This is a genomic window from Enterobacter cloacae complex sp. SHL020 (genome assembly GCF_049236945.1).
GTDB classification, from domain to species: domain Bacteria; phylum Pseudomonadota; class Gammaproteobacteria; order Enterobacterales; family Enterobacteriaceae; genus Enterobacter; species Enterobacter dykesii.
Genome location: NZ_JBMKJF010000001.1, coordinates 285,373 through 743,881, shown reverse-complemented (window position 1 = coordinate 743,881; position 458,509 = coordinate 285,373). Strand labels below are relative to the sequence as shown.

At 55.3% G+C, this 458,509-nt stretch carries 439 protein-coding genes and 3 pseudogenes (2 of these 442 running past the window's edge); 219 read left to right on the top strand and 223 right to left on the bottom strand.

Annotated features, from left to right (window positions below):
* Nucleotides 1-295 carry the final stretch of an MFS transporter gene (locus ACOTZB_RS03565; protein WP_421626502.1) on the top strand. Its footprint begins 872 nt before the window's first position, so 295 of the gene's 1,167 nt are visible here — the last part of the coding sequence; its start codon lies off the left edge, out of view; the stop codon is at nt 293-295.
* A gap of 38 nt (nt 296-333) precedes the next feature.
* On the opposite strand, the gene sodB is transcribed toward ACOTZB_RS03565, so the two are convergent.
* On the bottom strand, nt 334-915 hold the full coding sequence (sodB, locus tag ACOTZB_RS03560; protein ID WP_421626501.1) for a superoxide dismutase [Fe]: 582 nt from the start codon (nt 913-915) through the stop codon (nt 334-336).
* A 122-nt stretch (nt 916-1,037) separates the two neighbouring features.
* Nucleotides 1,038-1,811 (bottom strand): C40 family peptidase, encoded by a 774-nt coding sequence (locus ACOTZB_RS03555; RefSeq protein WP_023311354.1) that lies wholly within the window; start codon nt 1,809-1,811, stop codon nt 1,038-1,040.
* A 338-nt stretch (nt 1,812-2,149) separates the two neighbouring features.
* Between ACOTZB_RS03555 and grxD the strand changes: the two genes are divergently transcribed.
* Complete coding sequence (gene grxD / locus ACOTZB_RS03550; RefSeq protein ID WP_003832760.1) at nt 2,150-2,497, top strand: monothiol glutaredoxin 4; 348 nt, start codon at nt 2,150-2,152, stop codon at nt 2,495-2,497.
* 44 nt (nt 2,498-2,541) lie between these two features.
* Here grxD and rnt read toward each other — a convergent pair whose 3' ends face one another.
* The 5 genes from rnt to eptA all read right to left on the bottom strand — a co-directional run bounded on the left by rnt (nt 2,542) and on the right by eptA (nt 7,214).
* Nucleotides 2,542-3,192: a ribonuclease T gene (gene rnt / locus ACOTZB_RS03545; RefSeq protein ID WP_023311355.1), complete on the bottom strand. Its 651-nt coding sequence runs from the start codon at nt 3,190-3,192 to the stop codon at nt 2,542-2,544.
* A 94-nt stretch (nt 3,193-3,286) separates the two neighbouring features.
* Nucleotides 3,287-3,694, bottom strand: a complete 408-nt coding sequence (gene gloA, locus ACOTZB_RS03540; protein WP_008500591.1) for a lactoylglutathione lyase — start codon at nt 3,692-3,694, stop codon at nt 3,287-3,289.
* 100 nt (nt 3,695-3,794) lie between these two features.
* Nucleotides 3,795-4,892 carry an alkene reductase gene (locus tag ACOTZB_RS03535; RefSeq protein WP_421626500.1) on the bottom strand — a complete coding sequence of 366 codons (1,098 nt, stop codon included), beginning with the start codon at nt 4,890-4,892 and terminating at the stop codon, nt 3,795-3,797.
* Between the two features lie 55 nt (nt 4,893-4,947).
* Entirely contained in the window at nt 4,948-5,547 is a 600-nt protein-coding gene (locus ACOTZB_RS03530) for a TetR/AcrR family transcriptional regulator (RefSeq protein WP_047651416.1), read from the bottom strand.
* A 41-nt stretch (nt 5,548-5,588) separates the two neighbouring features.
* Nucleotides 5,589-7,214 carry a phosphoethanolamine transferase EptA gene (gene eptA / locus ACOTZB_RS03525; RefSeq protein ID WP_421626499.1) on the bottom strand — a complete coding sequence of 542 codons (1,626 nt, stop codon included), beginning with the start codon at nt 7,212-7,214 and terminating at the stop codon, nt 5,589-5,591.
* Between the two features lie 149 nt (nt 7,215-7,363).
* Here eptA and ACOTZB_RS03520 point away from each other — a divergent pair, with 149 nt between their 5' ends.
* From ACOTZB_RS03520 to sodC, 3 genes are all read left to right on the top strand, one after another.
* Entirely contained in the window at nt 7,364-7,603 is a 240-nt protein-coding gene (locus ACOTZB_RS03520; RefSeq protein WP_023335439.1) for a DUF1289 domain-containing protein, read from the top strand.
* Nucleotides 7,604-7,651: 48 nt separating this feature from the next.
* Complete coding sequence (locus ACOTZB_RS03515) at nt 7,652-8,548, top strand: aldo/keto reductase (protein WP_032657749.1); 897 nt, start codon at nt 7,652-7,654, stop codon at nt 8,546-8,548.
* Nucleotides 8,549-8,628: 80 nt separating this feature from the next.
* Complete coding sequence (gene sodC / locus ACOTZB_RS03510) at nt 8,629-9,147, top strand: superoxide dismutase [Cu-Zn] SodC (protein WP_047061660.1); 519 nt, start codon at nt 8,629-8,631, stop codon at nt 9,145-9,147.
* Here the strand turns inward: sodC and ACOTZB_RS03505 are convergent.
* The 3 genes from ACOTZB_RS03505 to ACOTZB_RS03495 are packed head-to-tail and all read right to left on the bottom strand — an operon-like array spanning nt 9,126 to nt 12,258.
* Nucleotides 9,126-11,159: an FUSC family protein gene (locus tag ACOTZB_RS03505; RefSeq protein ID WP_421626498.1), complete on the bottom strand. Its 2,034-nt coding sequence runs from the start codon at nt 11,157-11,159 to the stop codon at nt 9,126-9,128. The two genes, sodC and ACOTZB_RS03505, sit on opposite strands and share 22 nt — an antisense overlap.
* Nucleotides 11,159-12,019: an efflux RND transporter periplasmic adaptor subunit gene (locus tag ACOTZB_RS03500; protein WP_421626497.1), complete on the bottom strand. Its 861-nt coding sequence runs from the start codon at nt 12,017-12,019 to the stop codon at nt 11,159-11,161. Before ACOTZB_RS03500 ends, ACOTZB_RS03505 begins: the two co-directional genes overlap by 1 nt.
* 2 nt (nt 12,020-12,021) lie before the next feature.
* A complete protein-coding gene (locus tag ACOTZB_RS03495; protein ID WP_126328353.1) occupies nt 12,022-12,258 on the bottom strand; it encodes a DUF1656 domain-containing protein in 237 nt (78 codons plus the stop codon).
* 186 nt (nt 12,259-12,444) lie between these two features.
* Between ACOTZB_RS03495 and slyA the strand changes: the two genes are divergently transcribed.
* Entirely contained in the window at nt 12,445-12,885 is a 441-nt protein-coding gene (slyA, locus tag ACOTZB_RS03490) for a transcriptional regulator SlyA (protein ID WP_033145325.1), read from the top strand.
* 32 nt (nt 12,886-12,917) lie between these two features.
* Here the strand turns inward: slyA and ACOTZB_RS03485 are convergent, their stop codons facing one another.
* Together ACOTZB_RS03485 and slyB are read right to left on the bottom strand one after the other, a co-directional pair.
* A complete protein-coding gene (locus tag ACOTZB_RS03485) occupies nt 12,918-14,279 on the bottom strand; it encodes an MASE4 domain-containing protein (protein ID WP_421626496.1) in 1,362 nt (453 codons plus the stop codon).
* Between the two features lie 199 nt (nt 14,280-14,478).
* A complete protein-coding gene (gene slyB, locus ACOTZB_RS03480) occupies nt 14,479-14,946 on the bottom strand; it encodes an outer membrane lipoprotein SlyB (RefSeq protein ID WP_008500578.1) in 468 nt (155 codons plus the stop codon).
* Nucleotides 14,947-15,201: 255 nt separating this feature from the next.
* On the opposite strand from slyB, the gene anmK reads away from it, so the two are divergent.
* From anmK to pdxY, 5 genes are all read left to right on the top strand, one after another.
* Nucleotides 15,202-16,326 carry an anhydro-N-acetylmuramic acid kinase gene (gene anmK / locus ACOTZB_RS03475; protein ID WP_421626495.1) on the top strand — a complete coding sequence of 375 codons (1,125 nt, stop codon included), beginning with the start codon at nt 15,202-15,204 and terminating at the stop codon, nt 16,324-16,326.
* 93 nt (nt 16,327-16,419) lie between these two features.
* Entirely contained in the window at nt 16,420-16,743 is a 324-nt protein-coding gene (gene mliC, locus ACOTZB_RS03470; RefSeq protein ID WP_047651424.1) for a C-type lysozyme inhibitor, read from the top strand.
* Between the two features lie 57 nt (nt 16,744-16,800).
* On the top strand, nt 16,801-17,457 hold the full coding sequence (gene pdxH, locus ACOTZB_RS03465; protein ID WP_024909355.1) for a pyridoxamine 5'-phosphate oxidase: 657 nt from the start codon (nt 16,801-16,803) through the stop codon (nt 17,455-17,457).
* A 125-nt stretch (nt 17,458-17,582) separates the two neighbouring features.
* Nucleotides 17,583-18,857, top strand: coding sequence for a tyrosine--tRNA ligase (gene tyrS, locus ACOTZB_RS03460; RefSeq protein ID WP_421626494.1), 1,275 nt, complete (start codon nt 17,583-17,585; stop codon nt 18,855-18,857).
* A gap of 66 nt (nt 18,858-18,923) precedes the next feature.
* The gene (gene pdxY / locus ACOTZB_RS03455; RefSeq protein ID WP_421626493.1) at nt 18,924-19,784 is read left to right on the top strand and encodes a pyridoxal kinase PdxY; all 861 of its coding nucleotides are present in this window, start codon (nt 18,924-18,926) and stop codon (nt 19,782-19,784) included.
* A gap of 60 nt (nt 19,785-19,844) precedes the next feature.
* Here pdxY and gstA read toward each other — a convergent pair whose 3' ends face one another.
* The 12 genes from gstA to blr form a co-directional block, all read right to left on the bottom strand.
* A complete protein-coding gene (gene gstA / locus ACOTZB_RS03450; protein ID WP_126328358.1) occupies nt 19,845-20,450 on the bottom strand; it encodes a glutathione transferase GstA in 606 nt (201 codons plus the stop codon).
* A gap of 100 nt (nt 20,451-20,550) precedes the next feature.
* Entirely contained in the window at nt 20,551-22,059 is a 1,509-nt protein-coding gene (dtpA, locus tag ACOTZB_RS03445) for a dipeptide/tripeptide permease DtpA (RefSeq protein WP_033145330.1), read from the bottom strand.
* Between the two features lie 591 nt (nt 22,060-22,650).
* On the bottom strand, nt 22,651-23,286 hold the full coding sequence (nth, locus tag ACOTZB_RS03440) for an endonuclease III (protein WP_008500570.1): 636 nt from the start codon (nt 23,284-23,286) through the stop codon (nt 22,651-22,653).
* Nucleotides 23,283-23,969 (bottom strand): electron transport complex subunit E, encoded by a 687-nt coding sequence (locus tag ACOTZB_RS03435; protein WP_023617347.1) that lies wholly within the window; start codon nt 23,967-23,969, stop codon nt 23,283-23,285. The genes nth and ACOTZB_RS03435 overlap by 4 nt, the downstream gene beginning before the upstream one ends.
* 2 nt (nt 23,970-23,971) lie before the next feature.
* Entirely contained in the window at nt 23,972-24,592 is a 621-nt protein-coding gene (gene rsxG, locus ACOTZB_RS03430) for an electron transport complex subunit RsxG (protein WP_421626492.1), read from the bottom strand.
* Between the two features lie 10 nt (nt 24,593-24,602).
* Entirely contained in the window at nt 24,603-25,655 is a 1,053-nt protein-coding gene (rsxD, locus tag ACOTZB_RS03425; RefSeq protein ID WP_047651427.1) for an electron transport complex subunit RsxD, read from the bottom strand.
* Entirely contained in the window at nt 25,656-27,686 is a 2,031-nt protein-coding gene (gene rsxC / locus ACOTZB_RS03420; RefSeq protein WP_421626491.1) for an electron transport complex subunit RsxC, read from the bottom strand.
* Nucleotides 27,679-28,257, bottom strand: coding sequence for an electron transport complex subunit RsxB (gene rsxB / locus ACOTZB_RS03415; RefSeq protein WP_023311378.1), 579 nt, complete (start codon nt 28,255-28,257; stop codon nt 27,679-27,681). Before rsxB ends, rsxC begins: the two co-directional genes overlap by 8 nt.
* Complete coding sequence (gene rsxA, locus ACOTZB_RS03410) at nt 28,257-28,838, bottom strand: electron transport complex subunit RsxA (RefSeq protein ID WP_014883581.1); 582 nt, start codon at nt 28,836-28,838, stop codon at nt 28,257-28,259. Before rsxA ends, rsxB begins: the two co-directional genes overlap by 1 nt.
* A gap of 76 nt (nt 28,839-28,914) precedes the next feature.
* The gene (locus ACOTZB_RS03405) at nt 28,915-29,355 is read right to left on the bottom strand and encodes a DUF2569 domain-containing protein (protein WP_421626490.1); all 441 of its coding nucleotides are present in this window, start codon (nt 29,353-29,355) and stop codon (nt 28,915-28,917) included.
* Nucleotides 29,356-29,441: 86 nt separating this feature from the next.
* On the bottom strand, nt 29,442-29,657 hold the full coding sequence (ydgT, locus tag ACOTZB_RS03400) for a transcription modulator YdgT (protein WP_013096896.1): 216 nt from the start codon (nt 29,655-29,657) through the stop codon (nt 29,442-29,444).
* Nucleotides 29,658-29,888: 231 nt separating this feature from the next.
* Nucleotides 29,889-30,014, bottom strand: coding sequence for a division septum protein Blr (gene blr, locus ACOTZB_RS03395; protein ID WP_168112406.1), 126 nt, complete (start codon nt 30,012-30,014; stop codon nt 29,889-29,891).
* A gap of 243 nt (nt 30,015-30,257) precedes the next feature.
* Here blr and ACOTZB_RS03390 point away from each other — a divergent pair, with 243 nt between their 5' ends.
* Complete coding sequence (locus ACOTZB_RS03390) at nt 30,258-31,298, top strand: oxidoreductase (protein WP_421626489.1); 1,041 nt, start codon at nt 30,258-30,260, stop codon at nt 31,296-31,298.
* A gap of 53 nt (nt 31,299-31,351) precedes the next feature.
* Here the strand turns inward: ACOTZB_RS03390 and add are convergent, their stop codons facing one another.
* The 3 genes from add to malX form a co-directional block, all read right to left on the bottom strand.
* Complete coding sequence (gene add / locus ACOTZB_RS03385; RefSeq protein ID WP_193804504.1) at nt 31,352-32,353, bottom strand: adenosine deaminase; 1,002 nt, start codon at nt 32,351-32,353, stop codon at nt 31,352-31,354.
* Nucleotides 32,354-32,449: 96 nt separating this feature from the next.
* Nucleotides 32,450-33,622, bottom strand: a complete 1,173-nt coding sequence (locus ACOTZB_RS03380; RefSeq protein ID WP_421626488.1) for a MalY/PatB family protein — start codon at nt 33,620-33,622, stop codon at nt 32,450-32,452.
* Between the two features lie 48 nt (nt 33,623-33,670).
* Nucleotides 33,671-35,263: a maltose/glucose-specific PTS transporter subunit IIBC gene (gene malX / locus ACOTZB_RS03375; RefSeq protein WP_029740306.1), complete on the bottom strand. Its 1,593-nt coding sequence runs from the start codon at nt 35,261-35,263 to the stop codon at nt 33,671-33,673.
* Nucleotides 35,264-35,440: 177 nt separating this feature from the next.
* Here malX and ACOTZB_RS03370 point away from each other — a divergent pair, with 177 nt between their 5' ends.
* Nucleotides 35,441-36,469, top strand: a complete 1,029-nt coding sequence (locus tag ACOTZB_RS03370) for a Mal regulon transcriptional regulator MalI (protein ID WP_023311457.1) — start codon at nt 35,441-35,443, stop codon at nt 36,467-36,469.
* 161 nt (nt 36,470-36,630) lie between these two features.
* Here ACOTZB_RS03370 and ACOTZB_RS03365 read toward each other — a convergent pair whose 3' ends face one another.
* Entirely contained in the window at nt 36,631-37,380 is a 750-nt protein-coding gene (locus ACOTZB_RS03365; RefSeq protein ID WP_421626487.1) for a DUF2971 domain-containing protein, read from the bottom strand.
* Nucleotides 37,381-37,973: 593 nt separating this feature from the next.
* On the opposite strand from ACOTZB_RS03365, the gene ACOTZB_RS03360 reads away from it, so the two are divergent.
* Entirely contained in the window at nt 37,974-38,426 is a 453-nt protein-coding gene (locus ACOTZB_RS03360) for a hypothetical protein (protein WP_421626486.1), read from the top strand.
* A gap of 116 nt (nt 38,427-38,542) precedes the next feature.
* Here ACOTZB_RS03360 and ACOTZB_RS03355 read toward each other — a convergent pair whose 3' ends face one another.
* Entirely contained in the window at nt 38,543-40,093 is a 1,551-nt protein-coding gene (locus ACOTZB_RS03355) for a YdgA family protein (RefSeq protein ID WP_421626485.1), read from the bottom strand.
* Between the two features lie 99 nt (nt 40,094-40,192).
* Nucleotides 40,193-41,368: a mannose-6-phosphate isomerase gene (gene manA / locus ACOTZB_RS03350; RefSeq protein ID WP_193804500.1), complete on the bottom strand. Its 1,176-nt coding sequence runs from the start codon at nt 41,366-41,368 to the stop codon at nt 40,193-40,195.
* A 199-nt stretch (nt 41,369-41,567) separates the two neighbouring features.
* Here manA and fumA point away from each other — a divergent pair, with 199 nt between their 5' ends.
* Together fumA and fumC are read left to right on the top strand one after the other, a co-directional pair.
* Nucleotides 41,568-43,214, top strand: a complete 1,647-nt coding sequence (fumA, locus tag ACOTZB_RS03345; RefSeq protein ID WP_029740299.1) for a class I fumarate hydratase FumA — start codon at nt 41,568-41,570, stop codon at nt 43,212-43,214.
* 139 nt (nt 43,215-43,353) lie between these two features.
* Nucleotides 43,354-44,748: a class II fumarate hydratase gene (gene fumC / locus ACOTZB_RS03340; protein ID WP_421626484.1), complete on the top strand. Its 1,395-nt coding sequence runs from the start codon at nt 43,354-43,356 to the stop codon at nt 44,746-44,748.
* Here fumC and tus read toward each other — a convergent pair whose 3' ends face one another.
* The 9 genes from tus to ACOTZB_RS03295 form a co-directional block, all read right to left on the bottom strand.
* Complete coding sequence (gene tus, locus ACOTZB_RS03335) at nt 44,749-45,678, bottom strand: DNA replication terminus site-binding protein (protein WP_193804498.1); 930 nt, start codon at nt 45,676-45,678, stop codon at nt 44,749-44,751. It lies immediately after the preceding gene.
* A 73-nt stretch (nt 45,679-45,751) separates the two neighbouring features.
* The gene (gene rstB, locus ACOTZB_RS03330) at nt 45,752-47,050 is read right to left on the bottom strand and encodes a two-component system sensor histidine kinase RstB (RefSeq protein ID WP_033145344.1); all 1,299 of its coding nucleotides are present in this window, start codon (nt 47,048-47,050) and stop codon (nt 45,752-45,754) included.
* A 29-nt stretch (nt 47,051-47,079) separates the two neighbouring features.
* Nucleotides 47,080-48,360: a site-specific integrase gene (locus ACOTZB_RS03325; protein WP_045143009.1), complete on the bottom strand. Its 1,281-nt coding sequence runs from the start codon at nt 48,358-48,360 to the stop codon at nt 47,080-47,082.
* Nucleotides 48,360-48,575, bottom strand: coding sequence for an excisionase family protein (gene xisR, locus ACOTZB_RS03320; RefSeq protein WP_045143008.1), 216 nt, complete (start codon nt 48,573-48,575; stop codon nt 48,360-48,362). Before xisR ends, ACOTZB_RS03325 begins: the two co-directional genes overlap by 1 nt.
* 64 nt (nt 48,576-48,639) lie before the next feature.
* Complete coding sequence (locus ACOTZB_RS03315) at nt 48,640-48,882, bottom strand: DUF4060 family protein (RefSeq protein ID WP_020882485.1); 243 nt, start codon at nt 48,880-48,882, stop codon at nt 48,640-48,642.
* Between the two features lie 38 nt (nt 48,883-48,920).
* Nucleotides 48,921-50,006: a RecT family recombinase gene (locus ACOTZB_RS03310; RefSeq protein ID WP_045143007.1), complete on the bottom strand. Its 1,086-nt coding sequence runs from the start codon at nt 50,004-50,006 to the stop codon at nt 48,921-48,923.
* Nucleotides 50,007-50,015: 9 nt separating this feature from the next.
* Nucleotides 50,016-53,153 (bottom strand): RecE family exodeoxyribonuclease, encoded by a 3,138-nt coding sequence (locus tag ACOTZB_RS03305; protein WP_202774314.1) that lies wholly within the window; start codon nt 53,151-53,153, stop codon nt 50,016-50,018.
* Between the two features lie 235 nt (nt 53,154-53,388).
* Nucleotides 53,389-53,511: a hypothetical protein gene (locus ACOTZB_RS03300; RefSeq protein WP_265096645.1), complete on the bottom strand. Its 123-nt coding sequence runs from the start codon at nt 53,509-53,511 to the stop codon at nt 53,389-53,391.
* Nucleotides 53,508-53,630, bottom strand: coding sequence for a hypothetical protein (locus ACOTZB_RS03295; protein ID WP_265096644.1), 123 nt, complete (start codon nt 53,628-53,630; stop codon nt 53,508-53,510). The genes ACOTZB_RS03300 and ACOTZB_RS03295 overlap by 4 nt, the downstream gene beginning before the upstream one ends.
* 90 nt (nt 53,631-53,720) lie before the next feature.
* Here ACOTZB_RS03295 and ACOTZB_RS03290 point away from each other — a divergent pair, with 90 nt between their 5' ends.
* Complete coding sequence (locus tag ACOTZB_RS03290; RefSeq protein WP_133550391.1) at nt 53,721-53,912, top strand: hypothetical protein; 192 nt, start codon at nt 53,721-53,723, stop codon at nt 53,910-53,912.
* 503 nt (nt 53,913-54,415) lie between these two features.
* On the opposite strand, the gene ACOTZB_RS03285 is transcribed toward ACOTZB_RS03290, so the two are convergent.
* Entirely contained in the window at nt 54,416-54,808 is a 393-nt protein-coding gene (locus ACOTZB_RS03285) for a helix-turn-helix domain-containing protein (RefSeq protein ID WP_059311998.1), read from the bottom strand.
* A 99-nt stretch (nt 54,809-54,907) separates the two neighbouring features.
* Here ACOTZB_RS03285 and ACOTZB_RS03280 point away from each other — a divergent pair, with 99 nt between their 5' ends.
* From ACOTZB_RS03280 to ACOTZB_RS03265, 4 genes are all read left to right on the top strand, one after another.
* Nucleotides 54,908-55,135, top strand: coding sequence for a transcriptional regulator (locus tag ACOTZB_RS03280; protein ID WP_083264079.1), 228 nt, complete (start codon nt 54,908-54,910; stop codon nt 55,133-55,135).
* 2 nt (nt 55,136-55,137) lie between these two features.
* Entirely contained in the window at nt 55,138-55,689 is a 552-nt protein-coding gene (locus ACOTZB_RS03275; protein WP_202774313.1) for a toxin YdaT family protein, read from the top strand.
* Nucleotides 55,690-55,773: 84 nt separating this feature from the next.
* Nucleotides 55,774-56,691: a replication protein gene (locus tag ACOTZB_RS03270; RefSeq protein WP_202774312.1), complete on the top strand. Its 918-nt coding sequence runs from the start codon at nt 55,774-55,776 to the stop codon at nt 56,689-56,691.
* A complete protein-coding gene (locus ACOTZB_RS03265) occupies nt 56,688-57,374 on the top strand; it encodes a replication protein P (RefSeq protein WP_202774311.1) in 687 nt (228 codons plus the stop codon). Before ACOTZB_RS03270 ends, ACOTZB_RS03265 begins: the two co-directional genes overlap by 4 nt.
* A 665-nt stretch (nt 57,375-58,039) precedes the next feature.
* On the opposite strand, the gene lpxP is transcribed toward ACOTZB_RS03265, so the two are convergent.
* Nucleotides 58,040-58,948, bottom strand: a complete 909-nt coding sequence (gene lpxP, locus ACOTZB_RS03260) for a kdo(2)-lipid IV(A) palmitoleoyltransferase (protein WP_039262348.1) — start codon at nt 58,946-58,948, stop codon at nt 58,040-58,042.
* Between the two features lie 537 nt (nt 58,949-59,485).
* The gene (locus ACOTZB_RS03255; protein ID WP_217498535.1) at nt 59,486-59,662 is read right to left on the bottom strand and encodes a YnfU family zinc-binding protein; all 177 of its coding nucleotides are present in this window, start codon (nt 59,660-59,662) and stop codon (nt 59,486-59,488) included.
* A 152-nt stretch (nt 59,663-59,814) separates the two neighbouring features.
* Here ACOTZB_RS03255 and ACOTZB_RS03250 point away from each other — a divergent pair, with 152 nt between their 5' ends.
* Entirely contained in the window at nt 59,815-60,048 is a 234-nt protein-coding gene (locus tag ACOTZB_RS03250; protein ID WP_039262743.1) for a hypothetical protein, read from the top strand.
* Between the two features lie 17 nt (nt 60,049-60,065).
* On the opposite strand, the gene ACOTZB_RS03245 is transcribed toward ACOTZB_RS03250, so the two are convergent.
* Together ACOTZB_RS03245 and ACOTZB_RS03240 are read right to left on the bottom strand one after the other, a co-directional pair.
* Nucleotides 60,066-68,648, bottom strand: coding sequence for a GH36-type glycosyl hydrolase domain-containing protein (locus tag ACOTZB_RS03245; protein WP_421626483.1), 8,583 nt, complete (start codon nt 68,646-68,648; stop codon nt 60,066-60,068).
* Between the two features lie 138 nt (nt 68,649-68,786).
* Nucleotides 68,787-68,951 carry a YnfU family zinc-binding protein gene (locus tag ACOTZB_RS03240; protein ID WP_421626482.1) on the bottom strand — a complete coding sequence of 55 codons (165 nt, stop codon included), beginning with the start codon at nt 68,949-68,951 and terminating at the stop codon, nt 68,787-68,789.
* Nucleotides 68,952-69,301: 350 nt separating this feature from the next.
* Here ACOTZB_RS03240 and ACOTZB_RS03235 point away from each other — a divergent pair, with 350 nt between their 5' ends.
* The 39 genes from ACOTZB_RS03235 to ACOTZB_RS03045 all read left to right on the top strand — a co-directional run bounded on the left by ACOTZB_RS03235 (nt 69,302) and on the right by ACOTZB_RS03045 (nt 100,926).
* Nucleotides 69,302-69,526, top strand: a complete 225-nt coding sequence (locus ACOTZB_RS03235) for a DinI family protein (RefSeq protein ID WP_039262741.1) — start codon at nt 69,302-69,304, stop codon at nt 69,524-69,526.
* Nucleotides 69,527-69,632: 106 nt separating this feature from the next.
* A complete protein-coding gene (locus ACOTZB_RS03230; RefSeq protein WP_237757265.1) occupies nt 69,633-69,875 on the top strand; it encodes a hypothetical protein in 243 nt (80 codons plus the stop codon).
* Between the two features lie 39 nt (nt 69,876-69,914).
* Nucleotides 69,915-70,517, top strand: a complete 603-nt coding sequence (locus ACOTZB_RS03225; protein WP_202774309.1) for a DUF1367 family protein — start codon at nt 69,915-69,917, stop codon at nt 70,515-70,517.
* Between the two features lie 4 nt (nt 70,518-70,521).
* Nucleotides 70,522-70,722 carry a hypothetical protein gene (locus ACOTZB_RS03220; protein ID WP_202774308.1) on the top strand — a complete coding sequence of 67 codons (201 nt, stop codon included), beginning with the start codon at nt 70,522-70,524 and terminating at the stop codon, nt 70,720-70,722.
* Between the two features lie 2 nt (nt 70,723-70,724).
* Complete coding sequence (gene rusA / locus ACOTZB_RS03215; protein ID WP_143347137.1) at nt 70,725-71,087, top strand: crossover junction endodeoxyribonuclease RusA; 363 nt, start codon at nt 70,725-70,727, stop codon at nt 71,085-71,087.
* Nucleotides 71,084-71,917, top strand: coding sequence for an antitermination protein (locus tag ACOTZB_RS03210; RefSeq protein ID WP_143347136.1), 834 nt, complete (start codon nt 71,084-71,086; stop codon nt 71,915-71,917). Before rusA ends, ACOTZB_RS03210 begins: the two co-directional genes overlap by 4 nt.
* A 1,156-nt stretch (nt 71,918-73,073) precedes the next feature.
* A complete protein-coding gene (locus ACOTZB_RS03205; RefSeq protein WP_052954259.1) occupies nt 73,074-73,376 on the top strand; it encodes a hypothetical protein in 303 nt (100 codons plus the stop codon).
* Complete coding sequence (locus ACOTZB_RS03200; RefSeq protein ID WP_045143003.1) at nt 73,376-73,912, top strand: lysozyme; 537 nt, start codon at nt 73,376-73,378, stop codon at nt 73,910-73,912. The genes ACOTZB_RS03205 and ACOTZB_RS03200 overlap by 1 nt, the downstream gene beginning before the upstream one ends.
* Nucleotides 73,909-74,427 (top strand): hypothetical protein, encoded by a 519-nt coding sequence (locus tag ACOTZB_RS03195; RefSeq protein WP_039262740.1) that lies wholly within the window; start codon nt 73,909-73,911, stop codon nt 74,425-74,427. Before ACOTZB_RS03200 ends, ACOTZB_RS03195 begins: the two co-directional genes overlap by 4 nt.
* 388 nt (nt 74,428-74,815) lie before the next feature.
* Nucleotides 74,816-75,229, top strand: coding sequence for an Ivy family c-type lysozyme inhibitor (locus ACOTZB_RS03190; RefSeq protein ID WP_045143001.1), 414 nt, complete (start codon nt 74,816-74,818; stop codon nt 75,227-75,229).
* A 451-nt stretch (nt 75,230-75,680) separates the two neighbouring features.
* On the top strand, nt 75,681-76,667 hold the full coding sequence (locus ACOTZB_RS03185) for a terminase small subunit (protein ID WP_421626481.1): 987 nt from the start codon (nt 75,681-75,683) through the stop codon (nt 76,665-76,667).
* The gene (locus tag ACOTZB_RS03180; protein WP_073001200.1) at nt 76,645-77,952 is read left to right on the top strand and encodes a terminase large subunit domain-containing protein; all 1,308 of its coding nucleotides are present in this window, start codon (nt 76,645-76,647) and stop codon (nt 77,950-77,952) included. The genes ACOTZB_RS03185 and ACOTZB_RS03180 overlap by 23 nt, the downstream gene beginning before the upstream one ends.
* Nucleotide 77,953: 1 nt before the next feature.
* Nucleotides 77,954-79,342, top strand: a complete 1,389-nt coding sequence (locus ACOTZB_RS03175) for a DUF4055 domain-containing protein (protein ID WP_143347135.1) — start codon at nt 77,954-77,956, stop codon at nt 79,340-79,342.
* A gap of 1 nt (nt 79,343) precedes the next feature.
* A complete protein-coding gene (locus ACOTZB_RS03170) occupies nt 79,344-80,441 on the top strand; it encodes a hypothetical protein (RefSeq protein ID WP_143347134.1) in 1,098 nt (365 codons plus the stop codon).
* 80 nt (nt 80,442-80,521) lie between these two features.
* Nucleotides 80,522-81,292, top strand: a complete 771-nt coding sequence (locus ACOTZB_RS03165) for a hypothetical protein (protein ID WP_143347133.1) — start codon at nt 80,522-80,524, stop codon at nt 81,290-81,292.
* An 11-nt stretch (nt 81,293-81,303) separates the two neighbouring features.
* Nucleotides 81,304-82,257: a major capsid protein gene (locus ACOTZB_RS03160; protein WP_046092056.1), complete on the top strand. Its 954-nt coding sequence runs from the start codon at nt 81,304-81,306 to the stop codon at nt 82,255-82,257.
* Nucleotides 82,239-82,538: an Ig-like domain-containing protein gene (locus tag ACOTZB_RS03155; RefSeq protein WP_162791116.1), complete on the top strand. Its 300-nt coding sequence runs from the start codon at nt 82,239-82,241 to the stop codon at nt 82,536-82,538. Before ACOTZB_RS03160 ends, ACOTZB_RS03155 begins: the two co-directional genes overlap by 19 nt.
* A 36-nt stretch (nt 82,539-82,574) precedes the next feature.
* Complete coding sequence (locus ACOTZB_RS03150; protein WP_143347132.1) at nt 82,575-83,057, top strand: DnaT-like ssDNA-binding protein; 483 nt, start codon at nt 82,575-82,577, stop codon at nt 83,055-83,057.
* Nucleotides 83,057-83,407: a hypothetical protein gene (locus ACOTZB_RS03145; RefSeq protein ID WP_143347131.1), complete on the top strand. Its 351-nt coding sequence runs from the start codon at nt 83,057-83,059 to the stop codon at nt 83,405-83,407. The genes ACOTZB_RS03150 and ACOTZB_RS03145 overlap by 1 nt, the downstream gene beginning before the upstream one ends.
* 1 nt (nt 83,408) lies before the next feature.
* Complete coding sequence (locus ACOTZB_RS03140) at nt 83,409-83,993, top strand: hypothetical protein (RefSeq protein WP_143347129.1); 585 nt, start codon at nt 83,409-83,411, stop codon at nt 83,991-83,993.
* Nucleotides 83,990-84,400, top strand: a complete 411-nt coding sequence (locus tag ACOTZB_RS03135; protein WP_143347128.1) for a DUF4128 domain-containing protein — start codon at nt 83,990-83,992, stop codon at nt 84,398-84,400. Before ACOTZB_RS03140 ends, ACOTZB_RS03135 begins: the two co-directional genes overlap by 4 nt.
* A 66-nt stretch (nt 84,401-84,466) precedes the next feature.
* Nucleotides 84,467-85,138: a phage tail protein gene (locus ACOTZB_RS03130; protein WP_143347127.1), complete on the top strand. Its 672-nt coding sequence runs from the start codon at nt 84,467-84,469 to the stop codon at nt 85,136-85,138.
* 64 nt (nt 85,139-85,202) lie between these two features.
* Complete coding sequence (locus ACOTZB_RS03125) at nt 85,203-85,514, top strand: phage tail assembly chaperone (RefSeq protein WP_143347125.1); 312 nt, start codon at nt 85,203-85,205, stop codon at nt 85,512-85,514.
* Nucleotides 85,406-85,822, top strand: coding sequence for a DUF1799 domain-containing protein (locus ACOTZB_RS03120; protein WP_320338427.1), 417 nt, complete (start codon nt 85,406-85,408; stop codon nt 85,820-85,822). The genes ACOTZB_RS03125 and ACOTZB_RS03120 overlap by 109 nt, the downstream gene beginning before the upstream one ends.
* Entirely contained in the window at nt 85,822-88,734 is a 2,913-nt protein-coding gene (locus tag ACOTZB_RS03115; protein WP_421626480.1) for a phage tail tape measure protein, read from the top strand. Before ACOTZB_RS03120 ends, ACOTZB_RS03115 begins: the two co-directional genes overlap by 1 nt.
* 119 nt (nt 88,735-88,853) lie before the next feature.
* On the top strand, nt 88,854-89,210 hold the full coding sequence (locus tag ACOTZB_RS03110) for a hypothetical protein (RefSeq protein WP_047652153.1): 357 nt from the start codon (nt 88,854-88,856) through the stop codon (nt 89,208-89,210).
* Nucleotides 89,211-89,274: 64 nt separating this feature from the next.
* Nucleotides 89,275-89,622 (top strand): phage tail protein, encoded by a 348-nt coding sequence (locus ACOTZB_RS03105; RefSeq protein ID WP_126327716.1) that lies wholly within the window; start codon nt 89,275-89,277, stop codon nt 89,620-89,622.
* The gene (locus ACOTZB_RS03100; protein WP_143347123.1) at nt 89,619-90,374 is read left to right on the top strand and encodes a phage minor tail protein L; all 756 of its coding nucleotides are present in this window, start codon (nt 89,619-89,621) and stop codon (nt 90,372-90,374) included. Before ACOTZB_RS03105 ends, ACOTZB_RS03100 begins: the two co-directional genes overlap by 4 nt.
* Before the next feature lies 1 nt (nt 90,375).
* Nucleotides 90,376-91,089, top strand: coding sequence for a C40 family peptidase (locus ACOTZB_RS03095; protein WP_421626479.1), 714 nt, complete (start codon nt 90,376-90,378; stop codon nt 91,087-91,089).
* 36 nt (nt 91,090-91,125) lie between these two features.
* Nucleotides 91,126-91,737 (top strand): hypothetical protein, encoded by a 612-nt coding sequence (locus ACOTZB_RS03090; RefSeq protein WP_202772817.1) that lies wholly within the window; start codon nt 91,126-91,128, stop codon nt 91,735-91,737.
* 94 nt (nt 91,738-91,831) lie between these two features.
* Nucleotides 91,832-92,434 (top strand): tail assembly protein, encoded by a 603-nt coding sequence (locus tag ACOTZB_RS03085; protein WP_421626478.1) that lies wholly within the window; start codon nt 91,832-91,834, stop codon nt 92,432-92,434.
* 35 nt (nt 92,435-92,469) lie between these two features.
* Nucleotides 92,470-93,204 carry a YnfC family lipoprotein gene (locus ACOTZB_RS03080; protein ID WP_233465226.1) on the top strand — a complete coding sequence of 245 codons (735 nt, stop codon included), beginning with the start codon at nt 92,470-92,472 and terminating at the stop codon, nt 93,202-93,204.
* A gap of 53 nt (nt 93,205-93,257) precedes the next feature.
* The gene (locus ACOTZB_RS03075; RefSeq protein WP_421626477.1) at nt 93,258-96,443 is read left to right on the top strand and encodes a host specificity protein J; all 3,186 of its coding nucleotides are present in this window, start codon (nt 93,258-93,260) and stop codon (nt 96,441-96,443) included.
* Nucleotides 96,443-96,745: a hypothetical protein gene (locus ACOTZB_RS03070; protein ID WP_039262736.1), complete on the top strand. Its 303-nt coding sequence runs from the start codon at nt 96,443-96,445 to the stop codon at nt 96,743-96,745. The genes ACOTZB_RS03075 and ACOTZB_RS03070 overlap by 1 nt, the downstream gene beginning before the upstream one ends.
* Nucleotides 96,745-97,422, top strand: a complete 678-nt coding sequence (locus tag ACOTZB_RS03065) for a hypothetical protein (protein ID WP_039262735.1) — start codon at nt 96,745-96,747, stop codon at nt 97,420-97,422. Before ACOTZB_RS03070 ends, ACOTZB_RS03065 begins: the two co-directional genes overlap by 1 nt.
* 103 nt (nt 97,423-97,525) lie before the next feature.
* Nucleotides 97,526-97,765: a phage exclusion lipoprotein Cor gene (gene cor / locus ACOTZB_RS03060; RefSeq protein WP_039262734.1), complete on the top strand. Its 240-nt coding sequence runs from the start codon at nt 97,526-97,528 to the stop codon at nt 97,763-97,765.
* 56 nt (nt 97,766-97,821) lie between these two features.
* On the top strand, nt 97,822-99,084 hold the full coding sequence (locus tag ACOTZB_RS03055) for a tail fiber domain-containing protein (protein ID WP_045143000.1): 1,263 nt from the start codon (nt 97,822-97,824) through the stop codon (nt 99,082-99,084).
* A gap of 151 nt (nt 99,085-99,235) precedes the next feature.
* On the top strand, nt 99,236-99,655 hold the full coding sequence (locus ACOTZB_RS03050; RefSeq protein WP_039262733.1) for a translesion error-prone DNA polymerase V autoproteolytic subunit: 420 nt from the start codon (nt 99,236-99,238) through the stop codon (nt 99,653-99,655).
* Nucleotides 99,656-99,657: 2 nt separating this feature from the next.
* Nucleotides 99,658-100,926, top strand: a complete 1,269-nt coding sequence (locus ACOTZB_RS03045; RefSeq protein ID WP_039262732.1) for a Y-family DNA polymerase — start codon at nt 99,658-99,660, stop codon at nt 100,924-100,926.
* Between the two features lie 376 nt (nt 100,927-101,302).
* Here the strand turns inward: ACOTZB_RS03045 and ACOTZB_RS03040 are convergent, their stop codons facing one another.
* On the bottom strand, nt 101,303-101,641 hold the full coding sequence (locus ACOTZB_RS03040; RefSeq protein WP_127353291.1) for a hypothetical protein: 339 nt from the start codon (nt 101,639-101,641) through the stop codon (nt 101,303-101,305).
* Nucleotides 101,642-101,813: 172 nt separating this feature from the next.
* A complete protein-coding gene (locus tag ACOTZB_RS03035) occupies nt 101,814-102,041 on the bottom strand; it encodes a phage protein (protein ID WP_039262731.1) in 228 nt (75 codons plus the stop codon).
* 148 nt (nt 102,042-102,189) lie between these two features.
* Between ACOTZB_RS03035 and ACOTZB_RS03030 the strand changes: the two genes are divergently transcribed.
* Complete coding sequence (locus ACOTZB_RS03030) at nt 102,190-102,354, top strand: YnfU family zinc-binding protein (protein ID WP_213729873.1); 165 nt, start codon at nt 102,190-102,192, stop codon at nt 102,352-102,354.
* A 242-nt stretch (nt 102,355-102,596) separates the two neighbouring features.
* Here the strand turns inward: ACOTZB_RS03030 and ACOTZB_RS03025 are convergent, their stop codons facing one another.
* Complete coding sequence (locus tag ACOTZB_RS03025; protein ID WP_039262730.1) at nt 102,597-102,815, bottom strand: cold shock domain-containing protein; 219 nt, start codon at nt 102,813-102,815, stop codon at nt 102,597-102,599.
* A gap of 287 nt (nt 102,816-103,102) precedes the next feature.
* Here ACOTZB_RS03025 and cspF point away from each other — a divergent pair, with 287 nt between their 5' ends.
* Nucleotides 103,103-103,315 carry a cold shock-like protein CspF gene (gene cspF / locus ACOTZB_RS03020; protein ID WP_071884838.1) on the top strand — a complete coding sequence of 71 codons (213 nt, stop codon included), beginning with the start codon at nt 103,103-103,105 and terminating at the stop codon, nt 103,313-103,315.
* A 51-nt stretch (nt 103,316-103,366) separates the two neighbouring features.
* Here the strand turns inward: cspF and ACOTZB_RS03015 are convergent, their stop codons facing one another.
* The 3 genes from ACOTZB_RS03015 to rstA form a co-directional block, all read right to left on the bottom strand.
* Nucleotides 103,367-104,041, bottom strand: a complete 675-nt coding sequence (locus tag ACOTZB_RS03015; RefSeq protein ID WP_421626476.1) for an SOS response-associated peptidase — start codon at nt 104,039-104,041, stop codon at nt 103,367-103,369.
* 422 nt (nt 104,042-104,463) lie between these two features.
* Nucleotides 104,464-104,724, bottom strand: coding sequence for a hypothetical protein (locus ACOTZB_RS03010; RefSeq protein WP_047652166.1), 261 nt, complete (start codon nt 104,722-104,724; stop codon nt 104,464-104,466).
* Nucleotides 104,725-104,977: 253 nt separating this feature from the next.
* Nucleotides 104,978-105,694 (bottom strand): two-component system response regulator RstA, encoded by a 717-nt coding sequence (gene rstA / locus ACOTZB_RS03005; RefSeq protein WP_047652195.1) that lies wholly within the window; start codon nt 105,692-105,694, stop codon nt 104,978-104,980.
* A gap of 128 nt (nt 105,695-105,822) precedes the next feature.
* Between rstA and ACOTZB_RS03000 the strand changes: the two genes are divergently transcribed.
* Nucleotides 105,823-106,158 (top strand): GlpM family protein, encoded by a 336-nt coding sequence (locus tag ACOTZB_RS03000; RefSeq protein WP_047652167.1) that lies wholly within the window; start codon nt 105,823-105,825, stop codon nt 106,156-106,158.
* Here the strand turns inward: ACOTZB_RS03000 and folM are convergent.
* From folM to ydgH, 3 genes are all read right to left on the bottom strand, one after another.
* Complete coding sequence (gene folM, locus ACOTZB_RS02995) at nt 106,155-106,877, bottom strand: dihydromonapterin reductase (RefSeq protein WP_421626475.1); 723 nt, start codon at nt 106,875-106,877, stop codon at nt 106,155-106,157. The two genes, ACOTZB_RS03000 and folM, sit on opposite strands and share 4 nt — an antisense overlap.
* Before the next feature lie 39 nt (nt 106,878-106,916).
* Nucleotides 106,917-108,299 (bottom strand): amino acid permease, encoded by a 1,383-nt coding sequence (locus ACOTZB_RS02990; protein ID WP_029740292.1) that lies wholly within the window; start codon nt 108,297-108,299, stop codon nt 106,917-106,919.
* 185 nt (nt 108,300-108,484) lie between these two features.
* Nucleotides 108,485-109,429 carry a DUF1471 family protein YdgH gene (gene ydgH, locus ACOTZB_RS02985; RefSeq protein ID WP_033145347.1) on the bottom strand — a complete coding sequence of 315 codons (945 nt, stop codon included), beginning with the start codon at nt 109,427-109,429 and terminating at the stop codon, nt 108,485-108,487.
* 535 nt (nt 109,430-109,964) lie between these two features.
* On the opposite strand from ydgH, the gene pntA reads away from it, so the two are divergent.
* Nucleotides 109,965-111,494: a Re/Si-specific NAD(P)(+) transhydrogenase subunit alpha gene (pntA, locus tag ACOTZB_RS02980; protein WP_023311474.1), complete on the top strand. Its 1,530-nt coding sequence runs from the start codon at nt 109,965-109,967 to the stop codon at nt 111,492-111,494.
* Nucleotides 111,495-111,504: 10 nt separating this feature from the next.
* The gene (gene pntB / locus ACOTZB_RS02975) at nt 111,505-112,893 is read left to right on the top strand and encodes a Re/Si-specific NAD(P)(+) transhydrogenase subunit beta (protein WP_047652172.1); all 1,389 of its coding nucleotides are present in this window, start codon (nt 111,505-111,507) and stop codon (nt 112,891-112,893) included.
* 63 nt (nt 112,894-112,956) lie between these two features.
* Here the strand turns inward: pntB and uspE are convergent, their stop codons facing one another.
* The 7 genes from uspE to ACOTZB_RS02940 form a co-directional block, all read right to left on the bottom strand.
* The gene (uspE, locus tag ACOTZB_RS02970; RefSeq protein ID WP_047348757.1) at nt 112,957-113,907 is read right to left on the bottom strand and encodes a universal stress protein UspE; all 951 of its coding nucleotides are present in this window, start codon (nt 113,905-113,907) and stop codon (nt 112,957-112,959) included.
* Nucleotides 113,908-114,016: 109 nt separating this feature from the next.
* Nucleotides 114,017-114,199 (bottom strand): hypothetical protein, encoded by a 183-nt coding sequence (locus ACOTZB_RS02965; RefSeq protein WP_014883604.1) that lies wholly within the window; start codon nt 114,197-114,199, stop codon nt 114,017-114,019.
* A gap of 146 nt (nt 114,200-114,345) precedes the next feature.
* Entirely contained in the window at nt 114,346-115,098 is a 753-nt protein-coding gene (gene fnr / locus ACOTZB_RS02960) for a fumarate/nitrate reduction transcriptional regulator Fnr (RefSeq protein ID WP_006174991.1), read from the bottom strand.
* Between the two features lie 183 nt (nt 115,099-115,281).
* Complete coding sequence (gene ogt / locus ACOTZB_RS02955) at nt 115,282-115,797, bottom strand: methylated-DNA--[protein]-cysteine S-methyltransferase (protein WP_039262722.1); 516 nt, start codon at nt 115,795-115,797, stop codon at nt 115,282-115,284.
* 10 nt (nt 115,798-115,807) lie between these two features.
* Nucleotides 115,808-117,334 (bottom strand): p-aminobenzoyl-glutamate transporter, encoded by a 1,527-nt coding sequence (abgT, locus tag ACOTZB_RS02950; protein ID WP_421626474.1) that lies wholly within the window; start codon nt 117,332-117,334, stop codon nt 115,808-115,810.
* 33 nt (nt 117,335-117,367) lie between these two features.
* Nucleotides 117,368-118,813, bottom strand: a complete 1,446-nt coding sequence (locus tag ACOTZB_RS02945; protein WP_421626473.1) for a M20 family metallopeptidase — start codon at nt 118,811-118,813, stop codon at nt 117,368-117,370.
* Nucleotides 118,813-120,123 carry a M20 family metallo-hydrolase gene (locus ACOTZB_RS02940; protein ID WP_421626472.1) on the bottom strand — a complete coding sequence of 437 codons (1,311 nt, stop codon included), beginning with the start codon at nt 120,121-120,123 and terminating at the stop codon, nt 118,813-118,815. The genes ACOTZB_RS02945 and ACOTZB_RS02940 overlap by 1 nt, the downstream gene beginning before the upstream one ends.
* A gap of 175 nt (nt 120,124-120,298) precedes the next feature.
* Between ACOTZB_RS02940 and ACOTZB_RS02935 the strand changes: the two genes are divergently transcribed.
* Both ACOTZB_RS02935 and smrA read left to right on the top strand, forming a co-directional pair.
* Nucleotides 120,299-121,210 carry a LysR family transcriptional regulator gene (locus ACOTZB_RS02935; protein ID WP_421626471.1) on the top strand — a complete coding sequence of 304 codons (912 nt, stop codon included), beginning with the start codon at nt 120,299-120,301 and terminating at the stop codon, nt 121,208-121,210.
* A 354-nt stretch (nt 121,211-121,564) separates the two neighbouring features.
* The gene (smrA, locus tag ACOTZB_RS02930; protein WP_421626470.1) at nt 121,565-122,128 is read left to right on the top strand and encodes a DNA endonuclease SmrA; all 564 of its coding nucleotides are present in this window, start codon (nt 121,565-121,567) and stop codon (nt 122,126-122,128) included.
* A 27-nt stretch (nt 122,129-122,155) separates the two neighbouring features.
* Here smrA and tcp read toward each other — a convergent pair whose 3' ends face one another.
* On the bottom strand, nt 122,156-123,817 hold the full coding sequence (tcp, locus tag ACOTZB_RS02925) for a methyl-accepting chemotaxis citrate transducer (protein WP_421626469.1): 1,662 nt from the start codon (nt 123,815-123,817) through the stop codon (nt 122,156-122,158).
* A 144-nt stretch (nt 123,818-123,961) separates the two neighbouring features.
* Between tcp and ACOTZB_RS02920 the strand changes: the two genes are divergently transcribed.
* The 3 genes from ACOTZB_RS02920 to umuC all read left to right on the top strand — a co-directional run bounded on the left by ACOTZB_RS02920 (nt 123,962) and on the right by umuC (nt 126,668).
* A complete protein-coding gene (locus ACOTZB_RS02920) occupies nt 123,962-124,828 on the top strand; it encodes an aldo/keto reductase family oxidoreductase (RefSeq protein WP_193804485.1) in 867 nt (288 codons plus the stop codon).
* A gap of 159 nt (nt 124,829-124,987) precedes the next feature.
* Nucleotides 124,988-125,422 carry a translesion error-prone DNA polymerase V autoproteolytic subunit gene (gene umuD, locus ACOTZB_RS02915; RefSeq protein ID WP_421626468.1) on the top strand — a complete coding sequence of 145 codons (435 nt, stop codon included), beginning with the start codon at nt 124,988-124,990 and terminating at the stop codon, nt 125,420-125,422.
* Nucleotides 125,406-126,668, top strand: coding sequence for a translesion error-prone DNA polymerase V subunit UmuC (umuC, locus tag ACOTZB_RS02910; RefSeq protein WP_421626467.1), 1,263 nt, complete (start codon nt 125,406-125,408; stop codon nt 126,666-126,668). Before umuD ends, umuC begins: the two co-directional genes overlap by 17 nt.
* Before the next feature lie 12 nt (nt 126,669-126,680).
* Here the strand turns inward: umuC and ACOTZB_RS02905 are convergent, their stop codons facing one another.
* Both ACOTZB_RS02905 and ACOTZB_RS02900 read right to left on the bottom strand, forming a co-directional pair.
* Nucleotides 126,681-126,950 (bottom strand): hypothetical protein, encoded by a 270-nt coding sequence (locus ACOTZB_RS02905; RefSeq protein WP_182071217.1) that lies wholly within the window; start codon nt 126,948-126,950, stop codon nt 126,681-126,683.
* A 91-nt stretch (nt 126,951-127,041) separates the two neighbouring features.
* Nucleotides 127,042-127,920 carry a LysR family transcriptional regulator gene (locus ACOTZB_RS02900; protein WP_421626466.1) on the bottom strand — a complete coding sequence of 293 codons (879 nt, stop codon included), beginning with the start codon at nt 127,918-127,920 and terminating at the stop codon, nt 127,042-127,044.
* A gap of 97 nt (nt 127,921-128,017) precedes the next feature.
* On the opposite strand from ACOTZB_RS02900, the gene ACOTZB_RS02895 reads away from it, so the two are divergent.
* Complete coding sequence (locus ACOTZB_RS02895) at nt 128,018-129,073, top strand: SDR family oxidoreductase (RefSeq protein ID WP_421626465.1); 1,056 nt, start codon at nt 128,018-128,020, stop codon at nt 129,071-129,073.
* A 76-nt stretch (nt 129,074-129,149) separates the two neighbouring features.
* On the top strand, nt 129,150-129,596 hold the full coding sequence (locus ACOTZB_RS02890; RefSeq protein ID WP_421626464.1) for a hypothetical protein: 447 nt from the start codon (nt 129,150-129,152) through the stop codon (nt 129,594-129,596).
* Nucleotides 129,597-129,598: 2 nt separating this feature from the next.
* Here ACOTZB_RS02890 and ACOTZB_RS02885 read toward each other — a convergent pair whose 3' ends face one another.
* Nucleotides 129,599-131,035, bottom strand: a complete 1,437-nt coding sequence (locus ACOTZB_RS02885; RefSeq protein ID WP_421626463.1) for a PLP-dependent aminotransferase family protein — start codon at nt 131,033-131,035, stop codon at nt 129,599-129,601.
* A gap of 96 nt (nt 131,036-131,131) precedes the next feature.
* Here ACOTZB_RS02885 and ACOTZB_RS02880 point away from each other — a divergent pair, with 96 nt between their 5' ends.
* Entirely contained in the window at nt 131,132-131,899 is a 768-nt protein-coding gene (locus tag ACOTZB_RS02880) for an arylamine N-acetyltransferase family protein (protein WP_421626462.1), read from the top strand.
* Between the two features lie 22 nt (nt 131,900-131,921).
* On the opposite strand, the gene ACOTZB_RS02875 is transcribed toward ACOTZB_RS02880, so the two are convergent.
* The 4 genes from ACOTZB_RS02875 to ACOTZB_RS02860 form a co-directional block, all read right to left on the bottom strand.
* The gene (locus ACOTZB_RS02875; RefSeq protein ID WP_421626461.1) at nt 131,922-134,999 is read right to left on the bottom strand and encodes an efflux RND transporter permease subunit; all 3,078 of its coding nucleotides are present in this window, start codon (nt 134,997-134,999) and stop codon (nt 131,922-131,924) included.
* Nucleotides 134,996-136,144 carry an efflux RND transporter periplasmic adaptor subunit gene (locus ACOTZB_RS02870; RefSeq protein WP_421626460.1) on the bottom strand — a complete coding sequence of 383 codons (1,149 nt, stop codon included), beginning with the start codon at nt 136,142-136,144 and terminating at the stop codon, nt 134,996-134,998. The genes ACOTZB_RS02875 and ACOTZB_RS02870 overlap by 4 nt, the downstream gene beginning before the upstream one ends.
* A 78-nt stretch (nt 136,145-136,222) precedes the next feature.
* Entirely contained in the window at nt 136,223-137,419 is a 1,197-nt protein-coding gene (locus ACOTZB_RS02865) for a sensor histidine kinase (RefSeq protein ID WP_193804474.1), read from the bottom strand.
* Nucleotides 137,416-138,111, bottom strand: coding sequence for a response regulator (locus ACOTZB_RS02860; RefSeq protein ID WP_133548707.1), 696 nt, complete (start codon nt 138,109-138,111; stop codon nt 137,416-137,418). Before ACOTZB_RS02860 ends, ACOTZB_RS02865 begins: the two co-directional genes overlap by 4 nt.
* 124 nt (nt 138,112-138,235) lie before the next feature.
* Here ACOTZB_RS02860 and ACOTZB_RS02855 point away from each other — a divergent pair, with 124 nt between their 5' ends.
* On the top strand, nt 138,236-139,021 hold the full coding sequence (locus ACOTZB_RS02855; protein WP_421626459.1) for a MipA/OmpV family protein: 786 nt from the start codon (nt 138,236-138,238) through the stop codon (nt 139,019-139,021).
* A gap of 28 nt (nt 139,022-139,049) precedes the next feature.
* On the opposite strand, the gene yajD is transcribed toward ACOTZB_RS02855, so the two are convergent.
* Nucleotides 139,050-139,397, bottom strand: a complete 348-nt coding sequence (yajD, locus tag ACOTZB_RS02850) for an HNH nuclease YajD (protein WP_003857471.1) — start codon at nt 139,395-139,397, stop codon at nt 139,050-139,052.
* Nucleotides 139,398-139,575: 178 nt separating this feature from the next.
* Here yajD and ACOTZB_RS02845 point away from each other — a divergent pair, with 178 nt between their 5' ends.
* The gene (locus tag ACOTZB_RS02845; protein WP_193804472.1) at nt 139,576-140,601 is read left to right on the top strand and encodes an LLM class flavin-dependent oxidoreductase; all 1,026 of its coding nucleotides are present in this window, start codon (nt 139,576-139,578) and stop codon (nt 140,599-140,601) included.
* 28 nt (nt 140,602-140,629) lie between these two features.
* Here the strand turns inward: ACOTZB_RS02845 and ACOTZB_RS02840 are convergent, their stop codons facing one another.
* Nucleotides 140,630-141,664: an AI-2E family transporter gene (locus ACOTZB_RS02840; RefSeq protein WP_047651326.1), complete on the bottom strand. Its 1,035-nt coding sequence runs from the start codon at nt 141,662-141,664 to the stop codon at nt 140,630-140,632.
* Nucleotides 141,665-141,797: 133 nt separating this feature from the next.
* On the opposite strand from ACOTZB_RS02840, the gene ACOTZB_RS02835 reads away from it, so the two are divergent.
* From ACOTZB_RS02835 to ACOTZB_RS02820, 4 genes are all read left to right on the top strand, one after another.
* Nucleotides 141,798-141,968 carry a hypothetical protein gene (locus ACOTZB_RS02835; RefSeq protein ID WP_085930315.1) on the top strand — a complete coding sequence of 57 codons (171 nt, stop codon included), beginning with the start codon at nt 141,798-141,800 and terminating at the stop codon, nt 141,966-141,968.
* A gap of 117 nt (nt 141,969-142,085) precedes the next feature.
* Nucleotides 142,086-142,448 carry a multidrug/spermidine efflux SMR transporter subunit MdtJ gene (gene mdtJ / locus ACOTZB_RS02830; protein WP_421626458.1) on the top strand — a complete coding sequence of 121 codons (363 nt, stop codon included), beginning with the start codon at nt 142,086-142,088 and terminating at the stop codon, nt 142,446-142,448.
* Nucleotides 142,435-142,764 carry a multidrug/spermidine efflux SMR transporter subunit MdtI gene (gene mdtI / locus ACOTZB_RS02825; protein ID WP_008502462.1) on the top strand — a complete coding sequence of 110 codons (330 nt, stop codon included), beginning with the start codon at nt 142,435-142,437 and terminating at the stop codon, nt 142,762-142,764. Before mdtJ ends, mdtI begins: the two co-directional genes overlap by 14 nt.
* An 83-nt stretch (nt 142,765-142,847) precedes the next feature.
* Nucleotides 142,848-145,010 (top strand): bifunctional diguanylate cyclase/phosphodiesterase, encoded by a 2,163-nt coding sequence (locus ACOTZB_RS02820; RefSeq protein WP_193804471.1) that lies wholly within the window; start codon nt 142,848-142,850, stop codon nt 145,008-145,010.
* Nucleotide 145,011: 1 nt separating this feature from the next.
* On the opposite strand, the gene ACOTZB_RS02815 is transcribed toward ACOTZB_RS02820, so the two are convergent.
* The 8 genes and pseudogenes from ACOTZB_RS02815 to ACOTZB_RS02780 form a co-directional block, all read right to left on the bottom strand.
* Entirely contained in the window at nt 145,012-145,833 is an 822-nt protein-coding gene (locus ACOTZB_RS02815; RefSeq protein ID WP_421626457.1) for a trypsin-like serine peptidase, read from the bottom strand.
* Nucleotides 145,834-146,113: 280 nt separating this feature from the next.
* Nucleotides 146,114-146,578 carry an acid resistance repetitive basic protein Asr gene (asr, locus tag ACOTZB_RS02810; RefSeq protein WP_032657610.1) on the bottom strand — a complete coding sequence of 155 codons (465 nt, stop codon included), beginning with the start codon at nt 146,576-146,578 and terminating at the stop codon, nt 146,114-146,116.
* Nucleotides 146,579-146,752: 174 nt separating this feature from the next.
* On the bottom strand, nt 146,753-147,277 hold the full coding sequence (locus ACOTZB_RS02805) for a thioredoxin fold domain-containing protein (RefSeq protein WP_226855153.1): 525 nt from the start codon (nt 147,275-147,277) through the stop codon (nt 146,753-146,755).
* 171 nt (nt 147,278-147,448) lie between these two features.
* Nucleotides 147,449-148,936, bottom strand: coding sequence for a carboxypeptidase M32 (locus tag ACOTZB_RS02800; RefSeq protein ID WP_421626456.1), 1,488 nt, complete (start codon nt 148,934-148,936; stop codon nt 147,449-147,451).
* 101 nt (nt 148,937-149,037) lie between these two features.
* Complete coding sequence (locus ACOTZB_RS02795; RefSeq protein ID WP_126328406.1) at nt 149,038-149,367, bottom strand: DUF1493 family protein; 330 nt, start codon at nt 149,365-149,367, stop codon at nt 149,038-149,040.
* Entirely contained in the window at nt 149,367-149,816 is a 450-nt protein-coding gene (locus tag ACOTZB_RS02790; protein ID WP_193804466.1) for an STM2901 family protein, read from the bottom strand. Before ACOTZB_RS02790 ends, ACOTZB_RS02795 begins: the two co-directional genes overlap by 1 nt.
* Before the next feature lie 13 nt (nt 149,817-149,829).
* A pseudogene (locus ACOTZB_RS02785) lies at nt 149,830-150,311 on the bottom strand (Hcp family type VI secretion system effector).
* A gap of 173 nt (nt 150,312-150,484) precedes the next feature.
* A complete protein-coding gene (locus ACOTZB_RS02780; protein WP_421626455.1) occupies nt 150,485-151,738 on the bottom strand; it encodes an MFS transporter in 1,254 nt (417 codons plus the stop codon).
* Between the two features lie 121 nt (nt 151,739-151,859).
* Between ACOTZB_RS02780 and ACOTZB_RS02775 the strand changes: the two genes are divergently transcribed.
* From ACOTZB_RS02775 to bioD, 3 genes are all read left to right on the top strand, one after another.
* Entirely contained in the window at nt 151,860-152,768 is a 909-nt protein-coding gene (locus tag ACOTZB_RS02775; protein WP_047651333.1) for a LysR family transcriptional regulator, read from the top strand.
* Nucleotides 152,769-152,886: 118 nt separating this feature from the next.
* The gene (gene mlc / locus ACOTZB_RS02770) at nt 152,887-154,107 is read left to right on the top strand and encodes a sugar metabolism global transcriptional regulator Mlc (RefSeq protein WP_045401244.1); all 1,221 of its coding nucleotides are present in this window, start codon (nt 152,887-152,889) and stop codon (nt 154,105-154,107) included.
* A 130-nt stretch (nt 154,108-154,237) separates the two neighbouring features.
* Nucleotides 154,238-154,933, top strand: a complete 696-nt coding sequence (bioD, locus tag ACOTZB_RS02765) for a dethiobiotin synthase (protein ID WP_193804463.1) — start codon at nt 154,238-154,240, stop codon at nt 154,931-154,933.
* On the opposite strand, the gene clcB is transcribed toward bioD, so the two are convergent.
* The 7 genes from clcB to ACOTZB_RS02730 form a co-directional block, all read right to left on the bottom strand.
* Nucleotides 154,868-156,178: a voltage-gated ClC-type chloride channel ClcB gene (clcB, locus tag ACOTZB_RS02760; protein ID WP_193804462.1), complete on the bottom strand. Its 1,311-nt coding sequence runs from the start codon at nt 156,176-156,178 to the stop codon at nt 154,868-154,870. The two genes, bioD and clcB, sit on opposite strands and share 66 nt — an antisense overlap.
* Before the next feature lie 102 nt (nt 156,179-156,280).
* Entirely contained in the window at nt 156,281-157,429 is a 1,149-nt protein-coding gene (gene osmV / locus ACOTZB_RS02755) for an osmoprotectant ABC transporter ATP-binding protein OsmV (RefSeq protein WP_421626454.1), read from the bottom strand.
* Complete coding sequence (gene osmW / locus ACOTZB_RS02750; RefSeq protein WP_023311514.1) at nt 157,429-158,076, bottom strand: osmoprotectant ABC transporter permease OsmW; 648 nt, start codon at nt 158,074-158,076, stop codon at nt 157,429-157,431. The genes osmV and osmW overlap by 1 nt, the downstream gene beginning before the upstream one ends.
* Before the next feature lie 8 nt (nt 158,077-158,084).
* Entirely contained in the window at nt 158,085-158,984 is a 900-nt protein-coding gene (gene osmX / locus ACOTZB_RS02745; RefSeq protein WP_421626453.1) for an osmoprotectant ABC transporter substrate-binding protein OsmX, read from the bottom strand.
* Nucleotides 158,985-159,002: 18 nt separating this feature from the next.
* Complete coding sequence (gene osmY, locus ACOTZB_RS02740) at nt 159,003-159,713, bottom strand: osmoprotectant ABC transporter permease OsmY (RefSeq protein ID WP_023335513.1); 711 nt, start codon at nt 159,711-159,713, stop codon at nt 159,003-159,005.
* A 276-nt stretch (nt 159,714-159,989) separates the two neighbouring features.
* On the bottom strand, nt 159,990-160,727 hold the full coding sequence (locus ACOTZB_RS02735) for a YoaK family protein (RefSeq protein WP_421626610.1): 738 nt from the start codon (nt 160,725-160,727) through the stop codon (nt 159,990-159,992).
* A gap of 159 nt (nt 160,728-160,886) precedes the next feature.
* The gene (locus ACOTZB_RS02730; protein WP_421626452.1) at nt 160,887-161,510 is read right to left on the bottom strand and encodes a glutathione S-transferase family protein; all 624 of its coding nucleotides are present in this window, start codon (nt 161,508-161,510) and stop codon (nt 160,887-160,889) included.
* A 427-nt stretch (nt 161,511-161,937) separates the two neighbouring features.
* Between ACOTZB_RS02730 and ACOTZB_RS02725 the strand changes: the two genes are divergently transcribed.
* A complete protein-coding gene (locus tag ACOTZB_RS02725) occupies nt 161,938-162,393 on the top strand; it encodes a hypothetical protein (protein ID WP_193804458.1) in 456 nt (151 codons plus the stop codon).
* A gap of 53 nt (nt 162,394-162,446) precedes the next feature.
* Here the strand turns inward: ACOTZB_RS02725 and ACOTZB_RS02720 are convergent, their stop codons facing one another.
* Both ACOTZB_RS02720 and ACOTZB_RS02715 read right to left on the bottom strand, forming a co-directional pair.
* Nucleotides 162,447-162,848, bottom strand: coding sequence for a YybH family protein (locus ACOTZB_RS02720; RefSeq protein ID WP_193804457.1), 402 nt, complete (start codon nt 162,846-162,848; stop codon nt 162,447-162,449).
* 137 nt (nt 162,849-162,985) lie between these two features.
* A complete protein-coding gene (locus ACOTZB_RS02715) occupies nt 162,986-163,558 on the bottom strand; it encodes a flavin reductase family protein (RefSeq protein WP_193804456.1) in 573 nt (190 codons plus the stop codon).
* 128 nt (nt 163,559-163,686) lie between these two features.
* On the opposite strand from ACOTZB_RS02715, the gene ACOTZB_RS02710 reads away from it, so the two are divergent.
* Complete coding sequence (locus ACOTZB_RS02710) at nt 163,687-164,586, top strand: LysR family transcriptional regulator (RefSeq protein ID WP_193804455.1); 900 nt, start codon at nt 163,687-163,689, stop codon at nt 164,584-164,586.
* Nucleotides 164,587-164,805: 219 nt separating this feature from the next.
* Here ACOTZB_RS02710 and ACOTZB_RS02705 read toward each other — a convergent pair whose 3' ends face one another.
* The 3 genes from ACOTZB_RS02705 to ACOTZB_RS02695 form a co-directional block, all read right to left on the bottom strand.
* Nucleotides 164,806-165,021, bottom strand: a complete 216-nt coding sequence (locus ACOTZB_RS02705; protein ID WP_248206102.1) for a DUF6500 family protein — start codon at nt 165,019-165,021, stop codon at nt 164,806-164,808.
* A 95-nt stretch (nt 165,022-165,116) separates the two neighbouring features.
* Complete coding sequence (locus ACOTZB_RS02700; RefSeq protein WP_421626451.1) at nt 165,117-165,434, bottom strand: YebG family protein; 318 nt, start codon at nt 165,432-165,434, stop codon at nt 165,117-165,119.
* Nucleotides 165,435-165,504: 70 nt separating this feature from the next.
* Nucleotides 165,505-165,858: a helix-turn-helix domain-containing protein gene (locus ACOTZB_RS02695; RefSeq protein WP_421626450.1), complete on the bottom strand. Its 354-nt coding sequence runs from the start codon at nt 165,856-165,858 to the stop codon at nt 165,505-165,507.
* A gap of 337 nt (nt 165,859-166,195) precedes the next feature.
* Between ACOTZB_RS02695 and ACOTZB_RS02690 the strand changes: the two genes are divergently transcribed.
* Together ACOTZB_RS02690 and oqxB are read left to right on the top strand one after the other, a co-directional pair.
* Nucleotides 166,196-167,371, top strand: coding sequence for an efflux RND transporter periplasmic adaptor subunit (locus ACOTZB_RS02690; RefSeq protein ID WP_421626449.1), 1,176 nt, complete (start codon nt 166,196-166,198; stop codon nt 167,369-167,371).
* A gap of 24 nt (nt 167,372-167,395) precedes the next feature.
* Complete coding sequence (oqxB, locus tag ACOTZB_RS02685) at nt 167,396-170,551, top strand: multidrug efflux RND transporter permease subunit OqxB (RefSeq protein ID WP_033145393.1); 3,156 nt, start codon at nt 167,396-167,398, stop codon at nt 170,549-170,551.
* A 67-nt stretch (nt 170,552-170,618) separates the two neighbouring features.
* Here oqxB and ACOTZB_RS02680 read toward each other — a convergent pair whose 3' ends face one another.
* The 3 genes from ACOTZB_RS02680 to ACOTZB_RS02670 form a co-directional block, all read right to left on the bottom strand.
* A complete protein-coding gene (locus ACOTZB_RS02680; protein WP_029739386.1) occupies nt 170,619-171,098 on the bottom strand; it encodes an RrF2 family transcriptional regulator in 480 nt (159 codons plus the stop codon).
* Between the two features lie 137 nt (nt 171,099-171,235).
* Nucleotides 171,236-172,624 carry a sensor histidine kinase gene (locus ACOTZB_RS02675; RefSeq protein ID WP_421626448.1) on the bottom strand — a complete coding sequence of 463 codons (1,389 nt, stop codon included), beginning with the start codon at nt 172,622-172,624 and terminating at the stop codon, nt 171,236-171,238.
* Nucleotides 172,624-173,301, bottom strand: a complete 678-nt coding sequence (locus tag ACOTZB_RS02670) for a response regulator (RefSeq protein WP_421626447.1) — start codon at nt 173,299-173,301, stop codon at nt 172,624-172,626. Before ACOTZB_RS02670 ends, ACOTZB_RS02675 begins: the two co-directional genes overlap by 1 nt.
* A 203-nt stretch (nt 173,302-173,504) precedes the next feature.
* Here ACOTZB_RS02670 and ACOTZB_RS02665 point away from each other — a divergent pair, with 203 nt between their 5' ends.
* The 3 genes and pseudogenes from ACOTZB_RS02665 to ACOTZB_RS02655 all read left to right on the top strand — a co-directional run bounded on the left by ACOTZB_RS02665 (nt 173,505) and on the right by ACOTZB_RS02655 (nt 175,185).
* Nucleotides 173,505-174,341, top strand: a complete 837-nt coding sequence (locus tag ACOTZB_RS02665; protein WP_421626446.1) for a MipA/OmpV family protein — start codon at nt 173,505-173,507, stop codon at nt 174,339-174,341.
* A gap of 66 nt (nt 174,342-174,407) precedes the next feature.
* Nucleotides 174,408-174,782, top strand: a pseudogene (locus ACOTZB_RS02660) (nucleotidyltransferase family protein).
* A gap of 88 nt (nt 174,783-174,870) precedes the next feature.
* Nucleotides 174,871-175,185, top strand: coding sequence for a hypothetical protein (locus tag ACOTZB_RS02655; RefSeq protein WP_193804448.1), 315 nt, complete (start codon nt 174,871-174,873; stop codon nt 175,183-175,185).
* A 69-nt stretch (nt 175,186-175,254) separates the two neighbouring features.
* Here ACOTZB_RS02655 and ACOTZB_RS02650 read toward each other — a convergent pair whose 3' ends face one another.
* Nucleotides 175,255-175,467, bottom strand: coding sequence for a hypothetical protein (locus tag ACOTZB_RS02650; RefSeq protein WP_421626445.1), 213 nt, complete (start codon nt 175,465-175,467; stop codon nt 175,255-175,257).
* A gap of 502 nt (nt 175,468-175,969) precedes the next feature.
* Here ACOTZB_RS02650 and ACOTZB_RS02645 point away from each other — a divergent pair.
* Nucleotides 175,970-177,691, top strand: coding sequence for a SulP family inorganic anion transporter (locus tag ACOTZB_RS02645; RefSeq protein ID WP_421626444.1), 1,722 nt, complete (start codon nt 175,970-175,972; stop codon nt 177,689-177,691).
* A 607-nt stretch (nt 177,692-178,298) separates the two neighbouring features.
* Here ACOTZB_RS02645 and ACOTZB_RS02640 read toward each other — a convergent pair.
* From ACOTZB_RS02640 to ACOTZB_RS02625, 4 genes are all read right to left on the bottom strand, one after another.
* Nucleotides 178,299-178,868 (bottom strand): hypothetical protein, encoded by a 570-nt coding sequence (locus ACOTZB_RS02640; RefSeq protein ID WP_421626443.1) that lies wholly within the window; start codon nt 178,866-178,868, stop codon nt 178,299-178,301.
* Nucleotides 178,869-179,024: 156 nt separating this feature from the next.
* A complete protein-coding gene (dmsD, locus tag ACOTZB_RS02635; protein ID WP_421626442.1) occupies nt 179,025-179,639 on the bottom strand; it encodes a Tat proofreading chaperone DmsD in 615 nt (204 codons plus the stop codon).
* Between the two features lie 92 nt (nt 179,640-179,731).
* The gene (ynfE, locus tag ACOTZB_RS02630; RefSeq protein WP_421626441.1) at nt 179,732-182,170 is read right to left on the bottom strand and encodes a selenate/tellurate reductase subunit YnfE; all 2,439 of its coding nucleotides are present in this window, start codon (nt 182,168-182,170) and stop codon (nt 179,732-179,734) included.
* Between the two features lie 131 nt (nt 182,171-182,301).
* Nucleotides 182,302-182,568 (bottom strand): DUF1161 domain-containing protein, encoded by a 267-nt coding sequence (locus ACOTZB_RS02625; RefSeq protein WP_029739394.1) that lies wholly within the window; start codon nt 182,566-182,568, stop codon nt 182,302-182,304.
* A gap of 104 nt (nt 182,569-182,672) precedes the next feature.
* On the opposite strand from ACOTZB_RS02625, the gene ACOTZB_RS02620 reads away from it, so the two are divergent.
* Nucleotides 182,673-183,383 carry a YnfC family lipoprotein gene (locus ACOTZB_RS02620; protein ID WP_047651352.1) on the top strand — a complete coding sequence of 237 codons (711 nt, stop codon included), beginning with the start codon at nt 182,673-182,675 and terminating at the stop codon, nt 183,381-183,383.
* Nucleotides 183,384-183,400: 17 nt separating this feature from the next.
* On the opposite strand, the gene speG is transcribed toward ACOTZB_RS02620, so the two are convergent.
* The gene (gene speG / locus ACOTZB_RS02615) at nt 183,401-183,961 is read right to left on the bottom strand and encodes a spermidine N1-acetyltransferase (RefSeq protein WP_023311549.1); all 561 of its coding nucleotides are present in this window, start codon (nt 183,959-183,961) and stop codon (nt 183,401-183,403) included.
* Nucleotides 183,961-184,299 carry a DUF1283 family protein gene (locus ACOTZB_RS02610; RefSeq protein ID WP_023311550.1) on the bottom strand — a complete coding sequence of 113 codons (339 nt, stop codon included), beginning with the start codon at nt 184,297-184,299 and terminating at the stop codon, nt 183,961-183,963. The genes speG and ACOTZB_RS02610 overlap by 1 nt, the downstream gene beginning before the upstream one ends.
* A gap of 152 nt (nt 184,300-184,451) precedes the next feature.
* On the opposite strand from ACOTZB_RS02610, the pseudogene ACOTZB_RS02605 reads away from it, so the two are divergent.
* The 5 genes and pseudogenes from ACOTZB_RS02605 (at nt 184,452) to ACOTZB_RS02585 (ending at nt 190,109) form a co-directional block, all read left to right on the top strand.
* Nucleotides 184,452-184,627, top strand: a pseudogene (locus tag ACOTZB_RS02605) (hypothetical protein).
* A gap of 109 nt (nt 184,628-184,736) precedes the next feature.
* Nucleotides 184,737-185,951 carry a D-mannonate dehydratase ManD gene (gene manD, locus ACOTZB_RS02600; RefSeq protein WP_193804444.1) on the top strand — a complete coding sequence of 405 codons (1,215 nt, stop codon included), beginning with the start codon at nt 184,737-184,739 and terminating at the stop codon, nt 185,949-185,951.
* Nucleotides 185,952-185,965: 14 nt separating this feature from the next.
* Nucleotides 185,966-186,985, top strand: coding sequence for a Zn-dependent oxidoreductase (locus ACOTZB_RS02595; RefSeq protein ID WP_421626440.1), 1,020 nt, complete (start codon nt 185,966-185,968; stop codon nt 186,983-186,985).
* Between the two features lie 73 nt (nt 186,986-187,058).
* Entirely contained in the window at nt 187,059-188,426 is a 1,368-nt protein-coding gene (locus tag ACOTZB_RS02590) for an MFS transporter (protein WP_421626439.1), read from the top strand.
* A gap of 219 nt (nt 188,427-188,645) precedes the next feature.
* Nucleotides 188,646-190,109, top strand: a complete 1,464-nt coding sequence (locus ACOTZB_RS02585) for a mannitol dehydrogenase family protein (RefSeq protein WP_421626438.1) — start codon at nt 188,646-188,648, stop codon at nt 190,107-190,109.
* Between the two features lie 43 nt (nt 190,110-190,152).
* Here ACOTZB_RS02585 and ydfZ read toward each other — a convergent pair whose 3' ends face one another.
* The gene (gene ydfZ, locus ACOTZB_RS02580; RefSeq protein ID WP_032638179.1) at nt 190,153-190,356 is read right to left on the bottom strand and encodes a putative selenium delivery protein YdfZ; all 204 of its coding nucleotides are present in this window, start codon (nt 190,354-190,356) and stop codon (nt 190,153-190,155) included.
* Nucleotides 190,357-190,644: 288 nt separating this feature from the next.
* Between ydfZ and ACOTZB_RS02575 the strand changes: the two genes are divergently transcribed.
* Nucleotides 190,645-191,076 carry a universal stress protein gene (locus ACOTZB_RS02575; RefSeq protein ID WP_193804439.1) on the top strand — a complete coding sequence of 144 codons (432 nt, stop codon included), beginning with the start codon at nt 190,645-190,647 and terminating at the stop codon, nt 191,074-191,076.
* Nucleotides 191,077-191,109: 33 nt separating this feature from the next.
* On the opposite strand, the gene ACOTZB_RS02570 is transcribed toward ACOTZB_RS02575, so the two are convergent.
* Nucleotides 191,110-191,796 carry a GntR family transcriptional regulator gene (locus tag ACOTZB_RS02570; RefSeq protein ID WP_023311557.1) on the bottom strand — a complete coding sequence of 229 codons (687 nt, stop codon included), beginning with the start codon at nt 191,794-191,796 and terminating at the stop codon, nt 191,110-191,112.
* A gap of 91 nt (nt 191,797-191,887) precedes the next feature.
* Complete coding sequence (gene ydfG / locus ACOTZB_RS02565; RefSeq protein WP_023311558.1) at nt 191,888-192,634, bottom strand: bifunctional NADP-dependent 3-hydroxy acid dehydrogenase/3-hydroxypropionate dehydrogenase YdfG; 747 nt, start codon at nt 192,632-192,634, stop codon at nt 191,888-191,890.
* A 142-nt stretch (nt 192,635-192,776) separates the two neighbouring features.
* Between ydfG and dcp the strand changes: the two genes are divergently transcribed.
* Nucleotides 192,777-194,810, top strand: a complete 2,034-nt coding sequence (gene dcp, locus ACOTZB_RS02560) for a peptidyl-dipeptidase Dcp (RefSeq protein ID WP_421626437.1) — start codon at nt 192,777-192,779, stop codon at nt 194,808-194,810.
* A gap of 321 nt (nt 194,811-195,131) precedes the next feature.
* Entirely contained in the window at nt 195,132-197,714 is a 2,583-nt protein-coding gene (locus ACOTZB_RS02555; RefSeq protein ID WP_421626436.1) for a bifunctional diguanylate cyclase/phosphodiesterase, read from the top strand.
* A gap of 60 nt (nt 197,715-197,774) precedes the next feature.
* Here the strand turns inward: ACOTZB_RS02555 and ACOTZB_RS02550 are convergent, their stop codons facing one another.
* Nucleotides 197,775-198,446 (bottom strand): MgtC family protein, encoded by a 672-nt coding sequence (locus ACOTZB_RS02550; RefSeq protein ID WP_033145409.1) that lies wholly within the window; start codon nt 198,444-198,446, stop codon nt 197,775-197,777.
* Between the two features lie 456 nt (nt 198,447-198,902).
* On the opposite strand from ACOTZB_RS02550, the gene ACOTZB_RS02545 reads away from it, so the two are divergent.
* The gene (locus tag ACOTZB_RS02545; protein WP_421626435.1) at nt 198,903-200,111 is read left to right on the top strand and encodes an MFS transporter; all 1,209 of its coding nucleotides are present in this window, start codon (nt 198,903-198,905) and stop codon (nt 200,109-200,111) included.
* A gap of 19 nt (nt 200,112-200,130) precedes the next feature.
* On the opposite strand, the gene ACOTZB_RS02540 is transcribed toward ACOTZB_RS02545, so the two are convergent.
* The gene (locus ACOTZB_RS02540; protein ID WP_421626434.1) at nt 200,131-201,120 is read right to left on the bottom strand and encodes a 2-hydroxyacid dehydrogenase; all 990 of its coding nucleotides are present in this window, start codon (nt 201,118-201,120) and stop codon (nt 200,131-200,133) included.
* A 326-nt stretch (nt 201,121-201,446) separates the two neighbouring features.
* On the opposite strand from ACOTZB_RS02540, the gene ACOTZB_RS02535 reads away from it, so the two are divergent.
* The 4 genes from ACOTZB_RS02535 to ACOTZB_RS02520 all read left to right on the top strand — a co-directional run bounded on the left by ACOTZB_RS02535 (nt 201,447) and on the right by ACOTZB_RS02520 (nt 205,138).
* Nucleotides 201,447-201,770: a hypothetical protein gene (locus ACOTZB_RS02535; protein WP_126303231.1), complete on the top strand. Its 324-nt coding sequence runs from the start codon at nt 201,447-201,449 to the stop codon at nt 201,768-201,770.
* Nucleotides 201,771-201,985: 215 nt separating this feature from the next.
* Nucleotides 201,986-204,625 (top strand): YdbH family protein, encoded by a 2,640-nt coding sequence (locus tag ACOTZB_RS02530; RefSeq protein ID WP_421626433.1) that lies wholly within the window; start codon nt 201,986-201,988, stop codon nt 204,623-204,625.
* Complete coding sequence (locus ACOTZB_RS02525; RefSeq protein WP_014169918.1) at nt 204,622-204,813, top strand: YnbE family lipoprotein; 192 nt, start codon at nt 204,622-204,624, stop codon at nt 204,811-204,813. The genes ACOTZB_RS02530 and ACOTZB_RS02525 overlap by 4 nt, the downstream gene beginning before the upstream one ends.
* 7 nt (nt 204,814-204,820) lie before the next feature.
* Nucleotides 204,821-205,138, top strand: coding sequence for a YdbL family protein (locus tag ACOTZB_RS02520; protein WP_028017556.1), 318 nt, complete (start codon nt 204,821-204,823; stop codon nt 205,136-205,138).
* Here ACOTZB_RS02520 and feaR read toward each other — a convergent pair whose 3' ends face one another.
* Nucleotides 205,139-206,047, bottom strand: coding sequence for a transcriptional regulator FeaR (feaR, locus tag ACOTZB_RS02515; RefSeq protein WP_033145415.1), 909 nt, complete (start codon nt 206,045-206,047; stop codon nt 205,139-205,141).
* Between the two features lie 241 nt (nt 206,048-206,288).
* Here feaR and ACOTZB_RS02510 point away from each other — a divergent pair, with 241 nt between their 5' ends.
* Complete coding sequence (locus ACOTZB_RS02510; RefSeq protein WP_421626432.1) at nt 206,289-207,788, top strand: aldehyde dehydrogenase family protein; 1,500 nt, start codon at nt 206,289-206,291, stop codon at nt 207,786-207,788.
* A gap of 138 nt (nt 207,789-207,926) precedes the next feature.
* Here the strand turns inward: ACOTZB_RS02510 and ACOTZB_RS02505 are convergent, their stop codons facing one another.
* From ACOTZB_RS02505 to paaZ, 4 genes are all read right to left on the bottom strand, one after another.
* Nucleotides 207,927-209,033 (bottom strand): GGDEF domain-containing protein, encoded by a 1,107-nt coding sequence (locus tag ACOTZB_RS02505; RefSeq protein ID WP_421626431.1) that lies wholly within the window; start codon nt 209,031-209,033, stop codon nt 207,927-207,929.
* A gap of 73 nt (nt 209,034-209,106) precedes the next feature.
* A complete protein-coding gene (locus ACOTZB_RS02500) occupies nt 209,107-211,080 on the bottom strand; it encodes an alkyl/aryl-sulfatase (protein ID WP_421626430.1) in 1,974 nt (657 codons plus the stop codon).
* A 168-nt stretch (nt 211,081-211,248) separates the two neighbouring features.
* Nucleotides 211,249-213,525 carry a primary-amine oxidase gene (tynA, locus tag ACOTZB_RS02495; RefSeq protein WP_421626429.1) on the bottom strand — a complete coding sequence of 759 codons (2,277 nt, stop codon included), beginning with the start codon at nt 213,523-213,525 and terminating at the stop codon, nt 211,249-211,251.
* Nucleotides 213,526-214,127: 602 nt separating this feature from the next.
* A complete protein-coding gene (gene paaZ, locus ACOTZB_RS02490) occupies nt 214,128-216,170 on the bottom strand; it encodes a phenylacetic acid degradation bifunctional protein PaaZ (protein ID WP_421626428.1) in 2,043 nt (680 codons plus the stop codon).
* Nucleotides 216,171-216,455: 285 nt separating this feature from the next.
* Here paaZ and paaA point away from each other — a divergent pair, with 285 nt between their 5' ends.
* The 13 genes from paaA to paaY all read left to right on the top strand — a co-directional run bounded on the left by paaA (nt 216,456) and on the right by paaY (nt 227,638).
* The gene (gene paaA, locus ACOTZB_RS02485) at nt 216,456-217,385 is read left to right on the top strand and encodes a 1,2-phenylacetyl-CoA epoxidase subunit PaaA (RefSeq protein WP_421626427.1); all 930 of its coding nucleotides are present in this window, start codon (nt 216,456-216,458) and stop codon (nt 217,383-217,385) included.
* Between the two features lie 11 nt (nt 217,386-217,396).
* Nucleotides 217,397-217,684: a 1,2-phenylacetyl-CoA epoxidase subunit PaaB gene (paaB, locus tag ACOTZB_RS02480; RefSeq protein ID WP_003857353.1), complete on the top strand. Its 288-nt coding sequence runs from the start codon at nt 217,397-217,399 to the stop codon at nt 217,682-217,684.
* Nucleotides 217,685-217,692: 8 nt separating this feature from the next.
* Nucleotides 217,693-218,439, top strand: coding sequence for a 1,2-phenylacetyl-CoA epoxidase subunit PaaC (paaC, locus tag ACOTZB_RS02475; protein WP_421626426.1), 747 nt, complete (start codon nt 217,693-217,695; stop codon nt 218,437-218,439).
* An 11-nt stretch (nt 218,440-218,450) separates the two neighbouring features.
* Complete coding sequence (paaD, locus tag ACOTZB_RS02470) at nt 218,451-218,948, top strand: 1,2-phenylacetyl-CoA epoxidase subunit PaaD (protein WP_421626425.1); 498 nt, start codon at nt 218,451-218,453, stop codon at nt 218,946-218,948.
* 7 nt (nt 218,949-218,955) lie between these two features.
* Entirely contained in the window at nt 218,956-220,026 is a 1,071-nt protein-coding gene (gene paaE / locus ACOTZB_RS02465) for a 1,2-phenylacetyl-CoA epoxidase subunit PaaE (RefSeq protein ID WP_421626424.1), read from the top strand.
* The gene (gene paaF / locus ACOTZB_RS02460) at nt 220,023-220,790 is read left to right on the top strand and encodes a 2,3-dehydroadipyl-CoA hydratase PaaF (protein ID WP_421626423.1); all 768 of its coding nucleotides are present in this window, start codon (nt 220,023-220,025) and stop codon (nt 220,788-220,790) included. Before paaE ends, paaF begins: the two co-directional genes overlap by 4 nt.
* Nucleotides 220,790-221,578, top strand: a complete 789-nt coding sequence (paaG, locus tag ACOTZB_RS02455) for a 2-(1,2-epoxy-1,2-dihydrophenyl)acetyl-CoA isomerase PaaG (RefSeq protein WP_421626609.1) — start codon at nt 220,790-220,792, stop codon at nt 221,576-221,578. Before paaF ends, paaG begins: the two co-directional genes overlap by 1 nt.
* A gap of 1 nt (nt 221,579) precedes the next feature.
* The gene (gene paaH, locus ACOTZB_RS02450; protein ID WP_421626422.1) at nt 221,580-223,004 is read left to right on the top strand and encodes a 3-hydroxyacyl-CoA dehydrogenase PaaH; all 1,425 of its coding nucleotides are present in this window, start codon (nt 221,580-221,582) and stop codon (nt 223,002-223,004) included.
* Nucleotides 222,994-223,422: a hydroxyphenylacetyl-CoA thioesterase PaaI gene (gene paaI / locus ACOTZB_RS02445; protein ID WP_421626421.1), complete on the top strand. Its 429-nt coding sequence runs from the start codon at nt 222,994-222,996 to the stop codon at nt 223,420-223,422. Before paaH ends, paaI begins: the two co-directional genes overlap by 11 nt.
* Nucleotides 223,415-224,620 (top strand): 3-oxoadipyl-CoA thiolase, encoded by a 1,206-nt coding sequence (gene pcaF, locus ACOTZB_RS02440; RefSeq protein WP_421626420.1) that lies wholly within the window; start codon nt 223,415-223,417, stop codon nt 224,618-224,620. Before paaI ends, pcaF begins: the two co-directional genes overlap by 8 nt.
* Before the next feature lie 27 nt (nt 224,621-224,647).
* Complete coding sequence (paaK, locus tag ACOTZB_RS02435; RefSeq protein WP_421626419.1) at nt 224,648-225,964, top strand: phenylacetate--CoA ligase PaaK; 1,317 nt, start codon at nt 224,648-224,650, stop codon at nt 225,962-225,964.
* A 135-nt stretch (nt 225,965-226,099) separates the two neighbouring features.
* Complete coding sequence (gene paaX / locus ACOTZB_RS02430; protein WP_047651386.1) at nt 226,100-227,032, top strand: phenylacetic acid degradation operon negative regulatory protein PaaX; 933 nt, start codon at nt 226,100-226,102, stop codon at nt 227,030-227,032.
* Between the two features lie 9 nt (nt 227,033-227,041).
* On the top strand, nt 227,042-227,638 hold the full coding sequence (paaY, locus tag ACOTZB_RS02425; protein WP_106105952.1) for a phenylacetic acid degradation protein PaaY: 597 nt from the start codon (nt 227,042-227,044) through the stop codon (nt 227,636-227,638).
* On the opposite strand, the gene ACOTZB_RS02420 is transcribed toward paaY, so the two are convergent.
* Nucleotides 227,547-228,818 (bottom strand): serine hydrolase domain-containing protein, encoded by a 1,272-nt coding sequence (locus tag ACOTZB_RS02420; protein WP_421626418.1) that lies wholly within the window; start codon nt 228,816-228,818, stop codon nt 227,547-227,549. The two genes, paaY and ACOTZB_RS02420, sit on opposite strands and share 92 nt — an antisense overlap.
* Before the next feature lie 137 nt (nt 228,819-228,955).
* On the opposite strand from ACOTZB_RS02420, the gene ACOTZB_RS02415 reads away from it, so the two are divergent.
* Nucleotides 228,956-229,438 carry a glutathione peroxidase gene (locus tag ACOTZB_RS02415; RefSeq protein ID WP_421626417.1) on the top strand — a complete coding sequence of 161 codons (483 nt, stop codon included), beginning with the start codon at nt 228,956-228,958 and terminating at the stop codon, nt 229,436-229,438.
* A 268-nt stretch (nt 229,439-229,706) separates the two neighbouring features.
* Nucleotides 229,707-230,450, top strand: coding sequence for an LEM-3-like GIY-YIG domain-containing protein (locus tag ACOTZB_RS02410; protein WP_421626416.1), 744 nt, complete (start codon nt 229,707-229,709; stop codon nt 230,448-230,450).
* 111 nt (nt 230,451-230,561) lie between these two features.
* Here ACOTZB_RS02410 and ACOTZB_RS02405 read toward each other — a convergent pair whose 3' ends face one another.
* Nucleotides 230,562-231,002 (bottom strand): GNAT family N-acetyltransferase, encoded by a 441-nt coding sequence (locus ACOTZB_RS02405; protein ID WP_420026042.1) that lies wholly within the window; start codon nt 231,000-231,002, stop codon nt 230,562-230,564.
* Between the two features lie 162 nt (nt 231,003-231,164).
* On the opposite strand from ACOTZB_RS02405, the gene ACOTZB_RS02400 reads away from it, so the two are divergent.
* Nucleotides 231,165-231,521: a DUF4440 domain-containing protein gene (locus ACOTZB_RS02400; protein WP_258768307.1), complete on the top strand. Its 357-nt coding sequence runs from the start codon at nt 231,165-231,167 to the stop codon at nt 231,519-231,521.
* A gap of 80 nt (nt 231,522-231,601) precedes the next feature.
* Here the strand turns inward: ACOTZB_RS02400 and ACOTZB_RS02395 are convergent, their stop codons facing one another.
* Complete coding sequence (locus tag ACOTZB_RS02395; protein ID WP_421626415.1) at nt 231,602-232,039, bottom strand: glyoxalase; 438 nt, start codon at nt 232,037-232,039, stop codon at nt 231,602-231,604.
* A gap of 82 nt (nt 232,040-232,121) precedes the next feature.
* A complete protein-coding gene (locus ACOTZB_RS02390; RefSeq protein ID WP_421626414.1) occupies nt 232,122-233,282 on the bottom strand; it encodes an MFS transporter in 1,161 nt (386 codons plus the stop codon).
* A 130-nt stretch (nt 233,283-233,412) separates the two neighbouring features.
* On the opposite strand from ACOTZB_RS02390, the gene ACOTZB_RS02385 reads away from it, so the two are divergent.
* Nucleotides 233,413-233,949: a MarR family winged helix-turn-helix transcriptional regulator gene (locus ACOTZB_RS02385; RefSeq protein ID WP_421626413.1), complete on the top strand. Its 537-nt coding sequence runs from the start codon at nt 233,413-233,415 to the stop codon at nt 233,947-233,949.
* 24 nt (nt 233,950-233,973) lie between these two features.
* Entirely contained in the window at nt 233,974-234,897 is a 924-nt protein-coding gene (locus ACOTZB_RS02380; RefSeq protein ID WP_421626412.1) for a LysR substrate-binding domain-containing protein, read from the top strand.
* Between the two features lie 47 nt (nt 234,898-234,944).
* On the opposite strand, the gene ACOTZB_RS02375 is transcribed toward ACOTZB_RS02380, so the two are convergent.
* A complete protein-coding gene (locus ACOTZB_RS02375) occupies nt 234,945-235,415 on the bottom strand; it encodes a hypothetical protein (RefSeq protein WP_193804406.1) in 471 nt (156 codons plus the stop codon).
* Nucleotides 235,416-235,681: 266 nt separating this feature from the next.
* Here ACOTZB_RS02375 and ACOTZB_RS02370 point away from each other — a divergent pair, with 266 nt between their 5' ends.
* Complete coding sequence (locus ACOTZB_RS02370; RefSeq protein ID WP_193804405.1) at nt 235,682-236,158, top strand: WbuC family cupin fold metalloprotein; 477 nt, start codon at nt 235,682-235,684, stop codon at nt 236,156-236,158.
* Between the two features lie 65 nt (nt 236,159-236,223).
* Here the strand turns inward: ACOTZB_RS02370 and ACOTZB_RS02365 are convergent, their stop codons facing one another.
* The 7 genes from ACOTZB_RS02365 to ACOTZB_RS02335 form a co-directional block, all read right to left on the bottom strand.
* The gene (locus tag ACOTZB_RS02365) at nt 236,224-236,766 is read right to left on the bottom strand and encodes a cysteine hydrolase family protein (protein ID WP_421626411.1); all 543 of its coding nucleotides are present in this window, start codon (nt 236,764-236,766) and stop codon (nt 236,224-236,226) included.
* A 299-nt stretch (nt 236,767-237,065) separates the two neighbouring features.
* The gene (locus ACOTZB_RS02360; RefSeq protein ID WP_421626410.1) at nt 237,066-237,665 is read right to left on the bottom strand and encodes an NAD(P)H-dependent oxidoreductase; all 600 of its coding nucleotides are present in this window, start codon (nt 237,663-237,665) and stop codon (nt 237,066-237,068) included.
* 73 nt (nt 237,666-237,738) lie between these two features.
* A complete protein-coding gene (locus tag ACOTZB_RS02355) occupies nt 237,739-238,332 on the bottom strand; it encodes a TetR/AcrR family transcriptional regulator (RefSeq protein WP_421626409.1) in 594 nt (197 codons plus the stop codon).
* A gap of 34 nt (nt 238,333-238,366) precedes the next feature.
* Nucleotides 238,367-241,456, bottom strand: a complete 3,090-nt coding sequence (locus tag ACOTZB_RS02350) for an efflux RND transporter permease subunit (RefSeq protein ID WP_421626408.1) — start codon at nt 241,454-241,456, stop codon at nt 238,367-238,369.
* The gene (locus ACOTZB_RS02345) at nt 241,453-242,562 is read right to left on the bottom strand and encodes an efflux RND transporter periplasmic adaptor subunit (RefSeq protein WP_421626407.1); all 1,110 of its coding nucleotides are present in this window, start codon (nt 242,560-242,562) and stop codon (nt 241,453-241,455) included. Before ACOTZB_RS02345 ends, ACOTZB_RS02350 begins: the two co-directional genes overlap by 4 nt.
* A gap of 75 nt (nt 242,563-242,637) precedes the next feature.
* Nucleotides 242,638-243,252 (bottom strand): TetR/AcrR family transcriptional regulator, encoded by a 615-nt coding sequence (locus ACOTZB_RS02340; RefSeq protein ID WP_126328458.1) that lies wholly within the window; start codon nt 243,250-243,252, stop codon nt 242,638-242,640.
* Nucleotides 243,253-243,460: 208 nt separating this feature from the next.
* A complete protein-coding gene (locus tag ACOTZB_RS02335) occupies nt 243,461-244,255 on the bottom strand; it encodes an SDR family NAD(P)-dependent oxidoreductase (RefSeq protein ID WP_421626406.1) in 795 nt (264 codons plus the stop codon).
* A gap of 96 nt (nt 244,256-244,351) precedes the next feature.
* On the opposite strand from ACOTZB_RS02335, the gene ACOTZB_RS02330 reads away from it, so the two are divergent.
* Nucleotides 244,352-244,720: a MerR family transcriptional regulator gene (locus ACOTZB_RS02330; RefSeq protein ID WP_421626405.1), complete on the top strand. Its 369-nt coding sequence runs from the start codon at nt 244,352-244,354 to the stop codon at nt 244,718-244,720.
* Between the two features lie 44 nt (nt 244,721-244,764).
* Here the strand turns inward: ACOTZB_RS02330 and ACOTZB_RS02325 are convergent, their stop codons facing one another.
* The 3 genes from ACOTZB_RS02325 to ACOTZB_RS02315 all read right to left on the bottom strand — a co-directional run bounded on the left by ACOTZB_RS02325 (nt 244,765) and on the right by ACOTZB_RS02315 (nt 246,790).
* Entirely contained in the window at nt 244,765-245,079 is a 315-nt protein-coding gene (locus tag ACOTZB_RS02325) for a PTS sugar transporter subunit IIB (protein WP_421626404.1), read from the bottom strand.
* Between the two features lie 142 nt (nt 245,080-245,221).
* Nucleotides 245,222-245,821 (bottom strand): HAD-IB family phosphatase, encoded by a 600-nt coding sequence (locus ACOTZB_RS02320; RefSeq protein WP_248237591.1) that lies wholly within the window; start codon nt 245,819-245,821, stop codon nt 245,222-245,224.
* Between the two features lie 57 nt (nt 245,822-245,878).
* Nucleotides 245,879-246,790 carry a LysR family transcriptional regulator gene (locus tag ACOTZB_RS02315; protein WP_421626403.1) on the bottom strand — a complete coding sequence of 304 codons (912 nt, stop codon included), beginning with the start codon at nt 246,788-246,790 and terminating at the stop codon, nt 245,879-245,881.
* A gap of 99 nt (nt 246,791-246,889) precedes the next feature.
* On the opposite strand from ACOTZB_RS02315, the gene ACOTZB_RS02310 reads away from it, so the two are divergent.
* Nucleotides 246,890-248,005 (top strand): alkene reductase, encoded by a 1,116-nt coding sequence (locus ACOTZB_RS02310; RefSeq protein WP_421626402.1) that lies wholly within the window; start codon nt 246,890-246,892, stop codon nt 248,003-248,005.
* Nucleotides 248,006-248,040: 35 nt separating this feature from the next.
* Nucleotides 248,041-248,577, top strand: coding sequence for an ester cyclase (locus ACOTZB_RS02305; protein WP_421626608.1), 537 nt, complete (start codon nt 248,041-248,043; stop codon nt 248,575-248,577).
* 39 nt (nt 248,578-248,616) lie between these two features.
* Here the strand turns inward: ACOTZB_RS02305 and ACOTZB_RS02300 are convergent, their stop codons facing one another.
* Nucleotides 248,617-249,084: a DUF1348 family protein gene (locus ACOTZB_RS02300; protein WP_421626401.1), complete on the bottom strand. Its 468-nt coding sequence runs from the start codon at nt 249,082-249,084 to the stop codon at nt 248,617-248,619.
* A 103-nt stretch (nt 249,085-249,187) separates the two neighbouring features.
* Here ACOTZB_RS02300 and ACOTZB_RS02295 point away from each other — a divergent pair, with 103 nt between their 5' ends.
* The 3 genes from ACOTZB_RS02295 to ACOTZB_RS02285 all read left to right on the top strand — a co-directional run bounded on the left by ACOTZB_RS02295 (nt 249,188) and on the right by ACOTZB_RS02285 (nt 251,809).
* A complete protein-coding gene (locus ACOTZB_RS02295; RefSeq protein WP_421626400.1) occupies nt 249,188-249,772 on the top strand; it encodes a TetR/AcrR family transcriptional regulator in 585 nt (194 codons plus the stop codon).
* Nucleotides 249,773-249,854: 82 nt separating this feature from the next.
* On the top strand, nt 249,855-250,862 hold the full coding sequence (locus ACOTZB_RS02290) for an AraC family transcriptional regulator ligand-binding domain-containing protein (protein WP_421626399.1): 1,008 nt from the start codon (nt 249,855-249,857) through the stop codon (nt 250,860-250,862).
* Between the two features lie 116 nt (nt 250,863-250,978).
* On the top strand, nt 250,979-251,809 hold the full coding sequence (locus tag ACOTZB_RS02285; protein WP_421626398.1) for an oxidoreductase: 831 nt from the start codon (nt 250,979-250,981) through the stop codon (nt 251,807-251,809).
* Nucleotides 251,810-251,852: 43 nt separating this feature from the next.
* Here the strand turns inward: ACOTZB_RS02285 and ACOTZB_RS02280 are convergent, their stop codons facing one another.
* Nucleotides 251,853-252,395, bottom strand: a complete 543-nt coding sequence (locus ACOTZB_RS02280) for a histidine phosphatase family protein (RefSeq protein ID WP_193807297.1) — start codon at nt 252,393-252,395, stop codon at nt 251,853-251,855.
* A gap of 209 nt (nt 252,396-252,604) precedes the next feature.
* Between ACOTZB_RS02280 and ACOTZB_RS02275 the strand changes: the two genes are divergently transcribed.
* The gene (locus ACOTZB_RS02275) at nt 252,605-253,009 is read left to right on the top strand and encodes a VOC family protein (RefSeq protein ID WP_421626397.1); all 405 of its coding nucleotides are present in this window, start codon (nt 252,605-252,607) and stop codon (nt 253,007-253,009) included.
* Between the two features lie 18 nt (nt 253,010-253,027).
* The gene (locus ACOTZB_RS02270) at nt 253,028-253,540 is read left to right on the top strand and encodes a GNAT family N-acetyltransferase (protein WP_421626396.1); all 513 of its coding nucleotides are present in this window, start codon (nt 253,028-253,030) and stop codon (nt 253,538-253,540) included.
* On the opposite strand, the gene ACOTZB_RS02265 is transcribed toward ACOTZB_RS02270, so the two are convergent.
* On the bottom strand, nt 253,521-254,309 hold the full coding sequence (locus ACOTZB_RS02265) for a hypothetical protein (protein ID WP_421626395.1): 789 nt from the start codon (nt 254,307-254,309) through the stop codon (nt 253,521-253,523). The two genes, ACOTZB_RS02270 and ACOTZB_RS02265, sit on opposite strands and share 20 nt — an antisense overlap.
* Nucleotide 254,310: 1 nt before the next feature.
* On the bottom strand, nt 254,311-254,508 hold the full coding sequence (locus tag ACOTZB_RS02260) for a hypothetical protein (RefSeq protein ID WP_023311615.1): 198 nt from the start codon (nt 254,506-254,508) through the stop codon (nt 254,311-254,313).
* A 256-nt stretch (nt 254,509-254,764) separates the two neighbouring features.
* Here ACOTZB_RS02260 and ACOTZB_RS02255 point away from each other — a divergent pair, with 256 nt between their 5' ends.
* From ACOTZB_RS02255 to ACOTZB_RS02220, 8 genes are read left to right on the top strand one after another with little or no spacing between them, the layout of a single operon-like run.
* Complete coding sequence (locus ACOTZB_RS02255) at nt 254,765-255,199, top strand: nuclear transport factor 2 family protein (RefSeq protein WP_193804389.1); 435 nt, start codon at nt 254,765-254,767, stop codon at nt 255,197-255,199.
* On the top strand, nt 255,196-255,915 hold the full coding sequence (locus ACOTZB_RS02250) for an SDR family NAD(P)-dependent oxidoreductase (protein ID WP_421626394.1): 720 nt from the start codon (nt 255,196-255,198) through the stop codon (nt 255,913-255,915). The genes ACOTZB_RS02255 and ACOTZB_RS02250 overlap by 4 nt, the downstream gene beginning before the upstream one ends.
* A complete protein-coding gene (locus ACOTZB_RS02245) occupies nt 255,912-257,171 on the top strand; it encodes an NAD(P)/FAD-dependent oxidoreductase (RefSeq protein WP_421626393.1) in 1,260 nt (419 codons plus the stop codon). The genes ACOTZB_RS02250 and ACOTZB_RS02245 overlap by 4 nt, the downstream gene beginning before the upstream one ends.
* 1 nt (nt 257,172) lies before the next feature.
* Nucleotides 257,173-257,895: a DUF1365 domain-containing protein gene (locus ACOTZB_RS02240; protein WP_421626392.1), complete on the top strand. Its 723-nt coding sequence runs from the start codon at nt 257,173-257,175 to the stop codon at nt 257,893-257,895.
* Nucleotides 257,892-259,112 carry an SAM-dependent methyltransferase gene (locus ACOTZB_RS02235; protein ID WP_214575707.1) on the top strand — a complete coding sequence of 407 codons (1,221 nt, stop codon included), beginning with the start codon at nt 257,892-257,894 and terminating at the stop codon, nt 259,110-259,112. The genes ACOTZB_RS02240 and ACOTZB_RS02235 overlap by 4 nt, the downstream gene beginning before the upstream one ends.
* Nucleotides 259,109-259,594: a DUF2878 domain-containing protein gene (locus ACOTZB_RS02230; protein WP_421626391.1), complete on the top strand. Its 486-nt coding sequence runs from the start codon at nt 259,109-259,111 to the stop codon at nt 259,592-259,594. The genes ACOTZB_RS02235 and ACOTZB_RS02230 overlap by 4 nt, the downstream gene beginning before the upstream one ends.
* Nucleotides 259,591-260,115: a hypothetical protein gene (locus ACOTZB_RS02225; protein WP_421626390.1), complete on the top strand. Its 525-nt coding sequence runs from the start codon at nt 259,591-259,593 to the stop codon at nt 260,113-260,115. The genes ACOTZB_RS02230 and ACOTZB_RS02225 overlap by 4 nt, the downstream gene beginning before the upstream one ends.
* Entirely contained in the window at nt 260,112-260,639 is a 528-nt protein-coding gene (locus tag ACOTZB_RS02220) for a DUF3833 domain-containing protein (protein ID WP_421626389.1), read from the top strand. Before ACOTZB_RS02225 ends, ACOTZB_RS02220 begins: the two co-directional genes overlap by 4 nt.
* Nucleotides 260,640-260,641: 2 nt before the next feature.
* Here the strand turns inward: ACOTZB_RS02220 and ACOTZB_RS02215 are convergent, their stop codons facing one another.
* On the bottom strand, nt 260,642-261,100 hold the full coding sequence (locus ACOTZB_RS02215) for a DMT family transporter (protein ID WP_193804383.1): 459 nt from the start codon (nt 261,098-261,100) through the stop codon (nt 260,642-260,644).
* Nucleotides 261,101-261,104: 4 nt separating this feature from the next.
* On the bottom strand, nt 261,105-261,539 hold the full coding sequence (locus ACOTZB_RS02210) for a DMT family transporter (protein ID WP_193804382.1): 435 nt from the start codon (nt 261,537-261,539) through the stop codon (nt 261,105-261,107).
* A 95-nt stretch (nt 261,540-261,634) separates the two neighbouring features.
* Here ACOTZB_RS02210 and ACOTZB_RS02205 point away from each other — a divergent pair, with 95 nt between their 5' ends.
* Nucleotides 261,635-262,567, top strand: coding sequence for a LysR substrate-binding domain-containing protein (locus tag ACOTZB_RS02205; protein ID WP_421626388.1), 933 nt, complete (start codon nt 261,635-261,637; stop codon nt 262,565-262,567).
* 5 nt (nt 262,568-262,572) lie between these two features.
* Here ACOTZB_RS02205 and ACOTZB_RS02200 read toward each other — a convergent pair whose 3' ends face one another.
* The 3 genes from ACOTZB_RS02200 to ACOTZB_RS02190 all read right to left on the bottom strand — a co-directional run bounded on the left by ACOTZB_RS02200 (nt 262,573) and on the right by ACOTZB_RS02190 (nt 265,199).
* On the bottom strand, nt 262,573-263,601 hold the full coding sequence (locus tag ACOTZB_RS02200; protein ID WP_023311627.1) for a methionine synthase: 1,029 nt from the start codon (nt 263,599-263,601) through the stop codon (nt 262,573-262,575).
* A gap of 23 nt (nt 263,602-263,624) precedes the next feature.
* A complete protein-coding gene (locus ACOTZB_RS02195) occupies nt 263,625-264,599 on the bottom strand; it encodes a DUF1852 domain-containing protein (RefSeq protein WP_421626387.1) in 975 nt (324 codons plus the stop codon).
* Between the two features lie 123 nt (nt 264,600-264,722).
* Nucleotides 264,723-265,199: a GNAT family N-acetyltransferase gene (locus ACOTZB_RS02190; RefSeq protein ID WP_421626386.1), complete on the bottom strand. Its 477-nt coding sequence runs from the start codon at nt 265,197-265,199 to the stop codon at nt 264,723-264,725.
* Nucleotides 265,200-265,340: 141 nt separating this feature from the next.
* Between ACOTZB_RS02190 and ACOTZB_RS02185 the strand changes: the two genes are divergently transcribed.
* Complete coding sequence (locus tag ACOTZB_RS02185) at nt 265,341-265,880, top strand: DUF2058 domain-containing protein (protein ID WP_023311631.1); 540 nt, start codon at nt 265,341-265,343, stop codon at nt 265,878-265,880.
* A gap of 7 nt (nt 265,881-265,887) precedes the next feature.
* Here ACOTZB_RS02185 and ACOTZB_RS02180 read toward each other — a convergent pair whose 3' ends face one another.
* Both ACOTZB_RS02180 and azoR read right to left on the bottom strand, forming a co-directional pair.
* On the bottom strand, nt 265,888-266,574 hold the full coding sequence (locus ACOTZB_RS02180; RefSeq protein WP_421626385.1) for an RluA family pseudouridine synthase: 687 nt from the start codon (nt 266,572-266,574) through the stop codon (nt 265,888-265,890).
* Between the two features lie 89 nt (nt 266,575-266,663).
* A complete protein-coding gene (gene azoR / locus ACOTZB_RS02175; protein WP_008502313.1) occupies nt 266,664-267,269 on the bottom strand; it encodes an FMN-dependent NADH-azoreductase in 606 nt (201 codons plus the stop codon).
* A gap of 205 nt (nt 267,270-267,474) precedes the next feature.
* On the opposite strand from azoR, the gene hrpA reads away from it, so the two are divergent.
* Together hrpA and ACOTZB_RS02165 are read left to right on the top strand one after the other, a co-directional pair.
* Nucleotides 267,475-271,377, top strand: a complete 3,903-nt coding sequence (hrpA, locus tag ACOTZB_RS02170) for an ATP-dependent RNA helicase HrpA (protein ID WP_421626607.1) — start codon at nt 267,475-267,477, stop codon at nt 271,375-271,377.
* Nucleotides 271,378-271,638: 261 nt separating this feature from the next.
* Nucleotides 271,639-272,094 (top strand): hypothetical protein, encoded by a 456-nt coding sequence (locus ACOTZB_RS02165; RefSeq protein WP_421626384.1) that lies wholly within the window; start codon nt 271,639-271,641, stop codon nt 272,092-272,094.
* Nucleotides 272,095-272,169: 75 nt separating this feature from the next.
* Here the strand turns inward: ACOTZB_RS02165 and ACOTZB_RS02160 are convergent, their stop codons facing one another.
* The 4 genes from ACOTZB_RS02160 to ACOTZB_RS02145 all read right to left on the bottom strand — a co-directional run bounded on the left by ACOTZB_RS02160 (nt 272,170) and on the right by ACOTZB_RS02145 (nt 277,039).
* Nucleotides 272,170-272,829 carry an O-methyltransferase gene (locus ACOTZB_RS02160; RefSeq protein ID WP_421626383.1) on the bottom strand — a complete coding sequence of 220 codons (660 nt, stop codon included), beginning with the start codon at nt 272,827-272,829 and terminating at the stop codon, nt 272,170-272,172.
* A 76-nt stretch (nt 272,830-272,905) separates the two neighbouring features.
* Entirely contained in the window at nt 272,906-274,285 is a 1,380-nt protein-coding gene (locus tag ACOTZB_RS02155; RefSeq protein WP_421626382.1) for an efflux transporter outer membrane subunit, read from the bottom strand.
* On the bottom strand, nt 274,285-275,364 hold the full coding sequence (locus ACOTZB_RS02150) for an HlyD family secretion protein (protein WP_126328478.1): 1,080 nt from the start codon (nt 275,362-275,364) through the stop codon (nt 274,285-274,287). The genes ACOTZB_RS02155 and ACOTZB_RS02150 overlap by 1 nt, the downstream gene beginning before the upstream one ends.
* A gap of 22 nt (nt 275,365-275,386) precedes the next feature.
* Nucleotides 275,387-277,039, bottom strand: a complete 1,653-nt coding sequence (locus ACOTZB_RS02145) for an MFS transporter (RefSeq protein ID WP_047061824.1) — start codon at nt 277,037-277,039, stop codon at nt 275,387-275,389.
* 203 nt (nt 277,040-277,242) lie between these two features.
* Between ACOTZB_RS02145 and ACOTZB_RS02140 the strand changes: the two genes are divergently transcribed.
* Nucleotides 277,243-278,043 (top strand): YdcF family protein, encoded by an 801-nt coding sequence (locus ACOTZB_RS02140; RefSeq protein WP_421626381.1) that lies wholly within the window; start codon nt 277,243-277,245, stop codon nt 278,041-278,043.
* A 409-nt stretch (nt 278,044-278,452) separates the two neighbouring features.
* Here the strand turns inward: ACOTZB_RS02140 and gap are convergent, their stop codons facing one another.
* On the bottom strand, nt 278,453-279,454 hold the full coding sequence (gene gap / locus ACOTZB_RS02135) for a type I glyceraldehyde-3-phosphate dehydrogenase (RefSeq protein ID WP_421626380.1): 1,002 nt from the start codon (nt 279,452-279,454) through the stop codon (nt 278,453-278,455).
* Between the two features lie 189 nt (nt 279,455-279,643).
* Between gap and cybB the strand changes: the two genes are divergently transcribed.
* Nucleotides 279,644-280,174, top strand: a complete 531-nt coding sequence (cybB, locus tag ACOTZB_RS02130; protein WP_047651233.1) for a cytochrome b561 — start codon at nt 279,644-279,646, stop codon at nt 280,172-280,174.
* Between the two features lie 46 nt (nt 280,175-280,220).
* Here the strand turns inward: cybB and ACOTZB_RS02125 are convergent, their stop codons facing one another.
* Together ACOTZB_RS02125 and ACOTZB_RS02120 are read right to left on the bottom strand one after the other, a co-directional pair.
* Nucleotides 280,221-281,288 (bottom strand): oxidoreductase, encoded by a 1,068-nt coding sequence (locus ACOTZB_RS02125; protein WP_421626379.1) that lies wholly within the window; start codon nt 281,286-281,288, stop codon nt 280,221-280,223.
* A 13-nt stretch (nt 281,289-281,301) separates the two neighbouring features.
* Nucleotides 281,302-282,045, bottom strand: a complete 744-nt coding sequence (locus ACOTZB_RS02120) for a DeoR/GlpR family DNA-binding transcription regulator (RefSeq protein WP_047651235.1) — start codon at nt 282,043-282,045, stop codon at nt 281,302-281,304.
* Nucleotides 282,046-282,783: 738 nt separating this feature from the next.
* On the opposite strand from ACOTZB_RS02120, the gene ACOTZB_RS02115 reads away from it, so the two are divergent.
* From ACOTZB_RS02115 to ACOTZB_RS02100, 4 genes are all read left to right on the top strand, one after another.
* Nucleotides 282,784-284,121: a TolC family outer membrane protein gene (locus ACOTZB_RS02115; RefSeq protein WP_047651236.1), complete on the top strand. Its 1,338-nt coding sequence runs from the start codon at nt 282,784-282,786 to the stop codon at nt 284,119-284,121.
* A 121-nt stretch (nt 284,122-284,242) separates the two neighbouring features.
* Entirely contained in the window at nt 284,243-302,248 is an 18,006-nt protein-coding gene (locus ACOTZB_RS02110) for an Ig-like domain-containing protein (protein ID WP_421626378.1), read from the top strand.
* Nucleotides 302,249-302,424: 176 nt separating this feature from the next.
* On the top strand, nt 302,425-304,605 hold the full coding sequence (locus ACOTZB_RS02105; RefSeq protein ID WP_421626377.1) for a type I secretion system permease/ATPase: 2,181 nt from the start codon (nt 302,425-302,427) through the stop codon (nt 304,603-304,605).
* Nucleotides 304,602-305,777, top strand: coding sequence for an HlyD family type I secretion periplasmic adaptor subunit (locus tag ACOTZB_RS02100; RefSeq protein WP_126328483.1), 1,176 nt, complete (start codon nt 304,602-304,604; stop codon nt 305,775-305,777). The genes ACOTZB_RS02105 and ACOTZB_RS02100 overlap by 4 nt, the downstream gene beginning before the upstream one ends.
* A gap of 35 nt (nt 305,778-305,812) precedes the next feature.
* Here ACOTZB_RS02100 and ACOTZB_RS02095 read toward each other — a convergent pair whose 3' ends face one another.
* Nucleotides 305,813-306,697 (bottom strand): MarR family transcriptional regulator, encoded by an 885-nt coding sequence (locus tag ACOTZB_RS02095; protein WP_421626376.1) that lies wholly within the window; start codon nt 306,695-306,697, stop codon nt 305,813-305,815.
* Between the two features lie 276 nt (nt 306,698-306,973).
* Here ACOTZB_RS02095 and ACOTZB_RS02090 point away from each other — a divergent pair, with 276 nt between their 5' ends.
* Nucleotides 306,974-308,437 carry an EAL domain-containing protein gene (locus tag ACOTZB_RS02090; protein WP_421626375.1) on the top strand — a complete coding sequence of 488 codons (1,464 nt, stop codon included), beginning with the start codon at nt 306,974-306,976 and terminating at the stop codon, nt 308,435-308,437.
* Between the two features lie 28 nt (nt 308,438-308,465).
* On the opposite strand, the gene ACOTZB_RS02085 is transcribed toward ACOTZB_RS02090, so the two are convergent.
* From ACOTZB_RS02085 to ACOTZB_RS02075, 3 genes are all read right to left on the bottom strand, one after another.
* The gene (locus ACOTZB_RS02085) at nt 308,466-308,738 is read right to left on the bottom strand and encodes a DUF883 family protein (protein WP_047651242.1); all 273 of its coding nucleotides are present in this window, start codon (nt 308,736-308,738) and stop codon (nt 308,466-308,468) included.
* 119 nt (nt 308,739-308,857) lie between these two features.
* On the bottom strand, nt 308,858-309,526 hold the full coding sequence (locus ACOTZB_RS02080) for an epoxyqueuosine reductase QueH (protein WP_052119540.1): 669 nt from the start codon (nt 309,524-309,526) through the stop codon (nt 308,858-308,860).
* Between the two features lie 124 nt (nt 309,527-309,650).
* Nucleotides 309,651-310,127 carry a GNAT family N-acetyltransferase gene (locus tag ACOTZB_RS02075; RefSeq protein WP_421626374.1) on the bottom strand — a complete coding sequence of 159 codons (477 nt, stop codon included), beginning with the start codon at nt 310,125-310,127 and terminating at the stop codon, nt 309,651-309,653.
* Nucleotides 310,128-310,205: 78 nt separating this feature from the next.
* Here ACOTZB_RS02075 and ACOTZB_RS02070 point away from each other — a divergent pair, with 78 nt between their 5' ends.
* Complete coding sequence (locus ACOTZB_RS02070) at nt 310,206-311,168, top strand: LysR family transcriptional regulator (protein ID WP_421626373.1); 963 nt, start codon at nt 310,206-310,208, stop codon at nt 311,166-311,168.
* On the opposite strand, the gene ACOTZB_RS02065 is transcribed toward ACOTZB_RS02070, so the two are convergent.
* Genes ACOTZB_RS02065 through ACOTZB_RS02045 form a run of 5 tightly spaced genes read right to left on the bottom strand, consistent with a single transcriptional unit; the run spans nt 311,123 to nt 314,166 of the window.
* Complete coding sequence (locus tag ACOTZB_RS02065; protein ID WP_024908393.1) at nt 311,123-311,338, bottom strand: helix-turn-helix domain-containing protein; 216 nt, start codon at nt 311,336-311,338, stop codon at nt 311,123-311,125. The genes ACOTZB_RS02070 and ACOTZB_RS02065 overlap by 46 nt on opposite strands.
* Nucleotides 311,339-311,340: 2 nt before the next feature.
* Nucleotides 311,341-311,874, bottom strand: a complete 534-nt coding sequence (locus tag ACOTZB_RS02060; RefSeq protein WP_193804361.1) for a DUF2975 domain-containing protein — start codon at nt 311,872-311,874, stop codon at nt 311,341-311,343.
* 25 nt (nt 311,875-311,899) lie between these two features.
* Entirely contained in the window at nt 311,900-312,247 is a 348-nt protein-coding gene (locus ACOTZB_RS02055) for a hypothetical protein (RefSeq protein WP_193804360.1), read from the bottom strand.
* A complete protein-coding gene (locus tag ACOTZB_RS02050; protein ID WP_421626372.1) occupies nt 312,234-313,349 on the bottom strand; it encodes a serine hydrolase domain-containing protein in 1,116 nt (371 codons plus the stop codon). Before ACOTZB_RS02050 ends, ACOTZB_RS02055 begins: the two co-directional genes overlap by 14 nt.
* Before the next feature lie 10 nt (nt 313,350-313,359).
* A complete protein-coding gene (locus ACOTZB_RS02045; protein WP_193804358.1) occupies nt 313,360-314,166 on the bottom strand; it encodes a MipA/OmpV family protein in 807 nt (268 codons plus the stop codon).
* 215 nt (nt 314,167-314,381) lie between these two features.
* Between ACOTZB_RS02045 and ACOTZB_RS02040 the strand changes: the two genes are divergently transcribed.
* Nucleotides 314,382-315,275, top strand: a complete 894-nt coding sequence (locus tag ACOTZB_RS02040; protein WP_193804357.1) for a LysR family transcriptional regulator — start codon at nt 314,382-314,384, stop codon at nt 315,273-315,275.
* Between the two features lie 5 nt (nt 315,276-315,280).
* Here the strand turns inward: ACOTZB_RS02040 and ACOTZB_RS02035 are convergent, their stop codons facing one another.
* The 4 genes from ACOTZB_RS02035 to ACOTZB_RS02020 all read right to left on the bottom strand — a co-directional run bounded on the left by ACOTZB_RS02035 (nt 315,281) and on the right by ACOTZB_RS02020 (nt 318,008).
* A complete protein-coding gene (locus tag ACOTZB_RS02035) occupies nt 315,281-315,871 on the bottom strand; it encodes a LysE family translocator (RefSeq protein WP_193804356.1) in 591 nt (196 codons plus the stop codon).
* Nucleotides 315,872-316,206: 335 nt separating this feature from the next.
* Complete coding sequence (locus tag ACOTZB_RS02030; protein ID WP_193804355.1) at nt 316,207-317,073, bottom strand: AraC family transcriptional regulator; 867 nt, start codon at nt 317,071-317,073, stop codon at nt 316,207-316,209.
* A 63-nt stretch (nt 317,074-317,136) separates the two neighbouring features.
* A complete protein-coding gene (locus tag ACOTZB_RS02025; RefSeq protein WP_193804354.1) occupies nt 317,137-317,640 on the bottom strand; it encodes a YbjP/YqhG family protein in 504 nt (167 codons plus the stop codon).
* Entirely contained in the window at nt 317,640-318,008 is a 369-nt protein-coding gene (locus tag ACOTZB_RS02020) for an NlpC/P60 family protein (RefSeq protein ID WP_193804353.1), read from the bottom strand. Before ACOTZB_RS02020 ends, ACOTZB_RS02025 begins: the two co-directional genes overlap by 1 nt.
* Nucleotides 318,009-318,239: 231 nt before the next feature.
* On the opposite strand from ACOTZB_RS02020, the gene ACOTZB_RS02015 reads away from it, so the two are divergent.
* From ACOTZB_RS02015 to ACOTZB_RS02005, 3 genes are all read left to right on the top strand, one after another.
* Nucleotides 318,240-318,515: a metal/formaldehyde-sensitive transcriptional repressor gene (locus ACOTZB_RS02015; protein WP_003857256.1), complete on the top strand. Its 276-nt coding sequence runs from the start codon at nt 318,240-318,242 to the stop codon at nt 318,513-318,515.
* 30 nt (nt 318,516-318,545) lie between these two features.
* On the top strand, nt 318,546-319,664 hold the full coding sequence (locus ACOTZB_RS02010) for an S-(hydroxymethyl)glutathione dehydrogenase/class III alcohol dehydrogenase (RefSeq protein WP_032668253.1): 1,119 nt from the start codon (nt 318,546-318,548) through the stop codon (nt 319,662-319,664).
* A 160-nt stretch (nt 319,665-319,824) separates the two neighbouring features.
* A complete protein-coding gene (locus tag ACOTZB_RS02005) occupies nt 319,825-321,516 on the top strand; it encodes a methyl-accepting chemotaxis protein (RefSeq protein WP_193804352.1) in 1,692 nt (563 codons plus the stop codon).
* A gap of 48 nt (nt 321,517-321,564) precedes the next feature.
* Here ACOTZB_RS02005 and ACOTZB_RS02000 read toward each other — a convergent pair whose 3' ends face one another.
* The 4 genes from ACOTZB_RS02000 to ACOTZB_RS01985 form a co-directional block, all read right to left on the bottom strand.
* On the bottom strand, nt 321,565-323,946 hold the full coding sequence (locus ACOTZB_RS02000) for a glucose/quinate/shikimate family membrane-bound PQQ-dependent dehydrogenase (protein ID WP_421626371.1): 2,382 nt from the start codon (nt 323,944-323,946) through the stop codon (nt 321,565-321,567).
* Nucleotides 323,947-324,202: 256 nt separating this feature from the next.
* Nucleotides 324,203-325,126, bottom strand: coding sequence for a LysR substrate-binding domain-containing protein (locus tag ACOTZB_RS01995; protein WP_033145495.1), 924 nt, complete (start codon nt 325,124-325,126; stop codon nt 324,203-324,205).
* A gap of 181 nt (nt 325,127-325,307) precedes the next feature.
* Complete coding sequence (locus ACOTZB_RS01990) at nt 325,308-326,192, bottom strand: SDR family oxidoreductase (protein ID WP_421626370.1); 885 nt, start codon at nt 326,190-326,192, stop codon at nt 325,308-325,310.
* 64 nt (nt 326,193-326,256) lie between these two features.
* Nucleotides 326,257-326,646 (bottom strand): YdeI family stress tolerance OB fold protein, encoded by a 390-nt coding sequence (locus ACOTZB_RS01985; protein ID WP_421626369.1) that lies wholly within the window; start codon nt 326,644-326,646, stop codon nt 326,257-326,259.
* A 138-nt stretch (nt 326,647-326,784) separates the two neighbouring features.
* Between ACOTZB_RS01985 and ACOTZB_RS01980 the strand changes: the two genes are divergently transcribed.
* Genes ACOTZB_RS01980 through ACOTZB_RS01965 form a run of 4 tightly spaced genes read left to right on the top strand, consistent with a single transcriptional unit; the run spans nt 326,785 to nt 329,279 of the window.
* A complete protein-coding gene (locus tag ACOTZB_RS01980; RefSeq protein WP_421626368.1) occupies nt 326,785-327,288 on the top strand; it encodes a hypothetical protein in 504 nt (167 codons plus the stop codon).
* A gap of 9 nt (nt 327,289-327,297) precedes the next feature.
* Nucleotides 327,298-327,744 carry a DUF421 domain-containing protein gene (locus ACOTZB_RS01975; protein WP_126328493.1) on the top strand — a complete coding sequence of 149 codons (447 nt, stop codon included), beginning with the start codon at nt 327,298-327,300 and terminating at the stop codon, nt 327,742-327,744.
* An 11-nt stretch (nt 327,745-327,755) separates the two neighbouring features.
* Nucleotides 327,756-328,274 (top strand): 2-oxo-tetronate isomerase, encoded by a 519-nt coding sequence (locus ACOTZB_RS01970; RefSeq protein ID WP_421626367.1) that lies wholly within the window; start codon nt 327,756-327,758, stop codon nt 328,272-328,274.
* An 18-nt stretch (nt 328,275-328,292) separates the two neighbouring features.
* Entirely contained in the window at nt 328,293-329,279 is a 987-nt protein-coding gene (locus ACOTZB_RS01965; RefSeq protein ID WP_421626366.1) for an SDR family oxidoreductase, read from the top strand.
* Here ACOTZB_RS01965 and ACOTZB_RS01960 read toward each other — a convergent pair whose 3' ends face one another.
* The 8 genes from ACOTZB_RS01960 to ACOTZB_RS01925 form a co-directional block, all read right to left on the bottom strand.
* Nucleotides 329,280-330,905: an alpha-amylase family protein gene (locus ACOTZB_RS01960; RefSeq protein ID WP_421626365.1), complete on the bottom strand. Its 1,626-nt coding sequence runs from the start codon at nt 330,903-330,905 to the stop codon at nt 329,280-329,282.
* An 8-nt stretch (nt 330,906-330,913) separates the two neighbouring features.
* A complete protein-coding gene (gene cydB, locus ACOTZB_RS01955; protein ID WP_045888403.1) occupies nt 330,914-331,924 on the bottom strand; it encodes a cytochrome d ubiquinol oxidase subunit II in 1,011 nt (336 codons plus the stop codon).
* Nucleotides 331,924-333,327, bottom strand: coding sequence for a cytochrome ubiquinol oxidase subunit I (locus ACOTZB_RS01950; RefSeq protein WP_193804346.1), 1,404 nt, complete (start codon nt 333,325-333,327; stop codon nt 331,924-331,926). The genes cydB and ACOTZB_RS01950 overlap by 1 nt, the downstream gene beginning before the upstream one ends.
* Before the next feature lie 68 nt (nt 333,328-333,395).
* A complete protein-coding gene (locus ACOTZB_RS01945; protein WP_421626364.1) occupies nt 333,396-334,268 on the bottom strand; it encodes a manganese catalase family protein in 873 nt (290 codons plus the stop codon).
* A gap of 15 nt (nt 334,269-334,283) precedes the next feature.
* Nucleotides 334,284-334,790 carry a ferritin-like domain-containing protein gene (locus ACOTZB_RS01940; RefSeq protein WP_014883791.1) on the bottom strand — a complete coding sequence of 169 codons (507 nt, stop codon included), beginning with the start codon at nt 334,788-334,790 and terminating at the stop codon, nt 334,284-334,286.
* A gap of 25 nt (nt 334,791-334,815) precedes the next feature.
* On the bottom strand, nt 334,816-335,019 hold the full coding sequence (locus tag ACOTZB_RS01935; protein ID WP_008502273.1) for a hypothetical protein: 204 nt from the start codon (nt 335,017-335,019) through the stop codon (nt 334,816-334,818).
* 22 nt (nt 335,020-335,041) lie between these two features.
* The gene (locus ACOTZB_RS01930) at nt 335,042-335,536 is read right to left on the bottom strand and encodes a ferritin-like domain-containing protein (protein WP_008502272.1); all 495 of its coding nucleotides are present in this window, start codon (nt 335,534-335,536) and stop codon (nt 335,042-335,044) included.
* Nucleotides 335,537-335,630: 94 nt separating this feature from the next.
* A complete protein-coding gene (locus tag ACOTZB_RS01925) occupies nt 335,631-335,816 on the bottom strand; it encodes a general stress protein (protein ID WP_004150795.1) in 186 nt (61 codons plus the stop codon).
* Between the two features lie 529 nt (nt 335,817-336,345).
* Between ACOTZB_RS01925 and hglS the strand changes: the two genes are divergently transcribed.
* Nucleotides 336,346-337,689 (top strand): 2-oxoadipate dioxygenase/decarboxylase HglS, encoded by a 1,344-nt coding sequence (hglS, locus tag ACOTZB_RS01920; protein WP_193807185.1) that lies wholly within the window; start codon nt 336,346-336,348, stop codon nt 337,687-337,689.
* A gap of 43 nt (nt 337,690-337,732) precedes the next feature.
* Nucleotides 337,733-339,238: a carboxylesterase/lipase family protein gene (locus ACOTZB_RS01915; protein WP_421626363.1), complete on the top strand. Its 1,506-nt coding sequence runs from the start codon at nt 337,733-337,735 to the stop codon at nt 339,236-339,238.
* Here ACOTZB_RS01915 and ACOTZB_RS01910 read toward each other — a convergent pair.
* Nucleotides 339,225-340,067, bottom strand: a complete 843-nt coding sequence (locus ACOTZB_RS01910) for a LysR family transcriptional regulator (protein WP_421626362.1) — start codon at nt 340,065-340,067, stop codon at nt 339,225-339,227. The two genes, ACOTZB_RS01915 and ACOTZB_RS01910, sit on opposite strands and share 14 nt — an antisense overlap.
* Nucleotides 340,068-340,182: 115 nt before the next feature.
* On the opposite strand from ACOTZB_RS01910, the gene ACOTZB_RS01905 reads away from it, so the two are divergent.
* From ACOTZB_RS01905 to rimL, 4 genes are all read left to right on the top strand, one after another.
* Complete coding sequence (locus tag ACOTZB_RS01905) at nt 340,183-341,352, top strand: pyridoxal phosphate-dependent aminotransferase (protein WP_193807179.1); 1,170 nt, start codon at nt 340,183-340,185, stop codon at nt 341,350-341,352.
* Between the two features lie 10 nt (nt 341,353-341,362).
* Nucleotides 341,363-342,136 (top strand): transporter substrate-binding domain-containing protein, encoded by a 774-nt coding sequence (locus tag ACOTZB_RS01900; RefSeq protein WP_193807177.1) that lies wholly within the window; start codon nt 341,363-341,365, stop codon nt 342,134-342,136.
* Nucleotides 342,137-342,492: 356 nt separating this feature from the next.
* Nucleotides 342,493-344,148 carry a glucan biosynthesis protein D gene (locus ACOTZB_RS01895; protein WP_149323772.1) on the top strand — a complete coding sequence of 552 codons (1,656 nt, stop codon included), beginning with the start codon at nt 342,493-342,495 and terminating at the stop codon, nt 344,146-344,148.
* Nucleotides 344,149-344,193: 45 nt separating this feature from the next.
* Entirely contained in the window at nt 344,194-344,742 is a 549-nt protein-coding gene (gene rimL, locus ACOTZB_RS01890; protein WP_421626361.1) for a 50S ribosomal protein L7/L12-serine acetyltransferase, read from the top strand.
* Here rimL and ydcK read toward each other — a convergent pair.
* On the bottom strand, nt 344,737-345,717 hold the full coding sequence (gene ydcK / locus ACOTZB_RS01885; protein WP_421626360.1) for a YdcK family protein: 981 nt from the start codon (nt 345,715-345,717) through the stop codon (nt 344,737-344,739). The two genes, rimL and ydcK, sit on opposite strands and share 6 nt — an antisense overlap.
* Nucleotides 345,718-345,850: 133 nt before the next feature.
* Between ydcK and tehB the strand changes: the two genes are divergently transcribed.
* Nucleotides 345,851-346,444 carry a tellurite resistance methyltransferase TehB gene (gene tehB, locus ACOTZB_RS01880; protein WP_126303285.1) on the top strand — a complete coding sequence of 198 codons (594 nt, stop codon included), beginning with the start codon at nt 345,851-345,853 and terminating at the stop codon, nt 346,442-346,444.
* On the opposite strand, the gene pepT is transcribed toward tehB, so the two are convergent.
* Nucleotides 346,441-347,670 carry a peptidase T gene (pepT, locus tag ACOTZB_RS01875; RefSeq protein ID WP_421626359.1) on the bottom strand — a complete coding sequence of 410 codons (1,230 nt, stop codon included), beginning with the start codon at nt 347,668-347,670 and terminating at the stop codon, nt 346,441-346,443. The genes tehB and pepT overlap by 4 nt on opposite strands.
* Nucleotides 347,671-347,781: 111 nt before the next feature.
* Here pepT and ACOTZB_RS01870 point away from each other — a divergent pair, with 111 nt between their 5' ends.
* Nucleotides 347,782-349,377: an ABC transporter substrate-binding protein gene (locus tag ACOTZB_RS01870; RefSeq protein ID WP_421626606.1), complete on the top strand. Its 1,596-nt coding sequence runs from the start codon at nt 347,782-347,784 to the stop codon at nt 349,375-349,377.
* Between the two features lie 135 nt (nt 349,378-349,512).
* Nucleotides 349,513-350,187, top strand: coding sequence for a DUF3313 domain-containing protein (locus ACOTZB_RS01865; protein ID WP_421626358.1), 675 nt, complete (start codon nt 349,513-349,515; stop codon nt 350,185-350,187).
* Between the two features lie 34 nt (nt 350,188-350,221).
* On the opposite strand, the gene ACOTZB_RS01860 is transcribed toward ACOTZB_RS01865, so the two are convergent.
* Nucleotides 350,222-351,118, bottom strand: a complete 897-nt coding sequence (locus tag ACOTZB_RS01860) for a DMT family transporter (protein ID WP_421626357.1) — start codon at nt 351,116-351,118, stop codon at nt 350,222-350,224.
* Nucleotides 351,119-351,291: 173 nt separating this feature from the next.
* Between ACOTZB_RS01860 and ACOTZB_RS01855 the strand changes: the two genes are divergently transcribed.
* Nucleotides 351,292-352,164, top strand: a complete 873-nt coding sequence (locus ACOTZB_RS01855; RefSeq protein ID WP_421626356.1) for a helix-turn-helix transcriptional regulator — start codon at nt 351,292-351,294, stop codon at nt 352,162-352,164.
* On the opposite strand, the gene ACOTZB_RS01850 is transcribed toward ACOTZB_RS01855, so the two are convergent.
* A complete protein-coding gene (locus ACOTZB_RS01850; RefSeq protein ID WP_421626355.1) occupies nt 352,144-353,310 on the bottom strand; it encodes a benzoate/H(+) symporter BenE family transporter in 1,167 nt (388 codons plus the stop codon). The genes ACOTZB_RS01855 and ACOTZB_RS01850 overlap by 21 nt on opposite strands.
* Nucleotides 353,311-353,402: 92 nt before the next feature.
* Between ACOTZB_RS01850 and ACOTZB_RS01845 the strand changes: the two genes are divergently transcribed.
* Both ACOTZB_RS01845 and ACOTZB_RS01840 read left to right on the top strand, forming a co-directional pair.
* A complete protein-coding gene (locus ACOTZB_RS01845; RefSeq protein WP_257830184.1) occupies nt 353,403-353,930 on the top strand; it encodes a helix-turn-helix domain-containing protein in 528 nt (175 codons plus the stop codon).
* Nucleotides 353,931-354,010: 80 nt separating this feature from the next.
* Nucleotides 354,011-355,975, top strand: coding sequence for a peptidase U32 family protein (locus ACOTZB_RS01840; RefSeq protein WP_126328509.1), 1,965 nt, complete (start codon nt 354,011-354,013; stop codon nt 355,973-355,975).
* On the opposite strand, the gene ACOTZB_RS01835 is transcribed toward ACOTZB_RS01840, so the two are convergent.
* Nucleotides 355,976-356,206 (bottom strand): DUF2554 family protein, encoded by a 231-nt coding sequence (locus tag ACOTZB_RS01835; RefSeq protein WP_039262502.1) that lies wholly within the window; start codon nt 356,204-356,206, stop codon nt 355,976-355,978.
* A gap of 244 nt (nt 356,207-356,450) precedes the next feature.
* Here ACOTZB_RS01835 and ACOTZB_RS01830 point away from each other — a divergent pair, with 244 nt between their 5' ends.
* Nucleotides 356,451-356,813: a hypothetical protein gene (locus ACOTZB_RS01830; RefSeq protein WP_421626354.1), complete on the top strand. Its 363-nt coding sequence runs from the start codon at nt 356,451-356,453 to the stop codon at nt 356,811-356,813.
* 154 nt (nt 356,814-356,967) lie between these two features.
* Here ACOTZB_RS01830 and ftrA read toward each other — a convergent pair whose 3' ends face one another.
* Entirely contained in the window at nt 356,968-357,975 is a 1,008-nt protein-coding gene (gene ftrA / locus ACOTZB_RS01825; protein ID WP_421626353.1) for a transcriptional regulator FtrA, read from the bottom strand.
* 73 nt (nt 357,976-358,048) lie between these two features.
* On the opposite strand from ftrA, the gene ACOTZB_RS01820 reads away from it, so the two are divergent.
* From ACOTZB_RS01820 to zinT, 8 genes are all read left to right on the top strand, one after another.
* Entirely contained in the window at nt 358,049-358,462 is a 414-nt protein-coding gene (locus tag ACOTZB_RS01820) for a rhodanese-like domain-containing protein (RefSeq protein ID WP_047651277.1), read from the top strand.
* 156 nt (nt 358,463-358,618) lie between these two features.
* On the top strand, nt 358,619-359,722 hold the full coding sequence (locus ACOTZB_RS01815; RefSeq protein ID WP_421626352.1) for a cobalamin-independent methionine synthase II family protein: 1,104 nt from the start codon (nt 358,619-358,621) through the stop codon (nt 359,720-359,722).
* 200 nt (nt 359,723-359,922) lie between these two features.
* A complete protein-coding gene (gene urtA / locus ACOTZB_RS01810) occupies nt 359,923-361,194 on the top strand; it encodes an urea ABC transporter substrate-binding protein (protein WP_047651279.1) in 1,272 nt (423 codons plus the stop codon).
* Between the two features lie 22 nt (nt 361,195-361,216).
* Nucleotides 361,217-362,791 (top strand): urea ABC transporter permease subunit UrtB, encoded by a 1,575-nt coding sequence (gene urtB / locus ACOTZB_RS01805; RefSeq protein ID WP_421626351.1) that lies wholly within the window; start codon nt 361,217-361,219, stop codon nt 362,789-362,791.
* On the top strand, nt 362,791-363,864 hold the full coding sequence (gene urtC / locus ACOTZB_RS01800) for an urea ABC transporter permease subunit UrtC (RefSeq protein ID WP_193807141.1): 1,074 nt from the start codon (nt 362,791-362,793) through the stop codon (nt 363,862-363,864). Before urtB ends, urtC begins: the two co-directional genes overlap by 1 nt.
* Nucleotides 363,864-364,661 carry an urea ABC transporter ATP-binding protein UrtD gene (urtD, locus tag ACOTZB_RS01795; RefSeq protein WP_023311769.1) on the top strand — a complete coding sequence of 266 codons (798 nt, stop codon included), beginning with the start codon at nt 363,864-363,866 and terminating at the stop codon, nt 364,659-364,661. The genes urtC and urtD overlap by 1 nt, the downstream gene beginning before the upstream one ends.
* Nucleotides 364,662-364,670: 9 nt before the next feature.
* Nucleotides 364,671-365,369 carry an urea ABC transporter ATP-binding subunit UrtE gene (gene urtE, locus ACOTZB_RS01790; RefSeq protein WP_421626605.1) on the top strand — a complete coding sequence of 233 codons (699 nt, stop codon included), beginning with the start codon at nt 364,671-364,673 and terminating at the stop codon, nt 365,367-365,369.
* Between the two features lie 52 nt (nt 365,370-365,421).
* Nucleotides 365,422-366,063 (top strand): metal-binding protein ZinT, encoded by a 642-nt coding sequence (gene zinT / locus ACOTZB_RS01785; RefSeq protein ID WP_421626350.1) that lies wholly within the window; start codon nt 365,422-365,424, stop codon nt 366,061-366,063.
* Nucleotides 366,064-366,109: 46 nt separating this feature from the next.
* Here zinT and ydeE read toward each other — a convergent pair whose 3' ends face one another.
* Entirely contained in the window at nt 366,110-367,303 is a 1,194-nt protein-coding gene (gene ydeE, locus ACOTZB_RS01780; RefSeq protein ID WP_126328516.1) for an efflux MFS transporter YdeE, read from the bottom strand.
* A 193-nt stretch (nt 367,304-367,496) separates the two neighbouring features.
* Between ydeE and eamA the strand changes: the two genes are divergently transcribed.
* A complete protein-coding gene (gene eamA / locus ACOTZB_RS01775) occupies nt 367,497-368,402 on the top strand; it encodes an O-acetylserine/cysteine exporter (protein WP_126328517.1) in 906 nt (301 codons plus the stop codon).
* Nucleotides 368,403-368,433: 31 nt separating this feature from the next.
* On the opposite strand, the gene marB is transcribed toward eamA, so the two are convergent.
* From marB to marR, 3 genes are read right to left on the bottom strand one after another with little or no spacing between them, the layout of a single operon-like run.
* Nucleotides 368,434-368,652, bottom strand: a complete 219-nt coding sequence (marB, locus tag ACOTZB_RS01770; protein ID WP_029741246.1) for a multiple antibiotic resistance protein MarB — start codon at nt 368,650-368,652, stop codon at nt 368,434-368,436.
* 32 nt (nt 368,653-368,684) lie between these two features.
* Complete coding sequence (gene marA, locus ACOTZB_RS01765) at nt 368,685-369,065, bottom strand: MDR efflux pump AcrAB transcriptional activator MarA (protein WP_008502237.1); 381 nt, start codon at nt 369,063-369,065, stop codon at nt 368,685-368,687.
* 20 nt (nt 369,066-369,085) lie between these two features.
* The gene (gene marR / locus ACOTZB_RS01760; RefSeq protein WP_032647191.1) at nt 369,086-369,520 is read right to left on the bottom strand and encodes a multiple antibiotic resistance transcriptional regulator MarR; all 435 of its coding nucleotides are present in this window, start codon (nt 369,518-369,520) and stop codon (nt 369,086-369,088) included.
* A gap of 255 nt (nt 369,521-369,775) precedes the next feature.
* Here marR and ACOTZB_RS01755 point away from each other — a divergent pair, with 255 nt between their 5' ends.
* The gene (locus tag ACOTZB_RS01755) at nt 369,776-370,441 is read left to right on the top strand and encodes a MarC family NAAT transporter (protein ID WP_047653291.1); all 666 of its coding nucleotides are present in this window, start codon (nt 369,776-369,778) and stop codon (nt 370,439-370,441) included.
* 42 nt (nt 370,442-370,483) lie between these two features.
* On the opposite strand, the gene ACOTZB_RS01750 is transcribed toward ACOTZB_RS01755, so the two are convergent.
* Nucleotides 370,484-371,680 (bottom strand): sugar transporter, encoded by a 1,197-nt coding sequence (locus ACOTZB_RS01750; protein ID WP_196349985.1) that lies wholly within the window; start codon nt 371,678-371,680, stop codon nt 370,484-370,486.
* A gap of 177 nt (nt 371,681-371,857) precedes the next feature.
* Between ACOTZB_RS01750 and ACOTZB_RS01745 the strand changes: the two genes are divergently transcribed.
* From ACOTZB_RS01745 to ACOTZB_RS01735, 3 genes are all read left to right on the top strand, one after another.
* Entirely contained in the window at nt 371,858-372,646 is a 789-nt protein-coding gene (locus ACOTZB_RS01745; RefSeq protein ID WP_421626349.1) for a PhzF family phenazine biosynthesis protein, read from the top strand.
* A gap of 27 nt (nt 372,647-372,673) precedes the next feature.
* Nucleotides 372,674-373,465 (top strand): PhzF family phenazine biosynthesis protein, encoded by a 792-nt coding sequence (locus ACOTZB_RS01740; RefSeq protein WP_421626348.1) that lies wholly within the window; start codon nt 372,674-372,676, stop codon nt 373,463-373,465.
* Between the two features lie 84 nt (nt 373,466-373,549).
* On the top strand, nt 373,550-374,032 hold the full coding sequence (locus tag ACOTZB_RS01735; protein ID WP_421626347.1) for a GNAT family N-acetyltransferase: 483 nt from the start codon (nt 373,550-373,552) through the stop codon (nt 374,030-374,032).
* On the opposite strand, the gene ptrR is transcribed toward ACOTZB_RS01735, so the two are convergent.
* Nucleotides 373,986-374,864, bottom strand: a complete 879-nt coding sequence (gene ptrR / locus ACOTZB_RS01730; RefSeq protein ID WP_033145537.1) for a putrescine utilization regulator PtrR — start codon at nt 374,862-374,864, stop codon at nt 373,986-373,988. The genes ACOTZB_RS01735 and ptrR overlap by 47 nt on opposite strands.
* 98 nt (nt 374,865-374,962) lie before the next feature.
* On the opposite strand from ptrR, the gene sad reads away from it, so the two are divergent.
* From sad to ACOTZB_RS01685, 9 genes are all read left to right on the top strand, one after another.
* On the top strand, nt 374,963-376,351 hold the full coding sequence (gene sad / locus ACOTZB_RS01725; protein WP_421626346.1) for a succinate-semialdehyde dehydrogenase: 1,389 nt from the start codon (nt 374,963-374,965) through the stop codon (nt 376,349-376,351).
* A 132-nt stretch (nt 376,352-376,483) separates the two neighbouring features.
* Nucleotides 376,484-378,073, top strand: coding sequence for a methyl-accepting chemotaxis protein (locus ACOTZB_RS01720; protein ID WP_421626345.1), 1,590 nt, complete (start codon nt 376,484-376,486; stop codon nt 378,071-378,073).
* A gap of 62 nt (nt 378,074-378,135) precedes the next feature.
* Nucleotides 378,136-379,062, top strand: coding sequence for a glutaminase B (gene glsB, locus ACOTZB_RS01715; RefSeq protein WP_023311792.1), 927 nt, complete (start codon nt 378,136-378,138; stop codon nt 379,060-379,062).
* Complete coding sequence (locus tag ACOTZB_RS01710; protein WP_047060875.1) at nt 379,062-379,418, top strand: DUF4186 domain-containing protein; 357 nt, start codon at nt 379,062-379,064, stop codon at nt 379,416-379,418. The genes glsB and ACOTZB_RS01710 overlap by 1 nt, the downstream gene beginning before the upstream one ends.
* 113 nt (nt 379,419-379,531) lie before the next feature.
* Nucleotides 379,532-380,968, top strand: a complete 1,437-nt coding sequence (locus tag ACOTZB_RS01705; RefSeq protein ID WP_421626344.1) for a sensor domain-containing diguanylate cyclase — start codon at nt 379,532-379,534, stop codon at nt 380,966-380,968.
* A gap of 119 nt (nt 380,969-381,087) precedes the next feature.
* On the top strand, nt 381,088-382,053 hold the full coding sequence (locus ACOTZB_RS01700; protein WP_193807116.1) for a sensor domain-containing diguanylate cyclase: 966 nt from the start codon (nt 381,088-381,090) through the stop codon (nt 382,051-382,053).
* A gap of 82 nt (nt 382,054-382,135) precedes the next feature.
* Entirely contained in the window at nt 382,136-382,663 is a 528-nt protein-coding gene (locus tag ACOTZB_RS01695) for a GNAT family N-acetyltransferase (RefSeq protein WP_421626343.1), read from the top strand.
* A 118-nt stretch (nt 382,664-382,781) separates the two neighbouring features.
* Entirely contained in the window at nt 382,782-384,233 is a 1,452-nt protein-coding gene (locus tag ACOTZB_RS01690; protein ID WP_193807112.1) for a tagaturonate reductase, read from the top strand.
* A gap of 200 nt (nt 384,234-384,433) precedes the next feature.
* Nucleotides 384,434-385,348 carry a bestrophin family protein gene (locus tag ACOTZB_RS01685; protein WP_421626342.1) on the top strand — a complete coding sequence of 305 codons (915 nt, stop codon included), beginning with the start codon at nt 384,434-384,436 and terminating at the stop codon, nt 385,346-385,348.
* On the opposite strand, the gene ACOTZB_RS01680 is transcribed toward ACOTZB_RS01685, so the two are convergent.
* On the bottom strand, nt 385,336-385,884 hold the full coding sequence (locus ACOTZB_RS01680) for a GNAT family N-acetyltransferase (RefSeq protein WP_193807111.1): 549 nt from the start codon (nt 385,882-385,884) through the stop codon (nt 385,336-385,338). The genes ACOTZB_RS01685 and ACOTZB_RS01680 overlap by 13 nt on opposite strands.
* A gap of 134 nt (nt 385,885-386,018) precedes the next feature.
* On the opposite strand from ACOTZB_RS01680, the gene ACOTZB_RS01675 reads away from it, so the two are divergent.
* From ACOTZB_RS01675 to ACOTZB_RS01645, 7 genes are all read left to right on the top strand, one after another.
* Complete coding sequence (locus ACOTZB_RS01675) at nt 386,019-386,606, top strand: hypothetical protein (protein ID WP_421626341.1); 588 nt, start codon at nt 386,019-386,021, stop codon at nt 386,604-386,606.
* Nucleotides 386,607-386,615: 9 nt separating this feature from the next.
* Complete coding sequence (locus ACOTZB_RS01670) at nt 386,616-387,086, top strand: GNAT family N-acetyltransferase (protein WP_421626340.1); 471 nt, start codon at nt 386,616-386,618, stop codon at nt 387,084-387,086.
* A 12-nt stretch (nt 387,087-387,098) separates the two neighbouring features.
* Nucleotides 387,099-387,539, top strand: coding sequence for a GNAT family N-acetyltransferase (locus ACOTZB_RS01665; protein ID WP_421626339.1), 441 nt, complete (start codon nt 387,099-387,101; stop codon nt 387,537-387,539).
* A gap of 145 nt (nt 387,540-387,684) precedes the next feature.
* Nucleotides 387,685-388,680, top strand: a complete 996-nt coding sequence (locus ACOTZB_RS01660) for an alpha/beta fold hydrolase (RefSeq protein WP_257831959.1) — start codon at nt 387,685-387,687, stop codon at nt 388,678-388,680.
* 44 nt (nt 388,681-388,724) lie between these two features.
* Nucleotides 388,725-389,465 (top strand): response regulator, encoded by a 741-nt coding sequence (locus ACOTZB_RS01655; RefSeq protein ID WP_421626338.1) that lies wholly within the window; start codon nt 388,725-388,727, stop codon nt 389,463-389,465.
* Nucleotides 389,462-390,760: an ATP-binding protein gene (locus ACOTZB_RS01650; protein WP_421626337.1), complete on the top strand. Its 1,299-nt coding sequence runs from the start codon at nt 389,462-389,464 to the stop codon at nt 390,758-390,760. The genes ACOTZB_RS01655 and ACOTZB_RS01650 overlap by 4 nt, the downstream gene beginning before the upstream one ends.
* A 135-nt stretch (nt 390,761-390,895) precedes the next feature.
* Nucleotides 390,896-392,086, top strand: coding sequence for a cytochrome c biogenesis protein/redoxin (locus tag ACOTZB_RS01645; protein ID WP_421626336.1), 1,191 nt, complete (start codon nt 390,896-390,898; stop codon nt 392,084-392,086).
* A gap of 4 nt (nt 392,087-392,090) precedes the next feature.
* Here ACOTZB_RS01645 and tam read toward each other — a convergent pair whose 3' ends face one another.
* Complete coding sequence (gene tam, locus ACOTZB_RS01640) at nt 392,091-392,849, bottom strand: trans-aconitate 2-methyltransferase (RefSeq protein ID WP_193807100.1); 759 nt, start codon at nt 392,847-392,849, stop codon at nt 392,091-392,093.
* Between the two features lie 443 nt (nt 392,850-393,292).
* Between tam and ACOTZB_RS01635 the strand changes: the two genes are divergently transcribed.
* A complete protein-coding gene (locus ACOTZB_RS01635) occupies nt 393,293-393,931 on the top strand; it encodes an acyl-homoserine-lactone synthase (protein ID WP_047653311.1) in 639 nt (212 codons plus the stop codon).
* 14 nt (nt 393,932-393,945) lie between these two features.
* Here the strand turns inward: ACOTZB_RS01635 and ACOTZB_RS01630 are convergent, their stop codons facing one another.
* Both ACOTZB_RS01630 and ACOTZB_RS01625 read right to left on the bottom strand, forming a co-directional pair.
* The gene (locus tag ACOTZB_RS01630) at nt 393,946-394,638 is read right to left on the bottom strand and encodes a helix-turn-helix transcriptional regulator (RefSeq protein WP_193807098.1); all 693 of its coding nucleotides are present in this window, start codon (nt 394,636-394,638) and stop codon (nt 393,946-393,948) included.
* Between the two features lie 290 nt (nt 394,639-394,928).
* Nucleotides 394,929-395,513, bottom strand: a complete 585-nt coding sequence (locus tag ACOTZB_RS01625) for an NUDIX domain-containing protein (RefSeq protein WP_193807096.1) — start codon at nt 395,511-395,513, stop codon at nt 394,929-394,931.
* 86 nt (nt 395,514-395,599) lie between these two features.
* On the opposite strand from ACOTZB_RS01625, the gene ACOTZB_RS01620 reads away from it, so the two are divergent.
* Nucleotides 395,600-396,367: a DeoR/GlpR family DNA-binding transcription regulator gene (locus tag ACOTZB_RS01620; protein ID WP_421626604.1), complete on the top strand. Its 768-nt coding sequence runs from the start codon at nt 395,600-395,602 to the stop codon at nt 396,365-396,367.
* A gap of 51 nt (nt 396,368-396,418) precedes the next feature.
* On the opposite strand, the gene ACOTZB_RS01615 is transcribed toward ACOTZB_RS01620, so the two are convergent.
* The 15 genes from ACOTZB_RS01615 to ACOTZB_RS01545 all read right to left on the bottom strand — a co-directional run bounded on the left by ACOTZB_RS01615 (nt 396,419) and on the right by ACOTZB_RS01545 (nt 413,139).
* Nucleotides 396,419-396,862: a PACE efflux transporter gene (locus tag ACOTZB_RS01615; protein ID WP_193807094.1), complete on the bottom strand. Its 444-nt coding sequence runs from the start codon at nt 396,860-396,862 to the stop codon at nt 396,419-396,421.
* A 242-nt stretch (nt 396,863-397,104) separates the two neighbouring features.
* Nucleotides 397,105-398,772, bottom strand: coding sequence for a Wzy polymerase domain-containing protein (locus ACOTZB_RS01610; RefSeq protein WP_421626335.1), 1,668 nt, complete (start codon nt 398,770-398,772; stop codon nt 397,105-397,107).
* 71 nt (nt 398,773-398,843) lie between these two features.
* On the bottom strand, nt 398,844-399,740 hold the full coding sequence (locus ACOTZB_RS01605) for a fimbrial protein (protein ID WP_421626334.1): 897 nt from the start codon (nt 399,738-399,740) through the stop codon (nt 398,844-398,846).
* 15 nt (nt 399,741-399,755) lie between these two features.
* On the bottom strand, nt 399,756-400,301 hold the full coding sequence (locus ACOTZB_RS01600; protein ID WP_421626333.1) for a fimbrial protein: 546 nt from the start codon (nt 400,299-400,301) through the stop codon (nt 399,756-399,758).
* A gap of 9 nt (nt 400,302-400,310) precedes the next feature.
* Nucleotides 400,311-400,811 (bottom strand): fimbrial protein, encoded by a 501-nt coding sequence (locus ACOTZB_RS01595; protein ID WP_421626332.1) that lies wholly within the window; start codon nt 400,809-400,811, stop codon nt 400,311-400,313.
* A gap of 10 nt (nt 400,812-400,821) precedes the next feature.
* Nucleotides 400,822-401,385 carry a fimbrial protein gene (locus tag ACOTZB_RS01590; protein WP_421626331.1) on the bottom strand — a complete coding sequence of 188 codons (564 nt, stop codon included), beginning with the start codon at nt 401,383-401,385 and terminating at the stop codon, nt 400,822-400,824.
* A complete protein-coding gene (locus ACOTZB_RS01585) occupies nt 401,378-401,980 on the bottom strand; it encodes a fimbrial protein (protein WP_421626330.1) in 603 nt (200 codons plus the stop codon). Before ACOTZB_RS01585 ends, ACOTZB_RS01590 begins: the two co-directional genes overlap by 8 nt.
* A 12-nt stretch (nt 401,981-401,992) precedes the next feature.
* Complete coding sequence (locus ACOTZB_RS01580; protein WP_193807075.1) at nt 401,993-402,742, bottom strand: fimbria/pilus periplasmic chaperone; 750 nt, start codon at nt 402,740-402,742, stop codon at nt 401,993-401,995.
* A 55-nt stretch (nt 402,743-402,797) separates the two neighbouring features.
* Nucleotides 402,798-405,302 (bottom strand): outer membrane usher protein, encoded by a 2,505-nt coding sequence (locus ACOTZB_RS01575; protein ID WP_421626329.1) that lies wholly within the window; start codon nt 405,300-405,302, stop codon nt 402,798-402,800.
* 2 nt (nt 405,303-405,304) lie between these two features.
* Complete coding sequence (locus ACOTZB_RS01570) at nt 405,305-405,877, bottom strand: fimbrial protein (protein ID WP_421626328.1); 573 nt, start codon at nt 405,875-405,877, stop codon at nt 405,305-405,307.
* Between the two features lie 86 nt (nt 405,878-405,963).
* Nucleotides 405,964-406,491 carry a fimbrial protein gene (locus ACOTZB_RS01565; RefSeq protein ID WP_421626327.1) on the bottom strand — a complete coding sequence of 176 codons (528 nt, stop codon included), beginning with the start codon at nt 406,489-406,491 and terminating at the stop codon, nt 405,964-405,966.
* Nucleotides 406,492-406,928: 437 nt separating this feature from the next.
* Nucleotides 406,929-410,111 carry a Cu(+)/Ag(+) efflux RND transporter permease subunit SilA gene (silA, locus tag ACOTZB_RS01560; RefSeq protein WP_421626603.1) on the bottom strand — a complete coding sequence of 1,061 codons (3,183 nt, stop codon included), beginning with the start codon at nt 410,109-410,111 and terminating at the stop codon, nt 406,929-406,931.
* A gap of 10 nt (nt 410,112-410,121) precedes the next feature.
* Nucleotides 410,122-411,372 (bottom strand): efflux RND transporter periplasmic adaptor subunit, encoded by a 1,251-nt coding sequence (locus ACOTZB_RS01555; RefSeq protein WP_421626326.1) that lies wholly within the window; start codon nt 411,370-411,372, stop codon nt 410,122-410,124.
* An 11-nt stretch (nt 411,373-411,383) separates the two neighbouring features.
* Nucleotides 411,384-411,725 carry a cation efflux system protein CusF gene (gene cusF, locus ACOTZB_RS01550; RefSeq protein ID WP_421626325.1) on the bottom strand — a complete coding sequence of 114 codons (342 nt, stop codon included), beginning with the start codon at nt 411,723-411,725 and terminating at the stop codon, nt 411,384-411,386.
* Nucleotides 411,726-411,753: 28 nt separating this feature from the next.
* Nucleotides 411,754-413,139 carry an efflux transporter outer membrane subunit gene (locus tag ACOTZB_RS01545; RefSeq protein WP_421626324.1) on the bottom strand — a complete coding sequence of 462 codons (1,386 nt, stop codon included), beginning with the start codon at nt 413,137-413,139 and terminating at the stop codon, nt 411,754-411,756.
* A 162-nt stretch (nt 413,140-413,301) separates the two neighbouring features.
* Here ACOTZB_RS01545 and ACOTZB_RS01540 point away from each other — a divergent pair, with 162 nt between their 5' ends.
* Both ACOTZB_RS01540 and ACOTZB_RS01535 read left to right on the top strand, forming a co-directional pair.
* The gene (locus tag ACOTZB_RS01540; protein WP_421626323.1) at nt 413,302-413,985 is read left to right on the top strand and encodes a copper/silver response regulator transcription factor; all 684 of its coding nucleotides are present in this window, start codon (nt 413,302-413,304) and stop codon (nt 413,983-413,985) included.
* Nucleotides 413,975-415,429, top strand: a complete 1,455-nt coding sequence (locus tag ACOTZB_RS01535) for a Cu(+)/Ag(+) sensor histidine kinase (protein ID WP_421626322.1) — start codon at nt 413,975-413,977, stop codon at nt 415,427-415,429. The genes ACOTZB_RS01540 and ACOTZB_RS01535 overlap by 11 nt, the downstream gene beginning before the upstream one ends.
* A 4-nt stretch (nt 415,430-415,433) precedes the next feature.
* On the opposite strand, the gene ACOTZB_RS01530 is transcribed toward ACOTZB_RS01535, so the two are convergent.
* Nucleotides 415,434-416,339, bottom strand: coding sequence for a LysR family transcriptional regulator (locus ACOTZB_RS01530; protein ID WP_421626321.1), 906 nt, complete (start codon nt 416,337-416,339; stop codon nt 415,434-415,436).
* A gap of 117 nt (nt 416,340-416,456) precedes the next feature.
* Between ACOTZB_RS01530 and ACOTZB_RS01525 the strand changes: the two genes are divergently transcribed.
* A complete protein-coding gene (locus tag ACOTZB_RS01525) occupies nt 416,457-417,860 on the top strand; it encodes an MFS transporter (RefSeq protein WP_421626320.1) in 1,404 nt (467 codons plus the stop codon).
* A gap of 24 nt (nt 417,861-417,884) precedes the next feature.
* Here ACOTZB_RS01525 and ACOTZB_RS01520 read toward each other — a convergent pair whose 3' ends face one another.
* The 3 genes from ACOTZB_RS01520 to ACOTZB_RS01510 are packed head-to-tail and all read right to left on the bottom strand — an operon-like array spanning nt 417,885 to nt 420,595.
* Nucleotides 417,885-418,880, bottom strand: a complete 996-nt coding sequence (locus ACOTZB_RS01520) for a DUF2891 domain-containing protein (RefSeq protein ID WP_421626319.1) — start codon at nt 418,878-418,880, stop codon at nt 417,885-417,887.
* A gap of 9 nt (nt 418,881-418,889) precedes the next feature.
* On the bottom strand, nt 418,890-419,876 hold the full coding sequence (locus ACOTZB_RS01515) for a DUF979 domain-containing protein (protein ID WP_047653330.1): 987 nt from the start codon (nt 419,874-419,876) through the stop codon (nt 418,890-418,892).
* Nucleotides 419,873-420,595, bottom strand: a complete 723-nt coding sequence (locus tag ACOTZB_RS01510) for a DUF969 domain-containing protein (protein WP_193807045.1) — start codon at nt 420,593-420,595, stop codon at nt 419,873-419,875. The genes ACOTZB_RS01515 and ACOTZB_RS01510 overlap by 4 nt, the downstream gene beginning before the upstream one ends.
* Before the next feature lie 200 nt (nt 420,596-420,795).
* Here ACOTZB_RS01510 and ACOTZB_RS01505 point away from each other — a divergent pair, with 200 nt between their 5' ends.
* Entirely contained in the window at nt 420,796-421,341 is a 546-nt protein-coding gene (locus ACOTZB_RS01505; protein ID WP_023311843.1) for a winged helix DNA-binding protein, read from the top strand.
* 2 nt (nt 421,342-421,343) lie between these two features.
* On the opposite strand, the gene glgX is transcribed toward ACOTZB_RS01505, so the two are convergent.
* Genes glgX through treZ form a run of 3 tightly spaced genes read right to left on the bottom strand, consistent with a single transcriptional unit; the run spans nt 421,344 to nt 427,687 of the window.
* Nucleotides 421,344-423,419 carry a glycogen debranching protein GlgX gene (gene glgX / locus ACOTZB_RS01500; RefSeq protein ID WP_421626318.1) on the bottom strand — a complete coding sequence of 692 codons (2,076 nt, stop codon included), beginning with the start codon at nt 423,417-423,419 and terminating at the stop codon, nt 421,344-421,346.
* Nucleotides 423,420-423,434: 15 nt separating this feature from the next.
* Complete coding sequence (gene treY, locus ACOTZB_RS01495; protein WP_421626317.1) at nt 423,435-425,903, bottom strand: malto-oligosyltrehalose synthase; 2,469 nt, start codon at nt 425,901-425,903, stop codon at nt 423,435-423,437.
* Nucleotides 425,900-427,687 (bottom strand): malto-oligosyltrehalose trehalohydrolase, encoded by a 1,788-nt coding sequence (gene treZ, locus ACOTZB_RS01490; protein ID WP_421626316.1) that lies wholly within the window; start codon nt 427,685-427,687, stop codon nt 425,900-425,902. The genes treY and treZ overlap by 4 nt, the downstream gene beginning before the upstream one ends.
* A gap of 132 nt (nt 427,688-427,819) precedes the next feature.
* Between treZ and ACOTZB_RS01485 the strand changes: the two genes are divergently transcribed.
* The 6 genes from ACOTZB_RS01485 (at nt 427,820) to ACOTZB_RS01460 (ending at nt 434,360) form a co-directional block, all read left to right on the top strand.
* Nucleotides 427,820-428,347 (top strand): GNAT family N-acetyltransferase, encoded by a 528-nt coding sequence (locus ACOTZB_RS01485; protein ID WP_096151067.1) that lies wholly within the window; start codon nt 427,820-427,822, stop codon nt 428,345-428,347.
* A 184-nt stretch (nt 428,348-428,531) separates the two neighbouring features.
* The gene (locus tag ACOTZB_RS01480; protein WP_421626315.1) at nt 428,532-430,580 is read left to right on the top strand and encodes a lipase family protein; all 2,049 of its coding nucleotides are present in this window, start codon (nt 428,532-428,534) and stop codon (nt 430,578-430,580) included.
* Complete coding sequence (locus ACOTZB_RS01475) at nt 430,564-431,346, top strand: hypothetical protein (protein WP_320717924.1); 783 nt, start codon at nt 430,564-430,566, stop codon at nt 431,344-431,346. The genes ACOTZB_RS01480 and ACOTZB_RS01475 overlap by 17 nt, the downstream gene beginning before the upstream one ends.
* Nucleotides 431,347-431,569: 223 nt before the next feature.
* Entirely contained in the window at nt 431,570-432,319 is a 750-nt protein-coding gene (locus tag ACOTZB_RS01470; RefSeq protein ID WP_421626314.1) for a 5'-nucleotidase, lipoprotein e(P4) family, read from the top strand.
* Between the two features lie 141 nt (nt 432,320-432,460).
* Entirely contained in the window at nt 432,461-433,447 is a 987-nt protein-coding gene (locus tag ACOTZB_RS01465) for an MBL fold metallo-hydrolase (RefSeq protein WP_421626313.1), read from the top strand.
* Nucleotide 433,448: 1 nt separating this feature from the next.
* Nucleotides 433,449-434,360, top strand: a complete 912-nt coding sequence (locus ACOTZB_RS01460; protein ID WP_421626312.1) for a LysR family transcriptional regulator — start codon at nt 433,449-433,451, stop codon at nt 434,358-434,360.
* Here ACOTZB_RS01460 and ACOTZB_RS01455 read toward each other — a convergent pair.
* Nucleotides 434,351-435,235 (bottom strand): LysR substrate-binding domain-containing protein, encoded by an 885-nt coding sequence (locus tag ACOTZB_RS01455; protein ID WP_421626311.1) that lies wholly within the window; start codon nt 435,233-435,235, stop codon nt 434,351-434,353. The two genes, ACOTZB_RS01460 and ACOTZB_RS01455, sit on opposite strands and share 10 nt — an antisense overlap.
* A 110-nt stretch (nt 435,236-435,345) precedes the next feature.
* Here ACOTZB_RS01455 and ACOTZB_RS01450 point away from each other — a divergent pair, with 110 nt between their 5' ends.
* Nucleotides 435,346-436,830 carry a UbiD family decarboxylase gene (locus tag ACOTZB_RS01450; protein ID WP_421626310.1) on the top strand — a complete coding sequence of 495 codons (1,485 nt, stop codon included), beginning with the start codon at nt 435,346-435,348 and terminating at the stop codon, nt 436,828-436,830.
* Between the two features lie 50 nt (nt 436,831-436,880).
* On the opposite strand, the gene ACOTZB_RS01445 is transcribed toward ACOTZB_RS01450, so the two are convergent.
* Nucleotides 436,881-438,323: a hypothetical protein gene (locus ACOTZB_RS01445; protein WP_421626309.1), complete on the bottom strand. Its 1,443-nt coding sequence runs from the start codon at nt 438,321-438,323 to the stop codon at nt 436,881-436,883.
* 167 nt (nt 438,324-438,490) lie between these two features.
* On the opposite strand from ACOTZB_RS01445, the gene ACOTZB_RS01440 reads away from it, so the two are divergent.
* Both ACOTZB_RS01440 and ACOTZB_RS01435 read left to right on the top strand, forming a co-directional pair.
* Complete coding sequence (locus tag ACOTZB_RS01440) at nt 438,491-438,778, top strand: VF530 family DNA-binding protein (protein ID WP_126328558.1); 288 nt, start codon at nt 438,491-438,493, stop codon at nt 438,776-438,778.
* Nucleotides 438,779-438,785: 7 nt separating this feature from the next.
* Nucleotides 438,786-440,078 carry a glycoside hydrolase family 10 protein gene (locus ACOTZB_RS01435; protein WP_421626308.1) on the top strand — a complete coding sequence of 431 codons (1,293 nt, stop codon included), beginning with the start codon at nt 438,786-438,788 and terminating at the stop codon, nt 440,076-440,078.
* Between the two features lie 41 nt (nt 440,079-440,119).
* Here the strand turns inward: ACOTZB_RS01435 and dsbG are convergent, their stop codons facing one another.
* From dsbG to ACOTZB_RS01405, 6 genes are all read right to left on the bottom strand, one after another.
* Nucleotides 440,120-440,878 carry a thiol:disulfide interchange protein DsbG gene (dsbG, locus tag ACOTZB_RS01430; RefSeq protein ID WP_193807014.1) on the bottom strand — a complete coding sequence of 253 codons (759 nt, stop codon included), beginning with the start codon at nt 440,876-440,878 and terminating at the stop codon, nt 440,120-440,122.
* A gap of 41 nt (nt 440,879-440,919) precedes the next feature.
* Nucleotides 440,920-441,531, bottom strand: coding sequence for a DsbA family protein (locus ACOTZB_RS01425; protein WP_421626307.1), 612 nt, complete (start codon nt 441,529-441,531; stop codon nt 440,920-440,922).
* 7 nt (nt 441,532-441,538) lie between these two features.
* Nucleotides 441,539-443,563: a protein-disulfide reductase DsbD family protein gene (locus tag ACOTZB_RS01420; RefSeq protein WP_421626306.1), complete on the bottom strand. Its 2,025-nt coding sequence runs from the start codon at nt 443,561-443,563 to the stop codon at nt 441,539-441,541.
* Between the two features lie 48 nt (nt 443,564-443,611).
* Nucleotides 443,612-443,983 carry a hypothetical protein gene (locus ACOTZB_RS01415; RefSeq protein ID WP_421626305.1) on the bottom strand — a complete coding sequence of 124 codons (372 nt, stop codon included), beginning with the start codon at nt 443,981-443,983 and terminating at the stop codon, nt 443,612-443,614.
* A gap of 87 nt (nt 443,984-444,070) precedes the next feature.
* On the bottom strand, nt 444,071-444,631 hold the full coding sequence (locus tag ACOTZB_RS01410; RefSeq protein ID WP_193807289.1) for an RNA polymerase sigma factor: 561 nt from the start codon (nt 444,629-444,631) through the stop codon (nt 444,071-444,073).
* Nucleotides 444,632-444,636: 5 nt separating this feature from the next.
* Nucleotides 444,637-445,056 (bottom strand): hypothetical protein, encoded by a 420-nt coding sequence (locus ACOTZB_RS01405; protein ID WP_421626304.1) that lies wholly within the window; start codon nt 445,054-445,056, stop codon nt 444,637-444,639.
* Nucleotides 445,057-445,409: 353 nt separating this feature from the next.
* On the opposite strand from ACOTZB_RS01405, the gene ACOTZB_RS01400 reads away from it, so the two are divergent.
* Nucleotides 445,410-448,010, top strand: a complete 2,601-nt coding sequence (locus tag ACOTZB_RS01400) for an SIR2 family protein (protein ID WP_421626303.1) — start codon at nt 445,410-445,412, stop codon at nt 448,008-448,010.
* Nucleotides 448,011-448,405: 395 nt separating this feature from the next.
* Here ACOTZB_RS01400 and ACOTZB_RS01395 read toward each other — a convergent pair whose 3' ends face one another.
* The 8 genes from ACOTZB_RS01395 to ACOTZB_RS01360 form a co-directional block, all read right to left on the bottom strand.
* Entirely contained in the window at nt 448,406-449,956 is a 1,551-nt protein-coding gene (locus tag ACOTZB_RS01395; RefSeq protein ID WP_421626302.1) for a methyl-accepting chemotaxis protein, read from the bottom strand.
* Nucleotides 449,957-450,054: 98 nt separating this feature from the next.
* Complete coding sequence (locus ACOTZB_RS01390; RefSeq protein ID WP_421626301.1) at nt 450,055-451,062, bottom strand: LacI family DNA-binding transcriptional regulator; 1,008 nt, start codon at nt 451,060-451,062, stop codon at nt 450,055-450,057.
* Nucleotides 451,063-451,090: 28 nt separating this feature from the next.
* The gene (locus ACOTZB_RS01385; protein ID WP_421626300.1) at nt 451,091-452,497 is read right to left on the bottom strand and encodes a sucrose-6-phosphate hydrolase; all 1,407 of its coding nucleotides are present in this window, start codon (nt 452,495-452,497) and stop codon (nt 451,091-451,093) included.
* On the bottom strand, nt 452,497-453,867 hold the full coding sequence (locus tag ACOTZB_RS01380) for a sucrose-specific PTS transporter subunit IIBC (protein ID WP_008501693.1): 1,371 nt from the start codon (nt 453,865-453,867) through the stop codon (nt 452,497-452,499). The genes ACOTZB_RS01385 and ACOTZB_RS01380 overlap by 1 nt, the downstream gene beginning before the upstream one ends.
* 66 nt (nt 453,868-453,933) lie before the next feature.
* Nucleotides 453,934-455,451 carry a carbohydrate porin gene (locus ACOTZB_RS01375; protein ID WP_421626299.1) on the bottom strand — a complete coding sequence of 506 codons (1,518 nt, stop codon included), beginning with the start codon at nt 455,449-455,451 and terminating at the stop codon, nt 453,934-453,936.
* Nucleotides 455,452-455,623: 172 nt separating this feature from the next.
* A complete protein-coding gene (locus ACOTZB_RS01370) occupies nt 455,624-456,514 on the bottom strand; it encodes an aminoimidazole riboside kinase (RefSeq protein WP_421626298.1) in 891 nt (296 codons plus the stop codon).
* A gap of 88 nt (nt 456,515-456,602) precedes the next feature.
* A complete protein-coding gene (locus ACOTZB_RS01365) occupies nt 456,603-457,814 on the bottom strand; it encodes a diguanylate phosphodiesterase (RefSeq protein ID WP_193806994.1) in 1,212 nt (403 codons plus the stop codon).
* Nucleotides 457,815-457,907: 93 nt separating this feature from the next.
* Nucleotides 457,908-458,509: the end of an alpha/beta hydrolase gene (locus ACOTZB_RS01360; RefSeq protein WP_421626297.1), read on the bottom strand. Its footprint extends 880 nt past the window's final position; only the last 602 of its 1,482 coding nucleotides appear in the window; its start codon lies off the right edge, out of view; the stop codon is at nt 457,908-457,910.

Sequence of the window (458,509 nt, the reverse complement as noted above, 5' to 3'; positions counted from 1 at the left end):
CGGGGCCGCGATTGCGATGGTCGTCTGGGGAGCCGCCACTTTCGCCGTGGTGCCACCGCTGCAGATGCGCGTGATGCGTGTCGCGCACGAGGCGCCGGGACTTTCATCTTCCGTGAATATCGGTGCGTTTAACCTGGGTAATGCCCTGGGCGCGGCGGCTGGTGGGGCCGTGATTTCAGGTGGTCTGGGGTACAGCTTTGTGTCGGTGATGGGGGCGATTATTGCCGCGCTCGGCCTGCTGCTGGTGATGATGTCGGGTCGTAAACAGCCTGAAGCAGCCTGCGCTGCGGAATAAACCAAAAACGCAGAAGGGCGAACCCTTCTGCGTGTCTCTTACGCGGCGAAGTTCTTCGCGACAAAGTTCCAGTTAACCAGTGCCCAGAAGTGCTCCAGGTAGTTTGGACGCGCGTTGCGGTAATCAATGTAGTAAGCGTGTTCCCATACGTCCACGATCATTAGCGGCTTCGCGCTGGTGGTCAGCGGGGTGCCCGCGTTAGAGGTGGACACGATAGCCAGTTTGCCATCCGCCTCTTTAACCAGCCACGTCCAGCCGGAACCGAAGTTCTTGATGGCTGCATCGGTAAATTTCGCTTTGAAATCCGCGAAGCTGCCAAATGCGGCGTTGATAGCGGCAGCCAGTTCACCGACAGGTTCACCGCCGGCATTCGGCGCCAGGCAGTGCCAGTAGAAGGTGTGGTTCCACACCTGAGCCGCGTTGTTAAACACACCACCCTCTGAGCTGCGGACGATCTCTTCCAGCGTTTTGCCTTCAAAATCGGTGTCCTTGATCAGATTGTTCAGGTTGGTGACGTACGTCTGGTGATGCTTGCCGTAATGATATTCCAGGGTTTCCGCAGAAATGTGCGGTGCCAGGGCGTCTTTTGCATACGGTAGTGCAGGTAATTCGAACGACATTGCTTCTCTCCTTATTGTATTTTGCGTTGCCAATAACCACACAGACAACAGGGACAGGATAGCAAATTGAAAGGGTATGCAAAAGAGGAACTTACCCTGCCACGGATGCGGCAGGGCAGGGGTTAGCGAATGGTTTTTGGCGTCATCACGCGACGCGCGCCAACGTAGTGGCGTACCCAGTAGTCTTCACTGAGAGAGGTGATCTGAATATCCTGGCCGCTACGTGGAGACTGGATGAATTTCCCGTTGCCGACATACACGCCAACGTGGTCAGCCGTGCCGCGACCCTGAGTGCGGAAGAACACCAGATCGCCGTTTTCCAGCTCACCGCGGTCAACCGGTGAGGCATCGCGCAGGTGGTACATCTCATTGGCGGTACGAGGAATGCGGAATTTGACAAGATCTTTATAGGCGTAATAGACGAGGCCGCTGCAGTCAAACCCGGTACGCGGCGAACTGCCACCCCAGTGATAAGGTTTGCCAATCTGCCCCATCAGTTTGTTCATCGCGGTTTTTTGCGCTTTCTGTACACGCACTTTATGCACTTCAGCTATTTTCGTGACCTTCGTGCATTTCGCCTTGTGGCCTTTACGCGTGATGCATTTTTCAGTAACGAGGTTAGCGGCGGTTTGCGAAGCTTTACTTTTAGCGGAGTGGGCAGTGCGGGAAGGTTTTGTTTTCGTCTTGCTGGAAGCGGTCTGTTTCGTCTGAGCCGGTGTTTTTTTCTTGTCGTTCTTAGCGGTGGTTTTTTTCTTACGTTCTGTGGCTTTCACCAGATGGTTTTTTTGTACAGCAGAATGCCGCGCCTGCTGAGAGGCGTTTGCCACTGGCGTGAAAGTGAGTGAAGTAAACAGTAAAGCACAGAGCGTGATCGAGATTTTATTTATCCGCGCCACTGGGCAGTCCCCTGATAAATGCAGGTCATCAATAATACCCGCGTGTGATTTACAAAGCCCGTCGATTCTAATCTATAAAAACCCAGAAAGTTAATAGCATTTTTCAATCTACAATCGTGTTTCGTTAGCAAGTGCAAAAAAATTCATCGTTCTGTCGCACATTTGCCCACTCCCTAAGCAAAACCCTGACCGCCGCAGGGGTAAACACCATTTGCAATGCAACTTTTCGTGACTCGGGGTAGAATGTATAAACGTGACAAAAATGTTATTTTCCGATGCCAGTCTGAACCGCTACAATGTCAGACGAATGCCGTAACAGAAGTTAAAGGAAGCAAGACATGAGCACCACTATTGAAAAAATCCAGCGCCAGATCGCTGAAAACCCGATTCTGCTGTATATGAAAGGTTCTCCGAAGCTGCCAAGCTGCGGCTTCTCCGCACAAGCGGTTCAGGCGCTGTCAGCCTGTGGTGAGCGTTTTGCTTACGTTGATATCCTGCAGAATCCGGACATCCGCGCAGAGCTGCCTAAGTACGCTAACTGGCCGACTTTCCCACAGCTGTGGGTTGACGGTGAGCTGGTTGGCGGCTGCGATATCCTGATTGAAATGTATCAGCGCGGCGAACTGCAGCAGCTGATCAAAGAGACGGCGGCGAAGTACAAAACCGAAGAGCCGGACGCAGAGTAATTTTCTGCGCAAATAAAAAAGCGACCTGATAAGGTCGCTTTTTTTTATTCTTCGCTGTCGCCCATCGGCAGCGGCCAGCCGCCCAGACGCTTCCAGCGGTTGACGATCTCACAGAACAGCTCTGCGGTGCGCTCCGTGTCATACAGCGCGGAGTGCGCCTGCGTGCCGTCGAACGGAATGCCAGCCGTAATACAGGCTTTTGATAACACCGTTTGTCCGAGCGCCAGGCCGCTCAGCGCGGCGGTGTCGAAGGTCACAAAAGGATGGAAGGGGTTGCGTTTGAGCGCGGCGCGCTCGGCTGCGGCCATGGTAAAGCTGTGATCAAAGGTGGCGTTATGGGCCACCATGATCGCGCGGCTGCAGTTACTCTCTTTCATGCCTTTACGCACCATTTTAAAAATGGCGTGTAGCGCATCATATTCACTGACTGCACCACGCAGCGGGTTATGCGGATCGATACCGTTAAACGCCAGCGCTTCCGGCTGTAAGTTTGCCCCTTCGAAAGGTTCAACGTGGAAATGCAGCGTGGTGTCCGGTGTAAGCCAGCCCTGTTCATCCATCTTCAGCGTGATGGCGGCAATTTCGAGCAGCGCATCGGTTTTAGCGTTAAATCCGGCTGTTTCTACATCAATGACAACGGGATAAAAACCACGAAAACGGTCGCACAGACCGCTAAATTGAGCGTTATCGGACATCAGGGTCTCTTACATGGGAAAAAGCAGAGCGCATTATGGCAAATTTTGCGGGGTGATGCAGTAAAACTACGGGCGCACGTTGCGCCCTGAGGGATCAGTTGCCCAGACCGCGACCCGCGTCTTTGGCTTCAATCAGCTCGATTTTGTAACCGTCCGGATCTTCCACAAACGCAATCACGGTGGTGCCGCCTTTTACCGGGCCCGCTTCGCGCGTGACGTTACCGCCATTTTTGCGAATGCGTTCGCACGCGTCGGCCGCGTTATCCACTTCCAGCGCGATATGGCCGTAGGCCGTGCCCAGCTCATAGCTGTCAACGCCCCAGTTGTAGGTCAGCTCGATCACGGCTTCATCCGTTTCCGGGCCGTAACCCACGAATGCCAGTGAGTATTTATATTCCGGGTTTTCGCTGGTGCGCAGCAGCTTCATGCCCAGGACGTTAGTGTAGAAATCGATAGAACGTTGCAGGTCGCCAACGCGCAGCATGGTGTGAAGTAGGCGCATAATTTCCTCATTAACCAATGGAATAAAAAAGCTTTTTGATCAGAAACGATGTTTTAGTATAGCGGCGAACTGTCGCCGCTATCAATGAACAATGGCGAGATTACAGTGAAGGGTAGTCGGTGTAGCCTTCCGCGCCGCCGCCGTAGAAGCTTTCCGGACGCTGCGGGTTGAGCGCCGCTTTTTTCTGCAGGCGAGCAACCAGATCCGGGTTGGCGATGTAGTCGCGGCCAAACGCGACGGCATCGATCAGCCCTTTATTAATCAGATCTTCGGCTTTCTCCGGGGTATAAGCCCCCGCACCGATGATCACCCCGTGGAAACGCTCGCGCACTTTCTGACGGAAAGCGTCCGTGTAAGGCTTACCGCCAGCCCAGTCCGGCTCGGACATGTGCAGATAGGCGATGCCGCGTTTAGCCAGTTCTTCGATCAGGTACAGGGCATCGGCTTCTTCGTTCGGACCGTTGTCGACGTTCTGGAAAGAACCGATTGGGGAGACGCGGATCCCGATACGATCCGGGCTCCACTCCTGGCATACGGCGTCAACCACTTCCAGCACCAGGCGAGCGCGGTTTTCGACGCTGCCGCCGTACTGGTCGGTACGGTGGTTGGACGACGGTGACAGGAACTGGTGCAGCAGGTAACCATGCGCAGAGTGCAGCTCAATCAGGTCAAAACCGGCTTCGCGGGCGTTGGCCACGGCCTGGCGGAAGTCGTTCACGATACCCGGAATTTCATCCAGCTCAAGCGCGCGCGGCATGGAGGTATCCACGCGGATCGCATTGCCGTTTTCATCACGCAGGGACGTACGGGTATTTGCGCTCAGGGCCGACGCGGAGACCGGTGCCTGGCCGCCAGGCTGAATGCTGCTGTGAGAGATACGACCGGTGTGCCACAGCTGGACCGCAATGCGACCCTCTTCAGCGTGAACGCCCGCGGTGATTTTCTGCCATGCGGCGATCTGTTCCGGGCTGTGAAGGCCCGGTGCACCTGCATAACCTTTAGCCTGAGCTGAAATCTGCGTGGCTTCCGTGATGATCAGGCCAGAGCTTGCGCGCTGACGATAGTATTCACCCATCAGTGGGGTTGGGATGTCGCCCGGCTCAATGCTGCGCAGACGGGTAAGCGGAGCCATAAACACGCGGTTTGGCGCCGTGACGGCACCCACTTTCAATGGGGTAAACAGTTTTTCAGCTGACATAAAGACTCCTGAGTAGACCAGTCGACTAGTAATAGGGTAAATAAAAAAGCGCCCGTTATACGTCTGGCGCAGTAATACTGTTTTTCACATGTGCCAGCGCGCTTTCCAGCGGCAGGGCACTGCGCGAAATTTTTGCCTGCAGGTTGGCTCCTAACCAGAGGGAGTAGAGCACCTGAGACTGCATTAAGGGGTCGCCGGAAAAGGCCAGCGTTTTTTCTTCGCGGCCTTTTTCCAGCGCCTGTGCCAGTAGGGCGATTACGCCGCGGGCACCCTTATCCATCGCCGAGCGCATATCTTCGGAAAGATCGCACACTTCGGCAGACAGTTTGACCGTCAGGCATCCGCTGATAATGCCCTGCTGACAGAACTGGTTCAGCGTTTCCTGATAGTAGTTCAGAACACGATCCCGGTAGTTTCCCTCACCCGACGCAAAGTGGGTCGCCAGGCGCTGGTGGTAGCCAGCATAATGACGCTCCAGCATCGCCACGCCAAAGGCCTCCTTGGACCGGAAGTAGTGATAAAACGACCCCTTCGGTACCTCAGCGGTTTTTAACAGCTCGCTCAACCCCATACCGGTAAACCCGCGATGCATGCAAAGTCGCTCGCCGGTTGCCAGTAAATGTTCGCGGGTATCGTGTTCAGTATTTCTGCTCATGGCCGCACTCTAATAGACCGTTCGGTCTAATGCAAGCGAGTTTACTGACGACATGCGCTCAGGATATCCAGCTGCGGTTGATAAACCGTTGATTTCACGTCCATCATACCCAATACGGTTGAGAATAAATTGTCCTGGGAAACCGCATTTTTTGCTGCATGGTCACGCAAACACTGTTCGTTGATGCCAAAGTTTTTCGCGTAATCCGGTGACAGCCAGAACATAAACGGAATATGCGTTTGCTGCTCCGGCGCCAGCATGTACGGCGTACCGTGCAGATAAATACCGCTTTCGCCCAGCGATTCACCGTGATCTGAGAGATAAATCAGCGCGGTGTTCATGCTCGACTGGCGCGCTTTCAGCGCATCAATGGTTTTGCTGACCATGCTGTCGGTATAGAGGACAGTGTTGTCATAGGTATTGATCAGCGCCTGATGGTCGCAATCCTGAATTTCATTGGTGTCGCAGGTGGGGGTGAATTTACGGAAGTTGTCCGGGTAACGGCGATAGTATGCCGGACCGTGGCTCCCCATCAGGTGGATAACCAGCACCGTATCTTGCTTCACGCCATCCAGCACGTTATCCAGACGGTAGAAGTTCACATCGTCAATACAGGATTTGTCTTTGCAGAACTGATCCAGATTCCACTGCGTCATGTCGGTATGGGGCACGCGATCGCAGGCGCCTTTACAGCCGCCGTCGTTGTCGCGCCACAGCAGGTTGATACCCGCATGCTTCAGCACATCGAGCAGACCTTCCTGATGGTGAGCCAGGTCGGCATCGTATTTGCTGCGCGTCATGCCGGAGAACATGCACGGAACGGAAACGGCGGTTTCGGTGCCACACGAGGAGGCCTGCGGGAAGTTAATCACGTCCTGCTTTTTCAGCTCCGGGTTGGTTTCGCGTTCGTAACCGTTCAGGGAGTAGTTTGCCGCGCGAGAGGCTTCGCCGACGACAAGCACCAGAACGGTTTTCTTTTGTTGACCGGTAATCAGTGACCCTTTATGGGCATTTTCACCAATGCGCACCAGCGTTTGATCGCCGGCAAACCAGCGCATTTTGCTGTACTTCACCACGGCGCTGACATAGTTCGCCGGGGTGACCATTTTGACGATGCTTTTGTTATTGCGGAACAGCGACGCGTAATCTTTGTAAAACAGCGCGGCAATCAGGATAATCACCAGCAGGGTGCCGAGCATCGCGGCAACGCGCGTCAGCAGCGCGTACCACCATTTTCCGGTACGAATGCGGGTCAACGCCAGCACCACGGAGGGCACGAGGCCGGCTATGACAATCCACAGGATCATCTGCGGGGTCACCAGGGCGGTCGCTTCCTGAGAGTTGGTTTCGAACACGTTCACAATCATGTTCTGATCGATCACCGCGCCGTAGGTATACATGAAATAAGTCGCCGCGGCGCAACCGACCGTTAAAACAATCAGCAGCGGCTTGCGGAGATACGGGATGTTAAGCAGGCTAAAAACAATCACCCAGCCGCAAAACAGCACCAGCGGGACGGAGGCGGCAAAGAGGAAGTCGTGCAGATGGACTGGGCCGATAATGGCCCAGCTTCGCTGGATAAACAGCCCGTTCAGCAGAGTAAAAAAGAGTGCACAGCCCAGAGTAAATTTAATGTCGTTACATTGTAACTTTCTGTTTAACCACATCGATCGGTAAACCCGTTATTGTCATGATGGGCCGAGTATAGAGAGGGAAGATTAGTGAAACCTTAATGCCACAAATCTGTGATACAGGCCTTGCACGCGGCGCGATTAACGTCTTCACTGTAGGTGAGAAGAGCTATCGGGAGGTGAGTGTGGCAGAGCAGCTGGAGTTTTTCCCCATCCAGAGCCCGTGCCGGGGTATTTGTCAGGTCGATGAACGCGGATATTGCCGCGGGTGCATGCGTACCCGCGATGAACGTTTCAACTGGCAAAACTTTAGCGACACGCAAAAGCAGGAGGTGCTACGCCTCTGCCGACAGCGTTTTCTGCGCAAAATACGCGCAAACAAAGCCGGTGAGACCGAAGAACCCCAGCAACCTTCACTTTTTTAACACGGTAATTGCGTATACTCATGACATTACGTCCTTGAGGAAAATGTTATGGTTCAGCGAATTACCCTTGCCCCCCAGGGGCCAGAATTCTCCCGTTTTGTCATGGGCTACTGGCGCCTGATGGACTGGAATATGTCCCCCCTCCAGCTGGCGAGCTTTATTGAAGAGCACCTTGATTTAGGCATCACCACGGTCGATCATGCCGATATTTACGGTGGCTACCAGTGCGAGGCCGCGTTCGGCGAGGCGCTTAAGCTGGTTCCGGCACTCCGCGATCGCATGGAGATCGTCACGAAGTGCGGGATTGCCACCACGGCAAAACCTGAACATGCCCTAGGTCATTACATCACCGACAGCGCGCATATCATCAAGAGCGCCGAGCAGTCGCTGGTCAATCTGGCGACCGATCGTATCGACCTGCTGTTAATCCACCGCCCAGACCCGCTGATGGATGCCGATGAGGTGGCGGAAGCCTTCCTGAACCTGCACCAGAGTGGGAAAGTGCGTCACTTCGGCGTGTCAAACTTTACCCCGGCACAGTTTGCGCTGCTTCAGTCTCGTCTGCCGTTTACCCTGGCCACCAACCAGGTTGAGATTTCCCCGGTACACCAGCCGCTGCTGCTGGATGGTACGCTCGATCAGCTGCAGCAGCTGCGCATTCGCCCGATGGCGTGGTCATGCCTGGGAGGCGGACGCCTGTTTAATGATGAGGAATTCCAGCCGCTGCGCAATGAGCTTGAAACCATCGCCCGCGAACTGAACGCGGAAAGCATCGAACAGGTGGTTTACGCGTGGATCCTGCGCCTGCCGTCAAAACCGCTGCCCATTATCGGTTCCGGTAAAATTGAACGCGTGCGTTCCGCGTTGGCCGCTGAGGAGCTACAGATGACCCGTCAGCAGTGGTTCCGCATCCGTAAGGCCGCGCTGGGTTACGACGTACCATAAACCGCCAGAAGGTGACTTTCCGGTGAAATCTTTGCCCCTGGTATACACTTAAGGGGCAAAAAATAACCCGCGGAGGTCATATGAAGCGTTTTGCTCTTGCACTGGTCACGCTGGTTGTTTGCGCAGGGGCGCAGGCAGCCAGCGACGAAGTGGAAATGAATCTCGTCACCCCACAGGGTGTGGGTCAGTCCATCGGAACGGTGAAAATCACTGAAACCGATAAAGGGCTGGAGTTTGCCCCCAACCTCAAAGCCCTCCCTCCCGGTGAACATGGTTTCCATGTTCATGCCAAAGGCAGCTGTCAGCCCGCTTTAAAAGAAGGTAAACCGTCGGCGGCGGAAGCGGCAGGAGGGCACCTCGATCCGCAGCATTCCGGCAAGCATGAAGGCCCGGAGGGAATGGGGCATCTGGGCGATCTGCCCGTGCTGGTGGTCAATAACGACGGTAAAGCCACCGATCCTGTTGTCGCGCCGCGACTGAAAAAGCTGGATGAGGTGAAAGGCAAGGCGCTGATGATCCATGTCGGCGGCGACAATATGTCCGATCGGCCTAAACCGCTCGGCGGCGGCGGGGCACGCTATGCGTGCGGCGTGATCTGATCCCCAATCGTTCCCGGCGGCGGGGCCTGTTCCAGCTGCGAGAGCGAGCAGTGCAGCCGCCAGATGATCGAGGCCAAATCACGGGCGGCGGGCAGATGATGGCGTGCAAGCGTATCGCAGATCCGCTGCAGTTCATTCAGCGTGATTTCCAGCGGCCGCTGCTGGACGCCGCGCTCGCTCATTACATCGCGCAGCAGGGAGATGCAAACATCACGAACCTGCGACAGCGGATCGGAACGCGTTTCCCACGCGCGCAGCTGCCAGACCACGTGCGAGCAGTTCAACAGCACCACGCCCCAGCGCAGCAGCCAGCGCCGGGATAGCGCGTCCTGGCTGTTATTCAGCTGGCTGACGTGGTGATACACCAGTGATTCATACTCGTTTTCACCCAGATGCGGTTTACGGCTGAGCTGGTCGACAAACCCTCTGCGTAACTCCCGGATATGCCTGCGGCTCTTGCGGGCATCGGAGCCGGGACGCAGCACCGCGAAAGCCAGCCATGCCAGCCCCACGCCCAGGATTTTCGCCAGGTTGTCATTGAGAAAGTCGGCGTAATCGTAAACCGGCGGATTCGTCACGGAGATAAACGAGCCCATAAAGACAATCAGCTGTCCCCAGAGGCCCGCCAGCTTAGGCATTTGCAGCTTCAGAAGCTGCATGGTGGTCAACAGGGGAAACAGGAACAGCAGGAACTGCCACAGATCGCTTATCTGCACCATCAGGCCAAACTTCACCACGAAGCTGAACAGCGACAGCAGCACCAGCGTGCGCAGCAGCAGCGTAAGCGAGTTGAACGGCGAGGCCGCGACGGAGTAAAGCACGCAGCTGATGGCGGCAAGCGTCAGGGCCGCCGTACCGGACTCCCACTGGGTGGTAATGCTCCACGCCCCCACCAGCATCAGCGCACAGAAGGTGCGAAAACCGCTCCACAGCGCTTCCAGATAGTCGGTATGGCGCGCAAGAGCCGGGCTGCCGGGGACGTTGAACTCCGTTAATGGGGTTGCGTTTTCGACGGCCGTAATCCAGCGGCTGCTGCGCAGGTACAGGCGGCAAAAGTAGTTCAGACGCTGCCAGAAGGCGCGATGGCGGTAGTCGTACTCGTCAGCCGGCGCGAGCGGAGCGATAATCCGCGCCACGGTATAGATGTCCGCATCCGGGCGCGCAAGGGCCGCGAGCAGCGTTTCAATCACGGCTCGGGTATTTTCAGGCGGCGTCGGCCAGTTGAGCAGCATCCGGCGAAGGCTGGAGATGGCGCTGGTCATGCGCAGCTGCTGGTGCAGCAGATAGTTAAGCAGGGTGTTCTGGCGGCGAAAGCGGTAGTGGCTCCAGAACGCCTGAATGCGCAACAGATTCATGGTCAGGATCTGCCCGATAACCTTTTCATGCGCGAGGCGGATATCGTCGCTGGTATCCGGTTGCCACAGCAGGCTCGCGTGTTCCAGCAACCGGGTATGCATGGTCTTTAGCGCGGTGATGAGCGCGGTGCCGTCGGACGTGCTGGGAAGGATCATCATCATGAAGCCGCCGCTGAGGATCCCGACAATCACTTCACAGACGCGCGCCTGGGCAATATCCCACAGCTCGGTGGTGTCGAGTACGTTAACCACCGGAAAGGCGATAATGGCGGCGGTATAGCCCGCCAGTTGGAAAGCGTAGGCGACGTTATTGGTAAAATGGGCGCAGGCCCAGGTACAGCACCCCAGCCATGAGGCCATGCTCAGCAGGAACAGCCACGGATCGTTCAGCGTATGGCCGGCGATAATTAGCGCCGCGGTGGCGCCCAGCAGGCTGCCTGCGATGCGGCCAAGACTTTTACTGATCACTCCGCCGACCGTCGGAAAACTGACCACCGCCGCAGACGTCATCGCCCAGTAGGGTTCATCCAGGTTCAGGTAATAAGCCACAGTCAGCGCAAGACACATGGCAATGCCGTTACGCAGCGCGTAGCGCCACTGGGGACGCGTCGCTTTCATCCACGGCGTGTTTTGCCAGGAGAGCCCCTGCAGCTTCATTAGCGGGTTCCGATAGAGACAGTGCAGGTGGTGCCAGACACCAGGGTAATGTCCTGCGGTAAACGGTCAAACTCCACGCGAACCGGAACGCGCTGGGCCAGACGCACCCAGGGGACGTTCGGCTTTATGTCCGGCACCAGTCCTGAATCCGTTTCGACGCTTTGATCGTAAATGGCGCGGCCAATGCTGGATACGTGACCCTGTAACTTCTGCGAGCCGCTGTAAAGCGTAATAACTGCAGGCGATCCCTCGCGAATATGGCGAAGTTTGGTCTCTTCAAAATAGCCCACCACGTAGAAGGAGTGGCTGTCGACGAGGGCAAAAACGGGTTGTCCTGTGGTTGCATAATTCCCAACGCGAGCGGAAAGGTTGGTTACCCACCCGTCAACCGGCGCGGTAATCACCGTTTGGGTCAACTCCCACTGGGCCTGCTTCAGCGTGGCTTCGGCCTCGTTGACGCTCGCCTGCATGGCCTTCACATTGATGTTTGCGGTGTCTAAATCTTCAGCTGAGATGTAGTTTTGCGACAGGTGGCGGCGGCGGTTGGCCTCGTTGTTGGCCTTTGCCAGATCCGACTGGGCTTTAGCCAGCTGCGCCTGAGCGTTCAGGATCGCAATGTGGTACGGCGTATCGTCGATGCGGAATAAAATGTCTCCCTTTTTGACGAACTGGTTATCCTTAACCAACAGCGTCGTAATACTTCCTGATACCTGAGGGGTAATGCTGACCTGCTCGGCGCGCACTTTGCCGTCACGCGTCCAGGGCGACTGCATATAAAAATTCCACATCCACCATCCCGCAACCAGCGCGAGGGCAAGGACAAACAGGGTGGAAAAGTACTTTAGCGTTTTCAGGGACATATTCACCACGCAGTCAAAACGGCAAGGCCCAGGCATACGGAAAGGGCGAACAGGGAAAGATCCATCAGCATGGGATGCCAGATTTCGCCGGAGTACATCCAGTCGCGAAGCAGACGATGCGCGATGAGCCAGAGGATAAAGCCCACCAGAACGGCCTTAAACAGGGGAGGAAAGTAGACTGACGCACCGAAGATCAGGTCCTGAAGGGGTAAACCCTCCGAGCGATGAAAAAACGTCACGGGCAGAAATCCTTTGCAGTGAACACAATGCCGCGTTGGCTTGTCTTAGTATGATGAAGCATCACAATTCAGTGTAAGTCATACTTTTAAGTTCGATGAATGCAGTATTGCATTTGTTTTGGCAATACAAATGCTGCACACTATTCTAAAATCAGTATAATAACTTAGCAAGCTAATTATAAGGAGATGAAATTGGAATCGCCATTAGGTTCTGATCTGGCAAGGTTGGTACGCGTCTGGCGTGCTCTGATTGACCATCGCCTGAAACCTCTGGAACTCACACAGACGCATTGGGTCACGCTGCACAACATTCATCAGCTGCCGCCCGAACAGTCGCAAATTCAACTGGCAAAAGCGATAGGGATTGAGCAACCGTCGCTGGTGCGCACGCTTGACCAGCTGGAAGAGAAGGGGTTGATCTCGCGGCAAACCTGCGCCAGCGATCGTCGCGCCAAGCGGATTAAACTCACCGAGAAAGCGGCGCCTATCATCACGGAAATGGAAGCCGTGATTACGAAGACGCGCGGTGAAATCCTGTCTGGCGTTTCACCGGCGGAGCTGGAAATGCTCATCAGCCTCATTGGGCGCCTCGAGCAAAACATCCATGAGCTACAGTCGCGCGACTGACAAACAATAAGGCCTTGCAGCAAGGCCTTTTTTTACTTAAAGACGACCACGCGGTTACGGCCTGTCTCCTTCGCTTCATACATCGCTTTGTCGGCATTTTCCACGCACGTTTCTGCGGCTATCGCGGGAGACGTCGCCGTATACACCCCCATGCTGATGGTGATTGGCTCCGGTAGTTGACCGCCGCTGCTGGCGTTATCGAAGCTGCTCAGATTTAACCGTATGCGTTCCGCTACCTGGTACGCCGCGTCTGATGAGGTGTTGGCCAGCATCAGAACAAACTCCTCACCACCGATACGCGCCGCGATGTCCTGCGGGCGTACTGAATCCATCAGCAGATTAGCGACAAACTGCAGGACCTTGTCGCCCTGAAGATGCCCGTAGGTGTCGTTGATACGCTTGAAGCGATCGAGATCGCTGACGATGACGGAAACCGGGCGGCTGGGTTTGGCGATATCCAGCGCCTGCTTTAATGATTCATAAAAATAGCTGCGGTTATACAGGCGCGTGAGCGGGTCGCGAATGGAGTTCTGGTACGACTGCTGATACTTAACGTGTGAGTCGCGATACAGCCTGAAAACATCGTAGAGCAGAACAAAAATGATCATCAGCGTGGCGACAGTTTCAAATAAGCGGGCGCGATACCAGGAGATATCTTCAACATGTCCACCCACTAACAGCATTGAGAGCGTGACGATATAGCAGACGCACAGAAAATTACCGCCCACCCAGAATAAGTTGCGTATGCGCGTAATAAACATCAGCGTGGCTAATGTGACCACCCAGAGTGCAATTAATGCAATATTAATGAAGTGGCTCCAGAGAACCATAAACTCACGAGTTTCATTATCAACAAGATCAATGGATAAAAAGGAAGAATGACTGGAATACATCCAGGCCAATCCTACTGCAAAGACGGTAAAGAGAAACTCGCCGCTCACAATAGCGATATGCGCCGACCGTGAAAAGGGACAATTGCGCGTAGTATAGAGTATTACCGAAACGATTATTAACACCGCCATTAAAAGATGGCGGAACATATAGAAGATCATCGCATCGTTGTAGTTCACCGCGTTGAACTGATAGAGGTCCAGCCAGGCGGGAAAGCTGCACAGCGTTCCGACCATCAGCGATGCCGACCCGGCAAAGGCAAAAGCAAGCGATACCAGATACAACCTTTTTCGGTCACACCAGTATTTCATTGCCATAAAGCAGGCAATAAACAGATCAAACACCAGTAAAAAAATGGTGAGCGTAGGGAACAAGTGAGACGAAAAGGTTGGAACCCATACGGCAATTTTTGAAAACAGAGCGTGTAATAAGCTGATAACAGCAATGCAACCCAGGCAGAACGAGATATAACGACCTTTTACAGAACGATGATTCGCAAACATATATGGCTTTAATGACTTTATAATGAATTAAGGTGAGGGTATTGCGAAGAGTTTAATAAATTAGCGCGCTAAATACTTTGCGCAGAAACAATATATGGCGAGGTTAATAATGGATATGGTGGATGTATTTTGTAAATATATTTGTGGGAGTGATAAATAATGTAAATGGATGTGGCCTGATGACCACATCCATTTTTAATTAACGTGGAGAAACGGTCACCTGGCTTCCGTTGCTTGCCAGAACAACGCGCTGGCCTGCAGAGAAGCGGGTGCTGCCTTGTTTCTGTACAACCATGATCGTGCTGCCGTCGTCTTTACGAATTTCCAGCTCTACGCCCTGGGTTTTGTTCATCGCACCCTGAACGCCCTGGCCCGCTACACCACCCGCAACGGCGCCTGCGGCCGTCGCCAGAGAGCGGCCAGTGCCGCCGCCGACGGTATTACCCAGGAAACCACCCAGCACGGCACCGCCGATCGCGCCCATCACGTTGTTTTCATCACCACCCTGGATCTGTACAGGGCGTGCATTAACAACGGTACCGTAAGTCACGTTCTGAACCTGTTTCGCTTCAGAAGCGCTGTAAACGTCGCCAGAAAGTGAACTGTCATTCACACAGCCAGCCAGAGTTAAACCAATCAGCGAAACGCCCAGTACACGTAAAATCATTTGAATCTCCTGTTCACCAAAAACGCCCGATTGGGGGCATCCGTTATGGCTAAATTATATGGCATAAGCGGCCATAGTTCATATCTTTGCACTAACAATAAGAAAATTGTACTTGAATTTGACTTAACGAGACATAAACAGGATCCGCCCGCGTAACCCGTCTGACATTGTTAAAAAATATTATCGCCGGATGGCAAAGCTGCGCCGTTTATGGTTGAGTGGATATCCTTAGCCCACGCAACGTAAGGAAAGCGCATGAAATCGGGTCGCTACATTGGTGTGATGTCAGGCACCAGTCTGGATGGGGTAGATGTCGTTCTGGCCGCCATTGACGAAAACATGGTGGCGCAGCAGGCGAGCCTGACCTGGCCAATCCCCATTTCACTGAAAGAGGATATTCTGAGCATATGTCAGGGGCAGCAGCTGACTCTCTCCCAGCTTGGACAACTTGACGTCCGCCTGGGGGCGCTGTTTGCGGATGCGGTGCAGGCTTTGATGGAAAAAGAAAATCTTCGCCCGCAGGATGTGGTGGCCATCGGGTGTCACGGACAAACGGTCTGGCATGAACCCGGCGGAGATGCCCCGCATACCCTGCAAATCGGTGATAACAACCAGATTGTAGCGAAGACGGGCGTGACGGTGGTTGGCGATTTCCGTCGGCGCGATATCGCCCTTGGCGGGCAGGGCGCGCCGCTGGTGCCCGCGTTCCATCAGGCGTTACTGGCGCACCCTTCAGAACGGCGCATGGTGCTCAACATTGGTGGGATTGCCAACCTGTCGATGCTCATCCCGGGGCAGCCCGTACGCGGCTATGATACCGGCCCGGGCAATATGTTAATGGATGCCTGGATCTGGCGGCAGTGCGGACAACCGTATGATAAAAACGCGGAGTGGGCGAGCGGGGGGAAAGTGATTATTCCGCTGCTGCAGTCGATGCTGAGCGATCCTTATTTTGCCTTGCCGGCCCCTAAGAGCACGGGGCGTGAATACTTCAACCTGGGCTGGCTTGAGCGTCAGCTGGCGCCATTCCCGGCGCTCGCGCCGCAGGATGTCCAGGCGACGCTTGCCGAGCTGACGGCCGTGTCGATCTCCGAACAGGTTCTGCTCAGCGGCGGATGTGAACGCCTGCTGGTGTGCGGCGGAGGAAGCCGCAACCCGCTGGTGATGGCGCGTCTTGCGGGGCTACTGCCGGGTACCGAAGTGACCACGACCGATGAGGCCGGCATCAGCGGGGATGATATGGAGGCGCTGGCCTTCGCCTGGCTTGCCTGGCGCACCATTGCGGGACAGCCGGGCAACTTGCCGTCGGTAACCGGCGCGCGTGAGGCGAGCGTCCTCGGGGCGATTTTCCCGGCAAATCCTCGTCATAATCAGAGTTAACTGAAATTCAGCGCGTCGCGTCGTCGTTAGAATGGAACGAAACAGGAGGGCAGCCATGCCCTCCAGGACCAGGAAAGTCTTCGGAATACGCCCATGAAAAAACTTCTTCTTATTGCCGCTCCTTTGTTGCTGTCAGGATGCAGCGTCTACAACCAGCTCCTTGAGCGCATGCAGACCGATACGCTGGAGTATCGCTGTGACGAAAAACCGCTGACCGTAAAGCTGAACAATCCACGCCAGGAAGCCAGTTTTGTTTATGACAATAAATTGCTGACGCTGAAGCAGGGGATGTCAGCCTCCGGCGCACGTTATTCCGACGGTATCTACGTCTTCTGGTCGAAAGGCGACGGCGCCACGGTCTACAAACGCGACCGCATTGTGCTGAACAATTGTCAGCTCGAAAATCCGAAGCGTTGAGATTTTTACAGGGGCGGCGCACAATAGCGCCACCCACTCTCAATGTCAGCTAACGCCATGTCAGATAACGACGAACTGCAGCAAATTGCGCATCTGCGCCGTGAATACACTAAAGGCGGCCTGCGTCGCCAGGATCTTCCCGCTGAACCCCTCGTGCTTTTTGAACGCTGGCTGAAACAGGCCTGCGAAGCGAAACTCGCCGACCCAACCGCCATGGTTGTCGCGACGGTGGATGAAAACGGTCAACCGTATCAGCGCATCGTATTGCTCAAGCATTATGACGAGAAAGGGCTGGTGTTCTATACCAACCTCGGCAGCCGCAAGGCGCACCATTTAGAAAACAATCCGCGTATCAGCCTGCTGTTCCCATGGCACATGCTTGAACGTCAGGTCATGGTCACCGGCAAGGCGGAACGTCTCTCGACGTTGGAGGTGGTGAAGTATTTCCACAGTCGCCCGCGTGACAGCCAGATTGGCGCCTGGGTATCAAAACAGTCCAGCCGCATTTCTGCCCGCGGCGTGCTGGAAAGTAAATTCCTGGAGCTGAAGCAGAAGTTCCAGCAGGGTGAAATTCCTCTGCCAAGCTTCTGGGGCGGGTTCCGCATCCCGATTGAGCAGATGGAGTTCTGGCAGGGGGGCGAACATCGCCTGCATGACCGCTTTTTATACCAGCGCGAGAATGGCGGCTGGAAAATCGACAGACTGGCACCGTAATCCCCGAAATTTGTTGATTTAAGCGCTAGCGCACGCCGCGCTTGCGCTTTATTCTATGGTCCTTTCGCATCAGGCGAAAAGTCGTGTACCGGCAAAGGTGCAGTCGTTTATACATGGAGAATTTGATGGCAAGCAGTAACTTGATTAAACAATTGCAAGAGCGGGGCCTCGTGGCCCAGGTGACGGACGAGGAAGCGTTAGCAGAGCGACTGGCGCAAGGCCCGATCGCGCTCTATTGCGGCTTCGATCCCACCGCTGACAGCTTGCATTTGGGGCATCTTGTTCCATTGTTATGCCTGAAACGCTTCCAGATGGCGGGCCATAAGCCTGTTGCGCTGGTGGGCGGCGCGACCGGCCTGATTGGTGACCCAAGCTTTAAAGCCGCTGAGCGTAAACTGAACACCGAAGATACCGTGCAGGAGTGGGTGGATAAGATCCGCAAACAGGTTGCACCGTTCCTCGACTTCAACTGTGGTGATAACTCTGCCATTGCCGCGAACAACTACGACTGGTTTGGCAGCATGAACGTGCTGACCTTCCTGCGCGACATCGGCAAGCACTTCTCTGTTAACCAGATGATTAACAAAGAGGCCGTGAAGCAGCGTCTGAACCGTGACGACCAGGGTATCTCCTTTACCGAGTTCTCCTACAACCTGCTGCAGGGCTATGACTTTGCCTGCCTGAACAAACTGCACGGCGTTTCCCTGCAGATTGGCGGTTCCGATCAGTGGGGTAACATCACCTCCGGTATCGATCTGACCCGTCGTCTGCACCAGAACCAGGTGTTCGGTCTGACCGTTCCGCTGATCACCAAAGCAGACGGCACCAAATTTGGTAAAACCGAAGGTGGCGCGGTATGGCTCGATCCGAAGAAAACCAGCCCGTACAAGTTCTACCAGTTCTGGATCAACACGGCGGATGCCGATGTTTACCGCTTTCTGAAGTTCTTCACCTTTATGAACATTGAAGAGATCAACGCGCTGGAAGAGGAAGACAAGAACAGCGGTAAAGCCCCGCGCGCCCAGTACGTGCTGGCGGACGAAGTGACCAAACTGGTTCACGGTGAAGAAGGTCTGGCCGCGGCAAAACGCATTACCGCTAGCCTGTTCAACGGTACCCTGAGCGATCTGAGCGAAGCGGACTTCGAACAGCTGGCGCAGGACGGCGTGCCGATGGTTGAGATGGAAAAAGGGGCTGACCTGATGCAGGCGCTGGTGGACTCTGAGCTCCAGCCTTCGCGCGGTCAGGCGCGTAAAACCATCGCGTCCAACGCTATCACCATCAACGGTGAGAAACAGGCCGACCCGGAATACACCTTCGTTGACGGCGACCGTCTGTATGGACGCTACACGCTGCTGCGCCGCGGTAAGAAAAACTACTGCCTTGTCTGCTGGAAATAAGTAACAGTCTCCAGGGGCGTGGGAAACCACGCCCCTTTTGTTTTTTCAGGGTTTGGTAAGCAAAAAATGAAGAACATCCTCGCCATTCAGTCCCACGTTGTTTTTGGACACGCTGGCAATAGCGCCGCGGAATTCCCGATGTGTCGCCTCGGCGTCAACGTCTGGCCCCTTAATACCGTGCAGTTCTCTAACCACACGCAGTACGGCAAATGGACCGGCTGCGTAATGCCACCTTCGCACCTCACCGAGGTTGTGCAGGGGATTGTCGATATCGACCAGCTCAGACGCTGTGACGCCGTGCTGAGTGGTTATCTCGGCTCAGCGGAGCAAGGGGAGCATATCCTCGGCATCGTACGCCGGGTGAAAACCGCAAACCCGTCGGCAAAATACTTCTGCGACCCCGTCATGGGACATCCGGAGAAAGGCTGTATCGTGGCGCCAGGCGTTGCAGAGTTTCACGTCCGCCACGCGCTGCCCGCAAGCGATATCATTGCGCCAAACCTGGTCGAACTCGAAATTCTCTGCGAGCGTCCGGTTAATAGCGTACAAGAGGCGGTAAGCGCGTCTCGCGAACTGATCGCTCAGGGGCCTGAGGTGGTGCTGGTAAAACATCTCGCCCGTGCAGGGGTGAGTCAGGACCGTTTTGAGATGCTTCTGGTGACGAAAGATGACGCCTGGCATATTAGCCGTCCGCTGGTGGATTTCGGCCTGCGCCAGCCGGTTGGGGTTGGGGATGTCACCAGCGGTCTGCTGCTGGTGAAATTACTGCAGGGGGCGACAATACGCGACGCGCTGGAGCACGTTACTGCAGCGGTGTACGAGATCATGATTGCGACGAAAGAGATGCAGGAATATGAACTGCAGGTGGTTGCGGCACAGGATCGTATCGCGAAGCCGGAGCACTATTTCAGCGCAACCCGGTTATAACTGGCCAAAACGTGTAGGCCGGGTAAGCGTTAGCGCCACCCGGCAACACAGGCCGCTCGGTTAGTTCAACCCTTCCGCTTTCAGCGCCGCAGCCACCGCAGGACGCTCCGCCACGCGTTTCATATACGATGCGATATGGTCTAACCCTTCCAGGTTCAGCTTAACCGCGCGCGCCCAGCGCAGCACGGTGAACAGGTACGCATCGGCAATCGTGAAGCGCGACCCGCCAATCCACTGTTCGTCTTTCAGCGATTCGTTAACGTACTGCAGCTTTTTCTCAAGGAGCGCACGCACGGTCGGCTTAAACTCTTCCGGTGTATCCGGACGGAAGAGGGGGGTAAAGCCTTTGTGCAGCTCGGTGGCAATGTAGTTCAGCCATTCCAGCGTTTTATAACGAGAGATAGTACTGACCGGAGCCAGCAGCTGGCGATCGGGTACGCTATCGGCCAGGAACTGCATAATCGCTACGCCTTCGGTCAGCAGAGTACCGTCATCCAGCAACAGAGCCGGAACTTGTCCCTTGGGGTTAATGGCAAGAAAATCATCGCCATTTTCCAGACGCTTTTTCATCAGATCAACGCCGTCCAGCGTGAAATCTTTGCCGCTCTCGCGCAGGGTGATATGGGAAGCAAGAGAGCACGCGCCCGGTTTGTAGAACAGTTTCATCGGTAACTCCTTTTTGCTGAGGTTTCAGCTATGTTAGTGCGCGAAAGGATAAAAAAAAAGCCGCTAATATGCATTAGCGGCTCGTCGTTTCTCAATAATCTTATGCGGTAGCGGTTTTGGTCGCTTCAGCCGTCTTGTCGTCGTCCTGAGTCATACGATTCAGTTTCGGCGCGGTCAGCAGCATCAGAACTGCAATAACCGCAGTCGCGATACCAATCTGCATGAACACGGTACCGTAGACGTTCAGGGAGACCAGTGGGTCAGTGACGTTTTCCGGCACAGCCATCAGGTTCGCAATTTTACCCGCAATGATTGCCGCACCGGCAGTGGTCAGGAACCAGCTACCCATGATGAAGCCCATCAGACGCTGTGGCACCAGCTGTGCAACCATCGCCAGACCCAGACCGGAGATCATCAGTTCACCGATAGACTGCAGCGCGTAGCTCAGGATCAGCCAGTTAACGGACACGATACCCGCGTCGGTGGCAAATTTGGTACCCAGCGGCAGCACCAGGAACGCGCCGGAGCACAGCACCATACCGATTGCGAACTTGTGCGGCATTGGCAGGCGGTCGCCCATCTTGTTATAGATCGCGGCCAGAATCGGGCTACCAATCATGATCCAGAACGGGTTCAGCGCCTGATACTGTTCCGGCTCGAACGCGATGCCCAGAATTGAGTGCTCAACGTTACGAATGGCGAAGAAGTTCAGTGAGGTTGGCATCTGGCTGTACAGCACGAAGAAGATAATCGCTTCCAGCATCAGAATGAACGCCACAATCATCTTGCGACGGGCAGCACCCTGCATGGCGAACGCTTCTTTCGCAAATATAACCACGATACCAAGAGCAACCACGCCCAGAACGGCACGGGCGATACCCTGGTTGTGCAGCAGCCAGGTGGCAATTGCCGCGAGGACAACAACGCCCACGATGGTGGCCAGCAGTTTGCCCATATGCACAGGCTCGAAGTCAGGTTTTGAACCGTAGTCTTTAACCCAGCTGCGGCAGAACAGGAAGTTCACCACGGTGATCAGCATGCCCACGAAGCTCAGCGCAAACGCCACGCTCCAGCCGAACTTCGCCGCGAGCCATGGAGTTGCCAGCATCGAGAAGAACGAACCGATGTTGATGGACATGTAGTACATGGTAAATGCACCGTCCAGGCGCGGATCGTCTTTGTTATAGCAGGTAGAAAGCAGGGAGGACGGGTTCGCTTTGAACAGACCGTTACCGACGGCAATCGTCGCCATACCCATATACACGACAGCGGCATCATGCCCTGACCATGCCACCAGACCATAGCCAATCGCCAGGACGATGGCGCCCAGCATGATAACACGTTTGGTCCCAAGGACTTTATCACCCAGCCAGCCGCCAATAGCGACCAGACCGTAGACCAGAGCACTGAAGGAAGAGAACAGCGTGATGGAATCGGCTTCGGACATACCCAGCTGTTTTACCAGGTAAACGGCCATGATCCCTTGCAGGCCGTAATAACCAAAACGCTCCCATAACTCGATAGAGAAGATGAGATAGAACGCTTTAGGCTGTTTAAAAGCGTTAAGACTCACGCTTTCATCTGTTGGTTTATTGTTTGCAGTAGACACATATACCTCTTTTTTTACATCCCATATTAACGGGGGTGTTCATAGCGTGATGGCCGTTGTCCATACGCCTTATAGTTATATTGGGAGGAGAAACGGCGGGTAATGTTCACTATCCTGCCCCATCTGGCAATACGTTTGTAATAATCTGTTACATATATCTGAAGTGGTATAATCGTCGGTTCATATAAATGTTATTCAGCGTTAAATTTCATACGATGAGTAAAGGTAGTTTTTTCGACTGGCATTAACCCACCCTGACCGGCTTTTGGCGATATGTTCTGCTATTTGCCGGTTAATGCAGTGATATGGGCCATATTCTGAAAAATAGCTGGTCTTATCTTCGGTGATGGAAGGAGAGTATCTTGTCAGACAAAGGGTTTAGGCGGATTTTGACAACAAAAATTCAACATGAAGTTATCAGGGTGATCGCGATCACAGATGTATAGAAATTTTTGGCTATGAAAAAACTATTAACCTGTTTGAGCGTTAAACAACCGAACAAGTGACAGGTCAGGGGGAGTGAAAGACGGACAAATAACGGCCAAAAGAAGGGTGCCTGGTATCCCTTCTTTTAGTAAGGGATTGTGACGATCAGGGATACACTTTTTCTTTGTATTCGCAGAGATCTTCAATAATGCAGGAGCCGCAGCGAGGCTTACGGGCAATACAGGTATAGCGGCCGTGCAGAATCAGCCAGTGATGGCAGTCAACCTTAAATTCGGCCGGAACCACCTTTAACAGCTTCTCTTCGACCTGCTCAACATTTTTCCCCGGCGCGAAGTTAGTCCGGTTAGAGACGCGGAAAATATGCGTATCCACGGCGATGGTCGGCCAGCCAAACGCGGTGTTGAGCACCACGTTTGCGGTCTTACGCCCCACGCCCGGTAAGGCTTCCAGCGCGGCGCGATCTTCCGGTACTTCGCCTCCGTGCTGTTCCAGCAGGATCCGGCAGGTCTTAATGACGTTCTCGGCTTTGCTGTTAAACAGGCCGATGGTTTTGATATAGGACTTCACGCCTTCCACGCCCAGCTCCAGCATGGCTTTTGGCGTATTGGCGACCGGATAGAGCAGGGCAGTGGCTTTATTGACGCTCACATCGGTCGCCTGCGCAGAGAGCAACACCGCGATCAGCAGCTCAAACGGGGAGGTAAAATTCAGCTCCGTCGTCGGGTGCGGGTTCTCGTCCCGCAGACGGGTCAGGATCGCAATGCGCTTTTCTTTATTCATGAAGCCTTCTCGGGTGTCCCTTCCAGAACGCTACGCTCAGCCGCGCGGCGCTTACGTTTCTCATCAATAAGGTATTTTATCGCCAGCATCATGCCAAGGCCAATAAACGCGCCAGGGGGCAGCATTGCCAGCAGGAATGGCGTATCGGTGTGGAACACTTCAACGCGCAGCGCCTTGGCCCAGCCGCCCAGCAGCGCATCTGCGCCGTCAAACAGCGTACCGTTACCGAGGATCTCGCGCAGCGAGCCCAGCACGAACATGGCGCAGGTGGCACCCATTCCAATGGAAAAACCATCCAGCGCCGACATGGCGGGGCTGTTTTTCACCGCGAACGCTTCCGCACGGCCAACGACGATACAGTTGGTGACGATAAGGGGAATAAAGATCCCGAGCGACTGGTACAGGCCGAACGCGTAGGCGTTAATCAGCATCTGGACGATACTGACCACCGACGCAATGATCATGACGTAAATCGGAATACGAATTTCCGACGGCGTCCAGCGTCGCAGGGCGGAGATGGAGAGGTTGGTCAGGGTCAGCACCAGCGTGGTTGCCAGACCCAGACCGAGCGCGTTGGTGGCGGTGGACGTTACCGCCAGCAGGGGACACATCCCCAGAAGCTGCACCAGCGCGGAGTTGTTCTTCCACAATCCCTGGACAATAACCTCTTTAACCTGGCTCATGATTACTCCTCACAGGCCGGAAGATTGTTGAGTTGCGCGGGCAGCGTTTCGGCATACAGCCCGGCTCGTTTTACGGCGTTCACCACGGCGCGCGGCGTGATGGTCGCGCCGGTGAACTGGTCGAACTCGCCGCCATCTTTCTTCACCGCAAACGCGGTATCCCCTTCGCCATGGATAACTTTACCGGCGAAGTGCAAAATCCAGTCGCTCAGCCGGGTTTCAATTTTATCGCCCAGGCCCGGCGTTTCATGATGTTCCGTCACGCGAGTACCCAGAATAGTGCCGGAGAAATCGCTGCCGACAAGCAGCTGAATGGCGCCGGAATAGCCGTCGGGCGCCGTCGCTTCCATCACCGCGCCTACCGGTTTATCCCCTTTGCGGGCAATAAAGAGGCGGTGCGGGCCTTTCCCAAGCTGCGGCGCATCTACCACAAAGCAGCTCTTTTGCAGGTCATTATCGTAGAAATCGGACGGGATCACCTGATCGAACAGCGCCTTTTGCTGCTTTGAAGCCTGCTCTTCGATGGTCGTTTTGGTTAACGTGTTAACCAGGGCCGTCAGCCCGGTCAGGACCGCGGCGAAGACAGCCAGCGTGACGCCGTGTTTTTGCATCGTTTTTAACATGGCGGAACCCTTAGCGATGGCCGTACACGCGCGGGCGCGTGTAATAGTCGATGAGCGGAACGGTAATGTTGGCAAGCAGGACGGCGAACGCGACGCCGTCCGGGTAACCGCCGAAGCTGCGGATGAGCCATACCAGCAAACCTGCCAGCGCGCCGAAGATCAGGCGGCCGCGGTTAGTCGTTGACGCCGTCACCGGATCCGTCAGGATAAAGAAAGCACCCAGCATGGTCGCACCGGAGAGCAAATGCATCTGCGGGCTGGCCAGTGATTCAGGAGAGAATACCCAGCCCAGCGTGGCGCAGACCGCCAGCGTCACGAGGAAGCTGACCGGAATATGCCAGCGGATGGCTTTCTGCTGCAGCAGAAACAGGCCGCCCAGCAGATACGCCAGGTTGACCCACTGCCAGCCTGCGCCTGCAAGCATGCCGCTGTAAATCGCGGATTTCATAATCTGCTCAACGCTGTGCCCGGCATGCAGGGACGTTTTAAAGGTATCGAGAGGCGTCGCCTGGCTGATGCCGTCCACGCCCATGCGCAGCGCGTTCATATCAGCGCCGAGCGCCGTATGGCCGGTAAAGATAACGTGCAGGGCATCCATAAAGCCGGGAACCGTGGCCGCAATCTCGTGCGGTGGCAGCCAGCTGGTCATCTGCACCGGGAAGGAGATCAGCAGCACCACGTAGCCAATCATCGCCGGGTTAAACGGGTTATGGCCGAGCCCGCCATAGAGCTGTTTGGCAATGATCACGGCAAACACGGTGCCGAGCACCACCATCCACCACGGGGCAAACGGTGGAATACTAATGGCGAGCAGCAGGCCGGTCAGCAGCGCGGAGTTGTCAGCCAGAATGCGTGACACCGTCATCTTACGCAGCTTCAGGACGAGTGCTTCCGCCGCGACGGCGCTGGCGCAGCCCAGGATTATCTGGAACAGGGTTCCCCAGCCGAAAAACCAGCACTGAACGGCAATGCCCGGCAGCGCGGCCAGGCAGACCAGCATCATAATGCGCGATGTCTGGCGCTGATTGTGGGTGTAAGGGGAGCTTGCGATTCTGAAAACCATTTAATCCTCGTTTACGGCTTGCTGTGCGGCTTTCTTCGCCTGAACGCGCGCAATGGCGGCGGCGACGGCGGCCTTACGCGGGTCATCGTTGGCGGCCTGCGGCTGCTCTTCCTGCTGCGCAGCCTTACGGGCTTTGGCGCGGGCAATCGCTGCTTCGACGGCGGCTTTACGCGGGTCGACCGGTGGTGCTTCTGCTTCTGATACTGCCTCTGGCGCCTGCTGCGCAGCCTTACGGGCTTTGGCGCGAGCAATCGCCGCTTCGACGGCGGCTTTGCGTGGGTCGACCGCTTCTTGCTCGACGACTACCTGCTGCTCTCCAGCTTTGCGGGCTTTGGCCCGGGCAATCGCCGCTTCGACGGCCGCTTTACGCGGGTCGATCTCAGTCTCTGCCTGAACCGTTTGCGCTTTTTCCGCCTGACGCGCGCGAGCCGCAGCCTTTCGCGCTTCGCGAGCGGCAATCGCTTCGCTGTTATCCGGTTTTTCCCCGGCCTGGATCACCACCGTCTGGGCGGCATCGGCTTTTTTCTCGCGAACGCGCGCCAGTGCGGCGTTGATCGCATCCTGATCTTTCCCGGCAGGCTGAACGGCGGCCTGCTTATGGCGTTCCTGACGCGCGACTTTTTCGCGCTCCAGTCGCGCCTGACGCGCTTCGAAGCGCGCCTTGGCTTCCGCAGCGCGTTTTTCTTCCATGGAGATGGCATAAATCTCGGCCTTCTCCTGGCGGAAATATTGCACCAGCGGAATGTTGCTTGGGCAGACCCAGGCGCAGGCGCCGCATTCAATGCAGTCGGCCAGGTTATGGGCTTTCGCCTTATCGTGCAGCTGGCCTTTGCTGTACCAGTACAGCTGCTGCGGGAGGAGATCCGCCGGGCAGGCATCGGCACAGGCGCTGCAGCGGATGCAACCTTTCTCTTCCTGCTCTTCCCCCATTTCGGTCGGGGAAGGCGCAAGCAGACAGTTCGTGATTTTGACCACTGGCACATCGAGCCACGGCAGGGTAAAGCCCATCAGCGGGCCGCCCATGATCACCATCTGGTCGCTGGCCGGGCAAAACTCAGCCTGTTCCAGCAGATGGCGCACCGGCGTACCCAGACGCGCCCAGACGTTGCCCGGACGAGAAATCGACTCGCCGGTCAGCGTCACCACGCGCTCGGTCAACGGCTCGCCGTCAATCACCGCGCGTTTCACCGCATAGGCGGTGCCGACGTTTTGCATCAGCACGCCGATATCCGAAGAGCGTCCGCCGTGCGGGACCTGCTTGCCGGTGAGAATTTGCGTCAGCTGTTTTGCGCCGCCAGAAGGGTACTTGGTCGGAATAACGCGCAGGCTAATATCGTGACTGCCCGCCAGCACGGCGCGCAGCATCGAGATGGCCTGCGGTTTATTGTCTTCGATACCAATCAGGACTTCCCGCGGCTTCAGAATGTGCGCCAGGATGCGGATGCCTTCCACCACCTGGGCGGCGCAATCCTGCATCAGACGATCGTCGGCGGTGATGTACGGCTCGCACTCGGCGGCGTTGATAATCAACGTCTGGATGTTATCGCCACCGCCGCGCAGCTTGACGCCGGTCGGGAAGCCCGCGCCGCCCAGCCCGGCGACGCCGAACTGATGAATACGCTCGATAAGCGCTTCGCGGCTCTGGCTGCGGTAGTCGCTCCAGCCGTCACGATCGATCCAGCGGTCTTCGCCGTCGGCTTCAATGATCACGCTCAGCTCTGAAAGCGCGGACGGATGCGCCACCGTATGAGGGGCAATCGCCACCACTTTACCGGAGGTAGGGGCGTGCACCGGCAGCATACGCCCACGGCCAAAGGTCAGCGGCTGACCGCGAAGAACCGTATCGCCTTCTTTCACGCACAGCTCGCCCTCAGCGCCAATATGCTGCTTGAGCGGCATAACGTAACGCGTCGCCAGCGGAATTTGACGCAGCGGCGTGCCGTTGGACTGGGTTTTCATCTCTGGCGGATGGATACCGCCGTCAAAGTCCCAAACCTTCTCTTTTCTGAAAGCAGAAAATAACTTAAGCATGTTGTTCCACAGGAATGATGCGAACCGGAATGGTTTGAAGATCCCACTTCCAGCTTTCGGTAGTCGTTTCAACCGGGCGCAGCTCAATACATTGCGTCGGGCAGGGGGCCACGCAGAGGTTACAGCCGGTGCACAGATCCGCCACGACGGTGTGCATGGCGCGGGTGGCGCCAACAATGGCGTCAACCGGGCAGGCCTGAATACATTTGGTGCAGCCGATGCAGTTGGCTTCGTCGATCACGGCCAGGGCGCGGACCGGTTCCTGCACCTCCGCATCGCCGTCAACGGGCTGCGGATCGACGTTGAGCAGGGCCGCGATTTTCAGCATCACCGCTTCGCCGCCGGGGGCGCAGCGGTTAATTTTTTCACCCTGAATGCCTACCGCTTCCGCGTAGGGACGGCAGCCCGGGTAGCCGCACTGCCCGCACTGGCTTTGCGGCAGGAGCTCATCAATTTTCTCAACAACAGGATCGTCCTCTACCGCGAAACGGCGGGAGGCGTAACCCAGGATAAGGCCAAACACCAACCCCAGGACGCTGATAGAGGCGATGGCAATCCAGATAGCATTCATTACAACTTCACCAGACCACTAAAGCCCATAAAGGCCAGAGACATTAAACCTGCGGTCACCAGCGCAATCGCGTTACCGCGGAAGGGCGCAGGGATATCCGCTGCCGCCAGACGCTCGCGAATCGACGCGAACAGGACCATAACGAATGAGAAACCGACGGCGGCGGAAAAGCCGTACAGCGCCGACTGCATAAAGTTATGGCCAAGGTTGATGTTCAGCAGCGCCACGCCGAGTACGGCGCAGTTGGTGGTGATCAGCGGCAGGAAGATACCCAGCAGGCGATAGAGGGCCGGGCTGGTTTTACGCACCACCATCTCAGTAAATTGCACCACAACCGCAATGACCAGAATAAAAGCCAGCGTACGAAGATAGATTAACCCGAGCGGGATGAGGATCCAGGTATCAATCAACCACGCGCAGATAGACGCCATCGTCATGACGAAGGTTGTCGCCAGCCCCATGCCCATCGCCGTTTCCAGCTTTTTGGACACACCCATAAACGGGCACAGGCCAAGGAACTTCACCAAAACGAAGTTGTTAACCAGCACGGTGCCGACAAAGAGCAGTAAGTAATCGGTCATTATTTAGCCTGAAATAAAAAAGCCGCCTATTATCGGACAAACTCACGCAGGCGACAACAGGTTATCTGTAAGGTTATTACGGGTTCACGAAGGTGTTTTTTACCCGCGTCGAACGCTTGAAATAGGGGACCAGCAGCGCGGCCGCCAGTAACGGGAAAAGCAGCTGACGAACGGCCAGAGCATCTGATACGGGCGAAAAAGCAAACGCTTTCACCGCCAGCAGAACCGAAATCAGCAGCCAGATAATGTAGTGTTTAGGTACACTTTTGCGGCGCTTAAAGAAGGCAATGGTCAACCACAGGGTGTAGTACCACATACCAATCGCGAAAACGAACGACACAAACCACATCGCAATATTCAGCACGCTTTGCGACATCAGGGTCTGGATAGCGTGAGGGGTGATCAGCGCGGTGGTATACAGCAGCAGCGCAAGTGATGCGCTTAATAAGGAAACCAGCAGCCATGCCAGTGGGGCGATTAACCAGCCTCCAATGCGATCTCCAGGCGTTGCGGTCATGAACTCTCCCATAATCTGCGCGAAATGTTGTACAGCCAGTTTGCAGGGCGGAGAGTATATAACATTTCGCGCGGATGGCTACTTTCTTATAAAACGTAACGCCATACGGACTTAGGCACTTCACCCACGTTGAACAAACGACCTCCGGAAACCAGCTCCGCACGGCGATGGTCAGCGGCGCGATACATATTAATGATGTCCTGATTATCCGACAGGGTGTAGTTCAGATGGTCAAACAGTTTTTCCAGGCTCTCAAGCGAATTGATCTTGCGAAATTTTAATAAATAGTCCTGAACTGTCATATTAATAAGTTTCCATATAAAAGTGAGTAATACCAGTTAAGGTAATTCGTTCGAATAATAAACGGATTAATAAAGACGTAAACAGCCCACTCAGGTAACGCGACGAAATTAGGAGTTTTCTTTGCTGAAATTCAGGCATCAGACGATGCCTGGAAGAGAAGGTTAACCGTGTTCACCAGGACTGGCAATAAGTAACTGACATATTATGTCACTCTTTATTGCAGCAACCGGTTACTTAGGTTGGGCGACTGTGACAGGCTCCGGCGGCTGGTAGTTATCGATATGGCTGGCAACGCCCAGCAAAATGACCGAAACCCCAAGGACAATCCATCCCGCTAATTCAATGATTCGATTAATAATTGACGTCATGATTCGTAGTTGTACTTTATCCATAAATACAGGTCGCAAATGTTACAGCGACGTTTCCCCGACGGCAAGCGCTTTGGGAACGGTTCCCTTAAATAAAATCAGTGAGTTAATACTATGTAACAAAAACAACCCCTACAACCTGCTATTTTAAGTCATATGGCACATTATTAATCTGTGGTAATGCCAGGCTAGCCAGTGTGAAATAAGAACGTCATAAAAGAGGACGGCACTATGAGTGATAATATCCGCGTTGGGCTTATCGGCTACGGGTATGCAAGCAAAACGTTTCATGCGCCTCTGATAGCCGGGACGCCGGGGATGACCCTGGCGGCGGTATCCAGCAGCGATGCCGCTAAAGTCCATGCCGACTGGCCTTCCGTGCCGGTTGTCTCTGAGCCAAAACACCTTTTCAACGATCCGAATATTGATTTAATCGTTATCCCCACCCCGAACGACACCCACTTCCCACTGGCCAAGGCCGCGCTTGAAACCGGTAAGCATGTGGTGGTCGATAAGCCCTTTACCGTCACCCTGTCTCAGGCTCGCGAACTGGATGCGCTGGCAAAGAGTCTCGGCAGGCTGCTGTCGGTGTTCCATAACCGCCGCTGGGACAGCGACTTTCTGACGGTAAAAAGGCTTCTCAGTGAAGGCACGCTAGGGGAGATCCTCTTTTTTGAATCGCACTTTGACCGCTTCCGTCCGCAGGTACGAAACCGCTGGCGAGAGCAGGCCGGTCCGGGCAGCGGCATCTGGTACGATTTAGCCCCGCATCTGCTGGATCAGGCCGTCAATCTTTTTGGTCTGCCGGTGAGCATGACGGTCGATCTGGCCCAGCTCAGGCCCGGCGCGCAGACAACCGATTACTTCCACGCGGTGCTCAGCTATCCGCAGCGCCGGATTGTGCTGCACGGCACGATGGTCGCGGCGGCGGAATCGGCCCGCTATATTATTCACGGCACGCGCGGGAGCTACGTGAAGTTTGGCCTCGATCCGCAGGAGGACCGGCTGAAAAGCGGTGAACGTTTACCGCAGGAAGACTGGGGCTATGATATGCGCGACGGCGTGGTAACGCGGGTGGAGGGTGAGGAGCTGGTAGAGGAGACCTTGCTGACGATCCCGGGCAACTATCCTGCCTATTACGCGGGCATCCGCGATGCGCTGAACGGCACGGGGGAGAATCCGGTTCCGGCCAGCCAGGCGATTCAGATTATGGAGCTGATTGAGCTGGGCATCGAATCTGCCAAACATCGCGCCACGCTCTGTCTGGCATAAGACTTAAATGCTGTTGTAGGCCGGGTAAGGCGTAGCCGTCACCCGGCAAATGCTCAACCGTGAGCCACTTTATCTTTAAGCGCCTGTTTCTCTTCAGGCGTCAGGAAGGCGATCTCCAGCCCGTTGATCTGCGCCTGACGGATCTGCTCGCGGCTCAGACCCGCCTGCGGTGCGGCGATGTTGTACTCGTGGATGATATCCACGCCCTGAACCGCCGGGTCGTCGGTGTTCAGTGAGGCCAGCACGCCGTGCTCGAGGAACGTTTTCAGCGGATGATGCGCCAGCGTTGCGACGGTGCTGGTCTGAATGTTAGACGTCAGGCACGACTCAATCCCGATACGCTGCTCCGCCAGGAAATCCATCAGGGCGCGATCTTCTACGGCCTTCACGCCGTGACCGATACGCTCGGCGCCCAGCTCGCGGATGGCCTGCCAGATGCTTTCCGGGCCAGCCGCTTCACCCGCATGCACGGTAATGTGCCAGCCGGCATCGCGCGCGCGGTTGAAGTGGGAGAGGAACAGACTGCCCGGGAAGCCCAGCTCGTCACCGGCCAGATCGACGGCGGTAATGGCATCGCGATGGGCCAGCAGCGCTTCCAGCTCCTGCAGGCAGGCGGCTTCGCCGAACGTACGGCTCATAATGCCAATCAGACGGGCCTGAACGTCGAAGGTTTTACATCCTTCGCGAACGCCTTCAATCACGGCTTCCACCACGCCTGCAACGGGCAGGCCGTGGGTCATCGCCATATAGCCCGGCGAGAAGCGCAGCTCGACGTAATGCAGGCCGTTACGGGCCGCATCTTCAATGTTTTCAAACGCCACGCGGCGACAGGCATCAAGCGAGGCCAGCATCTTCACGCCCCAGTCGAGTTTGCTCAGGAAGCTGACCAGGTCCGGTTCATTTGAGGTTACCTGTACGTGAGGGATCAGCGACTCAAGCGTCTGAGCAGGAAGCGTTAAATTGAACTGGCGGCCAAGATCGAGGATGGTTTGGGCACGAATGTTACCGTCAAGGTGACGATGAATATCAGTTAAAGGCAGGCGTGTATCAATCATGGTCGCACTCTTTTCTGGTTAAAGTGCGCCATATTATAAAAACAAAACGGGGTAAAAAGCTATTTGCGCAAGGGAATATTCCGTTGCGCAAACTGATTAGAGGAGGGTGTTAATCCCGGCAATCAGGCGTTGCACCCCTTGTTCAAGCTTGCTGCGCGGACAGCCGGCGTTCAGGCGAACAAAGCCGTTTCCCTCTTTGCCGTAGGTATATCCCGGCATGATGGCGACTTTTTGCTGCTCGATCAGCACTTTTTGCAGCGCCCGATCGTCAATGTTTAGCGGGCGCAGGTCAATCCAGGCCAGATAGGTTGCTTCGGGCGGCTGCCAGTTCAGCTTCGGAAACGCGCGGTTTACTTCCTGCGCGATAAAGGACAGATTTTCTTCGAGATAGTGTCGCAGGGCATCCAGCCAGGGCGCTCCCTGCTGATAGGCGGCGATATGCGCCGTCAGCGCCAGCACGGAAGGAGAAGAGAGGCCGTCCCGGCCTTTTAGCGCGCTGAGATAACCGTTACGGCTCGCTTCATCGCCGATCAGGCCGTAAGCGCCCGTCAGCGCCGGAATATTAAAGCTTTTCGAGCCGGAGCTGAGAAGCGCCCATTTGCCGCGCGCCACCGCGCTCCACGGCGTGTGACGATGCTCTCCCCACACCATATCCATATGAATTTCATCGCTGATAACCGCCACGTTATAGCGTGCGCACAGTTCAGCCATCTGCGTCAGCTCGTCCCGCGTCCAGACCTTACCGGTTGGGTTTTGCGGGCTGCAAAGAAGTAAAATTTTGTTTTCCGGTTTCGCCAGGGCCGCTTCCAGCGCCGCCATATTTCCCTGCCAGCCTGCGGCGTGCTTTTCCATCTCCACGGGCACCACATGACGCGCATTCCCTTCAATAGCTTTGTAAAACGCGTCGTATGCCGGGGTGTGAACCACCACGCCGTCGCCGGGGTTTGACCAGAGACGAATCAGCTCTGACACCATGTAGATAACGGAAGGACCATAAACGACGGTTTCCGTATCAATCGTGCTGTTAAAGCGCTGCTGGAACCAGTGCGCGACGGCGGCGAGAAACTCATCGTTCTTCCAGCGGCTGTAGCCCAGCACGCCGTGATTAATGCGCTGATGCAGCGCGTCGGTAATGCAGGGCGCGGTGGCGAAATCCATATCCGAGATGGTGAAGGGCAGCAGGTCGGCCGCGCCAAAGCGGTCGGCGACGTAGTCCCACTGCGTACACCAGGTGCCGTGTCGATCCACGACGGTAGAAAAATCAAACATGACGTGAGTCCTTAAAGTAAAACCCCCTCATGAGAGGGGGCTGAGGCATCAGGCTTCAACTGTTCGCATCAGGGTTGCCAGCTCATCCTTCACCGACTGGACCTGCGGGCCGATAACCACCTGCAAATTGTGCTGATTTAACTGTACCACGCCGATGGCCCGGTTGGCTTTCAGGGCGTTGGTATCCACTTTTGACATATCCGCCACCGACAGACGCAGGCGGGTGATGCAGTTATCCAGCGAGGTAATGTTATCCGCGCCGCCCAGCGCCGCCAGAATGGCCGGTGTGTTGTACCCGGATTTGCCTACGGTCCCGGCAACCGCCTGTTCAACGCTGCTCGCCGTATCGGTATCGCGGCCCGGCGTTTTCAGGTTAAAGCGGGTGATGGCGAAGCGGAAGATGCCGTAGTACACCGCAAACCAGATAGCCGCCACGACCGGCACCAGATACCACTTGGTGGACAGGCCGTGCAGGATCCCGAACACCACGAAGTCGATCACGTTGCCGTCGGTGTTGCCGATGGTCACGCCCAGCACCGCCATCACGGTAAAGCCCAGACCGGTCAGCACGGCGTGGATGAGGTACAGCACCGGTGCGACGAACAGGAACAGGAATTCGATTGGCTCGGTGGTACCGCCCACGACGCAGGCGATCACGCCGGAAATCAGCAGGCCTTTAATTTTATGACGGTTTTCCGGGCGCGCGCAGTGGTACATCGCCAGCGCGGCACCCGGCAGGCCGCCGAGGAAGGCCGGCATTTTACCCTGAGACAGGAAGCGGGTGGCGCTTTCGGAGAAGCCGTGGGTGGTCGGACAGCTCAGCTGCGCCTGGAAGATGGTCAGCGCGCCGCTCACGTCGTGACCGCACACCTCCATGGTACCGCCCGCTTCGGTGAAGCGAATCAGGGCCACCAGGATATGCTGCAGGCCAAACGGCAGGAGCAGACGCTCGCCGGTGCCGAAGATCATCGGACCGAAATCTCCCGCGCCGTTGATGATGCGGCCAATACCGTTGATGCCCATCGCAAAGACCGGCCAGATCAGCGGAATGATTAAACCGAACAGACCCATCACGACCAGGGTAACAATCGGCACAAAGCGGGTACCGCCGAAGAAGGCCAGGGCATCCGGCAGGCGGATATTGTGGAAGCGCTCGTGCAGCATCCAGATAATCACACCCGCGATCACCGCCCCGAGGATTCCGGTATCAATAGACTGGATGCCGATCACGCTCTGAATGTTGTTGGCCTTCAGCACGGCGGCGTCGGTGGTCGGCAGAATGCCTTTCGCGGTCAGCCAGAAGTTAACCGCCAGGTTCATCACCGCGTAGCCCACAAACCCGGCAAACGCCGCGACGCCTTTGTTCTCGCGCGCCAGGCCCAGCGGGATAGCGATACAGAACATGACGGGCAGGAAGCTAAACGCAAAGGAGCCGACTTTACTCATCCAGATGAAGATCGCCTGCAGCACCGGGGTACCGAGGAACGGGATCAGCGTGATGACGTCTTTACTGCTCAGCGAGCTGCCGATCCCGAGCATGATCCCGCAGAACGAGAGGAGTGCCACGGGCAGCATAAAGGTTTTACCCAGTTGCTGGAAAAATTCCCACAGCGATATTTTTTGTGCTGCTTTCGCCGTCATAAAACGACTCCTTTATTGTTAAAATCAGTTTGCCTTCTTCAATGCTGCGAGAAGATAAAACGTTTTATCAAAGTTTAGTGCGCGCTAAATCACATTCTCAGGCTTTGACTGGTAGTATAAAGATAACGTATTGATAAAACGTTTTACCGATCTCATTTCAGGGAGTCACGCCAACACATGGCTGTAGCGAAAAAAATCACCATCAACGATGTCGCGCTGGCGGCGGGCGTTTCCGTCAGCACCGTTTCTCTGGTGCTGAGCGGAAAAGGGCGCATCTCTCCTGCGACCGGTCAGCGGGTTAACGAGGCGGTTGAGCAGCTGGGCTTTGTGCGTAACCGTCAGGCGTCGGCCCTGCGCGGCGGGCAAAGCGGGGTGATTGGCCTGATTGTCCGCGACCTGACGTCACCTTTCTATGCGGAGCTGACCGCCGGGTTAACCGAAGCGCTTGAAGCGCAGGGGAGGATGGTCTTTCTTCTGCACGGCGGTCGCGAGGCCGATCAGCTTCTCTCCCGGCTCGATATGCTGCTGAACCAGGGTGTTGACGGGGTGATCGTCGCCGGCGCGTCGGGCGTGGGCAGCGAGCTGTGCGAGCGCGCCGCTGAAAAGGGCGTGCCGCTGGTGTTTGCTTCGCGCGCCAGCTACCTGGACGAGGCCGATACGCTGCGCCCGGATAACATGCAGGCCGCGCAAATGCTGACCGAGCATCTAATTCGTCGCGGGCATCAGCGCATTGCCTGGCTGGGCGGGAAAAGCTCGTCCCTGACCCGCGCCGAGCGGGTCGGCGGCTACTGCGCGACGCTGATTAAATACGGCCTGCCGTTCCACAGCGAATGGGTCGTAGAGTGTGAATCCAGCCAGAAGAAAGCGGCGGAAGCGATAGGCGCGCTGCTGCGAAGCAGCCCGACGATCAGCGCCGTGATTTGTTACAACGACGTGATTGCCATGGGCGCCTGGTTTGGCCTGATCCGCGCCGGGCGTCAGAGCGGCGAGGGCGGGGTGGAAACCTTCTTCGGCCATCAGGTGGCGCTGGGGGCGTTCGCCGATGTCGGCGAAAACGCGCTCGACGATCTGCCGATCGTCTGGGCTACAACTCCCGCGCGGGAGATGGGCTACACGCTGGCGGACAGGATCATGCAGCGCATCGACAATACGGACGTTCAGGCCGGACACCAGATTGTGGCGGCGCGGCTGGTGACGGTGAAATAATCTCCGCTGCGCAACGCCCGGCGTCGCTTCGCTTGCACGGGCCTGCAACGGCTCGGGATCGTAGGCCGGGTAAGGCGTAGCCGCCACCCGGCTAAAAAGATTGCGCACTCTCAAACACTCATTGGTTTAATCACTAATATGATAAACTTTAGGACGTTCATCTATGGTGAAATTATTATTTTTCTGTGTTCGCCAAATGTGCTCTTTCGTATACGTGCTAAAGGATACTTTTGAACAAGTTTTGTAAAATCCACATCATTATCATCAAAATGAGGGCCCAGAATTATCGACTTAACTTCTAACGGGTGAAAACCATAGTCACTATAGTATCCAGAATTAGTTGTTTTCGCATAGGTTGATATTCTCCATTCTTTTTCGTAGGCCCAATCTTCTGTTTTGATAAATGTGATTTCGTTGTTGATATAGTCAATTGCTTGACTGTCTGGTAAGAAAAGTAAATCTGCCATACCCTCAGCAGTATAAGTTAAAGGCATTTCATTTGTATAATTTATTGGCTTTGCTATTAACCATGCACTATCAAGTTCATCAATGCATTCAAATTCAATAACAACACCTTTGTATCCGTCAGCATAATGATTCCACATTGGTGGGATTGTCGCACTTTCTGATAAGCATAGAATTCTTCTATCATTGAGCATGCCTCGCCACATATTTTTCATATCTTCTATAGCAATAGGTGCTCCTGGCCCAACCGGAGGATCGATTTCAATTTCTTGAAATTTTTCCGCTAAACCTGGAGGGATGCCGTATGGGAAAAGTTTTTTATAAATTTCTAAAAGCGTCCTTATTCTTGGATTCACATTTAGTAGATCCTGCCGTGGGTTAAGCAATTCCTGCTTCAGTTTTCGCGCTAATGCTTTACCTAGAGTAATTTCATTGACATTTTTCATTACCTCTCGAGGTACATCAAAAGGGTCATTAAATATTGTTGGGGAACTCCATCTTAGACTACAATTTTCGAGAACAATTTTGGCAGTATTTGCTGACATGTATTTATAAAAAACATGTCTCTCATGTGTTCTGTATGATTTTCGCATAAATAGCCTCGCAAAATAAGCTCATTATAATTGCTAATAATTATGGTGGCCGAACAAGTTACTTAAATTTAGGTGTTGAAAATATTATACCATTTCATATTTAGGATTCGAATGATTCCAGGTGTGTTTTTGGAATGCCTCTCGCATTTTTGATTAAAAAATAAATGGAAAAAGAAGTGCCAGTTTCTTTTTTTTATCATATCCATTACAGTTTTCCCACTGCGGCAAATTCCGCAGTCAGGCGTGGAAACCTGAACCATCACACGACGACACAGTTTTAGTGTCGGGGCAGCGCATATCCTTGTAAAATCAACGGTGGCGCTGATAGGGCAGCCGAGAGGCTGGCTGAAGACCGTGTGATTCAGTTTCCACCCCTGTCAGCGCCGCCACCCTCTGAGCGTGGAAACTTAGACGGTGGCCTTAAAACATCACACGGAGGCTGCCATATGGCTACGATCCCTACCCTTACTAACCCTCGATCCACTGACAGTATTGCCTGCCAACTTCTCGATCTGCCGATATCCTCAACGCTTGATCTCTTCGAACTGACAGATTGCTGCTGCGCTTTTGTTAACGTGCTGCTGGAAACCCAAAACAAAGCAGAGCGCTTAGCGCTGTGTGGCCGTCTGGCTTTTACTCTCGATGAGCTAAAAAACCGATGCGATGAAGATTTACCGCCTCATCTGGTAGAGCGACTGAGTACAGCGTTACCTGCGCAATCCTGTGTTCCGGATTGCTGGCAAGATACTGCGATGCTAGTGGGATATGCTCAGGCACTTAATCAGGCATTGTTGAGCCAGACTCTGGCAAGTGCTGTCTCGCAAGAACTTGCTGGCTTATTACATGACCTGGTTTATCTCCTGGCTGACTTTGTCAGAGAACCTTACCTGCCGCGCTGAGGTCACGCCCGGCGGCGCTGCGCTTGCACGGGCCTACAACGGCCCGGGATCCTAGGCCGGGTAAGCGTCAGCACCACCCGGCAATAAAAAACCCCTCGTGCGAGGGGTTTTGCTGTTTACTGCTGCGGTGCCGCCGGTTCGGCTGGCGCTGCCGGTTCAGCCGGTTCAGCCGGTTCAGCCGGTTCCGGCATCCCCAGCGTCGGCATACCAAACATGCCGACGAAGTCTTCCAGCGGCATCTTGTCGCCGTTGAGCGTGACCTGGCCGTTGGCATACTGCAGGCTGGTGGAAATTGTGTTGTTTTCCACTTTGGTGATGCGGAACATCTGGCCCATGGCCGCCAGACCTTTCACCTGCTGGTTCGCCAGCTTGCCGGCGTCTTCATCGCCGTAGCCTTCCAGCTTCGCAATCTGGGTCATAAACTCGGTCGCCATATCCATCGGGATGGTCAGCTTGCTGTCGAGCGACTTCACGCTGCGATCCACTTCCTGCGCCAGCGTCTGCGGTTCATCCGTGGCGGTGGCCGTATCTTTCAGGAACAGCGACAGGTTGAAGCTGGTTTCGCTTTTGCTGTTTTTCCAGCTCAGCGGCGCAACGGTGACCACCGGCTCGCCTTTCAGCAGGATCGGCAGGTTGTTGAACAGTACCGCCATCGCCTGCTGCTGGTACACTTCAGGGTTCTGCTGCAGCGCGGCATCGGTCAGCAGTGCCTGGCTCTCTTTGCTGTATTTCTGGCTAAACTCGTGCCACGCCTGGCCGTCGATATTGCCGATCTTCAGCGACAGCTTGCCGGTGCCGAGGTCCTGATTCTGCACCTTCAGGCTCTTCAGCGTGTAATCCAGCTGCGTGTTGATGCTCTTACCGTCTTTGGAAACGTCGGATTTGCCGTTGATGTCCATGCCTTCCAGCACGGCCATCTCTTTGCCTTCAACCGCAATGGCAACCTTGTCCAGAGACAGTTTCTGATCGCCGATACGCTCCTGGAAATCGGTCATTCGGCTGTTGCCGTCGGCCTTCAGGTTGTTGAAGGTGAGCTGAACCTTTTGGTTATATTCGTTCACGGCATTGACCAGGCCGCTTTCCGCTTCACCCGTCAGGGAGAACACGTTTCCGTCGCGGTCAGCGTCAAGTTTGAAGTGGCCGCCGCTGAAGGCGACTTTCTCATTCTCTTTCTCGTAGTTCAGCGCTTTCAGAGCGATATCTGAACTTGTGTCACCGGCATAGCTGATGCGGGTATTAATGTCGAAAGGCGATTCATTCTTTGCCAGGTCAAACAGCGGTTTGGTGACGTCGTTATTCACCAGCACGGTATGAACGGACGCCATCGACGGGATCAGGTTAAAGGACTTCAGCTGCGCCAGCGGCAGCGGACCGTGGCTCACCACCTCGTCCAGCACCACGCTCTGGCCCGGTTTCAGCCAGCCATTTTCAGCACCGGCAACCGGCTTCACTACCAGCTGCATACGGCTGGTAAAGACGCCGCGATGATAGTTCTGGTAGCTCAGCTCAAGGCCCGCCTCCGGCGCGCTGCGCTTAATCTCTCCGTTAGCCTGCGCCACCATCTCAGCCAGACGGCCTTCCAGCTGTTTCCCGGTAAACCAGGAGGCACCCGTCCAGACCACACCTAACGCTACAATCACTCCAACCGCTACGACCGATTTTTTCATTGCGACTATCCCTAAAATGAAACCAGGCGGTAAAAACCGCCTGGAGATATTAAGCCTGCAACTAGCTTAGCAAGAGTTGTTAAAAAATTCAGTAAGTGGTTAAAGCTTATTGAAAACGCGCGCCAGGCGACCGGTGCCGCTTACGCTGACCGGAGACTCATTGGCTGCAACGAATGCTGACTCACCGGGCTTAAGCACCAGACGCTGTTCGCCTTTGCGCAGCGTCGCTTCGCCCTCGGCGCAGAACAGAATCGCCGCGCTTTCCTGCGCGATGGCGGTTTCGGCCTGGCTCAGGTCGTGCAGGGAGAAAGCAAAATCTTCAACCGGAATCGGGAATTCCAGCTCTGCGCCGTTTTTCACCGGCTGAGTCAGCAGCTCCGCGGCAGGTTTCGCCACAAACTTCACGTTGGCAACCAGCTCAGGAATATCGATGTATTTCGGCGTCAGGCCCGCCCGCAGGACGTTATCGGAGTTGGCCATCACCTCCAGCGCCACGCCCTGAAGGTAGGCGTGCGGGGTTTCAGCGAACAGGAACATCGCTTCGCCCGGGTTCAGCTTCACCACGTTCAGCAGCAGAGGGGAGAACAGGCCGCTGTCGTCCGGGTAGAATTCGGAGATCAGACGGATAGTCTCCCACGGTTCACCTTGCTCGCGTTCCAGCGTCGCTTTCAGCACCGCCAGCGCGTGAGATTTCTCTTCATCCTGCATATTCAGCAGGCTGGCAAACAGCTGGCTGAGCGCGTCCGCGTTCGGGTTTTCAAGGAAGTGGGCGATAGCCTTGCTGGCTCCCGCGACCGGTTGCAGCAGAGAAACGATCTCTGAAAATTCGCGGAACGCATTCATCGCCAGGAACGGGGTCAGCGCAAAGACCAACTCCGGCTTGTGGTTAGGATCTTTGTAGTTACGCTCGGCGGCGTCTAACGGAATACCCGCCGCGTTCTCTTTCGCAAAGCCGATTTCAGAGGCTTTCTTGTTCGGATGAACCTGAATAGAGAGCGGCTGGTCGGCGCACAGCACCTTAAACAGGAACGGCAGTTCGCCAAAGCGCTGAGCCACCTTGTCGCCCAGCAGCGCGGCTTTATCGGCATCAATCACGTCACGCAGGCTGCGAACCTGGCCGCTGGCGTCTTCAATTTTTGAGCTGCTCTTCGGGTGCGCACCCATCCACAGTTCTGCCATCGGCAGGTTGTTCGGGTTCGCGATACCGTAGAGATCCGTTAACGCAGTTTTACTTCCCCAGGCGTAGTTTTGCACTGAGTTAATGAGTTTTTGCATTATCAAGCCCTGATTCAATTATGGAATTAACTCCGGGTATTAAAGCAATAAACCTCATGGAAGTAACCTGTGGATGTAAAAAGTCGTACTAGTCTCAGTTTTTGTTAAAAAATTGTGTAGGATAAGCTGACTCGCTTTTAAGCCGGGCAGCGGAACATCTGCCCTGAATAAACAGACCGAAGCAGTAAGTGAGAGACCAATGTCGAATAAACCCTTCCATTATCAGGATCCTTTCCCCCTCAGTAAGGATCGGACCGAGTATTACCTGTTAACCCGCGATCACGTCTCCGTCTCTGAGTTTGAAGGACAAGAGATCCTCAAGGTGGATCCGCAGGCACTGACGCTGCTGGCGCAGCACGCTTTCCACGACGCCTCGTTTATGCTGCGCCCAGCGCACCAGCAGCAGGTTGCCGATATCCTGAGCGACCCGCAGGCCAGTGAGAACGATAAATACGTAGCCCTGCAGTTCCTGCGTAACTCAGACATCGCGGCGAAAGGTGTTCTGCCAACCTGTCAGGACACCGGCACGGCGATCATCGTCGGTAAAAAAGGCCAGCGCGTCTGGACCGGCGGCGGTGATGAAGCGGCCCTGGCGCACGGCGTCTACAACACCTACACCGAAGATAACCTGCGCTACTCGCAAAACGCGGCGCTGGATATGTACAAAGAGGTCAATACCGGCACCAACCTGCCTGCACAGATCGATCTCTACAGCGTCGACGGTGACGAGTACAAATTCCTCTGTATCGCCAAAGGCGGCGGTTCAGCCAACAAAACCTATCTTTACCAGGAAACCAAGGCGCTGCTCACCCCGGGCAAGCTGAAAAATTACCTGGTTGAAAAGATGCGCACCCTGGGTACCGCGGCGTGCCCGCCGTACCATATCGCGTTTGTGATTGGCGGTACGTCGGCGGAAAGCACGCTGAAAACCGTCAAGCTGGCCTCAACCAAATACTACGACGGCCTGCCTACCGAAGGTAACGAGCACGGCCAGGCGTTCCGCGACGTGCAGCTTGAGCAGGAACTGCTGGAAGAAGCTCGCAATCTGGGCCTCGGCGCGCAGTTTGGCGGCAAATACTTTGCCCACGACGTGCGCGTGATCCGTCTGCCGCGTCACGGTGCCTCCTGTCCGGTCGGGATGGGCGTGTCCTGCTCTGCGGATCGCAACATCAAGGCGAAGATCAACCGCGAAGGCGTGTGGATCGAAAAACTGGAAAACAACCCGGGCAAATACATTCCGGAAGAGCTGCGCAAAGCGGGTGAGGGTGAAGCGGTTCGCGTCGACCTGAACCGTCCGATGAAAGAGATTCTGGCACAGCTTTCGCAGTATCCGGTCTCGACCCGTCTCTCCCTGAACGGCACGATCATCGTGGGCCGCGACATCGCGCACGCGAAGCTGAAAGAGCGTCTGGACAACGGCGAAGGGCTGCCACAGTACATTAAAGATCATCCGATCTATTACGCCGGCCCGGCGAAAACGCCTGAAGGCTATGCCTCCGGCTCGTTAGGCCCAACTACCGCAGGGCGTATGGACTCGTATGTTGACCAGCTGCAGGCCAACGGCGGCAGCATGATCATGCTGGCGAAAGGCAACCGCAGCCAGCAGGTGACGGATGCCTGCCATAAGCACGGCGGCTTCTACCTCGGCAGCATCGGCGGCCCGGCAGCGGTGCTGGCGCAGGGCAGCATTAAGAGCCTGGAGTGCGTGGAATACCCGGAACTGGGTATGGAGGCGATCTGGAAAATTGAAGTGGAAGACTTCCCGGCGTTTATCCTCGTGGATGACAAAGGCAACGACTTCTTCAAGCAAATCCAGTCGTCCCAGTGTTCGGCGTGCGTGAAGTAGTGCAGTAAATAGACGGGTGGCGCAGTCGCCACCCGACACATTAAAGAGCGCACAAAGCGCCATAACGTTTCTCAGAAGTCATCAATACTTATCCCTTAAGCATGTGAGCAATCCCTCTTTTGTTATCAAGGAGAAAGTAATGACCACGGTACGCCATGAGAAAGACTCGATGGGCGCCATCGACGTCCCGGCCGACAAGCTTTGGGGCGCGCAAACCCAGCGTTCGCTGGAGCATTTCCGTATCTCGACTGAAAAAATGCCCGTCTCGCTGATTCAGGCGCTGGCGCTCACCAAACGCGCCGCCGCGAAAGTAAACCAGGATTTAGGCCTGCTGGCGGCAGACAAAGCCACCGCCATCATCAACGCCGCCGACGAAGTGCTGGCGGGCAAGCATCCCGACGAATTCCCCCTCGCCATCTGGCAGACCGGTTCCGGCACCCAAAGCAACATGAACATGAACGAAGTGCTGGCGAACCGGGCAAGCGAACTGCTGGGCGGCGTGCGCGGCATGGAGCGTAAGGTTCATCCGAACGATGACGTCAATAAAAGCCAGAGTTCCAACGACGTCTTCCCGACGGCGATGCACGTGGCGGCGGTGATTGCTATCCGCGACCAGCTTATCCCGCAGCTTAACGTCCTGAAATCCACGCTCAACGAGAAAGCGCAGGCCTTCCGCGACATCGTCAAAATTGGCCGTACGCACCTGCAGGACGCCACGCCGCTGACGCTCGGCCAGGAGATTTCCGGCTGGGTGGCGATGCTGGAACATAACCTGAAGCATATTGAGTACAGCCTGCCGCACCTGGCGGAGCTGGCGCTCGGCGGGACGGCGGTCGGGACCGGGTTAAATACCCATCCTGAATACGCGGTGCGCGTGGCGGAGGAATTGGCAAACATCACCGGGCAGCCGTTCGTCACGGCGCCCAACAAGTTCGAAGCGCTGGCGACCTGCGATGCGCTGGTCCACACCCACGGCGCGCTGAAAGGGCTGGCGGCCTCGCTGATGAAAATCGCCAACGACGTGCGCTGGCTGGCCTCGGGTCCGCGCTGCGGCATCGGTGAAATCAGCATTCCGGAAAACGAGCCGGGCAGCTCCATCATGCCGGGTAAAGTCAACCCGACCCAGTGCGAAGCCATGACCATGCTCTGCTGTCAGGTGATGGGCAACGACGTGGCCGTCAACCTGGGCGGTGCGTCCGGCAACTTCGAGCTGAACGTCTATCGTCCGATGGTGATCCACAACGTTCTGCAATCGATTCGTCTGCTGGCGGACGGCATGGAGAGCTTTAACGAGCACTGCGCGGTAGGGATTGAGCCGAATCGCGAACGTATCAGCCAGTTACTCAATCAATCCCTGATGCTGGTGACGGCGCTGAATACCCATATCGGCTACGACAAAGCCGCCGAGATCGCTAAAAAAGCGCATAAAGAGGGGCTGACGCTGAAAGCCTCCGCCATGGCGCTGGGCTATCTGACGGAGGCGGAGTTCGACGCCTGGGTTCGCCCGGAAGCGATGGTCGGCAGCCTGAAATAGTCATCCCGCCACGTACAGGTGCAGCCGCGGAATAATCAGCTGCAGCGGCTGCGCCTGAGGTCTGTAACGGTGCTGGACATTGTCCGCATCGTAATTCAAAAGCTCACCAATATCCGGCACGATGGCCCCTCGATCGGCATCATAGAGCGCAATCAGCGGCGTAGGGCAGGCATACTGAACCTGTTTTTGCTGGCCGGAATACCAGACGCGGGCGATAGGCTGTACCTTCACCGGACGCTTAATTTTGAGGCGCGCGTCCGCCGGAAGCGAGGCGATGCTGTGGTACTCCTGCTCCAGGCGCTCAATCCACTGCTCGCGCGACCACGGTGCGACGGTGCGCGGCGTCTTCAGGCTTTTTTCCAGCTGCGCCAGAATCTCATCCCGGGTGAAGTTTTTAATAATGTGCTTATTCGCCCAGCCGAAGCGCAGCGTGGCGGGGTGACGCAGTACCGTCAGCGTGCGATAGGCGTTAAGGGTAATTAGCCCCGGAAGCTGGCGGTGCACCCATTCAAACCGGGCGGCAGGGGCGAGGCCGGACTCTACGGTAACGATCTTTTCAAAGGCCGCTTTCAGGGTGTTGATATGGGTAATCTGGCTTTCCAGCGCGTCGCGCGTTGTCGCATCAGTTTGCAGGCAGATCACGCCGGGCAGACGCACGGCGGCCTTACTGCTGCGGTTTTCTGACTGCTGCTGGATAAACAGGCGACGATAGTGCTTCAGCGCCAGCTCGAGGGCGGCGCTGCCGATGTGCTGTTCAACTTCGATGGTGTCCAGCGGGTCGTGCTCGGCCCCTTTAGCCACCTCGGGCAGGGTAAAGACGCGCGCGGCCAGCAGACGGCAGCTCTGTAAACGTTCGGTCAGGGTCAGGAGCTCGTGTTCTATTTCCCGAAACGTGCTGTTCAGCCGTTCGAGGAGATCGTAGGTCGCCATAAACACTCTCGTTAGTTACAACATACTTATCATATAGCACAGCACGCCGGGTCAGGCCAGCGTGCGGTTGAGGTCAGGCAGGGACGGGAAGGGCGATGTTATGGTATACCGGCCAGCTAAAGCAGAAGCGCGCGCCGCCGAGCTCGCTCTCTTCGCAGTGCACCGTGCCGCCCATCGCCTGCGCGATAGAGTAAACAATCGCCAGCCCCAGGCCGCATCCGCCAGTGGCGCGATCGCGGCTCGGGTCAAGGCGGACAAACGGTTCAAACACGGTTTCTCGCGCTTCCGGAGCAATACCCGGACCGTCATCCTCCACCGTCAGGCTGGCCTGATTGCCCTGCAAATCCAGCCCAATCTGTAGCGTGCTTTCGCTGTAGCGCATGGCGTTGTTCATCAGATTGTCCAGCACGCGCTCCATCAGGCGCATATCGAGCGCGCCGTAATCACCCGGCGTGACCCGCGTTAACAGCGTGCGCTGTGGGTTCACGCTCTGAACGTCATCGATGTGGGTTTGCAGCCAGGCGGGCAGGTCCGGCGTGCTGAGGTTCAGCTCGTTTTGCGGACGATCGAGGCGCGCGTAGGTCAGCAGCTCCTCAATCAGCGCCTCAAGCTGGCCGATATCGCGGTTAAGCGCCTGCGACTCCGCTTCAGTCAGATTTTCGCTCATCTCCAGACGATAGCGCAGGCGAACCAGAGGCGTGCGCAGCTCGTGTGCAATCCCGTCGATCAGCTGCTTTTTACTGGCGATCAGGGCATTGATGTTATCGGCCATCTGGTTAAAGGCAACGCCCAGACGTTCAAAACTGGAACCGCTGTCGAAGTGAATGCGTTCGGTAAAGTGCCCCTCGCCAAAACGCTGCGCGGCGGATTCCAGCTTCAGCATGTCCTGCCAGTGCGGGCGCATCCAGATAAAGACCGGAAACGCGAGCGAAATGGCGATAAAGGCCATCAGCGCCATATCCAGCAGGCGCATCTGGTGCAGATAATAGAGATAGGGCACCGGCCCGACGGCCAGCACGTAATGGCTGCGCGGAATGCGCTGGATAAAGGTGTATTTCTCATCCAGCGCGACGATGTCCCCGTCGCGCAGACGCTGCATGGCGGGCGGATCCAGCTCAAAATCTTTTAACGGCTCGATGCGTAAATCGAACGACAGATTCAGGTCCAGCTCTTTCAGGGTTTTCGCCCAGTCGTGCGGCGGGATCTCTCTCAGTTCGCTGCGCATCAGATAGAGCGAGCTTTTCATCAGGTCGTCCAGAGACTGTCTGCCCGCACGTTCGGCGGTAAATTTATACACCAGCCCGACCAGCATGGTCATGACCAGGAAGCAGACAAACAGTAAAAGATAAAACTGCACAAACAGCTTTTTCATTAAATATCACCGGGAAATCAAGTAATTAACTACTTTGTTTTTACCTTCAGGGGCACTATAGGGGCATTTGCATATCCGCCAAAGCGCTGATTCAAAAATGATACCTGATCGCTATCGAGAGCATTTATCCACGCAGAGTATACATGGAAGACCATCTCTGCATTCTCATGACCCATCTGATTCGCTATAAAAGCAGGATTAGCACCTGCCGACAACATCCAGCATGCGTATGTATGACGCAGCTGATAGGGGCGTCTGCGGCGAATTCCCGATCGTCTTACCGTAATATCCCATAATGACACAATTGAACTGACTGAATAGTACGCAGCTTGCTTGCCTTTCTGAGGTCGAGGCATAAACACAAAGTGCAGTTTCTGCGTTTCCGTTTTACCGAACTCCCGGTGGTGAAAAGTGATTGGTACCTTAGGGGCACTCCCGGTAAGTTCCTTTTGAGCTCGCAAAGCTTCCAGAGCCGGCTCCAGTAACTTTATCGTCCGGTATCCAGCTTCGGTTTTGGGTGGTCCAAACAAGCCTTCCTGAGTTAGATTGCGCGCAATGTTAGCTTCGCCAGAATTAAGATCGATATCCTCCCAGGCAAGAGCGCAAAGCTCCCCGGGTCGAACGCCGGTATAAGCGAAAAATTGCCACATGTTTTTCTGCTGAGCCGGAGCAGTCTCTTTCAACTGCTCAAACTCATGTCTCAGAAGTGGATCTGGTTTTGTTTGCCCTTTGCGAAGCCTTTTTATTCCGACATATGGTTGATATGAAATGACTTTATTTTTAACCGCATAGTCGAGGATTTGTCGCAAGATGGCCAGATAATAATCTACTGTTCTAACGGCGCGGCCGGTTTTATTTCTCCTCTTTTCGGGAGCATAGTTAGTCTCGCCAGTCAGTAATTCCTTTCTCCAGCCCAGAATGTCGCTGTTGGTGATGGATGCAACCAGCGTTTCAGGGCCGATTAGTTTTGTTAACGTTCTTACAGCTATCCCATAGCTTCTTGTGGCATTGGGTGAGAGATCGATTTTATGGTTTTCATACCAGGTTGATGCAAGATCGGCGAACGTCGTAATGTTTTTAGATGTATAAAACCTTGATGCCACCTTTGACTCCGGGAACATGCCCCGGTAGTCAAAAGTTCCCAGCTGAATCTCGCTTACAATTTTGGCCCTTAGATTCCCGGCTTTTTTGAGATTCGATGCATTTACGATCCATCCTTTCAATGTTTCTCGACATCTAACGCCCTGAAACTTGAAACTTATTCGTATCTTATTGTTGTGGATCTCAACACCCTTTGGCATTGCAGCCATTATGCCTCCTTCACAAACCTGTTAATGTTTGGGATGTTGTACCAGACAAGTCCTCGCTCTTCGGAGCTGCTTCCATCCAATGGGATTCTCTTAAAATGAATACCTTCTACCCAGGAGGTTTGGCGATAGCTTTTAATCTGACGATCTGTAAGGCCTGTCTTCTCTTTTAGTTTTGAAGCAACGCCCCATTCTGAATCGTAAATTACCTGCGACATGGTTCACCTCAGGTAACCGGCATGAGTATAGATATGCCGGTTTTTAGTCGTTGATATTTCAGTTTCAGTTTGCCTGGCCGGGCAGGGAACGCAGTCGGCGCATGCCGGTCATTGCTGTGGCCACGTAGCTTGCCTTGCAGTTGACCACTTCAACCCAGACCTTCACGCCTTCCACTCTTACCGTATAGGTCTCTTTCATCTTGCTGCGCCCATAGTCACCATATCTTTGCTGGTGGGCTGCGAGTGCGATTTCACATGCCTGGCGAGCCAAAGGGGATTGCTTACTGCCTCGATTAATCAGTCGCATTTCTTCTCCTTGAGGGAGGGTTTCCCCTCCCGATCTCGTTAGTCCACGTATTCCGGTTTCATATCCGCCAGGGTGATGCTGAACTGACCATGCAGTTCGTCGCCCAGATGGCGTTTCGACGATGCAAGAACGCGCTCTACTTCTGCGAACCGCTCAGCTGCATCGGGCTCATCTGAAGGTGGCAAGGAATTGATGGCTGCTTCGACTTTGTTCCGTGCATCAACCAGGTAATAACGCTTCACGGCCTTGTTTTTCAGCTCAGTGAACAGGGCAGAACCCAGCGTTGCTTTGACGGTTTCAATATCTGCGCGCAGAGCTTTAGCGCTATCCACATCCTGAGCCGCCTCGATGCGATCACGAAAATCATCAGCAAGTGCATCAATGTTTTGAGCTGATTCCTGAGCCGTTTGGGTGGTAGTGACGTTATCACCTGAAATGTCTGCAAGGCTTACGTGCTGCGCCGGTACGGGGTTTACCTCTCGTTCTTCACGGCGATCATCGAGTTCATCCGGGGTATAAACTCCCAGAATTACATCCGGGCAGAACAGTCTCGCCCAACGTTTGACGGCCAGGTACGCCAGCTGCTGGCGAGGGTCGTCAGCCCAGAGGGTAGAGTTTCGGGTTCGGGCCTGAGCCAGCAGTAAATCAAGTTCCCTCGGCTGATCTTCACCTTTAAGCGTTGCGCGGATAATGATGCCGATCCCAGCCTCGTCAGCCAGGGTCCAGCCCGGGACGCGGTACTCGCCTTTGTCGCCTTTACGGATGTGGAATTTTCCAACTACTTTTTCCCATGGCCCGTACCATTCATATTCAAAGCGGCTGGCCAGCACGCCGCTTCGTGAAATGACGGCATTAACCAGCTGAGCTTCATACCCGAGCACACCGTTAATCAGGTGCGTCTTCTGCGCCACGGCAAAGGGATTCATCTGCCACTGTGCCGCTTGCATCGCAACTGCCATGCAGTCGGCCTGATTGCCCTGCAGGTGCTTAGGAACAGTAGCGGTGCCTTGGGCCATGATCTGCGCGAACGTGCTGATGGCGTTCAGATACTGGGAATCGAACAAAGCCACGTTGGAGTTAATAACGGTATTCTGGTCAGCAACGGTAACGTTTGTGTTATGCATAAATCCCCCTTAAACCTGAGCGCGCAGCGCTTCGAGGCGGCGCAGGTCGAAATCGTTCAGTTCATCTGTGTAATCGGTAGTGATTGGTGCTGGCCACTCGCCCGTGTCGAAACCTGTGGCAATGGCGCGCATTGTTTTGCGGTACTCAAGCATGCCCAGTTCCAGCAGTTCGGTGGATGCCTCAATGATGGCGATCCAGTGGTAGTTCTCGTCTTTGTTGACGAAAATCCAGAAGAACTGGTCCAGCGCCGCGGTCTCGCAATACATAGCCGCACTGAGGTGGTAGTCCCGGTCAATGATTTCCCGATGCAGCCTGGCGCGCAGGCTTTCTTGCTTCACATTCCACATGCTGATGGTTTTCAGGTCGGCGCCAATTCGCACGCCGTCCAGTTCAATCTCGAGATCCGGGCGTACACGCACTTCTAATCCGGTTTCGTCATCGAAACCGAAATAGCTCACTTCAACGGCGCGGCTTGGATGTGTCAGCAGCATGCCCGCGGTCGGGTGCGCCAGTAGTGCGGACTGAATTGCTCGCGCGGTGGCCAACTGCTGGCGGGTAACCAGAATCTTTTCGCCAGGGTTGTCGCGCCAGCCATCCAGCAGTTCGTCGGCGAACATGGCATCGGGCTTAACTGATTTAACTGCCTGAATCATGTCTGCTTTAGTACCAGACACTTTCAGCGGTGTAGGTTTCTGCGCTTCTTGCGCCACCAGGTCTGGATTGATGATCGCTAATTGCTCGAGTAGCGCATCACGGCTGCCGCTGGTTTTAACCGGCACGGGCAGGGTGGCGTTGTACTCTTTAATGCATGCCTTCATTGCCGTTGCTGTCTGCTTCTGGCCTTCTTCAATACGCTGATACTCAGCAGGGAGAGCCATATAGCTTTGAGCCGTTTCTTCCAGGCTGGCGCCAAGCGGCACTTGAGCGGGAAGGGATGCGTTATGTTCTTCAAGCAACGCTTTAATCTCGTCAGCGCTTAGCAGCGCCGGTAGGCTGGCGTTGAACGCATCGATGAACTCGCGAAGAGTTGCGGTGGTGGTGAAAGCACCCTCCGGGATCTCAGGTTCTACGCTGAACTCTGCTTCGAGGTTTTCCGGCTGCAATGCAAGGGCATGCACCAGGTTCCCCATGTCCAGCACTTTGGATGCTGTGCGCGGTATTGTTTTAGCCACATGGCGCGCGTTGAAGTACATCAGGCTGACGCGGGCATCTTTTACCTGGGTTGAGCTAATACCGTTTGCTGCGTGATAAACATCATTCGGCAGACCTTCGTAGCGGCCAGGCTCGAAGTAAGCCGGGTATTCGATTACTGGCTCTGACTGCTGCTCTTCTGGCGCTATGGAATCTGTCTGCGAATTAGCTGCATCAGTGCTTTCGCCCGGTGGTACCGAACCAACATCTTCGTCTTTCTCTGGCTTAGCCGCTTCCATCTGCACATCGCTGGTGGTCTCCGCTGTGTTTTCCGTTTTTACGACTTCATTTGAGGTGGTATTGATGCCCGGATTGTTATTTCCACCCATCAGGCCATCGATGGAGAACACTCCACTGCCGAGATTTTCAACCTGCGGTTGTTCAACTGGGGCTTCAGTCTCAACTACAGGAGTAGGCAACGGCAGTAACTCCACAGCAGAGATAAACTCAGCCGTCATGGTTTTATTAACAAACTCAAGATGAGCCGATGGCGTGTGGTGGATGTTTTCCGGCGCTATGCGGATCAGATTGAAGATTGCTGCACGGTTCACCGCCAGTATGCCGGGCTGATTACGCAGGATGGCGCTCCATGATTTCCATGGTTCTTCTTTCTTCGCCACGATTTCTTTGGCGCGACGCAAAACGCTTGAGGGGATTTCAAAGTGATGGAAATCCATAGGCAGCAGGGCACAGGCGATCTCAAGATTGAGAGAGTCCAGAGTGTGGTGCGCGCCTTCGCCGCGATCCGTCACATAGCCACCGTCTGCATTGGTCCTAGAATCAGTGCGCTGAACATTACTGATACGATTACCGGCTGCCCATTCGCGAACGAGAATGCCGCGATCGATATAATCAGTTGCCGCCCAGATTCGGGTGAATCGGAGAACCAAAGCGAGTTCGTGGAGCTTCTGCTGGCTGAACACCTTGCGAATGGCGTCGGTATAGCGCCAAAGGTCTTTGGTATCGTAACCCTTCACCTCTTCGCAGTTTTCTGCCGCCAGCAGCAGGTTCTGGACATAGCTGTTGTCAGTGTCCATCTCCAGCGCGCTGATAGCTTCGTACTCTTCGCGGGTTAAGTGGTGGCGCAGTTCATTGGCGGTGAACTGGGCGAGTAGCTGCTTCCGGAACGGCATACGCACGACTGGATAACGAGTGGTTTCGTCATCATTCTCGTCAATCTGAAGACCGTTTTCAGGTTCTGGATCCTGACCGGTTGTAACATCGATGTCGTTAGTGCTTTCTGATTTGAGAAGAGAAAGCTTTCCGCTTCTCCACTCTTCAACTAACTGATTGCGGTCGCTGGCATCTGCTCTCGCCCAGTCAGCCATGAATGCAGCAATAATTTCAGTTTCGTGCGCTTCATCTGGCGCGAATACCTGCTTAATTGCCTGAACCAGTTTCCACTCAGCGTTCAGGCTGAGTTCGGCAACTTCAGGGATATCGTTCTTCGCCAGCAGCAGGTGCTGGAGATAGGTGTTGCCTTCATCCAGTGACATTTCGCTGGCAGCCAACTGCTGCTCTTTAGTGATGTGTGACTGATATTTGTCGCTGGTCAGGTGGACGGCAAAACGGACCGCTGGTGTGCGGTTTTCAAGCGGGACACTCTCGTCGGCAGTATCGACTTTAACGCTCATTTTCTGTACGGCAGGAGTGTCAATGTCTCCAGTGGACTCAACGCCAGCCTTTGGCAGCCAGGTGCGTCCATCTTCCTGCAGTTCGTAGCGTTTGCACCAGGTGTAATCCACCGCACTTTCTTCCGGCAGGTCGTTATACACGGGGAAATCGGTCCGAACTGGTTTGGCATAATCCTTGCCCCGGCCGGTTTCAATGCCAGCATCTTCCAGCTCTACATCCAGCTGCAAATTGGCTCGTGCTTCTGATTTAGCCGTGAACCAGATAACGGCATCTTCTTTGCCGGATTTCTGGGTTGCCTTGATAAAATGAAAGAATTCCATATCGGGTCCTTAATTTTGGTTGTAAGATACCCGCAGCTAATGATTGCTGCCTTGGGTAGTGGTCATTGGTCAAAACTCGATTCCGGAAAGCTTTGGTCGGCTGACCGGGTACTTAACCCGCCTTGCGCGGGTTTTGTGCTTTTAGGGGCTGGTAACAGCCATTGGCCATAACTCGATTAAAATTTGAAAGCAAGCTGGTGGTCGTCAGCCGGTCTATATGGGTAACACTCTCCTTTTACGTGCTGTTATTTGGCAGCTGCATCACAGCCAGCTTCGGTTTGGTATACACCGAGCATGATGTCTGAGCATTCCCGGTGAGGGCGCAGACGGTAACGATCAGGGCAAAGAACGAGTTCATGCTTTTAGCTCTGGGTCACCTTTCTGCGCAAGGAAATAGCAGAGCTTGCGAATCCATACTTCCGCAGTACTGAGGCGGATTGCTTGTTGTCTTGAAGGTGTTCGTGCAAAGTCGATCATTTATCTTTCCTTTTAATTCTGACTGTCGTATCACGGTCCTAACTTCAGTGCTATTGTGGTTATTCCCGTACTCTAATGAGGGAATTAACTGTGGATAAAGAAGAGAAAGTCTTGTATTTAACTCGCTTAGCGGTTGATACATATAACTCTTACCGTTCTGCTCAAATCTCTTCTGGCCGGAATCTTTCTGACCCCCACGATCCGGTGGAAGAGATAGAAAAAATCTATGCAAAATTCGAAGTCTTTCTTGACCAGAAACTCTCAGAAGACGAATGGAAATAGGGTTAAATGCTTCCCCAGCTAGACCTATTTCTCCCGAGTGAGCTGTTGCAATGTGCATAAAGCTCACTCTTTCTTATGACCGTGTCATCCACAATTTTTTCTCCTATATGCGCCTGTAACGCCGGCCAGCGGAACGTTTACACCTGATGCGCGTTAATCTCACCACCTCATCCGACTATTCGTATGCCGTCGGCGGCTACTTCGTGGGCGTCCTGCCTTGATGGTTCGTAGTGCGTCTTGGTGAGTTAGATTAAACACAAAGTTTAAGTAGTAGTCAACAAAATGAATAATCTTAGATAAACAAAATGTTTATGTGGTGCTTATGGAGAGTGAAATTTTGTCCTTTGGAGGAAAAAAATTCGACGAAATGGTACGTGCTGGAAGTCCGCGGAATGGTCGCTTAGTACAAAAGATGTGCTAGTTATTAGAGGGGCATAAAAAAAAGGCCACTTCATGGCCATTTCTTATGGTGGGTCTTTATGATTCATTGCTGAAAGGATTACTCAATCATCCTGCGAACGAATCCGGCCTTTCATATACTTATCATATAGTTCGTCCAGCTCTTTCAAGCGAAGTGCGAAGATGCGAAGCATGTTCTGTTGCTCTTCTTCGGGAAGCTGACGGTAAAGTTCCAACAGGCGTTGTTCGTCCGGCTTCAGTCCATCTTTTTTGCCAACATCTTGGCCAAGCAGCCACTCAAGGCTCACCCCAAGCGCATCCGCCAGCTTAATCGCTGAACTTTTACCAATCGTCCCACGAACGAACCAGTTATTGACCGACTGAGCACTGACGCCGCATATACGGGCCATGTCTGATTTGGTCAACTTCTTGAGCTCAAGAACCTCGTTAAGCCGCTGAACTTGGGGGTGGTTAATCTGATGAGTTTTTTCTTTCATGGACGAATTCTAAACCAAATGTTTATTAGCTCAATATTCAAAATGTTGACACAGGAATAAACAATATGTTTAATTGCGTTGTTGTTACAGGAGCTATTTATGAAAGCAATTGATAAAGCAATTACCAAAGCAGGAACTGCTACGCGCTTAGCCCAACTGCTAACCGTAAGCGCCATGACTGTTAGTCATTGGCGAAATCGATATCAGGGCGTCGTACCGGCAGATCGAGTTTTGCAAATTTATGGGGTTACCGGCGTAACTCCGCACGAGCTGCGCCCAGATCTCTACCCAAACCCAACAGACGGTTTACCTAAACAGGATCCTTAACTATGCAAACTGTTTCATTTCAACAGAGTAGCAGAGCCTCCTCTAATCCAATGATATTCCCGTGTCATCAAAGCGAATCGGCAGAGCAGGATCTTGATCATCGAGATATTTGTTCTGCAGTCAGGGCGTGGGCAGCGGCAGAAGGGCGCGTAGCTGTTGCGCTTCAAATCCAAGAAGCGGCGGAAGAACTTCAACTTGATGGCGTAGATTTTTCTGGCCAGGCCGATGTCTGGAACGTGAAGCTGTTCCGCTGGCTCGACAACAAAGAAGACTCCGCATCGTACCGAAAGAACGTCGAACAGTTGGTGCCAGCGATCATGTCTGTATTACCGATTAGATATCGCGACCGTGTCGTTAAAAACGACTCCTTTGCCTATCGGATGGCCAGGCTGGAGAAAGAGGTGAGTGAGGCGAAGCAAGCTCTGATGCTCAATGCACCGAAGAAGGAAAAACTGAAGGAGTTAGGCGAGGGGATTTTTGAAATGTTCCGTGTCGATCCGGACCTTACGGCGCCGCTGTTGGCGATGGTCACAACCATGCTGGGGGTTGTGTGAAGACTTTAGAAAAGGCGAAAGCCGGTCTGCGCAAACAGAACCGACTTTCAGGTGCAAAAACGGAGTGTAATTGCGGAGCTAAGTATGTCAAACACAGCTGAAATTATCAATTTCCCCAACAGAACTGAACAACCGGGAGGTCGTATGGCCGACCTGTCGAATGGGTATACCAAGGTCGCTAACGAGATCCAACAGCTCAAGCCTCGCCTGAGAATGTCAGGCCGGGAGTGGCAATGTTTTGAGGCGGTGATCTGGCTTACCTACGGCTGGAACAAGAAACAGGACCGCGTTACGAACACGGTGATCGCCGAGCTTACAGGGCTGAGTGATTCCCACGTTTCTGATGCGCTCAAATCGCTCGCAGAACGCAAAATCATCTTCAGTCAGAAGCAAGGCGTGATGAAAACGGTCGGTATAAATACTGACCTTTCTGCCTGGATTTTAGACAAACCGAAAACGGGAAAAGTCTTCCCGAAATCGGGAAAAGTGTTACCGAAAACGGGAAAAACCTTCCCGGAAACGGTAGACACCCAAGACTATAACAAGAACAATATTAAAATATCCTCGTCTCGGAATTCTGACGAATCCCGAAACCAGAAAACTGAAAAGTTTCTCTCACGCCATCCAGAAGCTGCCGCCGGGATATACACCCCGGCAGGTAAATCATGGGGATCCGCTGACGACCTCAAGGCCGCTCGCTGGATTTACGACAGGCTTCTCACCGTCAACGCATCGCTATCCGAACCCAACTGGGCTGAATGGGCAAACACCATCAGGCTGATGCGTGTCCAGGACAAGCGCACTCACTACGAAATCTGTGACCTGTTCCAGTGGGCCAACCGGGACGAGTTCTGGAAAGACAACATCCTGAGTCCTTCGAGTCTGCGCAAGCAGTGGGATCAGCTCACCACCAAACGGCTGCGTGCAATCGGAGCGGTAAAACCATCCCGGGGCGGCATTGACCTGCATAATACCGACTGGATTGATGGAGTGCTGGAATGAAAAATCTAGCCGAAAGCATTCGCAATTTTGACCGGGAACAGGCGCGCCGCATGGCCCACAACCTGCCTGAGCAGTACAGCGAACGTGAGCAAACGCAGCAGGTGGCACAGATTATCAACGGCCTGTTCGTGCAGCTCGCTGCCGCGTTCCCTGCAAGCCTGGTTAATCGCAGCCAGGAAGACGTGAACGAGATTCGCCGTCAGTGGGTGCTGGCGTTCAAAGAAAACGGGATAACCACCATGGAGCAGGTTGATGCCGGCATGCGCATGGTTCGCCGCCAAGAGCGCCCGTTCCTGCCGTCGCCAGGCCAGTTCATCAAGTGGTGCAGGGAAGGGCGCAGCGTGCTGGGGATCACCACCGCTGACGTTATGGCTGAGTACTGGAAGTGGCGTAAGCTGGTGTTTCGTTACCCGAGCAGTGAGCAGTATCCCTGGCCTAAACCCATTTACTATCACATCTGCCTCGAGCTGCGGCGCCGGGGAACTGATGGTCAACTGTGCCACAAAGAACTCGAGCATGAAACCGGCGATATTCTGGATATGTGGGAAAAGCGGGTGCTGGCCGGGAAGCCAATCCCGCCTGTTCGGCGCGCGTTGGCCTCGCCAGTGGTTCAGAAGGGGCCAACGCCAGCGGAGCTTTTAAAGGCTAAATATGACCGGATGAAGGCTGGTGGGAGGGGGTAAGTGTGCCAGCAAAGATTCTGAAGACTCGTGCCGCACAACGAATGAGTTAAAGGCTTTATCTCCATCGAGTGTTATAACCGAGTAACAAGTCGCCTCCTCTGGCGACAAAGAGGTATCAAAATGAGATTAAGAATCACGAGATCAATCGGCCTCAGCAAATTCTCGCCACGTTGGGTTAAGACTATCTGTTTACGGCTAATTAAAAACGATATTGAGCGCTCCCTCAACGCTCTTCTGGCCACCATTGATGAAACTGAACTCTCTTCGGAGCAAGTCAAAGCATTGAGGGAATACGTTGACAGAATCAACCTGGCAAGGGGAAAGGGGATGCAAGCGTGAGCGCTACTGCTATGGAGCCGAAAGAGATTTTTTATACCACATGCTCATTGCTGAACACATAAAGCGTAGCTGAAGTGACTGATGCTGACTGAGTGATGTGCGGAGAAATAGTTGTCTAATAACTCAATCATATTAATCACTTTTCCCATGGTACCTTTTTTATCTTGAGGATTAGGCAGTACGAAATCCTAGCTTTGGCCGCTCTATTGGATCCTACACCTCTGAATTGCTAAGGTCGGAATATGAACGGATGAAAGCTAGCATGAGGTGCGAGTGGTGTTGAGAAAGGTCCACTGGACAATCATTTGAATAATTCTGTGAAAAACTCATTTGTATAAAGAGTCTTCTCCTTCTGGGCGCGTTTTGAACCTTCGATGCATCCACAGGTATTGCTCAGGGGCGCGGAGGATTTCACGCTCGATGATTTTATTCATATAAGCAGCTGCAGCGATATTATCGTCCTCTGGATATCCTAACAATGGATTACTGATATACATATGATAACCTTTTTTATCGCTCCGTCGAATCATGCTAAGTGTGATCAAATTTGCTCCAGCGAGTTTTGAAAGTGCGTACGTTCCGTTCGTTGTGGCTGCTTTTTTTACCGAGAAAAAGGGTGCGAAAACGCTCCCCTTAGGCCCGTAATCCTGATCTGGTGCAAACCACACAGCTTCACCAGCCTTGAGTGCATGAACTAATCGAGATAGATTACGTCGATCAATCATAGCTTTATTTGAACGCATACGTCCTTTTGTCTGAACCCATTCCATCAATGGATTGTTGTGCGGCCGATACGTTGCCATCATTGGATGGCATAACCCCATTACTCTTCCGCATAGTTCAAGGGACATGAAATGAATCCCGACAACCATTACCCCTCCGGTTGCGTTAGCCAAGTTTTCAATCCCTTCTACGTCAAACCACTTTTTGACTCTCGCATCGCTCCAGAACCAGGCCATGCCAGTTTCCATCAGTCCCAGCCCGAGAGAAACAAAGTTATTATTTATCATGTGGCTTCGGGCAATCGGAGTCATATCGGGAAAACAGAGTTCAATATTCCTAACCGCTATACTTTCTCTACGTTTTAAAAAGGGCCGGGAGATTGTTCCAAGACAGGAACCAAGAGTATGTAAAACCGGATAAGGAAGTTGGACTATAACCCACAGAAGTGCCAAGCCTGCCCAGGAAAACCAGTAGCGGGGATGAAGTAATTTGTATGTAAAGAGTTGTGACATAAATTTCCCTAAGCTAATGAAGGTTGTAATGCACATGGATAATTTGAAGAGTTTGTTTTTCAGCGTAACGTTTCATTTAGATAATTGAATTTTTTCTGAATTCAGGGGGGCAGATTGCGTGTGGGAGTGGATGCCAACTAAATGGTTTAGTGAGGCGAAAAATTCTTTTTCTATAAGACTCAGTGGGTTATTAATGATATTCGAGGAATTGCCTTCTGGATTCATCCTCCCCAACATACTCAAAAGATAGAAGACGAATTTGGATTAAGTTATAAAACCAATTGCAATCATCTCGTTGAATAACTTCGCCTGGCTTGAAACATATCCCTGATGCTTCCCGTACAATTGCATATTTACCATTGCTAAATTTCACTCTGTGGATATAGAAATGTTGACCGATCTGTCCATGACAGCTGTTCGAAAGTATATCTCCTTCAATAAAAACAGATTTTTTATCTTTCATCATAATGCCCTCTACCACTAAACTATAAAAGGAATGTTGGCATTTACAGATATCAGTTAAGTTGCAGGAACTGTTCAACCGCCGATGCACCAGCATTCTGATGGCCTGAACAACAGTCCGCAGGCAGGACATTCCAGAATAGCATTTTTTCTTAGTTTACCTGCTTTCTGATTGGCTCTGTATGCGCATACCGGGCAAGCAACATGGACCGGTCTTTCTTTAAAATGTCTAAGTCCTTCTGTAAATGACATAAAATAACCTCTGAAAAATATAATATTTATTATACGCTTTAAAATATAAATTGTCGGGTTAAGTTATGAATATTTATTGCTGAATAAAATATGAACTTTTAGAAAACAACTGTTTGATTTATGTTACAATATCCTTCCACGAGAAATTTATGATGAAATCAGAAGACACTCTTGACTGGTACCCAGCGCAGTTGCCACCAGTAAAAATTATTTTAGGTGAAGCAGTGCTTGCTGTGGGTAAACAGGGAAGGCCGATTAATACACGTACCTTGCTCGAGTACCTTCAAGTCATGCAAGGTAAGCAAAAAAGACGTGATGATAAAGTTGCTATGCAGACTGCGATTGAAGTGCTTAGAGACAATCAGCGCATTAACGGTAGACGTTAATGCGCTCTTAAGATCCCTTAGTTCTGAGTGATCTCTACTATGTGTCTTTGACCATCCTGCTTTAAAGGTATTCGGTCATCAGACAGTTCGATACCATCTAGTATGACCTGATACTCCCCGTTGCCACGTGTAATGGTAATCTCGTAATAACTTTCGTCATGTTGATATGTCAGAGAAAAAGACTCCCACTCTGCTGGTAACAGGGCATGTATGGTCAAGACATCACCGGAACGTTTTATGCCCATCAATTCTTCTGTAAGAAGACGATAGGCCCAACCCGCTGATCCGGTGTACCAACTCCAACCTGCACGTCCAGTATGTGGCGCGATGCTGTAAACATCTGCACTCATTACGTATGGTTCTGCTCTGTAAATCGCAACTTCTTCGTCAGTAGACGTGTGGTTTATTGGATTGATCAGTGACCAGAGTTGCCACGCACGCTCTGCATTTCCCATTCGGGCAAATGCCATCACGGCCCAGATAGCACCATGAGTATATTGCCCGCCATTTTCACGCACACCAGGCACATAACCCTGAATGTAACCGGGATTTGGTCCGTGTCCATCGAATGGAGGCGAAAGTAGCTTTATCAACCTGGATTCGGAGTTTACCAAATGCTTGTCCAGAGCTTGCATTGATTTACCGGCACGTCCACAGTCTGTCGCACCGGATAAAACGGACCAACTTTGAGCTATTGCATCAATCCGGCAATCTTGAGAACTTTTGGATCCTAAAGGCGTTCCATCGTCAAAATATCCACGCCGAAACCATTCCCCGTCCCAGGCTGTCGCATTCAGATTTTTTTGCAAGTGTTCCGCCTCCGTGCGACACAGCGATGCTACAAGCTTATCTTGCTGACGCTCAGCGAGTGTCGCGAAACGCTTTAAAATGTCGAACAGGAAGAACCCGAGCCAAACGCTTTCACCTTTTCCTTCGATGCCGACCCGGTTCATCCCATCGTTCCAGTCGCCAGCGCCCATTAGCGGCAGACCATGTTGTCCAAAACGAAGCCCATGCTTAATGGCTTTAACGCAGTGTTGCCATAGCGTCTCTTCGGTGTGGCTGATTAGTGGTGTATCGTAAACGGACTCTTCTCCAGGCTGGAGCTGACGTCCTTCCAGATAAGGAATCATCAGCTCTAGTATTCCGATATCCCCAGAAGTGTCGACGTAGTGACTGACGGCGAGCGGTAGCCAGAGAAAATCATCTGAACATCGCGTGCGTACGCCGCTACCGTGAGGTGGATGCCACCAGTGCTGCACATCGCCTTCAATAAACTGTCTTGACGCACATAGTAATATTTGGTCGCGTAGGCGTTCCGGTGCAGCGTGGGTCAGTGCTAATGTATCCTGGAGTTGATCGCGAAAACCAAATGCGCCACCCGATTGATAATAACCACTGCGCGCCATGAGACGACAGGCCATTGTCTGATATAGAAGCCAACCGTTAACTAGCTTATCAACTGAATGGTCTGGTGTATTGACCACTATCTTATCCAGCATGCGGTGCCAGTGACGATGGACATTGTCCAACTCCTGTCGAACGATATTTTCATCCAAATAATGATCGAGTATAGTCTGAGCCCGGGCGGAGTTTTCCTCGCTGCCGAGTACAAAAATGAAGGTCTTCTGATCACCGTCAATTAGGGTGGTAACAGACTGAACTGCACCGCATGGATCCAAACCAGCGCCCGTATTTCCCGATAAGCTGCGAAGCTTCATTGCGGCCGGTTTTTGCAAAGAGCCATTGCGGCCAATAAACTCTCGGCGATCACCTGTCAACGAACAATGAGGATCGTTGACAGCGAAAAATGCAATGCGTCCTTCGCCGTTAGCTCCGTAAAAGTTATTTGCTGTAACTCCACTACCACCCGGCACGACCACCGTATGTGTAACGATATGGGGAGCAGAACGCGAGCGTGATTCCCCAAGCGTCCACTCTACGTACCCTGTGACCGATAATTTGCGCGTGCGGCCCGAATTGTTACTAAGCGTCAGAAGTGCCAACTTAACAGGATCGTGTTCGCCAACCAGTATTGTCAACTCGCTATCTATACCACTATCGCGGTGCGCGAATACGCTGTAGCCAAAACCATGACGGGTTAAATAATCCCCGCGGCCACGTACAGGTAACGTCGTGGGTGACCATACCGTTCCGCTCTCTTCATCACGAATATAAAAAGCCTCACCGCTACGGTCGCTTACTGGATCGTTTTCCCAGGGAGTTAAACGATATTCATGAGCGTTCTCATACCAACTGTAAGCCTGTCCGGCTTCTGAAATAACGCTACCAAAACAGGAGTTTGCCAGCACATTTGACCAAGGGGCCGGTGTTGGAACATTTTCCTTCAGGATAATCTGATACTCCCGTCCATCCTCTGAAAACCCTCCATGCCCATTGAAGTTGAACAGATGTTCTATATGCGGCGTCCAGTCTTCCTGTCGATTGCTTCCCTCAGTGACAAAAGATACAAATGGCCTTTGCGGTTTAATTGGCGAGTGGAGCCGCTGATTAAGTTGCTCGTTTAGCCCGCCGGCGCGATCGTCAAGATACATACATGCAACGCTCATCAACAATTGCTTATCTTCAGAAGACAAATGCTCCCCGTTACGGACAAAAATGCCGCCCGGTTTATCCAGCAGGCTGGCTTCTGAACCGGCATAGATTAAATCCATAATCAGTGTTTGAAGGGCCTGCTGATAGCCACCTGCGCTGTTATTGAGGATAACAAGATCCACTTCAAGCCCTTTTAGTCGCCAGTAACGATGAGCCTGAATCAGTGTAGTGATAGAGGTCATACTCTCATCGCTGGTCACGCTATGCAGTACAATCGGTAAATCACCTGAAATGCCCCAGCCCCATAGTCCGGACTGACCGCGGCGGTTACGGCTTATGACTTGATCGTCGGCGCGTAGTTCGTGACAGGGATAGAGCACAGCACTAGCGAGTCGGTTAAACAGCGTTGCGTCATCTTCGCTGGCATTTATCTGCCTTAGCACTACCAGACTGTGCGACCAGGCAAGCTCAAAAACACGCTCAGCGATTGGGTAATCACGGTATTTTTCCAATAATGCCTTGCTTTGCTGACGGCTCTCACTGATGCCATAAACGATATCAATCGTTATCGGAATACCTGGCATGAGTCTCACAACTTGTCGGATCGCTAGGACAGGATCCAGCACGGCACCGGAAGTATTGCTGAGCGGCCCGTTAGCATAGATAGCAGCGGCATCAGCCTGACTTCTGCCCCTTCCAATAAACTTAGCTCGGTCTGTTTCAAACGAGGCTTCATTATGATCATTGCTATGCACCACCATCATGTGAAACAGAAATGGGCTCGGATCATCTGGAGAACGCGGTCGTCGATGGCAAAGAATAGCGTCCCGACTGTGGTCAATCTCAGTTTCGATGAACAAATTACTGAATGCCGGATGCGCTAGATCACTGGTTTCTGGAGCAATCACCACTTCAGCATACGTTGTTAGCTCGAGCGTTCGCGGTAGACGGCCATGGTGTACCAGGGTGACGCGCCGCAGCTCTATATCATCCTCCGGGGAAACTACAACCTGTGTCCTAACGCTAAGGGCTCCGAAGGTACGCCTGAATTCTGCGCCTGCGTCGGTGAAGATTATCTCATCGCTGCTGTTCGCATTTCCGCCCATGGGCTGCCAAGTATTGCTCCATACCTCATTCGTATGCGGATCACGGATATAACAGAACGATCCCCAGTTATCACGGGTTGTATCGCTGCGCCAGCGGGTAACTGAAATCGAATTCCAGCGAGTGTATCCTCCACCACCTGGCGTCAGCATCAAGTGGTAATGCCCATTTGAGAGCAGCTGTACTTCCGGAGTAGGGCTGTCTACATGACTGAAAACTCTCGGTTCATATCGCACCGGTTTAACCCTTCCTTCATGGGATTCAAAATGACGGCGAGGGCTGTAAAGATCGACTGCATCCGGGACGCGTTCCTGCAATAGAAGATTCGCCGATATAAAGGTGGGGCTTGCCATAAATCGCTCGTTCATTGGGGCATCAAGCAGGATATGCGCTAGCGCCTGGAATCCCATCCCTTGGTGGTGTGCCATCCAGGACTGTACAACCGCGTACAGTTGCCCGGTAGCAAGCCGTGATGGCGTGTAGTCCAGCGCTTCATAAAACCCGTATTCGCCATGCGCACCGCTCTGCTCCAGTCTAAGTAAGTTTTCGCAGGCCTTCTGGGGGTAAACGAGCAGAGCCAGCAGTGTTGCATACGGCGCGACTACCATATCGTCCGCAAGTCCTCGGCGAAGACCGAGTCCAGGTACCCCAAATGCCTGATACTGATAATTACGCTGGACATCAAATGCATGATAGCCGGACTCAGAAACGCCCCATGGTACGCCACGTTCCTTGCCCCAGTTAATCTGACGTGTCACCGCGGATTTGCCCATTTCATCAAGCAAACTGCCACGCCAGTTTGGCATCACTAGATTCGGCATCAGGTATTCAAACATCGAGCCGCTCCATGACATTAACGAGGTTTCATTGTCGATATTGGTGAACAACCTTCCCAACGCATACCAGCTTTTCATCGGAAGCTGATTTGTCGCGATAGCGAGATAACTTGTCAGCCTGATTTCAGAGGGCAGAAGGTCATAGTGGCTTTTATCGGCGGTATTTGTGTCGCAGTTATATCCGACACTGAGCAGGCTGGTAGCTTCGCTGTAGAGAAAGGCAAAATCCATTCGCGCATGGTCATTTAACCTCTTTTCAAGTTCGCTAATGATATCCAGCCGCAAACGGGCGTGAGTAATAACTGATGCAGGAGGCGTTCCTTCTCCGGTATCGGTACTCTGCGCCAACCAGCTTAGTGTTGGCAATGTCTCGCTTGGGTATGTAGGGGGTAACCACGCGAGCAGATGTGACCATTCGTGGCATAATTCAACCAACTGATGCTCCAGATGCTCGGCCCAGCGCACCACAAGATCACCTTCCTGCTGACTCGCAGCGGTAAGATGTTTGCACTGAGTACGCATTTTTTTAAGTTCGCTGTAAAGAGCTCCCGAAGGAAGTTCCACTGAGCTGAAACACTGCTTTTGAAGCTCTTTAAGTGTATCCGGTGCCCCCGGCCCCCAGTGTTTTTCAAGAAGTAATAATGTATCGTTTAACCCTGCAAGTATTCTTTCGCCATTCAAAATCGGCTGGTTTCGCATGGCTAGTAACCCTTCACGCAGAGTCAATAGATGTCCAGCCATATTACCGCTATCCACGCTTGATACGTAACGCGGACTGAGCGGCGCAAGTGTTCGAGTGTCATACCAGTTATATAAATGACCACGAAAATGTTCCATATTATCAAGAGAGTCGAGCGTGAGCGTTATGCGTTGTAAGACGCTGCCGCCTGGCAAATAGCCAAAATCCCAGGCAGTAAGGTTAGCCAGTAGTGATAACCCAATGTTGGTAGGGGATGTACGGTGCGCGATCGTCGGCTGCGGTATTTCCTGATAATTATCGGGGGGGAGCCAATTTTCTTTCGCTGTGGCGAAGGTCTCAAAAAAAGACCATATTTCTCGGCTTGTCTGTCTCAGCAGAAGTTTCTGCTTATGATCTGGCAAAAAGGGCTTACGCGCGGGTTGGCGGCTCAGCCAAGCCATAATAATGGGAGCTATGCACCACCCGACGCTAATGTGCAATGCGATGAACAGCATCAGCGGATCAAACACCAATGCTAGTGATGTGAGACTCAGACCGCAGGCAACATTCAGCCACATTTCCCGATAAAAACCTAAAACCGAGATACTGGATTGGTAGTTATCTGGGTTATAGCTTACCCATTGGTTGAGGTTACGCTGGCTTACACCAAGTCGCCAAAGCGTAACTCCAATAGCGTATAATGAGTAACCGGCCTCGTGGGGTAGTATCATAATCGTGAGACCGATACGTGAAATGCGCTTCAAGGCTCCAGCTGAGACCAGTTGCAGATGTTGTTTAAGGGGACGGCGGTGCGGTTTATGACCGAGATCCCATGCTATGCTAAGCGCCGCAGGAAGAAACCATATTAGCGTAAGCACGCTAAACCAGTATAAAGGGTTGGGGAGCCAGAGCAGCGTGCTCAATACAAGCAGCATGATCGACGGCGCTACCAGGCTGCGTCGGAGATTATCCAATAATTTCCAACGAGAAAGGATGGACAATGGATTTTTTTCCCTGCTTCCGTCAGCTTTTCTGACCCGAACCCTTAACCAATTGAGCAGTTGCCAATCTCCGCGGATCCAGCGCGTACGACGTGCGACGTCTGAGATATAATTAGTTGGATATTGTTCGTAAAGTAAAACGTCGCTCAGCAGACCAGAGCGGGCGTAACATCCTTCGAGCAGGTCGTGACTGAGTACAAGATTTTCCGGACAGACGTTGGCAGTGGACTGGACAAAAATATCTACATCATAGATACCTTTGCCTACGAACGATCCCTCGCCAAAAAGATCCTGATATATATCTGAAGACATCATCGAATAGGGATTATTACCCGGGACGCTGCTGCGCATGGCGGCGTAGTGCCCCTGACCGTAAAGAGGCATTTCCTCTGCTAAGCCTGGCTGTAAAATTCCGTACCCTTTAACGACTCGTTGGAACGTTGGATCATATTCTGGTTTATTCAGCGGATGCGCCATTGTGGCCACCAGTTTATGGGCGGTATCGCGAGGAAGGAGCGTATCACTGTCAAGAGTGATGACGTATTTAATCCGTCCGGGCAAAGCCTGCGAGGGAAAGCCTGCAACGCTCGAAAACTGGGTTCCCGGTTGGCGTAACCAGCTGTTAAGAAGAGCTAGTTTGCCCCGCTTGCGTTCATATCCCATCCAGATTCTCTGCGAATCGTTCCACACCGGCCGGCGGTGCAGTAGATAAAATCGAGATCGGCCGCTAGGGTTGCGCCGATTAAGTCTCTGCGTCTCAGCAATCGCTTGCCTTAAAAGGACAGTGTTTTCCTCGGTATCCTCAGTTGATGAATCCGGAAAATCGGTAAGAAGTGCAAAGTAGAGATTTTCATCCTGATTGCCAAGGCTGCAGACTTCCAGGCGAGAGAGAAGTTTGCTGAGGCTTTCATAGCTTGTCAGCATGCAAGGGATCGCAACCATTGTGGCATATTCAACTGGTATCCCACTTGAAAAGTCCATCCGCGGCAGAGGTCTGGGAATACGAAAGCGTGTCGTTGCTTCGCTAAGCATATCGCTGGCGAGTTGACTAATGGCAACAATAAGGGGGAGTGCTAGGGTGATGAGCAGCCAGAATATACCCTGTAGTGCAGTTTCATACAATATGGTAGCCGTAGCGGCCGTGGTCAAGAGACTCAGGCTACCAAGCCATGACAGAAGGGGCGATTTATTCATACTCTGCCGTAGCCATTTCAATAGAGACCTTTCAACTGACAAAAGTTGTTCGAGTTGTGGCCTTCCACCCCCAAGCAGAAAATAACCGATATGCCGGTGCTCAGGATCTAGACTCGGTTCGCAAGACATTGCCAACACGCGGTTTGCAACTTCCGGTTCACTCAAGCTCGCATCCCTGGCAAGCGTTTCAATCACATGGCGATAATGATCTCGGGTGTCGAAGTGCATGCGAGGATATATACCAGCTGGGTCAAGGCGTAAAGTTTGCTCGACTACGCTGATGGTCTCTGCAAAATCAGACCAGTTCGTTTCACTCAGCAGACGTAAACCCGAAATACTGTTACTGACGGAAAGCTGGCTGGCGGCAAGCTGCTGATTGAAGCGATGAATCAGGATCTCAGTTGTAACACCTTGCTCTGCAAGACGTTGTTCAATCCAATTCAGAGGGAGTGCAAGAGCATTGCCATGTCCCTGCAGACGACGAACCATTTCAGCAACAAAGGCACTGCTCAGTGGAGGATGATTACGCGCCATATCGGCAACAATCAAAATTAGGTCGGCGGGAGCATTCTCTGCACAATCAAAAATTCGCGTTATCCACATATCTGCAAGATTTCGCTCCTGCTGGGCCTGGGTCACTTCGTTGCTCACACGACGCAGGTTTTCTATCAGCGCTAGACGCAGCATTCCTGGCAAAGCCCATATCTCCCCCAACGTCAGAGGTGTCACCTCTTGATAGGCGGAAATATAACTGGTAAGGCTGCTGGTGTCCCAGCGTCCGTCGCCATGCGCTATGGCCTCTGAGGCTAAGTCATAAATTCTGGGACATCTATGTGGATAGGCTAGTACCGGAAGACCCTTACCAAAGCTTTTCGGTAAGTGCTGGCGTACCATGCGAATCTGCTCTTCAATCAGGTAATAGTTGTCCAGCAGCCACTCACCTGCGGGCATGATACTCGTTTTTTTTCCTGCATTGAGTAGATAGCAACATCGCGTAATTATCGTTTCATTGTCAGTTAGTCGTTTAAGAAGGTAGTACGGGAGTATTTCCGGAGACAATTTGTGCGTACGAGCCAGTTTTCTTCCAAAGCGTTCCAACTGAGGGGTAGAAAACAGTTCCGAACGTAAATAGTTTTCTCCTCCCGAATCGTTGGCTGGGGCTGATATGTTTGCGCTGCCTTCGGGCAGAATACGAGAACGCTTAAACCACGCAATAGGTTTCATTTTCATTGGGTTGCTCTTTTGCTACGTTAACGCGCAGGAGCAGATGCGAAATCAGTTCAGAAACGTTCTCTCAGGATGGGCGTAAGGCATCGGGGATTTGACAACTGCTGATATTTTATTAAGTGTAGAACATCGGCTGTGAAGCTAGCGCGGAGAGATAAAAAGTGCTTTACACCCCGGACTAAGCATGGGGCTTTTTAGACGCAGTTTAGAGGAAGACTGAGTGGATTTTAATCCGCAAAAAGGGCAGGTGACGGTGGTGGTTAATACACTTCTAAACAGTTTCATTGCGTAATCGATAACAGACATGATTATTAGCCTCTCAATGAATGTATTTCACTTTATCACATTTGGCTAAAATTAAACCAATTTAATAATCACCCATTTTTTAACATAAGTGAGGTTTTTTTTCTCTTTTCTAACTCATCGCTTTCATGTCCGTTTTTGAAGCGAATGAATTCCAACCTTTTAAAATCCTTATGCTATTTTGCAACGCAAGATGAGTTTTATCTAGGTTACCGCCTGGATTGAACACTTGATTTTTTCTACAAGAAAAATCGGTTGATTCACATTCGATGTTCTGAAAGCGTTGCAAAATCCGTAAGATAAGTTTATAAATATGCTGTATATACATACAGTAATTCATTGTGGAGGGAAAAATGACAATCGAGTTAACCATTGATCGCATGAAGAAACTTCCTGATGGAGCTATACCTGCGCTAGAGTCAGAACTTGTCAAAAAACTCAGTAAACAGTTTGATGATTGCCAGCTTACGATTAAGCGTGCCGGCAATGATGGGTTGACTGTTTTCGGAGGCGACAAGAAGGAGGTCGAACATATCCTGCAGGAGACCTGGAAAAGCGCGGACGAGTGGTTTTATTAATCGCGTGAATTTCACTGGAGCAGTTTCAAAGAGTATCGCTGTTTGCGTTCCCCTGGCTGTTCCCGATTACTGTTTACCGCGTCAATAAGTCGCTCTGGGGGAAATAGTGTGTAGTGCAGGTGCCTTTAATGCAGATGATCAATGGTACGACGTGGTCAGAAGGGCCGATAAAGCAGTTATCTATAGCTTCCCGGCGGAAGGGAGATATCTGGTTTATCGAGTAAATGGAATAGTTTCATTACGACCGTTACTTGAGGATGAAGAGATCTTCACTCTTAACGGTTTCATGCAATTTGCAAAACGGCTGGGGTACCGAGTTACACCACCGTCTGATATTATTCTTTCATAGGCCTGAACACCCTATACCTGATGCGCCACGGAGAGAGCCATGGCGCTAGAATTACAACTTATCAAACACCACTCAGGAATACTGATCCCGGCTACGCCCGAGACCAGCGATATTCTGCAATCCAAAACCCGGCTCGGCGATGTTCTTGTTGCCGAGTTCAGGCGGGTACGTAACCCGGCATTCCATCGGCGCTTTTTCGCGCTTCTCAATCTCGGGTTTGAATACTGGGAACCTACCGGTGGGGCTATTTCTAGCAACGAGCGGAAGCTGATCACCGGCTACGCCAAGTTCCTCGCTACTTATGGTGGGAATGAGGGGTCGCTGATCGATGCTGCTGAGCAGTATCTTGAGCAGGTTGCTTACCGGCGAGTCACGAATGGCATTAGGCTGTGCAAGTCCTTCGATGCTTACTGCTCCTGGGTGATCGTCGAAGCAGGGCACTTTGATGCCATTCAGCTACCTGACGGAACACTCAAAAAGCATCCTCGTAGCATCTCATTCGCCAACATGGACGAACTCGAGTTTCAGCAACTTTATAAGGCCGCGCTCGATGTCCTCTGGCGCTGGGTCCTGTCGCGTTCATTCCGTAGCCGTGACGAGGCCGAAAACGTCGCCGCGCAGCTGCTTGGCTTCGCGGGGTGATGGTATGAAGTATTCCTGGTTCCACCACACCGATTGCAGCACCGAACAGGCCGACGAACTGGTTAAGCGTTACAAAGCGCGCGGCGTGCGAGTTGAACGCAGCCTAAACCCGGATTACGTGACCTGGACTGTCAGAGCATTCCTTCCAACCTCAAATACACCAGCGCGCCCGGATAGCCGCTGGCGAAACCGGATGTGGGGGTGAACGTGAAGACATATCAAATCACTTTGCCCTGGCCGCCGAGCAACAACCGGTATTACCGGCACAACCGCGGGCGCACTCACATTAGCGCAGATGGCGTCGCGTATCGCTATGCGGTCGCCAGTCTCATTCGAAGCGCCCGGCTTAATATTCGGACAGCTGCACCACTCAAAATCCGAATTGATTGTCACATGCCCGACCGCCGGCGGCGCGATCTGGATAACCTGCAGAAAGCTGCATTCGACGCTTTAACCAAGGCGGGATTCTGGCTGGATGACTGCCAGGTTGTCGACTATCGCGTTGTGAAAATGCCTGTCGTTAAGGGCGGGAAATTAGAACTCACCATTACCGAGCTGGAGACCGCATGAATCTTGAAAATACCCTCAAATATCACTTCGCCAAATCGACAATGATCAGCGACTCTCCGCGTGCAACGGCGTCAGACTCATTGACCGGAACGGATATCATGGCCGCTATGGGCATGACACAGGAACGGGCCGCCATGGGGTACAGTGCTTTTCTCGGGAAGTTGGGGATCAGCAGCAACGACCGGGAGAGGGCGATCGAATTGCTGGCCCAGTACGCGCTGACCAAGTGCGATCGGGTGGCTGCCCTGCGCAAACTGGATGCCAGGGTTAAGCCATTAGTGATGCACCAGCTGGCCACCTTCGCGTTTGAGGACTATTCCCGCAGCGCCGCCAGCGTGAAGCAGTGCGATGGCTGCAACGGGGAAGGGTTTATCGACGCTGAGGTTTTCAGCATGAAGTCTCACACTCCGGCAAGAGAGAAGAGGTTCGTGAAGTTGTCTTTGCAAATGGGCGTCGAAGATATTCGTCCTTCCGACTATGAGGTGCACAGGCAGGTTAGGGAAGTCACTCGAGTTCTATGTCCACAGTGTAAGGGTAAGAGGGTCGTTAGTTGTGCCTGTAATGACTGTCATGGACGCGGGAAAGCCATTAATCAGGCTCTTACAAAACAGCAGGGCGTTCCGGTTCTGGCTGATTGCAAACGCTGCAGCGGGCGGGGGTATGAAAGAATTCCATCAACTGAGGCTTACGCCGCGGTGTGTCAGATAACGGATGCAATCAGCCTCGATACTTGGAAAAAGTCTGTTAAGCCATTTTACGATCAGCTAATCACCAAGTTTGATATCGAAGAGGCTTGGGCTGATGCGCAGCTTAAGCAGATAACAAAATAGGGCATTATTTTATCGTGAGCTATTTACTTTTCTCGAATCTGTGGTAGTTTTCCTCTAACGATGGGTTATTGCCTTCGTTTAAAGCCCCGCGGTTAACCCCGTGGGGCTTTTTAAGTTTCTATGTCTATACTGTGAGTGTTGCGAATCCCCCTCTGCGGTGGGGCGTTCCAGTAGTTACCTGAAAAGGAAACCTCTCAGACGCGGGAATGTTTACTGGAGTCATTCTCACCGGGAGGCGCCCGGCGCAACAAACTATCTTCTTTCCTGATGAAAACTGAGCCAAACATTTTTCAAAGCTGCCTATCGGCGGCTTTTTTTGTTATCCCTCGTTTTAAGAGTGCCCATAGCAAGACATATTGACCATGCGAATGAATTCATCGTAATTTATTCACGTGGTGAATCCTTTCTATGCGAAAGGGCGTACCAGTCAACTGCTGTCTGCAGGTATGCGCGCGTCTTTGCTGACTGGGGTAGAGTCACCGGGAGGCACCCGGCACCATGAAAACAACAACACAAGTTTCAAATTCCTTGAGAGCCTGCCATAAAACGCAGGCCTTTTTTTATGACTTGGAAAACTACTGCTACGCTTTAAGTCGTGAGAAGTTACTGAATGCTCGGTGGTTCTCCTGAACCTTATGTGAATCAGCCGATACAGCTTCACTACTGAGTCATTGGTTTCAATCACACCTACCTTTCAAATAGTCAACTGATTGGCCCGCTCCAAAAGAGCGGGCTTTTTTTATCTATCCACTCAAATTTTCTGTATGGGGAGGCAGAGCAAGAGGGGGCTGAATGTCTGATCATGTTTCTGGCACTGATGTAGTGGCAGGTAGATATTTGATAGCTTGCTCAGTGCACTAAAAAGTGCGGAGAACGACATCAATCTTCTCCGCATTAATAATGCCAGTGCTACCCGCTTGTATTTCTTATATCCCTTTGAGGATAAGTTTTTAACTTAACGCAAATGATAACATCTAAAAACTATGCGAATAGTTAATTGTTTTAAAGCTTTAAATAGTTCTTCTTAAGGATTATTTAATTTATTGCATTCCTCAGAAGAGGGAAGCTCCAGCAGGTTACAACCCTCACAAGGCTGCCATATGGCGGCCTTTTTTATTTCTAGCAATAGCACCCGCACAAAGCGAGGTGAGAGACCATGAAAATGAATGATTCAGGGAACATCTTCACGCAGTTCTTCGCGTGGGTAGCAGCTCTGGCGTCAGCAATTGGGTTTACCACTCAGGATCTGGTGTTCATGTTTTTTGGCGCTGCTGGTCTGCTTATCTCGCTTGCCTCCTACATTAACGGGCGGGTGGATGCAAACCGCAGGCGTAGAGAGGATGAGAAGCGAACAAAAATGGTCAATGACTACCTGAAAGGCGTATGTGATAAACCCCTTCACGAGCGTCCTGCCGCTGCAAGCGTGGTCGTTGAGGCATTACAAAAGGAAGGTGAGTGATGGGATCCAGAGCAAAGTTGAGTACTGCAGTTCTGGGGCTGGTACTGGCTGGTGCTCCTGCATCCGTCATTCTCGATCAGTTTCTGAATGAGAAAGAGGGTAACAGCCTCACGGCCTACAAAGATGGCGGCGGTATCTGGACTATTTGCCGCGGCGCAACGATGGTTGATGGTAAACCGGTTGTGCAGGGCATGAAATTGACTCAGGCCAAATGCAATCAGGTGAACGCCATCGAACGCAATAAGGCTCTGGCGTGGGTTGATCGCAATATTACGGTACCGCTTACCGAACCTCAGAAAGCTGGGATCGCATCTTTCTGTCCGTACAACATCGGGCCGGGTAAGTGCTTCCCGTCCACGTTCTATAAGCGCATTAATGCCGGTGACCGCCGCGGGGCATGCGAGGCAATCCGCTGGTGGATTAAAGACGGTGGTCGCGATTGCAGCATGACTAAAGGTCAGAAGAACGGCTGCTACGGTCAGGTAGAACGGCGAGACCAGGAAAGTGCGCTGGCGTGCTGGGGGATAGACCAGTGAAAATTAATCCGGGTATTATCGGCGTTGTCATTATTGCTGGCCTTTCGGTCGCCCTCGTTAAGAGCTGCTTGGAGGCCAGTAATCTTCAAAGTGAAAACGACGTTCTGCGAAGTGACAATTCTCTGCAGGGGCAGGTTATCGCTACCCAGGCATTCAACTTCAATCGATTCAATCAGGTTGCAGAACATGCCAATAGGCTCAACTCCCTGATTGACACCAGCACCGAAGAAACCGTAATCGAATACCGGGAGATTCTCCGCCGTGAAAAAACCTGTGATCTGCCTGTTCCTGCTGACATTGCTGGTGGGCTGCTCAAATACGCGCACCGTTTACGTGCCAGCGCCATGCACACCGATTCCAATGGACCTGACACAGCCGATGATCGTGCCGTTGCCACCAACTCCATGACGTACTGCCAGGCAGTATTGTGGATTAAGCCGCTACTGGCTGTAATTGAAAAGGGCAACAATAATTTCGCTGGCATAAGGCAGATCGAGTTGGAAAGAAAGAATTAGGGATGGCTCGTCCTTGAGCACACGGGTATTCCTGAACGACGGCTTTACCTGACATAGCAAAGCACTATTAAATTGTAGAAAAGACTCAATATTTAACAAGCGAAGCGCAGCATTGTAAAAAAATGCCCTCACAAGGAGGGCTACCAGAGTCTCAGTTTCACTTGCTCTTTTTATGGATGTTTCCCTGGAGTTGGCAAACTCCTCATCAGAGTCTTGAATAGTCTGGCAAGCAGTCCGTAATCAACAAGCATAAGCGGTAGCTATTAGGATGATTCTGAGTTAATCACTTGGGATAGGCAGTAATATGGAATCCTCTAGCTAACTGTAGGGCTGACATAGTAGCCGATAAGGTATAGTGTTGAGATGTCTTTATGGAATGAGGATTAATATGAAAGGTAAAGTGTTTATCGCTGCTATGGCTTTTGTATCTTTCAGTGCTCTTGCCGACGTGGGGCAGTATCTTTCTGATTTCGCCAGTGCAAAAAGCACGTCTAAAAGCTACTCCCAGCTGATTAGTAAAAACAAACTTCCTGCATGGGTAAAAAGTGGTGGCACGAGCACGCCATCAACCGAAGTAACAGTTGCGGGCAAAAAGTATATTGCACTGTCAGGGTGTAAACCACACAGTTGTCCAGAACAGAATATTGCTGTTCTCTACTCACCTGATAGCGGTGATATTCATGGTGTGTTTTCTGATTTCAATGCAGAAAAGAATCGTGAGACATTGACCTGGTTAAACGTGGATCCGATTGATTCTAATGCGATGAAAAATGCGCTTTTCAATCGACTGTACGGCAATTAAATAACCCAAGCTTCAAACTGTAATCCACCAGTTTGAAGCTTCAAAACACAAATCAATCGCCACTCAGTGTGTTGGTCGCTCACATCGCACCCTCGTTTCGCTTAACTTTAGCGATGAATTCCTCTGTGATTGATAGACCCGCTATGATTTCCGAATTTAAGACAGAAGCACCAAATTTGCTTACGAGGTCAAGAAGAGTTTCATATGTCTGGATGAGTTCCATTAGATCGGAAATCACTAATTGATCATGCTCAGTGCGCAAATGAGACCGGGCAGAGGCTTGATGCACTATCCACTCGAGATTGGCCTTGATTTTATGTACGTCATCGTAGTTATACATATTTCATAAACTTAAATCCTCATTTCAAGGTTTCTTTGAGAAAAAGACTTCATTGCTTCAAATACTGAAGCTGTGAGTGACGTCTAAAGTTCATTCAGTTTAGAGGTAACAATGGCTAAGCCGGACTGGGGCGAGCTGCAGAAGCGGTTCCTGTCTGATCACGCTGCTACTGGCATATCCCCTAAGGAATGGTGCGAGGCGCATAATCTTAATTATGTAACTGCTCGCCGCTATATCAAGAAAACTGCTGCGCAAAATACAAAAATTTACCCGCGAAAGATAGTGCGCACTGCGCAGAAAGATAAAAGCGCAGAAGAGCTGGTGGACATAAAGCTAAGTGCGAAGGTAAAGCGCTTTATTGCTGAATATCTGAAGGACAATAACGCCACGGCCGCCGCTGCGCGTGCTGGTTATAGTGACCCAAACTACGGTCGTCAGCTCATAGCGAATCCTAACGTTGCGCAGGCCATTGCGCAGCAGCAGAAAGCCTCCATTGTGCGCACGCTTGGCAGTGCCGATGAGGTCTTGGCCCAGATGTGGCAGCTCGCCACCTTCGATGCAAACCAGCTTTCGCAGTATCGTCGCGGCGCGTGTCGTTACTGCTGGGGCTTCGGTCATCACTACCAGTGGCGCGATGCAGTTGAATTCGAAGAGAAAAGGCTCGAGGCTGTTGAGCGTGACAGACGTGAACCCGAAGATTCCGGTGGTTACGGCTACGACCACAACCGAGAACCAAATCCAGAATGCCCACGCTGCAATGGTGACGGCATTGGCCAGCCTTACTTCCCTGATACACGTAAACTTCCCGCAGTTTCCCGGCTCGCATACTCCGGCGTGAAGGTTGGCAAGAATGGCGTCGAGATAACTGCAATCAGCCGTGAGCGCATGTTCGAAGCAGTGATGAAACGACTTGGCCTTGCTGATAGCGAGTTCGCACAACGTCTGCAGCAGATTGAAATCGAGCGCCGGCAGCTTGAGGTCGAGAAACTCCGTAAAGAGCTGGCGGGTGATGGTGAGAACGATGAACCAACTCCAGTGCAGATCAATATCAACGTAGTGGACACGAGGGCGGACGATGGGGATCAGCCCGACACTTAACATTCCTCAGGCGCGCTTCCTCGCAATGCAACACAAGTTCAAGGCTTACGTTGCCGGGTTCGGTTCCGGTAAAACATGGGTGGGTTGTGGCGGCATCTGTAAGGGGATGTGGGAGCATCCTAAAATCAACCAGGGTTATTTCGCGCCGACGTACCCGCAGATCCGTGACATCTTCTACCCGACGATTGAAGAGGTCGCCTTTGACTGGGGGCTGAGCGTCATAATCAATGAGGGGAACAAAGAGGTTCACTTCTACGAGGGGCGACGATACCGCGGGACCACAATCTGCCGTTCAATGGAGAAGCCCGGATCGATAGTCGGTTTCAAAATCGGTAACGCGATGGTTGATGAGCTGGACGTCATGGCGGCTGCTAAAGCGCAGCAGGCCTGGCGAAAAATCATCGCCCGTATGCGTTACAAGGTTGATGGGCTGCGTAACGGTATTGACGTCACGACCACGCCGGAGGGGTTCAAATTCGTCTACCAGCAGTTCGTGAAGGCTGTGCGTGAAAAGCCAGAGCTTGCGGCTCTATACGGACTGATTCAGGCCAGCACGTTCGACAATGCGAAGAATCTACCGCCTGATTACATCCCATCGCTGCTGAGCTCTTACCCTGACGAACTGATTCAGGCCTATCTGCGCGGGAAGTTCACCAACCTTAACAGCGGGACCATTTACCACACCTTCAACCGTAAGCTAAATAACTGTTCTGACGAGATTCAGGATGGGGATCCGCTGTTCATTGGTATGGACTTCAACGTGGGAAAAATGGCCGCGATTGTTCACGTTAAGCGTAATGGCCTGCCGCGTGCGGTTCGTGAGCTGGTTAAGATCTATGACACGCCGGCGATGATTAAGCGCATTCAGGAAGAGTTCTGGCGCTACGAGGATGGTCGCTACGTTAAAAACCGGGAGATTTACATCTATCCGGATGCATCAGGGGATTCACGCAAATCTCAGAACGCCAGCAAGACCGATATCGCTCAGCTCAACGATGCAGGATTCAGTGTCATTGTTGATGATGCCAACCCGCCGGTTAAGGACCGTATCAACTCAATGAACGCCATGTTCTGCAACGCCAACGGAGAACGCCGCTATCTGGTGAACGTTCAGAACTGCCCGGTTTACACCGAGAGCCTCGAGCAGCAAATCTGGGCGCCTAATGGCGAACCGGACAAATCAGCTGATAACGATCACCCCAATGATGCTGGTGGGTACTTCATCGTGAAGGATTACCCGATCGTGAAACCGGCATACTCAATCACCATGGACACCACTTTCTGATATGGCAAACGACGACATCACCTGGGTTCGGCCAGAACACCGGGCGGCTTCTGCTGCCTGGCGGAAATACAGGGACTTTTGCAAAGGCGCTGAGGCCGTAAAGGCTGCGGGTAATAAGTACCTGCCTTATCTCGACCCAACTGATAAATCCACGCGCAACCGTAAGCGTAATGAGGACTATCTGAGCCGCGCGGTGTTCTATGCGATTGCCGGTAATACGAAGATCGGCATGCTTGGGATGGCGTATCGCAAGGACCCCACGTTTAACGGTCCTGAAAAGCTGAAATACCTGTTGGACAATGCTGACGGGGCCGGTACAAGCATCTATCAGCAGTCACAGCTGGTGGCTGAGAACGTGCTGGAGGTTGCGCGAGAGGGCATTTACGTCGATTACGCTGAAGAATCCGATGAGGCGATCATCCTCCGCTACCCGGCAGAGAACATCATTAATTGGCGAACAAAGCGAATTAACGGGCGCGATCAGCTGGTGCTTGTGGTCCTGCGCGAATGCGTAGAAGAGCCGGATGGTTACGCTTACAAGGATGAAATCCAGTACCGCGAGCTGGCGCTGGAAGAAGGGCGGTTCATCTGCCGGGTATGGCGCCGGGCTGGTGGCACTGCAAGCGGAACCTACACCGTTGACAGTGAGTACCACCCTAAGCCGAAAGGAAAGGACTACTGGGATGAAATCCCGTTCACATTCGTCGGGGCCCAGAACAACGATCCAACTATCGATGATTCACCGCTGGCCGCGCTGGTAGAGATAAACCATGGGCATTACCGTAACAGTGCTGATTATGAAGACAGCGTGTGGTTCTGTGGCCAGGTGCAGCCGTACATGACTGGGCTCGACACCGGATGGCGCGATCACCTCGAGAAGAAGGGCGTGAAAATTGGTTCCCGATCACCGCTTTTGCTTCCCAAAGAAGGCTCGTTTGGTTATGCCCAGGCGCAGCCGAACATGCTTGCTAAAGAGGCCATGGACAGTAAGCGCGATTACATGGTGCAACTGGGCGCCCGATTGATTGAACAGAACGCCACGGCGAAGACAGCAACCCAGGCGAGTGGTGAGCAAACATCTTCCACATCCGTGCTCGGTATCTGCGTTTCAAACGTTTCCGAGGCCTACACGCTGGCGCTTGGCTGGTGTGCGAAGTACCTCGGCGTTAAGGGCGAAACGACGAGTTACACCATCAATCAGGAATTCATCGCGAAGGTTGCTGAGTCGGGCATGGTGACGGCAATCGTCAACGCCTGGCAGTCCGGTGCGCTGCGCGATAGCGATATGATTCGCGCACTGCAGAAGCTTGACCTTATAGACCCGGCGGACAGTCCGGACGAGGTTATTGATGTGCTTCGCAATCAGGCACCAACGTTGACGGGAGGCTGATATGCCCACCATTAACGAAAGCCTGCGTGATGAATCTATCGCACATTCCGTTTGGTTAAGCCGCTACGCCACTGGAGTGGCAAACCGGATGGTGAAGTTGCTCAACGAGACGGACGCAGAACTGTCAGCACGCCTGCTGGATGCGCTGGACAGATTGCCTCCGGAGAGCTTCACCGTTAATCGTCTGCAGAGTTTACTGGGCAGCGTGCGCGAGCTTAACCATCAAGCCGTAGCGTCCATGCAGGCAGGGCTCGAGAATGAGCTGGTGGCGCTGGCAAAGAACGAAGCCAGTTATCAGCTGAGCCTGTTCGGTTCCCTTCTTCCATCTCAGGTGCTAGCGCGATATCCGCTGCAGGGCATTACAGCCGACATGGTGTATGCCGCGGCGATGGCGCAACCCTTCCAGGGTCGACTGTTGAGTGAATGGGCGGAGAATCTGGAGTCGGACAGGCTGGCGCGTATCGTGAATGCCGTCCGCCGGGGTTATCTTGCCGGCGACACGGTAGAAACTATAGCCCGCAATGTTCGTGGCCACGCCAACAAAGACTATCGCGACGGCGCGCTGCAGATGAGCAGGGCAAATGCCGCCAGCATCGCTAAAACAGTCGTAAATCATCTGGCTGCCACAGCACGCAACAGCTTCACCAGTGCCAACAGCGATATCGTGAAAGGCAAACAGTGGCTGTCTACGCTGGACAATAAAACCAGCCACGACTGCGTTATTCGTGACCTGCTGCGCTATACCCTGGATAACAAACCGGTCGGGCATAAGGTGCCTTACCTACAGGGACCCGGGAAGATTCATTTCTGCTGCCGTTCTACTGAAACCCTAATTCTCAAGTCCTGGCGCGAACTCGGCATTGATATCGACGACATTGACGAGGGCACTCGTGCCAGCATGGATGGGCAGGTACCAGGTAACACCACGTATCTGGAATGGCTCGCGCGCCAGCCGGCACTACGCCAGGATCGGGTTCTGGGTGCCGAGCGTGGCCGTCTGTTCCGTGCGGGTGAAATCAACCTGGCTGATATGTTCACTGACAAAGGGGAATGGATAAGCCTCGAACGTCTGAAGCAGCTCTCAGGCACTGATATCTAACAACCATTTCATACATCACGCCCTGGCATCCGCCGGGGCTTTTTTATGGGCGAGGCCCGGCAAAATCCCAAGGGGAAATTATGTTAATTCGAAACATGCTTCTGAAATTTTACGCACCTGAAAGCGGCGGTGAGGGCAGCAGTGGCGGTGGTATCGAAATCACCCCAGAAATCCAGAAGCTGATTGATGAGCGCGTGACCAGCGAAGTCACTGGCCTAAAATCAAAAAACTCTGAGCTGCTGGGGACCATCAAGCAGCAAAAAGAAAACCTGTCTCGCTTCGATGGTATCGACCCTGATGCAGTGCGCGGGATCCTGCAGCGTTTTTCCGACGACGAAGAGGCAAAGCTGATTGCCGCCGGGAAAATCGATGAGGTGCTCGATAAGCGCACCGAGCGTCTGCGTGCTGACGTTGATAAGCAGATTAAAGCCGCAAATGAACGCGCCGACAAAGCCGAAGCGTTCTCCAACAAATTCCGGGATCGAGTCCTGGGCGATGCAATCCGTGCAGCAGCCTCAAAAGCTGGCGCGCTGCCGGAAGCATCCGACGATCTGATTCTGCGTGCCAAAGGCACATTCCAGCTCAACGACGAAGGCGAGGCCGTAGCAGTTGATGCAAATGGCGATGTTCTGTTCGGTAAAGACGGCAAAACCCCACTAAGCCCGCTTGAGTGGGCGGAGTCTCTTAAGGAGACGGCTCCGCATCTGTTCCCACGCGCGGAAGGCACCGGCGCGGGCGGACACAAACCAAACGGTGGTGGCAGCCTGAAACGTTCCGAAATGAGCGCCAGCGACAAAGCGGACTACATCCGCAAGCATGGCCAGCAGGCCTTCCTCAAACTTCCGAAATAAGGGATTAACCCATGTCTACCACTGTTAATAGTGACCTGATCATTTATGACGACCTGGCGCAGACCGCTTTCCTTGAGCGCCGCCAGGACAACCTGGCTATTTTCAACGCGTCCTCCAACGGTGCGATCCTGCTGGATAACGAGCTGATTGAAGGCGATTTCCGCAAGCGAGCCTTCTACAAAGTGGGCGGTTCTATCGAATCGCGTGACGTTAACTCCACCGAAAAAGTGACGGGTAAGAAGATTGGCGCCGGTGAAGCCGTATCCGTCAAAGCGCCGTGGAAATACGGTCCATACGAAACAACCGAAGAAGCGTTCAAACGCCGCGGCCGCTCTGTAGACGAGTTTTCCGAAGTGATCGGCACTGATGTGGCTGACGCGACGCTGGAAGGCTATGTGAAATATGGCCTGAAGGCGCTGACGGCAGCTATTGGCGCCAACGCGGACATGGTGGTTACCGCCGATATCGAAACAGATGGTAAGAAGACCCTGACGCGCGGCCTGCGTAAGTACGGCGACAAGTTCAACCGTGTTGTGCTCTTCGTTATGCACTCCGCCACTTACTTCGACATCGTGGATGAGGCGATCGCCAACAAAATCTACGAAGAAGCTGGCGTGGTGGTTTACGGCGGGCAGCCGGGCACGCTGGGTAAACCTGTGCTGGTGACCGATACCATGGACGCGGATGCGATTCTTGGGCTGGTGGCCGGAGCGGTCACCGTCACCGAGTCGCAGGCGCCGGGGTTCCGTTCCTACGACATCAACGATCAGGAAAACCTGGCGATCGGGTACCGTGCTGAAGGCGTGGTGAATGTCGACCTGCTGGGTTACAGCTGGGATACCTCAAAAGGTGATAACCCGGACCTGACCAAAATCGGCACTGCAGGTAACTGGAAGAAGCACTTCACCAGCAACAAATCTACGGCTGGCGTGCTCATTAAACTGGGATCCGCAGCGGGGGAGTAACGCTGTCAGCGGATAAAACCTCCGCAACCGCTGACAGCACCGATGCGGTCACCATTTCCCTGAAGTACACCCTAAACGGCGCAGGTGTTTCCGGCAAAACCGTTGCCTGGAATTCAACCGGCGGCACGCTCAGCACTGCCAGTTCTCAAACCGGCTCTGCTGGTGGGGCGACGGTCAAACTCACCTCTGATACGGCAGGTACTTTCACAGTCACTGGTACTGTTGATGGTATTGCTAAATCGAGTGAGGAAATCACCTTCACCGCACCTGCAGCTGGCTAATCGATGGGGCGTAAGCCCCATTCACCGGATGCTCAGATGATTAATAATGATATCACCGCCGCTGACGTTAACAGTTACGCCAGCGAAGATGAACTGGCGTCATTTGCCGCGCTGAGAGGGATTGAGCTGCCTGAAAATCTCGCACCGTTACTGATTAAGGCGATGGACTACCTGGAAGGGCTTGATTGGGTAGGTTCCAAAGCAGCCCCTCGACAGCCGCTGGCATGGCCACGCGTGAATGTCGTTCTGGATGAACATGATTTCCCGCCGGATGAAGTACCACGGCAGGTTATAACCGCGCAGTGCATGCTGGCGGTAGAGGCAATCGACGGCGATTTACTCTCCAGCGTGCGCGAAGCCGCTGTGAAAACCGAACGTGTCGAAGGTGCCGTAACCATGACTTATGCGGTTGCCGACGGTGAGGTGTTTACGCCAACTTACCCGGCGGTAATGGCTATTCTCGGCGACCTGGCTGGTGGGCGTGGATATGCAATCAATACTTTCGCGGAGCGCGCGTAATGACCATCAACTATCAGCGAATGCAGACGACAACGACTCGTATGCTCAAGCAGAACGGCATTGCATACAACGTCACGCGTAAGGGCACGTTAATCGTCATCGGTGGTGTAGAGCATCGTTCCGATGATATCCAGTTCACCGCCACAGGAGTGAAGACGGATTACTCGCCAGGTGAAATTGACGGAACCGTCATTGAAAACGGCGATGTTCGGATTGTCTTCAGTGCTGAGAAGGACATTAAAACCGGCGATCTGATCGACGTGGACGGCGTAAGCCACCGCGTAGTTAAACCAAACCCCGTGAAACCGGGCGCTGTGGTGCTCTGCTACAAAGCTCAGTTGAGGGCATAACATGGACGATAATAAGGCGTTCACGGCTGCCATCACCGCGTTCGTGGACAAAGCCAAAGCGAATCAGGAAGCGGTCGTACGTGCTGTCGGCATTCGGATCCTTAATCAACTGGTGATGATGTCACCTGTCGGCAACCCCGAACTCTGGGGCATCAACCAGACGGCAGCCTCTTACAATCAGGCGGTATACGACCATAACGAAGCGCAAAAATCGGACCCTGCAAACCTGACTAAAACCGGACGACTTAAGAAGAAAGCTCGACTGGTGGATGGGATGGATATCAAAGCGCCGCCCGGATATACGGGCGGACGCTTTCGCGGTAACTGGCAGGTGTCTTTTGATGCACCGACCACAGATGAAATGGGACGTGTAGATAAAACCGGAAATCTGACAAAAGCCGCAGGGAATTACACGCTGTCGCTCTTCAAAGTCGGGATGAAGGCCATTTATTTCTGCAACAACGTGCCCTATGCCTACCCGCTTGAAATGGGGCATTCCACACAGGCTCCGGGCGGTATGGTCCGCATAACTGCAGCTGAGTTTCAACGCTTCTTTGAGGAAGCTGTCAGGGAGGTGACTAAGTGATTCCTGATATTGCATCTGCACTGGCCGCCAGATTGGGTGCCTGGGCCGATGCCGAGGGCATTTCGGTTGCATGGGAGAACGTGCCGTTCACACCTCCTGCTAACGAGATGTACCTGGCCGTTCACGATATGCCCGTTACGCCGCGAACAATCGATCTCGGATTGCGCTGCCGGACTTATTCAGGCGTGTACCAGATTAATGTCGTGGCGCCAGCCGGCTCCGGCCGTACCTCCGTCGTTGCTCTGGCTGACCGCGTGGCTGAATTGTTCCCCGAGGGGCAGGAGATTGAAGGCAGGGGTTTTACATGCTGGATAGATCAAACGCCTGGTGTTTTCCGCGGGATCACTACATCTGTCTCTTATACCGTTCCCGTTAGTCTCAATTATCGAGCTGATATCTCCAGCTAATCCTCACAACCTACTAAACCTGACCGGCTCTTTGCCGGTTTTCCCGTTTCTAAAGGAGTAACCAATATGGGCTTTGCATTGCCTAATGGCGCCCACGTCTATCTGGCATCGGGCTATGGCCCAGCCATATCTTTCACCGGGGCGACGAACGCCGAAAATATGGTGATCACCGTGAGTGAAGCGGACGCACTCAAGGTGGGTGATATTGTTCATGTGAACTGCAACTGGTCCGGTGTTGATAACGTCATTGCAAAAATTGATGCGATTGCCGAAAGCGCCGTAACTCTTCGCAATATCAATACCACCAACAAAAACAAATATGCCGCTGGTGGCGGTACCGGTTCGATCCGCAAGGTTCTTGAATGGACCGAGCTGCCGCAAATTACTGAGGTGTCGAAATCTGGTGGCGATCAGAACACCACACAGATTCAGTTCCTGAGCGACGACCGCCAGCGAAACCTGAATACCTATAAATCCGCAGTCTCTCAGACCTACTCGATTGCTCACGACTCAACTCTCCCGGTATATCCGTTGCTGCGCCAACTGGACGAAGACGAAGAGACGATTGCGGCTTACATGTACGTGCCGAAGGCGAAGGAAAACCGTTACTGGGCGGCCACGGCGTCCTTTGACGATACGCCAACTACTGCAGTTAACGAGGTAGAGACAGTGAGTGTGGTGCTAAACCTGCAGTCACCGGCGATGACGTTCTACAAGGTGACTGACGCTGCCGCCTAGCCGTCAGAGCTTTCACCATTCCATGCCTCCCATTGTGGAGGCTTTTTTCAGTTAAGAGGTATCGATGGCGACCAAATTCACTCTTCAGCCCAAACCAACATTTAAAGCCAATGTCTCGATCCCCCGAGCCGGCGATGAGGATGGTGTGCTGACCTTCACGTTTAATCACAAGCCACTCAAAGAACTTGCGGATCTGGAGAAAATGGATGGCAAAACCGCCACTGATTTTCTGATGGAAATCATTGCTGGCTGGGCACTTCCCGACGCATTCAACGCGGAAAACCTGTCGGTGCTGCTGGAGAACTATCCGGCGGCGATGAAGGCCATCCCGGAAACCTACTACCGCGAGCTGATGGGGCAGCGCGAAAAAAACTGATAGCGGTTGCCTCTGCGTTCTATACGCCTGAACCCACCGCGGCAGATCTGGCGCCTTACGGGCTTACGCCGGATGACTATGACGATAATTTCGTAGATGTCTGGCCCGATATCTGGCCTTCATTCCTGGTATTTCAGGCTGTCAGCACGCAATGGCGAACGGGAATGGGCGGCGCGTCCGGGCTCGACTATAACGTTTTGCCTTGGGTAATGCGTCTGCACAACGTCGACGACGAGGCAACCGCGCTTTCGGACATCCGGGTGATGGAAAGTGCTGCGCTAAAAATTATGCATAAAGAGAGGGCGTAATGAGTAACGATATCGCCACGATTTCCCTGCGTGTAAATACCAGTGAGCTGGAGCGCGGTAATCAGGCACTGGATCGCTTTCAGGAGACCGCGTCCGCCGCGGCAGGTAAAGCGGATGACCTGAACAGTACGTTCCGCACCGGTATCGACAACCAGAAGAAGAACAGCGAAAGCCTGAAGCAACAGCGCCAGGAGCTGCAGAACCTGTTGAATAAAATCAGCCCGGTCAACAAGGCGCTGGATGAACTGGACACGATCCAGGAGAGCCTGGCGAAGTTTCGCGGTAAAGGGCTGGTGGGAGACGAGGACTTTACTCGCTACAACAGCGTGCTTGAGACGACCCGAGCTAAACTGGCGCAGGTCATGGAGTCTGAGACCGCAGAGGGGCGGGCTCGCATTGAACAGGCACAGGCAGCGCAGCGTGCAGCGGCGGCGGGCAAAACCTTTATCGATTCGCTGGAAGAGCAGGTCACAGCAATCGGAAAAACGCGCGCAGAACTGTTAGAGCTAAAAGCAGCCCAACTTGGCGTGTCCGATCGTGCTGCACCGATGATCGCCCGACTGAAAGAGCAGGAGGAAGCGTGGAAGTCAGGAGCGATCAGCGCGGGGCAATACCGCAACGCGATGCGTTATCTACCAATGCAAATGACCGACATCGTAACTTCATTGGCGTCCGGTATGCCGGTTTATATGGTAGCCATTCAGCAGGGTGGCCAGCTGCGCGATTCGTTTGGCGGTGTAGGCAATGCTCTGAAAGCGATGTTATCGATGGTGACTCCTGCCCGAGTGGCCATTGGTGGCCTGGCCGGTGCTGTTCTGATTGCTGCAAAAGCGGGAGCGGACTACTTCACAGCCTACGACGAAATTAACAAGGCCATTATCAGGACTGGCAACATTGCAGGCACGTCAGCGCTCCAGATAATGGCTTCCTCCCAGTCGATTGCTGCCTCTACTGGCGCTACTGTAGAAACCGTTCAAAGTCTGATGACTGAACTGATTAGCATGGGATCGCTTACACAGCAGCAGCTTGAAAAAGTGGCAGGCTCTACGGCACTAGCAGTTCAAACCGGTATTGTTTCGGCGCAGGACATCACCAAGGCATATCAGGATATAGAAAAGGATCCGGTTAAAGCCCTTCAGAGTCTAAACGAACAATACAATTTCCTGACTGTTTCGCAGCTTAAGCACATTGATGAGCTGGTGAAACAGAAGGACCAGACCGCGGCCGTTACACAGGCTATGGACCTGTTTGGCGATACGATGGCAGAACGTGGAGAGCAGGCTTACGACTCGCTGACACCGTTTGGTCGCCTGTGGCTGGATATCAAAGACTGGGCGTCTGAGGCCATGCAGAATATCGGTCAGTGGGTAGCTGAGCTGGCATCAAACACACTGAAGGAATTCAACGCAATTTATTACAGCGTTGCGATAGTTTTCCAGAAACTGAACCAGATCATTTCTTCCTCTATCGCTGCTGCGATTAATCTCATTCCTGACTGGGCGAAAACGGATACTTTGCAGGGATGGCAGGACTATAACGAACAAATGGCCGGTGCTTATGGAGACAGTGTTTCTCAGCTGAAAAAAGACTGGGATGCGGCTGATATCAGCGCAGGTAAATACCTCGATACGACCAGAAAGATAAGTACCGCAACCACCCAGAAGGATCGGGAAGGAGTCGCTTCTTTTGGTAAAAAGACCAAAACCGGAAAGCAGGGCACTTTATCGGCTGGCGATCGCAGTACGGATGCTGCCCAGGCCGAGCTACTGGCGCTTCAGGCACAGTTACGCGCGCTGCAGCAGCATAAAGGGCTGAACGATACTATTAGCCAACAGCGCAAAGCCCTTTGGACTACGGAAGCGAAATTTCAGGTGCTGGAAGAGGCCTCCCGATCTCGCTCTCTGACAAAGCAGGAGCAATCTCTGCTCGCGAGTAAAGACCAGGTGCTACAGTTAGCGCGGCAGAAAGCCCTGTTGGGTGATCAGATTTCCGCGCAGGAACTGCTGAACAAGCGCATGGATACCTCGCAGAAATACGTCACGCAAATGGCTGAGAAACAGGCCGCATTACTGGGTGGCGCGGGGATGAGTGACCGCCAGGCGCAGCGAGAGCTGGCAAAAAGTCAGCTCGCCGCCGGCTGGAAAAATACGGGTGGTTCGCTGGATGAAGAGGGATATCAGAAACAGCTTAAGGCAGCTAACGATTACTATAATGCTGAGGATCAGCTACGCGGTGATTGGCTGACCGGCGCGAAAAAGGGATGGGTTGATTTCGAAGACAGCGCGACCAATGTGTACTCCCAGGTGCAGACGGTTACCAGCAACGCATTCACCGGCATGGCCAGCACCCTGACTGATTTCTTCACAACAGGTAAATCTAACTTCTCAGATTTCCTTTCCACTTTCCTCAAGGGCATCGCCCAGATGCTGACCCAACTGGCTCTGGTTAATGGAATGAAGTCAGCGTTTGGTGGAACCGGTATCGGCGCGTTCTTTGGTTTCTCAGGTGGTGGTTTGGTCCCCGGTTTTGATGGAGGCGGCTACACGGGAGATGGCGGTAAATACCAACCGAAAGGCGTTGTACACGGCGGTGAGTTTGTGTTTACGAAGGAAGCGACAAGTGCATTAGGTGTTGGCAATCTCTATGCGCTTATGCGTGGAGCTCAGGGGTATGCAAACGGTGGTTATGTTGGCACAGCCCCAATGTATGGGCTGCAATCGAATGCAGCTGGCGGCGTAACCGTTCAAACTTCCGTGGTCGTTCAAAACCAGAACACTCACCAGCAGACTTCCGGCAATAACGATGCTATTTCTCGGGCTTACAAACAGACCATCGATCAGTCTGTTCGTACTGGAATTGCCAAACAGCTTCAGCCTGGTGGTCTAATCTGGAATGCGACGAGATCGAGATGATGAATAGTGACCGTTATTTGTTATATCCCTTTTTGGTAATCGTGCCATAAATAACCACCATCCGGGCATTTTGACTGGTATGATTATGTCACTGAAATTAATGGCTTAAGGGACACGAAATGGCTTCAGTTAAGGTGACGGCTCTATGGGTCGGGGATGAAAAATCGAGTATTTCATTCGTTTCTCCAGTTCTGAATGACAAAAAACTCAATTATGACAATGCTTCCTTCGGTTTTGGCGTTGTAGAAAACTACGAGGCATGGGGAGTCGAACGATACCCATTTGTAATGGAAGAATTTGGGAAAGGTTTAGCCCTTCTTGATTGGGGGTCAACAATCCACAAAAACATAGCCACAATTGATGTATTGGATGTCCCTCTAAATGTTGACGGCATCATTACATACAACGAAATTGACGAGAACGGATCGCAACGTGGGCCTTATGTCTACCGAATTTCGACTGTGGAATCGTTTTAATAATAAATAGGATCTCACGTGATTAACCCAGCCTTCGCTGGGTTTTTTTATGCCCGGAGGAAAGGTGGCGATCGAAACATTTACCTGGCGAACCCAGATTCAAGCGGGAATGGAAGGGGAGTTCACTTACGCAACACGCTCTGCATCCTTCGGAGACGGCTTTGAACAGATCGCCGGTGAAGGCATCAACCCTGAAAAACAGTCATGGCCGATGACCTTAACGGGAAAAAAGGCAGAGATGCTCGATGCGCTGAGTTTTTGCCGCAAGCACATCACAAAATCCTTTATCTGGACGTCTCCTGTTGGCGAAACCGGTTTATACCGGATTGAAGCTGATTCCATTAAAGCCCAGCCGCTATCCAGCAAAGTGATGACCATAAAAGCAACCTTCAAACAGGCATACGCACCATGATTACTGAAGATTATCAACGCCTCGAACCGGGTGAAAAAATACGTCTTCTTGAGGTAGACGGTTCTACGTTTGGTCTGGACGACGTTCTGCGCTTTCACGCTTATAACCTCCCGCATACTGAAGAAGAGATTACGGCGGCTGGTGGCGACGAATCAAAGTTAAAGGCGAAGAGTATCTGGTGGCAGGGCGAAGAGTATGGTGCCTGGCCATATAAGCTCGAGGGACTGGAAGCTTCAACCGATGGCAGTAGCGCCCAGCCGACGCTCACCGTTGCCAACATTGACAGTTCTATCACTGCGCTCTGTCTGGCATATGACGATATGCTGCAGGCCAAAGTTACGATTCATGAAACTTTTGCGCATTACCTGGATGAGCGCAATTTCCCGGATGGAAATCCAACAGCAGATCCCTTGCAGGTGAGAAAGCGGGTTTTCTATATCGACGGTAAAAATAGCGAGCTTCCCGGTGAAAGTATCGAGTTTGTTCTTACCAGCCCGATGGATCTGCAGGGGTTGATGATCCCGACCAGGCAGCTTCATTCCCTGTGTACCTGGTGCATCCGGAATAAGTACCGCACCGGCGATGGGTGCGATTATACGGGCACGCTTTACTTCGACAAAAACAACAATCCGGTAAGCGATCCCTCATTGGATGAATGTAACGGCACGCTCACCGCCTGCAAGCTTCGGTTTGGTGAACACAATGAACTTCCTTTCGGTGGTTTTCCTGGAACATCTTTGATCAGGAGTTAACATGCGTCAGAAAACAATTCAGGACATCCTGGTGCATGCCGCGAAAGAATATCCCCGCGAATGCTGTGGTGTAATAGCGCAGAAAAGTCGGGTGGAACGCTATTTCCCATGCCGTAATCTGGCTGCCGAACCAACGGAACAGTTTCACCTTTCGCCAGAGGATTACGCTGCTGCTGAAGACTGGGGGACGATAACGGGAATCGTACATAGCCACCCCGACGCGACGACCCAACCAAGCGAACTGGACAAGGCTCAATGCGATGCAACGTTGCTGCCCTGGCATATTGGTAGTTGGCCGGAAGGCGACTTTCGCACCATCACTCCCCGCGGTGATTTGCCACTGATCGGGCGGCCGTTTGTGCTTGGACACTATGACTGTTGGGGACTGGTGATGAGCTATTACAGGCAGGAACATGGTATCGAATTGAAAGATTACCGTGTTGATTATCCGTGGTGGGAGGACTGCTATCCGGACAATTTCTATCAGGATTGCTGGTATGAGTGTGGTTTCCGTGAATTCGACGGGCCGCTGCAACCGGGGGATATGGTGATCATGCAAGTTCAGTCTAGCAAGTGGAACCATGCCGGCATATTGCTTGAAGGTGATATCTTACTTCATCATCTTTACGGTCATTTAAGCCAGCGTGTGCCATATGGTGGGTATTGGCGTGAGAGGACAAACAAAATCCTTCGCCATCAATCGAAGTTTATATAATAATGAGTCCAACTTACTTCATTAACGGATATTAATGTGGCATTTGTCAACTTGAATAATTTTTATATTAAAATGGTCGTGGTCTGCGTTCCATTTGTCGTTGGGGTCGGGCTTGCATGCTTGAGTTTCTTCGGGCGCAGTCACAATCTATGGACTGGGTTTGGATATTTGATAACGTCCGTAGCAGTGAGTTTTTTCCTGTTGCGATGGTTGGTATGGGGAGATTTGAACCTCGCCAACGGTTCAGCCATTGCTACAATCGGAGGTGGGTTAGGTCTGATAGGAATCTTGGCTGGTTCAAATATTACTGATCCTGCATTTATTCAAGTGCGCACCGATTTACAGGAGTCCTTCTTAGATGCGTCCTTAAATTGCAAAGGTAATAAGACGTTATTTGACGGTGCTCTTACGTCTTGTTTAGCAGCTACTTCTAAGGATGCTTTGGCGTTGGGGCAAGAGTTGATTAAAGCCAGGTATTTAGCTCCGACATTATCTTTGGCAGATGGTGTGTATCATTCGAGCGATGAAGCTAAGGCGGATGCATGTTTAGTAAATTATTATTTACTTTCAAAGGAATGCCCAAGTAGCTTTATAGAATTCAATAAAAAACACCCAGAAGTTGCTAATCCGTCAGCCAATAATAAGTAAGTTGATTTGAATTCTTGGATTGCGTGGTAAAAACATCAAAAAGTCTATCAACATTAACAGTCTCTCTTAGTCAAGAGAGACTTTGGAGGCATGTATGACATTTTTAACTGGTCAGCCGATGAGAACCATACGCCTCTATGGAATACTTGGCTCAACATTTGGTCGTGAATTCAAACTTTCTGTTGCTTCGCCTAAAGAAGCCGTTCGTGCATTGTGTGTGATCGTGCCGGGTTTTGAGCGTTTCCTGAATACTAGTAAGCAGCGCGGGCTTACTTACGCTGTATTCAGTGGAAAGCGTAACCTGAACGATGATGAACTCTCTATGGATCAGAGCACCGCTGATATCCGTATCGCGCCGGTTATCCTCGGGAGTAAACGTGGTGGAGTATTCCAGACCATCTTAGGCGTGGCTTTGGTCGCAGTTGGTGCTGTGGCGTCATACTTTGGAGGTGGTGCTGTTGGCGTACCTCTATTGCAATTTGGCGCTGCGATGGCCCTTGGCGGTGTTGTGCAGATGCTATCTCCACAGACAACCGGACTTGCGAGCAAGCAATCGGCAGACAACAAGGCTAGTTATGCCTTTGGTGGAGTAACAAATACGACAGCTCAGGGCAATCCGGTACCTCTCTTGTACGGACGGCGCCGTATAGGTGGCGCGATCATCTCCGCCGGTATCTATGTTGAAGATCAGCAGTAAGCATGGTGTAATGAGCTTACTTAATATGGGGTAACTTGAGCTTAGATTCAAAAATGAAAAAAATATCTACTCTTTTCCTTTGTACTTCCTTATTTTCAGGCATGGCTTTAGCTGATAACAATTACATACCTCTCCTCTATAATTTATCTACTATGTTTGATTTCAATCCAGTTAAAGGAGCTATCAAATCATTAGATACTGATGTTGAAGAAAATGGTAAGGTCACTTATAAAATAGCCATCAGACTAGCTAAGAATGGTTGTGTCGAAAGCTTAGATCTTGATAACGTTTCGTCTGGTCATGAAACAAATCTAAAAAATAGCAATGGTAGTCTTGTTGGCCAAAGAGATGGTAAGCCTTTCTCTATACAGCTCGATGAAAAATGTAATATTTTGACTAAAAATGAAAATGGTGACGAGTTGCGATATAGTCTTTACTCGAATGGCTTAATTAAAGACACCTATTATTTGGGTAAGAAAATATCTGAGCATTTTTATGATGATAATTCTAATTTGATACGTTCTGAGTTTTATGGTTCTGGTAAGGTCCTCTCTAAAAACGAAATATCTTATGTTGACAAAGACAGGAAGCCTCTTGATTATAAAATTATAAACACATCAGTTTACTCGGAAGGTTATACAGCAACGAATACTTGTCATTATACCGAAAAGCTTGTCCCTGAAATATGTAAATTAACAATGCAGAGCGCAGGGAATCCTGTGCCGAAGCCAGTATTAATGACAGCGAATACGAAAGTTGAATTCTACTAGATTAAATACATTTCAATAAGCCACCTCCGGGTGGCTTTTTTTATGGGCGCAATATGGCTATAGCAACCGCTATTAAAGGCCGCAAGGGCGGCAGTTCAAGCTCAAGAACTCCTACGGAACAGCCAGACGATCTGCAGTCAGTAGCCAAGGCAAAAATCCTTCTCGCGCTGGGAGAGGGGGAGTTTGCTGGTGGCCTGACTGCGCGCGATATTTATCTCGATGGCACTGCACTTGAGAACGCAGATGGTTCGCAGAACTTCAGCGGTGTGGCGTGGGAGTTTCGTTCTGGAACTCAGGCGCAAAAATACATTCAAGGGATCCCGGGTACCGAAAATGAAATCAATGTAGGTTCCGAAGTTTCCAGCACCACTGCATGGACGCGCACGGTCACCAATACGCAGCTTTCAGCTGTTCGCCTGCGTCTAAAATGGCCTTCTCTCTTCAAACAGGAGGACGATGGCGATCTGGTTGGCTATTCGGTCAACTACGCAATTGACCTTCAGACAGATGGCGGTACCTGGCAGACGGTGCTAAATACCAGCGTGACCGGGAAAACCACCTCCGGTTATGAACGCAGCCACCGTATTGATTTACCTCAGGCGGGCAGCACATGGACCATCAGGCTGCGCAAGATTACAGCCGATGCCAATAGCGCGAAGATTGGCGACACGATGACGCTGCAAAGCTTCACAGAAGTAATCGACGCGAAACTGCGTTATCCGAATACCGCGCTTCTGTACATTGAATTTGACTCGAGCCAGTTCAATGGTTCAATTCCGCAAATTTCCTGCGAGCCCCGCGGGCGTGTTATTCGTGTGCCCGATAACTATGACCCTGAAACACAAACATACAGCGGCACCTGGACGGGCGCATTTAAGTGGGCATGGACGGATAACCCTGCGTGGATATTTTACGATCTGGTGGTCACTGACCGCTTCGGCCTTGGTAATCGGCTAACGGCAGCCAATATCGACAAATGGACGCTTTATCAGGTCTCTCAATATTGTGATCAACAAGTACCGGATGGTAAGGGCGGCAGCGGAACTGAACCTCGTTACACCTGCAACGTATACATTCAGGATCGAAATGACGCTTACATTGTCCTGCGAGACTTCGCTGCCATTTTTCGAGGTATGACCTACTGGGGAGACGACCAGATTGTTGCCCTTGCAGACATGCCCAGAGATGTCGATTTTACCTACACGCACGCTAACGTCGTCGACGGCAAATTTGTGTATGCCAGCAGCACAACCAAAAGTCGCTATACAAACGCTCTTGTATCCTGGTCTGATCCGGCAAATGGCTATGCTGATGCAATGGAGCCCGTCTTCGAGCAAGCGCTGGTGGCGCGCTATGGTTTCAACCAGCTTGAGATCACCGCCATCGGGTGCACCCGACAGTCTGAGGCAAACAGGAAAGGGCGCTGGGGGATCCTGACCAACAATAAAGACAGGGTTGTAACGTTTGACGTTGGTCTGGACGGCAATATTCCTCAGCCGGGCTACATAATTGCTGTTTCTGACCGAAATCTTTCAGGGAGAGATTTAGGTGGTCGATTATCCGCGGTTAATGGTCGTGTACTCAAACTTGACCGGGTGCCAAGTGCTAAGGCCGGTGACAGGATAATGGTAAACCTGCCGTCGGGCATTACCCAATCCCGGACGATTCAGTCCCTGTCCGGTGAAATGGTCACCGTAACAACTTCCTTTAGTGAACTTCCGCAGGCTGAGGCTGGATGGGTAATTGAATCTGATGAACTCTATGCGCAGCAGTACAGGGTAATTAGTGTCACCGATAACAATGACGGGACATATACCATCACGGGGGCAAATCACGATCCGGATAAATATGCCCGAATCGATACGGGTGCCATCATTGATCAGCGGCCGGTAAGTGTCATCCCTCCAGGCAATCAGTCGCCGCCAGCCAACATCGCGATCAGCTCGTTTTCGGTGGTTCAGCAGAATATCAGCGTCGAAACCATGAGAGTGAGCTGGGACCAGGCACAAAATGCCATCGCTTATGAGGCGCAGTGGCGCCGCAATGACGGGAACTGGGTTAACGTGCCGCGCAGCTCCACCACGTCATTCGACGTCCCGGGGATTTATTCCGGGCGCTACCTGGTGCGCTTGCGCGCAATTAATGCCGCTGAAATTTCCTCAGGATGGGGATATTCAGAAGAGAAGATCCTGACCGGCAAAGTAGGTAATCCGCCTAAGCCATTAGGATTCACGGCCACGGGCATTAACTGGGGGATCCGTCTGAACTGGGGTTTTCCGGCAAACACCGGCGATACGCTAAAAACGGAAATTCAGTACACTGCCAACAGTGACTTTTCAGATCCACTCCTGCTCTCAGATGTGCCTTATCCATCTGCGGAATACACCCAGCTCGGCCTTAAAGCAGGGCAGGAATTCTGGTACCGCGCGCAACTGGTAGACAAAACGGGTAACGAGTCCGGTTATACCGACTGGATCAGGGGGATGTCTAACGATAACGCCGATGATTATCTGGGTGAAATCGCAGACGATTTCCTTACCTCGGCCGACGGCGACCGCTTGACCAGCGATATTGATACCAATCTTGAAGCCACAATGCAGAACGCGCTGGCCAACCACGGAACAGTTGAACATCAATGGGCGCAATACGGAGAGGTTCGCGCCGATATTCTGGTTGTGAAAACGACTATTGCTGAGGTGGACAGGGCAATGGCCGAAATGTCGACACAGGTGCAGGCGCAGATCAACAACGTCACCGCCTCCCTGGAAGACAAGCTTACAGCCGTTGTTGATGCCTCCGGCGCTTCGGCAATCTACACCCTCAAAACAGGCGTGAGGATAAACGGTGTGATGTACAACGCCGGGATGTCGATTGCCGTGCTTGCTGAGGCCGGGAAGCCAGTAGTTACACGTGTTGGTTTTAACGCTAATCAGTTCGTGCTGGTGAGTGGCAGCGATGATACCCAGTATTCACCGTTCGCGGTTGTTAATGGTCAGGTATTTATGAGCTCAGCGTTTATTCAGGATGGCACCATCACCAATGCCAAAATCGGCAACTTCATCCAGTCCAACAATTACGTCCCAGGGCAGTCCGGGTGGAAACTGGATAAAGGGGGGACCTGGGAAAACTACGGCAGTGACGGGCAGGGCGCAAGAAAGACTACGAACGTTACTGACAGCATCAGGGATGCGAACGGCGTCCTCCGCGTACAGATTGGCAAACTTACAGGGGTATTTTAATGACGTGGGGCATTCAGACATGGGATGCCAATGGCAATCCGAACAATTATGGTATTAAGCCAGTTTCAGTGGTCGGCCGTATTCAACTTTCTGAAGGGCAGAACTCCGGAAGCTGGTCGTTTACCATTCCGGCAGGAATGAAGGTCGGGTTTGTCGTTTCTCTGGATAAGGGGGCGATATCGGTGGGGCGCCGTATCGTCGCAAGCGGAAATACGATAACTCTCGGCGCTGCAAGCAGCGTAGGGATTGGAAACTATCCAGCCTCTGAATGTGAGCTCGTAGTTTTTGTGGAGAAGGCGTAATGGCAGATTATGGCGCACTGATAGCTCTGGATAATGGGAATCCCTTTATCACGCCACAGTCCACACCATTTTGTCTCTACAGGAAGGTAGTGGTTAATTCAGTAGCAAGCGGGGCATATCACGGTGCATCTGCAGAAGTAGCTCTGGACGTGTCTTATCCAGCAATGGTTTTTTGCAAAACGAGTGATACAGTTCAGCCTACAATAGTCACTGCGGCCAGATCAGGAGGAAATATTCTTGTTGGATCGAGCAATCCTTATGGACAGGCACATACATTAACGGCTTACATCTTTGCTATTTATCCTCAGACATTGCCAAAATGGGGATTTGCTATCTGGGATGCCACTGGGAAGTTGGTTCTGACAAACGAAAGTCGGATACTGAGTGACCTTGTGACTGTTGGGTCGCCTGGAGCTACGACAGGTGGAATTAATATTGACGTCACTCTGCCTGGTAGTTATGCGGTGGCACCCGCTATTCTTGGCTCCCAGATAATCCAGAACAATAACACTAAACCACCCACCATTGTGAATATCACCGCTTACTCAGGATGTCGGTTTAATGGTTCATCAACCAGAATTAATGCCGCGCCTTCGACCACGGCTACCGGTTCTGCTGCTGGTGGGACAACGACTGGGATAGCTTTGACGGCTATCAACACTGCCGCCTATGATTGATCGTTTTAAGCGATCAAATCCACATAATTGATCTGTTATATCTATTTTATATTTTAATACCGCTGCGTTAGTTTTACTTATTAAAAACTAGCCAAGGTGTGAAATGACAAAAATAATATTCGCGATGGTATTCTGCCTGTTTCTTTCTGCTTGCTCCGGTTCAGTTCTGCAAAAGCAGGAACCATTATGCGAGGCAGAAGCGCTTATTGGTGGCCAGGTTCAGTCGGTACAGATTTATGGTGTGCGTAAAGTAGCCAGTCAGACAGAATATAGAGCAGGCTACCCCTTCAACTGGCGATGGGTGAGCAAAAATAACTTCACCAGGTCGACCTGTTCAAAATGAACAAAACAAGAACCCGCTTCGGCGGGTTTTTTATTATCTGAGCTCAGGAGTTTTTTATGTCGGCAGGTACAATTACCCTCACAAACGGGTCCGCTATTGTTGGTGGTAGCGGAACGGCATTTGCAACTGAAATCGCTGCAGGTGACTTCATTGTCTCTACTGTGGGCGGCGTTCCGTATACGCTGCCAGTCAAATCAGTCGAGAGCAATACCCAGTTGACGCTGGTCAGCAACTTTACCGGGCCAACGCAATCCGGTGCGGCCTGGTCAGCAGTTCCCCGCGTGGCGCTGAACATGGTAACTGCCGCGCTGGTGGCGCAAAGTGCTGAAGCACTGCGTGGACTGAATTACGACAAACAGAACTGGCAGCAGGTTTACACCGCCGCTGGAAACATCACAGTGAAGCTGCCAGACGGCACTACCTTCAACGGCCCTTCATGGAAATATCTGTCTGACAATATGGCAACGAAGAGCGGCGGGGCAGTGCCTGTTAACCAAGGCGGTACCGGATCGACAACCGAATCAGGCGCTCGCACAAACCTCGGTTTGGGAGACAGCGCCACCATGGACGTCGGAACTGCGGCTGGAACGGTAGCCGCAGGCGATGATTCGCGCTTAAATACTGTCGATCAGAAAGCGGGTGGGAAAATTACGAGCCCAATTACAGTCCAGCCAGGGATTAACGGTAACCCCGGATTTGCCATCAATTCAGGGGATAATGGTGGCGGTGGATTGATGAATAACGGCATCAGCCTGGTCGTGGCCAGTGGCTATAACCCAAATACAGGTAATTACGTCAACCTCATCAAAGGCACCTGGTATACAGGAGAATGGTCTTTCGGGGGAGCCCGTGGTGGCGGGGCTAATTTTGATAATGTCACACTAAACCTGAAAGGGTCTAATCAGGAAGGGATGGTCACCTGGGTTTTCCATTCCAATGGCGCTGCCACAGGCAATTGGGTAACGGCATCTGATGAGCGTATCAAAGAGAATGTAACGGTAATCGCTGATCCACTTATGAAAATGCAGCAGCTTCGAGGCGTTGAATGGGATCGCCTCGACACTCCTGCGCATGGGTATGGCTTCATTGCTCAGGAAGTTGAGAAGGTTTTTCCTGAAGCAGTTAAATCATATGGAAAAACAACGTTACGAGATGGCTCAGAAATAGAGGATGTAAAATCAGTCGATACCTTCGGTGTGGCCGCCGCCCTTCACCATGAAGCCATCCTTGCGCTAATGGATGAAGTTAGTTGCATCAAAAGGCTAATCAAAGAACTGGATGTAGGGGCTTTGGATTACAACTACTCAAATGGAGTTTGAAGCGAATAATTTACAAAAGTCATAATTCGAAACGAGAGAGAAACTTACAAGCGAAACGGCGAAGCTTTAAGCAGTAATGGTAGGGCCTGTATCTTGCGGACACATACAAACACAACTACTGTATATAAAAGCAGTGCTAGAGGTGTGCGCAATGGACTTCATTAGGCCAACAGAACTGCGAGAAATTATCGCTCTCCCGCTTTTCAGTGACTTAGTACAGTGTGGTTTCCCAAGCCCTGCGGCTGATTACGTTGAACAGCGCATCGATCTCAATGAGTTACTTGTCGCTCACCCGAGCTCAACATACTTCGTCAAAGCCGCAGGTGATTCAATGATCGAAGCCGGGATCAGCGATGGTGATCTGCTTGTGGTGGACAGTTCGCGCACAGCTGAGCACGGTGACATTGTCATCGCCGCGGTGGAAGGGGAATTTACTGTTAAACGCCTGCAGCTACGTCCAACTGTCCAACTCATCCCAATGAATAGCGCCTATAGCCCGATTGTTGTAGGCAGCGAAGATACGCTCGACGTTTTCGGCGTTGTTACTTTCATAGTCAAATCGGCGAGCTGAGTATGTTTGCGCTCTGTGATGTGAATTCGTTCTACGCATCATGCGAGACGGTGTTTCGGCCCGATTTGAAAGGGCGACCGGTTGTCGTTCTCTCGAATAACGATGGCTGTGTAATCGCACGCAGCGCCGAGGCCAAGGCCGCTGGAATTACAATGGGAGAGCCTTTCTTCAAGCAAAAGGACTTATTTCGGCGCGCTGGGGTTGTTTGCTTCAGCAGCAACTACGAGCTGTACGCAGACATGTCGAACCGGGTAATGACGACGCTTGAGGAAATGAGCCCCCGCGTCGAAATTTACAGTATCGATGAAGCTTTTTGCGACCTGACTGGCGTTCGCAACTGCCGGGACCTGACTGACTTCGGGAAAGAGATCCGCGCTACAGTTCTAAAGCGTACGCACCTGACAGTTGGGGTTGGCATCGCGCAGACCAAAACCCTCGCTAAGCTCGCAAACCATGCCGCCAAAAAATGGCAGCGGCAAACGGGCGGGGTAGTGGACCTATCCAATCTTGATCGCCAGCGCCGACTGCTTGCTCTGGTTCCGGTGGGGGACGTCTGGGGCGTCGGCAGGCGCATCAGTAAGAAGCTGAACGCCATGGGCATCAAAACGGCTCTCGACCTCTCAGAGCAGAGTACGTGGATTATTCGAAAGCACTTCAATGTCGTCCTGGAGCGAACTGTCCGGGAACTACGCGGCGAACCATGTCTGGATCTGGAGGAGTTTGCACCAGCTAAGCAGGAAATCGTCTGCAGCCGGTCATTCGGCGAACGCGTTACTGAGTATGAACAGATGCGCCAGGCTATTTGCAGCTATGCCGCCCGTGGTGCTGAAAAACTGCGGGGTGAACATCAGTACTGCCGCTTTATCTCTACGTTCGTGAAAACCTCTCCCTTTGCGCTTAACGAGCCGTATTACGGTAACAGTGCGTCCATGAAGCTTCTCACCCCCACTCAGGATTCTCGCGACATCATCAACACCGCTGTAAAGTGTCTGGACAAAATTTGGAAGGATGGCCACCGGTACCAGAAGGCAGGGATCATGCTTGGGGATTTTTTCAGCCAAGGCGTGGCCCAGCTCAACCTGTTCGATGAGAACGCGCCGCGTGCTGGTAGCGAGAGGTTGATGGAAGTTCTGGATTATCTGAACGGGAAAGATGGAAAGGGAACGCTTTATTTTGCCGGGCAGGGCATACAGCAGCAGTGGCAGATGAAACGGGATATGTTATCTCCACGGTATACTACGAGGTATTCAGACCTAATAAAAGTTAGATGATCCTTTAAACGGTATATTCATTCGAACCTAATTATCGGCTATGAGTATTAAGATTAATATGTCTACTACTATGCTTTTGTAATGTAAATAAGCCCCTGCAATTATACAGGGGCTTATGGGTATGATGCCGGGTGCCTCCCGGTGAGTCATTGAACTAACCACTCGTGACTCGCTGCTTCAGAAATTCAGGATGAGCCGCTGGATATACAAATCATCAGGTTAATTAGCCCTGCCGCTTAGGAGGATTCATCATTAAACCGAATGTAACAGCAATGCTTAGCAAATGATACAATATTTACTGATGTGCCTCATGATTTTCTTTCGCAGTTTTCACGGTCACGGAATTTTCAGATGGTGAAGGTTAAAATATCGATGTTCATTTTTTTACTTTAAGTCTTGAGACAAAGGTTAAGGTTTTATCTTCTGGGCAAATCATTAGAAAAATTGCTGTGGGAGATTTTTCTAAACGTGTAATTCCATGCAGCATCTGGTAGAGTCTTTTTTTTAGTTTTTCTGCTCCATCTTTTTCAGACTCCCACTCTAAAACTGCCTGACCCTCTGAACCAATGAATGCATGGGATGGAAGTTTGACACCTCGGTTTGACTTACTTGAATAGTTTCGGTCATGCAAGAGACCCAAGATAAGAGGGTTGATATTATTATCTAAGAATGGGGCCTCAAGAACTATTAATACTGTGTAATGCAGGATTTTCATGGAAGCCTTATGGTTGCCTCAGCAATAAAGTCATATTGCCATGGTGTTGGATGTACATGTCTTAATTATAAATGTTTGTGTGGGGGTAAAAAAAGCCTGCGTTAAGCAGGCTATAATAATTAAACGTAGTTATAATAATGATTTCATGAATGTCTGTGTTGAATCCCTGGCGTCAAAGATACTTCTGCGCCGCATCTAATATTTCCTGAGAGGTAAGCTCTCGATCTGATGCCACATGGACCACTTCATGGTCACCTGTTAAAGAGGGAAAACCTGCTGACATTATCTGAAGGTTTATCACTTCTCCATTAGGATATTCTTCGCGTATTGATGTCACACCTTTAAGCACAGTGATAACTTTACTTGGCTTACCATTAAAAAAAACGATTACTTTTTTCATATATCACCATGTATTTTGAGGGTTTCTAGCCCCTGCAGGTGGTCGAAAGGGTTCTGTTTGTTCATTTTTTTTGCCTCTTTCGAAATTAAAACAAGCATTATACTTTCTTAACGTGTACTGTAACGGTCCATTTGAACTGGAGAAGTCTATGTCTGCACGTAAAAACACTCAATTCCGCCGAAATTATTTAGTAAAATGTCCTTGTCCAAACTGCTCAAAAGATTCCGAACATAGTTACAATCGTGTACAAAAGGGGGCTCAGTTGGTGTGCCCATACTGCTGTGCTTTGTTCAAATCTTCCCAGCGCTTCTAAAAAAATTATTAAAAAAATAAGAAGTGATGCTTTTGGAGGCTGCCTAACCTCTTACGCACTTTAGTATTTTATAAGCAGTTAGCTTCTGCTTTGAGACTGTTCATGCAGCAGTCCTGCATTTCATCACATCGGTCAGCAAACTTGATGGTAAGTAAATATGCTGGCCTGTTGTAATGATGTGAGTAACCGAACATCACCTTTCACTAATAAAGTCATGCTGGCTTAAGCAAACCATCTAAAAATTATCTATCGCAAAGTGTTACATTGGCAGCGACTGGACCTTTAGTTCCAGCTATGATAGCGAATTTGACTTTTTGTCCTTCAAAAAGAGTATTAAATGTTTCTCCCAGCAGGGAAGAAGTGTGAACAAGAACATCTTTACTTCCATCGAGTGGGGAGATAAAGCCAAACCCCTTATCTTCGTTAAACCACTTAACAAGACCTATGATTTTAGATGACATACAAACTCCGTTTGAACATTTCAAACTGACAAGCAAGCTCATGATAAGAAACGTATGCTGGTATATGTATGGACTCAAGAGGAGGGATATCAGAGATAACACCTAGTTATGAGAACGGCTTTTGGAAAAGTTAGATTCATCATCGCACCGAATCAGCCAAACCATTAAGGCACGTGTTGAATGATTAAGCAAATTTTATCTTAGCCTTCTAGAAGGCCGTTAAAATAGTGTTAGCTATTATTAACTGATCCTGTATAGTGAAATCTGGATTACCATTAGGAAAATATTTGTCTCGTAAAATGACAGGAGTTGTCAAAAGTTTTGACTTCAAGAGCGGAAAGGGATTGATTATCCCATCAGATGGCAGAAAAGATGTTTTTTTGCATGTTTCTGCGTTAAGTAATAGTGAAATCCAAACGTTAAAGCCAGGTGTTCGTGTTGAATTTTATCGTATAAATGGACTTAGTGGTCCGATGGCTGCAAATATATTCCTTTCTTAAGATAAGATAATATTTAACCAAATATAAAGTGCGCATCAAAAGTACGGCAGATTATATATTTGTTTGTTCTATCAATTTTCTCCCCTGATTTTTTACATTTCCAACATCACGGGCCACTGCATGCCAGATAAACATCTCAGCTGGCACAGTGCCGTCGGCTGCGATCTCTTCAGCTTCTTTCCCACCAATATCCTGCCGCATCCACTCACGTGCCGCTTCTGGTGACAAAACAAGTGGCCGGCGGTCGTGAATGTCGACCAGACCTTTATCCGCTGCCGATGTCACTATAAGAAAACCCTCAGCTTCATCACCACGCTCAAATGGTGTGCTGCCGATCGCTGCCATAAATATTGGTTGGCCATTGGCACGGTGAATGAAGTAGGGCTGTTTTTTGTCACCTTCTTTTTTCCACTCGAACCATCCATCGGCGAAGCAGATCGCGCGGCCATGTTGCCATAGAGGTTTAAACATTCTGCTGGTGGCCGCCGTTTCGACGCGCGCATTAATCAGGGGTGCTTTATCCCGCCATCCCGGGGCATAACCCCATAATACAGGATCAAGATGTAACTGCTCGTTTCGTTCGCTTAGCAACAGGACCTTCGTGCCTGGAGCCACGTTGTAACGTCCAATCGGCTCAGGGTCGAATGCGATGTCTCGATCGGCTTCATCTGCGAGGTATGCCAGATATTCTTCACGGGTTTGGGCTTGTGCAAAGCGTCCACACATAGAAACCTCCAGCCAGATATCAGACTGAAAGTATAGGGCAGGGAGAAAAAGAGATGCGCTGGTTAAGTCTTACAAACGAATTCGTGGCGACCATGCTGATCAGATAGAGAGACGTAAAGCAGAGTGTTGCGAACCCGGAAGGAGCTTCGCAAAACAGGGGAATATTGGGGGCAAATTTGGGGGCATTTTGAAAGAAGGGACACCGATAGGGGCATCAAAAAGACCGTGCATGTCCGTATATGTCCGTTAAACGTTTCTGGCTAACTCACTGATACCATGACAAATAAAGCCATTTCAATGAGTTGCGAATTTTCTGCACACTAAAACTGCACAAACAGCTTTTTCAATGGGTCTCACCGAAAAAACGCTTTGTGCAGAATATACGTGAAAACCCGTCGATATTTTCATGTCTGAGGAGCGCGTTACATGGCAATTGCGCTGTTTTTTACCTTGGCGATGAGTGTTTCCGTTATGGCCAGTCCTTCCGCAATGTGCATATCAATCACATCGGTACCGAATTCGTTAATCAAATCCAGAAGTATTTCGTAAGTCTGGATGAGCTCAAGGAGATCAAAGAGCGCTTTTTGATCGGCGCGTGAGGGGGAGGAATGGCTAAGCGCAGCCTGATTAACAATCCATTCCAGATTGGTTTTGATGGCTTCTACCTGACTGTAGCTATACATATTTCATGGGCTTAAATCCTCATTTCAAGATTTTATGGGAGAGGTATCGTAAGAGCTTCACGGTGAAAAAAGAGTCTGTATGTTGCCGGGGCAGTGCTGGCTGTAGAAAGGATGGATGAAGATTTAATTATGGGATAGTTCGCATGCTTAGCAAGTTAATTGTTGCGCAAACGTAAAAATAAATGCGCGAAAGAGAGGGCATTGCTGTGTAATACCTTCATTTCGCGCACGTTATGCTAGCCAGATAACGGAATCAGGTTTCCCAGGCGTGCGGGGCAAACAGATAACCCTTGTTACGCACGGTTTTAATGCGGTAGGGCTCGGTAGCGTTATCCTGCAGCTTTTTGCGCAGACGCGAAATCGCTACGTCAACGCTGCGGTCCATTCCGTCATAGCTCACGCCACGCAGGTTTTTCAGCAGCGCGTCGCGGTCCATGATTTGCCCGGCGTGCGTTGCCAGCTCCCACAGCAGGTCAAAGTCTGCGGTGGAGAGGGCGATAAGCTCGCCGGAGAGCAGCACCTGGCGGTTAATGGGGTCAATAGACAGCGTACCGAAGCGCATCGCTTTGTGCGGCGTCAGTGACGGCGCGGGCGCTTCGCGTTCGACGCTGGCGTGCTGGCGCAAATGCAGGCGCAGGCGGGCAAGCAGGACGGCAGGCGGTGTGGTTTTCAGAATGTAGTCATTGGCACCCATCTCCAGCGACAAAATGTGGTTCATATCGCTGTCCAGTGAGGTGAGCAGGACGATAGGGCCTTCCCACCGGGCGCGCAGGTCGCGGCAGAGCGTCATGCCGTCTTTTCCTGGCAACATAATATCCAGCAGCACCAGATCCGGGTTTTCACGGACGACCACCTCTTCGGCGCGATCGCCGCGAGGCTCAACAATGACGTCCATATCATGTTTACCCAGATAGGCGGCGATCAGTTGTCCGACTTCGGGTTCGTCTTCAACATAAACAATCTTATTCATACAGCGTCTGTTTTCGTGAAAAAAGCCAACATACACCGCGGAACCTTAACCTTCCATTAATCTTTCAAAATTAACGCCGGTTCCGTTATTCTGGCTCATATTGTTACTTGATTGTTATAGGGAAAAGTATGGGGCTGGTGATCAAAGCCGCACTGGGCGCGCTGGTGGTGTTACTGATTGGCATTCTGGCAAAAACGAAAAACTACTACATTGCCGGGCTAATCCCGCTGTTTCCGACCTTTGCGCTGATTGCTCACTATATCGTGGCTTCTGAGCGGGGCACGGAAGCGTTACGCACGACCATCGTGTTTGGCATGTGGTCTATCATTCCGTATTTTCTCTACCTGCTTTCGCTGTGGTATTTCACCGGTTTTCTGCGTCTTCCCCTGGCGCTGAGCGGGGCGGTGGTCTGCTGGGCACTCAGCGCCTGGGTGTTAATTTTCTTCTGGAGCCGCTTTCACTAGCGCAGCGGGCGGCCGCCGTCCACGGCAAAGGTCCTGCCGGTGACATAGCAGCTCGTGAGCAGGTAATCCACAAGGTCAATCACCTCTTTTTCGCCTGGGGCAATTTTCATGAGCGACTTATTCAGGGCCTGCTGGCGATACTCCGCATCATCGTTTTCGTTAAACAAAATCATCGCCGGGGCGATGGCGTTCACCTTCACCTCGGGCGCTAGCTTGCGGGCAAACGAGCGCGTCATATTATCCAGAGCGGCTTTACTGGCCGCGTAGGCGATGTGCTTGTCGCTGCCGCGCTCCACCACATAATCGGTGAAGTGAATAATATCACCCGCCGCGTGCCCATGGCCGCGCAGCAGATCCTGCAGCGCGTGGTTAAGCAGGTAAGGGGCATTGACGTGGATCTGCAGCATGGCGGAGAGCGTTTCGCTGAGTGACGTACCGGGTTTTTCGGCACGCCATGCGCTGGCGTTATGGATCACCGCGCGTAGCCCCGTCGTGGTGGATTTTACCTTTTCCGCGAAAGCCAGAATGCCTTCATCGGTCGAAAAATCAGCCTGAATGCAGACTGCCCCGGCTTTGCGTAACCCTTCAATCGACGGGTATTCCGTACGGTAGCTGACAATGACCGGATGGCGAAGGTTGAGAAAGTGATGGGCGAGGGCGAGGCCGATACGGCGGCCTCCACCGGTAATCAGTATTGGGCGAAGCGGTGCATTTCCCATCGTATTCTCCTTTACAGTTCAACAATGGGAAAGGCGATGCTATCCCATTAACATCCAGGTTGCCGGCAGGGCAGCAACCAGTAACAGTCCAATTAATGCCATTTCACGACGTTTCAGCGCGTTCTCCAGCTGATGCGTGCGGCGGGCATAGATAAACACCAGCAGACCCGGCGCGTACAGCACCACCGACAGCAGCAGATGCATAGGCCCGGAAGCATACAACAACCACAGGCCGTAAATACAGGCTCCGACACCCACGACATAATGCGCCGGGCGTGTGGCAATTTTTAACAGATACGCACCCACTAAGAAATAGGGTACCAGAATCATCTCCGAGGCGATGGTCAGCAGGGTGTTATAGTCTGAACCTGTGAGCCAGATCAGCACCAGACAAACCTGAACGCTGATGTTGGTCAGCCAGAGCGATGCCGACGGCGCGCTGTTTTGGTTTTGACGGGCGAACAGGCGTGGAAACGCCTTGTGCGTCGCGGCCAGGAACGGCACTTCAGCCGCCATGATGGTCCAGCTCAGGTAAGCGCCGCAGACGGAGACGATCAGCCCTGCGGCAATCACCACGTCGCCCCAGGGACCGAGCATTTTCACCATCAGGCCTGCCATTGACGGGTTACGCATTTCAGCCAGCTCAGGCCGCGCCACCACGCCCAGCGACAGCAACGTCACCAGCAGATAGACCCCGAGCGCGGCCAGTACGGCCAGCAGCGTGGCGCGGCCCACATCGCGTTTATTCCTGGCCCTGGCAGAAACCACGACCGCGCCTTCGACGCCGATGAATACCCACAGGGTAATCAGCATCGTGTTTTTCACCTGCTCCCAGACGGGAACGCCCAGCGCAACGCCGCTAAAATCAAGCTTGAAAACGTCCATACGGAACGCAATAAAGGCCAGAACGATAAACAGGCCGAGCGGAACCAGTTTCGCCAGCGTCGCCACCAGGTTGATGCTGGCGGCCGTTTGTACGCCACGTAACACCAGCCAGTGGACGAACCAGAGTAACACCGAGGCGCCCACAATAGACTGCCAGGTATTTCCGTCGCCAAAGAGGCGCAGCTCAGGCGTATCGGTAAAGAAACTGAGCGCCGAGAAGACGATCACCAGGTAAGAGACGTTGGCGATAACGGCGCACAGCCAGTATCCCCACGCGGAACAGAAGCCAATCAGCTCGCCGAAACCTTCACGCGCATAGGTGAAAATGCCGCCGTCAAGATCCGGGCGAATGCGGGTGAGCAGCAGCATGGCGAAGGCCAGCAGCAGTATGCCGACACCCGTAATGCCCCAGCCAATGATGAGCGCGGAAGGGCTGGCAACGGCCGCCATATTTTGCGGCAAACTGAATACGCCCGCACCCAGCATTGAGCTTAAAACGAGTGCAGTCAGAGCACTCAGGCCAAGTTTCTTTTCCATTGGCTTCCTGTTATGAAAGGTCAAAATCCAGAATAATTATTTCGCTCAGGCGCATAAAAATGGTGGATCACATTAAGGCGCGGGATTTTACGGAGTGTAACGAATGCATGCAATGACGTGAGGCAGAAATTCAAAAAAAGTAACAAAAAAAGGCGGCATTGCGCCGCCTTTCGTCAACGATGTTGTTACTTGTACAGATCGGCGCTGATGGTCACGTTGTTACCACGTTCCTGCCACTGGCGGGTGATGTGGTAGTACTTCGCCCCTTTCTTCGCCGCACGCTTCGCGACCTGGTAAGAGACTTCCGTCATGTTGCCGTAGTTGCCGGTAAACTTGATGCTGTCGAACGGCACCATCTGCGCTGCAGTGGCGTTGTTCAGCTCTTCAATTTTGGTACCGTCCGGAAGCGTAACGGAATAACGGCCACCCTTCGTGGACTGCGTTTCGAAGAAACGGCCCACTTCAGCGCTTGGGGCAGCGGTCGTTGCTACGCCAGGAATTTCAACTTTCTTCGCTGCTTCGCCGCCTTTTGCGATTGCCGCACGGCCTGCTTCTGAATTTGCCGGGATGGCATCCGGGCTCTGCAGAACACGTTTTTTCGCATCTTTTTTATAGATGAACGCGGTAATACGCTGGTTGCCACCCTGGTTAGCATCGACCTGACGCACGATGAAGAAGGAGTAGGCCCCTTTCTCTTTCGCGGCTTTGGTGATGGCATCGTTCACTTCAGGCTGGCTGCGATAGAAGCCCTGTACGGTGACGGTGTCGTAAGGTTCCAGCTCAATCGCCTGATCTTTCGGCAGTTCAACAACACCGTTGATGACGCGGTTCTTCGGTGCGTCAGCTTTTGGCGCATTGTCTTTGAACAGCGCGATGGTCACGCGCAGGTTACCGCTGTTGCCGTAATCGGACTGGTCAACGACATAAAACGAGGCCGCCCCGTTTTTATCAGCGGCTTTTGATGCAGCGGCGACGGCGTCGCCAATAGAATTATAACGACCCACAATGACCGTATGGTCAAAAGGTTTTAACGCTGCCGCTTGCTCCGGCGTTAACTCTGTTGCGGCATTCGCAGACAGGGCGGTCGCGGAAAGAAGTGCGGACGCCAGGAGTGTGTTCTTAAGCTTCATAAAAATGATCCTTCGCCTTGCGCAAACCATGTACTGGTATTGTTGTTAATTTGAGACGGTCCCGATTATTGCATTTAAAACCCGTCGCTGTCTGCGCCATTTTTCACTGCCTGTGCTTACTGAATCACCTTATTCGATAACATTTAGTGATATGTTGAAAAAACACGCGTTTGACAAGTAAAACTGATAAAGCATATGACTTTTACAAGTTAATTTAATGTTAACAAGTTGTTCTCTTATGGCGCTATATCATGTTTTTACCGCTTCGCTTGCGCGATTTATCGGTTCTGGCAGTGAATTTAAGGTAAATATCACTGTCAGTGACGCCGATCGCTTATTTTTCACAGATAAAGTAAGAAATAGTGTTTTCTGCCGGTAGATCACGGGCGCTATTTTCAGTAGGTTATAGACAGTTTGTTACTGTTTTATTTTCCGGGGTTAATCATCTCTCGTCGCTCGCGCGATGGCGAAAATTGATACAAACCGCGGGCATTTATCGATAAACCATCATCAAAAACCGATGGAAGGGAAAACTATGCGTATTGGGGTACCAAAAGAACGGTTAGCCAATGAAACCCGCGTAGCGGCAACACCGAAAACGGTGGAGCAACTGCTTAAACTGGGTTTTACGGTCGCGGTTGAAAGCGGCGCAGGCAAACTGGCGAGTTTCGATGACGAGGCCTTTATCCAGGCCGGCGCGGAAGTGGTCGACGGTGCTGACGTCTGGCAGTCGCCGGTGATTCTGAAGGTCAACGCACCGGAAGAGAGTGAGATTGCGCTGCTCAATCCGGGAACGACCCTGGTGAGCTTCATCTGGCCTGCGCAAAACCCGGAGCTGATGGAGAAGCTGGCGGCCCGCGGCGTGACCGTGATGGCGATGGACTCCGTGCCGCGCATTTCGCGCGCGCAGTCGCTGGATGCCTTAAGCTCCATGGCAAACATTGCCGGCTACCGCGCTATTGTTGAGGCGGCCCACGAGTTTGGTCGCTTCTTTACCGGTCAAATCACCGCCGCGGGTAAAGTCCCTCCGGCGAAAGTGATGGTGATTGGCGCAGGCGTGGCGGGCCTTGCCGCAATCGGTGCGGCAAACAGCCTGGGCGCTATCGTACGCGCCTTTGACACCCGTCCTGAAGTAAAGGAACAGGTCCAGAGTATGGGCGCCGAATTCCTTGAGCTGGATTTCAAGGAAGAAGCAGGCAGCGGCGACGGTTACGCGAAGGTGATGTCCGAAGCCTTTATCAAAGCCGAAATGGAACTCTTCGCCGCCCAGGCGAAAGATGTCGACATTATTGTCACCACCGCGCTTATCCCAGGCAAGCCGGCGCCGAAGCTGATCACCCGTGAGATGGTTGACTCCATGAAGCCGGGCAGCGTGATTGTCGATCTGGCCGCCCAAAACGGCGGTAACTGTGAATATACCGTTCCAAATCAGGTAACCACGACCGCTAACGGCGTGAAGGTGATCGGCTATACCGATCTGCCGGGCCGCCTGCCAACGCAGTCTTCTCAGCTCTACGGCACCAACCTCGTCAACCTGCTGAAGCTGCTCTGCAAAGAGAAAGACGGCAACGTCACCGTTGATTTCGACGATGTGGTGGTGCGCGGCGTCACCGTTGTCCGTGAAGGTGAAATTACCTGGCCTGCGCCGCCTATTCAGGTTTCTGCTCAGCCTCAGGCGGCAACGAAAGCGGCACCTGAGCCAAAAGAACCCGCCAAACCGGCTTCTCCGTGGCGCAAATACGCGATCATGGCGCTGGTGATTATTCTGTTCGGCTGGCTGGCTGACGTCGCACCAAAAGAGTTCCTCGGCCACTTTACCGTCTTCGCGCTCTCCTGCGTCGTGGGCTACTACGTGGTGTGGAACGTCTCCCATGCGCTGCATACGCCGCTGATGTCGGTAACCAACGCCATCTCCGGGATCATCGTGGTGGGGGCGTTACTGCAGATTGGTCACGGCGGCTGGATCAGCTTCCTGAGCTTTATCGCGGTGCTGATCGCCAGTATCAATATTTTCGGTGGTTTCACCGTGACTCAGCGCATGCTGAAAATGTTTCGTAAAGGCTAAGGGGTAGCATATGTCTGGAGGATTAGTGACAGCCGCATACATTGTTGCTGCAATCCTGTTTATTTTCAGTCTGGCGGGGCTTTCCAAACACGAAACGTCTCAGCAGGGAAATAACTTTGGTATCGCCGGGATGGCGATTGCGCTGATTGCCACCATCTTCGGGCCGGATACCGGCAACGTGGCGTGGATCCTGGTGGCGATGATCATCGGCGGCGCGATTGGTATTCGCCTGGCAAAACGCGTTGAAATGACCGAGATGCCGGAGCTGGTTGCTATTCTGCACAGCTTCGTGGGTCTGGCGGCGGTGCTGGTGGGCTTCAATAGCTACCTGTACCACGAACCGGGCCTGGAGCCGATTCTGGTCAACATCCACCTGACGGAAGTGTTCCTGGGTATCTTCATCGGTGCGGTGACCTTCACCGGCTCAATTGTCGCGTTCGGCAAGCTGCGCGGGAAGATCTCCTCTAAACCGCTGATGCTGCCAAACCGTCATAAGCTGAACCTCGCGGCGCTGGTGGTGTCGTTTGTACTGCTGGTGGTCTTCGTGCGTACCGAAAGCGTCGGTCTGCAGGTGCTGGCGTTGCTGGTAATGACCATCATCGCGCTGGCGTTTGGCTGGCACCTGGTGGCGTCCATCGGCGGTGCGGATATGCCGGTGGTTGTCTCGATGCTGAACTCCTACTCCGGTTGGGCAGCGGCGGCGGCAGGCTTTATGCTGAGCAACGACCTGCTGATCGTCACCGGTGCGCTGGTGGGCTCTTCCGGTGCGATCCTGTCATACATCATGTGTAAGGCGATGAACCGCTCGTTCATCAGCGTTATCGCCGGTGGTTTCGGGACCGATGGCTCTTCTTCCAGTGCGGATGAAGAAGTGGGTGAGCACCGTGAAATTTCTGCGGAAGATACCGCAGACATGCTGAAAAACTCGCATTCCGTGATCATCACTCCGGGCTACGGCATGGCGGTGGCACAGGCGCAGTATCCGGTGGCTGAAATCACCGAGAAACTGCGCGCGCGGGGCATCAAGGTTCGCTTTGGTATTCACCCGGTGGCAGGGCGTCTGCCTGGCCACATGAACGTGCTGCTGGCGGAGGCGAAAGTGCCTTACGACATCGTGCTGGAGATGGACGAGATCAACGATGATTTCTCTGATACCGACACCGTGCTGGTCATTGGTGCTAACGATACCGTTAACCCTGCTGCACAGGACGATCCGGGTAGCCCAATCGCCGGTATGCCTGTTCTGGAAGTGTGGAAGGCGCAGAACGTAATCGTCTTCAAACGCTCCATGAATACCGGCTATGCCGGGGTTCAGAACCCGCTGTTCTTCAAAGAAAACACCCACATGCTGTTTGGCGACGCCAAAGCCAGCGTGGATGCGATTCTGAAAGCGCTGTAAGTTGCGTTGATACGAAAAAACCGCCGAATTCGGCGGTTTTTTTATTACCGGGTGGCGCTGGCATTAATCGTCTTCCGGATCGTCCAGCTCAACCGGCGTCTGGTAATCATCCGGCTTAATGACCAGCAGGTCGCAGCGCAGATGATCGATCACCTGTTCGGCGGTGTTGCCGAGGAAGGCGGCAGAAATGCCGGTCCGGCCGATGGTTCCCAGCACCACAATCCCCGCCTGCAGGTGTTCCGCCAGATCCGGGATAACCTCTTCTGGCAGCCCTTTTTCCACGTGGGTCATTTTCTCATCGATGCTGAATTTCTGGCGCAGCGCTTTCATGGCCAGCAGATGCTGACCGCGGATCGCGTCGTTGTACACGCTCGGGTCAAATTCAGGCAGCTCAATGGCAATGTTAATCGGGGTGACCGGATAGGCGCCAACCAGATGCACTTCGGTATGATTCACCTGGTCGGCAAGCTGGATGGTCTCCTTCACCAGCTTCTCGTTCAGGGAGTTGTGGTAATCCTCTTCGCTCGCGAGGTTTACCGCCACAACGGCTTTCCCGCCTTCAGGCCACGGCTGGTCTTTCACCATCCAGACCGGGCAAGGGCATTTACGCAGCAGGTGCCAGTCGGTCGGGGTGAAGATCACGGATTCCAGCTTGTCGTGCTGGTGCGCCATCTTCAGCAGCAGGTCGTGCCCACCGGCGACAATTTCCTGGATGATGGCTTCAAAAGGTCGGTTGTGCCAGACCACTTTAATATCAATGGGCACGCCCGCTTCCAGGTAATACTTCGCCTGTTCACGGATCCACGCGGTACGCTGGCTGATGACGCCCTGACGCATAGCGGTGCGCTCGTCAGGCGACAGAAGGGTGGTCATCTCATACGAGAAGTCATAGATCGGCAAAAACGCTTTGATTTTGCCACCAATCCGTTGATGTAAATACACAGCACGTCGTAATGCCGGCTGATCGTCCTGATTTGGATCGATAGCTACCAGCATGTTTTGATACTTGGCCATACAGGTCTCCTTACTACTGTCACCACAGTCTGTAATTAAAAGAGTAACCTATATATCCTGAATGAAACAGAGGGGAGGTTTTGCCAGATCAATAATTCATGAAAATTTATCAGAGGAAAAGTACCGTCGTCGTCACCGCGATAAACGCAATAAACAGCAGCACCATCACCGCTATCGCAAAGGTCGTGGAGTCCTGGACGTAGGTTTTTTCCTCCCCCTTCATCGGGCCGACAAGCATGATCCAGATGAAGATAAAGGTCACAGAGGCAATCACGACTGAAACGAAAAACAAACTTTCTCTCAAATCATAACCTCAACGAGAACCTTTCGGGCGCTGTGTGGGGACGTGCTGCGGTGAAAATTTCTTGAAACGGAAGTGATTATACCAGACCAATAAATCACAAGAATTTATCAGTCTGGTCATCAACATGCGGAGAGTTACGCCACGTTGCGGGCGTGGCCGGCAAGAACGGCAAGCGCTTCACCGTTTTCGATAGTGATGTATTTACCTTTAACGGCCAGCATCCCGCTTTTCTGGAAACGACCCAGCAGGCGGCTGATGGTTTCCACGGTCAGACCCAGGTAGTTACCGATATCGCCACGCGTCATCGTCAGACGGAATTCACGCGGCGAGAAGCCACGCTCGGCGAAGCGGCGGGAGAGGTTGTAGATAAACGCGGCCAGGCGCTCTTCTGCGTTCTTTTTAGAAAGCAGCAGAATCATGTCCTGATCGCCTTTGATCTCACCGCTCATCAGACGCATCATCTGCTGACGCAGGTTTGGCATCTTACCGGACAGATCGTCCAGAGTTTCAAACGGGATTTCGCAAACCATTGAGGTTTCGAGTGCCTGAGCAAAGCTCGGGTGATGGCCCGTGCCGATGGCATCAAAGCCCACCAGGTCGCCCGCCAGATGGAAGCCGGTGATCTGCTCATCACCCTGTTCGGTGATGGTGTAGCTTTTGATGGTGCCAGAACGGATAGCATAGAGCGATTTCAGTTCGTCTCCCGCTTTAAACAGCGTCTGCCCTTTCTGAATAGGCTTTTTGCGCTCGATGATATTATCAAGCTGATCGAGTTCATGCTCATTCAGGGTAAACGGGATACAGAGCTGGCTGATGCTGCAATCCTGGCAATGGATAGCACAACCGCCAGACTGAATGCGTCGTATAATTCGCTTTTCCGGGATCATAGGTTTGCTCAAGCCTTAATTGATATTGGTCAATTTTAACATCTTTTTGGTAAGTACGTAAGCCTGACAAACCCTCAATAAGGACAAGAGACGGCAACGTGTCGCCATCTTCTTGAAATTCCACAGCTTGATTATGGATTTTTAGCCTAACCGGTAGAAAATTAAGCACAAAAAGCCTGGGAGCTACAGCAGGAGATACCCTTCGTGACGCAGCAACCACTCTTTTCGCTGCACGCCGCCGGCATAGCCTGTCATGGTACCGTTGCGGCCAATGACGCGATGGCACGGCACCACGATGCTGACCGGGTTAGAGCCGTTAGCGGCACCCACCGCGCGTGCGGCGCCTGCGCGGCCTAGCTGTTCCGCGAGCTGGCCGTAATGCATGACCTGCCCGCAGGGAATGGACCGCAGCGCCTGCCACACTTCGCGCTGAAAAGGCGTACCTGCCGTGGCGGTCGGCAGAGTGTCGATGATGCTGAGATCGCCTTCGAAGTAGGCCGCAAGCTTGTCGCTCAGTCCGCCCGGGTTGGTGGCGCGGATACGTTCATACCCCTGCGATCGGTAGTGAACATTGAGCAGTTCTTCCATCCGGTCGCTGTGCTCTTCCCATTCGACGGCGCGCAGGCAGAACTGCTCGTCCGCGATCACCCACAGCGGCCCGAGCGGCGTCGCAATCTTATCTTCGAGTAATCTCAGCATCCTCATTCCTTTAGTTCAGCCTCGGGTAGATCCCCGGCCCAATCGGCAGGCCGACAAGATACCATGCCACCAGCATCACCAGCCATACCCCTAAAAAGATAAGCGGGTAGGGTAAAACCAGCGAATAGTAGGTACCCAGTTTGGCCTCCGGTTTATAGCGCTGCAGGAAGCCTAAAAACAGCGGAACAAACGGCGAAACCGGCGCCAGCGGAATTACCGAGGAGTCCGCGATGCGGAACAGGATCTGGGCAAACGCCGGGTGGAACCCCAGCATCATAAACATCGGCACGAAGATCGGGGCCAGAATTGACCAGATGGCGGAGCCGCTGGCGATAAACATGCACAGCAGGGATGACAGCAGCGCCAGGCCGACAAACGCCGGTACGCCGCTTAGCCCGGCAGCCTCCAGCGCGGCGGTCAGGCCCACGGCCATAAACTTGCCCATGTTGCTCCAGTTAAACATCGCCACAAACTGCGCCAGCGGGAACACCATTACGATAAAGCCCGCCATCTCCTTCATCGGCTCGATCATCAGCTGCGGCAGATCGCCCTGGCGGCGGATTTTGCCGGTCGCGATACCGTAGGCGAGCGAAACGACAAAGAAGAAGAGGATAATCAGCGGCACAATGCCCTGAATAAACGGCGACGGCAGAACGGTATGTTTAACCGGATCGCGCAAGATGCCGTTTTCCGGCACCACCATCAGCGCCACCAGCGCGATAAAGGCCAGCGAAACGACGCCGGCCACGCGCAGGCCGAAGCGCTGCTCTTTGCTCAGGGTTTCCAGCTTTTCATCGCTACGGCCTTCCCATTTACCCAGGCGCGGCTCGATGATTTTATCGGTAATCAGCCCGCCAACAATCGTCAGGACAATCACCGAGCTGGCCATAAAGTACCAGTTGTCGATCACGCTGATGTGCATTGCCGCATCAATGGTCTTCGCCGCCTCCGTGCTGATGCCTGAGAGCAGCACGTCGGTAGTGACGATCAGCAGGTTGGCGGTGAATCCACAGCCCACGCCCGCAATCGCCGACAGCAGGCCCGCCACGGGATGACGCCCGACGGCGAGGAAAATCAGCGCCCCCATCGGCGGCATGATCACCAGCGCGGCGTCGGAGGAGATATGGCTGAAGAAGGCGATAAACAGCACCATATAGCTGGCGTAACGCGCGCTCACATGAGACGCCATCTTCACCATCAGCGCGGGCAGCAAGCCCACGCGTTCAGCCAGCCCGGCGCCCAGCACCAGCGCCAGAATGGCCCCCAGCGGGGCGAAACCGCTGAAGTTCTTAATCACGTTGGGTAAAAACCAGTGCAGCCCGTCAACGCTGAGCAGATTTTTCACCGCCACCAGGCTGCCGTCAGCCGGGCTGCGCACGCTCACGTCAAAGGCGGAGAGCACGGCGGTGGCGACCATCAAAATCACAATCAGATAGATAAACAGCAGGAAAGGGTGCGGCACTTTATTGCCGATCCTTTCAACCCAGCCATAGAGCTTACCGGATGGGGAATGCGAAGGTATGGAAGACATACTCATGGGCGTTCCTCGGGAGTGTTGTGTTGCGTTTTTTTATTTTAAAGGTGACGGTGTCACGTCCTGCGGGATCGGACACACGTACGGTTTTTCTTGTATTTGTTGTTCGAACTCTTCACGACATTTTTTCAGCATAGCCGCGTCCTGCAGAAGATTGAGCGCGGTCGCGCCCATCACTTTCCCGGCCAGCAGCATGCCTTTGTGGGCAATGGAGGTACGTCCCTGCGCCACCAGTTGCCAGGTGTGCAGCGGCGTGCCGACGGTAAAGCAGGGGCTGAAGCACTGGGCGACCGGCATTTTCCAACTGACGTCGCCCACGTCGGTTGAACCCGCCAGCACGTTGTCGGTGACGGCATAGGGCGCGACTTCATCCACCAGCAGCGTCTCCTGATGGCGCCGGGCAAAGGCTTTACCCGCGTCCCCCCCCGTCGCGGCAATATTTTTCAGGCTGTTTTGCAGATCGTTGGGCGTCAGGGTGGCGCGGATCTCGCGGGCGAAGGCGCGTTCTTCCTCCGTCCAGAGCGGGGTGCCGTAGTGCTGCAACGCGCGATACATCGCCGCTTCAAGCGTGCGGTTCGGCAGGTAGCTTGAGCAGGCTTTATCAAAGCGGCACTCGACGGTGGTTTCGGTCATCATCGCCGCGCCCTGGGCGATTTTTTCGATGCGTTCGTAGATCTGCTGCGCATCGGCCATCTCCGGGGCGCGGATCAGGTACAGCACCTCGGCCTGCGCCTGCACCACGTTGGGCGAAATCCCGCCGGTGTCGGTGATGGCGTAATGTACGCGCGCTTTCTCAATGATGTGTTCGTTGAGGAAGTTGGTGCCGGTGGTCATCAGCGTCACGGCGTCGAGCGCGCTGCGTCCCAGATGGGGGGAGTTGGCCGCGTGTGCCGCCACGCCGTGAAAACGCCAGGCGGCCTGAATATTCGCCAGCGTGCTGACGTTAAACATCCCGGCGAAGGCTTCCGGGTGCCAGGTGACGGCGGCATCGACGTCATCAAACAGGCCTTCGCGCACCATAAAGGTTTTCCCGGAGCCGCCTTCCTCGCCGGGACAGCCATAAAAACGCACCGTTCCGCTGCCGCCGTGCTGCTCAAGCCAGCTTTTCACCGCCACCGCGCCCGCAAGCGCCGCGGTGCCTAAGAGGTTATGCCCGCAGCCGTGACCGTTGGCTCCCGGCGTGGCGGATTGCGCCGTCGCGCAGTGCGCCTGCTGGCTTAGCCCGGCCAGCGCGTCGTATTCGCCCAGCAGGGCGATGACCGGTTTCCCGCTGCCGAAGCTGGCGATAAAGGCATTTGGAATACCGCCGGCCTCGCGCGTCAGCGTAAAGCCCTCGGCCTCCAGCTCGCTGGCGAGCCGTTCGGCGGACCAGAACTCTTCAAAGCGGGTTTCAGGACGATCCCAGATCGCGTCGGCAATATCGGTAAACGTCCGACATCGCGTGTCGATCGCATCGGCAATAAAAGCGTAGTTCTGCTGCATTACACACCTCGCGTCCACGGGAAATTGAGCGCAGTTCGCGCCAGCGTTTCAATGGCAATGGTCATGACCTGCTCATCGAAGTCGAATTTTTCATTGTGATGTCCGGCGCTCAAATCCGTGCCGAACACCATATAGGACGCCATGCCGCCGTTCTCCTGCACGCGGGCCATCATCAGCGTGGCGTCTTCGGAGCCTGCTGGCGCTTTCACCTTATCGATGGCGTGAATAACCCCGGAAACCTGGTTCGCCTGTTCGTGCAGGTAATCAACCCAGGCCGGCGTCGGCGCGCTGGAGGTGGCTGCACCCATCAGGCGCATCTCGGCGCGCACGCCGTAGAGCGCCGCTGCGCCGTTTATCACCGCCTGCGCGCGTTCAAAGACGTACTGATTAATCGCTTCGCTTTCGCCGCGCGTTTCAACCTTTATCAGGGCATTTGCGGGCACCACGTTGCGTCCGCTGCCCGCCTGCATCACCCCGACGTTCACCCGAGATGCGCCGTCGCTGTGGGGGGCGATGCTGTGCAGGGCGAGGGCGGCTTGCGCGGCGGCGAGCAGGGCGTTACGCCCGTCCTCGGGTTTACCGCCCGCGTGTGCGGCCACGCCGGTAAAGCTCACGTCAAACTTGGTGGTGGCCATAAAGTTATCGCTGCCGCAAATGACCGTCCCGGCAGGCACGCCGGTACCAATATGGATGGCCGTAAAATAGTCCACGTCGTCCAGCGCCCCGGCGGCAACCATGGCGCGCGCGCCGCGGGTGCCTTCTTCGGCAGGCTGGAAGATCAGCTTGATGGTGCCGCTCAGCTGCGCGTCATTCTGCTTAAGCACCTGCGCCAGCCCCAGGCCAATAGCGGTGTGGCCGTCGTGCGCGCAGGCGTGCATCATTCCCGGATTGCAGGAAGCAAACCCGTCGCGGAACGGGCGATGGCTTTCATCCAGCGCTTCGCTTAAATCAAGGGCATCCATGTCGACGCGAAACGCCAGCGTCGGTCCAGGGCGGCCGGTATTGAGCGTCGCCACAATGCCGGTAAACCCGCCTTCAAACGGCGCCAGCCATTTATCAGGCGCGCCCTGCGCCCGCGCGCGGGCAAACTCTCGCGCCAGGGTAGCGGCATCGGGCAGCCCCATTCGGCTTTCGGCATCCACGACGTCGCGACCCATCGCCAGTTCATAACCCAGCGAGTCGAGGATTTCCGCGACTTTCGCGGCCGTTCGAAACTCTACCCAGCCGGATTCCGCGAAATGGTGAAAATCGCGACGCCATGCGCTCAGCTGCGGGGATAACGTCTGGATGTACTGCGCCAGTGTGTCCATATCTGTTCCTGTCATCATTAAAATATGTGAACTGCTTCACGCTGTGATAGTTTTTACTTATCACTAACCGATTTTTCACAGTTTTAACCGTTCAGGAATTACCCTCGCACATCCCTTTCCATTAAAGTAGATGACAGTTTCTTTACTCTGATAAACAACGGTTATCGGTCGGGCTATGACATTCCAGATTAAATTTCATCAAATCCGGGCGTTTGTTGAGGTAACGCGTCAGGGCAGCATTCGCGGTGCCAGCAGGACGCTGAATCTTTCCCAGCCGGCGCTGACCAAATCCATTAAAGAGCTGGAGGAGGGCATGGCGGCGCAGCTTTTCGTGCGCAGGAGTAAAGGCGTCGCGTTGACCGAATGCGGTGAGGGCTTTTACCAGCGCGCCAGGTTGATTCTGGAAGAGCTGCGCGCGGCGCAGGATGATATCCGTCAGCGGCAGGGGGAGCTGGCCGGGCAGATCAACATCGGGATGGGGGCCAGCGTTTCACGCACGCTTATGCCCGCCGTTATCACCCGCTTCCATGCGCAGCATCCGCAGGTCAAGGTGCGGATTATGGAGGGGCAGCTGGTGTCGATGATCAATGAATTACGCCAGGGCGAGCTGGACTTCACCATCAACACCTATTATCAGGGGCCTTACGACCAGGAGTTTACGTTTGAAAAGCTCTTCGAAAAACCGTTTGCGGTATTTTGTCGGGAAGGTCACCCGGCAATGGGAGCAACGTCAATTAATGAACTCCTGCATTATAACTGGACAATGCCGACGCCGCGTGGAAGTTATTATAAGCAATTAGAGGAGGTATTTAGCGATCGTTCGCAAATACCGCGAATTGGTGTGGTTTGCGAAACATTTTCTTCCTGTATTAGCCTGGTTGCGCAAAGTGATTTTTTAAGCATATTGCCGCAGGAGCTAGGGTTTGACCCGCTGCTGGCGCACCGTCTGGTCATGCTGCCGGTTGTCGAATCGCTTCCTAAAGCAACCTATTATTTAATTCAGCGCCGTGATTCACGTCAGACGCCCCTTGCTGAGTCATTAATTACGCAATTCAGAAGGGAAGCGAGAAAAATAGTCGTCGCGTGACAGATATATAAAAAAAACAGGATCTGTCCGACATCAAACAGACCCTATAGTACACACAGCAGTGCGTCCTTTCGCCAATCCTGAGTATTATATCCATGAGGCAGGTATATTTAGGTATAACACCTTTTCCGAAAAATGAAAGGCAGGCGAGTGATTGATTTAATGAATTTTTAACATAAATCACGTATTTTAACTTTGCTGAAATTTTAGTTAAGTCTGGTTTAACTTTATTTAATAATGACTATATATATTCATCAGGTTAATATTATTGTCACGCATCGGCCTGTAACGGTGATTGAGGCCGGTCTCTGGCGCAGGTATAGTACAGTCCTCAGATGTAGCCGGAGGATGTCCATGAACCCTGACGACAAATCATTTTTTCTTGACGCCATGGAAGATGTCCAGCCCCTGAAGCGCTGCGCGGATATTCACTGGCAGCCCAGCCGCAATACGCGGGCGCGCGAGGAGGTGGATAGCGAACAGCTGGATAACTTCCTGACGCTGGATTTTCTTGACGTTCTTCCCCTGGAAGAACCGCTGGCGTTCCAGCTCGAAGGGGTACAGCAGGGCGTTATTGATAAGCTGCGCGCGGGTAAATATGCCCGCCAGGCCAGCTTAAACCTCCTGCGCCAGCCCGCCGAACGCTGCCGTCAGATGCTCTATTCTTTTATTCGTCAGGCCGGACGCGACGGGTTACGCAATCTGATTATCATTCACGGGAAAGGGCGCGAGCAGAACTCGCATCCCAATGTGGTGCGCAGCTATCTGGCGCGCTGGCTAACCGAGTTTGAGGAAGTGCAGGCCTTCTGCGTGGCGCTGCCGCATCACGGCGGCAGCGGGGCATGCTACGTTTCACTGCGTAAATCCGATGAAGCAAAACAGGAAAACTGGGAGCGGCACGCCAAGCGCAGCCGCTAGCGGGCGATATCCTCGCCCGCCGGTGACTCAGAACGTTTCCCAGTTGCTGTCGGTAGAGGCGGTAGTCGTCGCCGGGCGCAGCAGCTGTGGCGTTTTCAGACTGGCCGGGCGCGGGGCGACCGCTTTTTCTTTGCCGTTCAGACGAAACGCGGCCACCGCCTGGCGCAGCTGCTCGGACTGATCTTCCAGTGCTGCAGCCGCCGTGGCGGACTCCTGCACCAGCGCGGCGTTTTGCTGCGTCACGCTGTCCATCTGCGAAACGGCCAGGCTCACCTGCTCAATACCGCGGCTCTGCTCGTCAGAGGCAGATGAAATCTCACCCATAATATCGGTCACGCGGGTCACGGCGGCGACAATTTCCTTCATGGTGGTGCCAGCCTCGCTGACCTGCTCAGAACCGGTATTCACCCGGCTGACGGAGTTCTCGATAAGCCCTTTGATCTCTTTCGCCGCCTGCGCGCTGCGGCTCGCCAGCGTACGGACTTCACCTGCAACAACCGCAAAACCACGGCCCTGTTCCCCGGCGCGTGCCGCTTCCACCGCGGCGTTTAGCGCCAGAATGTTGGTCTGGAACGCGATGCTGTCGATCACGCCGGTAATATGCGCAATTTGCTGCGAACTGTCGGCGATTTCGTTCATGGTGCGAACCACGTTATCCACGACGTGACCGCCGCGCGCGGCCGTTTCAGAGGCGTTTTTCGCCAGCAGCGTGGCCTGACGGGCGTTATCGGAGTTCTGTTTAACCGTCGCGGTCAGCTCTTCCATGCTGGCGGCGGTCTCTTCGAGCGAGGCGGCCTGCTGCTCGGTGCGGGCGGAAAGATCGTTGCTCCCCGCGGCAATTTCGCCTGCGCCGGTGTAGATGGAATCGGTACTTCCACGTACGGCGCTGACGGTGGTCACCAGCGACTGCTGCATCTCATGCAGGCCAGCGGCCAGCTGACCCATCTCATTGCGACCAGAGATTGCGATCTCCTGCGTCAGGTCGCCCCCTGCAATGGCGCGAATATGGTTCATAATGGAGTGGAGGGGTTTTAACAGCAGATGTTGTAAACCCTGCCAGATGACCACCAGAACCGCGATAACGGCCAGCAGAATAGCCGCCAGCGTCCACTGCATCTGCGTGAAGCTGCTCTGGTTCTCTTCGGTTGCGGCCTTCAGCAGGGTGTTGTTTTCGGCGCGCCAGCGGTTATAGACCGCTTCCATATCGTCCTGCGCCTGCTGCGCGTCCAGATCGCCATAGGCCTGGTAGTTGTCGGCGCGCAGATACTCAATCGATAAGCGCATCACTTCGTGCATCTGGTTCCAGGATTTCTGCATCTCGTCGGTCAATGCCGCCTGCTGGCCGTTAACCTGCGGCAGTTTCTGCCACTCTTTGTTATAGGCTTCGGCTTTTGCCAGCGAGTCGCCCGCGGTGCCAAGCAGTTTGTTGATCGCCGCAAGGGAAGCCGGGTCACGCTGGTTTTTCAGGTAGCGGATCGCCACGCGGGTGACGGTGACGCGTGTTTTCACCAGCGTGTTTACGCTGTCGCTCAGGCTCTCCTGCTGGGCATTGAGCACGCCGGAATTCTGGAAGTTATGGCGATCGTTGCTGACGGCAGAGTAGAACAACCCTCCCGTGACAACTTGCAGCAGACAGAATATGGTGAGGGCAAAGATAATACCGGTAATCACGTGCAAATTTTTCAGCATAGCGGTCGTCCGTTAGAAAGGATGCAGAGGTACACCAATACTATCGTCGTATAGAATTTAAACTTTAATTTAACTCGCGCTTAACTAAGGGCTCCGGTGAGGAACCTGTTGTAAATCCGGATCATTTTTATGAGGAAGGTTAACATGAGCAGCATTGATAAAAGCGGGACGTACGCGCTCGGGACGCGGACGGTTAAACGACTGGGCTACGGTGCGATGCAGCTCGCCGGACCGGGCGTTTTTGGCCCACCGAAGGATAAGCAGGCCGCGCTGGACGTGCTGCGCGAAGCGGTGGCGGCCGGGGTGAACCACATTGATACCAGTGATTTTTATGGTCCTCATGTCACTAACCAGCTGATCCGCGAGGCGCTTCACCCTTACCGGGACGATCTCACGCTCGTCACCAAGATTGGCGCCCGTCGAGACGATAAAGGCGCCTGGCTGCCGGCCTTTTCCGCGCAGGAACTGACTCAGGCGGTGCATGACAACCTGCGTAATCTGCAGCTGGACGTGCTGGACGTGGTGAACCTGCGGATTATGTTTAGCGCACACGGGCCGGCGGAAGGGTCGATTGCTGAACCGCTCTCCACCCTGGCCGAATTACAGCAGCAGGGGCTGGTGCGTCATATTGGCCTGAGCAACGTCACGGCCACTCAGGTTGCGGAAGCCCAGAAGATGGTCCCGGTGGTGTGCGTGCAGAACATGTACAACATTGTGAACCGGGGGGATGACGCGCTGGTGGATCTGCTGGCGCAGCAGGGGATCGCGTATGTGCCGTTCTTCCCACTGGGAGGCTTTACGCCACTGCAATCTTCCGGGCTGCAGGCCGTCGCGGATTCACTGGGCGCAACGCCAATGCAGGTCGCGCTGGCATGGCTGCTGCAGCGTTCACCGAATATCCTGCTGATCCCTGGCACCTCTTCCGTGGCGCATCTGCGGCAAAACCTCGCGGCGGGGGAGCTGCAGCTGCCGCCTGACGCGCTGGAAACATTGAATACGCTGATGGACTGATCGTCACAGGCGCGAAGCCCGACATGTGCTTCCGGGCTTTGCGCGTTTTAAATCTTCTGACACTTCAACGCGTTTGGGTTCGCCTCCGGAAATGACCTTGATCCTTATCCATAATCCGTAATACTGTATTTATATACAGTATCTGGCGAGAAAGGCATTATGGACACTCTCTTTTCTTATCAACCAAAACAAGACATTGAATTACCTTTATTTTTAGAACGCGTTGCCTGTGGTTTTCCCAGTCCGGCGCAGGATTATGTGGAGGATCGTCTCGATCTAAACCGGCTGGCAGTAAGACACCCCAGTGCGACCTATTTTATCAAGGTGAGTGGAGACTCCATGATTGGGGCGGGGATTGGCGACGGCGATCTGCTGGTGGTCGATCGTTCGTTAAATGCCGAACACGGGGATATCGTCGTGGCGTCGGTCGCCGGTGAGTTTACGGTGAAGGAGCTACAGACCCGCCCGGTTCTGAGACTTCTGCCGCATAATGCTCGCTATCAGCCGATTACCTTTCAGTCCGAAGAGGAGCTGCAGATCTTCGGCGTCGTCACCCACACGCTCAAAACGCATAAACATGTTCGCGCTGGTTGATGTGAATAGCTTCTACGCCTCCTGCGAGAAGGTATTCCGCCCCGATCTGGAGGGGAAGCCCATCGTGGTGGTGTCCAATAACGACGGCTGCATTATTTCGCTGTCGCGGGAGGCAAAGCAGTTCGGCATAAAAATGGGTGAGCCGTATTTTAAATTCAAAGAAAAGTTATACCCGTCAAAGGTTTACGTTTTTAGCTCGAACTATGCGCTGTATGCCGATCTCAGCAGTCGGGTCATGCAGACGCTGACCGATCTCGCCCCGGCAATAGAGATTTACTCCATCGATGAGGCGTTCGTGAACGTTTCAGGGGTCAGCCACTGCCTGTCGCTGGAAGCGTTCGGTCACCAGATGCGCACAGAGGTCTTTAAAAATACGGGCCTAACCGTTGGCGTCGGTATTGCTCCGACCAAAACGCTGGCGAAGCTGGCCAACTATGCGGCGAAACGCTGGGCCAGCACAGGCGGCGTGGTCGATCTCTCAGGCCGCGAGCGGCAGCGTAAGCTGCTGGAAAAGGTTCCGGTAGAGGAGGTGTGGGGAGTAGGGCGGCGCATCACGAAAAAGCTCAACGCTATGGGCATCACCACGGCGCTGGAGCTGGCGGAAGCGTCGTCCTGGGTCATCCGCAAACATTTCAACGTAGTGCTGGAACGTACGGCGCGCGAGCTTCGCGGTGAGCCCTGTCTTGATCTGGAGGAGTTCACCCCCACGAAGCAGCAAATCATCTGTAGCCGTTCGTTTGGACACCGTATTACCCAATATGAAGAGATGCACCAGGCCATTTGCGCCTACGCGGAACGCGCTGCGGAAAAACTGCGCGGCGAGCATCAATACTGTCGTTTTATCAGCGTATTTGTGCGCACCAGCCCGCACGCGGACAACGAAATTTATTACGGTAATCAGGCTTCCGTCACCCTGATGACGCCCACCAATGACTCACGGGATATCATCCGCGCCGCCACGGAGGCGCTGGGGCGTATATGGCTTGACGGATATCGCTATATGAAAGCCGGGGTCATGCTGGCGGACTTTTTCAGCAGCGGCGTCGCCCAGCTTAATTTGTTTGACGATAATCGCCTGCGCGCCAACAGCGCGGCGCTGATGGAGATGATGGACAGCGTAAATCATTCCGGTAAAGGGAAGATATGGTTTGCCGGGCAGGGTATTGAGAAATCCTGGGCGATGAAGCGTGAGATGCTGTCACCGGCCTATACGACGCGGTACGCCGATTTGCCGGTGGCGAAGTAGAAGATGGTTGCGTTATTTCTTTTGCACCAACCAGGTTGCCGCAGCCGTCAGCACGCCGATCCACGGCATTTGGCCCGCACCGGCCAGGAAGTTGTGGCGATCGATCTCGTTATTTTTACGGATATCGGCAAGGCGGGTAAGCGCCTCTTTTTCATCCGCGGCGCCAATCTCCTCAAACTGTTTCTCAAACCCCTGGGCGATGAGCTGAGCGGCCGCATCGGTGTTTGCGCTCTCGATCGCAATGAGGTTCGGGCCTTTTTGGAAAAAACGGTAATCCGGCATACGTGCTCCAGAAAGAAGAGGATACGGTAAAAACACTCTATTCCTGGCGGTTAAAAAATGCACGTGATTTCAGGGGGAGCAATCAGTTTTTCTAGAGTATTTCAGGCAGTAACTGCTCGATCACGCTGACGACCTTTCTGACGCGCTGCGGAATAAAGCGGGCGTCAGGATAGACGGCATAGAGGAAGCGATCGGGTAATCGCCACTCGGGCAGCACCGGCACCAGCGTGCCCGTCTGCAGCGCCCTGGCCACGAGCGGTCGCTGCATGCCGCCGATACCCATGCCGGACTCCAGCGCCTGCAGCAGCGCGTCGCTGGTGTTGGCACGGAAAACGGTATTCACGTTGACCTCGACCGTTTCCTCGTCAGAAATCAGGCGCAGGGGGGCATCCAGCGGAATACCGCTGAACCGTACGTGTGGCAGCGTGGTCAGTTCGCTGACGGCGTGTACCGCCTGAAAACCGGGAGCGGCAAACAGCGCGGCTTCAATCCGCCCCAGTACGCGAGCCGCGTGCGCCTGCGGAGGCTCACTGCTCAGCCGTATCGCGACATCCACGCCCTCCGTCACCAGATCGGCAAGGCGGTCATCCAGGGAAATCATCAGCTGCAGTTCTGGATGCAGGCGCTGTAGCGCCAGCAGATGCGGCAAAATGATCTGCCCCAGGCCGCTCGGCAACTGGACATGGACGCGTCCCTGAACGCGATGGTCGGCAGGATGTAAACGCCTTTCCGCTTCCCCCATGGCGTCCAGCATAAGCTGCATATCACGCCGGTAACGTTCACCCTGTTCGGTCAGCTTCATCGTACGCGTCGTACGGTGCAGCAGCACCACGCCAAGCTCATCCTCAAGCGCCGCGATCTGTTGACTGACGGCGGACTGCTTAATACCTGTCTGCCGGGCGGCCGCCGAAAACGAGCCCGCTTCAGCGACGCGTAGAAAGGTAGAAATGGCGGTGAGCTTATTATTCATTTAATGATTCTGCTTATAAGTGCCATCGGTTTCAGGGGATATCTTCAGAAAAAATAATAGATCACACTGCGTCTGTCACCCTTTGCGGAGAAACACCATGAATAAGATGCAGCAACACAACGTCGCCCTTGTCGCGGGCGCCAGCGGCATTGTCGGCAGACAGCTGGTCAACACGCTCCTGCACCATCAGTGGGAGGTGATTGGCCTCAGTCGCCGCGAGGTAACCCACCCGGACGGCATTCCCATGGTGAACGTCGATTTACTGGATGCGCAGGATACCGCACGGGCGCTGGACGCCCTGAGCGGTGTCACCCATATCTTTTACAGCGCCTGGGCGAACGCGGCGAACTGGACGGACATGGTTGAGCCGAACGTCACCATGCTGCGTAATCTGGTCAGCACCCTCGAAAAAACGGCACCTTTGCAGACGGTAAGCCTGATGCAGGGATACAAAGTTTATGGTGCGCATCTCGGGCCGTTTAAAACCCCGGCGCGGGAAAGCGATCCCGGCGTGCCGGGGGCCGAATTTAACGCCGCGCAGCTTGCGTGGCTCAGTGAGTTTCAGCGGGGAAAGCGCTGGCACTGGAATGCCATCAGGCCGGGTGTGGTAGGAAGCCCGGTGCCGGGCAATGCCATGAACCTTGCGCTGAGCATCGCCCTGTACGCCTCCCTGTGCAGGGCGCTGGGGTTACCGCTGCGTTTCCCCGGTTCGGAACAGGCCTGGCACAGCATCGTTGACCATACCGACGCCGGGCTGCTGGCCGAGGCCACGGTGTGGGCCGCCGCGTCACATGCGGCACAGAATCAGGCGTTCAACGTGAATAATGGCGATATCTGGCGCTGGAGCGAGCTGTGGCCGCGCATCGCACGCTGGTTTGAACTGGACTCTGCGCCGCCGGTGAGGCTGTCATTTCATCAGCTGTTTAACGACTATCGCGGCGTATGGCGCGAGCTTGCCGAAGAGCGGCTGGCGGAAGCGGATATTTTGCAGCTGAGCGACGGGCATTTTGCCGATTTTGTCTTTGGCTGGAACTACGACATGTTTGGTGACGGGAGCAAGCTGCGCAGGGCGGGCTTTACGCAAATGCAGGCCACCGATGAGATGTTTTTCCGCCTGTTCGCGCAGCTGAGAGCCGCGCGGATTATTCCCTGACCGTAAGGGTTGTTGTCATCAACGATCGGCGCGTTATACTCACGCGTTAATAAAAAAGGTATGGCGGGACAGAGGGATGCACGAGAGTTTAAAAATGATATCAGTCGCGCTGCCCCTCATTGCGCTTTTCATTCTGTTAAGCTTTTTTGTCAGACGCATTCGCCAGGCAAAACGCATCATTTCAGACTGTAACGGGATGAAAAAGATATCTGCCAACCCGTCGATATTTGGCGGGAATGCAGGTAAAACCTGGTTTTATGATGATCAGTTTTTATATGAAGTTAAAAACAACGCCACCCGTAAGATTGCGCTGGCTAACATCATTAAAATCGGGCCGGGAAATACCGAAATAAATAGCAGGCGGGTCTGGATTGTTATTTACCGTGATGGTGCTAATGAAAAGCAGGTGCAGTTTTATAACAATCTCACCCTCTGGAATCACAACTTCACGGCTTTTCTGGCAGCGGTAAAAAGTGCCAATCCTGAAGCAGTCGTTAAAGAACGATCAATCCTCAATCTGTGAAATTATCCCTGCCGGGCGGCCAGCTCGTGACACAGCGCGCCAATCTGCTCCACGGCGTTCAGCAGGCGGGGCGTAGGTTCGTTTGCGCAGTTCAGCCGCAGAAAGTGCGTTAACTCTGCGGCAGGGGAAAACAGGGGGCCAGGGCTGACGCCAATGCCCAGCGCCAGCGCGCGACGGTGCACCTCCAGCGCGTTGACCCGCTGAGGCAGTTCAACCCACAGCAGGAAACCGGCAGCGGGCACGTTAACGCGCGTACCGGGTGGAAAGCTCGCCTTGACCTGCGCCACGACGGCGCGAACGCCCTCTGCGATCCGGCGCTTCAGCCGCCGCAGATGGCGATCGTAGTCGCCGCTCGCCAGAACCTCGCTCGTCGCCGCTTCCAGCAGCGGGGCGCCAGCCCATTCTCCGGCCATGCGCGCCTGTAAGACCTGCGGGGAGTAGCGTCCGGCGGCGATCCAGCCGATTCGCCATCCGGGCGCAAGCGTTTTAGACAGAGAACTGCAGTAGATCACATTCCCGCTCTGGTCGAACGCCTTGCAGGCCGGAGGGCGTTGCCCCTCGCCGACCAGGTCACCGTAAACATCGTCCTCAATCAAGGGAATACCTGCCTCTTCCAGCAGGGCAACCAGTTCCTGCTTACGCGCGACGGGCATGCTGGCACCCAGCGGGTTTTGCACGGTGGGCGAGGCCAGAACGGCCGCGGGGCGGTGGCAGCGAATGGCGTCCGCCAGCGGTTCCAGCAGCAGGCCTTCCACAGGGTCGGTGGGGATCGCTAAGGCCTTCAGGCCTAAATCCTCCAGCAGCAGGAGCGTACCAAAGTAGGCTGGCTGCTCAATCGCCACGACGTCACCCGGCTGGCACACGGCCCGAAGGGCCAGGCGCAGCGCCTGCGTCGCGCCTGCGGTAATAATGAGATCGTCCGCGCCGAACCGGGCTCCCCACTGGGCAGAGCGCGCGGCAATCTTGCTTCGCAAATCCCGCCTTCCCGGAGGCAGGCTGTAGCTCTGTCCATGCGCGTCCAGACGACGGCCCGCAGAGTGCAACGCCCGCTGCAGCGCGTCTCCCGGCAGCCACGCGGGATCGGGCAGGGCGGCGCCCAGCGGGATCAGCCGGGCTTCTGCACTGCTGAACAGCGACCGGGCCACGGCGGACAGGGTGACGGGGACCGGGCCCGGCGTGGAGCGCGCGGGCTCCGCGCGCGCAGGCTGGCTGGTCTGACGGATGTAATAGCCTGAACGCGGGCGCGCAACGATCAGCCCTTCAGCCTCAAGGCAGCGAAGGGCCTCCAGCGCCGTCGGAAGGCTAACGCGCTCGCGTTCGGCCAGTTTGCGCGCGGAGATCATCCTGTCACCGGCGCGCAGCGCGCCGGACGTAATGGTAAAACGCAGCATATCCGCAATACGGCGATAGTGAGGAGAGGACTGGGACGGGGCAGACATGGGTAACTGTTCAGGCTAATTTTCGATAAAACTGACTATACAGCCATTGATGCGCGCCATCTATAGTGTCCGGCATGTTCAGGACAAGGAGGCATTATGCAAAGCGATAACTTCAACATTTCCACCTATTTCAAACGCATAAACTATACCGGACCGGCGGCTGCCGATACGGCCACCCTGCATGCGCTGATGCGCCATCAGCTCTTTTCCGTTCCCTTTGAGAATCTGGACGTGCAGGCGGGCAAAGTTGTATCGCTGGCGCCAGACGATATTGCCGATAAGGTGCTAACGCAGGGGCGCGGCGGCTACTGCTATGAGGTGAACGGGCTTTTTGCCATGGCGCTGGAGGCGTTAGGGATCCCTTACCGTTTTGTGGCGGCGCGCCCGATGTTCTACCCCGCGCGGCGTCCGAAAACCCACATGGCGATCGTCGCTGAGGTAGATAGCCGACAGTGGCTTTGCGACCTCGGGTTCGGCAGCTACGGCATTCGCGCGCCGATGGCGCTGGACACGCTTGATGTGGATATCACGCAGGATTTCGACACGTTTCGGCTAAGCCGCAGCGCGGAGGGCGAATATCTGCTTGAGGCGAAGGTTGAGGGAGAGTGGGCCCGGCAGTACGGCTTTGATCTCACCCCTCAGGAATGGATTGACTTCGTTCCGGCCAACTACCTTAACTCCACGCACCCGGATGCGATCTTTGTGCAGAAGCGGGTGGTGGTGCAGCACAGCCCGGAGGGACGCCAGATTTTGCTGGGCGATGTGCTGAAAACCATCACGGTGAACGGCACTGAAACGCGGAAACTGGCGGAGGATGAAATCCGCCATGTCCTGAAAGACCGTTTTGCGCTGACCGCCGCGTAATCTGTCGGGGAACGAGGGTGCCTCAGCGCAGTCCGTCTTCTGCGGCTTTGCGCTGATCGCCCCACTGTAACAGCAGGCTAAACGACGCGGGTAACACGGTCAGCGTCACCAGCGTCGCGGCCAGCAGCCCGCCGATAATCGCATAGGCCATTGGCCCCCAGAAGACCTGATGAGAGATTGGGATCATGCCCAGGATGGCGGCGCAGGCGGTCAGGCAGATGGGTCTGGCCCGGTGCTCCGCGGCTGCCATAATCGCGGCATCGTTTGCCATCCCCTGAGCAAGATTACCGTCAACCTCGCTAATCAGTATCACCGCGTTGCGCACGATCATCCCCGCCAGGGCGATGACGCCCAGCAGCGCGACAAACCCCATCGGCGTGCCGCCGGGCAACATAGCCAGCACGATCCCCGGCAAGCCAAACGGGGCCATCAGGAGGGCCAGCAGCATCCGGGAATATCGCCGCAGCTGAAGCATCAGCAGCAACAGCATGAGGACCAGCGTTACCGGAAGAACGGTAAAGACGGAGCTGTTCCCCTTGTCCGATTCGGCAACCGCGCCGCCTTCTTCAATGCTGTAACCTGCCGGCAGGCTCGCGCGCAGCTTGTCGACCGCCGGACGCAGCGCCGCGGATACCGCTTCAGCCTTCATCCCCGGGGCAAGATCCGTTTGCACCGTGATAAAGGGCACGCGCTGGCGACGCCAGACGACCGGATCGTCCACGCCCCAGACCGGCGTCGCGACGGCGCTGAGCGGGATTTTTTTACCGTCATTCCCCTGAATCGTGAGCGAGGAGAGGGTGGCGGTGCTGTGACGTGCATCGTCCGTGGCCCGCAGCACCACGTCGACAAGGCGGTCATTATCCCTGATGGAGGTGACAACGCTGCCGGACCAGACGGTGTTCAGCGTGCGGGCGAGGCTTTCTGACGATATTCCCGCCGCCCTGGCTGCCGTCTGATTTACCTTTAAGGTAATGACCCTCTCCGGCTCTCCGGCCGTCTGGTTAACGTCGCGGGAGAACGGAGACCTGCCAATCGCGTCCGTGAGGCGGTTCGCCAACGCCCGGACCTGCAGATAATCAGGCCCGCTCACCCGGTATTTGATGGGCCAGCCGACGGGCGGCCCCAGCTCAAGGGGCGACACGCGCGTGATGATGTCGCTAAACTGCGTCGCCAGGATCCTGTTCAGCTGCGCATGCAGACGATCCCGTGCTTCAAGATCTTTAGCCACCACGACCATCTGGGCGATATTTTCATTTTCCAGCAGCACGTCCATCGGCAGGTAAAAACGGATGGCGCCGGACCCGACGTACGTCGAATAGCGATCGATATTGCTGTTTCCGGCCAGCGCCTTTTCCAGCTTTTTCACCTCTCTTAGCGTTTCCGGCTGCGACGCGTTGGCCGGAAGCGTCAGGCTGACCAGCAGCTCTGGCCGGTCCGAAGCGGGGAAAAACTCGCCCTGCATAAACGTCGTGCCGTACGCTGACAGCCCCAGCGCGGCAAGCGCAATCAGCACGGTAGCCACTCGGTGACGCAGTGCCAGGCGTAAAAGCCGTCCGTATCCGCGCGCGATCCTGCCGGGGCCTGCAGCGTGATGTCTGACTTTTTCCGGCAGCAGCCACGTGCCCGTCAGCGGCGAAAACAGGATCGCGACAGCCCAGGAGCAGAGCAGGGCAATGAGCACCACCGCAAACAGGGAAAAGCAGTATTCACCGGCGCTGGAGGCCGCAAAACCAACGGGGATAAAGCCGGCAATCATCACCTGAGTCCCGGTGAGCATCGGGAAGGCCGTCGTTTTGAATGCATGGGTGGCCGCGTGCCGACGGGAATCCCCCGCTTCCAGCCGGGAGACCATCGTTTCGACGGCGATCATCGCGTCATCCACCAGCAGGCCCAGGGCAATGATCAGCGCCCCGAGCGAGATACGCTGAAGGCCAATACCGGCGAGCATCATGCCGGCAAACGTCATGGCGAGCACCAGCGGAATGGCCGTCGCCACCACCAGTCCGGCCCGTAACCCCAGCGAGACAAATGAAACCGCCAGTACGATAACAACGGCTTCGATAAGCACCCGCAGAAACCCGCTTACCGCGTCACTCACCACCGCTGACTGATCGGCGACTTTCACCATCTCGATACCGTGCGGCAGCCCGGCGCTGAGGGCCGCCATTCTGTCATTCAGCGCGGCGCCGAAACGCAGCATGTTGCCCGTTGGCGCCATCGACACCGCCAGCCCGATAGCCGGTTTGCCGTTCACCCGGTAGGCCGGGGCCGGTGGCTCGGCGATTTCCCGGGTGACGGTGGCAATGTCGGTCAGCGGAATATAGCGATTGTTCACGTGCAGCGTGACGGCGCGTAAGCTCTCCTCGGTCGTGAGCGCACCGCTGACCTTTAACGCCATGTTCTCTTTTTCGGTACGCATCGTTCCTGCCGGGACAACGGCGTTTTGCGCCCGGAGGGCGTCGGCAACCTCCTGAATATCGAGCCCCATCCCGGCCAGGCGCGCCGGAGAAAAGGCGAGAACCCACTGCTCCTGCTGTTCGCCCAGCAGGGTGGTTTTTCCTATATCCGGCAGGGACATCAGCTCGCGACGTATGGTCTCTGCGCGATCCCGCACCTCCCGCAGGGTGAAACCTTCGGGAATAAAGGCATAAATTGTGCCGAACGTGTCGTCAAACTCGTCGTCCACGGCAGGGCCCTGCACCCCTTCAGGCAGGGACGGCGCGATGTCCTGCATTTTTTTGCGAACCTGATACCAGATATTGGGCACGCGTTGCGGGGGCGTATCGTCACGAAGGTTGACGTGTATAACGGTGCGTCCGGCCCGGGTTTCACTTTCGAGATAGTCCAGCCAGGGCGTTTCCTGCAGCTTTTTTTCAAGCGTATCGGTCAGCAGACGGGTGGTATCCGCCACGGAGGCTCCCGGCCACTGCGCGGAGACGACGGCCGTTTTAATGGTGAACGCCGGATCTTCGTTACGCGGCAGCTTCTCATAGCAAAACACGCCCATCGCAATCACCAGCAACATCAAAAAGCTGACCATCTGCTGGTTCTTCAGCGCCCAGGCGGAGAGGTTAAATTTGGCTTCCGGTCCCGCGTTCATGGCTGAACCTCTCCGGCAACCACCGGCTCGCCGGACCGCAATGTGCTCACGCCCGCCGTAATCACCCTGTCGCCTGGTTCAAGGCCGGAGGCAATCATGACGGAGGTGGCCGTATAGCTCGCGGGCATCACCGCGCGCAGCTGCGCCCGCGACTGCGGGGTAATCACAAAAACGGCCGGTTTGTCGCCGATGCGGGTCAGCGCCGACGCGGGAAGGGTGTAGCCGCGCGGGGCTGACGATGGCAACGTGACGGTAACGCTGGCGCCCAGCGCCATGGCCGCCGGCGGGTTTTGCAGGGTGGCCCTGACGCGCCAGGTGCGGGTCTGAGGATCGGCCTGCGGGGTGATATCCCGCAGCGCGGCAGACGCCTGTACCGACGGGTCGCTGAGCAGGGAAACCCGCAATTCCGCCTTATCCAGAGGCGGGATCGCATCCGGAGTGGCAATATCGAACGCCACGTCGCGACCTTCTCCGGTCGCCAGCGTCAGCACGGACTGGCCGTCGCTGACAACCTGTCCCGCAGAGGCGTTCACGGCGGTGATGACGCCCGCCTGCGGCGCGATCAGGCGCGTCCAGCCGAGGCTTTCGCGGGCATTTCGCCAGGCGGCCTCGCTGCTTTTTAAGCGCGCGCGGGCGACAAGCCAGTCCGCACGGGCGCTGTCGAGCTGCGTGCGGGCTATCGCGCCCGTTGGCATAAGCTTTTGCATTCGACTGACGTTAAGCGCGGCGACCTGCGCCGAGGCTTTGGCACCTTCATAGTCGGCCACCGCGCTGTCGAGCTGGTTTTGCCCGGTCGTGTAGTCAAGCGTGGCCAGCAGCTGTCCGGCAGTGACACTGTCACCAATATCGACGCTACGCGTCAGTATCCGGCCCCCGGTGCGAAAGCTCAGGGGCGTTTCATCGTGGGCATGGATCTCACCGGTTCTTTCCTGCGCGGGAAGGGGCTGGGCGGCCCCGACAACGACGTAGCGTACCGCTCGCGCGGGGTCGGGCTTATTTTCGTGTTTATCACCGCAGCCGGTCAGGGGAAAAATCGCCAGCGCAAGCAGGGCCAGGGGAAGAAAATGCAGCCAGGAAAGGGTGCGCGCCACGCCGTACAAATGATGCAGGCAGTGGCGGAGGGAGAGAAAGAATTCGTCTGACATAACGCCGCTCCATAAAGGGAATGGCGTTATTAAATGCGGGCTACGTCGAGAAAGATTCGACGTTCTGTCAAGGCTTTATCAAGAGTGAAGATTTTCATTACCGGACGGATGCCAGGGCAATAAAATGTGCACGGCGAGGCCGCCGGTTTCCGGTAACGACGCGCTAATCTCACCCCCATGCGCCTCGCAAATCGCCCGGGCGATGGACAAACCGAGGCCGCTGCCGCCGGAATGCCGCGCGCGGGACTGCTCCTCGCGGCTAAAGCGTTTAAACATTTCCGGTAAGAACTGGGGCGACACGCCCGGCCCGTCATCGGTAAATTCGAGGATGTAATGACCGCTGGCGTAGTGCAGCGCCACCTCGAGGTGGCCGCCCTCGCGTCCGTAACGTAGCGCATTTTCCATAAGGATAGTAACGACCTGTCCCAGACGGAACGCATCGCCTCTGAAGGGGCTGGGGCGCGGGTTGCGAAGCGTTATCCGGAAATGATGCGCGTCAGCCTCGGGCATGATCCAGGCAGCCCGCTCCTGAATCAGCTCATCCAGACTAAACGCCTGGTCCTCCAGCACGAGGTTACCCGCGTCGGCAAGCGACAGAAGGTGAAGCTCATCGGTGAGGCGGTTGAGGTGCTGGAGCTGTTTCATCACCATGCCGAGCTGCGCCGGGCTGGCATCAAACACGCCGTCTAACATGCCCTGCAGACGCCCGATGGCGGCCGTCAGGGGTGAGCGCAGCTCGTGCGCCATCGCGACGTGCGAGGCGCGGAGCTCTTTTTCATAGCGGGCGAGTTGCCCCGTCATGGAGTTAAAGTCGGTCGCAAAGCTGACCATTTCAGCCGGCGCATCCTTGATAAGTTCCGCCTGACGGCCAAACTGCCCGTCGGCGACGTCCTTTGCCGCATCGCGAAGGCGGCTGAACTGCAGCGCCAGCGGCCGGGCGTGTTTGAGCCCCATCACCACGATAAACGGGATCATCACCAGCACCAGCAGGGCCACCGTGGCCCAGTCGGCTGAGGCGATAGACGGCGTGGAATAGCTCAGGCCCCACCAGGTGTCCACAATCGAGTGGAAGCGGGCCGGATTGGCCTGCGGGTTCTGGCTGAGCGTCAGAAACTCCTGGCGGACCGCCGCTGGCATTTTGCCCATTATCCAGTAGTTCTGAACCGCATAGCGCAGCCACATGCAGGTGGCAATGACGATCACGCTGCCGATAGCCAGCGCCAGGATACGCGCGCAAATCCAGCGCCACAGAGAGGAGTGCTGATTTTTAATCATGGCTGTCTGAACCTGTAACCCACGCCGCGAACGTTGATCAGCACGCCGGAGATCCCCGCCGCTTCGAGTTTTTTACGCAGGTTATAAATATGGGTGTCCACCACGCGCTCCAGCGCTTCGCTTTCCGGCAAACAGTGCTCCAGTAAATACTGACGGGAGAACGGGTGCGCCGGCGAACGCAGCAGCGTTGCCAGAAGCGAGAATTCCGTTGGCGTAAGATCGAGCATCACGGGCGCGTCGCCGCCGTTATCCACGCTCGCCACAATGGCGGCCACGTTCACCTCAAGCGTTTGCCAGCGAAGGATCGCCTCGTCCGTCTCTTTTTTACTGCTGCGCCGCAGCACCGCCTGCACCCGAGCCACCACTTCCCCCGGATGATAAGGCTTCACAACGTAATCATCGGCACCGTACCGCAGGGCACCAATACGGTCGGGGGTATCCCCCATGGCCGTGACCATGATCACCGGCACATCGCTTTTACGACGCAGGCCAGCCAGCACTTCGGTGCCGTTAAGCCCCGGCAGCATCACGTCCAGCAGGATGAGGTCGGGCTTCCACCGCTGCGCCATATCCAGCCCGGAATGACCGTCTCCGGTTATGGTCACGTCGTAATTTTCCCGCCGTAAATAGGCTTCGAGCACGCCAGCCGCATCGGCGTCATCTTCAATAATCAGCACTCTTCTGGACAACATCCGTTCACCTTGACCATTTCTTAACACTATCCCGACGATTCATTGATTCAGCCAAATCATACTGCGCCCACATTGTGTGGCCGCCCCCGTATCAGGAGGCGCCAGCGTCCGTATGGAGAGCAGTATGATAGCGATAAAAAAAGTCCTGTATATGTCCGTCCCGCTTCTGATGGCCGTGAGTTCTGGCGCGCAGGCGGATGATGGCGCCGCGTCCGATTCCCTCACCGTCGGGCTTGGGGGGCAGTATGCCCCACGTTACTCAGGCTCAGACAAGCAGGTGTGGCAGGTGGTTCCGGTGCTGCAGGGCCGTAAAGGCGCTTTCTTTATTGAAGCGCAAAAAGGGGCGGGATATGACCTGCAAAACGACAGCGGCTGGTATTTCGAACACACGCTGGGCTACGACTTCGGAAGGGCTGAGAAAAATTCTGGCTGGCGTGAGGGCGCAAACAATCTGAAAGGGATGGGGGACATTGATGCCACCCTGAATACCGGCCTTGCCGTCGGCTGGCAGGCCGCGCCATGGCTGAGTATGGAAGGCAAAGCGACGCTGCCGTTAACGGACAGCCAGGGGGCAAGCTATCAGGCCTCCGTGACGCTGATCCCGGTACAAAATAATCAGGACACGGTCGCCTTTCAGTCTGCGGCCCTGTTTGGCGACAGCCGTTATCTGAATACCTGGTATGGGGTCAGCGAGCAGCAGAGCCGCCGCAGCGGCTATCACCGCTATGCTGCGCCGGGTGGATTCTATGGCGTCGACACCAGCCTGACCTGGAGCCATCAGTTCGATGCCCACTGGGGAACGGTTCTGAGCGCGGACTATACCTGGCTTGGCGATCGTGCGAATAACAGCCCGATCGTGATGCGGCGCAATGAGGGGGCTGCAACCGCCGCTATCACCTGGACATTTTAAAATCGCGGAGCACGAGGGGACGAGAGGATTATTTCTTCTTATCCATCATCGCTTTTAAATCGGCAAAGGGGTTAAACGTGGCGACGCCCACGTCTTTTTGCGCGTCTTCCCCGGCCACCACGGTGGTGCCGTACTGATCCGCTTCGGTGTATTTCGAGTGTTCATGATCGTGGCAAAACAGGCACAGCAGCTCCCAGTTGCTGCCGTCTTCCGGGTTGTTGGTATGGTCATGATCGATATGGTGAACCGTGAGTTCACGCAGGTTGGAATAGACAAATTCGCGCGAGCAGCGTCCACACACCCATGGATAGATTTTTAATGCTTTTTCGCGATAGCCGCTTTCCAGCCGCGCGTAGTTTTTGGGGATCAAAGCCATTGCCGGTTTTACCTGCCAGGAAAAGAGAGGGGGAGATTATATCGTATTATGGAGCGGAATGACGAACCACACTACTCAGTCAATTTATTTGATGCTTTCCGTTAAATAAACGGCATTTATTCTTACCGGGTAATGCGTAAAGTGGACAGAACGCAATGCATTATCAGGACACATGGTTATGAAAAAGATCGGGTTTTTATCCTTTGGTCACTGGACGCCTTCACCGCAGTCCGGCACGCGCTCGGCGGCAGACACGCTGCTGCAGTCCATTGATTTAGCCGTGGCGGCTGAAGAGCTGGGGGCAGACGGCGCCTATTTCCGCGTGCACCACTTTGCCCGACAGCTGAGCTCGCCGTTCCCTCTGCTGGCGGCCATTGGCGCAAAAACGAAAACCATCGAAATCGGTACCGGCGTAATTGATATGCGCTATGAAAATCCGATGTACATGGCCGAAGACGCGGGCGCGGCGGATCTGATTTCCGGCGGTCGTTTGCAGCTTGGCATCAGCCGCGGCTCGCCGGAGCAGGTCATTGATGGCTGGCGTCATTTCGGCTATGTCCCGCAGGAAGGGGAAAACGAATCGGATATGGCGCGCCGTCATACCGAAGTGCTGCTTGAGGTGCTGCGCGGTGAAGGCTTTGCCAAACCGAATCCACAGCCGATGTTCCCGAATCCGCCGGGGCTGCTGCGCCTGGAGCCGTATTCTGAAGGGCTGCGCGAGCGCATATGGTGGGGGGCCGGTTCCAATGCGACGGCCGTATGGGCCGCAACGCTGGGCATGAACCTGCAAAGCTCAACCCTGAAGGACGATGAAACCGGCGAGCCGTTCCATATTCAGCAGGCAAAACAGATCCGCGCGTACCGTCAGGCCTGGAAAGAAGCGGGGCATACGCGCCAGCCGCGGGTGTCGGTCAGCCGCAGCATTTTTGCGCTAATGGACGACCGCGACCGGATGTATTTCGGTGCCAGCCGCAACGACAGCGATAGCGTGGGCTACCTTGATGAGAAAACGCGCGCGATCTTCGGGCGCAGCTATGCGGCGGAGCCGGACAAGCTGATTGAACAGCTGAAAAAGGACGAGGCGATTGCCGAAGCCGATACGCTCTTGCTGACCGTGCCGAACCAGCTTGGCGTGGACTACAACGCGCATGTTATTGAGTCGATCCTCAAGCATGTGGCGCCAGCAATGGGCTGGCGCGATTAACTGAACAGTGGGGTTGCTCAGCCTCGTGCTACTTATGGCTCATATCGCTCAGCAGCACGGCGATGGTTTGCCCGCCCGCCGTCTGTTCCAGGCCAATCTTGACGATAATGGTCAGCGGAACGGAAAGTAGCATGCCAACGGGGCCGAGCAGCCAACCCCAGAATATCAGGGATAAAAAGACCACCAGCGTAGAAAGGCCCAGCCCTCGTCCCATCATGCGTGGCTCAAGAATGTTACCGAACACCAGGTTGATGACCAGGTATCCGGCCAGCAGGATCAGCGCGTCATAAAGCCCGCTGAAAACCAGCACCTGAAGGATAGGGGGGATTGCCGCCAGCACGGAGCCGATGTTGGGAATGTAGTTAAGCGCAAACGCCAGTAACCCCCAGACAAACGCAAAGCGAACGTCCAGCGCCAGAAGCATCGCCCAGACGACACCGCCCGTGACCAGGCTAATCGCCGTTTTCAGCACCAGATAGCGGGAGACGCTGTCCAGCGCGCGTTGAATCGCTCCCATTCCCTCAACCGGACGGACCATCATCTGCTGCAGCTTTGCGGGCAGCTGCGGCACCTCCAGAAGCATGAACACCACCGTTAAAAACAGCAGGAAAATGGAGGTCATGGCATTGGAAAGCTGAGCCAGCAGGCTGGTGACGATCGTCATGGCCGCGTTGGGGTCGATATATTTCAGGAGTTCCTCAACCGAGACTTCGATACCCGCGCGCTGCAGCCAGGGTTCCAGCTGAAGTAGCGGTATCGCCAGCGAAGAACGGTACTTCGGCAGCGTTCGCGCCAGTTCATTGAGCGAGGTCCCCAGATACGCCACCAGCAAGACCATCGCCACAATGATGATGCTGATAAGCAGCGTAATCGCCAGCACGCGCGGGATGCGTAGCCGCGTCATGCGCTGCACCAGCGGGTTAAGGATCACCGCAACAAACAGGGCCAGAATAAAGGGCACAATAATGTCGGCGGCAAAACGAACGCCCGTCAGTATGATCACCAGCATGCCCAGCATGATGACAATTTTTAACCCGTTCAGGGTAATAATGGGTTTAGCCATGGTGACTCCGAATTTTTCTTTATATTTATAATAAAGGTGAAAGGCGTTGCAATAAACTAACCAAAATCAAACGGTATGGGTAAAGAATTGCAAAGACTTTGAGTAAAATCCTGGCTTATGGTACAAATCTGGTGTGTTTAACTACCGAGGACAATTTTCATCCGCAAAGACGAGAAGCAACAACGCGGATAATTGTAATTTTATGGACAATATGTTCAGGACGTACTCTTCAAACAATACCGCTGTCTACTCCACTTCTTTCTGCCTGCTTTCTGGTGAGCAACACTGGCGCACCGCACTATAGTCACTTCTTCTGCCTGAGCTGGCGCTAAGCGCTTAGCTGTCTGATTTCAATTCGTATTTTTTGGTTTGCTGCACGCAGCGGGCCACGATGGATTATATTCTCAAGCAGGAGAAAAACATGTTTTACTGGATCCTATTAGCGCTGGCTATCATCGCTGAAATTACCGGCACGCTGTCTATGAAATGGGCAAGCGTCAGCGATGGCAACACCGGTTTTATTTTGATGCTGGTGATGATTTCGCTTTCTTATATTTTCCTCTCGTTTGCGGTGAAAAAAATTGCGCTGGGCGTGGCGTATGCACTGTGGGAAGGGATCGGTATTTTGTTGATTACGCTGTTCAGCGTGCTGATATTTGACGAAACATTAACAACAATGAAGGTCGCCGGATTAACGACGCTGGTCGCGGGTATTGTGCTGATTAAATCCGGTACCCGAAAGCCTGGCAAACAGCCGAAGGAGCAGAACCATGCAACAGTTTGAATGGGTTCATGCGGCCTGGCTGGGGTTCGCCATCGTGCTGGAAATTCTGGCTAACGTTCTGCTGAAATTCTCCGATGGTTTTCGCCGTAAACTCTATGGCCTGATGTCGATTGCCGCGGTTCTGGGAGCGTTCAGTGCGCTGTCTCAGGCGGTAAAAGGGATCGATCTTTCGGTGGCCTATGCGCTGTGGGGCGGTTTTGGTATCGCCGCTACCCTGGCCGCAGGCTGGGTACTCTTCGGCCAGCGCTTAAACAACAAGGGCTGGATGGGACTCATCTTGCTGCTTGCCGGCATGATCATGATAAAACTCGCCTGACAGACCTCTCGCCATGATTTACAGGCAGCGAAATTCGCTGCCTGTATTACGCTTAGAAAAGCAAAACATGAAGAGGATGGCTGATGTATCGCACATTAAGCTGGCGCAATATTCCCAATGCGAGAACGTTGTTTGCCATGGTCTTTATGGCGGGCATCGGCTTAATCATCTCCATCATCGCACTGCTCTATCTTTCCCTGCATCTTATCAGCACCAAAACCAATGAAATTGATGAACACCGCACGGCGCTTTCCGTGCAGGGGGCCATTCAGACATCGGTTAACCGCGTCTCCTCTCTGGTGCTGGATAACGCCGTCTGGGACGATGCGGTGCGGGAGGTCTACCGTCCTGCGCTCGATACCGACTGGCTGTACAACACCTGGGGCGCCGGTTTTAAAATCAACAACCTCTACGACGGCACCTTCGTGCTGGATGAACATTTCAACGTCCTCTGGGGATCCTTTCAAAGCCGTCCCTTTAACGAAAAAAACCTCGACTTCTTTGGCAAGGGGCTCAAAGCGCTTATCGACCAGCACGGGCGAGCGCTCGTGGGTGAAAAAAATATCTATGCCGGGATCAGCAAAACGCGAAGCGGCGTCGCCTTTGTGGGTATTGGGTTGATTCGCCCGATGGTCGGAAGATTACAGGTTACCGACGGAACGCGCCGCTATCTGGTGATTACCCGTCATCTGAACGCCAGAATATTATCCGACCTGGGGGCGACCTTTCAGATCGATCGCCTCAACTATACCCCCGAAAAAATCGACGATCGCAGCATGCCGCTGCACAGCGCGGCGGGGGAGTTAGTCGGATATCTGAACTGGCAGGCGCGGCTTCCAGGCGCACAGGCCGCCCGGGCGGCATCCTCTGATATCAGGCAGATTGTGGTGCTGGCCTCGGGGCTGATCCTGCTTTTCATTCTGGTGAGCAGCGTGGGGCTGTACAAACTCGCGCGCGGTGAAAGCCAGGCGCGTCTGGTCGCAAGAACGGACTGGCTAAGCCATCTGCCAAACCGGCGTGCGCTCATCGAAGCGCTGGACCACGTGAGTTTACGCGGTGATATCGACGTCAAAAGCGTGGTGTTTATCGATCTGGACGGTTTTAAAGATGTGAATGACATCTACGGCCACAGCGTGGGAGACGATCTCATCGTGGCGATAGCGAAAACGCTGAGTGAACGCGTGCCGACGGGTGGAATGCTCGCGCGCATGGGCGGGGATGAGTTTGCCATGACCATCGGCGGAGATGATGCAGAGGGGCAGGCCACCGCCTTTGCCGCTTCGGTGCTGGATTTTTTCACCACCCCGGTTCAACTGGGGGAACGCACCATCCATATCGGGGCCAGCATTGGTATCGCCAGCGGAACTCTGATTGAATGCACCAGCTCAGAACTGTTTCGCCGCGCTGATATTGCCATGTATCACGCTAAATTGAGCGGGAAAGGGCGTATCAGCCACTATGACGCGGAGCTCAACAGCGTCCGGGAACGCAAGCTGGCGATTGAAAATCAAATTCGTGACGGTCTTGAACGCGATGAGTTTGATGTCTGGTATCAGCCGATTATTGACGCCCACAGCCAGACAATGAGCAGCGTCGAGGCGCTGGTCCGCTGGCCGCGTCGCCCGGAGGGGCCGCTTGGGCCGGATATTTTTATCACCATTGCGGAGACCAGCGGTCTGATTTACAAGCTGGGCCAGTTTGTGTTGCAGCGGGCCTGCCAGGATCTGCAGCCTTACGGCGACTTAAAGCTCTCCGTGAATATCTCCCCCGCGCAATTTCGCGATCCTGCATTCGAAGAAAAAGTGGCCAGCGTGCTGGAGACCACCCGTTTCCCGGCCCACCGACTGCAGCTTGAGGTTACGGAGTCGTATGTACTGGAAAACCCGGAGCGTGCCCGCATGGCGATAGCCAATCTTAAAGCGCTGGGTACGGCGGTGGCGCTGGATGACTTTGGCACCGGCTATTCCAGCATTGGCTATTTGCGGCGTTTTAACTTCGACACCATCAAGATCGATAAATCCCTGGCCGGGCTGGTGGACCACGATGAGCAGGCGGCCGCGCTGGTAAGCGGCACGGTGCGGATCGCCAATGCGCTGGGCATGGCGGTGGTGGCAGAAGGGGTGGAAACCGAGAAGCAGATGAAACTGCTGCGGCTGGCTGGCTGCGATCAACTGCAGGGTTTTTGGTTCAGCCAGCCGATGCCGATTGAGTCAATAAGAGCGTTACGTAAGGTCAGACGCTGCTGATTTACTGCTGCGCCAGCGCTTCCAGCTTGTCGCGAAAGCCTGTCACGGACAAGGCCCGGTTATCTGCGCGCCAGCGATCTTTCGCCGCCGGTGCAGAGCTCTGCACACCGATCAACTGCCAGCCGTTATCTGTCTTCAGCATCAGCGGTGAACCACTGTCGCCCGGCAACGTATCGCATTGGTGCGAGAGTACGCTGGTTTGCGCCCAGCCCGTCACAATACAGTCGGTATGCGTATAAAGCGTATCCAGATGATCGACAGGATAGCCTGACTGCGTCACCTTTCGGTCGGCGGCTTTCAGCGCGGCGGTGAGTGCGGCCTTGTCGCCGTCAAATAACGGCAGCGGCGTAATGCCCGAAGGCGGGTAGCGTAAAACGATCAGGCCAAAATCCCATGAGGCGGCCCCCGGCGGCACGATCCAGCCGTCGCCATCCGGCTTCAGGCGTTTGCCGAGAGACGGATCAACCCGTCCCTCAATGCCGTGGATTTCATAGCGCCAGGTCCCTTTTTGCGACACAAACCGCAAGGCAACCGCTTTATCCGGCTTGCCGTTTGGCGGCGTTAACAAGCAGTGGCCTGCCGTCAGGGCAAGCTGTGGGGTGATCAGCGTCGCGGTGCACAAGTTACCGCTGGCGGTTTCCAGTTGACCTATAGCATCCCAGGGCGCCTGGGTGGGATCGGCGACGCGCGTACGATCGTCATGACCGAAAAAAAGCGTCTTTAGCTCTTTTGCGCTAATGGTGTCATCACCGCCATCATCCGCATGTGAGAATCCAGAAAAAAGACCAAACGTTCCCAGTAACAACACAACAGATTTACGCATATCACACTCTGGTGGGGGTAATTATGATTATTAAAAGTGAACCCTATGAAAATACTATAGACGGGACAGCGCTAAAGTGGGAGTAAAATCAGCGTGCTACAATCAGGAAAGATAAAAATGGCTGGCGATGAGCGCGCATAAAATAAGCAGGATCAGAATCAGCTCAAACCGATAGCGTCGCAGCATACGCCCTCCGGAAATAAAAAAACGGCGCGGAACCTGTTCCGGTTCAGCGCCGGTTTACCAACGTGCCCCGAAGGGCACGGTTAAGCTTGTACTCTTACGCAGCTGGCTGTGCAGCTGGTTTAGCAGCTTCGTGTTTTACTGCTTTTTTGTGATGCTTTTTAGCAGCCTGCGCTTTCTGTTCTACAGCCGGTTTGGTAGCTTTTTTGTGGTGCTTTTTAGCAGCCTGCGCTTTCTGTTCTACAGCTGGTTTGGTTGCTTTTTTGTGGTGCTTTTTAGCGGCCTGCGCTTTCTGCTCTACAGCTGGTTTAGCGGCTTTTTTGTGGTGCTTTTTGGCAGCCTGAGCTTTCTGCTCGGTTGGTGCTGCGGTTGCTGGTGCAGCGGCTTCTTTTTTCGCTGCAGCTTTGTGATGTTTCTTATGGTGAACCGCTTTTGCTGGCGCAGCGGTGGTGGTTGCAGCAGGCGCGGCAGCCGGTGCAGCAGTTGCGGTAGTGTCAGCAGCAAATGCAGCAGAAGACAGACCCATAGCAGCGGCAACAACCAGAGCTAATACTTTATTCATTCTCATACCCTCGAATTTGGTTTTTCATTTAACCCCACTGCGGGGCCGTTGAAATAACTATATCCCTGTAAATTCGAGGTTTCCGTGAGTGATTGGTATCGGCGTGTAACGGAATGTACAGAGGGGAGGAAAGTGTACGAACAGGCCAAACGCCGCTGCTCGTACGGGCCTCTGTTATTTGTTCAGTGTGGCCAGAATAGCCGCCGGAGACTGACTGCCTATAATCGTCCGTGATTCAGGCTCGATCACCACCATTACCGGGGTGATGCTAATGCCCAAACGTTCTGCCAGGGCAGATTGCCGCGCGATCAGATCGGAGCAGGCTGTGGTGGTGTCGTTATCCGGTAAAAATCCCGCCATCGCTTGTTGCAGGCTTTTGACCTTATCGGTTGAACACCAGACGCGCCCCATATCTTCAATTACCGAGTCGCGAATGGCGTTGGGCGCAACGGTCAGAAACGACATCGTCAAACCGGCATCCGTATATTGCTTAACGTTTTTCACTACGTTGCTGCAGTAAATGCACTGATTATCAATAAACACCAGCAGCTTATATTTTTCTGCAGGAGCCTGAAACGTGATGGGCTGGAGGTCTGCAAGAGAGCGGGTAATATCGTTGAACGCGTCTTGCGGGGTATTATCCGTGGCTGCGAAAGTACTTAAACTGGTCGCACACAGAATGGCTAACATCGTTTTCATTATGCCTTTCATCATTCATCCCTTTATTTTTTTAATCCTGACCTGATGGCAGTCTCATTGTGTCGGAAGGACACGCATTCATACACCCGACGCAATCATGACAACATGTGCTAAATCATATTCTTATTGAAAAGGGTGAGAAGAGTGCCGGAGCAGGCTCCGGCAGAGGGATTAAAGATAACGGGAGGTCAGATGTTCGCGGAAGTAACGGATATTCAGATCTTCGCCCGTCGCCTGGGTGATTAATTGCGACGTGCTGAAGCGGCTGCCGTGCTGCCAGATGTTCTGACGCAGCCACTCAAAGAGTGCGGAAAAATCACCTTCGGCGATGGAGGATTGCAGACCCGGCAGTGCGGTTCTGGCGGCATGGAACAGCTGCGCGGCGTACATAGCGCCAAGCGTGTATGACGGGAAGTAACCAAAACCGCCGTCGGTCCAGTGGATATCCTGCATACAGCCGTTGCGGTAGTTGTCTTTGGTGGATAATCCGAGCCAGGCCTGCATTTTCTCATCCCACAGGGCGGGAATATCGTCCACCTCTATCTCGCCGTTGATCAGCGCGCGCTCAATCTCATAGCGCAGCACCACGTGTGCCGGGTAGCTCACTTCGTCCGCATCGACGCGGATATAGCCAGGTTTCACGCGCTGGTTCCAGGCAATGAAGTTCTCTTCGCTAAACGCCGCCTGGCTGCCAAAGCGGGCGTGTACCGCAGGGAGAAGATGCCTGAGGAAGGCTTCACTGCGTCCCAGCTGCATTTCAAAGAACAGGCTCTGTGACTCATGGATCGCGGTTGAGCGCGCCAGCGCAATCGGCTGTCCTGCCCACGCGCGCGGCAGGTTTTGTTCGTAGCGGGCGTGTCCGGTTTCGTGGATCACGCCAAACAGCGCGCTGAGCAGCTCATCTTCGTCATAGCGCGTGGTGATGCGCACGTCCTCCGGGACGCCGCCGCAGAACGGGTGCGCGCTCACGTCCAGGCGACCACCGTTAAAATCGAAGCCGAGCATCTTCATGGCTTCCAGGCCCAGCTCACGCTGTGCTGCCGTCGGGAAGGGGCCTTGCGGAGGAATAAACGACCGTTGAGCCTGTTTTTCCACCACGTTAGCCAGCAGGTCCGGTAGCCAGGACTTCATATCGCCGAACAAAACGTCCAGACGCGCGCTGGTCATGTCGGGTTCAAAAATGTCCAGCAGCGCGTCGTACGGCGTACAGCCTTTGGCTTCAGACCGCAGGCGAGCCTCTTCGCGGCTGAGTTTGACCACCTCTTTCAGGTTGGCGGAAAAACCCTGCCAGTCGTTGGCGGGGCGCTGAGTACGCCAGGCGTGTTCACACTTGCTGCCTGCCAGGGATTTCGCTTCCACCAGCGATTCCGGCAGCAGAGTAGCCTGCTGGTAGTGGCGCGTCATTTCGCGCAGATTGGCCTGTTCGACGTCATTCAAATCTTCACCTGCCGCCGCCGCTAACAGGTCGCCGACTTTTTTATCGGTGAGGATCTGGTGTTGCAGGACGCTCATCTCCGCCAGCGCTTCGCCGCGCGCGGCGCTGCCGCCCGGCGGCATCATCGTGAACATATCCCAGCTGGCGATAGAGGAGAGGTGAGAGAAGCGGGAGAGACGCTGGAAGGTGCGGGTGAGTGCCTGATAAGCCGATGATTTTTCCATTCTTGTTCTTCCTTATCGTTTTGGGAGTATTGAGGGAGTGTATCGTGAATTATGGAGGATTAGTGCACTTTTGATGCAAGGGGCGCGAAGCCCCTTATTAGTCAGTCGTAGAGCCACTTTCCTGCTTTTGCCGACTCTGCAAACATTCTTACGGTCAACGGTATGCGGGTTGATTCAATTTCTTCCCGCTTCAGTCTGAACCAGCGCTTTAACAAGGGCGTATTCTGCCAGGGAAAATAGCGAGACCAATCCACACCAGACAAATCGACGTTGAACTCTTTCTCGTATCGGGTTAATGCATCGTGTAGGTCATCGCCCGGTGAATCGAATAAATCAGAATCCAGTTCCAGAGGAACTTCTTGCCAGTCGTTATCCAGATAACCAGGAATTTCATCCCGAAACATAAATAACACGTCATCTACGATGCTCATTAGAAAGATGTCCACGCTATGCGGTCTTTTGGTCGTGCAATCAAATTGTATTTCTCTTGTGTGCGCGTTGAAACTCGATGAAGAGTCAGTGCAAGTGAGGCCCATCCAAGCCAGGGGATATAGCGACCGATTACCGCTGCGAGTTTGTTAGTTGGCTGCATCCTGACTCCCACGGGAGTGGGAATTTTAATCCCGAAAGGAAGACGAGCGTCCCGTAAAATTATTCGCGCGTACTTTGAAACAACGCTTGTCCCCAGGGTGGCGCCTTCAGGTTTTGCCCGAGTACGTAGCCACGGTTGTCCGCCCAAAATAGCCGCTCCTGAAACGGCATCTATCCTCAACTCCATACAAAACTCCTCAAGAAAAATGATCTCAAGTAACTCGCCCGGAGTGACGTTTGAATGACCTCTGTAGAAATAGGTTCCGTTAATCTCTTCCGTAGTATCCATACCAGTACCCCAGTTACGCTGTCGCCCGTTCACTCCATGCGTCAGAGAAAATGATATTGCCGTTGTTATGTTTCCACGTAATTTTCTCATAGCGCAATTCAACCGTTTCGAGGTGGTTGTTATTATTGTCGCCCGGCGCAGCCATTGCAGGTGATACTGAAACAATCCGCACGCCTTCCAGAAGAATATTGAAATACTCCGCTTCAAGACCTGCGTCATTAATCTTGTAGAATTTAAGTTCGGCTTTTTGCAGAGCCTGACCTGTCGCGACCGCTTTATAGAGATAGGGTGATGAGTAATCGAATTCCTTTACGATCATCATTGGGGAGTGGATGCGTTTACCCTAGGTTTACCCGTCAGGTTATCGGTCGGCGTCGAAAGATTGTGGTGAAATCCTTTGAACTCAATGCTGTATTCCCTGTGCTGCACATCACAACCGCCTTTGATAAGCGCACCACCGTCATCGAACAACCACATATTGCCTGGAATGGCCATTTTAAAATCCCTCTTTTCATACGATGAAGTCGATGAGCTTACAGAGAGAGGGAAGAGAGCTGAATGCACAAAATGGTTATAATGAATTCGTTTTACTTAATACCGAATTAAGTTTAGCTAACATGAGAAACGCTCCCCCGTACATTAGCTGATATGCGGGGGATAGCGTTTGTTTATTTCAAACGCTGATGCAGGCTTCTCCCCACCAGCAGCGCCGCGCACAGCATCAGCGCGATAAAACCGCCCACGCCGTTCCAGCCGTAGTGATGCCAGAACACGCCGCCGAGCGTCCCGGCGATGCTGGAACCCAGGTAATAGCTAAACAGATACAGCGACGATGCCTGTCCTTTGGCGCGACGCGCGCGCGGGCCAATCCAGCTGCTGGCGACCGAGTGCGCGGCAAAGAACCCCGCAGAGAAGAGCAGCATGCCGGCAAAGATGAACCACAGCGAGGAAAAGAGCGTCAGCAGCAGGCCGAGTAACATCACGCCCGTGAAGACCAGCAGTACCGGCCCGCGGCCATAGCGTGCGGTCATCGCCCCGGCTTTCGGCGAACTCCACGTGCCGGTGAGATAGGCCACAGAAAGCAAGCCGACAACGGCCTGATTCAGATGCCACGGGGAGAGCATCAGGCGGTAGCCAATATAGTTAAACAGCGTGACGAAGGCACCCATCAGCAGAAAGCCGATCAGAAACAGGCGCGGAAGCCCTTTGTCACGCCAGTGCAGGCGGAAGTTGATAAATAGCGTTTTCGGGCGCAGCGATGTCGGGCGGAAATGTCGCGATTCCGGCAGAATTTTCCAGAACATCAGGGCAGATGCCAGCGCAAAACACCCGATGACCGCCAGCGCAATACGCCAGTTAAAGAAGTCCGTGAATACCCCGCTCAGCAGGCGTCCGCTCATTCCGCCAATCGAGTTCCCGCTGATGTAAAGCCCCATAGAGAAAGCAACAAAGCTCGGGTGGATCTCCTCGCTGAGGTAGGTCATTCCGACCGCCGCCACGCCGCTAAGCGAGAGCCCAATCAGCGCGCGCATCACCAGAATACCGTGCCAGCTGGTCATCATGGTCGAGAGTAACGTACAGACCGACGCCAGCATCAGCGCGGTTACCATCACCGGCTTACGGCCAATGGCGTCGGACAGCGGCCCGGTAAAGAGCAGGCCAATCGCCAGCATGCCGGTAGATATAGAGAGTGACACGCTGCTGCTGGCAGGCGATACGCCAAACTCGTGGGAGAGAACGGGCAGGATCGGCTGAACGCAATAGAGCAGGGCGAAGGTCGCCAGACCGGCGGAAAAGAGCGCCAGCGTGACGCGCATAAATTGGGGGGTACCACGTTTAATGAACTGGACCGGCTGCGGTGCTGCGGGTAAATCATTGATATCTCTTGCCGGATCGATATCAATAGTCGTTGTACGGCTCACACAGTTTCCTTGCTTAAACATCCCCGTGATTTCTGGTGACGGGTATGACCACCTGTTCAGGGTAGGAAAATGTAAATATTCTGTCTAATATATTAATAATCTCAAATGATACTTTAAAAATATGAATATCGAGCTGCGCCATCTTCGCTACTTTGTCGCCGTCGCCGAGGAGCTGCATTTTGGCCGCGCGGCGGCACGCCTGAATATCTCTCAGCCACCGTTAAGCCAGCAGATTCAGATCCTTGAGCAGCAGGTCGGGGCGCGCCTTCTGGCCCGCACCAACCGCAGCGTGAGCCTGACGGCGGCGGGCAAGCAATTTCTCATCGACAGCCGACAAATTCTGAGCATGGTCGATGACGCCGCCGCCCGTGCAGAACGGCTCTATCTCGGCGAAGCCGGAGAGCTGCGCATCGGGTTTACCTCTTCCGCGCCGTTTATCAGCGCCGTCTCGGAAACCCTGTCGTCATTCCGTCGTCACTTTCCGGATGTTCACATTCAGACGCGCGAAATCAACACCCGCGAGCAGATTGCGCCGCTGAATGAAGGTTCGCTGGATTTGGGCCTGATGCGTAACACCCAGCTGCCGGACACGCTGGCGTGGGAGGTGATCCTGCGCGAGCCGCTGATGGCTATGATCCCGCACGATCACCCGCTGGCGTCGCGTCCGGCGGTTTCGCTGGCAGAGCTGGCAAAAGAGCCGTTTGTCTTTTTTGACCCGCAGGTCGGGACGGGCCTGTATGACGATATCCTGGGGCTGATGCGCCGATACGATCTTGCCCCGGTCATCACTCAGGAGGTAGGGGAAGCGATGACCATTATTGGCCTGGTCGCGGCCGGGCTGGGCGTGTCTATTCTTCCGGCCTCCTTTAAACGGGTACAACTGCGCGAAATGCGCTGGGTGACCATTGCCGAAGAGGATGCCGTTTCCGAAATGTGGCTGGTCTGGTCAAAACACCGTGAACAGAGCCATGCCGCACAGCGCTTCAAACAGCAGCTAATGAGCGCCTCTGCCGGGCGGCATTTTCAGTGAAAATAGGGCAAAAATGTGCGGTAAATCACATGGCTAAGTAAATATTTGACGGCAGCCATACAAGTGCTTCACCATAGCCAACAGTTTATTTCGAAGCTCGAAAATAAGGGAGTACGAGGTGGTTGCTGATAGTCAGCCAGGGCATATCGATCAGATTAAGCAGACCAACGCTGGCGCGGTGTATCGCCTGATTGATCAGCTTGGTCCGGTTTCGCGTATCGATCTTTCGCGCCTGGCACAACTGGCACCTGCCAGTATCACCAAGATTGTCCGCGAGATGCTGGAAGCGCACCTGGTTCAGGAGACGGAAATTCAGGAGCCGGGCAGCCGTGGACGTCCGGCAGTCGGGCTGGTGGTGGAGACGGAAGCGTGGCACTACCTGTCGCTGCGCATCAGCCGCGGCGAGATCTTCCTTGCGCTGCGCGACCTCAGCAGCAAGCTGGTGGTAGAGGACCGGCTTGAACTGCCGCTTAATGCGGAGGAACCGCTCCTCGACGCGATTGTCTCGCATATCGATCGCTTCTTTATCCGCCATCAGCAGCGGCTGGAACGCTTAACGGCGATTGCCATCACCATGCCGGGCATTATTGATACCGAAAATGGCATCGTCCACCGCATGCCGTTTTACGACGATGTCAAAGAGATGCCGCTGGGCGAGGTGCTGAAAAACCATACCGGCGTACCGGTCTATATTCAGCATGACATAAGCGCCTGGACAATGGCGGAAGCGCTGTTTGGCGCGTCGCGCGGTGCGCGGGACGTGATTCAGGTGGTTATCGACCATAACGTCGGGGCGGGCGTGATTACCGACGGTCGTCTTCTCCACGCCGGAAGCAGCAGTCTGGTGGAAATCGGTCATACCCAGGTCGACCCGTACGGTAAGCGCTGCTACTGCGGAAACCACGGTTGTCTGGAGACCATTGCCAGCGTGGAAAGCGTGCTGGAGCTGGCGCAGGTTCGGCTCAGCCAGTCCATGAGCTCCTCGCTGCACGGACAACCCCTAACGGTGGATTCCCTCTGCGCCGCCGCGCGCCAGGGCGATCTGCTGGCGAAGGACATTATTACCGGCGTGGGGAATAACGTTGGCCGCATTCTGGCCATTATGGTGAACCTCTTCAATCCACAAAAAATCCTTATTGGCTCACCGCTGAGCCAGGCGGCGGAGATCCTCTTCCCGGCGATTACGGCCTGTATCCAGCAGCAGTCACTTCCCGCGTACAGCAAAAATATCGCGGTAGAAAGTACCCAGTTTTCCAACCAGGGAACCATGGCCGGCGCGGCGCTGGTCAAAGATGCCATGTATAACGGCTCGCTGCTAATCCGCCTGTTGCAGGGTTAACTCTTTTCCGCAGATGTAAGAAAAATTGCGCTATCTCAAGCCGGGTAGCGCATGCATCCCGTAGACTTCCTCCACTGAATTATTTACCTGGTTTATATTTTCGAAGCATACCCAAGAGGTGGAGTGAGTCATGCTTAAGCGTTTCTTTGTTACTGGTACAGATACCTCTGTCGGCAAGACCGTCGTATCCCGCGCATTGCTGCAGGCGCTGGCAGCAAGCGGTAAACGCGTGGCAGGGTACAAACCGGTCGCAAAAGGCAGTAAAGAGACGCCAGAGGGATTGCGTAATAAAGACGCCCTGGTGCTGCAAAGCGTCTCGTCGCTGGAACTGCCTTATCACGCGGTCAATCCCATTGCCTTAAGCGAAGAGGAGAGCAGCGTAGCGCACAGCGGTCTGATTAATTATCCCCTGTTGTCCGACGGCCTTGCGAACCTGAGCGAAAAGGTGGACCACGTGGTGGTTGAAGGAACGGGCGGCTGGCGCAGCCTGATGAACGACCTGCGCCCGCTGTCTGAATGGGTTGTGCAGGAGCAGCTTCCGGTGGTGATGGTGGTGGGTATTCAGGAAGGGTGCATCAACCACGCGCTGCTGACGGCCCAGGCGATCGCCAATGACGGCCTGCCGCTGGTTGGCTGGGTAGCAAACCGCATTAACCCGGGCCTGGCGCACTACGCGGAGATTATCGACGTGCTGAGCAAAAAACTGCCCGGGCCGCTGGTGGGTGAGCTGCCTTATCTGCCACGCGCCGAGCAGCGCGAGCTAGCGCAGTACATCGATCTCTCTGCCCTCGGTGGCGTGTTGACCGTAGATCGAGTCGTGGCGTAACGTCCGCGACAGCACGGACGCCACCACGCAGGCGACCAGCAGGCCGGGCAGTAAAAAATACTGCCCGGTCATTTCACAGACCATCAGCGCCGACATAATGGGCGCATGCGTGGTCGCGGCAAGTAGCGTTGCCATCCCCGCCAGCCCCAGCAAAATAGCCGTTTCAGAACCCGGCAGCCACAGTGCGAAAAGCTGCGCGAACAGCATCCCCGTTGCCATCCCGACAAACAGCGTAGGCGTAAACACCCCTCCCGGCGCGCCCGATCCGCTGCTGGCCAGTACCGCCAGCAGTTTACAGATGAACACCCCGGCAATCACCGAAAGCAGCGGCGGCGCGAGCAGAAAAGCCTGAACCACGCTGTAGCCATTCCCCCACACCTTAGGCGTGAGGAGAGAAAGCAGCCCGACGATCGCACCGCCCAGCGCCAGCTGCCACGGTGGCGAAAGCTTGAGGCGCAGGAAAAGCCCGTGGCTGAAGTCCATCAGCCACATCAGCAGCGGTCCGCAGAGGCCCGCCACCAGCCCCATCGCGACGAGAAGAGCATAATCGGCCGCGGTAAGGATGCCGCTCAGATGGACCGCGTAGAGCGTACCCGCGCCCGGAGCCAGAAGCTGCGTCGTAAGCAGCGCCACCACCGCCGCAATCACCACGGGGCCGAGCGAGGCCAGCATCAGCGTGCCAAACAGAATTTCCGCGATGAACAGGCTTCCGGCAAGGGGGGCGTGATAGGCGCTGGCCATCCCGGCGGCGGCACCGCAGGCTATCCATAATTTCCACTCGGATTTGGGCGTAAAGCGCCGGGCGAATAGGGAGGCGGCGAGGGCGGCAAGCAGGATCATCGCCCCTTCACGCCCGATGGCGCTTCCGCTGGCCACGACCAGCAGCGAGGCAAGGGATTTCACAAGGCTGGCGCCGTAGTCAAACTGGCCGTCGCCGGTCTCCAGCGCTTCCATGTAATCGGTAGGGGCATGAGGCCGCTGCGCGGTCAGACGCTGCCATCCCCAGAGCAGCAGACCGGCAGCCAGCCCGCCCAGCGCTGGCGTCAATGCGCGTCGCCAGGTCGAGAGCGACGCGGCGGCATTCACCAGGCTGCCGCTGTCGTTGCTGAGAAGCAGCCACTCCAGCAGGTACATGCTGTGGCGGAATACCGCAACGGCCAGCGCGGCCAGCACGCCGGTGACGGTGGCAATCAGCAGTCGACGAAACATCGCGCGGATGTCGGGGTAGGTATGAAGACGTTGCATGGGGTGCGTTTTAACGGGGACGATACGATATTGTGGCGGGAAATCGCGGGGTTAGCAAAAGGTCTGCGTGCGAAAAAGCCGGGCGATGCCCGGCCAGAAAGGTTAGCTGTCGCTATGAATATTCAGCGCCCGGCGCGTGCGTCCGGAACTCAGGTACTCGGCAATATAGTCCTGCGAAATCTCGCCGTTGTAGCGCCCGTCCTCATCCACGATCGGCATCCAGCTGGTATTACTCTCATACAGACGTGAAAGCACCACGCGCAGGTTGTCTTCCGCTTTGCCGGTCATGCGGAACGGATGGAGGATGTCGGCGCAGGTCCCGCTAGCGTTACGCGCTTCGCGACGCTTCACAAAGCCCAGCGGTTTGCCGTGCTCGTCGACCACCGTCACGGCACGAATGTCGTTATCATCCATGGTCGCAAAGGCTTCGGGAAGCGGAGTAGAGCCCCGCACCGTAATGGTCGGCTGCTGGTCGGTGACGTCGCCCGCCGATACCAGCAGCAGACGCTTCAGCGTCCGGTCCTGGCCGACAAACGAGCCGACAAACTCGTTCGCTGGTTTCACCAGCAGCTCATCCGGGCTGGCGCACTGCACGATTTTCCCCTGACGGAACACCGCAATACGGTCGCCGAGCTTCAGGGCTTCGTCGATATCGTGGCTCACCAGCATGACGGTTTTTTTCAGCTTGCGCTGCATCTCCAGAAACTGGTTCTGGATCACCTCGCGGTTGATCGGGTCCACCGCGCCGAAGGGTTCATCCATCAGCAGTACCGGAGGATCTGCCGCCAGGGCGCGGATCACGCCGATACGCTGCTGCTGGCCGCCGGACATCTCGCGCGGGTAGCGGTTGAGGAACTTATGCGGATCCATCGCCACCATATCCATCAGCTCTTCGGCGCGGGTTTTGCTGCGCGCTTTATCCCAGCCCAGCATGCGCGGCACGACGGTAATGTTCTCTTCGATGGTCATGTTCGGGAACAGGCCAATCTGCTGGATCACGTAGCCGATGTTGCGGCGCAGGGTGACGGTGTCCATCCCGCTGGTGTCTTCGCCGTTAATCAGGATAGTCCCGCTGCTTGGGGTAATAAGGCGGTTAATCATCTTCAGGGTGGTGGTCTTCCCGCAGCCGGAGGGGCCGAGCAGGACGCACATTTCCCCTTCGGGTACGGTCAGGTTAACGTTGTCGACGGCCTTAAAGGTCTGGCCGTGCTTCTGTGAAAATTGTTTGGTGAGGTTTTCCAGTTTTATCATTATCGAATCCCCTTCGGAGTCAGAACCACCTGCAGACGATGCAGCAGCCAGTCGAGCACAATCGCTAAAAGACAAATCATCAGCGCGCCCGCAATCAACATGCGAATATCGCTTCCGCCGATGCCGTTGAGCAGCAGCAGGCCCAGACCGCCCGCGCCGATCACGGCGGCAATCGCCATCACGCCGATATTCATCACCACGGCGGTGCGGATCCCGCCGAAAATCACCGGCAGCGCCATCGGGATCTCGACCCAGCGCAGACGCTGCCAGAAGGTCATGCCGATGCCGCGTCCGGCTTCCCGTAGGCCCGGCGGCAGGCTGTCGAGCGCCGTATGGGTGTTACGCACAATCGGCAGCAGCGAGTAGAGAAACACCGCCGTGATCGCGGGCAGGGCGCCAATCCCCTGACCGATCAGCGAAAACAGCGGGATCATCAGGCCAAACAGCGCAATGGACGGAATGGTCAGCACAATGGTGGCAATTCCCAGCACCGGCGTTGCCAGCCACCTGTGGCGGACAATCAGAATGCCCAGCGGGACGCCGATGATGATGGCTAAACCTACGGCCAGCGCCACCAGCCACAGGTGCTGAAGGGTGAGGGTTAAGAGGTAATCCCAGTTGTCCAGAATGTAGTGAATCGTCTCCATAGCGCCTCCTACAGCAGCTGTTTGCTACGCAGGAAATCGCGGGCGACCTGCTGCGGTGACTGATGGTCGATATCCACCTTCTTGTTCAGCTCGGTGATAACGTCGTTGTTGAGCTGCGCCGAGAGGGTGTTGAGCGCCTCTTCCAGACCGGGGTTGGCCTCCAGCGTGTCCTTACGCACCACCGGCGTCACCGCGTAGCTCGGGAAGAAGCCTTTATCGTCTTCCAGCACCTTGAGATCGAAGCCTTTCACGCGCCCGTCGGTGGTGTAAATCAGGCCGGCGTCAACGAAGCCGTCGCGCACCGCGTTATAGACCAGACCGGGGTCCATCTGACGGATTTGCGGGCGGTCCAGATCCATCTTGTAGGCCGCCTGAAGCGGCTTCATGCCGTCGCTGCGTCCGGCAAATTCCAGGTCCAGGCCCAGCAGCCAGTTTTTCTCCGGGTTGGTTTTACGGATCTGCTCAATCTTCGCCACCATCTCCGACATGGTGTTGATATGTTCCGCCTCGGCGCGCTTGCGCTGCATGGCAAAAGCATAGGTGTTGTTCATATCGGCGGGCTTGAGCCAGACCAGACCGTGCTTCGCGTCCAGGCGTTTCACCGTCTCGTACGACTCCTGCGGCGACATGCGCTTGTTGATGTGGTTAAAGATGATCAGCGACGTGCCGGTGTACTCCCAGGTCATATCAATCTGTTTGTTGATCATCGCGTTACGGGAAATCACCGTGGCGATATTGGTTTGCGGCTGAACCTGAAATCCTTTCTTTTGCAGGTACTGCACGGTCATCGCCGAGAGAATGTGCTGCTCGGTAAAACTCTTGGTCGCCAGAATCAGCGGGGCCGCCATCGCCTGGCTGGTGAACAGCGCCGCGGCACACATCGCCGTCAGGCCGGATATCAGTCTCATAAAAGCTCCTTGTTATTGTTATCGAGCGAGATGGGGACTCATCACGCGACCCAGCGCCGCCAGCAGGGTATCGAGGATCAGGGCGAACAGGGCGGTGGCCGCCGCGCCGAGGATCAGGGTCGGGAAATCGTTCAGGTAAATGCCGGGGAAAATCAGCTCGCCGTAGCTGCTGGCGCCAATCAGGAACGCCAGCGGCGCGGTACCGACGTTAATGGCGGTGGCGATGCGGATCCCCGAGAGCATCACCGGCCAGGCGGCAGGCAGCTCAACCTGACGCAGACGCTGCCATTTGGTCATCCCGATGCCGTTTGCCGCTTCCAGCAGCGACGGCGGGACCGAGCACAGCCCGGCGTAGGTATTGCGCACGATCGGCAGCAGCGAAGCGAGGAACAGGGCGATGATGGCGGGCGTATCGCCAATGCCAATCACCACCATCGCCAGCGCCAGAACGGCCAGCGGCGGCAGCGTGTTGCCGACGTTGAAGATTTGCATCACATATTCGGCGATACCCCGCGCGGCCGGGCGGCTCAGCAGAATACCGGCTGGAATACCCACCAGCAGGGCAAAAAACATCGATGAGAAAACCAGAATCATGTGCTGTTGCCCGAGATAGACCAGGTCAACCTGGCGCGCCCTGATCGTTTCCAGCCCAATGCCCCAGACGAGGAGGGCGAGGACCACGATAATGGCGCCGACAAACAGCAGCGAACGTTTGAGTAATGGGTGCATTGCGGTGTGTCTCCCTGTGCGCATGCGTTATAGCAACCACCGGTTGCCTGTTGTTATGCCATGTTTCGGCAGGGGTATTTCACCTATAGCAAGCGTTTGGGAAGGGTTCCAGCGAAGGGGTAAAATCAGTAACCCTATGAAAATAGTGACAACCTTGTGTTAGGCCTTATGGCATAAGGGCTGATTGAGGGTTAGGCAGAATAGTCCTAAAGCGAATTTTTAGATGTGACGGTGTCACATCTAAAGGGCCATTTCGTCGAATATAGAACATTATCTTCACAGAGAGGCACGAACCCGTCGAACCCGCGTCGAGACGGTGATAATGGAAACGATAGCGACCACGGCGAGCATCAACCCGAGCGCCAGCATGGCGTTAAACCCAATCCACCTGAACAGCAGCAGCCCCGCGATACCGCCCGTAATAAACGAGAAAAGGGTGGTTAAGTGGGTTTTCAGCTGGCTTTTTTGCGCCGACGTATCTTTGGAGTAATCCCTGCGCAGCATCGCCACCATTACGGAGGCGAGGGAAATTCCCGCGTCCGTCAGCGTGCCGGTAATGTGCGTCGATCTCACCCGCCCGCCGGAAAGCTGCGTGGAGGTGGAGTTATGAATGCCCATTAGTCCGCACAGAAAAAGAATAATCTCGCGGTTGCTGGTGAGAGCGTGAAAATACATTTCGTAGAAGGAAACGCCCGTCAGCAATATCCCCTCAACAAACAGGATCTGGCAAAAAACCAGCCTGACGTTATGGATTATGCCCCATATCACGATCGTGCGGGCAAGAATGGCGCCTGCGACAAAGGAGAGAATAATCGAGCCGAAGAAAATAATATCGCTGAGATCGGTGGAAGAAACTTCGCTGGATAACTGGGAGGTGTTGCCTGTCATGTGTGAGGGAAAAAAACCAAATGCCCCGAGAGCGATGGCATTCAGCAAACCTGCCGAGGTCGCCAGCCAGAGAGCAAGCCGGCGATCCTCCTTATGCGTTCGTTCTTTCTTGAGTCTAATCAGCAAGAATACCTCCGGGTTGAGCTTTGCCTGAATAGTCAGGCTAGCAAAGCGGTGCAACGGGCTGTCCAGGATATGGCTTAATTATTATTCCCTCTGACGACAATCAGGGTTTCGTAATTAAAAAAAACAGCCTCGTTGCGGTATTCATTCAGGAATTAAGTTTTACACCATGCCGTTATTGCCGTGACGTAAAAACGCCGGTCGCTGGTTAAGACGTTCAAACCAGGCCTCAATCGAAGGCACGTTAGGCTTATCAAACGGCGTCATTTTCCAGCGATTCACCGACAGCCCAAGCACCACGTCCGCGAGGGTAAACGTTTCGCCCGCCGCAAATGCGCCGGTACGCTGCAGCTGGTTTTCCAGAATGGTGATGCAGTGGTTCCACTCTTTTATTCCCGCCGCAATGCGCTCAGGGTCGTTAAAGTCCGGGTTTTTACGCCCCAGGGCCGGGAAGACATAGCGCCATGCGTTGTTAAATTCAGTAGCCTGCCAGTCCATCCAGCGCTCAACGTTGGCGCAGGCCTGCGGTTCTGCGGGCAGCAGATCGTGACGTTCGGCCTTGCGCGTCAGATAACGGCAGATGGAATTGGACTCCCACAGCACGAAATCGCCATCAATCAGCACCGGCACCATGGCGTTAGGGTTCAGGGCGCGAAAGGCATCCGTTTCCGTTGAGGCAAAACCGCTGCCGTAATCTTCCTGTTGATACTCGATGCCTGCTTCTTCGCAGGTCCAGAGTACTTTACGCACGTTGATGGAGGTGGTTTTGCCGAGGATGGTGATCATTGCGCAGGTGTCCCTTAGAGGAATGAGTTGTTTAGGAACAATACACCAGTTGCACGGGGGAGGTTGGAGCAAAATTTAGTGGGGCGTGCTCTGTCTGGCCCCGGTGAACGTTTCTGGAAGGCGCCTCGCAAACCGCAAAGTAACCTTATGAAATTCAGCGTTATGTCTTTTCTTTAACGGGTCGCGGTCGTAAAGTGCCTGCGTTGCGGCACATCCGCAATCGGGCGTAGGAACCCGTCAAACATATAGTGACATTACGTATGTCGCAGCAGTGCGGATCTCGTTACAATAACGGTGGCGCTGACGGAGCAGCCGTAAGGCTGGCCGTTTTCTATATGGGCGGTATTCCTACCTCTGTCAGCGCTACCCCCCGAGCGTAGGAACTCAAAGGGTGGTTAAATAAACTCCATATAGAAGGAAGCCTTGTATGGCGACTATCCCAACCCTGACTTATCTCCCGTCTGACGAAAACGTCATTCTGCAACTTATCTCCCGACCTCTTCCGGCCGATGCCGATCTGTTTGTCGTCGCCGACAACTGCGCCGCGCTGGTGAGCGTACTGGTCGAAACCGATGATGTCGCAAGCCGTGCAGCGCTGTGCGAGCGTCTCCTTCAGGCCCTGCGCAGGCTGTGTGAACTCTGTGATGTCGATCTTCCGCCATACCTGATTGAACAGTTGATCATGGGTGAGAAAATCAACTCCTGCGTGCCGGACTGCTGGCAGGACACCTTAACGCAGGTGGACTACGTTCTGGCGCTGACGCAAGCAGTTATGGGGGGAACGCTACCCGCTCACGTAGCGAAAGAGCTGACAGGCCTGCTGCACGATATGGTGTGGCTGCTGGCTGAGTTTGTGAAGGAGCCGCGCATCACTACACATTAAGGGCGCAGGCGTGGAGGGGCGGCAGCGCCCCTTTGAAGCCGTGATTAACGAGTTCAGTTCCCGGTATCCAGAAGCGACGTACCGTAGGAGTTGTCGATGGTACAAAGCCAGCGTCCGTCGCTTTCCAGCCGAAAAACATAGGTAGCGCGGCGCGACATTTCCGTTATTCCACCCTGACCATCAGGAAAACGCAGAACGGTTTCCATGATAACGAGGGCATTACCACCACCTTCGATCACCTGCATCTCCCCTTGTTCCACAATCAATTGGTCCTGGAAATAATCAGAAATGGCAATAAACGCGCTGCGGATGTTTTCTTTGCCTTGAACAACCATGCCGGGTTTGACCACCAGAGCCGCGTCTTCGGAGTAGTACTCCATCAGCGCGTCATAGTTTTTGGTGGTGATGGCGCGATCGCAGGATTCAATGATCTGGCGTAGCGGGTGTGGGGTCATGCGCATCTCCTTTTTATTGGCTAAACAGGTATTAACGTAACAGTCTGGCGTGTTTGTATAGCTACCTGGTTTTATGGCTGTATGCGACAACCTCTGTGTAGCCATGTTATATGGCTACATTTATACAGCAGTAAGAGTTAGTCTTTTCCCGGACCATAATTGAATTTTGTACCTTTTCCAATGGCGTAAAACTGTCCGCCAGCTACGTAATGAACGGTACGCAATTCATCAGGCGCATCATCAAAAATCCAATGCCCATTTCTGAAAACGCGGTCATCACTCCATGCTCCGACAATTTCCCCCATGAACAAATTGTGCTGTATTTCATTTTCTTCATTAGGTATGACCTTACAGACTAGCCAGCCTGCGCAACCTTCAACTAAAGGCAGATCAAACTCTTTCTGATAAAACAGTGGGATTTTACTGTTTTTATCGGGGGTGTCGGAATAACTGCGGCCTCCAGCATATAAAACCATTTCCATTTGATTTACTACTGGGATCTGGACAACGTAATATCCGCTTTTTTCTACAAGCCCGCGAGTAAATGCCTGTGGACCTATAAAAGCCATCACTTTGTTATTGCCTACTAATCCCACCCAGGCCGCTGCCATGACATTTTCAATACCATCATTTTTAGCCGATATCATCGTCGTTGGCCCGACCTGCAATAAACGATAGGCTTTGTTTAACTCTACTGGTTGAATTGACATAATTTACTCTTTTGAGTTCTGATGAAAAATAAAACAGGTTACTTATTTGATTGTTCGATTATATGACTGGAATAGCTGCAGATTAATTGCTATTATCAAAATACATTATTGCAAGCTTCACAACAATCATGAACAAACTTGATGCTCTAAAGTTTTTTATCATCGCCTCTGAGACCCTGAACTTCCGCGAGGCAGCCATCAAGCTGTCGGTTTCACCATCAGTAGTAACCCGAACAATCGCTGAGCTGGAGAAACAACTTGGTGAACCTCTTTTCAAACGCAATACCCGTTCGATCTTTCTCACCAACTTCGGCGAACTATTTTTACCCCAAGCGAAGCGACTGCTGGAAGATTCTGAAAAACTATTTCAGACGGCGAGAGATGATAATGAAATGAAAGGTGTTGTTCGTATTACATTATTTCGATTTCCAAATCACGAACAAATCTTATATGAACTATTGACTGCACTACGTCCATATCCCGAGTTATTTATCGACTGGCGTTTAGATATGATGAAACTTGACACTATCGAGCATCGTATCGATATAGGTATACGCGTAGGGCGAGAGCCTAATCCAAACTTTATCATTAAAAACATCGGACAAGTTGAACATATTTTGGTCGCATCCCCTGAGCTCATTGCACGCCTGGGAGCACCAACTGATTTAGAAGATCTTCGACAGCGTTATCCATTTAGTGGTTTAATTAATCCTGAGACGGGAAACTCATTTGAGTTTATGAGTGACGCAGTGAATACTTTTGTCCCGCGTCATATTGAGTTTTATACTACAGATCCATACGCCGAAATTCAGGCTGCTTTGGCCGGGAAAACGGTTGTACAATCCAGCGATTTTATCTGTAGGGAATACTTAGCAAGCGGCCAACTTGTTCCGCCACTGCCAGAACTACGACAGGAAAAATGGCAACTTTATTTATATCGACCTTACCAGCTAATTACTCCCAAAAGAGTAACAGTCGTTTTCTCGCTATTGGAAAAAATATTACGCAAATATTTCGCATCAAAATAACATTATCCTCAGCGTCCGCATCTGGCACAAAACTGACTGCACTAGGAACAAAAATTACCCTGTTAGCGCCAACGTCAAAGAAACACGGATGCTGCACAACACGCGATAAGAAGCATGCTTACGTGTGCAGAGACGATTGGCAGAATGGTCTCAGAGGAGTTATGCGACGGTCAGAGCGATGAAATCCCGCAATGCTACCGGCTATCCCGCTTTAGCGTGTTAAAGGGCTGAGACAAGCTTTCTGATCTTTTCTGCCTTTTCAAAATGGTCCAGCTTCATCTCCATAATCCACCAGTGCGCCACCTCCATAAGCAGTTCCGGATCGTCGTTTTTATTAGCAAAAAAAGCATAAAACGAAAGCCCAACATCGCTTCCCTTAGAGGCGATTTTTGAATCACAGATCCTGATGATCTTTTCCTTCATTCCTTGCCGCACGCCATCTCCTTTACTCTTTTCATGTTCAGGATAAAAAAAGCCGCAAGCAGATATCTGCTTACGGCTACAGGATCGTTAATATTGTTTTCTGGCAATCAGGCCGCCTTCACAGCCCTGATTTTTTTCGTGTCAGCCGCATCGGGGTCTGTTGCATCCGCTACCGCTGGAGCAGTGAGATCGGGAAGTTTGCTGGTACGCAGAATATGCTGCACGGTCTCCTTCTGCTCGGCGAGATACAGGCCAAGATTTTCAGCCTGCGTTTCATCCATCTGCATTCCGCTTTGCAACAGCCAGTCGGTGAACGCGTCGGCCATATCAAGCAGCTTGTCGTGAGCGTCAGCCTCTTTCTTACTGGCAAATGTCATTTTCTCTTCACCTTTTCTTACGACAACAAATTTTGTTTCAACAGCCATCGTGCACCTCGCTATACTGTGTTTATGTACAGTGTATCAGCTACAGATCGAAGTTGCAGCAAAATATGCATTACTGGCGCAGTTGCTGTGTTTCCGGGCCACTCATGCTCCGCCGCCATGCCCCAGGCGCCTGACCATATTGACGCTTAAAGCTGCGGTTGAAGGACTGCTGAGAGTCAAAGCCCAGCGCGATCGCCACGTTCAGAATCGGCTCGTCGCTGTGGGTTAACCGCTCAACCGATTTTTGCAGCTTTTGTGCGCGAATATACCCGGCGAGGGGATAGCCCGTATGTTCTTTGAACAGGCGCTGGAGGTGCCATTTCGAGTAGCCGGAACGCCTGGCGACGGTCTCAATGTCCAGGCGGCTGTCCAGGTTATTGTCGATCCAGTCGAGTAAATCATGCATAAATGCGCCAGTGTTCATCTGGTTACCCCCACGCAGCGGATGAAAAAGTATCTTTGTCTGTTGCATTTAAAGGTGGCGCGTTTTTGTATTAATTGCAAGTTTTATTGTTGCATTTAAATCCCTGAGCGAAACGGGTCTTTTCACATCCGCTCAAATAGCACATAAAGTGCAACAATTATTCTTGCACTTAGCTAAGCGCCTTCCTACAATCGCCGCGAATAGTGTATTCGCAACTGTTACAGTTTTGTGGCGATGAACGACACAAATGGCCTTAAGACAGCCCCCGGACAAAGGAAGTGGCGCGGTGCCTCCTGCTGCGTCTTGCCCGGCGGCGACAATTATCGGAATAAAAATAATGAGCCTGCAAAAAACCTGGGGTAATTCTCATCTGAGCGCGCTGGGAGCAATGTTGCTCTCCGCGCTGCTCGTCGGATGCGACAACAGCGTCGCGCAAAACGCCGCGCCGCCTGCGCCCGCCGTCAGCGCTGCTGACGTGGTGGTGAAATCCATTAGCCAGTGGGATAGCTTTAACGGCCGGATTGAAGCGGTGGAGAGCGTTCAGCTCCGTCCGCGCGTGTCCGGCTACATTGATAAGGTGAATTACACCGACGGCCAGGAAGTGAAGAAGGGTGAGGTGCTGTTCACCATTGATGACCGCACCTATCGCGCCGCGCTGGAACAGGCGCAGGCGAACCTGGCGAGAGCTAAAACGCAGGCCAGCCTGGCGCAAAGTGAAGCTAACCGTACCGATAAGCTGGTCAATACCAACGTTGTCTCCCGTGAAGAGTGGGAGCAGCGTCGTTCGGCCGCCACTCAGGCGCAGGCCGATATTCGTGCCGCGCAGGCGGCGGTTGACGCTGCCCAGCTCAACCTGGACTTCACCAAAGTCACCGCGCCTATCGACGGTCGCGCCAGCCGGGCGCTGATCACCAGCGGCAACCTGGTGACAGCGGGCGACACCGCCAGCGTTCTCACCACGCTGGTCTCGCAGAAGACGGTTTACGTCTACTTTGACGTGGACGAGTCAACCTACCTTCACTATCAAAACCTGGCCCGCAGCGGGCAGGGGGCGTCCAGCAACCACACGGCGCTTCCGGTTGAGATTGGCCTGACGGGCGAGGAGGGCTATCCCCATCAGGGCAAAGTGGACTTCCTTGATAACCAGCTCACGCCGAGTACCGGCACCATCCGCATGCGCGCGCTGCTGGATAACGCGCAGCGTCAGTTCACGCCGGGACTTTTTGCCCGCGTACGCCTGCCGGGCAGCGCCGAGTTTAAAGCCACGCTTATCGACGACAAGGCGGTGCTGACCGATCAGGATCGTAAGTACGTCTATATCGTGGATAAAGAGGGGAAAGCGCAGCGCCGCGACATTACGCCGGGTCGTCTGGCAGATGGTTTACGCATCGTGCAGCAGGGGCTGAACCCTGGCGATAAAGTCATCGTCGAGGGTTTACAAAAAGTGTTTATGCCGGGTATGCCGGTTAACGCCAAAACCGTTGCCATGACCGCCACCAGCGCCCTTAACTGATCCCTTGACCTGAGAATCCTACCCATGGACTTTTCCCGCTTTTTCATCGACAGGCCGATTTTTGCCGCGGTGCTGTCGATTCTGATTTTTATCACAGGGTTAATCGCCATCCCGCTGCTGCCGGTGAGCGAATATCCTGACGTCGTGCCGCCAAGCGTGCAGGTGCGCGCGGAGTACCCGGGCGCCAACCCGAAAGTGATTGCCGAGACGGTGGCAACGCCGCTGGAAGAGGCGATCAACGGCGTTGAGAACATGATGTACATGAAGTCCGTTGCGGGCTCCGACGGCGTGCTGGTCACCACCGTCACCTTCCGTCCGGGTACCGATCCGGACCAGGCGCAGGTGCAGGTGCAAAACCGCGTCGCGCAGGCCGAAGCGCGTCTGCCGGAAGACGTGCGGCGCCTGGGCATTACCACCCAGAAACAGTCCCCGACGCTGACGCTGGTGGTGCATCTGTTTTCGCCCAACGGTAAGTACGACTCCCTGTATATGCGTAACTACGCCACGCTGAAGGTGAAGGACGAGCTGGCGCGTCTGCCCGGCGTCGGCCAGATCCAGATTTTCGGCTCGGGTGAGTACGCGATGCGCGTCTGGCTGGATCCAAATAAAGTGGCGGCCCGCGGGCTGACCGCATCGGACGTAGTCACAGCGATGCAGGAACAAAACGTACAGGTCTCCGCCGGTCAGCTTGGCGCCGAGCCGCTGCCGAAAGAGAGCGATTTCCTGATCTCCATTAACGCTCAGGGCCGCCTGCATACCGAAGAAGAGTTTGGCAATATTGTCCTGAAAACAACGCAGGACGGTACGGTCGTCCGCCTGCGCGACGTGGCGCGTATCGAAATGGGGTCCGGCAGCTATGCGCTGCGTTCCCAGCTGAACAATAAAGACGCGGTCGGGATTGGTATCTTCCAGTCGCCGGGGGCGAACGCCATTGATTTGTCTAACGCGGTGCGCGCGAAAATGGACGAACTGTCCACGCGCTTCCCGGCGGACATGAAGTGGGCGGCACCTTACGATCCGACCGTTTTCGTACGCGACTCCATTCGTGCGGTCGTGCAAACGCTGCTGGAAGCGGTGGTGCTGGTCGTGCTGGTGGTGATCCTGTTCCTGCAAACCTGGCGCGCGTCGATCATTCCGCTGATCGCGGTGCCGGTTTCGGTGGTGGGTACCTTCAGCATTCTCTACCTGCTCGGCTTCTCGCTCAATACCCTGAGTTTGTTCGGACTGGTGCTGGCCATCGGTATCGTGGTGGACGACGCCATCGTGGTGGTGGAAAACGTCGAGCGAAACATAGAAGAGGGGCTTGCGCCGCTTGCGGCGGCGCATCAGGCGATGCGCGAAGTGTCCGGGCCGATCATCGCGATTGCGCTGGTGCTGTGCGCGGTGTTTGTTCCGATGGCGTTCCTCTCGGGCGTGACCGGGCAGTTCTACAAGCAGTTTGCGGTGACGATCGCGATTTCCACGGTCATCTCCGCCATTAACTCGCTGACGCTCTCTCCGGCGCTGGCGGCACTGCTGTTAAAACCGCACGGTGCGCCGAAAGATTTCCCGACCCGGCTTATCGATCGTCTGTTCGGCTGGATTTTCCGTCCGTTTAACCGCTTTTTCCACCGCAGCTCGAATGGCTATCAGGGGCTGGTGGGCAAAACGCTGGGACGACGCGGCTCGGTATTTGTGGTGTATCTGCTGCTGCTCTGTGCCGCTGGCGTCATGTTTAAAGCGGTGCCCGGCGGGTTTATTCCGACGCAGGACAAGCTGTACCTGATTGGCGGCGTGAAAATGCCGGAAGGTTCGTCGCTGGCGCGCACCGACGCGGTGATCCGCAAAATGAGCGAAATCGGGATGAATACCGAAGGCGTGGACTACGCGGTGGCGTTCCCGGGGCTGAACGCGCTGCAGTTCACCAACACGCCGAACACCGGAACGGTCTTCTTCGGCCTGAAGCCGTTCGACCAGCGTAAGCATACTGCGGCGGAAATAAACGCTGAGATCAACGCGAAAATCGCGCAAATCCAGGAAGGTTTCGGCTTCTCCATTCTGCCGCCGCCGATTTTAGGTCTGGGTCAGGGGTCGGGCTATTCGCTATACATTCAGGATCGCGGCGGTCTGGGGTACGGCGCGCTGCAAAACGCGGTGAACACCATGTCCGGCGCGATTATGCAGACCCCGGGAATGCATTTCCCGATCTCAACCTACCAGGCTAACGTTCCGCAGCTGGACGTGCAGGTCGACCGTGATAAGGCGAAAGCGCAGGGCGTGTCGCTGACCGATCTTTTCGGGACGCTGCAAACCTATCTGGGCTCGTCGTACGTCAATGACTTCAACCAGTTCGGCCGTACCTGGCGCGTGATGGCGCAGGCCGACGGGCAGTTCCGCGACAGCGTGGAAGATATTGCGAATCTGCGCACCCGCAACAGCCAGGGTGAAATGGTGCCGATTGGCAGCATGGTGAAAATCACGACCACCTACGGGCCGGATCCGGTGATCCGTTACAACGGCTACCCGGCGGCGGACCTGATTGGCGATGCCGATCCGCGCGTGCTTTCGTCCGCACAGGCGATGACGCAGCTGGACGCGATGTCTAAGCAGATCCTGCCTAACGGGATGAACATTGAATGGACTGACCTGAGCTTCCAGCAGGCGACGCAGGGCAACACGGCGCTGATCGTCTTCCCGGTCGCGGTGCTGCTGGCGTTCCTGGTCCTGGCGGCACTGTATGAAAGCTGGACGCTGCCGCTGGCGGTGATCCTTATCGTGCCGATGACCATGCTGTCCGCGCTGTTTGGCGTCTGGCTGACCGGGGGCGATAACAACGTCTTCGTGCAGGTGGGGCTGGTGGTGCTGATGGGGCTGGCGTGTAAAAACGCGATTCTTATCGTGGAGTTTGCCCGCGAGCTGGAAATTCAGGGCAAAGGCATTATGGAAGCCGCGCTGGAGGCCTGCCGCCTGCGTTTACGTCCGATTGTGATGACCTCCATCGCCTTTATTGCCGGGACTATTCCGCTGATCCTCGGCCACGGGGCAGGCGCAGAAGTGCGCGGCGTCACCGGGATTACGGTCTTCTCCGGTATGCTGGGGGTGACGCTGTTTGGTCTGTTCCTGACGCCGGTGTTTTACGTGACGCTGCGTAAGTTCGTGACGCGCGGGAAAAAAGAGGAAAGGGACGTTCTGCCCGCGTAGGAACGCTGCAGATAATAAAAAACCGCCTTCATTGTGAAGGCGGTTTTTTTTCGCATCAGATAAAACGTTACGACGTTTTTTGATACTGGGCAATAAGGTCCGGGAGGGGATCCCATCCGCTGCTATCGGCGTTTTTAACCGCTTCCAGGGCGCTTGCCACGGTATGGCGGGCCAGTACCGCTAACGAAGCCTCTTCGGCCTCTTCGGAAATCGATTTGAAGTACCAGCAGGCGTTAGCGCTGACCACGCAGCGGGCCGGCACGTCAGGGCGCGAGGCCCACAGCTTTTTATCTTCGATGACCGAAAGGTAGATGTCGCGCAGGGTGATCTCTTCCGGCGGGCGACCCAGATGAATTGAGCCGTTACGGCCAAGCGTTGAGACGATAATGCCGTCACGCGTGAGCGGAACCATCAATTTTCGGATGAAGCTCGGGTTCGCTTCCAGACCGTAGGCCAGAATCGCACTCGTTGAACGTTCACCCAATTGCTCCGCCATCGCTACGCTGAGAACCATCTGCAAAGCTGTCGGGAAGCGGTAATCTAACATTTCTCTGTCCTGGGTTGCGGTGAATCTTGTTCTTTTTGGCACCGCAGAGGTGAATAAGCAATAAACAACAATATAACAAATACGGTAATTATTTTGAAGCAATCTGCGGCATTTGCGATCGAACTCCCTGTTCTGATTTAGCAAAACGTGCTGTTCGGGAAGTCAACCGTCACCATCAGGCCACCTTCAGCGGAAGTACTCAGGTTTACGCTGCTGTTGTGTTGCTGCGCCACCGCTTTGACGATGGCAAGCCCCAGCCCGCTCCCGCTTTGTACCTGATTGGGATCGCGGAAAAACCGGTCGAACACGCGCTCGCGCAGTTCAACCGGAATACCAGGCCCTGTATCTGAAACGCGAAGCCGCGCGAAGCCATCCGCTATGCAGACATCGACCTGAATCCGCCCGCCCTCGGGACTGTACTTCACGGCGTTCTCAATGAGGTTGTCAATAAGCGATACCAGGCGTTCCCTGACGCCGGGGATCCATATGTCATCCTCGGCGAAGAATTCCAGCTCAATTCTGCGCGCGGACGCCAGCGGTTCCAGCTCGGCCATTCGTTCCTGAATGAGCGTGGTCAGCGGAACGGTTTCCATGTCCGTATCAATGCGCGCTTCGCTGTGCATCATCAGCAGCAGCTGGTTGACGAGACGCGCTGCCCGGCTGTTGCTGCGAATCACCCCTGCAAGCAGCTCCTGCTGGCTCTCGCTAATGACCCAGGACTGCAGCGCTTCCACGTTGATGCGCATCGCCGCGAGGGGCGTACGCAGCTCGTGCGCCGCATCCGCAATGAAAACCCGCTCCCTTTCCGCGCTTTCGCGCACCCTGGCAAGGAAGTCGTTGATCGCGTCCACCATCTGGCGAAGCTCCCGGTGCTTCGGTACGGCTTTTAACGGGGAAAGATCGTCCGGCGTGCGTAGCGAAATTTCATTGACCACCTTGTTCCACGGACGCATCGCAATGCGGATTGAGAGCCACGCGGGAAACAGCAGAAAAGGGAAGCAAACCAGCAGCGGCAGGATGTAGTACCCGCGCGAGTTCAGATAGATAAAGAAGTTCCAGCCGCTGGCTGGGGTGAAAAGGGTAACCTCCACGTCGGAATGAGGGGATTTGAGGGTGCGGCTGGTCCAGACGCGACCTTCACTCTGTACGTGCTCCATTTCCCCCGGCCGGGTGTTTTCCACCCCTGCGGGTGCTCCCTGTGACGAAAATATCACGGCATTATTCTCGCGAACGATGAGGTTAATCGACAGCGCGGGATCGTCGCCGCCGCCATAGCCCTCACGCAGCGCCTTGCTGAAGGCTTCCAGCACGGCGGTGCGATCCTGCGGGCGTCCGTCCATCCTCTCAACCAGGGTAAAAAGGGTTTCATACGTCTTATTGCCCGTGAGGATGGGAGGGCTGCGCAGGTCATCCCACAGAATGAAGGTTAAAAAAAGACTCCACAGCAGGGTAAGCAGCACGATCTGGGCGATGATAATTCGCCGTACCAGCGTCGGGCGCCTCAGGTGATACCAGACGTTTCGCATTAACCGGTCACCTTCTGGACTGAGACGGTATCAATGACATACCCGACGCCCCGTACCGTTCGCACATAGCCGTCGCCGATTTTTCGCCGCAAATTTCCCATATGCACGTCGAGCGCATTGCTGAGGTTCTCTTTGTTACCGAATATCCGCTCTTCCAGAAACCGTCGCGTTATCACGCGGTCAGCGCGCAGCATCAATGTTTCCAGCAGCGCATATTCACTGGCGGTCAGGTCTATGTGGCGCGCGCTTACCGTCACGCGACGCGTCGGAACATGAAGCGATAAGCCTCGAATTTCTATCGCCTCATTCTCAAAACCGTAGCTGCGTCGCGCAAGGGCTCGTACTCGCGCCAGCAGTTCGGCGAGAACAAAGGGTTTGACGAGATAGTCGTCCGCGCCGGCATCCAGCCCGCACAGCCGGTCCTGCAGCGTGCCGCGCGCCGTCAGGATGATGACGGGGATCCCCTTGAGCTGCTGACGCAAACGCGTCATCAGGCTCATGCCGTCACCGTCGGGCAGCCCCAGGTCGAGCAAAATAAGTTCAGGCACGCAGACGTCCAGCTGATGCAGCGCATCCTCTTTGCGGCGTACCCATATGACGTCAAATCCCTGATCGGAGAGGGCTATACGTACGCCGTTGCCGAGATCCAGGTCGTCTTCGATTAGTAGAATTTTCACACTGGTAACTGTATCAACCGTGAATGAAGAACATCTTAAGAAAAAAACGGTATCAGGAAACCTGCCCGGTTTACAGCACCGGCTCGCGCTTCAGTGTTTCTTCATGTTGGGCTCATAAGAACCTTAGGGTCGGTATTCAAAATGGGCGTTCAGGCGGTTAACCGCATGCATCGTCATCATTTGAATCCAAAAGGGCTTCTTTAATGAGAAACATCGAACTGCGTCATACGTTCCCCAATTTCCTTCCGGGCCGCAGCCTGACAAACCTCGTGCCGGGCGTCGTTCTGGCGTTACTGGTCACGCCTGCACTGGCGGCAGAACAGAGCCAAGGTAACGTCTTAACCCTGGGAGGCGGCGTGGACGTCGCGCCGCGCTACTCAGGTTCCGATAAAACCCGCGTCAGTGCGGCTCAGGTGGTGGATTACGCCATGGCAAACGGCTTCTTTATCGGCACCACGCGAGGGATCGGTTACGGCAATAACATCGGCAACCTGGATTACAGCGCGGCGCTGAGCTATCGGGTTGGTCGTAAAGATAAAGACGTGAGCAGCGATTCGATCAGCTCCGGCAGCGACGAGCTGCGGGGGATGGGCGAGATAAAAGGCTCGGCAATCGTTGTGCCCGGGCTGGAGTACAGGGTGACCGACTGGCTTCACCTGCAGCTGCAGGCTGAGGTACCGGTTTCTGAAAGAGACAACGGTGAAGCGGTCCATTTCGGCATTTCCAGCCCGTTCTATACCTCACCCAAAAATGAGGTGGCGCTGGCGCTGACCGGCAGCTGGGGATCCGACAAGTACATGCAGACCTACTACGGGGTCAGTGCCGCGCAGTCGAGCGCATCGGGATTTGCCCGACATGACGCCGGGGCCGGGATTTATGCCTGGTCGATGAATCTTGACTGGACCCACAGGCTCACCTCGCGCTGGAGCGTCCTTGCCTCTGCGGGTGTGACGCAGCTGACGGGGGATGCGGGTGATAGTCCCATTGTGCAACGCAAAACATCGCCCACGGGGAGTTTGAAGGTGACGTACAGTTTCTGATTGTTGGCTGCGGTGGCTTAACGTTTTGAGCTCGCTTTTGCGGTAATTAAAGCCGCTCCGGTTGAGATGGCGGGGCGGTGCTGTTTGATAACGGGAATAATGGTGGACTATCTAAATTCATTGCAGATAATATTGTCGGTTGATCCTTCACGAGTGCGGGTGCTTTACGCGGTCCGCGATTTGCAACTTCGTGATTGCTGGATTGGCGCGGGTTTTGTCAGGGATGCCGTATGGGATCATCTGCATGTTGATTGGCATCGTTCCTTATCTGGCGATGTTGACGTGGTCTGATTCGATCGCGAATGTTGTACTCCGGACGACGAACGTCATCTTGAAGAAAAACTTAAACAACAGATGCCCGCTTTTGACTGGTCTGTAAAGAATCAAGCCAGAATGCATCTGCGTAATGGTGATTGTACTTACCCCATTATCTTCTTATAATATTTTGGATAAGAAATTTGACAAGCAAGAAATATCGTTTTGATTATTTTGATTTCTTAGGTGATTATATTCCGCGTAAGGATATGCAATGCGCTATACACCAGTTCTAATTGTCCCTTTATTAAGTGCCTGTAGTTTCAGTTTTATGAAGTTTGATAAGGACCCACTAGTACAAGCGACATACGCACCTGGTGCGACCAAAAGTTCAGTTATTGCTGCGGGTGGAAAAGCAGAAAGTGAGATGAGTGTTCCAGAAATTAAAGGGACCTGCATCAACTACACGCTAAAAAAAGATGCAGAGACAATGCCTTTTTATGTGGCGTTCGATAAGAATGGCAACCGAACACATTATGGCTATATCTCCTGCCAACAGGCCAGAGTCAAGGGAGTATTTAGTCAGTAAATTTGACTGGAATATGATTCCTCTTCTGTCTGTAAAGATAAGAAGAGGAATGTATAAATTATTGATGCATCAGTAACCTGCAGCCTTATTAGCTGATTTTATACGCTGATTTATTGCGTCTTTTTCTTGTTGGTCTTTAGCTTGCATTATCCCACTTGCAGCATCCACCCAATCATTTGCGGTACAGCCTGACAATACCATACTCAATGTTAGTACAAATACATATTTCAATTTAGTTCCACAATCTAATCGTTGTACAAATAACGCCAGCATAATACTCATTGTATTTGCCACTTATGTGGTTAATGTAACAAAAAATAACATTACGGGCAAGGGGTTATTTCTAGCCTCGTTTAGGCAACTGGTGAGTCATAATCATTAGCTTAAAAAAATTGAATTGCAAGGTTGCAAAAAGAACAGCAGTTAATAAAATTATATATCATATTAAATGAATCATTTTCCTTGCGTACTTCAACCACACATGGCTGATTTAAAAGGCTGCTCGTTACAACGCCAATATCGGTGGTGCGATGGTCTGCTTTTGGCATTATGACTGTCGGCCATCCATCCCTCACCAGCGTGCAGCGCTGCAGCATCCAGCTTGGCCTACTCCGGCTAAGCGGTAGTTTTTGCACTATGTTTAACACCAGTCAGAATAATAAAATGGTTAACGTTTTATTAGGTTCCGAGCAGTCGCGGCCTCAGTCCGGAGCATTTCAAAGCCAGAACCTCACTGAGAAGTGTGCCAGCATGACGTGGCTAATATCCCTATCCGGAGAACAACGTGTTCGGAAAACTATTGTTGAACTACATGCCAGGGCTACAAAATTTTTTAGCCTACGATAAAAGCTGGCTAAAACAAGATGTTAAAGCTGGGTTATCCGTTGCGGCTGTCGCGCTACCGGTGGCCATTGCTTATGCTGAATTGGCAGGTGTTGGGGCAATAGTGGGGCTCTATTCCTGCGTTTTACCGATGATAGCGTATGCACTCTTTGGATCTTCACGTCAGCTTATTGTGGGCCCTGATGCCACGACCTGCGCGGTGATTGCGGCCGTCGTGTTTCCTCTTTCTGCAGGTAATCCCGAACTGCACTGGCAACTGACCATCATCATGACGTTGATGATGGGCGGGTGGTGCCTGCTTGCCAGTAAGTTCCGCCTGGGCGCGCTTGCCGATTTGCTTTCTCATCCCATTCTCACGGGTTTGCTTAATGGCGTAGCCGTGACGATTATTGTCGGGCAATTAGGCAAGGTGCTGGGGATAAAACTCGATGAAGCGCAGGTTATTGAGAAAATAATGGCCTTGCCAGGCCGACTTTCCGACAGTCATTTATTAACCATTGGGATATCGTTTTTAACGTTAATTATTTTAATGGCGATCAAAACGTATCGCAGCCACTGGCCAGCACCGTTGATTGCCATTGTGATGACAACGCTACTGGTATGGGCGACATCGGCGCAACAGTATGGTATTGCCACTATTGGAGGGGAAGGTTTCCAGCCTGGTTTACCCGTGGTCAACTGGGGCGCGTTCCAGCTCGGTCCGATGCGTGATTTAGTGATCCCGGCGCTGAACCTGGCGTTGGTCAGTTTTGTCAGCCTGATGCTGACCGCCCGCAGTTTCGCCGCGAAAAATGGCTATGAAATTAATGCTGATGCAGAGTTCCGGGCGCTGGGTATTGCGAACATTATGTCGGGGTTATCTCAGGGGTTTGCAATCAGTGGAGCCGATTCCCGGACCGCGGTTAATGATTCAGTGGGTGGGAAAAGTCAGCTGGTTTCCATCGTCGCAGCCTTACTCATCGGTATTGTAGTAGTGTTTTTCACTCAGCCATTACAATTTATTCCGGTATCTGCGTTAGGTATTGTTTTAATGTATGCATCATGGTCATTAATTGATTTACGTGGACTATGGAACCTGAGACGCAGAAATAAACAGGCATTTCGCCTGGCCTTCTTCACGTTTGGCTGTGTGCTAATTATCGGCGTTATCCAGGGGATCGGCCTTGCGGTGTTGCTTGGCCTGTTACAGTTCCTGCGTACGGTGTTTCGTCCCTCTGAGCACTTACTGGGCACTGACGAAAATGGAATGATTCACTCATTAGGTAATACAACCGATATTAAAATGGTCCCGGGCGTGCTGATGTATCGATTTAACTCACCGCTGACCTATTTTAACGTGGCTTATTTTAAACGTCGAGTATTGAACCTGGTTGATGGTGCAGCAGTGCAGCCTAAATGGGTGGTTATTGATGCCGTAGCCTGCTTCACCTATTCAGACATCAGCGTTCTGGCAACCATTAATGAGTTAAAGCGCGATCTGAAAGGTCGAGAGATTACGTTAATCCTTGCGGGCAGAAAAACGGAATTAACGCGCTGGTTTAAAGATAGCCGGCCAACGATGAATGATGATGACATGATTCTGGCGCCAGACCTCTATCTGGCACTTCGGTTCATTCAAAGTAAAGAGAGTGCGAGTGAGGGGGAATCAGTCGGTGATACATAACCAAATACTGGTTAAAGGCTTGTAACGCATGCTACTGGCAGGCAGGGAACACTCACAATTTCTACCACCGAGGCTCAACTACTGTTGGCCTGGACAGTGAGATGTCCCTTGCCCGTCTTACCTTCTTCTGCCATCTATCTCAGTAAAAACTGAATCAGCTGAACAAAGATATACACTGCCGCCGCCACTCGTATTGCCTGCCAACCCCATCTGAGATAGCGCCATTCATGGCGTTCTCTGGCATTAGCCTCTGCAATAGCGGAGTCATAACGCTTTTTTTTCTTTCTCCTGACTTCGTTTATTACCCACAGGAAGAGGATAAAGATAATGATGGTTTTCTGAACTATGGGATTATCCACTAAAAATGACTCCGGCTTGCTCGCTGAAAAAGCAGAATAGATGAACAGTCGTCACGTATCCACCACTAAATGTGTGGGTATGAATGAAATTTACCCTGATTCGATTTTGAGATGACCCTGCCCATCGCCGGTTTCTCCGCTGTGAATGCGCAATCTCTGGTGCGAAGTATCAGGCTGACGGCTATAAGCAAGGAGCGGACCTTGAGTACCATTCATTTTCGCCGGAACAAAAATAGATAGGGTAGTGCCTACAAATAAATGAACTCATAATTCACAATGTAACTTCCAATATTATTCACACGAGCCGTTACCCACACCCCAGTCATTCCCTGCTTACGATGGCTGTGCAGATATTCTTTGTTTGTACAAAGCTGTATCCATCTGTTGGTGTTCTGATCTTTTAACCAGAGACCCGCTTCACAATGGCCATACTTACCTCTCGAAGGCCCCGGAAAGACAACCTCATATTCAGATTCATAGCCAATTATTTTGTCCGGGAAGAGATAGACATAAATATCATAACAATTTAAGCTCAATACAAACCCAAAGCAAAAGCCGCTAAAAAAAGCATTGGCAATATATTCTAATGTTTTGTTAAAAGTGCACAGATAAAAAGCGCGCATAACAAAAATTGCTCCAATCAAAATGCCAAGTGAAATATATGTTATCCATTCAGGGACGGATTTTTTTAATATAGTATTATGGGAGATGCCAGATGCCCATGACATATACCAGAGCCATCCACCTAAAACGATGAATATCACGGCTGTAACAAGTAATTTCTTACGTTTATCTTCGAAGGAATAATTTTTAGTCATGGTTTTGTTTTGTATGTATCAAACGAAAGTGTTGACCTTACCAGGAAAAGCTATTTTATATTATTAAATTCAATATGCCTCCTGTTTCGAGTTAAATTTTTTAAGCCTCATCTTTTGACCGTAGCTTGCCCGCGAACCGCGAGCAAGCCACATCCCTTAGCGATACAGCGTCTTTTCCGCAACCGGAATAAGCAACCCGGATCGCCAGTCCGCGAGCGTCAGCTGCGCAAGCCTGCCCAGCGCGATATAAAACGGATGGTTGGCGTTCTCGACAAACACCGTCAGGAAGCGGGTGCTCCACGGCAGCAGGTGCCACGCCAGAAGCTGATCGCACTCTGACTCGCGGCCATTGTCGGCCAGCCATGCCGCCAGTAGCAGCAACGTACCGAAGTGATCTTCCGGTTCATTCTGCTGCATCTCAAACGCGATATTGTTCTCCCGCATCCACTGGCGCAGCGCGAGGGTCGAGTCACCAAACAATACGGACTCACGGTCCAGCCAGACGGAACCCCACGGCGGAGCGGGCAGGGCATACGGACCAATAAACAGCCGTTGCCAGGCGTCCGCCAGCGGCTCATCGGAAGATGAGGCAAACGTATCGGCAACCGGCTGCAGCGTTTCCGAAGGCAGGGGCCAGTCCTGAACCCATTCGCCAGCGGTGAGCGCTTTCACCAGCGGCGCGGCCTGCTCGCTGTCGGGAGCGAAATAAAACAGCGCGCCCAGCACCCGGGGGCTGAACGCGAACGATTCACGATGTGAGACGTCTTTCATTAAACCTTCCTTGCTCGCGCGGATGACGCCCGCGCGACTGTGTTAACCGATAATAGTGACCATAGAATAAACCAGGGTCTCGTGTTTCACCTCTACACCTTCTCGATCTGCACCAGATTGGTGTGCTGCGGGTTGCCTTTTGCCAGCGGAGAAGGTCGATGGGTCGTCAGCGTGTTGATGCAGGAGCCGTGGTCGATACGATCGCCATTCATATTGGCATCATGCCACGCTCCCTGGCCCATGGCGCTCACGCCGGGCATGATGCGTGGCGTGACCTTCGCTTCAATTCGCACCTCGCCGCGATCGTTAAATACGCGCACCGTATCGCCGTTCTTAATGCCGCGTTTTTCAGCATCGACAGGATTAAGCCACACCTCCTGGCGACAGGCCGCTTTCAGCACGTCGACGTTACCGTAGCTCGAGTGGGTACGGGCTTTGAAGTGGAAACCGAACAGCTGCAGCGGGAACTGCGCGCGCTCGGGGGCGTCCCAGCCGTCAAAGGTCGAGGCATAGACGGGCAGAGGGCTGATGGTCTCATCTTTTGCCAGCTCCCAGGTAGCCGCAATCTCCGCCAGCTTGCTGGAGTAAATCTCAATCTTGCCCGATGGCGTTTTCAGCGGATTGGCTTCCGGGCTCTCGCGGAATTTTTTATAGGCCACAAAGTGTCCGTTCGGATCCTTGCGCTTATAAATGCCCATTTTTTTCAGCTCGTCATAGGACGGCAGTTGAGGGTCTTTTTCGAGCATTTTGGCATACAGGTACTGCAGCCACTGTTCCTGCGTGCGTCCTTCGGTGAATTTCTGATGGATATCCGTCCCGAGGCGTTTCGCCACTTCGCTCATGATCCAGTAGATAGGCTTACGCTCAAACTTCGGCGCGGTCACGGGCTGGAGGAAAATCAGGTAGCCCATGTTGCCCGCATAATCGTTCGGAATGATGTCTTCCTGCTCGACGGTCATCAGGTCCGGCAAAATAATATCGGCGTACTTCGCAGACGACGTCATGAAGTTGTCGATGACGACAATCATTTCGCACTTGCGTTCATCCTGCAGGATATCGTGGGTTTTATTGATATCGGAGTGCTGGTTGATGATGGTATTGCCCGCGTAGTTCCAGATGAACTTAATCGGCACGTCCAGCTTATCTTTCCCACGCACGCCGTCGCGCAGGGCGGTCATCTCCGGTCCGCGGGCGATGGCGTCCGTCCAGCTGAAGCAGGATATTTGCGTTTTGACCGGGTTATCCGGTATCGGCATACGTTCAATGGTGATGGTGTAGGTCGACTCGCGCGCGCCGCTGTTACCGCCGTTGATGCCGACGTTTCCGGTAAGAATTGGCAGCATGGCGATGGCGCGGGAAGTTAGCTCGCCGTTCGCCTGGCGCTGTGGTCCCCAGCCCTGGCAGATGTAGGCTGGCTTCGCGGAGCCGATTTCGCGGGCAAGCTTGATGATGCGATCCGCGGGAATGCCGGTGATGCGTGAGGCCCACTCCGGCGTTTTCGCCGTGCGGTCATCGCCCTGGCCGAGAATATACGCTTTGTAGTGACCGTTAGCGGGCGCGCCTTCCGGCAGCGTTTTTTCATCGTAGCCAACGCAGTATTTGTCGAGGAACGGCTGGTCGACCAGGTTTTCGTCGATTAACACCCAGGCAATGCCCGCTACCAGCGCGGCATCGGTACCCGGACGGATCGGGATCCATTCATCTTCACGTCCGGCTGCCGTATCGGTATAGCGCGGGTCGATAACGATCATGCGTGCGTTGGAACGCTCGCGAGCCTGCTCCAGATAATAGGTAATCCCGCCGCCGCTCATGCGCGTTTCCGCCGGGTTATTGCCGAACATCACCACCAGTTTGGTGTTTTCGATATCAGATGTGCTGTTGCCTTCGTTACTGCCGTAAGTGTAAGGCATCGCGCAGGCGATTTGCGCCGTGCTGTAGGTGCCGTAGTGGCTCAGGAAACCGCCGTAGCAGTTCATCAGGCGCGCCACCAGCGAAGCGTAAGGAGAGGAGCGGGTGATATTGCCGCCGACAATCCCGGAGGAGTAGTTAATATACACCGCTTCGTTGCCGTATTTGCTGACCACGTCTTTCAGGCTGGCGGTGATGGCGTCCAGCGCTTCATCCCATGTGATGCGCTCAAATTTGCCTTCACCGCGTTTGCCCACGCGTTTCATCGGGTAGTTAAGGCGATCGGGGTGATTGATGCGACGGCGAATAGAACGCCCGCGCAGGCAGGCGCGCACCTGATGGTTACCGTAAATATCCTCGCCGGTGTTATCCGTTTCGACCCAGTACACTTCGTCGTCACGGACGTGCAGACGCAGCGCGCAGCGGCTGCCGCAGTTGACCGAGCAGGCGCCCCATACCACTTTATCTTCAGCAGGCTGGACGGCGTTCTTCACCGCCGCGGCGGCCCTCTTTAAGCCGAAAGGAAGCGAGATCCCGCCGGCGGCAAGCGCCAGAGACCCTATTGCCGTAGATTTCACGAGAGTTCGACGGCTAATTCCGCCGTGATGTTCAGTATCGGACATGGCTCACCCCATCATTATAATTACGTATTATTTTTCCCGAAATGATAACCGGGCTAATGATGGGGTGAGTGTTACTGATTTGGGGGTATTAGATCTTAATCCTCATCAAATCAAAGGGGATTGAGGCTAAATTACTGCGCTTCAGCAGCCCCGTTGCCTGTGCGGGTGTACAAAATTTTAAAGGTGTCGTTGGCGCAGTGGCCTACCACCTGCGTGCCCGCCTGGTCAGCCTGATCGTTCGGCACAATGCTCAGCGTAAAACCTGATTCAGGCACGCCGTTGTTGATAATTTTCTGCTGAATGTCGCTTTTCACGCGCTCGCAGGAATCCGGTGCCGCCAGCGCGGCCGTTGAGGCACTCATTAACAGCAGGGCGGTAATCCAGGGTAACCGTTTCATCTGTAGCTCCTTTTCTCTGTGTAGAGATTAATTTTAGCAGGCTTCGTGTAAACAACTGTATTTGCTAATATGATTGGGAATAATCTCCCTGTACGGTAATAAATGTGAAGAAATACGCAGCGATAACGCTACTGGCAGCAACACTGGTGGGGTGCGATAACAGCTCCGCGCCGCTGTCGTTTACGCCCGAGATGGCGAGTTTCTCGAACGAATTTGATTTTGATCCGCTGCGCGGCCCGGTGAAAGACTTCACCCAGACGCTGCTCAACGAGAAGGGCGAAGTGTCCAAACGGGTGACTGGCACCGTGTCGGCGGAAGGGTGTTTCGATACCCTGGAACTGCACGACCTGGAGGCCAACACTGGCGTGGCGCTGGTGCTGGATGCCAATTACTATCTTGATGCGGAAACCCAGCAGCGAAAAGTGAAGCTGCAGGGGAAATGCCAGCTGGCCGAACTGCCGTCAGCCGGGATAACGTGGGATACCGACGACAACGGTTTTGTGGTAGCGGCGCACGGCAAAGAGATGGAAGTGAAGTATCGTTACGATGCGGATGGCTACCCGCTGGGCAAAACCACCGTCTCCGGGGATCAGCATCTGTCCGTCCAGTCGACGCCGTCTAAAGACGTTCGCAAAAGAATGGATTACTCGGCAGTGAGCATGTTGAATGACAAGCCGCTGGGTAACGTGAAGCAGAGCTGCGACTACGACAGGCACAATAATCCGGTGAGCTGCGACCTGACGATCACGGACGACAGCGTCAAACCTGCCGTTGAGCGCAAATACACCATCAAAAACACGATTGAATATTACTGAAAATAAAACCGCGCAGGTTACTGCGCGGTCGGTTTCAGCAGGCTGGCGCCTGACGGTTTATGACCGGCCAGGTGCTGATGCTGGAAAATGCACATGCGAATGGTATTGCGGTATTCGCCGTTGATAAAGAACTCGTGAATCAGCTCGCCTTCCACCATAAAGCCCAGCTTGCGGTAGATATGGATCGCTTTCTCGTTCTCTTTATCCACAATCAGATAAAGCTTGTAGAGATTCAGAACGTTGAATCCGTAATCCATTGCCAGCTTCGCTGCCCGTGAGGCAAGGCCTTTTCCCTGATGCTCAGGGGAAATAATGATCTGAAACTCCGCCCGACGGTGAACGTGGTTGATTTCAACCAGCTCCACAAGACCGGCTTTTTCGCCTTCACACTCCACCACAAAACGACGTTCACTCTGATCGTGAATGTGCTTATCGTAGAGATCGGACAGCTCAACAAAAGCCTCGTACGGCTCCTCGAACCAGTAGCGCATTACGCTGGCGTTATTGTCGAGCTGGTGGACGAAGCGCAGATCTTCACGCTCCAGCGGACGAAGCTTAACGTCGCAGGGCGCCGACATTACGGGGCTACCGTGCGGCCAGTGCGGCGATCAAGGCAGCGCAGGGTGTTTGGCTCCCAGTAGGCGTTGACGTTTGCACTTTGCTGACACTTATCGCGCGCGTCAAAAGCGACATCTTCTTTATCCCACTCTTTCTCAGCACGTTTGTTGACCTTGTGGCGAAGGCTGCGGGTGTCATTCCATTGTTCTTTGTCCATGGCGGCGTTCTGGCGGCTTTGCGCGCTGTCACCAGACTCAATAATGAGCTTGCTGGTTTCCGCTGTCGCAGAGGCGGCAAAGGCGAACGATGACAGCGCCAGCAGGGCTGTCAGACAAAGGCGTTTGCTTAATGTGGTCATAGCGTTTCCTTTTAAACGGGTGCAGATAATCAAGTTACCCCGAACAGATTCTACACCAAAGCGAAAAGACGTCATACCCGCGGTGCAAGTATGGAAAAGTAAAGGGTATCATCAGGTATGATCTCTAAATAAATCCTCACCTGACGTGAAATATGCTCAAAACGACGCTGCTTTTTTTTGCTACCGCGCTATGCGAGATCATCGGCTGCTTCCTGCCCTGGCTCTGGCTGAAGAAGGGGGATCCGTATTGTTGCTCATCCCGGCAAGCGTCGCGCTGATCGCCCTGTGCGGCATGCTGATTATTGCGGCGGGGTGGGGACGGGCCTAATCCCCCGTTTTGTGATCGTTAGCCGATTTTATGATCATTATACTTGTATGGTAGTAGGGTTGATGGGTAAATTTCCAGCATCACAACGAATGATGTAAGGAAAGGAATTATGAAGATTGTCGCGGCTGACGTGTTTGTTACCTGCCCGGGGCGGAACTTTGTCACCCTTAAAATCACCACCGACGAGGGGATTGTCGGCCTCGGTGACGCTACGCTGAACGGGCGTGAACTCTCCGTGGCTTCCTACCTGAAAGACCACCTCTGCCCGCAGCTGATTGGCCGCGATGCGCACCGTATCGAAGATATCTGGCAGTTCTTCTATAAGGGTGCCTACTGGCGTCGCGGCCCGGTCACCATGTCGGCCATCTCCGCCGTGGACATGGCGCTCTGGGATATCAAAGCCAAAGCGGCCAACATGCCGCTCTACCAGCTGTTGGGCGGCGCATCCCGCGAAGGGGTGATGGTCTATTGCCACACCACTGGTCACACCATTGACGACGTGCTGGAAGATTACGCCCGCCATAAAGAGATGGGCTTTAAGGCGATCCGCGTCCAGTGCGGGGTGCCGGGCATGAAAACCACCTACGGCATGGCCAAAGGGAAGGGGCTGGCCTACGAGCCTGCGACCAAAGGCGACTGGCCGGAAGAGCAGCTCTGGTCCACCGAAAAATACCTCGATTTCACACCGAAGCTGTTCGACGCGGTGCGCAGTAAATTTGGCTTCAATGAACATCTCCTGCATGACATGCACCACCGCCTGACGCCCATCGAAGCGGCGCGCTTCGGCAAGAGCATTGAAGAATTCCGCATGTTCTGGATTGAAGATCCAACGCCTGCGGAAAACCAGGCCTGCTTCCGCCTCATTCGCCAGCACACCGTCACGCCAATAGCCGTGGGCGAAGTGTTTAACAGCATCTGGGACTGCAAGCAGCTCATCGAAGAGCAGCTCATCGACTATATCCGCACCACCATTACCCACGCGGGCGGGATCACCGGGATGCGTCGCATCGCGGACTTCGCCTCGCTCTACCAGGTGCGCACCGGCTCGCACGGTCCGTCGGATCTCTCGCCGGTATGCCACGCCGCCGCGCTGCATTTCGACCTGTGGGTGCCAAACTTTGGCGTCCAGGAATATATGGGCTATTCCGAACAGATGCTGGAAGTCTTCCCGCACAGCTGGCGCTTTGATAACGGCTATATGCATCCGGGCGACAGGCCGGGTCTGGGCATCGAGTTTGATGAAAAGCTGGCGGCGAAGTATCCGTACGATCCGGCCTATCTGCCGGTGGCCCGTCTTGAAGACGGCACGCTGTGGAACTGGTAAACGAGGAGCGAACGATGAAAAGCGTAGTGATTCAACAGCCGAACCAACTGGTGATTGAAGAGCGGCCACTCCCGGCGCCAGGTGCAGGTGAAGTTCGCGTCAAAATCACGCTGGCGGGGATCTGCGGTTCGGATAGCCACATCTATCGCGGACATAACCCGTTTGCGAAGTATCCACGCACGATCGGCCACGAGTTTTTTGGCGTGATTGACGCCGTAGGCGAGGGTGTCGACAGTGCCCGTCTGGGCCAGCGCATCTCGGTCGATCCGGTGATCAGCTGCGGACACTGCTATCCGTGTTCCGTCGGAAAACCGAACGTCTGCACCTCGCTGGTGGTGCTGGGCGTACATCGCGACGGGGGCTTCAGCGAATACGCGGCGGTACCCGCTAAAAATGCCTGGCCTATCCCCGATGACATTCCGGATAGACACGCCGTCATGGTTGAGCCCTTCACCATCGCCGCCAACGTGACGGGACAGGCCTGCCCCACCGGGCAGGACGTCGCGCTGGTTTACGGCGCAGGGCCGATGGGGCTGGTCACCGTGCAGGCGCTGAAGGGCGTCTATAAGGTGAAGCAGGTTATCGTGGTTGACCGCATCGACGAACGCCTGAAAATGGCCCAGCGCAGCGGCGCGGACTGGGTGTTGAATAACGGCGAGCAGTCGCTGCAGGCCGCGCTGGACGAACGGGGCATCAAACCGACGTTAATCATTGATGCCGCCTGTCATCCGGCGATTTTGCAGGAGGCGATTACCCTGGCCTCTCCGGCGGCGCGTATCGTGCTGATGGGGTTCTCCAGCGAGCCGAGCCAGATTGTCCAGCAGGGCATCACCGGCAAAGAGCTGGCGATCTTCTCCTCACGCCTCAATGCCAACAAATTCCCGGTCGTCATTGACTGGCTGAAAAAAGGGCTGATCGACCCGGAAAAACTGATCACTCATGCCTTTGACTATCACCATGTAACAGACGCCATTGAACTGTTTGAGAAAGACCAGCGGCAGTGCTGCAAAGTCTTGCTCACGTTCGGGCAATAATCCTTTAGGCGGTTAAGAGCCTGCGCAGACAGGCTCTATGTGGTACGCATCTTACCCTTCAGAGATAGCCATTATGACGCAAGCACAACCTCAAAGAACCACCTCCGATCTGGTGAAAGCCGCCGTTTCCGGCTGGCTGGGCACCGCCCTGGAGTTTATGGACTTTCAGCTTTACTCGCTGGGGGCTGCCCTGGTCTTTCACGAGATCTTCTTCCCTGAACAGTCAGCCGCGATGGCGCTAATCCTCGCGATGGGAACCTACGGCGCAGGCTATATCGCACGCATTGTCGGCGCCTTTATCTTTGGAAGAATGGGCGACAGCATCGGTCGTAAGAAGGTGCTGTTTATCACCATCACTATGATGGGGATCTGCACCACGCTGATTGGCGTCCTGCCGACCTACGCGCAGATCGGGATTTTTGCTCCCGTTCTGCTGGTGACGCTGCGCATCATTCAGGGCCTGGGCGCCGGGGCTGAGATCTCGGGGGCCGGGACCATGCTGGCGGAGTACGCGCCAAAAGGGAAACGCGGCATCATCTCTTCGCTGGTGGCGATGGGCACAAACTGCGGGACGCTGAGCGCCACAGCGATCTGGGCGGTGATGTTCTTTGCCCTCGACCGTGAAGAGCTGATTGCCTGGGGTTGGCGCGTGCCGTTCCTCGCCAGCGTCGTGGTGATGATTTTCGCCATCTGGCTGCGAATGAACCTGAAAGAGAGCCCGGTGTTTGAGAAAGTGAACGATGCACAAAGCGTGCAGCCGGACACCTCGCTCGGTTCAATGGTGAAAAGTAAATCCTTCTGGCTGGCGACCGGCCTGCGGTTTGGTCAGGCAGGCAACTCGGGGCTGATCCAGACGTTTCTCGCGGGGTATCTGGTCCAGACGCTGCTGTTCGATAAAGCCATCCCGACCGATGCGCTGATGGTAAGCTCCATTCTCGGTTTTATCTCCATTCCGTTGCTGGGCTGGCTTTCCGATAAAGTAGGGCGCCGTCTGCCGTACATTATCCTCAATGTCTCCGCCATTCTTCTCGCGTACCCGATGCTGTCGATTATCGTCGATAAGAGCTATGCGCCGGGGACAATTATGCTCTCTATCATCGTTATTCATAACTTCGCCGTGCTGGGGCTGTTTGCGCTGGAAAATATCACCATGGCGGAGATGTTTGGCTCGCGAAATCGCTTTACCCGCATGGCTATCTCCAAAGAGGCGGGCGGCCTGGTGGCGGTGGGCTTTGGTCCGGTACTGGCGGGGATCTTCTGCAATATGACCGGCTCCTGGTGGCCGATTGTCGCCATGCTGGTGGCTTATTCCGCGATTGGGCTGGTCTCGGCTGTCCTGATGCCGGAAGTGCGCGACCGTGATTTGAGCGCGGCGCACGACGCAGCGGAGTCCGCGCCGGAAGAGAGCGTGGGTTACGGCGCGCTCTCATCGCGACGTTGATGGTTCATAACTTAAGTGACCTGTCACATAACTTTATCTTTATGTCAGACCACATGAGCAAAAGTTAATATAAATCAAAATCTCAAACGGCAGTATCAGTATGGTTGATGGCAGTTATTTTTTACCCCAACTGCCATTCTAGTTGGTGTAGTCAGCGGGTGCTGTCGCTTCTGAAGAAGTGGCAGCGATCCACGGCTTTCTAATTAACGAGTCTTAATCATGGAAAACACCTTATTACAGGCTAACGCGACGCTGCCTCAGTACGATCGCGACAGCCTTCAACCACGCATTGTTCATCTGGGTTTTGGCGCCTTTCACCGGGCGCACCAGGCGGTATACGCCGACATCCTCGCCGCTGAGCACGGCAGCGACTGGGGCTACTGTGAGGTTAACCTGATTGGCGGCGAGCAGCAGATCGCCGATTTGAACGCGCAGAATAACCTCTACACCGTGGCGGAAATGTCTGCCGACGCATGGACATCCCGCGTGGTTGGCGTGGCCAAAAAAGCGCTGCATGCTCAGGTCGACGGGCTGGAGAGCGTGCTGGCGGCGATGTGCGAACCGCAGGTAGCGATTGTCTCGCTGACCATCACCGAGAAAGGGTACTGCCACTCACCGGCGACGGGGAAACTGATGCTCGATCACCCGTTTATCGTCGCCGACCTGCAAAACCCGCACCAGCCGAAATCCGCGCCGGGCGTGGTGGTGGAAGCGCTGGCGCGACGCAAAGCGGCGGGCCTGCCGGCGTTTAGCGTGATGTCCTGTGACAACATGCCGGAGAACGGCCACGTGATGCGCAATGTGACCTGCGCTTACGCCCGGGCGGTAGACGGCGAGCTGGCGGACTGGATCGAGGCTAACGTCACCTTCCCGTCAACTATGGTGGATCGCATCGTGCCCGCGGTCACCTCCGAAACGCTGGATAAAATTGAGCAGCTGACCGGCGTGCGTGACCCGGCGGCGGTCGCCTGTGAACCGTTCCGCCAGTGGGTAATCGAAGACAACTTTGTGGCAGGACGTCCCGAGTGGGAAAAAGCCGGAGCCGAGCTTGTGTCAGACGTGATCCCGTTTGAAGAGATGAAGCTGCGCATGCTCAACGGCAGCCACTCGTTCCTGGCGTACCTGGGCTACCTGGCCGGATACCAGCATATCAACGACTGTATGGAAGATGAGAACTACCGCCTCGCCGCGCACGCGCTGATGCTTAACGAGCAGGCGCCCACGCTGAAAGTGAAGGGCGTTGATTTAGCTCGCTATGCCGATCTCCTGATTGCCCGCTACGGCAACCCGGCCCTGCGCCACAGGACATGGCAAATCGCGATGGACGGCAGCCAGAAGCTCCCGCAGCGTATGCTGGACTCCGTGCGCTGGCACCTGGTGCACCAGACGCCTTTCCCGCTGCTGGCGCTGGGCGTGGCAGGGTGGATGCGCTATGTCGGCGGCGTGGATGAGCAGGGTAACGCCATCGACGTGAGCGATCCGCAACTGGCGGTGATTCAGGCGGCGGTGAAGGGAAGTGCGGAAGGGGAAAGTCGGGTTAACGCGCTGCTCGGCATTGAGGCCATCTTTGGTAAAGAGTTACCGTTGGAGCCGCGCTTCGTTGCTGCGGTGATGACCGCGTACCGGACGCTGCTGCAAAAAGGCGCGAAAGCGACCGTCGCGCATTACGCGTCTCAACGGTAATTCAGCACATGCCGCCGTGCGCGGCGGCATGTCTGCGCACAGCTTAGTGCATCCCCAGGCGAATCAGCTCAATCGGCTCGAACTTACCTTCGCATCCTTCCACTTCAACCGTTTTGCTGCGGCGTACCTGCGCGGCATCCAGCCCGTCGCTGTGGATCGCTTTAATCAAGCCAGTTTTACCCGTGCCGCTAATCATGACGCGGCTGCCGGTGGTGATTGCATTGCGGTTACGGTCGTATGTCATCATGGTATATTCTCCTCTCTAACCTGTTCGTTACGGCGCTATTTCGGGTTTTGCCGTTCACGGGGCATATAAATACGCCAGTCCGCGCTTCATGTTTTTGTTTTTGATCAAACTCACACTTTTTTCTTTATTTCGTCGGGCGCTGACGGTTCAGGACGGTAATTTACAAAGTGGACCGTTATTTTCATTAATTGATAGTTTCGACAGGGAAGCGTTGAGGGTTGGTTTATATTCCTGATGTCATCCTGTGTGCAGGAAATAACCCTTTCATCGGAATAAGGAGTCAGGCTTATGTATAAGAACATTTTGATGCCTGTAGACGTGTTTGAAATGGATTTGAGCGACAAAGCGGTTCGCCACGCGGCAAACCTGGCGAAAGCTGAGGGCGCGTCGATCACCCTGGTCAATATTCTGCCTGCCAGCAGCCGGTCTCTGCTGCGCGGGTTCAACGCCGATATAAAAAAGTTTGAAGAGTATATGACCGCAGAATCCGGTAAGAAAATGAAAGAGTTAAAAAGACTGTTCGATATCGCTCCTGAGAATATTCACAGCATGGTGCGTTTTGGCAACGTCCGCGATGAAATTATCAAGCTGAGCAAGGAGGGGGAATATGATGCGATTGTCATCGGGTCGAAAAACCCGAGCATCTCCACCCATCTGCTGGGTTCAAATGCGGAATCTATTCTGCGCTACGCCACGATCCCGGTGTTAGTCGTTCGCTAATCACGCCGCCGCACCCGAAAGGGGCGGCGAATATTACTCTTCGCTAAACCACTCGCTATTTTCCTGACGAATAAGCTGCACGGATTCGCTAATTTCCTGCAGATGTAGCGTCATCGCTTTTTCCACGCCGTCCGGGTCGCGTTTTTCCAGCGCGCTGAAAATATCATGATGCTGTCGGAGCAGCATTTCCGGCGGGGAGACGTGATCGAGGCTCATGTAGCGCACGCGGTCAATGGTGGCCTTGATGTTCTCGATGGTATCCCAGGCCAGCTGACAATCCGCAATCTGCGCCAGCTTCTGGTGGAATTCATCATCAAGCTGGAAGAAATCATTGAGCTGCTTGCGGTCAATCGCAATGCGCTGCTGGTGCAGGTTCTGCTCCAGCTGGTAACACTGGTTGTCGTTGATAAGCGTTGCGGCACGGCGCGCCACCGCGCACTCAATGGCCTGGCGAACGAAACAGCCGTTGCGTACCTGAGAGAGTGAAATTTTGTTCACGTAGCTGCCGCGCTGCGGGCGGATCTGAATCAATCCGTTCTCGGCAAGCTTAATAAACGCTTCACGCACCGGCTGACGGGAAACGTCAAAACGCACGGAGACCTCTTTTTCAGAAAGCGGCGTTCCCGGTGGGATCAGGCAATGGACAATATCACGTCGCAAAATGCGATAGATTTGCTGGTTAACGGGCTGGGTGGGATTGAGTTGCGATTCAGCGGCCATGAGTTGTCATTTCTCAGAGAGTTAGCCTGAACATACTACCATTCTTTTATAACCCTAAACAGACCCGGCCCGCAGGCCGGGAAGGGCAGATTTAGCCACGATGGACGCTAAGTCCGGCAAAACTCTGGCTGACTGGCATCATTTCTACGGTATTGATGTTGACGTGTTTTGGCAGCGTCGCCACCCACCAGACCGTTTCGGTCACATCTTCCGGCGTCAGCGCGTTCGCATTTTCGTAGGTTTTGCCCGCTTTCGCGTCATCGCCTTTGAAACGCACGTTGGAAAACTCGGTGCCGCCCACCAGGCCCGGCTCGATATCGGTGACGCGAATGGCGGTGCCGTGCAGATCGGTACGCAGGTTAAGGCTGAACTGGCGTACAAACGCTTTCGTCGCGCCGTAGACGTTACCGCCCGCATAAGGCCAGCTTCCGGCGGTGGAGCCGATGTTGATAATGTGGCCGCGGTTGCGCTCAACCATGCCCGGCAGCACCGCGCGGGTCATATAGACCAGCCCTTTGTTATTGGTGTCGATCATGTTTTCCCAGTCTTCCACGCTGGCTTTGTGGGCGGGCTCCATGCCCAGCGCCAGACCGGCATTGTTGACCAGCACGTCGATGGCGCGCCACTCGGCGGGCAGGTTGGCAATCATCTCTTCAATGGCCGCGCGGTTACGCACGTCCAGCTGCGCGGTCAGGATGCTGTCGCCTAATTCGTCCTTCAGCTCCTGCAGACGCTCCTGACGACGGCCCGTGGCAATAACCTTGTGCCCGTTGGCGACGAAGCGACGCGTGATGCTTTCACCAAAACCTGCCGTTGCCCCGGTAACTAAAATAATCATCTCACTGTTCCTCAACGCTTTTTGTGTTGTACTAACATAGCACGGCCGAAGAGGGTGCGTTAAGGCAACATTTGTATGACGGCGTTGCAGGGGATGACGGCCTGGCCTACTCTGGGAGGATACCCGTACTCAGGAGTGAAAGATGACGGCCACGAATCCCTTTTTTGACATCAGCCTGCTGCCTTACCAGGCCCCCCATTTTGATGAAATCAACGATGGTCACTATCGCCCGGCCTTCGATGAAGCGCTTCGCCAGAAGCGGGCGGACATTGACGCCATTGTGTCTCAAGCCGCTGCGCCGGACTTCACCAACACCGTGCTGGCGCTGGAGAAAAGCGGCACCATGCTCTCACGCGTCAGCAGCGTGTTCTTCGCCATGACCTCCGCACACACCAATGCGTACCTGCAGGAGCTTGAGGAGCAGTTTTCCACCGAGCTTGCCGCGCTGGCAAACGACATCTGGCTGAATGACACACTTTTCGCCCGCGTGGAGAGCGTCTGGCAGGACCGTGCCGCGCTGGACGCCGAATCCCGTCGGCTGGTCGAGGAGACGTATCAGCGGTTTATTCTGGCCGGGGCGCGTCTCAATGAAATGGAAAAAGCCGAGCTGAAGGCGCTGAATACCGAGGCGGCGACCCTGACCAGCCAGTTCAACCAGCGTCTGCTGGCTGCCGATAAGACGGGTGGGCTGGTGGTGGATTACGCGCACCAGCTTGATGGGCTCAGCGCCAGCGAGATCGCCGACGCGGCGCAGGCTGCCGCGGAGCGAGGGCTAAAAGATCGCTGGCTGATCCCGCTTCTGAACACGACCCAGCAGCCGGCGCTTTCCGCGCTGCGCAATCGTCAGACCCGCGAAAACCTGTTCAAAGCAGGCTGGACGCGCACCCAGAAAGGGGATGAAAACGACACTCGCGAGCTGATCCTCCGCCTAACGGCGCTGCGCGCCCGGCAGGCCCGCCTGCTGGGCTTTGACGATTACGCCAGCTGGAGTATCGCCGACCAGATGGCGAAAACCCCGGACGCCGCGCTGGAATTTATGCGCGGCATTGTGCCCGCCGCCCGCGCCCGGGCAGAGCGCGAGCAGGCCGATATTCAGAAAGTCATTGATGACGAGCAGGGCGGTTTCACCGTGCAGGCCTGGGACTGGGCCTTTTATGCCGAGCGCGTGCGTCAGGCAAAATATGCCCTCGATGAATCGCAAATCAAACCCTATTTTGCGCTCAATACCGTATTGCACGATGGCGTTTTCTGGGCCGCAAGCCAGCTGTTTGGCATCCGCTTTGTGGAGCGCTTCGATATTCCGGTGTATCACCCGGACGTCCGCGTATGGGAGATTTTCGACCACACCGGTGAGGGCATGGCGCTGTTTTACGGCGACTTCTTTGCCCGCGATTCCAAGCAGGGCGGGGCCTGGATGGGGAATTTCGTTGAGCAATCCTTCGAGCTTGCTGCCCGTCCGGTGATCTACAACGTCTGTAACTACCAAAAACCGGCTAACGGTGGCGTCGCGCTTCTCTCCTGGGATGACGTGATAACCCTGTTCCATGAGTTTGGTCATACGCTGCACGGTCTCTTTGCCAGCCAGCGTTTCGCCACCCTTTCCGGCACCAATACGCCGCGCGATTTCGTTGAATTCCCGTCGCAGATCAACGAACACTGGGCCAGCCATCCGCAGGTGTTTACCCACTACGCCCGCCATTACGAAACCGGTGAGCCGATGCCGGACGCGCTGCGTGAAAGCATGCTCAACGCGACCCATTTCAACAAGGGTTATGACATGACGGAGTTGCTGGCTGCCGCGCTGCTGGACATGAACTGGCACGGAATCAGCGAAGCCGTTTTGAGCGTGGACGCGTTTGAAACGGCAGCACTGAAAAAAGAGGGGCTGGATCTGCCCGCCGTACCGCCGCGCTATCGCAGCAGCTATTTTGCCCATATTTTCGGCGGCGGCTACGCGGCGGGATATTACGCCTACCTGTGGACGCAAATGCTGGCGGACGATGGTTATCAGTGGTTTGTCGAGCAGGGTGGTTTGACTCGCGAAAATGGACAGAAATTCCGCGAGGCGATTTTGTCCCGTGGTAACAGCACGGATCTGGCTGAACTGTATCGCAGCTGGCGCGGGCACGATCCGAAGATTGAACCGATGCTGGAAAATCGCGGATTGAGCGAATAGATCCAGTCTCGTCAGAAAAAAGAACCGGGCTTTACGCCCGGTTTTTTTATAGGCTCCAACGTGCTTGTAACGTCTTCTGCAAAAATAGTTTTAATATGCGTTCTTTATAAATAAAACAGGTGAGATTAAAACTTACTTCGAACAGTATATTTAATTTACCGAGTTTAGGCAGTAAAAGAGTTAATGATTAATAATTTGATCTGGGTTAGAGAAATCAAATATTCTTTAACCTCAGATTTTTAGCTATAAATTTTTGTTATTTTGTGCCGATAAATGAAAGTGGCATAAAAATCGACGCAGTAGCAGTTAAGAAGGCGAAAGATGACCCTACCTCTGAACAATCCGGGCTTCACCGACACCGAGCCTTCTAAAGGCCTGATAAATAAAACCTTTACCTATATTGTAACGTTGTTGATAAGCATTTTTATTGCGGCAATAATTTCCCTGTTAATAATAAAAGATAATGTGAATGAAATCAGCGACACGCACGATGAATTTTTGTTAAGGAAAGCCCTCGATACCCGCCAGGAAAGCATGCGAAGTCATTTGAAAGACAATGCCGAGTGGGGAGATGCCTACAAACATCTTCATCTGAACAATGACGTACACTGGGCATGGGATAAGCAGAACCTGGGCAAATCCCTGTATGACAACTTTGGCTACGAAGGGGTGTTTGTTCTCTCGCCGGAAGGGAGCACGCGATACAGCGTCGTTGACGGGAAGCTGAAGCTTCAGGAGCTGGAGCGCTGGTTAGACAAATCAACCAAAGACCGTTTACTCCATGAGTTGAGTATAAAAAAGGGAGTGCCGGTTTCTGTGCTAGCGCTTATCGATTCCGTGCCGGCCATTGTTTCTGCGGAATGGATAACGACGGGCGATGATACGAGCGTGCAAACCATGCCCGGAAAACCGTCGACAATGGTGTTTATAGACAAGTTAACGGCTAAAAAACTCCTCACGATTGGGCAGGATGCCGGTATCCAGAACGTTCGTACTTCTCCCGCTACAGCCACTTCTCAAATAAATAATCAGACAGAATTTACCTTAAGCACCCAGAATGGGGATGTGAAAATTATCTGGGACGGTGAAAATCCCGGCCAGGCGTTAATAATTTATTTTTTGCCATTGCTCATTCTTTCAGTCGTTCTGACGGTATTGATGACGGTGATATTAATGCGCCATATTATGCACAAGGCGAGAATGCTTGACGAAAATACGTTTCTCCTCGAGCAGGCGCGGTTGAATCTTATTATGAGTGAAAAACGATTTCGGGACGTCAGTGAAACAACCAGCGACTGGTTCTGGGAAACAGATTTATCGTTAAGGATAACGTGGCTTTCGGGTCGTTTTTCTACAATAACGGGATATGAAAATAGCAAATGGATAGGCCGCAGGTTGGATGAACTCTTTCCGTCGACAAGCGGATTATCACATGACTGCGCCAGGCAGCGGGACTTAACCGAACGCTTTGAATTTAAAAACTGTCCTTATACTCACGCGCAACAATCCACCTCATATTGCACGCTTCTGGCAAAATTTTCTGCTCAGCCTGATGGAACGGTGGTGTTGCGAGGCGCGGCAACCGACGTTTCTCAGGAAGTTGAAGCAACTAAACGCGTGGAGTTCCTGTCACGCCATGATGAATTAACCGGTCTGCCGAACCGGTATCACATTAAGGAATTTCTGGCTGGCAAGTTAGCGAAAGAAGACCTTAATCATTATCCCTTTGCCATGATTTGCCTTGATTTAGACAAGTTTAAACCCGTCAATGATATTTTCGGGCACTCCACCGGCGATGCCCTGCTTGGGGAGGTCGCTTCACGTCTTAAAAATTGCGTTCGTCGAGGTGATTTTGTCGCACGGCAGGGAGGGGATGAATTTATGCTGCTCCTCGGTAACACCAGCCAGCAAGAGCAGATTGAGGAGGTGTGTCGTCGCATCGTGCAAGAACTTAACCGTCCTTTCGCCATTGAGGGCAATGATGTGGCGATAGGCGTAAGCATGGGCATTGCGCTTGCTCCCCGGGATAGCAGCAGCGCAAACGATCTTCTACGCTACGCGGATATTGCACTGTATCAGGCTAAACAATCCGGCAGAAACCGATGGGTCTATTATCGCCCGGATATGTCGGAAAAGCTGACTGAACGCAGGAAACTGGAATTAGAACTCAAGACCGCGATTCGCGAAGAACAGCTCTACCTGGTTTACCAGCCGCGTTATAACCTCCGGTATTCTAAAATTGAGGCCGTCGAAGCGCTGGTGCGCTGGCAGCACCCGGCTCGGGGGACCATAATGCCCGATCAGTTTATCCCGCTGGCAGAAGAAACCGGGCTGATTATTAGCCTGAGCAACTGGGTCATACGCAAAGCGTGTGCGGAGACGAAAGATAAATTGCCGGGATTATCGGTATCCGTCAATATTTCTGCTATCGAATTCCAGGCAAGCGATCTAGCCGAAAGAATAAAAGAGATCCTTCACGAAACGGGGCTTGAACCCAACCGGCTGGAAATTGAAGTGACTGAAAATGTTACGCTTTCCGACCCCGAAAAAACCTTGCAGACCATGAAGTCTCTCAAGAAAATGGGCGTCCGCATTCTGATTGACGATTTCGGCACCGGCTATGCCTCTCTGAGCTATCTGCGGAAGTTTCAGTTTGACGGGCTTAAGCTCGACAAGAGCTTTATTTTTACCCTGGGGGACTCGCCGCAGAACCAGTCAGTCGTGGAGAAAATTATCGACTTGGGGAAAGCCTATTCCATGGCGGTAACCGCAGAAGGGGTAGAGACCGCCGAACAGCTGTCATTTCTTAAAAAAAATAAATGTGATGAAGTTCAGGGCTACCTGCTTGGAAAACCGGTCGCCATTACGGACTTAAATTTAAACGCCAACAGAGTAAATCTCTAAATCGCGCGTTCACTCAGGAATGCATAAATGAAAAACCGGGCTTCTCGCCCGGTTGAGTATTCATATTGCGTGACAGCTGACGGACGCGATAATTTTATTTCCGCCCATATTACCCATAATCAGATCGAGTAATTTTCGGTATTCCTCCCGGGTCATCACCTCCGCGCGGATTTCAGTTTTACCTTCTGCTTGCGCCGTTGCCGAATAAATCGCTTTCAGACTTAACGTCAACTCTTTCGCCATATTTACGACGCTCTGCCGCACCGCATCTTCATGCTCATCATTGCAGGTGATTTTAAGTACATAGCATTTTTCGCCTTCATGGAGCACGGGCAGCTGATTAATTCGCTGCGCGGCTTCACGAAGCAATATGTTGGCGCAGAGAATAATTAGGCTGGCCATCGCGGCATTCCAGAACTGGCCTAATCCGCAGAGCACGCCAATTCCGGCCGAGCACCACAGCGTCGCGGCGGTGTTCAGACCACGAATATTCATCCCTTCACGCATAATGACGCCAGCACCAAGAAAGCCTATGCCGGAGACGATCTGCGCTGCGATACGCCCCGGGCTATCAGGAGAAGTCGATACCGAACTTAAAATGAACACTGCCGCACCCGTAGCAACCAGTGCATTGGTACGAAGTCCGGCCATACGCTGGCGCCACTGTCTTTCCGCGCCAATAATTGCGCCCAGCAGCATCGCTGCGAGCAGATGTGAGATATAAGGGAACATCAGCCTGTCGCCTGTTAACGTTATTAAATAATAAGCGTCAGTGCTTTGCTAAGCACATCATAACGCCGTTTAAATGCTAAACGTGTCAGGACGACGGTGGCGGAAAGAGTGAATGTGTAAACATGAACATGCGATGCCCCACAAATTGAGCGGTTTTACTATTTCGGGATACAATCGCTTAAAGAGGATTGCTGCCCACCGTTTCAGGTAAGCAGCGAGGAAATCGCGCTAGCTTACCTTCGTATCGACTATAAAATAACTTTCCAACGAAGGACTCCTGTGAAAATTTATTGCCAGTATAGTCAGGGGCGATAATGAGTAAAGCGAAAAAACAGCCTCCGTTATGAATTGTTTAAGTTCGGAAGACATATTTTTTAAGACGTCATCTGATTTTCAAAAATACCCGCTATACTACATTTCCTTTTTTACAGGCGATAACAGACAAAGGCAGGAAGTATGTCTCTTCGTTCGCTGCGGGCATTGTGCCTGACAAGTTTTTTCATCGCGGATGTCCGCGATGGCCTCGGTCCTTTTCTCGGTATTTTTCTGACCGAGCGCCACTGGACTCCCGATGATATCGGCATCCTGATGACGGCCGGTGGGCTGGCGGGATTACTGGCCACGCTGCCGGCGGGATTCATCACCGACACCTCGCGCAGCAAGCGGACCGTGCTGGCGCTGGTGTGCCTGCTCATCACTCTTAGCACGCTCCTGCTCTGGTTTAGCCAGCAGAGCGCTGTTGTCGCCGTTTCGCAAATTGTCTCCGGTATCTGCGCGGCGTTTGTCGGTCCGCTGATCGCCGGAATTACCCTGGGGCTGACCGGCCAGAGCGGATTCAGCGCGCAGATGGGCAAAAATGAGGCGTTCAATCACGGCGGCAACTTTGTTACTGCACTGATTGCAGGGGGCATTGCCTGGTACTGGGGCGTCGGCGGGATTTTCCTGCTGATGACCTGTACCACGCTGTTAACGCTCTGCGCGCTGCTTGCCATCCGCAACGAGGATATCGATAACGACGCGGCGAGGGGGCTCTCTTCTTCAGCGAGCCTGCCGGTTCCCGGCTTTGCCGTGCTGATTAAAAACCGGGCGCTGTTTGTGACCGGACTGACGCTGCTGCTGTTTCACCTGGCGAACGCCGCGCTGTTGCCGATGCTGAGCATGAGGGTGGCCGCCGCGCCCGCCTCGATCAACCCCGGTTTGTACGCGGCGGGCACCGTTATCATCTCTCAGGCCGTGATGATCCCCGTCGCCATCTGGGTCGCCCACCGAATAGACCGCTACGGCTACTGGCGCTTGATTATGCTGGCGCTGCTCGTGATGCCGGTGCGCGCCGCGCTGGCGGCGTCTACGGACGCGCCGTTAATGATGATCCCGGTACAAATTCTCGACGGGCTGGCCGCAGGGATCCTGGGTGTCGCGGTACCGTCGTTTATCGTGGTGCTGTTGCGCGGGAGCGGGCACGTCAATGCCGGGCAGAGCGTGGTGATGCTGATGCAGGGGGTTGGGGCATCCATGAGCCCGGCGTTAACCGGCACGATTGCGGGTCATTACTCATTTGCCACGGCATTCAGTGTCCTGAGCGCGATTGCGCTGGTGGCCGTCCTGCTCTGGTGGTGCTTTGCGCACCGGAGCTGGGAAACAGACAGTACGCCGGGTGGGGCATAGCCGTCACCCGGCGTCACGCTTACGCCAGTTCGTTAGGGCACGCTTCGCCCTTTTCCAGCTGCTGCAGGTTACCCAGCGTGGTTTCTGAAATGCTGATCAGCGCTTCGGCAGTCAGAAACGCCTGGTGTCCGGTAAACAGCACGTTATGACAGGCAGACAGGCGGCGGAACACGTCGTCCTGAATCACATCATTTGACTTGTCTTCAAAGAACAGATCGCGTTCGTTCTCGTACACGTCCATCCCCAGCGCGCCAATTTTTTGGGTTTTCAGCGCTTCGATAGCGGCCTGAGAGTCAACCAGCCCGCCGCGGCTGGTGTTGATGATCATCACGCCATCTTTCATCTGGTCAAACGCCGCCTGGTTGAGCAGGTGGTAGTTCTCCGGCGTCAGCGGGCAGTGCAGGGAGATCACGTCAGACTGCGAGAACAGGGTCGGCAGGTCGACGTATTCCACGCCCAGCTCCAGCGCAGCGGCGCTCGGGTATGGATCGAACGCCAGCAGACGCATGCCGAAGCCTTTCAGAATGCACAGGGCGGCGACGCCGATTTTACCGGTGCCGATCACGCCCGCGGTTTTGCCGTACATGGTAAAGCCGGTCAGCCCTTCCAGGGAGAAGTTGGCATCACGGGTGCGCTGATAAGCGCGATGAATACGACGGTTGAGCGACATCATCATGCCAATCGCATGTTCCGCGACCGCTTCCGGGGAGTACGCCGGGACGCGCACCACCCTCAGACCCAGCTCTTTCGCCGCGTCGAGGTCCACGTTATTAAAGCCCGCGCAGCGCAGGGCGATATACTTCACGCCCTGTTTTTTCAACTCTTCCAGCACCGGACGACTGCCGTCGTCGTTAACAAAAATGCAGACGCCTTCACAGCCGTGCGCCGTTTTGGCGGTTTTTTCGGACAGAAGAAAGTCGAAAAATTCAAGCTCAAACCCGTAAGCCTCGTTAACATGTTGCAGATACTTTTTGTCGTACTGCTTTGTGCTATATACCGCGAGTTTCATAAGACTTTCTCCAGTGATTTTGCATTCACGTTAGCATGATTAAAATTATCTTACAATTTATAAAATATTATTGAATTCAATAAGTTCTATCAATTATTCTAGAGCATATGTGCACCCTAACTCCATGATATTCTTGCTACGAGGAATCTTTGGCGTGAATCTGGTTAGGGCGTGTAGAGAAAAATGCAGTGGGTTGAGGATGCGAAAAAAGCCTGTCTGAATTACGTTAAAGAATGGCAAGAGGGTGTGAAAACTGCAATCCTTCTGGATGTGATGGGACGATATTAGGAACCGGGTGAGTTTCTGATAAAGAGGGAGAATGATGCATGTCGCAACAACTGGGGTTGTCCTTATCTCCGCCAATGCTGCCCGCTTTGTACTATTTCATTGTATCTATAGTAGTTTTTTTCTTGTTATATTTCGGGAAACAGAAGATTACCCGGCTAAGAAAATACCCACTGTTCATTGCCTATACGCTGTTTGTGATAGCCATTGCAGCCATCCAGATTAACGTTTTTGCCAACGGCTATGAGTTTGTTAGCGGTTTTTTACATATCGATTTTGATCCCTGGCGGTACGACTCGGTGTACTGGGGGTCATTGATATTCGCAATGCTTTACCTGCTGGCAGTGCCCAGGAACAGGTATTAATTACGCAGTTATTCCGGCTTCTTCGCCTGAAATTATGCGTAACCCACTGAATCTAAATTGTGTTCTTTAGGTTACGCATAGCAAAAAAGTTACCTCATCCTATTTACAGCATCTATCCTTAATCTTGGCGTCAACTTCAACTCAACCGCTAAACATGCGACAATGATCGGCACTGCCGGCTTAATTCTTTCGCTAAATCAGGATATTAACTGCCCATGAAGGGTAAATACAAAGCCGCTCTTGCGCTTTTACTGCTGTTCATACTGTTGCCGCTGACGCTGCTGATGACGCTCGCCCAGTGGGTACCGACGCTCGCCGGGATCTGGCTGCCCGTCGGGACGCGCATCGCTTTCGAAGAGAGTCCGAAACTGACCCGCCACGCGCTGGTGATCCCCGATCTTCGCTATCTGGTTGAAGACTGCGAAATTGCCCGCATCGATAACGTGACGCTGTCACATCCGAGCCGCTGGAAGCTGGATATCGGCGCGCTGGATCTCAATTCCGTCTGTCTGGGCAAAATTCCCCAGTCTGCGCCCTCAACGGTCGCCCCCAAAACGCTGGCGCAGTGGCAGGCGGTGTTACCCAATACCTGGATCACGGTTCACCGTCTGACGCTGTCGCCCTGGCAGCAGTGGCAGGGCGAGCTGCATGCGTCGCTGACGCCGTCCATTCAGGAGATCGCCTATAAAGGCGAGCAGGTCAGCATTAAAGGCACGCTGCGCGGTCAGACGCTCTCGGTCAGCCAGTTTGATGTACAGCTCCCGGACCAGCCGCAGCCGATTAAGCTGGTGGGCGAGTTTACCTTGCCGCTGGTGCCGGACGGCGTGCCGGTGAAAGGCCACGCGGTGGCGACCTTTAACGTGCCACAGTTGACGTCTCTGGTCGATGCCGATCTGGACTGGGAAGACAATCAGGGTCAGCTGGTGGTGATGGCGCGGGACAATTCCGATCCGCTGCTCGACCTGCCGTGGCAGATCACCGCGCAGCAGCTGAACATCAGCGACGGGCGCTGGAACTGGGATCTCTCGGGGATGCCGCTGAGCGGGCGGGTATCCCTTCGCGCCGACAACTGGCAGCAGGGGCTGGATAACACCACCCTGACCGGACGGCTGAATGTGCTTACCCAGGGTGATGCGGGGAAAGGCAACGCGGTACTGAACATTGGGCCCGGCAGGCTCAGCATGGAAAACAGCGACATGCCCCTGCATCTGAGCGGCGAGGCGAAGCAAAACGATCTTATTCTTTACGCCAAATTGCCCGCAACGCTGACCGGCAGCCTGTATGAACCGCAGCTGGCCTTTGAGCCGGGCGCGCTGCTCCGCTCGCGCGGACGCATCATTAACTCACTCGATATCGATGAAATCCGCTGGCCGCTGGCGGGCGTGAAGCTGACGCAGAAGGGCGTGGACGGTCGATTACAGGCGATTCTGCGCGCCCATGAAAACCAGATGGGGGATTTTGAACTCCACCTGGACGGCCAGGCCAACGACTTTTTACCTGATAACGGCCTGTGGCAGTGGCGCTACTGGGGGAAAGGCGGTTTTACGCCGATGCATGCCCGCTGGGATGTCGCCGGGAAAGGCGAGTGGCGCGACAATCTTATTGAGCTGACGGCGCTCTCCACCGGTTTTGACAAGCTCCAGTACGGTACGATGGAGGTCAGCAAGCCGCGTCTGGTGCTGGAGCAGCCTGTACGCTGGCTGCGTGACCCTGAAAAACCGGCCTTCAGCGGCGCGCTGTCGCTCAACGCCGGGCAAACCCGTTTCTCCGGCGGCAGCGCGTTGCCGCCTTCGGTCCTGACCTTCAGCGTCGACGGCACCGACCCGACCATTTTTCAGTTTAAGGGCGACCTCCATGCGGACAAAATCGGCCCGGTACAGGTGAACGGACGCTGGGATGGCGTGCGCCTTCGCGGGCAGGCCTGGTGGCCGAAACAGTCCCTCACCGTCTTCCAGCCGCTGATCCCGCCGGACTGGAAAATGACGCTGCGCGACGGGGAACTTTACGCGCAGGTCGCCTTCTCGGCGGCGGCCGATCAGGGCTTTGAGGCCGGTGGGCACGGCGTGCTGAAATCCGGCAGCGCATGGATGCCGGATAACCAGATTAACGGCGTCGATTTTGTGCTGCCGTTCCGCTTCAGCGAGGGAACCTGGTCCCTCGGCACGCGCGGTCCGGTCACGTTGCGCATTGGCGAAGTGGTAAACCTGGTGACCGCGCGCAACATTACCGCGGATTTACAGGGGGACTATCCCTGGACGGAGGACAATCCGCTGCTCCTTACCAACGTGAAGGTGGAAACCCTCGGCGGGAAGATCACCATGCAGCAGCTGCGGATGCCTCAGCACGATCCGGCCCTGCTGCGCGTGGACAATATCTCTTCGAGCGAGCTGATCAGCGCCGTTAATCCGAAACAGTTTGCCATGTCGGGGCCGGTGAGCGGGGCGCTGCCGTTCTGGCTGGACAATGAAAAATGGATCATTAAAGATGGCTGGCTGACCAACCCGGGGCCAATGACGCTGCGCATCGACAAAGATACGGCAGACGCCATCGTGAAGGATAATATGGTGGCGGGCGCGGCGATTAACTGGCTCCGCTATATGGAAATTTCGCGTTCGTGGACGAGAATCAATTTAGATAATCTGGGTGAATTAACCATGCAGGCGACCATCAAGGGGACCAGCCGGGTGGATGGCAAAAGCAGCTCCGTCAACCTGAACTATACCCATGATGAGAATGTCTTTACCCTCTGGCGCAGCCTGCGCTTTGGAGACAACCTGCAAACCTGGTTTGAGCAACATGCGGCGATACCTGCTCCCCGCAGTTTGACTGGCAAGGAAAGTGAGGAACAACAATGAAAAAGATGGCTGGTGTGCTCACCGTTGCCGTTGCCGCGCTACTGACCGGCTGTACGCCGCGCATTGAAGTCGCGGCGCCAAAGGAGCCGATTACCATCAATATGAATGTCAAAATCGAACATGAGATCCACATTAAGGTCGATAAAGACGTCGAAACCCTGCTGAAATCGCGCAGCGATCTGTTCTGAGGATGCCATGAAACGATTAGCTCTGATTTTACTGGCGCTGGGGATGAACGTGCAGGCGGCTGCGCTGACCTTAAACGATGCCCGGGCGCAGGGGCGCGTGGGGGAAACCCTCAGCGGCTATCTTGCCCCGATTCAACAGGACGCGGAAACGCTGGCGCTGGTCAATCGTATCAATGCGGCGCGCACGGAAAACTACCAGAAGCTGGCCGACAGCAATAATTTGCCGGTTGATGAAGTGGCTAAAATGGCAGGTCAGAAACTGGTTGCCCGCGCGCAACCGGGCGAATACGTGAAGGGCATTAACGGAAAATGGCTCAAAAAATAGTTAGCGGTAGCGCCTGCGGTATTCACCCGGCGAGACGCCAAAACGCTGCTTAAACGCCGTAGAAAAATGGCTATGGTCGGTGAACCCCCAGCTGTAGCCAATGCCCGCCAGCTTTTCATCATCACCGGTAGATTGCAGTGCCTGCGCGCAGAGATCAAGACGACGGTTTTTGATGTACTGCGCCACCACCAGCCCCTTCTCGGCAAACATGCGGTAGAGGCTGCGCACGGACATACCGCTCTCGGCGGCAATCCATTCCGGGCGCAGCGATTCAGACTGAATATGGTCGTCAATCAGCGCCACCACATGCTGGAACTGGCGCTCCTTGCGCGGCTGAATGATTTCACGCTGCTGGAATGCGGGGCGCAGCAGGCAGATCATCGCTTCGAGCGCCGCTTCGCTCTCCCGGTCACTCAGGTCGGCATTGCTCATGCTCTCCATCAGCAGGCGATGGCTCAGCTGTACGGTGGGCAAGGTGCGGGAAAGGGCGGTCGCGCAGCTTATCTCCTGGAAGCGACACTGCTGCTCAATAATCTGGCGGGGAACCAGCAGCGAGATCTGGCGGGATTTTTCTCGCCAGTTGATCGAGCAGGGACGCGACGCGTCAATCAGCGTGATGTCACCGGTTCTGAGCAGCGCGCGACGGTCATCCTGCTCAATTTCCGCGCTGCCTTCGAGCTGGAACACGGTATAGAACCAGGCATCATTACTCTGAGCGATCTCCTGACGGGAGCGGAACAGGTTTACGCCGCCTGCGGTCACGGTGCTGAGCTTCAGGCTGCGCGCATAGCTGGTCTCCAGCTCGCCGAAGAATTTCCCCCCGGTGGGCTGCGCGTTAAAACGCCCGCAAACCTGGTTAATTTGCGCCAGCCACTGCTGATACTGTTCCTGCTCGCTTGCACACGCCATCGTTTCTCTCACTGCACCGTCAACGTTTTCGCATTGTTGCATTTGTGTTGCATTTTGTCAGAGCTATGAGGCTGACTATAGGAAAGAACACTCACCGGTAACAGCGATATAAGCGGCAATTATCGCGATTTGCGGAGCCTGTCACAGGTGGCAAAGCGAATGTCACAGAGACAAAAGCGCGAACGCAAAACCCCACTTAGACTGGATGGACACCCTGCGAAGAATAACGAAGGAGTATCCTATGTCTGAATCACAGGTGGCCATTCAGCCTGCCGTGCAACAATTTTTAGACCGACAGCATGGCCTGTGGATTGAAGGGCGTCAGGCCGCGTCGGACAGTGAAAAGCGGCTGAGTGTCTTCAACCCGGCCACGGGCGAGGTCATTGCCTCGACTGCCGATGCCAGCGTCGATGACGTTGACCGTGCCGTCATGTCCGGCTGGCGCGCGTTTGTCGCCCGCAGCTGGGCCGGAAAACTGCCGGCGGAGCGCGAGCGGATCCTGCTTCATTTCGCCGATCTGGTCGAACAGCACAGCGAAGAGCTGGCCCAGCTTGAAACGCTGGAGCAGGGCAAATCCATTAACATTTCCCGCATGTTTGAAGTCAGCTGCACCCTGAACTGGATGCGCTATACCGCCGGGCTGACCACCAAAATTACGGGTAAGACCCTCGACCTTTCCATCCCGCTGCCGCAGGGCGCCCGCTATCAGGCGTGGACGCGTAAAGAGCCGGTTGGCGTGGTGGCCGGGATTGTGCCCTGGAACTTCCCGCTGATGATCGGGATGTGGAAAGTGATGCCTGCGCTGGCCGCGGGCTGCTCTATTGTCATCAAGCCGTCGGAGACCACGCCGCTGACCATGCTGCGCGTGGCGGAACTGGCAAGCGAAGCGGGCATTCCGGACGGGGTGTTCAACGTGGTGACCGGGAGCGGCGCGGTGTGCGGCGCAGCGCTGACCTCGCATCCGCATATTGCAAAGGTGAGCTTTACCGGCTCAACGGCGACGGGTAAGCAAATTGCCCGCGCGGCGGCGGACACGCTAACCGGGGTGACTCTGGAGCTGGGCGGGAAAAATCCGGCCATCGTACTAAAAGACGCAGACCCGGCGTGGGTGATCGAAGGCCTGATGACCGGCAGCTTCCTGAACCAGGGGCAGGTGTGCGCGGCGAGCTCGCGCATCTATATTGAAGCGCCGCTGTTTGACACGCTGGTCAGCGGGTTTGAGCAGGCGGTGAAATCCCTGAGCGTCGGGCCGGGCATGTCGCCGGAGGCGTTTATCAACCCGCTGGTGTCGCGCGCGCACTGCGACAAGGTGCAGACCTTCCTTGATGAAGCGAAGTCGCGCAGCGCGGAGCTGATCGTCGGTAACCGGGGACCGGAAGGCAAAGGCTATTACGTTGCGCCTACGCTGGTGGTGAACCCGGATGCCTCGCTGCGCCTGACGCGTGAAGAGGTGTTTGGCCCGGTGGTCAACGTGGTGCGCGTCGCCGACGGGGAAGAGGCGCTCCAGCTGGCAAACGACAGCGAATATGGCCTGACGGCCAGCGTCTGGACGCAGAACATCAGCATGGCGCTGGAGTACACCGACAGGCTGCAGGCGGGCACCGTCTGGGTGAACAGCCATACGCTGATTGACGCTAACCTGCCGTTCGGCGGCATGAAGCAGTCCGGCACCGGACGTGACTTTGGTCCGGACTGGCTGGACGGCTGGTGTGAAACCAAGTCGGTGTGCGTGCGCTACTAGTAAAAGCAAAAGGCAACCTGGAGGTTGCCTTTTTAGTGTTTGTTCCCTCTCCCGTGGGAGAGGGGCAGGGTGAGGGCATCCAGCCGCACCGGGCGAATTTTGTAGGCCGGGTACGGCGTAGCCGCCACCCGGCTTTAATTAAAGTGACCACCGATCCCGACCTGCCTCTTTCGCCCGATACAGCGCCGCATCGGCGCGGGCGATGATCTCGGTGCCCGCTAATCCCTCCGCCATACTCGCAATCCCCATGCTCACGGTGACACGATCGCTAACGGTTGACGCGCTGTGCGGTATGGACTCTGCGCGAAGGCCGTCCTGAATACGTAGGGCCACCTTTTCTGCGATGTTTTCCGGGCAGTTAAACAGGATCACCATGAACTCTTCACCGCCGTAGCGCGACACCACATCCTCAGGCGTGCGCACCGACTGCTTCAGCACCCTCGCCACGCGGGTAAGGCAGTCGTCACCCGCCTGGTGCCCGTAGGTGTCGTTGTAGCGTTTGAAATAGTCGATATCCAGCATGATTACCGAGAAAATTTTTTTCTGCTCAACCGCGTTCTCCAGCACCACTTCCATTTTCCGGCGATTGGCGGTTTTGGTTAACGGATCCTGATGCGCCAGCGCATCCAGCCTGGAGATCAGCAGCTGATTTTGCTGGTTACGTCGCCAGGCCTCGTCAAACCAGCTCAGCAGGATGAAACGCCCGCAGATCAGGATCAGCGTAAAGACGCTCCAGATAACAAAAAAGTGAAGGTTGAGGCCATCGTTCCGTATCCAGCTTGCTACCGGCAAGGTGATCCAGAGCGGGAGCACAAAGGCGAGTAGCCCTTCAGGATAAAAATAGAGCGCCGTTAAGCCAGCGAGTAATAAAATGACGCACAGCGGCCAGACGTGCGGGAGCAGCAGCTGGGTGATAAACCAAAAGCAGGAGACCGACCAGATGGCGCTGCAGATAAACAGTACCACGCTAATGCCGGCGATGCGTCGCCAGGCCATGAGGATCAGCGCAGCTGAGAGGATGATAATGCCGAGCATGGAGGCATCGACCATTCTCGTCAGCTGCGGCGAGTGGGGATAAAGGGGATCGCTGGTATTAAGCAAAACGTGTCGCAGCAGAATCATCACCGCGAAGCTGATATTCACGAAGGCCAGCCACGGCAGGTTCATCGCCAGCCCGTGCATGACCATAGCATGGCGCGTTGGCCAGGTTGCCCGCTCAAGTGTCGGTTTTTTTCTTTTTTCCATTGATGTTCGCTACTCTGTCCTGGAAACACGTGAAGCAGGAAAGGGCGGACGAACCGCCCTTATGCGTGCACCGTTACGGTGTCACAATGTTAAACCAGAAATCAAACTTGTCCATATAGCTAAGCATGGCATCAAGTTTCGCGCTGTCGCCACTGATTTTAATATTTCCGCTGTCCTGAGCCTGTTTTAGCGTCACCTCCTTGAGGATGATTTTATTCAGGGTGTCACGGTTAAGCGTCAGCGTCGCGTCCGCATCTTTTGCTTCCGCGTTCGCCGTGTGGTTCAGCACGCCGTTTTCCAGCTCCAGCTTATATTTCCCGCCATCGCTGCCCAGATCGATGTTAAACACCGATTTGGCGTCACCCGCTTTTTGTCCATTGATATGGACAGCCAGATAGTCAAAGAACATCTCTGGCGTCATCGCGCGCACCGTGTCCGGGCTGGCGGTATTCGGCGTTGGCCCTTTCACCACGCCGTTACGCAGCTCCTGCGCACCGGTCAGGTAGAAGTTACGCCACGGGCCGGATTCAGCCTGATAGCCAAGCTGTTCCAGCGCATCCGCTTCCAGATTACGTGCCGCCTGGTTGTTTGGATCGGCAAAGACCACTTTGCTGACCACCTGCGCCACCCAGCGGTAGTTCCCCTGGTCGAAGTCGGTTTTGGCCTTGCTCAGGATGGCATCGGCGCCGCCCATATACTCCACGAATTTCTTCGCGCCTTCTTCAGGCGGCAGTTCATCCAGCGTCGCCGGGTTGCCGTCAAACCAGCCCAGATACAGCACATAGGTGGCTTTTACGTCATGGCTCACCGAACCGTAATAGCCGCGGTTGGCCCAGGTATGCGCCAAAGAATCCGGGAGCTTAAAGTTAGCGGCGATTTCGTCGCGCGTCAGCCCTTCGTTCGCCATACGCAGCGTCTGGTCGTTGATGTAACGATAGAGGTTACGCTGGCTTTTCAGCAGCTTGACCACGTTTTCATTGCCCCAGGTCGGCCAGTGGTGCTGTGCCATGATGATTTCGGCTTTGTCACCCCAGCGCACAATCGCCTGGTTGATGTATTTCGACCACGGCAGCGGCTCGCGAATTTTCGCCCCGCGCAGCGAGTAGGTGTTATGCAGGGTGTGGGTAACGTCCTCAGCGGATTCAATCAGTTTTTTCTCTTCGATATACCAGAGCATTTCCGATGGCGCTTCGGAGCCCGGCGCGAGCATAAAGTCATAGGTCAGGCCGTCGATAACCTCTTTTTGCCCGTCTTTCTCAATGATATTGGTCGGGGCAATCAGCGTGACCGTCCCGGCTGAGGTGGTCGTACCCAGGCCCGCGCCCACCTGGCCTTTGGCGTCGGGCTTCAGCAGGTTGCCATACATATAGCTGGCGCGGCGGCTCATCACGTTGCCCGCCATGATATTCTCGGCAACGGCCGCTTCCATAAACCCGGCTGGCGCGTAGACCTTCACTTTGCCGGACTTCACGTCGGTTTCATCCACCACGCCGCGCACGCCGCCATAGTGGTCAACGTGGCTGTGCGTATAAATAATGGCGACGACAGGCTTTTTGCCGCGATTTTTAAAATAGAGATCCATCCCGACCTTCGCCGTTTCTGCCGACACCAGCGGGTCAACCACGGTAACACCTTCTTTCCCTTCAATGATGGTCATATTTGACAGGTCAAGATTTCGTATCTGATATACGCCGTCGGTCACTTCAAAAAGGCCGCTGATATTAATCAGCTGAGATTGACGCCATAAGCTGGGATTAACGGAGTCCGGTGCTTTATCGCCTTCTTTAATAAACGAATACTGCTGTGGATCCCAGATGATATTCCCTTGTTCCCCTTTGATAATTTCCTGAGGAATCGGTGCAATAAAGCCTTTATGGGCGTTCGTAAAATCGGTGTTGTCGGAGAAAGGAAGCTGATTAAACAGGGCGTTATTGGCTTGTTGCGTTGCAGTCGTGGCGTCCTTCGGGGCGTCTGCGGCATACGCGGAACTGACGGAAATAACAAGTCCAGCCAGAGCAAGACTCCTGACGATCAAATTGAATTTCATCCTAAACCTCTCAGTGATGTATTACGTCGCTTGTGGAAAATTCGCGTCCTGGCTGAAAGTGGTTCAAGAAATGCAGTGGAAATATATGAGGTAGAAATAACTATAATCGGGGAGTGGTATTCAGCAAGTAAATGGATGAAAAACCGGGCATTGCGCCCGGTACGTTATTTATTTCTGTTCGTCTTTCTTCTTCCCGAGCGTTGGCGTCTCGTCAAAGAAGTTCCACGGCTTAAGCAGGGTATGCACCCATTCCGTCGGCATTATCGGCCACTCTTCCGCGCGGGCGACGTGGGTGGTGCCGGTGGTCATCCAGACCACGTCATCCTGATCGTTAAGCGACTCGTTATCCTTGCTGTACTGCCCCAGGCCCGTGTCGTGTGCGGAGCGGTTCGGGAATTTGCCTTCCGGGTAGAGCTCATCCGGGTGGTAACGGGTCACCCACAGCTGTTTGTCCATAAAGCTCAGACGATGGTAAATCCACTCGTCCGGGGCAAATTTCGCACCGGTCGCCACCGGGTGCGTACCGCCCGCGTAAGGGATAATCTGGTACGAGACCGGGTTGCCCATGCGGTTCTCTTTACTGGTGTTGCTCAGCAGTCGAATGGTGCCCGGGTCGAACTTCTGCGCCGCCTGCTGCTCGGTATCAATATCGTACTGATTGATCTGCATGGTGCTGGTGCGCGGGCCCCCGGTGGTATTCGGCTTCACTTCCGGATCCATCGCCACCAGCTTGTTGTTGATGCCGTCCACGTCCATATCAAGACGGAAGTTGTAGATGTGCTGGTGCGTGGTACCCACGATGTTATGGTCGATCAGCGTGCCGTATTTGGTGTCGTCTTTGGCGGTGGCGTCGTGCATGGTTTTCGCCTGTACGCCTTTCACCGCTTCGATACCCGTCGCGCCGGCATCAATGCCGATGGTGCCATTCTCATGGAACACCCAGTCAAAGATGTAATCGTAGTTGCCCACGGTACTCACCCAGCGCACCACCAGCTCGCGGCGCTCGGTGCTGACGTTTGGCTGACCCATCTCCTGATGTTTGTATTCCGGGCCCGCATAGCGTTCGAAAATCGCAATCGCGCGCGGGATCTCCATCGGCGCGCCGGTGTAGTCCGGGATGGTTTCATTGAGCATCACGGCGTTGGACGGCACGTCTTTACCGCGCACCAGCGGTGAGGTCAGGGTGCCCATGCCGTAGTCGCCGGAGTCGAGATAGGCTTTAAAGTACCAGCCCACGTCCGGATCGCCGTAAGGGACGATCATGCCGCCGAGCGACCCCTGATACATCACCTGGCGCTTTTTGCCGTTATCGTTATAGGTGACGGTTGAAATCATCGGACCGACGCGGGAATCCAGGCTCAGGTGGAAATCCCAGTTCTGCCAGTGCACCATATCCCCGGTGATGGTGTAGTTCTTGCCTTCTGGTTCAATGATGTCGAGCGGTTTTTTTGCCGTCTCTACGCGGTCGCGGCCATCATAGGGTCGCGGGGTCATGGGAACCGGAACCACGGCGCCTTCTTCAATCTTCTGGATCTTTTTCTGCTCAAGATCGACAACCGCGACCAGGTTCTCAATCGGGTGCGCCCAATAGTTGCCGTCGCCCACGTCCAGATAGCTCACCACCTTCAGCAGGCGATCTTCCTGCTTCAGGCCGTCCTTACCGTCGAAATAGCCGACGGTCAGCGGCGTGGTAATCACTTTTTTCGGATCGGTGATGCCGTGTTTTTTAAGCACCTCGGCGAACTCTGAACTCTCGTTGATAATCTGCTGCACCGCGGTGAAATCATCCAGCAGCACCATGCCGTGGGCGTCTTTAACCGGTTCCCAGCGCAGAATCTTTTTATTCTTCAGGTCCACCACGCTTTCGATAACGTGCTTTCCATCGAGCATCACAATCTTTGCCTGACGCGGGGCATCCACTGCCGTACCGTTAAGCACAAAGTCCCACACTTTGGCCTTCTCAGGCTCTGCCAGGGCGATCTGGGTAAAGCGGGTATTCGGCTTAAAATCCGCCGAGGCTTTCACAATCTCAACGGCCTGCTTAATTTCGTCCGCCGTCAGCGCGTTTAACGGGTGAGGGCGTTTTTCTACCTGGAAGGTCTGGTCAAGGCCGGACTGGAAAACATCGTTGATGAAAGTATCGGAAATAAAGGCTTTCTTGCCTTTCATCACCACCGGCACCTCAAGCTTGAGGGTTTTACCGTTGACGATGGCAGTTTTTGCGCCCGGCTTGACCTTCACAAAGGCGCCGTCTTTCGCAATGGTGAACATCTGTGCGTAATCATCCCACTGAACGTCCGCGCCAAAGTCCTGCAGCGTTTTGTCCATTGGGACCATATGCGCCTCACTGCCGTGGGCGAAAACAGGGGATTGCCAGGCGCAACACAGCGCAACGGCCATAGCCAGCGCCGTTCTACGGGCAGAAAAAGAAGAATTGGTTCCCATCGTAGACCTCATCTTGTTGTGATTATTGTGTTGTGACAGCCTTATCCTGACAGGCCCATGAGAAAAGCGTTTGCCTGCATCTGCCAGATTATTTGTCAGCCTTGCCAGGTTAAAAAAAGAGCGGGGATAAATCACATGCCGGGCCATTTCCTCTCCCCACAAATGATGTCAGCACAGACGGCCCCCTCTCCCTTGAGGGAGAGGGCTGGGGTGAGGGGGAATATACGGCTGCGGAGGTAATTCCGTTCACTTTAAGTCCCTTGCTACTCTGTAACGACATGCCCGGTGAACGTGCCAGGGTGGCTCAGTCGCCACCACCCTGGCAACCCGGGCTCCCGGAGGTAAATCGCCGCTCCGCGGTGCCTTCGGCTAATTCCTTCCGGCTTATCGGGGACGAGCGGAGGTAACATCCCTGTAAAGCCCGCCCTCTCGGCGCATCCGTGCGCCTCGCCCCGGCCGGAAGGCAAACGCCTCAGCGATTTATAGCCGGACCAGGGCATCGCTGAAGGCCCTCAGCCAGTCTAAAAGCAGCGTTATTGCTTCTGCTTGCACATTATTTAAGAGGGCCTCAGCCATTGCTGAGAGGATTAGGAGCAGGGACCTTAGCTGAAATCACCCTGCTGACGCGCCACCAGCGTCAGGATGGAGTAGAGCGCCACCGCCTGCTGGTGCTGGTTGAAGATCTCAACCGCCCATTCCACCACGCCGGTCGGTTTTTCCTCGGCGGTACGCTGTTTCTTCAGTGTTTTGCGCTTGCAGGTCAGACGCACCTGAATGGTATCGCCCGGTTTAACCGGCTCGATAAAGCGCAGGTTTTCCATGCCGTAATTGGCAATAACCGGCCCGACGCCCGCGTCAACAAACAGTCCCGCCGCGGCGGAGATCAGGAAGTAGCCGTGCACCACGCGCTCGCCAAAGATCGACTCTGCCGCGCCGATCTTGTCCATATGGGCGTAGAAGTGGTCCCCGCTCAGGCAGGCAAAGTTCACAATGTCCGCTTCCGTGAGGGTGCGGCGCGGCGTTAGCAGACTGTCGCCCGGCTGCAGCTCCTCGAAGTATTTGCGGAACGGATGCAGGCGGTCTTCCTGCACCGCTGCGCCACGCACCCACTGCTTGCCAATGGCGGCCAGCATCGTCGGGCTGCCCTGGATCGCGGTGCGCTGCAGGTAGTGTTTCACCGCGCGCAGGCCGCCCAGCTCTTCGCCGCCGCCCGCGCGCCCGGGGCCACCGTGCACCAACTGAGGCAGCGGGGAGCCGTGGCCGGTAGACTCTTTTGATGATTCCTCGTTTAGGATCTGAATACGCCCGTGGGCGCGCGCCGCGCCGGCAATAAACTCACGGGCAATCGCCGAATCGGCGGTGACCAGCGTACCGGCCAGGCTGCCGCCGCCCGCGCGGGCAAGCAGCATCGCGTGGTGGGCGTTGCGATACGGTATCAGCGTCGCAACCGGGCCGAAGGCTTCGGTTGAGTGCACCGCCGGGGTTTCATCCGGCTGCGGGCAGAACAGCAGGGTTGGTGGGAAGAACGCCCCCGCGGCCTGCAAATCCGCTTTGCCGCCCAGACGGATCTGGCAGCCTGCGGCGATCAGCTGATCCACTTTCTCCTGCACGTCCGCGCGCTGTTCGGCGTTGACCAGCGCACCCATCTTCACCCCTTCCTGCGCCGGGTCGCCCACCACCACTTTTTCCAGGCGGGCAATCAGCGCCTGGCTCACCGCGTCAATCTGGTTTTGTGGGACGATAATGCGGCGAATGGCCGTACATTTTTGCCCGGCTTTGGCGGTCATCTCGCGGACCACTTCCCGGACGAACAGGGCAAACTCCGGCTGGTCTGGCGTAACGTCTTCCCCCAGCACGCAGCAGTTCAGGGAGTCGGCCTCCATGGTGAACGGAATCGAATTCGCCACGATATTCGGGTGCACGCGCAGGCTTTGCCCGGTGCTGGCGGAGCCGGTAAAGGTCACGACGTCCTGGCTGTCGAGCTGGTCGAGCAGATCCCCCGCGCCGCCGCAGATTAGGCTGATGGCGCCTTCCGGCACCAGCCCGCTGTCGACGATGGATTTCACCATCGCCTGCGTCACCTGTGCGGTAGCGGTAGCGGGTTTGATGATGGCGGGCATGCCGGCAAGCCAGGTCGGCGCCAGCTTTTCCAGCATCCCCCAGCAGGGGAAGTTAAAGGCGTTGATGTGCACCGCCACGCCGGATTTTGAGGTCAGGACGTGGCGCGCGGCAAAGCCGCCTTCTTTCGACAGCGGGATTAACTCGTCTTCCGGCCACAGGGTGTCATCCGGTAGCTCGCGGCTGCCCAGGCTGGCGTAAGTGAAGAGGGTGCCGATGCCGCCTTCAATATCCACCCAGCTGTCCGCCTTCGTCGCCCCGGTCTGGGTCGACAAGGCATAAAACGTCTCTTTCTCGCTGAGCAGGTGCTTTGCCACCGCCTTCAGCATGGCCGCACGTTCGATAAAGGTCATCTCGTGAAGCGCTTCCCCGCCGCGCTCAATCGCATAGCGACGGGCGGCCGCCATGTCCAGCCCTTCGCTGGTCACGCTCCACAGGGCTTCGCCACTGATGGCGTGATGAATAGTGCGCTCGCGGCCCCGGCCAGACTGCCAGGTACCGGATAAGAAGCTGGCTAACTGCTGCATCGCTTATCTCCAAATGTTACGTGATTTACTCATTAATAGTTTGATCGTGAATCATAAAAATCAAGCTGAGTTTTTAATGAATTGTTAACATTGTGATCTGGCTGGATGAATCTCATCGCGTAAAGGCGCTTTCTGAAAGGCCTGATGCTAAAGCCTTGCGAGCAGCATCACAAAACCAAGAAACAATTCTTGGGGTTATATTTAACCTTTGTGTAACTTTTAAAAAACAAAGTGATTCAACATTACGCCTTAATCTGCAAACTAACGAATCATAAAGGTGATGACGTGACGCAAGAACAACGGTTTGAGCAGCGCATAGCGCAGGAGACGGCGATTGAGCCTCAGGACTGGATGCCTGACGCCTACCGTAAGACGTTGATCCGTCAGATTGGTCAGCATGCGCACTCCGAAATTGTCGGCATGCTGCCGGAAGGGAACTGGATCGCCCGCGCGCCGACGCTGCGCCGAAAAGCGATCCTGCTGGCGAAAGTGCAGGACGAAGCCGGACACGGGCTCTACCTCTACAGCGCGGCGGAAACGCTGGGCTGCGCGCGGGAGGACATCTACCAGAAGATGCTCGAAGGCAGGATGAAATACTCCTCCATCTTCAACTATCCGACCCTGAGCTGGGCAGATATCGGCGTGATTGGCTGGCTTGTGGACGGCGCCGCTATCGTCAACCAGGTAGCGCTGTGCCGGACCTCCTACGGTCCGTATGCCCGTGCGATGGTGAAAATCTGTAAAGAAGAGAGCTTCCACCAGCGCCAGGGCTTTGAGGCCTGCATGGCGCTGGCGCAGGGCAGTGAGGCCCAGCGTCAGATGCTGCAGGACGCCATCAACCGCTTCTGGTGGCCGGCGCTGATGATGTTCGGGCCTAACGACGATAACTCGCCGAACAGCGCCCGGAGCCTGGCGTGGAAAATCAAACGCTTCGGCAATGACGAACTTCGCCAGCGCTTTGTCGACAACACGGTGCCGCAGGTGGAGATGCTGGGCATGACGGTGCCGGATCCCGACCTGCGTCTGGATGAAGAGAGCGGTCATTACCGCTTCGGCGAGATCGACTGGCAGGAGTTTGACGAGGTCATTAGCGGGCGCGGCATCTGCAACCACGAGCGCCTGGCCGCCAAACGTAAAGCCTGGGAAGAGGGGGCGTGGGTGCGCGAAGCCGCACTGGCGCACGCGGAAAAACAACACGCCCGCAAAGTGGCTTAAGAGGAATCACGATGAGCAACGTCTACTGGCCGCTGTACGAAGTGTTCGTACGTAGCAAACAAGGGTTATCCCACCGTCACGTGGGCAGTCTGCATGCCGCCGACGATCGCATGGCGCTGGAAAATGCGCGCGATGCCTACACCCGCCGCAGCGAAGGGTGTTCTATCTGGGTGGTTAAGGCGAGCGAGATTGTCGCCTCCCAGCCGGAGGAGAGCGGTGAGTTCTTCGACCCGGCGGAGAGCAAGGTTTACCGCCATCCGACGTTCTACACCATCCCCGACGGCATCGAGCATATGTGAGGCAAAGAATGAATTCAGTGACTGCCTATGCCCTGCGTCTGGGCGACAACGGTCTGGTGCTTTCCCAGCGTCTCGGCGCCTGGTGCGGCCACGCGCCGGAGCTGGAAATTGACCTCGCGCTCGCCAATATCGGTCTCGACCTGCTGGGCCAGGCGCGCAATTTCCTGACCTATGCCGCGGAGCGGGAAGGCCAGGGCGATGAAGACACGCTGGCGTTTGGCCGCGACGAGCGCCAGTTCCGCAACGTTCTGCTGGTGGAGCAGCCGAATGGCAGCTTCGCCGACACCATTGCCCGCCAGTACCTGATGGATGCCTGGAACGTGGCGCTGTACGAACGCCTGACCCGGAGCAGCGACGGCCAGCTTGCGGCCATCGCCGCCAAAGCGATTAAAGAGGCGCGCTACCACCTGCGCTTCAGCCGCGGCTGGCTGGTGCGTCTGGGCGACGGGACCGAAACGTCCGCGCAAAAAATGCAGCAGGCCATCGACAATCTGTGGCGTTTTACGGCGGAGCTGTTTGAAGCCGATGACGTCGAGCTGGCCCTGATTGACGCCGGCGTGGCGGTTGACCCGCGCGTCCTGCGCCAGCCGTGGGAAAGCGAAGTCTTTGCCGGTCTCAATGAAGCCTGCCTGCAGGTGCCCGCAGAGGTGGCGTACCGCACCGGGGGCAAGAAGGGGCTACATACCGAACATCTGGGCCCGATGCTGGCGGAAATGCAGTACCTCCAGCGCGCGTATCCCGGTCAGCAGTGGTAAAGGAGAACGCTATGCAACGCCTCGTCGACATCGCGCCCGCGCAAATCCCGCAGATCTGGTCGCTGTTAAGCCAGATCCCCGATCCGGAAGTGCCGGTATTAACCATCACCGATTTAGGCATGGTGCGCAGCGTGAAGGCGCAGGGGGAAGGCTGGGTCATTGGCTTCACGCCAACCTACTCGGGCTGTCCGGCAACGGAACACCTGCTGGGGGCGATCCGCGACGCGATGACCGCGAACGGTTTTACCCCGGTACACATTGTGCTCCAGCTTGAACCCGCCTGGACCACCGACTGGATGACCGCCGACGCGCGCGAGCGCCTGCGGGAGTACGGCATCAGCCCGCCCGTGGGGCATAGCTGCCACGCGCACGCGCCTGTGGAGGTGAGCTGCCCGCGCTGCGCCAGCATCGACACCGCGCTTATCAGTGAATTTGGTTCGACGGCCTGCAAAGCGCTCTACCGCTGCAACACCTGCCGCGAGCCCTTCGACTATTTCAAATGTATTTGAGGCTGCCATGACAACGTTTCATTCATTAACAGTGGCAAAAGTGGAACCCGAAACCCGCGAGGCGGTGACCATTACCTTCGCGGTGCCGCAGGCGCTGCAGGACGCCTACCGCTTCCGCCCCGGCCAGCACCTGACGTTAAAAACGCAGCTCGACGGGGACGAGCTGCGCCGCTGCTACTCCATCTGCCGGAGTACCGCCCCGGGCGAAATCAGCGTGGCGGTCAAAGCCATCGACGGAGGGCGCTTTTCCCGCTATGCGCGGGATGAGATCAAAGCGGGTATGGCGCTGGAGGTGATGGTTCCTCAGGGGCAGTTTGGCTACCAGCCGCGGGCAGAGCGCGAGGGGCACTATCTGGCGATTGCGGCAGGCTCCGGGATCACTCCTATGCTGGCGATTATCTCCGCGACGCTGGCGACCGAACCCAACAGCCATTTCACCCTAATTTACGGCAACCGCAGCAGCCAGAGCATGATGTTCCGCCAGGCGCTGGCGGACCTGAAGGACAAATACCCGCAGCGGCTGCAGCTTGTTTCCATCTTCAGCCAGGAGCGGCTGGACAGCGATCTGCTTTATGGCCGCATCGACGGAGAAAAGCTGCAGGCGCTGGCGAAAACCCTGATCAACTTCCGCCAGTACGACGAAGCGTTTATCTGCGGCCCGTCCGCGATGATGGACGACGCCGAAGCGACGCTGAAGGCGCTGGGGATGCCGGACAAATCCATTCACCTTGAGCGCTTTAACACCTCCGGAATCACTGTTAAGCGCGCGGCGCACGTGCAGGTTGATGGACAAAAAGTGACCGTGCGCCAGGACGGGCGCGACCGCGAAATCACCCTGACTGCGGACGACGAAAGCATTCTCGATGCCGCCCTGCGTCAGGGGGCGGATCTTCCGTATGCCTGCAAGGGCGGCGTCTGCGCCACCTGTAAATGCAAAGTGCTGCGCGGGAAGGTGGACATGGCGACTAACTACAGCCTGGAGCCGGACGAGCTGGCCGCCGGATACGTGCTGAGCTGCCAGTCGCTGCCGTTAACCGCCGACGTGATCGTCGACTTCGACGCGAAGGGGATGGCATGAGCGAATTGACCGTTACCCGTCATGGCCGCGTGCTGCAGCTGACGCTGAACCGTCCGGCGGCGCGCAACGCCCTCAACAATGCGCTGCTGACGCAGCTTGCTGAGCAGCTTGAGTCCGCCGCCGTCGATGCCGACATCGCCGTCTGCGTGATTTACGGCAGCGAGCGCTGCTTCGCCGCCGGGGCCGATCTCAACGAAATGGCGGAGAAAGACCTGCCTGCCACGCTGAACGATATCCGCCCGCAGCTGTGGGCGCGGATTAACGCTTTTCCTAAACCGCTGATTGCCGCCGTGAACGGCTTCGCGCTGGGCGCAGGCTGCGAGCTGGCGCTGCTGTGCGACGTGGTGATTGCCGGTGACAACGCCCGCTTTGGCCTGCCGGAAATTACGCTGGGCATTATGCCCGGCGCGGGCGGCACCCAGCGTCTTATCCGCTGCGTCGGCAAATCCCTTGCCAGCAAAATGGTGCTGACCGGCGAGAGCATTTCCGCCGAGCAGGCGCTGAACGCCGGGCTGGTGAGCGACGTTTTCCCTGCGGCGCTGACGCTGGAGTATGCCCTGAAGCAGGCGGCCCTGATGGCGCGCCACTCTCCGCTGGCGCTGCAGGCGGCGAAACAGGCGCTGCGTCAGTCTCAGGAGGTGCCGCTCCAGGCCGGACTCGCCCAGGAGCGCCAGCTGTTTACGCTGCTGTCTGCAACAGAGGATCGCCGGGAGGGCATCGACGCCTTCTTACAAAAACGCACCCCCGACTTTAAAGGACGCTAATTGTGGAATTTATTCTCAGTCATGTTGAGCAGGGCGTAATGACCATTACGCTGAACCGTCCGGAGCGTCTGAACAGCTTTAACGACGTGATGCACCAGCAGCTTGCCGAGTGCCTGAAACAGGCCGAACGGGATGACACCGTTCGCTGCCTGCTGATCACCGGGGCGGGACGCGGCTTTTGCGCCGGTCAGGATCTGAACGACCGCAACGTCGACCCCAACGGCCCGGCGCCGGATCTGGGGAAGTCCGTTGAAACCTTCTATAACCCGCTGGTGCGCCGCCTGGCAAAGCTGCCGAAGCCGGTGATTTGCGCGGTTAACGGCGTAGCGGCCGGCGCGGGGGCCACGCTGGCGCTCGGCTGCGATATGGTCATTGCCGCCCGTTCCGCCAGCTTCGTGATGGCCTTCAGCAAGCTCGGCCTGGTGCCGGACTGCGGCGGCACCTGGCTGCTGCCGCGCGTGGCCGGACGCGCCCGCGCCATGGGGCTGGCGCTGCTCGGCGATAAGATCAGCGCCGAACAGGCTCAGGCCTGGGGGATGATCTGGCAGGTAGTGGATGACGAACAGCTCTCCACTACCGCGCAGCAGATGGCGCTGCACTTTGCGTCTCAACCGACCTTCGGGCTGGGGCTGATCAAGCAGGCGATAAACGCCGCGGAAACCAACACTCTGGACGCCCAGCTCGATCTGGAGCGCGACTACCAGCGCCTGGCCGGGCGCAGCGACGATTACCGCGAGGGCGTCAGCGCCTTTCTGGCGAAGCGCGCGCCGAACTTTACGGGGAAATAAGATGCTGAACATACGGACTGTCGCCGTGATCGGCAGCGGCACGATGGGCGCCGGCATTGCCGAAGTCGCCGCCAGCCATGGTCATCAGGTGCTGATCTACGATATCTCCAGCGATGCGATATCGCGCGCCATCGACGGGATCCGCCAGCGTCTGGCCTCCCGGGTAACGCGCGGTAAACTCTCCGCCGATGCCGGGAGCCAGATCCTCGCCCGGCTGCTTCCGGTCACCGATATCGAGGCGCTTTCCGCGGCCGATCTGATCATAGAAGCGGCCTCTGAGCGTCTGGAGGTGAAGAAGGCGCTGTTTGCACAGCTGGCAGAGATCTGCCCGCCGCAGACGGTGCTGACCAGCAATACCTCATCCATCTCCGTTACGGCGATTGCAGCCGACGTCCACCACCCGGAGCGGGTCGCCGGACTGCATTTCTTCAACCCGGCGCCGGTGATGAAGCTGGTGGAGGTGGTCAGCGGGCTGGCGACCTCTCCGGAAGTGGCAGACGCGCTGTGCGAGCTGGCGCTGAACTGGGGCAAACAGCCCGTGCGCTGCCAGTCAACGCCGGGATTTATCGTCAACCGCGTCGCGCGTCCGTTTTATTCCGAAGCCTGGCGCGCCCTGGAAGAACAGGTCGCCCCGCCGGAAGTTATCGACGCCGCCCTGCGCGACGGCGGCGGTTTCCCGATGGGGCCGCTGGAGCTGACCGACATGATTGGGCAGGACGTGAATTTCGCGGTGACCTGCTCGGTATTTAACGCCTTCTGGCAGGAGCGTCGTTTTCTGCCTTCGCTGGTGCAGCAGGAGCTGGTGCTGGCGGGAAGGCTGGGCAAAAAGAGCGGGAAGGGCGTCTACGACTGGCAGGGTGACAAACCAGACGTGCAGTGGGTGACGGCCGTGAACGACAGCTTCAGCCCGATGCGCGTGGAAAGAAGACGTGACGGTGTCACCGAAATTGATGATGTGTACCTGATTGAAACGCAGGGTGAGACCGCGCAGGCGCTGGCGCTGCGGCTCAACGGCCCGGTGGTGGTGGTGGACCGCATTGAGCGCGACGTGGCGGTGATTGCGGCGGCCGCCAGCAACACGCGCACCGCGACGCAAAAGGCCATCCGCTACCTGCAGCAGCAGGGGCATCGGGTAGTGCAAATTGCCGATTATCCCGGCCTGCTGGTCTGGCGCACGCTGGCGATGATTGCCAACGAGGCGCTGGATGCCCTGCAAAAAGGGGTCGCCAGCGAGAAGGACATCGATACCGCCATGCGCCTGGGCGTTAACTACCCGAGCGGGCCGATCGCCTGGGGCGAGCGGCTGGGCTGGCAGCGCCTGCTGACGCTGCTGGAGAACCTGCAGCGCCATTACGGCGAAGAGCGCTATCGCCCCTGTTCACTGCTGCGCCAGCGCGCGCTTCTGGAGAGTAGCTATGAGTCATAACGCCTGGCATAACGCCCGCGCGATGTACGAACGGGACGCCTGCGCGCAGGCGATGGGGATGGACATTGTCGAGATGGATGAAGGCTACGCGGTGGTGACCATGACCATCACCGCGCAGATGCTGAACGGCCACCAAACCTGCCATGGCGGACAGCTTTTTTCGCTGGCAGACACCGCCTTTGCCTACGCCTGCAACAGCCAGGGGCTGGCGGCGGTAGCCTCAGGCTGCTCGATTGATTTTCTGCGTCCGGGCTTTGCCGGGGACACGCTCACCGCCACCGCGCGGGTGATGCACCAGGGCAAGCTGACCGGCGTGTACGACATTGAAATCCAGAATCAACAACAGAAAACCGTCGCCCTTTTTCGCGGGAAATCTCACCGCATCGGCGGCAGCGTGACAGGAGAGGCAGATGCGTGACGCATTTATTTGTGATGGCGTTCGAACCCCGGTGGGTCGCTACGGCGGCGCGCTTTCCGCAGTCCGAACCGACGATCTCGGTGCCGTGCCGCTGCGCGCGCTGCTGGCCCGCTATCCCCAGCTCGACCTCGAGCGGATCGACGACGTGATTTTCGGCTGCGCCAACCAGGCGGGGGAAGATAACCGCAACGTAGCGCGCATGTCGTCCCTGCTCGCCGGACTGCCGCAGACGGTGTCCGGAACCACCATTAACCGCCTGTGCGGCTCGGGGCTGGACGCGATTGGTTTTGCGGCGCGCGCCATTAAGGCGGGCGATGGCGAGCTGCTGATCGCGGGCGGCGTGGAGTCGATGTCGCGCGCGCCGTTTGTGATGGGCAAAGCCACCGCCGCGTTTCAGCGTCAGGCGGAGATCTTTGATACCACCATCGGCTGGCGATTTGTGAATCCGCTCATGCATCAGCAATTCGGAACTGACAGCATGCCGGAAACGGCAGAGAATGTAGCTGAATTGTTAAATATCAGCCGTGCCGATCAGGACGCATTCGCTCTGCGTAGCCAGCAGCGTACCGCTCAGGCGCAGCAGAACGGCATTCTGGCGCAGGAGATCGTGCCGGTGCAGGTGCCGGGCAAAAAAGGGGTGATTACGGAGTTCAGCGTGGATGAACATCCGCGCGCGGACACCACGTTCGAACAGCTCGCCGGGCTGAAAACGCCGTTTCGTAAGAACGGGGTGGTCACGGCGGGGAATGCCTCCGGCGTCAACGACGGCGCTGCGGCGCTGATCGTCGCCAGCGAGAAGATGGCGCAGGCGCAGGGGTTAGTCCCGCGTACGCGGATTGTGGCGATGGCGACGGCAGGCGTGGAGCCACGTCTGATGGGGCTTGGCCCGGTCCCGGCGACCCGCAAGGTGCTGGAGCGCGCCGGACTCAGCATTAACGATATGGATGTGATCGAGCTTAACGAAGCTTTCGCCTCGCAGGCGCTGGGCGTGCTGCGTCAGCTGGGCCTGCCGGATGATGCCGCGCACGTCAACCCGAACGGTGGCGCGATTGCGCTGGGCCACCCGCTGGGCATGAGCGGTGCCAGACTGGCGCTGGCCGCGAGCAACGAACTGCACCGACGCGGCGGGCGCTACGCGCTGTGTACGATGTGCATCGGTGTGGGTCAGGGCATTGCCATGATCCTTGAGCGTGTTTGAGCATAAAAACAATGTGAGTACCCTACAATGACAAATACAACAAAGCTTGATCCGATTGAAACGGCCTCCCTTGACGAGTTACAGGCGCTGCAGACCGAGCGTCTGAAGTGGACGCTGCATCACGCCTACAGCAACGTGCCGATGTACAAACGCAAGTTTGACGCCGCGGGCGTTCACCCTGACGATTTCAAAGAGCTGGCGGATATCCGCAAATTCCCGTGCACCACCAAGCAGGACCTGCGGGATAACTATCCGTTCGATACCTTTGCCGTGCCGATGGAGCAGGTAGTGCGCATTCACGCGTCTTCCGGCACCACCGGCAAACCGACCGTTGTCGGCTACACGCAGGGCGACATCGACAACTGGGCCAATCTGGTGGCCCGCTCCCTGCGCGCCGCGGGCGGCAGCGCGAAGGACAAAATTCACGTGGCGTATGGCTACGGCCTGTTTACCGGCGGGCTGGGCGCGCACTACGGCGCCGAGCGTTTAGGCGCGACGGTGATCCCGATGTCCGGCGGCCAGACGGAGAAACAGGCGCAGCTGATCCGTGATTTCCAGCCGGATATGATCATGGTGACGCCGTCCTACTGCCTCAACCTGATAGAGGAGCTGGAGCGCCAGATGGGCGGCGATGCCAGCGGCTGTTCCCTGCGCGTGGGAGTCTTCGGCGCCGAGCCGTGGACGCAGGCCATGCGTCGCGAAATCGAAAAACGCTTAGGCATTACGGCGCTGGACATTTATGGCCTCTCCGAGGTGATGGGCCCGGGCGTGGCGATGGAGTGTATCGAAACCGTCGACGGCCCGACCATCTGGGAAGATCACTTCTACCCGGAGATCGTCAACCCGAACGACGGCACGCCGCTTGACGACGGCCAGCAGGGTGAGCTGCTGTTCACCACGCTGACCAAAGAGGCGCTGCCGGTGATCCGCTACCGCACCCGCGACCTGACCCGTCTGCTGCCGGGTACTGCCCGCACCATGCGCCGCATGGACCGGATCAGCGGCCGCAGTGACGATATGCTGATCATCCGCGGCGTCAACGTCTTCCCGTCGCAGCTGGAGGAGGAGATCGTCAAGTTCGAGCATCTTTCTCCGCACTACCAGCTGGAGGTGAACCGTCGCGGCCATCTTGATTCACTTTCCGTGAAGGTAGAGCTAAAAGAGAGCAGCCTCACGCTGACCCACGAGCAGCGTTGCCAGGTGTGCCACCAGCTGCGCCACCGCATTAAGTCAATGGTGGGAATTTCCACCGACGTCATGATCGTTAACTGCGGCAGCATCCCGCGCTCGGAGGGCAAGGCCTGCCGGGTGTTTGATTTGCGTAAAGCGGCGGCCAACGGCTAAGTTTTCCCTCACCCCGGCCCTCTCCCAAAAGGAGAGGGTGTAAACAGTTCCCTCTCCCTTTGGGAGAGGGTTAGGGTGAGGGGGAAACCCCATAATCCTATGCTATGATTCATCCAGGACAAAAATTACAACAGAATGAATCACATGAAACTCGACGCCTTTATCCAGCACGCGGTCAGCTCCGTTCCCGTCAGCGGGACCTCGCTTATCTCCTCGCTATACGGTGACGCGCTTTCCCATCGCGGCGGTGAGATTTGGCTCGGCAGCCTGGCCGCCTTACTGGAAGGGATGGGGTTTGGCGAGCGCTTCGTGCGTACCGCGCTGTTTCGCCTCAACAAAGAGGGCTGGCTGGACGTTTCCCGCATCGGGCGTCGCAGCTTTTACCGCCTGAGCGATAAGGGGCTACGCCTGACGCGTCGCGCGGAAAATAAGATCTACCGTGCGGAACTGCCCGCCTGGGACGGCAAATGGCTGCTGCTGCTCTCCGAGGGGCTGGACAAAAACACCCTTGCAGACGTCAAAAAACAGCTGATCTGGCAGGGGTTTGGCACGCTGGCGCCGAGCCTGATGGCCTCGCCGTCGCAGCATCTGGCGGACGTGCAGTCTCTGCTTCACGATGCCGGCGTGGCGGAAAACGTGATTTTCTTTGAAGCCCACTCGCCGCTGGCGCTCTCCCGCGCCGCGCTGCGTTCGCGGGTGGAGGAGTGCTGGCAGTTAACCGAGCAAAACGCGATGTACGAGTCCTTTATCAACTCGTTCCGGCCGCTCCTGCCGCTGCTGAAAGAGGCCACGCCGGAGGAATTGACGCCGGAACGCTGTTTCCAGATCCAGCTGCTGCTGATTCATTTTTATCGTCGCGTGGTGCTGAAAGATCCGCTGCTGCCGGAAGAGTTGCTGCCCGCGCACTGGGCGGGGCAAAGCGCCCGACAGCTCTGCATTAACATCTACCAGCGTGTCGCGCCGGGGGCTCTGGCGTTTGTCAGCGAGAAGGGCGAAACCTCCGTGGGTGAACTGCCCGTGCCCGGCACGCTCTACTATCAACGCTTTGGTGGTCTTACAAGCGCATAAGGAGGGAAGATGCCTGTTTATCAAATTGACGGCCTGACGCCGGTCGTGCCTGACGAGAGCTATGTTCATCCGACGGCGGTGCTGATTGGGGACGTGATTCTGGGTAAAGGCGTTTACGTCGGTCCTAACGCCAGCCTGCGCGGTGATTTTGGCCGCATCGTGGTGAAAGACGGTGCCAACATTCAGGATAACTGCGTGATGCATGGCTTCCCTGAGCAGGACACGGTGGTGGAAGAGGACGGGCATATCGGCCACAGCGCCATTCTGCACGGCTGCGTGATCCGCCGCAATGCGCTGGTGGGCATGAACGCGGTGGTGATGGACGGGGCGGTCATCGGTGAAAACAGCATCGTCGGCGCGGCGGCGTTCGTGAAGGCGAAAGCGGAGATGCCCGCCAACCATTTGATTATCGGCAGCCCGGCCAAAGCGATTCGTGAACTCAGCGAGCAGGAGCTGGCGTGGAAACGGCAGGGCACGCGGGAGTATCAGGTTTTGGTGGAACGCTGCAAGCTCACTATGCACCAGGTGGAGCCGCTGCGCGAGGCTGAGCCTGACCGGAAACGGCTGACGTTTGATGAGAATTTAAGGCCGAAGTCGGCGGTGTAGGGCTCTGGCTGTCTTTTTTCGCCATATCCATCAACAGCGCGATGCCAATGTAATTACTCCAGTTAAAGGTATTTTGCAGCACCACCACCGCATTGCCTTTTTCTTTGTCATAACCGATAAAGCTGGAGTAGCCGCCGATATAGCCGACCTGATAGGTTATTTTTTCCAGACCGATAAAGTCGGTGGTCCAGGCAATACCCTGTACTCCGTCGGGACGTTGAATATCGGTGTTTCTCACTTCGGCAAAGACGCTGTCCAGCAAGGGATTATGCGTCGTCGATACGTGATAGCGGGCATAGTTCGCCAGATCTTCGGCGTTACTGTATAAGCTCGCTGCCGCCACCATGTTGTTGGAAAAATGCCAGTCCGGCGTGAGCTGTCCGCGCGGGATGAATTTCGGCTGATCGCCCGCGTGGCCGAGCGCCCGCTGCGGGTAGCCTTTTAGCTGCTGGGGAATAAAGCTGCTGTTAGCCATGTGCAGCGGACGGAATATATAGCGCGAGGCTAAACTCTGGATATCTTCGCCGGTTTTGTGCTTTAGGATATAGCCGATCAGGGCGTAGCCGGTATTGGAGTATTGCGGCACTTTATTCTCTGGCGCCCGCCAGTCGGCGAGGTAACGCAGCACGTTATCGCTATCCAGCTCGCCGTAGAAATTATCGCCCGTGCTTAAATAGGTGATGAATTTCCCAAGCATCGGAACATCCATATTCTGACGCGGCAGGCCGGAGGTGTGGGTTACCAGTTCAAGCAGGGTGATTTTTTGTGCATCCGCGCTAAGCGGCGTACCCGGCGGAAGCAATGTCGCCAGGCGATCGTTCCAGTTCAGTTGCCCTTCATTCACCAGGCACGCCACCACTTCCGCCGTGATCCCTTTGCTGAGCGAGCCGAGCGCAAACAGGGTGTCGGGCCTGACCGGATAACGATTGACCGCATCGGTTACGCCCCAGGTATAAAACTGCGGCGAGCCGTGATTATGGATCACCGCGACCGTCATCCCGGGAACGGATTTTTGCGCCATATAGTGACGCACCACGCTGTCCACGTCGCCATCCAGCGAATCATGGGTGAGAAGTTCCTGAGTACCTTCCGGGGAGGACATTTGCGAGAGCGTGCCACAGCCGCTGAGGAGTGGGAGAGTAAGCAGAAGCCAGCGAGTTTTTTTTGTTATGTTCTGCATACCTGATAGCGAGTGTGGTGGTCATTGACGCGCCAGGAATGTATCACAAATAGCCTGCCTGAATGTAAACTTTCTAAACGGCGGCGGCCCTGTTGATGGTCACCGTGACTTTTCGGCCAGCCTTGAGGGATTTCAGTATGACTCGCTTTTATCAACTTACCGCCACCCGCCTGGATGGCCGCCTTATCTCAATGGCCGACTATGCGGGAAAGGTGGTATTGGTCGTCAATACCGCCAGCCAGTGTGGCTTCACGCCGCAATATGCTGGCCTTGAAGCGCTATACAAAAAATACGCCGATCGAGGATTCGTGGTGCTGGGCTTCCCCTGTAACCAGTTCGGCAAACAGGAACCCGGCGGCGCCGATGAAATCTCGAAGACCTGTTATATCAACTACGGCGTGAGCTTCCCGATGTTTGAGAAGGTTGAGGTCAACGGTAGCGCAGCGCACCCGCTGTATCGTTATCTGAAAAACGAATTGCCCGGCGTGCTGGGTGAGCGGATCAAGTGGAATTTTACCAAGTTTCTGATCGGCCGCGACGGTAAACCACTTAAGCGTTTTGCTCCGATGACCACGCCAGAGAAAATGGAGGGGGCGATTGTGGAAGCTTTGCGGAGGTAGGCGTTGTAGTGACTGGAGCATTCCACAAATCGAGTGCTAACGAAAAATGAATTCTATGGAAGCTGGCAACGGACGTCCCTCGATTGTGGAAGATCTTACTGCCTTTCCTTATGACTGCTTTGTGCCACACGCGGACGTTGCTAACTTTGGTCCTTATTTATCAATGGAGGTAGATCAGTCAATCTATATGCTATTTGTTTTGCTCTTAAGTTCTGAACTATGGTGCCGATAGGGAAATTAAGTACTTTTGTCCTAAGGAAGCAAGGTTGTGAAAGATTTTTCAAAATACTCGAAAGCGTTAGGGATGGCTAAGTTCTATGTTTATGCATTTTATGACACTGAAGATGTATCAAAAAAACCGTTTTATATAGGCAAAGGCAAGTCAGAACGCTGTCTTGATCATATAAAGTGTAATGATGGCTCTCCGAAATCAGAACGAATTAATCATCTGTTAAAAACAGGAAATCTGGGAATCGACATACTACGCCATGGCATGGATGAGGCAACCGCGAAGCTTGTTGAAGCAACATGTATTGATCTCTTAGGTGTTGGAGAACTGACCAACAAAGTACGAGGAAGCAGCTCACTTATGGGGCGAATCACGCTGGATGAGCTCAACCATCTCCTTCTTAAGCAAGAGACGGAAATTGCACCTGAACATGCAGGGCTCGCTTTTTTGCTAAACAGCACCTACAAGTCTGGCATGAGTGCACTTGCATTATATGAAGCTACGCGTGGCGTCTGGGCAAAAGTACCAAAAGATGAAAACCTGCAATTTGCATACGCAACCTACGGCGGTTTGGTGATGGAAGTCTACGAGATACAGTGCTGGCTAAAGGCAGGCTCTCAACAGTACTTTACTCGGGAACTAATTATCCCCCCCGAAACCAACCGTTCAGAGTTTGTTGGGCGAATTGCATCATCAGAAGTCAGAGAATTATACGTAGGCAAGCTAATCAAAAAATCGCGCAGTCACGGTAGCCCTTTCGTAAAAGTTGGGCTGACACAATAAACCGACTTGCTTTCCATTCATTGGTTAATACACCTTAATGCTACTCATGTTGTTGAGGCTGCCAATGTCCGTTTCGTGCCAGGAGCAGACGTTTACGAAAGAGGTCTTTGCTCAAATGCAGCGACGTTTCTCTAATATAATATCGGATTCGCTTACATTTTCTTTCTCAATCCAGCCCTGCCGCCTATAAAATTCTGCCGCACGACTGTTTTTGTCGGTTTCAAGCCATGCAACCTCATGATGTTTGAATAATTCCTGCTCTGCGAGTCTAACAAGTCTGCGACCCAAACCTCGGCCTTCATATTTAGGTAGAACAAATGCCGCAAAAAGGCATGCTTCATCAGGCAAAATCATTGAAAAACCAATCACTTTCCCATCATCCTCAGCAACCCATGCGCAACGACTTTTTTCAATCATATCGGTGACAACGCTCTCGGTAATTCCCATCCGCTCCATTTCTTCTCGACTGAGATGATTTTCTTTAACCGAAGTCCTGACGTCAAAAATACCCTCTATATCAGAGGATAGAGCTAATCTTGTCCTTATATTCATCGTATTATTCCAGTCATGATACAGTGTTATTTTGATGATTAACCCGCTCATAGCAGATCCACAGCGCTGCATTTCACATTAGATCTGCGCCGGGGACGGACGTTGCATTCCAGCGATTATCACCTTAATAGTTAATGTTCGATTGTGATAAGGGCAAATACTATGCTACTGGATACGTTAAAAAGACTCGAATGTTTTCTTCATGGCAGTAGGCGGAAAGATCGGATATGGCTTGAACAGATACTCCATGAGAGATTTAGCGAAATAACGCGCTCAGGAGTATTTGTTAATCGTGCACAGACTATTGAAGCCCTTTCGGGGGAAGATAGCGTTCCAGCTATTCTTAGTAGTGATTTCCGGCTTACCATCGTTGGAGATAATTTCGCAATTTTGCACTACAGAACTGTCAATCCAGATGGCAGTAATGCATCCCTTCGTTCTTCATGCTGGGAAATCTCTGAGGATGGGCAATGGAAATTAGTGTTCCATCAGGGAACACCTGAGGCAGAGAGCATGTAGTCGTCAAATTCAACGTCCGCTGCTCGCTCAAAGCAGACATTACCCTTATGCAAGTCTGCTTCGCGCAAAGAGAAAACCCATTACCCCCGCAGCCACGGCGTAATCGTCAGCCCGGTAAGCAAACCTTCCGGGCTGAGCAGGCGAGTGACGGTTTGCCCCCACGGTTCCAAACGGTTAGCCACCAGTAGCCGATAGCCTTTTTCACTCAGAACGCGGGTAGCCGAGTCCAGATCCTGAACCTCGTACTCAACCCAACCCTGCGGTATCGGGTACTCAACTGGCCACTGTTCTTCTCCAAAACAGGACGCGGCTGCCTGTGCAAGCGGCCAGACGGCGAAATGCTTCACGCCTTCCAGCTGACCCTCTTCAGTGAGCAGATAATCGCTGTTCCCCTCCATCGGCTTCAGCGGAAGGCCGAGTGTCTGGACATAAAACGCGGTGCAGGACTCCGTATCCCGCGAAATGGGCCCGAACCCGGCGACGAACAAGACATCAATTTCCGGTAACGTCTGCGGCATATCCACTCCTGAATGAGGTGAAATTCACCCTGAATTTATCTTACGACTGGCTCAAATACGACTCTCAATTCTGGTATCGCATTCATCGTGCCTGCACGTCCACGACGGGTTTAAAATTCAGCGCGATAACGATCAGCAGCACGACTCCCGCACTCATGATCAGCCATGCGCTGGTCAGCGAGACCGAACTGTCGCGAACGATCCCCGCTATTAGCGGCATAAGCGCGGCAATCATGTAACCGCCACCCTGAACTTTAGACAGCAACTTCCCGGCCTGCGCGGGCGTTCGCGCATGATCGAACGTGACGATGAGCGACAGCGGGAAGAGGGCGCCGATCCCGGTGCCAAGCAGCAGCGTGGATAAAACAGGCGTCGTACCCGGCGCAAAGACCAGACACAGTAATCCTGCCAGCAGCAACAGCAATACGGCGATCAGCGGCACGCGGCGGTCGGGGAATTTACCGATCAGCGCGGAGACGGCAAACCCTGCGACAACCTCGGTTAACGTCAGCCAGGCCAGCATGTAGCCGCTGCTGCGTGCGGACCATCCCGCCTGAATATAGAGCGGGGGCAACCAGGCCAGTACCAGCGTGTAGGCTCCCGTTCCCACGCCGAAAAAGATCGCCAGTAGTACTGTCCGGGAGGACGAGAGCATCACGTTTTCGTGTGCTGTTTTTTCCCCTTGAGGATGCTTAACCAGCGTTAACCACAGTATCAGCGCAAGCAGCGCTAACAGCCCGGCTATGGCCAGCGCGGGCTTGAGCGCGAGCCATGAAAACAACGGCTCGGCGCTGGCGGCGGCGACTGCCGCACCGGCCATAATGCCCGTGCTGAAAAGCGACATTACCGTGCTGGCCGTTTGCGTATATTCCTTTTTAATCAGGGCAGGCATTAACGCCTGGATCGTGCCGATGCTGGCCCCGCCCAGTAACGCGGTGCCCATAAGGCTCTCCGGTGAGGCGCTCAAACCGCGTAATAAGCAGGCCACAAGCAGGATGAAGAGCCCGAGCATAATGCCTCGTACGGCGCCGACTCTGGCTAAAAGCCAGGGCCCACACAGGGCGGCCAGCCCCATCATCGCGACCGGTAGGCTAGTCAGCAGGCTGAATTGCGTGGCGGTCAGTCCCGCTTCGCGCTGCAGCACGGAAAACAACGGTCCGACAGAAGCCAGAATAGGGCGCAGGTTCAGCCCGACGATAAATGCGATAACGGCGAAGAGTATAGGCGACGTGCGTTTCAACATGGAGTCCTTTTCGATTGTTAATGGCCCGGGCAAATTGCTACGAGCATTTATCTTAACGTTAAGATAAAATGTGTTTTTGCGTAAGATGTACCGCACAACAGGATAAATTCGCACGCCATCAGGGGTGAAAATGCAAGACCATGTAGACTTCGTTGTCGGCCAGTGGAGCCGCGCCATGCCGGAACTGGACGCCTCGTCGATGAAAATTTTTGGCCGAATGCTCAGGCTGATGAAGCATCTGGGAAAAGAATGGGCGCAGGCGATGGCGCAGTTTGGTTTTCGCGAGGGCGAGTTTGACGTGCTCGCCACGCTGCGCCGAGCCGATGAGCCGTACTGTCTTTCCCCCACGCAGCTGTATAAATCGCTGCTGATCACTTCAGGGGCGATGACGAACCGGCTCAGCCATCTCGAACAGCAAGGGCTTATCAGGCGAATTGCCGATCCGGATGACAAGCGCAGCACCCTCGTAAGCCTGACGCCGTACGGGCAGGAGCGTATCGAACAGGCGCTGATTGTGCATACACAAACCCAAAATGCGCTGCTGAGCAGCTTGTCTGAGCCGCAGCGCGCGCAGCTTGAGTCCCTGCTCAGGGAGCTGCTGCTGACGTTCTCATCTGAGGACCTGAGCGACAGGTCACCGAGTGCCGATAATACAAACACTGCATAGCTAAACCTCACAGAAAGGGAACGTATGTCTTTACCTCCACTGTATGCGCTGCGCGCTTTCGAAGTTGCCGCGAGGCTGAACTCCTTCAGCAAAGCGGCTGAAGCACTGAATATCACGCCGGGCGCGGTCAGCAGGCATGTCCGGACGCTCGAGCAGTGGTTCGACTGCGAGCTCTTTAAACGCCAGGGGCCGCGAGTGGAGGTCACTGATGCCGGACGTATTCTGGCCGGACAGCTCAGCGAAAGTTTCTCGAATATTGAGTGGGCGTGTCGCGCCTTCAGAAGCGAAAATCATCTTCTGCGACTCAAAGCCCCCAGCACCCTGACGATGCGGTGGCTTCTGAATGTGCTTAAATCCTTTCGCGAGAACCACGCGAAGCCAAAAATTGAAATTGCCAGCGTCTGGATGGACTTCGACACCGTTGACTTCAGCCGTGAGCCCTACGATTGTGCGATCCTGCTCGGTAATGGCTATTTCGGCGAGTCAACGGAAAGCAGGCTGCTCTTCAGTGAATGGCTCATTCCGGTTTGTACCCCGTCGCTGCTTGAGTCTGCCCGGCATCAGCTTGCGCAGTGCGATCTTATCCATCCCTCTCCTGACAGACGGGACTGGAAGCGCTGGCTGAAAAGAACCGGGTTATTCCCCGGGCTTGACGTAAGTCGTGGGATCGTGTTCGACACCCTGGAGCAGGGAAGCCTGGCCGCCATGCACGGTCACGGCGTGGCGATGGCCGACCTCCGCCTCACGCTCGACGCGCTGAAAAGCGGCCTGCTCGCGCTGCCCTTCAGGGAAGCTATCGCAACCGGCGATGGCTACTACCTTGTCTGGCCGAAAAACTCGCTCAGAAGACAGAGTATTGAACAGTTGCTGGCGTGGCTTAACCTTAATGCGCCAGTGGTGCCCTCTTTGGATATTGTCTGTCTTGATTACGATGAAAATCGGGTTTAATAAATAGCGGAATATTTATTGAGGGATATTCCGCAGATTGAGCGTATTTATGCGTAGGGAATATTTGCCATCTGTTTATATCGCTCCGGCAATGCGCTGTTCAGGTTGAGTAATTTATCCAGAATATAAAGCGCAGGCGTTCCCTTTGCTCGCTCGGCGTCGATCAGCGCAGTGCGTAACAGATTGGCAGCCGAGGTCATGTCACGGAAATACTCCTGCGATTCAGGCGTCTGAGCTTCGCCTGACGTGGCGTAACGCACCTTTGGCCACTCCGCAAAGTCCAGCAGCGGAAGGATCCCATCCTCTTTTGGTAAATGCGCTGAGAGCAACTCTTCGGCGTTACCCGGATTGCTTTGGGCGAAAGCCAAAAGATGCAGTCGATGTATGAAAGGCGATAGCGCTTCTGAGCTTTCCTTTTCTGCTGAAAGTAACGTTATCAGCTCATGCACATTTGCATCAGGGCTATATTTATGAGGCGAGATAATATTCAATACAGGGAATAAAACATCGAGTGTCATAGGTGCTCCATACAGGCTTAGTATTATTTATTTTTCTATCCTAGGGGTGAATGGATGGTATTTCAGGTGCATCAATTTTTAAAAACGATAAATAGTGGGAATCAATGTGAGTTTTACTCAACGTTGCGCTTTGGGGGGCGATCACGCGCATCCTCACGTTGCAGCGTTTTGTTTCACAAACGCCATAGCTCATCGGCTTTTTAGGATGGTATAACGTCCTGCGGCAACCGGGTTGTCGCCCGCTGACCCCATTAACAAAGGTGTATATGAAACAAATTACTTTCAGTGACCTGCAGCAGCAAAGCGAGCAGGCGGCTAATTCCCCTCGCTTACGCGCGCACCGCAATTTACATCCCGAGCTGAGCGACCCGGTACAACGCCTGGCTATCGCGATGGAGCCAGGTACCTATGTTCGCCCTCATCGCCACCCGCACACGTTTGAACTGCTGACGGCGCTGAGCGGTCGCTTTCTGGTGTTGAATTTTGATGACGGCGGTAACGTGACCCGGCGCGTGGTGTTAGGTGAAGACTGCAAAGTGCTGGAGATGGATGCTGGTACCTGGCATGCCGTGCTGTCGCTGGATAAAGGCGGCGTCATTTTTGAGGTGAAACACGGGGGGTATCAGCCCGTGCCCGAGCATGATACCGCCCCATGGTCACCGGCAGAAAACGAGCCCGGCACCGGGAAGCTGATGAAATGGTACGCTCAGGCACAGGTGGGTGACGGTGGGTTTACCCTGTAATTATTCTCTTATGTGCCCGGCGCGCGGAAAGGCGAGCCGGGTAAAGAGATCAGCGATCACCTGAGTCAACTCACCGTACTAAAAAGCCAGTCACGAGCAGTCGACAGCGTCACAAACGGGCCTGCCAGCGTGCTGTTGTGATGGGCGATAATATCGCTGGCGGATAAATGTGCGTTATCCATTGTGGTATGCGCATCTGAAATTAATACCGTCCTGAAACCCAGCTCCGGCGCGGCCCGGCAGGTGGTGTCGACACAAAATTCTGTTTTCATCCCGGCAATGACCAGCTGTTTGATACCTCTCTGATTAAGCTCACGCAGCAATTCGGTATCCCGAAAACAGCTGGGATGGCGCTTGGTGAAAACAACATCCTGCTCCTTCACGTCCAGCTCGGGTATCAGCTGCGTTAACGGCCCCTTCTCTGAGAAGGGGGAGTCGTCTGGTCCAACATGGCGGGCAAAAAAGACGGGTACCTGAGCGTGGCGCGCGTTTGCTATTAACAAACGGATATTTGCCAGAACGACATCGGCGGAACAGGGTGAGACCGGGCCCCGGAAGAGGCCCTGCTGCATGTCGATAATTAAGAGAGCATTGTCAGATGAAACCATTTTCTTTCTCCATTCAGAGGGTGGTGAACGGAGAGAGATTTCCCCGTCCAGGCCGGCGGGGAGTGAGGTTCTGTTTGTCAGTCGTTTGCTACAGATACTCTCGCACCGCCGAAGGTTCCGGTGGTGGTGAGGGTGGTTGTTGGCTGAACTGACTTAACCATTTAGTGACCTTTGTTTTTATTTCGCGATTGGCGAAAAAGTACGTTCAGTTATAGCGCAGGTGAAATATGCGCTTCAACACACCAACTTAAGTAGGTGCGCCGTAAGCGTTGCACATTTTTTAGGATAGAAGACTTTGATTATTCAAGGTTCTCGAGCCCCTGCAGAAAATCCTCAACCTGGGCAGGCGTCGCCGTGTCTGCCTGGTAAAGGATATCGAGCTTAACGTTCTTCAACCCGCAGAAGCCAAACACGCCTTCGATTATCTGCGTCTGAATCGCCGTCGAATAGCCGTGTTTGTCGAATCCGCTGAGATCGCTGCCGCCGGTGGCAATCAGGCGGACGGGAACATCGCGTAAGCTGCCCACAATCCGGCCATCGTCGGCCACCTTATACGCCCAGTTCAGGGTTAATACGCGATCGAACCAGCCTTTCAACAGCGCGGGGACCGACCACCAGTACACGGGGAAAACAAACACCAGCATATCCGCTCGCTCGACGCGCTGCTGCTCGCGCAGAATATCTTCAGGAAGGGCGCTCGGATCGCCGTGATACAAATCGAGATCGGCGCGGGTCATCGCCGGATTAAACCCTTCAGCATGCAGATCGGCAATTTCAACCTGCGTACCTTGCTCGCGTAATTTTCCGGCAATACGGGCTGCCAGCGAATGGGATAACGAATTGTCGACAGGATGAGCCGTCACGATCAGTGCGTTATTAATGGCATTTGTAGCAGACATAGCGACCTCGAATGGGTGAGAATTGACGCCTATATTACTATTGGTAACTTAGGTGTCAATCCGCCCCCAGCGATCATTTTGTGCTATTTACGTAGGTCTCCAGCACGCCGGTCATGGCGCCGCTGAGCGTATCTTCCGCCACGTTCCGGGCGAGCACGCCGTTGCCCGCGGCGGTGCTGAGCGCGTCCGCCGCGCCGATGATGGCCGTCAGTACCGCTTCTCCCTGAACGCCTTTCAGCGCGACGAACGGGGAAAGCGCGGTACGCAGGCAGTCGGCGCATTCGGCCACGCATGCCTCACGAAATGTCTGCAGCGCGTGGGAGCCTGACAGCGCGGCGGCGATTGGGCCGGTCTCCGGCCCGGCGGTAATGGCGCAGTCGATATAAGCGGCGCTGAAAAAGCGGATCGTCTTCTCCAGCGTTTTGCTGTCGACCGCCAGCGTCTCGCGGAATTTCGCCAGCTGCCGGTCGCTATAATCCTGGTGCAGCGCCATCAGCAACCCTTCACGATCGCCAAAGTGGTCGTAAGGGATAGGCTTGGTCACGTTGGCCCGCTCGGCCAGATAGCCAAGCGTCAACGCCTCCGTGCCTTGCTGACGAACGATTCCGCGCGCAACCTCCAGCAGCTGCACGCGGCGGTCCTCTTTTCTTAAGCGCTTAACAACCATGCTTTCCTCAGAAGTGTTATCTACTCATGGTAGTTTACACGGTTTTTGCAGGGTGCTGCACCCGTTGTTCAGCAGGGCGGATCCGGAACCAGATCGCATACATTGCGGGCAGGAAGACGAGCGTGACGATCGTCCCGCCCAGCGTTCCGCCGATTAGCGTGTAAGCCAGCGTGCCCCAGAACACCGAATGCGTCAGGGGAATAAACGCCAGCACGGCGGCCATGGCGGTCAGAAGGACCGGGCGCGCGCGCTGGACCGTCGCTTCAACCACCGCCTGGAACGGCTCGAGACCGTCCCTCTGGTTATGATCGATTTGACCGATCAGGATCAGCGTATTGCGCATAAGAATGCCGGAAAGGGCGATCAGACCGACCAGCGCGTTAATGCCAAACGGCTGATTGAAAATCAACAGCACGGGCACTACGCCAATCAGCCCCAGCGGCGCGGTTAAGAACACCATCACCATCGCCGAGATTGAGCGCACCTGCAAAATGATGATCAGCAGCGTCAGGGCAATCATGATCGGGAACAGCGGAATCATTGCCTGCGTGGCTTTGCCCGATTCCTCAATCGAACCCGCCATGTCGATTCGGTATCCGGCCGGCAGCGCATCAACAATCGGCTGAAGCTGCTTCATGATGGCGACCGACACATCCGGTGGCTGAAGATGATTAGCGATATCGCCCCGCACGGTAATCGTCGGGGTGCGATCGCGACGGCGCAGGACCGGATCTTCCATACCGATCTCAATCTTGCCGATTTGAGACAGCGGAACGCGCTGTCCCGCATTGCCGACAAGGGTGAAACCCTCGATTTTGGCCGGATCGAGACGGATATCTCCCGCCGCGCGGCCAATGACCTCAACCGAGCGAATATCTTCCCGCACGGAGGTGACGGGCACGCCTGAGAGCAGAAACTGAAGCTGATCGGCAACGGCACTGGAGGTCAAGCCGGTCGCCTGCAGGCGGTTTTGATCGAGGGTGAAATGCAGGACGGGAACGCGCGACCCCCAGTCAGTGTTGACGGTTCTCATCATCGGGCTTGCCTGAAGCACGGCTTTCACCCTGTCAGCGATGTTATGCACCTGCACGACATCCGGCCCCGACACGCGCCAGGCAACCGGAAAGGGCGAGTACGGGCCAAACACCAGCTGCGTCACCCGCACGCGCGCTTCGGGGGCAAGGCCGTTGGCGACAGCTTCCCTCAGCCGGAGCTTGAGCGCCTCGCGCGACGTCTCGCTGTCCGTCAGGATCACGATTTTCGCAAAAGACGGGTCGGGCAGTTCTGGCGCCATCGCCAGATAAAAACGGGGTGAACCCTGACCAATATAGGCCGTGACAATTTTGGCTTCGGGCTGCTGGCCCAGCCACGCTTCTATTTTTGCGGTAGCGGCGCTGGTTTGCGCAATCGAGGTACCATAGGGCATCTGCACCTCAATCAGTACTTCCGGGCGATCGGAGGTCGGGAAGAATTGTTTTTTAACGAGCCCCATGCCGAGCACGGCCATGATGAAAATGGCGACCACCGACCCGGCCACCCGCCATTTTCTGGCGATAACGCGGACAAGCAGCTGGCGAAAACGGTTATAGCGAGGCGTGTTATAGATGGCGGCATGACCCCCTTCTACTTTAGGGATCGCCGGCAGGATCTTCACCCCAAGATACGGCGTGAACACCACCGCGACAAACCACGAGGCAATCAGGGCGAGGCCGACAATCCAGAACATATTGCTGGTGTATTCCCCGGCGGTCGACTGAGCAAAGCCATTCGGCATAAAGCCAATGGCCGTCACCAGGGTACCGGCCAGCATCGGCGCGGCGGTGTGGCTCCAGGCGTAGGCCGAGGCTTTGATTCTGTCGTAACCTTCCTCCATCTTCACCACCATCATTTCGATGGCGATAATGGCATCGTCAACCAGCAGGCCGAGGGCGAGGATCAGGGAGCCCAGCGTCACGCGGTCGAAGTTTATTCCCGCGGCTTCCATCACCACGAAGACGACCGCCAGCGTCAGCGGGACCGCCGCCGCAACGACCACTCCCACGCGCCAGCCCATGCTGACAAAACACACCACCATGACCACAAGCAGGGCGACGAAGAATTTAATCATGAACTCATCGACCGACGAGCGAATATTCACGGACTGGTCGGTGACCTTAGTCAGGGACATGCCCAGCGGCAGGCTATCATTTATTTTCGCCGTTTCCGTATCCAGCGCTTTACCCAGCGTCAGACCGTTCCAGCCTTCACGCATCACGATGCCCAGCAGAAGGGCGGGCTCATGCTGATTGCGTATCAGCATCGTCGGGGGATCTTCGTAGCCTCGCTCAACCGTTGCCACATCGGACAGCTTGAGCGTTTTGCCCTGAGCTACAAAAGGGGTGTCGCGGATTTTCTGCAGTTCATCAAACGCGCCGTCCAGGCGGATAAAAATCTGCGCGCCTCGGGTCTCAATGGAACCCGCTGCGGCTAGCGCGTTCTGGCTGTTGAGGGCATTGAAAATATCCTGGGGTGAGAGCCCTATCGTCGCCAGACGGTCGTGGGAGAAAGAGATGTAAATCCGCTCGGCCTGTTCGCCGATAATGTTCACTTTCTTCACGCCGGGAACGTGCAGAAGCTGCTGGCGCAGGCCTTCGGCATCGCGGACCAGCTGCCGCTGCGGTTCGCCTTTCGCTTTCAACGCAAAGAGGGCAAAGGTGACATCCGAGAATTCGTCATTGATCATCGGGCCGATGACGCCCGCCGGAAGTCGCTGAGATTCATCTCCAAGCTTCTTACGCGCCTGATAGAACTCCTCCTGCACTTCGGCTGGCGGGGTCTTGTCCTGCAATGACAACGTGATAAACGCCATGCCGGGACGGGTATAGGTTTCGGTACGGTCATACCATTTGAGTTCCTGCAGGCGTTTTTCCAGCGGTTCGGCGACCTGATCCTGAATTTCCTGCGCGGTGGCGCCCGGCCAGACGGTTATCACCGTCATTTGCTTTACCGTGAAGGGCGGATCTTCCGCGCGTCCGAGCCCAAAGAAGGCGTAAATTCCGGCAATCGTAACCAGAACGATCAGAAACAGCGTAATGGAACGTTCGCGGACGGCCAGCGCCGACAGGTTGAAGCGGCTTCCGCTCATGGCGTATTCTCCGCCAGGGCGGCACTGCGTTGCTCGGCAAGCCTGACGACCTCACCTTCGTGCAGAAGATGGGCACCTAACGCAACAATCTTCTCACCGGGCTTCACGCCGCCCGTGACCTGCGCCGCATCTTCACCCACGCTCAGCACCCTGACGGGCGTCCATGCGACCTTTGCCGGCTGGGCGGAAATGCGCCAGACGCCGGGACCTTTTCCTGCATCATAGAGCGAAGCCAGCGGGACCTGCATGACCTGACCTTCCGCTTTATTGTCCTGAATGTTCAGCGTGACGGTCGCCCCCAGCGGCGCGTTCGCCAGCAGGCCATCCAGCACGTAGCGGGCTTCATACGTGCGAGTCGCGGCATCGGCCGAGTCAGACAGCAGGCGCAGCGTTGCGGTGACAGGATGTTTTTCATTGCCATACAGCGTGGCCTGCGCTTCGCTGCCGACGGCAGGACGCAGCGTTTCCGGAAGCTGGACGAGCGCTTCACGCTGTCCCGCTCTGGCGAGCCTGATCGCCACCTGTCCGGCGCTGACGACCTGACCCGGCTCGGCGAGCGTCTCCATGACCACGCCGTCTGAATCCGCCAGCAGTACGGCATAGCCCGTGGCGTTTTGCGCCACGCTGGCCTGCGCCCGGGCGGCGCTGAGATCGGCCCTGGCCGTATCGGCCGCCGCTTTGATCTGGTCATACTCCGAGGCAGACACGGCGCCGGACGCTACAAGTCCGCGATAGCGCGCCTCATCGCTGGAGGCTTTTCGCGCGCGCGCCTGAGCCGCATCCACCGCGCGCTGCTGCGCCTGAGCCTGTAACTTCAGGTCAATCGGATCCAGGCGCAGCAGGGGCTGGCCCTGTTTGACGGTCTGCCCCGTATCAACCAGTCGCTCAAGGATTTTTCCCTGAACTCTGAAACCTAAATCGCTTTGCGTTCTTGCGACCACCACGCCCGTGAAGGCGCGGGCGCTGTTGTTCGCAAGCTCGACGGATGCGGATCGGACAAGCGGTGGCTTGGTGCGCGGATCGTCACTCGCGGAAATATCGCCGCACGCCACCAGGGCAAACGGCAGGAGACATACGGCAACGCGGGCTGAAGTGAGCCTGAGCATGGGGAAACCTTTTCGACGTAACAGGACGGTTTCCGCATTTTCTGACCAGTGACCAAAAAAGTCAATGGTCACAAATTAGGGGGCAAGGCTTCTTAAAATGAGTGAAGAAAGAAGCACCGCCGCGGTGGGAGCCATTTCGAGGTTGTACTGCAGCTGAACGGGATTGATAAAAGGACACATCACCATGTGGATAGCCTGAGTGACCTCATCCAGCGGCGTTTTTCTTTCAAACTCGCCGGCCTGCCTGCCTTCGATAATGATGCTCTCAATCAGCTTCATCAGGCTTTCTGCATACCGTTCTGTCGACGGCCACTGTTCGCGCGCGGCGACGGCGGCGATGTCGTAAAGCTTACGGTCGTGGAAAAACAGCTCGCTTCCCGCCTCGGTGAGCGCTTTGAAAAGGCGGCGGAGTTTTTCGCTTGCTGACGGCGCATCCTCAATGGCGGAAAGCACCGCCGCCATGATCAGCTCCAGGCGGTTAGCGCAGATCACCTCGCCGATAGCCTGTTTAGAATCGAAAAACTTATAAATGTAGGACTTTGAAAAACCGATGGATTTAGCCAGTTCGGCGACGGTGGTTTTTTCATAGCCGTAGTGGCCGAAGTGCTCAAAAGCCGCTTCGACGATTTGCTCTCTGACAGCGTGGTCAAGGGGACCACGTGATGATGGGGGATTCATATTTTTAGTCATTATTTAAGCTTAGCGTGACAGGCTACGATTAACAACGAGTGACCATTTTGAGATTTGGTTACCGTCATTCATCATGCGCCGTTCAGACGGGACGATCAACCATGTGCGGTAAGTGTATCACTGTTTTTCGTGCACTATGGCATCTATCTGCCTGCGATAAGCGAGCATTTCAGCGCAACTCCCTTGCGCTGAACAGAGCCGTTTTTGCTTAGGCTGAACGCGGGCGCAATATTTTTTCAACAATAAGCACCAGACGCCTGCGCGTCACGAACCGGTGTAGCTGCCCCAGAAGCCAGTTACCGCATCCGGTAATCAGGTAGTTACGGTTACTCTCCACGGCCTTCAACGCCAGGGTGACCACCTTGTCTGCGGGCATTCTTTCCCCTACCGAAGCCTCCTCAGCATTCACTACATCAAAAAAGGCCGTATCCGTTGCGCCGGGGCAAAGCGCCAGGACGCGGATGCCCCTGGAACGATATTCTCCCCACAGCGCGTTCGAAAACGAGAGCAGGAAGGCTTTGGTTGCGCCATAAGTCGCCATATAGGGATCCGGTTGTATCGCGGCCGTTGAGGCAACGTTAATAATCACCCCGGATCCTTGCTGCAGCATTCCCGGCAGCAAGGCGTGAGTCAGCTCCACGGGGGCCATGCAGTTTACGTTTATCTCATCACGCTGCCTGTCGATCGACAGTTTTTCGAATGGCCCGTAGGTGGCGAAGCCGGCGCAATTGATCAGAATGTCGGGGACACGCCTCAAGGTTTCAAGCCGTTCCACAATGTGGGGAATGGCTTCCGGCTTCACTAAATCCTGCACGATAATCGTGATGGAGACGCCGTGCTTTCTGGCTAACTCTACGGCAAGCGCCTGCAGCTTTGGCTCGGAGCGGGCGACCAGGATCAACGCCACGCCGCGGGCGGCGAGCTGCCGGGCAAAATCACGGCCTATACCCGAAGAGGCTCCGGTAATCAGTGCTATTTTTCCGGTATAATCAAAAGAATTCATATGCTTAATCCCGTTTCCCTAATGTATGCTGCACAGCATAAACCGTGCACTTAGGTACACGGTCAAGCGTGATTTTTACAAGGTGAGGGCAACGCGATGCGAATTGGTGAACTGTGTGCGAAAACGGGATTGTCGAAAGAGACGGTGCGTTACTATGAGCGACAGGGGCTGTTAGAGAATATCCCGCAACCCAATCGCAGCAATAACTATAAAGTCTATTCCGCCGTCGATTTACAGCGTTTAAACATGATCAAACATGCCAAAATGCTGGGTTTTACCTTAGCTGAAATTTCAGAGGTTTTGGCTGTCTGGGTTGACGACAAATTTACCGCTCAGCAAAAACAGGCGTCTCTGCGCCACAAGCTGCAGCAGCTTGAAGAGAAAGAAGCGGCGTTAATTGAACTCAGAGCCAGGTTGAAAAACGCCCTTAATAAGGTCGGCCAGCCTTGTGTAGACACGTTTTGATCGCCGGGTGAGAGGAGGCCGCAAAACCGATGCGGCCTTATATTTCAGGCAGCAAGTTCAGGCATTTTTTCCTTCACGAAATCCAATACTTTCCTCGCATCGAGAGAGGCATAGGGCAGGCTCTCAATAATGGCGATTGAGCGCGTATTACCCACCGTTTCTTTTATCTCATCGAGTTTGTACTGAATGTGCGGCGCGATGAGGAAACCATCGAAAGCGGGAGCGACGCTGGCGAAGTTATCCAGCCCAACAGCGCTAATCATCAGCGGATAGCCTTCGCGTTCTGCCAGTGACTGCATCTTTTTGGCGAGAGAGTTTGCGGTATTACCAAACAAACAACAGATCAGAAGCTTTTTCATGTTTTGTTCCTCCTGAAAACCGCTCATAGGGTAGTCCTGAGGGTGTCAGCGAAATGCGCGCTATCTCTTATTTTGGCGACAAAATAATTATTGCCGCCTAAGGCCTCTTATTTTGATGTTTTTCTGATATCTCATGTCGGGATCAGGCCATTTCTTTCCACTGATAAAATTTCTTTGAGGCAAGAGAGAGCATGTCTAAATCTTCCTTCGTATCGCCATAGGCATAGATGACGTTGTAGGAAGATAAATCATAATGATCAGTTATCTTCGTTTTTTTTAGGCGAGCGCTGCAGTCACCCTTTTTGTATTCTCCGGTTGCTTTTCCACCTGCAAATGCCACTTCACTGCATAAGAGTTCAAGCCCATTCTGCTCGCACCAGGGTTTAAGGTATAAATCAAGCGAGGCTGAAACCACCACCACCGTATCCCCCTGAGACTTATGCCAGCTGATTTTCTTCATGGCATTCTCCCGCAACAGGGCAGGAATTTCTGTTTTACTGTAGAAAAGCCCGGCGTTTTTTAATTCAGCTTCAGATTTGCCTGCTAACGCTATTCTTACCACTTTTTTTCGTAAAACCGATCCCGATAACGCGCCCAATTTATAGGCGAGGATGTAAGGAAGAAGGCGCAGCTTTCCGCGCCGTAGCGTTTTTTCATCAACGGAACGATAAATAAACGGGGTGAAGGTGTCGGAAAACGTTATCGTTCCATCGAAATCGAAAAAAGCAATATTTGCAGTCATAAGCCGTTCGGACGGGATAATGAATTGTATCGGGTGAGTGTATCACTGTTTATTGCGTTAATGTTTTTTTAGCCAGTCGAGAAAAAACTGGCTAAAAGCCGTGACCTGAAGCGGCTGCAGTTTGCGCTGGGGGTAAACAAGCTGCAGCCCGACATCTTTGCGATCGTATCGGCTAAAGCCGGTGAAGCTGTCGGCAAACAGTACCGTGAGCCTTCCGGTTTCAACATCGTCTTTGACATCCCACCAAGATTTCCCCGCGATGCCAGCTCCGCTGAGTGCCCACTGACGAAGCAATGCCCCGTCGTCGCACACCATGGCAGGCTCTACGCGAACGACGCTTTCCTCTCCATCTTTTTCAAAGCGCCATTCGTTCATCACCACGCCCTGAGACTCAAGCGCCAGGCACCGGTGCTGAGCTAAATCGGCAAACGTGGAGGGAATACCGCGTTCGTTAAGATACTCCCCGGAGGCGACCAGCACCCGATGGTTCGGGCGGATGTTTCTGACGACAAGGCTGCTGTCCGGCAGGTTGCCAAAACGCACGCTCATATCCAGCCGGTTAGCGACCAGGTCCTCAACGTGTTCTCTTAACGAGATGAAAAATTTAACGTCGGGATGGCGTCGGGAGAATTCCACGACGGCGGGGCTGAGATACTGTCTGCCAAAGTCCGAGGGGGCAGAAAGGCGAATGTTGCCGCTGAGCACGCCTTCCTTTTGCGTCAGTAACGACTCGGCGTGATGCACTTCTTCCAGCACGCGCAGCGCGGCATGATAAAACTCTTCCCCGGCGCGGGTCAGCGTGATGGATCGCGTTGAGCGGTGAAACAGGCGCGTCTGGTAACGCTCCTCAATCACCTTCAGCCTGGCCGTCATGGTAGCGGGGGAAAGCGACAGGCGTCGCCCGGCGGCAGAAAGACCGCCGGCCTCGGCCACTTCCACCAGTAACGCCATGTCTTCGAGTTTACCCATTATTCATATTTTCCGAAAAGTGCATCTGCTTTTAGCGTAATTATCAAAACCAGATGCCGCCTGTAAAGTGATTTCATCCAAACCATAAGGGATGAAAACATGCAACGTATCTCACTTTTTGAACGTTACAGGCTGGGTCAGCAAGACCTGAAGAACCGTATCGTCATGGCGCCGATGACCCGCGCGCGCTCCCTTCAGCCGGGAAATATTCCCTCAGCGCTGATGGCGGAGTATTACCGGCAGCGGGCCAGCGCCGGATTAATCATCACGGAAGCCACCCAGATTTCGCCTCAGGGCCAGGGATACTCATGGACGCCGGGCATCCATTCGCCTGAGCAGGTTTCAGGATGGCAGCTCACGACGGGCGCCGTGCATCAGGCGGGCGGGGTGATTTTTTCGCAGCTCTGGCACGTCGGGCGAATGTCGCACGCCAGCTTTCATCAGGATGGTCTGCCCGTCGCCCCGTCAGCACTGGCGCCGGACGCGCAGGTGTGGGTGGTGAACGAAAAGGGCGAAGGCCAAATGGTTGACTGCCCGCAGCCGAGAACCCTCTCGCGCAAGGATATTCACAGCATCATCGCGGACTATCGTCAGGCGGCACTGAATGCCGTCCAGGCCGGTTTTGACGGCGTGGAGGTTCACGGCGGAAACGGCTATCTGATCGACCAGTTCCTGCGTCAAACCTCCAACCAACGCACGGATGAGTACGGCGGTACGCTGGTGAACCGCATCCGTTTTGCCCAGGAGGTGTTAAGCGCGATTGCCGAGGCCATTGGCCGCGAGCGTACGGGCATTCGCCTTTCCCCATTTATTACCCAGCGCGGGATGAACGATCCGCAGGTGACGGAAGCCATACTCGCTCTCGCGGCCTGGTGTGAACAAGAAGTGATTGCGTTCATCCACCTGGCGGAAGCCGACTGGGACGATGCGCCGCAGGTGCCAGAGCAGTTCCGACAATCGCTACGCGAGACGTTTAGCGGAACCCTTATCGTCGCGGGGAACTATAGCCTTGAAAAAGCGGAAAAGATCCTTGCTGCCGGCTATGCCGATTTGATTGCCTTCGGACGGCCGTTTATTGCCAACCCGGATTTACCCCACCGACTGGCGCACCAGCTGCCTCTCGCTCAGGTGCGCGACCCCGCCACGCTGTTTGGCGGCACCGCCACGGGATATACCGATTACCCAACGTACACTCTGCAGGAGGAAACATTATGAACCATAAAACCTTTATTATCGGCGGTATCTCCGGCATGGGGTCAACATATTTACGCCCCGTTCTTGCGGCGCTTTTTTTTATTGGGCTGTCGGGCGCCGCGTATTCTGCCCAGGCAGAATGGGTGAAGCCAAAACAGCTTATTGCAGACACCAGCCTGCCACAGGCGCAATTAAAGGCGAATGAAGCCGTCGCCAGAGAATATGCCTCGTTCTGGAATACCGGTAATGAAACCCTGGCGCGTAATGCCCTGGCGGCAAGCTTTATTGATAAAACGCCTCCGGAAGGGCGTAAGCAGGGGCCGGAAGGCGCTATTTTAGCTTCCCGTGCGTTTCGTGCAGCCGTGCCTGATTTACGCTGTGACGTTGAGCAAATGATTATTTCAGGCGATCGCGTGGTTTCGCATTTACATTTTCACGGCACATTCACCGGAACATTTGGCAAGCTGAAAGGAAAAGGGCAGAAAATAGATTTCATCGCCACGGATATTTATGAGATTGCTGACGGTAAGATCGTGGCTAACTGGCATATTGAGGACAACCTGACGCTGATGAAACAGCTGGGCGCGCTGTAAGGTCATCACTCCGGGGCGGCCCGGAGTGATGCGAAAATCCTATAAGCCAAGATCGCTCAGCGAAGGGTGATCGTCCGGGCGTCTGCCCAGCGGCCAGTGGAACAGGCGCTCGGATTCTTTTATTGGCATATCGTTTATGCAGGCAAAGCGGCGCTTCATCAGTCCGTCCGGCTCAAACTCCCAGTTTTCATTGCCGTAAGAGCGGAACCAGTTGCCGGAATCATCATGCCATTCATAGGCATAGCGCACCGCGATCCGGTTCTCCGTAAATGCCCAGAGCTCTTTAATCAGACGATAGTCCAGCTCTTTTTTCCATTTCCGCGCCAGAAACGCCTGGGCTTCTTCACGGTTGGTGGCGAACTCTGCGCGGTTACGCCATTGGGTATCCAGCGTATAGGCAAGCGCGACTTTCGCCGGGTCGCGGCTGTTCCAGCCGTCTTCTGCCAGCCTGACTTTTTCGATGGCGCTTTCACGAGTGAAGGGCGGTAAAGGAGGACGTGTGTTCATGGCGATTACCTCAGTGTAATTTTATGTAGACAGGTCTGTCTACTTGCGCTAATCTATGCCTGTAAAATAACGCTGTCAACATTCTTTTTGAGGCTAGCCAAAAGTGAAAACAGAACCCGCAGGCAACGATACAAAAATCAGCGTCAGAGATAAAATATTACTCACGGCGCACGATCTTTTTTATTCCACGGGCTTCAGGGCAACGGGGGTTGATACCCTTATTAAAGCGTCTAAAGTGACCAAGGTGACGTTTTATCGCCATTTCCCGAGTAAGAGCTTGCTTATTCTCGCCTATTTGCACTATCGGCATGAAATATGGATTAACTGGTTTGAGACCACGCTGCGTCGACATCTCGATCAAGGCGAAATACCGGCTGATGCGATATCTGCAACGCTTTATGAATGGTTTATTTCGCCCGAGTTCCACGGCTGCGCGTTTATTAACGCCAGCGCAGAGGCGAAATCGGAAGATATTGAAAGTGAAATAAAAGCGATATGCCGCAGTCATAAATCAGAAACAAAGAAAATTATTTCCTTGCTGACGAAGAATGCTGATGAGCGCGTCGTCAATGAAATCATGCTGCTCATTGACGGCGCAATTATTCATGCACAGATGGGCATGGATACGGATGATGTTGTCACTCCGTTGAAGAGGGCATTAGCCGCAGCGTTATTAGTGGGCAAATAATGTTTACACCTGCGACGACTGATAAACGTCCTCAACACAACAATACTTAGCGTTGACTAACCTTCACACCGGGAATGAGCAAATGGCCTGTAACCGTACTTTCGCCCTCGATATAAGCTGGAAAACGCTGCTGAAAGACGCGGGGCTTGAGCCAGAACGCATTCTCCGCAGGGCAGGATTACCTGACGATCTCTTTTTGCAAAAAACGCGCGGACTCGATACGGATGAATACATCCGCTTCTGGAACGCGCTGGAGGCAGAAACGAACGATCCCGCCTTTCCCGTACCACTTATTGAATCGATCTCTGCGGATATATTTGATCCGCCACTTTTTGCCGCACTCTGTAGTAGCAATATGATGCAGGCTGTCCAGCGTCTGGCCAGATATAAAAAGCTTATTGCCCCCATGGTTCTGGAGACAATGGTCGACCAAAACGGCAACTTTACCGTTTCACCGCGCTGGCTTTTTGCGACGGATCTCCCGGTGTTTCTGCAGGTGGCAGAGTTGGGTTTCCTGCTCAAGCTTCTGCGGCTGGGGAGCCGCGAACGGGTTAACCCCTTACGGGTCTGCGTTCCTGCGCTACCGTCAGCGGTTCAGAACAGCCACTTTTCTCGTTTCTTTGGTACTGACGTGCAATATGGAGAACAACCCGCCATCAGCTTTTCCGCAGCCGATGCGCTTCGGCCCTTTTTAACGGTAAATGAGGGGATGTGGCAGGTATTTGAACCGGAACTGCAGCGTCGTCTCGGTCAGTTAAATGACACGGCCTCGACCGCCGAGCTCGTGCGTTCGGTACTCCTGGAACTTATTCCCGGTAACGAAGCGACAATTGAAAAAGCAGCGGAGCGTCTGGGAATGAGCAAACGCACGCTGCAGCGCAGGCTTGAGCTGGAAGGGGATAATTTTCGTAACCTCGTCAACACGTGTCGTGAACACCTGGCCCGTCATTATCTTCGCAATACGCGTCTTTCCGGGTATGAGATCGCATTTTTGCTGGGTTTCGAAGATCCTAACTCATTCTATCGCGCATTTATGACCTGGACGGGCCAGACCCCTGAAGCGGCCAGGATGGCCATGCGTCTTGAGTAAACACGGGCATATTTATCGCTATGATGGCGCAATTTGCGAGTAATGTGGCGCGATGCGCTAGTTAACGTTGGGCCGAAGGAGGGCAAACTAACGACAGTCTACTCACCGAGGTATTTATGTTTACTCAGGACAAGAAAACCGCGCTGGTCACCGGTGCATCGTCAGGTATGGGCAAAGTCATCGCCCGTCGTCTTATTCAGGATGGCTATCAGGTTTACGCCGCTGCCCGTAGCGTTGAGAAAATGAACGATCTCGCCCAGCTTGGCGCGCGCCCTCTGCGGATGGATATCTCACGTGATGAAGACATTTTGGCTGCAGTGGATACCATCGTATCGCAGACGGGTGGGGTTGACGTACTGGTCAACAATGCGGGTTTTGGGCTTTATGGACCGGTAGAAGAGATCGGTATTGATGAAGCTCGCTATCAGTTTGAGGTTAACGTGTTTGGCGCAGCCCGCCTTACGCAGCTGCTGATCCCGACCATGCGCGCCAGACGCAGTGGTTACATTATTAACATCACTTCGATAGGAGGGAAGATTTACACCCCTCTGGGAGCCTGGTATCACGCAACGAAACATGCGCTTGAAGGATGGTCTGACTGTCTGCGTCTTGAAGTGGCTGAATTTGGCATTAAGGTTGTGATTGTTGAACCGGGTTTAATCGAGACAGGCTTTGGTGATGTGGTCAGCGGCAATTTTATCAAACGTTCAGCAAGTGGCCCTTATGGTCATCTGGTAGCGAACGTGGCTAACTCGGTCAAAAATGCTTATGGAAATGGCAGAGGCAGCGACCCGAAGGTGATTGCGGACGTGGTTGCCCGCGTGGTTAAAAGCCCGCATCCGCGTACACGCTATGCAGCCGGCAAGTATGCCCGGATGCTCATCGACATGCGCGTCTGGTTAGGTGACCGTCTGTTCGATCGCATTATTCTTAGCCAGACCCGATGACCCGAGCGCCGAGGATTAAAAAACCTCGGCTCCGCATGTGCCGCTACACAACGCTGTAAACACCCGCTCCCCAGTACCCCTTACCCGTACGAGTCTGTTCTTTCCAGCCTGATGCGATCAGTTCCTTTGCAATAAACCGGTTGATGATCCCATGCCCCATGAGCAAGACGGGCCCGTCGGATCCCTTAGCCGCCGTCACGAGGATCTCGGCCGCCTTAGCGGCACGTTTTTTTACGACGCTTACGCACTCTGCCTCGCCAGACAGGCCGCAGAGCCAAAGTATACGAAACAGCGCCGCCCAGTAAAAAGGCGATAACCGTAACCCTGGGATACGAAATACCGGCAGTTCCGCTTCCCGAAAAACCTCATCAATTAAGCCTGGTGAACACCCCAGCGTTTTCAACGATGAGAGGGCTCGCGGGAGAGGGCTGCTGAGAAACGTAAGCGCGCGGTACGAGAGGATTTGAGCCATTTCAGGTGGTCTATCGCTGCCCGTTGAAGAGCGGTTATAGCTCTCGATCCACTCCGCCATTTCCCTGTATGACACTTTTGACTCACCTCTGTGCTGAGGTTCTCCATGCCGCATCAAAATAATTTCCATATGTTTTTTATCACCCATCATCCCTTCATCAGAGGCAGAGTAGCGCGATCGGATGAGGTTTTTCACCCACCCGTTTTGGTGTGTCTGAACCTGGAGCGGACTTAACAGACTTATCAGTCTGTGAAATATTTTCATGCGCGCGTATTCTGTGGGAATGCGCTGAGCATAACCATTTAGGCTAAAGGAAACGAAAAATGAGAACACAGAAGCGATGCCTTGGCTGCGTGGCTATTGTGGTTGATGACTACGATCGTGCCATTGAATACTACACAGATAAGCTGGGTTTTACCCTTGTAGAAGATACGCCTCAACCGGGTAAACGCTGGGTGGTCGTCTCACCCAACCCGGAAAGCGACTGCAATATTTTGCTGGCTCGTGCTTCTAACGAGAGGCAGGAAAGCTTTATCGGCAATCAATGCGGCGGCAGAGTTTTCCTCTTCCTTCAGACGGACGATTTTTGGCGCGATTACTGTGCCATGAAAGACAAAGGCGTTCATTTCTGCGAAGAACCTCGTGAGGAAGAGTACGGTACGGTGGTGGTGTTTGAAGATATTTACGGCAACCGCTGGGACCTCTATCAAAATGCCCATAGCGGGTGATTACCAGGGAGACTTTCCATGACCCTTCGAATTCGCCGGGCCACCGGGCCCGATGCCGCGCTCTTAAGCGAGCTGGGATACCGAATCTATCCCGCCCATTTTCAGCATCTGTGGGTGTCAGACGCAGAGATGAAGGATTTTCTGGACGGCGAATACGCGCTTTCCGTACTTGAACAGAGCCTGAAAGAGAACGCTGTTTCCTGGTATGTTGCTGAGACCGATCGGCCCGTGGGGTTTATGAAAGTGACCTGGGAAGCCCCGCTCCCGGAAACGGAGAAGAAGGGAGTTCTCCTCAACAAGCTCTACCTCGATCCCGCCGAGACCGGCAAGAACTATGGCCAGGTGATGTTCAACAACATTACCGACATGGCCCGGTGCAGGGGAAAAGGCTATCTCTGGCTGGAAGTGCTTGAGCAGAACGCGGGAGCGTACCGGTTCTACCGGAAGCAGGGCATGCTCTGCGTTAAGAACGTCCTTTTCGAAACCGCTTCACAGCAGAGCATTCTCAGAATTATGGCGATGTCTCTCTAGGGCGAGAGCTCTCGTCGCGCTGTGCCAGCGATAGCGCGCTGGCGCTGGCGGGATCGAACAGCGAGAGGCTCTCAATCTGATTGAGTAAAATCACCTTCCGGAATGACATGGCGCTGCGGGGCTCGGAGTCGAGCGTGATGTCATGCTCCGCATACCACCTGCTGTAGTTATTCTCGATGCGAAAGTTCATCGTCTTCGCATCTCTGTACCCGCTTAACATCGGGATCAGCACGATATTGGCCGTTTTTTCATATTCCAGCGTCGCGGTGTGGATCATGCCGACGTAAATCCGCCTCGACCGCAGCGTGACCTGCGCCAGTTCCCCTTGCTCCATACACTGATACAGCAGCTGTTCAATACCGCTCGACTGCGCCAGACGTTTGTAGAGCTTTTTCCGGCTTTCGCCGTCCAGCCTGGCGCTGCCTGCCCAGTTAGAGCGGTAGAGGCAAAACAGGATGGCAAACGCCAGCATCACCACCACCGGCGCCTGAATGCCTAAAAAACTCCAGTTCATAAAGTCGATTTGCCAGTCGGTATATTTCGGTGAGGCAAAGTGAAAAGCGTTATTGGCGGCGGAAAGGGTAAGCAACAGCAGCCAGAGCAGCCCCGTGGCAATCACCCCCTGCAGAACGAAAATACAGCCGTACAGCGCCACCAGGAAATAGACGTCCCAGCCAAATGAGCGCTTGATTTTAAAGCGTGTCGACAGGTCGCGGCTGGTGTACCAGTACCCGCATACCATCAGCACCATAAATATCGCCGTTCCCATATCAGGCCCTCTTCAGCATGTTGACGTGACGCAGAAAATCCTGCCGCACCTCGTTGCTTTTGTAGTTCACGGAGGCGTTCCCGTCCTGGTCGATAATGATGCGATCGCCATCTTCGACGGCTTCAATAATTTCCTGCTGGCTCATCACCTGCAGTAAGGATTCCGGGCTGGAGAAAAGGGAGAGAAAGAAACGTTTCATGTCAGGCATCCTTATGAATTAAAAAGGATAAGCCTGGAAGAAGACTGGTGAATTTGCCTTAAGGAAATCCTGAAAGTTAAAGCCGGGTGGCGCCACGCCTTACCTGGCCTATAAATCCACTCTTTTGCCTTCATTTAACTTATTGATATGTATTTAAAATAAAAAATAGATCAACACAAACTTGGACAAATAACGGTAATTGTGTAAGTTTTAATTATGCGATTACGCCACGTTGTTTACAGCCAGGATGTGACCCATGAGTACGTTGCCCTCTGTCGTGAGTCGGTTTGTTGAGTACTACGCCGCACTGGATAGCCAGCCGCCGTCGGCGCTGGTCGGGCTTTACCATTCGAATGCCACGCTTATCGATCCGTTTGGCGAGCATGACGGGATTTTCGCGCTTCAGCGCTATTTCACCCATCTGCTGGCCAACGTCGAGCATTGCCGTTTTACCATCGATACGCCGCTGTGCAGCGGAAACCGGTTTGCTGTGACCTGGGTCATGCACTGGTCGCATCCGCGCATTGCCGGAGGCGAGCCGCTCGAACTGCCTGGATGTTCGGTGGTGGAGTCGGAAAACGATCTCATCACCCACCAGCGCGACTACTACGATGCGGGAGAGATGATCTACGAACATCTTCCTCTGCTTGGCTGGGCGGTACGCGGCGTGAAGCGGAGGGTCAAATCATGAAAACGGTGTTGATCACCGGCGCAAGCTCGGGCATTGGCGCCGGGCTGGCGAAATCCTTTGCCGCAGACGGCTACCACGTGATTGCCTGCGGACGCGATCCGGCGCGCCTCGACGCGCTGCATCAGACCTGCCCCAATCTCACCGTTCGCCTGTTCGATATGACCGACAGGGATGCCTGCCGCCAGGCGCTGACCGGCAGCTACGCCGATCTGATAATTCTCTGCGCCGGTACCTGCGAATATCTCGATGGAGGCGTGGTGGATGCGGCGCTGGTGGAGCGGGTTATGGCGACAAATTTCCTTGGCCCGGTGAACTGTCTTGACGCGCTGCAGCCGCACCTGACGGCTGGCAACCGCGTGGTGCTGGTGAGTTCTATGGCCCACTGGCTGACTTTCCCACGGGCAGAGGCCTACGGCGCGTCCAAAGCGGCCCTGAGCTGGTTTGCCGAGAGTTTACGCCTGGACTGGGAGCCAAAAGGAATTGCCGTCACGGTGGTGTCGCCGGGCTTTGTTGATACGCCGCTAACTCGGAAAAACGACTTTGCCATGCCGGGCAGGGTGAGCGTTGACGAGGCGGTCAAGGCGATCCGTACCGGGCTGGCGGCAGGGAAAATGCATATCGCGTTCCCCACCGGGTTCGGCTTTATTTTGCGTGCGCTCTCCGGGTTACCGGCATTTCTTCAGCGCGCGCTGCTGCGCAGGATGGTGCGTTCATGAACATTGCAATTATCGGCAGCGGCATCGCCGGGCTGACCTGCGCCTGGCGCCTGGCCGGGCACCATCAGGTGACCCTGTTTGAAGCGGGCACCACGCCCGGCGGCCATACCGCAACGGTTGACGTCTCGACGCCACAGGGCACCTACGCGATCGATACCGGGTTTATCGTCTACAACGATCGGACCTATCCGCGCTTTATGGGCCTCCTCAGCGAGCTGGGCATCAGCGGGCAAAAAACGCAGATGAGCTTTTCGGTGCACAATCCCGAAACGGGGCTGGAGTACAACGGCCACACCCTGACGTCGCTGTTTGCCCAGCGCCGAAACCTGGTGAATCCTGCATTCTGGCGGCTGCTCGGGGAGATCGTCCGCTTCAATCGTCTGGCAAAGCAGGCGCTGGACGGGGAGGTGGACCCGAACGCCACGCTGCAAACGTTTCTGGAACAGCACGGCTTCACGCCGTTTTTTGCGCGCCACTACATTCTGCCGATGGGGGCCGCCATCTGGTCCTCGTCGCTGCAGGAGATGAAGCGTTTCCCGCTGCCGCTTTTCTTACGTTTCTTCCAGAACCACGGGCTGCTGGATATCACCCAGCGCCCGCAGTGGTACGTCGTGCCGGGCGGCTCGCGGGAGTATATCCGCGCCATGCTCGACAAGCTGGGCGACCGTCTGAATCTGCATCTCAATTCACCGGTGCAGCGGGTGAGCCGCCACGAGCAAGGGGTTACGCTTCAGCTAGAAAACGGCAGCCATACCTTCGATCGGGTGATTTTTGCCTGCCACTCCGCCAGCGCTCTGGCGATGCTTGATGACCCGACGCCCGCAGAGCGCGAGGTGCTGGGCGATATCGGCTGGCAGCGCAACGAGGTCGTTTTACACAGCGACCCGCGCTGGCTGCCGGTGCGGCCGCGCGCGTGGGCCAGCTGGAACTATCGCCTGAGCGCGCAGGAGCAGGCCAGCGCCTGCGTCACCTACAACATGAACATCCTGCAGGGGCTGCCTGCGGGCAGTCCGCTGTTCTGCGTCACCCTCAACCCGGACGCGCCGGTAGATGAACGCTTCGTTCTGCAACGCTTTGTCTATGAACATCCGCTGTTTAACCCGCAAAGCTGGCGGGCACAGGCGCGGCGCGGCGAGATCAACGGCCATAACCGGAGCTGGTACTGCGGGGCCTACTGGTACAACGGTTTTCATGAAGACGGCGTGCGCAGCGCGCTGGACGTGGTCAACGCGATAGCGGTCGGAGAGGGGAACTGAGATGAACAGCTGCCTCTACCACGGCGTATTACGCCACCGCCGCCTTCAGCCGAAAACCCATGAATTCAGCTACAGCGTCTTTATGGCCTGGCTGGATCTCGATGAACTGCCGCTGCTGCCGTCCGTCGGCGTGCGGCGAAATCGCTTTGCCGCCGCCTCGTTCCACGACGCGGACTACCCGCTCGGTGCGCCGCTCAAAGAGAACGTGCTGAGCAGGCTGGAGAGCCTGACCGGGGAACGTCCGGACGGGCGGGTGATGCTCCTGACGCAGCTGCGCTATTTCGGCTTTCATTTCAATCCGGTCAACTTTTACTACTGCTACGACGGGAAGGGGACGCTGCGCTGGGTGCTGGCGGAGGTTCGCAACACGCCGTGGAATGAACGCCATTATTATGCCGTCAACGGACAGGATGCGCAGCCGACGGAAAAAGCGTTTCACGTTTCCCCCTTCAACCCGATGGACATGATCTACCACTGGCGCTTTAACGACCCGGATAACACGCTGCATATGCACATTGAAAATCATCAGGAAGCGAAGGTTTTTGACGCCACGCTGGCGCTGCGCCGGGAGCCTTTGACGCGCCCCGCGCTGCGCTCGCTGTTGCTGCGCATTCCTCTCATGACTCTGAAAACCGTTTATGCCATTTACTGGCAGGCGCTGCGCCTGTGGCTCAAGCGCGTGCCGCTGTATAACCATCCCGTCAGCAGGAGTGAACGCTCATGACCGATCCCGTCTTTGCGTTAGAACCCGATATCCCGCGCAACGTACGCATCGCGCGCTGGCTGCTTTTCAGGCTGCTAAGCGGTATTCGCGGCGGCTCGCTCACGCTGCGTGAAGGGGCGCAGACCTTTCATTTTGGTGAGACATCCTCCGCGCTGCACGCCGACGTGCAGATCCTCACGCCCGGCGTCTACTGGCGCGTCTTAACGGGCGGGAGCCTTGCTGCGGCAGAAGCCTGGATGGACGGCGAATGGGAAACCACGCAACTTACGCCGCTTCTGGAGCTGCTCGCGCTCAACGGCGAGGTGCTTGGCCGTCTGGAAAACGGGTTCCGTCTGTTCGGCAGGCCGCTGGAGCGTCTGCGCCACTGGACCCGGCGTAACTCCCGCGCGCAGGCGCGTGAAAATATTGCCGCTCATTACGATCTGGGCAATACCTTCTATGCCCATTTTCTGGATAAAGAGCTGCTCTATTCCAGCGCGCTGTTTACTGAGGATGAGCAGGATCTCACGGCGGCCCAGCAGGCCAAAATGGCGCGCCTGTGCGAACAGCTGGCGCTGAGCCCGGCCGATCACCTGCTGGAAATTGGCACCGGCTGGGGCGCGATGGCGGAATACGCCGCCCGTCATTACGGCTGTCGGGTGACCACCACCACGCTGTCGCAGGAGCAATTCATCTGGGCGGCAGAGCGGATCGCCCGCGCCGGGCTGCAGGATCGGGTTGAGGTGCTGCTCTGCGACTATCGCGACCTCACCGGACAGTACGACAAGCTGGTCTCGATAGAGATGATTGAGGCCGTCGGGCAACGCTATCTGCCCACGTTCTTCCGCACCTGCCAGGCGCGTCTGCGCCCGGGAGGACGGATGGCGATTCAGGCCATAACCATTCAGGACCAGCGCTATCGCGACTACAGCAAAAGCGTCGATTTTATCCAGCGCTACATCTTCCCCGGCGGCTTCCTGCCGAGCATCACCGCGATGAACGAGCTGATGACGCGCCACACCGATTTCGTGGTGCGCAATCTCTTCGACATGGGTCCCGACTACGCCCGCACGCTTGCCCACTGGCGGCAGCGGTTTGTCCATGCCTGGCAGGAGATTGAAAAGCTTGGCTTCGATGAACGGTTCCGCCGCATGTGGCTGTACTACTTTGGCTACTGCGAAGCAGGGTTTAACGCCCGCACCATTAGCGTGGTGCAGCTGACCGCCGAGCGCGTATGAGACGATATCTTCAGGTCTTCCTGCTGGCCGTCGCGTTCGATCTTTACTGGGCGCTGGTGGTGATCTTTCGCGAACAGGGCCTGATTTTCTGGATTGCGCTGGCGTTCCTGGCGTGTCTGCTCTTGCCGCCTGTATACCGGTTTTACGCCATTGGGCTGGCCGCGGCGGGGAGTCTGCTGGATACGCTCTGGGCGCTGACGGGACTGATTGCCTTCACGGGCGAGTCCCTGATGCCGCTATGGATGGTGGCATTATGGCTGATGTTTGCCTCCGTCTGGACGCAGCTGACGCGCACCACCACGTTGCCCGGCTGGCTGCTGACCCTGTTGGCTGCCGTGGGGGGACCGGTGGCTTATCTGTTTGGCGAGCGGCTGGGTGCCATCACGTTTCTGGAGCCAACCTTTATCGTCGTCAGCTGGATGGCGCCGGGGTGGCTGGTATTGATGCTGTTTTTCCACCTGCTGATGGGGAGACAAAAATGAGAGCTGCATTTTTGCTGCTTTGTCTTACGCTGGTTGTTCCCGTTGCCCAGGCCGCCGACTGGCTGGCGTGGCGGAAGGTGGGAGACGCCACGCTTACCTGGGGGCCGTTCACGGTCTATACCTCTCAGCTCCGCACCCCCGACGGGCGTTATGGTCGGGAGGACCAGGATCAGGCGCTGATTATTACCTACGCGCGCGACATCGATCGCGATGAACTGGTCGAGGCGACGCGCGATCAGTGGCAGGCGCAGGGGATCCTGACGCAGGAACCGCAAAGCGAAGCCTGGCTGCGGATGCTCCAGTCGCTGTGGCCGGATGTCCGCCCGGGCTCACAGCTGGCGTTTGTTCTCAACGATGGGCAGGGGCAGTTCTGGTATCGCGCATCAGCGGCGCAAACATCCTTTATTCCACTCGGACCGCGCCAGTCTGAAGCGTTCAGCACCCGTTTTCTGGCCATCTGGCTCGATCCCCTCACACAATATCCTGAGCTGCGTCAGCAGTTAATCGGAGGCCAAAAATGAAACGTATCCTGATGATGGCGCTGGCATTCACGATGCTGCTGGCGGGCTGTAGCACTGAAGTGGCCGAGTATCGCCAGCAGCAGCCGCGGCTTGATATCTTCTACTACTTCCAGGGCAGAACCGAAGCGTGGGGGATGGTGCAGGATCGCAGCGGCAAGCAGGTCCGCCGCTTCCACGTTGAAATTGCCGGAGACGTTATCGGCGATACGCTGACGCTCAACGAGCACTTCGTCTACGACGATGGCGAGAAGCAGCAGCGGGTCTGGCACATCCGGCGCGTGGGGAACGATCGCTACGAGGGAACGGCAGGGGACATTGAAGGGGTTGCCACGGGGCAGGCCGCAGGCAACGCCTTTAACTGGCATTACAGCATGAATGTCAAAGCCAACGGGCGCACCTGGCTGCTGAAGTTTGACGACTGGATGTACCTGCAGGATGAGACCCATCTGTTTAATAAAACCGAGATGAAGAAATTTGGCGTCACCGTCGCCACGGTGACGCTGTTTTTCACCCGGAAGACGTAAGCTTAGTCGCGAACATTGCCGGTTTTGCTGCTGGAGTAAATGAAGTACAGGGCAACCCCCAGGCAAACCACCGCGCCCAGACGGCTCGGTGAAAACGGAATAGCGGGATTGTTCAACCAGCCAAAGTTATCAATTAGCATACTCATGGCGAGCTGGCCGAAGATCACCGCCACCGTAGCGACGGCTGTACCAATGCGCTGCACCGCCACGACCATGATCACAATGTAAGGCACGCCGAACATCGCCCCGAGGAGCTGCCATTTCGGCACGTCCAGCAGCGTGACCGCCTGCTTAGGCTCAAAGAAGAAAATGAGCAGGGCGGTCACCAGCGCGCCGACGGAAAACGTCAGAAACGCGCTTTTAAATATCCCGACATTGCTGCCGAGCTGTCCGTTAATCGCGGCCTGAATGCTCAGCGTTGCGCCGCCGCAGACGGCCAGAAGAATCATAATCAGCGTCATCTCGTTACCCCTTTGCGACCAGAACCAGTGCCGCAATAATAAAAACCAGCGCCACGATACGTTTTGCGTTTATCTTCCTGTGCGGCGTACCCAGCAGGCCAAAGTGGTCAATGATCAGGCTTTTAAAGACCTGACCAGCCAGAATGCCAATCATCGTCAGAGCGATGCCGATGGTCGGCGTGGCGATCGTCAGAATGACCACGTAAACAGGGCCGAGCACGCCGCCGAGCAGCTGCCAGCCGGGCTGGGCAAAAAACGACGGACTGCTGCGCGGGCTGAAAAACAGCATCAGCAGAAACGTCAGCGCGGCGCCGACGCCAAAAATGCTGAACGTCGCCCATAAATCGCCCACTTCTCCCCCTAATGGCCCCAGCAGCCCCGCCTCGACGGAGAGGCCCATCCCGCCGGCAATCACCAGTAAAATCAAAACAAACTGCATTCTTCTTCCTCCGTTTTCAGGCGAAGAAGATTACGTCGGTAGACCCATCAGAAAAATGCCATAATGCAGGAAACACCTTTGCAGGAAATGCATTAATGTCAGATGCCGGAAGCATGAACCTTCGCTCACTGCTGCTGTTTATTGCGGTCTATGAAACGCAGAACTTTTCCGTCGTTGCGCGACGAGAGGGAATATCTGCCTCCCAGGTGTCGCGTATTGTTCACCAGCTTGAGGACGCGCTCGGCCAGCAGCTGTTCTATCGCAATACCCGGGCGGTGATCCCCACGGAAAGCGGGCATCTGTTTATCCGCTATGCCCGGGCGATGGTTGATAACTTTGAAGAGGCGCGTCGTGAGCTGGATGAACGTTCGACCGAACCCTCCGGCACGGTCCGCATAAATGGGCCGGTATTTTTTGGACAGAGACACGTTGCGCCCGGACTGGCAGGTCTGGCCGAGCGTTATCCACGGTTAACCATTGAGCTGACGCTGACCGATGACTTTATCGACCCGCACCGGGATGCCGCCGATCTCATCTTCCGCATCGGCATGCTGACGGATTCGACGTTCCACGCCCGTGTTTTTGGGCAGCAGCGATACCACCTCGCCGCGTCGCCCGCGTATCTGCGTCAACACGGTGTCCCGACCGATCCGGCCGAGCTGAGCCAGCACAAATGTCTGGTCTATCGCGGTTCGTCTGGGCCTAACCGCTGGCTCGTTCGTCGCAAAGGAGAGTCTTGGGTGCATTATCCGGTCGCGCCGCTGATGACGTCCAATAATGCGGAATCGCTGCTCATTGCCGCGCTGGGCGGGATGGGGATCGTCCTGTTTCCGGACTGGCTGATTGGCGACAGGCTGAAGCGGGGCGAGCTGGTTGCCCTTATGCCGGAAATGGCGTGCGCCATCAACACGGAGCAACTTAATATTGCGGCGATCTATCCTAACGCACGTCATCCGCCCCTGAACGTCAGGGCGGTGATTGATTATTACGTGGCGTTTTTCGGCACGCCGCTCTACTGGCAAACGTAAGGCAATTACGCGCCGAGCTCCTTGCGGATAATCTCTGCGCCGGCGCTAAGCGCTTTCAGCTTGCCGTTAGCCACCTGGCGGGAAAGCGGAGCCATGCCGCAGTTGGTTGACGGGTAAAGCTTGTCGGCATCGACGAACTGCAGCGCTTTACGCAGCGTATCGGCGACTTCCTCCGGCGTTTCAACGGCGTTGGTTGCCACATCAATCGCGCCGACCATCACCTTTTTACCGCGGATCAGCTCCAGCAGATCCATCGGTACGCGGGAGTTGTGGCACTCCAGGGAGATAATATCGATATTAGAGGTCTGCAGCTTAGGGAAGGCCTCTTCATACTGGCGCCACTCTGAGCCGAGCGTCTTTTTCCAGTCGGTATTGGCCTTGATGCCGTAGCCGTAGCAGATGTGTACCGCGGTTTCGCACTTCAGCCCTTCAATGGCGCGCTCCAGCGCGGCGATACCCCAGTCGTTCACCTCGTCAAAAAAGACGTTAAATGCCGGTTCATCAAACTGGATAATATCCACGCCTGCGGCCTCTAACTCACGCGCTTCCTGATTGAGGATTTTGGCGAATTCCCAGGCCAGCTTTTCGCGGCTTTTATAGTGCGCGTCGTAAAGGGTGTCGATCATGGTCATCGGCCCGGGCAGGGCCCATTTGATCGGCTTGTCCGTGAGCTGACGCAGGTATTTCGCATCGTCCACGAATACCGGCTTCTGACGCGCAACGGCTGAAACCACGGTCGGTACGCTGGCGTCGTAGCGGTTACGAATGCGCACCGTCTGGCGATTTTCAAAATCTACGCCGCTCAGGTGTTCAATAAAGGTGGTGACGAAGTGTTGGCGGGTCTGTTCTCCGTCGCTGACGATATCGATACCCGCGCGGATCTGCTCATCCAGGGACAGGCGCAGCGCGTCCTGCTTGCCCGCCAGGAGTTCCTGATCCTGTAATTTCCAGGGTGACCACAGGGTTTCAGGTTGTGCAAGCCAGGTCGGCTTAGGCAGGCTGCCAGCCGTAGAAGTCGGGAGCAATGTTTTCATAATAAAAGACCTATTTTGATGAATTAAAGCGTGTAGTTATCAGACCACTGCTCAAGAATGTGTTGGTAAGGCTTAATAAAGTACGCTTCGGTAAAGCGACCCTGTTCAATCGCCAGTCGGCTACGCTCTTCCCGGTCATAAACAATTTTGGTTAAGGAGTGATCCTGCTGGTTCAGATCCGGTCGGTAGCACAGTCCCGCCGCCGAGTTTGCGTTATAAATTTCCGGGCGATAGATTTTCTGGAACGTCTCCATCGTGCTGATGGTGGCAATCAGCTCCAGATCGGTGTAGTCACTCAGCAAATCCCCGGTAAAGAAGAACGCGAAAGGCGCCACGCTGTTTTCCGGCATGAAATAGCGAACCTTCAGGCCCATCTTCGCGAAGTACTGTTCCGTAAGCGACTCGCCATCCGGCTGATATTCAATGCCAAGTACCGGGTGCTGGTTACCGGTGCGGCGGTAGGTGTCTTTGCTGGAGACGCTCAGGCAGATCACCGGACCCTTGCTGAAGTTCTCTTTGTATTCCGGCGAATTCACAAAGTGGCGGAAAATATTGCCGTGCAGTTCGCCAAACTTTTCCGGAATGCTGAAGTGCTGCTGGTTCTTGTTGTGTTCCAGCAGGCGCACGCTGAAATCATAATCCCGCACGTAAGAAGAGAAGTTATTTCCGACGATGCCAGGGATACGCTGGTTATTTTTTTTGTCGACAATCGTGGTTTGCAATATCTCAATGGCCGGGAACGGTTTTTCCGCGCCAATGTTCAAATCGACAGAGATGATTTCCAGCTCAACCGCGTAGCGATCGGCATTTGGGTTATCCCAGCGCGCCAGGGCGTTAAAGCGGTTGTTGATCATCACCAGCGTATTGCGCAGGTTTTCCTGACGCTTTTCCCCGCGCGCCAGGTTGGCAAAGTTGGTGGTCGTACGCGTATTTTCTGACGGGTTGTAATTCTCATCGAAGCAACTGCGCTTAAGGGTATATGTGAAAGCTTTGCTCATTGTGGTTATGCATCCTAAGTTCATGTTGCTAAGAAGTTACCGATGCATAATTTATGCCTTAGCCCGCGGCGCAGGGGAAGTGACTTAATTTCAATGCAACATGAGGGAAGTTCATGATGTTGATCACAAATTCCCACGACTCTCGTTTAGTGCAAGTTTTTTTGCTAAGCAGACTGCTTCTTGCCTGCCGATGTAGGGACCATAGTTGTCAATGACGCGGTAGCCATTTCGCTCATAGAATTTCACCGCACGAGCATTAACGTGTCGGGTTTCTAGCCAGACTTCGCTATAACCTAAACGTTGTGCCGACGCTTCAAGAAAAGCCAGTAAAACCTTACCAATACCCGGCTCGCTCCTGTCGGAATACATGCGTTTCAGCTCGGCAATCTGTTCGGAAAGTGGTCGTAATGCGGCACATCCCACGGCATCACCTTTTTCATTCCTGGCGACCGCCCACAGGGCGCGTTCGGCCATCATCGAGTCGATGTTAAAATGACGCGTACCGCCATCCCCGGTGATGTTCGCCAGTTCTGATGATAATTTTTCAATCAGACGCAGGGATTCAGAAGAGTGCAGGTCGGCTTTATGAATCGTTATCACTGGAGTGTTCCATTGTGTTTTATTTTGCAGGCGTCAAATTATCAGACGGTTATGGTGAACCGTCCTATGTTTTACTTATGTTTCGGCACGCCCTTAATGACGCTATAATCCCCAAAATTTCCAACCGGTTTAGAAACAATCATGACAAAACTCACCTTACAAGAGCAGATGCTGAAAGCGGGCCTCGTCAGCAGCAAGAAAGCGGCGAAAGTGCAGCGCACGGCAAAGAAATCACGCGTTCAGGCGCGGGAGGCCCGTGAAGCGGTAGAAGAGAACAAAAAGGCGCAGATCGAGCGCGACAAGCTGCTGAGCGAACAGCAGAAGCAGGCCGTGCTGGCGAAAGAGTTTAAGGCGCAGGTGAAGCAGCTGATTGAGATGAACCGCATCACCGTGGCGAAAGGTAACATCACCTTTAACTTCACCGACGGTAATCTGATCAAAAAAATCGACGTCGACAAGCAAACCCAGGCCCAGCTGATTAACGGTCGTCTGGCGATTGCCCGTCTGGTCATCAACGCCAGCGGCGACTGCGAATACGCGATTATTCCGGCGGTGGTGGCCGATAAAATTGCCCAGCGCGATGCCGACAGCATTGTGCTAAACAGCGCGCTCAGCCAGGAAGAGCAGGACGAAGACGATCCGTACGCGGACTTCAAAATCCCTGACGATTTGATGTGGTAAATTGCGTTCAGAACGGGGCGGCGTGACGGGCGTTAACCGGCTCTCCGCTCACGGGATGAATAAAATTCAACTCGCTGGCATGCAGCATCAGCCGGGGCGCATCCTTAGCCCCCGGCGCTTCAAGACCGCCATACAGATCGCAGCCCAGAATTGGGTGCCCCAGCTGCTGACAGTGAATGCGCAGCTGGTGGGTTCGCCCGGTCTCCGGCGTCAGTATCACCCGCGTTAACGGCACTCCCGTACCCTGATAAAACCGTTCCACCACCCGATAGCGGGAGCGGGCGGGTTTTCCGCTGATGGGGCAGATTGACATCAGCGGGAACAGCGCCGGGTCTTTGGCAATCGGCGCGTCTATTATTCCCTCGTCATTTTCCACATGACCGCAAAGCATGGCGCTGTAGACTTTCTCCACGCTGCGCTGGCTGAACTGCTGGCACAGCGCCGCGTTGATGGCCTTATTGCGCGCAACCACCATCAGCCCGGACGTGCCGAAATCCAGGCGGTGTACCAGCGTGCAGCCGGGGTACGTCTGGACCAGACGATAATGGACGGAATCAAGGTTTTGCGGATTTTTGCCCGAGAGGCTGAGCAGACCGGAGGGCTTATCGATAAGCAGCAGATGTTCATCCTGCCAGAGGATCTGAATGTCGTCGTGACACGGTGGGGCTATAAAAGAATCAATAATCGAAGACATCAGGCCGCCCGGCTGGAGAGTGGGAGCGGATGATAACGAAATGCGGGGAAAAGAAAAAACCTCCCACCAGGCGGTGAGAGGGCAAAATCTTAGGCTGCTACCAGGCTGTCGATGGCGGCTTTCGCATCGGTCTGCGCTTTGGTCGCCACTTCCGGACCGTAAGCGATACCTTCCGCGAACACGAAGTTCACGTCAGTGATGCCGATGAAGCCCAGGAACAGGCTCAGGTACGGCGCAACCAGGTCGGTTGGGGTGTCTTTATGGATACCGCCGCGGCTGGTCAGGACGATCGCACGTTTACCTTTCACCAGACCTTCAGGGCCGTTCTCGGTGTAACGGAAGGTTACGCCAGCGCGCGCCACCAGGTCGAAGTAGTTCTTCAGCTGGGTAGGGATGTTGAAGTTGTACATTGGGGCGTTGATAACGATAACGTCATGCGCCTGCAGCTCAGCAATCAGCTCGTCAGAGAGCGCCAGGGCTTCCTGCTGACGTGGAGACAGCGGTGCATCGCTTGGGCGCAGCGCGCCAACCAGCTCGCCATCCAGCACAGGAATTGGGTTTGCAGCCAGGTCACGCACGGTGATTTCGTCAGCAGAATGCTGTTCACGCCACTGTTCAACGAAGTAATCAGACAGCTGACCAGACTGAGAGTACCCTGCCAGAATACTGGATTTCAAAACTAATACTTTGCTCATGGGTGATTCCTGTTTTTGGATTTGATTGAAGGGGGTTGCCCCGTTGCTTGTTGACACTCTATTCACAATCCTGCCATAGAGATAGCGCAATATATCGAAGCCTATGTTCGAATTTTTTGAATAAGGCGCGAAAGGCGTCATTGTGGTACTCTATAGCAATCATTAAAAAGAGAATTTATCAGGGCGTGTAGTGCCCTTTAACGCTATGACAGAACAACAAAAATTGACCTTCCCGATGCTCCTGCAACAGCTCGATTCTCTGATGCTACGCGACAAACAGCGCTTCGCCCGTCGTCTGCACGGCGTTAAGAAGGTTAAAAATCCTGATGCTCAACAGGCCATTTACCAGGAGATGGCGAAAGAGATTGAACAGGCGGCAGGGAAAGTCTTGCTGCGCGAAGCCGCGCGCCCGGCGATTACCTACCCGGAAAACCTGCCCGTCAGCCAGAAAAAACAGGACATCCTTGAGGCCGTCCGCGACCACCAGGTGGTGATTGTCGCCGGGGAAACCGGCTCGGGGAAAACCACCCAGCTGCCGAAAATCTGTATGGAGCTGGGACGCGGCCTGAAAGGGCTGATTGGCCACACCCAGCCGCGTCGTCTGGCGGCGCGCACCGTAGCGAACCGTATTGCCGAAGAGCTGCAGACGGAGCCGGGCGGCTGCATCGGCTACAAGGTGCGATTCAGCGACCACGTCAGCGATAACACCATGGTCAAGCTGATGACCGACGGTATTCTGCTGGCTGAAATTCAGCAGGATCGCCTGCTGATGCAGTACGACACCATCATCATTGACGAAGCGCACGAGCGCAGCCTGAACATCGACTTCCTGCTCGGCTACCTGAAAGAGCTGCTGCCGCGTCGCCCGGATCTGAAAGTCATCATTACCTCCGCGACCATCGACCCGGAGCGCTTCTCGAAGCATTTCAACAATGCGCCGATTATCGAGGTGTCAGGACGCACGTATCCGGTTGAAGTGCGCTATCGCCCGATTGTGGAAGAGGCGGATGATACCGAGCGCGACCAGCTGCAGGCCATCTTCGATGCCGTTGACGAGCTGGGCAACGAAAGCGCGGGCGACATTCTGATCTTCATGAGCGGCGAGCGCGAAATCCGCGACACCGCCGATGCGCTCAGCAAGCGCGACCTGCGCCACACGGAGATCCTGCCGCTGTACGCCCGTCTGTCGAACAGCGAGCAGAACCGCGTCTTCCAGCCGCACGGCGGGCGCCGCATCGTCCTGGCGACTAACGTGGCGGAAACCTCGCTGACCGTGCCGGGAATTAAATACGTTATCGACCCGGGCACGGCGCGCATCAGCCGCTACAGCTACCGCACCAAGGTCCAGCGGCTGCCGATTGAGCCGGTCTCTCAGGCGTCCGCTAACCAGCGTAAAGGCCGCTGCGGCCGCGTGTCGGAAGGGATCTGTATTCGTCTCTATTCCGAAGACGATTTCCTGTCGCGCCCGGAGTTTACCGACCCGGAAATTCTGCGCACCAACCTGGCGTCCGTTATCCTGCAGATGACCGCGCTGGGGCTGGGCGACATCGCGGCGTTCCCGTTCGTCGAAGCGCCGGACAAACGCAACATTCAGGACGGCGTGCGTCTGCTGGAAGAGCTCGGCGCCATTACCACCGACGAGCAGGCGACGGTCTACAGGCTGACGCCGCTGGGCCGACAGCTCAGCCAGCTGCCGGTGGATCCGCGTCTGGCCCGTATGGTGCTGGAAGCGCAGAAGCACGGCTGCGTGCGCGAAGCGATGATCATCACCTCGGCGCTCTCCATTCAGGACCCGCGCGAGCGTCCGATGGACAAGCAGCAGGCGTCTGACGAAAAGCACCGTCGCTTCCACGACAAAGAGTCCGACTTCCTCGCCTTCGTGAACCTGTGGAACTATCTCGGCGAGCAGCAGAAAGCGCTCTCCTCGAACCAGTTCCGCCGCCAGTGCCGCGTGGATTTCCTCAACTACCTGCGCGTGCGTGAGTGGCAGGATATCTACACCCAGCTGCGCCAGGTGGTGAAAGAGCTGGGCATTCCGGTGAACAGCGAGCCGGCGGAGTATCGCGAAATCCATATCGCACTGCTGACCGGCCTGCTGTCCCACATTGGGATGAAGGACGCCGAGAAGCAGGAGTATACCGGCGCGCGCAACGCCCGTTTCTCCATCTTCCCCGGTTCCGGCCTGTTCAAAAAGCCGCCGAAATGGACCATGGTCGCCGAGCTGGTGGAAACCAGCCGCCTGTGGGGGCGCATTGCCGCGCGGATCGATCCGGAATGGGTGGAGCCGGTGGCGCAGCATCTGCTTAAGCGCTCGTACAGTGAACCGCACTGGGAGCGCGCGCAGGGCGCGGTGATGGCGACCGAGAAGGTGACCGTTTACGGCCTGCCCGTGGTTGCCGCGCGGAAGGTCAACTACAGCCAGATTGACCCGGCGCTCAGCCGCGAGCTGTTTATCCGCCACGCGCTGGTGGAGGGAGACTGGCAGACGCGCCACGCCTTCTTCCGCGAAAACCTGAAGCTGCGCGCGGAAGTGGAGGAGCTGGAGCATAAGTCGCGCCGCCGCGACATTCTGGTGGATGATGAGGCGCTGTTTGAGTTTTACGACCAGCGCATCAGCCACGATGTTATCTCTGCCCGCCACTTCGACAGCTGGTGGAAGAAGTCCAGCAAAGAGACGCCGGACCTGCTCAACTTCGAAAAGAGCATGCTGATTAAAGAGGGCGCGGAGTCGGTCAGCCAGCTCGACTACCCGAACTTCTGGCATCAGGGCAACCTCAAGCTGCGTCTGACCTATCAGTTTGAGCCAGGGGCCGACGCCGACGGCGTGACCGTCCACATTCCGCTGCCGCTGTTAAACCAGGTCGATGAAGGCGGGTTTGAATGGCAAATTCCCGGCCTGCGCCGCGAGCTGGTGATTGCGCTGATCAAATCCCTGCCGAAACCGGTGCGCCGTAACTTTGTTCCCGCGCCGAACTATGCGGAAGCCTTTTTAGGCCGCGTCACGCCGCTGGAGCTGCCGCTGCTGGACGCGCTCGAGCGCGAGTTCCGACGCATGACCGGCACCACCATCGACCGTGAAGACTGGAACTGGGATCAGGTGCCCGATCATCTGAAAATAAGCTTCCGCGTGGTGGACGATAAAAATAAAAAGCTGCTGGAAGGGCGCTCCCTGAGCGAGCTGAAAGAGGCGCTGAAAGGCAAAGTTCAGGAAACGCTGTCTGCGGTGGCCGATGACGGCATCGAGCAGAGCGGGCTGCATATCTGGAGCTTTGGTCAGCTTCCGGAAAGCTACGAACAGAAGCGCGGTAACTATAAGGTCAAAGCCTGGCCGGCGCTGGTGGACGAGCGCGACAGCGTGGCGATCAAGCTGTTTGATAACCCGCAGGAACAGCAGCAGATGATGTGGCGCGGGCTGCGTCGCCTGCTGCTGCTCAACATCCCGTCGCCGATCAAGTATCTGCACGAGAAGCTGCCGAACAAAGCCAAGCTCGGGCTCTACTTTAACCCGTACGGCAAGGTGCTGGATCTGATTGACGACTGCATCTCCTGCGGCGTGGACAAGCTGATCCACGAGGCGGGCGGGCCGGTCTGGACGGAAGAGGGCTTTGCTCAGCTTCATGAAAAGGTGCGCGCGGAGCTGAACGACACCGTGGTGGAGATAGCCAAACAGGTCGAGCAGATCCTTACCGCTGTGTTCAATATCAACAAGCGCCTGAAGGGGCGCGTGGATATGACCATGGCGCTGGGGCTCTCGGACGTGAAGGCGCAGATGGCGGGGCTGGTCTATCGCGGCTTTGTCACCGGCAACGGCTTTAAGCGTCTGGGCGATACGCTGCGCTATCTGCAGGCGATTGAAAAACGTCTGGAAAAAATGGCTATCGACCCGCACCGCGATCGCGCGCAGATGCTGAAAGTGGAGAGCGTGCAGCAGGTGTGGCAGCAGTGGCTCAACAAGCTGCCGCCGGCGCGCCGCGATGATGAAGACGTTCAGGCGATCCGCTGGATGATCGAGGAGCTGCGCGTCAGCTTCTTTGCCCAGCAGCTCGGTACGCCGTATCCGATTTCGGATAAGCGTATCCTGCAGGCGATGGAGCAGATTTCCGCTTAAAACCCGGTTTATCCCTCTCCCTGTGGGAGAGGGCGGATAACAAGAGTATAGAAACAGTCTTATAAAACATAATCTTAAGCAATAAAAAGACCATTTGGTATTTTTGTAATGCAACATAAAGTTCAAAAAAAACCAAATCTGACGATTTTTAGTTCATGCATAAAAAGCGCATAAGAGCATCTGTATCGCATAGGCATTTTTACACTAAAAGTCTAAAATCCATAAGCATATGATTAACCTTTATAAAATAGAGGTTTATATATGAAATTCAAATGGATTCTTATTGCTTCGACTATAAGCTTAATTCAAATCAGCTATGCGACCGAGATACCTCAACTTGGAGGTGTTAAGGCTGAAAGGCACCAGATATGCGGGAAAGGTATTGATGTTGAAATGGTCAGACTTGACAATAATTCTACATTACTGGGTCTTAAAAATAACCAAACACATAACATTGATTTATTCATATCACCTGATCAGGTTTCAGACGAGTTGAGCTATGCAAAATTCACCCCCGCAAAGTATGACGAACTTTCTAAAAGTTACGTAACAAAGGAAGATCCTGAGATAGAAATTGTTTGGGGCAGCTCTCGTGATGAAAACAAGCAGTTGAGTTATACCCTCGCGCTTGGGCCTCAAGTCTATAGTTGTACTAAGCTGCAAAAGTGGCCTAATGAAAAAGCTAATATGGTATATGGAGAGGAACAGGGATCATGAGATATGAGTGCGCCATACCTGGCGCACTTAGTTTGATAGAGGGGCCGGGGTGAGGGCATCAGCCGGCACAATTTTTCACCCGTTCACCATCGCCAGCGTAAACCCATCCCATCCCTTAACCCCCACCGTTTGCAGCGCGGTGGCGGTTAGGCGCGGGTTATCCCCAATCATTTCGATAAAACGCCGCACCCCCAGCACGCGCGCGTCGTCGCTTTGCCCGTTAATGACCTCTCCGTCGCGCACCACGTTATCGCCAATGATTATCGTGCCGGGACGGGAATAGTGCAGCGCCCACTCCAGATAGCCGGGATTGTTTGGCTTATCGGCATCAATAAAGATCAGGTCGAACGGCGGAACCTCACCGAAATTCTCCAGCGAGCTAAGCGCCGGACCCTCAATTAATTCAATGCGTTCGTTTAACCCAGCAAGCTGAATATTCTGGCGCGCAACGCGGGCATGTGTGGGATCGGCCTCAAGCGTAATCAGCTTTCCGTCCGGCGGCAGGGCGCGCGCCATCCAGATCGAGCTGTAAGCACCCAGCGTACCAATCTCCAGAACGCGCCGCGCCTGCGTCATGCGCACGAACAGCGCCAGCAGCTGTCCCTGATTGGCCGCCACGTCGTGTTCGGGCAGCCCGGCGCGCTTGTTGTTTTCCAGTACCTGACTCAGCACGTCATCGTCAGGGATCAGCGAAGAAATCATGTAATTATCTACTGCAGACCATTGTTGACGCATAGATTGACTCCTTGGATTTTTCTCCCTCTCCCTGTGGGAGAGGGGCGAGGTGAGGGCATCAGCGCGCAAGCCGGGTTCATGCACTCTTCCAGCCGCCGCCCAGCGCCCTGTACAAATCGATCTGCGCCAGCAGCAGGTTATTTTTCACCTGCACCACGCTGGTCTGCACCGAGTACAGCGTGCGCTGCGCGTCCAGCACGTCCAGATAGGAGGAGTAGCCGTTGCGATTGCGGTTCTGCGCAATGCGCAGCGTCTCCTGCGCCACATTCTGCTGGGCAAGCAGCTCGGTCAGCTGTTCCTGATAGCGCGTAATAGCATCAAGGCTGTTGTTCACTTCGGCAAACGCGTTACGCACGGTTTTTTCATAGGCGTACAGCGCCTGGTTACGCTGGGACTGGGAAATATCCACCTGCGCATTCAGCGCCTGGCGGTTCAGCAGCGGGGCGAGAATACTGCCCCCAACGCTCCAGAGCTGAAGCGGGTTGTCCAGCAGGCCGGACAGGGTGCGATCCTGTATCGATCCTGTCGCGGTCAGGTTGATCGACGGCAGCAGGCTCGCGCGCGACGCGGCAAGCGAGGCGTCGGCCGCAACCAGCTGGCGTTCGGCCTGAACGATATCCGGCCGACGGTTCAGGAGCGTAGAAGGCAGCTGTGACGGCAGCCTCAGCGGCGTTAGCGTCTCAAAGCTTTCGCTGCGCGCTACCGCCCCGGGATTGCTTCCCAGCAGCAGGCTGAGGGCGTTCTCCTGCTGTGCAATCTGATGCTGCAGCACGGGCACCTGCGCCCGCGTTGAGCGAAGCTCGGAATCCGACTGCATCAGTTCCAGACGCGAGCTGTAGCCCGTCTCAAACTGACGTTTCGCGAGGTTAAATGCCTCTTCGCGCGATTTCAGCGTGGATTCGGTCACCCGCAGCTGTTCGTCAAGCGAGAGCAGGGTGACATACCCGGACGCAACCGAAGACGCGACGGTCAAATCCGCGGCGGCAGCGGCGGCTTTTTGCGCCGCCAGCGAAGCCTCGGCGGCATTGGCCGTGCTGCGGTTGACGCCCCAGATATCCACGTCGTAGCTCGCCGTCAGGCTCCCTCTGTACAGCGTGCCGTAGACCGGCAGCCCGGTCGCGGCGGATTGTGAACGGGCGCGCGTCCCCGTTACGCCCGCATCAAGCGAGGGAAAGAGACTGCCGTCGGCCGCGAAGACCCGCGCCTGATACTCGTTTATCCGTTCGCGGGCGATCAGCACGTCGCTGTTATGCTGTAGCGCCTGATCCACATAGCGGTTCAGGTTGTTGTCATGAAAATTGCGCCACCAGAGCTGCTCCGTCGGGCTGGCAGGGCCGGAGACGGTGCGCCACTGGGTGGGGATGTGCAGCGTCGGCTGCGCCTGTTTCACGTCAACGGACTGGCATCCGGCCAGCATGACCGCTGCCACCAGCGTTGCTATCGGGCGAAGGATCATTACTTCGCCTCCCGCGTATCAATGGTCACCTGTACCGACATACCCGGACGCAGCAGCGCGGACTCCTCAGGCTTACCGAGCACCTCAATACGCACCGGAATACGCTGGGCAATTTTGACAAAGTTGCCGGTGGCGTTGTCCGGCGTGATGGCGCTGAACTCCACGCCGGTCGCCGGGGAGATGCTCTCCACGCGGCCCTGATAGGCTTTGTTGTTCAGGGCATCAACGGTGAATTTGACAGGCTGACCAACGCGCAACTCCGCGAGCTGGGTCTCTTTAATATTGGCGATGACCCAGTGCTGCGGAGGCACAAGGGTGGTGAGATGGGTTCCGGCGGTCACGTATGCCCCGAGACGAACGGCGATCTGACCCAGCTGGCCGTCACGCGGCGCCACAATACGCGTGTTTTGCAGATCGATCTGTGCCAGCTCCAGCGCCGCTTTTGCGTTTTCGACATCCGCCTCCAGCGCGCCGCGGTTCACAATCACCGTCTGCAGATCCTGACGCGACATCTCAAGCAAGGCTTTGGCCTGCTCGATGTCGGCGCTGCCCTGGGCCGCGCTGGCCAGCGCCGCATCGCGTTCGCGTACGGAAAGCGAGCCGTCAGCCGCCAGATCCTTCACGCGCTTTAAATCCGCCTGCGTTTTGAGGCTCTGGGCGCGGGCATTTTTCAGCGCCGCGTCGTTTTTGGCGATCGTCGCTTCGGCGCTTTTACGCTGCTGCAGGTTGTTATTGAGCGCGGCAATTTTCATCGCCAGCTGTGCCTCGGCCTGATGCACGCGCTGACGATAGATACGGTCATCAATCTGCAACAGCAGGTCGCCTTTTTTAACCTGCACAAAGTCCTGAACCTTCACCTCGGTGATATAGCCATTCACCTGAGGACTGATGAACGTCGTCTGGCCGCGCACGTAGGCGTTGTCGGTAAACTGCGCGTGGCGGGTGAACGGCGGCAGCTGCCACGCGTAAAGGATCACCAGCACGCCGACAATACCGATGGCAGCGGCGGTGAAAACGGAAACAATGCGCACATTTTTGCGGGTGTTGGCCTGCTCTTTAGCGGCATCCTGCTGACTCATAAACTCTCCAGAACTATTTCAATTATTTATTGCCGGTGGCGTTCTTCAGCGCCATACGGGCAGTGATGCGCAGGCGCAACAGGCGCCATAAAATCCAGACCAGCGTGGCGGCAGCGATGCCCGCCGTCAGCAGATAAGTATCGTTGTAAGCCAGAATATTCGCCTCAAGCGTCGTCACCGTTTGCAGCTGCGTGATCGCCTGCGTTCCCAGCAGCGAACTGTCGCCAATCAGGCTCCGGTACATCTGGGTGTAAATCTGGATACGCTCGTTGACCAGCGGATTGAGCGTGGTGAGCTGGTCCGCCAGCAGGCTGGAATGGTACTTCTCGCGCCAGGTCTGGAAGGTTCCGAGGATCGCGGAGCCCAGCAGGCCGCCGAGGTTCTGACTCATGCCGAACATCACCGAGAAGCTGACCAGGTTGCGCGGATCGGCGATCACCCCGCCAATGGCGGCCAGCATGGCGGGCGCCAGGAAGAAGGCGCTGCCGAAGCCCAGCAGAAACTGGCTGAGCATCAGCTGATCCGGCCGGGTCAGGTTGTTGGACTGGCTATCCAGCAGCGAGGCGACAATCATCAGCGCCAGGGAGGTGATAATCGGCCATGCAAGTTTCGTGGGTTTGATGGTAAGACAGCTGGTGACAATCCCGCAGACGATCCCGGCGAAAATGGACCACGCCAGGTGGGTCATCTGCTCGTTCTGTAACCCCACGTACTGCAGCCAGCCGATGACCCCAGTGTTTTGCTCTGCCAGCACGATACGGATCAGCAGCATGATGAGTCCCAGACGGACGATGCTGCCGCTCGACAGCCAGCGGGTGTTAAGCAGCGGGTTGGCGCGGTTATGTTCAAAGACGATGGCGGCCACAATCAGCACCAGCGATAGCGCCAGCGACCAGCCGATCCACGGCGCCTCGAACCACCAGTCAAGGCGGCCTAGAGAGAGCACGGCGCAGAGCAGGGCCATTCCGGGGGCCATTAAAAAGAAGGTGATGAAGTCTTTCTTCTCAAAGACCTTGCGCCTGTCGCCCGGGGGCAGTTTTAAGGCTATCACGCAGGCCAGGGAGATCAGCGCCAGCCCCAGCTCGAAGAAATAGAGCCCGCGCCATTCGTCCAGCTGCAGCAGTTCGGTTGAAAACAGGCGGGCCAGAGGAATGGCGAGCGACGACCCGGTAATCCCGATGGTGAGCGCCTTCAGGCGGTGCTTCGCAGGCCAGGCCTGGATCTGATAGTAAATCCCCAGCGAGCTGAGCGCGGCGGCCACCATCCCGTGCGCGGCGCGCACCATCAGCGCCGAGCTGAGATCGTTAACGAACAGGTGGAAAAAGGTCACCAGCACGTACAGCACCAGAAAACCTTCCGTGAAGGCGCGCAGGCCGTACTGCTGGCGGAACTTGACCAGCAGCAGGTTGATAGAGATGTTGGTCATGACGTAGACCGCGGGAAGCCAGGCGATTTCGGTCGACCAGGCGCCGAAGGTCCCCTGCAGGTTTTGCAGGTTGGCGGTCACCACCGCATTTCCCAGCGCTCCCGTCAGGCAGACCAGCAGGCCCACGACGCCGTAGGCAATCCGTTTTGGCGTACTGTGCTCGGGCGTGGAAGGGGAACCCAGCAGGGCGGGTTTCTCATGTGGCTGCCACTCGCGAGGAGCATAAGGGTCGCGTTCGGGCAGGCGCATAACGTCGTTTACCTTAGAAATGATTGAATAATTAGCGGGCTAGCGATTCTACGTCTGCCGCAAATGATAATTCAAGTGAATATGATTTACGCATGTTAATCAAATGTAGAAGGGAAGTTTAAGGAAAAAGAGCGGCCCGATGTCGCCGTTGTGTTGAGAACCTGAAGTCGCTACCCTGAAGGAATAGAGAGAAGGAGTTCATCATGGAACAGCCCCATTTTCCCATCCTGCCGGACGCCACGCTGGCGGCCATCAATACTGTCGGTGAATGGCTGGCGCAGGACGACCTGAGCGGCAGCCGCCAGCAACCGGACGTCGATGCGGTCATCCTGGCAGGGAACGCGGTGATCCCAACCATTGACGCGGCCTGCCGGATTGCCTCTCAGAAGAACGTGCCGCTTCTGATTAGCGGCGGCATCGGGCATTCGACCACCTTTTTATACGCCGCCATCGGCAGTCATCCGCGTTATCACACCGTACCGGTCACGGGGCGGGCCGAAGCGAGCATTCTTGCCGACATTGCGCGGGCGTTCTGGCAGATCCCCGAGGCGCAGCTGTGGGTTGAGGATCAATCCACCAACTGCGGTGAAAACGCGCGCTTTAGCTGGAATATGCTGAAACAGCATCAGCGAGTGACCGGGCGGGTGCTGGTGGTGCAGGACCCGACGATGCAGCGCCGTACGATGTCGACGTTTGCCCGCGTTTGTCGGGATGAGCCCGTATCACCGCAGTGGATAAGCCATCCCGGGTTTACGCCAACGCTGCAAAATGGCAAAGAGGGCGTGGAATTTATCGCGGGCAATAGCGGACTGTGGCCCGTTGACCGCTACATTTCACTGGTTCTGGGTGAGCTGCCGCGTTTGTATGATGACGTTAACAGCTATGGCCCGGCCGGGCGGGATTTTATCGCGCATGTTGAATTCCCTGAGGCGGTGATTGCCGCGTGGAAACAGCTGCAGCAGGATCCGGTCCTCGCGGATGCGTTGGCCAGACGCTCGATTTAAGGGTGTAATCAGAAGCGATAACAACCGCTTCAGAATAACCTTTGGCTTACAGCAATGTCCTGGTCCGGCTGTATATCGCCGAAGCGTTTCCGTAAGGCCGGGGCGAGGCGCAGGGATGCGCCGAGAGGGCGTGGCCTGCAGGGATGCAGGCTCATGCCCGACCCGATAGCCTGAAGGAATAAGCTGAGGGGACCGCGAAGCGGCGATTTACCGCCGGGAGCCCGGGTTGCCAGGGTGGTGGCGATTGAGCCACCCTGGCACGTTCACCGGTTATGTCGTTAAAGAGTAGCAAGGAACATAAAGTGAACGGAATGACCACTACACCCGTATGTTCCCCTCACCCTAACCCTCTCCCACAGGGAGAGGGGATGCTTCACTGCTCATATTAACCCTTAATAAAGGCATAGAATCACAGCGCCGCAAACTTATCCAGCGTCCGCACCAGCTGCGTCACAAAACCGTACTCGTTGTCATACCATGCGACGGCTTTCACCAGCTGCAGCTCTCCCGCTTCTGACACCTCCGTCTGCGTGGCGTCAAACACCGAACCGTAATGCGAGCCAATAACATCGGACGACACAATCTCTTCGTCGGTATACCCGAACGATTTATTGCCCTGCGTCGCCTTTTTCAGCGAGGCGTTGATCTCCTCAACGGTCACTTTCTTGCCGAGAATCGCCACCAGCTCGGTGACCGAACCCGTTTTTACCGGCACGCGCTGCGCGTGGCCTTTCAGCTTGCCGCTGAGCGCAGGGATCACCAGACCGATGGCCTTTGCCGCACCGGTGGTGTGGGGAATGATATTCTCTGCTGCCGCCCGCGAAGCGCGAAGGTCTTTCCCGCGCGGGCCATCCACCAGCGCCTGCGTACCGGTATAGGCATGAATGGTGGTCATGGTGCCCACTTTTATTTCAAACGCATCGTTCAGGGCTTTCGCCAGCGGGGCGAGGCAGTTGGTGGTGCAGGATGCGACGGAAATAATGGTGTCACTGGCGTCAATGGTGTCGTCATTCACGCTGTAGACGATGGTTTTCATCTCACCCGCTGGCGCAGAGATCAGCACTTTCTTCGCGCCGGCGTCCAGGTGCGCCCGTGATTTTTCTTCTGAAGTATAAAAGCCGGTGCACTCCACGACGATATCCACGCCTGCGGCTTTCCACGGAATGTGCTTCGCCTCTTTTTCGGCATACACCGCAATGGTTTTACCGTCCACAATCAGCGCATCCTCGGTGAAATCGACGCTCCACGGGAAGCCACCGTAGTTGGAATCATGCCTGAGCAGGTAGGCCAGCACTTTCGGTGAGGTGAGGTCGTTGATGGCGACGACGGTATTGCTGTCCTGGGTTTCAAGAAGGCGACGCAGTACAAGGCGCCCAATGCGTCCAAAGCCGTTAATGCCAATTTTACTCATGGTGTTCTCCTGTAAACGTGTCGATACGACAGTTTGAACTCATCCAGGCTTAGACCATCACGGACAGGGCGGCAATTGAAGATGCTTCATGCGGGAGGAAGTATTTGAAAAACCATACAGAAAAGTTAATGAATTTTTAAGGAAAGGGGATTATGTTGGCGCGATAACTGTTTTTAATCGGGAAATCACATGCGCACTAAATATACAAGCCTGCAAATCGGCATCCACTGGCTGGTGTTTCTGTTAATCATCGTCGCCTACTGCGCCATGGAGTTCAAAGGTTTCTTCCCTCGCACCGCTCGTCCAGCGATCAATATGATCCACGTCTCGTGCGGTATCAGTATCCTGGTGCTGATGGTGACGCGTCTGCTGGTTCGCCTGAAATTCCGCGCGCCGCCGATTCAGCCGAAGCCAAAAGCGATGGTGACGGGGATGTCTCATCTGGGGCACCTGGTGGTGTATCTGCTGTTTATTGCGCTGCCGCTAATTGGCATTGTGATGATGTATAACCGGGGGAGCGAATGGTTTGCTTTCGGCCTGGCGATGCCGCATGCGGCGGAGTCCAATTTTGACCTGGTTGATGTGCTGAAAGAGTGGCACGAGACGCTGGCGAACCTGGGCTATTTTGTGATTGGCCTGCACGCGGCGGCGGCGCTGATGCACCACTATTTCTGGAAAGATAATACCCTCCTGCGCATGATGCCGAATAAGCGTCAATAAAGGCGAAAAACAGGCCGGGTAGGCGCAGCGCCACCCGGCCTGTTTTTTAACTCAGCAGCGCACGCTCTTCATCAGTTAACTCCAGCGGCTGCGTTGACCCCGTCTCCGACGACTTCACCGCCGCTTCCAGCACGGCCATGACGGCCAGTGCCTCAACAGGGTGGACAGGGTTAGTGATTTTCCCGAGCAGCGCATCACGTACGTTGACGTAATACTGGCGCTGATCGCCTTTCGGGGTAGGGATCGTCTGCGGTGCGCCGTTAGCCCCAAAGAACACCATGCTGTCGCTGTCTTCGCCCCAGGTTTCACTGCCGGGAGTTACCCCTGAGAGCAACTGCGCTTCCTGCTGATCGATTCTGGCTTTTACCACGCTGCCCTTGTCCCCGTGTACGGTAAAGCGTGCCGTACCGCCAGCAACCAGCATGCTGGCGTGCAGAATGACCTTATGCTCCGGGTAATTTAAGACCACGTGCGCCCAGTCGTTAATTTCTGCGCCGTCGCGCAGCGTCGCGATATTCCCCTGAACCGACTGCGGCAGGCCAAAGAGCTGTAGCGTCTGGTCAATCAGATGAGGACCCAGATCAAACCACAGACCGCTCCCGGGTACGTTCTGCTCGCGCCAGCGTACGCGAACTTCCGGGCGGAAACGGTCGATGTGTGATTCCAGGTGCTTAACCTTGCCGAGCGTGCCTTGCTCGATAATCTGCTTAATGCCGAGGAAATCGCTGTCCCAGCGGCGGTTGTGGAAGACCGAGAGCAGCAGCTGCTTTTCATCCGCCAGCGCAATCAGGTCGCGGGCTTCCTGCATGTCGAGGGTAAAAGGTTTATCCACGACCACGTGTTTACCCGAGTTCAGGGCAAGCGTCGCCAGCGGGGCGTGCGTGGCGTTGGGGGAGGCAATCACCACCAGATCGATATCAGGATGCTGAATAGCCTCTTCCGGTGTCGCCACCACCTGTACGTCCGGCAGATCGCGTTTAACCTTCTCTTCATCACGAGAAGAGACCACGGCGAGGTTAATCCCGTCCACAGACTGGATCAGCGGGGCATGGAAGGTTTTACCGACAAATCCATACCCGATCAGCGCAATGTTGATTGTTTGAACTTTACTCATGACCTTCTCCACGTTAATTCGCGCACACCGTAACCTGCAGTGCGCTATGGTCCCCAAGCTCAGGCCAGGGACGATCTAAAAAGAGTTGTTGGATGCTGGATAACCCGGAAACCAGATACGGCTCGCAGCGGTTAATTTTCAGGTGGTCGGCGACAATCCAGTGCGCATGGCTTGCGTCGAGCATCGCGCGTTTAACCTCGGCATCCGCTTCTTTACCGGCGCTCAACCCGAGTTCGGCATGAATGGCGCACGCCCCAAGAATGGCGATATCTGCCCGATACCGGGACAGCAAAGACAGCGTGGCGCTGCCGGCAAACAGTCGCTGCTTGTGGTCCCATTTTCCGCCGAGCAGGATCAGCTCAATATCTTCCCGGTCGCTAAAATGCTGGGCGATATCCAGCGACGTGGTAATGACGGTGAGCGGCCCCTGAAGAAAGGTGGCGACGGCCATAACCGTGCTTCCGGCATCCAGAAACAGGGTGGAGCCCGGTGGAACCTGCTTTGCAACCAGCTTACCCAGGCGCTGTTTGGTCTCCGGCAGCAGCGTGTTGCGTCCATGACGATTCATGGCGGAAAGGTTGAGCGCGATGGCTCCGCCGTGGTTCTTCTGCGCAAGGCCCTGGTTTTCCAGGTCGGTCAGATCCCGACGGATGGTGTCCGCTGATACCTGCAGCTTTTCTGCCAGCTCGGTGATGGTGGCCTGGCCTTGCTCGCTGAGTAAATCCAGGACGTAGCGTTGACGAGCGGTTTTGTGCATGAGGGACATTCCTGCAAAATGTTGCAATAGTTTGCATAATACAGCATTTAGCCGCAGAGAGAAGAGGAATGTCCTTAGGACGATGTGCAGAGGCATGATGATTCAGATGCGTGATTATTAAAATATTATTAAGCAGGTATAAGTAAGCCGTTTTGAATGTTAATCACTATGTTATTGTTATGTTTTATTTAACGGTTTGGATTATGCAACCAGTGCATTGCTTCTGAGTGGATTAAAAAGCTGATTTATTCGTAATTATTGGTATTTAATTGCTTACATTAGTTATTTAATGGTTTTTCATTTCAGTCAAATCCGCCGGGTTACTTAAACTGACACTTCTTTGAAAATCTTTGTGTCTGACCCGCGCTGAAATTAACGCAAAAATGTGCATATTACGAATTAGGAATTTTCCTTAAATAACAGTGGGTTTATATGTTTCATTTGAAAGTCTATTTTCAGTGTTTTGTCCAGAAACCCCATGTTTTTTCTTATTTGTAACACCGCATTAACATTGTGGGTGTAGTGGGCTATACCGCATTTTGTTATGCTGCTAACCACTTTAAGAAATAAGTAAATTCTTAATTGAAATTAGACGCAGGCAGATCTCATCTCCAATGGAAATGGGTGTGGGGAGTATTACCTTAAATTCAGCAAGGTAGCTAAATAAGATATTTGTCTAATTATCTATACCTCTTCTTGGGTATTTGCTTGAGTAACACTCAGAGTCAGGGAGATAACATGACGATATTACGAAAGCCTATGTTACGCCGATTTACAGCAGCACTGGCATTCATTTCATTAGCCATAAATACGGCGTACGCCAATAGCAGTCAGGTGGGCATTGCCCCGGTTGCCACGACAACCTTAAAAGAAAGTATTCTTTTTGCGATCGATCGCGATCCGTCAATTAGTCAACAGGCCGCGCAATTAGGCATTGGGCAGGCACAAATAGATGAAGCGCGCAGCGGCTGGATGCCGCAAATATCGCTGAACGGAAGTACAGGGCACAGCCAGACCACCGATTCCAGCGGGTCGCTGAAGAATTCAGCCGCCTGGGGGCTGAGCCTGACGCAGCTGCTGTACGATTTTGGCAAAACCAATAACAGCATCAGCCAGTCCTCCGCCCAGCGCGATAGCTACCGCTATCAGCTGATGGGCACGCTTTCGGACGTGGCGGAGAAAACGGCGCTGAGCTATGTAGAGGTCAAACGCTATTCCGATCTGCTGCAGGCGGCAATTGATAACGTTCAGGCGCTCAAAAACGTCGAGCAGCTGGCAAAGCTGCGCGCAGACGCGGGCGTGAGTTCCACCTCCGATGAGCTTCAGACCCGCACGCGCATTGCCGGCATGCAGGCGACGGTCGCGCAGTATCACGCCGCCTTAAACAGCGCGCGCGCCAGGCTTGCGGTATTAACCGGAATGCAGGCAGAGGCCTATTCGCCGGTGCCCGCGAATCTTGCCGTGGAGCCTGACTCGCTGAACCGCATCGATTATTCCCTGATACCGGCGGTGATGGCCGCGCAGAACATGGAACGTTCGGCTCAGTATGGCGTGGAAACGGCGAAGTCCCAGCACTGGCCGACGTTAAGCCTGAAGGGTGGGCGCACCCGTTATGAATCGGACAACCGTTCCTACTGGGACGACCAGATACAGCTCAATATCGACGCGCCGCTGTATCAGGGGGGCGCGGTTTCCGCGCGCGTTCGGCAGGCGGAAGGCGCACGGGCCATGGCCTCCTCTCAGGTCGATCAGGCGCGTTTCGATGTCCTGCAAAAAGCCTCCGTCGCGCAGGCGGACTGGACCGGCGCACGGGGACGAATGGAGGCGGGGAAGCAGCAGCTGGAAAATGCCCTGCGGGCCCGCGATGTTTATAAAAATGAATACACCCTGAGCAAGCGCAGCATTAACGATCTGCTCAGCGTTGAGCAGGATGTCTGGCAGGCCACCTCAGCGAAAATAATCGCCGAGTATGACGGCTGGAGTTCGGCAATTAATTATGCTTCCGCGGTTGATAATTTGATGCCGCTTATCGGAATAGAGAAAAACGCAGCCGCAAAATTACCCGATTTGAGTTAAAAAAAGACGCGCCTTTCTGCGCGAAATAAGTCTGACAATAATGGGTGTTTTTTCCCAGGGATAGCTACATCCGTCTGGTGGACATATCCACAGGAATCCGTACACCTGCAAGGAGAAGAATATGAGTAACGTAAAAGTTGTTGATGTCATCATTCGCAAAACGGCGGAGAAAACGAAATTAACCGGCGAAGGAAATCTGTCGGTCTCTATTTCATCCCCGAGCGTGATTGAAATCCAGGGTTCTGCTCAGGATGTGGTGCGCTATGTCCGCCAGGGTAAAGATCTCCTCATTTATATGAAAGATGGCAGCGTTATTCGCTGCAATAACTATTTTGTTGAAGATCCTGAAACGTATAATCAGTCAGAGCTGGTATTCAACGATCGTCAGGAACTGACGCATATTTCTTTTGCCGATACCGGGGAAGCATCGGGTGCTGCGGTGACCGAGTTAACCGCGCAGGCCACACCGATTAGCAGCATTCAGCCTTTCCTCGAGCAGGAAAGCGTCTTAAGCGACGCCCCGTGGGGCTGGATTGCGGGAGCGGCATTAGGTGGCGGTGCCATCGGGGCGCTGCTGGCAAACGGCGGTGACGGCGAAACTAAAACGAAAGTTATTGATAATACGAAAGAAGTTGAAAGCGCTACGCCGACCTTCTTGCTCTCGGATAAAGCGGGTGACAAGCAGGGCGTGCTGAGTGCAAACGAGATCACGGACGACAGCAACCCAACCTTTAGCGGCACCGGTCAGCCGGGTGCGACCATCCAGATCAAAGACAGCAGCGGCAGCACCATTGCCAGCACCATGGTCGGTAAAGACGGCACCTGGACGGTAATGTTACCGACCCAGACGGACGGGGAGCACACCTGGTCAGTCGTGCAGATCGACGGCAGTAAAACCACCTCAGCGGGCAGTATCACCGTGACGGTCTCTACCGCCGAGGCCGCCATTACGCTGGCCACCACGGCGGGCGATAACGTGCTGAACGCCAGCGAGCAATCCGCGGGCTTTACGCTTTCGGGTGCCAGCAAAAACCTGGCGCAGGGTACCGAACTCACCGTGACGCTGAACGGCAAAACCTACGCGGCTGAAGTGGGAGCAGACGGCGCGTGGCGCGTTGACGTGCCTGCGGCAGATGCGCAGGCGCTGGGCGATGGTACCTGGACGGTGAACGTTAGCGGTAAAGACGCGGCGGGTAATACTGTGAGCGGCGGTCAGACGATTGGCGTGGATACCACTGCGCCAACCCTCTCTGTCGATACCCTCGCGCAGGACAACATCATTAATGCGGCTGAGCACAACCAGCCGCTGACCCTGACCGGTAAAACGAACGCGGAAGCCGGTCAGATCGTCACGGTCACGCTGAACGGTAAAAACTATAACGCCACGGTGGGCAGCGACGGCACCTGGTCCGTCACGCTTGATGTGAACGACGTGCAGGCGCTGAGTGAGGGTAATCACACCCTGACGGTTAACGTTAGCGACAAAGCGGGCAACGGCTCGTCCGTAACGGCAGATTTCACGGTGGATACCGCCGCGCCGGTCGTCACCATCCATACCGTGGCGGGCGACGATACCCTCAATATCAGCGAGCAGGGCCAGGCGCAGATTATCTCCGGGCAGGCGAGCGGCGCGGCGGCGGGCGATGTGGTCACCGTGACTCTTGGCGGCCAGACCTTCACCGGCGTGGTGCTGGCGGACGGCAGCTGGAGCGTGGGCGTTCCGGCGTCCGTGCTGGGCGCGCTGGGTGAAGGCAACCACACGCTTTCGGTTTCCGTCACTGACGCGGCAGGCAACACCGGCAGCGCCACGCACGGCATTACGCTGAGCGGACACCCGCCGGAATTTACGATTGACGCCATCAGCCAGGATAACGTCCTGAATGCCCAGGAGGCGATGCAGCCGCTGAGCCTGACCGGCACCAGCAATCTACCGGACGGCAGCACCGTCACCGTGACGCTCAACAACGTCAGCTATCAGGCCACCGTCGAAAACGGTATCTGGGCAGTCCAGGTGCCGGTTTCCGACGTCCTGAATCTGGCGAACACGCTTTATACCGTCAGCGTCAGCGGGACCGACAGCGTCGGTAACAGCGGTTCTGCCGAGGCGAATCTGCTGGTGGATACCGTTCTTCCGCAGGTCATTATCAATACGTTTGCGGGCGACAACCTGGTCAATAACGCCGAAGCGGGCGTCGATCAAACCCTCAGCGGTCGCGTTACCGGCGCGGCGGCGGGCGATACCGTCTCCATCACCGCAGGCGGCAAGAGTTACACCGCGACGGTTGGAAGCGATCTGACCTGGAGCGTGAAAATCCCGTCAGCGGATCTTCAGGCGTTCGGCGACGGGGATTTAACCTTCAGCGCGTCCGTCACCAACGGTCACGGTAATACCGGCACCGGAGAGCGTGATATCAACATCAACGCCGAGCTGCCGGGTCTGCGCGTGAACACCATCTCCGGCGATGACGTGATCAACGCCATCGAACAGCAGCAGGATCTGAGCGTCACCGGCTCCAGCACCCATCTGGCCGCAGGCACGCAGATTATCGTCACCATCAACAACGTGGAGTACGTTACCGCGGTGAACGCCAGCGGCAGCTGGCAGATCGGCGTTCCGGCGGCGGACCTGCAGGCCTGGACGGCGGGCGGCATGACGGTTAGCGTCAGCGCGGTAGATGCCTGGGGCAATCCCGTTGCGGCTGAACACCCGATTGAACTCGATCTGAACGCTGTGGCGGTCACCATTGATACCGTCTCCGGCGATGACCTGCTGAATGCGGCAGAAAAAGGCATTGATTTAACCCTTTCCGGCCAGACGCAGGGCGTGGAGGCGGGGCAGACCGTGGTGCTGAAATTCGCCGACCAGACCTTCACCGCGCAGGTGCAGCAGGATGGCTCCTGGAGCCTGACCGTACCCGCCAGCGCCATGGAAACCCTGATCGACGGGCGCGCGCAGGTGAGCGTCAGCGTCACTAACGTCAGCGGCAACAGCGCCGACGCGTCGCGCGTGGTCACGGTGGATACGCAGCCGCCGGCGATTACGCTCGATAACCTGACCGCCGACAACATCATCAATGCCGCTGAAGCGCAGCAGGATTTACTGTTAAGCGGCAGCAGCAGTGCGGAACCGGGCCAGACGGTCACCGTGACGCTGAACGGCAAAACGTATCAGACCACGGTCCAGACGGACGGTACCTGGCAGCTGAGCGTCCCGGCGGCAGATGTGGGTGCCCTGACGGACGGCATTGTGACCGTGACGGCCACCGTCAGCGACGTGGCGGGCAACGCCAGCAGCGCGGACCGCGTGGGTCTGGTGGACGCAACCGTACCGCAGGTGACCATCAACGACTTTGTCACCGACACCAACACCGTTAACCAGCTCGCCCATTCACAGGCGCAGATCCTGAGCGGTTCCGTCACCGGTGCGGCGGCGGGCGACCTGGTCACCATCACCATTAACAGCGTCGACTATACCACCGTGGTGGATGCATCCGGCAACTGGAGCCTTGGGCTGCCGGCATCCGTCGTACAGGGGCTGACCGACGGCACCTGGACAATTGACGTCTCCGTGACCGACAGATCCGGCAACACCGGAAGCAATTCGCTGGATGTGGTGGTGAATACCGTGACGCCTGTCATCGGTATCAACACGCTGGCGGCGGACGATGTGATCAACGCGACCGAGAAGGGCGAAAATCTGCTGCTCTCCGGCACCAGCAACCAGCCGGAAGGCACGACCATTACGGTGACCCTGAACGGCATTCAGTACACCGCCACCGCTGACGCCAGCGGTAACTGGAGCGTGACCGTACCGGCCTCGGCCGTAAGCGCGCTGGGAGAAGCCCATTACACCGTGACGGCGAGCGTCACGGATAACGTAGGTAACAGCGCTTCAACCTCACACGATGTGCTGGTGGACAGCTCGCTGCCGGTGGTCACGATCGACACCCTGGCGGGCGACAATATCGTTAACGCAGCGGAAGTGGCGGCAGGGCAAACCCTGACCGGTAAGGTGACGAACGCGGCGTCAGGTGACACTGTCACCATCATCCTTGGCGGCCAGACGTACACGGCCACCGTGCAGGACGATCTCACCTGGAGCCTGCCGTTAAGCGAGAGCCAGTTCACCGCGCTCGGCAACGGCGACCTCACCGTATCCGCCAGCGTGACCAACGGCCACGGCAATACCGGCTCTTCTTCTCTCGACTTCACCATCGACGCCCAGCTCCCGGGGCTGCGCATTGATACGGTCGCGGGCGATAACGTCATTAACGCGATCGAACACGCCCAGAACCTGATTGTATCCGGTACCAGCACCGATCTGTCGGCGGGCAGCGCCGTAACCGTGACCATTAACGGTAAAGCCTATTCTGCAACGGTGCTGGCGGATGGTTCCTGGCAGGCGGCAGTACCGGCGGCCGACGTGTCCCAGTGGACGGACGGTTCGCTGGATATCAAGGCAAGCGCGCAGGATGCTTCCGGCAACCCGGTGGTTATCGGCACCGTCGTGGACGTCGATCTCGCGCCTGTCGCCATCACCATCAGCAGCGTGACCGACGATAACGTGCTCAACGCGGCGGAAAAAGGCCAGGATCTGGTGCTTTCCGGCACCACGTCCAACGTTGAAGCGGGTCAGACCGTGACCATCACCTTCGCGGGTAAAACCTATACCACGACGGTGGATGCCAACGGCGACTGGACCTGGACCGTTCCGGCAGCCGATTTGAGCAGCCTGAAAGACGGTGACGCCAGCGTGCAGGTAACCGTCACCAACGTGAACGGCAACGCGGCGTCTTCGGCTCAGGAATTCAGCGTCGATACCTCCGCGCCGACGGTGACCATTAACACCATCAGCGGCGATAACATGCTTAATGCGGCTGAGGCGGCGCAGGATCTGACCCTGAGCGGCACCTCGACTGCCGAAGCAGGCCAGACGGTCACCGTGACCTTCAACGGCAATCAGTACACCGCGCAGGTGCAGGCGGACGGCAGCTGGACGCTGGACGTGCCTGCGGCGGATATGGCAGGCATCGCCGACGGCAGCGCGGCGGTCACGGCGACCGTGTCCGATAAGGCTGGCAACCCGGCCAGCGCGGGCTCCTCGGTGCTGGTCGACACCACCGTACCGCAGATTTCATTCAACATCGTTGCGGGCGACGACGTCGTGAATATTGCCGAGCACGGCCAGGCGCTGATCGTCTCTGGTAAGGTGACGGGCGCGCAGGCGGGTGACGTGATTACCGTGACCCTGAACGGCAAAGACTACACCGCCATGCTGGACGCGTCCGGCAGCTGGAGCGTGGGCGTTCCGGCGGCGGACGTAGGCGCGCTGGTTAACGGCGAACAGACGATCTCCGCGACCCTCACCGATAAAGCCGGTAACAGCACCACCGAGACGCACGCGTTTGACGTTTCCCTGACCGCGCCGGTGATTGCCATCAATACCCTGGCGGTTGACGACGTGATCAACGCGACCGAGAAAGGCCAGGATCTGCTGGTGTCCGGCACCAGTAACCAGCCGGACGGAACCACCATCATTGTGACCCTGAACGGGATTAACTATACGGCGACTACCGACGCCAGCGGGAACTGGAGCGTTACCGTTCCGGCGGCAAACGTCTCCGCGCTGGGCGAAGCAAGCTACGTGGTGACGGCGAGCGTAACCGACGCTGCGGGCAACAGCGCGAGCACCGGCCACGGCGTGCTGGTCGACAGCGCGCTGCCGCAGGTCACCATCAATCCTGTCGCCACGGACGATATCATTAACGCAGCGGAAGTGGCTGCCGGGCAGACCCTGAGCGGCAAAGTAAGCGGTGCGGCGAGCGGTGACACTGTCACCATTTCAGTTGGTGGCAACACCTGGACCGCGACGGTTCAGGACGATCTGAGCTGGTCGGTCAACGTGCCGTCCACGGTCTTAACCGCCATCGGGAACGGCGATCTGACCGTGTCAGCCAGCGTCACCAACGGCCACGGCAACACCGGAACCGGCGAGCGCGACATCACTATTGATGCCAACCTGCCGGGCCTGCGCGTCGATACCGTGGCGGGCGACGATGTCATCAACAGCATTGAGCACGCTCAGAACCTGATCATCACCGGCTCCAGCGAAGGCCTGGCAACGGGCGCGGCGTTAACGGTCACCGTCAACGGCAAAACCTACGCGGCCACCGTGCTGGCGGACGGGACCTGGACGGCAGCCATTCCGGCGGCGGACGTCAGCGCGCTGAATGCGGGCACGGTCACCGTGACCGTGGACGGCCAGAGCGCGGCGGGCAATCCGGTTTCCATCAGCCATGACGTGAAGGTGGATCTGGCGGCAGTCGCCATCAGTATTAACCCAATTGCCACCGACGACGTGATCAACGCGGCGGAGAAAGGCGCGGACCTGGTGCTGTCCGGCTCCACCACCAACGTGGAAGAAAACCAGACCGTCACCATCATCTTCGGCGGCAAGTCGTACACCGCGATGGTGGATGCCGACGGCAACTGGACGACCACCGTACCGTCTGCCGATTTGGGCAGCCTGAAGGACGGCGATGCCAGCGTGCAGGTAAGCGTCACCAACGTGAACGGCAACAGCGCGTCGGCAGGCCGCGAGTACAGCGTGGACGCCACCGCGCCGACGGTGTCTATTGAAATTGTCAGCGACAACAACATCATCAATGCGGCCGAAGCGCAGCAGGATCTGGTCGTTAACGGCGTGACCAACGCCGAAGCAGGCCAGACCGTCACCGTGACGCTGAACGGCGTGGACTACACCACCACCGTTGAGGCTAACGGCAGCTGGAGCGTGACCGTGCCGTCCGCGGATCTGAGCGGTATTACCGACGGCAACTACACCATCAGCGCCGCCGTGTCTGATAAGGCGGGCAACCCGGCCTCTGCGGATCGCGACGTATTGGTGGATACCACCGTTCCGCAGCTGACCATCCACACCGTTTCCGACGACGACGTGATCAACAGCGCCGAGCATGCGCAGGCCTTGATTGTCACCGGTTCCGTGACCGGCGCGGCGGCGGGTGATGTGGTCACCGTTACCCTCAACGGCAAATCGTACACCGCCACCCTGGATGCCTCAGGCAACTGGAGCGTTGGCGTGCCTGCGGCAGACGTCACCGCGCTGGCCGCAGGGGATTACACCATTACCGCGACGCTGACCGATAAAGCGGGCAACAGCAACAGCGCCACGCACGGCGTGGAGGTGAACCTGACCGCGCCGGGGCTGACCATTGACACCGTTTCCGGTGACGATGTGATCAACAATACTGAGAAAACCCAGGATCTGACCCTCTCCGGTACGGCTTCCGGCCTGGCGGCAGGCGCGGTGGTGACCGTGATGCTGAACGGCAAAGCGTACAGCGCGACGGTCGATAGCAACGGGAAATGGACGACTACCGTCCCGGCGAGCGAAGTCGGTCAGCTGGGTGAGGCGCTTTACACCGTCACCGCATCGGCAACGGACAGCGTCGGCAACAATACCAGCACGTCACACACCGTGAACGTGGAATCCGTTCTGCCGGGCGTGATCGTCAACACCATTGCGGGCGATGACGTGATTAACGCGGCGGAGCTGGCAGCCGGGCAGACCATTAGCGGTAAGGTGGTGAATGCCGAAGCGGGCAACACCGTGACCGTGACCATTGGCGGTAACAGCTACACCGCAACGGTGCAGAGCGATCTCACCTGGTCCGTGAACGTGCCGTCGGACGTGCTGACCGCGCTGGGCAACGGCGATTTGACGGTGTCGGCCAGCGTGACCAACGGCGTCGGCAACAGCGGATCCGCTGAGCGCGATATCACTATCGACGCTAACCTGCCGGGCCTGCGCGTGGATACCGTGGCGGGTGATGACGTGATTAACAGCATCGAACACGGACAGAACCTGATTATCACCGGCTCCAGCGACGGGCTGGCGGCGGGCTCGGCGCTGACCGTGACCGTCAACGGCAAAACCTATGCCGCAACGGTGCTCGCAGACGGCACCTGGCGCGCGGCGATCCCGGCTGCGGACGTGGGTGCGCTGAATGCAGGCACGGTCACCGTGACCGTTGCGGGCCAGAGCAGCGCCGGTAATCCGGTCTCCATCAGCCATGAGGTGACGGTGGATTTGGCGACCGTTGCCATCAGCATCGATGCGATTGCCGCCGACGACGTGATTAACGCCGCCGAGAAGGGCGCGGATCTGGTGCTCTCCGGGGCGACCTCGAACGTTGAGGAAAACCAGACCGTTACCATCACCTTCGGCGGCAAGAGCTACACCGCGACCGTAGGCGCCGACGGCAAATGGACGACCACGGTGCCAGCGGCCGATCTGGCAGGTCTGAAAGACGGTGACGCCAGCGTGCAGGTGAGCGTCACCAACGTCAACGGCAACAGCGCCTCGGCGGGCCGCGAGTACAGCGTGGATGCGACCGCGCCGTCCGTGACCATCAACACCCTGGCGACGGACGACATTCTTAATGCCGCCGAAGCGAAGAGCGATCTGACCGTGTCCGGTACCAGTACCGCCGAAGCGGGCCAGACGGTGACCGTGTCGCTGAACGGCAAAGACTACACCACAACCGTCAGCGCGGACGGCAGCTGGACGCTGAACGTTCCGGCGGCCGATCTGGCAGGATTAACCGACGGCAGCGTCACCGTTACCGCATCGGTCAGCGACAAGGCGGGTAACCCGGCGTCCGTGGACCACAACCTGACGGTGGATGTGACCGTTCCTGCGGTCACTATCAACACCATCGCGGGTGATGATGTGATTAACGTGGCTGAACACAGTCAGGCACACGTTATCAGCGGCACCGCCATCGGCGCGGCAGCGGGCGATAAGGTGACCGTCACCATCGGCGGCCAGACTTACACCACCGTGCTGGACGCGGCGGGTAACTGGAGCGTGGGCGTACCGGCAAGCGTGATTTCCGGCCTCAGCGACGGCACCGTGACCGTCACGGCGTCGGTTACCGACGCGGCGGGCAACACCGGCACCGGCAGTCATGACGTGACCGTCGATACCGGCCTGCCGTCGGTGGCCTTCAACGCCATCAGCGATGACAACGTCCTGAACGCGGTTGAAAAGGGTCAGGATCTGAGCGTCAGCGGCACCAGCGCCAACCTGGCAGAAGGCACCGTGGTGATCGTGACCCTCAACGGTAAAAACTACACGGCCACAACCGCAGCAGACGGCACCTGGAGCCTGACGGTTCCGGCAGCGGATCTGGCCGGTCTCGGCCAGGCCAACTATACCCTGAACGCGACCACCACCAACGGCGTGGGCAACAGCGTGAGCAACACCGCGAACCTGCTGGTGGACACCGCGCTGCCAACCGTCACCATCAATACCGTGGCGGGCGATAACGTCATCAACGCGGCGGAAGTGGCGGCAGGCCAGACCCTGAGCGGCACCGTGGCGAACGCCGAAGCGGGCAATACCGTTACCGTCACCATAGGCGGCAACAGCTACACCGCAACGGTGCAGAACGATCTGACCTGGTCCGTCAACGTGCCGTCAGACGTGCTGACGGCGCTCGGCAACGGCAGCCTGAGCGTGACGGCGACCGTCACCAACGGACACGGCAACACCGGCACCGGCGAGCGCGAGATCGCGATCGACGCTAACCTGCCGGGTCTGCGCGTCGATACCGTGGCGGGCGACAACGTGGTCAACAGCATCGAGCATGCGCAGAACCTGATCGTCAGCGGATCCAGCGACGGGCTAGCGCCAGGCACGGCGCTGACCGTCACCGTCAACGGCAAAGACTATGCGGCCACGGTGCTGGCGGACGGCACCTGGAGCGCGGCGATCCCGTCCACCGACGTGAGCGCGTGGCCGGAAGGCACCGTCAAAATCAGCGTGACCGGCGACAGCTCAGCGGGCAATCCGATTACCATCAGCCACGACGTGACGGTGGATCTGGCGACCGTTGCCATCAGCATCAACGCCATCGCCACCGACGACGTAATTAACGCGGCGGAGAAGGGCGCGGATCTGGTGCTGTCCGGTGCGACCACCAACGTGGAAGCCGGGCAGACCGTGACCATCAGCCTGAACGGCAAAATTTATAGCGCGACAGTAGACGACAGCGGCAACTGGACTTACACCGTGCCGTCTGCGGATCTGGTACACCTCAAGGACGGCGACGCCAGCGTGCAGGTGAGCGTCACCAACGTCAACGGCAACAGCGCCTCGGCGGGCCGCGAGTACAGCGTGGATGCGACCGCGCCGTCCGTGACCATCAACACCCTTGCGGCTGACGATATTCTGAACGCCGCAGAAGCGCAGTCCGATCTGACCGTATCCGGCACCACCACCGCCGAAGCGGGCCAGACCGTGACCGTGACGCTGAACGGCAAAGACTACACCACAGCCGCAGGCGCGGACGGCAGTTGGACGCTGAGCGTTCCGGCGGCGGATCTGGCATCGCTCGGCGACGGCAGCGTCACCGTGACGGCGAGCGTCAGCGACAAGGCGGGCAACCCGGCGTCGGTTGATCACACTCTGACGGTCGACGTGACCGTGCCTGCGGTGACGATCAACACCGTGGCGGGCGATGACGTGATTAACATCGCTGAGCACGCTCAGGCGCATATCGTCAGCGGCACCGCCACCGGCGCGGCAGCGGGCGATAAGGTCACCGTGACCATCGGCGGCCAGACCTACACCACCGTGCTGGACGCGGCGGGGAACTGGAGCGTGGGCGTACCGGCCAGCGTGATTTCCGGCCTCAGCGACGGCACCGTAACCGTCACTGCGTCAGTCACCGACGCGGCGGGCAACACCGGTACCGGCACGCATAACGTGACCGTCGATACCGGGCTGCCTTCGGTCAGCTTCAACGCCATCAGCGACGATAACGTGCTGAACGCGGTAGAAAAAGGTCAGGATCTGAGCGTCAGCGGCACCAGCGCCAACCTGGCGGAAGGCACCGTGGTGACCGTGACCCTCAACGGTAAAAACTACGCGGCGACGACCGCGGCAGACGGCACCTGGAGCCTGACGGTTCCTGCAGCGGATCTGGCCGGTCTCGGCCAGGCCAACTATACCCTGAACGCGACCGCCACCAACGGCGTAGGCAACAGCGTGAGCAACACCGCGAACCTGCTGGTGGACACCGCGCTGCCAACCGTCACCATCAATACCGTGGCGGGCGATAACGTCATCAACGCGGCGGAAGTGGCCGCAGGCCAGACCATCAGCGGTAAGGTAGCGAACGCGGAAGCGGGCAACACGGTAACCGTGACTATCGGCGGCAACAGCTACACCGCAACGGTTCAGAGCGATCTCACCTGGTCCGTTAACGTGCCGGAATCCGTCCTGACCGCGCTGGGCAACGGCGATTTGACCGTGTCGGCGACCGTCACCAACGGCCACGGCAACACCGGCGCGGGCGAGCGCGAAATCACTATCGACGCCAGCCTGCCGGGCCTGCGCGTCGATACCGTGGCGGGCGACGATGTGATCAACAGCATCGAGCACGGGCAGAATCTGATCGTCACCGGCTCCAGCGACGGGCTGGCGGTAGGCACGACGCTCACCGTGACCGTGAATGGCAAAACCTATGCGGCCTCCGTGCTGGCAGACGGCACCTGGAGCGCGGCGATCCCGGCGGCAGACGTTAGCGCGCTGAATGCGGGCACGGTCACCGTCACCGTTGCGGGTCAGAGCGCGGCGGGCAACCCGGTAACCATCAGCCACGATGTCACCGTCGATCTGTCTGCCGTTGCCGTCAGCATCGATGCGATTGCCACCGACGACGTGATTAACGCGGCGGAGAAAGGCGCGGATCTGGTGCTGTCCGGCAGCACCTCGAACGTGGAGGAAAACCAAACCGTTACCATCACCTTCGGCGGCAAGACGTACACCGCGAAAGTGGATGCCGACGGTAACTGGACGGCCACCGTGCCGTCTGCGGATCTCGCGGGCCTGAAGGACGGCGATGCCAGCGTGCAGGTGAGCGTCACCAACGCGCACGGCAACAGCGCCTCTGCGGGCCGGGAGTACAGCGTGGATGCGACCGCGCCAACCGTGACCATTGATACGGTCGCAGGCGATAACGTGATTAACGCCAGCGAAGCGTCTGCGGGCGTGGCTATTTCCGGCACCACCACGGCGGAAGTCGGGCAGACGGTCACCGTGACGCTGGGCGGTAAGAGCTATACCGCGCAGGTGCAGCAGGGTGGAATCTGGAGCGTGAACGTGCCGGGTACCGACCTGTCCGCTCTGGCGGATAACGGCTACACCGTGCAGGTCAGCGTGAGCGACGCCGCGGGTAACCCGGGCAGCGCGGGCAAAGCGATTACGCTTGATACCACGCCGCCGACCGTCAGCTTTAACGCTGTCGCGGGCGATGACGTCATCAACAGCGTGGAGCACGGGCAAGCGCAGATCGTCAGCGGCACGGCAACCGGCGCGAGCGTCGGCGATAAGCTGGTCATCACCATCGGTTCGAACCAGTACACCACCACCGTGGACGCCAGCGGTAACTGGAGCGTGGGCGTTCCGGCCAGCGTGATTTCCGCGCTGACCGACGGCACCGTGACACTCAGTGCGACGATTACCGACAGCGCGGGCAACAGCAGCACCCAGACTCACGACGTGGTAGTGAACACCGCCTCCGTGGCGCTGACCATCAATACCCTCAGCGGCGATGACGTCATCAACGCGGCTGAGGCGGGCAACTCGCTGGTGATTAACGGCTCCAGCGCGCAGTTCGCCAGCGGGACTCAGGTTACCGTGACGCTGAACGGCAAGAGCTATACGGCCACCATCCAGAGCGACGGCAGCTGGACGACCACCGTACCGGCCGCCGACGTGGGCGCCCTGGCCGATGGCGCGAGCTATCAGGTGTCCGTGTCGGCGCAGGACAGCGCGGGCAACAGCGCGTCGGCGACGCACGGCATCAGCGTGGATACCACTGCGCCGGTCGTGAGCATCGCGACGCTGTCGGCTGACGACATGCTGAACGCGGCGGAAGCGCAGCAGCCGCTGACCGTGCACGGCTCGTCCAGCGCGGAGGCGGGTCAGACCGTCACCGTGACGCTGGGCGGCAAATCCTACACCGCCACCGTCGCGAACGACGGGACGTGGACGCTGGATGTTCCGGCGGCAGATCTGGCCGCCCTGAGCCAGGGCGCGCTGACGGTCACCGCCTCGGTCAACGACAAAGCCGGTAACAGCGGCCAGACCACGCACACCTTAACGGTGGATACCGTCGCGCCAACCGTGACCATCAGCACCGTCGCCGATGACGACATCGTCAACAACGCGGAGCAGCTGGCGGGCCAGACCATCAGCGGCACCACCACGGCGGAACAGGGCCAGACGGTGACCGTCTCCTTCAACGGGCACAGCTATCAGGCGACCGTCGGGGCGGACGGATCCTGGTCGGTCTTCGTGCCGGGCCGTGATTTCCTCGGCCTGAGCGATGGGGAGTACACCATCACCGCTTCGGTAAGCGATAAGGCGGGCAACCCGGGCAGCGCGACGCACGACGTAACGCTGAACGGCGATGTGCCAACCATCACCATTAACACCTTTGCGCAGGACGATATCGTCAACGCCGCCGAGCACGGTACGCCGCTGGTCGTCAGCGGTACCACCGACACCCCGGCGGGCCAGACGGTGACCATCACGCTTAACGGTAAAACCTACACGGCGACCGTCCAGAATGACGGCAGCTGGAGCTATACGGTGGGCAGCGCAGACGTGACCGCGCTGGCGGACGGCGGTTCTTACGTCATCAACGCGCAGGTCAGCAACACCATCGGCAACAGCGGCAGCGATAACCACACCGTGACCGTGGATCTCACCGCGCCGTCGATGGGCATTACGATTGATTCGCTGCAAAACGATACCGGCCTGAGCGCGAGTGATTTCATCACCAACGACAGCCAGGTCGTGGTCAACGGCTCGCTGACCGCGCAGCTCGGCAATAACGAGAAGGCGCAGATCAGCCTGGATGGCGGCACCACCTGGATTGACCTGACCGTGACCGGCACCACCTGGCGCTACACCGATGGCCGCACCCTGACGGACGGTACGTATCAGTACCAGGTGCGCGTTATCGATAACGCCGGTAACGTGGGGGCAACGGACAGCCAGGACGTGGTGATTGACCTGACTAAGCCTGCGGCAAGCACTATTACGGTCGATTCCATCACCCAGGATACCGGGCTGTCCGGCAGCGACTTTATCACCAGCGACAGCCAGATCAGCCTGAAAGGGACGCTCGGCGCGGCGCTGGGCAGCGGCGACCACGCGCAGATCAGCCTTGACGGCGGCGTCACCTGGACCGACGTCAGCGTCAGCGGCCTGAGCTGGACCTATGTCGATGGCCGCACGCTGGCCGACGGGGATTACAACTACCAGCTGCGCGTGATTGACGATGCGGGCAATATCAGCGCCACCGCCAGCCAGGTGGTGACCATTGATACCGTTGCGCCGGACGCAAGCAAAACGATCGCTATCGACAGCATCAGCGACGATACCGGTCTGAGCAGCAGCGACTTTATCACCAACGATACGTCCCTGACGCTGCACGGCTCGCTCGGCGCGACGCTGGCCGACGGCGAATATGCCCAGATCAGCATCGACGGCGGCGTGACCTGGCAGAACGTCATCGTCACCGGCAACAGCTGGTACTACGTCGATAGCCGCACGTTGGGTAACCAGACCTATGATTACTACGTTCGCGTGGTGGATGCGGCGGGCAACGTGGGGGCCAGCGCCCATCAGCAGGTGACCGTCGATACGGTCGCCCCGGATGCGGCGATTACGGTGACCGTGGATAACATCACCGTGGATACCGGCTTCGACAATAACGACTTCCTGACCAGTTCGACCTCGTACACGCTGCACGGAACGCTTGGCGCAGAGCTCGGCGCGGGTGAATTCGTGCAGGTGAGCATGGACGGCGGCAGCACCTGGGTGTACGCCACCGTCAGCGGGACGCAGTGGAGCTACAGCGACACCCGTACCCTGACCGACGGTAGCCATAACTACCAGGTGCGGGTCGTTGACCAGGCGGGGAACGTGGGAGCCACCATCTCGCAGGCGGTGACGGTGGATACCCAGGCGCCGCAGTACGGCGTCACCATCGACATCATCAGCGACGATACCGGCCAGTCCGGGAGTGATTTCATTACCATGGACACTACGCTGACCATCAACGGTTCGCTGGGCAGCGCGCTGGCAAACGACGAGCGCGTGCAGATCAGCCTCGACGGCGGGAATACCTGGCTCGATACCACGGTCACCAACCAGCGCTGGAGCTACACCGATACCCGCGATCTGGCTGACGGGGACTATACCTACCAGGTACGGATTATCGACCAGGCGGGCAACGTGGGCTCCACCGCCTCTCAGGTGGTGACGGTGGACACCACGCCGCCAGCGACGGTAGGCACGGTAGTGAGCTATACCGACGGCGAAGGCGAGCGTCAGGGCACCTTTGGCAGCGCGGTGGCAACCGACGATAACTCGCCGCTGATCAACGGGACGCTGAACCGCGCCCTGGACGACGGTGAAATTGTGCAGCTCTACCGTGACGGCGTTCTGCTCGGCCAGGTGACCATGAACGGCAGCGCAAGCTGGTCCTTCCAGGACAACGGCCTGAGCGACGGCAATCACACCTATATCGTGCGCGTCACCGACAAAGCCGGTAACTACACGGAATCCGACGGCTTTGTGCTGAACGTCGATACCAGCATCCCGACCACCACGGCGGCGATTACCGCGCAGACCACGTCGGACACTACGCCGATCGTCAGCGGTACTGTCTCCGCTGACCTGGTGAACGGTGAATATCTGGTGGTGACGGTGAACGGCAAAACCTACACCTCCCAGACGGGCGGTGCGGTGGTGGTCGACCCGGATCACAACACCTGGTATCTGCAGATCCCGGACGGCGATGCGCTGAGCGTGTCGAGCTACAGCGTGACGGCGCAGGTGAAGAGCAGCGCGGGTAACGGCAATACCACCGGTACGGCGACCGGCAGCCTGGTGATTGATACCACTTCGGTGAATACCGACTGGGCGACCACGGCGGGGAACAGCAACAACTCGACCATGACCCTCGGCATGAACAGCAGCGGTCTGTGGAATATCATTGCTAACGGCCAGTCTTACTCCAGCAGCGATAATTCGAGCTATGCCGGAAATACGCTGACCAACACCCGCGGCTACTACGTGGTGAGCCAGACCGCCGCCGACTTTGACCGTAACGGCACGCAGGATATTTTCGCGACCGAGAACACCTACGCCGGCTCCACGCAGGTGATGTGGACCTATGATGGCAGTACCTATAACGCCAGCCAGCTGGCGATGGGGACCACCATCTGGTACGGCGGCGTGATCGCGTACGACAAAACCGGGGATGGCTATCTGGATCTGGCGTACGGCGATGCCGGTATGGACTCACTGACCTACCTGGTGAACAACAACGGCGTTCTGTCACCGGACGGCACCGGCGGGGAAGGCGGGTTCTACGGTCAGTTCGATTCCGGGCGAGAAATCTCCGGCGTCGACCTGAACAACGACGGCACGGTGGATATTGTCCAGCACACCAACCGCAGCGGCGCGTACTCGTTAACCGTGATCAACAACAACGGTAACGGCACGCTCTCCATCGGCCAGAACCTGACCAACGTGTTTGTGGCCAACGCCTCGAATACCACCACGGCGGCATCCATGACGTGGGCGGACTTCAACGGCGATGGCTACATGGATCTGTACCTGGGAAGCAGCTACAACAACAACGGCGGGGTAATCTACTACAACGACGGTACCGGGAAGCTCTCTGCCACCAAGAGCGCGGTGGAAGCCTCCAACGCCACGGCGGGCTATCTGTCGGTGGCGGTGGACTGGAACGGTGACGGGCAGATGGACATCATCAAGCTCAGCACCTACGGCGGCTCGCAGACGGCGACGCTGTTCACCAACAACGGTTACGGTTCCACCTGGACCTCCAGCCAGCTGGCGTCAGGCCTGGCGAACGTCACCGGCGTGGCGGCAGTGGACTACAACTGGGACGGCGCGCAGGATCTGCTGGTCTCTCAGCAGAACGGCAAGGTGGTGCTGGTGCAAAACAGCAAAACCATTGCTGATGGCACCGCGATGCATCTGCACATTGTCGACAGCGAGGGCATCAACGCCTACTACGGCAACACGGTCAATCTGTACAACGCCGCGGGCGTGCTGGTGGCCTCGCAGATCATCAACGCCCAGTCCGGTATCGGGTCGAACGATACCTCTGCGCTGGTGAGCTTCTACGGGCTGGATCCGAATGAAACCTATTCGGCGGAGATCCTGAAGATCACCAACGGCGTGTCGGATAACGTCACCTGGACCGGCCTGGAGGCGGGTAACGGCAAAGAGGGCTATGTCCTGACGGCCGAAGCCGCCACCGGTGGCCACAGCGGGACCATCACCGGGACCGGGTATAACGACACCTTCATCGCAGAGGATGGCACCTATACCTACAACGGTTCCGGCGGCTGGAATACCCACTCCGACTACGACACCTGGAGCAACACCGGTGGGATGGACGTGGTGGATTACCGCAACGCGACCTCCGGCGTTAACGTTGATTTGCGCCTCTCAACCGCGCAGAACACCGGGTTCGGTACCACGCGACTGTTGAACATTGAAGGCATCAACGGCTCGGATTACGACGACGTTATTACCGGCAACAGCGGTGATAACCAGTTCGAAGGGCGCGGCGGAAACGACACCTTCAACATCGGCAGCGGCGGTCACGATACGTTGCTCTATAAGCTGATTAACGCCTCGGATGCAACGGGCGGTAACGGTCACGACGTGGTGAACGGCTTCACGGTCGGTACCTGGGAAGGGACCGCGGACACGGATCGTATTGACCTGCGCGATCTGCTCTCCGACAGCGGCTATACCGGCACAGGCTCGGCGAGCTACGTGAACGGCGTGGCCACGCTGGACAGCAGCGCGGGCAATATCAGCGATTACATCCGCGTGGTGCAGAACGGCAGCAATACCGAGATCCAGGTTGACCTGGACGGTACCGGCGGTCAGTTCTCGCCAACCACCCTGGTGACGCTGAACGGCGTGCAGACGGATCTGGCGACGCTGCTGGCGAACCATCAGCTGTTAATTGCGTAAAACAACGCCGCGGGGAGCGATCCTCGCGGCCTTTTGCGTTTCTTTACATGAATAGCCATAACCCTATATTTCACAAGATTATTTTGCGGGCTCGTTTAGAGAGTGTTCGTTTTTCAATCATCCCGTAAAGGTATCATTTCAGTGCGTAATTATCGCGCTGGACAGGACGTAGCATTATGAAGACACATCCACAGTACGAACCCTGGCTGCAGGGCATGCTCATCATCGCGAAGCATTACCGGCTGGATTTTTCCGCGGAGCATGTTCGGGTCACGATTAACCATGAAAGCCAGTCTCCGCGCCAGCTGGTGCTGGAGGAGATGGCGCGCCAGCTTGGGCTGGGGATGCGTGTGGTGGCGGCGGAAGCGGTATCCCTCGATCCGTGGCGTCTGCCGCTGCTGGCGGAATTTACCGGCGGACAAATCGCGGTCATTAACCGCATGGACAGCGAAGGCAACGTCAGCCTGCAGTTTAGCGGCGACGCGGGGCTGGAGACCACGCTTACGCGCGATGAGCTCGGGTCGCGGTTAAAGGGCCTGATGGTGCTGCGCCCGCTCGAATCCACGCCGGATGCCCGCGTGGATGACTACATCAAACCCTATGAGAAAAACTGGTTCTGGCAGCTGGCGCTGAAGGACTGGCGACGCTACAGCGACATTATGCTGGTGGCGCTGGTCGCCAACGTGCTGGCGCTTTCCGGCATGGTTTTCTCCATGCAGGTGTACGACAGGGTGGTCCCGTCACAGTCTGAAGCCACATTATGGGTTCTGTTTGGCGGCGTGATGATCGCCATCGTGTTCGAATTCATTATGCGCATGCTGCGCGTGCATATTTCCGACGTGGTGGGGAAACGCGCCGATCTGCGCATCTCCGAGCGCGTGTTTGCCCACGCGCTGCGGATTAAAAACGGCGCGCGTTCTAAATCAACCGGATCCTTTATCGCTCAGATCCGCGAGCTGGAGTCGGTGCGTGAGCTGATCACCTCGACCACCATCGCGGCGATCTCCGATCTGCCGTTCTTCCTGCTGTTCGTCTTTATTCTGTGGATGATTGGCGGGCCGCTGGTGCTGGTGGTCCTGCTCGCCGTGCCGCTGCTGCTTATCCCCGGCCTGCTGGTGCAGCGCCCGCTGGGGAAACTCTCCAGCGAAGGGATGCGTGAATCCGCCATCCGTAACGCCACGCTGGTGGAAGCGGTGCAGGGCATTGAAGACATCAAGCTGATGCGCGCCGAGCAGCGTTTCCAGAACCAGTGGAATAACACCAACGAGGTCGCCGCCAGCGTCGGCATGAAGCAGCGCTGGCTGACGGGCCTGCTGCTCACGTGGACGCAGGAGGTGCAGTCCATTGTCTACGCCGTGGTACTGCTGGTGGGCTGTTACCTGGTCATCAGCGGCGACATGACCACCGGTGCGCTGGTGGGCACCTCGATTCTGGCGTCGCGCACCATCGCGCCGCTGTCGCAGATCTCAGGCGTGCTGTCGCGCTGGCAGTCGGCAAAGGTGGCCCGCAAGGGGCTGGACGACCTGATGCAGCGTCCGATTGACGATCCGCAGCACGGCAAGAAGGTCCACAAAGCCCACCTGCGCGGCGACTATGCGCTTGATGACGTCGGGTTTTATTACGACGAGGAAGAGAAACTCACCGTGCTCAACGTCAGCAAGCTGCAGATCCGCGCCGGAGAGCGCGTGGCGGTGCTCGGGCGTAATGGCTCCGGTAAAAGCACGCTGCTGCAGCTGCTGGCGGGCATGCAGGAGCCGCAGCAGGGCAGCATCCTGCTGGACGATATTGCCCTCAATCATCTGGACCCGGCCGACGTACGTCGCGACATGCAGCTGCTCGGCCAGCAGGCCCGGCTGTTCTTTGGCTCCGTGCGGGACAACATCCTGATGGGGAACCCGCTCGCTACCGACGACGAGATTCACCAGGCGCTGGTCAACAGCGGCGCGCTGGAGTTCGTGCGCAAACAGAAAATGGGGCTGAACACCATCATCAACGAGGGCGGAACGGGCCTCTCCGGCGGTCAGCGTCAGGCGCTGCTGCTGGCGCGTGCGCTGATCGTCTCCCCGAATATTCTGCTGCTGGACGAGCCTACCGCCTGGCTGGACGAAATGAGCGAGAAGCAGTTTATTCAGCATCTTCACAAATGGCTGGGTAAACGCCGGACGCTGGTCGTGGCGACGCATCGTCTGCCGATTCTGGACCTCGTAGACCGCATCATCGTGCTGGAAAACGGCAAGGTGGTGATGGACGGCCCGCGCGATGCGATCCTGCATCAGCACGGTATGGCGCCGCAGAAAGCCGCGCAGCGCACCGTGACCATGAAGCCGGCGGCGGTTGCAGAGGAGGGCGCGGCATGAATGATTTATCTCGTTTCAATAGTCGACTGAAGGAGCCACGTCTGCCGCGCTCGTCACTGGTGGCATGGTCGCTGTTCGCCCTGCTGGCGGCGTTTATCACCTGGGCAAGTCTGTTCCAACTGGATGAAGTGACGACCGGCAGCGGCAAGGTCATACCGTCTTCTCATGAGCAGGTTATTCAGTCTCTGGAAGGCGGCATTATCCACAGCCTGCTGGTGCGCGAAGGTGACATCGTCGAACGCGGCCAGCAGCTCGCGCAGCTTGACCGAACCAAAACCGAGTCGAGCGTTCTGGAGAGCGAGTCGCGTCTGAATGCCGCGTTGGCAACGGCGGCGCGCCTGAAGGCCGAGGTGAACGATACGGAACTCGCGTTTCCGGACGAGCTGGATGACGACGTTGAGCTGGTTAAACAGGAAACGGCGCTCTACCAGTCCCGTCGTGAAAGCCTCGAAAAAGGGCTGGCCGGTTTGCGTCAGGGTGCCGAACTGGTGCAGCGCGAGCTGTCGTTAACCCGTCCGCTGGTGACTCAGGGGGCGGCCAGCAAGGTTGAGGTGTTACGTCTTGAGCGTCAAAAAAATGAGCTTGAGAATAAAATCACCGAGATGAAAAACCAGTATTACGTTCGCGCCCGTGAAGAGCTGGCGAAAGCCAATGCGGAGATTGAGGCCCAGCGTTCGGTGATGAAAGGGCGTGAGGACTCCCTGACCCGGCTGACCTTCAATGCCCCGGTTCGCGGGATCGTGAAGGATATTGACGTCACCACCGTGGGAGGCGTTATCCCGCCAAACGGCAAGCTGATGAGCCTGGTTCCGCTTGACGATCAGATGGTGGTTGAGGCGAAAATTTCGCCTCGCGACGTGGCGTTTATCCATCCCGGCCAGAAAGCGCTGGTGAAAATTACGGCCTATGACTACTCCATCTACGGCGGGCTGGAAGGGGAAGTGACCATGATTTCCCCGGACACCCTGCAGGATGAAGTGAAAAGAGATGTCTACTACTATCGCGTCTATATCCGTACCGACAGTAACCATCTGACCAATAAGCACGGCCAGGAATTTCCGGTCTTTCCGGGCATGATTGCTACCGTTGATATTAAAACCGGCAGTAAAACCATCCTGGATTATCTGCTGAAGCCGCTAAACAAGGCGAAAGAGGCGCTGCGCGAAAGATAAGAGAGTGGCGTTCGGGATCCCGAACGCCACGTTAATTATACCATTGACGCCACGTTGTTAAGGTGGCGTCGTTCTTTAGGCACCACGTTGATGTAATGCGTGACATACGCAAAATATAAACCGGCATAGTTTTCCACCAGTTCGATAAAGGCCGGATAGATCGACATTTTTCCATCACCCCGATCTTTAAGATAGCCCGCCTCTTGCGCCGTTTTAATAATTCGGTTGACGTGGATGCGCGAAACGAAAAATTCTTTTGCGAGCGTGCTCGCTGAATAGTCAATGACGGCTCCGTGGGCGGATTTATTTTTCATGGCCTGCAAATAGATATAAAGCATAATCATTCGCCCTCCATCTTTATCAATAAATAACCCCACTTCAGGTAGCACCTTTCTGAACGTTAATCCCCGAAATAGGTATTCTGCCGCACGGCGGAAGAAGTTATTTCTCAAAATATCATTATCCAGCAGGTTTACATTAATATTAAATGCCGGATAAAGAATGCTGACGGGCAAAAATGCCCCGGACATATAACGCTTAAGTTCATTGAGACCTTTTTCGGTTGGCGCGATTCTCGTTTTGCGTCGGTCTTCCGTGCAGCGCCAGGTCCTGATGCGTCCGGTAGTTCTCAGTATTGTAATGATCGCAATAACGCTGTTAGGGCTGGCTATTTTATAGCGAGAGCATAACTCTTTAATCTCTGAAACTGATTCGGCCTGATTTCCAAAAATAAAACAACACATGGAGAGGATAATGTTGAACCGGGATTCCTGCAGCATTGTCTTGTAGAACAAAGGTTGTTTTTTGTAGATGGTGTCATTAATTGTGTAGTGCTCTAAAATTGCCTCACCGAATCGCGGATTGCTCTTTATAACATCCCTTCGATGTAGCAAGGCCCTGGATGAGATGTGATTATCCATAGCATTTTTCTCGTATTTGAATGAACCGATAGATGAAGTATCCAGTCTTCTTTTTCGGAATTTTCATTATACCCTGAGAATAAGATGTTTGCCGTTGTTATTTGCAAAGAAAAGTATATTTAAACGACGGTGATTAACGCAAAGATGTTCCTCTGAGTTCAGCTGATAACTGTTTCTTACCCTTAGGCTGTACTGTAAAATTAATGTTTATAACAGGTGCGTTAAATTTTACGCATTCACAAATGGAAATGGCGCCTTAGTGCCCAGGAGCAGTTTATGACCCACAACATTTCTCTCAGAAATAGGGCGTGCGATGAACAAAAGTTTGTCATCTCAGCCTGCGGTTTTACGTTCCAGGGATATCGTCTATTCCTTAACCAGTACGGAATACAGGCTTCGCATATTCATTTTGATGGGGATGAGCCATCGCAACAGGATATGGAAAATATCCTTATAAATCAGAATGCTCATGTTGTGGTGTTTCTCGGAAAAGGTATCTTAAGTCTCCTGGAGAGCCTGAAGCGACTGGCGTCCGTGCTCAATGCGTTACCCGTTATTCGACGCGTCACCCTGTATGGCGACATACCGGATGGCTGGCTATATCGCACCCTGGGCAGTCTTTTAAATAATAGTTATCAATTATCATTGATTCGACTAGCCCGCGTTTCGGATGTCGTCACTGGTTCTCATACGCACCATCATGTATTTAAGGAACGTTCGTACTTATTACGCGATCGCTACAGGGATAATTCTTCGCAAGACAACGTAAAGTGGCTAACAAAAAGAGAGATTGACGTTTTATTAAATTTCTACCGTGGCATGTCCGTAAAAGAAATGTGCGATGAAATGGGGCTATCTAATAAAACGGTTTATACCCACCGTAAGGAAGGCGTGCTGAAATTACGCTTAATTAAGCGGTGGCTACACGATTCGCATAATTTCAATGCGGAAAGAAGTATCAAGCGGCGAAGTCAAAATACGGAGTTTACGGATAAGGAAGCAGAGATTTTTAATGCATTATATAAAAAAGAGATCTTCCCTGCTTATCAGATCATTACCGATCGTGACAAAAAAGGCGTAGGCTTTGAGATACTGATCCGCTGGAATAAAAACGGTAAAATTGTGAAGCCGGCCAGTTTTCTCACGGATATTTCAAATCATGAGATATGGTTGAAAATTACCGCGCTAGTTATTCATGCCGCCGTGTCGGGAATTAATAAGTATAATGGTAAATACTATTTTTCTGTTAATATCCCACCTCGCCTGGCCTCCGGAAATGCATTGCCTGATATGGCAAGGAAAGCTATCGACATGCTGCTCAAACCGCAGTGGGCCGAAAAGCTGGTCTTTGAATTCGCAGAAGATATTGACGTGACGAAGGACAAAGGGATCCCAGAAACCATGCGGCATTTGCGTAATACGGGGTGTCGATTGTTTCTGGATGACTGCTTCTCTAATCACCAAACCATGTTCCCGGTGCGGCAGGTGCATTTTGATGGACTCAAGCTGGATCGGGATATCGTTGAGCATTTTGTGGCAAACGACAATGACTATAACCTGATTAAAGCGATACAGATTTATAGCGATATGACCGGAACGGACTGTATTGCAGAGGGAGTAGACAGTGAGGAAAAATTTGAAAAATTAGTCGCGCTGGGCGTCAAAAACTTTCAGGGGTACTATTTATCGCGAGCCGTGAAAGAGGACGAGTTAGATCGCATGGTCAGAATTTTTAGTTAAGAAAAATAAAGCCCCGAAGGGCCTTTTATTATTTTCGACCCAACAGCAGGCCGAGAACAATACCTACCGCACCTGCGGCGATGAGGCCGGTGAGGGGATTATTTCTGACAGCTTCAGTGACGTCGGAAACGGCATCGCTGGCCTGCGCGGCATATTTTTTAGCCGCACCTTTTACCTGATGCTTTGGTGAATCTACGAATTCACCAAACTGCTGCTGCGCTGAACCTGCAAGCTCATCAAATTTATTTTTTGCTTTATCTTCAGCAAACTGGGTGTTTTTATCAGTACCGAAATCAGACATTTTTGCCTCCTTTTGTTGATAATTTAAGGATAGCCGCTCTTTGTGGATGTGGGAGACGAAAGGTTAATTTCGGTACCCGGCAGGGCTGTTTTCGGATATATCTCTATACCGGGAACCCGTTATTTCTCACTGTCATCCTGACCATAATACAGTTTCCCGATGCGGATCAGCGGGCGGCCCTGAGACTTACGATGCAGGTTACTGTCCCTGAGCGAATAAACGCACCCGCAGTATTCCTGCTGGTAAAACTGCTCCCGCTTGCTGATCTCAATCATGCGAGAGGAGCCGCCCTGTTTACGCCAGTTATAGTCCCAGTAAACCATACCCGGGTAGCGCGCGGCAGCACGCTGGCCGCAGTCGTTTATCTGCTGCATGTTTTTCCAGCGGGAGATCCCCAGCGAGCTGCTGATGACGCTGAATCCATTTTCAGCCGCATAGAGTGCCGTACGCTCGAAACGCATATCGAAGCACATGGTGCAGCGGACGCCACGCTCGGGTTCCCATTCCATGCCTTTCGCGCGCTCAAACCAGTTATCGGTGTCGTAATCGGCATCAACAAACGGCACGCCGTGTTTTTCAGCAAAGCGAATATTCTCCTCCTTACGAATGAGGTATTCCTTCTGCGGATGGATATTGGGGTTGTAGAAGAAAATCGTGTAGTCAATCCCCGAAGCCTGGATAGCCTCCATCACTTCACCCGAACAGGGGGCGCAGCAGGAGTGCAGCAGCAGCTTGTCGGCACCGTCTGGCAGGGAAAGTTGTGGGCGGATAAAAGGGGCTGTCGTCATGGCGTTCTGCACTATGTTTATGAAATTTATGGAAGGGTAGCATAAATTCATCATCTGTTGAGACGGGATCAAGGCAGGACAGATCGATCCCGCCGGGCGGGATCTTCTCCGGTACCACGTGTCGCTATTGGGCAAATCTCAGCAGCGCTTCGCCATCAAGACGATAGCGAACCCATTCGGACTGCGGCAGCGCGCCTATGCTCAGGTAAAAATCAATGGCGGGCTGGTTCCAGTCGAGCACGCTCCATTCAAGGCGGCCGCACTGCCGTCTCACCGCCAGCTGCGCGATATGTTTCAGCAGCGCTCTTCCCGCGCCTTTACCGCGATACTCCGGAGAAACGTACAGGTCTTCCATATAAATCCCGTTGCGTCCGAGCCAGGTCGAATAGCTGGTGAAGAAAACGGCATAGCCGGCGATCTTGCCTTCAAATTCCGCAATCAACGCTTCGGTTTTTGTGCCTGCGCCAAAGAGCGTTTCCCGGATCTCCTCCGGCGTGGTAACCACTTCTTCCGGCGCTTTTTCATACACCGCCAGCTCGTAGATCATGGCGTATATTGCTGCCGCATCTTCGGGGCGGGCCTGACGAATGGTGATGCTCATTGTTTTTCCTGTGTTTCGATTGATGGCGATAAGCATACGGAGTATTGTCCGAAGAATTAAGTGCAATGAAATCAACAAATGATGAATATTATGCATCCGGTACTGAGACGCCTTGATTTAAACCTGCTGCCCGTTTTCGACGCGATTTACCGCCACCGTTCCGTTCGGCTGGCCGCTGACGAGCTGGCGATGAGCACATCGGCACTGAGCCATGCGCTGTCGCGTTTGCGCATCACCCTTAATGACCCGCTCTTTTTTCGCGAAGGGCATCGCATGTCCCCCAGCGTGTATGCCTCTCAGCTTGCGCCTTCCATCGCTTCCGCATTGTCGTTCCTGAATCATGAGCTGACCCCGCAGCCGGAGTTTGACCCGGCCAGCAGTACCGAAAGCTTACAAATTGGGATTACGGACTTTACCGCGCTGTGCATTTTCCCGGCGCTGATGCACAAACTACAGCTTGCGGCCCCGGGTTTGCGTTTCGAATTGCGCTATCTGCCGCACAGCCCGGCGCTGACGGAACTGCTGGCGGGCGAAGTGGATCTCGCGCTGGGGTTCAGCACTCAGGATGATATCCGGCACCCGGAGCTGGAAGAGATCGACTGGTTTGAAGATGAGTATGTGGTCATTAGCAACGCGCGCCGCACGCGTCTCGCGCTGGAGGATTATCTCGCAGCCCGACACCTGGTGGTGACGCCATGGAATGAGAAGCAGGGCGTTCTGGACGTGCGGCTGGAACAGCTGGGCTATACCCGACAAATTGCGATCAAAACCCCGTCGATGCTCAGCGCACCGTTTATCGTAGCGGAAAGCGACCTGCTGATGGCGATCCCTCGGTTTGCCGCTGAGAAGCTGGCTGCGGCAGCGGACCTGAGGATTTTTCCTTTACCGTTTTCGATACGCACGTTTGAAGTGAAAATTTACTCCCATAAACGCAGCGGCCAGCGGGGCGCAACCCGCTGGCTTAAGGAGGAGCTGCAAACGCTGGCGCAGGCGCGTCATTCGGGGCTGTCCGGCTCCCAGGAGAGGATGTCGCCGGGTTGACACTGCAGCGCCTCGCAAATTTTCGCCAGCGTATCAAAACGTATCCCTTTAACCTTGCCGGACTTGAGCAGCGACAGGTTTTGCTCCGTGATCCCCACAAAGGCTGCCAGGGCTCTGGACGTCATTTTCTTCTCAACCAGCATTTTGTCCAGATGAACCACGACAGCCATAATCAGATAAACTCCTTATTTTCTTCTTCCGCTTTGATCCCTTCGACCAGGGAGTGAAACGTTACCAGCAGCAAACCGCCGGTTAATAACAGAACAAAATCCCCAAGCAAAAGGGTGATCTGGTAGTAATGTCCCGGCCACGCGATCGTCAGAGGGATCAAAAAGCGACAGACCGGCAGCGCGATCCCAAGGCTTAGCATCGCGATTGCAATCTTGCGAACGCTGTTCGCCAGGGCCCGGGAGAGGATCTGTTTTTGACGAACCTGCCGCGTGACGCTCATTCCCTGCCGGATAGCGAAGGCAAACAGCCCCGCAGGGAGATAAAGGATCGCCAGCAGAAGTATCTGGCGTAGCGGCGAAACCGTCGAAACCGCCAGATCGTCATTCTGAACCTCAGCGAGCTTTAGCAGAGTGGAAATGAAAAACGACTCGCCGGTGAAATAAATCCACAAAGGGGTGATTAATACCAGGATGAGAAATAGCGGCAGCACCCCTGCAATGAGCACCAGACTGAGTTTATCCCTCGCACCATTCACGTCGAACCTTCCTGAATATTTCATATTATTTTAAGACCAGCATGCTCAAGCATGACATAAGCATCAGCGCGATGGCAATCTTGCCGCCGTTCAGACAGTTAGCGCCGCGTTTCATCCACGGTTTTGGCCACACGTGATACACGCTAATGGCGAGATAAGAGGCCTGAATCACCCAGGTGACCATTCTGAAAAAGTAACCTGAACTGTTCAGATGGGTGATGGTCTGCATCATCTCCATGCTATAGAGAATGATTCCGACGGTCAGCATCGTGTTCACCAGCCGAAGTTTATACCGCGCGGCCCACGTGCCGCACGTAAAAAGCAGGGCCGAGACGAAGGCCAGTATCGCCCAGAGAATATCAATCCAGTTCATGATGCGCCTCTGCTGCCTGAGATGGCTGGGTTAAAAGCAGCCGTATGGCCGGGACAACCACCGGCCACGCGGTGTCGGAGAGGATCACCACGGCGCTTTTACGCTGTCGGTCGAAGGCAATAGCGGAAGCAAATCCCGACGATTCACCATCATGCCAGGTGATATCGCGGCCCTGAACACGCGTGGTGAACCAGCCATAGCCCACGCGTGAATCGGGATCGTCAGTCGTAAACCGTGGCGTCATGGCCTCGCTCCATGCGAGCTGGCCTGCCAGCAGCGACCGAGCGTAATTGACCATATCGACAATGGTTGACCGCACGCCTGCGGCAGGGGCAAATGCGTGCATGACCCACGTCGCTTCGCTCAGGCCGGAAGCGGACCGACCGTGGCTGAATGCGGAAGAGGCGGGCGTCGTTTCGCTGGCGACGACGGAGTCTGTCATGTGCGCCTGAGCGAATATTCGCGTTTGCAGGAGATGAGCAAAGGATTGATGCGAAGCACGCGCCAGCGACAGTCCCAGCAGCGCGTAGCCGGTGTTGGAATAGTCAAATCCGGCCGGGCGTTCGACGCTGGCTTTATTCACCATCTCTATTAATGTCTTCTCGTCGAAGTTCCAGAAATTATCACGCAGGATGATGCTCTTTATGACCTGAACTTTCTCGGGTAACGACGTCGCCAGCGGCGGCAGGCCGGAGCGGTGCGAAGCCAGCTGCCCCAGGGTAATATCGCTCGCCGGGCCTGTTATCTCAGGAATGAGTTCACCGACGCGGGTCTGCGGGGCCGCTTCGCCGCGTCGCTGCGCCTCAATCAGCAGGCTGCTGGTCATGGTTTTGGTCAGGCTGGCGATCTCATACTGTTTTGCAAAATCGCTGTCCCACAGAGCGTACTGCACGCCTTTCGGCGTGATGAATGCAACGGCAACGCTGCCTCTCGCACCGCTGAGTAATGGCGTCAGGAACGAAACCAGGGTTGCATCTCCCGTCTGGCGCGGTGACGGCGTGCTGACGCCCGGCTGCAGGTATATGCCTGCGGCAATCAGCGACACAAAAACCACCCCTGCGGCTAAGAGTCGCCTGCGGCTGTATACATACCGTTTATTCATGGTTTGCGCCTCAGAACTCGTACTGAATCATTGATGACAGGGTGTACTGCATGCGGCTTTTCACCATCGGGCTCTTACCCGCTTCATCAAGCAGACAGGCTGCGCGGCCGGCCACCCCAGCCGCCAGATTTTCAGTGATGTGCCAGACCAGTTCGCTATCGACTCCAGCCTCCTGTAAACCCGATGAGGGTGAATATGCCTCAAACCCGGTGCGCTGAGACTGGTTCGCGGTGATGCCATAATGACGCTGCTGATAGCCGCCGTTCGACCAGGTGATGTCACCTGCGACCGAAAATTCGACGTCCTGCCCGCGCCAGAGGGTGGACTTTACGCCGCTGTTCACGGTCCTCGCCAGCGGCTGCGTCTCGCCACCGTACCGGTGTTTTTGCGTTGCACTTAACACCCGCAACCATATCGTCCAGTCCTCGCGGTGATAACGCATCTCCGCGCCCGCCATCAGCATGTCGGACATATCGCCCATTCCCTGCAGATCGCGGTTTTTTCTGGCGGAGAAGGGATAGTTAATCGTCTCTTTTCGCCCCTCATCAGAGGCCAGCAGCAGGCTCACGGCAAACGGGGCGTCGGAGTGATATGTCCATGCAAGACCTTCCGTGGAGAGATCCCATTGCCCCCAGCTTTTACTCTTCAGACTCAGGCCGCCTTTAAATAGCGGCCCGGGCGCATAATGCTGCGATCCCGAATAAACGGGGCTGACCGCGACGCCCAGACCCGCGTAACCGGATAGCTCCGCACTGCGTAAGGGGGCGCAAAGCGCGATCCCCGCGAGCGAAACGCCATACAGCAGACTTCTTTTCATTCGATGCCTCTCCTGGCAAAGGGTAAGTTGAAGTGCGTGCAGGCTAGCCTGGTGCTTATCGTAAAACAATAAACATTTATTGTTTTACACTAAAATTAGTAGGGGTGTTCAAGCGCTCACGATAAAAAGAGATGCGACCGGGGAGGAAAGTACGATATCGTAACTCTATGATTAAACGCGTAGTTCGCAGTAACGCCGTCGCGACAGGACGATAAATGATTGATGACATTCGTTATCTGATAGTGTTTGCAAAAATTGCTGAGGCAGGATCCATTTCAGGTGGGGCAGAAGCGTTAGGGCTTACAACCGCAACGGCAAGCGCGCATTTATCAAAGCTGGAAAAAAATCTTGGCTGCGCGTTGCTGTACAGAAATACCCGTAAACTCTCTCTGACTCATGATGGCGCCAATTTGCTGGAAACGGCCAAATCGATGCTGGCGCTATATGAGCAGGGAGTCATTGAATTTAAGCAGCGCTCGATCTCAACGGCCAATAAGCTGACTATTTCTCTTCCTGCCGTTTTTCTGAATAGTGCGTTTACTCGCCATCTGGCCGATTTTATAAAACGTCATCCGGGCATTTTATTGAATATCTCTTACAGCGATACGCGCAGAGATATTATTGCCGACGGTATCGATGTGGCATTTCGAATCGGCGAACTTCCGGACAGTTCTCTTAAAGCTCGCCATCTTTTTGTGTTGCCGCGGCAGTTAGTTGCGTCCCAGGAATTGCTCAGCCATTACCCGACGATTTCGCATCCTGATGACCTGGCGCGACTGCCATGGATTGGACTCAATATGAGGCAGAATAACCGGGAATTCCGGCATAAAAATGGGGAAGTGGCTGTCGTAACGTATACGCCCACGGTGTATGTAGATAATGTCGAAGCCGCTTATGCCCTTGCCAGACAACAAATTGGTCTCGCAGCACCTCCTCGCTATTTAAGCGAGGAGGATGTTAAGCGCGGAGAAATGCAGGAAATACTTCCTGACTGGTCATTAGAACCGCTGAAAGTCTATGCCGTATGGCCTTCTAATATGTCGACCAGCAGTATTGCCTACAAATTGATTAATGATATTTATAACGCAATTGAGTTTCACTCGTTATAACGGGTTTAAAACGCTAAAAAGAGCATGTAACACGCCGTAATAAGCAGCAGTCCGCCCATCAACACGTTAAACGTACGGAGCTGCCGCGCGCTCCTGAGAAGAATCGATACCTTTTCTCCCAGCAATGCCCATGCAGAAAGCGACAGGTAACAGACAAAAAAATAGACCGCGATAAAGACGGATGCTGTCACAGGGGTAGAGGGTTCAGAAAACATCGCAGCCCCTGAGGCGCACGCGGTCCATGCTTTGGGGTTGATCCACTGCATGACAAAACCCTGAACAAAACCGGGTGAATCCGTTTTTATTAATGACATATCGGGCCGGGATGACGCTATCTTGTAGCCCAGATACATGATGAATAAAGAACCGGCAATATTAAGATACCGGAAAAATAGCGGGTATTTTTCGATTGCAGCGTAAAAGCCGAAACATATAAAGATAAGTAATAACGTAAACCCTATCGTTGCACCAGAGACAAATGAGAAGGTCTTTCTAAAACCGTGAACGGCACCAGACGATATAATCACCATATTAACGGGGCCAGGAGAAAATGAAAGCGTCAGTGAAAATATAAACATTGTAAAAAGTAACAGCATTTTATCTCCGTGGGTTGGCTTATCTGCAATAGAGGAGCTGTGACTATTAAGTCACGGCATTACTCGTCATGTTTCTGAATACTATCGGGGAACGTACTTCAGAGTAAGTGGCCTTTATCTAAAGGTGTGTTTGATTTTTTGCACCGATCGCGCAGGCGTGGGTGGCTCATAAATGACAGGGTTTCAGTTGCTATCTTTGATCTAAAAATTTAATCAGTGGCCAGCGGGGGAGACCCGCTGGCTGAAGGAGGAACGGCAAACGCTGTCGCAGTTTGCAAGGGGTCTATGTCGGGCAAGTTCAGCGCTACCTGAAAAAAGGGGGAAAAAAGGGAGAGTCAATTTAACGGCAGGTAGATGTCCGTTTGCAACTCATGTTCTGGCACCTCGTGAATAAAGTTGAGGTAGTGGAAAAATACCGGGGCATCGCGCAGCGTATCTCCGCTGGTCGGTAGCCAGTCGCGAAACATCGCCCACACCGTGGCGGAAATGGTATCCAGAGAACCCGTGTGGCGGGCTACGGCGTATCGCCCGCCGTCGATTTCGCCACTGCAAACCCCGAATTCATTTTCTGGTATCGCTTCAGAGATACTGCCGCAGATATCGAAACGAAAGGCGTCTGCGGGTGTGGTTGCCGGGTCATCCCAGGCAATACCAAACGTGCTGCTTTCGTGTACTGGCGATAGACCCGTGCTTTTACGCCAGGCAATAAATTTCGCCGCGCTGTCATTTACCCGATCCGGGTTGCCACGGTGCTGAAGCATTGCCACTTGGGTCTGTGGGAAATCGACAATCTTAATTTCCATCGTTTTTTGCTCCTGAAAGGTCATTTTCGGTACGCGCTGGTGCCAGTTCAGCCAGTCCGGCTGCTGCCGAAACTGGCGCGGGCTTTTTCCAAACGCGTTTCTGAAGGCGCGACTGAACGATTCAGGGCTCTGGAACCCGGCATCGAGCGCAATATCAATCACCTTATCCTGAGGATTAAACGCCAGTCGCCAGGAAGCATGACGCAGGCGCAGCCACTGGATATAGCGATATAAAGGCTGGCCGCTAAACGCCAGAAACTGCCGGTGAAAATGATAAGGCGAACAGCAGGCTAACGCGCTGAGCTTCTCCAGCGTGAGCGGTTCATCGAGATGTTGGGCGATATAGTCGCACACCGTCATGAAGCGCTCGCGGTAAGCCGTTTTGATTGCATCGTTCATTGCATCCTCCTGATGACCCACTTTGCCTCACCGAACGGCCAGAATCCTGACCGATCTTGCTGATTATGGAGAGGTTATACTGGCGGCATAATGTTGTGCGGCAGCAATCGCCCTGTCGTCAAAAATATACTGTTCGAAATGATGGCTCACGTCAGTTACGCGATAAATTTTCCATTTACCGTCTTCTATGCGCAGATACACTTTTAGCTGCAGTTTCTGCTCATTACCCACGCCCAGCTGAACGTTAACAACTTTTCCGGACGCATAGTTTATTGCATTGCTTACGTTTATGTCAGGGATCCACTCAGCCGCATAGTCCTGGGTATAGGTAAAATAGTCGGAATCAATAACTTCCTGTTCATAGATAGACAGAATTTTCTGCAGCCTTGAGAGCGTGCTCCGCGCGATATATTCACGCATTTTGGGGGAATCGAGATTATCTTCTTTACTGTCTGTGACGAAAGCCGTGAGGTAAAATGTATAAAAGTCTTGAGTGCGTTTTTCCGGCGTATCCATCTGTGTTGCACATCCTGTCAGTAACAGGCATATCAAAAGAACGTTACGCATCAGCTTTTCCTGTAAATTTTGTAAACAGGGCGTGCGGAGCGATATCCCGGACCACCCCACATATCTCTTTGTCTGAAATCAGAGTACCAGGTTGTACCGTCATAAATCGCCATGTGACCCGCCGGATTTCCTCCCTCATAGGGCTGAATAACAACCACATCGCCTTCCTGTAATGTTTCACCTTGCCCTAAAACTCTGAAACCTGCTCGTTCAAGGTTACTGCCATAGTCTTTTGCGTTGGGTGTATTGCCAATATCTACACCTCCTGCATGTATTGCCTTACGCGTAAATTCTCCACAGCGTCTTTGCGATGAAGTGCCGGCATTCTGGCGTGCGTGCAGGGCTGCTGCGTGTTTGTTCCATGCCATGTGTTAACTCCTGTTGTATATGAAATCATCACTAAACAACGGGCACTTCAATTTGGTTAGGCAAATAATGTTATTAAAAAAAATATATATTTCAGATGTTTATCTGTTTTTGAGGTTTCATTCGCTTGCTTGATGATGTGCGGTAGATACGCTGATTTTGAAACGGAAACAGAAGGTTTACATCGACAGGAAAGTTAAATACCATACCCCCCTATAGTATCAGGAGGGCGTATGCCGCATTCACCCGAAGATAAAAAACGTATTCTTACTCGCGTCCGCCGCATTCGGGGCCAGGTTGATGCCCTTGAACGCGCGCTGGAGTCGGGCGATCCCTGTCTGGCCATCCTGCAGCAAATCGCCGCCGTGCGCGGGGCTGCCAATGGCCTGATGGGCGAAATGGTTGAAATTCACCTCAAAGATGAGCTGGTAACCGGGGAAACCACGCCGGATCAGCGAGCCGTACGCATGGCAGAAGTCGGCCATTTGCTGCGCTCTTATCTAAAATAAACCCACACACCTGACAAAAAGGGAAGACATATGAAATCTCGCGCTGCAGTTGCATTTGGTCCCGGCCAGCCGCTCAAAATCGTTGAAATCGACGTGGCACCGCCGAAGAAAGGCGAAGTGCTGATCAAAATCACCCATACCGGCGTGTGCCATACCGATGCGTTTACGCTGTCCGGTGACGATCCTGAAGGCGTTTTCCCGGCGGTACTCGGCCATGAAGGCGGCGGGATTGTGGTGGAAGTGGGCGAGGGCGTGACCAGCCTGAAGCCGGGCGACCACGTTATCCCGCTGTACACCGCGGAGTGCGGCGAGTGTAAGTTCTGTAAATCCGGTAAAACCAACCTCTGCCAGGCGGTTCGCGCTACCCAGGGGAAAGGACTGATGCCGGACGGTACCACCCGTTTCTCTTATAACGGCGAGCCTGTTTATCACTACATGGGCACCAGCACCTTCAGCGAATACACCGTTTGCGCGGAGATCTCGCTGGCGAAGGTGAACCCGCAGGCACCGCTGGATAAAGTCTGCCTGCTGGGCTGCGGCGTGACCACCGGCATTGGCGCGGTGCATAACACGGCAAAAGTGAAAGAGGGCGACACCGTGGCGGTGTTCGGTCTCGGCGGCATTGGTCTGGCGGTGATTCAGGGCGCGGTGCAGGCGAAGGCCGGGCGTATCATCGCGGTCGACACCAATCCGGAGAAATTCAAGCTGGCGGGTGAAATGGGCGCGACCGATTTCGTGAACCCGAAAGATCACGAAAAACCGATTCAGGATGTCATCGTTGAGATGACCGACGGCGGCGTTGACTTCAGCTTTGAATGTATCGGCAACGTGAACGTGATGCGTTCCGCGCTCGAATGCTGCCACAAAGGCTGGGGTGAGAGCATCATCATAGGCGTTGCCGGTGCGGGCCAGGAGATTAAAACCCGTCCATTCCAGCTGGTCACCGGTCGCGTGTGGCGCGGTTCCGCGTTTGGCGGCGTGAAGGGCCGTACCCAGCTTCCGGGTATGGTGGAAGATGCGATGGTCGGCAAGATTCAGCTCGACCCGTTCATTACCCACCGATTGCCGCTGGAGCAGATCAACGACGCGTTCGATCTGATGCACGAAGGAAAATCCATCCGTACCGTCATTCATTTCGGCGACAAGTAACTCTTCTGCCAGCGGTTTTTCGCCGCTGGCGTTTCTATAATAATCTTCTCTAAAGTGTGACCAGTGCGGCGTTTTTAGCCGTAATCTAAATCTCTGCCGTGCCGATGACTATTTAACAGGCGTGTTTTTACGCATCTTACCTACAAGAGAGTCGACGGTCATGGACAACACTACTTCGATGCTGGCGCAGCGCAAGCTGGGCTTCTTGCATCACATCAGGCTGGTTCCGCTGTTTTCCTCCATTCTCGGTGGCATTATTCTTCTGTTTGCCTTGAGCTCGGGTCTGGCGGGGTATTTCCTGCTGCAGGCCGATAACGATCAGCAGGATGTCACATCCGAAATTCAGGTGCGTATGGGGCTCTCGAACAGCTCAAACCATCTGCGAACCGCACGTATCAATCTGATCCACGCCGGTGCGGCAAGCCGTATCGCGGAGATGGATGCGATGAAGCAGAACATCAGCGAGGCGGAAAAGCGCATTAAGCAGTCCCAGGATAGCTTTACCGCCTATATGAACCGTACGGTGCGCACCTCTTCAGACGAAGCGCTGGACGCTGATCTGAAAGCACGCTACGACGCCTATATCTCGGGCATGCAGCCGATGTTGAAATTCGCCAAAAACGGCATGTTCGAAGCGATTATCAACCACGAAAACGAAACGGCGCGCCCGCTGGATGACGCTTACAATGCCGTGCTGCTGAAGGCGATTAAGATCCGTACCGACCGTGCCAATGCGCTGACGGCGCAGGCGCACAGCCGCACGCAGCTGGGCCTGATGTTTATGGTGGGCGCGTTTGCGCTGGCGCTGGTACTGACGGCCATGACCTTTGTCGTGCTGCGCCGCACGGTAATCAATCCTTTGCAGCGGGCAGCGAAACGTATCGAGAATATCGCCAAAGGCGACCTGACGATGCCGGACGATGTGGCCGGGCGCAGCGAAATTGGCCGCCTGACGCGCGATCTGCAAACCATGCAGCACTCGCTGGAAAACACGGTGGGCACCGTACGTCAGGGGGCGGAGGAGATCTATCGCGGCACCAGCGAGATTTCTGCCGGTAACACCGATCTCTCTTCACGTACCGAGCAGCAGGCCGCAGCCATTGAGCAAACCGCCGCAAGCATGGAACAGCTGACCGCGACGGTGAAGCAGAACGCCGATAACGCCCATCATGCCAGCAAGCTGGCGGAAGATGCCTCCGGGAAAGCCAGCCGCGGCGGTCAGATGGTCTCCGGCGTGGTTAAAACCATGGGCAATATCTCCAGCAGCTCGAAGAAGATCTCGGAGATCACCGCCGTCATCAACAGCATTGCGTTCCAGACCAATATCCTGGCGCTTAACGCGGCGGTAGAAGCGGCGCGGGCGGGCGAGCAGGGGCGCGGGTTTGCCGTGGTGGCAAGCGAAGTCCGAACCCTTGCAAGCCGCAGTGCGAATGCCGCAAAAGAGATCGAAAGCCTGATCAACGAATCGGTCTCGCTGATCGACCAGGGCTCCGGTGAAGTTGTCGCCGCCGGTAACACCATGAATGAAATCGTCGACGCGGTTAAACGCGTGACCGACATCATGCTGGAGATTGCCGCAGCGTCCGACGAGCAGAGCCGCGGTATCGTGCAGGTGAGTCAGGCGATTTCTGAGATGGATAAAGTGACCCAGCAGAACGCCTCGCTGGTGGAAGAAGCTTCCGCGGCGGCGGCGTCACTGGAAGAACAGGGTGCACGTCTGACCGAGGCGGTTGGGGCGTTTCGGTTGAGCAGTGTAAAGCCGGGCCGCGCGGCGTCGTCTGCGCCAGTGGCGAAGAGCGCTCCGCTACGCGCGGCGGCGACGGTTTCCGGGGATAACTGGGAAACGTTCTGAGTTGCGCCACCAGATAAAAAAGGGACCTTTCGGTCCCTTTTTCACATCTTATTTCTTATCGGGCAACGCGTACGCGATAACGTAATCACCGCGATCCGGCGACTGTCGAGCGCCCCCGGCGTTGATGATGATGTACTGCTTACCGGTTTTTGGCGACACGTAGGTCATCGGGCCGGACTGGCTGCCGACCGGCAGGCGGTCTTTCCAGATCTCTTTCCCGGTGGCGGTATCAAACGCGCGCAGGTAGAAATCCTGCGTGCCGGCGAAGAACAGCAGGCCTGACTGGGTAGAGAGTGATGCGCCCAGGGTCGGCATACCGATTGGGATTGGCATGTGCATGCGAATGCCCAGCGGGCCGGTATCTTCCACCGTGCCGACAGGGACCTGCCAGACCAGCTTGCCGGTTTTCAGGTCAACGGCCGACATGGTGCCGAACGGCGGCTTCTGGCATGGAATGCCCAGCGGCGACAGGAAGCGTTCGCGCATCGCGCCGAACGGCGTGCCGTCCATCGGGACGATACCCATCTCGATGCCGCTGGCGTTTTTCGCCACGTTCGCGCGCGGCACCATGTAGTTTGCCAGACCCAGGCGCATATCGTTGACGAACATCAGGCTGTTGTTCGGGTCAACGGAGACGCTGCCCCAGTTCATCCCGCCGAGTGAGCCGGGGAACTGCAGGGAACGGTCGAGACCCGGCGGGGTGAAGACGCCCTGATGACGCATCTCTTTAAACTGAATGCGGCACAGCAGCAGGTCGACAGGCGTCGCGCCCCACATGTCGGATTCGGTCAGCGTCTGGTTGCCAATCATCGGCATGCCAACGGAATACGGCTGGGTCGGGGAGTAGCGTTCACCTTCAACGTTACCCGCCGGGACAGGACGTTCTTCTACCTTGGCCACCGGCTTGCCGGTTTCGCGGTTAAGCATGAAGATCATGCCCTGCTTGCTGGTCTGCACCAGCACAGGCGTGGTGCCGCCCTTACCGTCGGGCAGGTCGTACAGCAGCGGCTGGGAAGGCAGGTCAAAGTCCCACAGATCGTGGTGGGTCGTCTGGAAATGCCAGCGCACCTGACCGGTGGTCGCGTCCACGGCGACGATGGAGGAACTGTACTTATCGTCCAGCGCGGTACGTTCGCCCGCCCAGAAGTCCGGGGTGGCGTTGCCGGTTGGCAGGTAGATCAGGTTCAGCTTAGCGTCGTAAGACATCGCGGACCAAACGTTTGGCGTACCGCGGGTGTAGGTCTGGCCTTCCGGCGGCAGGCCAGTCAGGTTCGGATTACCCGGATCCCACGCCCAGGCCAGCTTACCGGTGTGAACGTCGTAGGCGCGCACTACGCCCGGCGGTTCTCCGGTGGAGTAGTTATCCGCGACGCGACCGCCGACGACAACGACATTCCCGGCAACCAGCGGCGTGGAGGTCTGCTGATAATATCCGGGCTTGATCTCGCCCATGCCGACGCCGAGATCCACCGTGCCATGGTCGCCGAAATCTTCGCAGACCTTGCCGGTATCCGCGTTGATGGCAATCAGGCGGGCGTCGGTGGTCGGCAGGAACAGACGGCGTGGGCATGCCGCAGGCGGTGTCTCTGTCTGTGACGTTGTCACGCTTGAATGGTCTTCAAAATAGCCCAAACCGCGGCAGCGCTGCCAGTTAGGCGCCGTGGCTTTGGAATCGTAGCGCCATTTTTCCTTGCCGGAATCCACGTCCAGCGCCAGTACTTTACTGTATGGAGTACAGACGTACAGCGTGTCGCCAATCTGCAATGGCGTGTTCTGATCTTCCGCGCCCGAGCCGTTGCTCTGCGGAATATCGCCGGTGTGCGCAACCCAGGCGACCTTCAGGTCGCGGACGTTTTGCTTGTTAATCTGGTCCAGCGCGGCGAAACGGTCGCCGTGGGTGGTATTGCCCCAGTGCTCCCAGTTTTTTTGCTGCTCGCCGGGGGCGACGGGTTTCACCGGAACGGGCTCGTTCGCTGCCACGAGGGTCTGCGGCTTAAACATCCAGCCCAGGCTGACCAGCATCGCTACCGCGAGCACGGCCGCGACGCCAAAAGCGGGAGCCTTGTTCGCGGCGCTGTGGTTTGCCGCGCGCAGGAAAGGCCAGACGATGGCGCAGAGGAAGGCCAGTACGGCAAAGGTAAACAGGCGGGAGAAGAGCGGCCAGAAATCCCAGCCCGCATCGCCTACCGCCCAGAACAGCGAGGCAATAAACGCGATGCCGTAAAGCACGATCCCGCTGCTACGGTTGAGGAAAATCAGGATCGCGGCAATCACCATTACCACGCCCATTATCAGGAAGTATCCACTTCCGCCTACGGTGACGAGCTTAAAGCCCAGCCCGCCGACCGCCAGACCGATGAGCAACATCAGTCCGGCAAGAAGCCACTGCAGGATACGCGGTATCCCACGTGGCGCGCTGCCAAATGCCATTTCTGTCTCCTTAAGATCCCCCCGTCGCGCTGGGTGTGTACCAGTTGGGTAATAAATGCGGAGGGAAGAATGATTAATACGGGTGAATTCGGGGTTGTAAAATTATTTACGAACCATTTGGTGAATTCGTCGCTATGATAAAACTGTTAAATTGTTTTACGCAATTGTTAATGAATGATTTCGCATTAATTGATTAGGGCGCAGGACAATGCCCTCGCCCCGCTGGGGAGAGGGTTAGGGCGAGGGGAGAAAAGTCTCAGACCGGCATTGATTTACGGATAGCGCTCAGCAGCGTCTGCGCGCCCGTTGAAAGCGGCGTGTCTACGCGGGTCAAAATGCCGATAGGTTCACCGGGGCCAGGGGAGGTAATCGGCAGGGCGATCAGCGTTCCCTGGCGTAAATCATCTTTTACCGCGCCGGAGGGAACGAACCAGACGTAGTCATAATCCAGCGTAAGCTGGCGCGAAAGCGAGGCCGACAGCGTTTCGATACATCCTGAGGGCAGCGTACACCCCTGCATTTGCAGCAAGGTTTCGGCGGTCTGGCGGGGAACGGTCCCTTTCGGGCAAACCACCACCGGCCATTCCATCACGCGGCTTAACGTGACCGTGTCCTGCAGCAGAGGGTGATCGGGACGAACCACCAGCTTCAGGGACTCCAGGAACAGCAGTTCATAGTTGAGGCCACCCATCAGCTCAGGGTCGGACATGCGGCCGATACCGAGATCCAGTTCGCCCGATTTTAGCCCCGCGAGCAGCATGGTGTTATTCATGGTGGCGACCTGAATCGTGGTATGCCGCTGCTGCTTGTGGAACTGGCCGATAACGGGGGGAAGGATGCCCAGCGCCGCGGTAGGCAAAGCACCCACGCGCACCACCTCACTGGATTGCTCTTCTTTTCGGTGCAGGGACTGGCCTGCGGTATTGAGCGCATCCAGCACTTTCACGGCGTGCGTGAGGAACTGTTCACCCACGATGGTAAGCTGCGCCCCCAGCCGGCCGCGGTCAAAAAGACGGGCACCGGTCAGCTGTTCCAGCTCGTTGAGAGTTTTTGAGAGCGCAGGCTGGCTCAGGTTGAGAGTTTCAGCCGCACGCCCCAGCGTTCCCTGTTGAGCGACGGCCACAAATGTATGCAAATGGCGCAAGCGTATGCGCTGACTGAACAGACCATTTTTTTCCATAGGCGATGTTAAAAACAGAGCGATGCGGGTGACAAGTTAAGTTGTTTAATTTTGATAACCTGATAGCAAAATATTTTTAACATTTGATCTGTTTGAGTTACAACATGTTTTTTGGCGGGGGAATAAAAGCGAACATCCTTGTTCATTTATTGCTCATTGCGGAAGAGTATCGTTTACCGGTTTAGATCACGCCGTCACCGCCATCGGAACACCACACCTGGCCGGACGTAAATGAACATTCATCCGAGGCCAGCGTGACGTACAGCGGGGCAATCTCGACGGGCTGGCCCGGACGTCCCAGCGGAGTGTCGCCACCGAACTCCTTCACTTTTTCCATCGGCTGCCCGCCGCTGGACTGCAGTACCGTCCAGTAAGGGCCAGGGGCAACCGCGTTGACGCGAATGCCTTTCGGTCCCAGCTGTTTGGCTAAGGATTTGGTAAACACCGCCAGACAGGCTTTCGTCTGGGCGTAGTCCAGCAGCACGGGGCTAGGCTTCACCGCCTGAACGGACGAGGTATTAATGATAACGGACGACGCTTTCAGGTGGCGCAGCGCCGCCTTGGTGATCCAGAAAGGGGCGTAAACGTTGGTTTTAAACGTTGCGTCAAAATCTTCCGTGGTCAGTTCCTCAAGCGATTCACGGAACTGCTGACGGCCGGCGTTGTTGACCAGAATGTCCAGTCCGCCCAGCTTCGAGACGGCTTCTTCGACCAGATTCTGACAGAAGGTTTCGTCCCGGACGTCCCCCGGCAGCGCGACGGCCTTGCGGCCTTCCGCTTCGATCAGGTCGATGACCTCAGCAGCGTCTTTTTCCTCTTCAGGCAGATAGTTAATGGCAACGTCAGCGCCTTCACGCGCATAGGCGATAGCGACCGCGCGCCCAATACCGGAGTCTCCGCCGGTAATCAGCGCTTTTTTGCCGGCAAGGCGACCATGCCCTTTATAGCTTTGTTCCCCGTGGTCGGGTACAGGCTGCATTTCAGATGCCAGCCCCGGCGGCGTTTGCGGCTGTTCCGGGAACGGGGGCTGTGGGTAAGCGTTCGTACGTTGTTTAGTATCACTCATAGCTGACTCCTTAAGCCAAGGGGTGAGATTTGATGGATAACTGCAGCGTTAACGCTTCGCTGAATTATTTCTGCAAACGATCAACACGGACGACGGCAGGTGATGATTTTTTATCAAGTGAACCATTGATACTGATCATCTGGTCGGGTTTTACCGTTCTGCCGTCGAAAACTGCCTGGGGAATAATAACGTCGATCTTTCCGGTTTTATCCTGAAATACAAACTTATCGCCGTTACCGTCAATAAGATTACCGCGTAATGAAATTGTCGCACCATCGTGCAATTCTTTTGCCTGTTTGATGGTCATAATACGCGCGTCGTCGGTTCCGCGATATCCGCTATCAAGCGCGTGGGGAGGTGGTGGCGCTTCGCCTTTTTGTAAACCCCCGTTATTATCTGCCCATGCGAACGGAACCAGAAATATCAATAAAGCGGAAATAAGTGATAATTTCATCCGATATCCTTCATTTTGCGTGTCTTGACTTATTAAGTATTGTTGCTATTCCTTTATGTGGCAAATGTGATAAGTCCTAAAAACATTCGCGTTAGAAATCAAAATTATCGGATAATAAGCGAAACGGTGACGATGGCCATGAAGCGTGAAAATGAAAAGTTACCCGGGATAGATGAGAGTTACCGTTTGCTGACGTTTGAATACGCATTTCGTCAGGTGGGTTTTATCGTTCTGCTGGGTATTATCGTCGCGGCGATTGTCGGTCTGTTTTCCAGCGGAATGGTCAGCGACACGGTCAAAACGAATTCTGCTAAATCACTGACCATAGACTATGAACGCTTTGGACGACGGGAGACAGAGACGCGGATGGCGCTCGCGTTTCCGGTGCAGACCGAGGGGAAGTATGTCCTCAGCATGACCAGCGAGAGCAGCGATGTTTACGAGCCTGGCAGCGTCTGGCCACAGCCTGACAGCATGTTCAGCCGGGGCAAGACCCTCTATTTTGTTTATAACAACCTGGAAAAATCAGACAACTTCTCCGTGTTACTCTTCACGACACCTTCGAGAGCCGGTAAATGGAACACCGTCATCCGCGTCAACAGCGAGCCGGAGATTAACATCTGGCAATTCATTTACCCCTAGGAGGCTGATATGGATATGGTCTTTCGCGCGCTGGCTATTTATCTGTTCCTCGTGGTGGTATTTAAAGTGGCCGGGCGTCGCGCGCTGCTGCAGATGACCAGCTTCGATCTCATCTTGCTCCTGATAATTAGTGAAGCCACGCAGCAGGCGCTTCTTGGACAGGATTTTTCCGTTACCGGCGCGATGATTACTATTACCACGTTGGTGGTAGTGGATATAATATTCGGGTTGATGAAAAAATATTTTTCCCCTGTGGAGAATATTCTGGATGGTACGCCGGTGATTCTGGTCGAGAATGGGGTGCCGTTAGCCGATAAACTTAAAAAAGTCGACGTATCCTGTGATGATATTCTGGTGTCAGCGCGTCAAAATAATGGGCTTACAGAAATGAGTGAAATTAAATATGCCATACTTGAGCGCAATGGACATATTTCAATCATTCCTTTCGAGAAATAAGAGGCGGTAAGATGAGCAATCTTTTTCACGACAGTAATAATACCGTGGGTGAACTGACGAAAAAGCTGGCGAGCAAATTAACCGATCTCGGGCTTCGCTTAACCACTGCGGAATCCTGCACGGGCGGAAAGCTCTCGGTGGCGCTTTGCGCAGAGGAAAACACCGCCGAATTTTATGATGTCGGCCTGGTCGTGTTCAGCGACGAAGCAAAAGCGCGGATCCTCGGCGTGCGTCCTGAGACGCTTGAGCGGTTTACGGCCGTGAGCGAGCAGACGGTAACCGAAATGGCCGCCAGTATCCGCGACATCGCCCTGGCCGATATCAGCATCGCCATCAGCGGCTACGCGGGCCCGGAAGGGGGCGACGACGGCACGGCGGCGGGGACGGTCTGCTTCGCGTGGAACATACGCGGCGAGACGAAGACCCGCACCGTGCTTTTCTCCGGTGACTGTCAGGATGTGGTCGAAAAAGCGGTGCATTACTCGCTGGCTGAACTGGTAACAAGGTTGTCGGACGGGAATAACGGATAAAACTCACGTGGAGGTTCTATGGCTGTCATAGTGATTACCGGCGGGACGGCGGGCGTGGGAAAAGCCACGGCGCTGCACTTTGCAAAGGCGGGTTACGACGTGGGGCTCATCGCCCGCGATGAAGCCAGCCTGCACTCGACCCAGGAGGAGCTACGGCGCTTTGGCGTTAATGCCCACGCCGTGCAGGCGGACGTCGCCGACAGCCAGGCGGTGGTGGATGCCGCTAACGAAATTGAGTATCGCCTCGGCGCGATTGATGTTTGGGTGAACAACGCGATGGGGGCCGTTCTGGCGCCGTTTCGTACGCTCACGCCTGACGAGTTTCGGCGCGTGACTGAGGTGACGTACCTTGGCTACGTAAACGGCACTCGCGCCGCGCTTGAGCTTATGGTTCCGCGCGACAGGGGGGTGATTATCCAGGTGGGGTCCGCGCTGGCCTACCGTTCCATTCCGCTGCAGTCAGCCTACTGTGGGGCAAAGGCGGCGATCCGCGGGTTCACCGATGCGGTGCGTACCGAGCTGATGCATGAGAACAGCCGGGTCCAGCTTTCGATGGTCCAGATGCCGGGGCTCAATACCCCGCAGTTCGAATGGGCGAGGAACAAGTTCGCCTGGGCGATGCGCCCGGTGCCGCCGGTCTTTGAGCCTGAGGTGGCCGCCAGCGCCATCTTCAGGGTGGCGCAAAAGCCGGTGCGCGAGCTGTGGGTTGGCAGCAGCACCATCCAGTCCATCGTCGGGCAATTTTTCTTCCCCGGTTTTCTTGACCGGCTGGTGGTAAAAAAGGCCTGGGAAGGCCAAATGACCGACGATCTCAACGCGCCGGATCGCCGGGACTACCTCGACCAGCCGGTTAACGATCTGCATAAAATCCATGGCCGCTTTACTGACGAGGCCAAAACCCGCGCGCCGTCCGTCACCTCCGGCATGCCGGGTAAAGTGGCCCTGGGCGCCATCGCGGTGGCGGGGGTAGTGCTGACGCGTCTGATAACCCGCCGGAAACCGTAGTCAGCGCAGCGCGCTACGGTGCGTCCAGAACCAGCGGTAGCCGTAGCCGCCAAGACTGAGCTGAACGGTTTTACCGCAAATCAGCGCGTCATCGTAGCGCTTGTCCGCGAGACAGGCGGTCCAGGTGGCGTTGCGGATCCCTCTGGCGGTGAACTGCACCGGCTGGTCGCTGAAGTTAACGAAGGTCAGGATGCTGCGCTCGTCGGTCTCGTAATAGATCCCCAGCACCGCGTCATCATCGATTGTGATAAGGCGAAAGGGGGCAACGGCAATTTCGGGGAACTCCGAGCGGGTAGTGGCAATATCGATGATCCGGTGCAGGAGCGAGTTGCGGTGAAGCAGCGAATCGGCAACGTTGACTTTCTGATAGCGGTAAGGGCCGCGGTCGATAATCGGCGCAATAAATTTTTCCGGGTCTGCCGCAGAGAAACCGCCTCCCTGTGACCCCGCCCACTGCATCGGGGTACGGACGGCGTAGCGCTCCTCCAGATCCAGGTCGTCACCCATGCCTATCTCGTCTCCGTAGCGCATCACCGGGACACCCGGCAGGGAAAACAGCACCGCGTGGCAGAACGCCAGCCGCTTCCGATCGCCGTTGAGCATCGGCGCCAGGCGGCGGCGGATCCCGCGCTGATAGACGTTCATCTCCTCATCAGGGGCGAACGTGTCGAGGACAAACTGTTTGTCTTTCTGACTGATGCCTTCCAGATCCAGCTCGTCGTGATTGCGCAGCCAGTTGGCAAAACAGCAGGAGTCAGGCGGGACGATCATCTTCTTCACCGCGTTGCGCAGCGGGCGAGCGCTTTTCCCGGCCAGGCTGACGTAGAAATACTTGTTGAGCCAGAAATTGAGCACCAGATTCAGGCGGTCGTTATTGCCGAAGTAGTCTTTATAGGTCTCAACGTCTACGTCCACTTCACCCAGCAGGATCGCGTCCGGATTGCGCTGTTCGATAAGACGCCGCATATGTTCCAGGATCCACAGCCCTTTTTTTTCGTCACCGTTGCCTGCCTGCGTGGTGAGATGGGAGGCAGCATCGAGGCGAAATCCCGATACGCCCAGCTTGAGCCAGAAGAGGATGATGTTTTCAATCTCTTTAAGTACCGCGGGCGAGGTGAGGTTCAGATCCGGCTCGTGGCGATAAAACATGTGCCGGTAGTATTGTCCCGCCTCGTCGTCCCAGCTCCAGATGCTCTTTTCCACGCCGGGAAACATGGGGGGCGTATCGTCCTCGTCGCTATCCGACCAGAGGTAGTAATCACGATAGGGTGACGCCGGATTGCGGCGGGCCTGCTGGAACCAGGGATGCGCGTCCGACGTGTGCTGGATCAGCAGCTCGATAATGACCTGCATGCCAAGCTCACGGGCCTGTTCGATAAAGGCGATGATATCGGCCAGCTTTCCGAAGCGGGGATCCACCTGGAGGTGGTCGCTGACGTCGTAGCCTTCATCGAGAAAGGGCGTGAGGTAAAACGGGGTGATCCAGATGACCGTCGCCCCCATGCGGCGAATATAGCGTAGCTTAGACGCTATCCCGGCGATGTCCCCGCAGCCATCGCCGTTCAAATCATAAAATAGCGCGGTATCAATTTGGTAAATAATGGCCCGTGTATGCCAGTCCGTCATAGCGTTCCTCAGTGATAGCCTTCAGTATCCGACACTTTGCCGCGGAAGACGTAGTAGCTCCAGGCGGTGTACACCAGGATCACCGGAATAATCAGCAACGTGCCTACCAGCATAAACAGCTGGCTGGCGGGTGGGGCCGCGGCTTCCCACAGGGTGATGCGAGGCGGAATAATGTTTGGCCACAGGCTGATACCCAGGCCGCTAAACCCGAGGAAGATCAGCCCCAGCGTCAGCAGGAAGGGGCGCGCGTGGCTGGCCGGGTTGCGGGTCAGGCGCCAGATCAGCACGCTGAACAGCCCGACCAGCAGCGGAACCGGCAGGAACCAGAAGAAGTTGGGCAGGGTAAACCAGCGCTCGGCCACGTACTGCCAGCCGAGCGGCGTCCAGATGCTCACCACAGCGATGACGACCATCAGTGCCAGCAGCACGTGGCGGGTCAGCTCGCGCATGCGGGCCTGCAGCGCGCCTTCGCTTTTCATGATGAGCCAGGTGGTGCCCAGCAGCGTGTAGGCGACGACCAGCCCGATGCCGCAGAAGAGGTTGAAGGGGGTGAGCCAGTCTAGCGCGGAGCCGACGAAACGCCGCCCCTCAACGTCGAAGCCGTTGATCACGGCGCCTACCACCACGCCCTGGCTGAAGGTGGCGAGCAGAGAGCCGCCGGCAAAGGAGTAGTCCCAGAACTTGCGGTGCGAGGGCGTGGCTTTGAAGCGGAACTCAAAGGCGACGCCGCGAAAGATGAGGCCGATCAGCATTGCGGTGAGGGGTATCGTCAGCGCATCAATAATCACCGCATAGGCCAGCGGAAACGCGCCGAAAAGCCCCGCGCCACCGAGTACCAGCCAGGTCTCGTTGCCGTCCCAGACCGGCGCCACGCTGTTGACCATCACGTCGCGCTCTTTCGCATCGCCCACGAAGTTAAACAGCAGGCCGATGCCCAAGTCAAAGCCATCCATAATGATGTACATCAGCGTGGCAAACACGATGATGGCAAACCAAATCACTGAGATATCGACGCCCATCAGATTCTCTCCTCTTCCGGAACAGACTCAGCGGCAGACAGCGGACGAGCGGGTGTGCCCGAGGTGTTTGACGTCAGCGTATCGACGGGCTGCGGTCCTTTCTTAATCAGCCGGATAAGATAAACATAGCCCACGCCAAACACGGACGAGTAGACAACGAAGAACGCCAGCAGGCTGATGCTCATCTGCAGGGTGCTGTGCAGCGATACCGCGTCGATGGTGCGCAGATAACCATAGACCACCCACGGCTGACGGCCCACCTCGGTGGTCACCCAGCCGGCGAGCAGCGCCAGCAGCCCGGCAGGCCCCATGCAGAGGGCAAACCAGTGGAACGGGCGAGAGTGGTATAGCCGATGGCGATAGCGCAGCCAGACGCTGATCAGTCCGAGGGTAATCATCAGCAGCCCCATCCCGACCATGACGCGGAACGACCAGAAGACGATGGTCGAATTAGGGCGATCTTCTTTCGGAAAATCCTTCAGCGCCGGGACCTGCTTATCCAGACTGTGGGTCAGGATAAGGCTGCCGAGCGCGGGGATCTCCAGACCGTATTTGGTGCGCTCCTCCTCCATATCCGGCAAGCCAAACAGCAGCAGCGGAGTGGCCTCGCCCGGCGGATTTTCCCAGTGCCCCTCAATGGCGGCAATTTTGGCCGGCTGATGCTCAAGCGTGTTCAGGCCGTGCATATCACCCACCACCGCCTGGATAGGGGCGACCAGCAGCGCCATCCACATTGCCATGGAAAACATGGTGCGGACGGCGGGGGTATCGTTACCGCGCAGCAGGTGCCATGCGCCCGACGCGCCGACAAACAGCGCGCTGCTCAGAAACGCGGCGATAGCCATATGAATAAGGCGATAAGGGAAGGAGGGATTAAAGACGATCGCCAGCCAGTCCTGCGGGATAACCTGTCCGTTCTCAATAGTGAAGCCCTGCGGCGTATGCATCCAGCTGTTGGAGGCGAGGATCCAGAAGGTCGACATCAGCGTGCCGAGCGCCACCATGCAGGTTGAAAAGAAGTGCAGGCCCGGGCCAACCTTATTCCAGCCGAACATCATGACGCCAAGGAAACCGGCCTCGAGGAAGAAGGCGGTTAACACTTCATAGGTCAGAAGGGGGCCGGTAATACTGCCCGCGAACTGTGAGAATCCGCTCCAGTTGGTGCCAAACTGGTACGCCATGACCAGGCCGGAAACGACACCCATCCCGAAGTTAACGGCAAATATCTTGAGCCAGAAGTGGTACAACGAGCGCCAGACGTCGTTTTTGGTGCGCAGCCACATGCCCTCCAGCACCACCAGATAGCTGGCGAGGCCGATGGTGATCGCAGGAAAAAGGATATGGAACGAGACGGTAAAAGCGAACTGAATTCTGGCCAGATGGAACGCGTCGAGTTCGAACATGGTCCGTACCTCTGAAACGATGGGGCACGAGAATTGCCGGGCAGTTTATGGCTGCCCGGCAAAACCGATTACGGTTTAGTCTTACCGGCACCCAGCTCGGCACCGGTCAGCGGGTCAGAATGTGGATCGGACTTCGTGCGGGCAGCCATCGCCTTGACCAGGGTTGCCTGTTCGGTCGTGAGCGTGACGCTTGCGCTGCCATCGCCGCCGTCAACCGCAGGCTGGGGGGACTCAACGTAATCGAAATGTTTATCGCTGTTCCAGCTTCCGCGAACCTCTCCACCTTCAGACATATTGTAGTACTTGTTGGTGAATTCCTCGATTGGCGGAAATTTTCCCGGTGGGAAATTATTACGGATCGACTGCAGCGCCTTCTCAAAGGAGAGCTGATGCGCCGCCTCGCGCGTCATCAGAAACGCCAGCGCATCTTTTACTCCGGGATCGTCGGTCACGTTGATCAGCCGTTCATAGATGATTTTTGCTCGTGCCTCAGCTGCCACGTTTGAGCGCAGGTCCGCCGTAGGCTCGCCGATGGTATCGACGTAGGCTGCCGTCCAGGGCACGCCCGCCGAGTTAGTGAGCGGGGTGCCGCCACCGTAGAGCAGGGAGGTGATGTGGCTGTCATTGCCGTTTTCAGTCATGGACCGATACAGCTCGGCCTCGTTTTCCACCCCTTCCGCCAGCGCGCCTTTGGCGCCTTTATTCAGCATGCCGACCAGAGTACCGATGATTTCGAGGTGGCTTAGCTCCTCGGTCGCGATATCCATCAGCATATCTTTACGGCCCGGATCGTCATCGCTTAATCCTTGCGTAAAGTAGCGGCAGGCGGCAGCCAGTTCGCCCTGGGGCCCACCGAACTGCTCCAGTAAAAGGTTGGCGAGGCCAGGGTTCGGTTCGGCAACGCGAACCGTGTATTGCAGCTGTTTGACGTGTCGGAACATGGCGATTCTCCCGGGTTATTTTTTCGCTTCGACGCCCGATGCGTCAGAACGCAGCAGGAACTGTTCCGTGGTCTGCGGAATATGACGAATCAGCCAGTCGGCCATTTCGCGTTCCTCAGCCAGAATCGTCTCAATCGCAGGTATCGAGGCGGTGTCGCCCGCTTTTTTGGCCGCCGCCAGCAGGGAGGTATAACAGGCTATTTCAAACTGTTCGAAAACATAGCCGCTGATCGAGCCCTTCACGATCTCATCAGACGGGAACATGCCGCCGATGGACTGCCCGAGCGCCGCCATTTTGCTCATCGAATCTTTTAAAACCGAACGAGAAATATCATTACGGTCGAGGATTTCTTCCAGCAATGTAATTTGCCGTTTTGTCTCATTAATATGCTGCTCAATTCTGGCGCGAACATCAGGATAATTATCGATACGGCTGGCCATGGATTCCAGCATAGATTCGGCTTGCTTTTCCATCGCATGGGCATCGCGTAGCCAGTCATGGTAGTGTTCTACGTGATTCATCATTGTATCCTCATTAGGGGTTCGCTTATTTTGTCTCACTTTCAGCAGCCTGATCGGCACGCGCGGCACTGTAGCCAGATAAATGGCCGACAATATTGGCGTAAATACTGATGATAATGACCCATAGCACGCTATTCTTCCACCATATTACAGAGGGGATAGCGAGAATGAACCATATTATGGCTGCCGCTAAATGGCACCGTTTAATAGTCCTGGGACTGATGCTCATTTTATTTAACCTTTTTATTGCGTCATTTCTGCGCTTTTTGGTTAATATTTCCTACGGCCAGATCGGTGAGTTTAAGATCGGTTTCTTTTTCTTCTTCCAGCGTTTCGGCGAGAAGTTTAACGGCTTTTTTATAGCCCAGTTGTTCTGCTAATGTGGCAAGGGTACCGTAGCTGGCAATTTCGTAATGTTCGACTTTTTGCGCGGCGGCAATAAGTGCGGCATCACGTACTTCATTTTTTTCCGTGCTTTCGATGACTTCGTTGGCTTCTTCAATTAAGCCTTCCATCGCCACGCATTTCATGCGCTTAAGCTTGATACCGTCTTCCTGCTCGACGATTTGGTCGATACGTTCGATCTGACCCTGCGTCTCTTCCAGGTGCGCGGTAAAAGCGGCGCTCAGCTTCTCGCTGGACGCGGCGCGGGCAAGCTTGCTTAACGCTCGGGTAAGCTGCTTTTCTGCGCTGTAGGTATCCGACAGAAGATGAATAAAGACATCCTCGACGCTTTTCATATTCATAATAATTACGCTCCGGTAAAATAAAGAAAGGGTACTGCGAGCTTTTCAGCCCGCAGCATGCTCTCTGGTTTTATTAAAAGAGTATTAAATAAGATCAGGAGTTATCAGATTTACGGCCTCCGCCGTGACTGTTCTGTCCCCCTTTCTTACCCGCTTCAGATGCGCGTTGCGGATCGTTTTTAAAGTTCCCACCGCTATGCTGGCCACCTTTACGTCCAGCTTCTGATGCTTTTTCACGGTCTTCAGCGAAATTACCGGAACCACCACGATGCTCTGCCATATTAAACCTCATAGTCATATATTGGTTATGTCAGTACGATACGAAAAATATTCCGTATCACTCGTCGTTCGAGTAATAACTCTAGTCGCTGTTCGGCATCCGTCAAATGCGTTTTGCTATTTGCGGCTGCGTTATTTTTAAATATTTGTAAATTTGCGCTTCGCTTAAAATGGAAATATGGATAGACAGGAAGGACTTGTAAACAACCATTCAGATTAATCCTAACTTCAGCCTAAAAATTTGAAAGATGAGGATAAAAAAAATGGCGTACTCGAATTGGTTAATTTGCATTCAGGAGAGAACCAAAAAATACTCCTTTATAGCTAGAAAGCGGAACCCTAAATAATTATAAGGAAAATCCTGGATAAAAGCGTTCAGGTTGAAAGGGCGGTTCCGTTCGGCGCTGTTCAGGGACCCGTAGCACACGGTTTGACCACTGTCGTCTTAAGATCACAAATCAGAAATCTTTCCCCCCGGAAGGAACGGGTTTCTCTACACTCCAGGTAATATTCACTGGAGGCATGACATCATGGCGAACACCATCACGGCTGATGACATTCGGGAACACTTTTCGCAGGCTATGTCGGCGATGTACCAGCAGGAAGTTCCGCAGTACGGCACCTTGCTCGAACTGGTTGCGGACGTAAACCTGGCGGTTCTGGAAAATAATCCACTATTACATGAACAACTGGCTAACGCCGATGAGCTTGCGCGCCTGAACGTGGAGCGTCACGGGGCGATCCGCGTCGGCACGGCACAGGAACTTTCAACCCTGCGCCGTATGTTTGCCATTATGGGCATGTACCCGGTCAGCTATTACGATCTCTCTCAGGCGGGGGTGCCCGTCCACTCAACGGCGTTTCGTCCGATAGAAGATGCAGCGCTGTGCCGGAATCCGTTTCGTATCTTTACCTCGCTGCTGCGTCTTGAGCTGATTGAAAACGTCGCGCTGCGCGAACGTGCCGCGGAAATCCTCTCTCACCGCAACATCTTCACCCCGCGCTGCCTGGAACTGATCGACCTGCACGAGTCGGAAGGGCACTTTACTGACGCACAGGCGCACAAGTTTGTGCAGGAAGCGTTAGAAACCTTCCGCTGGCACCGCCATGCGACGGTCGATCGGGAGACCTATCTGGCCCTGAGCAACGAGCACCGTCTGATTGCCGACGTGGTCTGCTTCCCGGGCTGCCATATTAACCACCTCACGCCGCGCACGCTGGACATTGACCGGGTGCAGGAGCTGATGCCGAAGTACGGTATTGAGCCAAAAATTTTGATCGAAGGGCCGCCGCGTCGCGAGGTGCCCGTATTACTGCGTCAAACCAGCTTTAAGGCGCTGGAAGAGCCGGTGCTGTTTGCCGGTGAACATAAAGGCACCCACACCGCGCGCTTCGGTGAGATTGAACAGCGCGGCGTGGCGCTGACCCCGAAAGGCCGTGAACTTTACGATAGCCTCCTCGCCCAGGCCGGTACCGGCAAAGATAACCTGACGCATCAGCTGCATCTGCGGGAGATCTTTAGCGCCTTCCCGGACAGCGAAATGCTCATGCGCCGTCAGGAGCTGGCTTATTTCCGCTACCGTCTGACGCCTGCGGGTGAAGCGCATCGGCATGCGTTTCGTCCGGGCGACGATCCTCAGCCGCTGATTGAGCGCGGATGGGTGGTTGCCCAGCCCATCACCTACGAAGATTTTCTCCCGGTCAGCGCCGCGGGGATTTTCCAGTCCAATCTCGGGAACGAAACCCAGGCCCGCAGCCACGGTAACGCCAGCCGCGATGCGTTTGAAGACGCGCTGGGCTGCCCGGTGTATGACGAGTTTACGCTCTACCAGGAGGCTGAAACGCGCAGCAAACAGCGTTGCGGTTTGCTCTGAAATCGTTACTCTGCTGGGGTGTGATGGAAAAATTAAGGTCGTTATGCAAAATCCTTCCGCCCCTGTGGTTGAAACGCGCCAGGGCGCACTGTCTGGTTTAACCGATGAAAATGTCCACGTCTGGTGCGGTATTCCCTACGCTGCACCGCCCGTGGGGGAGTGGCGCTGGCGCTCGCCCCGGCCCCCTGAACCCTGGTATGGCCTGCGCGAGGCCTGGGCCTTCTCCGCCTCAAGCTGGCAAAGCAGCGAGTATTGTCAGGAGCTGGGCGGGGGCGATCCGGGCCAGTTTTCAGAAGACTGCCTCTACCTTAACGTCTGGTCTCCCGCAGAGCGCGCCGAGCCGCTCCCGGTTATGGTCTGGCTGCACGGAGGTGGCTTTACGATTGGTGCCGGGGGCCTGCCGCCGTATAACGGCAAAGCGCTGGCCACGCGCGGTGTGGTTGTGGTCACGATTAACTACCGTCTCGGCCATCTCGGCTTTTTCGCCCATCCCGCGCTGGAAGGCGAGGAAGGGCGCGTGGTGCATAATTTTGCCCTGCTGGATCAGATCGCCGCGCTCGACTGGGTGCGGGAGAATATCGCCGGGTTTGGCGGCGATCCCGCTAATGTGACCCTGTTTGGCGAATCCGCCGGTGCGCGCAGCGTGCTTTCTCTGCTGGCCTCGCCGCTGGCAGAAGGATTGTTCCATAAGGCGATTGTGCAAAGCGGATACACCTTACCGGACACGCCGCGCGAGCAGGCGCTGCAAAAAGGAGAAGCGCTGGCCGCCCATTTCGGGCTGGAAAATGCGACCGCCGGGCAGCTGCGCGCCATTCCGCCCGAGGCGTTCTGGCCGCTCACCGCGCCGCTTAACGTTGCCCCGGCGCCTATCGCTGGAGACTGTGTTCTGCCGGAAGCCATGCTGGACGTCTTTTTCGCCGCCCGTCAGCATCCGGTGCCGGTGATGATTGGCTCCAACAGCGATGAAGCCAGCGTGATGGCGGTGTTTGGCATCGATCTCGCCGGACAAATTCAGAAGCTTCGCCGGGAGCGCCGCTTCGGGCTGGGGCTGATTAAGCTGCTCTATCCGGGCGTGAAGGGCGATGAAGAGCTGGGCAGACAGGTGTGCCGCGACATGGCGTTCACCACGATGGGCTACGTGGTGATGCAGGCCCAGCAGCGCGTCGGTGGACTGTGCTGGCGTTATTGGTTTGACTATGTCGCGGAAGCGGAACATGCCACCTATATTAACGGCGCGTGGCACGGCAATGAAGTGCCTTACGTCTTTGATACCCTTGGCCAGGTGGAGCCTTCACGCCAGTATGTCAACGAAAGGGATTTGCAGTTTGCTGCTCAGGTGGCCGATTACTGGGTGAGCTTTGCGCGTGACGCGGGTCGTCGCGACATCCTGCCCGGGCCGACGCACTGGCCCGCGTGCCGTAAAGGGCGGGACGTTCTGTTACGCATTGGCGTGAATAAACATGCAGCTTTCAGGCTTGAAAACCGCTTTATGCGCGCCCGCATGAGCCTCTTCAAGCGGGTGATGAAGCACCACGTCAGCCTCGATTAAGCAAACAGGCGCGAAACGCCGCGAGACCATTTTCCTCGCCTGGCGTTTCGCGCAGCACCAGCCGGTAGCTTGCGCCGGTTTTTATGCTTGTCTCATAGGGCCGTACCAGCCTGCCCGCGTGAACATCTTCTGCCACCAGCGTTTCGTCGGCGATGGCGACGCCGAGCCCCTGAATGGCGGCCGTAATGGCGAGATCCATCGTGTCGAAGTGTTGATTTTTGTGCATGGCAAAGCCCGGACCTTCCTGTTTCGCCAGCCACAGCGACCAGTCTGTCTTATCCCTTGTTGGGTGTAGAAACGTCAGCGATCCCAGCGCTGCTCCTGCCCGCACCGGGCTTATCACCGGGGTGAGCGCCTCGTCGAACAGCAGATCGCCTGCGCTCATGTGCGTGCCGAACACAATGGCCGCGTCGTAAGATTCGGTTTTGAAATTGACGTTGTGATCGGTTGTGGTGGTCAGCGCAATTTGCAGATCCGGATGCTCGCGCTCCACCTCCAGCAGGCGCGGCACCAGCCAGCGCATGGCGCAGGTGGGGGCCTTCAGCCGGATCACCCTGTGCTGGCTGCGGGCCTGGTCGGCCACGGACAGCAGCTGCTCGAAAGCGGACTGCAACTCCGGAAGCAGGGCGCTACCCTGCGGTGAGAGGCGTAGCCCGCGCGCGTGGCGTTCAAAAAGCGGAAAGCCAAACCACGCCTCAAGGGAGGCAATCTTGCGGCTCACGGCCCCCTGCGTCAGACACAGTTCCGCCGCGGCATGGGTAAGATTGAGGTGACGCGCGGTGACTAAAAATGCGTCGATGGCATTAAGGGGGAGCGAACGGCGTGACATAGAAAACACCTCAGCTATGCATTTTTCTCATGGCTATTATGACAACAATTCGATTGTCCCGACAGCACAGATGTTGTTTGAATAGTTATGCAATGTCCATGAGAAGGGAAAGAGGATGACTTTACGAACGCCTGTGCAAACGCGCTCCAAACTGCCGGATGTGGGAACCACCATTTTTACCGTTATCGGCCAGCTTTCGGGGCAGCATAACGCGATTAACCTTTCTCAGGGCGCACCGAATTTTTCCTGCGACCCGAAGCTGATTGCGGGCGTCACCCGCGCGATGGAGGCGGGGCACAACCAGTACGCGTCGATGACCGGCCTGCAGCCGCTCAAGGAACGTATTGCCGATAAAATTGCTACGCTCTACGGCACGCAGTATGACCCTGCCAGCGAGGTGCTGGTGACCGCCAGCGCCAGCGAAGGGCTCTATTCGGCGATTAGCGGGCTGGTGCATCCGGGCGATGAGGTGATCTACTTTGAGCCGTCCTTTGACAGCTACGCGCCGATTGTCCGTCTGCAGGGGGCAACCCCGATTGCCATCAAGCTCACCGTGCCGGATTTTGCCGTCAACTGGGATGAGGTTCGCGCCGCGATCACCCCGCGCACGCGCATGATTATCATCAATACGCCGCACAACCCGAGCGGTCAGGTCTTCTCTGCCAGTGACCTGCAGCAGCTGGCGGCGCTTACGCGCAATACCGACATCATTATTTTGTCTGACGAAGTATACGAACACGTCGTTTTTGACGGCGAGCCGCACCACGGGATGGCCACGCACCCCCAGCTGGCGGAGCGCAGCGTGATTATTTCCTCTTTCGGAAAAACCTATCACGTCACCGGATGGCGCGTGGGTTACTGTGTTGCACCGGCGGTACTGATGGACGAGATTTGTAAAGTGCATCAATTTTTAATGTTTTCTGCCGATACGCCAATGCAGTACGCGTTTGCTGAGCATATGATCGACCCGCAAACCTGGCTGTCGCTCTCTGCGTTTTACCAGCGCAAGCGCGATCTGCTGCACAGCCTGCTGGCCGATTCACCGTTTACGCTGCTGCCGAGCGCCGGATCGTTCTTCATGCTGGCGGATTACAGCCAGTTCAGCGACGAGCGCGACAGCGAGCTGGTGAAACGGCTGATCGTTGAGTACGGCGTTGCCACCATTCCGCTGTCGGCGTTTTATGCGGACGGTACGGATAATAAATTGATTCGTCTCTCTTTTGCGAAAGATGAGGCGACGTTACGGGCAGGTGCCCAGGCCCTGTGTCGGGTTAAACCACGCTGAGGAGTATTAGATGAAATTACGCGCGTTAGTTGTCGGCATGGGATTGCTGTGTACTTTTCCTTCCTTCGCGGCCACCGAGCTGCGTTACGGTCTGGAAGCGGAATACCCGCCGTTTGAGAGCCGCAATGCGGCGGGCGAACTGGAAGGGTTTGACGTGGAGCTGGGGAATGCCATCTGCAAAGCGGCAGCGCTGAAGTGCAGCTGGGTTGAAACCTCCTTTGATGCGCTGATCCCGGGCCTGGTGGCGAAGAAATTTGACGCCATCAACTCGGCGATGAACATCACCGAGCAGCGCCGCAAGAGCATTGATTTTACCCAGCCGATCTACCGTATTCCGTCGCAGCTGGTCGGTAAGGCCGGTACGGCGGTTGAGGCAACGCCAGAAGGGCTGAAGGGCAAAACTATCGGCGTACTGCAGGGATCCATTCAGGAAACCTATGCCAAAGAGCACTGGGAAAAGCAGGGTGTCACCGTGGTGTCTTATAAAGATCAGAATATGGCCTGGGGCGATCTGCTGAATGGCCGTATCGACGCCTCGCTGGTCATGTCCGCGGCCGGGCAGGCAGGTTTCCTCAGCAAGCCGCAGGGGAAAGGGTTTGGCTTCATCGGCAAACCGGTGTCTGACGACACTATCCTCGGCAGTGGGATCGGTTTTGGGTTGCGTAAAGGTGACGAGGCCACCAAAAAGCAGCTTGATACCGCGATTGATAAAGTACGTGCCGACGGCACGATCGCCAAACTCGCTGATAAGTACTTCCCGGGTATCGATGTCAGCGTAAAATAACCGCCTCATTCGCCCCGTCAGCTGATGTCCTGACGGGGCATTTTTAATACACTTCATCCTTCAAGCTGCCTCTGCGTTGGCTACGTCTGTTCACCCCAGTCACTTACTTAAGTAAGCTCCTGGGGATTCTCAGACTTGCCGCCTTGATCCAGCATGAATGATTTTGTGTATTTACTGTTTTTTACACCACTTTCGGGCCGTTCTGGTCGACAGAAAATATTTCTCACTTTGTTCATATAATCACCGGCCAACAATTGGATTCTTAACCATTTTTGTTTAGGCTGTGCGTTCTTTCTTGCCGTCATTTCGCCGAGCGCGAAACACATTCACACGACCATAAGGACGTTTTTCCAGGCATGAATCGCAGACGTTTTCTAAAAGGCTCGCTGGCAGTGGCAGCCCTGAGCGGCACATCTGGCCTTGCTTCCCTGTTTTCCAAAGCGGCATACGCTGCCGACTCTGACATTGCTGACGGCCAGAGCCGTCGTTTCGACTTCTCCGTACTGCAATCCATGGCGCATGACCTGGCGAAAACCCCGTGGGGTGGCGCGCCGCGTCCGCTGCCGGACACGCTGGCAACCATGACGCCGCAGGCGTACAACGCCATCCGCTACGATGAAAAACAGTCACTGTGGAACAACATTGAAGGGCGTCAGCTGGACGTGCAGTTCTTCCATATGGGGATGGGGTTCCGTCGCCGCGTGCGGATGTTCTCGCTGGACCAGTCGACCTCTATGGCGCGCGAGATCCACTTCCGTCCGGAGCTGTTCAGCTACGGTGAAACGGGTGTGGATACCAAACAGCTGGAAGGGCAAAGCGATCTCGGGTTTGCGGGATTCCGCGCCTTTAAGGCGCCGGAGCTGGCGCGTCGCGATATCGTCTCTTTCCTGGGCGCGAGCTATTTCCGCGCGGTGGATGACACCTACCAGTACGGCCTGTCTGCCCGCGGTCTGGCGGTAGATACCTTTACCGATACGCCGGAAGAGTTTCCCGATTTCACTTCATTCTGGTTTGAAACCGTTAAGCCCGGCGACACGACTTTTACCGTCTATACCCTGCTGGACAGCCCGAGCATCACCGGTGCCTACAAATTCGTAATCCACTGCGAGAAGAGCCAGGTGATTATGGAGGTGGAAAACCATCTCTACGCGCGGAAGGACATCAAGCAGCTCGGCATCGCGCCGATGACCAGTATGTTTAGCTGCGGCAATAACGAACGCCGCATGTGTGACACCATTCACCCGCAAATTCATGACTCCGACCGCCTGGCAATGTGGCGCGGCAACGGGGAGTGGATCTGTCGTCCGCTGAACAACCCGCAGAAGCTGCAGTTCAACGCCTATATGGACAAAAACCCGAAAGGGTTCGGCCTGCTGCAGCTCGACCGCGATTTCTCGCACTATCAGGACGTGATGGGCTGGTATAACAAACGCCCGAGCCTGTGGGTGGAACCGCGTAACAACTGGGGGAAAGGCGCGGTTGGCCTGATGGAGATCCCGACTACCGGCGAAACGCTGGATAACGTGGTCTGCTTCTGGCAGCCGGAAAAAGCGGTGAAAGCGGGCGACGAGCTGGACTTCAAATATCGCCTCTACTGGAGCGCCATGCCGCCGGTGCGTTCTCCGCTGGCCAACGTCTTCGCCACCCGTACCGGCATGGGCGGCTTCCCGGAAGGCTGGGCACCGGGCGAAAATTACCCGAAAGTGTGGGCCCGTCGCTTTGCCATCGACTTCGTCGGCGGCGACCTGAAGGCCGCTGCGCCAAAAGGCATCGAGCCGGTGATTACGCTCTCCAGCGGTGAAGCGAAGCAGGTTGAGATCCTCTACGTTGAGCCGTTTGACGGCTATCGCATCCTGTTTGACTGGTATCCGACGTCGGATTCAACGGAGCCGGTGGATATGCGCCTGTTCCTGCGCTGCCAGGGCGATGCCATCAGTGAAACCTGGCTGTACCAGTATTTCCCACCAGCGCCGGATAAACGTAACTACGTTGACGACCGGATAATGCGTTAACGATCGATTCCCTCTCCCTTCGGGAGAGGGATAGGGTGAGGGGCAATGACCGCAGCAAAATCCGAAATAATCCCGATATCTGACGCTCTCGAGCTTCGCGCCGTCGAAGAGCGCTACGCCGCCGATCTGCATAATCTCGTCGTCAAAAATAAAACCTTTCTGCAAACCGCCTTTGACTGGGCGCAGCACGTCGGCAGCGAGGAGGATACCCGCCGCAACGTGCAGAGCAATCAGATGCTGCATCAGCGCGGCTACGCCAAAATGTTTTTGATCTTCAAGAGTGATGAACTGGTTGGCGTGCTGTCGTTCAATACGATTGAACCAGCCAACAAAGCCGGGTACATCGGCTACTGGCTGGATGAAGCCCACCAGGGGCAGGGCATTCTCTCCCGGTCACTGCAGGCGTTTATGCGCTACTACGCTGAGCGCGGGGAGATCCGCCGTTTTGTGATCAAGTGTCGGGTGGCGAATCAGCACAGCAACAGCGTTGCCGTGCGCAACGGTTTTACGCTGGAAGGGTGCTTGCGGGAAGCGGAATACCTGAATGGCCGCTTTGACGATGTGAATATCTACGGTAAGATCTACGCCCTATAACGCGCCCAGCAGCGGGGTGCGGGTGATGCGCTGGTCGCCGTTAATCACCTTTTCGCCGCGCAGGTGAATGCTCTCCCCGGCAAACGCTTCAATGACCGCATCATCTGTGATTTCAACCCGGTGCTCGATCAGCACATCGCCACTGATCCGCGCGCGTCCCTGAATCACGACTTTATCATCCAGCATGATCGGCCCGCCGCGCAGCCAGGCCTGACCGCCAATCAGGACGTGATGCTTGATGACGCAGTTTCCTTCCACCACGGCATTCTCCGCAATCTGAGAGCTGTAGCGCACCGTCGGAATAGCATCGTCGTCATAACCGGCAATCACGCGGGCGTTGCCATAGACCTTTGCGCAGTCGCACACCCAGACGTTATTTAAGTCGTTACCTTCGAGGATGGCGTTGTCGAATATTTCGGCGCGGTGCTCAACAAAGGCAAAATTAACCATCGCCTCGCCGTAGATCTGCGCCTGATGCACAATGCGCGACTGGCTCACCGTCGCCTTATCGTAGATTTGCAGGATCTGGTCATGGTCCGGCGTCAGCCCTTTGGCGGCAATGATAACGCTATTGTGCAAAATGCGGGCGTCGCCGTAGAGATGGCACTCGCCCCTTACGCAGGATTGCTGAATGGTGACGTTGTCACTTATTCGCGCCCCGTGGCTGACCTCTGCGCCGTCCAGCCAGCAGCTGTCACCGATACGGGCATCATGGCTCACGACGCACGGCAGGGTAAGACGCGCGTTGCCGGACACGGTCGCTCCGGCGAACACCACGCTGTTTTCGTCGTAGATCCAACAGTCGCCGTCCTGCGCGAGGGCGCGCTCATCGTCAACCCAGCCGCCTTTCGTGCCGGCCGTCACGTCGTTAAAATCCACTGTCGCGATGATCTGCCGCAGCGTGACGGAGCGGGTAGTGTCGCCGTTTTTCCATTGCCAGAGGCGGGTTTCGTCGCTGAGGCGATATTTGTTCATCTTTATTTCTCTGATAAGCGTCTTCACTAAACGTAGCAAATTTTTCGATTTTCGAGCGGCTGGCAACCAGACGGTAAACGCCTTAAAATAGCATCCAGGATGCACTTTCACTTTATGAGAACGCAGGAAAACAATGACTGTCGATGAGAATTACTTCACAGAGAAATATGGCTTAACCCGTACCCATTCAGAAGTGCTGTACAGCGCGGAGATTGTGAAACCCGGTAAAACGCTGGATCTGGGCTGCGGCAACGGCCGTAACAGCCTCTATCTTGCAGCTAACGGCCACGATGTCACCGCATGGGACAAGAACCCGATGAGCATCGATAATATCGAGCGCATTAAGGCGGAAGAAGGGATCGATAACCTCCACACGGCGATTAAAGATCTCAACAATCTCAGTTTTGACGGCGAGTACGATTTCATTCTCTCCACCGTGGTGCTGATGTTCCTGGAGTCAAAAACCATCCCGGGACTTATCGCCAACATGCAGCGCTGCACCAAGCCCGGCGGCTACAACCTGATTGTTGCCGCGATGGACACGGCGGATTACCCGTGCACCGTCGGCTTCCCGTTTGCGTTCAAAAGCGGCGAGCTGAGCAACTACTACGAAGGCTGGGAGTTGCTCAAATACAACGAAGACGTTGGCGAACTGCACCGCACCGATGAAAACGGCAACCGCATCAAGCTGCGCTTTGCCACGATGCTGGCGCGCAAGCCCGCTTAACGGGCGGCCAGCAGGCAGATCTGCAGTGCGGTGTTATAAGACGCCTCGAACGACGACAGCGGCAGGAATTCAAACTTCGAGTGGAAGTTATGCGCGCCGGTGAAGAAGTTCGGCGTGAGCAGCCCTTTTGCCGAGAGCGCCGCGCCGTCGGTACCGCCGCGCATGGGCGTCGGTTTCGGCGTGATGCCGAGCGATTCCATCGCCTCGAACATCAGATCGATGGCGCGCCGGTCCTCACCAATCGCATTGCTGATATTGCTGTAGGTATCTTCAATGCGATAGTTTAGCCTGGCCGTTGGATGTTGGGCGGCAATCAGCGCGGCAACGTCGGCAATCTGCTGCTTGCGGGCGGCAAAGCTGTTCTTGTCAAAGTCGCGGATATTGGCCTTAAGAATGGCCTCGTTTTGCCCGGCCTGAATGCCGTTAAACCAGATGTAGCCTTCACGCCCCTCGGTGCACTCTGGCGTTTGCAGACGGTCAAAATGGCTGATGTAATCAGTCGCCATCAGCAGGGGATTCACCAGCACGCCTTTGGCGGACATCGGGTGCGCCGTTACGCCGGTAAAGCGGATTTCAGCGGCTGCCGCATTAAAGTTCTCGTAGACAATTTCCCCCAGCTCGCAGCAGTCGATAGTCCAGGCGAAGTCGACGTCAAAGCGCTTAAGGTCCAGCGCTTTTGCACCGTTCAGGCCGATCTCTTCGTCAGGCACAAACGCCACGACGATATCTCCGTGCTGATGTTCCGCGGTCAGGTTTTCCAGCACCGTCATGACCACCGTGACCGCCGATTTATTATCCGCGCCCAATACGCTGGTTCCGTCGCTGAAAATAATCTCCTCATTCGGATACGCCAGAATTTCAGGATGCTCGTTAACCCGCAGCCAGATGTCTTTCTCTTTATTAAGACAGAGATCTTCGCCGGTAAAGGTTAATATTTGTGGATGAATATCCGGTGATAATCCCACGTCCACGGTATCAATATGGGTAATAAAGCCGATGCGCGGCGCACCGGGCACGTTGCCTTTTTTTACCGCCGTTACCGTGGCGAATTCATCAATAACAATGTCGTCTAAACCCAGCTGCGCCAGCTCCTGCGCCAGTTCCCGCGCCATGTCGTGCTGGCCCGGCGTTGAGGGCAGGGTTTTGACTTTAGGATCGCTCTGGCTGGTGATCGCGAGATAGCGGAAAAAACGGTGCGTTAATTGTCTGGAAAGCGGCGAGCCCATAGTGATTTATTCCTTATTTATTTTTCAGGTGTTTGCCACATCACTTTAATGTTATTTATGAAATGGCAAAAGAATTAATTAGCCGTCGAATTAAAAAGACAGGAATAAATGATGAAAAGCAAACTCACAACTTTAACGCTGGCGCTTGCTGCACTCACGGTCAGTTCCACCGTTGCCGCGAAAACGCTGGTGTATTGCTCCGAAGGATCGCCGGAAAACTTTAATCCTCAGCTATACACCTCGGGAACCAGCGTGGACGCCAGCGCCGTGCCGGTCTATAACCGGTTGGTCGATTTCAAACCCGGCACCACGGAGCTGGTGCCGAGCCTGGCGGAGCGCTGGGAGGTGAGCGACGACGGCAAGGTTTACACCTTCCATCTGCGTAAGGGCGTTAAATTCCAGAGTAATAAATCCTTCACGCCGACCCGCGACTTTAACGCCGACGACGTGATTTTCTCGTTTATGCGTCAGAAAGACGTGAATCATCCGTATCACAACGTCTCTAACGGCAGCTACTCCAACTTCGAAAGTCTGGAATTTGGCAGCCTGATAACCGGCATTGATAAAGTTGATGACCACACCGTGCGCTTTACCCTGGCGCACCCGGAAGCGCCGTTTGTCGCCGATCTGGCATGGTATTTTGCCTCGATCCTGTCCGCGGAATATGCCGACGCGATGCTCAAAGCGGCCACGCCCGAGAAGGTGGATATGGAGCCTATAGGCACCGGCCCGTTTAAGCTGGCCCAGTATCAGAAGGATTCGCGGATCCTGTTCACGGCGTTTGCCGACTACTGGCAGGGGAAATCGAAGCTGGACCGGCTGGTGTTTAGCATCACGCCGGATGCCTCCGTGCGTTTTGCCAAAATTGAGAAGAACGAATGTCAGGTGATGCCGTTCCCGAACCCGGCGGACCTGCCGCGCATGAAGGCGAACAAAGACATCAACCTGATGAGCAAAGCCGGACTGAATACCGGTTTTCTGGCGTTCAATACCCAAAAACCGCCGCTGGATAACGTAAAAGTCCGTCAGGCGCTGGCGATGGCCATCAACAAACCGGCCATTATTGATGCGGTGTTCCACGGCACCGGCACTGCGGCGAAGAACCTCCTGCCGCCGGGCGTCTGGGGCGCAGACAGCGAGCTTAAGGATTACGATTACGATCCTGAAAAGGCGAAAGCGCTGCTGAAAGAGGCCGGTTTTGCCAACGGCGTGAGCGTCGACCTGTGGGCGATGCCGGTGCAGCGTCCGTACAATCCGAATGCGAAACGCATGGCGGAAATGATTCAGGCCGACTGGGCGAAAATCGGCGTACAGACCAAAATCGTCACCTACGAGTGGGGCGAATATCTTAAGCGCGTGAAGGGCGGGGAACATCAGGCCGCGCTGATGGGCTGGACGACCGCAACGGGCGATCCCGACAACTTCTTTGGTCCGCTATTTACCTGTACCTCGGCAAACGGTGGCTCAAATTCGGCGAAATGGTGCTACAAGCCCTTCGATAAAATTATTGCGGAAGCAAAATCAACCACCGATCGCGATAAACGCGTGGCGCTGTATAAAGAGGCTCAGCAAATGATGCATGATCAAATGCCGGCGGTGATGATTGCGCATTCAACCATTTTCGAGCCGGTGCGCAAGGAGGTGACGGGCTATGAAATTGACCCGTTTGGCAAACATCTGTTCTGGCAACTGGATATAAATCAGTAATTTTTCACTGCCCGGCACGCCTCCGGGCAGTCTTTTCGCAATTTGTGCTCTCCGCATCATTTTTTGTCACAACAAACCCATCGGTCTTTTGCTATAACTTCAAATGCATACTTGCAGATAACACGGAAAACTATCATGCGTTCTCAAACTTTTTTTAAAGTTGCAGTGCTTACTGGTCTGTTGGCGTTGGCGGGCTGTTCTTCAAAAGTCGCGGCTCCCGAACAATATTCTGGCTTTTTAAAAGACTATTCCGGCTTGCAGCAGACGACGTCTGCGACGGGAAAACCAACGCTGCGTTGGGTTGATCCTTCTTATAACGAAGCTAATTACGACAGTATTCTCTGGACGCCGATTACTTATTATCCTGCGCCTAAACCGACCACTCAAATTGGTCAAAAAACGCTTGATGAGCTGTTGAATTACACCAATAACAAAATGAAAACCGCTATTGGTACCCGTAAGCCAGTGGTGACCACGCCGGGTAAACACAGCCTGATTTTCCGCGGTGCAATTACCGGGGTGAGTTCGCAGAAAGAGGGTCTGCAGTTCTATGAAGTGGTGCCGGTCGCGCTGGTGGTAGCAGGTACGCAAATGGCAACCGGACATCGCACCATGGATACCCATCTTTACTTTGAAGGTGAGCTGATTGATGCGGCAACCAATAAGTCCGTAATGAAGGTGGTTCGTAAAGGCGAAGGTAAAGAGCTGGCAAACGAAAATACGCCGATGGGCTTTGCGACGCTGAAACAGGTAGTTGATGACATGGCGACGGACGCCACCATGTTTGATGTGAAAAAGACCGCGAAATAAAATAAAACGGCCTGCGTAATGCAGGCCTTTTTATTTACGCCATTCGTAAGCGTCTGAACCAGGTTTCTGGTTTGGTAAACATCACCATATTTCCCCCCAAAATCAGCAATAACCCCACGATTCCGTTGATATGCCAGACGTAGCCTTCGTACACCGTGGAGATGGACAGCGCCACCAGCGGGAAGAGCAGCGTACTGTAGGCCGCTTTGCCCGGACCGATACGTCCCACCAGCGTGAAGTAGGCGCCAAAGGCAATCACCGAACCAAACACGGCCAGATAGAGCAGCGCGCCAATGTAGCTGATGGTCCACTCTGGCGCGAAGCTGTCGCCTCTGAGCAGGGCAATGCAACCCATTACCAGCGTGCCGTAGAGCATCGCCCAGGCGTTGGTGGTCATGGTTTCCAAGCCTCTGCGCTGGTGACGCATGCTGATCATATTGCCCAGCGAGAAGCCGTAGGTGCCGAGCGCGGAAAGACCAATCCCGGTCAGGAGCGACGCGCTCCAGCCGCTGGCCAGCAGATCGTCCCAGAAGAGGGTGACGATCCCAGTCAGGCCCAGAGCCGCCGCCGTCCAGAAACGCGCGGGCGGGCGCTGCCCGAAGAAGATAAAGCTGTTAATGGCGTTATAGAGCACGGCCATGGAGAAGATCACCGATTCCAGCCCGGTATTGATATGTGCCGCTGCCGTGTAAAAACACCAGAAGTTAAAGCAGAAAACGCAGCATCCCTGGAGCATACAAAAGAGGTGATCCCGCAGCGCCAGCTTGCGCAGGCGGCGCAGGGCGAGTAACACCACCATCATCGTGAGGCTGGCGACGGCGAAACGCCAGAAAATAGAGACGGGTGCCGCTACGGGACCCTGCTGCAGGAAAATCGCAATCCAGGTGGTTCCCCAGATGACCACCACCAGTCCGTATAATAATGCGTTCATATTTTTCTCTTCTCAAACCATGGAAGCCCGCAGTATGCCGCTGAGATCGGTCAGGGGCTTTCACCGGCTTGCGGTCGACTTGCAAAATCTTGCGCTTTTTTCTTCCCCGGGGGCTGGCAACGGGAGACAACTCTTCTTAGACTGATATTCCAGTCAATCACGCGCTTACGGTCATGTCTCACGCTTACGATACCTTTGAAACGCTTTGCCAACAGAATGCGGTCCTGCGGGAAACCGTCTCGCTGAACTCGGGCATCCAGCTGGCAGCGTGGTACAACAAGCACGATACGATAACGGTAAAAAGTAACCACCATACCCTGAGCCTGTACGTGGCGGACGGCTACGAAAGCTACCAAAAAACGCCGGGCGGCTGGAGGAACGGCGGGGGGCCGAACCGTTTCTGCTTGATGCCAAAAGAGAGCGAATCGACGTGGGATATCCGCGATGACCTGTCGTTTGTCCATCTCTACTGCACCGACGAACACCTGCGCGACGTGGGGGAGAAGATCTGGGATAAGCGCCCGCTTTCGCTGACGCTGGACGAGCGCATTTTTGGTAGCGATCCGAAGATCACCGCGCTTTATCGCCAGTTTTTGCTCGGCTGCGACTGGCAGCAGCATGCCAACCAGCTCACCCTGAGCACGGCCTCTACGCTGCTCCTGACCCATCTGCTGCAAAACTACTCTAACGTTCAGTGGAAGCTGCCGGTCGTCACCGGCGGGCTATCGCCATTCGTGCTGCGCAACGTGCTGGCCTTTATTGAAGAGAACCTCGGACAACCCCTGACGCTGGCTGAACTGGCGGCGCAGGCCGCCCTCAGCGAATACCATTTTGCCCGCATGTTCCGCCAGTCGACGGGGCTGGCGCCGCATCAGTACGTGATGCAGAGAAGAATGGAAAAAGCGAAGGCCCTTGTGCAGCACACGGCGACGCCGCTAACGGACATCGCCCTTGCCTGTGGGTTTAACTCCGCCAGCCACTTCAGCAACCGCTTTCGCAGCGCGACGGGTATGACGCCTTCGCAGCTACGCGCGGCGCGCGCGTGAAAACAGGGCATAGCACACGCCGCCCAGCACCAGCCCCCAGAATGCCGAACCGATGCCGAGGATCGTGACGCCGCTCGCGGTCATCAGGAACGTGACGATGGCCGCGTCGCGCTCCGCCTCGTGATTCAGCGCCTGATATAAACTCCCGCTAATGGTTCCCAGCAGCGCCAGACCGGCGAGCGTCTGGATCCAGCTGAGCGGCAAAGCGGCCATCAGCCCGGTAATCGAGCCGCCGAAAATCCCCGCAAGCAGATAAAAACCTCCCGCTGCGACGGCCGCCAGCCAGCGTTTATCGGCGTCCGGGTGTGCATCCGGGCTTTGGCAAATGGCGGCGGTAATGGCCGCGATGCAGATTGAAAAGACGCCAAACGGAGAAAACAGAAGCGCCAGTCCGCCCGTCACGACGATAAGAGGTGAGACCGCCAGCGGGTAACCGGAGGCTTTCATCGTGGCGAACCCCGGCGCGTTCTGCGAGGCCATGGTCACCAGGAAGAAGGGCACGCCAATACTCACCAGGCTGGTGAAGGTGAACGTGGGCGCAATAAACTCAGGCATAGTAAGGGAGAGCGTGAGCTTATCCGTGACAACGTCACCGCCCGCCCATGCCACGATACCGCCGACCAGCAGCGTGACCACGATGGCATAGCGCGGCGCCAGCGCTTTTGCCATCAGCCACGCCGCAATCATGCTGCCGCACAGCAGAAAGTGACCCTCCAGGTGCGCAAACGCGTGCAGGCCAAACTGCAGCAACACGCCTGCCAGCATGGCGGCAGCAAGCGAATGCGGGATAAGCTTCATCAGACGGGCGAAAAGCCCGGTAATGCCGCAAAGTAAAATAAGCCCGTTAGCAAAGATGAACACGCCGATCGTTTCCGGCAGCGTCACGCCGTGCAGGCTGGTAGCGAGCAGCGCCGCGCCGGGCGTCGACCAGGCGGTCAGCACCGGCGCTTTGTACCACCAGGAAAGCGCCAGCGTGCTGACGCCCATCCCAATCCCCAACGCGGTCATCCAGCCTGCGATCTGCTGCGCGCTGGCACCAGCCGCCGCGGCTGCCTGCCAGATGATGGCGGCCGAGCTGGCGTAACCGACCAGCACGGCGACAAATCCAGCCAGGGCGACTGGAACAAGGTGAGAGGAAGGGCGCATGAAAACTCCGTTGTGCGTTATAACGTCCGATATAAGGTAACACTGTGCGCTATAGCGTACAAGTGGTATGCTGATCGCCATCAGGAGGGACCATGGACATCACACTACACCTTGCAACAACGCTGAAAACGCTGCGCCAGACGCGCGGCTGGAGTTTGTCGAAGCTCGCGGACGAGACCGGCGTGTCAAAAGCGATGCTGGGGCAAATCGAGCGCAATGAATCCAGCCCGACGGTGTCGACGCTGTGGAAAATAGCCACCGGGCTGAACGTGCCGTTTTCCGCGTTCATCACGCCAGAGGCGGACCGACAGGCGGTGTTTGACCCGCAGCAGCAGGCGATGGTGGTCAAACCGCTTTTTCCGTGGGACGAGACGCTCGGGTTTGATTATTTCTCGATTACGCTGGCACCCGGCGCGCTGAGTGAATCCACGCCGCATGAGGCGGGGGTGATTGAACATGTGGTGGTGGTCAGCGGCGAGCTGGAGATGAAGCTCGAGGGCAAATGGCAGACGATATCTGCCGATTCGGGCGTCCGTTTCGCCGGCGATAAACCGCACGCCTACCGCAACAGCAGCGACCGGACGGTGCATTTTCACTCCCTGATTCATTATCCCCGCTGAGGCTACGCAAAACTGTTTCGCTGACGCAGACTTCTGACTACAATAGCCGCCATTTTGACCATAACGGATAACGACGAAGTATGCGCCTGCAATCCCATCATCTTGAACTTTTAAGCCCGGCCCGCGACGCCGCCATTGCCCGTGAAGCGATCCTTCACGGCGCTGACGCCGTCTACATTGGCGGCCCTGGCTTCGGTGCCCGCCATAACGCCAGCAACAGCCTGAGCGATATTGCTGAACTGGTGCCGTTCGCCCATCGTTTCGGGGCGAAAGTGTTCGTGACCCTGAACACCATTCTTCATGATGATGAGCTGGAGCCCGCGCAACGTCTGATTACCGATCTCTACCAGGCCGGCGTTGATGCCCTGATCGTTCAGGACATGGGCGTTCTGGAGCTGGATATTCCGCCCATTGAACTGCATGCCAGTACCCAGTGCGATATCCGCACGGTCGAGAAGGCGAAGTTTCTCTCCGACGTCGGCTTTTCGCAGATCGTTCTGGCGCGCGAGCTGAACCTGAATCAGATCCGCGACATTCACCAGGCGACAGACGCGACGATTGAGTTCTTTATCCACGGTGCGCTGTGCGTGGCTTATTCCGGTCAGTGCAATATTTCCCACGCGCAGACGGGCCGCAGCGCCAACCGCGGCGACTGTTCTCAGGCCTGCCGTCTGCCGTATACCCTGAAAGACGATCAGGGCCGCGTCGTGGCGTTCGAAAAACACCTGCTTTCTATGAAGGACAACGATCAGACGGCCAACCTGGGCGCGCTGATCGACGCGGGCGTGCGTTCCTTCAAGATTGAAGGGCGCTACAAAGATATGAGCTACGTGAAGAACATCACCGCGCACTATCGCCAGATGCTGGACGCCATTATCGAAGATCGCGGCGACCTGGCGCGCGCGTCGGCCGGGCGCACCGAGCATTTCTTTATTCCGTCGACGGACAAAACGTTCCACCGCGGCAGCACGGACTATTTTGTGAATGCCCGTAAAGGGGATATCGGCGCGTTCGACTCACCGAAGTTTATCGGTTTACCGGTGGGTGAAGTGCTGAAAGTGGCGAAAGATCACCTTGATGTTGAAGTGACGGAACCGCTGGCGAACGGCGATGGCCTTAACGTGATGATTAAGCGTGAGGTCGTAGGCTTCCGTGCCAATACGGTCGAGAAAACCGGCGAGAACCGCTACCGCGTCTGGCCGAATGAAATGCCCGCCGATCTCTACAAGGCGCGGCCGAACGCGGCGCTTAACCGTAACCTCGATCATAACTGGCAGCAGGCGCTGCTGAAAACCTCCAGCGAACGCCGTATCGCCGTGGATATTGAGCTGGGCGGCTGGGAAGAGCAGCTAATTCTGACCATGACCTGTGAAGACGGCATTAGCGTGACGCATACGCTCGATGGTCATTTCGAGGTGGCAAACAACGCGGAAAAAGCGCTTAACAGCCTGAAGGATGGCGTGGCGAAGCTGGGCCAGACGATTTATTACGCGCGCGCGATCGACGTGAATCTGCCGGACGCGCTGTTCGTGCCGAACAGCCTGCTTAACCAGTTCCGCCGCGAAACGGCAGAGATGCTGGATGCCGCGCGCCTGGCACAGTATCCGCGCGGAAGCCGTAAAGCGGAAACCGTCCCTGCGCCAGTCTACCCGGACACCCATTTATCCTTCCTCGCTAACGTCTACAACCATAAAGCGCGTGAATTCTATCATCGCCATGGCGTGCAGCTGATCGACGCAGCCTATGAAGCGCATGAAGAGAAGGGCGATGTGCCGGTGATGATCACCAAGCACTGCCTGCGCTTTGCCTTTAACCTGTGTCCTAAGCAGGCGAAAGGGAACATTAAGAGCTGGAAGGCCACCCCTATGCAGCTGGTAAACGGTGACGAAGTGCTAACCCTTAAATTCGACTGTCGTCCCTGCGAAATGCACGTGATTGGCAAGATGAAAAACCACATCTTCAAAATGCCGCAGCCTGGCAGCATTGTGGCGTCCGTCAGTCCGGACGATCTGATGAAAACGCTGCCGAAACGCAAGGGCAGCTAACTACCGAACGTGCGTGTCCGGTTTGCGCGATTTCTGCCACAGGTGGTGTTCGCGCAAACCCTCCGCCGACTCTTCCGCAGCGCTTCGCAACTCATCGCTGTCGGCTTCATGACGAAGCTGATGCGCCACATTCTTGACCCATAAATATTCGTGTCCTTTGTGCCCGGCCATAAGCTGGCCGGAAAACAGCGCACAGATAAGCATGACGAAAGATAACCCTTTTTTAATCATGGATTCACCGCTTAAAAACAATGCGGGATAATCATGTCGATTATTTTTAAGGGTTATTATTCAAAAATTAAAATTAGCGAAAAGAAAATGTCAAATATTGTGGATTCGGAATTACGGTTAAGACATTTCCTAAAAGTCATCTGAAACTTTGTAAAGCTCCATTTCTGGACCACAATTGGATATTTGCATTAAGGATAAATCTTATATAATAGTTATCTCGGGCTAAGGAACAGGTCATTCATAAATGAAAAAAATAATAGCGCTTGCGCTTCTGGCGGTGGCTGTTGGAGCTGTTGTTGGGATTCGTTATGCAGGTAATGACGAACCAGAATATATTCAGTCTGCAGAAATTCGCGTGGGTTCCTATTTAACCAGCGATTATGGTGGCGTTGCCTGCTCCAGCAAAAAAATAAACGATCGACGCTGGGAATTAGATTGCACTCATCAGGCAAGAGGAAAAACATTCCAGTTCGCGGTGTATCCCTCTGAAAAAGCACCTTATGGTGTCGCCCGTTCCTTTTATCTTGAAGCCATTAATGACGACGCAAAACAGAGCGCTGAGCAGGGGCTTATGCGTTATTTGCAGATCAATACCCATGCAGGTTAATCAGACTGTTTAACCTTCGTTAAGACAACGGGTGTTAGGTTGTAGGCGATCCGCAGCCCGGCCATGGAGTGTCGGGACGTAGAGACCAAAACACAAATCTATCCATGCAAGCATTTACCGCCAGTTAATGGCGGTTTTTTTTGCACTTATGCCGCTAGCGGGCAGTGTCAGAACGTGAAAACTGTTTGCGATACTGAGCCGGGGAAAGTGCGAACTGCTGGCGAAAATGATGACGCAATGTCGATGCCTGCCCAAACCCGGTCTGCTCAGCGATGCTGTCGACGCTTAACCGGCTGCTTTCCAGATAATCTTTTGCTCTCAGCAGGCGCTCATTGATTAACCAGCGTGCGGGCGTCGTCCCCGTTGCCGCCTCGAAGCGACGAAGGAAGGTGCGCTGGCTCATTCCGACCCGACGCGCCAGGGAGTCGACGCTGTGCGATTCGATAAGATGCATGTGCAGAAAATCAAATAGCTGTCCGAGACGCTGGCTCTCCCGCAGCTGCGCCACAGGGCGGCTAAGCTGCTGCGGCTGTGAACCATCCCGGTGTGGAGGAATGACCAGCCGACGCGCCACGCTGTTGGCGGTTTCCATGCCATAATCCCGCCGCACAACGTGCAGACAGAGATCGATTCCCGCCGCGCTGCCAGCGGACGTCAGAATATCGCCTTCGTCCTGGTAGAGCACATCTTCAACCACGTCGATGTCAGGGTAACGGGCTTTAAGCGCGTCAATGTAGCGCCAGTGCGTCGTTGCTTTGCGGCCGTTCAGCAGCCCCGTTGCGGCCAGCACAAACACCCCCGAGCAGATGGACAGCAGCCGGCATCCTCGTGCGCTGGCCTGACGTAATGCCTCGCTGAGCGCGTCCGGAACCGGCGAGTCCAGCCCACGCCAGCCGGGAACCACAATCAGATCCGCAGACGCAAGCAGGCTTAAATCACCATCGGTAACGATGCGGATCCCTCCAGTTGCCCGAAGTTCACCGCTGTCCACGCTCGCCACCGCAAAACGATACCATTCGTCGCCCAGCTCGGGACGCGGCAGGCCGAAGATCTCCACCGCTACGCCAAACTCAAAGGTACACAGACCGTCATACGCCAGCACGACCACCTGCGGGCGGGCAATTTGTCTTAAGTTTGTCATCTTTTTGCTGTTTTCTGGCATAAGCGAACGCATTCACGGGCTGAATTTGTGGATAGAGTAGTGTTAACACAAACGCCAAAGATGAGGAAGGATCATGAGCTATGTTACTGAATTTCCGGCTGCCGAGCCGCAGGAAGCCGTTACCCATTTTCTGCGCCGACTGAGCGTTGAAACCGACTGCGCGGATGTGCATCACGCCATCGCCAATAATGAGCAAGATTTTGTTTTGCTGCACGTGGTGGGGAGTCCGGAGCAGTTTGCCCGCCGTCACGTGCCGGGCGCATTGCACCTGCCACGGAGCCAGATGACTGCCGGGCGTATGGCCGAATGGCCTGAAGGCACGCTGTTCGTCGTTTACTGCGCAGGTCCGCACTGTAACGGCGCGGACAGAGCCGCGCTGAAGCTGGCGCGCCTCGGGCTGCCGGTCAAAATCATGCTCGGGGGGATCGCCGGCTGGGAGGATGAAAAGTTCGCCTTTGCCAGCAGCGAAACCGCCGTCGCGCTGTGAAGATGAATTTTTTTCAACACCCGTGAAATTTTCTCGTTTGCCGGAACAGGACAGGTATGACATCTTTTTTGGACATTTAGACATCCAGAAGTCTAAAACTTCAAATGATGAATTATCACTGCGGGCAATTATCGCCGGCAGACTGAGGAGATTTCCATGCAACGACACCACGCCCCGTATCGCGCCGACGTAGTCGGCAGTTTTTTACGCCCGGATGCCATCAAGCAGGCTCGCCTGAAGTTCGCCAGCGGCGAGATTGACGCCGGACAGCTTCGCGCGGTGGAAGACGATGCCATTCGCCACGTCGTTGAGCAGCAGTGTGCGTGCGGCCTGCATGTCGTGACCGACGGTGAATTTCGCCGTGCCTGGTGGCACTTCGACTTCTTCGACGGTCTGCAGGGGGTTGAGCGTTACGATTCACAGCAGGGTATCCAGTTCAACGGGGTACAAACCAAAGCCCACGGCGTGCGCGTCACCGGCAAGCTGGGCTTTGGCGACCATCCGATGCTGGAAGATTTCCGCTATCTGAAAAGCATCAGCGGCAATGCTCAGCCGAAGATGACCATACCCAGCCCGAGCGTGCTTCATTTCCGCGGCGGGCGCAAAGACATCGATGCGACGGTGTACCCGGATCTGAATGACTATTTCGACGATCTGGCGACCACCTGGCGCGACGCCATCCACGCATTTTACGACGCGGGCTGCCGCTACCTGCAGCTGGACGACACCGTCTGGGCCTATCTTTGTTCGGACGACCAGCGCCGTCAGATCCGCGAGCGCGGCGATGATGCCGATGAGCTGGCACGTATCTATGCCCGCGTCCTGAACAAGGCGCTGGAAGGTAAGCCGGACGATCTGACCATCGGGCTGCACGTCTGTCGCGGTAACTTCCGTTCCACCTGGATTTCCGAAGGCGGCTATGAGCCGGTGGCGGAGGTGCTGTTCGGAACGGTCAACGTTGACGCGTTCTTCCTTGAATACGACAACGACCGCAGCGGGGATTTCGCGCCATTGCGCTTCATTCGCCCGGGCAAACAGCAGGTGGTGCTGGGTCTGATCACCACGAAAAACGGTGAGCTGGAGAACCCGGAGGGGATTAAAGCCCGTCTGGAAGAGGCGGCAAAATACGTGGCAAAAGAGCAAATTTGCCTCAGCCCGCAGTGCGGCTTTGCTTCTACAGAAGAGGGCAACAGCCTGAGTGAATCCCAGCAGTGGGACAAAGTCCGTCTGGTCACGCAGATCGCCAGCGAAGTCTGGTAAAGCCTCTTCCACAGCGCTGCATTATAAAAGTGCAGCGCTGTGCCATTCTGAGTCGTTCTCTTTACATCCCGCGTTCCCCCACCTGAAATAGCGCCTCCTCCATTCTGGCATCCTTTTTGCTCCTGCTTCGCTGACACATTTTTTTCCGCGTCCACGCCGTAACGGACGTTTTGACAGCGTTCTTTTTCAGGAGTGAAAATATGCAGCGTCGTACCTTATTAAAAGCCTTTGCGTTATCCGCGTCAGTCGTGGCGATGGGAATGAGTTTTGGCGTGCAGGCGGCCGATACCATCAAAGTAGGGATCATGCATTCTCTTTCCGGCACCATGGCCATCTCCGAAACGCCGCTGAAAGACGTCGCGCTGATGACCATCGACGAGATCAACGCGAAAGGTGGCGTGCTGGGTAAAAAACTGGAGCCGGTGGTGGTGGATCCCGCCTCAAACTGGCCGCTGTTTGCCGAGAAGGCGCGCCAGCTGTTAAGTCAGGATAAAGTGGCGGTGGTATTCGGCTGCTGGACGTCGGTATCGCGCAAATCCGTGCTGCCGGTCTTCGAGGAGCTGAACGGCCTGCTGTTCTATCCGGTGCAGTATGAAGGCGAAGAAATGTCGCCAAACGTGTTCTATACTGGCGCCGCACCGAATCAGCAGGCCATCCCGGCGGTGGAATACCTGATGAGCGAAGACGGCGGCGCGGCGAAGCGCTTCTTCCTGCTGGGCACGGACTATGTTTACCCGCGCACCACCAACAAGATCCTGCGCGCTTTCCTGCATTCGAAAGGGGTGGAGGATAAGGACATCGAAGAGGTTTACACCCCGTTTGGTCATAGCGACTACCAGACCATCGTCGCCAACATCAAAAAATTCTCTGCAGGCGGCAAAACCGCCGTGGTGTCGACCATCAACGGTGACTCCAACGTACCGTTTTACAAAGAGCTGGCTAACCAGGGCCTGAAGGCGACCGACGTGCCGGTGGTGGCGTTCTCCGTGGGCGAAGAAGAGCTGCGCGGGATCGACACCAAACCGCTGGTGGGTAACCTGGCCGCGTGGAACTACTTTGAGTCCGTCGATAATCCGACTAACCAGGCGTTCGTGGCGGATTACAAAGCCTATGCGAAGGCGCACAAGCTGCCAAACGCCGACACCGTGGTGACCAACGACCCGATGGAAGCGACTTACGTGGGGATCCATATGTGGGCGCAGGCGGTGGAAAAAGCGGGCACGACCGACGTGGATAAAGTGCGTGCGGCGATGGCCGGTCAGTCCTTTAAGGCGCCGTCAGGCTTTACGCTCACCATGGATGCCACCAACCACCATCTGCATAAGCCGGTCATGATCGGTGAAATCGAAGGCAACGGTCAGTTCAACGTGGTGTGGCAGACGGAACAGCCGGTACGCGCCCAGCCGTGGAGCCCGTTCATCGCCGGAAACGATAAAAAGCCCGACCAGCCGATGAAAACCGTCAGCAATTAAGCCATCACCAGGGAGAAACGTCATGAACGCCATGCGCATGTTCATCGCTCTTGTATGGCTTTCCGGACTGCTGCCAGGGATGGCGCAGGCATCGGATGCCGATCGTTTTGTTGCCGCCAGCCGCAGCCAGCAGGCGGAGTTGCTGACGCAGTGGGCCGAAGCGCCGGACGCCGCGAGGCTGCCGCTGCTGCAGGCACTGCAAAAAGAAAACCTCTATGCCGACAGCCAAAAGCACGCCTTTTCGCAGCGCAACGGTCAAATGGTCTCGCTCGGTGACGCTAAGTCGACCGAAGGGGCAGCCAAAGCCGTTCGTTTGACCAACCGGCTGCGGGTTCTGGCCGCCACGGCCATCGCTACACATCAGCTGGTGAGTGACAGTGTCACAGAAAGGCGAACTTCAGCCCGTCAGCTTCAGCGGGATGCCCAGCCCGGAATGCTCGCTTTTCTGGAAAAGCGGATAAACGATGAAACGGACGCGGTGGCACGTCAGGCGCTTTTACTGGCGGTGGCGAATCTCCAGCTCTCCAGCCCGCAGGCAGAGGTGCGCCGCAAGGCCGTCGAATTATTAGGGCAGTCCGACGATCCGGACGTGGAGTCCAGACTTACCCCGTTTACCCAGGCGCAGACCGAGCCGGATGCCGGGGTTCGCGCCGCCGCGCAGGAGAGTCTGAGCCAGATCCAGCATCGACTGATGTGGGGCGATCTGCTGGGCCAGGCGTTTATGGGGCTGTCCCTTGGGTCGGTACTTCTGCTGGCCGCGCTGGGGCTGGCTATCACCTACGGCTTGCTGGGCGTGATTAACATGGCCCATGGCGAGATGCTGATGCTGGGGGCATATGCCACCTGGATGGTGCAGCAGGCGATGGCCGGGCTTGCACCCCAGTGGCTGGCGCTCTATCCCGTTATCGCCTTGCCGGTCGCGTTCTGCCTGACGGCGGGCATTGGAATGGTGCTGGAGCGCACGGTGATCCGCCATCTGTACGGTCGTCCGCTGGAAACGCTGCTGGCAACGTGGGGCATCAGCCTGATGCTCATCCAACTGGTGCGCATGACCTTTGGCGCCCAGAACCTGGAGGTCGCCAACCCGGCATGGCTCTCCGGCGGAGTGCAGGTTTTTGCCAACCTGACGCTGCCGTGGAACCGCATCGTGGTGCTGGGCTTCGTGCTGCTGGTGCTGTTCTTTACCTGGCTCATTCTGAATAAAACCCGTCTGGGTCTAAACGTGCGCGCGGTGACGCAGAACCGCAGCATGGCCGCCTGCTGCGGGGTGCCGACAGGCCGCGTGGATATGCTGGCATTTGGGCTTGGATCAGGGATTGCCGGGTTAGGCGGCGTGGCGTTATCGCAACTCGGTAACGTCGGGCCGGAGCTGGGCCAGGGCTACATTATTGATTCCTTCCTCGTGGTCGTGCTGGGTGGCGTAGGGCAGCTGGCAGGCAGCGTCGCCGCGGCGTTTGGTCTGGGCATTTTCAATAAAATTCTTGAACCGCAGATGGGGGCGGTGCTGGGCAAGATCGTGATTCTGGTGGCGATCGTGCTGTTTATTCAAAAACGCCCTCAGGGGCTGTTTGCGCTGAAAGGGAGGGTGATTGACTGATGAGCCAGCCGCTGACCTTAACGCTGGCGCGCAAAGCGCCGCGCACAACGCAGATTGCAGGCAGCCTGCTGGTGGTGTGTCTGCTGATATTACCGTTTTTCGCCTTACTGCCTGCGACGCATCCGCTGGCGCTGTCGACCTGGATGCTGACGCTGACTGGCAAGATCCTCTGCTATGCCATCGTTGCGGTGGCGCTGGATCTGGTGTGGGGCTACGCCGGGATGCTCTCTCTCGGGCACGGCATCTTCTTCGCCCTGGGCGGCTACGCGATGGGCATGTACCTGATGCGTCAGGCCGCGGGTGACGGTCTTCCCGCGTTTATGTCGTTTCTCTCCTGGAGCGAACTACCGTGGTTCTGGTGGGGCACCCAGCATTTTGCCTGGGCGCTGGTATTGATTGTGATGGTGCCGGGGCTGCTGGCGCTGGTGTTCGGCTGGTTCGCCTTCCGCTCAAAGATCAAAGGGGTCTACTTCTCGATTATGACCCAGGCGCTGACCTATGCCGGGATGCTGCTGTTCTTTCGCAACGAAACCGGTTTTGGCGGCAATAACGGCTTTACCGGCTTCACCACGCTGCTCGGGTTTTCGGTAACGGAAACGACCACCCGCATCGCGCTGTTTCTGGCGACCGTGCTGTTGCTGATTCTGGCGTTGGGCACCGGATTTGCCCTGGCGAAGAGCAAGTTTGGCCGCATCCTGACCGCCGTTCGCGACGCCGAAAACCGCCTGACGTTTTGCGGCTACGATCCGCGCGGGTTCAAGCTGCTGGTATGGACGCTCTCCGCCGTGCTGTGCGGCCTGGCGGGGGCGCTGTACGTCCCGCAGGTGGGCATTATTAACCCCGGTGAAATGTCGCCGACCAACTCGATTGAAGCCGCGATCTGGGTGGCGCTGGGCGGGCGTGGCACGCTGGTCGGGCCGGTGATTGGCGCGGCGCTGGTGAACGGGGCGAAGAGCTTCTTCACCGTCGCGATGCCGGAATACTGGCAGCTGTTCCTGGGGTTGATTTTCATCGCCGTCACGCTGTTTTTACCGCGCGGCGTCTACGGTCTGTTTCGAAAGGGAGAGAAATAATGCAGCCAGCCGAAGGGTTATTCACCCGTCAGTTGCCGGGCGATCGTTACCGTGAACAGACCGACCCGGTGCTTCAGCTTGAGGCCATTAACGTCAATTTTGACGGGTTTCAGGCCCTGACCGATCTCTCGCTGAATATCGGCGTGGGCGAGCTGCGCTGCGTGATTGGCCCTAACGGCGCCGGTAAAACCACGCTAATGGACGTTATTACAGGCAAAACGCGGCCAAAGAGCGGCAGGGCGATTTACGATCAGTCCATCGATCTGACCGCGCTGGAGCCTGCGGCCATTGCCCGCCAGGGGATCGGGCGTAAATTCCAGAAGCCCACGGTCTTTGAAGCGCTGACCGTGTGGGAAAATCTCGAAATCGCAATGAAAACCGATAAATCCGTCTGGGCGAGCCTGCGGGCAAAACTCAACGGTGAGCAGCGCGACCGCATCGATGAGATGCTGGTTTTGCTGCGCCTTAGCAGCGAGCGCGACCGCCGCGCCGGGCTGCTTTCTCACGGGCAAAAACAGTTTCTGGAAATCGGTATGCTGCTGGTTCAGGACCCGCACCTGCTGCTGCTGGACGAACCGGCCGCCGGGATGACCGACGCGGAAACGGAATACACCGCCGAGCTGTTCAAAACGCTGGCGGGTAAGCACTCCCTGATGGTGGTGGAGCACGATATGGGCTTTGTTGAGACTATCGCCGACCACGTCACGGTGCTGCATCAGGGACGCGTGCTGGCGGAAGGTTCGCTTCGCGAGGTGCAGGCCAACGAGCAGGTGATTGAGGTCTATCTCGGACGCTGAGGAGCGATGATGTTACAGGTTAACGAACTGAATCAGTATTACGGCGGCAGCCATATCCTGCGCGGCGTGAGTTTTGAGGCCGTCACCGGAGAAGTCACCTGCCTGCTGGGGCGCAACGGCGTCGGGAAAACCACGCTGCTGAAGTGTCTGATGGGGCTGATCCCGGCGAAAACCGGGGAGGTCATCTGGCAGGGTAAAAAGATCACCCACAGCAGGCCGCACCAGCGGGTGCAGTCTGGCGTAGCGTACGTCCCGCAGGGCCGCGAGATTTTCCCGCGCCTGACCGTGGAAGAGAACCTTCTGCTCGGGCTGTCGCGTTTTTCCGCCCGCGAGGCGAAGCAGGTTCCGGATGAGATCTGGCAGCTGTTTCCGGTGCTCAAAGAGATGAAGCATCGCCGCGGGGGCGATCTCTCCGGTGGACAGCAGCAGCAGCTGGCGATTGGTCGCGCGCTGGCGAGCCGTCCGCAGCTGTTGATTCTGGATGAGCCGACGGAAGGCATACAGCCGTCCGTCATTAAAGAGATCGGCCATGTGATCCGCACTCTGGCGAACAGAGGCGACATGGCGATCCTGCTGGTAGAGCAGTTTTACGATTTTGCCGCCGAGCTGGCCGACAGCTATCTGCTGATGTCGCGCGGCTCCATCATTCAGCGCGGGCGGGGTAAAAATATGGAGCAGGAGGGCGTATGCGGCCTGGTTGCGATCTGAAATGTTATAATATAACATCCTCATTCTTATAAAACGGAATGAGGGCGTTACTTTGGCTGCACATATTGGGAAATTTGCCATGACTCTGGGGGCGCTGCTGGTCAGCGGCCAGCTGTTTGCACACTCGCACGGCCACCAGATGACCGAAGCGGAACAGAAAGCGGCGAACGGCGTGTTTGAGGATAAAGACGTCAAGGACAGGCAGCTGTCTGACTGGGACGGAACCTGGCAGTCGGTCTATCCGTTCCTGTTGGACGGCTCGCTGGATCCGGTGTTTAAACAGAAAGCGCAGAAAGACAAAAGCAAAACCTTTGACGAGGTGAAAGCGTACTACCGCACGGGCTATGCGACGGACGTGGATGCTATCGGCATCGAAAACAACGTGATGGAATTCCATAAGGGCAAAGCGGTCAGCCGCTGTCAGTATGATTACAGCGGCTACAAAATACTGACCTACGCATCGGGCAAAAAAGGGGTTCGCTATCTGTTTGAATGTAATGATGCCGGCAGCAAGGCGCCGAAGTTTGTTCAGTTCAGCGACCACACCATCGCCCCGAAGGCCTCTTCGCACTTCCACATTTTCATGGGCAACACCTCCCACGAGGCGCTGCTGAAAGAGATGGATAACTGGCCGACCTATTATCCAAATGAGATGTACAAAGAGCAGGTGGTAGAGGAAATGCTGCACCACTGATGCTTTATTGCCGGGTGGCGGCTACGCCTCACCCGGCCTGGAAGCGCTACGCCACCTTCGGTGACTCGCACCACGCCTTCACGCTCATCCCACGCAAAATCATCAGCCACGCAATGACGATGGCGACCATCATGATGACAAATAACGACCAGTGTGGCAGGTTGGTCAGAATAATACCGGTGATCATCGGGTTTGCCGCCGCGCCAAGCCAGCCCAGCGCCTGAGCGGAGAAATAGCTCGCCTTCATCCCCGGCGGGGCAATGTTGTCGATCAGCATGTATTCACCCGGCGCATAGATAATCTCTCCCAGGGTAAAGATGGCGGCAGCGATGCCCCAGTAAACCAGGTTTTCCCCGGAGAGCATAAAGCCACCCAGTCCCACGATAAAAAACAGGGTGGCGAGGGTCATCAGCGGGCGAATATTGCTGGCAGAGATCTTGCGGCCCAGCGCATATTGCAGCGTCACCACCACGGCGGCGTTGACGGGCAATACCACGGCGACCACCTTTTCGGCGAAATTACTGTCTGCATGCGCGGCCAGAACGTATTGCGAAATGCAGGTCGCGAACGATCCGCCGACGTATGACGCGAGCAGGCCAGAGAGCGTATACCAGAACAGCGCGCGGTCTTTCAGCAGCACCGACGGCTGCCAGGGCATCTTCTCCTCGGCGGTATCCAGCGCAACGCTTTTCTGCACGAAGAAATGGATGAATCCGAGCGGCAGCGCGGCGCAGAAGGCCGCCAGCCAGAACGGCAGCTGCAGGCTGTACATCACCAGCAGGGTGCCAATCGGCGGCCCGATCGTCCAGCCAATGTTCAGGAAGCTGTAGTTAAGCGAGAAGACGCGCGCTTTCTGGCTTGCGGTAAGCACGTCGGAGAACCAGGCCTTCAGCACTGTCGAAAAGACGGAATAGGCGCAGTTGATCAGCGCAAAGAACAGCACCACCAGCGTGACGTTATCCACCAGCGGGATCGCGACAAAGCCGGCGATAAAGGCCACGATCGCGATCAGCATATAGCGCTTTTTATCAAACTTATCGGCAAGAATGCCAAATCCCAGGCTGAACACCACGCCGATAGTCAGCGCAATCGTCAGGGCATAACCAATATTCTCGACGCTCATGCTGTAGACGCGCGTGAGATAAATGGTCATGAACGGCAGCGTTGCCCCCCGACCGATGGTTAATAACAATGACGACGCCAGCAGCGCTGCGGTTGAGCGCCTGAGAGATGGTTTCATATTCCTGCCCGACAATTGCTTATGCTTTTTATGTTGTGTCCTAAAAGGAGTATCACGACATAAGGGGCTTGTATAGCGCCCAATTTATCCCTAAGTGCTTCGCCTGACTGCCAGAATTAATGATCTTCTCGCCGCGCGCTTTTTTCTGTTACCTTGAAGTGTTAACAAATAATTAATAATTCAGGGGCAGGGTATGACGCGTAAAGACGGGCTGCTGGCGTTGCTGGTGGTCGTAGTATGGGGGCTCAATTTTGTGGTCATCAAGCTGGGGTTGCACAACATGCCGCCGCTGATGCTGGCCGGTTTGCGTTTTTTGCTGGTCGCCTTCCCGGCGCTCTTTTTCGTCGCCCGTCCGAAGATCCCGTTAAAGCTGCTGCTGGGCTATGGCCTGACCATCAGCTTTGGCCAGTTCGCCTTTCTCTTCTGCGCCATCAAGTTCGGGATGCCGGCCGGTCTTGCCTCGCTGGTGCTGCAGGCGCAGGCGTTCTTTACCATTATTCTCGGCGCCTTCGTGTTTGGCGAACGATTACAGGGCAAACAGCTGGCGGGCATTACGCTGGCGGTGTTTGGCGTTCTGGTGCTCATTGAAGCCAGCCTGAATGGTCAGCATGTGGCACTGCTCGGCTTTATGCTGACGCTGGCGGCGGGGCTGAGCTGGGCCTGCGGGAATATCTTCAACAAGCTGATTATGCAGCACGAGGCGCGCCCGCAGGTGATGTCTCTGGTGGTCTGGAGCGCGCTGATCCCGATAATCCCATTTATGGTGGCGTCGTTTATTCTTGATGGTCCAGATGTGATGCTGAACAGCCTGGTTGAGATCGACCTGACCACGATCCTTTCTCTTGTCTATCTGGCCTTTGTCGCCACCATTGTGGGCTACGGGATTTGGGGATCGCTGCTGGGGCGTTATGAAACCTGGCGCGTGGCGCCGTTATCCCTGCTGGTGCCGGTGGTAGGGCTTGCCAGTGCGGCACTCTTGCTGGATGAAACGCTGAGCGCGCTGCAGCTGTTTGGCGCCGTGCTGATCATGGCCGGGCTGTACATTAACGTGTTTGGTCTGCGGGTTCGTCGGGCGACGCGGGTAAGCGAAAAGGCATAAAAAAGCCCCGCGTCTGCGGGGCAAAAACGAATCAGAGGCCGTGCTGATTATAATAAGGCACGCCTAATTCGTCGGATTTGTCGCTACCAGCACCCATATGGTTGAAATCATAAGGCGACTGGTCATGTGCTGACGGCAAAATCATCGTATCAGGATTATTTTGCTGCGTTGCACGAGGGGTTTGCTCCGCGAAGGTCTGGCTGGAGAAGAGCACCAGCAAGGCGAGGGCGGCGGAGGCGGTAACTTTCATGATTTCCTCGGTTACGTCTTTACAGGCGATGATTAGCTACAGTGTTTTAACGGATACAGGTATCGGGATTCGCCCGGCACGCTGGTGATTCGGTACTTATGAGGCGGCACGTCAAAATAGTTCTTGAAGGTACGCGTCAGGGTTTGTTGCGATTCAAATCCGTAACGCTCCGCCAGATAAAGGATCGGCTCATTGCTTTCTTTCAGTTTCTGGGCAATTTCCGTCAGCTTGCGGCTGCGAATGTATTGACCTAATGAATGACCGGTCTCTTTTTTGAACATCCGTTGCAGGTGCCATTTGGAGTAACCTGAACGCTCTGACACTTTTTCAAGGGAGAGCGGCGATTCCAGGTTATCTTCGATCCAGTCCAAAATGCTATGAATGGTGATAGCGTCAGTATTGCGTCTGGACATCGTCATACCTCTTTTTCTGTTTACGGCAGTATTTTCTTCAGCAAAAGCTCAAGGGTTGCCACTTCATCTGCCGTTAAGTTTTTTGTTAGTTCCTGATGCAGTGTTTGTCCTACTAATTGATGACATTGCTCGCACATGTCAGCGCCATCGCTGGTCAGCTTCACCAGTACGCCGCGTTTGTCATTCGGGTTAGGGCTTCGTTCTATCCATCCTTTGCAGACGAGACGATCGAGCATGCGGGTTAACGCACCCAGATCGACAGAGAGCACCTTTTTCAGCTCAACCGGCGTGATACACACTTCGCAGCGAATGGAACACAGCACTTTGAACTGTGTTGCGGTGATATCCAGCGGTGACAGATAGTCATTGAGCAGGCGATCTTTTTTCTGATTTACCATATGAATAAGACGACCCAGCGGAACAACGTCGTTAAAGATATCACTGGTGCTTTTCACAATGGTTGCCCTGGCAAGTAGTTAGTCACGGCAGATATTATTGCTCAGGCAAGTATAAGTCAACTGAATGAATCAGCCGATGCCACGAATTGCTAAAACGTTTCATGAACTTTTTTTGAGGTCTTTCAAATCATATAGATAACTGTCAGTTATCATTCCGGGAGGGAAATAATCCTTACATTGTGACCATGGCTGAATGTCGCACTTTCACCCTATAATTGCTGGGTTAAATATGGATAAGGACGACAACGCACTATGTTGGATTTAATAAAAGCAATCAGTCTTGGGCTGGTGGTCTTGCTGCCGTTGGCAAACCCGTTAACGACGGTGGCGCTGTTCCTCGGGCTGGCAGGGAATATGAACAGCGCCGAGCGCAACCATCAGTCGATGATGGCCTCCGTGTATGTGTTTGCCATCATGATGGTGGCTTACTACGCCGGACAGGTGGTGATGAACACCTTCGGGATCTCCATTCCCGGCCTGCGTATCGCCGGGGGGCTGATTGTGGCCTTTATTGGTTTCCGCATGCTGTTCCCGGCGCAAAAAGCGCATGAGTCGCCGGAGGCCACGCACAAGTCCGAAGAGCTGGAAACCGAACCGAGTGCGAATATCGCCTTTGTGCCGATTGCCATGCCGAGCACGGCGGGGCCGGGTACCATCGCGATGATCATCAGCTCCGCCTCAACGGTGCGGGACAGCGCGACCTTCCCGGACTGGGTGCTGACGGTTGCGCCGCCGCTCATCTTTGCGATTATCGGGGTTATCGTGTGGGCGTCGCTGCGCAGCTCCGGCGCCATCATGCGCTGGGTAGGCAAGGGCGGTATCGAGGCGATTTCCCGTCTGATGGGCTTCTTACTGGTCTGTATGGGCGTGCAGTTTATTATTAACGGCGTGCTGGAAATTATTAAGACCTACCATTAAGTCATTGCCGGGTGGCGTTGCGCCACCCGTCACAAACAAGCCTCACCCGTGCTGACCCTGTTCCTCCAGCGCCACCGGCCATTTACGGAAGATGAGCACCGACCAGACCAGCGCCACCAGGGCCGGAATGGCGCCGAGATAGCCAATCGCCGACATTGATACGTGCAGTATTACCTGATTTCCCACCAGCGCGCCCGCGCCAATCCCCAGATTGAAAATCCCTGAGAACAGCGACATGGCGACGTCCGTTGCATCCGGTGCCAGGGCCAGGACTTTCACCTGCATGCCCAGACCAATAATCATGATCGCCACGCCCCAGAACAGGCTGAGGATCGCCAGATGGCTTTCACTGCCTGCGGCAGGCATCAGCAGCAGCAGGCAGGCCAGCAGCAGACCGATAGCGCAGCTCACCAGCGTCGACGCATGCCGGTTACCCAGCTTACCGAACAGCACGCTGCCAATAATGCCCGCTCCGCCGAGGATCAACAGCAGGACGGTGGCAAAGCTGGCGCTAAAGCCCGCCACCACCTGAACAAAGGGTTCAATGTAGCTGTACGCCGTGTAATGGGCCGTCACCACAATAACGGTAAGCAGGTAGATACCCAGCAGCGCCGGGCGACGCATCAGCAGCGGCAGGCTTTTCAGCGAGCCGGAATGTTCGCTCGGCAGCGCGGGCAGCAGCTTAATCAGGCACACCAGCGTAACCAGCGCGCCCATGCCGATGGCGAAGAACGTCGTGCGCCAGCCGAAGTATTGCCCCACGATGCGGCCAATCGGCAGACCCAGCACCATCGCCAGCGCGGTACCGGTGGCAATCAGGCTCAGCGCCTGGGCGCGTTTCCCAGCCGGTGCGAGTCGAATAGCCAGCGATGCGGTGATCGACCAGAACACCGCATGGGCAAAGGCAATGCCGATTCGGCTAATGACCAGCACCGTAAAATTCCACGCCATAAACGACAGGACATGGCTGGCGATGAACAACACAAACAGACCGATCAGCAGCCTGCGCCGCTCCATCTGGCTGGTCAAAAGCATAAACGGCAGGGACATCAGCGCCACAACCCAGGCGTAGATGGTCAACATAATGCCCACCTGAGCCGTTTCCATCTGGAAACTTTCAGCGATGTCAGACAACAGCCCAACCGGAACAAATTCTGTGGTGTTAAAAATAAACGCGGCAATGGCCAGCGTGACCACGCGTAGCCACGCAACCCTGCGGGAAACTGTGTTCGTTGTCATAGGGATGTCGGAGATTCGTTGCTGAAAAGAAGAGGAGACGATCTTAAAACGTTGAACGGCGAAAACTCAACCATTATGTGACGCAGATCGCAATATTTACCTTATGAAAGCGGTAGCCGGGAACGCCGTTTTCATTGAATATAAAAGAACAACACAATAAAAACAGGCGGTAAGACAATGCAGGAGATTGATTTTTATCTGGTAGATGCGTTCAGCGATACCTCGTTTGGCGGCAATCCGGCCGCCGTTTGCCCGCTTAAGGAATGGTTACCCGATGAGACCTTACTGAAAATGGCGCAGCAGCATAATCAGTCGGAAACGGCTTTTTTCGTCTGCAGTAAAGGGGGCATTGAGCTACGCTGGTTTACCACGCTTACCGAAGTCAATCTCTGCGGCCACGCTACGCTGGCGGCCGCGCACGTGCTGTTTACCGAGCTGGATTACCCGGATTCGCGGATTCACTTTGATACCGCCTCTGGCCGCCTGACGGTCAGCCGGGAGGGGGAGTGGATGACGCTGGACTTCCCGGCATGTCCAACCCATGAAGAGACACCCCCGCCGGAGATGCTCTCGGCGCTGGGTATCAGCCGCTACGTCGAAGCCCGTAAAGGGCGCGCCTGGCTGATCGTTCTGGACAATCGCCAGCAGGTTGAAGCGCTTGCGCCGCGCTTCTCGGCGATGACGCCAGGCGAGCATAAGGTGAGCGTTACGGCACGCGGAGAGGGGGAATATGATTTTGTCAGCCGCTTTTTCTCACCGGGCGTTTCCGTCCCGGAAGACCCGGTCACCGGCTCCGCACATACCATGCTGATCCCGTACTGGAGCGAAAAGCTGGGCAAAACCACGATGTTTGCCCGTCAGGTTTCCGCGCGCGGCGGCGATATACGCTGTGAGCTGAAAGGTTCGCGCGTGCTGATGAGCGGGCAGGCCGCGCTTTATCTGAAAGGCACAGTTTTTCTGCGCTAAAAACCCATAACAAGAGAGGAAGAGACAATGCAGGAAATTGATTTTTATCTGGTGGATGCCTTCAGCGATAAAACCTTTGGCGGCAACGCCGCAGCGGTATGTCCTCTGGAAGAGTGGCTGCCGGACGAAACGCTGCTCAAAATGGCGCAGCAGCATAACCAGTCTGAGACCGCCTTTTTCGTGCGCACCGACGGCGGGTTTGAGCTGCGCTGGTTCACCACGCTGTATGAAATTAACCTGTGCGGTCACGCCACGCTTGCCGCATCGCACGTCATTTTCGAATACCTTGATTATCCGCATACCGAAATCACCTTCACCACCCGCTTCGTGGGCGATCTGACCGTCAAGCGCAGCGGCGACTGGCTGACGCTGAACTTCCCGGCGTGGTCAACGGAGGTTGTCGAGAACCCACCTGCGCTGCTGTTTAGCGCGCTGGGCATCACGGAGGCAAAAGAGGTGCGCGTCGGACGCGATTACATGGTGGTGCTGGCGAGCCAGCAGCAGGTTGAAGCGTTAACGCCGGATATTGGGGCCATGCTTCCGCTGGATAAAATGGTCTGCGTGACGGCGCCGGGCGAAGAATATGACTTCGTCAGCCGCTTCTTCTGCCCGGGCGAAGGGGTGCCGGAAGATCCGGTCACCGGATCCGCCCACAGCATGCTGATCCCTTACTGGAGCGAAAAGCTGGGCAAAACGTCACTCAATGCCCGCCAGGTGTCATACCGTGGCGGGGATTTGCGCTGCGAGCTGAAGGGCGACCGCGTGCTGATTGGCGGGCAGGCGACCCTGTACCTGAAAGGGCGAATCTTCCTGCGCTAGCTGAGAGACGCGCTATAAGTTAATACTATGAACCACCCCAGCAGGCCTGAGCTATGTTGATATAAAAACAGCAAGGAGCCTGCCATGTATTCCATTACCTCTGAATCTGCACGTCATCCGGACATTCTCAACCTGATCGCGGCGCTTGACCGCTACCAGAGCGAACTCTATCCCGCCGAAAGCAATCATCTTCTCGACCTGTCCGCGCTGCCGGAAGCCTCGCTGATCCTGATGGTCATTCGTGACCAGCAGCTGCACGCCGTAGGCTGCGGGGCCATCGTGCTCAACGGCGACGGAACGGGGGAGATGAAGCGGGTCTATATCGATCCGGCTCATCGCGGGCAGCATCTCGGCGAGACGCTGCTGGCCGCTCTGGAAGATGAGGCCCTGAGCCGCCATTGCCACACGGTAAGGCTGGAGACGGGCATTAAACAGCGCGCCGCGGTTCGCCTGTACGAGCAGTGCGGGTATGATTTGCGGCCGGCGTTTGCCCCGTACGCTAACGATCCGCTCAGCCTGTTTATGGAGAAGGCGCTGGTTGAAGACGTTCGTTTAGCAGCGCTATAAAGGCTTCCAGCTGGCGGGTCATCGCCCCGCGCCGCCACACCAGCCAGGTAGTGAGCCAGCGCCAGTTTTCCGCCAGCGGCCAGGCTTCAACCTGATGATGTCCCGGCATACTCTCCAGCATCGAGCGCGGCATCAGCGCGATACCCGCGCCCGCAATGACGCAGGCGAGCATGCCGTGATAGGACTCCATCTCATGAATGCGGCCGGGCGTGGCTCTGTCCGCATGAAACCAGCTTTCCAGATGTCGACGGTACGAGCAGTTTGCGCGAAAGGCGTAAACGTCGCTGCCGCTGACCTGCGTGGCGCGGGCGACCTCCGCATGACCGGCAGGCGTGACCAGCATCATCTCTTCCCGGTAGACCGGCATGCCCTCCAGCTCCGGGTGCGACAGCGGCCCGTCGACAAAGGCGGCGCTGAGGGTGCCCTCCAATACGCCATCAATCATCGTCCCGGAAGGCCCGGTAGAAAGGGCAAACTGAATGCGCGGATAGCGCTGGTTAAACTGCGCCAGCGTTTCGGGAATGCGCACCGCGGCGGTGCTTTCCAGCGCGCCGAGGGCAAATAACCCCTGCGGCTCATCACCCGCGACGACCATGCGCGCTTCATCCACCAGGGCGAGGATCTGCCTGCTGTAGCGCAGGAAGTTATGCCCGGCTGGAGATAAGCGCAAACGCTGGTTCTCACGAATAAACAGCTCAACGCCAAGATCGGCTTCCAGCTGGCGGATGCGGGTCGTCAGGTTGGACGGCACGCGATGCACCTTCTGCGCCGCCTGGGTGATGCTGCCCGTCAGCGCGACGGCGTTAAACATTTCAAGCTGGGTTAAGTCCATAGCATTCTCGTTTCGTGAATAAGGTGGTTAGTATTATTCATTTTTAAGAAATAGCAGAGTGAGCCACAATCAATCAACCGAAATGCGTGGAGAACATCATGAAATATTCATCTGCTACACATGCCCTGTCCGTTAACCCGGCAACGGGGGAAACTCTCGGCGCCGTTGCCTGGGCGACGCCGGAAGAGGTTGAATGCGCGATTGCTCAGTCTGACGCGGGATATCGCCTGTGGCGACGCGAAAGCGTGTCCAATCGTGCGCAGAAGCTTCGCGATCTCGGCGCAGCGCTGCGAAACCGCGCAGAAGAGATGGCGCAGACCATCTCCCGTGAAATGGGGAAACCCATCCTGCAGGCGCGGGCGGAAGTGGCAAAATCCGCGGGTCTGTGCGACTGGTACGCCGAGCACGGTCCGGCGATGCTGCGTGCGGAGCCTACGCTTGTGGAAAACCACAATGCGGTCATTGAATACCGTCCTCTGGGGCCGATTCTCGCGGTGATGCCGTGGAACTTTCCGCTCTGGCAGGTGCTGCGCGGCGCGGTGCCGATTCTGCTTGCAGGTAACAGCTATCTGCTTAAGCATGCGCCAAACGTGCTCGGCTCTGCGGAGCTGATTGCGCAGATCTTTGCGGATGCCGGTTTCCCTGAAGGCGTATTCAGCTGGGTGAACGCCACCAATGACGGCGTAAGCCAGGCGATTAACGATCGCCGTATTGCGGCGGTGACCGTCACCGGCAGCGTGCGTGCCGGTGCGGCCATTGGCGCGCAGGCAGGAGCCGCTCTGAAAAAATGCGTGCTTGAGCTGGGTGGCTCCGACCCGTTTATTGTTCTCAACGATGCCGACCTGGATCTTGCCGTGAAGGCGGCGGTGGCGGGGCGCTACCAGAATACCGGGCAGGTGTGCGCGGCGGCCAAACGCTTCATTGTGGAAGAGGGGATTGCGGATACCTTTACCCGCCGCTTCGTCGATGCCGTCGCCGCGTTAAAGATGGGCGCGCCGGAAGCAGAAGAGAATTACCTGGGCCCGATGGCGCGTTATGACCTGCGCGATGAGCTGCATCAGCAGGTGCAGGCCACCCTGGCCGAAGGGGCAACGCTGCTGCTGGGCGGAGAGAAAATCAGCGGAGAGGGGAATTATTACGCGCCAACCGTGCTGGCGAACGTCACCCCGTCGATGACGGCGTTTCGCCAGGAACTGTTTGGTCCGGTCGCGGCCGTGACTGTCGCAAAAGACGCGGAGCACGCCCTGGCGCTTGCCAACGACAGCGACTTTGGCCTGTCCGCCACCGTCTTTACCGCTGACGCGGCGCTTGCGGATAAATTCTCCCGCGAACTGGAATGCGGCGGCGTGTTTATCAACGGCTTTAGCGCCAGCGACGCGCGCGTAGCCTTCGGCGGCGTGAAGAAAAGCGGCTTTGGCCGCGAGCTTTCCCGCTTTGGTTTGCACGAGTTCTGTAACGTGCAGACGGTGTGGAAGGATCGCGTGTAGTTTTTCACCCGGCGGCACCCGCCAGTGATTTCGGCCCTCATCACGAGGGCCGTTGTCATTTATCTGCAATGGTTCTGTCATTTTCATTTCGTAGACTCGCACGCGTCTAACGCATTGTAAATGAAGATAATTATGAACCTAACGCAAATTTTTCGCCGTATTGCGCAGCGTCTCACCCCTCGTCACTTTGGCCTGCTGACGGGTATCTTTTGCATTATTGGCCTTTTCTCCGCGCTGCAGCTCTCCTCCTCATTCCTGCTTAACGCCTCCCTGAACGACGCCCAGCGCAACGAGCAGCAAAACCTGCTGGCCTGGCAGCAGCAGAGCAAGCTGGATCTGGCTCGTGTTTCCCTGCTGGCGGCAAGCGATCTGCTTAACCGCTCCGGCGTCTGGTTTATGCAGGATAAAGAGACCGGATCCGACGGGAGCTGGCATAGCCTGATGGACGATGCGCAAAAGGCGCTGACGGTTTCTCAGCAGGCGTGGAAGGCCTGGCTGGCGCTGAATCCGCCGAAAGACGACGCCCTGGTGAACAGCTATCAGCTTTTTTACGGCGCGATCAACGAGCAGGCTGAAGCTCTGATTAAGACCAACACCATCGACGCGTTTTTTGCCGTACCGGCTCAGGCGTTTCAGTCTGATTTTAACGACAACTATGCGCGCTATCAGCAGGCAAGCGAGAAGCAGGCCATGCAGGGGCGTCAGAGCCTAATGGCGCAGCTCTCCGGCCTGCAAACGTTGTTCCTGTTTGCGCCGGTGCTGTTGCTTGCCATCGCGGCTGTCGTCTGGTTCGGCATGTCCAGATGGGTGATTACGCCGCTGCGTCGGTTGATAGCGCATATTAACCGGCTGGCGGCAGGGGATCTCTCCGGCACCCCGCCGAACGTCATGCGCTTTAACCGGGAGATAGGTCAGCTTAGCGACAGTATAGCGACTATGCAGCACGGTCTGCAGCAGCTGGTGACGCAGGTGAGCCATGCCACCGCCACGATGGTGGAGAACATTGACTCCCTTGCGCAGGGTAACCAGAAGCTGTATCAGCAGTCAGCGCGCCAGGCAAAAGAGCTTGAGGATGTGACGGCGCATATTGCGGCGCTGGAAAGCCATGTGGAAGGGAATACCGGCTATGCCAGGCTCGCCAGCTCGCGGGCCGATGAGGCGCGTCAGGCGGCCGTGGGCGGCGACCGAATGATGTCTACCGTGAATGCGTCTATGCAGGCGATCGTCGACCGATCTTCTGAGATGCGCGGGATCGTGGCGATGATCGACAGCGTGGCGTTTCAGACCAACATCCTGGCGCTGAATGCCGCCATCGAGGCGGCCCATGCCGGAAACCAGGGGCGCGGCTTTGCCGTCGTCGCCAGGGAAGTCGGGCTTTTGGCCAGAAAGAGCAGCCACTCGACGCAGACCATTCAGGAGCTGATCAACCGCTCGCTGCAGGGCATTGAAGACGGTTCCCGCGCCGTTAACCTGATGGAAGAAAATCTGCAGCAGGTCACCGGTCTGGTGGGCAATTTAAGCAGTTTGCTTAATGAGATCTCAACCGCCACGCTCAGCCAGGGAGACAGTATTCACCAGATGACGCGCCAGCTTCAGGCGCTGAATCAGGTCTCCCGTCAGACGGACCTGCTGGTCTCAGACGCCTCGGATGCCTCTGAGCGGCTGCAAAAGCAATCCGATCTTTTATTGCAGTCCGTTTCGCGTTTTCGTCTTAGCGCCTGACGCAATACATAAGCCTCTGTTATACTCGCAGCCCGTTTTAGCCTGAGGGCAAGGAGCAAAGTGTGGCTGCGGTCATCCATAATGAGATGTTGGACGAGATTCTGGCGCAGGTTCGTCCGTTAATTGGAAAGGGGAAGGTTGCCGACTATATTCCGGCCCTTGCCTCGGTGAGCGGGAATAAGCTGGGGATTGCTATCTGTACCATCGACGGACAGCGATACCAGGCAGGCGATGCGACTGAGCGTTTTTCCATTCAGTCCATTTCGAAAGTGCTGAGTCTGGTTGCGGCGATGCGCCAGTATGAAGAAGAAGAGATCTGGCAGCGTGTCGGTAAAGATCCTTCCGGCCAGCCTTTTAACTCGCTGCTTCAGCTCGAGATTGAACAGGGTAAACCGCGAAATCCCTTTATCAATGCCGGAGCGCTGGTGGTCTGCGATATGCTGCAAAGCCGCCTCAGCGCACCGCGCCAGCGAATGCTGGAGATTGTTCGCCAGCTCTCGGGCGTTGACGATATTGCCTATGATGCGGTGGTGGCACGCTCGGAGTTTGAACACTCCGCCCGTAACGCGGCTATCGCGTGGCTGATGAAATCCTTTGGTAATTTCCACAACGACGTGGCGACCGTGCTGCAAAACTACTTCCATTACTGCGCCCTGAAAATGAGCTGCGTTGAGCTGGCCCAGACGTTCCTGTTCCTTGCGCACCAGGGGCACGCGCCGCATCTCGATCAGGAGGTGGTTTCTCCGCTTCAGGCCCGGCAGGTTAACGCGCTGATGGCCACCAGCGGGATGTATCAAAACGCCGGTGAGTTTGCCTGGCGCGTTGGACTTCCGGCTAAATCGGGCGTCGGCGGCGGAGTCGTGGCGATTGTACCGCATGAAATGGCGATAGCCGTCTGGAGCCCGGAACTGGATGAAACGGGAAATTCACTTGCCGGGGTGGCGGTTCTGGAGAAACTGACCCAGCGCCTGGGACGTTCCGTATACTGATGTCCGATCTGGATCCTCTCTTTTCCCGCCTGGCGCGATCGACATTTCGCTCGCGCTTTCGGTTAGGCGATAAGGAACGACAGTACTGCTGGGACAAAGGCCCCGAAACCATTGACCGGCACGCCGCGGATTTTGTCGAAAAGCGCCTGGCGCCCGCGCACCCCGCAAACGACGGTAAACAGACGCCTATGCGCGGACATCCGGTGTTTATCGCCCAGCACGCCACCGCCACCTGTTGTCGGGGCTGTCTGGCAAAGTGGCACAACATTCCACAGGGTGTAACGCTCACGGCGCCGCAACAAAATTATATCGTCAGCGTTATCCACCACTGGCTGGTGCTGCAGATGAACGCCTAAATTTGACGAGTTATGCTCCAGTGGTATTTGTGTTATAGATGCATCCCAAGTTAGTCCAGATCGTGCTGACGACCGCAATAATTGCCATAAGCTCTCATATGGAATGATATTTAATGCGTTCTGCTCTTACCGCTATCAGGCCGTTCCAGGTTGACACGCCGCTGCGAAATGCAACGACGATCTTCATCCTCACCACCTTATTCTATTTTGTGGGCGCGGAATTACGGCTCATTGAGGCCCTGTCGCTGTTCTGGCCGCTGAATGGCGTCATGGCAGGGATCTTCGCCCGCTTTGTTTATCTGAATCGACTGCATTACTATGCGGTATGTTATGTCGCGATGCTGTTGTACGACGCGGTAACGACCAACTGGGGGTTGGCCTCAGTGACGATCAACCTGTCTAACATGATCTTTATCGTCGTTGTCGCCGTGCTGGTTCAACGCGACAAGCGGCTGATGAAGAAAACCCCCGATCCGCTTAACGCATTACGCCTGTTTAACTACTGTCTGATTGCCGCGCTGCTTTGTGCCTTGCTCGGCGCCGTGGGATCGGTGGGGATTGATAGTCATACCTTCTGGCCGCTGTTTGCCGACTGGTTTAGCGAGCAGTTCTCAACCGGCGTGCTGGTGGTACCGTGTATGCTCACGATAGGCATGCCCGTGCGCGAATTCAGGTTACGTCTGGAGCAGCTGCTGCCGGTAATTGCGCTGATCGTCTCGGTGGTCGCGTCGGTGGTCATCGGCGGCGCGGGGAGCCTCTCATTTCCTCTGCCTGCGCTTATCTGGTGTGCGGTTCGCTACTCATTGCCGGCGACCTGCCTGCTGACGTTTGTCACGGGCGCCACTGAAATTATTCTGGTCGCCAACTCGATTATTAATATTGCCGTGGCGACGCCGTTTACGACGCCAATGATGTTTTCTGCCCGGCTGGGGATCGCCACGATGGCGATCTGCCCGGTGATGGTTTCCGTCAGCATGGCGGCGATTAATTCTCTGATCCGCCAGGTTTCACTGAGGGCTGATTATGACTTCTTAACGCACGTCTACTCGCGTTCCGGGCTTTATGAGGCGTTAAAGCATGAAGAAAGCTACCGGCACACGCGTTTTTTGACCGTCATGCTGCTGGATATTGATTATTTCAAAAGCATTAATGATAACTACGGCCACGAGTGCGGAGACCGCGTGCTGGCGTCGTTTGCCCGACAGGTGCAGCAGGTCGTCGGTGAAGACGGCATGGTGGCGCGCATGGGCGGGGAAGAGTTCGCCGTGGTGGTCAATTCAGGCGACGCGCAGCACGGTTTTGAACTGGCTGAACGTATCCGATCCACCGTGGCCAGCCATCCTTTTACATGGCGTCACCAGACGCTCTACTTGACGGTCAGCATTGGCCTCGGCAGCGGAAAGGCCGAGTCATGGCAGTTGACCGAGGTCTTCAACAAGCTCATGGCCGAAGCGGACGATCATCTCTATCGTTCCAAAAAAGCGGGTCGAAACCGTACCAGCGCCCGGGTGGCGGACGAGCACATTGCCGCCTCCGGGAGTGAAACATAGCTGCGTTAATCGTCATAAGGCATTGACGTGAATAGTAAGCGGCTTAACAGGCTGTCAGAACGCTGACAATGTCTCTGTTTAAGCTACGCTTTTAGTAACGCTTTACGTCAGGAGACATTATGAAAGCACCTGCAACCCCTGAAAATGAAACGGACAGACTCAACTCGCTAAGAGAATCAGGTCTGCTTGAGATCGACAGTTCCCCGGCGTTTGACCGCTTAACGCGTCTGGCAAAACGCTTCTTCCAGGTGCCGCTGGCGATGGTCAATCTCATTGATGAGCATTCGCTGATCGTTAAGTCGGCCGACGGTCAGGCGCCCGGCAGCGTTCCGCGTAATATCTCATTTTGTGGTCATACGATCCTCACCGAAGCACCGCTGGTAGTGGGAGATATGCTTCAGGACGATCGTTTTGCGGATAACCCGCTGGTGGCCGGTGAGCCTCGCGTGCGGTTTTACGCGGGCTTCCCGCTGCGCCTGCGCGACGGCGCAAGCGTTGGCTCGCTGTGCCTGATTGATTACGCTCCCCGCGAGTTTTCTGCCGCCGACCTCGCCGTGCTGGGAGACCTTGGCGCGCTGGCTGAGGATGAATTTGCTGCCATCAGCGCGGCGACCACCGATGAATTGACCGGGTTATTCAACCGTCGGGGCTTTAATCAGCTCGTGCGGTTCACGCTTTCCGTTGCCCGGCGTCGCGCTGAGCCGCTCACGCTCGGCTGGCTGGATTTGGATCGCTTTAAGGAAATTAACGATCGCTTCGGGCATGAAGAGGGGGATAAGGCGCTGAAAGCGATGGCACAGCTGATGCGCGCCTCTTTCCGTGAAGCGGATCTGCTGGTGCGTTTCGGCGGGGACGAGTTTGCCGTGCTGTTCGCGGATACGGATGAGCAGGGCGCCTGGATTGCCATGCAGTATCTTGCCGAGCAGGTAGAAAATTATAACGCCCGCAGGCTACATCCCTGGTCGCTCCGTTTCTCGTGGGGGCTCAGTGAATTCGATCATAATGGCAACGACCTGCAGCAGTGGTTAAAAGATGCCGATGAAAAGATGTATGCCATGAAACAGCAGCGTCAGCGCGCCCGGTAACATAACAAAAGCGTATGTCCGATCCGTTTGCGTTAAGAAGATGTTAAATGCACAGTGACGGTATTCAACGTAAGGAAAAACAATGAATACCTCACTGCAAATCAAAAACCTCACCCGCGACGAAATTCTCACCCACCTAGATGCGCTGGCCGGGATCCTCGAAAACTGTGTGAACGGCGGGGCATCCGTCAGCTTTATGCTTCCCTTCAGTCTGGATAAGGCTCGTTCATTCTGGCTCGGCATTGCCGAAAGCGTCGCGCGAGGCGAGCGGCTGGTGCTGGCCAGTATCGACCCGCAGGACGGCGTCATCGGGACGGTGCAGCTGATCGTCGACCAGCCGGAAAACCAGCCGCATCGCGCCGATGTGGCGAAGCTGCTGGTTCACGAGAAAGCGCGCCGGAATGGTGCCGCGATGGCATTGATGGAAGCGCTTGAAGCGGAGGCGCGGGCCAGAGATATTTCGGTTCTGGTACTCGATACCTCCACCGGCAGCGGCGCCGAGACGTTCTACCAGCGTGCCGGCTGGCAAAAAGTGGGGGAGATCCCGCGCTATGCCCTGATGCCGGACGGCGCCATGACGGCCACGTCCGTGTTCTATAAGTTCTTATGATTTTTTTGTACAACTACACCGTGGATTGATCAAAACAGGGTTTCTGGTCGTTAAGTTTTGATAAGTTATCGTACCAATCTTATCAGGCTGTATGACTAATCATAAAAGGAACCCTCTTGTGAACACGCTCAACCGTCGTGAGTTTCCCGGTGCTCAATACCCGGAACGCATTATTCAGTTTGGTGAAGGCAACTTCCTGCGTGCGTTTGTCGACTGGCAAATTGACCTGCTAAATGAACATACCGATCTTAACGCCGGAGTGGTGATCGTTCGTCCTATTCAGAGCGACTTCCCGCCGTCGCTGAACACTCAGGATGGTCTCTATACCACAATCATTCGCGGCCTGAACGGGCAGGGTGAAGCGGTGAGTGAGAGCCGTCTTATCCGCTCGGTTAACCGGGAGATCGACATCTATGGCCAGTATGATGCGTTCCTGAAACTGGCGCACAATCCGGATATGCGCTTTGTTTTATCGAACACTACCGAAGCGGGTATCAGCTACCACGCGGGGGACAGATTCGACGATGCTCCTGCGGTGAGCTACCCGGCGAAGCTGACGCGACTGCTGTTTGAGCGCTTTAGCCACTTCAACGGTGCGGCGGATAAAGGCTGGATCATCATTCCGTGCGAGCTGATTGATTACAACGGTGACGCATTGCGCGAACTCGTCCTGCGCTATGCCCGGGAGTGGGCGCTGCCTGCCGCCTTTATTCAGTGGCTAAATAACGCCAACAGCTTCTGCTCGACGCTGGTCGACCGTATCGTGACCGGTTACCCGCGCGATGAAGCGGCCACGCTGGAGGCTGAACTGGGTTATCACGATGGTTTTCTGGATACGGCTGAACATTTCTATCTGTTCGTTATCCAGGGGCCGGCATCCCTTGCGCAGGAACTCCGTCTGGATAAGTACCCGTTGAATGTGCTGATTGTCGACGACATCAGGCCCTACAAAGAGCGCAAAGTCGCAATCCTGAACGGTGCGCATACGGCGCTGGTGCCGGTGGCATTCCAGGCAGGGTTAGAGACGGTTGGCGAGGCGATGAATGATGCCGAGATCTGCGCGTTTGTCGAAAAAGCGATTTATCAGGAGATCATTCCGGTCCTCGATCTGCCGCATGATGAGCTGGAATCTTTCGCCAGCGCGGTAACTGGGCGTTTTCGCAATCCTTACATCAGACACCAGCTGCTTTCCATTGCGCTCAACGGCATGACTAAATATCGCACCCGCATCCTGCCGCAGCTGCTGGCAGGGCAGAAGGCAAGCGGACAATTGCCTCCGCGTCTGACGTTCGCGCTGGCTGCATTGATGGCGTTTTATCGCGCGGAGCGTAACGGGGAGAACTATCCGGTGCAGGATGATGCATTCTGGCTGGAACGTTATCAGCAGCTCTGGGCGCAGCACCGTGATCGGCAGTTGAGCACCCGTGAGCTGGTGCAGTCCGTACTGAGCGTGAGCGAGCATTGGGAACAGGATCTGACGCAAATCTCCGGTCTCGTCGACCAGGTGACCCTGGACCTGGATGCTATTCTGCTGAAGGGAATGCGCGCAGCGGTGAAACCTCTTTGCTAATGACGTCACCCGGCTTCGGCCGGGTTTAACTACGACTTATGTTAGTTACAACATACTATTGGGTCTTTTTTTAAAACAACATGCAGCACCGTGCGGTTATCGCCAGGCAGGTCATAAAATTCAATGTTTCGTTAACATGCTTGCAACGGTGAGGGAGATCACGTTTAATAGCCACGCTCTTTTCCTTCCTGAAACTCACTATGATTGTTCGTCCTAAACAGCACTGGCTACAACTGATTTTTGTCTGGCACGGTTCAGTACTTCCCAAAATCTACACGCGACTGCTGCTCAACTTCCTGCTTTCTATCGCCGTTATTCTGATGCTGCCGTGGTATACCTCGCTGGGCATCAAATTTACCGTCGCGCCATTTAGCATTCTCGGCGTGGCGATCGCTATTTTTCTCGGTTTCAGAAACAACGCCTGTTATTCGCGCTACGTTGAGGCTCGCCTGCTGTGGGGGCAGTTGATGATAGCGGCACGCTCGCTGTTTCGCGAGGTAAAAAACACCTTGCCTGACGATAAGCACCTGGGTGAATTTGTCCGCCTGCAGATAGCTTTTGCCAACTGCCTGCGCATGACCCTGCGCCGGGACCTGAACGCGGAACAGCTCTCTCGCTATCTTGCTCCGGATGATTTACGCCACGTGATGAGCGCCAACTCGCCGGCGAACCGTATTTTACTGATCATGGGGGAGTGGCTGGCCGTGTGGCGGCGTAACGGGCAGCTTTCAGACATCCTGTTCCACAGCCTGAACAACCGTCTGAACGATATGTCCATCGTCCTCTCCGGCTGCGAGCGCATTGCCACAACGCCGGTGCCGTTTGCCTATACGCTGATTTTGCACCGAACGGTCTATCTGTTCTGCATCATGCTGCCGTTCGCGCTGGTTGTAGATCTGCACTACATGACGCCGTTTGTCTCGGCGCTGATCTCCTACACCTTTATCTCGCTGGACACCCTGGCGGAAGAGCTGGAAGACCCGTTCGGCACAGAAGATAACGATCTGCCGCTGGACGCCATCTGCAACATGATGGAACGCGATCTGCTGCAGATGAACGATGAAGAGAACATTCCGGAAAGGCTGATGCCGGATAAGTATTATCAGCTGACCTGACGGGCGTTCCACTCGTCGCGGGTGATTTCCCACAGCTCGGAATCCAGCATGCCGCTGACGTAGGCTTTCTTTTCCGTCCTGATAAGCCGCATGCCGCTACTGTCTGAAATACGCCGGGAGCGGCTGTTTGCGGCGGCTTTCGGGGCGCGTAATACGGGTTTGTTTAGCGTATTGAACCAGTAATCCGTCGCGGCAATGCTGGCCTCACGCATGTATCCCTGGCCCTGAAACTCCGGCGCCAACCAGAATCCACGGTTGTTATCTTCGACGTCATACAAACAGATAATACCCATCAACTCATCCGGCACCTCGCGACGACGGATGCTCCAGAACCAGGCGATCCCTTTTGCCATATCCGGCAGCGCCACGTTGTTGACATAGTTTTCTGCGCCGTTGTCCGGGTAGGGCCAGGGTACAGAAGAGACCATATAGCGGACGATCTCCCAGCGCGGATAAAGCGTTTGAATCTGGGCCGCATCTTCGGCAACCAGCGGTTTTAGCAGCAAGCGTTCTGTCGTGAGCGTCGGTATCGTCATCCGCGGATCTCCCTATTTAGGCGTTATGCTTTTGTTTGCGTTCTGGTATTTTCATCTCTATCACATTCAGTTGAGGCGCGCTGGGTTTATTCCCTACCAGAAATGGGCATCCTTTCTTTAATGGCAAAATATTGATGAGCTTTGTGTCTCTTTTAACCGGACGGGTATTCCAGGATCTCCTGCAGCATGGCAAAGAGATAGAGGAGGCTATTGCTCATCGTGATACCCGTCTCTTGAATTATTCCACGCCAGAGCTGGAACGGTTTTTTTCGCGTCCTCTCAGGGAGCTTCCGCGTCAAAATCCTTATCCGGTAGCGGTGCTGTTACCTCTGTTTTTAGTGGCGTTTGCGTTAAATCTTCTGCCTTTTCTCAGCGCGTTGCAGGGGTTGTCACCCTTACATCATGCATTGAGCTTTTTCGTACCATCATTGACGATGACAGGCGCGCTCATTGTGATAAGCATACTCCTGGCTCGTGGGAAGACGTCGGGATTGTTGGGGTTTAGGTCGTTGTTCATCATTCTGTTGATAACGATCCTCGTTCAGGTTTTAAATATCCTGCTTTCGCGTGACGGAGACCTTTGGCCGCTGGTCATCGCATCCTTCGCACTGTTATTTTGTCGGTTGGTGATGAACAGCAGTGGCTTTGTGCTATTTACGCTCTATTGTCGTACTCAGCGTCTTGCCAGACTGGCACGGGAAATGCGGCTAAAAAGCCACTAAAGGAGGATTATGACGTTACGAAAAGCTAACCCGCAGGAAGCCGAAATACTCTGGAATATTCGCAATCAGGCGATTCGTCACGGCTGTAAAACCAGTTACGACGACGACGTCATTGCGCGCTGGACGCCGGATCTCATGCCCGAACGCTATCGGCAGATGGTCATTGAATACCCTTTTTACGTGGTGGAAGATGAAAAGGGCGACGTTGCGGCGACCGGCTATCTGGATCTGGATACCCACTGTCTGGAGGCGATATTCACCTTGCCCGCGGCCTTCGGTAAAGGCATGGCGACCCGAATTATCGAGGCGCTCAAAAATGAAGCCCGTAGCCGGGGGATTACCCGCCTGAGGCTGGATGCAACCCCTAACGCCCAGTCGTTTTATCAGAAACTGGGGTTTGTGACGCTGAGCGAAACCTATCATCACTCGCGTATGGCAGGGGCTGATTTACGCTGTTTTGAAATGGCGATCGACTTGTAATGTGAGGAACACATGGCTGTCACGGTAAGACCTCTATGCGAAGACGATTACTCCCAATGGCGACCGCTTTGGGATGGTTATGCACATTTTTATGATTGCTACCTCGAGGAATCCGTCACCGCATCGACATGGGAAAGGGCGCTCTCAGCGCATTCGCAGATGTTCTGCCGCGTGGTAGAGAAGGACCAAAAGGTCATCGGTTTCGTGATGTGCATTCTGCACGAAGGAACCTGGTCAACGGCCCCCATATGCTATCTGGAAGATCTGTTTGTTGATGCCGACGAACGCGGGGCGGGTGCCGGTAAGGCGCTCATTGATGCTCTGATTGAGGAAGGCAAGCGCGAAGGGTGGTCAAAACTGTACTGGGTCACCCGGGAGAATAACCCGGCGCGTAAACTCTATGACAAATATGGTGAAGCTGACGATTACGTCCGCTATCGCCTCTCCCTTTAAGGCGACAACGCCTGTGTTTGTATCACACTGTATCAGCGTCGCTGATACATACACAGGCTTGCAATAAACCCGCATTAGCACATATCCGCTATACATTGCCGTGTTGTTATATCCCCGTGAATTGTACTCAACCGGAGATACCAACATGTTTAGCAAACTCGCGTACTCAACTCTCGCACTGACCGTTTCACTTGGCACAGTGATGTCCTGTCAGGCCGAAGTCACCGGCACAACTTTCGCGGCAGCCTTCGATCGTCCGCAGCAAATCAACGCCGGCGATTTGAACGTCGGTTATGTCGACATCGGCCCGAAAAACGGCCAGCCGGTAATTTTACTGCACGGCTGGCCCTACGATATTCACAGCTACGCCGAGGTCGCACCCGCGCTGGCGGCAAAAGGCTACCGGGTAATAGTGCCGTCTCTTCGCGGCTACGGCACCACGCGCTTCCTGTCAGCCAAAACGCCGCGCAACGGCCAGCCTTCAGCCATGGCGAAAGATATTGTGAACCTGATGGATGCCCTGAATATTAAGCAGGCGGTATTTGCAGGATATGACTGGGGGGCCCGTACGGCGGATATCGTTGCGGCGCTGTGGCCAGAGCGCGTTAAGTCACTGGTGTCGGTGAGCGGGTATCTCATCAGCAGCCAGCAGATTGGCAAACAGCCGCTGCCGCCAAAAGCGGAGCAGCAGTGGTGGTATCAGTTCTATTTCGCCACCGCGCGCGGTGCTGAGGGCTATGCCAAAAACACGCATGACTTCGCGCGCTTAATCTGGTCTCAGGCCTCGCCTGACTGGAAATTTAGCGATGCCGTTTTTAACGCCAGCGCCAAATCGCTCGATAACCCGGATCACGTCGCCGTGACGCTCAGCAACTATCGCTGGCGTTTAGGGCTGGAAAAAGGCGAACGCAAATACGACAGCTACGAGCAAAAACTGGCCACGCTGCCGAATATCACCGTTCCAACGATCACCATCGAAGGCGGGAACAACGGTGCGCCGCATCCGGCTCCGCAGGCCTACGCGGGTAAATTTACCGGTAAATATGAGCATCGTACCTTCGGGGCAACCGTGGGGCACAATCCGCCTCAGGAAGATCCGCAGGATTTCGTCAAGGCCGTCGTTGACGCTGACAAGCTCTGAAATGTGCTATTTTCAGTACGTTACCCTTCGGTCTGGAGATTTCGGTGGAGCATATTGATCATATCCTTGTCGTCGATGACGACAGGGATATTCGTGAACTGATTGTTGATTATCTCGTTAAGTCTGGCTATCGCGCGACGGGCGCGGCCAACGGTAAAGAGATGCGCGTCGTGCTGGATAAACAGCATATCGACCTGGTGGTGCTGGATGTCATGATGCCCGGCGACGACGGGCTTACGCTGTGTCGAGAGCTACGCGTCGGGAAATATAAAGATCTGCCCATCCTGATGCTGACGGCGCGCAACGAGGAGACGGACAGGATCCTGGGTCTGGAGATGGGCGCGGATGACTACGTGGTGAAGCCGTTTGTCGCCCGCGAACTGCTGGCGCGTATCAAAGCGATTTTACGGCGTTTTCGCACGATGCCGCCCAATCTGCAGGTGACAGAAGCCGGGCGGCTGGTGATGTTCGGTGAATGGCAGCTCGATACCGTTGGCCGTCACTTAATCGACCCGGAAGGGGTGATCGTCGCGCTCAGTGGGGCGGAGTATCGCCTGCTGCGCGTTTTCCTGGACCATCCTCAGCGGGTGCTGACCCGCGATCAGCTGCTCAACCTGACGCAGGGACGCGACGCCGAGCTGTTTGAACGTTCTATCGACCAGCTGGTTAGCCGCGTTCGCCAGCGTCTGAATGAAGATGCCCGCACGCCCGCCTATATCAAGACCGTGCGCAGCGAGGGCTATGTGTTTACCATGCAGGTCACCATCAAAGAGGCTAACGAATGACGCTCTGGCCTCGCTCGCTGCTGGCCCGTTTGCTGCTCGTCGTGCTGTCCGGCCTGCTGCTGGCTAACGGCCTGAGCCTGACGCTGGTCATGATTGAACGAATGCACAGCGCCAGAACGGTGATGCTCGGCAATCTCGAAAACGACGTCGCAACCAGCGTCGCCATTTTAGACCGCTTACCGGCCAGCGAACGCGCGGCCTGGCTGCCGCGCCTCGAACGGGGTAACTACCGCTATATTCTGGGGCCTGGAGAGCCCGGCAACGCGCCGACGGATAAGCGTTCGCAGGACGCCATCCGAACCTTAAAAGCGACGCTTGCGACACAGTATCCGCTCAGCTTTACCGCCGTTCCTGGTGCCTTTTCACACATCCAGGCGCATCTGACGCTGCGCGACGGCGCGCCGCTGACCATTGACCTCATCCCGCGCATGCCGCCGGTCGCCAGCTGGCTGCCCGTTGTGCTGATCCTGCAGCTGCTGCTGCTGGCCGCGTGCGCCTGGATTGCCGTGCGGCAGGTGGTGCGGCCTTTTTCACAATTTACCCGCGCGGTGGATTCGCTGGATCCGGCGGCCAGCACGCCAATGACGGAGAAAGGGCCGCTAGAAGTGCAGCGTGCAGCGCATGCCTTCAACGCCATGCAGGCGCGGATTCAGTCTTATCTCCGGGAGCGCGCGCAGATCCTGGCGTCCATTTCTCACGATCTCCAGACCCCGATTACCCGCATGAAGCTGCGCGTCGAGATGGCAGGTGAACCTGAACTTCGCGACAAGCTCCTGAATGATCTTGATAGCATGAAGCGTCTTGTTCGCGAGGGTATTGCGTATGCCCGGTCATCAGAATCGCTGGAAGAGACCCCGCTGAAGCTGGAGCTGAACGCCTGGGTCAACAGCATCGCCTGCGATTATCAGGACATCGGTAAAAACGTGCAGTTTCAGGCAGGCGAAGCCCGTTTACCGATCGTTACGCGTCCCCAGGCGCTTCGTCGGGTGATGACCAACCTGCTGGATAACGCCCTTAAGTTCGGTGAGCATGCCGTTATTGCCATTGATAATTCGTCTTCCGAAGAGGTGGTGATTCACGTTGTGGACGACGGGCCGGGAATACCCGAAGCCGAGCTGGAGGCGGTTCTGCAGCCGTTTTATCGGGTTGAAACCTCGCGTAATCGCGATACCGGCGGGACAGGACTCGGCCTGGCGATTGCCGCGCAGCTGACCGCACAGCTGGAAGGAAAGCTCAACCTGACGAACCGGGACGGAGGCGGGCTAGATGTTTCCATTACGCTACCGCGCCGTTAATTGTACGGCTTTGTATCTCCCGGCCCGGGCGATACAGAGCCAGACAAAACCTGCTTTTTTACACATATCCTGAACACATCCGCACGATGAAATAGCCTCACTGCAGCGTCGCAGGACTTGTATTGTGAGGTTTCTATGTTTCTGGTAATCGCTTTTCTGGGCGGGATGATAAGCCTGCTCAGCCCATGTACGCTCCCGGTTATTCCACTTCTGTTCGCCGGCTTTCAGGGACAACGACGACATATTCTGGCCCTGCTCGTGGGGATGATCGTGATGTTCACCCTGGTGGCGATGGCCGTCACCGTCGCCAGCGAGTGGATCGCAGAGGCGACCATTGTCGGGCGCTGGATCGCCCTCGTTATTCTGGCCACGGCCGCACTGGCCTTAATTTTTCCGTCATTCGCCCAGCGTATTGCGGGTCCGGCCGTCAGCGCGGGCAATATACTCAACGCTCAAAGCGGGCAAACGCGCGGTATGGCATCGGCTTTTCTGTCCGGGCTTGCGGTGGGGCTACTCTGGTCTCCCTGCGCCGGTCCCATACTGGGCGCCATTTTCAGCATTAATATCGCCGGCCACTCGGCCATTGCGACGGGCGCGCTGCTGGCTGCCTACGGCAGCGGATGCGCGCTGATGCTGAGCCTGCTCGTTTTCGGCGGCCGCACGCTGATGGCGCCGTTAAGAGCTAAATCGGCGCTGATGGAAAGGCTGCGGCAGGGGGCGGGCGTGGTGATGCTGGCAGCTGTCGTATTTAATGCGACAGGAATGACCTCGCTTCTGAAAGGAGCAAACGGCGTTGCAGACCGTCTGGAGACTACACTTTTGACGCTGGCGAAACCCACAACCGCGCCAGTGAAGCTTCAGCCGGTCGTGATGACAGAGCCCAGCAGCCAGCTACCTTCGTTAAGCGGTGGAACAGGGTGGATTAACGGTGACCCTGTCACGTCTGAATCCCTGCGAGGGAAGGTGGTGTTGATTGATTTCTGGACGTGGGATTGTATTAATTGCCAGCATACTCTTCCGCACGTGCGAGACTGGGCCAGGAAGTATCAGTCGCAGGGGCTAGTCGTGATTGGGGTTCACACGCCTGAATACCCCTGGGAAAAACCGCTCGCCTCGGTGAAAAACGCGGTAAATAAATGGCAACTGCCGTACCGGGTTGTGACGGATAACAACTATCAAATCTGGAACGCTTTAAGGAACCAGTACTGGCCAGCGCATTACTATTTCGATGCCAAAGGCCAGCTACGCTATACCGCCTTTGGCGAAGGAGATTATGCGCAGCAGGAAAAGGTTATTCAGCAGCTGCTGAAAGAAGCCCGGTCATAACCCGTCAGGGCTGGCGTTGAGCCACAATAAACAGTCGTGGAAAAGCGAGCAGTATCTGCCCATTTTCCTGGAGCGGATACTGCTCTTCAAGCAGTTCATGGTAGCGTTTCAGGAAACGTTTCTGCTCGTTCTCATTCAGTTCCTGGAGCCACGGGCGCAAGCCGGTGGCGCTTACCCAGTCAATAATGGCCTGATGCGAGCTCATTTTGTGGAAATAGGTTGTTCGCCAGATATCCACGTCACAGCCCGCCTCGGACAAGATATCGTAGTAGGCATGCACACCCGGGAGAGGTTCGCGGCCGCGGTCAGGGTAGTCTTGCTCCAGCGCCACTTCGCGCATCGCCACATGAGTTGGTTCAAGCCAGTTGTCAGGCATCTGGATCGCCAGCACGCCATTTAACTTAAGCAGGGAAACAAGGTGCGGCAGGAGATCGTAATGGTCAGGAACCCATTGCAGCGACGCGTTGGCATAAACCAGGCTCAGCGGCTGGCCAGGCTTGTACTGGCGGATATCGGCCTCAACAAAATGGCAGTCAGGTAACGCGGCGCGCGCTTCCACGAGCATAGCCGGGGAGTTATCTACCCCTGTAATGTGAGCAGAAGGCCAGCGATGCTTCAGAAGCGCCGTGCTGTTTCCTGGCCCACAGCCCAGATCGACGATAGTAGCGGCCTCATCCAGAGGAATTCTGGCGAGCAATTCGGCAGCTGGACGCGTTCTTTCAGCGCCATATTGCAGGTAAAGAGAGGGATTCCAGTCGGCCATTATTTGTTCTCCGTTTGCATGCTTCTGCAAGAATAGCACAGGGAGATGCCTGGAAAACCATACCGGCGAGGATGTTTGAGTAGACGTAGACGAAGTCAGCAGAGTGGACAAAACGAAGATGAGGCAAAAAACATGAAAACAGAAATATTACCCCTTAAAAAATTAAGGGGCAATGCTTTTATTGTAATTATTTTATGATTATTGTTTTTTAATATTTTATCGGCAAAGTGCTTCTTATGCTCTGTACCCGAAACTTTAAATATTAGATAATCATCGATGGGTATATCCCTGGTGTTTCGTAGGTCTTTGACCTCCTGACCGCTTAGTTTTGCGAGAACTTTGTGGTCAGGTACTTTTTAAGTATAGGGAATATGCGGCACAATGAAAGCTGTCCTTAAAGACAGGTAATAATAGTTTCAGGTGTTATTATCAGGAACAAGAGAATGAATTCTGTCATTGAATTTTTTTTGCACGGCTACGATGATTTACCACCAGCATTAGCGCGCGAACTCTACCGGCTGAGAAGAAAAACCTTTCGGGACCGGCTCGACTGGAAAGTGGAATGCGTCGAAGGCCTGGAAAAAGATCGCTTTGATTCCCATAACACGACATACCTGCTGGGTATGTATGATGGACAGCTGTTATGCGGCGCGCGATTTATTAATTCGACGAAGCCGACAATGATAAGCGAGATCTTTCACAATTATTTCGATAATCCTATTGTTTTTCCAGCAGATGTTCCCTGCTGTGAAGTGAGCCGTTTATTTTTAGATAAAGAAACACGGGACTCTGCAAGTCTGCAAGGCGTGCCTGCCAGTAAAGCGTTGTTTCTTGCGATGAATATGTATTGCATAAAGAATAAATATCATGGGATGTACGCAGTAGCCAGTCGTGGAATGTATGCCATATTTCGCCATGCAAACTGGAAAGTTGACGTTATTCAGCGCGGTGTCTCTGAAAAAGGGGAGGTTATCTATTATATTTATATGCCTGCCAACACCAACATTATTGAAGACATTATTAGCAAAGATAAATCCAGTCACTGGCTTAGCGAAATGCTGGAGCATTTACGCTACTTATAGCCAGTGGCTGAGGCTCAGTCGTCCAGTAACCGTAGTTCTGTTCCGAGTTTTATTGCGTGTCTGGCATTATTCACACCGAGCTTTTTCATTACATTTCCCATATGGAACTTAACGGTGCGTTCAGCAATAGATAAAATAACAGAAATTTCTGCGTAGGTTTTCCCGGCGCTGACCCATTTAAGGATTTGTCGCTCACGTGGCGACAGAAAAACATTCTTTTTCTGTTGATGCTGGCTATACAGATTGAGTGTCTTCTGATGCAATTGAACAAGGAAGCTTAGAAATTGTGGCCGATATTTTTCTATATCAATCCCAGAATGCTTTGGACTGATGACGGATAATACGACAAGATTATTCAGATAGTCATGCAGAGGAAAAGTCTGCCCCTGGTAAATATCATACTGGACGCTTTCGTTGAAAATGCGCGTCAGGTTATAACCATCCGACAGGACGACATCACTTTCCCAAAAAAAATCTTCAACACAGCGCAAAGCCCGAATGATAACAGGGTCAATAAACTGGTATTTCCTGTCGAGGTAGATATCAAACCACTCGGGGCTGTTATTGATTATCCGCATCTGTGAAGGATCTTTCTTGTTCATAATGGCGTAGGCGAAGACGATCCCTTTGAAGTCCTCAAAAAACGCGTCCAGCTCACTCTGAATTAGCGTGTTGATCGTTATGTCGTTGTAATATGTATCCTTCACGTGAGTTGCTGCCTCCTGTTCGAGTGGAGGAGCAAGTATAATATGCTTCGTTATCCGTAGCGAGTCGCATTTTAATCCAGCCAACAGATAAGACAGGCTACCTCAACTGGTAGCCTGTCGAACGTGTGGCATTTCTAATGGTAAATGCAGATGACTCAGCGAATTTTTGAAGATTTTGTCAAATCCCGAAATCGTTCACTAAATATAGTAGGCTGCAAAATTTAGGAGGTTCATTCGAGTATTGGACAATCGCACCGACCAAGATTCAAATCAGGATTTTAACCAGCAGTCTACATAATGCCTTTAAGAGCAATATGATAAAGCAGCATGATGGTTTTACCGTCGACAATCTTGCCTGTTTCAATGCCGCGTAATGCCTCTTCAAGCGTCATTTCCAGCACGTCGATATCTTCTCCCTCAGCCTTGATCCCGCCGCCTGCGCCGGTTCTGTCTTTTGGCTGATACTCGGCAAGATAAAAATAGAGTTTTTCCGTGACGGAGCCCGGGCTCATGTAGGCTTCAAAGATTTTCTGCACGCTCGAAACGTGAAATCCTGTCTCTTCTTCCGCTTCTGCTTTTATGCGGCTTTCGGGATCCATGTTGTCCAGCAGCCCCGCCGCGGCTTCAATTAAATCGTCCTCATGCCCGTTGGTAAAGACAGGGAAGCGGAACTGGCGCGTCAGGATCACCGTCTTTTTCTCACGGTTGTAGAGAAGAATAGTCGCGCCGTTGCCACGGTCATAGACCTCCCGTTGCTGTCGTTGCCATTCACCATCATGGCGCTGCAGGTCGAAGGTGTATTTTTTTAGGTTGTACCAGTTATCGGACAGGGTTTCACTGTCAATGATGCGCACATCTGCACGTTTTGATTGCACGTTTGTTCCTCCTTACGTAGAGTAATTATCATAAACAGCATTATCGTGCACTTTCAAGATAAAACATGCAACATCAGGAATTCATGATGCTCACCAGTCAGCGAAAACAATTGATCCTCGAAAAGCTCAGCACCGAAGGTCAGGTCCAGTCAAAAGCACTGAGCATGCTCTTTGACGTCTCTGAAGACACCATTCGACGTGATTTACGCGAGCTGGCGGCAGAAGGGCGTTTACAGCGGGTTCACGGCGGCGCGCTGCCGTCATCTTCTGCTATTGCGCCATTTGCCGAACGGCAATCCGTGAAGATGGATGCAAAAAAGAGGGTCGCCCGGAAAGGGGCTCAGCTGATTTCATCAGGGCAGGTGGTGATCGTTGACGGCGGCACGACAACCTCGGAGCTGATTACGTTTTTCCCTCCTGACCTGCACATTACGGTGGTTACGCACAGCCCGAGCATCGCCCTGAGGCTCGTGGATCATCCGTCCATCGAGGTGATTCTGATCGGCGGTCGCTTGTATAAGCACTCCATTGTTGCGGTCGGCGCTGCGGCCATCGAAGGCATCGAAAATATACATGCAGATCTGTTCTTTATGGGCGTGACCGGGATCCATCCTGATGCGGGGCTGACAACCGGCGATTTCGAAGAAGCTTGCATCAAACGTGCATTTTCCGGCAGAGCTGCAGAGACGGTCGTCCTGGCTTCTCCGGAAAAGGTCAACACAGCGTCTTCGTTTGTGATTGGCGATGTGTCATCGGTGAACACCATCGTCGTTGAAGACAATACCGATCGGGACTGGATCCGCGCGGTATCTGAAAAAGGGGTCTCCGTCGTGTTGACCTCAGAGAGTGACTGAAGAAGCCTTGAGCTACACGCGCTTCTTCATTTTTTACATTGATTCACTTAGCTATAACGCCGTACGCTTTCGTCCAACGAACGTCCAGCGCAGGTAGTCGTAAAGCCAGTTAAACAGCATCGTATAGGGCAGGAAAAACAGCACCAGGCCAATCTCAACAAAAAATGCCTCCGTCACGGTCAGGTTCAGCATAACCATTGCCACAGGGATTAAGGAGATGATAAGTCCCGTTTCAAAACCAACCGCATGGATTGCGCGAACGAGAAATGTGCGTTGAAACTGATGTTTTTTCTGCAGGGAATCAAAGAGCTTATTAAAAATAAAATTCCAGACCGTTGCGGTAAGTGCAGATATCACGGACAACGAGCCTGACTGAAGTACCGACACGTTCATCAGCCAGGCGAGTGACAGCGCGATGATAACGTTGGCCGTCACTTCAAAAATGACAGCGTGGAAAACTCTCTCTTTAACACTTTTATTTAATTCAATTTCCATTTGCTTACGACAGCGTTTATCAAAAGCTGAAGTATATCAGACATTTTTCAACTCTTTCTGAACGGGCAGGTTATGTTGAGGCTATTAGCATCCAGGAAAACGATGCCCATAAAATGCCAGATTTCTTCTGGTTCCATATTGGTGCGCATAATGTATATTATGTTAAATTGGATTTATGGTATCTAGACCACTAATGGCCATACAACCCAATATCCTTCCCTCGTCCTCCCGTCAGATGAGTGCTAAAACTTCTCGCATCTAAAGCGCATATCCTCTGGCCACAGTGCGTTGCTTTGCATACATATCTCTTTAGCGTTTTCGATGTGTTGCGCCCTGTAGATCATCATCAGGCTGAAGTTGACATCAGGACTATTGTGAACCTTCCGATAGTGCTCGGCCCAGGACTGGAAGCGAGTTAATAAATCAGGAGCTCTGGTCAAATTGAACCTCAGCAGCAGAGCTACGTGGCGGTCAAAATCCAGCCTGTCATGTTGACTCCAGGGATTGAGTAATGTTCCGGCAGCAGCGCTTTCATCCCTGGCCAGCGGTGCAAGCCCATGTTGCTCAATATGGGTCATTTGCACTTCGGTTACGACACCGGTTGCCATAAATATCAAAACGGCACTCGCGGCCAAAACGCGTACAATTCTGTTGAACGTCATCACGTTGCCCTGAGCGGCATTTTTCACCGGCGTCGCTGTTGGGCCGTTAATTCCCAGCAGTATGACAAGAGCCAGACCATGCGTTACTGATTGATAGAGCGGATACTCCAGATTCATGTGTAGCGCAATGGGTAATAACATTGCCAGACCAATCCATCGATGCCCTCCCCGACTCCACAGCCGTTTCAGCATGCCGCAGACCATCAGAATCACACCCGCGACGGCAACGAGTCCCCCTTCCATCCAGGTGTAGAGAAGTTCATTGTGCGGGTAAAGCAAGGTGGCGTCTCTCAGCCCTGGAGGATTGTGCTGTGTCATCTGACCAAACAGTGCTTCGAAACTGCCGTATCCATTGCCGACGATGGGATGATTTTGAATAAGCTGCCAGGTCAGTTGCAGGATATACCAGCGCTGACTGTTCGATCCGCTTTTGTCGGCTAATCCCGGTATAAAACCAGGAAATAACCGTGGGCCAACATAAAGCGCGACAAGCCCCAGAACGATACCCGCTGACATCAGCAACAGTGAAAAATAACCGCGGCGACGGCGCGTTTTGTATGCGGCTACCAGCACGAGCAGGCAGCCCAGAATAGCGCCAAGATAACCTGCCCGGCTTTGCAACAACACCAGCATGGCCGGTAGCATAACCAGTGACAGGGAACAGAAACGCGTTACCCACTTTTGGCGCGCCGTTGTATTAAGCCACAGGGCACAAACCGTGCCGGTGGCTAAAAACGATGCCAGAACGTTCACCTGCTGGAAGCTGCCGTACGGGCGTCCGCCGGGCAGTGTCGCCATATCAGTCAATTGATACAGACAGAAAATGGTCTGTAAAAAGGCCGACATCACCAGAATCAACAGCCAGTGGCGTCTGGTGATGAGATTGACTGGCGTTTTAAGCAGTTCCAGCCAGACGATGAGCAGCCCCCACAGCGCCATCACTTTCGTCGCGGCGTTCCACTGCCAGGCTGAAGACGGTGACCATAGCAGCGGCAGAGACCACAGAACGGCACCCGTTATAATCAGTTGTGTGCCAGCAGGATAAATAAATTTCACCCGTCGTTCGGTAAGTGAACCCCACAGTACCATGAGCGCCATCGCGCACCAGGCCAGCAGGTTTTGGGGTAATGCCAGTCCGGAGCCACCCTGATTCGGTAATACCCAGAGCAGACCACCGCATAACCAGACGCCAGCGATAAAGACTTTACCGCGCCCTGAGAAATAATAATTACAATGTATATTTAACATGAATATATTCATAAAAATAGGGACGGAAAATGATTTCCGTCCCGTTAAAGGTAAGCAGGATTATTTGGGAATTACTGTTGGGTCATAACCATTACCGCGCTGGCGGTAAACGCGCCGGTGGGAATATCCTTCACCGCCACCGCTGAATCACGGATAGCCTGAAAACCGAGGTCGACCGTATTCGAACCACTTTTCAAGTTAATTGTGGCCTTGCTGGTTGGGGATACGGCGGCGTTATTATAAATAATCGCCGTGCCAACCCCAGTTGCCGATGTTTTTACTGCCTGGGTGCTGCCAATAGTAATCGCCGTATAAGTAATATTCATCGAGACGGTCACGTCTCCGCCCGTACAGCTGACCGGGATCTTGATATGCTTAGCGGTGCTGGAACTGGGTGTCGTAGGTAGCGTGGCGCGATCTAACGAGCCTAACGAGACACTTAGGGTATTGCCGCTGTTGATCGTACAAGAGGTGTTAACAACCGGTGTCGGGGGGAGTGTTTGACCTCTACACGCGCCATAGGTATTCAAATAATAAATCTGTCCATCCGGTCCCATCAATGTATCGCAGGCTTGATAATTGCTATTCCCGTTAGAATGACAGTCCATACCACTGGTTCCTGGATTCACGTTCTGTTCATTTAATGGTCTGGAGGCATCAATATAGCTGGAGCTGGATGAACCACATCCGGCTGACCCTCCAGTCGCAACTCTAACGGTGTAGTATCCAGAAACCGGAACGTAATACGTGCCTTGTAGTTTCACGCTACATCTACCTTGTCGAAAAACGTGATCGACGTAGGCACTGCCTGTTGAGGGAATATCGCGTGGTAAGCCGCACATATTGTCTATTGAAAAACCCATGACCGTCGCTGTCGCACTACCCTGACACATTAACATCATGATGACAAAAGCAAAGATATTTACCATCACCTTAATGTAAGGATGAAATTTTTTATATATATTCACTCTATTATCTCTTAATTAAGGATAGGCCAGCATAAAGGTAGACACCGCGGTAAAATTCCCCGGCGTAATGGTTTCCTGCCGCAGGTGAGTAGGTTCCCCCTGAATATAGGCCATGAGGGTAAATGTATTGTCACCGCTGTTCAGTACATGTTCCGGTGTCGGTTTATTAAAGGGGATGGCGATCCCGTCTTCGGTTTCCACGCCAATGGCGATACCCGCCGCCTCCCCGGTGACGGCTAATAAGCCGGGCAATTCCGTACTCTCTGTGCCTTTAAACGTGATCGAGGCTTTATTGGCTATTGATAAATCACAGTCCGTCAGGGTAATGGTGAACGGTACGCCTTTGGTACGGGCATAGGCATATAAATCGGGTTCCATGATCATGTCAAAATCGACACTCAGGTCTGTGGTCAAGGGATCCAACCCGCAGGGTGCGCTGGTCAGCGTGCCGCTAAAGTGCAGGTTATCCTCAATCGCCAGAGCTGGCGTGATGGTCAGGCCGGATGCGACAAGTAATGCCGCTATCCCCCGGCTTATCGTCTTCACATGTCGTATGTTCATCGTTGTGCCTCAGAAATAATCCGCGGTTAATGTCGCGACGGCCGTAAAAGTCTGTTCGCTCAGCACTTTATTCGGATCTTTAACCGGTACAGCGCTCAGCACCAGGGATTGCAGGCCGCCAAGCGTTGTTTTCAGCGGCTGGTTGAGCTTCATCGGCACGCCGTTAGCCTGAATCTGAATGCCCAGCCCGTCCGCTGAGGTGGTGACGGCCGAGTCGTCAAAAATTTCAGCTACCCCGCTCACCTGAATATTGAGAGCGGAATCATCCGGCGCGCCGTGACAGTCAACGGTATAGGGGATGTCCTGTTTATTGTCGATGCCGTTTACTTTACCCACGCTGATGCTGCCAAACGACACATCTATCACCTCATCGCCCGAAACCGTACAGGGCGTGGTAATGATAAATGTGCCTTTAAAATTGACAGACATCTGATCGCCAACCTGCGCGGCCTGCGGCGTCCCGGTCAGCAGCAAAACAGATAAGGTGACAATGTGGAGTATTCTCTTCATAACTGTCTGTTCAATTAAACGAAAGTTGCAATGTGGCAGAAGCCGTGAACGTATCGCCATTTGTCACCTGTTTGCTGTTCGTTGTGCTGATTTGTACTAACTCTGCCTCAAGCGTGGGTGGCTTGCTTTGGTCGATGGTGAACCACTTCCCCGACGCCTGCGGGGCGCCATTCACAAGCAGTTCAACACCAAGCATCCCTTTGTCTATCTCAATCACGTCGGTTCCGTTATAAGATTTATAGCTGCCCGATAGACTGGCCAATTGCATTTGAAGAAGCCCCGCGGTATCACCGGTACAGGTAAAATCGCTGGTAATCGATTTACGATAATTCCCATCCAGCGTCATGGTGTCCGTCCCTTCCGGGAGCAATTTCACATCACCAAAGTCGACCGTCAGGCTGTCGCCCTGATTAAACTGACAAGAACCGTTTGCCACCAGGGTGCCATCGATATTGATGTTTAATGAGTAGGTGTCGCCTTTATTTGCCTGGCTTACCGTCGGGGCCAGCAGCACCAGCGCGAGCAGCGGACTGCGGACAAGGCGTTTAAACGTCATCACGCGTGAACTAGTCATAACTGATTCCGAAATCAACTGAGGCGCGAAATTCTCCCGCAATCAGCGGGGCGATGGTACGAACAGGGATAACGGTATAGGTCAGCTCATCACTGCCCATCGTCACAAACTGCGGCTTGCCCCGCATCCCGGGAATAACGATTCTGCCGTTGGTATCCAGAATACGAAGGCCGACGCCAGACATCCCGGCGATCAGTAATAGCGTGGGATCGTCAGGATCCGTCGCGCCCATGAAACTCACTGTGACCACCGGTTGGGTTTCATCCCATGTCGATGGCCCTATTCGACCGCTACGCTGCAGGCCACCGGTGCTTTCGCAACCCAGAAGACGAAATACGATTTGTGTCGGATTGCCGGTATCGCCCGGACGTTTCATCGCCCCCAGCGCCGAGTTATCCATTACCACCTCCTGCAGCTTTGAACGCATGCTGATCAGGCAACTTCCGTTACGCAGAACGCCATGAACGTGCAATTGACCATTTTCCCCCTGGACATTCCAGTCATCGACAGCCAGAGCATTATTCGCCATGCTGCCGCTCAGAAGCAGACTCAACGCAAACGTACGTGAGTAGCGGTAGATTGCTTTTCCGTTCACAGGTTGCTCTCCTTAACCCGCGTTAACATGGTCCACTGCACAGGTATTCCCCGCACAGTTAAAAACAAGTTTCGGCCGGCCACCGTAATCATTTACGGAGGTCAGTACTGGGTGTGCGCCCAGTGAAGCCGCGGTTGCGCCCAGTGCAATGCTTTCTTTAGGCGCGACCATTACAGGTTTAAAACTCTCGATATCACCGCCCTTCTCTGACGTCGCTGCCGCGACAATCGTCAGGTAGTAAGGCGTGGGATTGGTTAACTGGAATCCTTCACCCTGACGAGTTAAGGTGAGTTTTTTCGCGGCCTCGTTCTCCATCCCGTTTTGTAACTGCAACGCTTCCGGGCGGTAAAAGAGTTTGACGCGGGTTTGCAACGCAAGCTGAAGCGTATTGGGTTTAGAACTCTTCGGCGGAATTTCGCGTACGTTAAAATAGAACAGCGATTCTCTGTCCTGCGGTAACGCCTGGGCGTTATTACCCTGAATTTTCACCTGACCTTTGGCGCCTGGCTCAACGCGTTGCACCGGCGGTAATGCCATAAACGGCGTCTCGGTTTTATTGCCGTTGCTGTCCTCAATCCAGGACTGCGCCAGATACGGCAAGGATTTATTTTGATTCGTCACGGTGACACTCATTGATTTCTGGTTGCCGCTATAAATCACCCGGGTGCGATCCAGCGCAATGGCTGCATTTACCTGCTGCGCGACCAATGCCAGTGCGATTACACCCAGCGTTAGACCGATCTTTTTCTGCACAAAACGCATAACTCTCTCTATTACAAAATGATAATGACGGTTTTGCCTGACCCCATCACGACGATCAGCGTGAGAGGCAAGGCAACAACAGATTGTTGATTGTTTCCGGCAGCGATGATGGCAATTCGATGTAACATTGCACGTCGTTGCCCCAGTACACGTCCATGCGCTCTCCAGGACGTATACCTGAAAGCCAGACGCTGCCGTTTTCGGCGACAATCCCTGTTGTCATGTTGTCTCCATTGCGTACTTCTGCGCCAAACGGCGGTTCGCTGCCGTCAGCCAGTTTGATCACCGCCATGCCCTTCTGTCCGGCGAGAATGCCAAAGGCGCGGTAGCCAATCGCGCCTTCCGTTAACGTGTCCTGCACAATTGAACGTGTGGCATCGACGTTTTCCGGCAGGCTGTCCAGATCAACGCTCACGCTGCTTCGGTAGTAGCTGCTAACATCCGCAACGACCGCCTTACCGAAGGCATTGGTACGAACGATCCCCGCCATGCCCTGCACGGGAACGTCTTCCACCCCTGCCGTATCAACGAGCATTCGGGTTCCGCCTGCCGAATTGGTTCTGTGCAGCGCCGCACCTTTGGCGGTAGCGGTAACGCCTCCTTGTAACGAAAGACCTGCGGCGCTGGATTTGCTGCCGGTAAAGCTGGCATTGGCCGTGACACTTGCACTGTCGCCATCATGGGTAAAGTACCCGCTCCCGGTACCGCGACCGTCAGTCGTGCCGCCGGCGTTAACCTGGTAATAATTGTTGGCGTCAATACGCTGGTAATAACCTACCGTATTGCTACTGCTGTCTCCGCTGTACTGTCCGTTGTAGCTTAATGTTGCGCCGTTGGACCACGGCACAGACAAGCTCAGATAGACGCCATCATCTTTAGAATCGTCATATTCAGTTCTGTAGGCAGACAGTGTCAGGCTGATGTTTTTAAACCGACTGACGTCAAAAAAGCTCGATAGCGAAACGTTCCAGGTATTCGTCGCTTCCCTGTCCCAGTAGGTCTGGTGGCTATAGTTCAGAAAAGCACTCATGTTCTGTTCGCGGAACTGTTTATTCATGGTGATGGTGTACAGTTCTTTATCGCGCCCACCGTTATCGCCGTTGTGATAGCGGCGGTCCAGATACTGAGACATGCTCATAAAGTCACGTTCTGAGAAGCGGTAACCCGCAAAGGTCACCTGGCTGTCAAACTCATCGAAGCGTTTCGAATAGCTGACGCGATAAGATTTACCGCTTAATGTGTCCTGATTAGGAATCGCAGCCCGGGACTGCGTGACGTCAAAGGAAATTGCCCCAAACATCAACAGATCGCGCCCGACCCCTAAGGAGAGCGCGTTATAGTCCCCTGCCAGTAGCGTTCCGCCATATAATGACCAGCCGCTATTCACGCCCCATGATGCTTCGCCAGTGGTAAAATTTGGCCCCTGAGAATGGTGGTCATAATCAGACGGTTTGCCCATCGCTATTTTGTAGCGCACCAGCCCCGGTCGCGTCAGATAGGGAATGGAGGCGGTGTCGACCTGGAAAGTCTGGGTTGCGCCATCCTGCTCTTCCACTTTGACATCCAGCTTGCCGGATACCGCCGAGTTGAGATCCTGGATACGAAACGGACCTGGCGCGACAGTGGTTTCATAAATCACGCGCCCCTGCTGGCTGATAGTCACTTTGGCGTTCGTCTTCGCGACCCCCACCACTTCCGGTGCATATCCGCGGAGATTGGGCGGCAACTGGTTATCGTCTGTAGACAGGCTGGCGCCGGTAAAACGGAAACTGTCAAACAGAGAGGAATTTAAATAGTCTTCTCCCAGCACCAGTTTTGCCCGCAGTGCGGTGATGGCCCGATAGGTATAAACCCGGCTCCAGTCCCAGCTTTGCTGTTTTTGACTCTCATTTCCGGTATTGCGTATGTATTGCGCTTGCCAGTCACCACGCAGGCGCCAGGCACCGAAATTCGCGCCCGTCGTGCCGTTACCCGTGATGGAACTGGAACGCTGTTCCTGTTGTTTCGACGACGTTGCATTAACTGTGTAATCAAACAATACGCCCGGAATTCCCTCATCCCAGCGAGAAGGCGGATCCCAGTTTTCGGCCGTATACTCAAGGTATGCCTGAGGAATGCTGAGATAGAGAGTACTTGTTCCCAGATCGGCTCTGGCTACCATACCTTCCAGAGAATGAAGATCCAGACACTGTCCGTTATGCCACCATGAAACACCTTTAACGATGGACTCTTTCAGGCCAATTTGTTGGACGTGCTCGGCTGTCAGGCAAACTTCGCTCCCTTTGGGATCATCTTCAGGCGGGAAATACTCTACCGTCTGATCCGGTATGTCGGTTTTATTGACCTTTAGCGTAAGCTGATACTTGCCGGGCATTAAATAACCCGCCCGGGAAAACTGGCTCAAATCAACATTATTCCGCTCTTTGATGTCGAGTACGTCAGTGTTAAATTCGACATTATCTTCAGCGTGAACGCCTTTCACTGCCAGAAACGCAAGAATTACACCAATCGCTACAGGGTGTAACTTGCCCAGGAAGATGGTTTTATTGACTTTTTTCATTTTCAAAAGTAATCAACTTTGAAGCGTATCGTGGCCGTATACTCACCCACTTTCAGGCGGTCGCGATTACTCATAAGACGCAACTGGTATTTAAGAATTTGTGAACCGTTGCTCAATGTACCCGGAGGGAGCGCTTTTCCAGGTTGCGCCACGTTTCCGGCGTCATCCGTAATTTCAAGCCCTACACCTGACGCGCCGTCAACGGAAAAAAGTCCATCAGAAGATGGGCCATCAAACGTCGTCTGGAAATGGGATGACAGGGTTTGCGCATCCTTATTTATATGCAGATTGCAGTTGACCAGCGTTAACGAAAAGGGATTTTTATTTCCACGACCGTTGTGAATAATTTCACCCACGGTCGTGGTCATCATTTCAATGCTTTGCTCACGATCCGCGGTGGCGATAGCGCATGGGGTATCAATTATACTTCCCTGCATATTGACAATACCGTGGCCTTGATCGGCCAGCGCATAGCGGGAACTATTTGCCGCCGCTATGCAGGGTATCAATATACAGGGAAATATAATCATTCGAAGTCCAGATAATACAATCATTAAAATACGCTCTGGTTTCATGAAAAAAAGTGCCAGTGATTAAGATAATCAATTAATCACCAGCACAATAACAGGGTTAATTACTTGCGTAATAAGTCATGCCGGGATTATGGGTAATCCAGAGCGAAGCTGGCAATGGCCTGGAATTTACCTGGGACGATTGTCGCAGATGCGCCATCACCCTTCAGGAAAGCAGCAAACGTCAGGTCGTTATCACCATTCAGCAGTGCCTGCGCCGGAGAGGCCTGGCCCAGTTTAACCGGCGTACCGGTGTCCGTCGTAATTGCAACAGAAGCGCCTTTCGCGGTGCCCTGAATACCGAGCAGATCCGGGTTAGCCGCAGATGCGGTGCCAGAGAACGTGGTGGTCACTGATTTCTTGGTTTCGGTATTACACTGTTGCAGTTTGATAGCGAAAACCTGAGGAATAGAGGTACCGCCATCTTCCAGCGCCAGGTTAGAGATCTGACCCAAATCAACGGTTTGATCAGCACTGTCCGGTGTAATGGAGCAAGGCGCATCAATAATAGAACCCGTAAACGTTACGGTACCATGTCCCTGATCTTTTGCATTCGCATTTGCGATCATAGCACCAGCTATCATCGCAATCGCGAGAGCGATTTTCTTTGCCTTCATATAAGAACTCTCTTCAATAAGATATTGCCCATTTGGGTTCATTGCTTTCTCAGTTTTTCTGACAAGAGCAATGTGTATATATTCTTTCCTTTCGAGGGGTTTGCTTCAACAACAACACAGTGTCAAATGAGACTAAAAAAGAGTATTTAATGGCAAGATATGCAGGCTTGACGGGTCTCAATCCATTTTTTCTCGGGCCGCTGATTTCTGGAGAGAAAAAAGGAATTGATGTTATTTCAGGTATAGGGGGATTGCTGTGAGTTATCAATATTAGTGTTTAATGTAATAACAAGCAACACGTAAGCGTGCTGGCGAATCGCTGAATAATCCCGCCATTTCGCGAGGGCGGTATCCTTATTATCCCGGAGGCAATATCATTAATCTCGCCTCGTCCAGATGGCTGCGCAATGCCGCAAGACATTGCGCATATGAATAGCTTATTTATCAGGTATTGCTTCCCTCTCCTCTTTACTAACGGCCGTCGTCGTTCTCTTCCTGCGCAACCAGATTAACTTGTACGCCGCCGGAATAATAAACAGCGATAACAGCGGCGCCGTGATCATCCCGCCAATCATAGGTGCCGCTATCCGACTCATGACTTCTGACCCTGCGCCCGTCCCCCACAGAATGGGCAGCAGACCGGCAATGATCACCGCGACGGTCATTGCCTTTGGCCGCACGCGCAGCACGGCGCCATGGTAAAGGGCGTCATCCAGCGCCTGTTCTGTGAACGTGTCCCGATGGGACAACGCCGGCTGAGCCTCAACGGCATGACGCAAATACATCAGCATGACCACCCCAAATTCTGCCGCCACCCCGGCCAGAGCGATAAAACCGGTGCCGGTTGCCACAGACATATGGAAGCCCTGCCAGTAGAGGAACCATATCCCACCGACCAGGGCGAACGGCAGACTCATCAGGATCAGCAGCGCTTCATCCACGCGGCGGAACGCCATATACAGCAGAATGAAGATGATCATTACCGTCATCGGCACCATCAGCTTCAGTTTCTTGTTGGCGTGCTCGAGCAGCTCAAACTGCCCGGAGAATGAGACGCTGGTGCCCGGCCTCAGCTTTACGTTCTGACTGATGGCCGTCTTAATGTCGTTCACCACCGACACCATATCCCTGCCGCGAGCATCGATATAAATCCAGCTCGCAGGTCGGGCATTCTCCGTTTTCAGCATCGTGGGGCCGGATACCACGTTGATATCCGCCACATCGCCCAGCGTGATCTGCTGTTTCATCGGCGTCAGGATCGGCATCTGCTTCAACGCGTTCGGGCTGTTCCGGTAGTCCTGAGGATAGCGAATATTAATCGGGTACCGGGCCACGCCTTCCACCGTTTCCCCCACCGTCGCCCCGCCGATAGCCGAGGAGACAAAGAGCTGCACATCACCCACCGTCATCCCATAGCGGGAGGCTTTTTCCCGGTTGATATCGACATCAATGTAGCGCCCGCCCTCAAGGCGTTCAGCCAGGGCAGACACCACGCCCGGCACCGTTTTGGCTACCGCCTCGATGCTCTGCGCCGTGGCGTCGATATCCGACAAAACGGTACCTGACACCTTGATACCAATCGGGCTTTTGATCCCGGTGGAAAGCATGTCTATTCGGTTACGGATGGGCGGAACCCAGAGGTTCGCCAGGCCGGGCAACCGAACGGTCTTGTCGAGCTCGTCAATAATCTTGTCAATCGTCATGCCGGACCGCCACTCATTCTCGGGTTTGAGCTGAATGGCGGTTTCCACCATCTCGAGCGGCGCGGAATCCGTAGCCGTTTCGGCCTTACCCGTCTTGCCGAAAACAGAGGCCACTTCTGGCACGGTTTTGATGAGTTTGTCCGTGGTCTGCAGGAGCGCGGCCGCTTCTGCCGGAGAGACGCCCGGCAACGTTGACGGCATATACAGCAGATCGCCCTCATTAATCTTCGGCAGGAACTCGCCGCCCACCTGGCTCAGGGGCCAGATCACCGTGATGAGGGATAAGGCCGCAATCAGCAGGGTTGTTTTTGGCCAGCGGAGCACCTTAATCAGTAGCGGATGGTAGGCTTTAATCAGCAGTCTGTTCAAAGGGTTGCTGGTCTCCGCGGGGATTTTTCCCCGGATCCAGAACCCCATCAGAATCGGAATGACGATAATGGCCAGCACGGCCGCGCCCGCCATGGCGTACGTTTTCGTAAAGGCCAACGGGCCGAACAGCCGCCCTTCCTGCCCCTCGAGGGTAAAGATGGGAATGAACGACAAGGTAATGATCAGCAGGCTGATAAACAGCGCGGGGCCAACCTCGACAGAGGCGTTGGTGATCACCGTCCATCGCGTAGCGTTGTCAATCTGCTCTCCCGGATGCTGGCGATCCCACTCCTCCAGCCGTTTGTGCGCGTTTTCAATCATGACGATGGCGGCATCCACCATCGCGCCGACGGCAATGGCAATTCCGCCCAGCGACATGATATTGGCGTTCAGCCCCTGGAAATGCATGACGATAAAGGCAATACACAGGCCAAGCGGCAGAGAGATAATCGCCACCAGCGCAGAGCGGACGTGCCAGAGGAACAGGGCGCAGACGATGGCCACCACGATAAACTCTTCGAGAAGCTTGCCGCTCAGGTTATCAATGGCCCGGTCGATGAGCTGGCTGCGATCGTAGGTAGTCACAATCTCAACGCCTTCCGGCAGGCTGGCCTTCAGCGTCTCCAGCTTATCTTTCACCGCCGTGATGACCTCGCGCGCGTTTTTGCCCGAACGCAGGATCACCACGCCACCCGCAACTTCCCCCTGCCCGTTCAGCTCGGCAATACCGCGCCGCATTTCCGGCCCCGTTTGTACGCGGGCAACATCGCGAAGGTAAATCGGTACCCCGTTCTCGGCGGTTTTCAGGACGATGTTATTGAAATCGTCCATCGTCTGCAGATAGCCGCTGGCCCGGACCATATACTCCGCTTCCGCCATTTCAACTGACGATCCCCCCGCCTCCTGGTTAGACGACTCAAGGGCCTGCTTAACCTCCGGCAGGCTAACGCCGTACTGAGCCAGCTTTAACGGATTGACCTGGATCTGATACTGCTTCACCACGCCGCCGACGGAGGCCACTTCGGCCACGTTCGGGATCGTTTTCAGCTCAAATTTCAGGAACCAGTCCTGCAATGAGCGCAGTTCGGCGAGATCGTGTTTTCCGCTGCGATCCACCAGCGCATACTCAAATATCCAGCCCACGCCCGTGGCATCAGGACCAATTTCAGAGCTCACGCCAGCAGGCAGCTTGCCCTGAACCTGATTCAGATACTCCAGCACGCGCGAACGGGCCCAGTACAAATCGGTGCCGTCTTCAAAAATGACGTACACGTACGAATCGCCAAACTGCGAAAAACCGCGCACGGTCTTTGCGCCGGGAACCGACAGCATGGTGGTAGTCAGTGGATAGGTCACCTGGTTTTCAACAATCTGCGGGGCCTGGCCGGGGTAGCTGGTTTTGATAATCACCTGAACGTCAGAGAGATCGGGCAAGGCATCAACTGGCGTGTTAATAATCGTCCATGTGCCCCAGACGCTGAGGAACAGCGCCCCCATCATGACCAGGAAACGGTTGGCGACCGACCGCCGGATAATCCATTCAATCATCATCGTCTCCTTAATGGCCAGAATGCGCGTCGTCAGCGGCTTCAGCGTGGCGCATGCGCTCCAGCGCGCCGGTAATATTGGCCTCCGAGTCAATCAGGAACAGACCGCTGACCACTACCGACTCCCCCTCTTCCAGTCCGCTACCAATGCCGGACTGCTGCTGAGATTCGTGTAGTACGTGGATCCTTTTCGGTACAAAATTCCCGTCCGCATCAACCGTAATCACGCGCTGTTCTTTGCCGGTATCAATAACCGCCTGGGAGGGGATCAGCAGCATTTCCTGGCTTTGAGTATTCAGCTTCAGGTAGGCATTCATGCCCGGTTTCAGCAGCTCATCCTTGTTGGATACCTGCAGGCGCACCTGCAGCGTACGGGTGGTTGGGTCCACGCTCGGCAAAAGACTCCATTTTTCAACCGGGAAGGATTTATCCGGATAAGCCGGTATCGAAACAGCAAACTGAGAGGTCTCTTTCAGCAGATAAGCAATGGATTCAGGCACTGCCGCGCCGATCCAGACCGGATCCATCCCCTGAATTTGCGCCACCACCTTATCTTTCGAAATATTCATGCCGGTACGCAGGTCAAAGGCAGTGATCGCTCCGTCGATCGGCGCCCTGATGGTAAACCGGGTCTGAATAGTACGGGTCGCGCGCAGCCTCTGAATATCGTCATCCGGCATACCCGCCAGCCGAAGCCGTTCCAGAACCCCTTTGATTTGCGTCGGCGTTCCGCCGGTGCCGGACAACAGCAGAAACTCGCTCTGCGCCTCTACCCAGTCAGGAATGGTAATATCAACGAGCGGCGTGCCTTTCTTTATCTTATCGCCCGTCGTCAGCGGATACACTTTTTCCACAAAGCCTTCCGCGCGCGCCTGCACAATGACAAACTGATAGTCGTTATAGCTGACGTTAGCCGGGATCGTCTGGGCATAGTTCAGCGTTCCGCGCGTCACTTTTTGCGTTTTTAACCCTAAATTCTGGACCTGCGTCGGATCGATACGGATACCGGCATTGCTTTTACTGTCGTTTTCATCCGCATATTTCGGAACCAGATCCATATCCATAAACGGCGATTTGCCGGGCTTATCGAATTTCACGTCTGGCTTCATCGGGTCATACCAGAAAAGCACCTTTCTCTCAGAGACGCTGTTTTCCGTTTTTTCAGATGAATGAAGCGCCTGCCATAACGTCACTGATATCAGCCCTCCCGCAATCAGGCTGCTGACTATCATGGCAGCATATTTTATTTTTAATGAGGCCATGCCGCTTCTCGCTATTTAATGCTCTTGAGTAATGAGAGATTGCCCTGCTGAACAAACGAGAAATTCACGTGGCTGCCGACTTTTAAAGAATTAATACTCTCGTCAGCCTGAATAAAGGTAAAACGCATGGTCATTGCGGGCCAGCCAATTTCCGGGATCGCTTCATGGGAAATCGTGACTTTTTTATTCGTGAGATCAATGCCCTTCACGATACCGGTTCCCGTGATGACCTGCTCTGAGGCCCCTTCGCTGGCAGCACTCATCATCTCGTGCTGATGAACCTCAGCCTGGAGGCCGGCAGAAAACACAATTGAGAACGCACCAAATACAACGGCCTTAAGTGAATTGCGCATCGTTATTTTCCTGTTTAATTAAGTAAGATTATTCGACCCAACCGCCGCCGAGCGCGGTGAAGAGATTAATTTCATTAACCTGCCGGGCATAAATAAGGTCGAGAATATTTTGCTGCGTGGAGAAAAGAGAACGCTCCGCGTCAAGTACTTCGATATAGCTGACAGCGCCGCTGGAATATAACCCTCTGGCACGTTGAAGCGTGATGCGGAGCGAATCCAGATACCGCTGCTGTGCAGCAAGCTGCTGGTTAATGCTGTCCCGCAGCGCGAGCGCGTCGGCAACCTGTTTAAAGGCGGACTGAATTTTTTGTTCGTAATTAACCACCGACTGCTGCTGGCGAATTTCGGCCAGCTTCAGATTGGCCTTATTCCTGCCCGCATTAAAAATGGGAATTTCGATTTTAGGAATAAAATTCCACATCCCGCTCCCTGATGTGAACAGGCTGGACAACTCCGTGCTGCCCGTTGAAAGCCCGCTGGTCAGGGAAACAGACGGGAAAAAGGCGGCGCGCGCCGCGCCGATATTCGCATCGGCCGCTTTAAGCTGATACTCCGCCGCCATAATATCCGGGCGCTGCAGCAGTATCGCGGAGGAAAGATGAGGAGGCAGTTTTACCGGCGCAACGTCGCTGGCGTTCATGCCGCTGTCGCCGGGCAGCGCGCGATACGTGCCGAGGACCAGCTGCAGGGCATTATTGGCCTGCGCCAGCTCCCCTTCTCGTTTGGCAATCTCTGCCCGCGTGCTTTCGATCTGTCCCCGGGCCTGTTCCAGCGCCAGGACGTTCGTACTGCCCGTCACCAGCTGCTGCTCAACGAACGCATAGGACTGCCGGTAATTGTTCAGCGTATCCCGCGCGATGCGCAGCTGTTTGTACGCCAGCTGCTGGTTGAAATAGCTCTGCGACACGTTAGAGACGAGCAGGATATGCACCGCGCGACGGGCCTCTTCGCTGGCGAAAAAGTTTTGTCGGTCGGCCTCGCTCATGTTCTTCAGCTTGCCGAAGAAATCGAGCTCATAGCTAAGCGCAAGGCCCGCGTCGTACTGCTGCGCGGTGGGTTTGTCACTTTTCAGCCCGCCGCTGTACGTGATGCCCGAGGAGGCATTCAGCTGAGGATAGCGATCCGCATCCGTCACGTTGAACTGCGCCCGGGCTTCCTCAACCTTCAGAGCGGCCATTTTTAGATCGCGATTGTTCTTCAGGGCCTCCGTAATCAGCCCGGCAACCTGAGGGTCGACGAAGAAGTTGCGCCAGCCGGTGTCCTGATACCCCGCCTTCGCGGGCGTCAGGCCGTTTCGGGAGAGCGAAAACTGCCGGGGGACAGGTGCTTCCGGCCGCTGGAACTCCGGGGCCAGCGAGACGCAGCCTGCCAGAATAAATACCGTACTGATGCTTAGTCGTTTTAACAGGAACATAACGGTTCAAATAAAGTCCAGAGTAGTTTTAGGGCTACTCTACGCAACGCATCCTGTTTGACGGGTGACAGGATAATGACAATGTTGTCATTTTTAGCGTAAGTCATTGTTAACGGCAGTACGCTCACTAGAATGTCTTCAGCAGCCAGTCAGGGGAGCACGATGAAAATACTGATCGTCGAAGACGAAACGAAAACCGGTGAGTACCTGAGTAAGGGGCTGACTGAAGCGGGGTTTGTGGTGGACCACGCGGATAATGGCCTGAACGGCTACCATCTCGCCATGACTGCGGAATACGATCTGCTGATTCTGGATATCATGCTGCCCGACGTGAACGGCTGGGACATTGTCCGCATGCTCCGCTCTGCCGGCAAAGGGATGCCCATCCTGTTACTCACGGCCCTTGGGACGATTGAACACCGGGTTAAAGGGCTTGAGCTGGGCGCGGATGACTATCTGATTAAACCTTTCGCCTTTGCTGAGCTGCTCGCCCGCGTGAGGACGCTGCTGAGACGCGGAAATACGGTGATTGCGGAAAGCCAGCTTCAGGTGGCAGACCTGACGGTTGACCTCGTGTCGAGAAAAGTAAGCCGGGCCGGAAGCCGCATCTCGTTAACCAGCAAAGAGTTCAGCCTGCTGGAGTTTTTCATGCGTCATCAGGGAGAGGTGCTTCCCCGCTCCCTGATTGCCTCCCAGGTGTGGGACATGAATTTTGACAGCGACACAAACGCGATTGACGTGGCGGTAAAGCGGCTTCGGGCGAAAATCGATAACGATTTTGAACCGAAGCTGATCCAGACGGTGCGCGGCGTGGGCTATATGCTGGAGGTACCGGATGCGCGTTAAGCTTGCCAGGCGCCCTTTTTCACTTGCCCTGCGGCTGACCTTCTTCATCAGCCTCTCCACCATTCTGGCCTTTTTCGCCTTTACCTGGTTTATGCTGCATTCCGTTGAAAAGCATTTCGCGGAGCAGGATATCAGCGACCTGCAGCAAATCAGCACCGCGATGCACCGCATCCTGCAGTCTCCGGTCGATCCTGACCAAAAGAAAATCAGTAAAATCAAAGAGTCGATGGCCAGCTACCGCAACGTGGCCGTCCTGCTCCTGGATCCGCAGGGAAATATCCTGTTCAGCTCGGCGCAGGGGGCGGCACTGCGCCCAGCGATGAACGCGGCAGACTTTAGCGAACACCGCCGCGCGCAGGATGTGTTTCTCTGGACGGTTGAAGACCCTGCCAACCCCATGCACGCCGGGTCCGACATGAAAATGGAAACGTACCGGATTATCGCCTCTTCAGGCACGGCGACGCTGCAGGGCAAAACGCAGGGCTACGTCATGCTTATCGGGCTCTCAATTAATTTTCATCTGCACTACCTTGAGGCGCTGAAAAAGAATCTTCTGGCGATTGCCGCGGCGATCAGCCTGCTGATTATTCTTGTCATTCGCATCGCGGTTCGTCAGGGGCATTTGCCCCTGCGTAACGTCAGCAACGCCATTAAAAATATCACTTCGGAAAACCTGGATGCGCGGCTGGAGCCGTCCCGCGTGCCCGTTGAGCTGGAACAGCTGGTCATCTCCTTTAACCAGATGATCGAAAAGATTGAAGATGTCTTTACCCGTCAGGCTAACTTTTCCGCCGACATCGCGCACGAAATCAGAACCCCCATCACCAACCTGGTGACGCAAACGGAAATCGCGCTGAGCCAGAACCGCTCCCAGAAAGAGCTGGAAGATGTTCTGTACTCCAGCCTTGAAGAGTACAACCGGATGACCCGCATGGTCAGCGACATGCTTTTCCTGGCGCAGGCGGATAATAACCAGCTCATCCCTGACCGGGTGATGTTTGATTTAAGTGCGGAGGTCATAAAAGTCTTCGATTTCTTCGAAGCCTGGGCGGAAGAACGCAACGTTACGCTGAAATTTAACGGGATGCCCTGCCTGATAGAAGGCGATCCGCAGATGTTCAGAAGAGCAGTAAATAATCTGCTCTCCAACGCCCTGCGCTACACGCCAGCCGGGAAAGCGGTGACGGTCTCCATCAGAGAACAGGATGACGACGTTGAGCTGATGATAGAAAATCCCGGTACGCCGATCCCGCAAGAGCATCTGTCGAAGCTGTTTGACCGCTTTTATCGCGTCGATCCGTCAAGGCAGCGCAAAGGAGAAGGCAGCGGGATCGGGCTTGCCATCGTGAAGTCGATCGTCACGGCGCACCACGGAAAAGTCCGCGTGGAATCGGATGCGGTATCGACGCGCTTCATCCTCTCCGTGCCGGGAAAAGTGGCCTGAGGCGTCAGCGCACGGTCCGACACACTTCCAGTAACTTTTCCCTCAGCCAGCGATGCCCCGGATCCCTTTCCATGCGCGGATGCCACATCTGCGACACCGTAATGGTCCGGGTTTTAAACGGCAGTTCAAAGACGTGTACATGCTCGTTCATCGGCTGATTGAGCAGGTACAGCGCCGGCACCATGGCAATCAAATCGGACGCCAGCGCCACGGATAATGCCGTCGGAAATCCGGGCACTACGCTGGCGATCTTGCGTTTCATCCCCCGTTCCGCCAGCGCGTCATCGACAGCCCCATGCAACGATCCGTTCGGAGAGGCCACCACATGGCCCCACGCGACATAATCGTCAAGGCTGACCTCAGGCTGAAATGACAGCGGATGTCCAATGCGCACCGCGCCAACAAACCGATCCTGAAAGAGCCTTTGCAGCCGTATTTCAGGCCCCATATTGTTCTGCACGCCGATCTCCAGATCGACAAGCCCCTCCCGCAAGTAGCGTGACGTTTTTTCCGGTTTCGGTGAGAAGCGGATGCACACCCCGGGCGCAACGCTCGCCACCGCAGCAATTAGCATTGGACCAAACGCCACCACAAAACCGTCGTTGGCCCGGATGGTGAACAGCCGTTCGAGATTTTCCACCTTCAGCGTGTCGGTGGAGGGCTGCAGCACCGCCCTCGCCTCATGTACGGCGCTTCTGGCGCGGTCCCGGGTGGCTTCGGCCCATGGCGTCAGCACCATATGACGACCAGCCCGCACGAGAATAGGATCGCCGGTCACCTCCCGCAGCCTGCTCAGGGTGCGGCTCATGGCGGAGGTGCTGAGGTTCAAACGTCGCGCCGCGCCCGCCACGCTGGCTTCTGCCAGCAGAACGTCGAGCGCAACCAGAAGGTTAAAATCAGGATCGGACACGGTGGCTCCTCAGATGTGGCGTTATGTGCAATGATTAAGTGCAAATGCTGCGTCTTCCGCCCTGTATACCGCATGATTATAGTTTCGTCATCACGATTCTTATCCGGAGTAACGACGATGACGCTATTTTCAAACCTGCCCGGCGATGAAGGCTTACCCGGGCATGAACGCGCCCGGGTGATGGCCGCCGTCATGACCACCACGCTGATGGGCGTCTTTGACGGCACCATGATCAACATCGCGCTGCCCTCCATGGCAAGGGCGATGCAGGTTCCCGCGAACGTTGCGGTCTGGTTCGCCAACGGTTACCTGCTGTCAGCGGCAATGACGCTAGCCATCTTCGCGGCGCTGGCGGCGCGCGTGGGCTATCGCCCGGTGTTTCTTGTTGGGCTTGCTACCTTTACGCTCACCTCGCTCGGCTGCGCGCTGGCAGCAACGCCGGAAATGTTAACCGGGATGCGAATTCTGCAGGGCATCGGCGGCGCGGCGACCCTGAGTATCGCTCCGGCGATCCTGCGATCCGTTTTTCCGGGTCGGCTTCTGGGCCGCATTCTGGGGCTGCACGCCCTGCTTATCGCCTCCAGCACGGCTATTGCCCCGGTACTCGGCGGAACCATACTGGACATGCTGAGCTGGCAGTGGTTGTTCGCCATTAACATTGTTCCGGGAAGCATCGCCCTGCTGCTGGCATGGCGGGCCTTGCCGCGGGAATCGGCCGTTGACCGCACTCCCTTTGACGCGCCGGGCGCCGTGCTCTCCGCCGCGCTGTTAGGTTCGGCGATCATGATGGCCGACAGCCTTCAGAGCGTGGCGCGCCCGATTAGCCAGGCGGCCTTATGCTGGGGTGTTCTCACGCTGGTCAGCGCCTTCGCCTTTATCTGGCGGATTCGGCGCGCAAAAAATCCCATACTGCCGCCTGTTATCTTCAAAAACGGGCGCTTTACCCTCGCCGCGCTGACCTCGCTGGCCTCGTTTGTCAGTCAGGGCATCACCTTTGTCGCGCTACCGTTCCTGTTTCAGAGCGTGTATGGCTACAGCCCGGTGGTCTCCGCGCTGCTGTTCACCCCGTGGCCGATTGGCATCGTGCTGATCGCGCCGCACGCGGGTCGCTGGGCGGATACGATTTCCGCGCCGCTGATCTCGACAATCGGGCTGATGATTTTTGTCGGTGGGCTGGTCCTGCTGGCCACCCTGCCGGAAAATCCTTCCGCGTGGAATATCTGCCTGCGCAGTCTGGTTTGCGGGATTGGGTTTGGCTGCTTCCAGAGCCCAAATAACCGGGAGATGCTCTCTAACGTGGCGCGGGAATATGCCAGCTACGCCTCCGGCGTGTTGTCTATCGTCAGGACGTTTGGGCAGTGTCTGGGTGCGGCCGTGGTAGGGGTTCTGATGGCCGCAGAGGCAGGATCGGACCCTCAACATGCCGTCCATGTTGCGCTGTGGATAGGCGTCATCGCCTCAATGGCTTCGGTGTTATTCAGCCTGAGCCGGCTGCGCCCTGCGGTTCGGGCGTCAGCCTAGACTGATGCAGCGCTGCGCGTTCGTTTACTCCAGCGCCAGCAGCGCAAAGCTCGCCAGCCAGTGCCCGCCGCTATAGTGGCTGCCGACCACATGCCCGACGCTTGCGGCCAGATGTTTCGTCACCGCCTCGCGCAGCGCCGGTTGCGCCGGGTGGCTGACAGGAAGTGCTTTCGCAATATGCTTCATACACCAGGCGCGGCTGAGGTTTAATCCGTCGAGATGGGCGATTTTCGGGTCGGTACGATCGCTCACTTCCGCCGGGTTCATCAGTGCCGCAATGGAGCCAACATCCGGCAGAAACGCGTCAAACCAGGCCGGGAAGTCCTCTGATACTTTGCTCATCAACAGCGCCTCCGTCAGCGCGCCGGAAATATACTCATCACCGCCGGGCTCGTAGTGGGCCGGATAGCGCGTGTCGGCGAGATAAAACCGCTCCGCCGACGTCACAATCGCCTGCTCAAGCGCGCTATCTTCTACAGCTCGGGCGTAGTCCAGCCCCAGCGCCAGGGCAAACGCCGTGTTGTAGTGCGTTCCGACGCGGATCGGATAGGTGAGCTTGCCGAGATAATCCACCAGCCTGTCGCGAATATCCTGGGTTAACGGCTCGAGCGTTTGATACCAGACCGCAGCCTGCGGCAGCGACGACTGCTTTAGCTCCTGGGCCAGCGCCAGCAGCCAGCCGTAGCCATACGGGCGCTCAAACGAGGCGCGGAACGGCGCGGTGAAATAGGCCAGCTCCTTCGCCACGTTCTCGTCCGTCAGGTGCTCGTCGACAAGCGCGACGATCGCGTCACGGCTCGGCAGTTCCGGGTAGAGGCGCACGCAGCGCAGCAGCAGCCAGTAGCCGTGCACCGCCGAATGCCAGTCAAAACAGCCGTAGAAAATGGGGTGCAGTTCGCGCGGCGGCAGAACGTCACCATCATCATTCAGCAGGTGCATGATGTGGTTCGGGTATTCCTGCCGTAAATAGGTTAAAGGCATGCGGGCAAACGCGTCAGCCTGATGTTGCGTTAATTCCATAACAGCTCCTTAGCGAAACACGAGGAAATACATGAGGAACACGTTCACCACCAGCAGGGTTAACGCGGTTGGGATCTGGATCTTGATCACCTGATATTTGTCTTTCAGCTCCAGCAGCGCGGCGGGAACGATATTGAAGTTCGCGGCCATCGGCGTCATCAGCGTGCCGCAGTAGCCCGCGTACATGCCAATCGCCAGCAGCGGCGCCGGGTTGCCGTGATGCACGTTGATCAGAAACGGTAACGCGATGCCGGCACTCAGCACCGGGAAGGCCGCAAAGGCGTTGCCCATAATCATGGTAAACAGCGCCATGCCCACGCAGTAAATCACCACCAGCATAAAGCGGTTATCCGGGTTAACGAACAGGCTCACCACCTTCTGCACCGAATCCCCAGTGTTGGCCGCCACGAACACGCCGCCGAGCATGGCGAGCATCTGCGGCAGGATCACCGCCCAGCCAATGGTATCGACAAGACGGCGAGACTGACGAATGGCGTGCAGCGGCGTGCCTTTGGTGAGCCACCAGCCGGTGAGGATCGCCGCGACGCAGGCCACGCACAGCGCCGCCAGGGTGAGCTGTTTCTGATCGAGCAGGAACACGCCGCCAATCGACACGCCCTTCAGGAACAGCGTCCCGATAACCGTCACCACCGGGATCATCAGCGCCGGCAGGAACAGCCAGTTTTTAAGGCGGTTTGACGACGCGAGACGTTCGTCTTCGGTCGACATTTTATAGTGCCCTTTCCCGACCAGACCAAAGCCCGCCAGCAGCGCGATAGCGATGACGCCGCCGCCAATGATCCGGTACGCCAGCGATTTCCCCAGCTCCTGCACCATAAGGTCGCCAAACAGGAAGATCCCGCCAAACAAGAACCAGAACAGCGCGGTGGTAAAGCGCTTCGGATTGGCGCGATCGCGCAGGGTCATCACAACCAGCAGCATCACGACAAAGCCGATCAGGTAGTACACGCGGTTAATGGTGATAAGCGTCATCATTGCGTGGCCCCCTGCGTGCCCTGCTCCGCGCGCCAGGCCATGACGTCGCGACGGATGCTGGCATCGAGGCGCAGCAGGCGCGTCATATGAATAATTAATGCCGCAATGGCGGTTGGAATGGCCCACAGGCCGATATGCAGCGGTTCAATGCCCGGAATACCGTTCTCTTTCAGGAAGGCGTCGATCAGCAGCACCGCGCCAAAGGCAATAAAGATATCTTCCCCAAAGAAGACCGCGATATTGTCGCACGCGGCGGCATGGGCTTTGATTTTGTCGCGGATGTGCTGCGGCAGCTCGCCGTATTCGTTCAGCGCCGCCCCTTCGGCCATCGGCGCCAGCAGCGGACGCACCGTCTGGGCATGACCGCCCAGCGACATCAGCCCCAGCGCGGCGGTACCTTCACGCGCGACAAAATAGAGCATCAGAATTCGCGCCGAGGTGGCGCTGGCGATCTTCGCCACCCAGGCCTGGGCGCGCTCCTTAAGCCCGTAGTATTCCAGCAGACCAATCACCGGCAGGATCAGAATGAAGGTTGCCAGCGAGCGACTATTCACAAACTTTTCGCCAAAGGTCTCCAGCAGCATCCCGAAATCCATCCCGACCAGCAGACCCGTTGCCAGCCCCGCCACCACGACCACCAGCAGCGGGTTGAAGCGTAGTGCAAAACCAATAACCACGATCGGTATCCCGATCAGCGGCAGCAGCGTAGTACCGTCCATAACGTTTACCCTATCGAAAGTGAGCGTTGCGCGCCGGCGGCTATTTTTTTAATTTGCGGCGAGCGATGTTGTTTTTTGTTGGCAGGCTTCACAAAACCTGCGTTAAAAAGCTATATCTGAACCTCAAAAACATGTAAACAAATTATCAATAAAATGTTCTTATTTTATCGATGAGTTTACATTTCTGGCTAAGGAACGTTATGACCTCGAAAAAGAGTGCTTCACCCGATCGCGACGATATCAACGACGGTCGCATCGTCTCTTCCCGCCATCTGGTGTCGGAGCGCTGCGCGGAGTTATCAGAGCTGGAGTACGCGCTGATCATGACCAGCAACGCGTTCAATAAATGGATGGTGCGCTGCATGACCGCTGCCGGCGAACCGGATATGGGCGCCTTTGACGTTTCGCTTCTGCATCACGTGAACCACCGCGACCGCAAGAAGAAGCTGGCCGATATCTGCTTCGTCCTCAACGTGGAAGATACCCACGTGGTGACCTACGCCCTTAAAAAGCTGGTTAAAGCGGGCTACGTGACGAGCGAGAAAGCGGGTAAAGAACTCTTTTTCTCTACCACGGAGGAAGGGAAAGCGCTGTGCATGAAGTACCGGGACGTGCGGGAAGCGTGTCTGATTGCGATCCACGCGGAGAGCGGTATTGCCGGGAAGTCGATTGGCGAAACCGCGCAGCTGTTGCGCACGATCTCCTCCCTGTATGACACCGCCGCCCGCGCGGCGGCATCACTCTGAAGCTAAGGACGTCTAAAGAGGGTAATACTGCGTCCGGCCAGCTCGTACTCTACGGTTTCGGTGATCGCGGTCCCGGCGGCAGCGTCATCCGCCGTGGAGAGCTCCAGCACCCATCCCCCTTCGCCAAACTGCGGGATCTGGAACGGCACGGTCCCTTCAAACGGGTTGAACAGCATCAGCACGTCGTGCCAGATGCCGTCCTCCTGCCGCAGATCCGGCCTGCTGATGGAGACGCCGAGCGTCGAGCCTTCATCCCACTGTTCGGCCTGCTGCGGGCCGCCTCCGGCATTAAACCAGCGGATCTCCAGCCCGTCGCGCCAGCTCTCACGACGCAGCAGCGGCTGTTGCGCGCGAAGGGCGATGAGCCGTCGGGTGAACTCGCGCAGCGCGGCGTCGTTTTCGGAAAGCCCCTTCCAGTCGATCCACGAGATCTCGCTATCCTGACAGTAGCCGTTATTGTTGCCCTTCTGCGTGCGGCCAAACTCGTCCCCCGCCAGCAGCATCGGCGTGCCGTGGGAAAACAGCAGCGTGGTCAGGAAATTACGCTTCTGCCGCTCCCGGGTGGCGATGATATCCGGATTTTCGGTTAGCCCTTCCTCGCCGTAGTTGTACGATCGATTATCGTTATGCCCGTCGTTATTGTCCTCGCCGTTGTCGGCGTTATGCTTCTCGTTGTACGACACCAGGTCATTCAGCGTAAAGCCGTCGTGAGCGGTGATGAAGTTGACGCTGGCCCATGGGCGACGCCCGCGCAGGTCGTACAGATCCCCGGATCCCAGCAGCCGTGCGGCAAAGTCGTTGGAGACATTATCACCCTTCCAGTACTCGCGTACGGTATCGCGGTATTTGTCGTTCCACTCACCCCAGCCCGGCGGGAAACCGCCGACCTGATACCCGCCGGGGCCAATATCCCAGGGTTCACCAATCAGCTTCAGTCTCGATAACACCGGATCCTGCGTCATGGCGTCGAAGAAACCGCCGCGCGGGTCAAACCCTTCCGGCTCGCGGCCCAGTATCGTCCCGAGGTCGAAACGAAAACCGTCAATATGCATCGATTCCGCCCAGTAGCGCAGCGAATCCATCACCATCTGCAGCACGCGCGGGTGCGAGGTGTTGACCGTATTTCCCGTCCCGGTGTCGTTGATGTAGTACCGGTGCTGGTCCGGCAGGGTGCGGTAATAGCTGTAGTTATCAATCCCCTTAAACGAGAGCGTGGGGCCAAGCTCATTTCCTTCCGCCGTGTGGTTGTACACCACGTCCAGAATCACCTCGATGCCCGCATCGTGATACGCGCGTACCATGTCGCGAAAGCCCTGGATCCCCGCCGGGCCGTAATAGCGCGACGCCGGAGCAAAAAAGCCGAGGGTGTTATAGCCCCAGAAGTTCTTCAGGCCCCGGTCGAGCAGATGCTGGTCGTCCGGGAACCAGTGAACCGGCAGCAGCTCAACCGAGGTGATGCCAAGACTCTTGATGTAATCGACCGAGGCTTTGTGTCCCATCCCCTCAAACGTGCCGCGCAGCTCGGGCGGAATGGCCGGGTTCATCTGGGTAAAGCCCTTCACGTGGCTCTCATAGACGACGGTATGCGGCCAGGGCACGTTTGGCCGGCTGTTGTCCTGCCAGTCGAATGCGTTTGGGTCGATGACCCTGCATTTCGGCGTGAACGGCGCGCTGTCGCGCGTATCAAAACTGAGGTCCAGTTCGTCATGTCCCAGCACATAGCCGAAATGCGCGTCGTTCCAGTCGATATCGCCCACCAGTTCACGCGCGTAGGGATCGATAAGCAGCTTATGCGGGTTGAAGCGGTGACCGTTTTCCGGGTCGTAAGGGCCGTAGACGCGATAGCCGTACAGCGCGCCGGGCTTCAGATCGGGCACATAGCCGTGCCAGACCTCATGGGTATATTCCGGCAGTTCCAGCCGGGCGATTTCGTTTTTCCCGGACGGGTCAAACAGACAGAGCTCTACCCGCTCGGCGTGAGCGGAGAACAGCGCGAAGTTAACCCCTTTCCCGTCATAATTAGCACCCAACTGCTGGCCATGACCGGCCCGAATTTCAAACGTAGTATCCTTTGCCATTTTCGTTCTCCACGATTATTCGCAGGTAAGCAGAACCAGTACACATCCCTTTTCTGACGTTAAATCCAGCGTCTCTTGCAGAATGCGGCTCTCACCGCTGAACAGGTCCCGATAGCGCTTCCCGACCAGTTCGTCGGGTATCGCTACCGTGGTATTGATCCACAGCTGATGATTATCGGTGACATCAAAAACCAGACGCGGCACGGCGACAATCAGCGCCTCCTCGTCCTTAACGCGCGCATAGACAATCAGGTTCTCCTCGCGCTCGCCGGAGACCTTAAGCGGCAGCCAGTCGCCGCAGCGGAATAGCGCGTCGTAGTGTGGTCGAAGCCGCAGCAGCGTGGCGGTAACGAATTGCTTAACGCGCCCGTCTCGCCAGCAGGCCGGGTTGTCAAACACCGTGGCATCCGCCGCGCTGAGATTTTGCACCAGGGTCGGAAAATCCGGCTCCCGCCGGTTATCCGGGTCGACAAGGCTAAAGTTAAGCGCCTCGCTGCCCTGATAGATATCCGGCACGCCGGGAGCCGTCAGCTTGATCACCGTCTGGCTGAGGCTGTTCATCAGCCCGGCCCGGATAAAGGGCTGCATCGCCTCGCTAAAATCATGCAGGAACAGCGCGTTGTCCGGCGAAAGCAGGTGCCGCGCGTAGCTCAGCACCACGCTCTCATAGCTCTCGTTGCTGTCGATCCAGTCGGTGCGCTGTTTTGCCTCGCGCAGCGCTTTCTCGAGGAAGCCGATAAAACGCGCTTCCAGTGATGCAAGCCCTTCAGCGTCGTCCGGAGACAGCGTGGCGGGCCAGACGCCCGCCAGCGCCTGATAGATCATCCAGGTATCGGCGGCGTTCGGCGCGGTGCCGTCATTGAGAAAACGTACCTGGGTCTGGTTCATCTGTCGCCAGCGGGCCAGGTTCTCACCCCAGCGTTCCGGCGCTTCCGTCAGGGTGTAGAGTCGCGCCCGGGCGTCTTCTCCGCGTTTGGTATCGTGCGTGGAGGTGCCCAGCAGCGCGTCGGGCTGTCGGGCGAGACGAATGCGCATCTCCTGGTGGAAGCGGGATAATGAAAACGCGCGCGGCGTCGGGTCGGCGCCCACTTCATTGAGCGCCAGCTCCAGGTTGTGGCGAAAGAACAGCGTGTCTTCAACGGACTTCGCCATCAGCGGCCCGGTAAGCTGCTGGAAGCGGGTTCTGAACAGCGCGGCGGACTCGCGGCAATCTTCCGGCAGGTCGCCGGTAAGAATGTGCACAATCAGACTCAGCGCCGCTTCAGACGTCTCCACGCTGGCGACCACGCGGTTAAGCAGCGCCACGTCAGACGGGGTTAATCCCTCCCGGGTGCCGTAGGTGCGGTAGACCGGAAAGGCAATAAGCAGCTCGCGCAGCGCGTGGCGGATCTCCTCGCGCGGCAGCGCAACCTCATTGCGGCGGGCCAGATCGTCAGCAAGGTTAAGCAGCGTGGTGAATTCACCCTCGAAATTGCGATCGGTCATCAGGCCCTTGGCATCGCGCAGTTCCGCATGGCGATCGACCGTCACGCCCAGCGTCTCGTCGTGGATGGTCTCCAGTCGCGACAGGTTGTCGTCGTCGACCAGCACTTCCGCCAGCGAGGCGATAAACTCGTAGCCGGTGGTGCCGGATACCGGCCAGTCGGCGGGGAGCTGTTCCCCCTTCGCGAGGATTTTTTCAACCGTGATGTAGCAGTCGGGCCCGGTTTTCTCCCGCAGGCGCTGCAGATAGCCCAGCGGATCGGCCAGGCCGTCGACGTGGTCAATGCGCAGACCATCTACCACGCCCGCGTGGACCAGCTCAAGGATCAGCCGATGCGTATCGTCGAAGACCGCGTCGCCTTCAACCCGAACGCCGACCAGACCGGTGATCTCGAAGAAGCGCCGCCACGAGAGCTGCTTCGGCGCTTCCCGCCAGGACATCAGGCGCCAGCTTTGCGCGTCGTGCAGTTCGGCAATGCTTTTCTCCTCGCTGTACGTGCCGGGGTTGAGCGGATATTCGGCGTCATAGTAAACCAACGCGGCCTTGTTCGTGACAGGGTCACGTTTTAGGGCGATCGCCCCCTTCTCCAGCTCGGCCTCAAAGGTGTCGCCGAGGAACGGCAGCGTTAGCGGGCGCGACTCGTCGATATCGAAATAGCGGAAATAGCGGCTCTGCTGGCCGTATTCAATCACGTCCCGCCACCAGGCGTTTTCCAGCGAGGTGGACATATGGTTTGGGACAATATCCAGAATCAGCCCCATGCCGGCCTGCTTAAGCGCCGCGGCCATGCGGTCGAAACCGTCTCGTCCGCCGATTGCGGGGTCAATTTCATTCGGGTTGGTCACGTCATAGCCGTGGGTGGAACCCGCTGTGGCGGTAAATACGGGCGATGCATAGAGATGGCTGATGCCGAGATCTTTCATATACGGCACCAGTGCCGCAACGCGGTCGAAGGTCATGCCATTACGGAACTGAATACGGTACGTGGCGGAAGGGATCATAACGATGCTTCTCCATCAGCAAAGCGAACGACAATACCGTTCGGCGGTAAAACGTCAGTGACTTCCGGCCAGGCAAAGCGCGTCTCACCCGCGAGATCGGGCATCGCGACGGGCTTATTGCCAATATTCAGCGCCAGAGAGAGCGTGCCCGACGGGAAATGCCAGCTCACCGCCACCATGCCGGGCGCGGTCTTGATTACCTTGCCCTCAACGGCGCCGCCATGACGCAGAAGCGGAACGATATGGCGATGACGCAGCGTCAGCAGGTGGCGCGTGAAGCGCAGCCACGTTTTGCCTTCGTCGGTGGCAATCTTATTCCAGTCGAGTTTTGAACGGATGAAGGTGTTCACGTCATTCGGATCCGGGACGGTTTCATCGTGCCCGGCATGGCCGGTAAACTCTTTCGCGCGCCCTTCCCGCACCGCCTTTGCCAGTTCGCCGTGAAAATCGGTGAAGAACAGGAACGGATGCGTTTCCCCAAACTCCTCGCCCATAAACAGCAGCGGGATATGGGGGGAAAGCAGCAGCGCGGCAAGCAGCACCCGCGTCTTGTCGGATCCCGCCAGGGCGATCAGCCGCTCGCCCTGGGCGCGATTCCCGGTCTGATCGTGGTTCTGAATAAAATCGACGAAGAACTGCGGCGGCTGCGTCTGGCACTCCACGCCGCGGGATTCGCCGGTTTGCAGCGACACCTCGCCCTGGTAGACAAAGCCTTCCGCCAGCGCCCGGGCGAACTTTTTCTCCGGCTCAAAGGCAAAATCCTGGTAATACGCGTGGGTCTCGCCGGTGGCAAACACGTGGGCAGCGTTGTGGAAATCATCATTCCACTCGGCGGTGAACAGCGGCGCGTTGCCCTGTTCATCGCGCGGATGCAGGAAAATCACGTTGCGGCTGTCTTCCGTGGTCAGGTGAACGTGACGGTGCGGGATCGCCTCGCGGATTTTTGCGGCAATCTCCTCCAGAATGTGCGTCTCAGCGCTGTCTTTAATCTGGTCGATGGCGTCAAAGCGCAGGCCGTCCAGACGATACTCCGTCAGCCAGTAGAGCGGCGCATCGGTGATGTACTGCCTCACCGGCTCGCGCTCGTAGGCAATGCCGTTGCCCCAGGGCGTCATACGCTGAGCATCAAAAAACGCGGGCGACAGCTGAGGCAGATAGTTCCCCTCCGGGCCGAAGTGGTTGAGCACGATATCCAGCACCACGGAGAGCCCCAGCCCGTGCGCGGCGTCGATAAACGCGTGGAAATCCTCCGGCGTGCCGTAGGCAGAGTGCGGGGCGTACAGCAGCACGCCGTCATACCCCCAGCCGCGGGTACCGCCAAACTGAGAGACGGGCATCACTTCAAGCTGGGTAATACCGAGCTCTGCCAGATACGGCAGCTTGTCGATGGCGGCCCGGAAGGTGCCCTCCGGGGTAAACGTGCCGATGTGCAGCTCGTAGATAACCGTGTCTTCCCACGGCCGCCCTGCCCAGTCCCGGTTGACCGGCTGATAGCGTTGGGGATCGATAACGATGGAGGGGCCGTTAACGTCGCCCTTTTGCGCGCGCGAAGCGGGATCGGGCACCGTCATGCCGTCCTGCAGAACAAATTGGTATTCTGCACCGTGCGTGACGCCGGGTACGTCTGCCTGAAACCAGCCGTTGCCAGCTGCCGTCATCGGCACGTCGGCGGCGGCCAGACGTAGCGTAAGTTCTTTCTGTCCTTCTGCCCAGACGCGAAAACGTACAACGTCATCGGAAATAAACTCAGCACCCCACTGCTTTTGAAATGTCCTGAATTCCATTCATTGTCCTCGAATGACCCACATTTTACGCGGAACGAAGTACAAGCTTAGTTCAGGATTAAAAGTGCGTGAGCTCAGCGGATTTAACCGCTTCGTCTATTCTTTATGAAATAACTCACTACCGGGAATACTATGCAGATTCGAAAAGGACTCAGTACCGACCTCACACGCCTTGAATGCTGTGACTTTTCTTTCACCATAAGCCACATTGCGCGAGAGCCCTTTATCCACTGCGATTTACATATCGAAGCCGTCGCCGAGCCCTGGATTAAAACCTACGAGCTCGATATCCAAACCCTGGAAAACCACTGCGTTAATCCGGACGCCATATTTCTTATTGCCGAAACGGATGACGGTGAAATAGCCGGATTTATTACCGCGTCAATCGGCTGGAATAAGTTTATCTCGGTGGATTACATTGCCGTGGAGCGCACGAAACGCAGAACCGGCGCCGCGCAAAAATTAATGGCCGCCGCGCACGTGTGGGCCCGCAGCGTAAACGCGCCGGGACTACGGCTTGAAACACAAAATGTGAACGTCTCTGCCTGTCTGTTTTACCGCAACTACGGGTTTACCCTGGGCGGATACGATCGTTATCTCTACAACGCCTTACCGGAAAAGGACGAAGTCGCCCTGTTCTGGTATTACATGCTGGTCTAGCGGAAACGATGCTGAAAAATACAGTATCTGTTTATTTTGAGGGTAAACGCAGCCAGTCAATACGTTAAATTGTTCCTCCTTACAAAATCTTACGTTTATGGACTCAGTCAGGATGCGGCGTAGAATGCCTTCTGGTGTATGATTGCCCGAAATTAAACCATGCAATAAAAAGGGATTTAAATGCATGATGGATGCGAAAGACAATACAACAGTGACCTGCCTGAGTCACAAAATGAAGTACAAAGAGGTTGCCTGCGGTAAGCAGCGGATGCACTGGCTGGAACTGCAGTTTGTAGATGAGAACAACCACCCGGTTTCCGGTCTGAAGGTACGGCTGGAATACCATCCTCTGGCAACGGCGGCGGAACTGGCGCTGTGGGCGTGTGGAGGCCATACCCGGTTCGATCCCACACCGCCGCCGAATCCACCTGCCGGTGTCACCGACAGTCAGGGACTGGTGCGGTTTGATGACCTGTACTGGGTAGCAGTCGATGTGAAAACAGACGGCCAGCAGCTGGCCGACGAGATGGAACTGCGCACTCTGGGTATCAGCCGCAACCCAAACAGCCAGCCGGTGAGTTATAATATTTTCCGGCCTGAAACGCGCGATCCGAAATGGCGTTCAGACGTGCAGATTAGCGCGGAGCAGCACGGCTATGACCACCATTATGTGGTCATCGGTGAGTTGTGTGAAAGGATGCCCGATATCCCTGAATGGACGGATAAAGAGCCGCCCCGGTTTCACTTTCCGCATGGAACATTGCTGAAAGGCACGGAAATCCCCCGGGAGACGCTGGAGAAACGGCATGTGATTGAAATATGCCCGTTTCGGGCATGGTCACTGGTGCTGCATGACACAAAAGACTATTCGCTGGCAAATGGCTATAACCTCGGCGTGATGGCTGATATGGCCTATGCGCAAGGCGGTAATACGTTGATTAAGCCGTTTTTCCTGGAAAAGTGCCTGGATTTATCCACGACGCCGAGATATGAAGAGTTTCCGTCATTTCCTTGCACGCTGGTTGTTGATGTACCGTTCCGTGAGCGGTACATCACTGCTGAATTTCTGGACTCATCCCGTTTAAGTGACAAAGCTCCCACCCGCTTACTGCTCGACAGTACCCAGCTTTTTTACGTGGAAAATGCGGCCCATGTGATCGTGGCATGGCGGGGAACGCTGGAGGTACCGGACTGGCTCACCGACGGCTGGTTCTCACCGCAACCGTGCCCGGCCGAGCTGACTAAGGCCGGTCGTATCCACGGCGGCTTTCTTGAGGCATACCAGCTGGCGAAGGAGCGGTTTAGAGATCAATTTAAAGAAATTAAAAGAATAACTGATGGCGGAAAAAAACTGTTTATCGCCGGACACAGTCTGGGAGGGGCACTGGGGCTGACCTATGCGGCGGAGATGAAGGGATTTTCGCCAATACTCTACACCTACGGGATGCCCCGGACCTTCACCGCTGATGCTGTGGGTAACCTGTATCAGATCATCCACTACCGTCATGTCAACGACAGCGACACCATCCCCAGCGTGCCATTTGATGCCAATCTGGATAACTGGCTGTACGGTAAGTTTGGCTCTCTCGGTGCCACGCTGGGCTTTTTCTGGACACTGACGGCCGAGCTGCCGGCGCAGATGGCAGGGGCCTATGTCGGTGAGCATTACTGGCATCACGGCAGTCCGGTGGTCTTCTTCCGCGCCACACAGACCCGCACCTGGCTGGAATGTAAAACGATGAACAGCCATACCTGCCGCCGCCTCAGCTCCAGCGATATGCACAAAGTTAAGCTGTTCCTTGTCCCGTCGCTGTCTGAGGCTGAAAACTCGGAGGCAAAAGACGCACAGGAGGCGTTTGTACGCGAATTCCCGGCCGCAGATATTCAGAAAGTTTTTCCCCGTAACACCAATCCGAATTTTGACCATATGACCAGTCCGGGCCAGCACTCAATGGCGAGTGAGTATCTTCCATTCCTGAACAACCAGCTTCTGGAATCGGCATGGCCGGAACTGAAGCTGAGCCGGAAAGAGTACCGGGAGGATTTCCGGCAGCAAATGGTGGATTACGGGGCAAGCAGCCCACCGGAAGAGGTGAAGCGAAACCGGATGTTCCTGGCTCTTCAGGATATGGTGGGCAGTTCGCTGACGATTACCCGGAAACTACCGGGCGGTGAAAATGCCCTGACCCGTTTTAAATCAGTTGCGGAGGAAGAAGTTGAATCGACACGCTAAATCACTGGCAGGACTGTTGCCACTTCTGACACTGTTGCCCCTGAGCGGCTGCGCCAGTCACCCGGACTATACTCTTGACCCCCCAGCCAGTTCTGAATGGGTAACGGTAGCGGTGAAACTGCCGGCTGAGACGGAGTTATTGCCGCTGGATGCGCTTTATCGGTCTGAGACATGCCGACGGAAAATATATGATCCCACGACGGAATTACATGAGAGTACGGAAAGGGGACTGTACCCCATACAGGTGGATCTCAATCCAGCCAATGGTGATGGTTTTCGCCAGATCCGTATTGCGCTTGATGGCGGTACAAAGTGTCGCTGGACGCTTAGCGGTATCAGGGTTGGAATACAGTTAGCCAAGAATTCTGCGTTAGCTGAAGGGAAAGATATTACACCTGCAAACTATGTATTTGATTTTGATGAGGAGGGGTACAGCAATGCGTTTGGGAAAGGAAAACCAACCCCTGTAAGTGGTGATCTATTTTTTAAAACTGAATTTTTCCCAATGGAATATGTATATCGCTCAATTAAAGAAATCGATATAGACCTTTTTGCTGGGGATGAAAAATACAATAAATGGAATAGATATTATAAAATTACAAATAGTAGAGTCATAAAGATTGAGCCCATTTTATATTTGAATAAGGTCGTAAAACTTCAAGCATCAAGTTCATCTCGCGGAAAAATTCTTGCAACATATCCGGATGGTAGTTCTGAGAACATCAGTGGCAGAGTTCCCGATTATGAGAAGTTACTTCGAATGTAACGATAATGAATCTATCAAAAAGGATCTTATTAGAATCCTTTTTAAATTATTTCACTCCGAATCCGCTCATTATTTCAAATATTGCATTATGCAACTTCGCTTACATTCAATTATGCTGGTCTGGCGGAAACACATTGCCACATCACGGTCATATTTCTGTCATTGAATTTCATTACGCTTTCGGGATTTTAACCACGGTGTTGAGGAAAGAAGTGTGAATTCAATGGCTAAGGCATTACTGCTGGCATTACCTGTTTTGAGTGCAACGGCAGCGGCGACGGCCGCCGGGGGCGAGCTGTGTGAACCCAAAGCGTACGAAATGGCGCTGCGCTATCAGCAGAAATCGGCAGAGATCATGGCCCTTCAGCTGCAGACGTATCGGTTTGCCACCGAGCGTTTCAACGAAAAGTTAAAAGAGCTGAAAACGCCTGAAAATTACGCCGTGGTAATGGACCTGGACGAAACGGTGCTGGATAACACCCCTCTGCTGGTGCGCGACGCGGAGCAGTGTCACGACTATACAAAATGGGACACCTGGAGCGACTGGGAGAAACAGGGAAAACCCGGCTTAATTCCGGGCGCGAAGGCGTTTCTTGACCATGTGAATCAGAGCAAGGTCCGTATCTATTATGTCTCGGACCGCATGCAGGAAAATAAAGCCGATACGCTCAGGACGTTAAAAGCCCTGGGACTTCCGCAGGTGTCCGATGAAAGCGTGCTTCTGGACACGGTCAGCAAGGAAGAGCGTCGCCAGAGCATCCTCAAAAAGCAGCAGATCGTGATGCTGTTTGGCGACAGCCTGCCGGATTTCGCCGTGCAGTTTAAAAACAAAAAGCCGAGCGAACAGCAGCGTGAACTGGTTGAGGCCAGCGCGGAACACTTCGGAAACGACTGGATTGTGCTGCCAAATGCCGCTTATGGCTCCTGGTCCAAAGCCACGCCGGACGGCTGGAACGCACCGCTGAAAAAATAACGTGTTACGGGCCGGGAAAGGCAGCATCGCCACCCGGCCTCTTCGCTGTGCTATCCACTGCGTTTATAGGTCCTATCATTTCTGGGCAGGTTCTTATAATTTTACGAAGAAGTAAGATGAGCGCTTTCAAAGGAGACTCGTATGCTTACCGTGAAAAAACTTGCTCTTTCTACGCTGATTTCCAGTTCATTGCTTTTCTACCCTGCGCTGCAGGCGGCGGCAGAGACGCCCCAGCACGTCGTTAAACAACCGGCGGGCGGATACAGCGTTCAGGTCGGCGACGTTCTGGTCACCTCGTTTACGGACGGGACCGTCGCGCAGGATCTGCACAAGCTGCTGCGCCGGACAACGCCGCAAAAAATCGATGCGCTGCTCGCGAAGAATTTCCAGACCAACCCGCCTGAAGTGTCCATTAACGCGTTCCTGATTGCGATGCCCGGGCATAAAATTCTGGTAGATACGGGCTCAGGCCAGCTCTTTGGCCCCGGCAACGGCGGACGTCTGATTGAGAGCCTCGCCACCCAGGGGGTAAAACCCGAGGACATTACTGAAGTCCTGCTGACCCACGCCCACTCCGATCACGCGGGCGGCCTGGTGAAAGACGGCAAGGTGGTGTTCAGCAACGCGCGCGTTTTCGTTGGTAAACCGGACGTCGACTTTTTCTTTAACGACGAGAATCAGAAAAAAACCGGCTACGGCAAGAACTACTTTGACGTCGCTCAGAAGACCTTAAAACCCTATCTTGATGCCGGTAAAGTGGTGCCGTTTAGCGGCACATCGGAGATTCTCCCGGGGCTGACCGGCACGGTTCATCCCGGCCATACGCCGGGTTCAGCCTTCTACACCCTGACGAGCAAAGGCGAGAAGATCACCTTTGTCGGCGACATCATTCATGCCGCGGCGGTACAGTTCCCGCAGCCTGACGTGACCATTACCTACGATGAAGATCAGAACAAAGCGGCAAGCGTGCGCGAGCATGCGTTTGCGGACTTTGTGAAAAATAAAGACCTGGTTGCCGCGCCCCATCTGCCGTTCCCGGGTATCGGCTACGTCACCAAAGGCGAAAACGGCGGCTATGCCTGGGTCCCTGTCATCTATACCAACCGGGACGCCGGCAGCGCGAAATAAAATGACGGCCGTCTCTGACATGGACATCGACCTTATCCTGACCCTGGACGCCCTGCTTCAGGACAGGAATATCACCCATGCGGCCGCGCGGCTGGGCATCAGCCAGCCCGCGCTTTCCGCCCGTCTCGCGCGTCTGCGAACGCTGTTTGGCGAACCGCTGTTTATTCCCTCCCCACATGGACGTGGGGTATTGCCCACGCCGAGAGCGGAAGCGCTTAAGCCGCAGGTTGAGAGCGTGCTGCGCGGCATCAGCGCGATGTTTTCTCCCACCACGTTTGATGCCCAGACCAGCACCCGAAACTTTGTCATCGCCCTGCACGAAAACCCGGCGCTGATGCTGGGTTCCGGGCTGCTTAACCAGGTGGGTACTGAAGCTCCCGGCATCCGTCTGCGCTTCGCCCTGCCACAGATGTCCGACCTGCCGCAGCAGCTGGAAAATGGGGATGTGGATATCTACATCGGCGTAAGCGCGGGCGCTCATGACGGCTGGGTGAGGCGCAAACTGCTCGACGATACGTTTGCCACCGCCCAGCGCAAAGGCCATCCGCGCGGGACCGGAGCGTTAGACCTGGAAAGCTACTGCGCGCTTTCTCATCTGGTGGTGTCATCGTCGGGAGATCCGTTTACCGGATTTGTCGATCAAACCCTGGCCGGGCTGGGCTATCAGCGACGCGTTACGATGTCCACGCAGAGCTACGCCGTGGCGCCTGCGCTTGTTGCCGGTACCGACCTGGTGTGCACTCTGCCGGAGCGGATGCTGAGACAGTTCGCCTCCACGCTGGATATTTTTCCGCCGCCGCTGCCGCTCCAGCCGATTACCCTCTACATGTACTGGCACCCGAAAAACAGCCAGGATCCGGAGAATGGCTGGCTGCGCGAGCAGCTGCTGCGGGCCACCGGACGTCAGGCGTGATCGAGCGTAACCAGAAACTTTTTAAGTACTTCTGATCGGATAATCCGGTGACAAACCAGCGTCAGCTCGCTTTCCCGGAGCCGGTCAAGGATGTCCACGTAAACCACATTCTCGACGCTCACCGCCTTTGCCGACGCGGGCAGCAGCGCCAGCCCAAACCCCGCCGAGACCAGGCTTATCACCGTGGGCACGTCGGTCGCGTTTTGCACCACGTCAGGCTGAAAGCCCGCCCCGCTGCAGGCGTCATAAAAGTACTGTTCCAGCCCCATTCCCTCCGGGTCGCGCAGGGAGATCCATTTTTCGTCCTTCACTGACGAAAGCGTCAGCGCGGACGACCCCGCCAGCGGATGCTGACGATACAGCGCCAGCACCGTTTTCTCTGACGTGAACGGGCGGCTTTGCAGATCGTCAGGCAGCGACGGCAGCGGCGCCCGGATAATAGCCACATCGAGCTGGTTGCTCTGCACGGCCGCGTAGAGCGTCTGCACGTTTCCCGTCACCAGCGACATGGTAATGGCCGGCCAGCGCGTGTGCATCTGGCGCAGCGCGGCGGGCAGCCTGCCGTCGAACATCGCGCTCGACACGCATCCCAGGTTTAGTACCCCCTGCTCGCCCCGTGCCGTTTGCCTGGCGTCGAGAACCGCCTGCTCGGTCAGGGAGATGGCGAGCCTGGCTTTCACCAGAAACGCTTCACCCGCGGGCGTCAGGGTTAAGCGGCGGTTCGCCCGGCTGAAAAGCGTGACGCCTAAACGTTCTTCAAGCGCCTTTATCTGCTGGCTCAGGGCCGGTTGCGCCATGTTCAGACGCTCGGCGGCCCGGTGCATGTGGAGCTCTTCGGCCACGACGATGAAGTTGCGCATCTGACGAAACTGCACGGAACGCCTCCTTTTGATATGAATTCACTTATCAATTTAGCAGTAATGATGCAATTGATGCTATTGGTCATTGCCATAAAAATGGAGGTATTCAAACGAGGGAGGAAAATATGGAAAACAAGATTAACGATCTCCGCAGCGCCATCGCCTTATTGCAGCGCCACGAAGGGCAGTATATCGAAACCGATCATCCGGTCGATCCCAACGCGGAGCTGGCGGGGGTCTACCGCCATATCGGCGCGGGCGGCACGGTAAAACGCCCGACCCGCACGGGCCCGGCCATGATGTTCAACAGCGTCAAGGGCTATCCGCACTCCCGCATTCTGGTAGGCATGCACGCCAGCCGCGAGCGAGCGGCGCTGCTTCTGGGCTGCGAGCCCTCTGAGCTGGCAAAACATGTCGGTCAGGCGGTGAAAAAGCCGGTTGCGCCGGTTGTCGTTCCGGCCTCGCAGGCGCCCTGCCAGGAACAGGTTTTCTACGCAGACGACCCTGACTTCGATCTGCGCAAGCTGCTTCCTGCCCCGACCAACACGCCGATCGATGCGGGTCCGTTCTTCTGTCTGGGACTGGTGCTGGCAAGCGATCCGGAAGACAGCTCGCTGACGGATGTCACCATTCACCGCCTCTGCGTGCAGGAGCGCGACGAGCTTTCCATGTTCCTTGCCGCCGGACGCCATATCGAAGTGTTTCGTAAAAAGGCGGAAGATGCCGGAAAACCGCTGCCGGTGACGATCAATATGGGGCTCGACCCCGCCATCTACATCGGCGCGTGCTTTGAGGCCCCTACCACACCGTTTGGCTACAACGAGCTGGGCGTCGCCGGGGCGCTGCGCCAGCAGCCGGTCGAGCTGGTACAGGGCGTGGCGGTCAAAGAGAAAGCCATCGCGCGAGCGGAAATCATCATTGAAGGCGAACTGCTTCCGGGCGTGCGCGTAAGAGAGGATCAGCACACCAACACCGGCCACGCGATGCCGGAGTTCCCGGGCTACTGCGGCGAGGCGAATCCTTGTCTGCCGGTGATCAAAGTGAAAGCCGTGACCATGCGAAACCACGCGATCCTGCAGACGCTGGTGGGACCGGGGGAAGAACATACCACCCTGGCCGGATTGCCGACGGAGGCCAGCATCCGCAATGCCGTTGAGGAGGCGATTCCGGGCTTCCTGCAAAACGTCTATGCCCATACCGCGGGCGGCGGTAAGTTCCTCGGGATATTGCAGGTGAAAAAACGCCAGCCGTCAGACGAAGGACGCCAGGGCCAGGCGGCGCTCATTGCCCTGGCGACCTATTCGGAGCTGAAAAACATTATTCTTGTCGACGAAGACGTGGATATTTTCGACAGCGACGACATCCTGTGGGCGATGACGACGCGCATGCAGGGCGATGTCAGCATCACTAATATTCCGGGGATCCGCGGCCACCAGCTGGATCCATCCCAGTCGCCGGATTACAGCACCTCGATTCGCGGCAACGGCATTTCCTGCAAGACGATCTTCGACTGCACGGTGCCGTGGGCGCTGAAGGACCGCTTCGAGCGCGCGCCGTTTATGGAGGTAGACCCGCGTCCGTGGGCACCGGAGCTGTTTGGCGGAAACTAATAACTAAAGGCCACGTTAGGGTGGCCTTTATCGCTATCCCGGCAGGTGTTCTAGCGTTTCATCCGAGGTTTTTTCCGTTTATTTCTCTGCGCCAGGGTCCAGGGATCGTCAAAGCCAGGTAATGGTGCTTTACGCGTTAATCCCCCCCATGGCGAACGGTGTTTCTTTATCGTTTCCGGTAAATCATTAACTAATCGCTTCTCTTCCTCCAGCATTTTTTTTGTTAGATTTGGAAGGCCTAAATTCTCCGAGAGTAAATTAAAGTAATCACCATAATTACTATGGGTTATTTTTCGGGGTATAAAGGGACTTATTGCGTCGATGACTCTGCGCTGTTTAAGTGAAGAAGGCAGTAATGCAGAGAGTTTTTCGTTTACTTCTTGACCGTTTACACTTTCCTTATTTTGTGTAAGATTAAGATCGATGACCTCTTTGATAAGAAGGTATATTCCAAGTCTTAATTTCAATTTATTCTTAAGGCTCTGGAACACCTCTGGAATACCGAAATGGACATCATCATATTCAGGTGCGCCCACAAATATCCAGTCATCCATTCCGGGTATCTTTTGTATTTGGCTTGATTTGATGGCAGACAGCGTATCGAAAAGACTGATTGACGTTAGCTTCGAGAGAAGGATGCAAACGTCGGGATTGATAATAATGGGCTGCACGAGATCCGGGAGCGGATCAACGACGTTGATGACAATATCCTTGTCTGCATCGATCGACGTATGAGTACAGACAAAGGTCCTGATTTGTTCTGGCGGCCCATTTTTACAGACAACGTGAGTCACGCTGTCTAGTTGCGCTACCGCCTCCTCTATTCTCTGCCATCGCGGGGTATGCTCGCCCCCTTTGCTCTCAAATACATGCCATTCACCGGCGTGGGTCTGAATAAGATAATCAGGCGTTTTTCGCCTGTCCTTATCCGGGTAAAATTGCAAAGACGCTTTCTTAATCAGCCCGGCGTGAATAAAATGTTCAATCTGCTCATGCCTGGACCTGAGCCAGTAATTTGCCGACTGGAAGCAAAAAAAACCACCGAGGATAAATGATAGGGTGGATTTTTCGGAAGTCTCAATGCACTTATAAAATTTTCGCATTTTAAACGCCTTGCCCGGACTTATTTCGACGCATGACCCGGCAAGTCTTAATCTGGCGCATGCATACATGCCAATGCTTTTGTAAACTCTTTCATCTAAAATGCCGTCAGCCGTCCAGTCTATACACTGTGAATATCCACATTCCAGCGCACCTGGGGTAGCAAGCAACGACGTTTCTGCTATAAGCCTGTTCTCAGGAGAGATCATATCCTTCTGCGGAACATAAGGAACGCAGGCAATTTCGTAAGAGGGATAAAGGATCCTTTTGTTAATCCCTTTTTTCTTATTGCTTAATTTTTTCTCATCAACTTCTGCTTTTTTTTGATTCCATGCCGCCACGGACTCCGTTGAAGTCTCCCAGTATTCAAAAAGGTTCCCACCGTTTTTCATATTTTTTCCTGAACGCAAATTGCAGGTTATTGAGCCACTATTATTATACCGTTTTGGGTAAAATTCATGACGCTCAAATAAGGTAGGTTTGTTGCCGCTTCCCCTGCTTTCTTGTACCCTTTCACCGGTAACCCTGCCCCCACAAACATTGAGACATCCGGACATCTATGACTGCACACATTTCTAACGATCCTTTGCATGGCGTAACGCTGGAGATGATGGTCAACGCCCTGGTGGCGAAATATGGCTGGAGCGAGCTGGGTGACCGCATCAAAATTAACTGTTTCAGAAAAGATCCCAGCGTTAAATCGAGCCTGAAATTTCTGCGCCGCACCCCGTGGGCGCGCGCGGAAGTGGAAGCCCTGTATCTGGACTCCCTCAACGATGAGGTAAGCGCAGAACAGGCGGAGCCCGCCTTTAATCCCTGGGCCAACAGTCGGATTATCAAGAGCTAATACGCAAATGACGCGACACGTAAAACGGACTGGTGCGCTGGCTGCCTGCGCGCTTTTACTTGTGAGTTGCTCCTCAAAACCACCCAAATCACTGGTTACCCCTCTCCCCACCGTAAGCAAACCGACGCAGCAGGCAAACGAGCCGATGCGCGGCATCTGGCTGGCGACCGTCTCTCGTCTCGACTGGCCGCCGGTTGCCTCGGTGAATGGCCGCAGCGCTGACCAGCGCATCGCGATGCAAAAGCAGGCGCTGATAAGCAAACTCGACAACCTTAAGCACCTCGGCATTAACACGGTGTTTTTCCAGGTGAAGCCGGACAGCACGGCCCTCTGGTCATCCAAAATTTTACCGTGGTCGGATATGCTGACGGGCAACATCGGCGAGTATCCGGGATACGATCCGCTGCAGTTTATGCTGGATGAAGCGCACAAGCGCGGCATGAAGGTCCATGCCTGGTTCAACCCGTACCGCGTGTCGACCAACACCAAACCGTCAACTATCGCCGCCCTGAACCGGACTTCCTATCAGACCCCGTCCAGCGTCTATGTCCAGCACCCGGAGTGGGTGCGCATCTCGGGCGACCGCTTTGTGCTCGACCCCGGTATTCCGGAAGTGCGCGACTGGATCACCAAAGTGGTGACCGAAGTGGTGGCGAATTACGCGGTAGACGGCGTGCAGTTCGATGATTACTTTTACGCCGAATCTCCGGGGTCCGCGCTCAATGATTCGCAGACCTGGCGGCAGTACGGTCAGGGATTTGCCTCAAAGGCCGACTGGCGTAGACACAACACGCAGCAGCTGATCGTCCAGGTTTCCCGCGCGATTAAACAGACTAAGCCCGACGTTGAGTTTGGCGTCAGCCCGGCGGGCGTGTGGCGTAACCGCTCCTTTGACCCGGCAGGCTCGGACACCCGCGGCGCCGCGGCCTACGATGAATCCTACGCCGATACGCGTCAGTGGGTTCAGCAGGGCCTGCTCGACTACATCGCTCCGCAGATTTACTGGCCCTTCTCCCGGGACGCCGCGCGCTACGACGTGCTGACCAAATGGTGGGCCGACGTCGTTAAGCCGACCCACACTCGCCTGTATATCGGCATTGCGTTCTACAAGGTGGGCGAGCCGTCGAGAAACGAACCGGACTGGACGGTTCAGGGCGGCGTGCCGGAGCTGAAAAAGCAGCTCGATCTCAACGATTCGCTGCCCAACGTGAACGGCACCATCCTGTTCCGGGAAGATTACCTGAACCAGCCGCAGACGCAGCAGGCGGTTAACTACCTGAAAGGACGCTGGGGAAGCTAAATCACTATCCGGCAGAAACGCCCCGTTTCTGCCTGTTTTTTTTACGGCTTCGGCCCAAACATCGCCTCAAGCTGCTGCGCATCCGGCATACCGACCACCTGCTGCAGCTCATTTTCCGCATTCAGATAGTAAATGGCCGGCGTGGCGTTAGCGCCCAGGCTGTCCATCAGCGTCTGGTGCTTCTGCAGGATCGCTACCGTTTCACGGGAAGCCTCGCCCTCTGGCTTCGGTAATTTTTTGCCACCGGACAGCTCGTATTCGCGCCAGGCCGAAACCGGATCCTTCGCATTCAGAATCGCCGAGGCGTTACGCCCGCTGTTGGGGTTGAGAAACGCCACCAGCAGCGTATTGAGCTGCACCCTGCCCGCCTTCACCCACGGCTGCGCCTCGGACCAGAACTGCTTGCAGTACGGACAGAACGGATCGGCGAAAACAAAGACCTTACGTGGAGCGCTATCCGCCCCTTCCTTCAGAGGATGCGCCGCGTTGAGGTTCTTCCACATCTCGCGTCCCATCGGGGCGTAGATCTCTTTCTGGAAATAGCCCTCGCTGAGGTTCTTCCCTTTGTCATCATAAAGATAACCCGAGATCACGTGCTTGCCGTCGGGCGTTAAAAACAGCGTCACGCCCATATCCTGATACTGCCCAAGCCAGGCCGGTGCGCCGCCGGGTGCATCCAGCTTCTTAATGATTTTAATGTTCTGCTGCTCGCCGAAGTGCTTCACCACGTCCGGTATGGCTTCAGCCGCCTGCACCAGCCCTGACGTCGCCAGCGCCGAAAGTAACAGTAATTTTTTCATTTCCCTCTCCGGTTTGTCGGGGGCATTCCGCCCCCTTCAGGTTAGCGGTTTTTCAGTGCGTCACTGACCATTTCGTCGAACTGTTCAAACGGCACCCAGCCGGGCAGCAGTCCCTCGCCGATGAGCGTGGCGGGCGTGCCCTGGATCCCCATTTTTTCCGCGACGATCAGGCTGCGCTTGATCGTCTTCAGGCTCTCGTCATCCGGCGCGGTGACGCTCACGCCCGCCCGCTTCTGCGCCTCCTGAATGCTGGCGTCATCGTGGTAGCCCTTCTTCGCCATCAGAGTGTGGTTAAGTTTCATAAACTGCCCCGGATCCTGACGCCAGAGCGTTAACGCATCGCGCGCCGCGGTTAGCGAACTTTCCGAGCGGAAAGGTAAAAATTTAAAGACCACCGCGACGTCCGGATGTTTTTCGACGATCTTCTCCAGGTACGGATCGAATTTTTTACAGTACGGGCAGTTGTAGTCGGTAAACACCGCCAGGGTGAGCTTTGGGTTTTTCGCGCCGATGCGCGGGGAGTTCGGATCGTTAAAAAGGAAATCAGCGATCATCTTCTGCGCACGCTGCTCCTGGTCCGGCGTCAGCGGCTGGGCAGCGAATACCTGAACCGGGGCCAGCAGGAGCAGAAGCGTAATAAGGATTTTTTTCATAACACAGTTAGCCTTTTGCGTTGTTCAGGGTGGTGATGAGGGTGCGTTTGTCCAGCAGCGGCGAGAGGATTTCGCCGTCAGGCAGACCGGGGCCATACACCGCGTTAAACGGAATGGCGTAGCGGTTTCGCTTCGCCAGAAATTCCGCGATAAACGCGGACGGCTGGCTCCAGTCTCCGCGCAGGGCCACCACGTCCGGCTGGCGCAGCGCGGCAATAAGGTCCGGCTGATTGAGCACCCGATGCTCGTTAACTTTGCAGGTCACGCACCAGTCCGCGGAGATATCCACAAACACCCGTTTCCCCTGCGCCAGCGCGTTCTCGATAGCCTCTTCACTGAGTGGCTGCCACGGGATGGTCTGAGCGGCATTTTGTGCCGGAGCGTCATGCGGCGCGTTAAGCAGCCCGCGCGCCTGATACCCGCCGAACGCCGACAGCGCGATGACCACCAGCCAGAACAGCGGCGAAGATTTTTTCCGCTCTAGCGCAAACAGCACCAGCGCGACGACAGTCAGCGCCAGCATCACAATCTGGCTGACCGCCTCGCCCAGATGTACGCTCAACAACGTTGCCAGCCACAGGCTGGAGGCGAGCATCATCAGGCCCAGAACGACTTTTAGCATGTTCATCCAGCGGCCAGGTTTTGGCAGCAGCATGGCCGTTTTCGGCACCAGCGCGACAAACAGCCACGGCAGGCTCATGCCCACGCCGAGCATCAGAAAGATCAGCCACAGGGCGTGTAGCGGCGCGCCAAGAGCAAAGGCGACCGCCGTACCGAGGAACGGCGCGGAGCACGGCGTGGCCAGCAGCGTGGCGAACATCCCTTCGCAGAAGCTGCCGCCGATCCCCGATCCCCCAGCCGTCGCCAGCCGTCCTGCGGCAGAAGAAGGCAGCAGCATTTCAAACGCCCCAAACAGGTTCAGTGCAAACAGGAAGGTCACGGCGACCATCAGGCCGATAAACCACGGGTTCTGGAACTGAATGCCCCACCCCAGCGACGCTCCGGCCAGCTTCAGCGCGGTCACCATCCCCGCCAGCAGCATAAAGGAGGTGAGGATCCCGGCGCTGGTGGCCAGAAACCGCAGCCTGATCGCGCGTCTGTCCGATCCCGCCTGCAGGATGCTGTTAAGCTTCATGCCCATTACAGGCAGCACGCAGGGCATCAGGTTCAGGATCAGCCCGCCCAGCAGCGCAAAGAGCACCATTTTTCCCGTCCCGTCCGGCGCTGAGGTCACCTCGGGCGCTATCCCAACGGTCATGGTGGTTTGCTGCGCGTGACCGCCACTGGTCAGCACAAACGACAGCCTTTTGCCTTCCAACGATGCCGGTTTATCGCCCCATTCGTCGGTCACGGGTACCGTCACCCGAAGCGTATTGCCGTCGTGTTTGATGACCGGCTCGCCGGGAAGAATGTCACCCTCCAGCGGGTCAAAGTAGATCCCCGGATTATCCCACTTCCCGTCCGTCGTGCCGGTAATCACCAGCCTGTCGCCAGCGAGCCAGGCGGCAAGATCCGCGGAGACGCCTGACGTACCGGGCACGGCGCGCATCGCTTGCTCAAAGGCGCTGCGGAAGCCCTCATCCACCGGCAGGGTAAAATCGAGGTGCAGCGGGTAGTCCGTCAGCAGGCAGACGTTACTGCACGTGGAGAGCGTCAGCGTCCCGTCGAGCGTGTCGCCCTTCACCCCGTCGAGCGTAATCGGGATAGCGACCTTATCGTGATAGCCCTGCGTGGTCATGCCGGAGATATCGAAGCGCGACGGGACCGGCCAGGACCAGCTGTCCGTTACGCCTTCCGGCCAGCTGATTTTCGGCGCGACGCCGCCCTCGCCCGGCGATCGCCAGTAGGTTTTCCAGCCGGGCTTTAGCTCAACGGTGAGCAGGCCTTTAACATGCGTTTGTTCCCTCTCCGCCTGAAAGCGGATGCGGGCGTGATCGTTTTGGGGGGAAACCAGCCAGCCTGTGTCCGCCGCATGGACAATGCCGATGCAGGACAGCCACAGGAAGACGAATCCCCTGAAGAGGTTAACCATGTTGTACTCCGTGAACAGTGAAAAATTATCGTGTGGTGACGATGTTTTTCATTCACGGAAAACGCAGTTTTTAAGGTGTATTCGGGGAGGCGGTGCCTGAACGGGCTGTACTGCGGGAGCCAATGCCCGCCCTTGCGTAAGCAGCTGCAGCAGCGCGAAGAAGATGATAATGGCCGGTAGCGCGCCGTCGAAGAACAGCGGCTGCGCACAAAGCAGCGAGTGCGCGCCCAGCTGACACGGCGACGGGCCGGGCTGTTCAGTGGTGCTGGTTTGAGCCGGGGCATCTGCACTCAGGGAAATCTGCGGATCCAGTCCCTGTAAAAAATGGTTGAGCATCACCGCACGCTGCACGAGGCAAAGCGCCATCGCGAGACAGGTGATAATCAAAAGCCATTTTCCGAGGAGCTGACGGTTACGCATAACAATCCAGAGTGACAAGACGCTCCGATCATAAACGATAGTGATGAATCTACAAGTGCCGGAAGTGTAAGGTTTTGTCTGCCGCCGCTATTCGCCCGTCAGCGCGTCATAGACGTCCCGCAGCCGCGTGCGCAGAAACAGCACCGCCTTGTGCTTGCGGGATAATAGCGCCTGTTCGCTGGCGCCGGTCTCCTCTGCCAGCATTTTAATGCTGTAGCCGTGGAGCTCGGTCTTTTCAAACGCCTCCCGCTGCGGCGGTGGAAGTTCAGACAGCGCCTGCCCAAGCTCTTCCCACAGCAGCGTTTTGAGGTACTCCTCTTCCGGCGTGTGCGCTACGCCGAACAGGGTTTCGGCCAGCTCGTCCTCCGGGAAACCCTCTTCGTCTACGCCCGTAAAATAGCCGGAGAGCGAGACCTCGCGCTTTTTACGCGCCCGGTCGGTCATCTCGTTACGCGCCGCGCGGAACAGCCAGGCGGCGACGTTTTCGACCGGCTGCTCCACTTTCATCAGCTGATACGTCACTTCCTGCAAAATGTCATCGGCATCATCGCGTACGGAGGTCCGTCCGCGAATGAAGGCTTTCAGCCGGGCGCGACATGCGTTGAGCGCCGACATCAGCATGGATCCGCCCGCCTCCCCGGCTTTCATTTCGCTCACTCTGCTTCCGGCGCTTTTGGCGTGGCGTCGTCGCGTTTTTCCTCACGATGACCGTGCCAGCCGCAGTGGCCGCGTCCGTGGCGACCAAACCCTTCGCGGCGCTGCTGAATAAACGCCTCGCGCTGTTCTGGCGTCATGTTCATCCAGCGCTCGTGCATCCGGCGGTGCGCACCAAACATCCCTGGACGGAAACCCAGCCCGCCAAACAGAATGCGGCTCAGCACCAGAATGCCCAGCGCCTGCCAGAATCCGATGGCCTTCACGCCGAGGATGGCCGGGAGCAAGGCGTTCCACAGGGTCATCACCACCAGGCCGAGCACGATGAAAATCAACGCGCCGATGACTAAACCCTTGCCCATACGGTGACGACCGAATCCGCGCCCGTGACCTCTGCCGTGCAGTTCAAAATCTCTCATGGTGTTTACCTCGTTTACAGTAACTGATTATGGCTTGTGATGAGGTAGACGGATGAGGAAGGGAAATATTGCTCAATGTATAAAAAAATATTTTAGACTATACACTTGTTGTGGACTATTTCAGGAAAGTTACAATATATCTTATATTAGCAAGCCAGATAAGCATTACTTAACTTAAACCAATCAGTCCTTAACTAAAACCGAAAGATTTCTTAGCACAACACCCTCCATTCATAGTCAAAACCACTTAACTTGAGTCAAAAAATATAATTTCACTGCGCAGCCTAATTGATAAATAATTTAATGCATATCATAATCAATTCTTTCCATACACAGCAAAAGGAAGGTTAATCATGATTGAAAATGACGTAGCCACTGAAAAATTACTGATCAAAAAAAGAAGTGTGAAAGATCTTGCTGATTATATTAGAATTATGTCAGGCACTTCACCTAATTATTCATTATTCCTTGGCGCAGGGGCATCAGTTACTTCAGGAATCAAAACTGGATATGAATTAGTTCAAGAATGGCGAGAGGAAATATACAAACGCCTCAACCCTGACGAGTATTCATCTCCTAAAGATGCAATTACATGGTTAACCAAAAATCATCCCGATTGGTATGATCCATCAAATGAATACTCCTCGTTATTTGAGAAAAAATTCGATCTACCTTCTCAAAGAAGAAGATTTGTAGAATTACAAGTTGATAAAAAACTCCCTTCCATTGGTTATGCTTATTTAGTCGAATTATTCGAATCAAAATACCTCGACACAGTGTTTACTACTAATTTTGACGACTTAATTAATGAAGCGTTCTATCAATTTTCATCTGATCGACCATTATTATGCGCTCACGATTCTTCTATAAAAGGAATTTCAATCACTTCTTCAAGACCTAAAATAATAAAACTCCATGGTGACTATCTTTTTGATAGCATCAAAAGTTCTTTGAGAGAGACCGAGTCTTTAGAAAATAACACGCGTGAAAAATTAGATGAATTCGCAAAGGAATACGGTCTAATATTTGTAGGTTATGCTGGTAATGACAACTCGATTATGGAGGTTCTTAAATATCTACTTAAACAAGATGATTACCTTAGAAATGGTATTTATTGGTGTCGCCGAAAGAACGATCAAATATCACCAGAACTGTTCAAATTATTAAATCATGATAAGGTATATTGGGTTGAGATTGATGGATTTGATGAATTAATGGCGGAGTTGGTTCATGAACTTGGCTGTGAATTGTCTCTAAGCGGAGCTCAAAAATCCACGAAGAGAGAACGAATGATTCAAAACTTTATTAATGATGATTTTAGTTTAAATAAAAATAATTACATTAACAATGATTTAATAAAGCTTAAAAAACACACCCTGACACAAGATATCTCATCACTTATAAATGAGCTATCAGAAAATGATAACGACAATCAAAAAATTCCTGAGCAGGCTTTTAAAAACTTGCTATTCATTGACAATTTAATTAAAGACAAAAAATATAACATTGCTGAGGATAATTTGAATGCATTAATTAGAGAGAATATTAGCAGTAATATGAAATCAAAATACCTACAGAGACTAATAAATATCAAAGAGGATCAAAACGACACTAAATCAGCATTAGAATATAGCGATCGACTTATTGAATTGGATGAATTCAATCTTAATTACGCACTCTCTAGAACTAATATCTTCCCTGAATTCATAGATAAAATAAATTATCTAAAGAGCTTATCTGATAAATTCAAATATAGCGTCGATCTTAAATATCACCTATGTAATATTTCATTGCGTTATCTTGAAGAACATGATGAACACGAAGGTATAATAACATTCTCTGAGATTAAGAGTCTATTGGATGAGAGTATTCGATTAAGTTCTAGTCTAGATAACAGAGCGTGGCGTTTAAAATATGATACAATTAAAATTCAGAACATTCAAAATCACGTAAAAAAGGAACAGCACGAGCAAACTCTGCAACTGCTAAATGAAATAAAAGAAATAAACCCTATACATGACACTTACTTATACTTATATTCATCTTATGTAAACGATAAGAAAGATAAAACTGAAACGCTTAAATGCATCGAAATTCTAGGTGAGGCTTTTAAAGCCTCGTCAAAGTCTAAGAAAAAGAAAATACTTCGTTATCTATCAAGTATTCACTTGGGTTTATTTGAAATTGAAAGCGAGGAAGACAATAAAGAATTAATGGAAAGTTTTATCGCCAAGTACTCTGAGGATAAGGACACATCGAATATCGCTCCATTTATAATTTTCAAAGCAAGATATGAGATCGGATGCAATAAAGACATAAACAAAGGTATATCACTTGCGAAAGAAGCGATGGATAGTATATGGAGACATAACCACATCCAAAGCATTGTAGATATATTATTAATTGATAAAAACAACATTCCTTTAATTGATGAGTTTTTAGAGTCATTGCCTAGAGACACATCAGAAATACTACTCCTGAAAATTAAGGGCGAGGTTGCTAGACATAAAAAAGATTATATGTTAGCACTGAAGCTTTTTGATGATGCGCATAAGAAAAAATGGGACTTTGGAACATACATCACTGCAAAAGTTTACACATTATTGCTTGCGAGAAATTATAATGAAGCAATACGCATTGCAGATCATAGCATTACAAAAATTAAAGATGTAAGGGACCGTGATGTATTGATTATTAATAGAGAAACTGCGAAAAAAAGCATTGAGCAAGAAGTTAAAAAACATGAATTACATTCAATTCTTGCTCACCATCAATCAAAAGGACAAGTAGCAATGTGTGCATTTTTCTTATTAGGTGATGAGTTAAAAGCGAACAGACAGCTACAGTCTTGTATAGAACGAGATTATATGAACTACTTCTATTTTTTAGAATGGCCTGCTCTACCAGAAAACGTTCTATCTCGTTTTAATATTGCATCACAAAAAGTTGCATAAATAGGTGGCGCGAATTATTTTCGCGCTGCTATAAACATTTACTCCTTGAGCTGGCAGAACTTGAATGCCTCTATGTAAACTCGCAAGGGAGAACTAGATTTGGGAAGTAGGAAATGATTTTATGGTTATTGTGTTAATAAATATTTTTTTAGGACAAAGAGCACACTGACAATTGCACAGTATATTGTTACGGAAGAATATTACGCATATTGGCGTTGTCAGTCTGGGAGCATATCAAGGAAATAGTTCCTAACATAACTAGCCTTTCAGACGAATTTGTTCACTTTGCAAAAAATCCGGAAATGGTCAACTATTTCCGGATTTTTATTCTGGCACGACTCAGTTAAATATTGCTCAATTGAGCAACCTTACCTAATTCTAAAGATCTTATTTAATCAAGCCTGCACCGGCAACCTAAAACTCGAAATACTCCGTGAAAGCTGCTGCGCCTGCTCTTCCAGGGATGCCGCTGCCGCGGCGGACTGCTGCACCAGCGCGGCGTTCTGCTGGGTCACGCCATCCATCTCGGTCACCGCCTGCCCGACCTGGCTGATCCCGCGGCTCTGTTCTTCGGAAGCGACGGAGATCTGCTCCATCAGCGTATTCACTTTATTGACCGACGAAATAATCGAGTCAATCACCTCGCCCGAGCGGCTGACCAGCTCCGCCCCGTTTTTCACGCTGGATACTGACTGCGCAATCAGGCTTTCGATGTCTTTAGCCGCCACCGCGCTTTTCTGCGCCAGTGTGCGTACTTCGCTGGCCACGACCGCAAAGCCGCGCCCCTGCGTGCCGGCACGCGCCGCTTCAACCGCCGCGTTCAGCGCCAGAATGTTGGTCTGGAAGGCGATACTGTTGATCACGCTGGTAATGTCCTCGATGCGCTTCGAGTTCGCCGCGATGGTATTCATCGTGTCGATGACTTCACGGGTCACCGCCTCACCGGTGTGGGCATTTTTCACCGCGTCCTGCACCAGTTTACCGGCCTGATAGACGTTGTCGGTATTGTTCGCCACCGTCGCGCTCAGCTCTTCCATGCTCGCCGCCGTCTGGGTTAACGCGGAAGCCTGCTGTTCGGTACGTGACGCCAGGTCGATATTCCCGGAGGCAATCTCCTGCGCCGCGTGCGTGACGGTATGGCTCGCGTCGCGCACCTGGGCGATGGTCGCCAGCAGCGCCTGACGCATCTGCTCCATTGAGCTCATAAGATGATCGATTTCGTTATGTGCACTCCCCTTGACCGGCACCGGAACGTCCAGCTTGCCCGCCGCAATCTGGCTGCAGTGCTCGCGCGCCAGGTTGACCGGCGCAAACACAAAGCTCTTCATCAGCAGGCTGACGGCGACAATCACCACCACAAACAGGCAGGCGATAGCGGCAATAATCACCAGGCCGGAGACGAAGTTACTGCTCGCATCCTCGTTCAGGCTTTTGGCGTATTTCTGGTGGACGGAAAGGACCTGGTCGAGAACGATCTCGTACTGGCGGTCGAGGCGGGAGACTTCAGGGATCAACGCGTTAAATTTGGCCACATCGTGCGCCTCGGCGGCATCGATCAGCGGCGCCAGCCCCTGGTTGCGGTAGTTTTGCCAGGCATCCTGATAGGCAGTCACCAGCGACGCTTCATCGCTCAGACGCGGCGACGCCATAAAGGCCGCAAAGGCGTGGTCCGCTTTGGTCAGCGCCTCTTTCACGGCGGTTAGCTTAGCAGCCCCGTCCGCCGAGTTGCCCGCTTCCACCATCTTCACATACTCCATCACCCGCACGCGCAGCGTACGGCTATGGTTGATGGGGTCAATAATGGACAGCACAACCTGGATCTCTTTGTTGACGTTATCCAGGGAATTATTACTTTTAATGATGAGGCCAACGCTGGTCACGGTGCTGACAACAAAGAAGAAAAGCAGCGAGAACAGAACGACCAGGGACGACTTTTTCAACGACATAAACCAATACCTCAAGGAGAATTATTCCTTATGGTTATCGGCTCTTCCAAAACTTAAATTAATTAAAGTTATTGATGTATCGGTCCGAGCTATATTGCTCACTTATAGCGCCGCTGCAGGGTGGCAGCCAGCTTGCGTTGCAACGGTTCCGGGGTCTCTCCCTCGATCAGTTTGCTAATCAAATCAAAGCAGTGCCACGCCAGCTGGCGGTTATCCTGACGAATGGTATCCACGGGAATCGTCAGCGAATCGTAGAGATAGTGATCGTCAAAACTGGCTAACCTGATATCACTTTGCAACAGGTTGTGCTGGCCCATATAGCGCAGCACCCCTTCCAGCAGCCCGCATGCGGCGGCGAACAGCGCTTTTGGCGGGCGCCCCAGACGGGCGCAGAGTTCAGCAAACATCTCGTAACCGGAGCTCGGGTGATAGTTGCCGTGAATGATCCACTCGGGGCGCAGCTCCACGCCGGCCTCTCGCAGACCTTGCTTAAACCCTTCCAGACGATCGCGCGTAGGAGAAAGGCGCGGCTGGCCGCCGAGGAAGTAGAACTCATCAGGATGCTGGCGCGCAATGTCGGCCACCAGTTCCGCCGTCGGGGTAATGGAGTCGGTGATGACCAGCGGCAGCGAGCTGTCGTTGATGTGGCGGTCAAACAGGACAACGGGCAGCTGCTCGCTCAGCTTGTGGTAGTCCGCATCGTTAAGCATGCTGGAGGCCACAATCAGCCCGTCCACCTGACGCGCCACCATATTGTTCACCACCACCGTCTCCTGCCCCGGGTTTTCATCGCTGCAGGAGATCAGCAGCTGAACGCCGGCCTCGCGGCACAGCGTTTCCAGCTCGTGAGAAAAGACGGCAAAACCGTAGTTGGTGATCTCCGGGACCACCAGACCAACGGTGTGGCTGCGGTTATCGCGCAGCGACCGGGCGTGAATGCTGGGCTGATAGTGATGCTCTTTTGCGAGCGCCAGCACGCGTTCGCGCGTCTCTTCCGCCACGCGAAGCTCTTTGCTGCGCCCGTTGAGAACCAGGCTGGCGGTGGCTTTTGACACCCCCGCCAGCTCCGCGATGTCTTTAATGGTGACGCGTTTTGTTTTTCTCACAACGACTTAGATCCGGCTGCCAAAACCCTCATTCTATCATGCAGGCGCGCAGCGACCAGTAGCGTAATGTGATATCGGACGCACCTTCGAATCGCACCCGGGCCGGATGGTCAGGAAAATAGCGGCTGCTCATCACCCCTTCACCGTGATTGATGAAAATTTCAATACTGGAGCGGTCGCAGAGAACGCGCAAATGGCTGACCTCGCCCTGCCAGTATCGGGTCAGCGTTTCACCGGTTTTCAGGCTCGCGCGCTCCAGGCGTATACCCTGCTCATCGACAGTGAGGCGCAGCGTGCCGCCAAAATCGACACTCACCTGCGATGCGCTCAGCTCAAACTCCAGGCGCGTCGCGTCCAGGTCCGGCGCCTCGCTGGCGCGCCCCTGCCAGCGCTGCTCATCTTCACGCAGCGCCGCCAGCTCGCGCGCCGGGGTCTGCCAGAGCCTGCCGTCTCGGTAGCGTAATTCACGCGGACAGGTCATCTGGTGCATCCAGCCGTGCGTCCGGGTTGGCTGAAGCATCTCTTCCCCGTCCGGTACGCCCATCCAGCCGATCAGAATGCGTCGGCCGTCTTCAGCCAGCGTGGTTTGCGGGGCGTAAAACTCAAAGCCCGCGTCCAGCTCGTGCAGCTCGCCGTGATCGAATGCGACGTTTTCATAGTCAAACGCCCCGCTCATCCAGGTGGCCGGATAGGTGTTGAGATAGCGATGCGGCTCGCGCGCCAGCCCCTGCGGACAGCTGATTAAGATGTGCGTTCCGTCGAGCGCGAACAGGTCTGGGCACTCCCACATATACCCTGCGTCCGTCAGGCCGTTAACCCCGTGACCGGCGATTTCCCCGCGGGACGCCCAGGCGTGCAGATCGGCTGACTTAAACAGCAGCACCTTGCCGCGCTTTTGCACATCCTGCGCGCCGAGCACCATGTACCACTCCCCGTCGTGCTGCCACACCTTTGGGTCGCGCACGTGGCCGGTGTAGCCTTCCGGCAGCGCCAGCACCGGCCCCAGTTTCGTAAAGGTTCCGTCCGGCTGTTCTACGGCCAGACACTGCCAGGCGGTGCGGCTGCCGTCATCAAACTTGACGTTGCCGGTGTAGCAAAGCGTCAGGACGCCGTGGTTGTCCACGGCGCTACCGGAGTAGCAGCCGTTGCGGTCATACTCTTCATCCGGCATCAGCGCCAGCGGCTCATGCTGCCAGTGCACCAGGTCCGCAGAGCTCCAGTGCCCCCAGCATTTAAACCGATGCTCGCAGTCCAGCGGGTTCCACTGATAGAACAGGTGATATCGGCCGGCAAACCAGATAAACCCGTTGGGATCGTTCATCAACCCCGTAGCCGGCGCGGGATGCCACTGCGGATAGTGACTATCCGCAAGCGCCCGCGGCTGACCTTTCATAACGGCCTGCAGGATCGCAGGCCAGCGGGAAGGTAACGTCATTATTCAGAGTCCGTTTTATATTTCAGCAGCAGTGAGACGGTAAACGCCACGCCGAAGGCAATCACCATACCGATAATATAGTTGAGCAGCGAGCTGGCCTGCACGATGGCCATGCCCGGAATAGCGGTCAACCCAACGGCGGTCATGTAAACATGGACAGATACCACCCAGGCCCCGCCCACCGCGCCGCCGATCAGCGCGGCGATAAACGGCTTCACGAAGCGCAGGTTGATACCAAAAATGGCCGCTTCGGTGATGCCCAGCATCGCAGAAAACGCCGACGGTAAGGTAATGGCTTTGATTTTGGCATCTTTGGTTTTGAACCACACCGCCAGACAGGCGCCGCCCTGCGCCACGTTCGCCATGGCCCAGATTGGCAGCAGGAAGTTCACGCCAATCGACGGGTTACCCAGCAGCCCGGCTTCAATCGCGTGGAAGCTGTGGTGAATACCGGTGATCACAATCACCGAGTAAAGCCCGCCGAACAGCAGCCCGGCCAGCCAGCCCGCGTGGGCGATCAGCGTGCTAAGAATAAAGGAGATACCATCACCTAAGGCGCGCCCCGCCGGGCCAATAATCAGCAAGGCGATAAAGCCGGAGATAACGACGGTGAGGAACGGCGTCAGGATCAGGTCTAACGCATCCGGGATCGCGCGGCGCAGGTTTTTCTCCACGATGCTCATAAACCAGACGGCCAGCAGCACCGGGAATACCGTGCCCTGATAGCCAATCATCGCGATCTCAAGGCCGAAGAAGTTCATGGTGTGGAAGCCCGACGCCACGCCCCAGGCGTTGGTCAGCGCCGGGTGGGTCAGAATGCCGCCCAGCGTCGCGCCGAGATACGGGTTACCGCCAAATTCCCGCGCGGCGGTAAAGCCGATCAGAATAGGCAGAATGATAAACGCCGCGGAGCTGCACATGTCCAGCATGATGTAGAGAGCGTTATCCGCATTGACCCAGCCGTAGGTTTTCACCATGCCGAGCAGGCCCATCAGCAGGCCGGATGCCACAATCGCGGGAATGATCGGGACAAAGATGTTGGAGAGCAGACGGGCAATGCGCTGGAACGGGTTCAGCTTGCGCGCCGCCAGATCTGCGGCCTCAGATTTACTGGATTCGCTAATCCCCGCCGCCTGAATAAACGCGGCGTAGACCTTGTTGACCACGCCCGTGCCAAAAATCACCTGCATCTGGCCGGCGTTACGAAAACAGCCTTTTACGCCGTCGACCTTACCGATCGCCTGCTGATCGGCAAGCGCGTCATCGACCAGCACCAGACGAAGACGCGTTGCGCAGTGCGCCGCGCTGGCGATATTTTCCTTGCCACCGAGCAGCGGAATAAGCTCGCGGGCGATTTGATTAAAATCCATAGATACCTCTGCCTGACTTCTTTTTATGATGTGCGAAACGCTCCCGCCGGGCGGGAGCGTGATGGGTTAAAACCAGGTTTCCATCTGGACCCCAAAGTTCCATTCCCCGCCGGCGTTGAAGCCGCTGCTGCCAAAGGCATCATCGCTGGCGTAATTATCCAGTTTGCTGCTCCAGTCCATCCAGGTGGCAAACAGGCGCAGCTCCGGACGGCTGAAGAAATCGCCGATTTTGCTCGCTTTTAACGTTGGAGCAAAGGTCAGCTTGTAGAAACTGCCGTTGACGGCGTTCCGGTCCTTGTAACCTTCCGGATTTAAATCCATGTACTGATAGCTGCCCTCAAACGCCAGCGCGAAGTTCTGCGTCACCTCTTTAATCAGGCGGGTGTTGAGCGTTACCCACTCATAGCTATCGCCCTTGACGTAGCGATCTTTACTGCTCTGCGCCAGGACGGCGGGCGCAACGCTCCAGCCGCCGCCGATTGGCGTGACACCGTAACTTGCGAAGCGCCAGGTATCCGCCTCAGAGAGCAGCGCGCCGTCGGAACCGATGCTTTTCACTTCCGCACCCAGCCCGTGACCGTACAGCAGCGCCGTTTTGGCGGTCCCTTCCCGCAGGCCGTAGAAGCTCTCGTTATGTAACCCGACCAGGGCATGAACACCGGTATTGGCGGCATCGGTTTTGATGAGATCGCCGTTGGTGTCTTTACGGTCGTCGTTATCCTTCGCCCGCAGGCCGCTCACCATCAGCTGGAACGGTCCGGCGAAGTGGTTCATGCTGAGGATATAGTTCTGAACGTTATTGTCGGTCTGCTCCACGCTGCCGAAGTTGCGGCCGTAGATGGAGAAGTTGCTGCGCAGCGAATCGTTCCACTTCACGTCGTAGACGCCGCCGCCGGTACCGGCCAGGAACACCACGTCGGAATCCAGCCAGTGAATGTCAAAGTTGTCGCGGTCGAAGCGTTTACCCGCCCAGAAGGTGCTGCCCTTCAGCGCGCCGGTAAAATCAGGCAGGTTGCCCAGCTCCGCGAAGGCCTGGCGAATATTGAGATCGCTGGTATCGGCTGACCAGTCGTTATAGGTTCTCTGACCGTCGGCGAGCATCGCCTTAAAGCGCGTGGTCGCCCCGTTATCCAGAGTTTGTTTGTGCTCCAGGTTCAGCTCGACGTAGGTGTCGGCTTCGTTACCCAGACGCCCTACCGCACCGCCGGTTTCACCGGCCGGGGTCAGATAAGGACCGCTTTTGCTGCTGGAGGCCGCATCGTTCATCAGCAGGCCCGAGCGGGCGTAGCCGTGGAACTCAAACCCGCCGGTCTGATCCGCCTTCTTTTCCAGCTCGGTGGTGCGCTGCGCCACCGCCTGGGTTGTCGTTTGCGCCTGCTGCTGGGCGGCAACCAGCTGCTGCGTTTTTTGTTCCGCATCCGTGGCGCGCTTCTCAGCCACCTGCGCACGCGTTTCCGCCGCCTGGAGGCGCTGCTCCATCGCGGCAAGTCGCGCTTCGATACTTGTCATATCCGTTTGGGCAAAAACAGAGGTACTTCCGGCCAGCATGCCTATCATCACGGCAAGTCTGCGTTTTTTATACATTTTGTCGCATCCCTAAAAGAAGTCATTAAACGTGCTAAATTGCTAAACCGGTTTAGGTTGCTGATACTAAACCTCTGAATTTTGTATCGGCAATCTTTTTTGCTAAACCGTTTTAGTAAGTGTGATCGAGGCGACAATTCAGGCCGCCGGATGGCGGCCAGGAGAGGAAAAATTACAGGTCGTGCTGCCAGGGCAATGCAGTCATCGCCCCTTTGGCCGTGGTGGCTAATGCGCCGCAGCGCTGGGCAAGCGCGATGACCGGCGTCAGGTCCTGTCCGGCGGCCAGCCCGTAAAGCAGCCCGGCAACGAAGGCGTCGCCCGCGCCGGTGGTATCGACACACTCTACGGGCGTAGCCGGATAGTGTTTTACGGTACCCTGATGCCAGGCGATCACGCCCTCCTTGCCCTGGGTGACCAGCACCAGACGCGCCGGACAGCGCGCCATCAGCGCATGCAGACCGACGTTTACCTCGAGATTTCCGGTTAAAAACGCCAGCTCTTCGACGGAGAGTTTCACCACGTCGGCGCTCTGCAGGGCCTGCTCCAGGCAGCGACGCAGCTCGTTCTCATCCGGCCAGAGATCCGGGCGAATATTGGGGTCGAAGCTGACGTAACCGCCCGCCTCGCGAACGACGGCCATCGCCTCAAACGTCGTAGAACGGCTCGGCTCTGCGCTTAACGCGATGGAACAGACGTGTAGCCATTCCCCGGCGCTGAACGTCGGCAGATCGGCAGATTCGAGAAACAGATCGGCGCTCGGGCGCACCATAAAGGTAAACGAGCGTTCGCCGTGGTCGTCGAGATCGACCACCACCGTTGATGTGCGGTGCGCCGGGTCAAGGCGCATAGACTTCACGTCGACCTTTTCGTCAGCGAGAGTTTTCGCCATAAAGCGCCCGAAGGGATCGTCGCCAACCCTGCCGATAAAGGCGCTCTGGCCGCCCAGCCGGGCAATACCGACCGCAACGTTTGCCGGTGCGCCGCCGGGACACTGCAGCAATCTGCCTTCTCCATCGGGCAGCAAATCTACCACCGCATCGCCAAGTACCCAGATTTTTTTCATGTGATCCTCGTAGCTAAACAATGTTAAACCGTTTTAGCTATTTAAGCACAGGCAGGACGAAGGGGAAATAACGCGGGAGGAAAATTGGCTAACGCACCAGATGCGGCCAGTGAATATCACCGACGCCATTAAGCTGCGGACGGGCAAACAGAAAGCCCTGGAAGCGGCGGATACCGGCAGATTCCAGCCAGCACCACTCCTCTATCTTCTCGATCCCTTCGGCCACCAGGGTAATTTCGAGGTCCGAGCAACAGCTGATGATGGAGCGCACAATCGCCTGCTTAGGGCCGCTCAGGTGGATATTGCTGACAATTTCGCGGTCGATTTTAATTTTGTCCGGCTGAAAGCGAGTCAGCAGCGAAAGACCGGCATAGCCGGAACCGAAATCATCGATTGCCAGGCCAACGCCCTCGCCGCGAAGCTGCTTGATAGCGCTGTTGAACTGGTTAAGCCCGGATATCATCTCGTTTTCAGTCACTTCAATGACCACCTGCTCCGGCTGAAGGCCATGCAGTTTAATCTGCTCGACAAGAAATTCCACTGCGCCAGGAACATTCACCAGCGACATCGGCAGCAGGTTTACCGCAATTTTATGGCTGCCAATACCCAGTTTTTTTGCCAGCGCAAAGGCATACGCTTTCGTCTGGAGATCGACTTCGTAAATTTTGTCCGGATCGAGGGTGCTGAAGAAATGCTCAGGGCTGCCGCCGTCGTTGCCGCGGATGAGGGCTTCAAGAGAGCTGATCTTCCCTTCAGAGGGCTCAACGATGGGCTGGAGTGCGAACTGACAGGTTTGATTCGCCATCAGACCCAGACTCGCGCCAAAGGGTGACGCCTCCGACGAAAGCGACCATTTTTCTGGAGCGTAGCGTGCTCCCGACGGGGATGGGCGTCTGCCCGTAATAAATGTCTGAATGAATTTGAACACCCGATCGTCGGAGGTCAGATAGCTGTCCAGCTTGCTGTAATGCAGAACCGACTGCAGCACCTCTTTCGGTGACTGGGTTTGGAGATCGAATAGCAGCATACCGACGTTTTCGAACCGTCTTCGCGGGCCATAGTCCCGCAGGAGTTCAACCACCCCACTGTGCCGCTTGTCATCCCGAATTTTATGAAACAGCGTAACCACGCTCTCTTCCGACCCTTCGAGGATTTGAAGCACATCATTGCCTTTTGCGAGCAGAACTCCGGTGATGCTCAGGTTGGCATTGCGGATCCGGGCGCGCTCTACCAGCTCCCGCAGCTCGGTGGAGGGGCGGGATAAATTCAACTGGCTTCGGTAAATCAGCGTGGTCAGCACAAAAAAGGGTTCCGGAGTGAGAAAGGTGCCTTAAAGCTACTGTTTAACATACTTTATCAATGCGACCTAACATATTCACACTAAAAGGGAACGTTACCTTTCCGCGTCCCCAATGTGACTGTCTATCCTCTCCTGCATATAGTCGTAGAACGGATTCGAGGTGACGCGCATCAGCGCCTCTTTGCCGACGCTCAACACGGACGTTTCGCCCCAAAGCGCAATCGTCCCCAGGCTGATACCGTAGCGGTTTTTCACACCAGGCTCACGGCCATAGAGATCGTCATCCGGCGGGAACGGCACCGCTACGTGCGACAGCGAATAGACATCCTGCGGCCAGGCCTGCGCAAGCGGCACGACCGTCTCCCGGGTGCTGCCGGCCGGGGTGATTTTCGCCACCGTCGAGAAGCTGTGTGCGTCCGAATTGGTAATAATCGTGACACCGTAACGCTTCTGCGCAACCGACAGCAGCGCCGAAGTGGCTGTCCATGACGACGGTTTGAACAGCGGACGGAAGCTCGCCGCCTGATTGATGTCAAACACCACCAGCTCGCTGCCGTTTGCCGGAAGCTGGTCAAACAGGCCGGTCACCACCGCGCGGGTGCTGACCGTAGAATCCATGACCGACTGGAACGCCAGGATCGGCGGCAAATTCGCCAGCCTGTTCTCCCGCGCCTCGCGGCCAATTTGCTCCTGCA

Coding starts and splice junctions, on each gene's coding strand:
- sodB (WP_421626501.1), bottom strand. CDS start 915: ATGTCGTTCGAATTACCTGCACTACCGTATGCAAAAGACGCCCTGGCA.
- grxD (WP_003832760.1), top strand. CDS start 2,150: ATGAGCACCACTATTGAAAAAATCCAGCGCCAGATCGCTGAAAACCCG.
- rnt (WP_023311355.1), bottom strand. CDS start 3,192: ATGTCCGATAACGCTCAATTTAGCGGTCTGTGCGACCGTTTTCGTGGT.
- gloA (WP_008500591.1), bottom strand. CDS start 3,694: ATGCGCCTACTTCACACCATGCTGCGCGTTGGCGACCTGCAACGTTCT.
- ACOTZB_RS03535 (WP_421626500.1), bottom strand. CDS start 4,892: ATGTCAGCTGAAAAACTGTTTACCCCATTGAAAGTGGGTGCCGTCACG.
- ACOTZB_RS03530 (WP_047651416.1), bottom strand. CDS start 5,547: ATGAGCAGAAATACTGAACACGATACCCGCGAACATTTACTGGCAACC.
- eptA (WP_421626499.1), bottom strand. CDS start 7,214: ATGTGGTTAAACAGAAAGTTACAATGTAACGACATTAAATTTACTCTG.
- ACOTZB_RS03515 (WP_032657749.1), top strand. CDS start 7,652: ATGGTTCAGCGAATTACCCTTGCCCCCCAGGGGCCAGAATTCTCCCGT.
- sodC (WP_047061660.1), top strand. CDS start 8,629: ATGAAGCGTTTTGCTCTTGCACTGGTCACGCTGGTTGTTTGCGCAGGG.
- ACOTZB_RS03505 (WP_421626498.1), bottom strand. CDS start 11,159: ATGAAGCTGCAGGGGCTCTCCTGGCAAAACACGCCGTGGATGAAAGCG.
- ACOTZB_RS03500 (WP_421626497.1), bottom strand. CDS start 12,019: ATGTCCCTGAAAACGCTAAAGTACTTTTCCACCCTGTTTGTCCTTGCC.
- slyA (WP_033145325.1), top strand. CDS start 12,445: ATGAAATTGGAATCGCCATTAGGTTCTGATCTGGCAAGGTTGGTACGC.
- ACOTZB_RS03485 (WP_421626496.1), bottom strand. CDS start 14,279: ATGTTTGCGAATCATCGTTCTGTAAAAGGTCGTTATATCTCGTTCTGC.
- slyB (WP_008500578.1), bottom strand. CDS start 14,946: ATGATTTTACGTGTACTGGGCGTTTCGCTGATTGGTTTAACTCTGGCT.
- anmK (WP_421626495.1), top strand. CDS start 15,202: ATGAAATCGGGTCGCTACATTGGTGTGATGTCAGGCACCAGTCTGGAT.
- mliC (WP_047651424.1), top strand. CDS start 16,420: ATGAAAAAACTTCTTCTTATTGCCGCTCCTTTGTTGCTGTCAGGATGC.
- pdxH (WP_024909355.1), top strand. CDS start 16,801: ATGTCAGATAACGACGAACTGCAGCAAATTGCGCATCTGCGCCGTGAA.
- tyrS (WP_421626494.1), top strand. CDS start 17,583: ATGGCAAGCAGTAACTTGATTAAACAATTGCAAGAGCGGGGCCTCGTG.
- pdxY (WP_421626493.1), top strand. CDS start 18,924: ATGAAGAACATCCTCGCCATTCAGTCCCACGTTGTTTTTGGACACGCT.
- gstA (WP_126328358.1), bottom strand. CDS start 20,450: ATGAAACTGTTCTACAAACCGGGCGCGTGCTCTCTTGCTTCCCATATC.
- nth (WP_008500570.1), bottom strand. CDS start 23,286: ATGAATAAAGAAAAGCGCATTGCGATCCTGACCCGTCTGCGGGACGAG.
- ACOTZB_RS03435 (WP_023617347.1), bottom strand. CDS start 23,969: ATGAGCCAGGTTAAAGAGGTTATTGTCCAGGGATTGTGGAAGAACAAC.
- rsxG (WP_421626492.1), bottom strand. CDS start 24,592: ATGTTAAAAACGATGCAAAAACACGGCGTCACGCTGGCTGTCTTCGCC.
- rsxD (WP_047651427.1), bottom strand. CDS start 25,655: ATGGTTTTCAGAATCGCAAGCTCCCCTTACACCCACAATCAGCGCCAG.
- rsxC (WP_421626491.1), bottom strand. CDS start 27,686: ATGCTTAAGTTATTTTCTGCTTTCAGAAAAGAGAAGGTTTGGGACTTT.
- rsxB (WP_023311378.1), bottom strand. CDS start 28,257: ATGAATGCTATCTGGATTGCCATCGCCTCTATCAGCGTCCTGGGGTTG.
- rsxA (WP_014883581.1), bottom strand. CDS start 28,838: ATGACCGATTACTTACTGCTCTTTGTCGGCACCGTGCTGGTTAACAAC.
- ACOTZB_RS03405 (WP_421626490.1), bottom strand. CDS start 29,355: ATGACCGCAACGCCTGGAGATCGCATTGGAGGCTGGTTAATCGCCCCA.
- ydgT (WP_013096896.1), bottom strand. CDS start 29,657: ATGACAGTTCAGGACTATTTATTAAAATTTCGCAAGATCAATTCGCTT.
- ACOTZB_RS03390 (WP_421626489.1), top strand. CDS start 30,258: ATGAGTGATAATATCCGCGTTGGGCTTATCGGCTACGGGTATGCAAGC.
- add (WP_193804504.1), bottom strand. CDS start 32,353: ATGATTGATACACGCCTGCCTTTAACTGATATTCATCGTCACCTTGAC.
- ACOTZB_RS03380 (WP_421626488.1), bottom strand. CDS start 33,622: ATGTTTGATTTTTCTACCGTCGTGGATCGACACGGCACCTGGTGTACG.
- malX (WP_029740306.1), bottom strand. CDS start 35,263: ATGACGGCGAAAGCAGCACAAAAAATATCGCTGTGGGAATTTTTCCAG.
- ACOTZB_RS03370 (WP_023311457.1), top strand. CDS start 35,441: ATGGCTGTAGCGAAAAAAATCACCATCAACGATGTCGCGCTGGCGGCG.
- ACOTZB_RS03365 (WP_421626487.1), bottom strand. CDS start 37,380: ATGAAAAATGTCAATGAAATTACTCTAGGTAAAGCATTAGCGCGAAAA.
- ACOTZB_RS03360 (WP_421626486.1), top strand. CDS start 37,974: ATGGCTACGATCCCTACCCTTACTAACCCTCGATCCACTGACAGTATT.
- ACOTZB_RS03355 (WP_421626485.1), bottom strand. CDS start 40,093: ATGAAAAAATCGGTCGTAGCGGTTGGAGTGATTGTAGCGTTAGGTGTG.
- manA (WP_193804500.1), bottom strand. CDS start 41,368: ATGCAAAAACTCATTAACTCAGTGCAAAACTACGCCTGGGGAAGTAAA.
- fumA (WP_029740299.1), top strand. CDS start 41,568: ATGTCGAATAAACCCTTCCATTATCAGGATCCTTTCCCCCTCAGTAAG.
- fumC (WP_421626484.1), top strand. CDS start 43,354: ATGACCACGGTACGCCATGAGAAAGACTCGATGGGCGCCATCGACGTC.
- tus (WP_193804498.1), bottom strand. CDS start 45,678: ATGGCGACCTACGATCTCCTCGAACGGCTGAACAGCACGTTTCGGGAA.
- rstB (WP_033145344.1), bottom strand. CDS start 47,050: ATGAAAAAGCTGTTTGTGCAGTTTTATCTTTTACTGTTTGTCTGCTTC.
- ACOTZB_RS03325 (WP_045143009.1), bottom strand. CDS start 48,360: ATGGCTGCAATGCCAAAGGGTGTTGAGATCCACAACAATAAGATACGA.
- xisR (WP_045143008.1), bottom strand. CDS start 48,575: ATGTCGCAGGTAATTTACGATTCAGAATGGGGCGTTGCTTCAAAACTA.
- ACOTZB_RS03315 (WP_020882485.1), bottom strand. CDS start 48,882: ATGCGACTGATTAATCGAGGCAGTAAGCAATCCCCTTTGGCTCGCCAG.
- ACOTZB_RS03310 (WP_045143007.1), bottom strand. CDS start 50,006: ATGCATAACACAAACGTTACCGTTGCTGACCAGAATACCGTTATTAAC.
- ACOTZB_RS03305 (WP_202774314.1), bottom strand. CDS start 53,153: ATGGAATTCTTTCATTTTATCAAGGCAACCCAGAAATCCGGCAAAGAA.
- ACOTZB_RS03300 (WP_265096645.1), bottom strand. CDS start 53,511: ATGAACTCGTTCTTTGCCCTGATCGTTACCGTCTGCGCCCTCACCGGG.
- ACOTZB_RS03295 (WP_265096644.1), bottom strand. CDS start 53,630: ATGATCGACTTTGCACGAACACCTTCAAGACAACAAGCAATCCGCCTC.
- ACOTZB_RS03285 (WP_059311998.1), bottom strand. CDS start 54,808: ATGAAAGAAAAAACTCATCAGATTAACCACCCCCAAGTTCAGCGGCTT.
- ACOTZB_RS03280 (WP_083264079.1), top strand. CDS start 54,908: ATGAAAGCAATTGATAAAGCAATTACCAAAGCAGGAACTGCTACGCGC.
- ACOTZB_RS03275 (WP_202774313.1), top strand. CDS start 55,138: ATGCAAACTGTTTCATTTCAACAGAGTAGCAGAGCCTCCTCTAATCCA.
- ACOTZB_RS03270 (WP_202774312.1), top strand. CDS start 55,774: ATGTCAAACACAGCTGAAATTATCAATTTCCCCAACAGAACTGAACAA.
- ACOTZB_RS03265 (WP_202774311.1), top strand. CDS start 56,688: ATGAAAAATCTAGCCGAAAGCATTCGCAATTTTGACCGGGAACAGGCG.
- lpxP (WP_039262348.1), bottom strand. CDS start 58,948: ATGTCACAACTCTTTACATACAAATTACTTCATCCCCGCTACTGGTTT.
- ACOTZB_RS03255 (WP_217498535.1), bottom strand. CDS start 59,662: ATGTCATTTACAGAAGGACTTAGACATTTTAAAGAAAGACCGGTCCAT.
- ACOTZB_RS03250 (WP_039262743.1), top strand. CDS start 59,815: ATGAAATCAGAAGACACTCTTGACTGGTACCCAGCGCAGTTGCCACCA.
- ACOTZB_RS03245 (WP_421626483.1), bottom strand. CDS start 68,648: ATGAAAATGAAACCTATTGCGTGGTTTAAGCGTTCTCGTATTCTGCCC.
- ACOTZB_RS03240 (WP_421626482.1), bottom strand. CDS start 68,951: ATGTCTGTTATCGATTACGCAATGAAACTGTTTAGAAGTGTATTAACC.
- ACOTZB_RS03235 (WP_039262741.1), top strand. CDS start 69,302: ATGACAATCGAGTTAACCATTGATCGCATGAAGAAACTTCCTGATGGA.
- ACOTZB_RS03225 (WP_202774309.1), top strand. CDS start 69,915: ATGGCGCTAGAATTACAACTTATCAAACACCACTCAGGAATACTGATC.
- ACOTZB_RS03220 (WP_202774308.1), top strand. CDS start 70,522: ATGAAGTATTCCTGGTTCCACCACACCGATTGCAGCACCGAACAGGCC.
- ACOTZB_RS03210 (WP_143347136.1), top strand. CDS start 71,084: ATGAATCTTGAAAATACCCTCAAATATCACTTCGCCAAATCGACAATG.
- ACOTZB_RS03205 (WP_052954259.1), top strand. CDS start 73,074: ATGAAAATGAATGATTCAGGGAACATCTTCACGCAGTTCTTCGCGTGG.
- ACOTZB_RS03200 (WP_045143003.1), top strand. CDS start 73,376: ATGGGATCCAGAGCAAAGTTGAGTACTGCAGTTCTGGGGCTGGTACTG.
- ACOTZB_RS03190 (WP_045143001.1), top strand. CDS start 74,816: ATGAAAGGTAAAGTGTTTATCGCTGCTATGGCTTTTGTATCTTTCAGT.
- ACOTZB_RS03185 (WP_421626481.1), top strand. CDS start 75,681: ATGGCTAAGCCGGACTGGGGCGAGCTGCAGAAGCGGTTCCTGTCTGAT.
- ACOTZB_RS03180 (WP_073001200.1), top strand. CDS start 76,645: ATGGGGATCAGCCCGACACTTAACATTCCTCAGGCGCGCTTCCTCGCA.
- ACOTZB_RS03175 (WP_143347135.1), top strand. CDS start 77,954: ATGGCAAACGACGACATCACCTGGGTTCGGCCAGAACACCGGGCGGCT.
- ACOTZB_RS03170 (WP_143347134.1), top strand. CDS start 79,344: ATGCCCACCATTAACGAAAGCCTGCGTGATGAATCTATCGCACATTCC.
- ACOTZB_RS03165 (WP_143347133.1), top strand. CDS start 80,522: ATGTTAATTCGAAACATGCTTCTGAAATTTTACGCACCTGAAAGCGGC.
- ACOTZB_RS03160 (WP_046092056.1), top strand. CDS start 81,304: ATGTCTACCACTGTTAATAGTGACCTGATCATTTATGACGACCTGGCG.
- ACOTZB_RS03150 (WP_143347132.1), top strand. CDS start 82,575: ATGATTAATAATGATATCACCGCCGCTGACGTTAACAGTTACGCCAGC.
- ACOTZB_RS03145 (WP_143347131.1), top strand. CDS start 83,057: ATGACCATCAACTATCAGCGAATGCAGACGACAACGACTCGTATGCTC.
- ACOTZB_RS03140 (WP_143347129.1), top strand. CDS start 83,409: ATGGACGATAATAAGGCGTTCACGGCTGCCATCACCGCGTTCGTGGAC.
- ACOTZB_RS03130 (WP_143347127.1), top strand. CDS start 84,467: ATGGGCTTTGCATTGCCTAATGGCGCCCACGTCTATCTGGCATCGGGC.
- ACOTZB_RS03125 (WP_143347125.1), top strand. CDS start 85,203: ATGGCGACCAAATTCACTCTTCAGCCCAAACCAACATTTAAAGCCAAT.
- ACOTZB_RS03115 (WP_421626480.1), top strand. CDS start 85,822: ATGAGTAACGATATCGCCACGATTTCCCTGCGTGTAAATACCAGTGAG.
- ACOTZB_RS03110 (WP_047652153.1), top strand. CDS start 88,854: ATGGCTTCAGTTAAGGTGACGGCTCTATGGGTCGGGGATGAAAAATCG.
- ACOTZB_RS03100 (WP_143347123.1), top strand. CDS start 89,619: ATGATTACTGAAGATTATCAACGCCTCGAACCGGGTGAAAAAATACGT.
- ACOTZB_RS03095 (WP_421626479.1), top strand. CDS start 90,376: ATGCGTCAGAAAACAATTCAGGACATCCTGGTGCATGCCGCGAAAGAA.
- ACOTZB_RS03085 (WP_421626478.1), top strand. CDS start 91,832: ATGACATTTTTAACTGGTCAGCCGATGAGAACCATACGCCTCTATGGA.
- ACOTZB_RS03075 (WP_421626477.1), top strand. CDS start 93,258: ATGGCTATAGCAACCGCTATTAAAGGCCGCAAGGGCGGCAGTTCAAGC.
- ACOTZB_RS03070 (WP_039262736.1), top strand. CDS start 96,443: ATGACGTGGGGCATTCAGACATGGGATGCCAATGGCAATCCGAACAAT.
- ACOTZB_RS03065 (WP_039262735.1), top strand. CDS start 96,745: ATGGCAGATTATGGCGCACTGATAGCTCTGGATAATGGGAATCCCTTT.
- cor (WP_039262734.1), top strand. CDS start 97,526: ATGACAAAAATAATATTCGCGATGGTATTCTGCCTGTTTCTTTCTGCT.
- ACOTZB_RS03055 (WP_045143000.1), top strand. CDS start 97,822: ATGTCGGCAGGTACAATTACCCTCACAAACGGGTCCGCTATTGTTGGT.
- ACOTZB_RS03050 (WP_039262733.1), top strand. CDS start 99,236: ATGGACTTCATTAGGCCAACAGAACTGCGAGAAATTATCGCTCTCCCG.
- ACOTZB_RS03045 (WP_039262732.1), top strand. CDS start 99,658: ATGTTTGCGCTCTGTGATGTGAATTCGTTCTACGCATCATGCGAGACG.
- ACOTZB_RS03040 (WP_127353291.1), bottom strand. CDS start 101,641: ATGAAAATCCTGCATTACACAGTATTAATAGTTCTTGAGGCCCCATTC.
- ACOTZB_RS03035 (WP_039262731.1), bottom strand. CDS start 102,041: ATGAAAAAAGTAATCGTTTTTTTTAATGGTAAGCCAAGTAAAGTTATC.
- ACOTZB_RS03030 (WP_213729873.1), top strand. CDS start 102,190: ATGTCTGCACGTAAAAACACTCAATTCCGCCGAAATTATTTAGTAAAA.
- ACOTZB_RS03025 (WP_039262730.1), bottom strand. CDS start 102,815: ATGTCATCTAAAATCATAGGTCTTGTTAAGTGGTTTAACGAAGATAAG.
- ACOTZB_RS03015 (WP_421626476.1), bottom strand. CDS start 104,041: ATGTGTGGACGCTTTGCACAAGCCCAAACCCGTGAAGAATATCTGGCA.
- ACOTZB_RS03010 (WP_047652166.1), bottom strand. CDS start 104,724: ATGTATAGCTACAGTCAGGTAGAAGCCATCAAAACCAATCTGGAATGG.
- rstA (WP_047652195.1), bottom strand. CDS start 105,694: ATGAATAAGATTGTTTATGTTGAAGACGAACCCGAAGTCGGACAACTG.
- ACOTZB_RS03000 (WP_047652167.1), top strand. CDS start 105,823: ATGGGGCTGGTGATCAAAGCCGCACTGGGCGCGCTGGTGGTGTTACTG.
- folM (WP_421626475.1), bottom strand. CDS start 106,877: ATGGGAAATGCACCGCTTCGCCCAATACTGATTACCGGTGGAGGCCGC.
- ACOTZB_RS02990 (WP_029740292.1), bottom strand. CDS start 108,299: ATGGAAAAGAAACTTGGCCTGAGTGCTCTGACTGCACTCGTTTTAAGC.
- ydgH (WP_033145347.1), bottom strand. CDS start 109,429: ATGAAGCTTAAGAACACACTCCTGGCGTCCGCACTTCTTTCCGCGACC.
- pntA (WP_023311474.1), top strand. CDS start 109,965: ATGCGTATTGGGGTACCAAAAGAACGGTTAGCCAATGAAACCCGCGTA.
- pntB (WP_047652172.1), top strand. CDS start 111,505: ATGTCTGGAGGATTAGTGACAGCCGCATACATTGTTGCTGCAATCCTG.
- uspE (WP_047348757.1), bottom strand. CDS start 113,907: ATGGCCAAGTATCAAAACATGCTGGTAGCTATCGATCCAAATCAGGAC.
- fnr (WP_006174991.1), bottom strand. CDS start 115,098: ATGATCCCGGAAAAGCGAATTATACGACGCATTCAGTCTGGCGGTTGT.
- ogt (WP_039262722.1), bottom strand. CDS start 115,797: ATGCTGAGATTACTCGAAGATAAGATTGCGACGCCGCTCGGGCCGCTG.
- abgT (WP_421626474.1), bottom strand. CDS start 117,334: ATGAGTATGTCTTCCATACCTTCGCATTCCCCATCCGGTAAGCTCTAT.
- ACOTZB_RS02945 (WP_421626473.1), bottom strand. CDS start 118,813: ATGCAGCAGAACTACGCTTTTATTGCCGATGCGATCGACACGCGATGT.
- ACOTZB_RS02940 (WP_421626472.1), bottom strand. CDS start 120,123: ATGGACACACTGGCGCAGTACATCCAGACGTTATCCCCGCAGCTGAGC.
- ACOTZB_RS02935 (WP_421626471.1), top strand. CDS start 120,299: ATGACATTCCAGATTAAATTTCATCAAATCCGGGCGTTTGTTGAGGTA.
- smrA (WP_421626470.1), top strand. CDS start 121,565: ATGAACCCTGACGACAAATCATTTTTTCTTGACGCCATGGAAGATGTC.
- tcp (WP_421626469.1), bottom strand. CDS start 123,817: ATGCTGAAAAATTTGCACGTGATTACCGGTATTATCTTTGCCCTCACC.
- ACOTZB_RS02920 (WP_193804485.1), top strand. CDS start 123,962: ATGAGCAGCATTGATAAAAGCGGGACGTACGCGCTCGGGACGCGGACG.
- umuD (WP_421626468.1), top strand. CDS start 124,988: ATGGACACTCTCTTTTCTTATCAACCAAAACAAGACATTGAATTACCT.
- umuC (WP_421626467.1), top strand. CDS start 125,406: ATGTTCGCGCTGGTTGATGTGAATAGCTTCTACGCCTCCTGCGAGAAG.
- ACOTZB_RS02905 (WP_182071217.1), bottom strand. CDS start 126,950: ATGCCGGATTACCGTTTTTTCCAAAAAGGCCCGAACCTCATTGCGATC.
- ACOTZB_RS02900 (WP_421626466.1), bottom strand. CDS start 127,920: ATGAATAATAAGCTCACCGCCATTTCTACCTTTCTACGCGTCGCTGAA.
- ACOTZB_RS02895 (WP_421626465.1), top strand. CDS start 128,018: ATGAATAAGATGCAGCAACACAACGTCGCCCTTGTCGCGGGCGCCAGC.
- ACOTZB_RS02890 (WP_421626464.1), top strand. CDS start 129,150: ATGCACGAGAGTTTAAAAATGATATCAGTCGCGCTGCCCCTCATTGCG.
- ACOTZB_RS02885 (WP_421626463.1), bottom strand. CDS start 131,035: ATGTCTGCCCCGTCCCAGTCCTCTCCTCACTATCGCCGTATTGCGGAT.
- ACOTZB_RS02880 (WP_421626462.1), top strand. CDS start 131,132: ATGCAAAGCGATAACTTCAACATTTCCACCTATTTCAAACGCATAAAC.
- ACOTZB_RS02875 (WP_421626461.1), bottom strand. CDS start 134,999: ATGAACGCGGGACCGGAAGCCAAATTTAACCTCTCCGCCTGGGCGCTG.
- ACOTZB_RS02870 (WP_421626460.1), bottom strand. CDS start 136,144: ATGTCAGACGAATTCTTTCTCTCCCTCCGCCACTGCCTGCATCATTTG.
- ACOTZB_RS02865 (WP_193804474.1), bottom strand. CDS start 137,419: ATGATTAAAAATCAGCACTCCTCTCTGTGGCGCTGGATTTGCGCGCGT.
- ACOTZB_RS02860 (WP_133548707.1), bottom strand. CDS start 138,111: ATGTTGTCCAGAAGAGTGCTGATTATTGAAGATGACGCCGATGCGGCT.
- ACOTZB_RS02855 (WP_421626459.1), top strand. CDS start 138,236: ATGATAGCGATAAAAAAAGTCCTGTATATGTCCGTCCCGCTTCTGATG.
- yajD (WP_003857471.1), bottom strand. CDS start 139,397: ATGGCTTTGATCCCCAAAAACTACGCGCGGCTGGAAAGCGGCTATCGC.
- ACOTZB_RS02845 (WP_193804472.1), top strand. CDS start 139,576: ATGAAAAAGATCGGGTTTTTATCCTTTGGTCACTGGACGCCTTCACCG.
- ACOTZB_RS02840 (WP_047651326.1), bottom strand. CDS start 141,664: ATGGCTAAACCCATTATTACCCTGAACGGGTTAAAAATTGTCATCATG.
- mdtJ (WP_421626458.1), top strand. CDS start 142,086: ATGTTTTACTGGATCCTATTAGCGCTGGCTATCATCGCTGAAATTACC.
- mdtI (WP_008502462.1), top strand. CDS start 142,435: ATGCAACAGTTTGAATGGGTTCATGCGGCCTGGCTGGGGTTCGCCATC.
- ACOTZB_RS02820 (WP_193804471.1), top strand. CDS start 142,848: ATGTATCGCACATTAAGCTGGCGCAATATTCCCAATGCGAGAACGTTG.
- ACOTZB_RS02815 (WP_421626457.1), bottom strand. CDS start 145,833: ATGCGTAAATCTGTTGTGTTGTTACTGGGAACGTTTGGTCTTTTTTCT.
- asr (WP_032657610.1), bottom strand. CDS start 146,578: ATGAATAAAGTATTAGCTCTGGTTGTTGCCGCTGCTATGGGTCTGTCT.
- ACOTZB_RS02805 (WP_226855153.1), bottom strand. CDS start 147,277: ATGAAAACGATGTTAGCCATTCTGTGTGCGACCAGTTTAAGTACTTTC.
- ACOTZB_RS02800 (WP_421626456.1), bottom strand. CDS start 148,936: ATGGAAAAATCATCGGCTTATCAGGCACTCACCCGCACCTTCCAGCGT.
- ACOTZB_RS02795 (WP_126328406.1), bottom strand. CDS start 149,367: ATGAGCATCGTAGATGACGTGTTATTTATGTTTCGGGATGAAATTCCT.
- ACOTZB_RS02790 (WP_193804466.1), bottom strand. CDS start 149,816: ATGGATACTACGGAAGAGATTAACGGAACCTATTTCTACAGAGGTCAT.
- ACOTZB_RS02775 (WP_047651333.1), top strand. CDS start 151,860: ATGAATATCGAGCTGCGCCATCTTCGCTACTTTGTCGCCGTCGCCGAG.
- bioD (WP_193804463.1), top strand. CDS start 154,238: ATGCTTAAGCGTTTCTTTGTTACTGGTACAGATACCTCTGTCGGCAAG.
- clcB (WP_193804462.1), bottom strand. CDS start 156,178: ATGCAACGTCTTCATACCTACCCCGACATCCGCGCGATGTTTCGTCGA.
- osmV (WP_421626454.1), bottom strand. CDS start 157,429: ATGATAAAACTGGAAAACCTCACCAAACAATTTTCACAGAAGCACGGC.
- osmW (WP_023311514.1), bottom strand. CDS start 158,076: ATGGAGACGATTCACTACATTCTGGACAACTGGGATTACCTCTTAACC.
- osmX (WP_421626453.1), bottom strand. CDS start 158,984: ATGAGACTGATATCCGGCCTGACGGCGATGTGTGCCGCGGCGCTGTTC.
- osmY (WP_023335513.1), bottom strand. CDS start 159,713: ATGCACCCATTACTCAAACGTTCGCTGCTGTTTGTCGGCGCCATTATC.
- ACOTZB_RS02730 (WP_421626452.1), bottom strand. CDS start 161,510: ATGATCACCATCCTCGGCAAAACCACCTCCATCAACGTGCGTAAAGTA.
- ACOTZB_RS02725 (WP_193804458.1), top strand. CDS start 161,938: ATGGCGACTATCCCAACCCTGACTTATCTCCCGTCTGACGAAAACGTC.
- ACOTZB_RS02720 (WP_193804457.1), bottom strand. CDS start 162,848: ATGACCCCACACCCGCTACGCCAGATCATTGAATCCTGCGATCGCGCC.
- ACOTZB_RS02715 (WP_193804456.1), bottom strand. CDS start 163,558: ATGTCAATTCAACCAGTAGAGTTAAACAAAGCCTATCGTTTATTGCAG.
- ACOTZB_RS02710 (WP_193804455.1), top strand. CDS start 163,687: ATGAACAAACTTGATGCTCTAAAGTTTTTTATCATCGCCTCTGAGACC.
- ACOTZB_RS02700 (WP_421626451.1), bottom strand. CDS start 165,434: ATGGCTGTTGAAACAAAATTTGTTGTCGTAAGAAAAGGTGAAGAGAAA.
- ACOTZB_RS02695 (WP_421626450.1), bottom strand. CDS start 165,858: ATGAACACTGGCGCATTTATGCATGATTTACTCGACTGGATCGACAAT.
- ACOTZB_RS02690 (WP_421626449.1), top strand. CDS start 166,196: ATGAGCCTGCAAAAAACCTGGGGTAATTCTCATCTGAGCGCGCTGGGA.
- oqxB (WP_033145393.1), top strand. CDS start 167,396: ATGGACTTTTCCCGCTTTTTCATCGACAGGCCGATTTTTGCCGCGGTG.
- ACOTZB_RS02680 (WP_029739386.1), bottom strand. CDS start 171,098: ATGTTAGATTACCGCTTCCCGACAGCTTTGCAGATGGTTCTCAGCGTA.
- ACOTZB_RS02675 (WP_421626448.1), bottom strand. CDS start 172,624: ATGCGAAACGTCTGGTATCACCTGAGGCGCCCGACGCTGGTACGGCGA.
- ACOTZB_RS02665 (WP_421626446.1), top strand. CDS start 173,505: ATGAGAAACATCGAACTGCGTCATACGTTCCCCAATTTCCTTCCGGGC.
- ACOTZB_RS02655 (WP_193804448.1), top strand. CDS start 174,871: ATGCGCTATACACCAGTTCTAATTGTCCCTTTATTAAGTGCCTGTAGT.
- ACOTZB_RS02650 (WP_421626445.1), bottom strand. CDS start 175,467: ATGAGTATTATGCTGGCGTTATTTGTACAACGATTAGATTGTGGAACT.
- ACOTZB_RS02640 (WP_421626443.1), bottom strand. CDS start 178,868: ATGACTAAAAATTATTCCTTCGAAGATAAACGTAAGAAATTACTTGTT.
- dmsD (WP_421626442.1), bottom strand. CDS start 179,639: ATGAAAGACGTCTCACATCGTGAATCGTTCGCGTTCAGCCCCCGGGTG.
- ynfE (WP_421626441.1), bottom strand. CDS start 182,170: ATGTCCGATACTGAACATCACGGCGGAATTAGCCGTCGAACTCTCGTG.
- ACOTZB_RS02625 (WP_029739394.1), bottom strand. CDS start 182,568: ATGAAACGGTTACCCTGGATTACCGCCCTGCTGTTAATGAGTGCCTCA.
- speG (WP_023311549.1), bottom strand. CDS start 183,961: ATGTCGGCGCCCTGCGACGTTAAGCTTCGTCCGCTGGAGCGTGAAGAT.
- ACOTZB_RS02610 (WP_023311550.1), bottom strand. CDS start 184,299: ATGACCACATTAAGCAAACGCCTTTGTCTGACAGCCCTGCTGGCGCTG.
- manD (WP_193804444.1), top strand. CDS start 184,737: ATGAAGATTGTCGCGGCTGACGTGTTTGTTACCTGCCCGGGGCGGAAC.
- ACOTZB_RS02595 (WP_421626440.1), top strand. CDS start 185,966: ATGAAAAGCGTAGTGATTCAACAGCCGAACCAACTGGTGATTGAAGAG.
- ACOTZB_RS02590 (WP_421626439.1), top strand. CDS start 187,059: ATGACGCAAGCACAACCTCAAAGAACCACCTCCGATCTGGTGAAAGCC.
- ACOTZB_RS02585 (WP_421626438.1), top strand. CDS start 188,646: ATGGAAAACACCTTATTACAGGCTAACGCGACGCTGCCTCAGTACGAT.
- ydfZ (WP_032638179.1), bottom strand. CDS start 190,356: ATGATGACATACGACCGTAACCGCAATGCAATCACCACCGGCAGCCGC.
- ACOTZB_RS02575 (WP_193804439.1), top strand. CDS start 190,645: ATGTATAAGAACATTTTGATGCCTGTAGACGTGTTTGAAATGGATTTG.
- ACOTZB_RS02570 (WP_023311557.1), bottom strand. CDS start 191,796: ATGGCCGCTGAATCGCAACTCAATCCCACCCAGCCCGTTAACCAGCAA.
- ydfG (WP_023311558.1), bottom strand. CDS start 192,634: ATGATTATTTTAGTTACCGGGGCAACGGCAGGTTTTGGTGAAAGCATC.
- dcp (WP_421626437.1), top strand. CDS start 192,777: ATGACGGCCACGAATCCCTTTTTTGACATCAGCCTGCTGCCTTACCAG.
- ACOTZB_RS02555 (WP_421626436.1), top strand. CDS start 195,132: ATGACCCTACCTCTGAACAATCCGGGCTTCACCGACACCGAGCCTTCT.
- ACOTZB_RS02550 (WP_033145409.1), bottom strand. CDS start 198,446: ATGTTCCCTTATATCTCACATCTGCTCGCAGCGATGCTGCTGGGCGCA.
- ACOTZB_RS02545 (WP_421626435.1), top strand. CDS start 198,903: ATGTCTCTTCGTTCGCTGCGGGCATTGTGCCTGACAAGTTTTTTCATC.
- ACOTZB_RS02540 (WP_421626434.1), bottom strand. CDS start 201,120: ATGAAACTCGCGGTATATAGCACAAAGCAGTACGACAAAAAGTATCTG.
- ACOTZB_RS02535 (WP_126303231.1), top strand. CDS start 201,447: ATGTCGCAACAACTGGGGTTGTCCTTATCTCCGCCAATGCTGCCCGCT.
- ACOTZB_RS02530 (WP_421626433.1), top strand. CDS start 201,986: ATGAAGGGTAAATACAAAGCCGCTCTTGCGCTTTTACTGCTGTTCATA.
- ACOTZB_RS02525 (WP_014169918.1), top strand. CDS start 204,622: ATGAAAAAGATGGCTGGTGTGCTCACCGTTGCCGTTGCCGCGCTACTG.
- ACOTZB_RS02520 (WP_028017556.1), top strand. CDS start 204,821: ATGAAACGATTAGCTCTGATTTTACTGGCGCTGGGGATGAACGTGCAG.
- feaR (WP_033145415.1), bottom strand. CDS start 206,047: ATGGCGTGTGCAAGCGAGCAGGAACAGTATCAGCAGTGGCTGGCGCAA.
- ACOTZB_RS02510 (WP_421626432.1), top strand. CDS start 206,289: ATGTCTGAATCACAGGTGGCCATTCAGCCTGCCGTGCAACAATTTTTA.
- ACOTZB_RS02505 (WP_421626431.1), bottom strand. CDS start 209,033: ATGGAAAAAAGAAAAAAACCGACACTTGAGCGGGCAACCTGGCCAACG.
- ACOTZB_RS02500 (WP_421626430.1), bottom strand. CDS start 211,080: ATGAAATTCAATTTGATCGTCAGGAGTCTTGCTCTGGCTGGACTTGTT.
- tynA (WP_421626429.1), bottom strand. CDS start 213,525: ATGGGAACCAATTCTTCTTTTTCTGCCCGTAGAACGGCGCTGGCTATG.
- paaZ (WP_421626428.1), bottom strand. CDS start 216,170: ATGCAGCAGTTAGCCAGCTTCTTATCCGGTACCTGGCAGTCTGGCCGG.
- paaB (WP_003857353.1), top strand. CDS start 217,397: ATGAGCAACGTCTACTGGCCGCTGTACGAAGTGTTCGTACGTAGCAAA.
- paaC (WP_421626426.1), top strand. CDS start 217,693: ATGAATTCAGTGACTGCCTATGCCCTGCGTCTGGGCGACAACGGTCTG.
- paaD (WP_421626425.1), top strand. CDS start 218,451: ATGCAACGCCTCGTCGACATCGCGCCCGCGCAAATCCCGCAGATCTGG.
- paaE (WP_421626424.1), top strand. CDS start 218,956: ATGACAACGTTTCATTCATTAACAGTGGCAAAAGTGGAACCCGAAACC.
- paaF (WP_421626423.1), top strand. CDS start 220,023: ATGAGCGAATTGACCGTTACCCGTCATGGCCGCGTGCTGCAGCTGACG.
- paaH (WP_421626422.1), top strand. CDS start 221,580: ATGCTGAACATACGGACTGTCGCCGTGATCGGCAGCGGCACGATGGGC.
- paaI (WP_421626421.1), top strand. CDS start 222,994: ATGAGTCATAACGCCTGGCATAACGCCCGCGCGATGTACGAACGGGAC.
- pcaF (WP_421626420.1), top strand. CDS start 223,415: ATGCGTGACGCATTTATTTGTGATGGCGTTCGAACCCCGGTGGGTCGC.
- paaK (WP_421626419.1), top strand. CDS start 224,648: ATGACAAATACAACAAAGCTTGATCCGATTGAAACGGCCTCCCTTGAC.
- paaX (WP_047651386.1), top strand. CDS start 226,100: ATGAATCACATGAAACTCGACGCCTTTATCCAGCACGCGGTCAGCTCC.
- paaY (WP_106105952.1), top strand. CDS start 227,042: ATGCCTGTTTATCAAATTGACGGCCTGACGCCGGTCGTGCCTGACGAG.
- ACOTZB_RS02420 (WP_421626418.1), bottom strand. CDS start 228,818: ATGCAGAACATAACAAAAAAAACTCGCTGGCTTCTGCTTACTCTCCCA.
- ACOTZB_RS02415 (WP_421626417.1), top strand. CDS start 228,956: ATGACTCGCTTTTATCAACTTACCGCCACCCGCCTGGATGGCCGCCTT.
- ACOTZB_RS02405 (WP_420026042.1), bottom strand. CDS start 231,002: ATGAATATAAGGACAAGATTAGCTCTATCCTCTGATATAGAGGGTATT.
- ACOTZB_RS02400 (WP_258768307.1), top strand. CDS start 231,165: ATGCTACTGGATACGTTAAAAAGACTCGAATGTTTTCTTCATGGCAGT.
- ACOTZB_RS02395 (WP_421626415.1), bottom strand. CDS start 232,039: ATGCCGCAGACGTTACCGGAAATTGATGTCTTGTTCGTCGCCGGGTTC.
- ACOTZB_RS02390 (WP_421626414.1), bottom strand. CDS start 233,282: ATGTTGAAACGCACGTCGCCTATACTCTTCGCCGTTATCGCATTTATC.
- ACOTZB_RS02385 (WP_421626413.1), top strand. CDS start 233,413: ATGCAAGACCATGTAGACTTCGTTGTCGGCCAGTGGAGCCGCGCCATG.
- ACOTZB_RS02380 (WP_421626412.1), top strand. CDS start 233,974: ATGTCTTTACCTCCACTGTATGCGCTGCGCGCTTTCGAAGTTGCCGCG.
- ACOTZB_RS02375 (WP_193804406.1), bottom strand. CDS start 235,415: ATGACACTCGATGTTTTATTCCCTGTATTGAATATTATCTCGCCTCAT.
- ACOTZB_RS02370 (WP_193804405.1), top strand. CDS start 235,682: ATGAAACAAATTACTTTCAGTGACCTGCAGCAGCAAAGCGAGCAGGCG.
- ACOTZB_RS02365 (WP_421626411.1), bottom strand. CDS start 236,766: ATGGTTTCATCTGACAATGCTCTCTTAATTATCGACATGCAGCAGGGC.
- ACOTZB_RS02360 (WP_421626410.1), bottom strand. CDS start 237,665: ATGTCTGCTACAAATGCCATTAATAACGCACTGATCGTGACGGCTCAT.
- ACOTZB_RS02355 (WP_421626409.1), bottom strand. CDS start 238,332: ATGGTTGTTAAGCGCTTAAGAAAAGAGGACCGCCGCGTGCAGCTGCTG.
- ACOTZB_RS02350 (WP_421626408.1), bottom strand. CDS start 241,456: ATGAGCGGAAGCCGCTTCAACCTGTCGGCGCTGGCCGTCCGCGAACGT.
- ACOTZB_RS02345 (WP_421626407.1), bottom strand. CDS start 242,562: ATGCTCAGGCTCACTTCAGCCCGCGTTGCCGTATGTCTCCTGCCGTTT.
- ACOTZB_RS02340 (WP_126328458.1), bottom strand. CDS start 243,252: ATGACTAAAAATATGAATCCCCCATCATCACGTGGTCCCCTTGACCAC.
- ACOTZB_RS02335 (WP_421626406.1), bottom strand. CDS start 244,255: ATGAATTCTTTTGATTATACCGGAAAAATAGCACTGATTACCGGAGCC.
- ACOTZB_RS02330 (WP_421626405.1), top strand. CDS start 244,352: ATGCGAATTGGTGAACTGTGTGCGAAAACGGGATTGTCGAAAGAGACG.
- ACOTZB_RS02325 (WP_421626404.1), bottom strand. CDS start 245,079: ATGAAAAAGCTTCTGATCTGTTGTTTGTTTGGTAATACCGCAAACTCT.
- ACOTZB_RS02320 (WP_248237591.1), bottom strand. CDS start 245,821: ATGACTGCAAATATTGCTTTTTTCGATTTCGATGGAACGATAACGTTT.
- ACOTZB_RS02315 (WP_421626403.1), bottom strand. CDS start 246,790: ATGGGTAAACTCGAAGACATGGCGTTACTGGTGGAAGTGGCCGAGGCC.
- ACOTZB_RS02310 (WP_421626402.1), top strand. CDS start 246,890: ATGCAACGTATCTCACTTTTTGAACGTTACAGGCTGGGTCAGCAAGAC.
- ACOTZB_RS02305 (WP_421626608.1), top strand. CDS start 248,041: ATGGGGTCAACATATTTACGCCCCGTTCTTGCGGCGCTTTTTTTTATT.
- ACOTZB_RS02300 (WP_421626401.1), bottom strand. CDS start 249,084: ATGAACACACGTCCTCCTTTACCGCCCTTCACTCGTGAAAGCGCCATC.
- ACOTZB_RS02290 (WP_421626399.1), top strand. CDS start 249,855: ATGGCCTGTAACCGTACTTTCGCCCTCGATATAAGCTGGAAAACGCTG.
- ACOTZB_RS02285 (WP_421626398.1), top strand. CDS start 250,979: ATGTTTACTCAGGACAAGAAAACCGCGCTGGTCACCGGTGCATCGTCA.
- ACOTZB_RS02280 (WP_193807297.1), bottom strand. CDS start 252,395: ATGCGGCATGGAGAACCTCAGCACAGAGGTGAGTCAAAAGTGTCATAC.
- ACOTZB_RS02275 (WP_421626397.1), top strand. CDS start 252,605: ATGAGAACACAGAAGCGATGCCTTGGCTGCGTGGCTATTGTGGTTGAT.
- ACOTZB_RS02270 (WP_421626396.1), top strand. CDS start 253,028: ATGACCCTTCGAATTCGCCGGGCCACCGGGCCCGATGCCGCGCTCTTA.
- ACOTZB_RS02265 (WP_421626395.1), bottom strand. CDS start 254,309: ATGGGAACGGCGATATTTATGGTGCTGATGGTATGCGGGTACTGGTAC.
- ACOTZB_RS02260 (WP_023311615.1), bottom strand. CDS start 254,508: ATGAAACGTTTCTTTCTCTCCCTTTTCTCCAGCCCGGAATCCTTACTG.
- ACOTZB_RS02255 (WP_193804389.1), top strand. CDS start 254,765: ATGAGTACGTTGCCCTCTGTCGTGAGTCGGTTTGTTGAGTACTACGCC.
- ACOTZB_RS02250 (WP_421626394.1), top strand. CDS start 255,196: ATGAAAACGGTGTTGATCACCGGCGCAAGCTCGGGCATTGGCGCCGGG.
- ACOTZB_RS02245 (WP_421626393.1), top strand. CDS start 255,912: ATGAACATTGCAATTATCGGCAGCGGCATCGCCGGGCTGACCTGCGCC.
- ACOTZB_RS02240 (WP_421626392.1), top strand. CDS start 257,173: ATGAACAGCTGCCTCTACCACGGCGTATTACGCCACCGCCGCCTTCAG.
- ACOTZB_RS02235 (WP_214575707.1), top strand. CDS start 257,892: ATGACCGATCCCGTCTTTGCGTTAGAACCCGATATCCCGCGCAACGTA.
- ACOTZB_RS02230 (WP_421626391.1), top strand. CDS start 259,109: ATGAGACGATATCTTCAGGTCTTCCTGCTGGCCGTCGCGTTCGATCTT.
- ACOTZB_RS02225 (WP_421626390.1), top strand. CDS start 259,591: ATGAGAGCTGCATTTTTGCTGCTTTGTCTTACGCTGGTTGTTCCCGTT.
- ACOTZB_RS02220 (WP_421626389.1), top strand. CDS start 260,112: ATGAAACGTATCCTGATGATGGCGCTGGCATTCACGATGCTGCTGGCG.
- ACOTZB_RS02215 (WP_193804383.1), bottom strand. CDS start 261,100: ATGACGCTGATTATGATTCTTCTGGCCGTCTGCGGCGGCGCAACGCTG.
- ACOTZB_RS02210 (WP_193804382.1), bottom strand. CDS start 261,539: ATGCAGTTTGTTTTGATTTTACTGGTGATTGCCGGCGGGATGGGCCTC.
- ACOTZB_RS02205 (WP_421626388.1), top strand. CDS start 261,635: ATGTCAGATGCCGGAAGCATGAACCTTCGCTCACTGCTGCTGTTTATT.
- ACOTZB_RS02200 (WP_023311627.1), bottom strand. CDS start 263,601: ATGAAAACATTGCTCCCGACTTCTACGGCTGGCAGCCTGCCTAAGCCG.
- ACOTZB_RS02195 (WP_421626387.1), bottom strand. CDS start 264,599: ATGAGCAAAGCTTTCACATATACCCTTAAGCGCAGTTGCTTCGATGAG.
- ACOTZB_RS02185 (WP_023311631.1), top strand. CDS start 265,341: ATGACAAAACTCACCTTACAAGAGCAGATGCTGAAAGCGGGCCTCGTC.
- ACOTZB_RS02180 (WP_421626385.1), bottom strand. CDS start 266,574: ATGTCTTCGATTATTGATTCTTTTATAGCCCCACCGTGTCACGACGAC.
- azoR (WP_008502313.1), bottom strand. CDS start 267,269: ATGAGCAAAGTATTAGTTTTGAAATCCAGTATTCTGGCAGGGTACTCT.
- hrpA (WP_421626607.1), top strand. CDS start 267,475: ATGACAGAACAACAAAAATTGACCTTCCCGATGCTCCTGCAACAGCTC.
- ACOTZB_RS02165 (WP_421626384.1), top strand. CDS start 271,639: ATGAAATTCAAATGGATTCTTATTGCTTCGACTATAAGCTTAATTCAA.
- ACOTZB_RS02160 (WP_421626383.1), bottom strand. CDS start 272,829: ATGCGTCAACAATGGTCTGCAGTAGATAATTACATGATTTCTTCGCTG.
- ACOTZB_RS02155 (WP_421626382.1), bottom strand. CDS start 274,285: ATGATCCTTCGCCCGATAGCAACGCTGGTGGCAGCGGTCATGCTGGCC.
- ACOTZB_RS02150 (WP_126328478.1), bottom strand. CDS start 275,364: ATGAGTCAGCAGGATGCCGCTAAAGAGCAGGCCAACACCCGCAAAAAT.
- ACOTZB_RS02145 (WP_047061824.1), bottom strand. CDS start 277,039: ATGCGCCTGCCCGAACGCGACCCTTATGCTCCTCGCGAGTGGCAGCCA.
- ACOTZB_RS02140 (WP_421626381.1), top strand. CDS start 277,243: ATGGAACAGCCCCATTTTCCCATCCTGCCGGACGCCACGCTGGCGGCC.
- gap (WP_421626380.1), bottom strand. CDS start 279,454: ATGAGTAAAATTGGCATTAACGGCTTTGGACGCATTGGGCGCCTTGTA.
- cybB (WP_047651233.1), top strand. CDS start 279,644: ATGCGCACTAAATATACAAGCCTGCAAATCGGCATCCACTGGCTGGTG.
- ACOTZB_RS02125 (WP_421626379.1), bottom strand. CDS start 281,288: ATGAGTAAAGTTCAAACAATCAACATTGCGCTGATCGGGTATGGATTT.
- ACOTZB_RS02120 (WP_047651235.1), bottom strand. CDS start 282,045: ATGCACAAAACCGCTCGTCAACGCTACGTCCTGGATTTACTCAGCGAG.
- ACOTZB_RS02115 (WP_047651236.1), top strand. CDS start 282,784: ATGACGATATTACGAAAGCCTATGTTACGCCGATTTACAGCAGCACTG.
- ACOTZB_RS02110 (WP_421626378.1), top strand. CDS start 284,243: ATGAGTAACGTAAAAGTTGTTGATGTCATCATTCGCAAAACGGCGGAG.
- ACOTZB_RS02105 (WP_421626377.1), top strand. CDS start 302,425: ATGAAGACACATCCACAGTACGAACCCTGGCTGCAGGGCATGCTCATC.
- ACOTZB_RS02100 (WP_126328483.1), top strand. CDS start 304,602: ATGAATGATTTATCTCGTTTCAATAGTCGACTGAAGGAGCCACGTCTG.
- ACOTZB_RS02095 (WP_421626376.1), bottom strand. CDS start 306,697: ATGGATAATCACATCTCATCCAGGGCCTTGCTACATCGAAGGGATGTT.
- ACOTZB_RS02090 (WP_421626375.1), top strand. CDS start 306,974: ATGACCCACAACATTTCTCTCAGAAATAGGGCGTGCGATGAACAAAAG.
- ACOTZB_RS02085 (WP_047651242.1), bottom strand. CDS start 308,738: ATGTCTGATTTCGGTACTGATAAAAACACCCAGTTTGCTGAAGATAAA.
- ACOTZB_RS02080 (WP_052119540.1), bottom strand. CDS start 309,526: ATGACGACAGCCCCTTTTATCCGCCCACAACTTTCCCTGCCAGACGGT.
- ACOTZB_RS02075 (WP_421626374.1), bottom strand. CDS start 310,127: ATGAGCATCACCATTCGTCAGGCCCGCCCCGAAGATGCGGCAGCAATA.
- ACOTZB_RS02070 (WP_421626373.1), top strand. CDS start 310,206: ATGATGAATATTATGCATCCGGTACTGAGACGCCTTGATTTAAACCTG.
- ACOTZB_RS02065 (WP_024908393.1), bottom strand. CDS start 311,338: ATGGCTGTCGTGGTTCATCTGGACAAAATGCTGGTTGAGAAGAAAATG.
- ACOTZB_RS02055 (WP_193804360.1), bottom strand. CDS start 312,247: ATGAACTGGATTGATATTCTCTGGGCGATACTGGCCTTCGTCTCGGCC.
- ACOTZB_RS02050 (WP_421626372.1), bottom strand. CDS start 313,349: ATGAATAAACGGTATGTATACAGCCGCAGGCGACTCTTAGCCGCAGGG.
- ACOTZB_RS02045 (WP_193804358.1), bottom strand. CDS start 314,166: ATGAAAAGAAGTCTGCTGTATGGCGTTTCGCTCGCGGGGATCGCGCTT.
- ACOTZB_RS02040 (WP_193804357.1), top strand. CDS start 314,382: ATGATTGATGACATTCGTTATCTGATAGTGTTTGCAAAAATTGCTGAG.
- ACOTZB_RS02035 (WP_193804356.1), bottom strand. CDS start 315,871: ATGCTGTTACTTTTTACAATGTTTATATTTTCACTGACGCTTTCATTT.
- ACOTZB_RS02030 (WP_193804355.1), bottom strand. CDS start 317,073: ATGAACGATGCAATCAAAACGGCTTACCGCGAGCGCTTCATGACGGTG.
- ACOTZB_RS02025 (WP_193804354.1), bottom strand. CDS start 317,640: ATGCGTAACGTTCTTTTGATATGCCTGTTACTGACAGGATGTGCAACA.
- ACOTZB_RS02020 (WP_193804353.1), bottom strand. CDS start 318,008: ATGGCATGGAACAAACACGCAGCAGCCCTGCACGCACGCCAGAATGCC.
- ACOTZB_RS02015 (WP_003857256.1), top strand. CDS start 318,240: ATGCCGCATTCACCCGAAGATAAAAAACGTATTCTTACTCGCGTCCGC.
- ACOTZB_RS02010 (WP_032668253.1), top strand. CDS start 318,546: ATGAAATCTCGCGCTGCAGTTGCATTTGGTCCCGGCCAGCCGCTCAAA.
- ACOTZB_RS02005 (WP_193804352.1), top strand. CDS start 319,825: ATGGACAACACTACTTCGATGCTGGCGCAGCGCAAGCTGGGCTTCTTG.
- ACOTZB_RS02000 (WP_421626371.1), bottom strand. CDS start 323,946: ATGGCATTTGGCAGCGCGCCACGTGGGATACCGCGTATCCTGCAGTGG.
- ACOTZB_RS01995 (WP_033145495.1), bottom strand. CDS start 325,126: ATGGAAAAAAATGGTCTGTTCAGTCAGCGCATACGCTTGCGCCATTTG.
- ACOTZB_RS01990 (WP_421626370.1), bottom strand. CDS start 326,192: ATGAGTGATACTAAACAACGTACGAACGCTTACCCACAGCCCCCGTTC.
- ACOTZB_RS01985 (WP_421626369.1), bottom strand. CDS start 326,646: ATGAAATTATCACTTATTTCCGCTTTATTGATATTTCTGGTTCCGTTC.
- ACOTZB_RS01980 (WP_421626368.1), top strand. CDS start 326,785: ATGAAGCGTGAAAATGAAAAGTTACCCGGGATAGATGAGAGTTACCGT.
- ACOTZB_RS01975 (WP_126328493.1), top strand. CDS start 327,298: ATGGATATGGTCTTTCGCGCGCTGGCTATTTATCTGTTCCTCGTGGTG.
- ACOTZB_RS01970 (WP_421626367.1), top strand. CDS start 327,756: ATGAGCAATCTTTTTCACGACAGTAATAATACCGTGGGTGAACTGACG.
- ACOTZB_RS01965 (WP_421626366.1), top strand. CDS start 328,293: ATGGCTGTCATAGTGATTACCGGCGGGACGGCGGGCGTGGGAAAAGCC.
- ACOTZB_RS01960 (WP_421626365.1), bottom strand. CDS start 330,905: ATGACGGACTGGCATACACGGGCCATTATTTACCAAATTGATACCGCG.
- cydB (WP_045888403.1), bottom strand. CDS start 331,924: ATGGGCGTCGATATCTCAGTGATTTGGTTTGCCATCATCGTGTTTGCC.
- ACOTZB_RS01950 (WP_193804346.1), bottom strand. CDS start 333,327: ATGTTCGAACTCGACGCGTTCCATCTGGCCAGAATTCAGTTCGCTTTT.
- ACOTZB_RS01945 (WP_421626364.1), bottom strand. CDS start 334,268: ATGTTCCGACACGTCAAACAGCTGCAATACACGGTTCGCGTTGCCGAA.
- ACOTZB_RS01940 (WP_014883791.1), bottom strand. CDS start 334,790: ATGAATCACGTAGAACACTACCATGACTGGCTACGCGATGCCCATGCG.
- ACOTZB_RS01935 (WP_008502273.1), bottom strand. CDS start 335,019: ATGAGCATCAGTCCCAGGACTATTAAACGGTGCCATTTAGCGGCAGCC.
- ACOTZB_RS01930 (WP_008502272.1), bottom strand. CDS start 335,536: ATGAATATGAAAAGCGTCGAGGATGTCTTTATTCATCTTCTGTCGGAT.
- ACOTZB_RS01925 (WP_004150795.1), bottom strand. CDS start 335,816: ATGGCAGAGCATCGTGGTGGTTCCGGTAATTTCGCTGAAGACCGTGAA.
- hglS (WP_193807185.1), top strand. CDS start 336,346: ATGGCGAACACCATCACGGCTGATGACATTCGGGAACACTTTTCGCAG.
- ACOTZB_RS01915 (WP_421626363.1), top strand. CDS start 337,733: ATGCAAAATCCTTCCGCCCCTGTGGTTGAAACGCGCCAGGGCGCACTG.
- ACOTZB_RS01910 (WP_421626362.1), bottom strand. CDS start 340,067: ATGTCACGCCGTTCGCTCCCCCTTAATGCCATCGACGCATTTTTAGTC.
- ACOTZB_RS01905 (WP_193807179.1), top strand. CDS start 340,183: ATGACTTTACGAACGCCTGTGCAAACGCGCTCCAAACTGCCGGATGTG.
- ACOTZB_RS01900 (WP_193807177.1), top strand. CDS start 341,363: ATGAAATTACGCGCGTTAGTTGTCGGCATGGGATTGCTGTGTACTTTT.
- ACOTZB_RS01895 (WP_149323772.1), top strand. CDS start 342,493: ATGAATCGCAGACGTTTTCTAAAAGGCTCGCTGGCAGTGGCAGCCCTG.
- rimL (WP_421626361.1), top strand. CDS start 344,194: ATGACCGCAGCAAAATCCGAAATAATCCCGATATCTGACGCTCTCGAG.
- ydcK (WP_421626360.1), bottom strand. CDS start 345,717: ATGAACAAATATCGCCTCAGCGACGAAACCCGCCTCTGGCAATGGAAA.
- tehB (WP_126303285.1), top strand. CDS start 345,851: ATGACTGTCGATGAGAATTACTTCACAGAGAAATATGGCTTAACCCGT.
- pepT (WP_421626359.1), bottom strand. CDS start 347,670: ATGGGCTCGCCGCTTTCCAGACAATTAACGCACCGTTTTTTCCGCTAT.
- ACOTZB_RS01870 (WP_421626606.1), top strand. CDS start 347,782: ATGAAAAGCAAACTCACAACTTTAACGCTGGCGCTTGCTGCACTCACG.
- ACOTZB_RS01865 (WP_421626358.1), top strand. CDS start 349,513: ATGCGTTCTCAAACTTTTTTTAAAGTTGCAGTGCTTACTGGTCTGTTG.
- ACOTZB_RS01860 (WP_421626357.1), bottom strand. CDS start 351,118: ATGAACGCATTATTATACGGACTGGTGGTGGTCATCTGGGGAACCACC.
- ACOTZB_RS01855 (WP_421626356.1), top strand. CDS start 351,292: ATGTCTCACGCTTACGATACCTTTGAAACGCTTTGCCAACAGAATGCG.
- ACOTZB_RS01850 (WP_421626355.1), bottom strand. CDS start 353,310: ATGCGCCCTTCCTCTCACCTTGTTCCAGTCGCCCTGGCTGGATTTGTC.
- ACOTZB_RS01845 (WP_257830184.1), top strand. CDS start 353,403: ATGGACATCACACTACACCTTGCAACAACGCTGAAAACGCTGCGCCAG.
- ACOTZB_RS01840 (WP_126328509.1), top strand. CDS start 354,011: ATGCGCCTGCAATCCCATCATCTTGAACTTTTAAGCCCGGCCCGCGAC.
- ACOTZB_RS01835 (WP_039262502.1), bottom strand. CDS start 356,206: ATGATTAAAAAAGGGTTATCTTTCGTCATGCTTATCTGTGCGCTGTTT.
- ACOTZB_RS01830 (WP_421626354.1), top strand. CDS start 356,451: ATGAAAAAAATAATAGCGCTTGCGCTTCTGGCGGTGGCTGTTGGAGCT.
- ftrA (WP_421626353.1), bottom strand. CDS start 357,975: ATGCCAGAAAACAGCAAAAAGATGACAAACTTAAGACAAATTGCCCGC.
- ACOTZB_RS01820 (WP_047651277.1), top strand. CDS start 358,049: ATGAGCTATGTTACTGAATTTCCGGCTGCCGAGCCGCAGGAAGCCGTT.
- ACOTZB_RS01815 (WP_421626352.1), top strand. CDS start 358,619: ATGCAACGACACCACGCCCCGTATCGCGCCGACGTAGTCGGCAGTTTT.
- urtA (WP_047651279.1), top strand. CDS start 359,923: ATGCAGCGTCGTACCTTATTAAAAGCCTTTGCGTTATCCGCGTCAGTC.
- urtB (WP_421626351.1), top strand. CDS start 361,217: ATGAACGCCATGCGCATGTTCATCGCTCTTGTATGGCTTTCCGGACTG.
- urtC (WP_193807141.1), top strand. CDS start 362,791: ATGAGCCAGCCGCTGACCTTAACGCTGGCGCGCAAAGCGCCGCGCACA.
- urtD (WP_023311769.1), top strand. CDS start 363,864: ATGCAGCCAGCCGAAGGGTTATTCACCCGTCAGTTGCCGGGCGATCGT.
- urtE (WP_421626605.1), top strand. CDS start 364,671: ATGTTACAGGTTAACGAACTGAATCAGTATTACGGCGGCAGCCATATC.
- ydeE (WP_126328516.1), bottom strand. CDS start 367,303: ATGAAACCATCTCTCAGGCGCTCAACCGCAGCGCTGCTGGCGTCGTCA.
- eamA (WP_126328517.1), top strand. CDS start 367,497: ATGACGCGTAAAGACGGGCTGCTGGCGTTGCTGGTGGTCGTAGTATGG.
- marB (WP_029741246.1), bottom strand. CDS start 368,652: ATGAAAGTTACCGCCTCCGCCGCCCTCGCCTTGCTGGTGCTCTTCTCC.
- marA (WP_008502237.1), bottom strand. CDS start 369,065: ATGTCCAGACGCAATACTGACGCTATCACCATTCATAGCATTTTGGAC.
- ACOTZB_RS01755 (WP_047653291.1), top strand. CDS start 369,776: ATGTTGGATTTAATAAAAGCAATCAGTCTTGGGCTGGTGGTCTTGCTG.
- ACOTZB_RS01750 (WP_196349985.1), bottom strand. CDS start 371,680: ATGACAACGAACACAGTTTCCCGCAGGGTTGCGTGGCTACGCGTGGTC.
- ACOTZB_RS01745 (WP_421626349.1), top strand. CDS start 371,858: ATGCAGGAGATTGATTTTTATCTGGTAGATGCGTTCAGCGATACCTCG.
- ACOTZB_RS01740 (WP_421626348.1), top strand. CDS start 372,674: ATGCAGGAAATTGATTTTTATCTGGTGGATGCCTTCAGCGATAAAACC.
- ACOTZB_RS01735 (WP_421626347.1), top strand. CDS start 373,550: ATGTATTCCATTACCTCTGAATCTGCACGTCATCCGGACATTCTCAAC.
- ptrR (WP_033145537.1), bottom strand. CDS start 374,864: ATGGACTTAACCCAGCTTGAAATGTTTAACGCCGTCGCGCTGACGGGC.
- sad (WP_421626346.1), top strand. CDS start 374,963: ATGAAATATTCATCTGCTACACATGCCCTGTCCGTTAACCCGGCAACG.
- ACOTZB_RS01720 (WP_421626345.1), top strand. CDS start 376,484: ATGAACCTAACGCAAATTTTTCGCCGTATTGCGCAGCGTCTCACCCCT.
- ACOTZB_RS01710 (WP_047060875.1), top strand. CDS start 379,062: ATGTCCGATCTGGATCCTCTCTTTTCCCGCCTGGCGCGATCGACATTT.
- ACOTZB_RS01705 (WP_421626344.1), top strand. CDS start 379,532: ATGCGTTCTGCTCTTACCGCTATCAGGCCGTTCCAGGTTGACACGCCG.
- ACOTZB_RS01700 (WP_193807116.1), top strand. CDS start 381,088: ATGAAAGCACCTGCAACCCCTGAAAATGAAACGGACAGACTCAACTCG.
- ACOTZB_RS01695 (WP_421626343.1), top strand. CDS start 382,136: ATGAATACCTCACTGCAAATCAAAAACCTCACCCGCGACGAAATTCTC.
- ACOTZB_RS01685 (WP_421626342.1), top strand. CDS start 384,434: ATGATTGTTCGTCCTAAACAGCACTGGCTACAACTGATTTTTGTCTGG.
- ACOTZB_RS01680 (WP_193807111.1), bottom strand. CDS start 385,884: ATGACGATACCGACGCTCACGACAGAACGCTTGCTGCTAAAACCGCTG.
- ACOTZB_RS01675 (WP_421626341.1), top strand. CDS start 386,019: ATGAGCTTTGTGTCTCTTTTAACCGGACGGGTATTCCAGGATCTCCTG.
- ACOTZB_RS01670 (WP_421626340.1), top strand. CDS start 386,616: ATGACGTTACGAAAAGCTAACCCGCAGGAAGCCGAAATACTCTGGAAT.
- ACOTZB_RS01665 (WP_421626339.1), top strand. CDS start 387,099: ATGGCTGTCACGGTAAGACCTCTATGCGAAGACGATTACTCCCAATGG.
- ACOTZB_RS01660 (WP_257831959.1), top strand. CDS start 387,685: ATGTTTAGCAAACTCGCGTACTCAACTCTCGCACTGACCGTTTCACTT.
- ACOTZB_RS01650 (WP_421626337.1), top strand. CDS start 389,462: ATGACGCTCTGGCCTCGCTCGCTGCTGGCCCGTTTGCTGCTCGTCGTG.
- ACOTZB_RS01645 (WP_421626336.1), top strand. CDS start 390,896: ATGTTTCTGGTAATCGCTTTTCTGGGCGGGATGATAAGCCTGCTCAGC.
- tam (WP_193807100.1), bottom strand. CDS start 392,849: ATGGCCGACTGGAATCCCTCTCTTTACCTGCAATATGGCGCTGAAAGA.
- ACOTZB_RS01635 (WP_047653311.1), top strand. CDS start 393,293: ATGAATTCTGTCATTGAATTTTTTTTGCACGGCTACGATGATTTACCA.
- ACOTZB_RS01620 (WP_421626604.1), top strand. CDS start 395,600: ATGCTCACCAGTCAGCGAAAACAATTGATCCTCGAAAAGCTCAGCACC.
- ACOTZB_RS01615 (WP_193807094.1), bottom strand. CDS start 396,862: ATGGAAATTGAATTAAATAAAAGTGTTAAAGAGAGAGTTTTCCACGCT.
- ACOTZB_RS01610 (WP_421626335.1), bottom strand. CDS start 398,772: ATGTTAAATATACATTGTAATTATTATTTCTCAGGGCGCGGTAAAGTC.
- ACOTZB_RS01600 (WP_421626333.1), bottom strand. CDS start 400,301: ATGAACATACGACATGTGAAGACGATAAGCCGGGGGATAGCGGCATTA.
- ACOTZB_RS01595 (WP_421626332.1), bottom strand. CDS start 400,811: ATGAAGAGAATACTCCACATTGTCACCTTATCTGTTTTGCTGCTGACC.
- ACOTZB_RS01590 (WP_421626331.1), bottom strand. CDS start 401,385: ATGACTAGTTCACGCGTGATGACGTTTAAACGCCTTGTCCGCAGTCCG.
- ACOTZB_RS01580 (WP_193807075.1), bottom strand. CDS start 402,742: ATGCGTTTTGTGCAGAAAAAGATCGGTCTAACGCTGGGTGTAATCGCA.
- ACOTZB_RS01575 (WP_421626329.1), bottom strand. CDS start 405,302: ATGAAAAAAGTCAATAAAACCATCTTCCTGGGCAAGTTACACCCTGTA.
- ACOTZB_RS01570 (WP_421626328.1), bottom strand. CDS start 405,877: ATGAAACCAGAGCGTATTTTAATGATTGTATTATCTGGACTTCGAATG.
- ACOTZB_RS01565 (WP_421626327.1), bottom strand. CDS start 406,491: ATGAAGGCAAAGAAAATCGCTCTCGCGATTGCGATGATAGCTGGTGCT.
- silA (WP_421626603.1), bottom strand. CDS start 410,111: ATGATTGAATGGATTATCCGGCGGTCGGTCGCCAACCGTTTCCTGGTC.
- ACOTZB_RS01555 (WP_421626326.1), bottom strand. CDS start 411,372: ATGGCCTCATTAAAAATAAAATATGCTGCCATGATAGTCAGCAGCCTG.
- cusF (WP_421626325.1), bottom strand. CDS start 411,725: ATGCGCAATTCACTTAAGGCCGTTGTATTTGGTGCGTTCTCAATTGTG.
- ACOTZB_RS01545 (WP_421626324.1), bottom strand. CDS start 413,139: ATGTTCCTGTTAAAACGACTAAGCATCAGTACGGTATTTATTCTGGCA.
- ACOTZB_RS01540 (WP_421626323.1), top strand. CDS start 413,302: ATGAAAATACTGATCGTCGAAGACGAAACGAAAACCGGTGAGTACCTG.
- ACOTZB_RS01535 (WP_421626322.1), top strand. CDS start 413,975: ATGCGCGTTAAGCTTGCCAGGCGCCCTTTTTCACTTGCCCTGCGGCTG.
- ACOTZB_RS01525 (WP_421626320.1), top strand. CDS start 416,457: ATGACGCTATTTTCAAACCTGCCCGGCGATGAAGGCTTACCCGGGCAT.
- ACOTZB_RS01520 (WP_421626319.1), bottom strand. CDS start 418,880: ATGGAATTAACGCAACATCAGGCTGACGCGTTTGCCCGCATGCCTTTA.
- ACOTZB_RS01515 (WP_047653330.1), bottom strand. CDS start 419,876: ATGATGACGCTTATCACCATTAACCGCGTGTACTACCTGATCGGCTTT.
- ACOTZB_RS01510 (WP_193807045.1), bottom strand. CDS start 420,595: ATGGACGGTACTACGCTGCTGCCGCTGATCGGGATACCGATCGTGGTT.
- ACOTZB_RS01505 (WP_023311843.1), top strand. CDS start 420,796: ATGACCTCGAAAAAGAGTGCTTCACCCGATCGCGACGATATCAACGAC.
- glgX (WP_421626318.1), bottom strand. CDS start 423,419: ATGGCAAAGGATACTACGTTTGAAATTCGGGCCGGTCATGGCCAGCAG.
- treY (WP_421626317.1), bottom strand. CDS start 425,903: ATGATCCCTTCCGCCACGTACCGTATTCAGTTCCGTAATGGCATGACC.
- treZ (WP_421626316.1), bottom strand. CDS start 427,687: ATGGAATTCAGGACATTTCAAAAGCAGTGGGGTGCTGAGTTTATTTCC.
- ACOTZB_RS01485 (WP_096151067.1), top strand. CDS start 427,820: ATGCAGATTCGAAAAGGACTCAGTACCGACCTCACACGCCTTGAATGC.
- ACOTZB_RS01480 (WP_421626315.1), top strand. CDS start 428,532: ATGATGGATGCGAAAGACAATACAACAGTGACCTGCCTGAGTCACAAA.
- ACOTZB_RS01470 (WP_421626314.1), top strand. CDS start 431,570: ATGGCTAAGGCATTACTGCTGGCATTACCTGTTTTGAGTGCAACGGCA.
- ACOTZB_RS01465 (WP_421626313.1), top strand. CDS start 432,461: ATGCTTACCGTGAAAAAACTTGCTCTTTCTACGCTGATTTCCAGTTCA.
- ACOTZB_RS01460 (WP_421626312.1), top strand. CDS start 433,449: ATGACGGCCGTCTCTGACATGGACATCGACCTTATCCTGACCCTGGAC.
- ACOTZB_RS01450 (WP_421626310.1), top strand. CDS start 435,346: ATGGAAAACAAGATTAACGATCTCCGCAGCGCCATCGCCTTATTGCAG.
- ACOTZB_RS01445 (WP_421626309.1), bottom strand. CDS start 438,323: ATGAAAAACGGTGGGAACCTTTTTGAATACTGGGAGACTTCAACGGAG.
- ACOTZB_RS01440 (WP_126328558.1), top strand. CDS start 438,491: ATGACTGCACACATTTCTAACGATCCTTTGCATGGCGTAACGCTGGAG.
- ACOTZB_RS01435 (WP_421626308.1), top strand. CDS start 438,786: ATGACGCGACACGTAAAACGGACTGGTGCGCTGGCTGCCTGCGCGCTT.
- dsbG (WP_193807014.1), bottom strand. CDS start 440,878: ATGAAAAAATTACTGTTACTTTCGGCGCTGGCGACGTCAGGGCTGGTG.
- ACOTZB_RS01425 (WP_421626307.1), bottom strand. CDS start 441,531: ATGAAAAAAATCCTTATTACGCTTCTGCTCCTGCTGGCCCCGGTTCAG.
- ACOTZB_RS01420 (WP_421626306.1), bottom strand. CDS start 443,563: ATGGTTAACCTCTTCAGGGGATTCGTCTTCCTGTGGCTGTCCTGCATC.
- ACOTZB_RS01415 (WP_421626305.1), bottom strand. CDS start 443,983: ATGCGTAACCGTCAGCTCCTCGGAAAATGGCTTTTGATTATCACCTGT.
- ACOTZB_RS01410 (WP_193807289.1), bottom strand. CDS start 444,631: ATGAAAGCCGGGGAGGCGGGCGGATCCATGCTGATGTCGGCGCTCAAC.
- ACOTZB_RS01405 (WP_421626304.1), bottom strand. CDS start 445,056: ATGAGAGATTTTGAACTGCACGGCAGAGGTCACGGGCGCGGATTCGGT.
- ACOTZB_RS01400 (WP_421626303.1), top strand. CDS start 445,410: ATGATTGAAAATGACGTAGCCACTGAAAAATTACTGATCAAAAAAAGA.
- ACOTZB_RS01395 (WP_421626302.1), bottom strand. CDS start 449,956: ATGTCGTTGAAAAAGTCGTCCCTGGTCGTTCTGTTCTCGCTGCTTTTC.
- ACOTZB_RS01385 (WP_421626300.1), bottom strand. CDS start 452,497: ATGACGTTACCTTCCCGCTGGCCTGCGATCCTGCAGGCCGTTATGAAA.
- ACOTZB_RS01380 (WP_008501693.1), bottom strand. CDS start 453,867: ATGGATTTTAATCAAATCGCCCGCGAGCTTATTCCGCTGCTCGGTGGC.
- ACOTZB_RS01375 (WP_421626299.1), bottom strand. CDS start 455,451: ATGTATAAAAAACGCAGACTTGCCGTGATGATAGGCATGCTGGCCGGA.
- ACOTZB_RS01370 (WP_421626298.1), bottom strand. CDS start 456,514: ATGAAAAAAATCTGGGTACTTGGCGATGCGGTGGTAGATTTGCTGCCC.